This is a genomic window from Nocardia yamanashiensis (assembly GCF_021183565.1).
GTDB classification, from domain to species: Bacteria; Actinomycetota; Actinomycetes; order Mycobacteriales; family Mycobacteriaceae; genus Nocardia; species Nocardia yamanashiensis.
Map to the genome: position 1 here is coordinate 3,586,893 of NZ_CP089226.1, position 461,373 is coordinate 4,048,265.

The 461,373-nt window shown below is 68.5% G+C and carries 376 protein-coding genes, 4 tRNA genes, 3 rRNA genes, 1 other RNA gene and 8 pseudogenes (2 of these 392 running past the window's edge); 156 read left to right on the plus strand and 236 right to left on the minus strand.

The window, feature by feature from the left end; all coding sequences use genetic code 11:
- Nucleotides 1-293 carry the start of a putative cytokinetic ring protein SteA gene (gene steA, locus LTV02_RS17270; protein WP_067713710.1) on the minus strand. Its footprint begins 919 nt before the window's first position, so 293 of the gene's 1,212 nt are visible here — the first part of the coding sequence; the start codon lies at nucleotides 291-293; its stop codon lies off the left edge, out of view.
- A 168-nt stretch (nucleotides 294-461) separates the two neighbouring features.
- On the opposite strand from steA, the gene LTV02_RS17275 reads away from it, so the two are divergent.
- The gene (locus tag LTV02_RS17275; RefSeq protein ID WP_233040966.1) at nucleotides 462-881 is read left to right on the plus strand and encodes an SRPBCC family protein; all 420 of its coding nucleotides are present in this window, start codon (nucleotides 462-464) and stop codon (nucleotides 879-881) included.
- Between the two features lie 4 nt (nucleotides 882-885).
- Here LTV02_RS17275 and LTV02_RS17280 read toward each other — a convergent pair whose 3' ends face one another.
- Nucleotides 886-1,143: a hypothetical protein gene (locus LTV02_RS17280; RefSeq protein ID WP_233040967.1), complete on the minus strand. Its 258-nt coding sequence runs from the start codon at nucleotides 1,141-1,143 to the stop codon at nucleotides 886-888.
- A gap of 102 nt (nucleotides 1,144-1,245) precedes the next feature.
- On the minus strand, nucleotides 1,246-1,665 hold the full coding sequence (locus LTV02_RS17285) for an ester cyclase (RefSeq protein WP_233040968.1): 420 nt from the start codon (nucleotides 1,663-1,665) through the stop codon (nucleotides 1,246-1,248).
- A 97-nt stretch (nucleotides 1,666-1,762) separates the two neighbouring features.
- Between LTV02_RS17285 and LTV02_RS17290 the strand changes: the two genes are divergently transcribed.
- Nucleotides 1,763-2,365, plus strand: a complete 603-nt coding sequence (locus tag LTV02_RS17290) for a TetR/AcrR family transcriptional regulator (RefSeq protein ID WP_233040969.1) — start codon at nucleotides 1,763-1,765, stop codon at nucleotides 2,363-2,365.
- Here LTV02_RS17290 and LTV02_RS17295 read toward each other — a convergent pair.
- From LTV02_RS17295 to LTV02_RS17315, 5 genes are read right to left on the minus strand one after another with little or no spacing between them, the layout of a single operon-like run.
- Entirely contained in the window at nucleotides 2,295-2,672 is a 378-nt protein-coding gene (locus LTV02_RS17295; RefSeq protein ID WP_067713697.1) for a hypothetical protein, read from the minus strand. The two genes, LTV02_RS17290 and LTV02_RS17295, sit on opposite strands and share 71 nt — an antisense overlap.
- 11 nt (nucleotides 2,673-2,683) lie before the next feature.
- On the minus strand, nucleotides 2,684-4,456 hold the full coding sequence (gene recN, locus LTV02_RS17300) for a DNA repair protein RecN (RefSeq protein WP_067713695.1): 1,773 nt from the start codon (nucleotides 4,454-4,456) through the stop codon (nucleotides 2,684-2,686).
- Nucleotides 4,434-5,405 carry an NAD kinase gene (locus LTV02_RS17305; protein WP_067714410.1) on the minus strand — a complete coding sequence of 324 codons (972 nt, stop codon included), beginning with the start codon at nucleotides 5,403-5,405 and terminating at the stop codon, nucleotides 4,434-4,436. The genes recN and LTV02_RS17305 overlap by 23 nt, the downstream gene beginning before the upstream one ends.
- Nucleotides 5,402-6,319, minus strand: a complete 918-nt coding sequence (locus LTV02_RS17310) for a TlyA family RNA methyltransferase (RefSeq protein WP_233040970.1) — start codon at nucleotides 6,317-6,319, stop codon at nucleotides 5,402-5,404. Before LTV02_RS17310 ends, LTV02_RS17305 begins: the two co-directional genes overlap by 4 nt.
- Nucleotide 6,320: 1 nt before the next feature.
- A complete protein-coding gene (locus LTV02_RS17315) occupies nucleotides 6,321-6,587 on the minus strand; it encodes a hypothetical protein (protein ID WP_233040971.1) in 267 nt (88 codons plus the stop codon).
- 139 nt (nucleotides 6,588-6,726) lie between these two features.
- On the opposite strand from LTV02_RS17315, the gene LTV02_RS17320 reads away from it, so the two are divergent.
- On the plus strand, nucleotides 6,727-7,485 hold the full coding sequence (locus LTV02_RS17320; RefSeq protein WP_233040972.1) for a class I SAM-dependent methyltransferase: 759 nt from the start codon (nucleotides 6,727-6,729) through the stop codon (nucleotides 7,483-7,485).
- A gap of 10 nt (nucleotides 7,486-7,495) precedes the next feature.
- Here LTV02_RS17320 and LTV02_RS17325 read toward each other — a convergent pair whose 3' ends face one another.
- From LTV02_RS17325 to LTV02_RS17345, 5 genes and pseudogenes are all read right to left on the minus strand, one after another.
- On the minus strand, nucleotides 7,496-8,404 hold the full coding sequence (locus LTV02_RS17325) for an HAD-IIA family hydrolase (protein ID WP_233041607.1): 909 nt from the start codon (nucleotides 8,402-8,404) through the stop codon (nucleotides 7,496-7,498).
- 865 nt (nucleotides 8,405-9,269) lie between these two features.
- Nucleotides 9,270-10,220, minus strand: a pseudogene (locus tag LTV02_RS17330) (hypothetical protein); the annotation flags it as partial.
- A gap of 1,330 nt (nucleotides 10,221-11,550) precedes the next feature.
- Nucleotides 11,551-11,667 (minus strand): 5S ribosomal RNA (gene rrf, locus LTV02_RS17335).
- A 104-nt stretch (nucleotides 11,668-11,771) separates the two neighbouring features.
- Nucleotides 11,772-14,877: ribosomal RNA gene (locus LTV02_RS17340) — 23S ribosomal RNA — on the minus strand.
- A gap of 329 nt (nucleotides 14,878-15,206) precedes the next feature.
- A 16S ribosomal RNA gene (locus LTV02_RS17345) occupies nucleotides 15,207-16,723 on the minus strand.
- The 16S, 23S and 5S rRNA genes sit together here, the layout of an rRNA operon.
- A 549-nt stretch (nucleotides 16,724-17,272) precedes the next feature.
- Here LTV02_RS17345 and LTV02_RS17350 point away from each other — a divergent pair.
- A complete protein-coding gene (locus tag LTV02_RS17350) occupies nucleotides 17,273-18,706 on the plus strand; it encodes a sugar porter family MFS transporter (RefSeq protein ID WP_233040973.1) in 1,434 nt (477 codons plus the stop codon).
- 13 nt (nucleotides 18,707-18,719) lie between these two features.
- Here the strand turns inward: LTV02_RS17350 and tuf are convergent, their stop codons facing one another.
- On the minus strand, nucleotides 18,720-19,916 hold the full coding sequence (gene tuf / locus LTV02_RS17355) for an elongation factor Tu (protein ID WP_067723546.1): 1,197 nt from the start codon (nucleotides 19,914-19,916) through the stop codon (nucleotides 18,720-18,722).
- A gap of 181 nt (nucleotides 19,917-20,097) precedes the next feature.
- Between tuf and LTV02_RS39260 the strand changes: the two genes are divergently transcribed.
- A complete protein-coding gene (locus LTV02_RS39260) occupies nucleotides 20,098-22,671 on the plus strand; it encodes a LuxR family transcriptional regulator (RefSeq protein WP_269821633.1) in 2,574 nt (857 codons plus the stop codon).
- Between the two features lie 24 nt (nucleotides 22,672-22,695).
- Here the strand turns inward: LTV02_RS39260 and LTV02_RS17365 are convergent, their stop codons facing one another.
- Both LTV02_RS17365 and LTV02_RS17370 read right to left on the minus strand, forming a co-directional pair.
- Nucleotides 22,696-22,881, minus strand: a complete 186-nt coding sequence (locus LTV02_RS17365; RefSeq protein ID WP_233040974.1) for a hypothetical protein — start codon at nucleotides 22,879-22,881, stop codon at nucleotides 22,696-22,698.
- Nucleotides 22,882-23,075: 194 nt separating this feature from the next.
- Entirely contained in the window at nucleotides 23,076-23,690 is a 615-nt protein-coding gene (locus LTV02_RS17370; protein ID WP_233040975.1) for a GNAT family N-acetyltransferase, read from the minus strand.
- 316 nt (nucleotides 23,691-24,006) lie between these two features.
- On the opposite strand from LTV02_RS17370, the pseudogene LTV02_RS39640 reads away from it, so the two are divergent.
- A pseudogene (locus LTV02_RS39640) lies at nucleotides 24,007-24,483 on the plus strand (TetR/AcrR family transcriptional regulator); the annotation flags it as partial.
- Between the two features lie 141 nt (nucleotides 24,484-24,624).
- The gene (locus LTV02_RS39645) at nucleotides 24,625-26,127 is read left to right on the plus strand and encodes a leucyl aminopeptidase (protein WP_408639405.1); all 1,503 of its coding nucleotides are present in this window, start codon (nucleotides 24,625-24,627) and stop codon (nucleotides 26,125-26,127) included.
- Between the two features lie 59 nt (nucleotides 26,128-26,186).
- Here the strand turns inward: LTV02_RS39645 and LTV02_RS17380 are convergent, their stop codons facing one another.
- Nucleotides 26,187-26,921, minus strand: coding sequence for a helix-turn-helix transcriptional regulator (locus LTV02_RS17380; RefSeq protein ID WP_233040976.1), 735 nt, complete (start codon nucleotides 26,919-26,921; stop codon nucleotides 26,187-26,189).
- Nucleotides 26,922-27,095: 174 nt separating this feature from the next.
- Nucleotides 27,096-27,422 carry an oxidoreductase gene (locus LTV02_RS17385; protein ID WP_233040977.1) on the minus strand — a complete coding sequence of 109 codons (327 nt, stop codon included), beginning with the start codon at nucleotides 27,420-27,422 and terminating at the stop codon, nucleotides 27,096-27,098.
- Between the two features lie 405 nt (nucleotides 27,423-27,827).
- On the opposite strand from LTV02_RS17385, the gene sucB reads away from it, so the two are divergent.
- The 6 genes from sucB (at nucleotide 27,828) to LTV02_RS17415 (ending at nucleotide 35,323) form a co-directional block, all read left to right on the plus strand.
- Nucleotides 27,828-29,600 (plus strand): 2-oxoglutarate dehydrogenase, E2 component, dihydrolipoamide succinyltransferase, encoded by a 1,773-nt coding sequence (gene sucB / locus LTV02_RS17390; RefSeq protein WP_233040978.1) that lies wholly within the window; start codon nucleotides 27,828-27,830, stop codon nucleotides 29,598-29,600.
- A 9-nt stretch (nucleotides 29,601-29,609) separates the two neighbouring features.
- Nucleotides 29,610-30,506, plus strand: a complete 897-nt coding sequence (locus LTV02_RS17395; RefSeq protein WP_233040979.1) for a TIGR01777 family oxidoreductase — start codon at nucleotides 29,610-29,612, stop codon at nucleotides 30,504-30,506.
- Nucleotides 30,507-30,611: 105 nt separating this feature from the next.
- A complete protein-coding gene (locus LTV02_RS17400) occupies nucleotides 30,612-31,124 on the plus strand; it encodes a GNAT family N-acetyltransferase (protein ID WP_233041609.1) in 513 nt (170 codons plus the stop codon).
- Nucleotides 31,121-31,882, plus strand: a complete 762-nt coding sequence (gene lipB / locus LTV02_RS17405; RefSeq protein WP_233040980.1) for a lipoyl(octanoyl) transferase LipB — start codon at nucleotides 31,121-31,123, stop codon at nucleotides 31,880-31,882. The genes LTV02_RS17400 and lipB overlap by 4 nt, the downstream gene beginning before the upstream one ends.
- Before the next feature lie 22 nt (nucleotides 31,883-31,904).
- Entirely contained in the window at nucleotides 31,905-32,945 is a 1,041-nt protein-coding gene (gene lipA, locus LTV02_RS17410; protein WP_233040981.1) for a lipoyl synthase, read from the plus strand.
- Nucleotides 32,946-33,127: 182 nt separating this feature from the next.
- Nucleotides 33,128-35,323 (plus strand): elongation factor G-like protein EF-G2, encoded by a 2,196-nt coding sequence (locus LTV02_RS17415; RefSeq protein ID WP_233040982.1) that lies wholly within the window; start codon nucleotides 33,128-33,130, stop codon nucleotides 35,321-35,323.
- An 8-nt stretch (nucleotides 35,324-35,331) separates the two neighbouring features.
- Here LTV02_RS17415 and LTV02_RS17420 read toward each other — a convergent pair whose 3' ends face one another.
- Both LTV02_RS17420 and LTV02_RS17425 read right to left on the minus strand, forming a co-directional pair.
- A complete protein-coding gene (locus LTV02_RS17420) occupies nucleotides 35,332-35,532 on the minus strand; it encodes an excalibur calcium-binding domain-containing protein (RefSeq protein ID WP_233040983.1) in 201 nt (66 codons plus the stop codon).
- Between the two features lie 28 nt (nucleotides 35,533-35,560).
- The gene (locus tag LTV02_RS17425) at nucleotides 35,561-36,271 is read right to left on the minus strand and encodes an HNH endonuclease family protein (RefSeq protein ID WP_233040984.1); all 711 of its coding nucleotides are present in this window, start codon (nucleotides 36,269-36,271) and stop codon (nucleotides 35,561-35,563) included.
- 497 nt (nucleotides 36,272-36,768) lie between these two features.
- Here LTV02_RS17425 and LTV02_RS17430 point away from each other — a divergent pair, with 497 nt between their 5' ends.
- Both LTV02_RS17430 and LTV02_RS17435 read left to right on the plus strand, forming a co-directional pair.
- Complete coding sequence (locus LTV02_RS17430) at nucleotides 36,769-37,512, plus strand: DUF4191 domain-containing protein (RefSeq protein WP_174567224.1); 744 nt, start codon at nucleotides 36,769-36,771, stop codon at nucleotides 37,510-37,512.
- Nucleotides 37,513-37,906: 394 nt separating this feature from the next.
- A complete protein-coding gene (locus LTV02_RS17435; RefSeq protein ID WP_233040985.1) occupies nucleotides 37,907-38,773 on the plus strand; it encodes an alpha/beta fold hydrolase in 867 nt (288 codons plus the stop codon).
- A 67-nt stretch (nucleotides 38,774-38,840) separates the two neighbouring features.
- Here the strand turns inward: LTV02_RS17435 and LTV02_RS17440 are convergent, their stop codons facing one another.
- From LTV02_RS17440 to LTV02_RS17460, 5 genes are all read right to left on the minus strand, one after another.
- On the minus strand, nucleotides 38,841-39,143 hold the full coding sequence (locus LTV02_RS17440; RefSeq protein ID WP_233040986.1) for a DUF6510 family protein: 303 nt from the start codon (nucleotides 39,141-39,143) through the stop codon (nucleotides 38,841-38,843).
- 4 nt (nucleotides 39,144-39,147) lie between these two features.
- The gene (locus LTV02_RS17445; protein WP_067719128.1) at nucleotides 39,148-39,867 is read right to left on the minus strand and encodes a ferredoxin reductase; all 720 of its coding nucleotides are present in this window, start codon (nucleotides 39,865-39,867) and stop codon (nucleotides 39,148-39,150) included.
- Complete coding sequence (locus LTV02_RS17450; RefSeq protein WP_233040987.1) at nucleotides 39,867-40,466, minus strand: sulfite oxidase-like oxidoreductase; 600 nt, start codon at nucleotides 40,464-40,466, stop codon at nucleotides 39,867-39,869. The genes LTV02_RS17445 and LTV02_RS17450 overlap by 1 nt, the downstream gene beginning before the upstream one ends.
- A 75-nt stretch (nucleotides 40,467-40,541) precedes the next feature.
- A complete protein-coding gene (locus LTV02_RS17455; RefSeq protein WP_233040988.1) occupies nucleotides 40,542-41,417 on the minus strand; it encodes an alpha/beta hydrolase in 876 nt (291 codons plus the stop codon).
- A gap of 202 nt (nucleotides 41,418-41,619) precedes the next feature.
- Entirely contained in the window at nucleotides 41,620-42,150 is a 531-nt protein-coding gene (locus LTV02_RS17460) for an RDD family protein (protein WP_067719137.1), read from the minus strand.
- 394 nt (nucleotides 42,151-42,544) lie between these two features.
- Between LTV02_RS17460 and glnA the strand changes: the two genes are divergently transcribed.
- The 3 genes from glnA (at nucleotide 42,545) to LTV02_RS17475 (ending at nucleotide 45,619) form a co-directional block, all read left to right on the plus strand.
- Nucleotides 42,545-43,981 carry a type I glutamate--ammonia ligase gene (glnA, locus tag LTV02_RS17465; protein ID WP_233040989.1) on the plus strand — a complete coding sequence of 479 codons (1,437 nt, stop codon included), beginning with the start codon at nucleotides 42,545-42,547 and terminating at the stop codon, nucleotides 43,979-43,981.
- 147 nt (nucleotides 43,982-44,128) lie between these two features.
- Nucleotides 44,129-44,515 (plus strand): hypothetical protein, encoded by a 387-nt coding sequence (locus LTV02_RS17470; RefSeq protein WP_233040990.1) that lies wholly within the window; start codon nucleotides 44,129-44,131, stop codon nucleotides 44,513-44,515.
- A 240-nt stretch (nucleotides 44,516-44,755) separates the two neighbouring features.
- Nucleotides 44,756-45,619: a tyrosine-protein phosphatase gene (locus LTV02_RS17475; protein WP_233040991.1), complete on the plus strand. Its 864-nt coding sequence runs from the start codon at nucleotides 44,756-44,758 to the stop codon at nucleotides 45,617-45,619.
- A 2-nt stretch (nucleotides 45,620-45,621) separates the two neighbouring features.
- Here LTV02_RS17475 and LTV02_RS17480 read toward each other — a convergent pair whose 3' ends face one another.
- Nucleotides 45,622-46,053, minus strand: coding sequence for a TY-Chap domain-containing protein (locus LTV02_RS17480; protein WP_233040992.1), 432 nt, complete (start codon nucleotides 46,051-46,053; stop codon nucleotides 45,622-45,624).
- 175 nt (nucleotides 46,054-46,228) lie between these two features.
- On the opposite strand from LTV02_RS17480, the gene LTV02_RS17485 reads away from it, so the two are divergent.
- Nucleotides 46,229-46,546 (plus strand): hypothetical protein, encoded by a 318-nt coding sequence (locus LTV02_RS17485; protein ID WP_233040993.1) that lies wholly within the window; start codon nucleotides 46,229-46,231, stop codon nucleotides 46,544-46,546.
- Nucleotides 46,547-46,645: 99 nt separating this feature from the next.
- Nucleotides 46,646-47,560 carry an oxygenase MpaB family protein gene (locus LTV02_RS17490; RefSeq protein ID WP_233040994.1) on the plus strand — a complete coding sequence of 305 codons (915 nt, stop codon included), beginning with the start codon at nucleotides 46,646-46,648 and terminating at the stop codon, nucleotides 47,558-47,560.
- Here LTV02_RS17490 and LTV02_RS17495 read toward each other — a convergent pair whose 3' ends face one another.
- Nucleotides 47,561-49,747: a WD40 repeat domain-containing serine/threonine protein kinase gene (locus LTV02_RS17495; protein WP_233040995.1), complete on the minus strand. Its 2,187-nt coding sequence runs from the start codon at nucleotides 49,745-49,747 to the stop codon at nucleotides 47,561-47,563.
- Between the two features lie 177 nt (nucleotides 49,748-49,924).
- Between LTV02_RS17495 and LTV02_RS17500 the strand changes: the two genes are divergently transcribed.
- From LTV02_RS17500 to LTV02_RS17510, 3 genes are all read left to right on the plus strand, one after another.
- Nucleotides 49,925-51,577, plus strand: coding sequence for a CocE/NonD family hydrolase (locus tag LTV02_RS17500; RefSeq protein WP_233040996.1), 1,653 nt, complete (start codon nucleotides 49,925-49,927; stop codon nucleotides 51,575-51,577).
- Nucleotides 51,577-52,938: a M20 family peptidase gene (locus LTV02_RS17505; protein WP_233040997.1), complete on the plus strand. Its 1,362-nt coding sequence runs from the start codon at nucleotides 51,577-51,579 to the stop codon at nucleotides 52,936-52,938. The genes LTV02_RS17500 and LTV02_RS17505 overlap by 1 nt, the downstream gene beginning before the upstream one ends.
- Before the next feature lie 229 nt (nucleotides 52,939-53,167).
- The gene (locus LTV02_RS17510; protein ID WP_233040998.1) at nucleotides 53,168-54,004 is read left to right on the plus strand and encodes an alpha/beta hydrolase; all 837 of its coding nucleotides are present in this window, start codon (nucleotides 53,168-53,170) and stop codon (nucleotides 54,002-54,004) included.
- 37 nt (nucleotides 54,005-54,041) lie between these two features.
- Here LTV02_RS17510 and LTV02_RS17515 read toward each other — a convergent pair whose 3' ends face one another.
- Together LTV02_RS17515 and LTV02_RS17520 are read right to left on the minus strand one after the other, a co-directional pair.
- Nucleotides 54,042-55,484, minus strand: a complete 1,443-nt coding sequence (locus LTV02_RS17515) for a neutral zinc metallopeptidase (RefSeq protein WP_233040999.1) — start codon at nucleotides 55,482-55,484, stop codon at nucleotides 54,042-54,044.
- Between the two features lie 99 nt (nucleotides 55,485-55,583).
- Nucleotides 55,584-56,588 carry an endonuclease/exonuclease/phosphatase family protein gene (locus LTV02_RS17520; RefSeq protein WP_233041000.1) on the minus strand — a complete coding sequence of 335 codons (1,005 nt, stop codon included), beginning with the start codon at nucleotides 56,586-56,588 and terminating at the stop codon, nucleotides 55,584-55,586.
- Nucleotides 56,589-56,683: 95 nt separating this feature from the next.
- On the opposite strand from LTV02_RS17520, the gene LTV02_RS17525 reads away from it, so the two are divergent.
- From LTV02_RS17525 to LTV02_RS17535, 3 genes are all read left to right on the plus strand, one after another.
- Nucleotides 56,684-57,523: a class I SAM-dependent methyltransferase gene (locus LTV02_RS17525; protein ID WP_233041001.1), complete on the plus strand. Its 840-nt coding sequence runs from the start codon at nucleotides 56,684-56,686 to the stop codon at nucleotides 57,521-57,523.
- Between the two features lie 110 nt (nucleotides 57,524-57,633).
- Complete coding sequence (locus LTV02_RS17530; protein ID WP_233041002.1) at nucleotides 57,634-59,022, plus strand: hypothetical protein; 1,389 nt, start codon at nucleotides 57,634-57,636, stop codon at nucleotides 59,020-59,022.
- A complete protein-coding gene (locus tag LTV02_RS17535; protein ID WP_233041003.1) occupies nucleotides 59,019-59,747 on the plus strand; it encodes an ESX secretion-associated protein EspG in 729 nt (242 codons plus the stop codon). The genes LTV02_RS17530 and LTV02_RS17535 overlap by 4 nt, the downstream gene beginning before the upstream one ends.
- Before the next feature lie 310 nt (nucleotides 59,748-60,057).
- Here LTV02_RS17535 and LTV02_RS17540 read toward each other — a convergent pair whose 3' ends face one another.
- From LTV02_RS17540 to LTV02_RS17550, 3 genes are all read right to left on the minus strand, one after another.
- The gene (locus LTV02_RS17540) at nucleotides 60,058-63,069 is read right to left on the minus strand and encodes a bifunctional [glutamine synthetase] adenylyltransferase/[glutamine synthetase]-adenylyl-L-tyrosine phosphorylase (protein ID WP_233041004.1); all 3,012 of its coding nucleotides are present in this window, start codon (nucleotides 63,067-63,069) and stop codon (nucleotides 60,058-60,060) included.
- 109 nt (nucleotides 63,070-63,178) lie between these two features.
- Complete coding sequence (locus LTV02_RS17545; protein ID WP_067719168.1) at nucleotides 63,179-64,519, minus strand: glutamine synthetase family protein; 1,341 nt, start codon at nucleotides 64,517-64,519, stop codon at nucleotides 63,179-63,181.
- 55 nt (nucleotides 64,520-64,574) lie between these two features.
- Nucleotides 64,575-66,095, minus strand: a complete 1,521-nt coding sequence (locus LTV02_RS17550) for an alpha/beta hydrolase (RefSeq protein ID WP_233041005.1) — start codon at nucleotides 66,093-66,095, stop codon at nucleotides 64,575-64,577.
- Nucleotides 66,096-66,218: 123 nt separating this feature from the next.
- Here LTV02_RS17550 and panB point away from each other — a divergent pair, with 123 nt between their 5' ends.
- The 4 genes from panB (at nucleotide 66,219) to LTV02_RS17570 (ending at nucleotide 69,566) form a co-directional block, all read left to right on the plus strand.
- Nucleotides 66,219-67,073 carry a 3-methyl-2-oxobutanoate hydroxymethyltransferase gene (gene panB / locus LTV02_RS17555; RefSeq protein WP_233041006.1) on the plus strand — a complete coding sequence of 285 codons (855 nt, stop codon included), beginning with the start codon at nucleotides 66,219-66,221 and terminating at the stop codon, nucleotides 67,071-67,073.
- Nucleotides 67,074-67,221: 148 nt separating this feature from the next.
- On the plus strand, nucleotides 67,222-67,707 hold the full coding sequence (locus tag LTV02_RS17560; RefSeq protein ID WP_233041007.1) for a hypothetical protein: 486 nt from the start codon (nucleotides 67,222-67,224) through the stop codon (nucleotides 67,705-67,707).
- The gene (gene pip / locus LTV02_RS17565; protein WP_233041008.1) at nucleotides 67,707-68,663 is read left to right on the plus strand and encodes a prolyl aminopeptidase; all 957 of its coding nucleotides are present in this window, start codon (nucleotides 67,707-67,709) and stop codon (nucleotides 68,661-68,663) included. Before LTV02_RS17560 ends, pip begins: the two co-directional genes overlap by 1 nt.
- Nucleotides 68,664-69,566, plus strand: coding sequence for a CHAD domain-containing protein (locus LTV02_RS17570; RefSeq protein ID WP_233041009.1), 903 nt, complete (start codon nucleotides 68,664-68,666; stop codon nucleotides 69,564-69,566).
- On the opposite strand, the gene LTV02_RS17575 is transcribed toward LTV02_RS17570, so the two are convergent.
- Nucleotides 69,563-70,168 (minus strand): TIGR00645 family protein, encoded by a 606-nt coding sequence (locus tag LTV02_RS17575; RefSeq protein WP_233041010.1) that lies wholly within the window; start codon nucleotides 70,166-70,168, stop codon nucleotides 69,563-69,565. The two genes, LTV02_RS17570 and LTV02_RS17575, sit on opposite strands and share 4 nt — an antisense overlap.
- 133 nt (nucleotides 70,169-70,301) lie before the next feature.
- On the opposite strand from LTV02_RS17575, the gene LTV02_RS17580 reads away from it, so the two are divergent.
- Nucleotides 70,302-71,255, plus strand: a complete 954-nt coding sequence (locus LTV02_RS17580; RefSeq protein ID WP_233041011.1) for a DUF4436 family protein — start codon at nucleotides 70,302-70,304, stop codon at nucleotides 71,253-71,255.
- Nucleotides 71,256-71,260: 5 nt separating this feature from the next.
- On the opposite strand, the gene LTV02_RS17585 is transcribed toward LTV02_RS17580, so the two are convergent.
- From LTV02_RS17585 to rnpB, 4 genes are all read right to left on the minus strand, one after another.
- Entirely contained in the window at nucleotides 71,261-72,712 is a 1,452-nt protein-coding gene (locus tag LTV02_RS17585) for an RNB domain-containing ribonuclease (RefSeq protein WP_233041012.1), read from the minus strand.
- Between the two features lie 15 nt (nucleotides 72,713-72,727).
- Nucleotides 72,728-73,054: a hypothetical protein gene (locus tag LTV02_RS17590; protein WP_067719190.1), complete on the minus strand. Its 327-nt coding sequence runs from the start codon at nucleotides 73,052-73,054 to the stop codon at nucleotides 72,728-72,730.
- Between the two features lie 393 nt (nucleotides 73,055-73,447).
- On the minus strand, nucleotides 73,448-74,260 hold the full coding sequence (locus LTV02_RS17595; RefSeq protein ID WP_233041013.1) for a slipin family protein: 813 nt from the start codon (nucleotides 74,258-74,260) through the stop codon (nucleotides 73,448-73,450).
- A 90-nt stretch (nucleotides 74,261-74,350) separates the two neighbouring features.
- An RNA gene (rnpB, locus tag LTV02_RS17600) (RNase P RNA component class A) lies at nucleotides 74,351-74,762 on the minus strand.
- 30 nt (nucleotides 74,763-74,792) lie between these two features.
- On the opposite strand from rnpB, the gene LTV02_RS17605 reads away from it, so the two are divergent.
- Nucleotides 74,793-75,680, plus strand: a complete 888-nt coding sequence (locus tag LTV02_RS17605; RefSeq protein ID WP_233041014.1) for an alpha/beta hydrolase — start codon at nucleotides 74,793-74,795, stop codon at nucleotides 75,678-75,680.
- Between the two features lie 3 nt (nucleotides 75,681-75,683).
- Here LTV02_RS17605 and LTV02_RS17610 read toward each other — a convergent pair whose 3' ends face one another.
- Nucleotides 75,684-76,934 (minus strand): bifunctional RNase H/acid phosphatase, encoded by a 1,251-nt coding sequence (locus LTV02_RS17610; RefSeq protein ID WP_233041015.1) that lies wholly within the window; start codon nucleotides 76,932-76,934, stop codon nucleotides 75,684-75,686.
- Nucleotides 76,935-77,020: 86 nt separating this feature from the next.
- Entirely contained in the window at nucleotides 77,021-77,758 is a 738-nt protein-coding gene (locus LTV02_RS17615) for a zinc ribbon domain-containing protein (RefSeq protein WP_067719201.1), read from the minus strand.
- A 167-nt stretch (nucleotides 77,759-77,925) separates the two neighbouring features.
- Here LTV02_RS17615 and LTV02_RS17620 point away from each other — a divergent pair, with 167 nt between their 5' ends.
- On the plus strand, nucleotides 77,926-78,369 hold the full coding sequence (locus LTV02_RS17620; RefSeq protein WP_233041016.1) for an OsmC family protein: 444 nt from the start codon (nucleotides 77,926-77,928) through the stop codon (nucleotides 78,367-78,369).
- Between the two features lie 81 nt (nucleotides 78,370-78,450).
- Here LTV02_RS17620 and LTV02_RS17625 read toward each other — a convergent pair whose 3' ends face one another.
- Nucleotides 78,451-79,578 carry a Nif3-like dinuclear metal center hexameric protein gene (locus LTV02_RS17625; RefSeq protein ID WP_233041017.1) on the minus strand — a complete coding sequence of 376 codons (1,128 nt, stop codon included), beginning with the start codon at nucleotides 79,576-79,578 and terminating at the stop codon, nucleotides 78,451-78,453.
- A gap of 357 nt (nucleotides 79,579-79,935) precedes the next feature.
- On the minus strand, nucleotides 79,936-80,970 hold the full coding sequence (cobC, locus tag LTV02_RS17630) for an Rv2231c family pyridoxal phosphate-dependent protein CobC (protein WP_233041610.1): 1,035 nt from the start codon (nucleotides 80,968-80,970) through the stop codon (nucleotides 79,936-79,938).
- A gap of 608 nt (nucleotides 80,971-81,578) precedes the next feature.
- Here cobC and LTV02_RS17635 point away from each other — a divergent pair.
- The 4 genes from LTV02_RS17635 to sigJ all read left to right on the plus strand — a co-directional run bounded on the left by LTV02_RS17635 (nucleotide 81,579) and on the right by sigJ (nucleotide 85,124).
- Nucleotides 81,579-82,079, plus strand: coding sequence for a low molecular weight protein-tyrosine-phosphatase (locus LTV02_RS17635; RefSeq protein ID WP_233041018.1), 501 nt, complete (start codon nucleotides 81,579-81,581; stop codon nucleotides 82,077-82,079).
- Nucleotides 82,076-83,050 (plus strand): SURF1 family cytochrome oxidase biogenesis protein, encoded by a 975-nt coding sequence (locus LTV02_RS17640; protein WP_233041019.1) that lies wholly within the window; start codon nucleotides 82,076-82,078, stop codon nucleotides 83,048-83,050. The genes LTV02_RS17635 and LTV02_RS17640 overlap by 4 nt, the downstream gene beginning before the upstream one ends.
- A gap of 93 nt (nucleotides 83,051-83,143) precedes the next feature.
- The gene (locus tag LTV02_RS17645; protein WP_233041611.1) at nucleotides 83,144-84,067 is read left to right on the plus strand and encodes a cobalamin biosynthesis protein; all 924 of its coding nucleotides are present in this window, start codon (nucleotides 83,144-83,146) and stop codon (nucleotides 84,065-84,067) included.
- A 106-nt stretch (nucleotides 84,068-84,173) separates the two neighbouring features.
- Nucleotides 84,174-85,124 (plus strand): RNA polymerase sigma factor SigJ, encoded by a 951-nt coding sequence (gene sigJ, locus LTV02_RS17650; protein WP_233041020.1) that lies wholly within the window; start codon nucleotides 84,174-84,176, stop codon nucleotides 85,122-85,124.
- A 58-nt stretch (nucleotides 85,125-85,182) separates the two neighbouring features.
- Here sigJ and ald read toward each other — a convergent pair whose 3' ends face one another.
- Nucleotides 85,183-86,292, minus strand: coding sequence for an alanine dehydrogenase (gene ald, locus LTV02_RS17655; RefSeq protein ID WP_233041021.1), 1,110 nt, complete (start codon nucleotides 86,290-86,292; stop codon nucleotides 85,183-85,185).
- Nucleotides 86,293-86,419: 127 nt separating this feature from the next.
- A complete protein-coding gene (locus tag LTV02_RS17660) occupies nucleotides 86,420-87,208 on the minus strand; it encodes an MBL fold metallo-hydrolase (RefSeq protein WP_233041022.1) in 789 nt (262 codons plus the stop codon).
- Between the two features lie 71 nt (nucleotides 87,209-87,279).
- Here LTV02_RS17660 and LTV02_RS17665 point away from each other — a divergent pair, with 71 nt between their 5' ends.
- From LTV02_RS17665 to LTV02_RS17680, 4 genes are all read left to right on the plus strand, one after another.
- Nucleotides 87,280-88,233, plus strand: coding sequence for a GlxA family transcriptional regulator (locus tag LTV02_RS17665; protein WP_233041023.1), 954 nt, complete (start codon nucleotides 87,280-87,282; stop codon nucleotides 88,231-88,233).
- Between the two features lie 33 nt (nucleotides 88,234-88,266).
- Nucleotides 88,267-88,782 carry a gamma carbonic anhydrase family protein gene (locus tag LTV02_RS17670; RefSeq protein WP_233041024.1) on the plus strand — a complete coding sequence of 172 codons (516 nt, stop codon included), beginning with the start codon at nucleotides 88,267-88,269 and terminating at the stop codon, nucleotides 88,780-88,782.
- 141 nt (nucleotides 88,783-88,923) lie between these two features.
- Nucleotides 88,924-89,097 carry a hypothetical protein gene (locus LTV02_RS17675; RefSeq protein ID WP_169815399.1) on the plus strand — a complete coding sequence of 58 codons (174 nt, stop codon included), beginning with the start codon at nucleotides 88,924-88,926 and terminating at the stop codon, nucleotides 89,095-89,097.
- A gap of 128 nt (nucleotides 89,098-89,225) precedes the next feature.
- A complete protein-coding gene (locus LTV02_RS17680) occupies nucleotides 89,226-89,858 on the plus strand; it encodes a TetR/AcrR family transcriptional regulator (protein WP_233041025.1) in 633 nt (210 codons plus the stop codon).
- On the opposite strand, the gene LTV02_RS17685 is transcribed toward LTV02_RS17680, so the two are convergent.
- The 3 genes from LTV02_RS17685 to LTV02_RS17695 are packed head-to-tail and all read right to left on the minus strand — an operon-like array spanning nucleotide 89,833 to nucleotide 92,276.
- Nucleotides 89,833-91,113 (minus strand): acyltransferase family protein, encoded by a 1,281-nt coding sequence (locus LTV02_RS17685; RefSeq protein ID WP_233041026.1) that lies wholly within the window; start codon nucleotides 91,111-91,113, stop codon nucleotides 89,833-89,835. The genes LTV02_RS17680 and LTV02_RS17685 overlap by 26 nt on opposite strands.
- Nucleotides 91,110-92,015 (minus strand): SGNH/GDSL hydrolase family protein, encoded by a 906-nt coding sequence (locus LTV02_RS17690; protein WP_233041027.1) that lies wholly within the window; start codon nucleotides 92,013-92,015, stop codon nucleotides 91,110-91,112. The genes LTV02_RS17685 and LTV02_RS17690 overlap by 4 nt, the downstream gene beginning before the upstream one ends.
- Before the next feature lie 9 nt (nucleotides 92,016-92,024).
- Nucleotides 92,025-92,276: a hypothetical protein gene (locus LTV02_RS17695; protein WP_067719232.1), complete on the minus strand. Its 252-nt coding sequence runs from the start codon at nucleotides 92,274-92,276 to the stop codon at nucleotides 92,025-92,027.
- A 294-nt stretch (nucleotides 92,277-92,570) separates the two neighbouring features.
- Between LTV02_RS17695 and LTV02_RS17700 the strand changes: the two genes are divergently transcribed.
- The gene (locus tag LTV02_RS17700) at nucleotides 92,571-93,284 is read left to right on the plus strand and encodes a SanA/YdcF family protein (protein ID WP_233041028.1); all 714 of its coding nucleotides are present in this window, start codon (nucleotides 92,571-92,573) and stop codon (nucleotides 93,282-93,284) included.
- Nucleotides 93,285-93,288: 4 nt separating this feature from the next.
- Here the strand turns inward: LTV02_RS17700 and LTV02_RS17705 are convergent, their stop codons facing one another.
- Together LTV02_RS17705 and LTV02_RS17710 are read right to left on the minus strand one after the other, a co-directional pair.
- Nucleotides 93,289-93,771: a hemerythrin domain-containing protein gene (locus LTV02_RS17705; RefSeq protein WP_233041029.1), complete on the minus strand. Its 483-nt coding sequence runs from the start codon at nucleotides 93,769-93,771 to the stop codon at nucleotides 93,289-93,291.
- Between the two features lie 212 nt (nucleotides 93,772-93,983).
- On the minus strand, nucleotides 93,984-95,009 hold the full coding sequence (locus LTV02_RS17710) for an AraC family transcriptional regulator (RefSeq protein ID WP_233041030.1): 1,026 nt from the start codon (nucleotides 95,007-95,009) through the stop codon (nucleotides 93,984-93,986).
- Nucleotides 95,010-95,257: 248 nt separating this feature from the next.
- On the opposite strand from LTV02_RS17710, the gene LTV02_RS17715 reads away from it, so the two are divergent.
- The 4 genes from LTV02_RS17715 to LTV02_RS17730 are packed head-to-tail and all read left to right on the plus strand — an operon-like array spanning nucleotide 95,258 to nucleotide 98,114.
- Entirely contained in the window at nucleotides 95,258-95,821 is a 564-nt protein-coding gene (locus LTV02_RS17715; RefSeq protein ID WP_233041031.1) for an NADPH-dependent FMN reductase, read from the plus strand.
- A 34-nt stretch (nucleotides 95,822-95,855) separates the two neighbouring features.
- Nucleotides 95,856-96,290, plus strand: coding sequence for a nuclear transport factor 2 family protein (locus LTV02_RS17720; RefSeq protein WP_233041032.1), 435 nt, complete (start codon nucleotides 95,856-95,858; stop codon nucleotides 96,288-96,290).
- Nucleotide 96,291: 1 nt separating this feature from the next.
- Entirely contained in the window at nucleotides 96,292-96,915 is a 624-nt protein-coding gene (locus LTV02_RS17725; protein WP_233041033.1) for a pyridoxamine 5'-phosphate oxidase family protein, read from the plus strand.
- A gap of 38 nt (nucleotides 96,916-96,953) precedes the next feature.
- Nucleotides 96,954-98,114, plus strand: coding sequence for an MFS transporter (locus tag LTV02_RS17730; protein WP_233041034.1), 1,161 nt, complete (start codon nucleotides 96,954-96,956; stop codon nucleotides 98,112-98,114).
- 27 nt (nucleotides 98,115-98,141) lie between these two features.
- On the opposite strand, the gene LTV02_RS17735 is transcribed toward LTV02_RS17730, so the two are convergent.
- Nucleotides 98,142-98,999 carry a class I SAM-dependent methyltransferase gene (locus LTV02_RS17735; RefSeq protein WP_233041035.1) on the minus strand — a complete coding sequence of 286 codons (858 nt, stop codon included), beginning with the start codon at nucleotides 98,997-98,999 and terminating at the stop codon, nucleotides 98,142-98,144.
- 178 nt (nucleotides 99,000-99,177) lie between these two features.
- Here LTV02_RS17735 and LTV02_RS17740 point away from each other — a divergent pair, with 178 nt between their 5' ends.
- Complete coding sequence (locus LTV02_RS17740) at nucleotides 99,178-100,074, plus strand: cutinase family protein (RefSeq protein ID WP_233041036.1); 897 nt, start codon at nucleotides 99,178-99,180, stop codon at nucleotides 100,072-100,074.
- 45 nt (nucleotides 100,075-100,119) lie between these two features.
- Here the strand turns inward: LTV02_RS17740 and gndA are convergent, their stop codons facing one another.
- From gndA to LTV02_RS17755, 3 genes are all read right to left on the minus strand, one after another.
- Entirely contained in the window at nucleotides 100,120-101,562 is a 1,443-nt protein-coding gene (gndA, locus tag LTV02_RS17745) for an NADP-dependent phosphogluconate dehydrogenase (RefSeq protein WP_233041037.1), read from the minus strand.
- 144 nt (nucleotides 101,563-101,706) lie between these two features.
- On the minus strand, nucleotides 101,707-103,467 hold the full coding sequence (gene hutH, locus LTV02_RS17750; protein WP_233041038.1) for a histidine ammonia-lyase: 1,761 nt from the start codon (nucleotides 103,465-103,467) through the stop codon (nucleotides 101,707-101,709).
- 122 nt (nucleotides 103,468-103,589) lie between these two features.
- On the minus strand, nucleotides 103,590-104,360 hold the full coding sequence (locus tag LTV02_RS17755; RefSeq protein WP_233041039.1) for a hypothetical protein: 771 nt from the start codon (nucleotides 104,358-104,360) through the stop codon (nucleotides 103,590-103,592).
- Between the two features lie 69 nt (nucleotides 104,361-104,429).
- Between LTV02_RS17755 and LTV02_RS17760 the strand changes: the two genes are divergently transcribed.
- Nucleotides 104,430-105,161, plus strand: a complete 732-nt coding sequence (locus LTV02_RS17760) for a DUF7873 family protein (protein ID WP_233041040.1) — start codon at nucleotides 104,430-104,432, stop codon at nucleotides 105,159-105,161.
- A 548-nt stretch (nucleotides 105,162-105,709) separates the two neighbouring features.
- Nucleotides 105,710-106,648, plus strand: a complete 939-nt coding sequence (locus LTV02_RS17765; protein WP_233041041.1) for a cutinase family protein — start codon at nucleotides 105,710-105,712, stop codon at nucleotides 106,646-106,648.
- Nucleotides 106,649-106,661: 13 nt separating this feature from the next.
- Here LTV02_RS17765 and LTV02_RS17770 read toward each other — a convergent pair whose 3' ends face one another.
- Nucleotides 106,662-107,537: a 1-acyl-sn-glycerol-3-phosphate acyltransferase gene (locus LTV02_RS17770; RefSeq protein WP_233041042.1), complete on the minus strand. Its 876-nt coding sequence runs from the start codon at nucleotides 107,535-107,537 to the stop codon at nucleotides 106,662-106,664.
- A gap of 95 nt (nucleotides 107,538-107,632) precedes the next feature.
- On the minus strand, nucleotides 107,633-108,262 hold the full coding sequence (locus tag LTV02_RS17775) for a maleylpyruvate isomerase family mycothiol-dependent enzyme (protein ID WP_233041043.1): 630 nt from the start codon (nucleotides 108,260-108,262) through the stop codon (nucleotides 107,633-107,635).
- A 70-nt stretch (nucleotides 108,263-108,332) separates the two neighbouring features.
- Between LTV02_RS17775 and LTV02_RS17780 the strand changes: the two genes are divergently transcribed.
- Nucleotides 108,333-109,262, plus strand: coding sequence for a MerR family transcriptional regulator (locus LTV02_RS17780; protein WP_233041044.1), 930 nt, complete (start codon nucleotides 108,333-108,335; stop codon nucleotides 109,260-109,262).
- A gap of 39 nt (nucleotides 109,263-109,301) precedes the next feature.
- On the opposite strand, the gene LTV02_RS17785 is transcribed toward LTV02_RS17780, so the two are convergent.
- Nucleotides 109,302-109,772: an RDD family protein gene (locus LTV02_RS17785; protein WP_233041045.1), complete on the minus strand. Its 471-nt coding sequence runs from the start codon at nucleotides 109,770-109,772 to the stop codon at nucleotides 109,302-109,304.
- 204 nt (nucleotides 109,773-109,976) lie between these two features.
- Here LTV02_RS17785 and LTV02_RS17790 point away from each other — a divergent pair, with 204 nt between their 5' ends.
- On the plus strand, nucleotides 109,977-111,002 hold the full coding sequence (locus LTV02_RS17790; RefSeq protein WP_233041046.1) for a CAP domain-containing protein: 1,026 nt from the start codon (nucleotides 109,977-109,979) through the stop codon (nucleotides 111,000-111,002).
- Nucleotides 111,003-111,015: 13 nt separating this feature from the next.
- Here LTV02_RS17790 and LTV02_RS17795 read toward each other — a convergent pair whose 3' ends face one another.
- Together LTV02_RS17795 and LTV02_RS17800 are read right to left on the minus strand one after the other, a co-directional pair.
- Nucleotides 111,016-112,425, minus strand: a complete 1,410-nt coding sequence (locus LTV02_RS17795; RefSeq protein WP_408639406.1) for a glyceraldehyde-3-phosphate dehydrogenase — start codon at nucleotides 112,423-112,425, stop codon at nucleotides 111,016-111,018.
- A 159-nt stretch (nucleotides 112,426-112,584) separates the two neighbouring features.
- Nucleotides 112,585-114,633 (minus strand): M3 family metallopeptidase, encoded by a 2,049-nt coding sequence (locus LTV02_RS17800; RefSeq protein WP_233041048.1) that lies wholly within the window; start codon nucleotides 114,631-114,633, stop codon nucleotides 112,585-112,587.
- 147 nt (nucleotides 114,634-114,780) lie between these two features.
- Between LTV02_RS17800 and LTV02_RS17805 the strand changes: the two genes are divergently transcribed.
- From LTV02_RS17805 to LTV02_RS17820, 4 genes are all read left to right on the plus strand, one after another.
- Nucleotides 114,781-115,623, plus strand: coding sequence for an SGNH/GDSL hydrolase family protein (locus LTV02_RS17805; protein ID WP_233041049.1), 843 nt, complete (start codon nucleotides 114,781-114,783; stop codon nucleotides 115,621-115,623).
- Nucleotides 115,624-115,738: 115 nt separating this feature from the next.
- Nucleotides 115,739-117,229 (plus strand): serine/threonine-protein kinase, encoded by a 1,491-nt coding sequence (locus LTV02_RS17810; protein WP_233041050.1) that lies wholly within the window; start codon nucleotides 115,739-115,741, stop codon nucleotides 117,227-117,229.
- Nucleotides 117,216-118,460, plus strand: a complete 1,245-nt coding sequence (locus tag LTV02_RS17815) for a DUF7373 family lipoprotein (RefSeq protein ID WP_233041051.1) — start codon at nucleotides 117,216-117,218, stop codon at nucleotides 118,458-118,460. Before LTV02_RS17810 ends, LTV02_RS17815 begins: the two co-directional genes overlap by 14 nt.
- A gap of 4 nt (nucleotides 118,461-118,464) precedes the next feature.
- Nucleotides 118,465-119,874 carry a serine/threonine-protein kinase gene (locus LTV02_RS17820; RefSeq protein ID WP_233041052.1) on the plus strand — a complete coding sequence of 470 codons (1,410 nt, stop codon included), beginning with the start codon at nucleotides 118,465-118,467 and terminating at the stop codon, nucleotides 119,872-119,874.
- Nucleotides 119,875-119,958: 84 nt separating this feature from the next.
- Here the strand turns inward: LTV02_RS17820 and LTV02_RS17825 are convergent, their stop codons facing one another.
- Nucleotides 119,959-121,158, minus strand: a complete 1,200-nt coding sequence (locus LTV02_RS17825; RefSeq protein WP_233041053.1) for a lipid-transfer protein — start codon at nucleotides 121,156-121,158, stop codon at nucleotides 119,959-119,961.
- On the minus strand, nucleotides 121,151-121,597 hold the full coding sequence (locus LTV02_RS17830) for a Zn-ribbon domain-containing OB-fold protein (protein WP_233041054.1): 447 nt from the start codon (nucleotides 121,595-121,597) through the stop codon (nucleotides 121,151-121,153). Before LTV02_RS17830 ends, LTV02_RS17825 begins: the two co-directional genes overlap by 8 nt.
- Nucleotides 121,598-121,729: 132 nt before the next feature.
- On the opposite strand from LTV02_RS17830, the gene LTV02_RS17835 reads away from it, so the two are divergent.
- From LTV02_RS17835 to LTV02_RS17850, 4 genes are all read left to right on the plus strand, one after another.
- Nucleotides 121,730-122,488: a GTP-binding protein gene (locus LTV02_RS17835; protein ID WP_233041055.1), complete on the plus strand. Its 759-nt coding sequence runs from the start codon at nucleotides 121,730-121,732 to the stop codon at nucleotides 122,486-122,488.
- A 118-nt stretch (nucleotides 122,489-122,606) separates the two neighbouring features.
- On the plus strand, nucleotides 122,607-123,818 hold the full coding sequence (locus LTV02_RS17840; protein WP_233041056.1) for a PP2C family protein-serine/threonine phosphatase: 1,212 nt from the start codon (nucleotides 122,607-122,609) through the stop codon (nucleotides 123,816-123,818).
- A complete protein-coding gene (locus LTV02_RS17845) occupies nucleotides 123,815-125,428 on the plus strand; it encodes a sensor histidine kinase (protein WP_332909586.1) in 1,614 nt (537 codons plus the stop codon). The genes LTV02_RS17840 and LTV02_RS17845 overlap by 4 nt, the downstream gene beginning before the upstream one ends.
- The gene (locus tag LTV02_RS17850; RefSeq protein ID WP_233041057.1) at nucleotides 125,425-125,868 is read left to right on the plus strand and encodes a response regulator; all 444 of its coding nucleotides are present in this window, start codon (nucleotides 125,425-125,427) and stop codon (nucleotides 125,866-125,868) included. Before LTV02_RS17845 ends, LTV02_RS17850 begins: the two co-directional genes overlap by 4 nt.
- 3 nt (nucleotides 125,869-125,871) lie before the next feature.
- Here the strand turns inward: LTV02_RS17850 and LTV02_RS17855 are convergent, their stop codons facing one another.
- The 3 genes from LTV02_RS17855 to LTV02_RS17865 all read right to left on the minus strand — a co-directional run bounded on the left by LTV02_RS17855 (nucleotide 125,872) and on the right by LTV02_RS17865 (nucleotide 127,695).
- Nucleotides 125,872-126,225: an STAS domain-containing protein gene (locus LTV02_RS17855; protein ID WP_233041058.1), complete on the minus strand. Its 354-nt coding sequence runs from the start codon at nucleotides 126,223-126,225 to the stop codon at nucleotides 125,872-125,874.
- Nucleotides 126,226-126,316: 91 nt separating this feature from the next.
- The gene (locus LTV02_RS17860; RefSeq protein ID WP_233041059.1) at nucleotides 126,317-126,826 is read right to left on the minus strand and encodes an ATP-binding protein; all 510 of its coding nucleotides are present in this window, start codon (nucleotides 126,824-126,826) and stop codon (nucleotides 126,317-126,319) included.
- A 35-nt stretch (nucleotides 126,827-126,861) separates the two neighbouring features.
- The gene (locus LTV02_RS17865) at nucleotides 126,862-127,695 is read right to left on the minus strand and encodes a SigB/SigF/SigG family RNA polymerase sigma factor (protein WP_233041060.1); all 834 of its coding nucleotides are present in this window, start codon (nucleotides 127,693-127,695) and stop codon (nucleotides 126,862-126,864) included.
- A gap of 239 nt (nucleotides 127,696-127,934) precedes the next feature.
- Between LTV02_RS17865 and LTV02_RS17870 the strand changes: the two genes are divergently transcribed.
- The 3 genes from LTV02_RS17870 (at nucleotide 127,935) to LTV02_RS17880 (ending at nucleotide 131,310) form a co-directional block, all read left to right on the plus strand.
- Entirely contained in the window at nucleotides 127,935-128,867 is a 933-nt protein-coding gene (locus LTV02_RS17870) for a sensor histidine kinase (RefSeq protein WP_233041061.1), read from the plus strand.
- Between the two features lie 209 nt (nucleotides 128,868-129,076).
- Nucleotides 129,077-130,591 carry a mannitol dehydrogenase family protein gene (locus tag LTV02_RS17875; protein WP_233041062.1) on the plus strand — a complete coding sequence of 505 codons (1,515 nt, stop codon included), beginning with the start codon at nucleotides 129,077-129,079 and terminating at the stop codon, nucleotides 130,589-130,591.
- A gap of 8 nt (nucleotides 130,592-130,599) precedes the next feature.
- Nucleotides 130,600-131,310 (plus strand): HAD family hydrolase, encoded by a 711-nt coding sequence (locus tag LTV02_RS17880; RefSeq protein WP_233041063.1) that lies wholly within the window; start codon nucleotides 130,600-130,602, stop codon nucleotides 131,308-131,310.
- On the opposite strand, the gene LTV02_RS17885 is transcribed toward LTV02_RS17880, so the two are convergent.
- Nucleotides 131,289-132,383, minus strand: a complete 1,095-nt coding sequence (locus LTV02_RS17885; RefSeq protein ID WP_233041064.1) for a GGDEF domain-containing protein — start codon at nucleotides 132,381-132,383, stop codon at nucleotides 131,289-131,291. The genes LTV02_RS17880 and LTV02_RS17885 overlap by 22 nt on opposite strands.
- 309 nt (nucleotides 132,384-132,692) lie before the next feature.
- Between LTV02_RS17885 and LTV02_RS17890 the strand changes: the two genes are divergently transcribed.
- Nucleotides 132,693-134,135 carry a S8 family peptidase gene (locus LTV02_RS17890; RefSeq protein WP_233041065.1) on the plus strand — a complete coding sequence of 481 codons (1,443 nt, stop codon included), beginning with the start codon at nucleotides 132,693-132,695 and terminating at the stop codon, nucleotides 134,133-134,135.
- A 922-nt stretch (nucleotides 134,136-135,057) separates the two neighbouring features.
- Here the strand turns inward: LTV02_RS17890 and LTV02_RS17895 are convergent.
- On the minus strand, nucleotides 135,058-135,690 hold the full coding sequence (locus LTV02_RS17895; protein ID WP_233041066.1) for a hypothetical protein: 633 nt from the start codon (nucleotides 135,688-135,690) through the stop codon (nucleotides 135,058-135,060).
- A 1,219-nt stretch (nucleotides 135,691-136,909) separates the two neighbouring features.
- Here LTV02_RS17895 and LTV02_RS17900 point away from each other — a divergent pair.
- The 4 genes from LTV02_RS17900 to LTV02_RS17915 are packed head-to-tail and all read left to right on the plus strand — an operon-like array spanning nucleotide 136,910 to nucleotide 138,351.
- Nucleotides 136,910-137,254 carry a hypothetical protein gene (locus LTV02_RS17900; protein ID WP_233041067.1) on the plus strand — a complete coding sequence of 115 codons (345 nt, stop codon included), beginning with the start codon at nucleotides 136,910-136,912 and terminating at the stop codon, nucleotides 137,252-137,254.
- A complete protein-coding gene (locus tag LTV02_RS17905) occupies nucleotides 137,251-137,697 on the plus strand; it encodes a MerR family transcriptional regulator (protein ID WP_233041068.1) in 447 nt (148 codons plus the stop codon). Before LTV02_RS17900 ends, LTV02_RS17905 begins: the two co-directional genes overlap by 4 nt.
- The gene (locus tag LTV02_RS17910; protein ID WP_233041069.1) at nucleotides 137,687-138,004 is read left to right on the plus strand and encodes a hypothetical protein; all 318 of its coding nucleotides are present in this window, start codon (nucleotides 137,687-137,689) and stop codon (nucleotides 138,002-138,004) included. Before LTV02_RS17905 ends, LTV02_RS17910 begins: the two co-directional genes overlap by 11 nt.
- An 11-nt stretch (nucleotides 138,005-138,015) precedes the next feature.
- The gene (locus tag LTV02_RS17915) at nucleotides 138,016-138,351 is read left to right on the plus strand and encodes a YnfA family protein (protein ID WP_233041070.1); all 336 of its coding nucleotides are present in this window, start codon (nucleotides 138,016-138,018) and stop codon (nucleotides 138,349-138,351) included.
- Nucleotides 138,352-138,534: 183 nt separating this feature from the next.
- Here LTV02_RS17915 and LTV02_RS17920 read toward each other — a convergent pair whose 3' ends face one another.
- The 18 genes from LTV02_RS17920 to LTV02_RS18005 form a co-directional block, all read right to left on the minus strand.
- The gene (locus LTV02_RS17920) at nucleotides 138,535-138,741 is read right to left on the minus strand and encodes a hypothetical protein (protein WP_233041071.1); all 207 of its coding nucleotides are present in this window, start codon (nucleotides 138,739-138,741) and stop codon (nucleotides 138,535-138,537) included.
- 14 nt (nucleotides 138,742-138,755) lie between these two features.
- A complete protein-coding gene (locus tag LTV02_RS17925) occupies nucleotides 138,756-138,932 on the minus strand; it encodes a hypothetical protein (RefSeq protein ID WP_233041072.1) in 177 nt (58 codons plus the stop codon).
- Nucleotides 138,925-139,086, minus strand: coding sequence for a hypothetical protein (locus tag LTV02_RS17930; RefSeq protein ID WP_233041073.1), 162 nt, complete (start codon nucleotides 139,084-139,086; stop codon nucleotides 138,925-138,927). Before LTV02_RS17930 ends, LTV02_RS17925 begins: the two co-directional genes overlap by 8 nt.
- Entirely contained in the window at nucleotides 139,083-139,286 is a 204-nt protein-coding gene (locus LTV02_RS17935; protein WP_233041074.1) for a hypothetical protein, read from the minus strand. The genes LTV02_RS17930 and LTV02_RS17935 overlap by 4 nt, the downstream gene beginning before the upstream one ends.
- Nucleotides 139,286-139,684 (minus strand): hypothetical protein, encoded by a 399-nt coding sequence (locus LTV02_RS17940; RefSeq protein WP_233041075.1) that lies wholly within the window; start codon nucleotides 139,682-139,684, stop codon nucleotides 139,286-139,288. Before LTV02_RS17940 ends, LTV02_RS17935 begins: the two co-directional genes overlap by 1 nt.
- Nucleotides 139,681-140,277, minus strand: a complete 597-nt coding sequence (locus tag LTV02_RS17945) for a hypothetical protein (RefSeq protein ID WP_233041076.1) — start codon at nucleotides 140,275-140,277, stop codon at nucleotides 139,681-139,683. The genes LTV02_RS17940 and LTV02_RS17945 overlap by 4 nt, the downstream gene beginning before the upstream one ends.
- A 55-nt stretch (nucleotides 140,278-140,332) precedes the next feature.
- Nucleotides 140,333-140,665 carry a hypothetical protein gene (locus LTV02_RS17950; protein WP_233041077.1) on the minus strand — a complete coding sequence of 111 codons (333 nt, stop codon included), beginning with the start codon at nucleotides 140,663-140,665 and terminating at the stop codon, nucleotides 140,333-140,335.
- A gap of 2 nt (nucleotides 140,666-140,667) precedes the next feature.
- Nucleotides 140,668-141,135, minus strand: coding sequence for a single-stranded DNA-binding protein (ssb, locus tag LTV02_RS17955; protein ID WP_233041078.1), 468 nt, complete (start codon nucleotides 141,133-141,135; stop codon nucleotides 140,668-140,670).
- Nucleotides 141,136-141,307: 172 nt separating this feature from the next.
- Nucleotides 141,308-142,177, minus strand: a complete 870-nt coding sequence (locus tag LTV02_RS17960; RefSeq protein WP_233041079.1) for a hypothetical protein — start codon at nucleotides 142,175-142,177, stop codon at nucleotides 141,308-141,310.
- Nucleotides 142,178-142,199: 22 nt separating this feature from the next.
- The gene (locus LTV02_RS17965; RefSeq protein ID WP_233041080.1) at nucleotides 142,200-142,637 is read right to left on the minus strand and encodes a hypothetical protein; all 438 of its coding nucleotides are present in this window, start codon (nucleotides 142,635-142,637) and stop codon (nucleotides 142,200-142,202) included.
- Nucleotides 142,634-143,530 carry a DUF2637 domain-containing protein gene (locus LTV02_RS17970; protein WP_233041081.1) on the minus strand — a complete coding sequence of 299 codons (897 nt, stop codon included), beginning with the start codon at nucleotides 143,528-143,530 and terminating at the stop codon, nucleotides 142,634-142,636. Before LTV02_RS17970 ends, LTV02_RS17965 begins: the two co-directional genes overlap by 4 nt.
- Entirely contained in the window at nucleotides 143,527-143,712 is a 186-nt protein-coding gene (locus LTV02_RS17975) for a hypothetical protein (RefSeq protein ID WP_233041082.1), read from the minus strand. Before LTV02_RS17975 ends, LTV02_RS17970 begins: the two co-directional genes overlap by 4 nt.
- Nucleotides 143,709-145,775, minus strand: coding sequence for a hypothetical protein (locus LTV02_RS17980; RefSeq protein WP_233041083.1), 2,067 nt, complete (start codon nucleotides 145,773-145,775; stop codon nucleotides 143,709-143,711). Before LTV02_RS17980 ends, LTV02_RS17975 begins: the two co-directional genes overlap by 4 nt.
- Nucleotides 145,772-145,942, minus strand: coding sequence for a hypothetical protein (locus tag LTV02_RS17985; protein ID WP_233041084.1), 171 nt, complete (start codon nucleotides 145,940-145,942; stop codon nucleotides 145,772-145,774). The genes LTV02_RS17980 and LTV02_RS17985 overlap by 4 nt, the downstream gene beginning before the upstream one ends.
- A 1-nt stretch (nucleotide 145,943) precedes the next feature.
- Nucleotides 145,944-146,699, minus strand: coding sequence for a hypothetical protein (locus LTV02_RS17990; protein WP_233041085.1), 756 nt, complete (start codon nucleotides 146,697-146,699; stop codon nucleotides 145,944-145,946).
- Entirely contained in the window at nucleotides 146,696-146,932 is a 237-nt protein-coding gene (locus tag LTV02_RS17995) for a hypothetical protein (protein ID WP_233041086.1), read from the minus strand. Before LTV02_RS17995 ends, LTV02_RS17990 begins: the two co-directional genes overlap by 4 nt.
- Nucleotides 146,929-147,096, minus strand: a complete 168-nt coding sequence (locus LTV02_RS18000) for a hypothetical protein (protein WP_233041087.1) — start codon at nucleotides 147,094-147,096, stop codon at nucleotides 146,929-146,931. Before LTV02_RS18000 ends, LTV02_RS17995 begins: the two co-directional genes overlap by 4 nt.
- Complete coding sequence (locus tag LTV02_RS18005) at nucleotides 147,093-147,320, minus strand: helix-turn-helix domain-containing protein (RefSeq protein WP_233041088.1); 228 nt, start codon at nucleotides 147,318-147,320, stop codon at nucleotides 147,093-147,095. The genes LTV02_RS18000 and LTV02_RS18005 overlap by 4 nt, the downstream gene beginning before the upstream one ends.
- Before the next feature lie 265 nt (nucleotides 147,321-147,585).
- Between LTV02_RS18005 and LTV02_RS18010 the strand changes: the two genes are divergently transcribed.
- Nucleotides 147,586-148,188 carry a 2'-5' RNA ligase family protein gene (locus tag LTV02_RS18010; protein WP_233041089.1) on the plus strand — a complete coding sequence of 201 codons (603 nt, stop codon included), beginning with the start codon at nucleotides 147,586-147,588 and terminating at the stop codon, nucleotides 148,186-148,188.
- On the opposite strand, the gene LTV02_RS18015 is transcribed toward LTV02_RS18010, so the two are convergent.
- Nucleotides 148,181-149,479: a hypothetical protein gene (locus tag LTV02_RS18015; RefSeq protein ID WP_233041090.1), complete on the minus strand. Its 1,299-nt coding sequence runs from the start codon at nucleotides 149,477-149,479 to the stop codon at nucleotides 148,181-148,183. The genes LTV02_RS18010 and LTV02_RS18015 overlap by 8 nt on opposite strands.
- 171 nt (nucleotides 149,480-149,650) lie before the next feature.
- On the opposite strand from LTV02_RS18015, the gene LTV02_RS18020 reads away from it, so the two are divergent.
- Nucleotides 149,651-150,754 carry a tyrosine-type recombinase/integrase gene (locus LTV02_RS18020; protein ID WP_233041091.1) on the plus strand — a complete coding sequence of 368 codons (1,104 nt, stop codon included), beginning with the start codon at nucleotides 149,651-149,653 and terminating at the stop codon, nucleotides 150,752-150,754.
- Here LTV02_RS18020 and LTV02_RS18025 read toward each other — a convergent pair.
- From LTV02_RS18025 to LTV02_RS18045, 5 genes are all read right to left on the minus strand, one after another.
- Nucleotides 150,751-151,170: a hypothetical protein gene (locus LTV02_RS18025; RefSeq protein WP_233041092.1), complete on the minus strand. Its 420-nt coding sequence runs from the start codon at nucleotides 151,168-151,170 to the stop codon at nucleotides 150,751-150,753. The genes LTV02_RS18020 and LTV02_RS18025 overlap by 4 nt on opposite strands.
- 357 nt (nucleotides 151,171-151,527) lie before the next feature.
- A tRNA-Val gene (locus LTV02_RS18030) sits at nucleotides 151,528-151,602 on the minus strand.
- A gap of 60 nt (nucleotides 151,603-151,662) precedes the next feature.
- Nucleotides 151,663-152,127 (minus strand): peroxiredoxin, encoded by a 465-nt coding sequence (locus tag LTV02_RS18035; protein WP_067719301.1) that lies wholly within the window; start codon nucleotides 152,125-152,127, stop codon nucleotides 151,663-151,665.
- Between the two features lie 106 nt (nucleotides 152,128-152,233).
- Nucleotides 152,234-152,656, minus strand: coding sequence for a DUF3052 domain-containing protein (locus LTV02_RS18040; protein ID WP_067719616.1), 423 nt, complete (start codon nucleotides 152,654-152,656; stop codon nucleotides 152,234-152,236).
- 239 nt (nucleotides 152,657-152,895) lie between these two features.
- Nucleotides 152,896-153,447, minus strand: a complete 552-nt coding sequence (locus LTV02_RS18045; protein WP_067719304.1) for a hypothetical protein — start codon at nucleotides 153,445-153,447, stop codon at nucleotides 152,896-152,898.
- A 168-nt stretch (nucleotides 153,448-153,615) separates the two neighbouring features.
- On the opposite strand from LTV02_RS18045, the gene aceE reads away from it, so the two are divergent.
- The 7 genes from aceE (at nucleotide 153,616) to LTV02_RS18080 (ending at nucleotide 164,088) form a co-directional block, all read left to right on the plus strand.
- Nucleotides 153,616-156,537: a pyruvate dehydrogenase (acetyl-transferring), homodimeric type gene (aceE, locus tag LTV02_RS18050; RefSeq protein ID WP_408639374.1), complete on the plus strand. Its 2,922-nt coding sequence runs from the start codon at nucleotides 153,616-153,618 to the stop codon at nucleotides 156,535-156,537.
- Nucleotides 156,538-156,582: 45 nt separating this feature from the next.
- Complete coding sequence (locus LTV02_RS18055) at nucleotides 156,583-157,887, plus strand: PucR family transcriptional regulator (protein WP_408639407.1); 1,305 nt, start codon at nucleotides 156,583-156,585, stop codon at nucleotides 157,885-157,887.
- A 127-nt stretch (nucleotides 157,888-158,014) separates the two neighbouring features.
- Nucleotides 158,015-158,929 (plus strand): ACP S-malonyltransferase, encoded by a 915-nt coding sequence (locus tag LTV02_RS18060; protein ID WP_067719312.1) that lies wholly within the window; start codon nucleotides 158,015-158,017, stop codon nucleotides 158,927-158,929.
- A gap of 103 nt (nucleotides 158,930-159,032) precedes the next feature.
- A complete protein-coding gene (acpM, locus tag LTV02_RS18065; RefSeq protein ID WP_067719315.1) occupies nucleotides 159,033-159,335 on the plus strand; it encodes a meromycolate extension acyl carrier protein AcpM in 303 nt (100 codons plus the stop codon).
- 8 nt (nucleotides 159,336-159,343) lie between these two features.
- Nucleotides 159,344-160,594 (plus strand): KasA/KasB family beta-ketoacyl-ACP synthase, encoded by a 1,251-nt coding sequence (locus LTV02_RS18070; RefSeq protein WP_067719318.1) that lies wholly within the window; start codon nucleotides 159,344-159,346, stop codon nucleotides 160,592-160,594.
- Between the two features lie 162 nt (nucleotides 160,595-160,756).
- Nucleotides 160,757-162,187, plus strand: coding sequence for an acyl-CoA carboxylase subunit beta (locus LTV02_RS18075; RefSeq protein ID WP_067719320.1), 1,431 nt, complete (start codon nucleotides 160,757-160,759; stop codon nucleotides 162,185-162,187).
- A gap of 137 nt (nucleotides 162,188-162,324) precedes the next feature.
- Nucleotides 162,325-164,088 (plus strand): penicillin-binding transpeptidase domain-containing protein, encoded by a 1,764-nt coding sequence (locus LTV02_RS18080; protein ID WP_233041094.1) that lies wholly within the window; start codon nucleotides 162,325-162,327, stop codon nucleotides 164,086-164,088.
- A gap of 202 nt (nucleotides 164,089-164,290) precedes the next feature.
- Here LTV02_RS18080 and LTV02_RS18085 read toward each other — a convergent pair whose 3' ends face one another.
- The 7 genes from LTV02_RS18085 to LTV02_RS18120 all read right to left on the minus strand — a co-directional run bounded on the left by LTV02_RS18085 (nucleotide 164,291) and on the right by LTV02_RS18120 (nucleotide 171,623).
- Nucleotides 164,291-165,688, minus strand: a complete 1,398-nt coding sequence (locus tag LTV02_RS18085) for an FAD-binding oxidoreductase (RefSeq protein WP_233041095.1) — start codon at nucleotides 165,686-165,688, stop codon at nucleotides 164,291-164,293.
- A 219-nt stretch (nucleotides 165,689-165,907) separates the two neighbouring features.
- Nucleotides 165,908-167,455, minus strand: a complete 1,548-nt coding sequence (locus LTV02_RS18090; protein ID WP_269821634.1) for a TY-Chap domain-containing protein — start codon at nucleotides 167,453-167,455, stop codon at nucleotides 165,908-165,910.
- A gap of 94 nt (nucleotides 167,456-167,549) precedes the next feature.
- Nucleotides 167,550-167,972, minus strand: coding sequence for a hypothetical protein (locus LTV02_RS18100; RefSeq protein WP_233041097.1), 423 nt, complete (start codon nucleotides 167,970-167,972; stop codon nucleotides 167,550-167,552).
- A 138-nt stretch (nucleotides 167,973-168,110) separates the two neighbouring features.
- The gene (locus LTV02_RS18105; protein ID WP_233041098.1) at nucleotides 168,111-168,644 is read right to left on the minus strand and encodes a DUF3145 domain-containing protein; all 534 of its coding nucleotides are present in this window, start codon (nucleotides 168,642-168,644) and stop codon (nucleotides 168,111-168,113) included.
- A gap of 138 nt (nucleotides 168,645-168,782) precedes the next feature.
- On the minus strand, nucleotides 168,783-169,595 hold the full coding sequence (locus LTV02_RS18110; RefSeq protein WP_233041099.1) for a serine hydrolase domain-containing protein: 813 nt from the start codon (nucleotides 169,593-169,595) through the stop codon (nucleotides 168,783-168,785).
- 9 nt (nucleotides 169,596-169,604) lie between these two features.
- Nucleotides 169,605-171,077, minus strand: coding sequence for an amino acid permease (locus LTV02_RS18115; protein WP_233041100.1), 1,473 nt, complete (start codon nucleotides 171,075-171,077; stop codon nucleotides 169,605-169,607).
- 156 nt (nucleotides 171,078-171,233) lie between these two features.
- Nucleotides 171,234-171,623 (minus strand): MerR family transcriptional regulator, encoded by a 390-nt coding sequence (locus LTV02_RS18120; RefSeq protein ID WP_233041101.1) that lies wholly within the window; start codon nucleotides 171,621-171,623, stop codon nucleotides 171,234-171,236.
- 45 nt (nucleotides 171,624-171,668) lie between these two features.
- On the opposite strand from LTV02_RS18120, the gene LTV02_RS18125 reads away from it, so the two are divergent.
- The 3 genes from LTV02_RS18125 to LTV02_RS18135 all read left to right on the plus strand — a co-directional run bounded on the left by LTV02_RS18125 (nucleotide 171,669) and on the right by LTV02_RS18135 (nucleotide 174,253).
- Complete coding sequence (locus LTV02_RS18125) at nucleotides 171,669-172,442, plus strand: alpha/beta fold hydrolase (RefSeq protein WP_233041102.1); 774 nt, start codon at nucleotides 171,669-171,671, stop codon at nucleotides 172,440-172,442.
- Nucleotides 172,443-172,529: 87 nt separating this feature from the next.
- Complete coding sequence (locus LTV02_RS18130) at nucleotides 172,530-173,720, plus strand: serine hydrolase domain-containing protein (RefSeq protein ID WP_233041103.1); 1,191 nt, start codon at nucleotides 172,530-172,532, stop codon at nucleotides 173,718-173,720.
- A 335-nt stretch (nucleotides 173,721-174,055) separates the two neighbouring features.
- Entirely contained in the window at nucleotides 174,056-174,253 is a 198-nt protein-coding gene (locus tag LTV02_RS18135; protein ID WP_233041104.1) for a hypothetical protein, read from the plus strand.
- Between the two features lie 4 nt (nucleotides 174,254-174,257).
- On the opposite strand, the gene LTV02_RS18140 is transcribed toward LTV02_RS18135, so the two are convergent.
- Nucleotides 174,258-174,839: a DinB family protein gene (locus tag LTV02_RS18140; protein WP_233041105.1), complete on the minus strand. Its 582-nt coding sequence runs from the start codon at nucleotides 174,837-174,839 to the stop codon at nucleotides 174,258-174,260.
- 236 nt (nucleotides 174,840-175,075) lie between these two features.
- On the minus strand, nucleotides 175,076-176,140 hold the full coding sequence (locus LTV02_RS18145; RefSeq protein WP_233041106.1) for a phosphotransferase family protein: 1,065 nt from the start codon (nucleotides 176,138-176,140) through the stop codon (nucleotides 175,076-175,078).
- A gap of 116 nt (nucleotides 176,141-176,256) precedes the next feature.
- Here LTV02_RS18145 and pabB point away from each other — a divergent pair, with 116 nt between their 5' ends.
- Nucleotides 176,257-178,374, plus strand: a complete 2,118-nt coding sequence (gene pabB / locus LTV02_RS18150) for an aminodeoxychorismate synthase (protein WP_233041614.1) — start codon at nucleotides 176,257-176,259, stop codon at nucleotides 178,372-178,374.
- A 115-nt stretch (nucleotides 178,375-178,489) separates the two neighbouring features.
- Here the strand turns inward: pabB and LTV02_RS18155 are convergent, their stop codons facing one another.
- Nucleotides 178,490-178,987, minus strand: coding sequence for a hypothetical protein (locus LTV02_RS18155; protein ID WP_233041107.1), 498 nt, complete (start codon nucleotides 178,985-178,987; stop codon nucleotides 178,490-178,492).
- 152 nt (nucleotides 178,988-179,139) lie between these two features.
- On the opposite strand from LTV02_RS18155, the gene LTV02_RS18160 reads away from it, so the two are divergent.
- Together LTV02_RS18160 and LTV02_RS18165 are read left to right on the plus strand one after the other, a co-directional pair.
- Entirely contained in the window at nucleotides 179,140-180,924 is a 1,785-nt protein-coding gene (locus LTV02_RS18160) for a TerD family protein (RefSeq protein WP_233041108.1), read from the plus strand.
- A gap of 130 nt (nucleotides 180,925-181,054) precedes the next feature.
- Nucleotides 181,055-181,837: an SDR family oxidoreductase gene (locus tag LTV02_RS18165; RefSeq protein WP_233041109.1), complete on the plus strand. Its 783-nt coding sequence runs from the start codon at nucleotides 181,055-181,057 to the stop codon at nucleotides 181,835-181,837.
- Nucleotides 181,838-181,912: 75 nt separating this feature from the next.
- On the opposite strand, the gene LTV02_RS18170 is transcribed toward LTV02_RS18165, so the two are convergent.
- Nucleotides 181,913-182,692, minus strand: a complete 780-nt coding sequence (locus LTV02_RS18170) for a hypothetical protein (RefSeq protein WP_233041110.1) — start codon at nucleotides 182,690-182,692, stop codon at nucleotides 181,913-181,915.
- A gap of 104 nt (nucleotides 182,693-182,796) precedes the next feature.
- Between LTV02_RS18170 and LTV02_RS18175 the strand changes: the two genes are divergently transcribed.
- The 3 genes from LTV02_RS18175 to LTV02_RS18185 all read left to right on the plus strand — a co-directional run bounded on the left by LTV02_RS18175 (nucleotide 182,797) and on the right by LTV02_RS18185 (nucleotide 186,282).
- Nucleotides 182,797-184,194, plus strand: coding sequence for an MFS transporter (locus tag LTV02_RS18175; protein ID WP_233041111.1), 1,398 nt, complete (start codon nucleotides 182,797-182,799; stop codon nucleotides 184,192-184,194).
- Between the two features lie 30 nt (nucleotides 184,195-184,224).
- Complete coding sequence (locus LTV02_RS18180; protein ID WP_408639408.1) at nucleotides 184,225-184,566, plus strand: ArsR/SmtB family transcription factor; 342 nt, start codon at nucleotides 184,225-184,227, stop codon at nucleotides 184,564-184,566.
- A gap of 111 nt (nucleotides 184,567-184,677) precedes the next feature.
- Nucleotides 184,678-186,282: a flavin-containing monooxygenase gene (locus LTV02_RS18185; protein WP_233041113.1), complete on the plus strand. Its 1,605-nt coding sequence runs from the start codon at nucleotides 184,678-184,680 to the stop codon at nucleotides 186,280-186,282.
- Nucleotides 186,283-186,582: 300 nt separating this feature from the next.
- Here the strand turns inward: LTV02_RS18185 and LTV02_RS18190 are convergent, their stop codons facing one another.
- Nucleotides 186,583-187,614: an alpha/beta hydrolase gene (locus LTV02_RS18190; RefSeq protein WP_233041114.1), complete on the minus strand. Its 1,032-nt coding sequence runs from the start codon at nucleotides 187,612-187,614 to the stop codon at nucleotides 186,583-186,585.
- A gap of 204 nt (nucleotides 187,615-187,818) precedes the next feature.
- On the opposite strand from LTV02_RS18190, the gene LTV02_RS18195 reads away from it, so the two are divergent.
- The gene (locus tag LTV02_RS18195; protein WP_233041115.1) at nucleotides 187,819-188,229 is read left to right on the plus strand and encodes a PaaI family thioesterase; all 411 of its coding nucleotides are present in this window, start codon (nucleotides 187,819-187,821) and stop codon (nucleotides 188,227-188,229) included.
- A gap of 25 nt (nucleotides 188,230-188,254) precedes the next feature.
- Here LTV02_RS18195 and cynR read toward each other — a convergent pair whose 3' ends face one another.
- Nucleotides 188,255-189,160, minus strand: a complete 906-nt coding sequence (gene cynR, locus LTV02_RS18200; protein ID WP_233041615.1) for a transcriptional regulator CynR — start codon at nucleotides 189,158-189,160, stop codon at nucleotides 188,255-188,257.
- Nucleotides 189,161-189,278: 118 nt separating this feature from the next.
- Here cynR and LTV02_RS18205 point away from each other — a divergent pair, with 118 nt between their 5' ends.
- Entirely contained in the window at nucleotides 189,279-189,866 is a 588-nt protein-coding gene (locus tag LTV02_RS18205) for a carbonic anhydrase (RefSeq protein WP_233041116.1), read from the plus strand.
- Nucleotides 189,867-189,886: 20 nt separating this feature from the next.
- Nucleotides 189,887-190,357 (plus strand): cyanase, encoded by a 471-nt coding sequence (gene cynS, locus LTV02_RS18210; protein ID WP_233041117.1) that lies wholly within the window; start codon nucleotides 189,887-189,889, stop codon nucleotides 190,355-190,357.
- Nucleotides 190,358-190,426: 69 nt separating this feature from the next.
- On the opposite strand, the gene LTV02_RS18215 is transcribed toward cynS, so the two are convergent.
- The 4 genes from LTV02_RS18215 to LTV02_RS18230 form a co-directional block, all read right to left on the minus strand.
- A complete protein-coding gene (locus tag LTV02_RS18215; RefSeq protein ID WP_067719624.1) occupies nucleotides 190,427-190,975 on the minus strand; it encodes a hypothetical protein in 549 nt (182 codons plus the stop codon).
- Between the two features lie 198 nt (nucleotides 190,976-191,173).
- Nucleotides 191,174-192,577 (minus strand): family 1 glycosylhydrolase, encoded by a 1,404-nt coding sequence (locus tag LTV02_RS18220; protein WP_233041118.1) that lies wholly within the window; start codon nucleotides 192,575-192,577, stop codon nucleotides 191,174-191,176.
- Between the two features lie 147 nt (nucleotides 192,578-192,724).
- The gene (locus tag LTV02_RS18225; protein WP_233041119.1) at nucleotides 192,725-193,171 is read right to left on the minus strand and encodes a TolB family protein; all 447 of its coding nucleotides are present in this window, start codon (nucleotides 193,169-193,171) and stop codon (nucleotides 192,725-192,727) included.
- Between the two features lie 26 nt (nucleotides 193,172-193,197).
- Complete coding sequence (locus LTV02_RS18230; protein WP_233041120.1) at nucleotides 193,198-193,431, minus strand: sigma factor-like helix-turn-helix DNA-binding protein; 234 nt, start codon at nucleotides 193,429-193,431, stop codon at nucleotides 193,198-193,200.
- A 340-nt stretch (nucleotides 193,432-193,771) separates the two neighbouring features.
- Between LTV02_RS18230 and LTV02_RS18235 the strand changes: the two genes are divergently transcribed.
- Nucleotides 193,772-194,317 (plus strand): carboxymuconolactone decarboxylase family protein, encoded by a 546-nt coding sequence (locus LTV02_RS18235; protein ID WP_233041121.1) that lies wholly within the window; start codon nucleotides 193,772-193,774, stop codon nucleotides 194,315-194,317.
- A gap of 45 nt (nucleotides 194,318-194,362) precedes the next feature.
- On the opposite strand, the gene LTV02_RS18240 is transcribed toward LTV02_RS18235, so the two are convergent.
- Both LTV02_RS18240 and LTV02_RS18245 read right to left on the minus strand, forming a co-directional pair.
- On the minus strand, nucleotides 194,363-195,010 hold the full coding sequence (locus tag LTV02_RS18240; protein ID WP_233041122.1) for a hypothetical protein: 648 nt from the start codon (nucleotides 195,008-195,010) through the stop codon (nucleotides 194,363-194,365).
- A 113-nt stretch (nucleotides 195,011-195,123) separates the two neighbouring features.
- Nucleotides 195,124-195,200 (minus strand) — tRNA-Ile (locus tag LTV02_RS18245).
- A 112-nt stretch (nucleotides 195,201-195,312) separates the two neighbouring features.
- Between LTV02_RS18245 and LTV02_RS18250 the strand changes: the two genes are divergently transcribed.
- The 3 genes from LTV02_RS18250 (at nucleotide 195,313) to LTV02_RS18260 (ending at nucleotide 197,510) form a co-directional block, all read left to right on the plus strand.
- Nucleotides 195,313-195,741: a nitroreductase family deazaflavin-dependent oxidoreductase gene (locus LTV02_RS18250; RefSeq protein ID WP_233041123.1), complete on the plus strand. Its 429-nt coding sequence runs from the start codon at nucleotides 195,313-195,315 to the stop codon at nucleotides 195,739-195,741.
- 250 nt (nucleotides 195,742-195,991) lie between these two features.
- Nucleotides 195,992-196,966 carry a TerC/Alx family metal homeostasis membrane protein gene (locus LTV02_RS18255; protein ID WP_233041124.1) on the plus strand — a complete coding sequence of 325 codons (975 nt, stop codon included), beginning with the start codon at nucleotides 195,992-195,994 and terminating at the stop codon, nucleotides 196,964-196,966.
- Nucleotides 196,967-197,018: 52 nt separating this feature from the next.
- Entirely contained in the window at nucleotides 197,019-197,510 is a 492-nt protein-coding gene (locus tag LTV02_RS18260; RefSeq protein WP_233041125.1) for a glycine-rich domain-containing protein, read from the plus strand.
- A 5-nt stretch (nucleotides 197,511-197,515) separates the two neighbouring features.
- Here the strand turns inward: LTV02_RS18260 and LTV02_RS18265 are convergent, their stop codons facing one another.
- From LTV02_RS18265 to LTV02_RS18350, 18 genes are all read right to left on the minus strand, one after another.
- A complete protein-coding gene (locus tag LTV02_RS18265) occupies nucleotides 197,516-197,788 on the minus strand; it encodes a hypothetical protein (RefSeq protein ID WP_233041126.1) in 273 nt (90 codons plus the stop codon).
- Between the two features lie 168 nt (nucleotides 197,789-197,956).
- The gene (locus tag LTV02_RS18270) at nucleotides 197,957-199,726 is read right to left on the minus strand and encodes an SDR family oxidoreductase (RefSeq protein ID WP_233041616.1); all 1,770 of its coding nucleotides are present in this window, start codon (nucleotides 199,724-199,726) and stop codon (nucleotides 197,957-197,959) included.
- Between the two features lie 20 nt (nucleotides 199,727-199,746).
- Nucleotides 199,747-200,856, minus strand: coding sequence for a PDR/VanB family oxidoreductase (locus LTV02_RS18275; RefSeq protein ID WP_233041127.1), 1,110 nt, complete (start codon nucleotides 200,854-200,856; stop codon nucleotides 199,747-199,749).
- Nucleotides 200,853-201,761, minus strand: coding sequence for a metal-dependent hydrolase (locus LTV02_RS18280; RefSeq protein ID WP_233041128.1), 909 nt, complete (start codon nucleotides 201,759-201,761; stop codon nucleotides 200,853-200,855). Before LTV02_RS18280 ends, LTV02_RS18275 begins: the two co-directional genes overlap by 4 nt.
- 136 nt (nucleotides 201,762-201,897) lie before the next feature.
- Complete coding sequence (locus tag LTV02_RS18285) at nucleotides 201,898-203,760, minus strand: APC family permease (protein ID WP_233041617.1); 1,863 nt, start codon at nucleotides 203,758-203,760, stop codon at nucleotides 201,898-201,900.
- A 211-nt stretch (nucleotides 203,761-203,971) separates the two neighbouring features.
- Nucleotides 203,972-204,736 carry an N-acetylmuramoyl-L-alanine amidase gene (locus tag LTV02_RS18290; protein ID WP_233041129.1) on the minus strand — a complete coding sequence of 255 codons (765 nt, stop codon included), beginning with the start codon at nucleotides 204,734-204,736 and terminating at the stop codon, nucleotides 203,972-203,974.
- A gap of 56 nt (nucleotides 204,737-204,792) precedes the next feature.
- On the minus strand, nucleotides 204,793-205,212 hold the full coding sequence (locus LTV02_RS18295; RefSeq protein ID WP_233041130.1) for a MarR family winged helix-turn-helix transcriptional regulator: 420 nt from the start codon (nucleotides 205,210-205,212) through the stop codon (nucleotides 204,793-204,795).
- Complete coding sequence (locus LTV02_RS18300; protein ID WP_233041131.1) at nucleotides 205,202-206,578, minus strand: MFS transporter; 1,377 nt, start codon at nucleotides 206,576-206,578, stop codon at nucleotides 205,202-205,204. Before LTV02_RS18300 ends, LTV02_RS18295 begins: the two co-directional genes overlap by 11 nt.
- A gap of 56 nt (nucleotides 206,579-206,634) precedes the next feature.
- Entirely contained in the window at nucleotides 206,635-207,468 is an 834-nt protein-coding gene (locus tag LTV02_RS18305; protein WP_332909587.1) for a serine hydrolase, read from the minus strand.
- A 91-nt stretch (nucleotides 207,469-207,559) separates the two neighbouring features.
- Nucleotides 207,560-208,786 carry a cytochrome P450 family protein gene (locus LTV02_RS18310; RefSeq protein WP_233041132.1) on the minus strand — a complete coding sequence of 409 codons (1,227 nt, stop codon included), beginning with the start codon at nucleotides 208,784-208,786 and terminating at the stop codon, nucleotides 207,560-207,562.
- Nucleotides 208,783-210,048 (minus strand): cytochrome P450, encoded by a 1,266-nt coding sequence (locus LTV02_RS18315; RefSeq protein ID WP_233041133.1) that lies wholly within the window; start codon nucleotides 210,046-210,048, stop codon nucleotides 208,783-208,785. Before LTV02_RS18315 ends, LTV02_RS18310 begins: the two co-directional genes overlap by 4 nt.
- Complete coding sequence (locus LTV02_RS18320; protein WP_067719429.1) at nucleotides 210,045-210,647, minus strand: GTP-binding protein; 603 nt, start codon at nucleotides 210,645-210,647, stop codon at nucleotides 210,045-210,047. The genes LTV02_RS18315 and LTV02_RS18320 overlap by 4 nt, the downstream gene beginning before the upstream one ends.
- Nucleotides 210,628-210,984, minus strand: a complete 357-nt coding sequence (locus tag LTV02_RS18325) for a DUF742 domain-containing protein (protein ID WP_067719431.1) — start codon at nucleotides 210,982-210,984, stop codon at nucleotides 210,628-210,630. Before LTV02_RS18325 ends, LTV02_RS18320 begins: the two co-directional genes overlap by 20 nt.
- Nucleotides 210,981-211,394: a roadblock/LC7 domain-containing protein gene (locus LTV02_RS18330; RefSeq protein ID WP_067719434.1), complete on the minus strand. Its 414-nt coding sequence runs from the start codon at nucleotides 211,392-211,394 to the stop codon at nucleotides 210,981-210,983. The genes LTV02_RS18325 and LTV02_RS18330 overlap by 4 nt, the downstream gene beginning before the upstream one ends.
- On the minus strand, nucleotides 211,391-213,490 hold the full coding sequence (locus LTV02_RS39265; RefSeq protein ID WP_269821635.1) for a sensor histidine kinase: 2,100 nt from the start codon (nucleotides 213,488-213,490) through the stop codon (nucleotides 211,391-211,393). The genes LTV02_RS18330 and LTV02_RS39265 overlap by 4 nt, the downstream gene beginning before the upstream one ends.
- Before the next feature lie 237 nt (nucleotides 213,491-213,727).
- On the minus strand, nucleotides 213,728-214,417 hold the full coding sequence (locus LTV02_RS18340) for a hypothetical protein (protein WP_233041134.1): 690 nt from the start codon (nucleotides 214,415-214,417) through the stop codon (nucleotides 213,728-213,730).
- Nucleotides 214,414-214,770, minus strand: a complete 357-nt coding sequence (locus LTV02_RS18345) for a hypothetical protein (protein ID WP_233041135.1) — start codon at nucleotides 214,768-214,770, stop codon at nucleotides 214,414-214,416. Before LTV02_RS18345 ends, LTV02_RS18340 begins: the two co-directional genes overlap by 4 nt.
- A gap of 85 nt (nucleotides 214,771-214,855) precedes the next feature.
- Entirely contained in the window at nucleotides 214,856-215,074 is a 219-nt protein-coding gene (locus tag LTV02_RS18350; protein WP_067719444.1) for a hypothetical protein, read from the minus strand.
- Nucleotides 215,075-215,501: 427 nt separating this feature from the next.
- Between LTV02_RS18350 and LTV02_RS18355 the strand changes: the two genes are divergently transcribed.
- Nucleotides 215,502-216,503, plus strand: coding sequence for a zinc-binding dehydrogenase (locus LTV02_RS18355; RefSeq protein WP_233041136.1), 1,002 nt, complete (start codon nucleotides 215,502-215,504; stop codon nucleotides 216,501-216,503).
- Nucleotides 216,504-216,555: 52 nt separating this feature from the next.
- Here the strand turns inward: LTV02_RS18355 and LTV02_RS18360 are convergent, their stop codons facing one another.
- Genes LTV02_RS18360 through LTV02_RS18390 form a run of 7 tightly spaced genes read right to left on the minus strand, consistent with a single transcriptional unit; the run spans nucleotide 216,556 to nucleotide 226,701 of the window.
- A complete protein-coding gene (locus LTV02_RS18360; protein ID WP_233041137.1) occupies nucleotides 216,556-217,353 on the minus strand; it encodes an IclR family transcriptional regulator in 798 nt (265 codons plus the stop codon).
- A gap of 55 nt (nucleotides 217,354-217,408) precedes the next feature.
- Entirely contained in the window at nucleotides 217,409-218,932 is a 1,524-nt protein-coding gene (locus tag LTV02_RS18365) for a GMC family oxidoreductase (protein WP_233041138.1), read from the minus strand.
- On the minus strand, nucleotides 218,929-220,479 hold the full coding sequence (locus LTV02_RS18370) for an APC family permease (protein WP_233041139.1): 1,551 nt from the start codon (nucleotides 220,477-220,479) through the stop codon (nucleotides 218,929-218,931). The genes LTV02_RS18365 and LTV02_RS18370 overlap by 4 nt, the downstream gene beginning before the upstream one ends.
- 35 nt (nucleotides 220,480-220,514) lie before the next feature.
- Nucleotides 220,515-222,011: an aldehyde dehydrogenase family protein gene (locus LTV02_RS18375; protein WP_408639375.1), complete on the minus strand. Its 1,497-nt coding sequence runs from the start codon at nucleotides 222,009-222,011 to the stop codon at nucleotides 220,515-220,517.
- Nucleotides 222,008-223,144: an aromatic ring-hydroxylating oxygenase subunit alpha gene (locus tag LTV02_RS18380; protein WP_233041619.1), complete on the minus strand. Its 1,137-nt coding sequence runs from the start codon at nucleotides 223,142-223,144 to the stop codon at nucleotides 222,008-222,010. The genes LTV02_RS18375 and LTV02_RS18380 overlap by 4 nt, the downstream gene beginning before the upstream one ends.
- Nucleotides 223,135-224,232: an N-methyl-L-tryptophan oxidase gene (solA, locus tag LTV02_RS18385; RefSeq protein ID WP_233041620.1), complete on the minus strand. Its 1,098-nt coding sequence runs from the start codon at nucleotides 224,230-224,232 to the stop codon at nucleotides 223,135-223,137. Before solA ends, LTV02_RS18380 begins: the two co-directional genes overlap by 10 nt.
- 45 nt (nucleotides 224,233-224,277) lie before the next feature.
- Nucleotides 224,278-226,701, minus strand: coding sequence for a GcvT family protein (locus LTV02_RS18390; protein ID WP_233041141.1), 2,424 nt, complete (start codon nucleotides 226,699-226,701; stop codon nucleotides 224,278-224,280).
- Nucleotides 226,702-226,919: 218 nt separating this feature from the next.
- Here LTV02_RS18390 and LTV02_RS18395 point away from each other — a divergent pair, with 218 nt between their 5' ends.
- The 3 genes from LTV02_RS18395 (at nucleotide 226,920) to LTV02_RS18405 (ending at nucleotide 228,819) form a co-directional block, all read left to right on the plus strand.
- Complete coding sequence (locus tag LTV02_RS18395) at nucleotides 226,920-227,249, plus strand: bifunctional 3-phenylpropionate/cinnamic acid dioxygenase ferredoxin subunit (RefSeq protein ID WP_233041142.1); 330 nt, start codon at nucleotides 226,920-226,922, stop codon at nucleotides 227,247-227,249.
- Nucleotides 227,246-228,439 carry an NAD(P)/FAD-dependent oxidoreductase gene (locus LTV02_RS18400; RefSeq protein ID WP_233041143.1) on the plus strand — a complete coding sequence of 398 codons (1,194 nt, stop codon included), beginning with the start codon at nucleotides 227,246-227,248 and terminating at the stop codon, nucleotides 228,437-228,439. The genes LTV02_RS18395 and LTV02_RS18400 overlap by 4 nt, the downstream gene beginning before the upstream one ends.
- A gap of 116 nt (nucleotides 228,440-228,555) precedes the next feature.
- Nucleotides 228,556-228,819 (plus strand): GlsB/YeaQ/YmgE family stress response membrane protein, encoded by a 264-nt coding sequence (locus LTV02_RS18405; RefSeq protein WP_233041144.1) that lies wholly within the window; start codon nucleotides 228,556-228,558, stop codon nucleotides 228,817-228,819.
- Between the two features lie 4 nt (nucleotides 228,820-228,823).
- Here the strand turns inward: LTV02_RS18405 and LTV02_RS18410 are convergent, their stop codons facing one another.
- Nucleotides 228,824-231,613 (minus strand): cytochrome P450, encoded by a 2,790-nt coding sequence (locus tag LTV02_RS18410; RefSeq protein WP_233041145.1) that lies wholly within the window; start codon nucleotides 231,611-231,613, stop codon nucleotides 228,824-228,826.
- Between the two features lie 134 nt (nucleotides 231,614-231,747).
- On the opposite strand from LTV02_RS18410, the gene LTV02_RS18415 reads away from it, so the two are divergent.
- Together LTV02_RS18415 and LTV02_RS18420 are read left to right on the plus strand one after the other, a co-directional pair.
- Nucleotides 231,748-233,025 carry a glycosyltransferase gene (locus LTV02_RS18415; RefSeq protein ID WP_233041146.1) on the plus strand — a complete coding sequence of 426 codons (1,278 nt, stop codon included), beginning with the start codon at nucleotides 231,748-231,750 and terminating at the stop codon, nucleotides 233,023-233,025.
- On the plus strand, nucleotides 233,022-233,810 hold the full coding sequence (locus LTV02_RS18420; RefSeq protein ID WP_233041147.1) for an ABC transporter permease: 789 nt from the start codon (nucleotides 233,022-233,024) through the stop codon (nucleotides 233,808-233,810). The genes LTV02_RS18415 and LTV02_RS18420 overlap by 4 nt, the downstream gene beginning before the upstream one ends.
- On the opposite strand, the gene LTV02_RS18425 is transcribed toward LTV02_RS18420, so the two are convergent.
- Genes LTV02_RS18425 through LTV02_RS18460 form a run of 8 tightly spaced genes read right to left on the minus strand, consistent with a single transcriptional unit; the run spans nucleotide 233,799 to nucleotide 244,594 of the window.
- Nucleotides 233,799-234,728 (minus strand): UbiA prenyltransferase family protein, encoded by a 930-nt coding sequence (locus LTV02_RS18425; protein ID WP_233041148.1) that lies wholly within the window; start codon nucleotides 234,726-234,728, stop codon nucleotides 233,799-233,801. The genes LTV02_RS18420 and LTV02_RS18425 overlap by 12 nt on opposite strands.
- On the minus strand, nucleotides 234,725-235,360 hold the full coding sequence (locus LTV02_RS18430; protein ID WP_233041149.1) for a nitroreductase family protein: 636 nt from the start codon (nucleotides 235,358-235,360) through the stop codon (nucleotides 234,725-234,727). The genes LTV02_RS18425 and LTV02_RS18430 overlap by 4 nt, the downstream gene beginning before the upstream one ends.
- A complete protein-coding gene (locus tag LTV02_RS18435; protein ID WP_233041150.1) occupies nucleotides 235,357-236,337 on the minus strand; it encodes a ScbA/BarX family gamma-butyrolactone biosynthesis protein in 981 nt (326 codons plus the stop codon). Before LTV02_RS18435 ends, LTV02_RS18430 begins: the two co-directional genes overlap by 4 nt.
- Nucleotides 236,334-237,236 carry a nucleoside-diphosphate kinase gene (locus LTV02_RS18440; RefSeq protein WP_233041151.1) on the minus strand — a complete coding sequence of 301 codons (903 nt, stop codon included), beginning with the start codon at nucleotides 237,234-237,236 and terminating at the stop codon, nucleotides 236,334-236,336. The genes LTV02_RS18435 and LTV02_RS18440 overlap by 4 nt, the downstream gene beginning before the upstream one ends.
- The gene (locus tag LTV02_RS18445; RefSeq protein ID WP_233041152.1) at nucleotides 237,233-238,309 is read right to left on the minus strand and encodes an SDR family oxidoreductase; all 1,077 of its coding nucleotides are present in this window, start codon (nucleotides 238,307-238,309) and stop codon (nucleotides 237,233-237,235) included. The genes LTV02_RS18440 and LTV02_RS18445 overlap by 4 nt, the downstream gene beginning before the upstream one ends.
- Nucleotides 238,306-238,545, minus strand: a complete 240-nt coding sequence (locus tag LTV02_RS18450; RefSeq protein WP_233041153.1) for an acyl carrier protein — start codon at nucleotides 238,543-238,545, stop codon at nucleotides 238,306-238,308. Before LTV02_RS18450 ends, LTV02_RS18445 begins: the two co-directional genes overlap by 4 nt.
- Nucleotides 238,546-238,559: 14 nt before the next feature.
- Nucleotides 238,560-241,988, minus strand: a complete 3,429-nt coding sequence (locus LTV02_RS18455) for an AMP-binding protein (protein WP_233041154.1) — start codon at nucleotides 241,986-241,988, stop codon at nucleotides 238,560-238,562.
- Complete coding sequence (locus LTV02_RS18460) at nucleotides 241,985-244,594, minus strand: phosphoenolpyruvate synthase (protein ID WP_233041155.1); 2,610 nt, start codon at nucleotides 244,592-244,594, stop codon at nucleotides 241,985-241,987. Before LTV02_RS18460 ends, LTV02_RS18455 begins: the two co-directional genes overlap by 4 nt.
- 694 nt (nucleotides 244,595-245,288) lie before the next feature.
- On the opposite strand from LTV02_RS18460, the gene LTV02_RS18465 reads away from it, so the two are divergent.
- The gene (locus LTV02_RS18465; protein WP_233041156.1) at nucleotides 245,289-246,167 is read left to right on the plus strand and encodes a LysR family transcriptional regulator; all 879 of its coding nucleotides are present in this window, start codon (nucleotides 245,289-245,291) and stop codon (nucleotides 246,165-246,167) included.
- A 107-nt stretch (nucleotides 246,168-246,274) separates the two neighbouring features.
- Nucleotides 246,275-246,949: an antibiotic biosynthesis monooxygenase gene (locus LTV02_RS18470; protein WP_233041157.1), complete on the plus strand. Its 675-nt coding sequence runs from the start codon at nucleotides 246,275-246,277 to the stop codon at nucleotides 246,947-246,949.
- On the opposite strand, the gene LTV02_RS18475 is transcribed toward LTV02_RS18470, so the two are convergent.
- From LTV02_RS18475 to LTV02_RS18485, 3 genes are read right to left on the minus strand one after another with little or no spacing between them, the layout of a single operon-like run.
- On the minus strand, nucleotides 246,950-248,875 hold the full coding sequence (locus tag LTV02_RS18475) for a protein kinase domain-containing protein (protein ID WP_332909588.1): 1,926 nt from the start codon (nucleotides 248,873-248,875) through the stop codon (nucleotides 246,950-246,952).
- Nucleotides 248,876-248,891: 16 nt separating this feature from the next.
- Entirely contained in the window at nucleotides 248,892-249,245 is a 354-nt protein-coding gene (locus LTV02_RS18480) for a hypothetical protein (RefSeq protein ID WP_233041158.1), read from the minus strand.
- Complete coding sequence (locus LTV02_RS18485; protein ID WP_233041159.1) at nucleotides 249,242-251,533, minus strand: M48 family metalloprotease; 2,292 nt, start codon at nucleotides 251,531-251,533, stop codon at nucleotides 249,242-249,244. The genes LTV02_RS18480 and LTV02_RS18485 overlap by 4 nt, the downstream gene beginning before the upstream one ends.
- A 204-nt stretch (nucleotides 251,534-251,737) precedes the next feature.
- Between LTV02_RS18485 and LTV02_RS18490 the strand changes: the two genes are divergently transcribed.
- Nucleotides 251,738-252,106 (plus strand): VOC family protein, encoded by a 369-nt coding sequence (locus tag LTV02_RS18490; protein WP_067719521.1) that lies wholly within the window; start codon nucleotides 251,738-251,740, stop codon nucleotides 252,104-252,106.
- Nucleotides 252,107-252,140: 34 nt separating this feature from the next.
- Here LTV02_RS18490 and LTV02_RS18495 read toward each other — a convergent pair whose 3' ends face one another.
- Together LTV02_RS18495 and LTV02_RS18500 are read right to left on the minus strand one after the other, a co-directional pair.
- Nucleotides 252,141-253,148 (minus strand): AraC family transcriptional regulator, encoded by a 1,008-nt coding sequence (locus LTV02_RS18495; RefSeq protein ID WP_233041160.1) that lies wholly within the window; start codon nucleotides 253,146-253,148, stop codon nucleotides 252,141-252,143.
- A gap of 481 nt (nucleotides 253,149-253,629) precedes the next feature.
- Nucleotides 253,630-253,702 (minus strand) — tRNA-Asn (locus LTV02_RS18500).
- Nucleotides 253,703-253,880: 178 nt separating this feature from the next.
- Here LTV02_RS18500 and LTV02_RS18505 point away from each other — a divergent pair.
- On the plus strand, nucleotides 253,881-254,126 hold the full coding sequence (locus tag LTV02_RS18505; RefSeq protein WP_067719527.1) for a hypothetical protein: 246 nt from the start codon (nucleotides 253,881-253,883) through the stop codon (nucleotides 254,124-254,126).
- Nucleotides 254,127-254,151: 25 nt separating this feature from the next.
- Here LTV02_RS18505 and LTV02_RS18510 read toward each other — a convergent pair whose 3' ends face one another.
- The 3 genes from LTV02_RS18510 to dnaG form a co-directional block, all read right to left on the minus strand.
- Nucleotides 254,152-254,505, minus strand: coding sequence for a hypothetical protein (locus LTV02_RS18510; protein ID WP_067719529.1), 354 nt, complete (start codon nucleotides 254,503-254,505; stop codon nucleotides 254,152-254,154).
- Between the two features lie 3 nt (nucleotides 254,506-254,508).
- The gene (locus LTV02_RS18515) at nucleotides 254,509-254,967 is read right to left on the minus strand and encodes a hypothetical protein (RefSeq protein ID WP_233041161.1); all 459 of its coding nucleotides are present in this window, start codon (nucleotides 254,965-254,967) and stop codon (nucleotides 254,509-254,511) included.
- 110 nt (nucleotides 254,968-255,077) lie between these two features.
- A complete protein-coding gene (gene dnaG, locus LTV02_RS18520) occupies nucleotides 255,078-256,991 on the minus strand; it encodes a DNA primase (protein WP_233041162.1) in 1,914 nt (637 codons plus the stop codon).
- A 169-nt stretch (nucleotides 256,992-257,160) separates the two neighbouring features.
- On the opposite strand from dnaG, the gene LTV02_RS18525 reads away from it, so the two are divergent.
- The 3 genes from LTV02_RS18525 to LTV02_RS18535 are packed head-to-tail and all read left to right on the plus strand — an operon-like array spanning nucleotide 257,161 to nucleotide 259,010.
- On the plus strand, nucleotides 257,161-257,751 hold the full coding sequence (locus LTV02_RS18525; RefSeq protein ID WP_233041163.1) for an energy-coupling factor transporter transmembrane component T family protein: 591 nt from the start codon (nucleotides 257,161-257,163) through the stop codon (nucleotides 257,749-257,751).
- A gap of 18 nt (nucleotides 257,752-257,769) precedes the next feature.
- A complete protein-coding gene (locus LTV02_RS18530) occupies nucleotides 257,770-258,333 on the plus strand; it encodes a biotin transporter BioY (protein ID WP_233041164.1) in 564 nt (187 codons plus the stop codon).
- Nucleotides 258,330-259,010, plus strand: coding sequence for an energy-coupling factor ABC transporter ATP-binding protein (locus tag LTV02_RS18535; protein WP_233041165.1), 681 nt, complete (start codon nucleotides 258,330-258,332; stop codon nucleotides 259,008-259,010). Before LTV02_RS18530 ends, LTV02_RS18535 begins: the two co-directional genes overlap by 4 nt.
- Nucleotides 259,011-259,038: 28 nt before the next feature.
- Here the strand turns inward: LTV02_RS18535 and LTV02_RS18540 are convergent, their stop codons facing one another.
- From LTV02_RS18540 to LTV02_RS18555, 4 genes are all read right to left on the minus strand, one after another.
- Nucleotides 259,039-259,722 (minus strand): HalD/BesD family halogenase, encoded by a 684-nt coding sequence (locus LTV02_RS18540; protein WP_456299828.1) that lies wholly within the window; start codon nucleotides 259,720-259,722, stop codon nucleotides 259,039-259,041.
- A gap of 67 nt (nucleotides 259,723-259,789) precedes the next feature.
- Complete coding sequence (locus LTV02_RS18545) at nucleotides 259,790-261,058, minus strand: deoxyguanosinetriphosphate triphosphohydrolase (RefSeq protein ID WP_233041167.1); 1,269 nt, start codon at nucleotides 261,056-261,058, stop codon at nucleotides 259,790-259,792.
- A gap of 4 nt (nucleotides 261,059-261,062) precedes the next feature.
- Complete coding sequence (locus tag LTV02_RS18550) at nucleotides 261,063-261,731, minus strand: YdcF family protein (RefSeq protein ID WP_233041168.1); 669 nt, start codon at nucleotides 261,729-261,731, stop codon at nucleotides 261,063-261,065.
- Nucleotides 261,732-261,763: 32 nt separating this feature from the next.
- Nucleotides 261,764-262,459, minus strand: a complete 696-nt coding sequence (locus LTV02_RS18555; RefSeq protein WP_233041169.1) for an MBL fold metallo-hydrolase — start codon at nucleotides 262,457-262,459, stop codon at nucleotides 261,764-261,766.
- Between the two features lie 63 nt (nucleotides 262,460-262,522).
- Between LTV02_RS18555 and LTV02_RS18560 the strand changes: the two genes are divergently transcribed.
- Nucleotides 262,523-264,520, plus strand: coding sequence for a TPM domain-containing protein (locus tag LTV02_RS18560; RefSeq protein WP_233041170.1), 1,998 nt, complete (start codon nucleotides 262,523-262,525; stop codon nucleotides 264,518-264,520).
- A gap of 9 nt (nucleotides 264,521-264,529) precedes the next feature.
- Here the strand turns inward: LTV02_RS18560 and LTV02_RS18565 are convergent, their stop codons facing one another.
- The 7 genes from LTV02_RS18565 to LTV02_RS18595 all read right to left on the minus strand — a co-directional run bounded on the left by LTV02_RS18565 (nucleotide 264,530) and on the right by LTV02_RS18595 (nucleotide 284,371).
- Nucleotides 264,530-265,135 (minus strand): response regulator transcription factor, encoded by a 606-nt coding sequence (locus LTV02_RS18565; RefSeq protein WP_233041171.1) that lies wholly within the window; start codon nucleotides 265,133-265,135, stop codon nucleotides 264,530-264,532.
- Complete coding sequence (locus tag LTV02_RS18570) at nucleotides 265,132-266,259, minus strand: sensor histidine kinase (protein ID WP_233041172.1); 1,128 nt, start codon at nucleotides 266,257-266,259, stop codon at nucleotides 265,132-265,134. The genes LTV02_RS18565 and LTV02_RS18570 overlap by 4 nt, the downstream gene beginning before the upstream one ends.
- A gap of 88 nt (nucleotides 266,260-266,347) precedes the next feature.
- Entirely contained in the window at nucleotides 266,348-266,548 is a 201-nt protein-coding gene (locus LTV02_RS18575; RefSeq protein ID WP_233041173.1) for a hypothetical protein, read from the minus strand.
- Nucleotides 266,549-266,760: 212 nt separating this feature from the next.
- Nucleotides 266,761-268,206, minus strand: coding sequence for a molybdopterin-dependent oxidoreductase (locus LTV02_RS39270; protein WP_269821636.1), 1,446 nt, complete (start codon nucleotides 268,204-268,206; stop codon nucleotides 266,761-266,763).
- Between the two features lie 98 nt (nucleotides 268,207-268,304).
- Entirely contained in the window at nucleotides 268,305-282,068 is a 13,764-nt protein-coding gene (locus tag LTV02_RS18585) for a non-ribosomal peptide synthetase (RefSeq protein ID WP_233041174.1), read from the minus strand.
- A 6-nt stretch (nucleotides 282,069-282,074) separates the two neighbouring features.
- Nucleotides 282,075-282,785, minus strand: coding sequence for a DUF6875 domain-containing protein (locus LTV02_RS18590; protein ID WP_233041175.1), 711 nt, complete (start codon nucleotides 282,783-282,785; stop codon nucleotides 282,075-282,077).
- Nucleotides 282,786-282,979: 194 nt separating this feature from the next.
- A complete protein-coding gene (locus LTV02_RS18595) occupies nucleotides 282,980-284,371 on the minus strand; it encodes a glycine--tRNA ligase (protein ID WP_067721476.1) in 1,392 nt (463 codons plus the stop codon).
- Between the two features lie 334 nt (nucleotides 284,372-284,705).
- On the opposite strand from LTV02_RS18595, the gene LTV02_RS18600 reads away from it, so the two are divergent.
- Nucleotides 284,706-285,005, plus strand: coding sequence for an ArsR/SmtB family transcription factor (locus LTV02_RS18600; RefSeq protein ID WP_067721488.1), 300 nt, complete (start codon nucleotides 284,706-284,708; stop codon nucleotides 285,003-285,005).
- A gap of 3 nt (nucleotides 285,006-285,008) precedes the next feature.
- Nucleotides 285,009-285,422: a Fur family transcriptional regulator gene (locus LTV02_RS18605; RefSeq protein ID WP_067721475.1), complete on the plus strand. Its 414-nt coding sequence runs from the start codon at nucleotides 285,009-285,011 to the stop codon at nucleotides 285,420-285,422.
- A gap of 73 nt (nucleotides 285,423-285,495) precedes the next feature.
- On the opposite strand, the gene LTV02_RS18610 is transcribed toward LTV02_RS18605, so the two are convergent.
- Nucleotides 285,496-286,467, minus strand: coding sequence for a hypothetical protein (locus tag LTV02_RS18610; protein WP_233041176.1), 972 nt, complete (start codon nucleotides 286,465-286,467; stop codon nucleotides 285,496-285,498).
- A 102-nt stretch (nucleotides 286,468-286,569) separates the two neighbouring features.
- Here LTV02_RS18610 and LTV02_RS18615 point away from each other — a divergent pair, with 102 nt between their 5' ends.
- A complete protein-coding gene (locus LTV02_RS18615; protein WP_233041177.1) occupies nucleotides 286,570-287,187 on the plus strand; it encodes a TetR/AcrR family transcriptional regulator in 618 nt (205 codons plus the stop codon).
- 103 nt (nucleotides 287,188-287,290) lie between these two features.
- A complete protein-coding gene (locus tag LTV02_RS18620) occupies nucleotides 287,291-288,280 on the plus strand; it encodes a hypothetical protein (RefSeq protein WP_233041178.1) in 990 nt (329 codons plus the stop codon).
- A gap of 51 nt (nucleotides 288,281-288,331) precedes the next feature.
- Here the strand turns inward: LTV02_RS18620 and LTV02_RS18625 are convergent, their stop codons facing one another.
- From LTV02_RS18625 to recO, 4 genes are all read right to left on the minus strand, one after another.
- The gene (locus LTV02_RS18625; protein WP_067721471.1) at nucleotides 288,332-288,739 is read right to left on the minus strand and encodes a YbjN domain-containing protein; all 408 of its coding nucleotides are present in this window, start codon (nucleotides 288,737-288,739) and stop codon (nucleotides 288,332-288,334) included.
- Nucleotides 288,736-289,536, minus strand: coding sequence for an isoprenyl transferase (locus LTV02_RS18630; RefSeq protein ID WP_067721470.1), 801 nt, complete (start codon nucleotides 289,534-289,536; stop codon nucleotides 288,736-288,738). Before LTV02_RS18630 ends, LTV02_RS18625 begins: the two co-directional genes overlap by 4 nt.
- Nucleotides 289,533-289,967, minus strand: coding sequence for a hypothetical protein (locus LTV02_RS18635; protein ID WP_233041179.1), 435 nt, complete (start codon nucleotides 289,965-289,967; stop codon nucleotides 289,533-289,535). Before LTV02_RS18635 ends, LTV02_RS18630 begins: the two co-directional genes overlap by 4 nt.
- A 105-nt stretch (nucleotides 289,968-290,072) precedes the next feature.
- Entirely contained in the window at nucleotides 290,073-290,852 is a 780-nt protein-coding gene (gene recO / locus LTV02_RS18640; RefSeq protein WP_233041180.1) for a DNA repair protein RecO, read from the minus strand.
- A 219-nt stretch (nucleotides 290,853-291,071) separates the two neighbouring features.
- Between recO and LTV02_RS18645 the strand changes: the two genes are divergently transcribed.
- Nucleotides 291,072-292,481 carry an amidase gene (locus LTV02_RS18645; RefSeq protein ID WP_233041181.1) on the plus strand — a complete coding sequence of 470 codons (1,410 nt, stop codon included), beginning with the start codon at nucleotides 291,072-291,074 and terminating at the stop codon, nucleotides 292,479-292,481.
- 45 nt (nucleotides 292,482-292,526) lie between these two features.
- Here the strand turns inward: LTV02_RS18645 and era are convergent, their stop codons facing one another.
- From era to hemW, 11 genes and pseudogenes are all read right to left on the minus strand, one after another.
- Nucleotides 292,527-293,456: a GTPase Era gene (era, locus tag LTV02_RS18650; RefSeq protein ID WP_233041182.1), complete on the minus strand. Its 930-nt coding sequence runs from the start codon at nucleotides 293,454-293,456 to the stop codon at nucleotides 292,527-292,529.
- 110 nt (nucleotides 293,457-293,566) lie between these two features.
- Nucleotides 293,567-293,896: pseudogene (locus LTV02_RS18655) on the minus strand (cytidine deaminase); the annotation flags it as partial.
- Nucleotides 293,889-295,217 carry a hemolysin family protein gene (locus LTV02_RS18660; RefSeq protein ID WP_233041183.1) on the minus strand — a complete coding sequence of 443 codons (1,329 nt, stop codon included), beginning with the start codon at nucleotides 295,215-295,217 and terminating at the stop codon, nucleotides 293,889-293,891. The gene LTV02_RS18660 and the pseudogene LTV02_RS18655, both read right to left, overlap by 8 nt.
- Complete coding sequence (ybeY, locus tag LTV02_RS18665) at nucleotides 295,214-295,768, minus strand: rRNA maturation RNase YbeY (RefSeq protein WP_067721464.1); 555 nt, start codon at nucleotides 295,766-295,768, stop codon at nucleotides 295,214-295,216. The genes LTV02_RS18660 and ybeY overlap by 4 nt, the downstream gene beginning before the upstream one ends.
- Before the next feature lie 64 nt (nucleotides 295,769-295,832).
- Nucleotides 295,833-296,900 carry a PhoH family protein gene (locus LTV02_RS18670; protein ID WP_067721487.1) on the minus strand — a complete coding sequence of 356 codons (1,068 nt, stop codon included), beginning with the start codon at nucleotides 296,898-296,900 and terminating at the stop codon, nucleotides 295,833-295,835.
- A 307-nt stretch (nucleotides 296,901-297,207) separates the two neighbouring features.
- Entirely contained in the window at nucleotides 297,208-297,948 is a 741-nt protein-coding gene (locus LTV02_RS18675) for a 16S rRNA (uracil(1498)-N(3))-methyltransferase (RefSeq protein ID WP_233041184.1), read from the minus strand.
- Nucleotides 297,949-297,952: 4 nt separating this feature from the next.
- Nucleotides 297,953-299,107, minus strand: coding sequence for a molecular chaperone DnaJ (gene dnaJ / locus LTV02_RS18680; protein ID WP_233041185.1), 1,155 nt, complete (start codon nucleotides 299,105-299,107; stop codon nucleotides 297,953-297,955).
- 35 nt (nucleotides 299,108-299,142) lie between these two features.
- The gene (gene hrcA, locus LTV02_RS18685) at nucleotides 299,143-300,183 is read right to left on the minus strand and encodes a heat-inducible transcriptional repressor HrcA (protein ID WP_067721461.1); all 1,041 of its coding nucleotides are present in this window, start codon (nucleotides 300,181-300,183) and stop codon (nucleotides 299,143-299,145) included.
- 98 nt (nucleotides 300,184-300,281) lie between these two features.
- Nucleotides 300,282-300,839 (minus strand): thioredoxin family protein, encoded by a 558-nt coding sequence (locus LTV02_RS18690; protein ID WP_233041186.1) that lies wholly within the window; start codon nucleotides 300,837-300,839, stop codon nucleotides 300,282-300,284.
- Nucleotides 300,840-300,866: 27 nt separating this feature from the next.
- Nucleotides 300,867-302,012 (minus strand): epoxide hydrolase family protein, encoded by a 1,146-nt coding sequence (locus tag LTV02_RS18695; RefSeq protein WP_233041187.1) that lies wholly within the window; start codon nucleotides 302,010-302,012, stop codon nucleotides 300,867-300,869.
- Nucleotides 302,013-302,108: 96 nt separating this feature from the next.
- Nucleotides 302,109-303,317, minus strand: a complete 1,209-nt coding sequence (hemW, locus tag LTV02_RS18700) for a radical SAM family heme chaperone HemW (protein ID WP_233041188.1) — start codon at nucleotides 303,315-303,317, stop codon at nucleotides 302,109-302,111.
- 352 nt (nucleotides 303,318-303,669) lie between these two features.
- On the opposite strand from hemW, the pseudogene LTV02_RS39650 reads away from it, so the two are divergent.
- The 4 genes and pseudogenes from LTV02_RS39650 to LTV02_RS18715 form a co-directional block, all read left to right on the plus strand.
- A pseudogene (locus tag LTV02_RS39650) lies at nucleotides 303,670-304,242 on the plus strand (immunity 49 family protein); the annotation flags it as partial.
- Nucleotides 304,243-305,260: 1,018 nt separating this feature from the next.
- On the plus strand, nucleotides 305,261-305,557 hold the full coding sequence (locus LTV02_RS18705) for an immunity 49 family protein (protein WP_233041189.1): 297 nt from the start codon (nucleotides 305,261-305,263) through the stop codon (nucleotides 305,555-305,557).
- Nucleotides 305,558-305,601: 44 nt separating this feature from the next.
- Complete coding sequence (locus LTV02_RS18710; RefSeq protein WP_233041190.1) at nucleotides 305,602-306,144, plus strand: hypothetical protein; 543 nt, start codon at nucleotides 305,602-305,604, stop codon at nucleotides 306,142-306,144.
- Nucleotides 306,145-306,500: 356 nt separating this feature from the next.
- Entirely contained in the window at nucleotides 306,501-307,118 is a 618-nt protein-coding gene (locus LTV02_RS18715; protein WP_233041191.1) for an Imm49 family immunity protein, read from the plus strand.
- On the opposite strand, the gene LTV02_RS18720 is transcribed toward LTV02_RS18715, so the two are convergent.
- Nucleotides 307,115-307,522 (minus strand): SgcJ/EcaC family oxidoreductase, encoded by a 408-nt coding sequence (locus LTV02_RS18720; RefSeq protein ID WP_067721456.1) that lies wholly within the window; start codon nucleotides 307,520-307,522, stop codon nucleotides 307,115-307,117. The two genes, LTV02_RS18715 and LTV02_RS18720, sit on opposite strands and share 4 nt — an antisense overlap.
- A gap of 174 nt (nucleotides 307,523-307,696) precedes the next feature.
- On the opposite strand from LTV02_RS18720, the gene LTV02_RS39655 reads away from it, so the two are divergent.
- The 9 genes from LTV02_RS39655 (at nucleotide 307,697) to LTV02_RS18760 (ending at nucleotide 315,866) form a co-directional block, all read left to right on the plus strand.
- On the plus strand, nucleotides 307,697-307,789 hold the full coding sequence (locus LTV02_RS39655; RefSeq protein WP_369690467.1) for an Ms4527A family Cys-rich leader peptide: 93 nt from the start codon (nucleotides 307,697-307,699) through the stop codon (nucleotides 307,787-307,789).
- Between the two features lie 121 nt (nucleotides 307,790-307,910).
- Complete coding sequence (locus tag LTV02_RS18725; RefSeq protein ID WP_233041192.1) at nucleotides 307,911-309,701, plus strand: nitrite/sulfite reductase; 1,791 nt, start codon at nucleotides 307,911-307,913, stop codon at nucleotides 309,699-309,701.
- A gap of 15 nt (nucleotides 309,702-309,716) precedes the next feature.
- Nucleotides 309,717-310,427, plus strand: coding sequence for a phosphoadenylyl-sulfate reductase (locus LTV02_RS18730; protein WP_233041193.1), 711 nt, complete (start codon nucleotides 309,717-309,719; stop codon nucleotides 310,425-310,427).
- A complete protein-coding gene (gene cysD, locus LTV02_RS18735; RefSeq protein ID WP_067721454.1) occupies nucleotides 310,406-311,332 on the plus strand; it encodes a sulfate adenylyltransferase subunit CysD in 927 nt (308 codons plus the stop codon). The genes LTV02_RS18730 and cysD overlap by 22 nt, the downstream gene beginning before the upstream one ends.
- Complete coding sequence (locus LTV02_RS18740) at nucleotides 311,332-312,633, plus strand: sulfate adenylyltransferase subunit 1 (protein ID WP_233041195.1); 1,302 nt, start codon at nucleotides 311,332-311,334, stop codon at nucleotides 312,631-312,633. The genes cysD and LTV02_RS18740 overlap by 1 nt, the downstream gene beginning before the upstream one ends.
- 217 nt (nucleotides 312,634-312,850) lie before the next feature.
- Complete coding sequence (locus LTV02_RS18745) at nucleotides 312,851-313,531, plus strand: sirohydrochlorin chelatase (RefSeq protein WP_233041623.1); 681 nt, start codon at nucleotides 312,851-312,853, stop codon at nucleotides 313,529-313,531.
- A gap of 271 nt (nucleotides 313,532-313,802) precedes the next feature.
- Nucleotides 313,803-314,303, plus strand: a complete 501-nt coding sequence (locus LTV02_RS18750) for a hypothetical protein (protein WP_233041196.1) — start codon at nucleotides 313,803-313,805, stop codon at nucleotides 314,301-314,303.
- Between the two features lie 35 nt (nucleotides 314,304-314,338).
- Entirely contained in the window at nucleotides 314,339-314,986 is a 648-nt protein-coding gene (locus tag LTV02_RS18755) for an HAD family hydrolase (protein ID WP_233041197.1), read from the plus strand.
- 118 nt (nucleotides 314,987-315,104) lie between these two features.
- Complete coding sequence (locus LTV02_RS18760; RefSeq protein ID WP_233041198.1) at nucleotides 315,105-315,866, plus strand: SDR family NAD(P)-dependent oxidoreductase; 762 nt, start codon at nucleotides 315,105-315,107, stop codon at nucleotides 315,864-315,866.
- 518 nt (nucleotides 315,867-316,384) lie between these two features.
- On the opposite strand, the gene LTV02_RS18765 is transcribed toward LTV02_RS18760, so the two are convergent.
- From LTV02_RS18765 to LTV02_RS18805, 9 genes are all read right to left on the minus strand, one after another.
- A complete protein-coding gene (locus LTV02_RS18765; protein ID WP_233041199.1) occupies nucleotides 316,385-318,784 on the minus strand; it encodes an acetate and sugar kinases/Hsc70/actin family protein in 2,400 nt (799 codons plus the stop codon).
- Between the two features lie 785 nt (nucleotides 318,785-319,569).
- Nucleotides 319,570-321,159, minus strand: coding sequence for an FAD-dependent oxidoreductase (locus tag LTV02_RS18770; RefSeq protein ID WP_233041200.1), 1,590 nt, complete (start codon nucleotides 321,157-321,159; stop codon nucleotides 319,570-319,572).
- 16 nt (nucleotides 321,160-321,175) lie between these two features.
- A complete protein-coding gene (locus tag LTV02_RS18775) occupies nucleotides 321,176-322,183 on the minus strand; it encodes an AurF N-oxygenase family protein (RefSeq protein WP_233041201.1) in 1,008 nt (335 codons plus the stop codon).
- A gap of 580 nt (nucleotides 322,184-322,763) precedes the next feature.
- Complete coding sequence (locus LTV02_RS18780; RefSeq protein WP_233041202.1) at nucleotides 322,764-323,810, minus strand: Hsp70 family protein; 1,047 nt, start codon at nucleotides 323,808-323,810, stop codon at nucleotides 322,764-322,766.
- Between the two features lie 362 nt (nucleotides 323,811-324,172).
- Entirely contained in the window at nucleotides 324,173-325,798 is a 1,626-nt protein-coding gene (locus LTV02_RS39660; protein ID WP_408639376.1) for an N-acetylmuramoyl-L-alanine amidase, read from the minus strand.
- A 225-nt stretch (nucleotides 325,799-326,023) separates the two neighbouring features.
- Nucleotides 326,024-326,464 carry a Rieske (2Fe-2S) protein gene (locus tag LTV02_RS18790; RefSeq protein WP_067721445.1) on the minus strand — a complete coding sequence of 147 codons (441 nt, stop codon included), beginning with the start codon at nucleotides 326,462-326,464 and terminating at the stop codon, nucleotides 326,024-326,026.
- Between the two features lie 95 nt (nucleotides 326,465-326,559).
- Nucleotides 326,560-327,117: a DUF6529 family protein gene (locus tag LTV02_RS18795; protein ID WP_067721444.1), complete on the minus strand. Its 558-nt coding sequence runs from the start codon at nucleotides 327,115-327,117 to the stop codon at nucleotides 326,560-326,562.
- Nucleotides 327,101-327,694 (minus strand): hypothetical protein, encoded by a 594-nt coding sequence (locus tag LTV02_RS18800; RefSeq protein WP_233041203.1) that lies wholly within the window; start codon nucleotides 327,692-327,694, stop codon nucleotides 327,101-327,103. Before LTV02_RS18800 ends, LTV02_RS18795 begins: the two co-directional genes overlap by 17 nt.
- Before the next feature lie 78 nt (nucleotides 327,695-327,772).
- Nucleotides 327,773-328,351, minus strand: a complete 579-nt coding sequence (locus LTV02_RS18805) for a sigma-70 family RNA polymerase sigma factor (RefSeq protein ID WP_084535908.1) — start codon at nucleotides 328,349-328,351, stop codon at nucleotides 327,773-327,775.
- A 184-nt stretch (nucleotides 328,352-328,535) separates the two neighbouring features.
- On the opposite strand from LTV02_RS18805, the gene LTV02_RS18810 reads away from it, so the two are divergent.
- Together LTV02_RS18810 and LTV02_RS18815 are read left to right on the plus strand one after the other, a co-directional pair.
- On the plus strand, nucleotides 328,536-328,913 hold the full coding sequence (locus LTV02_RS18810) for a hypothetical protein (protein ID WP_233041204.1): 378 nt from the start codon (nucleotides 328,536-328,538) through the stop codon (nucleotides 328,911-328,913).
- A 21-nt stretch (nucleotides 328,914-328,934) separates the two neighbouring features.
- Complete coding sequence (locus LTV02_RS18815) at nucleotides 328,935-329,684, plus strand: SDR family oxidoreductase (protein ID WP_067721441.1); 750 nt, start codon at nucleotides 328,935-328,937, stop codon at nucleotides 329,682-329,684.
- A gap of 15 nt (nucleotides 329,685-329,699) precedes the next feature.
- Here the strand turns inward: LTV02_RS18815 and LTV02_RS18820 are convergent, their stop codons facing one another.
- The 4 genes from LTV02_RS18820 to LTV02_RS18835 form a co-directional block, all read right to left on the minus strand.
- Nucleotides 329,700-331,079 (minus strand): bifunctional lysylphosphatidylglycerol flippase/synthetase MprF, encoded by a 1,380-nt coding sequence (locus LTV02_RS18820; protein ID WP_233041205.1) that lies wholly within the window; start codon nucleotides 331,077-331,079, stop codon nucleotides 329,700-329,702.
- Nucleotides 331,080-331,188: 109 nt separating this feature from the next.
- Nucleotides 331,189-332,160: a DUF5996 family protein gene (locus LTV02_RS18825; RefSeq protein WP_233041206.1), complete on the minus strand. Its 972-nt coding sequence runs from the start codon at nucleotides 332,158-332,160 to the stop codon at nucleotides 331,189-331,191.
- 55 nt (nucleotides 332,161-332,215) lie between these two features.
- On the minus strand, nucleotides 332,216-332,860 hold the full coding sequence (locus tag LTV02_RS18830; RefSeq protein ID WP_067721437.1) for an FMN reductase: 645 nt from the start codon (nucleotides 332,858-332,860) through the stop codon (nucleotides 332,216-332,218).
- Complete coding sequence (locus LTV02_RS18835) at nucleotides 332,857-333,972, minus strand: LLM class flavin-dependent oxidoreductase (RefSeq protein WP_233041207.1); 1,116 nt, start codon at nucleotides 333,970-333,972, stop codon at nucleotides 332,857-332,859. Before LTV02_RS18835 ends, LTV02_RS18830 begins: the two co-directional genes overlap by 4 nt.
- 260 nt (nucleotides 333,973-334,232) lie before the next feature.
- Between LTV02_RS18835 and LTV02_RS18840 the strand changes: the two genes are divergently transcribed.
- Nucleotides 334,233-334,592, plus strand: a complete 360-nt coding sequence (locus tag LTV02_RS18840) for a hypothetical protein (RefSeq protein WP_067721436.1) — start codon at nucleotides 334,233-334,235, stop codon at nucleotides 334,590-334,592.
- Between the two features lie 213 nt (nucleotides 334,593-334,805).
- Here the strand turns inward: LTV02_RS18840 and LTV02_RS18845 are convergent, their stop codons facing one another.
- The 6 genes and pseudogenes from LTV02_RS18845 to LTV02_RS18865 form a co-directional block, all read right to left on the minus strand.
- Nucleotides 334,806-335,219 carry an ARPP-1 family domain-containing protein gene (locus LTV02_RS18845; protein WP_233041208.1) on the minus strand — a complete coding sequence of 138 codons (414 nt, stop codon included), beginning with the start codon at nucleotides 335,217-335,219 and terminating at the stop codon, nucleotides 334,806-334,808.
- 28 nt (nucleotides 335,220-335,247) lie between these two features.
- A pseudogene (locus LTV02_RS39665) lies at nucleotides 335,248-335,829 on the minus strand (ARPP-1 family domain-containing protein); the annotation flags it as partial.
- Complete coding sequence (locus LTV02_RS18850; protein WP_233041209.1) at nucleotides 335,769-337,121, minus strand: vWA domain-containing protein; 1,353 nt, start codon at nucleotides 337,119-337,121, stop codon at nucleotides 335,769-335,771. The pseudogene LTV02_RS39665 and the gene LTV02_RS18850, both read right to left, overlap by 61 nt.
- Nucleotides 337,122-337,384: 263 nt before the next feature.
- The gene (locus LTV02_RS18855; RefSeq protein WP_233041210.1) at nucleotides 337,385-338,503 is read right to left on the minus strand and encodes a zinc-binding dehydrogenase; all 1,119 of its coding nucleotides are present in this window, start codon (nucleotides 338,501-338,503) and stop codon (nucleotides 337,385-337,387) included.
- Nucleotides 338,503-339,630: an acyl-CoA dehydrogenase family protein gene (locus LTV02_RS18860; RefSeq protein ID WP_233041211.1), complete on the minus strand. Its 1,128-nt coding sequence runs from the start codon at nucleotides 339,628-339,630 to the stop codon at nucleotides 338,503-338,505. The genes LTV02_RS18855 and LTV02_RS18860 overlap by 1 nt, the downstream gene beginning before the upstream one ends.
- Before the next feature lie 9 nt (nucleotides 339,631-339,639).
- The gene (locus LTV02_RS18865) at nucleotides 339,640-340,806 is read right to left on the minus strand and encodes an acyl-CoA dehydrogenase family protein (protein WP_233041212.1); all 1,167 of its coding nucleotides are present in this window, start codon (nucleotides 340,804-340,806) and stop codon (nucleotides 339,640-339,642) included.
- A 71-nt stretch (nucleotides 340,807-340,877) separates the two neighbouring features.
- Between LTV02_RS18865 and LTV02_RS18870 the strand changes: the two genes are divergently transcribed.
- Both LTV02_RS18870 and LTV02_RS18875 read left to right on the plus strand, forming a co-directional pair.
- Nucleotides 340,878-341,831, plus strand: coding sequence for a patatin-like phospholipase family protein (locus LTV02_RS18870; protein ID WP_233041213.1), 954 nt, complete (start codon nucleotides 340,878-340,880; stop codon nucleotides 341,829-341,831).
- Nucleotides 341,828-342,412 (plus strand): QsdR family transcriptional regulator, encoded by a 585-nt coding sequence (locus tag LTV02_RS18875; protein ID WP_067721431.1) that lies wholly within the window; start codon nucleotides 341,828-341,830, stop codon nucleotides 342,410-342,412. The genes LTV02_RS18870 and LTV02_RS18875 overlap by 4 nt, the downstream gene beginning before the upstream one ends.
- Nucleotides 342,413-342,737: 325 nt before the next feature.
- Here the strand turns inward: LTV02_RS18875 and LTV02_RS18880 are convergent, their stop codons facing one another.
- From LTV02_RS18880 to LTV02_RS18895, 4 genes are all read right to left on the minus strand, one after another.
- Nucleotides 342,738-345,230 (minus strand): heavy metal translocating P-type ATPase, encoded by a 2,493-nt coding sequence (locus tag LTV02_RS18880; RefSeq protein ID WP_233041214.1) that lies wholly within the window; start codon nucleotides 345,228-345,230, stop codon nucleotides 342,738-342,740.
- A gap of 88 nt (nucleotides 345,231-345,318) precedes the next feature.
- The gene (locus LTV02_RS18885) at nucleotides 345,319-346,635 is read right to left on the minus strand and encodes a serine hydrolase domain-containing protein (RefSeq protein WP_233041215.1); all 1,317 of its coding nucleotides are present in this window, start codon (nucleotides 346,633-346,635) and stop codon (nucleotides 345,319-345,321) included.
- A 131-nt stretch (nucleotides 346,636-346,766) separates the two neighbouring features.
- The gene (locus LTV02_RS18890) at nucleotides 346,767-347,255 is read right to left on the minus strand and encodes a hypothetical protein (protein WP_233041216.1); all 489 of its coding nucleotides are present in this window, start codon (nucleotides 347,253-347,255) and stop codon (nucleotides 346,767-346,769) included.
- 103 nt (nucleotides 347,256-347,358) lie between these two features.
- Nucleotides 347,359-347,808 carry a hypothetical protein gene (locus tag LTV02_RS18895; RefSeq protein ID WP_233041217.1) on the minus strand — a complete coding sequence of 150 codons (450 nt, stop codon included), beginning with the start codon at nucleotides 347,806-347,808 and terminating at the stop codon, nucleotides 347,359-347,361.
- 156 nt (nucleotides 347,809-347,964) lie between these two features.
- Between LTV02_RS18895 and LTV02_RS18900 the strand changes: the two genes are divergently transcribed.
- Complete coding sequence (locus tag LTV02_RS18900; RefSeq protein WP_233041218.1) at nucleotides 347,965-348,357, plus strand: VOC family protein; 393 nt, start codon at nucleotides 347,965-347,967, stop codon at nucleotides 348,355-348,357.
- On the plus strand, nucleotides 348,354-349,217 hold the full coding sequence (locus LTV02_RS18905; RefSeq protein WP_233041219.1) for a sigma-70 family RNA polymerase sigma factor: 864 nt from the start codon (nucleotides 348,354-348,356) through the stop codon (nucleotides 349,215-349,217). The genes LTV02_RS18900 and LTV02_RS18905 overlap by 4 nt, the downstream gene beginning before the upstream one ends.
- Here LTV02_RS18905 and LTV02_RS18910 read toward each other — a convergent pair.
- Nucleotides 349,212-349,400 (minus strand): DUF397 domain-containing protein, encoded by a 189-nt coding sequence (locus tag LTV02_RS18910; RefSeq protein ID WP_233041220.1) that lies wholly within the window; start codon nucleotides 349,398-349,400, stop codon nucleotides 349,212-349,214. The two genes, LTV02_RS18905 and LTV02_RS18910, sit on opposite strands and share 6 nt — an antisense overlap.
- Nucleotides 349,390-350,286 carry a helix-turn-helix domain-containing protein gene (locus tag LTV02_RS18915; protein WP_233041221.1) on the minus strand — a complete coding sequence of 299 codons (897 nt, stop codon included), beginning with the start codon at nucleotides 350,284-350,286 and terminating at the stop codon, nucleotides 349,390-349,392. The genes LTV02_RS18910 and LTV02_RS18915 overlap by 11 nt, the downstream gene beginning before the upstream one ends.
- 152 nt (nucleotides 350,287-350,438) lie before the next feature.
- On the opposite strand from LTV02_RS18915, the gene LTV02_RS18920 reads away from it, so the two are divergent.
- Complete coding sequence (locus LTV02_RS18920) at nucleotides 350,439-350,729, plus strand: hypothetical protein (RefSeq protein ID WP_067721423.1); 291 nt, start codon at nucleotides 350,439-350,441, stop codon at nucleotides 350,727-350,729.
- Between the two features lie 7 nt (nucleotides 350,730-350,736).
- On the opposite strand, the gene LTV02_RS18925 is transcribed toward LTV02_RS18920, so the two are convergent.
- Nucleotides 350,737-351,300 carry a TetR/AcrR family transcriptional regulator gene (locus LTV02_RS18925; protein ID WP_067721422.1) on the minus strand — a complete coding sequence of 188 codons (564 nt, stop codon included), beginning with the start codon at nucleotides 351,298-351,300 and terminating at the stop codon, nucleotides 350,737-350,739.
- 98 nt (nucleotides 351,301-351,398) lie between these two features.
- On the opposite strand from LTV02_RS18925, the gene LTV02_RS18930 reads away from it, so the two are divergent.
- The gene (locus LTV02_RS18930) at nucleotides 351,399-351,830 is read left to right on the plus strand and encodes a DoxX family protein (RefSeq protein ID WP_233041222.1); all 432 of its coding nucleotides are present in this window, start codon (nucleotides 351,399-351,401) and stop codon (nucleotides 351,828-351,830) included.
- On the opposite strand, the gene LTV02_RS18935 is transcribed toward LTV02_RS18930, so the two are convergent.
- Complete coding sequence (locus LTV02_RS18935) at nucleotides 351,827-352,624, minus strand: LppP/LprE family lipoprotein (protein WP_233041223.1); 798 nt, start codon at nucleotides 352,622-352,624, stop codon at nucleotides 351,827-351,829. The genes LTV02_RS18930 and LTV02_RS18935 overlap by 4 nt on opposite strands.
- A gap of 205 nt (nucleotides 352,625-352,829) precedes the next feature.
- On the opposite strand from LTV02_RS18935, the gene LTV02_RS18940 reads away from it, so the two are divergent.
- The 5 genes from LTV02_RS18940 (at nucleotide 352,830) to LTV02_RS18960 (ending at nucleotide 358,675) form a co-directional block, all read left to right on the plus strand.
- The gene (locus tag LTV02_RS18940; RefSeq protein ID WP_233041224.1) at nucleotides 352,830-353,627 is read left to right on the plus strand and encodes a DUF1460 domain-containing protein; all 798 of its coding nucleotides are present in this window, start codon (nucleotides 352,830-352,832) and stop codon (nucleotides 353,625-353,627) included.
- A gap of 55 nt (nucleotides 353,628-353,682) precedes the next feature.
- The gene (locus LTV02_RS18945; RefSeq protein WP_233041225.1) at nucleotides 353,683-355,167 is read left to right on the plus strand and encodes a hypothetical protein; all 1,485 of its coding nucleotides are present in this window, start codon (nucleotides 353,683-353,685) and stop codon (nucleotides 355,165-355,167) included.
- 73 nt (nucleotides 355,168-355,240) lie between these two features.
- The gene (locus tag LTV02_RS18950) at nucleotides 355,241-356,050 is read left to right on the plus strand and encodes an SAM-dependent methyltransferase (protein WP_233041226.1); all 810 of its coding nucleotides are present in this window, start codon (nucleotides 355,241-355,243) and stop codon (nucleotides 356,048-356,050) included.
- Between the two features lie 41 nt (nucleotides 356,051-356,091).
- Nucleotides 356,092-357,114, plus strand: a complete 1,023-nt coding sequence (locus tag LTV02_RS18955) for an alpha/beta hydrolase (RefSeq protein ID WP_233041227.1) — start codon at nucleotides 356,092-356,094, stop codon at nucleotides 357,112-357,114.
- 184 nt (nucleotides 357,115-357,298) lie between these two features.
- Nucleotides 357,299-358,675 (plus strand): ABC1 kinase family protein, encoded by a 1,377-nt coding sequence (locus tag LTV02_RS18960; protein WP_233041228.1) that lies wholly within the window; start codon nucleotides 357,299-357,301, stop codon nucleotides 358,673-358,675.
- A gap of 2 nt (nucleotides 358,676-358,677) precedes the next feature.
- On the opposite strand, the gene LTV02_RS18965 is transcribed toward LTV02_RS18960, so the two are convergent.
- The 3 genes from LTV02_RS18965 to LTV02_RS18975 form a co-directional block, all read right to left on the minus strand.
- The gene (locus LTV02_RS18965; RefSeq protein ID WP_233041229.1) at nucleotides 358,678-362,079 is read right to left on the minus strand and encodes a tetratricopeptide repeat protein; all 3,402 of its coding nucleotides are present in this window, start codon (nucleotides 362,077-362,079) and stop codon (nucleotides 358,678-358,680) included.
- Between the two features lie 149 nt (nucleotides 362,080-362,228).
- Nucleotides 362,229-363,155, minus strand: a complete 927-nt coding sequence (locus tag LTV02_RS18970; RefSeq protein ID WP_067721416.1) for a cyclase family protein — start codon at nucleotides 363,153-363,155, stop codon at nucleotides 362,229-362,231.
- A gap of 48 nt (nucleotides 363,156-363,203) precedes the next feature.
- Nucleotides 363,204-364,628, minus strand: coding sequence for a DHA2 family efflux MFS transporter permease subunit (locus tag LTV02_RS18975; protein WP_233041230.1), 1,425 nt, complete (start codon nucleotides 364,626-364,628; stop codon nucleotides 363,204-363,206).
- A 277-nt stretch (nucleotides 364,629-364,905) separates the two neighbouring features.
- Between LTV02_RS18975 and LTV02_RS18980 the strand changes: the two genes are divergently transcribed.
- Nucleotides 364,906-365,109 (plus strand): cold-shock protein, encoded by a 204-nt coding sequence (locus LTV02_RS18980; RefSeq protein ID WP_067721414.1) that lies wholly within the window; start codon nucleotides 364,906-364,908, stop codon nucleotides 365,107-365,109.
- Between the two features lie 154 nt (nucleotides 365,110-365,263).
- Here LTV02_RS18980 and LTV02_RS18985 read toward each other — a convergent pair whose 3' ends face one another.
- Together LTV02_RS18985 and LTV02_RS18990 are read right to left on the minus strand one after the other, a co-directional pair.
- On the minus strand, nucleotides 365,264-365,677 hold the full coding sequence (locus LTV02_RS18985) for a hypothetical protein (protein ID WP_233041231.1): 414 nt from the start codon (nucleotides 365,675-365,677) through the stop codon (nucleotides 365,264-365,266).
- A gap of 116 nt (nucleotides 365,678-365,793) precedes the next feature.
- Nucleotides 365,794-366,498, minus strand: coding sequence for a GNAT family N-acetyltransferase (locus LTV02_RS18990; protein ID WP_233041232.1), 705 nt, complete (start codon nucleotides 366,496-366,498; stop codon nucleotides 365,794-365,796).
- A gap of 73 nt (nucleotides 366,499-366,571) precedes the next feature.
- Here LTV02_RS18990 and LTV02_RS18995 point away from each other — a divergent pair, with 73 nt between their 5' ends.
- Nucleotides 366,572-368,233: a tetratricopeptide repeat protein gene (locus LTV02_RS18995; protein ID WP_233041233.1), complete on the plus strand. Its 1,662-nt coding sequence runs from the start codon at nucleotides 366,572-366,574 to the stop codon at nucleotides 368,231-368,233.
- Here the strand turns inward: LTV02_RS18995 and LTV02_RS19000 are convergent.
- From LTV02_RS19000 to LTV02_RS19040, 9 genes are all read right to left on the minus strand, one after another.
- On the minus strand, nucleotides 368,136-369,404 hold the full coding sequence (locus LTV02_RS19000; protein ID WP_233041234.1) for a glycosyltransferase 87 family protein: 1,269 nt from the start codon (nucleotides 369,402-369,404) through the stop codon (nucleotides 368,136-368,138). The genes LTV02_RS18995 and LTV02_RS19000 overlap by 98 nt on opposite strands.
- 88 nt (nucleotides 369,405-369,492) lie before the next feature.
- Complete coding sequence (locus tag LTV02_RS19005; RefSeq protein ID WP_233041235.1) at nucleotides 369,493-371,091, minus strand: alpha/beta hydrolase; 1,599 nt, start codon at nucleotides 371,089-371,091, stop codon at nucleotides 369,493-369,495.
- A gap of 98 nt (nucleotides 371,092-371,189) precedes the next feature.
- Nucleotides 371,190-373,280 (minus strand): hypothetical protein, encoded by a 2,091-nt coding sequence (locus tag LTV02_RS19010; protein ID WP_233041236.1) that lies wholly within the window; start codon nucleotides 373,278-373,280, stop codon nucleotides 371,190-371,192.
- 39 nt (nucleotides 373,281-373,319) lie between these two features.
- The gene (locus LTV02_RS19015; protein ID WP_233041237.1) at nucleotides 373,320-374,201 is read right to left on the minus strand and encodes a fatty acid desaturase family protein; all 882 of its coding nucleotides are present in this window, start codon (nucleotides 374,199-374,201) and stop codon (nucleotides 373,320-373,322) included.
- 227 nt (nucleotides 374,202-374,428) lie between these two features.
- Nucleotides 374,429-375,454: a polyprenyl synthetase family protein gene (locus tag LTV02_RS19020; protein WP_233041238.1), complete on the minus strand. Its 1,026-nt coding sequence runs from the start codon at nucleotides 375,452-375,454 to the stop codon at nucleotides 374,429-374,431.
- Between the two features lie 23 nt (nucleotides 375,455-375,477).
- Nucleotides 375,478-376,836, minus strand: a complete 1,359-nt coding sequence (locus tag LTV02_RS19025) for a cytochrome P450 (protein ID WP_233041239.1) — start codon at nucleotides 376,834-376,836, stop codon at nucleotides 375,478-375,480.
- Between the two features lie 54 nt (nucleotides 376,837-376,890).
- Nucleotides 376,891-377,958, minus strand: a complete 1,068-nt coding sequence (locus LTV02_RS19030; RefSeq protein WP_233041240.1) for a terpene synthase family protein — start codon at nucleotides 377,956-377,958, stop codon at nucleotides 376,891-376,893.
- Between the two features lie 152 nt (nucleotides 377,959-378,110).
- Nucleotides 378,111-381,419: an AfsR/SARP family transcriptional regulator gene (locus LTV02_RS19035; RefSeq protein WP_233041241.1), complete on the minus strand. Its 3,309-nt coding sequence runs from the start codon at nucleotides 381,417-381,419 to the stop codon at nucleotides 378,111-378,113.
- Between the two features lie 396 nt (nucleotides 381,420-381,815).
- Nucleotides 381,816-382,850 carry an AraC family transcriptional regulator ligand-binding domain-containing protein gene (locus LTV02_RS19040; protein WP_233041242.1) on the minus strand — a complete coding sequence of 345 codons (1,035 nt, stop codon included), beginning with the start codon at nucleotides 382,848-382,850 and terminating at the stop codon, nucleotides 381,816-381,818.
- Nucleotides 382,851-383,208: 358 nt separating this feature from the next.
- Here LTV02_RS19040 and LTV02_RS19045 point away from each other — a divergent pair, with 358 nt between their 5' ends.
- The 6 genes and pseudogenes from LTV02_RS19045 to LTV02_RS19070 all read left to right on the plus strand — a co-directional run.
- Nucleotides 383,209-384,108, plus strand: coding sequence for an AraC family transcriptional regulator (locus LTV02_RS19045; RefSeq protein ID WP_233041243.1), 900 nt, complete (start codon nucleotides 383,209-383,211; stop codon nucleotides 384,106-384,108).
- Nucleotides 384,109-384,206: 98 nt separating this feature from the next.
- Nucleotides 384,207-384,512 carry a transposase gene (locus LTV02_RS19050; protein ID WP_233041244.1) on the plus strand — a complete coding sequence of 102 codons (306 nt, stop codon included), beginning with the start codon at nucleotides 384,207-384,209 and terminating at the stop codon, nucleotides 384,510-384,512.
- Nucleotides 384,513-385,186: 674 nt separating this feature from the next.
- Nucleotides 385,187-398,749, plus strand: a complete 13,563-nt coding sequence (locus LTV02_RS19055) for a type I polyketide synthase (protein ID WP_233041245.1) — start codon at nucleotides 385,187-385,189, stop codon at nucleotides 398,747-398,749.
- Nucleotides 398,750-398,773: 24 nt separating this feature from the next.
- Nucleotides 398,774-409,615, plus strand: coding sequence for a type I polyketide synthase (locus tag LTV02_RS19060; RefSeq protein ID WP_233041246.1), 10,842 nt, complete (start codon nucleotides 398,774-398,776; stop codon nucleotides 409,613-409,615).
- Complete coding sequence (locus LTV02_RS19065) at nucleotides 409,612-425,592, plus strand: type I polyketide synthase (protein WP_233041247.1); 15,981 nt, start codon at nucleotides 409,612-409,614, stop codon at nucleotides 425,590-425,592. The genes LTV02_RS19060 and LTV02_RS19065 overlap by 4 nt, the downstream gene beginning before the upstream one ends.
- Before the next feature lie 31 nt (nucleotides 425,593-425,623).
- A pseudogene (locus tag LTV02_RS19070) lies at nucleotides 425,624-431,737 on the plus strand (type I polyketide synthase); the annotation flags it as partial.
- A 43-nt stretch (nucleotides 431,738-431,780) separates the two neighbouring features.
- On the opposite strand, the gene LTV02_RS19075 reads toward LTV02_RS19070, so the two are convergent.
- The 6 genes from LTV02_RS19075 to LTV02_RS19100 form a co-directional block, all read right to left on the minus strand.
- Nucleotides 431,781-432,641, minus strand: a complete 861-nt coding sequence (locus LTV02_RS19075) for a class I SAM-dependent methyltransferase (protein ID WP_233041249.1) — start codon at nucleotides 432,639-432,641, stop codon at nucleotides 431,781-431,783.
- On the minus strand, nucleotides 432,634-433,371 hold the full coding sequence (locus LTV02_RS19080) for a thioesterase II family protein (protein ID WP_233041250.1): 738 nt from the start codon (nucleotides 433,369-433,371) through the stop codon (nucleotides 432,634-432,636). Before LTV02_RS19080 ends, LTV02_RS19075 begins: the two co-directional genes overlap by 8 nt.
- Before the next feature lie 43 nt (nucleotides 433,372-433,414).
- Complete coding sequence (locus LTV02_RS19085) at nucleotides 433,415-434,632, minus strand: cytochrome P450 family protein (protein WP_233041251.1); 1,218 nt, start codon at nucleotides 434,630-434,632, stop codon at nucleotides 433,415-433,417.
- Between the two features lie 142 nt (nucleotides 434,633-434,774).
- Nucleotides 434,775-436,052, minus strand: coding sequence for a cytochrome P450 (locus LTV02_RS19090; RefSeq protein WP_233041252.1), 1,278 nt, complete (start codon nucleotides 436,050-436,052; stop codon nucleotides 434,775-434,777).
- A 105-nt stretch (nucleotides 436,053-436,157) separates the two neighbouring features.
- The gene (locus LTV02_RS19095) at nucleotides 436,158-437,363 is read right to left on the minus strand and encodes an MFS transporter (protein ID WP_233041253.1); all 1,206 of its coding nucleotides are present in this window, start codon (nucleotides 437,361-437,363) and stop codon (nucleotides 436,158-436,160) included.
- Between the two features lie 36 nt (nucleotides 437,364-437,399).
- Entirely contained in the window at nucleotides 437,400-438,731 is a 1,332-nt protein-coding gene (locus tag LTV02_RS19100; protein WP_233041254.1) for an acyltransferase family protein, read from the minus strand.
- Nucleotides 438,732-438,963: 232 nt separating this feature from the next.
- Here LTV02_RS19100 and LTV02_RS19105 point away from each other — a divergent pair, with 232 nt between their 5' ends.
- Nucleotides 438,964-439,725, plus strand: coding sequence for a replication-relaxation family protein (locus tag LTV02_RS19105; protein ID WP_233041255.1), 762 nt, complete (start codon nucleotides 438,964-438,966; stop codon nucleotides 439,723-439,725).
- Between the two features lie 229 nt (nucleotides 439,726-439,954).
- Here the strand turns inward: LTV02_RS19105 and LTV02_RS19110 are convergent, their stop codons facing one another.
- The 3 genes and pseudogenes from LTV02_RS19110 to LTV02_RS19115 all read right to left on the minus strand — a co-directional run.
- Nucleotides 439,955-440,128 carry a hypothetical protein gene (locus tag LTV02_RS19110; RefSeq protein ID WP_233041256.1) on the minus strand — a complete coding sequence of 58 codons (174 nt, stop codon included), beginning with the start codon at nucleotides 440,126-440,128 and terminating at the stop codon, nucleotides 439,955-439,957.
- 169 nt (nucleotides 440,129-440,297) lie between these two features.
- The gene (locus LTV02_RS39670; RefSeq protein ID WP_408639410.1) at nucleotides 440,298-440,699 is read right to left on the minus strand and encodes a helix-turn-helix domain-containing protein; all 402 of its coding nucleotides are present in this window, start codon (nucleotides 440,697-440,699) and stop codon (nucleotides 440,298-440,300) included.
- Nucleotides 440,700-440,782: 83 nt separating this feature from the next.
- Nucleotides 440,783-440,936: pseudogene (locus LTV02_RS19115) on the minus strand (translation initiation factor IF-2 N-terminal domain-containing protein); the annotation flags it as partial.
- A 482-nt stretch (nucleotides 440,937-441,418) separates the two neighbouring features.
- Here LTV02_RS19115 and LTV02_RS19120 point away from each other — a divergent pair.
- The 3 genes and pseudogenes from LTV02_RS19120 to LTV02_RS39675 all read left to right on the plus strand — a co-directional run.
- On the plus strand, nucleotides 441,419-442,819 hold the full coding sequence (locus LTV02_RS19120; protein WP_233041257.1) for a hypothetical protein: 1,401 nt from the start codon (nucleotides 441,419-441,421) through the stop codon (nucleotides 442,817-442,819).
- 477 nt (nucleotides 442,820-443,296) lie between these two features.
- Nucleotides 443,297-443,515 (plus strand): hypothetical protein, encoded by a 219-nt coding sequence (locus LTV02_RS19125; protein WP_233041258.1) that lies wholly within the window; start codon nucleotides 443,297-443,299, stop codon nucleotides 443,513-443,515.
- A 170-nt stretch (nucleotides 443,516-443,685) separates the two neighbouring features.
- A pseudogene (locus LTV02_RS39675) lies at nucleotides 443,686-444,687 on the plus strand (recombinase family protein); the annotation flags it as partial.
- Between the two features lie 577 nt (nucleotides 444,688-445,264).
- Here the strand turns inward: LTV02_RS39675 and LTV02_RS19135 are convergent.
- Nucleotides 445,265-445,340: transfer RNA gene (locus LTV02_RS19135), tRNA-Ala, on the minus strand.
- Nucleotides 445,341-445,643: 303 nt separating this feature from the next.
- On the opposite strand from LTV02_RS19135, the gene LTV02_RS19140 reads away from it, so the two are divergent.
- Nucleotides 445,644-446,093 (plus strand): hypothetical protein, encoded by a 450-nt coding sequence (locus LTV02_RS19140; RefSeq protein ID WP_233041260.1) that lies wholly within the window; start codon nucleotides 445,644-445,646, stop codon nucleotides 446,091-446,093.
- A 3-nt stretch (nucleotides 446,094-446,096) separates the two neighbouring features.
- Here the strand turns inward: LTV02_RS19140 and LTV02_RS19145 are convergent, their stop codons facing one another.
- Both LTV02_RS19145 and LTV02_RS19150 read right to left on the minus strand, forming a co-directional pair.
- On the minus strand, nucleotides 446,097-447,584 hold the full coding sequence (locus tag LTV02_RS19145; protein ID WP_233041261.1) for a condensation domain-containing protein: 1,488 nt from the start codon (nucleotides 447,582-447,584) through the stop codon (nucleotides 446,097-446,099).
- Between the two features lie 179 nt (nucleotides 447,585-447,763).
- Nucleotides 447,764-448,936, minus strand: a complete 1,173-nt coding sequence (locus LTV02_RS19150) for a cytochrome P450 (protein ID WP_233041262.1) — start codon at nucleotides 448,934-448,936, stop codon at nucleotides 447,764-447,766.
- Nucleotides 448,937-448,971: 35 nt separating this feature from the next.
- Between LTV02_RS19150 and LTV02_RS19155 the strand changes: the two genes are divergently transcribed.
- Entirely contained in the window at nucleotides 448,972-449,814 is an 843-nt protein-coding gene (locus LTV02_RS19155; RefSeq protein ID WP_233041263.1) for an SAM-dependent methyltransferase, read from the plus strand.
- On the opposite strand, the gene LTV02_RS19160 is transcribed toward LTV02_RS19155, so the two are convergent.
- The 4 genes from LTV02_RS19160 to LTV02_RS19175 form a co-directional block, all read right to left on the minus strand.
- Complete coding sequence (locus LTV02_RS19160; RefSeq protein ID WP_067715726.1) at nucleotides 449,811-450,248, minus strand: hypothetical protein; 438 nt, start codon at nucleotides 450,246-450,248, stop codon at nucleotides 449,811-449,813. The genes LTV02_RS19155 and LTV02_RS19160 overlap by 4 nt on opposite strands.
- Complete coding sequence (locus tag LTV02_RS19165; protein WP_233041264.1) at nucleotides 450,245-451,081, minus strand: hypothetical protein; 837 nt, start codon at nucleotides 451,079-451,081, stop codon at nucleotides 450,245-450,247. The genes LTV02_RS19160 and LTV02_RS19165 overlap by 4 nt, the downstream gene beginning before the upstream one ends.
- A gap of 301 nt (nucleotides 451,082-451,382) precedes the next feature.
- Nucleotides 451,383-452,549 (minus strand): polyprenyl synthetase family protein, encoded by a 1,167-nt coding sequence (locus tag LTV02_RS19170; RefSeq protein WP_233041265.1) that lies wholly within the window; start codon nucleotides 452,547-452,549, stop codon nucleotides 451,383-451,385.
- A gap of 519 nt (nucleotides 452,550-453,068) precedes the next feature.
- Complete coding sequence (locus LTV02_RS19175) at nucleotides 453,069-455,156, minus strand: terpene synthase family protein (RefSeq protein ID WP_233041266.1); 2,088 nt, start codon at nucleotides 455,154-455,156, stop codon at nucleotides 453,069-453,071.
- 166 nt (nucleotides 455,157-455,322) lie between these two features.
- Here LTV02_RS19175 and LTV02_RS19180 point away from each other — a divergent pair, with 166 nt between their 5' ends.
- On the plus strand, nucleotides 455,323-456,531 hold the full coding sequence (locus LTV02_RS19180) for a UDP-N-acetylglucosamine--N-acetylmuramyl-(pentapeptide) pyrophosphoryl-undecaprenol N-acetylglucosamine transferase (protein ID WP_233041267.1): 1,209 nt from the start codon (nucleotides 455,323-455,325) through the stop codon (nucleotides 456,529-456,531).
- 129 nt (nucleotides 456,532-456,660) lie between these two features.
- Entirely contained in the window at nucleotides 456,661-457,011 is a 351-nt protein-coding gene (locus tag LTV02_RS19185) for a ribosomal subunit interface protein (protein ID WP_233041268.1), read from the plus strand.
- Between the two features lie 22 nt (nucleotides 457,012-457,033).
- Here LTV02_RS19185 and LTV02_RS19190 read toward each other — a convergent pair whose 3' ends face one another.
- Together LTV02_RS19190 and LTV02_RS19195 are read right to left on the minus strand one after the other, a co-directional pair.
- Entirely contained in the window at nucleotides 457,034-458,149 is a 1,116-nt protein-coding gene (locus LTV02_RS19190) for an esterase-like activity of phytase family protein (protein WP_233041269.1), read from the minus strand.
- A 152-nt stretch (nucleotides 458,150-458,301) separates the two neighbouring features.
- Entirely contained in the window at nucleotides 458,302-459,159 is an 858-nt protein-coding gene (locus tag LTV02_RS19195; RefSeq protein ID WP_233041270.1) for a LuxR C-terminal-related transcriptional regulator, read from the minus strand.
- A gap of 68 nt (nucleotides 459,160-459,227) precedes the next feature.
- Here LTV02_RS19195 and LTV02_RS19200 point away from each other — a divergent pair, with 68 nt between their 5' ends.
- On the plus strand, nucleotides 459,228-460,874 hold the full coding sequence (locus tag LTV02_RS19200; protein ID WP_233041624.1) for an AMP-binding protein: 1,647 nt from the start codon (nucleotides 459,228-459,230) through the stop codon (nucleotides 460,872-460,874).
- A protein-coding gene (locus LTV02_RS19205) for an AMP-binding protein (RefSeq protein WP_233041271.1) crosses the window boundary here: on the plus strand, nucleotides 460,871-461,373 show its beginning. The gene runs 1,201 nt beyond the window's last position; only the first 503 of its 1,704 coding nucleotides appear in the window; it begins with the start codon at nucleotides 460,871-460,873; its stop codon lies off the right edge, out of view. Before LTV02_RS19200 ends, LTV02_RS19205 begins: the two co-directional genes overlap by 4 nt.

The following is a 461,373-nucleotide window of genomic DNA, read 5'->3' on the forward strand; positions in this document are numbered from 1 at the left end:
AAGACGTCGGAGCTGACCGCGTCGAGCAGCACGATCCCATTGGCCACCAGTACTTCCGGGCCCAGATTGGGATAGCGCCCGGAGATCGACGGCGAGGCGTTCACCACCACCGCCACCCCGGCTTCGACGAGCCGGTCGGCGGTGAGCCGGTCCAGGTCCATCTCGTCGAGGACGACCACGTCGCCGGGTCCGACACGCTGCAGCAAACGCCTGGTATTGCGGTCTACCCGGGCCATCCCGGTCAGACCAGGCAGCGTTTCGGTATTGCGCGACAGCAAGGCCAGCATCTTCATAACGCTCGATGATTGCTCGAAAGTCTCAACCTTTGGTGGAGGCGCGCCGCGCGCGTCCCGCCATTCGTCACAGTGATGCCGGGCGTCCGCGCCCGAATGTCCCTGTTGCGCCGGATTGTCCGACTGCGCCCTGTCGCCTTACCGGCGAGTAAGGATATGCTGCCGACCATGACCAGCACCACTGTCGAGACCGTCCTCTCGGCCCCCCGCGACGTCGTCTTCAAGCTGTTCAGCGAGCGCGACAGCCTCACCCCGTATCTGCCCATCCAGATCTCGCTGAAGAAGCCCGGCGCGGGCGTGCCCTCCGGCGTCGGCGCGCAGTACCACCTGGGCCTGGCCGGTGTCGGCGTCACCGAGGAGACCACCGAACTCGTCCCCGGCGAGAAGATGGTCTACCGGGTCATCGCCGGCGCGCCGGTGAAGCGCCACGTCGGCACCATCACCTTCGCCGACGCCCCCGGCGGCACCAAGATCGTCTACACCATGGAGTCCGAGCCCAGCCTGCCCGTGCCGGGCAAGGTCCTCGAGGTCGGCCTGAAGGGCCTCACGAACGCCCTGATCGGCGGCGTCCGCAAGGCCATCAAGTAATTCTCTACTTCGGCACCACGGTCCAGTTGCCGTAGCCGCCGACGCATTCGTAATCGTTCCACTCGCCGTTCTCGATACCGCGGTTACCGCGGGACAGGCATTCGCTCTCCTGCGTGAACGGCCCCTTGTCGCCGGGCTGCTGGGCGGTCTGCGCACTGCCGGTCCCGGCGATGGGGCCGGCGGTCGCGGCCCCCGCCCCGGCGGTGAGCGCCGCGCCCACGAGTGCGACGGCAGCCAGACGGCGGATTCGATTGCTGGACATGGAAATCCTCCCCGTAAAAGGTGAAATGCGGTTCCGGCCGCCGTGATCCGGACGGCCGTTGCGGTGCGCCCGATCCTCCGTCGAGCCGCACCGCGAAGCAGCCTACTGGGCCGGCGCCAGTTGCTGCATGATGGCGGCGACATCGAGCCAGACGTTCTCGCGGCTCATCCGCCCATCGCGAATCTCGCAGACATGCAGGATCCGGAAGTCCACCGGCCGCCCGCCGCCCGGAACCCCCATGAAATCGCCGACGACCCGGCCGTACCAGTGCGATTCGTCGACGAAGAAGTCCGCGCCGTAGTACCGGTGCACGGTCTCCATCTTGTCCTCGTCGAGGGCGTCGAAGATATCGCGATAGCGTTCGGCGATCGCGGTCTTGTCGCGCAATACCCCTCGCGGATCGCCCACCGCGTCGTGTTCGACGTCGTCGGTCAGCGTGTCCAGAATCGCGCCGATGTCCTTGTCCGCCTCCGCCGCGCAGTGCCGGGCGAAGATTCGATCCATTTCATCCTTGGTCGTCATCACGCATCCTCCCGTGTTTGTGAGACTCTGCTATCTTCGTGAGATGAGTTTCTCACGTCAAGAGAAATTTCTCACGAGTGGCAGACAAAATCAGAAGATGCGCACCCGGGAGGCATTGCTCGACGCCGCCGTCACCCTCGCCAAGGAGGGCCGCTCCCCCACCATCACCGAGGTCGCGGCCGCCGCGCGGGTCTCCCCGGCCACCGCCTACCGGTACTTCCCGAATCCGCAATCGCTGTGGGCCGACCTGGCCACCCGCGAGCTGACGCTGCGGAACGAGTTCTTCAAGGTGCTCGACGAGCTGGAGGGAGACGTCGAGGAACGGGTCGTGGCGCTGGTGCGCAAGACCGCGCACATGCAGCTGGCCGACGAGGTGCTGTGGCGGACCGTGCTGCGCGCCACCCTGGACCGCTGGTTCGATCAGTACGAATTGCCGGAATCGGAACGGGTGCCGATCCGCGGCACCACCCGGCTCGAAATGGCCCGCGCCGCAGTACGACCGGCGGCGGACCGGCTCTCACCCGAGCAACTGGAACGCCTCGCGCAGGCGCTGGCGCTGGTGTTCGGGGTCGAGGCGGTGGTGAGCACGCGCGATACCTGCGGTCTCGATCAGGAGGCCGCGGCCGAGCTCATGGCCTGGTCTTCCCGCGCCATCGTCCGCGCCGCGCTCGCCGAAGCCGCAGCGCCACCGGCCGATTGACGCAGGACACGCCCGCTTCCGGAGTGCTGGGCGCCCATTCCCACGGCGCGCCCGCCTCCGAGCGGCGCGCGATCCAGCCGTAGGGCAGGTTCGCCAGTTCCGCGACGGTCGGATCGCGTTCCACCACTTCCGACAATTCCACCAGCAGGGCATGCGCCAGATCCGGTCCGGCGGTGTGGAACTGCCAGGCGGCGTCGCTGTCGTCGTGCGTCACATAGGCGATCCAGTCACCGTCGCGCAGAATGCGCTGGTCGACGAAGACGGCGACGGTCGGCGGATCGGCGAAGTTCCAGGCTTTTTCGGTCATCGCCGAAGAAGCTACCCTGCCGCCGCGACCTTTTCGGCATGGGCGGTGGTGAGAAGTTCCCAGGCGTGCGCGCGTCCGGTCTCGGTATCGCCCAAACCGGCCAGCATGCGCGCCAATTCGACGACCCGCTCGTCCTGGGTGAGCGCGCGGACACCGGACTTGACACCCTTGCCGTCGTCGACCTTGTCCACCACCAGGTGGGTGTCGGCGAAGGCCGCCACCTGCGGCAGGTGGGTGACCACGATGACCTGGTGGGTACGCGCCAAACGGGCCAGGCGACGGCCGATTTCGACCGCCGCGCGGCCACCGACGCCGGCGTCGACCTCGTCGAAGACCATGGTGGTGCCGTGTTCGGAACTGGCCAGCACCACTTCCAGGGCGAGCATGATGCGCGAGAGTTCACCGCCGGAGGCGCTGCGGCTCAAGGGCAGCGGCTGCGCGCCGGAGTGCGCGGCGAGCCGGAATTCGGCCTCGTCCACCCCGGTTGACCCGGCGTGCAGTTCCTGGCCGTCGATGGTCAGCGGCGCGGAATCCTGGGGGCCCGCGGGCATCGGCTGCACCAGCACCTCCAGACGGGCCCGGCCCATGGCCAGACCGCCCAATTCGGTGCTCACGGCGGACGCGAGCTTGCCCGCGGCCTTCGTGCGCGCGGCGGTCAGCTTCTTGGCGGTCTCGCGGACCTTCTCGGCCGCGGCTTCGACGTCTTTCGCCATGGCGGACAAGGCTTCCTCGGACACGTCCAGGGATTCCAGGCGGGTCCGCGCCTCATCGGCCCATTTGATGACGCCGTCGATATCCGGGGCGTATTTCCTGGTCAGCGTCTTGAGTTCGGCCTGCCGCACCAGCATGGTGTCCAGCGCGCCCGGATCGGACGGCAGATCCGACAGATAGGAGCTGAGTTCGGTGGCCAGATCCACCACCACCGAAATCGCCTCGCCGAGACGGGGACCCAGCACCGCCAGGGCGGGATCCTCGGCTGCTTCGATGCGGGCGCGGGCGGTGCCGAGCAGATCCAGCGCGCCGGAACTCTCGCCGGGCGCGTCGGCGGGTCCGGCCAGGGCGTCGTGAGCGGTGGCGGCGGCCTCGCGCAGCGAATCCAGATCCGACAAACGCCGCACTTCGTCGACCAGGTGCACATCCTCGCCGGGTTGCGGTGCGATGGCGTCGATTTCAGCCAGCGACTGGGTCAGCCGATCGGCTTCCAGGGCCAGTTCGCGGCTGCGCGCGGTGCGTTCCAGCAGTTCGTTGCGGGCGTCGAGCCATTTGCGCCGCGCCTTCTGGTACTTCGACAGCAGCGGGGCCACGGCATCGGCGGCGAACTGGTCCAGCGCGTGCAGCTGCTGGTCCGGGCGCTGCAGGCGCAGCTGATCGTTCTGGCCGTGCACGGTGAGCAGCGGCGTGGTGAAATCCGAGAGCACGGAAGCCGGAATACTGCGCCCGCCCAGGTGCGCCCGCGAGCGCCCGTCGCTGCCGACGGTGCGCACCGCGATGATGCTGCCGTCGTCGTCCTTCTCGGCGGCGGAGGCTTCGAGGACCTCCTCGACCTCGGCGCGGGCGCTGTCGTGCACCTCCTCGACGGTGAAGCGGCCCTCGACCACCGCCCGCGAGGCTCCCAGCCGGACCCGGCCCGCATCGGCGCGCGCCCCGCTGAGCAGGTGCAGGCTGGTGACCACCATGGTCTTGCCCGCACCGGTCTCACCGGTCAGAACGGTCAAACCTTCATGGAATTGCGCGGTGGCGGTGGAAATTACGCCGAGTCCGTCAATCCTGATCTCTGTCAGCACTCGTGCTCTCCGTTCGTGCAGACGGGCGGCCCCGCCAGCCTGTCACGGGCAACTGGAACTTGCGCACCATCCGGTCGGCGAAGGGCGCGGAATCCAAACGCACCCAGCGCACCGGCTCGGTCCCGCGGACCGCCTCGACCCGGCCGCCCCGCGGCAATGCGAGGGTGCGTCGGCCGTCGAGGAAAACTATCGCATCGTGGCCCGTGGCAACGGTTTCCACCGCGATCAGCGACTCCGGGCTGGTGACCAGGGGCCGCGCGAACAGGGCGTGGGCATTGCTCGGGATGACCAGCAGCGCTTCGAGTTCCGGCCACACGATGGGGCCGCCGGCGCTGAAAGCGTAAGCGGTGGAACCGGTCGGCGTGGCGATCAGCACGCCGTCGCAGCCGAAAGCGGACACCGGGCGCGCGTCGACCTCGAGCACCACCTCGAGCACGCCCATGCGGGCGGCGTTCTCGATGCTCGCCTCGTTCAGCGCCCAGCCGCGTTCCACCACCTGATCATCCACGCGCACACTGACATCGATGGTCATGCGCTGTTCGACGGTGTAATCGCGATGCACGACCTGCGCGAGCGCCTCGTCCAGATGTTCGGCCTCGGCCTCGGTCAGGAACCCGATCCGGCCCAGATTGATGCCCAGCACCGGCACCGACGCGCTGCGCGCCAATTCGGCCGCGCGCAGGAACGTGCCGTCCCCGCCGAGCGCCAGCACCATCTCGCAGCCGACGGCCGCGTCCGGTCCGTGCTCCATCACCCGGAACGGGTAGCCGTCCGCTTCGCCCCGATCGTTCAGATCGAAACGCGTGCTGTAGGCCTCGTCCTCGAGCACCCGCAACCCGATGCCCGCGGCGTCGAATATCTTCGCGACGCGATGCGCGGTCTCGATGAGTTCGGGCCGTCCCGGATGCGCGACCAGCAGAATCTCCCTGGTCGTGCTCGCCGCGTTCACTGTGGACCCTCCTGCACCGCCCGATCGATCAGCGCCGCAACCCGCGCCGCCTCGTCAGAATCGTATGTGTAGGAGCCGACGGACGCGCCGTCACGGCGGTCACCGGCGGCCTCGGCGTCGTTCCCGGCCACGCCGGCCGCCTCATCGGAATCCGCCGGGCCGCCCGCTTTGCGCAGCCAGAGGAAGTACTCGACATTGCCGGAGGGACCGGGCAGCGGGCTGGCAGTGGCGCCCATGGTGCGCAGGCCGAGTTTCGCTGCGGCGGCGGCGACTTCGCGCACGGTTTCGGCGCGCAGGGCCGGATCCCGCACCACGCCACCGGAACCCACGCGGTCCTTGCCGACCTCGAACTGCGGCTTGACCATCGGGAGCAGGTCGGCACCCGGGGCGGCGCAGGCGGCCAGGGCGGGCAGCACCAGGGCGAGGGAGATAAAGGAGAGGTCGGTGACGACGAGATCGACTGTGCCGCCGATGAGTTCGGGGGTGAGGGAACGCACATTGGTGCGGTCGTGCACCCGGACGCGATCATCGTTCTGCAGGCGCCAGATCAGCTGGCCGTAGCCGACATCGGCGGCCACCACTTCCTTCGCGCCCTTGGACAGCAGCACATCGGTGAAGCCGCCGGTCGAGGCGCCGGCATCGAGGCAGCGTTTACCGTCGACCGAGACGCCGAGCGGTTCGAACGCCGCCAGGGCGCCGAGGAGTTTGTGCGCGCCGCGCGAAGCCCACTGCACTTCGTCCGGTTCCTCCCGGACCAGCAGCGGCGTCCCCGTCTCGACGCCCGTCGCCGCCTTGGTGGCGACCGTTCCATTGATCAGGACGCGACCCGCCGTGATCAGTTCGACCGCGTGTTCCCGCGACCGCGCCAATCCGCGACGAACCAGTTCCGCGTCCACTCGCGCGCGCCTGGCCACCTCAGATCTTGTCCACCGTGGCCAGGGCCTGCACCAGCACGTCGTGCGCCTGCTCCAGAATCTTGGCGCGCCGCACCAGGTCCGTGCCCGCATCGGCCGAATCCCGTGCGCCCGCCGCCAATTCGGCCAGCAGCGCGTCCACCTCCGCCTGCACTCGCTGCGGGTCGGCGAATTCCTGATTCGCGCCCGGAAGGTGCTGCCCGGGCAGCGGCACCCCGGGGCGGGGTCCCGGCGCGGGCATCGGCGGGCGGGGCGTGGGCATGTTCATCGTGGCGACAACGCTACCCGAACTCCCATTCGAACACACGTACCCGTGCCGCATCCGATCCCGCCGCCGACCCGCCCGCGCCGGCATTCTCACCGCGCGCCGGAAAAGTCTGTTGCGCGGCTGTGCCAGCATGGAGCAAATGGACCGCAACTTCGATGATCTGGTGACCGAAGCCGCCGCGGTATCGGTGGACGGGTGGGACTTCTCCTGGCTCGCCGGGCGTGCGACCGAGGCGCGGCCGTCCTGGGGATATCAGCGGCAGCAGGCGTCGCGACTGGCCGTCGCCCGCGCCGCCCTCGATATCCAGACCGGCGGCGGCGAGGTGCTGGCGGAAGCGCCACTGCTGCCGCCCACCATGGTCGCCACCGAATCCTGGCCGCCCAATCTGGAGAAGGCGACGCGGCTGCTGCATCCGCGCGGCGCGGTGGTGGTGGCCGATCCGGACGAACCGCCACTGCCGTTCGCCGCCAATGCCTTCGATCTGGTCACCAGCCGGCATCCGGCCACCATCTGGTGGGCGGAGATCGTGCGGGTACTGGAACCCGGTGGCGCGTATTTCGCCCAGCATGTCGGACCGGCCAGTGTTTTCGAGCTCGTCGAATACTTCCTCGGGCCGCAGCCGGAAGCGCGATTGCAGCGCGATCCCGAGCGAGAGGCCGCCGATGCCCGGGCCGCCGGGCTCGACATCGTGCAATTGCGCACCGAGCGGCTGCGGATGGAGTTTCACGATATCGGCGCGGTGATCTATTTCCTGCGCAAGGTGATCTGGATGGTGCCCGGATTCACCGTGGAGGAGTACCTGTACCGGCTGCGCATGCTGCACGAGCGGATCAGCGCCGAAGGACCCTTCGTCGCGTACTCCGCTCGCACATTGGTCGAGGCGCGGAAGCCGTTGTAGGCGTACCGGATCAGCCCTGCGCGGCGGGCGGAGCAGCCACGGCGATGGCCCGGCCCGGGTTGGCGCGCAGCAGCTCCGCCAGCCCGTCGGCGATATCCGCGCCGTTCGTCAGGTCCGGCAGCGCCGCCGCGACAGGATGATTGAGGGCGTCGAGGGATTCCCCGACATAGGTGGGCAGCTGGTTGCGCGGCTGGTTGCGCAGATCCGCGAGCGTGCTGACGCCGGTGAGGACCATCAGCGACGGCAGGCCGACCGTGTGCGCGCCATCGATATCGGTGTCCAGGCGGTCGCCGACCACCAGGGCATCGCGTGTCCCGCCCTGGGTGATGGCCTCCTCCAGCAGCGGCGCGAACGGCTTGCCCGCCACGATCGGCTCGCGGCCGGACGCGGTCCGCAGCGCCGCCACCATGGAACCGTTGCCCGGTGCCAGGCCGCGTTCGTTGGGCAGCGTGGCATCGGTGTTCGCGGCCACCCACAGCGCTCCGCCACGCAAAGCGTAGGCGGCCTCGGCGAGATCGGCCCACGCGGTGAGCGGCGAATGCCCCTGCACCACCGCGTCCGGCACCACGCCGTCGAAACGCCGGATCGCCTGCAGCCCTACGTTCTCCACTTCCGCCACGAGATCATCGGTACCCACCACGAGCACCGTGGATCCCGGCCCCAATCGCTTCGCCAGCAGATGCGCGGCGGCCTGAGCGCTCGTCGCCACCTCGTCCTCGGTTGCGGGATAACCCATTTCGCGCAGATGGTGCGCCACCCCCGCGGCCGACCGACTCGCGTTATTGGTCACATACACCAGCCGCTGATCCGCACCGTCCCCCGAAAGCGCCTCGGGCGCACCGGGAATCGGATCATGCCCACGGAACAGCGTGCCGTCCAGATCCAGCAGCAGTGCCCCGAATCGATCCCGTAGCCGCATATGCCGCCCTCTCGCTCTCACCGAACAGATCCACGAGCCCGCCGTCCACCCCGGCGTGCCCGCACCGGCCGCATCCTGCCGCCGCCTGTAATCCTGACCTACCGCACCACCCCACCGGAACAGCGGGTCACGCGGATCCGTACCCGGCCGATGCCGTCGGCTGCGCGCACGGCGCGACGGTGGCATCCCACTCGAGCCGGTCCGGCTGAGGGCACCGCTGGACAGGCTGGGCTTCACTACGGCAGTCCCCCGGCCTGCCGTACCGGCCGCATCCTGCCGCCCGTAGACCCGACCTACACCACCCGCCCAACCGGATCAGCGGATCACGCGGAACCGGGCCGGGCCGATGCCGCCAGCGGCGCGAACAGTGCGACGGTGGCATCCCACTCGAGCCGGTCCCCGCAAAGGGCGCACCGGCGGACGTCCATGTGCGCTGGAACCGGAGCACGCCGGACGTGCGCCTGCTCAGCGAATACAAAACGACCGCGTGGCGGCCCGGTCGGGTTGCCACGCGGTCGTTTTCACCAGCGTTTTACGTCGTTCAGTTCTCCGAGGACTTCTCGGAACGCGCGTCGGTCTCCGGGTCGTCGGTGGCCGAGGCAGGTTGGGTCGCAGGCGCGTCCGCGTCGTCGTCATCGTCGTCGATCACGTCGGCGGCGTCGTCGATGTCTTCGGCGTCGGCCGCGGTCTTCGCGTCCTCGGCCACGGTGCTGCGGCGGGAGTCGGCGGCGGCCGCGTCCTCGTCGAGGGCGGGGGCGGCGTCTTCGTCGGCCAGGTCGCCGTCGTAGTCGTCGTCCTCGTCATCCGAGCCGTCTTCGTCCGAGTCATCGTCTTCGTCGGAGTCGTCGATGTCCCAGGCAGCGCGGTCGCCCGTGTTGCCCTCGGCCAGGTCGGCGGCGCGGTCCTCGGCGTCGGTCTCGCCGTCGAGGTCGGCGGAGGCGGCGTTCATGAACCAGGTGAGCGCTTCCTCGGCGCGGCCGGCGGCGAGGAGGGCCTCGGCGTAGGCGTAGAAGAGGCGGGCCGCAGCGGAACCGGTGCGGGCCGGATCCAGCTCGGCGGTCTGCAGGGTCACCACGGCCTGGTCGTACTGGCCGAGGTCCATTCGGGCGCCGGCGACGACGATGCGCAGTTCGGTCGCTTCGTCACCCTGCAGGGCACGGGCTTCGTCGCTGCGGCCGAGTTCGATGGCACGCTCCGGACGGCCCAGGCCGCGTTCGCAGTCGGCCATGACGGCCAGCAGGCCGGAACCGCCGGACATACGGCGGGCGGTGCGCAGTTCCGAGAGCGCCTCCGCCCATTCACCCGCGTGGTAGGCCGCGACACCGGCGGTCTCGCGCACCACGGCGATGCGGCCGGCGCGCTGGCGGGCCGCGCGGGCGTGTGCGAGCGCCAGTTCCGGATCCTCGTCCAGCAGCTGGGCGACCATCACCAGATGGCGGGCCACCGACTCGGCATTGCTCTTGTCCAGGCTCAGCAGGTCGCGGCGGACGGCCGGTTCCAGATCCGAGGCCTGCACGTCGTCGGGCAGCGTGGGCTCGTCGGGACGACCCGAACGCCGCTCACCCGGACGGCCACCGCCGGCCCGGGCGCCTTCGCCGCCACGCCGCCGATCCTTGCCGCCGTCGTACGACCGCTCCGAACGATCCCGGTCGCCACGCTCCTCGGAACGCTCCGACCGCTCGAAGTCCTTGCCCTCGGCGCGATCGTCGCCGTCCTTCGCGCGATCGTCGCCGAAACCATTGCGCCCGAAGCTCTTCCGCTCCTCGCGATCCCCGCGCTCGGCACGATCCGAACGCTCGGGACGGTCACCGCGATCGCGGCCGAATCCCTTTCCGCCGTCACGGTTTTCGCTGTCACGCCCGCCACGGTTGAAGCCGCCGTCACGGCCTTCACGCTTGTAGCCGCCCTCGCGACCTTCACGGTTGAAGCCGCCCTCGCGACCTTCACGGTTGTAGCCGCCTTCGCGACCCTCGCGATTGAATCCGCCTTCGCGGCGGTCGCGGTTGTAGCCGCCTTCACGGCCTTCGCGATTGAACCCGCCCTCGCGGCCCTCGCGGTTGTAGCCGCCTTCGCGACCCTCGCGGTTGAAGCCGCCGCGGCCTTCGCGGTTGTAACCGCCCTCGCGGTTGCCGCCTTCGCGGTTGAATCCACCGCTGCGGCCCTCACGGTTCGAGCCGCCGCCGCGGTTGAAGCCACCCTCACGGCCCTCACCGCTGCGGTTGAAGCCGCCACGGCCCTCACGGTTGTAACCGCCCTCGCGGCCTTCACGATTCGCGCCGCCGCGGTTGAATCCGCCGTCACGGCCTTCGCCGCCGCGGTTGAACCCGCCGCGACCTTCACGGTTGTAACCGCCTTCGCGGTTCGAGCCGCCGCCACGGTTGAAGCCACCTTCACGGCCTTCACCGCTCCGGTTGAAGCCACCACGGCCCTCACGGTTGTAACCACCCTCGCGGTTGCCGCCTTCACGGTTGAAGCCGCCGCGCCCGGAGTCGTCACGGTTGCCGCGGTAGCCGCCACGGTCGCTGTCGCCGCGGTTGAAGCCGCCGCGATTCTCACGGTTGAAGCCGCCTTCGCGATTGCCGCCGCCGCGGCCTTCGCGGTTGTAGCCGCCTTCGCGGCCCTCGCGGTTGTAGCCACCGCGGTCATCGCCGCCGCGACGGAAGCCGCCCCGGTCGCCGCCCTCGCGATTGAAGCCGCCGCCGCGGTTCTCGCCGCCACGGCCGCCGAAGCCGCGCCCGCCTTCGCGGTTGCCGCCTTCACGGTTGAAACCGCCGCGCCCGGAGTCGTCACGGTTGCCGCGGTAGCCGCCACGGTCACCGCGGTCGCGATCGAAACCACCGTCGCGGCCGGTCCGGCCTTCCCGGCGATCGTCCGCCGCATTGTCGCGCGGCTTGCCGAAACCGCCCTGTCCGGATCCGCCACTGCGGCGGAAGGGTTTGCGGCCGTCGTTCTGCTCCGCCACGGTGATCCCTCTCTAGTCTTGTAGCCTGCGGTACCCGGCCGCGGCGCTGGGGGGCGCGTGAGGAGGGCCGGCGGACTGGTCCGCCAACCTTCAATTCAATCACGTGCCTTCGAGCGTCTTCGCAGCACCGGGTGTTGAAACGCAGAAAGGGGACCCAATAGTGGGTCCCCTTTCGCGAAGGATGTTCCGGCGGTGTCCTACTCTCCCACACCCTGTCGAGTGCAGTACCATCGGCGCAGGTGGCCTTAGCTTCCGGGTTCGGAATGGGACCGGGCGTTTCCCCACCGCTATAGCCGCCGTAACTCTATGAAACTAGACACAGAGAGCCAATCCCGTTACCGGGCTTGTCTTCTCAGGTATCTGTGTGTTGTTTCAGATACCGCACAGTGGACGCGTAGCAGCTTTGTTGGTAAGTCCTCGGCCTATTAGTACCGGTCACCTACACCCGTTACCGGGCTTCCAGTTCCGGCCTATCAACCCAATGGTCTGTTGGGGGCCTTAACCCATCAAGTGGGTGAGAAACCTCATCTTGGAACAGGCTTCCCGCTTAGATGCTTTCAGCGGTTATCCCTTCCGAACGTAGCAAACCAGCCGTGCCCTTGGCAGGACAACTGGCACACCAGAGGTTCGTCCGTCCCGGTCCTCTCGTACTAGGGACAGCCTTCCTCAAGTTTCTGACGCGCGCGGCGGATAGAGACCGAACTGTCTCACGACGTTCTAAACCCAGCTCGCGTGCCGCTTTAATGGGCGAACAGCCCAACCCTTGGGACCTACTCCAGCCCCAGGATGCGACGAGCCGACATCGAGGTGCCAAACCATCCCGTCGATATGGACTCTTGGGGAAGATCAGCCTGTTATCCCCGGGGTACCTTTTATCCGTTGAGCGACACCGCTTCCACTTGCCGGTGCCGGATCACTAGTCCCGACTTTCGTCCCTGCTCGACCTGTCGGTCTCACAGTCAAGCTCCCTTGTGCACTTGCACTCGACACCTGATTGCCAACCAGGCTGAGGGAACCTTTGGGCGCCTCCGTTACATTTTGGGAGGCAACCGCCCCAGTTAAACTACCCACCAGGCACTGTCCCTGAACCCGATCAGGGTCCGAGGTTAGAGGTCCAATACGATCAGAGTGGTATTTCAACGACGACTCCACACACACTGGCGTGCATGTTTCACAGTCTCCCACCTATCCTACACAAACCGTACCGAACACCAATACCAAGCTATAGTGAAGGTCCCGGGGTCTTTTCGTCCTGCCGCGCGTAACGAGCATCTTTACTCGTACTGCAATTTCGCCGAGTCTGTGGTTGAGACAGCTGAGAAGTCGTTACGCCATTCGTGCAGGTCGGAACTTACCCGACAAGGAATTTCGCTACCTTAGGATGGTTATAGTTACCACCGCCGTTTACCGGGGCTTAAATTCTCAGCTTCGCACCGAAGTGCTAACCGGTCCTCTTAACCTTCCGGCACCGGGCAGGCGTCAGTCCGTATACATCGTCTTACGACTTCGCACGGACCTGTGTTTTTAGTAAACAGTCGCTTCTCACTGGTCTCTGCGACCCCTCCTAGCTCCCACCGTAAAGGTGTTCACCGGGCTGGGTCCCCCTTCTCCCGAAGTTACGGGGGCATTTTGCCGAGTTCCTTAACCACAGTTATCTCGATCGCCTTAGTATTCTCTACCTGACCACCTGTGTCGGTTTGGGGTACGGGCCGTGTACCAACTCACTAGAGGCTTTTCTCGGCAGCATAGGATCACTGAATTCGCCTCAATCGGCTACGCATCACGTCTCAGGCTATATGCGGTGCGGATTTGCCTACACCACGCCCTACACGCTTACACCAGGTATTCCATCACCTGGCCCAGCTACCTTCCTGCGTCACCCCATCGCTTACCTACTACACCCAGGGTCTCGTGCAGCCACTTCCGGCTCCCCGAAGGGAGTCCATCCGCTTTTGGACGATTAGCACAGATGATTCGATATTTGGCGCGGATACACGGGTACGGGAATATCAACCCGTTGTCCATCGACTACGCCTGTCGGCCTCGCCTTAGGTCCCGACTCACCCTGGGCGGATTAACCTGGCCCAGGAACCCTTGGTCATTCGGCGGACGAGTTTCTCACTCGTCTTTCGCTACTCATGCCTGCATTCTCACTCGCGCAGCCTCCACGGCTGGATCACTCCGCCGCTTCCCTGGCTACACGACGCTCCCCTACCCATCCACGCTCCTGGCCCGAAGGCGGGATAATGCGTGAATGCCGCGGCTTCGGCGGTGTACTTGAGCCCCGCTACATTGTCGGCGCAGGATCACTTGACCAGTGAGCTATTACGCACTCTTTCAAGGGTGGCTGCTTCTAAGCCAACCTCCTGGTTGTCTTCGCGACCCCACATCCTTTTCCACTTAGTACACGCTTAGGGGCCTTAGCCGGCGATCTGGGCTGTTTCCCTCTCGACTATGAAGCTTATCCCCCACAGTCTCACTGCCGCGCTCTCACTCACCGGCATTCGGAGTTTGGCTGACTTCGGTAAGCTTGTGGGCCCCCTAGGCCATCCAGTAGCTCTACCTCCGGTGAGAAACACGCGACGCTGCACCTAAATGCATTTCGGGGAGAACCAGCTATCACGGAGTTTGATTGGCCTTTCACCCCTACCCACAGCTCATCCCCTCAGTTTTCAACCTAAGTGGGTTCGGGCCTCCACGACGTCTTACCGTCGCTTCACCCTGGCCATGGGTAGATCACTCCGCTTCGGGTCCATAGTGTGCGACTCGTTCGCCCTATTCGGACTCGCTTTCGCTACGGCTCCCCCACACGGGTTAACCTCGCCACACACCGATGACTCGCAGGCTCATTCTTCAAAAGGCACGCCATCACCCCACAAGAGGGCTCTGACGGTTTGTAAGCGCACGGTTTCAGGTACTATTTCACTCCCCTCCCGGGGTACTTTTCACCTTTCCCTCACGGTACTAGTCCGCTATCGGTCACCAGGTAGTATTCAGGCTTATCGGGTGGTCCCGACAGATTCACAGCAGATTTCACGGGCCCGCTGCTACTCGGGTGCTCATTACAAGAGCCAAGATGTTTTCGCTTACGGGATTCTCACCCTCTACGATAGGCCGTCCCAGACCACTTCAGCTAACAACTGGGTTTCTTACTCTTGCTCCTCACGGCAGTGAGAAGAAAATGAGTCCCACAACCCCAGAAACGCAACGCCTGCCGGCTATCACACGCTCCTGGTTTAGCCTCTTCCGCTTTCGCTCGCCACTACTCACGGAATCACATGTTGTTTTCTCTTCCTGTGGGTACTGAGATGTTTCACTTCCCCACGTTCCCTCCACACACCCTATATATTCAGGTGCGGGTGACACGACATCACTCGTGCCGGGTTTCCCCATTCGGAAATCCTCGGATCTCAGCTCGTTTGACAGCTCCCCGAGGCTTATCGCAGCCTACTACGTCCTTCATCGGCTCCTGGTGCCAAGGCATCCACCGTACGCTCTTTATCACTTACTAACAAAGATGCTCGCGTCCACTGTGCAGTTCTCAAACAACACACAAGATTGATTCTGTATCTCAGCACCAGCCCGAGCACGCTCGGCGGTATGACTGAAGAACCAGTCTCGTCGTTTTTTGCCTGGAAAAAATCGCTTCCGCGTGTTCTTTCAGGACCCAATAGTGTGTCGGTATATCAATCGCGGCTCCGGACATGGCCGGCGCCTTGATGCGATGAGTTTGTCAGTGTTCCACCCATGAGCGTCCGCCGGAAAACGTATGTTTCCGAAACGGTCTCTGCCAGAGCGACATTCACCTGTGTGAAGTGCTTCTGGAGAAGTGCTCCTTAGAAAGGAGGTGATCCAGCCGCACCTTCCGGTACGGCTACCTTGTTACGACTTCGTCCCAATCGCCAATCCCACCTTCGACGGCTCCCTCCACAAGGGTTAGGCCACCGGCTTCGGGTGTTACCGACTTTCATGACGTGACGGGCGGTGTGTACAAGGCCCGGGAACGTATTCACCGCAGCGTTGCTGATCTGCGATTACTAGCGACTCCAACTTCACGGGGTCGAGTTGCAGACCCCGATCCGAACTGAGACCGGCTTTAAGGGATTCGCTCCACCTCACGGTATCGCAGCCCTCTGTACCGGCCATTGTAGCATGTGTGAAGCCCTGGACATAAGGGGCATGATGACTTGACGTCGTCCCCACCTTCCTCCGAGTTGACCCCGGCAGTCTCTCACGAGTCCCCGCCATTACGCGCTGGCAACATAAGATAAGGGTTGCGCTCGTTGCGGGACTTAACCCAACATCTCACGACACGAGCTGACGACAGCCATGCACCACCTGTACACCGACCACAAGGGGGGCCATATCTCTATGGCTTTCCGGTGTATGTCAAACCCAGGTAAGGTTCTTCGCGTTGCATCGAATTAATCCACATGCTCCGCCGCTTGTGCGGGCCCCCGTCAATTCCTTTGAGTTTTAGCCTTGCGGCCGTACTCCCCAGGCGGGGCGCTTAATGCGTTAGCTACGGCACGGATCCCGTGGAAGGAAACCCACACCTAGCGCCCACCGTTTACGGCGTGGACTACCAGGGTATCTAATCCTGTTCGCTACCCACGCTTTCGCTTCTCAGCGTCAGTTACTGCCCAGAGACCCGCCTTCGCCACCGGTGTTCCTCCTGATATCTGCGCATTTCACCGCTACACCAGGAATTCCAGTCTCCCCTGCAGTACTCTAGTCTGCCCGTATCGACTGCAAGCTTGCAGTTGAGCTGCAAGTTTTCACAATCGACGCGACAAACCGCCTACAAGCTCTTTACGCCCAGTAATTCCGGACAACGCTCGCACCCTACGTATTACCGCGGCTGCTGGCACGTAGTTGGCCGGTGCTTCTTCTACAGGTACCGTCACTTGCGCTTCGTCCCTGTCAAAAGAGGTTTACAACCCGAAGGCCGTCATCCCTCACGCGGCGTCGCTGCATCAGGCTTTCGCCCATTGTGCAATATTCCCCACTGCTGCCTCCCGTAGGAGTCTGGGCCGTGTCTCAGTCCCAGTGTGGCCGGTCGCCCTCTCAGGCCGGCTACCCGTCGTCGCCTTGGTGAGCCGTTACCTCACCAACAAGCTGATAGGCCGCGGGCCCATCTCGCACCAGTAAACCTTTCCAACAACCCCCATGCAGAGGCTGCTCATATCCGGTATTAGACCCAGTTTCCCAGGCTTATCCCAGAGTGCGAGGCAGATCACCCACGTGTTACTCACCCGTTCGCCGCTCGTGTACCCCGAAGGGCCTTACCGCTCGACTTGCATGTGTTAAGCACGCCGCTAGCGTTCGTCCTGAGCCAGGATCAAACTCTCCGTTGAAGACTCTCGAATCCATCCTTGCGGATGTAATCGGAAGAATTAACCAGAGTCCGAAAACCTTGGCAAAATCAAACGCCAACAAAAAGTATTTGCTGACTAAATGTCCAGCCCCATCACACGGGGGGTGTGAGGCCGGAACCAAATTAAATATTTGGCACTGACATTCATCGACACACTATTGAGTTCTCAAAGAACACACGCACACACCAACATCCCCGGCTTGAACCGGCTAGTCGGTGAGGCTGCTTGTTTCTTGCTGGTGAAGCTTAGCTCAACCCTCGCAGCAGAACCAAATCCGCTGGTCGTTCGAACTATCCTCGATCATCAGGCGCTCGCCGTCCAACCTCGTTTCCCAGTACCTCTCGGCTCCGGGTCGGTGTCCGTGTCGCTCTGACCTGGAATAAGTTACGTGTTGCTACGAAGCAAAGTCAAATCGCGCCTCTACCTGCGTGTTTCGCGGCGATTCCGCGCGCCTCGACGAGATCGAACCCGTCGCGCCCGACACTGACCGTGCTGCGGCGGCAACATTCGCTTGGATGGAGGGTCTGCGTGGATTCGACGGTTGGTGCACAGAGTTCCGGGAGTCAGCGGCATCCGGGGGGTGACAGTCTCGGGTACGTCATCTTCATTACCGCCGCGGCCGCGATGGGCGGGTTCCTGTTCGGATACGACAGCTCGGTCATCAACGGGGCGGTCGAGGCGATCCGGGAGCGGTACGACATCGGGTCGGCGGCCTTGGCCCAGGTGGTCGCGATCGCCTTGATCGGTTGTGCGATCGGCGCGGCCATCGCGGGGCGGATCGCGGACCGGATCGGGCGGATCCTGGTCATGCGGATCGCGGCGGGGTTGTTCACGGTCAGCGCGCTCGGCTCGGCGCTGCCGTTCGCGCTGTGGGATCTGGCCATGTGGCGCGTGCTGGGCGGCATCGCGATCGGTATGGCCTCGGTGATCGGGCCCGCCTATATCGCGGAGGTTTCGCCGCCGGCCTATCGCGGGCGGCTGGCGTCCTTCCAGCAGGCGGCGATCGTCACCGGCATCGCGGTCTCGCAGTTGATCAACTACGGGATTCTGCAGATCGCGGGTGGCGAGCAGCGCGGGAAGATCGCCGGGCTGGAGGCCTGGCAGTGGATGCTCGGTGTGATGGTGGTGCCGGCCATCCTCTACGGCTTGTTCTCGTTCACCATCCCGGAGTCGCCGCGCTATCTGATCTCGGTCGGGAAAATCGACCGCGCGAAGAAGGTGCTGGCGGAGGTCGAAGGCGAGAACGTCGACCTCGACGCTCGGGTCCGGGAGATCGAGCTGGCCATGAGGAGCGAGCACCGGTCCACCTTCCGCGATCTGCTGGGCGGGCGGTTCGGGTTCCTGCCGGTGGTGTGGATCGGCATCGGGTTGTCGGTGTTCCAGCAGTTGGTGGGCATCAACGTGGTCTTCTATTACTCGTCCACGCTGTGGCAGTCCGTCGGCATCGATCCGACCAGTTCGTTCTTCTACTCCTTCACCACCTCGATCATCAATATCTTCGGCACCGTGATCGCCATGACGCTGGTGGACCGGATCGGCCGGAAACCGTTGGCGCTCATCGGTTCCACCGGTATGGCCATCTCGCTGGCGGCGGAAGCCTGGGCGTTCTCGGCCAAGACGATCGATGCCGACGGCGCGGTGCATCTGCCCAATGCCCAGGGCCTCACCGCCCTGATCGCCGCGCACTGCTTCGTGCTGTTCTTCGCCCTGTCCTGGGGCGTCGTGGTGTGGGTGCTGCTCGGCGAGATGTTCCCGAACCGGATCCGCGCGGCGGCGCTGGGCGTGGCGGCGTCGGCGCAGTGGATCGCCAACTGGGTCATCACGGCCAGCTTCCCCAGCCTGTCGGATTGGAACCTGTCGGGGACCTACGTCATCTACACGGCGTTCGCCTTGCTCTCGATTCCGTTCGTGCTCAAGTTCGTGCCCGAGACCAAGGGCAAGGCGCTCGAAGAGATGGGTTGAGCCGGCGGGCGGGCTATTTCACGATCTTGGTGATCTGGCCCGCCCCCACGGTGCGGCCGCCCTCGCGGATGGCGAACTTCAAACCCAGTTCCATGGCGATGGGCTGGATCAGCTTGACGCTCATGGACACGTTGTCCCCGGGCAGCACCATCTCCACCGATTCCGGGAGCGTGACCACGCCGGTGACATCGGTGGTGCGGAAGTAGAACTGCGGCCGGTAGTTGTTGAAGAACGGGGTGTGCCGGCCGCCTTCCTCCTTGGACAGGATGTAGGCCTGGCCCTCGAACTCGGTGTGCGGCGTGACCGAACCGGGCTTGATCACGCACTGCCCGCGCTCCACGTCCTCACGCCGGATACCGCGCAGCAGCAGGCCCACGTTCTCCCCCGCCTGGCCCTCGTCGAGGAGCTTGCGGAACATTTCGATGCCGGTGACAGTGGTCTTGGTGGTCTTCGGGCGGATGCCGACGATCTCCACCTCCGCGTTCACCTTCAGGATCCCGCGCTCGATGCGGCCGGTGACCACGGTGCCGCGGCCGGTGATGGTGAAGACGTCCTCGATGGGCATGAGGAACGGCTTCTCGACCTCGCGCGCGGGGGTGTCGATCCAGTTGTCCACGGCGTCCAGGAGTTCGACGATGCCGGAACCCCAATCGCCGGAAGGGTTTTCGAGCGCCTGGTACGCGGAGATGCGGACCACCGGGGTGCTGTCGCCGTCGAAGTCGTACTCGTTGAGCAGGTCCGCCACCTCCATCTCGACCAGCTCGAGAATCTCCTCGTCGTCGACCATGTCGCACTTGTTCAGCGCCACCACCATTTTCGGGACGCCGACCTGACGCGCCAGGATGACGTGCTCCTTGGTCTGCGGCATCGGGCCGTCGGTGGCGGCGACCACCAGGATCGCGCCGTCCATCTGGGCCGCGCCGGTGATCATGTTCTTGATGTAGTCGGCGTGCCCGGGGCAGTCGACGTGCGCGTAATGACGGTTCTCGGTCTGGTACTCCACATGCGCGATGGAGATGGTGATGCCGCGCTGCCGCTCCTCCGGCGCCTTGTCGATGGCGTCGAACGGCGTGAACGGATTCAGGTCCGGATACTTCTCGTGCAGGACTTTGGTTATGGCCGCGGTGAGCGTGGTTTTGCCGTGGTCGATGTGGCCGATGGTGCCGACATTGACATGCGGCTTGGTGCGCTGGAACTTCGCCTTAGCCACTGGAAACCTCCTGTGCGCCCTGCGATCCGGGGCGGGCATCGGAGGATGGGGACACCGCGGTATATGCCCGACGGCGGTGTCGATTTCAGCGTAGGCACGCGGGGCGGGGAAAGGTCGGGAACGGGGTGAATCGGGCGTCGAGGACCGTTGACGGGTAAACGGGAGTCTCTACAATCCAGCCATGTCGGTTGCGTGGCCATTCACCGGCCGGGAGGCGGAGCTGTCGCAGGTCCGGGGGATCTTGGCGGGCGGCGGGAGCGTGGTGCTCTGCGGTGGGGCGGGGGTCGGGAAGAGCCGGCTCGCGGTCGAGGCGGCGCGGGGTGCGACGCGGATTCGCGCCAATGAGGCGGCGAAGGCCTTGCCGCTGGGGGCCTTCGGGCCGTTGCTGCCGGGTGAGGTGGTCGCGGAGAACCTGCTCGGGTGGGCGGGGCAGGCGGTGCGGGCGGCGGCCGGGCGGGTACTGGTCATCGATGACGCGCATTTGCTCGATGCCGCTTCGGCGGCGCTGACCCAGCAATTGGCCGAGAGCGGGCAGCAGTTGGTGGTGACGGTGCGGAACGGGGAGCCGTGCCCGGAGCCGGTGGTGGCGTTGTGGCGGGAGGGGATCGCTGCGCGGGTCGAGGTGGCGGAGCTGTCGGAGGAGGCGGTGGCGGCGCTGCTGACCGAGGTGCTGGGCGGGGCGGTGGAGTTGGAGAGCGTGCGGCGGTTGCTGCGGCTGAGCCATGGGAATGCCTTGTATTTGCGGGAATTGGTGGACGAGGCGATCGGGCGGGGGACGCTGGCCGAGAGCGGCAGGGTGTGGCGGTGGCAGGGGGCGGTGCCGATGTCGCGGCAGTTGAAGGAGTTGATTTCGGCGCGGATCGGGGAGCTGACCGAGGCCGAGAGTGCGGTGCTGGAACTAGTGGCGCTGGGGGAACCGCTCGGGCTCGGGGCGTTGCTGACCGTGGGCGATGCGGCGGCGGTCGAGACGGCCGAGGAACGGGGTTTGATCGCGGTCACTGCCGAGGACGAGCGGAATGGGTTGCACGGCAGCATTGTTCGGCTCGCTCATCCCCTGTACGGGGAGTCGGTGCGCGCGGGGATGCCACGGCTGCGGACGGTTCGGCGGTACCGGCAACTGGCGGAGCTCGGCATGGAGAGCTCGACCCGTCAGGACGTGCTGCGGCTCGCGCTGTGGCGACTCGAAGCCGGGCTCACCGACCAGCCCGAGCCGCTGCTCGCCGCCCTGCGAATGGCTTGGGCCGCACATGATTACCCGCTAGCCGAGCGCTTCGGCTGGGCGGCCGTCGCGGCCGGGGCGGGGCCGGAAGCGGCGATACTGCTCGCGCCGGTGCTCGGCTACGGCGGCAAGATCGCCGAAGCCGATGCGCTGCTGGAACGGCTGTGGGAGGAGCCGTGCGACGAACGCACCCGGACCTTGATGATCTCCACGCGGTTGAACATTCTCGCGACGCTGGGGCGGGTCGAGGAGGCGATCGCCATCGTCGAGGCGGCGGAGGTGACGCTGACCGCGCCGGAGAATCGGCAGGAACTCATGTTCTGGCAGTCGTCGATCCACTTCGGGCTGGGGCGGTACGACAAGGCGCTCACGCTGGCCGACAGCATCGTGGCGGACCCGGTGAGCGGGCCCATGCGGGCGCAGGGACACGGGCAGCGGGCCTGGATATTGATCTTCATGGGGCGGCCGGTGGATTCGCTCGCCGAAGTGCGGCGGGTACTGGACACCCGGGCGGAATGGGAATCGGCCGTGCCGGTGTATGTGCGTGCGCTGCAAGGGATTCAGCAGTTCGCCGCCTACTATGCCGGGGATCTCGGAGCCGAGGCAGAGGCGGTGGCGTTCGGGGACGTCATCACCGGCGCGGACAGCGACTGGGCGGTGGCGGATGCCGAAAGCGCCTACGCGTTGGGGATATTGGAGCGGCATCGGGGCCGGATACGGACCGCCGCGCGATTGCTCGGCACGCCGTCCGGAGGCGATGCGCTCAGCGATTACCAGACGCCGCGACTCGCCGAATTCGCCATGGCGGCAGCGCTTTCCGGTGATATCGAGACGGCGGAGCGGGCGCTCGAACAAGCCGAAGAGTCGGCCACCGTGGTGGCGATGACATTCAGCGTCGACCTGGCACGGCCGTGGGTGCTGGCGGCCCGCGGCGAACTGACCAAGGCGGCGGACCTCGCCGTCGCCAATGCCGAGCGGATGCGCGAGACCGGGTCGTTCATCCAGGAGGTCTTCGCCTGCCACGATGCGATGCGGCTGGGCAGCGGGGACCGCGTCGCCGCGCGCCTGATCGAGCTCGGCACGCTCTGCCAGGGCGAATTCGCCTCCGCCGCAGCCGAACACGCGGCGGCCGGGAACGACGGAGCAGCATTGCTGGCGGTATCGGAACGCTTCGAGCGGCTCGGGTTCCTACTGCACGCGGCCGATGCCGCCGCCCAGGCCGCGCACGGGTTCGAGAGCGCCGGGCGGAGCGCGTCCGCACGATCCGCCGCAGCCCGCGCCCATGCCCTCGCCACCGCATGCGAAGGGGTTTCGACGCCGGCGCTGGCCCGGCTCACCGCCCCCAACCTCACCCCGCGCGAATCGGAGATCGCCCGGCTGGCGGCGAAAGGGCTGGCCAACAAGGAGATCGCGGAGCGCCTCGTAGTGTCGGTGCGAACGGTGGAGAACCACCTGCACACCGCGTATCAAAAGCTCGGCGTCACCAGCCGCGCCGAACTCGCGCGCGTGCTCGGCAGTGGAAACACCTCGCGTTGAGTCGCGGCGGCCGGGCTTTCGCGGTCACGGATTGGTCGCCGGGTCACCCTCGGCAGTGAATCGGCGGGCGCCCTCGCAGCCGAGCGCCGGCGCGTACACCGGGGGCGCGGGCGTGGGTTGCCGGCCGGACATGGGACGAGGGGTGACGTGCCGGGCTTGGTCGGCGCGGCGCTGGTAGGTGCGGTTTCGGAACAGGAGCCACTGGAACATGGATCGATGGTCTGGCCGTGGCTGCCCGGGCGGCAGAGTGGCGGACCACTCAGATCGGTGGGAGTACCGCCTGCGTAGGCGGCAAGTCGGTATGTGGAGGTTCGGTTGCTTCGGCGGTCCCGGCGGAGGCGGCTTCGCCGGAACCGCCGGGACCTAGCTGGGTGGGGGCAGGGAGCGTCGAGCCCCGGGCGACGTCAGCCGCGGAACCACATGGGGCGCAGGGTGGGGCCGTTTTCGGGGAGTGGGATCAGGTTGCCGGAGATTTCGAAGCCGCAGCGTTGGTAGAGGCGGGCGGAGCGTTCGGTGCTGGCTTCCAGGTAGGCGGGGAGGTTGTCGGCGGTGGCGGCTTTCGCGCGTTCGCTGACGATGGCGTAGCCGGCGCCCTTGCCGCGGTATTCGGGGAGGGTGACGATCATCTGGAGGTAGCGGTAGGGGTAGTCGGTGGGGTGGGTTTCGGCGAGGATGGACGTGAGGGCGGCCATTCGGCGGATGGGTTGCAGGGGCAGGGCTTTCGATAGTTCGGCGGTCTGGGCGGCTTCGGCGGCGGCGCGGTCCGGCGAGGTGAGGGTCTGCCAGAGGGAGACCGCCCAGATGTCGGAGCCGGTGCCCGCCACCCACACTTCGTCCTCGGTGAGGGCGCGCTCGATCATCGCGGGGGCGTGCTCGGTGCGAAATTGCTCGGCGACCTCGGGGTGGCCGTCCATGATCCAGGCCGTCACCACTTCGTCGACGGCGGCGCGGGCGAAGACCCGGGTCACGGCCTCGGCTTCGGCGAGTTCGGCGCGGCGGACCTGCGGCTGGTTCTGCATCTCTCGACCTCCTGTTGCGAACGGTGTTTCATCAGCCAACGTAGGGGCGTGGCTGCGGGATTACGAAGATTTCGTCACACTCGGTGGTGTGATGAAAAGGGATGGGGCGTGTGCGGTGTGCGGGCGGGAGGTCGCGCAATCCGAACGCGGGCGGCGGAAGCGGTACTGCTCGCGGTCCTGTCAGGCACGGGCGTATCGGGCGCGGTTGCGGGCGGTGCCGGTGAAGCGGCGAGTGCGGCCGGAGCGGCTCACCACGGTCGGGATCGTGCGGGCGGCCATCGAGCTGGCGGATCGGGACGGGCTGGACGGGCTGTCGATGCGGCGGCTGGCGACCGAGCTGGGGGTGGCGACTGCGGGGTTGTATCGGCGGTTTCCGGATCGAGCGGCGCTGCTCGCGGAAATGGCGGAATACACGCTCGCGGAAGGGATTCCGGACGAGGCCGAGGGCTGGCGGGCGCGGATGACCGCCGAGGCGCACGCGGAATGGCAGCTGTATCAACGGCATCCGTGGATGCTGCCCGTGCTGGCGCAGACCCGGCCGCCGATCGGGCCCGCGCTGCTGGACGGACTGGAGCGGGTGTTCGCGGCCCTGGACCGCCCGGATCTGAGCCGGGAGACCGTCATGTCGATCTATCTGGCGGTATCGGGACTGGTCCAAGGGCTGGCCTTGCTGCCGGGATCGGAGCGGACGCCGGTGCGGACGGCATCGGGGAATCCGGTCGAATTGATCGGCCCGGACAGTCATCCGACGCTGGCGCGGCATCTCACCGCGGCCGACGCGGGCGGGCTGGTGCTCGACTACGAGCAACTGCTCGATGACGGATTGCAATTGCTGCTCGACGGGGTGGCAGTGCGGCACTTCCCCGACGACCACACCGCGACACCGACGCGCCCAGCCGACTCGCCGACGACGCGCGCAGTAACGTGGGTTCCCATGACAGCTGTTGCAGATCGTTCGCTCGGGCCGGAACTGGTACGCACCGAGAGCATCGGCCAGGCCGATGTGCTCGTCATCGGACTCACCTCGTCGGAGGACGGGCCGGTTATCGCGCCCGCGGACGTGTTCGACGATGTACTGGACGCCGATACGCGGGCGGCACTGCTGAGTTCGCTGCGCGCGGTGGGCGCGAAGGGCAAGGGCGAGGAGCTGACCCGGGTGCCGGCGCCGGCCGGGCTGGGCGTGGACAGTGTGCTGGCGGTGGGGCTGGGTGCGGCGGACAAGGTCGATGCCGAGCAGATCCGCAAGTCGGCGGGTGTCGCCGGGCGATCGCTGACCGGCGTCGGGACCGCGGTGACCACGCTGTCGGGGCTGGATATCGGGGCGGCCGCCGAAGGGTTCTACCTCGGGGCCTACCAGTTCACGCCGTACAAGACGAAGTCGGCGCCGAAGGCGGGCGAGCTACCGGTGCGGCGGATCGAATTCCTGGTTCCGGAAGCGGGATTCGGCGAAGAGGCGCTGTTCCGGGCGCAAGCGGTGGCCGAAGCCGTCGCTACCGCACGGGATTTCGTGAACACGCCGCCGAGCGATCTGTTCCCCGGCGAATTCGCCGACCGGGCAGCGGAATTGGCGAAAGCCGCCGGGTTGCAGGTCGAGGTGCTCGACGAGAAAGAGCTGGAGGCCAAGGGATTCGGCGGAATCATCGGGGTCGGCAAGGGGTCCTCGCGGCCGCCGCGGCTGGTGCGCATCACCTATGCGGGCGGTGACAAGCGGGTCGCGCTGATCGGCAAGGGCATCACCTTCGACACCGGCGGCATCTCCATCAAGCCGGCGGCGAACATGGAGAACATGACCTCCGATATGGGCGGCGCGGCGGCGGTCATCGCCACCACACTGCTGGCGGCGCGGCTCAGCCTGCCCCTCACGGTCACCGCGACCGTGCCGATGGCGGAGAACATGCCGTCCGCGACCGCGCAGCGCCCGGGCGATGTACTGACCCAGTACGGCGGCACCACCGTGGAGGTGCTCAACACCGATGCCGAGGGCCGGCTCATCTTGGCCGATGCCATCGTGCGCGCGGGCGAGGACGATCCGGACTACCTGATCGATGTCGCCACCCTCACCGGCGCCCAGATGGTGGCGCTCGGCACCCGCACCCCGGGCGTGATGGGCACCGACGCCTTCCGCGATCGGGTCGCCAAGATCTCCCAGGGCGTCGGCGAGAACGGCTGGCCGATGCCGTTCCCGGCGGAACTGCGCGCCGACATCAATTCCAAGATCGCGGATCTGGCGAACGTCGCCCCGCACCGCTGGGGCGGCATGCTCTCGGCCGGGATCTTCCTGAAGGAGTTCGTGCCCGAGGACGTGCAGTGGGCGCACCTGGATGTGGCCGGTCCGGCGTACAACACCGGCGGGCCGTTCGGCTATATCGGCAAGGGCGGGACGGGCGTGCCGGTGCGCACGCTCATCGCGACCCTGGAGGACATCGCCGCGGAGTAACCGCGCGAACGAAGGCCCCGGTCACCGAAAGTGACCGGGGCCGTGTGTTGTCCGGGCGATTACTCGGGATTCGCCACGGCGGGCAACCCGAGCACGAACAGCAGCCGGTCGTGATATTCGACCGAATCGACTTGGAACACTTGCAGATCCAGTCGCGATTCCCGGCCCGCCGGATCGCGCAGATGCATTCCGAGGGTGTCACGGCCGAACACCGTTTCGTTGTCGTCCCAGATACGGCGGAAATCGGGATATTCGCTCAATTCCTCGAGCAGCTCGCTCCACCAGTGCGGATTGCTGGAACGCCCGATGAAACCGCGCACCAGGCCGACCGTCAGCCGCGCTTCGTGCTCCCATTCCACCAGCGCCTGTTTGGACCGCTCGTCGGCGAACACCCAGCGCAGGATATTGCCGTTGTCGAGCAGGCCGGTGAAGGTGTTGCGATAGGAATCGTTGCAGGCCAGCACATTCGAGCGGGTGTCGAGATAAGCGGCCGGATTCGGGTCGTGCTGGATCAGGCGGCGGCGCAGATCGGGCGGCAGCATGGCGGACAGGTCGGCCGCCGACGGCGAATCCAGTTCGGCCACCCGGGCCAGGTCGAACAGGTGCCGGCGATCCGCGTCGCCCACCGATTCGACCTGGTCCAAGGCCGCCAGCAGGGCCTCCACCACATTGCGGGTGGGCCGCCGATCGCGATCGTCGGTCTCGATATGCGTCACATAGCTGACGCTCAGATGCGCGCTGCGCGCCAGCCGCTCGCGGGAAATCCCGCGCGCGTCCCGCAGGTGCCGCAGCACGCTACCGAAAGTCGGGAGCTTGAGCGGTCGCTCCCCAGGACCGTTCTTTTCTTCCAACACCGCCCGCTATCCTCACGCATCCCCGTATCACATGGACGCCGGTCCATGGGTTATGCATGTATAGCAGGGCGGCGCCGGTCCGGACCAATAGCAAGACCGCCAATTTGCCCGAGATTAACCTTGCTCTCTGCGACGCAGAATTCGAACCCGGGCGTCGTGGTCGCGCATGCGTTGCGGATAGCCGACCTTGCGCACGTCGTAGACCGGAATGCGCAGCGTCGCGGAAAGCCGTTGCGCGCCACGCTCCCCCACCACGCGCCGCGTCCATTCACCGTCGTGCGCGACCAGCACCACCGACACGTCGTTGACCGTGGTGCGCGGTTCGACGAACGCCTCGACGCCGTGACGGGTACGCGTCCACTCCGCCAGATGCCGCGCGTCGTCCGGATCGACGCCCTTGGTGGCGACGCCACCGCGATTGAGGAAATCCAGGAAACCCATCGGGCAACCTCCGTTCTGCCTCGATACTGCCAGCGCACCGGCACGCCGGACGGTCCCCGGGCCGACTTCGCAGCCAACCGTCAGCCGGTCCTCAGGCCGCGCTCAGGACCGGACCCGGTGCGGCGCATCCCATTCAGCAGCGCTTGGCTATCACCCCAGTTGAGACACGGGCGACCGCGCTCACCATAACGTTTGCGACACTGCGAGGTCGGTCGAACAGCCGCCCTGTGACACGCCGCACGCGCGCAAGTGCAAGGATGGGGAACCGGAACAAGAACCAACACGGATCCCCGGACGCCACAGACTTATCGGTGGCGAGTGGCCCGACACCGCGACCCGCGGTGGAAGACCCGCCGGGGGACGAAGCTGTTTAACCCGACGAGCAGTCAGAGGAGTCAGAGGACTATGGCCTTCTCCGTCCAGATGCCGGCTCTTGGTGAGAGCGTCACCGAGGGCACTGTGACCAGGTGGCTGAAGCAGGAAGGAGACACGGTCGAGGTCGACGAGCCGCTGCTCGAAGTCTCCACCGACAAGGTCGACACCGAGATCCCTTCCCCGGCCGCAGGTGTGCTGGTCAAGATCGTGGCCGGCGAAGACGACGTGGTCGAGGTCGGCGGTGAACTGGGTGTGATCGGTGATGCCGGTGAGGCTCCCGCCCCGGCCGCCGCGCCCGCTCCCGAAGCCGCCACGCCCGCCCCGGCCCCCGAGCCGGAACCGGCTCCCGCCCCGGCCGCGCAGCCCGCCGCCGAAGCCCCGGCCCCCGCGCCCGCCGCCGCCCCCGCCGGCAATGCCTCCGGCACCCCGGTGAAGATGCCCGAGCTCGGCGAATCCGTCACCGAGGGCACCGTCACCCGCTGGCTCAAGCAGGTCGGCGATCAGGTCGCGGTCGACGAGCCGTTGCTCGAGGTCTCCACCGACAAGGTCGACACCGAGATCCCCTCGCCCGTCGCGGGCACCCTGCTGGAGATCTCCGCGAACGAGGACGATGTGATCGCGGTCGGCGGTCAGCTGGGTGTGATCGGCTCCGGTGCGCCGGCTGCCGCTCCGGCCCCCGCGCCCGCCCCGGCCCCGGCTCCCGCGCCCGCCCCCGCTCCGGCTCCGGCCGCCGCGGCTCCGGCGCCCGCCCCGGCCCCGGCCCCGGCCCCCGCGCCCGCCCCGGCTCCCGCGCAGAAGCCCGCCCCGGTTCCGGCCGGCGCGACTCCGGCCGACGAGCCCTCCACCAACGGCGGCGGCCCCTACGTCACCCCGCTGGTGCGAAAGCTGGCTTCGGAGAACGGCGTCGATCTCGCCACCGTCACCGGTTCCGGTGTCGGCGGCCGCATCCGCAAGCAGGATGTGCTCGCCGCCGCGGAGGCCAAGAAGGCCCCGGCCCCGGCCGCCGCCGCTCCGGCCGCTGCTGCCGCTCCGGCCGCCGCGCCCGCCGCCGCTGCCCCGGCTCCGCGTCCGTCGCTGGCGCATCTGCCCGGCACGGTCCAGAAGGCCAGCCGCATCCGGCAGATCACCGCGACCAAGACCCGCGAATCGCTGCAGACCACCGCGCAGCTGACCCAGGTGCACGAGGTCGACATGACCAAGGTGGCCGCCCTGCGCAATCGCGCGAAGGCGGCTTTCAAGCAGCGTGAGGGCGTCAACATCACGTTCCTCCCGTTCTTCGCCAAGGCCGCCATCGAGGCCCTGGCGACGCACCCGAACGTGAACGCCTCGTACAACGAGGACACCAAGGAGATCACCTACCACTCGGTGGTCAACCTGGGCATCGCGGTCGACACCGATCAGGGTCTGCTCTCGCCGGTCATCCACAACGCCAACGACCTGTCGCTGGCCGGACTGGCGCGCGCCATCGCCGATATCGCCAACCGGGCGCGCAACGGCGGGCTGAAGCCGGACGAGCTCTCGGGCGGCACCTTCACGGTCACGAACATCGGCTCGCAGGGCGCGCTGTTCGACACCCCGATCCTGGTTCCGCCGCAGGCGGCCATGCTCGGCACGGGTGCGATCGTCAAGCGCCCCATGGTGATCACCGACGACGGCAACGAGTACATCGGCATCCGCTCGATGGCCTACCTGCCGCTGACCTACGATCACCGCCTCATCGACGGCGCCGACGCGGGCCGCTTCCTGACCACCATCCGTCACCGGCTGGAGGAAGCGGGCTTCGAGGGCGACCTCGGCCTGTAGGCACTCGCAATGAAGGTCGTGGTCGCCGGGTCGTCCGGGCTGATCGGGACGGCGCTCGTCGCGGCACTGCGCCGCGACGGGCACGAAGTCACCCGTCTGGTGCGCCGTCCCGTGCACGCCCGGGACGAATTCACCTGGGACCCGGCCCGCGAGAACCTCGATCTGCGCGCACTGCACGGGGCCGACGCCGTCGTGAACCTGTGCGGTGCGTCGATCGGGCGTAGGCGCTGGAACGGCAGCTACAAGCAGGAGCTGCGGGACAGCCGGATCATCCCGACCGATGTGATCGCCTCCGCCGTCGCCGCCGCGGGAGTGCCGACGCTGGTGAATGCCAGCGGCGTGCACTACTACGGCGGCAGCGGCGGGGATCGCGTGGTCGACGAGAGTTCGCCCGCCGGAACGGGTTTCCTGGCGGGATTGTGCGTGGATTGGGAAGCCGCCACGCAACCGGCCGCCGACGCGGGGGTGCGCACGGTGCTGCTGCGGTCCGCGGTGGTGCTGTCGCGGCACGGCGGCATGCTGGGGATGCTCTATCCCCTCTACTATCTCGGGCTCGGCGGGCGGCTCGGCAACGGGCGCCAGTACGTGCCGTGGATCTCCATCGACGACGAGGTCGGCGCAATCGTGTTCGCGCTCACCCGATCCGGGATTTCCGGGCCGGTCAATATGGTCGGGCCCGCGCCGGTCACCAATGCCGAATTCACGCGGGCGATCGGGCGGGCGCTGCATCGCCCCACGCCCCTGACCGTGCCCGCGTTCGCGCTGAAGCTGGCGGTCGGGGAATTCGCGGACGAGGGAATCCTGCACGGCCCCAGGGCGATTCCGACGGTGCTCGAGGAAGCCGGATATCAGTTCCAGCACCCGACCATCGGCGCGGCCCTCAATGCCACCGTCGGCAAGGATTGAACGCCACCGTCGGCCAGGATTAACGGGCGCGACACAGGTCACACCGGCTGCGCGGATAGCGTGGAACCCGTGACCAACCAATCGTCCGTTCCGGTTCGCGCCGAACTGCTGGTCCGTGACGCGCGGGTGAGCGATCTGCCGGAGATCCTGGCGATCCACAATCTCGCCATCGCCGAGACCACCGCCATCTGGGATATCGAGCCCGCCGATCTGAGCGAGCGACAGGCCTGGTTCGACGCCCGCACCGCCGCCGGCTGCCCCATCCTGGTCGCCGAGATCGACGGCGCGGTCGCCGGATACGCCAGCTACGGGCAGTTCCGGCCGAAGGTGGGATACCGCTTCGCCGTGGAGAATTCGGTGTATGTGGCCGATCGGTTCCACCGCCGCGGGGTGGCCACCACGCTGATGCGGGAACTCATCGACCGGGCGCGAAAAGGCGGCGTGCACACCATGATCGCCGCCATCGAATCGTCCAACACCACCTCCATCGCGCTGCACGAGAAGTTCGGGTTCGCCATCGTGGGGCAAATGCCGGAGGTCGGATTCAAGTTCGATCGCTGGATGGATCTGACGCTCATGCAGATCGTCTTCCGCGATGGCGTAGCGTCGACGTCGTGAGCGAGAGCACTACCGCCGTTCCGAGCACATCGGCCACCACCTCGGCCCGTTTCGACAGCACCCCCCTGCTGGTGGAGGAACTGGGCCTGATCGACTACAACGACGCCTGGGACCGGCAGCGCGCCATCGCCGCCGAACGGGCGGAGGGCATCGGGCAGGATCGCCTGCTGCTGCTGGAGCATCCGTTCGTCTTCACCGCCGGGCGGCGGACCGAAGCGCAGGATCTGCCCGTGGACGGCAGTCCGGTCGTCGAGGTCGATCGCGGCGGGAAGATCACCTGGCACGGGCCGGGGCAATTGGTGGGTTACCCCATCGTCCGGCTGGCCGAACCCGTGGACGTCGTGAAATTCGTTCGGCGACTGGAGGAAGCGCTCATTCACGTGTGCGCGCAGCTCGGTCTGGAAACCGGGCGGGTCGACGGGCGCTCCGGGGTGTGGGTGGCCGCGAGCGAATTCCTGCCCGAGCGCAAGGTCGCCGCCATCGGTGTGCGCGTGCAGCGCGGGGTCACCATGCACGGGGTCTCGATCAACTGCAATTCCTCGCTCGATGGCTTCGATGCCATCGTGCCGTGCGGGATTCGCGATGCCGGGGTCACCACGCTGACCCGCGAACTGGGCCGCGACGTCACCGTCGACGAGGTGCGCCCGCTGCTGGCCGAAGCCATCACGAATGCCCTGAACGGCGACCTCCCCGTCACCGAGCACGTACTTCCGCGCACCGCCCCGGTCGCCGCACCGGTGCCCGCCAAGGCCGAATAATCACGAGCGTAGGGTGGACAAAGTGACCTCCGTCGATACCCCGGCATCGAACAATCCGTCCGCACCCAACGGCCGGAAACTGCTCCGCATCGAGGCTCGTAACGCCGAGACCCCGATCGAGCGCAAACCCAAGTGGATTCGCACCCGCGCCACCATGGGCCCCGAGTACACCGAACTCAAGGGCCTGGTGAAACGCGAAGGGCTGCACACGGTCTGCGAAGAAGCGGGCTGTCCCAATATCTTCGAATGCTGGGAAGACCGCGAGGCCACCTTCCTCATCGGCGGTGAACAGTGCACCCGCCGCTGCGACTTCTGCCAGATCGACACCGGCAAACCCGCCGCGCTCGATCGTGACGAGCCGCGCCGCGTGGCCGAGAGCGTGCAGGCCATGGGGCTGCGCTACTCCACCATCACCGGCGTCGCGCGCGACGATCTCGAGGACGGCGGCGCGTGGCTGTACGCGGAGACCGTGCGGGCCATCAAGCGGATCAACCCGCACACCGGCGTGGAACTGCTGATCCCCGATTTCAACGCGGTGCCCGAGCAGTTGGCCGAGGTGTTCGGTTCGCGGCCGGAGGTGCTGGCGCACAATCTCGAGACGGTGCCGCGGGTGTTCAAGCGCATCCGGCCGGCGTTCCGGTACGAGCGGTCCCTCGCGGTCATCACCGCGGCGCGCGAGGCCGGGCTGGTCACCAAGTCCAATCTGATTCTCGGCATGGGCGAGACCTTCGACGAGGTCACCCAGGCCATGCGGGATCTGCACGACGCGGGCTGCGACATCCTCACCATCACCCAGTACCTGCGGCCCTCGCCGCTGCATCACCCGGTCGATCGCTGGGTGAAGCCGGAGGAGTTCGTCGAGCACTCCAAGGCCGCCGAGGAAATGGGCTTCGCCGGGGTGATGGCCGGGCCGCTGGTCCGCTCCTCCTACCGCGCGGGCCGGCTCTACGCGCAGGCCATGCGGCACCACGGGCGTGCGATCGCTCCGGAAATGGCGCACCTCGCCGATGAGGGCACCGCCTCGCAGGAGGCCACCAGCGTGCTCGCGCGCTACGGCTCCTGAATATCTGTATCGAATGCGGCCCGGACTTTCGAGTCCGGGCCGCATTCGTATTCCGGGACGCATCCGCTGGTGAGCGCGGTGCCGAAATGCCGGTAAACGCCAACTCGGCCGAATCGTGGACGTGATCGGGTGCGCGGTGGGAAGGTTGAGAGACCCGCAGAATCGACCCCGGAGCGAGCCAAATGGTCGAGCGAACAGCGACGTCGAGCGGCGTCAACGGCAAGGTAGTCACGGCCGAGCGGCCGGATGACATACGCAATGTGGTGCTGGTCGGGCACAGCGGATCCGGCAAGACCACGCTGGTGGAGGCCCTCGCGGTCGCGACCGGGGTGGTGCCCCGGGCGGGGCGGGTGGAAGACGGGACCTCGGTCTCGGATTACGACGATATCGAGCAGCGACAACATCGGTCGGTGCAATTGTCCGTGGTGCCGATGGGGTGGGACGGTAGGAAGATCAACCTCCTCGACACTCCCGGATACGCGGATTTCGTCGGGGAACTCAGGGCCGGTCTGCGCGCAGCGGATGCGGCCCTTTTCGTGCTCTCGGCCGCCGCCGGCGTGGAGGGCGTGAGCGGGGCGACCCTGGCGCTGTGGGAAGAATGCGCGTATGTGGGCATGCCGCGGGCCATCGTGCTCACCCATTTGGATACCGCGCGCGCCGATTTCGAGGAGATGACCGAGACCTGCCGGGAGATCCTGGGCGGCGGGCGGTCGGAAAGCATACTGCCCCTGCATCTTCCGGTGTACGGGACGAAAGGGGCCGACGGGCACCGGCCGGTGATCGGGCTGATCGACCTGCTCACCCAGCACGTCTACGACTACGCGACCGGGGAGCGGGTGGAGATGCCGGCCTCCGAGGAACAGCGGGAACAGCTGGAGGAGGCCAGGAATCGGCTCATCGAGGGGATCATCGCGGAAAGCGAGGACGAGACCCTCATGGAGCGGTACATCGGCGGCGAGGAGATCGACCTCGAGACGCTGGTGCCGGATCTGGAGAAAGCGGTGGCGCGCGGGAGTTTTCATCCGGTGCTGATCGCCGCGCCGCCGCCGGAAGGGGCGCGGCAGGGGCTGGGGACGGTGGAGATCCTGGATCTGATCACCGGCGGATTTCCCACGCCCGCAGAGCATCCGCTGTCGGCGACCGGGGCGGGCGGCAAGAGCGAGCCGCTGTGCTGTGATCCGAAAGCGCCGCTGGCCGCGGAGGTCATCCGGACCGCGTCCGATCCGTATGTGGGGCGATTGTCGCTGGTGCGCATGTTCTCCGGGACGTTGAACGCCGACGACACCGTGCACGTGTGCGGGCACGGGCCGGCCGAGACCGACAATCATGATTCCGACGAGCGCATCGGGGCGGTGTCGGCGCCGTTCGGGAAGCAGCAGCGGCCGCTGGGGCAGGCCATCGCCGGGGATATCGTGTGCGTCACCAAGCTCGCGCACGCCGAGACCGGGGATACGCTGTCCGCCAAGGACTCTCCGCTGCTGATCGAGCCCTGGTCGATGCCGGATCCGCTGCTGCCGGTGGCCATCAAGGCGCACAGCAAGGCCGATGAGGACAAGCTGTCGCAGGGGCTGTCGCGGCTGGTGGCCGAGGATCCGACGGTGCGGCTGGAGCAGAATCCCGACACCCATCAGCTGGTGCTGTGGTGCCTGGGCGAAGCGCACCGCGATGTGGCGCTGGAACGCCTGCGCAATCGCTTCGGGGTGCAGGTGGACGTGATCGAGCACCTGGTGGCGCTGCGCGAGACCTTCGCGACCGGGGCGACCGGGCGCGGGCGGCACGTCAAACAGTCCGGCGGGCACGGGCAGTACGCCATCTGCGAGATCGAGGTCGCTCCGCTGCCGGAAGGGTCCGGCATCGAATTCGTGGACAAGGTGGTGGGCGGAGTCGTTCCGCGCCAGTTCATTCCGTCGGTGGAGAAGGGCGTGCGCGCCCAGGCCGCACGCGGCGTGGCCGCCGGATATCCGCTGGTGGACGTGCGCGTGACGCTCTTCGAAGGCAAAGCCCACTCGGTGGATTCCTCCGACGCCGCCTTCCAGATGGCCGGCGCGCTGGCGCTGCGCGAAGCCGCCACCGCCGCCCGCATCAGCCTGCTGGAACCCATTTCCGAAGTGCTGGTGGTGGTTTCCGACAGCTACGTCGGCCCGATCCTCGGCGACCTGTCCAGCCGCCGCGGCCGCGTCCTCGGCACCGAACCGGTCGGCTTGGGCCGCACCGCGATTCGCGCCGAGGTCCCCGAACTGGAACTGAGCCGCTACGCGGTGGACCTACGCTCCCTGGCGCACGGCGCGGCCAGTTTCACCCGCGCCTACGCCCGTCACGAAGCCATGCCGCCCCAGCTCGCGGACAGTATCCAGGCCAAGAGCAAGGGCGGCGGCTGATCCGGCGTCTACTCGCAGGCGATGCCGTCGTTGTCGCGATCCAGACCGGCGCGATAGCCCGGCTCGCCCTTCATGATCGGGGCCGCGCCCGCCGCCCGCGCCTCCGCGCAATTCTTGTAGTAGACGTCGGCGGAGGCGGTCTGCGCACCGGCGACCAGGGCGGTCACGGCGATGGCGGGCACGGCGAACAGGATCGCGAACTTCTTCACTATCGAACTCTCTCTTGGTGTTCCGAACTCAGCAGGCGTCGAGAACGCGGATCATGGCGTCCTTCTCCGCTTGCGTCACCCACAGGTTGTAGGCGGCTTTCACTTCTACCTGCTTGCTGATGTACGTGCAGCGAAACGACTTGTTGGACGGCAGCCACGAGGCGGCGTCGCTGTCGCTCTTCTGCTGATTGGCCGGGCCGTCCACGGCGAGCAGGTTTCTGGGGTCGTTGGCGAGATTGGTGCGGTCGCGGGCGGTGAGTTGTTGCGCGCCCTTCTGCCAGGCGTCGGAGAGGGCGACCACGTGATCGATCTGGACTGCGGTGGAAGTGCCTTGGCCGCGGGTGAAATCGATGACCTTGCCGGTGTAGGGGTCGTTCAATGCGCCGGTGAGCACCACACAGTCGTGCGTGCCCGGTTTGAAGGTCAGGGCGGTCAGATCGCGGGCCAGGATGTCGTTGCGGGTGTCGCAGCCGTTGTGGCCGCCCGCCACATCCACGTCATCGGTCCAACTCTCACCGAATTCGCTGCGCGCATAGCCGGTTTTGGGCGCACGGCCCTTCACCGTCAAGGATTCGACGGCCGCGCGGGCATCGGCGATCGACAGGGTCGGACCGGAGACGGCGCTGCCCTCGGTGGTGCGAGCGGCGGCGTCCGTGCACCCCGCCAGCGCGAAGGTGGTGAGGAGCGCCGCCAGGGCTAGTCGGGTCGAGCGTGCTGTTCTCTTGTTCCGTGCCGGCATTCTCGCGCAGCCCCTTCGTCAGGTCACGTAAGTGGTTCCAGAACAGCAGATTAGAGCGCGCTTGACCAAGCGCGGCGGTGCCATGCCGGGGGGCGATGGAGCTGCTCGCGCGATGAAAAACGGTCGGCGGCAAAGAGGTACGCCGACGACGCCGGAGCCTGTGACTCCGATCGCGACGCATGCTCGACAAGCCGGTTGCGGCGGGGCGTGGATCGCCGCTGAGAGAATGCCGGGATAACCGGCGGCAGCGACAGCTGGGATGACGGGGCGGCGACAGCCGGCCGGGTGGGTGGGTGGGGCGGCGACAGCCGGATGAGAGGGGCGGGCGCGCCATGACCGAGCGGAGCGCCCGCCGGTTCCTATTCTTTCCAGGAGACCGAGTGGTCTGGCTTCAGGGCATCCCGGTGAGCGGGATCGGGAGGGGTCGGTGACCCGGACTACGCGAACCGGCCGGTCCAGTCGCGAACGCGCGGTACCCGGCCACTATTCTGGACGGCATGGCAGCAGGTAAGGGCGGGAACCCGTCGAAGGAAGCGAAGGCCGCGGCGAAGGCCCAGCGCAAGCAGGCGTCCAAGGAACGTCGCCAGCAGTTGTGGCAGGCGTTCCAGATGCAGCGCAAGGAAGACAAGGCGCTGCTGCCGTTGATGGCCGCCGCCCTCGTCGGCGTGACCGTGGTGTTCCTGGTGATCGGGTTCATTTTCGGATTGCAGTGGTTCCTGCTGCCGATCGGTCTGCTGCTGGGCGCGCTGGCCGCGTTCATCATCTTCGGGCGCCGGGTGCAGAAGAACGTGTACGCCAAGGCCGAGGGCCAGGCGGGCGCGGCGGCCTGGGTGCTGGACAACCTGCAGGGCAAGTGGCGGGTGACGCCGGGTGTGGCGGCCACCACCCAGCTCGACGCGGTGCACCGGGTGATCGGCCTGCCGGGCGTGATCCTGGTGGCCGAGGGTTCGCCGTCCCGGGTGAAGTCGCTGCTGGCGCAGGAGAAGAAGAAGGTGTCGCGGCTGGTCGGCGATACCCCGATCTACGACATCGTGATCGGCAACGAGGGCGATCAGGTCGCGATCAAGGATCTGCAGCGGTACCTGACCAAGCTGCCGCGCAATATCGACGCCAAGCGGATGGATCTGATCGAGGGCCGGCTCTCGGCGCTCGCCACCCGCGGCGGTCCCGCGCTGCCGAAGGGCCCGCTGCCCGCCGGGGCGAAGATGCGCGGCGTGCAGCGCAGCATGCGCCGCCGGTAAATCCAACTCTCGGGACTCTCAGGGGCTTCGCCCCCGAACCCCCTCGGGACTCTCAGGGGCTCTGCCCCCGAACCCCCGGGATTCTCGGGGGCTCCGCCCCCGAACCCCGTAACATCGCGAGGCCCGCGTCCTCTGGGACGCGGGCCTTGTGCTTTCCGCACAGCCCACCCCCGTGCCGCGCCGAAACAGCGGCGGGAACCGGCCCGCACCCCATACGGGTGCGGGCCGGTTTGCGTTGCAGCGGCATTCGGGCAGGTCGGAGCGTATTTGGGTGGGGGGCTGGAAAATTCGCGAAAAAAGTTTGGTGGGGCGGGAATGATCCGAGCGGGTCTAACCTTCTATGTATCGATAGCCGGTTAGAGAGTCTGACCGGACGGACGATAGGACCGAGACCATGAGCGCCGTTCACCACCACACCGTGCAGATCCAGGGCCAGGACGTCTTCTACCGCGAGGCCGGTGATCCCGCGAAGCCGACGGTCGTACTGCTGCACGGGTTTCCGACCAGCTCGGCCATGTTCCGCAATCTCATCCCGGCGCTCGCCGCGGACTATCACGTGATCGCGCCCGACCACATCGGGTTCGGGCAGTCCGCCATGCCGCGGGTCGACGAATTCGATTACAGCTTCGAGAAACTCACCGAGATCACCCTCGAACTGCTCGACGCCCTCGGGCTCGACAAGTTCGCGCTCTACATCCAGGACTACGGCGCGCCCATCGGCCTGCGCATCGCCTCGCGCAATCCCGATCGCGTCACCGCGCTGATCACCCAGTCCGGCAATGCGTATCTCGAAGGCTTCACCCCGTTCTGGGAGGTGCTGTTCGCGCATGCCAACGATCGCGCCACCCATGAGCCCGAGGTGCGCAAGCTGCTCGAGCTCGACGCCACGAAATGGCAGTACACCCATGGCGTTCCGGCGGACCGCCTCGACCGGGTCAGCCCGGACACGTGGACCCTGGATCAGCACTACCTGGATCGGCCGGGCAACAAGGAGATCCAGTTGCAGCTCTTCGCCGACTACAAGCTCAACCTCGATGGCTACCCGGCGTTCCAGAAGTACTTCGCCGAGTACCGGGTGCCGACCCTGATCACCTGGGGCGAGCACGACGAGATCTTCGGGGCCGACGGCGCTCGCGCCTACCTGCGCGATCTGCCCGACGCGGAACTGCATCTGCTGAACGCGGGCCACTTCGCGCTGGAAACGCACGGCGACGAAATCGCCGCGCTCATCCTCGAATTCCTCGGCCGCAAGCTCGGCTGAGACCGGGAGATCCGCAGCGCCGGTCGGCTCCCGCTGATACCGGAGGGCGGGAGGCCGGGAGGTTCTCCTACTCCGTAGAGGGCGGGAAGTGCAAGGTGAAGCCCGCGGCGAAGGTGACGCGGCGGCCGCCCGGGGTATCGGCGACCTGGATCAGCACCGCCGTGCAGTGGGCGCAGCGCACCACCACGCCCGGGCAGTTGGTGTAGACGAGCGCCCGGGCGACCGGTTCGACCATGCCGCAGCCGCCGCATCGGCAGGCGAATCCGGTGGGGTCGGCGGCGAAGATCTCGGAAAGCATTCCGCCCAGGGCGTTTCCGTCGAGGTGCGTGCCCTCGGCGGCGTCCGACGCGTAGGTGTACGGGATCGGCATGGCGCTACTTTCCGGTCGGTCCGAAGCGTTCGGTTCTGATCAGGGCCGGATCGTGACCGGCGGAAACCAGTGCGTTCGCGGTGAATTCGACGAAAGGCGTCGGGCCGCAGACGTAGCAGGTGACATCCGGTGACGGGGGCAGGACATGCGCGGCGATCTCGTCGGCGCGCAGGCGAGCGGGTGTGCGCGGATCGCTCGCCGGCGCGGTGCGGGTGTAGGCGACGAATACGTCCACACCCGCATCGCGCCATTCCGCCAGTTCATCGCGGTAGTAGAGCTCATCCGGGGTGCGCACCGAGTAGATGAGACGAAACGGGTTGGTATCACCGGATTTCCGGCGGGCGCGCAGCATGGCCGCCAGGGGCACGATGCCGGAGCCGCCCGCGATCAGCACGGCCGCGCCGCCGGTCTCCGGGGTCCAGACGAACCAGCCGCCGACCGGGCCGCGCACCTCGATCTGCGCGCCGATGGGCAGGGCATCGACCAGATAGCCGGAGACCTCGCCGTCGGCCACGCGCTGCACGGTCAATTCGATGCGATCGCCGTCGGCGGGCGCGGCCAGCGAATAGCTGCGGGAGGCGCGATAGCCGTCCGGGGCGGTGAGGCGGACATCCAGGTGCTGGCCGGGCTTATGGCCGGGCCAGCCGGGGACGCGCAGCACCAGGGTGCGTGCGGTGGGGGTCTCGAACCGGTCGGCGACCAGTTCGGCTGCCTGCCAGCGCATCAGTCGCCCTGGTAGCGCTGCTCGCGCCAGGGATCGCCGTAGCTGTGATAGCCGGCGGCCTCCCAGAATCCGAGCTCGTCGAAGTCCAGCAGGCGAATGCTCTTGACCCACTTGGCCGATTTCCAGAAGTACAGATGCGGCACCAGCAGCCGGGCGGGACCGCCGTGCTCGGGCGTCAGGTCCTGGCCGCCGAAGGTGTGCACGATCCACGCCTGGCCATCCAGGAGATCCTCCAGCGGGAGGTTGGTGGTGTAGCCGCCGTAACTGGAGACGAGCGCGTATTCGGCTTGGGTTTCGACATTTTCGAACAGCTCGTCCAGGGAGACGCCCTGCCAGTCGGTGTCGAGCTTGGACCAGCGGGTCACGCAGTGGATGTCCACGTGCGGGCGCGACTGCGGCAGCGACATGAGCTGCGGCCAGCTCCAGCTGTAGGAGCGACCGGTCTCGTTGGTGATGGTGAACTGCCAGCGATCGAGATCGACCTTGGGCGTCGGGCCCGCCGACAGCACCGGCCAATCGTCGACCAGGTATTGGCCGGGCGGTGTGCGATCACTGGTGGACCGGGGACGGCCTTGGAAACCGGGCGAGAAGGTACTCACGCGATCGCTCCTTCCGGACGGGCGGCGGCAGACCAGGAATCAGCGTACGCCGGACCACCCGGACGAAACGGACGATCAGCCGACGTGGCGGCCGAGGAATCCGACCACGTCGGGAGTGATGGTGCGCCAATATTCTTCGGTGTGACCGCCGGGCGTGACGCGGGCGATCTCCAGCGGGGCGGTGCTCATGAACTGGCGGCAGCCCTGAATGAACTTGTCGCCGTCACCCACCCAGACGCCGGTCGGGGCTGGGCCCAGCTTGTCGATATTGCGCAGCGGATCCAGCCCGGCCCACTCGTCGGCGCTGGTGAAGGCGTTGCGCTTGCTCATCTCCGGCCAGTTGGTGATCAGGCCGGGCGAGATGGCGGCGGTGGCATCGGTGGGGCGGCCGCGTTCGTGGCGGCGGCGCGAATACAGCAGTGCGCCGAAGCCGCCCATGGAGACGCCGGTGCAGGCGAAGGGCTGACCGCCCGGACCGCCGAGACCGCGCGCGGCCAGCCATTGCGGGGCCTCGTCGAGCAGCATGCCCATCGGGTCGTCGGATTGCCGTGGATGCCAATAGTTGTCGCCGCCGTCCACGGCGAGGAAGCCGAACGGGCGGACCAGGCGGGTCGCGACGCCCGCGGCGAGCACCTCGGCCAGGCCGCCGACCGCGGCATCGTGGGCATTGCCGTGCAGGCCGTGCAGCAGCAGCGACATGGGCAGGCCCTCGGTGGGAACGCCGGGCGGCAGGATGGTGACGATGTTCACCTCGCGCCCGCGCGCGGCCGAGTACACCCGCTCGGATCTGATCGCCGGATCGATGCCGAAGACGGCCTTCAGCTCACGGTGCACCTCGCCGGGCGCCGCGTTCACGCCCGCGCTCACCGTAGCTCCGGCGGCGGCCAACCCCAGTAGACCCGTGGTGGCGAACAACGAGCGCCGGCTGAACTTCCGGTAGCCCTCTCCCATCGATCCTCCATCAGCACAACAACAGCAATCTGCCGCGAGCCCAGTTCAGGGCAGTTTCGCGACAGACGGCCGCCACCATACCGATCGAAAGCAACAAGCGGTGAACGTTCGGCTACATCTCGCCTCATACTTTCCCACTGTTACCGGCAGGAACATCCGAACGCCACGGTTTCGGATCAGATGGAACGAAATCGCGCTCGAATCAGCGGCTGTAGGTGAGGGCGGTGCCGGTGGCGCGATCGTGCATGCCGCGGCCGTCGCCGTCGGTGAAGAGCGCGGGCACCACGAAGAGAATGATGAGCTGGCGCACCAGGGCGCGGATGAAACCGACGGGGGCGTCGGCGTCCACGCGGGAGACACGCAGGCGCAGGAAGTACTGGCCCGGGGTGAAGCCGAAGAGGGTGACGGCGACGATGCCCAGCACGAACCAGACCAGCAGGGTCGGGGTGGAGAGCGCGCTCACCACGGCCTCGAAATTGGAGGGCGGGTTCTGACCCGCGGGGATGTCCAGCTGCGCGATGCGCTCGGCGGGGTCGGGCCGGACGATGATGGCGGCCAAGCCCATCGAGATGAACCAGTCGGCCAGGAACGCCAGTATGCGCCGGGTCATGGGAGCCAGTGCGCCGACGCCGGACGGCGGCAGGCCGAGATCCTTGCCCTGATAGTCACCGGGTGTGCCGTCTCCGGATTCGGCGTTCGGTCCGGACAACCACGAGCCGGTGATGCGTGCCATGAGCTCCAGCTTAAAGGCCCCCGCCGAATGACTCGGACCGGCATTCCGTATATGTGTAGCAACGCTAGAGTTACCGGGTAACCGGGTAGCTGCCCGGTTCGTGAGGATTGTCACCACCGGTGGCCGACACACGGCAAGACCCCTATCTTTTCGGAGTCTTAGCGCTGTCCCGGCGCAGGTGGGTGGCAGGATGTCGGTGCTGGTCACGCATTGCTCGACGACTGCCGCGGCGGCTCCGCCAACCCGGGGGCACCGCCGAACCCCCGGCCAGCAGTACGTGTAACACTGGCGAAACACAGCCTTGATTGCAGGGAAACACCGCGTCCATACCGTCTGGTCGCAGTGAACCCATGCAGTCAACAGTGGCTGGGAACCGATCCGTAAGGAGTACTAAGTGGCGTTCAGCACGGCCGACGAGGTCATCAAGTACATCAAGGAGGAGGAGGTCGAATACGTCGACGTTCGGTTCACCGACCTCCCCGGTGTGCAGCAGCACTTCTCGATCCCGGCGAAGGCGTTCACCGCTGATCTCGCCGAAGAGGGCCTGGCGTTCGACGGTTCCTCCGTCCGCGGCTTCCAGTCGATCGACGAGTCGGACATGCTGCTGCTGCCCGACTTCAGCACCGCCCGGATCGACCCCTTCCGTGCCGCGAAGACCCTGAACCTGAACTTCTTCGTGCACGACCCGTTCACCCGCGAGGCGTACTCCCGCGACCCGCGCAACATCGCGCGCAAGGCCGAGGACTACCTGCGTTCCACCGGCATCGCCGACACCTGCTACTTCGGTGCCGAGGCCGAGTTCTACATCTTCGACTCGATCCGTTACGACTCGGCGATGAACGGTGCCTTCTACGAGATCGATTCGATCTCCGGCTCCTGGAACACCGGCGCGGAGTACAACGCCGACGGCACCCCGAACCGTGGCTACAAGGTTCGCAACAAGGGTGGCTACTTCCCGGTCGCCCCGTACGACCACTACGTCGACCTGCGCGACAAGATCTCGACCAACCTGCAGAACGCGGGCTTCGAGCTGGAGCGCGGCCACCACGAGGTCGGCACCGCCGGTCAGGCCGAGATCAACTACCGCTTCAACACCCTGCTGGGCGCCGCTGACGACCTGCAGCTGTTCAAGTACATCGTGAAGAACACCGCGTGGCAGGAGGGTAAGACCGTTACCTTCATGCCGAAGCCGCTGTTCGGCGACAACGGCTCGGGAATGCACGCCCACCAGTCGCTGTGGAAGGACGGCAAGCCGCTGTTCCACGACGAGGCCGGCTACGCGGGCCTGTCGGATCTGGCGCGTCACTACATCGGCGGCATCCTGCACCACGCCCCGTCGCTGCTGGCGTTCACCAACCCGACCGTGAACTCCTACCACCGTCTGGTGCCGGGCTACGAGGCCCCCATCAACCTGGTGTACTCGCAGCGCAACCGCTCGGCTGCCGTGCGTATCCCGGTGACCGGTTCCAACCCGAAGGCCAAGCGCATCGAGTTCCGCGCGCCGGACTCCTCGGGCAACCCGTACCTGGCCTTCGCCGCCATGCTGATGGCCGGCATCGACGGCATCAAGAAGAAGATCGAGCCGCTGGCTCCGGTCGACAAGGACCTCTACGAGCTGCCGCCCGAGGAGGCCAAGAACATCCCGCAGGCCCCCACCTCGCTGGCGTCGGTCATCGACAAGCTCGAGGAAGACCACGACTACCTCACCGAGGGTGGCGTGTTCACCGAGGACCTGATCGAGACCTGGATCGACATCAAGCGCACCCAGGAAATCGCCCCGGTCAACCTGCGCCCGCACCCCTACGAGTTCGAGCTGTACTTCGACGTCTAAATCGCCGAAGCGCCAAGCGTTCTCGTGAAGCCCCATCCGCCATCGGCGGGTGGGGCTTCGCCCTTTCCTCAGGCTTCCCCCGGTCCGAAAGCCCGTCCTTGCTATAGATTTGGCCGGTTGGAAACGCTTTGCTCAGAAGGGAAATCAATGACTCTGCGCCGATCGGTGGGCCGCGGTCTCGGTACGGCTGTGGTGGGAGCGCTTCCCGCCTTGCTGGTTTCGGCTGTGGTCGGCGGTGGGATCGCGCACGCCGAGGCGAAGTTGCCCGGCGTCTGGTGCGGGCTGAAGGTCGGGGACGCGAAGGAGACGGTGCTGGCCGCCATGGGGGCGCCGAACGGGCACAAGGCCGATCCGTGGATCGCCGAGCTGGGTGACGCCGAATTGACCACCGCGGAATGGGACGAGGAGAACTCGATTTTCCTGGCCACGTTCGACAAGAGTGGGCGGGTGGTGAACTTGCAGGCGTACGACGGGGAGGTCGGGCCGAACGGGGCGACGAACATCGGTTGCCAGCCGTTCCGGTCGTCGAACTGACAGCACGCTTCGGGTGCAGCCTCATCTGCCGAGGGCAGGTGGGGCTTCGTCTTTTCACGGGGAGAAGGGGCATCCAAACGGGTGGGGGCGGCGCGGGCCAGTGGGGATCCCGGTGGGCGGGGTGAGGGTTTCGGTGAGTGGGCGAGGTGCCCGGTTGCGGCTCGGGGAGGCGTAAGCACCCCTAGCGTCGCGGCCGTGAGAATCAATTCCATTGTACGTATTAATGTTTCGCTGGTTTCTTTGGCGCTGGTCGCTGCCGGATTGTTCGGGGGTGGGGCGGTGGCGCAGGCCGATCCGGAGGCCGCGGTCGCGGGGGCGAGCGGCGGTCAGATCGTTTTGCAGGGGGCGGTGAATGTCCGGGATATGGGTGGGTTTCGGACGTATGACGGGGCTACCACCAAGTCGGGAAAGGTGATTCGGGCGGATGCGCTCGGAAAACTGACCGATGCGGACGTGGCCAAGCTCGGGACGTTGAAGATTCAGTCGGTGGTGGATTACCGGACCCAGGCCGAGATCGCGGGATTGGGCGCGGATCGGCTGCCGGCCGGAGTTCCGTTGGTGTCCAGGGCCATCGAGGACGGCGGCATGTTCGCCAAGATGTATCAGGCGATTCAGTCCAAGGATCCGGTAAAGCAGCAGGAACTGCTGGGGGACGGCAAAGCCGAGCAGATCATGGGCGATATGTACCGCAATTTCTTCACCGCGGACGCGATGGCGAAGTTCGGGCAGACGGTCAAGGATTTGGCCGCTACCGGCACCGTGACGCTGTTCCATTGCACGGCCGGTAAGGACCGGACGGGGTGGACGGCGTATGTGGTGCTGCGGGCCGTGGGGGTGCCGGAATCGATTGCGCGCCAGGACTATCTGAAGTCGAACGAGTACCGGGCGGCGGCGGACGCGGCGCTGCGGGCGCAATTGAAGCAGGGTGGGATCATGCAGAATCCGGATCTGCTGATTCCGTTGCAGGAGGTGCGTGAGGCGTACCTGGATATCGCGGTGGACCAGGTGACGCAGAAGTACGGGGACTTCGGGAAGTTCCTGACCAACGGTCTCGGCCTGGACGGCGCGACCATCCTGAAGCTGCGGAAGAACCTGGTGAGCTGACCTCAGCCGCGGCGGACCATGGCGCCCAGGGCGCTCAGGTCGATATCGCTGGAGGGTTCCGACCAGCCGGTGGCGCGCAGTTCGTCCGGCGACCCGACGCCGAGCGCGTCGTGCAGGCCGATCGCCACCGAACGAGCGAAATCCTGTAGCCCGCTCAGCGGTATCGGCCACAGCATGGTCCGCCGCCAGTTCTCGATTTCGCGTTGCAGGACCGGCGCGGACCAGCCCGAATCACGCAGCAGCTGGGCGGCGGATTCGGTAATCGGTTCGGCCAGATAGTAATTGCCGGTGAGTTCGGCGGAGAGCCGGATATCGAACTGCTGGAATTGTACGTAGCGATTTCCGGTGGCGGCGATGATCAGGGTGGCTCGGGAGGGCAGATGCGCCAAGCAGCGCGCCAACGCTTGCACGAAGGCGTCCCATTCGGTTGTCACTGGTTGCTCGCTTTGCCCCCGGGTGCCCATCGAGGCCGATCATACGCCGTCAAATCGTCTGGGTCACCGAAAGATTGAGGGAACTCGGCCAGCTGCGGAAACATCCTGCCGACGACGAGAGCCGCGGCCGTGTCGACTGATACGGCCGCGGCTCTCGAATGTTCGGCTACCGCCGGTGAATCGCGGCGGGACCGAGGATTCCGATCGGCGTATAGCCGGCCAGGCGTTCGGCCCGCTGCTCCGCCGTGAGCGTATGGCGAGCCATGAATTTCCGGAATTGGCTTCGCGCACCGGCGAATACCGCGCCGGACCGAGGATGCACAACCACCGCCATCGCGTTCAAACCGCACTCCTCGTTCGTGTTTTCATCGCCTCCGGACGCTTATTCTTCCAACCGGATGCGCTGCGCTGGTTAACCTCTCGTGAATATCACCGCACGGACCAGCGCGGGCGCAAGATTCCAGCGCCCGCATTTACGGTATTCCTCCGGTGACGGTTGCCACCCGGGCGACAAGATGAGAGACTTTGGAAGTATTCCTCTCATCATGTCGGTGCTCGGCGCACCGGCAGCTAGTGGTCAAAGGAGATCACCATGACCGCCGCCGTCGCACCGCTCGAGCCCGCGGACCGGGGAGCCCGGCCCGAACGCCGGCCCTTCCGCCCGGGTACGCGCATGTGGGAGGACACCGGGCTGATCACCTTCTCGCTCACCGCCGGGTCGGCGTTCCTGTTGCAGACCATGGAACCGAGCATCGCGGCCGTGGTGGACGAGCATTCGACCTTCCGCACCGATGCCCTGGGCCGGGCCGCGCGCAGCATCGCCTCGGTCATGATGTGGATCTACGGCGGCGACGAGGCGCTGGCCGAAGCCGACCGGCTGCGGAAGATGCATGCCACGCTCAACAGCACCGATGCGCAGGGCGTGAAGCATCGGGCGCTGTCGTCGGGGCCGTGGGCGTGGGTGCTGCACACCGCGATCTTCGCGTTCACCGAGGGCAACAAGTACTTCTCCAGCGATCCGCTCACCGAGGCGGAGAAGGAGTCGTATTACCAGGAAGTCGTGCAGCTGATGCGCAATTTCATGGTGGCGCCCAAGGAGATTCCGGCCAGTTATGCCGAATGGGTGCCGTGGTTCGAGGATCAGATCGAGAACCATCTGGTGGCCACGAATGTGGCGGACGACTACCTGAAGGTGATCCGGAACATCGCCCCGCCCAAGCAGGTTCCGCACGCGCTGCATCCGGTGTGGCGGGCGGCGACCATGCCGGTCGGGCGGTTGCAGTACTTCTTCACCGTCGGCACCACGCCGGAGGTGATCCGGCGCAAGCTCGACCTGGAGTGGACCGCGAAGGACGAACGCACGCTGCGCGCCCTGGGCCGGCTGATCGGCCGCACCGTGCCGATGCTGCCGGAGCGGGTGCGCTACTTCCCCATCGCGTACGAGGCGCGGAAGCTGGAGCGCGACCGCGCCCGGCTGCGCAAGATCATCAACCTGCGCCCGGTGTAGTCAGCGCAGTTCGCGAATATCGCACAGCAGCACCCGATCCTGCTGTGCGATGGCGACGGTGGCGCCGTCCGGGCCGAACGCGACGGGCGGCGACCACTTGCGGGTGTGCAACTGGCGGCGGGCGTCGATGTCCCAGAGCCGCAGGTCCTTTCGCGTGGTGATGGCCAGCAGCGCGCCGTCCGCGCTGAACGCGACCGCCCGCACCCCGCTGCCGTCGGCGGGCAGCGGGAATTGCAGGGTTTCCCCGGCGCGCATATCCCGCACCAGCACCCGGTCGTGATTGGCGACCGCGAAGCGCGTACCGTCCGGCGCGAAGTCGGCGGCCGCGAAACCCACCATGTCCATGGGCAATTCGACGAGTGCCCGGGCGGTGCGCTTGCGCAGCGCGCTCCGGTAATCCCACAGATACGCCCCGTACCGGGTGATAGCGAGTAGCGCGCTGCCGTCCGGCGCGAACCGCACCAGATCCGTGTCGGGCCGCGCCACCTGCCGCGGCACCCACAACCGCTCCCCCGAGGCGGCGTACAACTCCAGCGCACCCGCGGTGCTCACCACCGCGAACACCTCGCCGTCCGGATCGGCGGCCACCGCGCGCACACTGCCGAACGCGATCTCCGGAAACGCCTGCCCCCGCCCAAGATTCCGCACCCCGGCCCCCTGCCGATCCGACACGATCAGCACCCCGCCGTCCGGCCCGAACTCCGGCCACGCCCGCCGGCTCCCCACCTCGAACGGCTCCCCCACCGCCTCCCCCGTACCCGTATCCCACAGCCGCACCAGGCGATCCCAGCCGGTCGCGGCGAGCACGGTCTCATCCGGCGCGAACGCCAGCCCGCACACCGCGTTCGCCGGCCCGGGCAACACACCCCCGATCGCCGCTCCGGTCCGCGCGTCCCAGATCCGCACCGCCCCGTCCTCCCCACCGGTCGCCACCCGAGCGCCACTCGGACTGAACGCGATCGCCCGCACCTTCCCCCAATGCCCGGACAACTCCACCGCTGCGCGCCGCGCCCGCCTCCCGGCCACACTCGAGGCCGGGTCCACCCCCGTCGCGATTTCGGTGTCCGGTTCGTGGGGCTCCCAGCCCTGCCGGCCGATAGGCCCGTCGAATACCACCGGCACGGAACCGACACCGCCGCCCGGCATTTCGATATCGCGGACGACGAGGCCCGGATCCGCCGTCCCCAAGTTCGGTTGCCGTCCAGCCAGTTCCGTCCACCGGCCGGGACCGTGCGGCGGTTCCGTCTCGGTGACCGGAAGCACCTCGGTGGGTCCGGTCGAGCCGAACAGGCGTGGGCCGGCCGAATTCGCTCCTGCCAGGGTGTCACCGGCGGACCCGGGCACCGAGGAGGCCGGGAAGTCTGTGCCGATCGCCGCTGCTGCCGCGGCGGCGAGGGCTCCACAACTCGGGTAGCGGTCGGCCGGATTCTTGGCGAGGGCGGTCGCGATCACCTCGTCCACGGCGGCGGGTAGGTCGGGGCGCCGGGTCGTCAGCAGTGGGGGCGGGGTGGTGAAGTGCGCGTGCATGAGGGCGTAGACGGTGGGGGCGGGAAACGGAATCTCCCCGGCGAGCAGGTGAAAGAGAGTGCAGCCGAGGGCATAGACATCGGCGCGCTGATCCACGGGCTTGCCGTCGATCTGTTCCGGGGGTGCGTAGGCGAGGGTGGCGCGGGTGGCTCCGGTGACGGTGACGGTGTCGTCGAAGCCGCGGGCGATGCCGAAGTCGCCGATGTGCACGTGCAGGCCGCCGGGGCGGTCGGTGATCAGCAGGTTCGCGGGTTTGACGTCGCGGTGCAGGATGCCGTTGGCGTGCGCGTGGTCGAGTCCGGCCGCGGCCTGGCGGATGATCTCGAGCGCGCGCGGGACCGGGAGCGGGCCTTCCTCCAGTAGCTGGCCGGCGTCCGGGCCGTCGATGAAATCCATGGCGATCCACGGGTTCTCGCCCTCGGTGCCGCAGTCCTGGATGCCGACGATATTCGGATGCCGCAGGGCGGCGGTCAGCCTGGCTTCGCGTTCGAAACGGGCGCGCGTCCTGGGATCGCTGCCCACATTGGCGGCCAGCACCTTCACCGCGACATCGACGCCCAGCCGCGGATGCCGCATCCGATACACCGCGCCCATGCCGCCGGAGCCCGCGTGCGCGATCACGGTGTAGCCGGCGAACAGCGATCCGGGCTCGAGCGCCACCGGTGTCCCCCGCCTCCCCGCCCCCACCGGCGGTATCCATCGAATCTCGTGAGCGGCAATGCTACCGCTCCGGCGCGGCATCGGGCGGCGGCCGGGTCACGGTCACCGGGCGACGCGGTCCCCCGGTTCATGGGGCTGGTGCGAGAACCGCCCACCGACCAAGGTCATGCTGTGCGTATGCGGATGGTGTTGTGGCGGGCGCTGGTCGGCCTGCTGCTGGTGGTGGGTGCGGTCGTGGTGCCGGCGGGCGGAGCGAACGCCGAGGCGGGATATCAGTGGAAGCAGGAGTACATCACCGCACCGGACGGGACGCGCCTGCACGCGGATGTGCTGCGCCCCAAGGGTCTCGCCGACGATCAGCGCACACCGGTGATCATGACGGTCAGCCCGTACCGCGCGCACCTGGCCTATTTGACCGATCCGCGTGTGAAGGGCGGCCCGTCCACCGACAATCTGGAAGCCCAGACCTTCCTCGATGCCGGATACACCTACGTGATCGTCGATCTGCGCGGCTTCGGCGGCTCCAACGGCTGCCCCGACTTCGGCGGCCCGGGCGAACGCTCGGATGTGAAGACCGCGGTGGAATGGGCGGCGGGCCAATCCTGGTCGACCGGCAAGGTCGGCCTGTTCGGGGTGTCGTACGAGGCCTGGACCGGGCTGATGGGCTTGACGGAGCAGCCGGCCGGGCTGGCCGCGGTGGGCGCGTTCGAACCGGTGGTGGACCCGTACTCCTACCTGTACATGCAGGGCGTGGCCTGGAAGTTCTCGGGCAAGCCGGTCACCGAGTCCGGGGTGCGGCCGGGTGATCTGGCGGGGCTGGAGCATCTGCTCATCGCGTCCACGCCCGCGCACTGGGAGGATTCGGCCGAGTACCAGCTGAACGCCACCACCATCGATTCCGCCTGCTACGCACAGTATTTCGCGAACACCACCAACCACGACGGCGGCACCGAGTTCTGGCAGGACCGGGATCTGGTGCGCCGCCTGCGGGGCAATACCATCCCGCTGTTCCTGGGCCAGGGTTTCACCGACTACAACACCAAGGCCGATCGGGTCTTCCAGCTGTGGAACGGGCTCGGCCCCGGCGAGCATCACGCCTGGTTCGGGCAGTGGGGCCATCGCACCTGCCACGACAAATGCGGCGTCACCAATTTCGACGGCGAGCTGCTGGCGTTCTTCGACCGGCATGTGGCGGGCAAGAACGTGACCGTGCCGGGCCCGCGCATCACGGTCAGCCAATCCGATGGCCGCTGGCGTTCGGAAACCCAATGGCCGCCCGCCGATTCGACCATGGTGACCGCCGAGCTGCGCACCGGCGAGTACACCGACCGCGGCCTGTTCGCCGGCGCGGATCGCGATCTGTGGTCGATCAGCCAGCCGCTGCCCACCGCGCAGCATCTGTCCGGCACAGCCACCGCCACCCTGACGTTGGACGGTTCGCCGCAGGCCACGGTCGCGGTCGAGGTGTCCGATATCGCGCCGGACGGCCGCTCCACGGTCATCACCCGCGGTATCGCCCCCGTCTCCGCGACCACCGAAATCCGCATGCTGGCCCAGGATTGGCCGATCGAGGCCGGGCATCGCATCGGCTTCCGCATCACCGACGTGATCGACGACGTCTGGTCGCATACGCCCACCTTCTCCAAGGTGACCGTCCGTTCCGCCCAGGTCCGGTTGCCGCTGCTCACCGCGGCCCGCACCCCGGACCTGCCGGGCGGCCCCACCGAGGGTGTCGGCAAGTGGCGCGCCGAGAAGTCGGCCACCCTGCCGCTGGATCTGCTGAACAATGCAAGGGTGACCGTCGACTTCCCGGCCCGGACCGGCTCCTGATGACCGCAACCACGCCCGCACCCCAGCTCGTGGACGATGCCACCGCCGAGCGGCTGGCCGCGGCCCTGCGCTGCGTGACCATCTCCCATGAGGATCCGGCCGCGGACGACCCGGCCGAATTCGATCGCTTCGTGGCGTTCCTGGAGGAGAGCTTCCCGCTGGTGCACGCCCAGCTGGAGCTGGAGATCTTCGGGCACAGCCGGCTCTATCGCTGGCCGGGCAGCGCCGCACCGGACCGGGTGTCGGCGCTGCTGCTGGCGCATATGGACGTGGTCCCGGTGGACGACGAGAGCGGCTGGACCCATCCCCCGTTCGCGGGCGTGGTGGACGACGAATTCATCTGGGGCCGTGGCGCGATCGACGACAAGAGCCGGGTCGTCGCGATTCTGGAGGCGGTGGAGTCGGCGCTGCGCGACGGTGTGCGGCCCCGGGAGACCGTGTATCTGGCGTTCGGGCACGACGAGGAGGTGAACGGGGTCCGCGGCGCCCAGTCGATGGCGCGCAAACTGCGGGAAGCCGGGATCCGGACCGGGCTGCTGCTCGACGAGGGCGGGGTGATCACCATCGGGGTCGCGGACGGGATCGATGACCCGGTGGCCACCATCATGGTGGGCGAGAAGGGTTTCGCCACCGTACGGCTGTCGGTCACCGACCCGGGCGGGCATTCGTCCATGCCGGGCAAGCAGACCGCGGTCGGGCGGCTGGCGCGCGCGGTGGCGCGGGTGCAGGATCATCCGTTCCCGTTGCGGCTGACCCCGGTGACCGTCGACATGCTCACGCGGCTGCGCGGATTCATGTCCGAACCGCGCCGCACCCTGCTCGGCCTGGCCCGGCTCGCGGGTCCGGCCGTGACGCGCATCCTGGCGGCCCGGCCGCAGACCGAGGCGCTGGTGCGCACCACCACCGCGCCGACCGTCTTCCACGGCGGCGTGAAATCGAACGTGCTGCCGCAGCGCGCCGAGGCGTTCGTGAATTTCCGTATCCTCCCGGGTGATTCGGTCGCCGATGTGCTGGCACACTGCCGCCGCGTCATTCGCGACGATCAGGTGGCGTGCGAGCTCACCGGCATCACCTCCGAGCCCTCCCGCACTCCGTCCGCCGGGCCGGACTTCGAGCTCATCGCCGAACTGGCGCGGGAGGTCGTCCCGGGCATCGCGGTCACGGTCGGCCTGGTGCCCGGCGCCACCGATGCCCGCTACTACGACGATCTCGCCGAAACTCGCTGCAATTTCGCCCCGATCATCCTCACCGCCGCCGACCTGGATCGCATCCACGGCACCGACGAACGCATCTCCCGCCTCAACTACGGCCGCCTGATCACCTTCAACCGCCTCCTGATGGACCGGCTCGCCGCGGACTGACCGGGCGCGATCCCGGATGCGGCGAGCTGTCGGGCGCGGCGTCGGTTGTGGCGGCCCACCACCGCACGGCCGCCGGGCTCGGACCGCGCCACGAAATCCCCGGCCCCCGGACAGGCGGGCGAGGGGTGCGCAACAATGACTGCGCCGGTACCCGACTTTTCGGGCGCACCACCGCGTATCCGTCGCGGTCGCCCTCCGGCAGCGTGTGACCGAACCGAGAGGAGCGATGATGACCCGGAACGAGACCGGTGAATTCCAGGGTGCGGGCGGCAAGATCTTCTGGCAGGGCTGGCTGCCGGACGGCGAGCCGCGAGCGCTGGCCGTGATCGTGCACGGGTACGCCGAGCACTCCGGGCGGTACGCGCATGTGGCGCAGCGGCTGACCGAGGCCGGGTTCGCGGTGTACGCCCTCGACCACACCGGGCACGGTAAGTCGGCGGGTGCGCGCGCGAATGTCGGATCGCTGGACGGTGCGGCCGACAATGTGACCACGCTGCTGAAGCTGGCGAGCGAGAAACACCCGGGGCTGCCCAAGTTCGTGATCGGGCACAGCATGGGCGGGTTGACCAGCGCCTACCTGGCGACGCGCGGACCTCTCGACATCGACGGCCTGGTGCTGTCCGGTCCGGCCGTGGTGATCGACGCCGGCAATGCGGTGGAGCGCGCGGTGGCCCCGCTGCTGTCGCGGGTGCTGCCGAATCTCGGTGTGGTGAAACTGGATTCGAAGCTGGTCAGCCGCGACCCCGAGGTGGTGCGCGCCTACGACGAGGATCCGCTGGTGCATCACGGCGGCGTCCCGGCCCGGACCGCGGTCGAGATGCTGAAGGCGGGCGAGTTCGTCAAGACGCATCTGGACAAGCTGACGGTGCCGCTGCTGGTGCAGCACGGCAAATCCGACGGGCTCGCCAATCCGGCGGGCGCCGACCTGTTCGAGCAGGGGGCGGCGTCGCAGGACAAGACCGTCATCCGCTACGACGGGCTCTACCACGAGATCTACAACGAACCCGAGCAGGACAAGGTGCTCACCGATCTGGTGAATTGGCTGGAAGCGCACCTACCCGCATGAAACCGGCCGGGCCCGTCCGCCATGGACGGGCCCGCTGTCATTTGTAGGTGCTCAGGCAGCTGGTCTCGCCGTCGAGGACACCGGTCCGGAAGGCTTGCAGGCGAACGAATCCGCTGGCCACCACCTTGCCGTCGACATCCGCGGCGGCGATGCCGTCCGACAGCAGGCCGGAGACGGCTTCGTCGAGATCGTCGGCGGAGAGCTGCAAGGAACTGCCCGGCTGGCTGAGCTTGGTGCTGAACGCCCCGGACAGGCAGGCGGTGCGCAGGCCGGCGGTATCGGCTCCGGTGAGGCCGAGCTTCCGATCCTGTTGCACGGCGAGCATGTAGCGGGAGACGAAGACCACGAAGGCGTTGTAGTCGCCTGCCACCATGGACGACAGCAGTTCGGTGTCGTCGTCGCCGCGCGCGCGTTTGGCCAGGGCGGTCACATCGGTGCCGATGGTGTTGGTCGCCGGGCAGTACGAGACCGGTTGCGTCGTAGTCACATTCGAGCACTTCTTGGTGACGCCGTTGTAGTCGAACCTCGGCGCGGACGTCACCGGATAGTTGACGGCCAGGGCCTGAGCCACCTGCTCGAGCGAGCTGCGATCCACGGTCAGCTGCGCACCCTTCTCACCGAACCCGAAACTGGTCGGCAGGGTGCCGCGCCGCTGCTCCAATTCGGCGCGCGTCATGTTCTTGCACTTGGCGGCGCCGTCGGTGTACCCGATCTCGAAGGCGGTGACCCGCTCGAACCCGGTGCCGTGCTCGTTCTCCGAAGCGCCCGGCTCCTGATCCCGCACCGCCACGGCCGCGCCCAGCACGCCATTGAGGCCATCGGTGGTGTTGATCGTGAAATGGCGGGAATTCCCTTCCGCCACATGACGAATGAACACGCCCGCGAAGCAGTCGGCCTGCTGTTCCTTCACCACGGTCGGCGTGAACAGGCCGTTGAGCCGGGCCTGTTCCTGCACCGCGTGCCCGTACTCGTGGGCGAGGACGAACACGACCGACATATCGCCGAACTTCTTGCTCAGTTCCGGCAGCAGGACGCCGCGATCCCATCCGATGCTCTGATCGAGCCCGCAGTACGCGGCATTGATTTCCTGGTAGGTGGATTCGCGGCAGAACTGGACGGACTGATTGCGCCCGGCCCGGGCATCCCAGGAGATGAACCGGCTCACCGGCGTGAACTTGCCCGGAAAGATCTTGGCGTACTCGGTATTCCAGTACTCCTGTACATCTGCGATGGCATTGAGGGCGAGCCGGTCGACCGCGCCGCCGTCGCCGTTCTCCGCGGTGAGCGTGGCGTCCGGCACGCCCGAGCGCGGACCGCTGGGTCCGGTCGAGGATTCGGAACCGTTGAGCTCGAACGGATTTCCGGGATTTCCGGTCACCTGCTGGGAGCCGGATTCCGGTAGTAGATCACAGCCGGTGAGCGCCACCCCGAGCGTCAAAAGCACGACGGCACAACCCGCCCGCAGCCGCGACATCCGCATCTCGCCTCCCGAGTACCGCGACGGGACCCCTCCGATCCCGGGGTACCCGGGACGGCGAAGCTCAGCTCCCGCGTCTTCGAGTATCCACCCTTTGATCGCTCAAAGTCGCAGTACCGCAACCACAGCGCGATGATCCGAGTCCGGGATGGTCAGCGATCGCACCTCGGTGGCGTGCCCGCCCGCCACCAGTACCTTGTCGATGCCGATGTGGGGGCCGCCGTACTCGCGTTCCGGCCAGGTCGGCAGCGCGCCCACGCCGACGAGTTCGCCGGCGTCGGCGTAGCGGCCGCGCAGGATGTCCCGGAAGGGCTTGTGGTCGTAGGTGGCATTGAAGTCGCCGCCGACGATGACCTGGCCGGACTGCTGGTCCAGGACTTCGCGGATGCGCGGCAGTTCCCGGCTCCAGGCGTCGAAGTCGAGATTCGGTGGCATGGGGTGGAATTGGAAGACCTGGACCGGTCCGCGATCCGGGTGCAGCATGGTGGCTTGCACATTGCTCATCAGGAAACCGTCGAGCTTGCGGCCGTCCTGTAGCGGGTAGCGGCTGAAGATGCCGCCGCCGGAACCGCCGCTCGCCGGGGCCGTGTAGGAATACGGGAGTTCGGTCTCGAGTCCGGCCGCGCGCAAACGCGCCAGCGCCTCGGGGGTGAGTTCCTCCAAGGTCAGCACTTCGATGCGGTTGTCCCGCACGGCTTTCACGACCGTGTCCACGTCGGCGTGACCGAACAGCAGATTCGATTGCATGACGGCCACGTCCACGCCGGGCGGGGCGCTGCCGTCGGGCCACAGCATCGGCAGCTGGGCCCACAGACCGGCCGCTATCGGCACCAGAGCGATTGCGGCGCTGCGCCATTGGCGGGCGAGGCCGAAGAGCACCAGCGCGATGACCGCGCCGGCCATGAAGTACGACGCGAACGACGCGGCCAGCGTCAACAGCATCGTCGGCCACGTGAAGTAATGCAGCACCACCCCCGCGCTGCCCGCTGCGAAGGCGATCCACCCCAGCGCCGCCGTCACGGTCCGCACTCGCCTGCGCCACGGCGGAGTCACCGAAATCCGTTCGGTCGGTTCCTCCGTGACCACCTGTCCTTGCACCGGCACCATGCCACCTCCCCTTCGGCGGCCACCCTACCGGAGCATCGAAAAGCCGCTGACCTGCGCGACCCGCCGGTAAATGGGCTGCATTCGGGGCGCCGTTCATGGCACAGTCGAAAGACGTGAGTGAATATCGCCGCCTGAACCAGGCAAATTGGGATCAGCGCGCGCCGCTGCACGCCGCCTCCGCCGACTACGCCATCGAGCATTTCCGGGACGACCCGTCCTATCTCAGCGCCGTGGTGCGCTTCGATCTGCCGCTGCTCGGCGATATCCGCGGGCGGCGGGCGGTCCACCTGCAATGCCACATCGGCACCGATACCCTGTCGCTGGCCCGGCTCGGGGCGACGGTGACCGGGCTGGACTTCTCGCCCGCCTCCATCGCCGAGGCCCGGAAACTGGCCGAGGCCACCGGAACCGCCATCGACTTCGTGGAATCGGATGTGTACGAGGCGGTGAACGCGCTCGGCGCGAACGACTTCGACCTGGTCTACACCGGGGTCGGGGCGCTGTGCTGGCTGCCCGATATCCGGCGCTGGGCCGACACGGTGGCCGGACTGCTGCGGCCCGGCGGACGGCTCTTCATCACCGAAGCGCATCCCGCGCTGTGGTCCATCGACGAATCCCGCCCGGAGGCCCTGATAGTCGGCTTTCCCTACTTCGAAACCGCCGAACCCCTGGTCTGGGACGACGCCACCACCTACGTCGACACCGACGGCGTCCTGACCGCCACCACCACCCACGAATGGAACCACGGCCTCGGCGAGATCATCGGCGCCCTCCTGGCCGCCGACCTCACCCTCACCGGCCTCGTCGAACACCGCAGCATCCCCTGGAACGCCCTGCCCAGCCACATGACCGAACACGACGGCCGCTGGCAACTCGCCGAACACCCCGAACGCCTGCCCCTGTCCTACACCCTGCAGGCCCGTAAACCGTTGTGAGAACGGCCGTCCGCGGTCCGGGGCGCTGACGAATCACCAGCGGCTCGAGGGAACCGCGGGGCGATGGCCCGCGTCCGAGTCGATAGGTGCTCGAGCGAGGGAGGACTCCGATGGATGCGGAGCGGGCGGTGCAGGCGGCGCGGGACAGTCAGGGCGGGGCGGAGCGAGAACAGCTTCGGGTGTCGCACGGGACGGTGGACGCGGATTATGTTCAGCGGCTGGAGCATTTCGAAGGGTGGTCGCACGAAGAGATCTATGCCGCTGTGCGGGAGATGAATCCGGGCGAGATGCATGCCGCCGCGGAGGCCTGGGTGAGTATCGGCAACAATCTCAGCGGCGCAGCGCCCGGCCTGCACATCCAGCTACAGAACATCCTCACCGACGGGTCGGCCGGTCATATCGCGGCTGCTGCCGACCGAGCCGCGCGCGAGTTCGTCCAGCAGGTCCTCGATGTCGCCGAGATCGCGCACAGCACCGGGCACCGCATGACCGCGGCCGCTTTCGGGGCCGAAGCAGTCCGCAAATCCGTTCCCCCACCGCCCGGTACGGGTGCCACCGACGCCGACCTCTCGGAAACCAGCACGACCTTCCTAGGCCTGCTGCTCGGCACCACCGCCCCTGGCGACGCCCAACAGGCCGAGACCTACCGCGAGGAGCAGTACCGGCTCGCTCTCGCGGCGCTGGAAACGAACTATGTGCCGACCTATCCACCGGCCGGTGCGGGCGTGCCGGCCTTTGCCGATATCGAAATGCCAGGCGCTGGTGCGGGTTCCGGCCAGTCGGGAGCAGGCTTCGGCACTCCGGCCGGAGTCTTCACCGGACCTGATGCAGCGGTGCGCTCGGACACGCCGAACGCACACGAAGGCAGCGCGGCATCGTTCCGTACCCCTCCGGAATCAGCTCGGCCGGGCTCCGGATCACCCGTCACCGCGAACCATGGCAACGCAACCGAGTCCGGCGGCGCCGAGGATTCCGCTGGCTCAGAGCAAGATTCCGGATCGGGTACCGCGGCGGCGAGCACCAGCAGCAGTACCGGTGATACCTCACCAGCCGCTGCGAACACGGAGAGAACGGGTACGCCAGGGATCTCGTCCCCCGGCGCACAAATCGTGCCCGCTCTCTCCGGCTCACCAGGTTCCCGAACAAGCGCATCGGCACCGGCAGGCAACCCCGGAAGTCTCGCCCGACCCCCCGGCGCTGCCGGAGCCCCCGGCCTCAGCTACCCAGGCGCACCCACCGGAAAGCCCTCCGCCCCGAACCAACCCGCTACCAGCGCCCGCACCCCATCCCCCGGAGCGGGCTACCTCCCCGGCATGTACGCCCCCGGCGCAGCGTCCGCCGCCAACGCTGAAGGCAGCCACAAGGCTCCGACCTGGCTGACCTGGCATCGCGACGACGAACTCCTCGGCACCCCACCCCCAGCCGTCCCCCCGGTCCTGGGATCCGAAATCCCCTCCGCCCGAACCGACCTCACCTCCGAGGAGCCGGAAACCCCATGAAATGGGAATTCACCCCCGACGAATTCATCCACCTCTGGCAAGAAACCGGCCAAGACCGCTATCCCCCACCCCTCCGCCTCCGCTCCTCCACCCGCTGGCGCGACGATCACGCCCAGCTCACCGCCACCCTGAACACCCGCTTCCCCAAGGGCGCGGACCCGGATTTGACCGCCGCCCTTCGGGTTTCATCCAATCCCGACACCACCCTCACCCTCACCGGCATCCGCAACCACCCCCTCCGCGCCTACGCCGCACTCACCAACGGCGTAGCCGTCACCCTCGTCCAGCGCCCTTCCCCGCGCCCCGAAATCGGCGGCAACATGATCATCGAAGCAGGCGCACCACCCCTGATCCCCTCCGTCTTCACCGCCGTCATGGGCGCGGCACAACCAGGCACCATCCAGCCCGCCGTGACACCCTCACCCTCCACCCCGAAGCCCACGCACGTGACACCCACGCGCCGGAGCATCACCGACACGAGAACCCCCGACCTGGCCCGCATCCTGCGCCTGGCCCACACCCGCCCCAGCGCCCGCGGCGACATAGCCGTCCACCGCAACCTCCGAACCGACCACCCCGCTCCCCCGCGCTACCTGCACTGGTTCGACATCGCCAACGACGGCCGCTATACCGTCGAGCATCGCAAGGGTGAATTGCGCATCTCCCCGTGCTCGCCAGATACCCTGCGTGAGCACATCATCCAGCTACTCGGCCTCCGCGGTTGAACGTGACGCATTGCGGAATTGGAGTTCTGCTCCACCGAACACCCCAGCCGGTCGGGAAACCGACGGTAAGCGCCCCGAACTGGAGCAAAACTCCAATCATTGCCAGCCACACCGCAACACCCCACCTGGCCATTCAGCGAGGCAACCCGGCAACCTCGCGAGACGACTGCCATGGCCGAACGCCACCTTCCCCAACGGCGTGCGACCACGGAAGGCCTGGCTCGCACCACCCCGCGTGACGCCCTGCCAGCGTCGGCATCACCCTCGCGCGACGGTCGACCCGCGTCGGCATCACCGACGCGGCGGGCTGTCAACCGCCGAAGACCCGCTCCACCACCGTCTTGGCGCGGCGGGTGACGCGCATGTAGTGGTCGAGGAATTCGGAGCCGTCGTCGTTGGGCCAGCCGGCGACCTTGGCTACGGCGGACAGGAGGGTGCCGGGGCCGGGGAGTTGGTCGGCGGGTTTGCCTCGGACCAGGACGAGGGCGTTGCGGGCTTTGGTGGCGGTCAGCCAGGCGTCGCGGAGCAGGGCGGCGTCTTCGGGGTCGATGAGGCCGGCGGTTTCGATGGCGGCCAGGGAGTCGAGGGTGGTGGTGTTGTGGAGGGTGGGGTGGGCGCCGGCGTGCTGGAGTTGCAGGAGCTGGACGGTCCATTCGATGTCGGCGAGGCCGCCGCGGCCGAGTTTGGTGTGGGTGGCCGGGTTGGCTCCGCGCGGGAGGCGTTCGGCGTCCACGCGGGCCTTGATGCGGCGGATTTCGCGGACGCCTTCGGGGGACATGCCGCCGGCGGGGTAGCGGATGGGGTCGACGGTGTGCAGGAAGCGGGTGCCCAGGTCGGGGTTGCCGGCGACGAAGCGGGCGCGCAGCAGGGCTTGGACTTCCCAGGATTGGGCCCACTGGGAGTAGTAGGCGGAGTAGGCCGCCAGGGTGCGGACCAGGGCGCCGTTGCGGCCTTCGGGGCGCAGGCCCGCGTCGACTTGGAGCGGCGGGTCGGTGCTGGGGGCCCCGAGCAGGCGCTGGACCTGTTCGGCTACACCGATGGCCCATTTCACGGCGACGGTCTCGTCCTCGCCGGGGCGCGGATCGCAGACGAACAGGACATCCGCGTCGGAGCCGTAGCCGAGTTCCATACCGCCCAGGCGGCCCATGCCGATCACGGCGAAATCGGCGGGGGCCGGTTTGCCGGATTCGACTTCGCCGGCGCGGATCACGGCTTGCAGGGCCGCTTCCAAGGTGGCGATCCAGACCGAGGACAGCGCTTCGCAGACCTGGGGGACGTCGAGCATGCCGAGCACGTCGGCGGACGCGACGCGGGCCAGTTCGTGGCGGCGCAGCGAACGGGCGGTGGCGACGGCGCGCTTGGGGTCGTCGTATCGGCCCGCACCGGAAAGGATTCCGCGTTTCACATCGCTGGGCTGGGTGGCCAGCAGCAACGGCCCGTCGGGACCGTCGGCGTACATGCGAATGGTCTCGGGAGCGTTGATGAGCAGATCGGGCAGGTACGCCGACGAGCCCAGCACGATCATCAGCCGTTGCGCGATCGCCCCCTCGTCGCGCAGTTCGCGCAGGAACCAGATCTCGTTGTCCAGCCCCTCGGAAACCCGCCGGTACGCGAGCAGACCCGCATCGGGATTCGGTGTGTCGCCGAGCCATTCGAGCAGCGTCGGCAGCAGCAGCGCCTGAATGCGCCCCTTGCGCCCCACCTCACCGGTGAGCGCCTTGAGATGCCCGAGCGCGTTCTCCGGCGCCGCGTAACCCAGCGCCGCCAGCTGCCGCACCGCGGCTTGCGGAGACAGCCGCAGCGCGTCCGCGTCCAGGCGCGCAATCGATTCCAGCAGCGGACGGTAGAAGAGCTTGGCGTGCAACCGCCGCACCCGCACCGCATTGCGCTTGATCTCGCTGGTCAGCACGCCCACCGCGTCCTGCCGCCCATCGGGCCGCATATGCGCCGCCCGCGCCAGCCAGCGCATGCCCTCTTCGTCCTCGGGTGCGGGCAGCGTGTGGGTACGCTTGAGTTTCTGCAACTGCAAACGATGTTCGAGCAACCGCAGGAATTCGTAGGAGGCGGTCAGGTTGGCGGCATCGTCACGCCCGACGTACCCGCCCGCCGCCAGCGCGGTCAGCGATTCCACCGTCCCCTGCACATGCAGCGATTCGTCGGCCTTGCCGTGCACCAATTGCAGCAGCTGAACGGCGAATTCGACATCGCGCAGACTGCCGTGCCCGAGCTTCAGTTCACGCTCGCGCAGATCCGCGGGCACCAGGTCCTCGACGCGCCGCCGCATGGCCTGCACATCGGCCACGAAGTCCGGGCGCTCGGAGGCCGCCCACACCATCGGCATCAAGGCGTCGCGGTATTGCGCGCCGAGTTCGAGATCGCCGGTGGCGGGCCGCATCTTGAGCAGCGCCTGGAACTCCCAGGTCCGCGCCCAGCGCTTGTAGTACGCGATATGCGATTCCAGGGTGCGCACCAGCGCCCCCGCCTTGCCCTCCGGCCGCAGTGCCGCGTCCACGTCGAAATACGCCGAACTGCCCACGCTCATCATCTCGGCGGCCAGCCGGGTGGCGGTGGTGTCGGCGGGTTCGGCGACGAAGATGACATCGACGTCGGACACGTAATTCAATTCCCGCGCACCGCATTTGCCCATGGCGATGACCGCCAGCCGCACCGGAACCGGCCGGTCGGCGCAGACCCGGGCCACCGCCACCGCCAGCGCCGCGGTCAACGCCGCGTCGGCGAGATCGGTGAGATGCTGCCCCACCTGCTGGTACGGCAGTACCGGTTCGTTCTCCACGGTGGCCGCCAGATCGATGGCCGCCAGCAACATGAGCTGATCGCGATACCGCTTGCGCAGCAACCCAACCGCTTCCGGCCCGGCGATCGCCGCCCGATACAGCATGGGCCCGGCATTCGGCCCGGTCTCCGGCGTCGCCTGCACGGCATCGAGCAGCGCGGCGAGCACCTCTTTCCGCGATGGCAGTTCCCGCTGACGCAGCAGCTGCCAGGCACCCGGATCGGCCACGAGGTGATCGGCGAAGGCACTGGAGGATCCGATGAGCGCCAGCAGCCGCCCCCGGAACGCCACATCGGTGCGCAGGGCGGAATCGACCGCGGCCCAATCGCTTCCGAGCTGCTCTCGCAACCGGATGAGCGTCAGCAGCGCCAGATCCGCATCGGGCGACCGCGAAAGCGCCCACAGCAACGGCACGCTGTCCACGTTGTCCCACGCCAACTCTCGGAGCGAATCAGCCGCGGAAGGCTCTAGAAGCCCGAGCCGCCCGACACCGGGAACCGCGGAACGAGTAGTCGGTGGCCGCACCATGCCATCAAATTACATGTCACGTAGATCGACGGTTGCGCCGAACCCTCCGATAACCGACAACGTGCCCAATTCGCCCCCGCACCGCGACCGGCGCGAGGGCGAACCGACCTCAGAGGCTCAGGTATTCCTTCAGCTCGTACGGCGTCACCTGGTTGCGGTAGCCCGCCCATTCGCGGCGCTTGTTGCGCAGGAAGAAGTCGAACACGTGCTCGCCCAGGGTCTCGGCGACCAGCTCGGACTTCTCCATGTTCTTCAGCGCCTCGTCGAGGGACGCGGGCAGCTCGCGGAAGCCCATGGCGCGGCGCTCGGCCGACGTCAGCGACCACACGTCGTCCTCGGCCTCCGGCGGCAGCGTGTAGCCCTTCTCGATACCGCGCAGGCCCGCGGCCAGGATCACCGCGAACGCGAGGTACGGGTTGCAGGCCGAATCGGGGCTGCGGACCTCGACGCGGCGCGAGGACGACTTGTTCGGCGTGTACATCGGAACCCGCACCAGCGCGGAACGATTCGAGCGGCCCCACGAGGCGGCGGTCGGCGCTTCACCGCCGTGGATGAGCCGCTTGTAGGAATTGACCCACTGGTTGGTGACGGCGCTGATCTCGTGCGCGTGCTCCAGGATGCCCGCGATGAACGCGCGCGCGGTGCCCGACAGGTTCAGCGGATCGTCCGGATCGGCGAAGGCGTTCTGCTCGCCCTCGAACAGCGACATGTGGGTGTGCATGGCCGAACCGGGGTGATCGGCGAACGGCTTGGGCATGAAGCTGGCCCGCACGCCCTCGTCGATGGCCACTTCCTTGATCAGGTAGCGGAAGGTCATGACGTTGTCGGCCATGGACAGCGCGTCCGCGTAACGCAGATCGATCTCCTGCTGCCCGGGCGCGCCCTCGTGATGCGAGAACTCCACGGAGATACCCATGGACTCCAGCGCGTCGATGGCGTGCCGGCGGAAGTTCGGCGCCTCGTCGTGCACGGCCTGATCGAAGAACCCGCCGTTGTCCACCGGAATCGGGTTGCCGGTGGCGTCCAGCCCGGCGCGGATCAGGAAGAACTCGATCTCCGGGTGCACGTAGCAGCTGAATCCGAGATCGGCCGCCTTGTTCAGCTGCCGCCGCAGCACGTGCCGCGGATCCGCCCAGGACGGCGACCCGTCCGGCATGGCGATATCGCAGAACATGCGCGCGGAATGCTGATGCCCCTTGGAGGTGGACCACGGCAGCACCTGGAAGGTGGAGGGGTCCGGCTTGGCCACCATGTCCGCCTCGGACACCCGGGCAAACCCTTCGATGGCGGACCCGTCGAAGCCGATGCCCTCCTCGAAAGCCCCCTCGAGCTCGGCGGGAGCGATCGCCACCGACTTGAGATAGCCCAGTACATCGGTGAACCAGAGCCGCACGAAGCGAATGTCGCGCTCTTCGAGCGTGCGGAGGACGAATTCCTTCTGACGGTCCATGACCTGGACTGTAGGTGCGCGGAGTTAAATCCGTGTTACATGATTGGCGCGAACTTCAGCATGTAAGACCCGGACTGGGTTCTTTCAGGTCCACGAGGTAGGCGATCACCGGATCGTCGACGCACGCGACGCCCGACAACGACACCGTGTGTTGCGTGCCGCGATAGGTGATGAGCGATCCGCCCAGTTCCCTGGCCAGGTCCACACCCGCCTGATACGGGGTGGCGGGGTCGTCGGTGGTGGAAATCACCACGGTCCTGGGCAGATCGTGAATCGAGAGGGCATGCGGGGTGGAGGTATTGGGCACGGGCCAGACCGCGCACACCTCGAGCGGCGCCGCGCCGGTGCCCTTGCCGTCATCGAGGAACGGGGCGACACGGCGATATTCGGCGTCCTGGCGGGCGGCGACCGCGCGATCGGTGATGGCCGGGTCGTCGACGCAGCGGATGGCGTTGAAGGCGTCGGACTGGTTGTCGTAACTGCCGTCGGTGGCGCGCCCGTTGTAGTTGTCGGCCAGTTGCAGCAGGGTGTCGCCGCGGCCCTCGCGCAGTTCCTTCAGGCCCTGGGTGAGGCGGCCCCACATATTGTTCGAGTACAGCGTCTGTGTCACACCGGTTTTGGCGTCGAGATAGCTCAGGCCGCGCGGGTCCTTGGTCGGGACGATCTTGCCCCAGAGCGGATCCATCAGTTCGCGGTAGCGGGTGACCGATTGCGCCGGATCGGTGCCGAGCGGGCAATCGGCCTGTTTGGCGCAGTCGGCGGCGTAGGCCTCGAACACCTTCTGGAAGCTCGCGGCCTGCAGCACCGATTCCTGGACCGGATCCTGCTGCGGGTTCAGGGCGCCGTCGAGCACCAGGGCGCGCACGTTCTGCGGGAACTTCTCGGCATAGCTGTAGCCCAGGCGTGTGCCGTAGGAGTAGCCGACATAGCTGAGCTTGGGGTCACCGAGCGCGGCCCGGATGACATCCATGTCCTGCACCACTTCCGCGGTGCCGACGTGCGCGAGCAGATCCTTACCGCTGCGCTCGAGGCATTTGCTCGCGTAATCCTTGTTCTCGGCTTCGGAGGCGGCGATTCCGGCGGGCGAATTGTCCTCGGGCGCTTCGGCGCGCTCGGCGTCGTTCTCGGTGGCGGTCAGGCAGGTGATCGCGGGCAGCGAGGCGCCGATGCCGCGCGGGTCGAAACCGATGCGGTCGAACCGTTCCGCGAGCGCGGTGCCCTGGCCCTGCCCGACCATGGACAGCCCGGACACTCCGGGCCCGCCCGGATTGAACAGCAGCGAACCGATCTTCTTACCGCTCGCCTTGACCCGGGACAGGGCGATCTGCGCGGTGGCGCCGTCCGGATTCGCGTAGTCGATGGGAACCGTCACCCGGGTGCACTGCACGACCGGCGGCGCTTCACCGCCGGTGAACTCGTCGCAACTGCCCCAGTCCAGCTGCTGGCCGTAGAACTTCTCCAGCCCCGCCGGGGCCGGTCCGGTCGGATTCCCGTCCACCACGGTGGAACACGCGGCGGCCGTCATCGCCAGCACCGTCGCAAGGAGCGCGGCCCGGCCGGTTCGCATCAACGCCATGCAGGAATGTTGGCATGTGAGGAATTGCATCCTCGAGCGGGGCGTCCGCGATGGCAGACTGAATCCGTCAGCAAAACCCGGGGACCCGATATGGGCCTCGAGGCCACGACGAAAGGGACGATGATGTCCGTATCCGATGCGGAAACCCCTGCTTACGGCGCTGCTCCCGCCGAGAAGAAGCCCAAGCGCAAGGTGCGCGTGCACCATCTGCAGCAGATGAAGGCCGAAGGCGAGCGCTGGTCGATGCTCACCGCGTACGACTATTCGACCGCCCGATTGTTCGAAGAGGCCGGTATCCCGGTCCTGCTGGTCGGCGATTCCGCCGCCAATGTGGTGTACGGCTACGACACCACCGTCCCGATCACCGTCGATGAGCTCATTCCGCTGGTGCGCGGCGTGGTGCGCGGCGCCCCGCACGCCCTGGTGGTGGCGGATCTGCCGTTCGGCACCTACGAGTCCTCGCCCGAGCAGGCCCTCGCGACGGCCGTGCGGTTCATGAAGGAGGGCGGCGCGCACGCGGTCAAGCTGGAGGGCGGCGAGCGGGTGGCCGACACCATCGCCAAGCTGACCGCCGCCGGCATCCCGGTGATGGCGCACATCGGCTTCACCCCGCAGAGCGTGAACACCCTGGGCGGTTTCCGGGTGCAGGGCCGCGGCGACGGCGCCGAGCAGCTCATCGCCGATGCCATCGCGGTGCAGGAGGCCGGGGCCTTCTCGGTCGTGATGGAGATGGTGCCCGCCGAACTGGCCGGCCAGGTGACCCGCAAGCTGACCATTCCGACCATCGGCATCGGCGCGGGCGTGGATTGCGACGCGCAGGTGCTGGTCTGGCAGGACATGGCCGGTTACACCTCCGGCAAGACCGCCAAGTTCGTCAAGCGTTTCGCCGAGGTGGGCGCGCAATTGCGTTCCGCCGCCGCCGATTACGCGGACGAGGTGCGGCGCGGGACCTTCCCCGCCCAGGAGCACAGCTTCTGATCCGCCACACCCCCGACGAGAGTCGATAGCCGATGGCTATCGACTCTCTTTTTCTTGGCCGCCTTCACAGACCCCGGCCAGGTTTTGGTGGCAGACTCGAAGTCCAATGAGCCCGATCGACCAAAGGGATTACATGCACAGCCGTTGGATGAGCAGCCGCCGGCCGGAGTTTTCGAAAGCCCGGCGCGTGCCACTGCTGGCCGCCGCGGTGGCGGCCGTCGCGCTGACCGCCGCCTGCGGGGGGAACTCCACCGACAACACCGGATCGTCACAGCCGCAGGGCTCTTCGACCACCGCACCGGGCAGCAGCTCGGGCAAGCCGACCACCTCCGGCGGCGCGACGAGCAAGCCGAACGGCGGGCAGGTGACGGTGTCCGACGAGGCCGCCAAGAGCCTGTGCGATCTGCTGCGCCCGCAGCTCTCGGACTGGCGGGTACAGGGCCCGACGCTGGGCAAGATCGCGCTCAACGCGACCGCGCACGAGTGGGCGCTGAAGAACGGCGGCATCAATATCCAGATGCTGGGCGACAAGGACGTGCTCGATCGCGTCACCCAGGCGAACTGCTCGGACGTGCGCGATCAGGCGCTGTCGGCATTGCAGATCCAGAGCCTGGCGCAGGGCGTGATCGGCTGATGCGAACCCTGTACCCGCCGATCGAACCTCATGAGCAGGGCGTGCTGGAGGTCGGGGACGGCCAGGGCATCTACTGGGAGGTCAGCGGTAATCCCGAGGGCAAGCCGGTGGTGTTCCTGCACGGTGGGCCGGGCGGCGGGACCGCGCCGTTCCACCGGCAGTTCTTCGATCCGCAGGCGTACCGGATCGTGCTGTTCGATCAGCGCGGGTGCGGGAAGTCGGTGCCGCACATCGCCGACGGAGCGAGCCTCGAGACCAACACCACCTGGCATCTGGTGGCCGATATCGAAAGGCTGCGAACGCATCTGGGCGTGGAGGCCTGGCAGGTGTTCGGCGGTTCCTGGGGTTCGACGCTGGCGCTGGCCTACGCGCAGACCCATCCGGAACGGGTGACCGAACTGGTGCTGCGCGGGATTTTCCTGTTGCGGCGCAAGGAAATCGATTGGTATTACAATGGTGCCGCGGGGTTCGTGTACCCCGATGAGTGGGAGAAGTTCCTGGCGCCGGTGCCGGTGGCCGAACGCGGCGGCGACATGATCCAGATCTATCACCGGCTGCTGCACTCCCCCGACGCAAAGCTCGCCACCGACGCGGCCGTCGCGTGGTCCACCTGGGAGGGCGCCACGAGTTCCCTCATGCCCCAACCGGATCGAGTCGCCGAAACCGCCGATCCGCGGTTCGCGCTGGCGTTCGCCACCATCGAGAACCACTACTTCCATAACTTCGGGTTCCTCGACGAGGGACAGCTGCTGCGCGATATCGACCGCATCGCGCATATTCCCGGGGTCATCGTGCAGGGCCGCCACGACATGGTGTGCCCGGCCGTCAGCGCCTGGGATCTGCATCGGGCCTGGCCGAATTCGGAACTGCACCTGGTGCCCGATGCCGGTCACGCCGCCGCCGAACCAGGCATCACCCACCATCTGGTGGAAGCCACGGACAAGTACAGGAATTAGATGAGCACCACAGCCGGTCCCGCCCTGGTCGAAGCCCTCGCCTCCGACGTGGACCGGCTGTGTGAAGCCGAACCCGCTGTGCGGCAGGATCTTCCGGATTCGGTGCACAGCATGCGGGTCGCCACCCGGCGGCTGCGCAGCGTGCTCAAGTCCTATCGCCGGATCCTGCGGCGCAAGGCGATCGGCGAGACCACCGACGAATTGCGGTGGCTGGCCGGGCTGCTCGGGGTGGCGCGCGATGCCGAGGTGCGGGCGCAGCGGTTCGCGGCGCTGCTGGGCGAACAGGCCACCGCCTTCGACGGCGAGACCGTGCCGCTGGGCGAGAAGTCCACGCCCGAAAAGGATTTCGGCGCGGAACTGGTGGCGGCCGAGCGCCGCTTCTACGCCGGGGCGCATCGCGCGGTGGTGGACGCCTTCGACAGCCGCCGCTACCACCTGATCACCGCACGACTGCACGCGCTCGTCTCGGATCCGCCGCTGCGGGCCGGTCACGCCGAGCAGCCCGCGGCGGACGTCTTCGCCGCGGTGCTGCGCTCGGACTTCCGGGACCTGCGGCGGCTGGTGCGCAACGAACCCCCGCCGGGCGCTCCGGACCGCATCGACCATCTGCACGAGATCCGCAAGGCCGCAAAGCGTTTGCGCTATTCGGCGGAGGCGGCGGTGGCGGTGCTTGGCGATCCGGCCGCCCAGCTGGCGCGCAATGCCAAGAAGCTCCAGGGCGTGCTGGGCGATCATCGCGATGCCGTGGAAGCCTTGGAAACCCTGCGCACCCATGCCGAGCACACCGACGAATCCGGTTTCCAGCGCATGTGCGATGCCGAAGAGGCCGCGGCGGCCAAAGCCCTGGAGCAGTACCCGGCCGCCATCGAATTCCTGCGGCACCACCCGCTCACGGCCGCCTAGTTCAGCTGTGCGCGTTCGCCGTTCGGCGCCGGCGTCAGGTGCACCACGGGTTCGTCCTTGTGCGCGGGCATGATCCGGTCGATCCAGGCCAGCATGACCGCCGACACCACGAAAGTCAGGTGGATGACGACCGGCCACAGGTAGCGGCCGCTGTGCATGCCCGGATCGGCGTCCTGGGTGATGGCGATGAAGGACTTGAGCAGGTGGATCGAGGAGATGCCGACAATCGACATGGCCAGCTTCACCTTGATCACGTTCACGTTCACGTGCTCGAGCCATTCCGGCTGATCCGGATGCCCGTCGATGCGCAGCCGCGATACGAACGTCTCGTAACCGCCCACGATCACCATAATCAGCAGGTTGGAGATCATGACCACGTCGATCAGGCCCAGCACCGCGAGCATGATGGTGGTCTCGGCATTGCCGTGCTCGAACAGCCCGGTCACCAGCACCCACAGCTCGCGCAGGAACTGCCAGACGTACACCGCCTGCGCGACAATGAGTCCCAGGTACAGCGGCAGCTGCAGCCAGCGGCTCAGGAAGATGAAATAGCCGATGCCGCGCGGCTGCGCGGGTACGGCGTGGGAATGCGGAAATGCCATGGGCTCAATGAAGCACGGCGGAAATCACGCGGGCATCAGTCGCGGATCACGGGCCGTCGCGCCGGGCCGTCACATATCCGGAAATGATGTCGACCTGATCCGAAGCTGACCGGGCCGCTGTTGAATTCGGCCCGTGCAACACGCAATGCAGAAGAAGCGCGGCGGACCGTTCTGGACGGTCGTGCTCGTCGTGGTGACCATTGCCGGTCTGGTCGTGGCCCTGTCCACCTACTCCGTCGGCCGCTCCCGGTCCGAGACCGGCCATCTCTTCGGGAACACCGCGACCGAGGACCGGGTGGATCTGGGCATCTGGATCGGCAAGATCGATCCGGCCACCCAGACCGCGACCGTCGAGGTGCTGGCGCAGCCGCGCGGCGCGCTGGCCGACAAGTCCGGGTTCTTCACCAAGGACGCGCTCGTCTACACCTCGGCGCTCAAGGCCGATCCGATCAAAATCAAAGCGGGCGAGCCGATCTCGGCGGCCGAGGTGAAAGTGGTCGTCGAAGGCACCATCACCGACTACCCGTTCGATTCCTACCAGGCGCTCCTGGCCTTCGACGTGTACAGCGACGACCAGCGGCTCCCCGTCGCCGCCACCGTCACCAGCGGCGACACCCTGTTCGAGCTGGCGGAAAGCCCCCAGCCCGGCGTGGAGGCGGGCATCGACATCACCGTGCACGCCACCCGGTCGCTGCCCACGCTGGTGTTCGCGCTCTTCATCATGATGCTCATGCTGGGGCTGGCGCTGGCCGCCGCGACCGCCTGCTTCTACGTGCTGAAGGGCCGGCGCGGGCTGATGTTCCCGGCCTGCTCGATGATGGGCGCGCTGCTGTTCGCGCTGGTGCCGTTGCGCAATGCGGTGCCGGGGAGTCCACCCATCGGTTCGGTCATCGACTTCGCGTCGTTCTTCCTGGCCGAGGGGATCATCTCGGCGGCGCTGGTGGGTTCGGTGGTGATCGGCTACCGGGTGGAGGTGGCCAAGGAGCGAGAAGAGGAACGCAAGCGGGCGCAGGCCGACCTGGAGCGGCAGCAGGCGATGCGGCAGCAGCAGTACGGCGATCCGTACCGGATGCCGACGCACCGGTAGGGACGCTACGCGGATTCCCCGTCCGGATAGGCGAAGGTGACGGTGCGGGTCGCCGGATCCGACACCGCCAGCACGACTTTCACGTGCTGACCCTCCGGCGGATTACCGGTGCATTTGGCCAGCACCGGCGGATCGGCGATGAAGATCTCGGCCGGGCGGCTGCCATTGGCTTCGCGCACCACGATGGCGTCGAACCCGGTGTGCAGGCGCGGGGCGAGCACGGTCGCCTCGGTTAGGTCGATACAGGCGCGTTCCACCTTGTTCGCGACGGCGTCGGTGCGCCGCATGGATTCGGTCACCGGGGCCAGGCCCTCGCGAACCCATTGCGGGACCGGGGTGTTCGCGCAGTGCGCCAGGCAGATCTCGGTGGCGTAGCGATCGGCCAGGCGGCGCAGCGGGGCGGTCACGTGCGCGTACGGCGCGCCGATCCCGCTGTGCTGCACGGTGTCCGGGGCCTGACCGTTGAGGATGGTGTAGCTCGCGCCGCGCAGCAGGCCGGTGGCTTCGGACATGAGCACCAGCGCGGGCGGGGTATTGGGATCCAGGCCCGCCAGCATGCGCCCGGCGGAGACGTCGGCGGGCCAGGCCACCCCGACCGCGGCGGCCGTGCGGCGCATGGATTCGATGGCGGCGGCGGGCGGCGGCGGCATGGTGCGCAGCAGGCCGACATGCTCCTCGCCCGTGCCGTCGAGCATGATTCGCGCCGCGCACATGCCGGTGAGCAGCGATACCTGCTCGTTCCAGTCGTCGGCGGCGGTGCGCGGTTCCAGCACCAGCTGCCAGTGATCGACCCCGCCGGAACCGTTCTCGTCGCGGATCACGCTCTGCGAGGGCAGGCGCAGATTGATCGCCCCGCGCGCCAATCCGGATTCGATACGCAGCCGCCCGAATTCGGGCAGAGCGGCAATGGAGGGATGCAGCCGCCCGGCCTCCGCGTCGGCCTGCACCCCCGCGTAATCGAGCCGCGCCCGGGAACGCACCAGGGCGCGCGTCACCGCATACGTACGCGGTTCGGCCCGCTCGTCCAATTCGATGGTCCACAATGCGGCGGGCCGATCCACTTCGGGCAGCAGGCTGGCGCGATCCTCGGACAGCACGTGCGGATGCAGCGGCACCGTGCCGTCGGGAAAGTAGAAAGTCTGTCCGCGGACCAGGGATTCGCGTGCGAGTGCGCCATCGGTTTTCACGAAGGCGGCGACATCGGCGATCGCGTAATGCAACCGGAAGCCGTCGGGGGTTTTCTCCAGATGCAGCGCCTGGTCCAGATCCATGGCGCCGGGGGGATCGATGGTGACCAGCGGAATATCACGCCGATCGAGCCGAGCGCCCGCGAACTCGTCCACCGCGTCGCGGGCCTCGGAGACCGCCCCGGAGGGATAGTCCGGGGCGAGTCCGAATTCGGTTCGGACGGCGCCGAAATCGACCGGCGCCGAAACGATCCGCTGATGTAGTTCCACGAGTGGAAGCTACTCCTACTGCAGCGCCAGCATGGTGCCGTTCAACGTGTCGAACGGACCATAGACGGTGAAGACGACCCGGCCCTCGGGGTACTGCGACGACAACGCCGCCGCGGAATCCAGCGCCTGTCCGAACGAGGCGGCCGAGGCGTGCGGCAGACCCGCGATCGCCTGCCCGATGTGGGAATTCGCCACCCACTGGGTGTCCGCCGGGGTGAGATCGACCTGCACCCCACCCGGCAGCGGGGTCACCGAGAACGCCGAAGCGGAACCGGCACCCAGCACAACGGAAGCAGCAGCGGCGAGGAGCGCACCCGCTGCCAACTTGCGAGCAATTCGCATTTAGACGAGACCTGCTTTCCGACGATTGTTGAAGCCCTTCGCCCGTTGCCCGTGCGCAACGGAACTTTCCAACGCGCAACACTTTATGACGCCGATCACGTTCGGGGCTAGTTCCGAGTAGATCGCCAGCTCGACACGCCGTGCCGCGCCGATACACGCCAAGTGACGCGCCGCTATTGTCATCCAACCCGGCGGTCTGCGCACACCGGGACGCGAGCGGTGTCGGTCACGCCGCCCGGAATGGCGATAGCTGCTGGTACTACGGTGATGCGTGACCGCTATCGATCGCGCAGGCCGCCCGGGAGCGCGGCGGACAGGAATTTGAGCAGATAGGCGATGGCGAAAAGCACCAGTACCGCCAGGGGCTGGATCAGCAGGGACATCGTCCCGTCCTCATCTTTCGTCGGACTGTTCTTCTTCGAGGGGCGCGGCGGCGGCGCCGGCGTCGCGCGGGTTGTCCAGGAAACGCAGTAGTTCCACCGGGAACGGCAGCACCAGCGTCGAATTCTTTTCCGCCGCAACCTGGACCACGGTTTCCAGGAAGCGCAATTGCAGCGCGGCCGGGGCTTCGGCCATACGCGCGCCCGCCTCGGCGAGCTTCTCCGAGGCCTGGAGTTCGCCTTCGGCTGAGATGACGCGGGCGCGGCGTTCGCGTTCGGCTTCGGCCTGCCGCGACATGGAGCGCTTCATCGAATCCGGTAGCGCCACATCCTTGATCTCGACCCGGTCGATGTGCACGCCCCAGCCGAGTGCGGGGCTGTCGATCATCAATTCCAGGCCCTTGTTGAGCTGTTCGCGATTGGAGAGCAGATCGTCGAGTTCGCTCTTGCCGATGACGGAGCGCAACGAGGTCTGCGCGACCTGACCGACGGCGAACAGATAGTTCTCCACCTCCACCACGGCGCGCACCGGATCGATCACCCGGAAATACACCACGGCGTCCACCCGGACGGTCACATTGTCGCGGGTGATGCCTTCCTGCGCGGGCACCGGCATGGTGACGACCTGCATGGAGACTTTCTCCATCCGGTCCACGCCGGGAATCAGCATGCGCAGTCCCGGATCACGCACGGCGCGCACCCGGCCGAGCCGGAATACCAGTCCGCGTTCGTATTGGGCGACCACCCGAATCGAAGCCAATGTCACCACGCCGGCCGTGACGACGAGAACCGCCAGGACGGCGAGAAGGGCAAACAGAACGTCCATTGTTCGCTCCGCGAATATGCTGCGGCGCCACGGACATCCGTCCATGACCGATATCCATTCTGGCACCGCGGCACCCCCGTGGACAGGGGGCGGACGAGTCGGTCTGTAAGCCGGATCCTGTCCCCGGCCTTCCGGCCGGGTGACGGTCATCCATCTGGACACACCGTTGCCGGGTGCCTCGAGCAGTCCACCCGCAGGCTCGGGCGAGCAGCCCTCGAACGCCTGCGCAGCCGCACTCTCGCGAGTGCGGCCTTCGACCTTGCTCCGGGCGGGGTTTACCTAGCCGCGCCGGTCACCCGGCGCGCTGGTGCGCTCTTACCGCACCGTTTCACCCTTACCCACACATGGCGTGTGGGCGGTTTGTTTTCTGTGGCACTGTCCCGCGGGTCGCCCCGGGTTGCCGTTAGCAACCGCCCTGCTCTGCGGAGTCCGGACTTTCCTCGGCGACGGGCAGCGGTACAGCCGTACCCGTTCCCATCGCCGCGACCGCCCGACCGACTCGTCCGCGGCCACCAAGGTACCGTAATGGGCCATGGAGCGTGTCGAGGTGGGGTTCTCTTCGGGTGGCGAGCAGTGCGCGGGCTGGCTGTATCTCCCGGATGGACCGGCTCGCCCGCGGCCGTTGGTGGTCATGGGGCACGGGCTGGGGGCGGACCGGGAAATGGGGTTGGATCGCTATGCGCGGCGCTTCGCGGCGGCGGGCATGGCGGCGCTGGTCTTCGACTACCGGCATTTCGGGGCCAGTACGGGCGAACCCCGGCAGTTGATCCATATCGGGCGGCAGCGCGAGGACTGGCATGCCGCGATCGCGTACGCGCGCACCGTGCGGGGCATCGACGCCACTCGAATCGCGCTGTGGGGCAGTTCGTTCGGCGGCGGGCACGTGCTGTCGGTGGCGCCGGACGATCACTACATCGCCGCGGTGGTGGCGCAGTGCCCGTTCACCAGCGGGTGGTCCTCGGCCATGGCGAAGGGGCCGATCAGCCTCACCAAGACCGGGGCTATCGCCTTGACCGACAAGGTGTTCGGGTCGCTGTTCGGGCGGCCGATCCAGGCGCGGCTGGCGGGCAAGAAGCACTCCTCGGCGTTGATGAGCGCCGCTGACGTGCCCGACGGATTCGGCCGTCTCGCAGAGGAATCCAGCCAGTATCGGCCGAAAGTGCCTGCCCGCATCGGATTGTCGGCGCTGTTCGACGCTCCCGCGCGCCGGGTCAAGGACATCAAGGCGCCGGTCTTCTACGCCGTGTGCGATCAGGACTCGGTCGCGCCCGCCGGCCCCACATTGAAGGCCGCCGAGCGCACCAAGCACGCGACGGTGCGCCGCTACCCGATCGGGCATTTCGACATCTATTTCGACGACTGGTTCGAGAAAGCCGTCTACGACCAGATCGAGTTCCTCACCGCAACTCTGCGTCCCTGAAATTCACAGGTACGAGGTGTCGTTGACCAGTCGCACCGAGGAACCGCCGTCCGGGTAGAACTCGGCGATGGACAGCGACGCCAGATCCAGGTGCAGGCGGTACAGCAGCGACGGGCCGACACCCAAAGCGAGCTGCAACAGGGTCTTGATCGGCGTCACATGGCTCACCACAAGCACATTCGCGCCCGGGTACAGCGCCACCAGATCGCGCCGTACACCCTCGATCCGCTCCCGCACCTGATCGAAGCTCTCCCCACCCGGCGCGGGCAGCGACGGATCGCCCAGCCATCGCGAATGCAGCTCCGGATCCTGCTGCTGCGCCTCGGCGAACGTAAGCCCTTCCCACGCACCGAAATCCGTCTCGATCAGCCCGTCGAGCACCCGCACCGGCACTCCCAGCGCCCGCCCGGCCGCCTCCGCCGTCTCCCGCGCCCGCCCCAGCGGCGAGCACACGATCGCCGCGATATCCCCCTTGGCCGCAAGGTTTTCCGCCGCCCGCGCCGCCTGCTGCCGCCCGAGCTCGGTCAACGGCGGATTCCCGCGCCCCGAATACCGCCGCTGCACCGACAATTCCGTCTGCCCGTGGCGTAGCAGCAGCAGCCGCGTCGGCCGCCCGATCGCCCCGGTCCAGCCGGGTGCGGAAGTGGTGGACACGGCCGCGGCACCCGGGCCTTCGGTGGCAACCGGATTCGAGGTGGCCGCGCCGACCACCGGATCCTCGCTCGGCAATGGCGACGCCGACGCACCAGCCGGAGTGGCCGACTCCACACGGAGACCGTCAACCCGGGACATCGCATCGGCCGACGTGGTCTCCTCCGCGTGCAGGGCGTCGCGGACCTCCCCGACCACTCCGGCATCGTCCATGGCTTCGTTCGCGAGCCGGTCGGCGTGTGAATTCTGTTTGCGGGGAATCCATTCGAAGGTGACGCGGTCGAAGCCGGCGACCAGCTGCCGGGCGCGTTCCGCTAGGGGGATCATGGCCGGGTGTTTGACCTGCCAGCGGCCGGACATCTGCTCGACGACCAGTTTGGAGTCCATGCGGGCCGCGACTTCGCGGGCGCCGAGTTCGGCGGCGGCTTCCAAACCCGCGATCAGGCCGCGGTATTCGGCGACATTGTTGGTGGCGACGCCGAGGAATTCCTTGCGTTCGGCCAGCACCGCGAGCCGTCCGGCATCCCACACCACCGCGCCGTACCCGGCGGGCCCCGGATTGCCGCGCGATCCGCCGTCGGCTTCGACGATCACCTTGTCCACCGCAGTTACCCTCCAGACATGGAAAACGGCCCGCGGTCGCGGGCCGTCACGTTTCCGGCAATGCCCGCTCAGCGCGCGGGCGGCACTCAGAGCCCCGACTGCTTGGTGCGCACCAGGATCGCACTGCATTCGGGGCAGCGCACCACCACGTCGGGCGCGGTCTGGGTGATGCGGGAGATCTCCCCGCGATCGAGTTCGATGCGGCAGGCGCCGCAGCGGCGGGCCTGCAAAAGCGCCGCGCCCACACCGTAATTGGTGCGCTGCTTGTCGTAGGTGGCGAGCAGGTCGGCCGGGAACAGGCGGGTCAGCGCCTCCCGGTCGGAGACGCAACGCTGCTGTGCCACATCGAGATCGGCGACCGCGGCGTCGCGACGCCGTTCGGCATCGACCAGATCGGTTTCGGCGCGGTCGAGGTTCGCGCCCGCGTGATCGTGGTCGGCGGCCGCGGCCTCGCGCCGCTCCATCACCTCGATCAGATCGTCTTCCAGCACCTTGCGGCGGCGCTCCAGGCTGGCCAGTTCGTGCTGGAGTTCCGAGAGCTGCTTGGCGTTGACCGTACCGGCGGTGAGCAGGCCGCGGTCGCGCTCCTCGCGCTTGCGCACCGCGTCGATCTCGCCTTCCAGCTTGCGGATATCGCGATCCAGATCGTCGATCAGGATCTCGACCTTGACCGCGGCGTCCTTGCGCGTGGTCCGCTCCGCTTCCAGGTCCGTCACCTGCTGCTGCTCCGGCAGCACCTTCCGGCGATGCTCGATCCGCGTCAACTCGGCGTCGACAGCGGCGAGGTCGAGCAGCTTGGCCTGGATCGATGGTTCGGCATTCAACGCGGAAGGTCTCCTGGACGCTATGGACGGTTCAAGACTCCCACCGTACCCGCCTCCGCGCCCCCGATTGCCCAACCCCGGCACAACCAGCGGTTTTACTCACAATCCCGCCCTCGGCCGCCGAATTTCCCGGGCTTTCCCCCGCCGCCGTATGGGATGGTCGGACCATGGCTGAACATGTCTACGAGGTCTCGGTCACCTGGTCCGGCGCGACCACCGGCTATCGCGACTACTCCCGCAACCACCTGCTGCTGACCGCGGGCCCACCCCCCATCGAGGCCAGCGCCGACCCGGTGGTCGGCCGCGGCGACGGCGCCCGCTGGAACCCCGAACAGCTCCTTGTCGCCTCCCTCGCCGACTGCCACATGCTCTGGTACCTGCACCTGTGCGTCGACGCGGGCGTAGTGGTCACCGACTACCGCGACGACGCGGTGGGCGTCATGGACAACATCCGCTTCCAGCACGTCACCCTCCGCCCACGGGTCACGGTCACCGAGGCGAGCATGGTCGCCCCCGCCGAGCAACTGCACGCCGAGGCACACAAGAAGTGCTTCATCGCCAACTCCGTCAACTTCCCGGTCGGGCACGAGCCGGTGATCGTGGTCGGCTAGGGGTGGTGGGCTTTTGCTCCACTTTCCTGCGAATTCGTCGGGTTTCTGCCGAATCCTGCCGATAGTGGAGCAAAAAGCTCATCAACAGTCCGCGGCGCCGATGGTCCACGGGTCGGTGCGCAGCGCGGACACGCGGGTGTCGATGCCGGGGAGGGCGGTGCGCACCACCCCTTCCGCCTGTGCGCACCAAGGGAATTCGGTGGCCCAGTGGGCGGCGTCGATCAAAGCGGGGCCGCCGGCGCGGAGGTGTTCGTCGGCGGGGTGGTGGCGCAGGTCGGAGGTGACGTAGGCGTCGACGCCCAGGCGGGCGACCTTGCCGAGGTAGGAGTCGCCGGCGCCGCCGCAGACCGCGACGGTCTGGATGATGCGGTCGGGGTCGCCTGCCGCGCGGACGCCCCAGGTGGTGGTGGGCAGGCCCTTGCGGACTCGGGCGGTGAACTCGCGCAAGGTTTCCGGGGCGGGGAGTTCGCCGACTCGGCCGATGCCGAGGGTGGAGGGCAGTGGGGCGGGTTCGGTGACGTGGTAGGCGGGGACCTCGTAGGGGTGGGACTCGCGCAGGGCGGTGAGGACCGCGGCGCGGCGGGACGGCGGGGCGACCAGTTCGATGCGGTCTTCGTCGAGTTGCCGCAGTTCGCCGACCGTGCCGAGGGCCGGGTTCGAGCCGTCCAGGGGGCGGTATTGCCCGGTGCCGGATACCTGCCACGAGCTGTCGGAGTAGTTGGCGGCCGATCCGGCGCCGGCGGCGAACAGTGCGGTGAGCACCGTCTCGGTGTGGGTGCGCGGTACCAGCACCACCCAATTGTCCAGCGCGGCCAGGGGTTTGGGGTCCAGGGGGCCGGTGACGGTCAGGCCGATGGCGTGCGCGAGCGCGTCGGAGACGCCGGGGTCGGCGGAATCGGCATTGGTGTGCGCGGTGAACAGCGCGCACCCGGACCGGATCAGCTTGTGCAGCAACGCACCCTTGGGCGTGGACGCGGCGACGGTATCGACTCCGCGCAGCAGCAGCGGGTGATGCACCACCAATGCCTGTGCGCCCCAGCTGATCGCCTCGTCCACCACGGCGGGCGTGGCATCGACCGCGAACAGCACCTTCGACACCGCGTCACCCGGATCGCCGGCCACCAGGCCGACCGAGTCCCACGACTCGGCCAGCCGCGGCGGATACGCCGCGTCCAGCGCCGAGATCAGTTCCGCCAACCGCACCGTCACCGAGCCTCCTCCACAGTGTCGACGGCACCGCTCCCGATGCCCTGCCAGCCCCGTCCCGCTGCCGCCGGACGGGCTCGAGTCCCGCTTCCGGAACCCCGTTCGCACCTATAGCGATGCCCTGCCGTAATCGTCGCCGTCCCGCTGCCGCCGGACGAGCTCGAGTCCCGCATGCGGAACCCCGTTCGCACCTATAGCGATGCCCTGCCGTAATCGTCGCCGTCCCGCTACCGCCGGACGAGCTCAAGTCCCGCATGCGGAACCCCGTTCGCACCTATAGCGATGCCCTGCCGTAATCGTCGCCGTCCCGTTCCCAGTGGACGGCCTCAGGTTCCGCCGCCGGAACCCGTGCGCACCTTCTCATAATCCGACTTCCCGGATCGCGGTGACGAGCAGGTCCACCCGCGCGGGTTCTCGTACCGCCAGCCGCAGGTGACCTGTGTCCGCGCCGGGGAAGGTGTCCCCGCGCCGCACCGCGATCCCTTTGTCCGCGAGCCGCTTCCGCAGCAGTTCGGCATCGGGCACCCGAATCCACAGGTACGGTCCCGCCGCCGGTTCGTGCACCTCGATACCGAGTTCCCGCAGCCGTGGAATCATCGCATCCCGGTGCGCGGCAATGACTTCCGCCTTGCGCTGCGCCTCGGCCACCGCCTGCGGCTCGGTCGTGGCGGCGATCGCCTCCAATTGCAGCGTGCTCAAAGGCCAGTGCGGCCGCCCGTGGTTCAACCGCGCCAGCACCTCCGGCGCGCCCAGCGCATATCCGCACCGCAGCCCGGCCAGCGCCCAGGTCTTGGTGAGGCTCCGGAACACCAGCAGATCCTCGAAGTCCTTGCCGGCCAAGGTCTCCGGCTCCCCCACCACAGCATCGGTGAACGCCTCGTCCACCACCACCAGGCGCCCCGGCCGCCGCAGCGCCAGCAGCGACTCCGCCGGATGCAGCACCGAAGTGGGATTGGTCGGATTCCCCACCACCACCAGATCCGCATCCTCCGGCACCAGCCCGGCATCCAGCAGATACGGTGGCTCCAGCAGCACCCGCGCCACCGGCACCCCGCCTTCCCGCAAGGCAAGCTCCGGTTCGGTGAACGACGGATGGATCACCGCCGCCAGCCGCGCCCCCAACCGCGGCAACATGGCGAACCCCTCGGCCACCCCCGCCAGCAACAGCACTTCCCCGGCCCGCCGCCCGTGCCGCGCAGCCACCAGCTCGCGAACCGCCAGCTCCTCCCCCGCATCCGGGTACCGGCCCAAATCCCCCAGCCGCCGCGCGAGCCGTTCCCGCAACCACTCCGGCGGCGCATCCCCCTGCACGTTCACCGCGAAATCGACCATCCCCGGCCGCGCCTCCGCGTCCCCGTGATGCCGCAACCGCTCCCGGTCGACGTCCGAACTCACACCCTCGATCTCACTATCGCCCGCACCAGATGCGGCGGCGGCCTCGTCGTCCCCGGAAGGCCGCAGCCGCGCACGGTCGACCACCGAACTCACACCCTCGATCTCGCTATCACCCGCACCAGATGCGGCGGCGGCCTCGTCGTCCCCGGAAGGCCGCAGCCGCGCACGGTCGACCACCGAACTCACACCCTCGATCTCACTATCGCCTGTACCGGAAGCCGCGGCGGCCTCGTCGAACCGCGTGGCCACCGTGCCGGACCGATGGCGATCGTTCGCGGCGGCGACGGACCGGAGGCCGGGATCCCCCGTCACTCCGGTAGTCCGGGCCGCCGGCGTCCCGGTGTGGCCGGGCATCTCGGCTCGGGCGAGTCCGTCGTCCGCCAGGTCGCCGGTGACGTCGACTCGGCCCGCGGCTTCGGGAGACCGGCCGTCGAAGGCGACCACCGATTGCGGGCGGCCGCCCGCAACGCCGACATAGTCGGCCGGCATGCCGAGGCCGCTTTCCGCCGCGGGCACGGGTGCGCCGGCGGCGGGTTCGGGGTGGTGGGTGGTGTCCTGCGGCACAGCAGAACACCCTACGTGGCCGGGTTCGGGGGGCACCGGACAGAATGGCTGTCGTGGGCGAGCTGCATGTGACATTCATCTGCACGGGCAATATCTGTCGATCCCCGATGGCCGAGAAGATCTTCGCCGCGGAGCTGGAGCGCGCGGGGCTGGCGGATCGGGTGTGGGTGAGCAGTGCCGGGACCGGTGGCTGGCATGTCGGCGACGAGGCCGATCCGCGGACGACGCGGGAATTGCGGGAGCACGGGTATCCGATCGGGCATACCGCGGCGGTGGTCGGGGACGATCATTTGAGCGCGGATCTGCTGGTCGCCTTGGACGCCGGGCACGAGCGGGAGCTGGCCGAGCTGGGGGTGCCTTCGGAGCGGCGGGTGCTGTTGCGGGATTTCGATCCGCACGCGGACAGCATCAGCGTGCCGGACCCGTACTACGGGGATCAGTCGGATTTCGTGCTGGTGCGCGAGCAGATCGAGGCGGCGGTGCCGGGGCTGTTGAATTGGGTGCGGGAGCAGCTCGGCGAACCGGCCGAGGGCGATCGGGCATGAGCGGCGCGAAAACGTCGCTGCCGCGCCGCCTGACCTTCATGCTGCGGCCGAGCTGGATCATTCTGGCGGTCGTCGTGGCCGGGTTCGCGTACCTGTGTTTCTCCGTGCTCGCGCCGTGGCAGCTCAACAAGAACACCAGCACCTCCGAACGCAATCAGCGCATCTCGGATTCGGTCGATGCCGCCCCCGTCGACGTGACCAGCATGTTCGGCCAGTCCGGTAAGGACACCGAATGGCGGCGGGTGACGGCGAACGGCGAGTATCTGCCCGATTCGACGGTGCTGGTCCGGCTGCGCCATCTGGATTCCGCGCCCGCCTACACCGTGCTCGCGGCCTTCCGGCTCGACGACGGACGCACCGTGCTGGTGGATCGCGGTCAGATCGCGGCGGTGAACGGCACTCGCCCGCCGGTCATTCCCGCGCCTCCGACCGGACCGCAGCACCTGGAAGCCCGGGTGCGCGCCTCGGAGGGCATCGTCGAATCCAAGCCGCCGGTGACCGAAGACGGCTACCGCCAGGTCTATTCGATCGACACCGTCCAGGAATCCACGGTCCTGGACGTCCCGCTCACGCCGATTCCCACGAATGCCCGCGGCGGTTATCTCCAACTCGCCGAGAAGCAGCCCGGCGTCTTCACCCCCGACCCGCTGCCCCAGCTCGACGCCGGTCCGTACCTGTCCTACGGCCTGCAATGGCTGGCCTTCGGCATCATGGCTCCCCTCGGCCTCGGCTACTTCGTGTACGCCGAGATCCGGGCCCGCCGCCGGGAACGGGCCGAAACCGCACCCGCCGAACCGAATCCGCCGGTGACCGAATCCCGGGCAACGGAATCCACCACCGAGCCCGCAACCACCGAGCCCACCGCCGATGCCCCGGCGACCGAACCACAGGCCGAACCGCAGCCTCCGCAACCCAAGCCGGTCTCCAACGAGGCCCGCCTCGCCGACCGCTACGGCGGCACCCGCCGCTGAGCACCGGGTGCCGGGCGGCCCGGGCCCGGTGGCTAACCTCGCGAGGTGGGTAAGAAGACTGCTGCCGCCGCCGGGGTGCTGCTCGGATTCGCGATGGACCGGGTGCTCGGCGATCCGCGCCGCGGGCATCCGGTGGCCGGGTTCGGTTCGGCGGCAATGGCGGTCGAGCAGGTCACCTATCGGGATGCCCGGACCGCCGGCATCGTGCACGAGGTGGTGCTGGTCGGAGCGATTGCCGGGCTGGGGGCCGGGCTCGCGGGCAGTGTGGGCGCGACCGGATCGAGCGGGACGCGGGGTGGGTTCGCACGCTGGGCGGCCGAAGCGGGGCTGACCGCGCTGGCCACCTGGACGGTGCTGGGCGGCACCACCCTCGCCGAGACCGGGCGCGCCATGGCGGATCGCCTCGAGTCCGGCGATATCGACGGCGCGCGAGAGTTGCTGCCGTCCCTGTGCGGTCGCGATCCCGCGGTCCTGGACGCCGACGGACTGGCCCGCGCCGCCCTGGAATCGATCGCCGAGAACACCTCGGATGCGACTGTGGCCCCGCTGTTCTGGGGCGCGGTCGCCGGTGTCCCCGGCCTGCTGGGCTATCGCGCGGTCAACACCCTGGACGCCATGGTCGGGTACCGCAACGAACGCTACGAGAATTTCGGCTGGGCCGCCGCCCGCACCGACGACGTGGCCAATCTGGCTCCGGCTCGCATCGCGGGCGCGTTCACGACCCTGCTCGCCCCACTGGCCGGCGGCCGTCCCGCCGCGGCCTGGCGCGCGTGGCGGCGCGACGCCGGGAAGCATCCCAGCCCGAATGCCGGTGTGGCGGAAGCCTCCATGGCCGGAGCGCTCGGCGTCACCCTCGGCGGTCGCACGCAATACCGCCACGGCACGGAATTCCGGCCCACGCTCGGTGACGGTCCCGCGCCGCAGGTGCCGGATCTGCGCCGCGCCGTACGTCTCTCCGAAGCGGTCCAATTGGCCTCGGCGCTGACCGCCGCGCTGGCCTTGGCGCTGCGCTCCTGATCCCTCCCGTCACCCCTGACCAGCCGAATGTCACAGTTGTCCGAACGGTTTCGTCGTTTCGGTGACCAGCCGGAATGGGCGAGTGGGAACGAACTGTGAGGCGAGAATGAGCGACGAACGGCATGGCGTGCCTGATCAGGCCGAGTTGGCGCGGCAGTTCGAGGAGCACCGCGTATACCTGCGGCGGGTCGCGTACAGCACGCTCGGCAGCCTCAGCGATGCCGACGACGTGGTGCAGGAAGCCTGGCTGCGCCTGCAGCGGTATTACGAAACCAGTCCGGAGGGCGCGGGCATCGAGAACCTGCGCGCCTGGCTGACCACGGTCACCGGCCGGCTGGCCCTGGATCATCTGGGCTCGGCGCGAGCGCGGCGCGAACAGTACGTGGGCGAATGGCTGCCCGAACCCGAGATCACCAATTGGGACGATCCGGCCGACCGCGTCACCCAGGACGAGCGCGTCACCACCGCCCTGCTGGTGGTGCTGGAGTCCCTGTCCCCCGCCGAGCGCACCGCCTTCGTGCTCCAGGACGTGTTCGGCATGACCGGCCCCGAGGTCGCCGAGGTGGTGGGGCGTACCCCGGCCGCAGTGCGGCAGTTGGCTTCCCGCGCCCGCAAGCACGTCGAGCAGGGCACCCCGCGCTTCCCGGCCAGCCCGGACGAGCACGAGAAGGTGGTCTCGGCGTTCGCGCTGGCCTGGCGTTCCGGCGATCTGAGCGCGCTGCTCGGCGTGCTCGACGCAGAGGTCACCTTCACCGCCGACGGCGGCGGCAAGGTCAATGCCTTCCGCATCCCGCTGCACGGCGCGGACACGGTGGCGGCCACGCTGCTCGGTTTCCTGCGGCACGCCGCGGAGATCGGCGGGGCCTGGGGCCGTTCGGTCATGGTCAACGGCCGCCCCGGTCTGGTGGTGTTCGACGGTCAGCACACGGGCGTGTTCTCCTTCACCATCGACGAGGGCCGGATCACCAATATCGATGTGGTGCGCAACCCCGACAAGCTGCGCAATCTACCGACCGACGGCGGGCCGGACTGGCCGCTGGGCGAATCGGAGAACTGAACGGAAGGAAAGGGCCCGCAATCGGATTCCGATCGCGGGCCCTTTCCGCGACCGTAGGTCAGGACGCGGTGCCGTGCAGCATGCGCAGACCGTGCGCGGCCGCGACCTCCGGCGAGTACAGCTCCCCGGCATCCGCGGTAAGTCCTTGCGCCAGGCCGTGATCCGCGTCGCAGGCGGCCCGCCGGCCCAGATCGGCGATGGCTCGCACATACGGCAGCGTGGCATTGGTGAGCGCGACGGTCGAGGTGTGCGGCACCGCGCCCGGCATGTTCGCCACGCAATAGAACACCGAATCCGCCACCCGGAAGGTGGGTTTCGCGTGCGTGGTGGGATGCGAACTCTCGAAGCACCCGCCCTGATCGATGGCGATGTCCACCAGCACCGATCCCGGCCGCATCCCCGCGACCAGGCTGTCGGGCACCAGTTTCGGCGCCCGCGCCCCGGGCACCAGCACCGACCCGATCACCAGATCGGCTGCCAGCACCGATTTCTCGACCTCGTGCGCATTGGAGCCGACGGTGTCGACGCGCCCGCCGAACCGGGCGTCGAGTTCCCGCAGCCGCGCGAGATTGGTGTCCAGCACGGTGACTCGCGCCCCCATCCCGAGCGCCACGGTGGCCGCACTGCTGCCCGCCACCCCGCCGCCGAGCACCACCACATCGGCGGGCCGCACCCCGGGCACCCCGCCCAGCAGTACGCCTTCCCCGCCCTGCGGCGACATCAGGTGATAGGCCCCCACCTGAGACCCGAGCTTCCCCGCCACTTCACTCATCGGCGCGAGCAATGGCAAGGACCCGTCCCGCCCCCGCACCGTCTCGTACGCGATGGCCGTGATCCCCGACCGCAGCACCGCCTCGGTGCACTCCCGCGACGCCGCCAGATGCAGGAACGTGAACAGCGTCTGCCCGGCCCGCATGCGCGGATACTCCACGGCGACAGGCTCTTTCACCTTCAATACCAGTTCCGCCGCCGCCCACACCTCGTCGGCGCTCCCCACCGGCCGCGCCCCGGCGGCCAGGTACTCCTGATCCCCGAACCCGGACCCGGCCCCCGCCCCGGCTTCGATCAGCACCTCGTGACCGTGCCGCACCAGCTCCCCGGCTCCCGCCGGCGTCAGCGCGACCCGAAACTCCTGCTCCTTGACCTCCCGTGGCACCCCAATTCTCATACCCGCCATAGTCACCCACCCCGCCCCGCGCGGCCGCCATCGCCACACCCCTCGAACGCCGGGAAACCGGTGGAGATATCGCCCGGGTGGGCGTCTCCACCGGTTTCCGGTGTGCTCGGAGCCGGGCTCAGGATGCCGCCAGCACCAGCGCTTCGCCCGGGGTCGGGATGCGGAGTACGGCTGCGCGACCGGCGTATTCGAAATTGCGGGTCAGGTAGTCGAGGGTCTCGGAGAAGTGCGCCCAGCCCTCGGCGTGGACGGGGACGATGAGTGCCTCGCCCAGGGCCTGCGAGGCCTTGACCGCGGTGCGGCCGTTCAGGGTCACGTCGGTGTCGCCGTAGCGGCCCGGGTTCGCGGCGCCGACATTCAGGATGGCGATATCGATGCGGCCGATGCGCTCGGCGATCTGCTCGACCAGTTCGACCGAGGCGTTGTCGCCGGAGACGTAGACGGTGGGCAGGCCGTCGGCGGTGAGAACGAACCCGGTGACCACGCCGGACACCGCTTCCGCGCCTTCCGGGCCGTGCAGGGCGGGCACGCCGGTGACGGTGACGTCGCCGATCACCACCGATTCCCAGTTCCGCAGTCCGGTAACGCCTTCCACGCGGGCGGCGGCGTCGGGGGTGGACAGCACCGTGTCCACGCCGGTCAGGAACGCCCGCCCGGAGGTATCCAGATTGTCGGGGTGCTGATCGTGCGACAGCAGCACCACGTCCACCGCGCCGATCCGGTCCGCGGGCACGGCGGGCCCGGTCAGCTTGTGCAGGGTGAGCACACCCAGGTCGTAATCGCCCGGCTCGTCGAACGTGGGATCGGTCAGCCAGGTCAGGTTGCCGTATTCGAAGCGCACCGTGGGTCCGCCGATGTGCAGGAGCTCGAGGGTGGCGGGGGCTGTGGTCTCGATCGTGTTCGTCATGAGAGGAAGCTTGCCCCCGCAAGATCATCGGCAACAGTGGCCCGAAGGCCGGGCTTCGATAAAATCGGGCCATGCATGAAGTGGCGGTGCTGGCGTTCGATCGGATCAGCCCATTCCACCTGTCGGTGCCGACCCTGGTGTTCGGGCGGATCGGCGCGGGGGCGGGCGACCGCACGTCGTATCGCGTGCGGGTGTGCGCCGAACAGGCCGGAATCCTATCCACCCCAGCCGGTTTCGACATCATCGTGCAGCACGGGCTGGAGGCGGTGGAGAACGCCGAGACGGTGGTCGTGCCCAGCTGGGAGCGGCACCGGCCGCTCCCCGACCCGGTCCGCGACGCTCTGCGGGTCGCGCACGAACGCGGCGCGCGCATCGTCGGCCTGTGCCTGGGCGCGTGGGCGATCGCCGCCAGCGGCCTGGCCGACGGGCGCGAGATCACCACGCACTGGTCGGCCGCACCGGAATTGGCCCGCGCCTTCCCCGATGTCATGGTCCGCGCCGACTCGCTGTGGACCGATCACGGCGATCTCATCACCTCCGCGGGCGTGGCCGCCGCCCTGGACTGCTGCCTGCATCTGATCCGCACCGATCACGGCAGCCGTACCGCCACCGAACTGGCCCGCGATCTGGTGCTGGCCCCGCACCGCAGCGGCTCCCAGGCCCAGTACATTCCGGTCGCGGTCCCGGAGGCCCTGGACGACGACCCCATCGAACACGCGATGGTCTGGGCGCGAACCCATCTCGACACCTCCGTCGATCTCGACACCTGGGCCCGCACCGCGCTCATGTCCCGCCGCACCTTCACCCGCCGCTTCCGCGAACGCACCGGTTCCAGCCCGCAGCAGTGGCTGCTGCACCAGCGCGTGGACCGCGCCCGCCTGCTGCTGGAATCCACCGACGACACCATGGAACGCGTGGCGTCAGAGGCCGGACTGGGCACCGCCGTGAACCTGCGCCACCACTTCCACCGCCTGCTCGGCACCACCCCCGCCGCCCATCGCGCCCTCTTCCGCAGGGCCGCCTAGGCGGCCGCCACCCCGCCCACTAGGTTCTCGATCATGAGGATTCAGCTGGGCGAGCACGCGCCGCAGATCGACGAGAGCGCGTGGATCGCGCCGAACGCCACCATCATCGGCCGGGTGCGCCTGGAAGCCGAAGTGAGCATTTGGTATTCGGCGGTGCTGCGCGGCGATATCGAGGACATCAGCGTCGGCGCGCGCTCCAATATCCAGGACGGCTGCGTGCTGCACGCCGATCCGGGCTTCCCGCTCACCGTCGGCTCCGGAGTCTCGGTGGGCCACAATGCGATCCTGCACGGCTGCACCGTGGGCGACGATGTGCTGGTCGGCATGGGCGCCACCGTGCTCAACGGCGCGGTGATCGGCGCGGGCAGCCTGATCGCCGCCAATGCCCTGATTCCCGAGGGCGCGCAGATCCCGCCCGGTTCGCTGGTGGCGGGAGTTCCCGGCAAGGTGCGCCGGGAACTGAGCGAGGCCGAATTGGACCGCATCAAGCTGAATGCCGCGGTGTACCTGCACAACACGAGCCTGCACCGCCAGGGTCAAGAGGGGTGACTGACGGGGGTGGGTGAGATATCCCACACTGAACAAGCGACCATATAAGCCGCTGCTAGCATCGCGTGCAGCGTTCCCGGCGGCCCGGGCATTGCCGCCGCCGCCCGGGTGCACGCATGGGGCTAGCAGGAGGTTTATCCGGTGTCGTACGAGCTCGACGGTATGCACCGACGGCGGATCAGCGTGGCCGATATCGCGGCCCAGCCGGGGGGCATCGAGGCGCTGCAACGCCGGGTCCACGAACTGCGTTCCAATGGAATCGATTTCGCGGCCAATGCCATCGAACGCGAGATGGCCGCACTCGATGTCCACTGACCACACCCAATGTCCAATGACTGGACAGTAGCTTCGCGCCGGGCCCGCGCCGGTAGCAAACTCGATGCGATAATGCGGCTTCATCACCGCAATGTCGCGGGTTGCCAACCGATCCGACTGGAGACTCGATGCCCTCGGTGCCCACCATCCTGCAGCGCATTCTGGAGAAGCCGCGGGCCGAAGGCGAACAGCTCCTGGAGAGCGCGCTGTCGGCCTTCCTCGACTTCGGGATCAAGCGGACCAGTATGGGGGAGATCGCCCGGCGCGCGGGCATCAGCCCGGCCACGCTCTACCGCCGTTTCGAATCCAAGAACGAACTCGTGGAGGCGGTCGGCGTGCGCGAGGCGCAGCTGTTCGTCGCCGAGATCGACCAGCGGGTGATGCTCGCGGCCGGCGACGGCATGTCGCGGGACGAGCAGCTGGTGGAGATCTTCGTCGCCTTCATCACGCTGCTGGCCAATAATCAACTGCTGCAGCGCCTGCTGCGCACCGAGCCCGAGACGGTGCTGCCCCGGCTCACCACCGAGGCCGGGCCGGTGATCGCGGTGGGCCGCACCTATCTGGCCGAGAAGCTGCGCGCGGTGCAGGCCGCCGGCGACGGCCGGGATTTCGACGCCGATCTGGTGGCGGAAGTGCTGGCCCGGCTGGGGCATTCGCTCGCGCTCACTCCGGAAGGGTTGATCCCCTTGGTGGACGAGCAGGCCGCGCGCGAATTCGCCCGCCGCACGGTGCTTCCTATGATCGGGATCCAGCCGGTCTAGTTCCGCGCCCGGCGCAGCGTTTCATGATCGGCGCGTCGACCAGGTGGTAGATGAGCGCGGCCGCCGCGACCGAGGCGAACAGGCTCAGGGCGGCGAAGCCCGCCCAGCCCGGGAAGCCGAAACGCTTGCCGCCGATCAGGGTTCGGGTGATGATCACCATCACCGGGTACTGGATCAGGTAGAAGGCGTAGGAGATATTGCCCAGCCAGACCATGCGCGGATGGGCGTTCAGGCCCCGGACGCCGCGCAGATCCCGCACCGCGAGCGTGGCCACCACCGCGGTCATGGGCGCGACCAGCAGCGCCGACATCTTGTAGTTCACCGGCACCACGAAGGTCGCGGCGTAGGCCAGGCCGAGGGCCAGCAGCGGCGGCGCGAGACGCGTACTGCGCCAGCGGTCTTCGAGCACCATGCGCGCGGCCAGCACGCCGAGCAGGAACTCCGGCAGGCGCGAGGCCGGGAAGGTGTAGCTCAGCCAATACGATGGGGAGACCGGGATATTCGGCTGCGCGAACCAGGCCGGGGAGGCGTGCGCCTCGTAGTACGGCGAGGTGTCGCCCGGGAACAGCCGGGGCGCGAAGGCGTTCGCGATGCCTTTGGGTCCGGGCGTCCACAGATAGTAGGCGGTGTGCAGGGCGAGGATGGCGAGCAGCAGCAGGCCGACGGCGAGCAGCAGGCGCCGCGCGGGGATGCGCCGCAGCAGCGGTAGCAGCAATGGGAAGCTCAGGTAGAACAGCATTTCCGAGGCCAGCGACCAGGACGGGACGTTCAAGCCGCCGACGGTCGTCCAGTTCGGCACCCAGGTGTGGACCAGCAGCAGGTTCGGGACCCAGACGACGGCCCGGGACAGCGGCACGCTCGCCGCGAGAACGAACACGGCCGCCGCGACCAGATGCGTCGGATAGATCTTGAGCACCCGCCGCCGGTAGAACCGCCGCGTCGTCATCCCCGGTTTGAACGACCAGTAGATGATGAAGCCCGACAGCACGAAGAAGAACGTCACCCCGGCCGCGCCGAACTGCATGGGCAGCACCTGGTGAATGTGCCGGAACAGCTCCGACTTCTGGAACGGATACACCGGCAGGAACACCAGGGCGTGCAGGACGAACACCACGAACGCCGCCCACCAGCGCGCACCCGTCAGCGAGGGCAGCGGGGGCCGGTCTCGCGCGGCGCCGCCGGTCGCCGCGCCGGAGTTCGGTTGCTCCGGTTCGGGTTCGCCGCCGGCGGACCGCGCGAGATCGGTGGCGGTCATCGCTGATATCGGGCGTTCAGCGCGTTCGCGACCACGGCGTCACCCACCGTGGAGGGATGGAACGGCAGGCCGTCCAGATCGGTGCGGTAGTCCAGGACGCCGTTCAACCACGGTTGCGCCGAACACAATCCGTGCCCGGTGGTCAGTGCCCGGACATCCAGGAACTCGATGCCCAGGGTTTGCGCGGCTTCCCGTTGCGCGGTGTCGAGGCGGTCCAGGAATTCGGTCAGGGCCGCGCCGCGCGCCTGGATATAGGGGGCGACGCCGAGGATGTTCAGGCAGATCGAGGTCTGCCCGGGCGGGAAGAATTCCGGATAGCCGACCAGGACCACGCGGGCGTTCGGCGCGTAGTACTTGATGTAGGTGACGGCATTGCTGACCCGGCTCGCGTACAGCGATCCGGTGACGGCGTTGTAGTCCGGGATCCGGCCCTGTTCGACCGCATCGGTATCGCAGCCCTGGACCAGGTTGAACACGCACTGCTGCAGGGCGAACAGCAGCGGCAGCTCGTTCACGCCCCAGCGGTCGTTGAGGCCGAATTGCAGTGCCACCAAACGGGTTTGCGGGCCGAAGGCGCCCTGCTGGTCGGCGATCTGGGCTTGTTTGCCGAGGGTGTAGCCGGGCGGGGTGTCGATGGAGGCGCCCGGGCAGGACACGTCCAGGGTGTCCGCGGGCTGGGCCAGGGTGTGCAGCTGCGCGGGCCAGGAGGTGGCCTTGTGGATGCAGCTCTGTTCCCGGCCGAACCAGTCCCAGGCATTGGCGGTGAACGAATCACCCAGGACGACAATGGTTTTGCCGGTCGCGGCGTCACCGGCGGCGGTGCCGGTCAGGCTGACGGCGGCGACGGCGGTGGCGAGTGCGCACAGCCAGCGGACAGCCGTCCGCTTCCAGGGGAGCGTCATGTGCTGTCCTCAGTATCCGGGGCGCGGATCGAACGAGGGCACGTCCAGGGTGGGCGGCGCCTGCGTCTGCGGGGCGACCGTCTGCTGGGGTGCGACCGTCTGTTGTTGTTGCGGCGCAGGAGCATTCGTGACCGGCGGGGCGGCCGGTTCGGTGTATTGCGGTTCCGGCGCGGGCGGTTCGGTGACGGCGGGCGGCGGCGGTTCCACGGTGGTCGTGGTGGGCGGCGGCGTGGTGGCGGGCGTGGTGGTGGTCGAACTCACCGCCGGTGTGATGGTTGGTGTTCCCCCCGATCCCTTGTCGCTTCCGCAGGCGGTGAGGGCGCCCGCGAGAAATAGCGGGCAGATCACCGATACCAGGAGGCGCTGGGCGAAAACTGTTGCGGCACGAGACTTCATCGGACCCTCGAATCAGAACTGCGGTGTTCGCCGACCCAAACGAATTTTACAAACGCAGCCCTGGGGTTCATTGTAATTTCACCCGAATCGGCCCGCACCCGACTTTGCCGCACCGCAAAACAATTCGGACGGTTTGTTCTCTTCGGGCACACTGTCGGCATGCAGATCCGCTCCGCCGCCCGCGCCGTCCGGACCCGGGCCGCCGCCTGGTTTCCGCCGCGCCGCGTCGCGAAGGCTCTGGGCGTGGCCGCCCTGATCGGTTTCGTCGTACTGCTCGGCTGCGACCTGTGGATCCGCTCCAGCACCTCCGACCGGCAGTTCAGTGTCGAATCCGCGCCCAGCTCCGACGTGGCCATCGTGCTGGGCGCCGAGGTCTACGCCTCCGGCGAGCCCTCCCCCTACCTGGCCGCCCGCCTCGACCTGGGCCGCCGCCTGCTGGCCGCCGGGAAGGTCAAAGCCATTCTGGTGACCGGCGACAACGGCCGCCACAGCTACGACGAGCCGACCAGCATGCGCGACTACCTGATCCGCCGCGGCGTCCCCGCCGAGAAGATCGCCCTCGACTACGCGGGTTTCAGCACCTACGAATCCTGCGCCCGCGCCCACGACATCTTCGGCGTCCGCTCCGCCACCGTCCTCACCCAGGACTTCAGCCTCCCCCGCACCATCGCCCTGTGCCGGGCGGTGGGCATCGAGACCGTCGGCGTCGGCGACGACACCCAGCCCCACGAGGGCGTCTACCGCAAGATCTGGCTCCGCGACCAACTCGCCTGCACCAAGGCGGTATACGCCATCGTGTTCAAACCCGCGCCCACCTTCCTGGGCCGTCAGGAGACGACGGTCCGCGACGCCATGGCCGCGGCCCCGCGCTGAGCGATCAGCTCGCCGTCCCGAACAGTTCCGCGCCGCGGCCCGCGTCCCCGGACAATTCGTCCAGTGCGGCGGTGATGCGGCGCTCCTCCCATTGGAAGTGGGATTCGAGAATTGCCGACAGCCCGGCGATCTCGCCGCGCACGGCGGCCAGATTGTCCGCCGTCACCTCGGCGAGCAATCCGGTCATGCGCGTCAGGATGTCGGCGACCAGCCGGTGGTCGGCGCTCAATTCGGCGAGTACCGGGGCCAGTTCCGGAAAGCGCTGGGCGAGCAGCGGAAACGCCGTCTCGTCCTCCTTGGTGTGATGGGCGGTCAAGGCCCGGCAGAAGGCCAGGCAGTGGCCGCGCACTTCACGTACCGGCCGCACATGACCGAGCCGATGGTCGTCGAGTTCGCGTGCGACCCGCTTCAATTCGCCACGCAACCAGTTGTGGACGTCGATCAGTTCGCGCCCGAGAGCTTGGGCGCGGTTGTTCGCAACAGACATGAATGATCTCGATTCGGAGGAAGGTCTGGTCCGTTCCGGCGGGCACGACCGCGGCTTCGACCGGAAACGGTGCGGAAAGTCGAATACGCACCACGACGGGTGCGCGACTCACATCAGCAGGGCGGGCGAAGTGGACCCATAGCTGCCTCCTCGATTCGTTGCCTCCATGCGTACGCCGTCCACCCGGCGCCGGCACGCGACACGAGCCGATCTTAACCCGGGGACTCGGCGGCGAGGCTCTCGCGGCGGAAGGTGTCGGGGGTGGTGCCGGTCCAGCGGTGGAAGGCGCGGCGCAGGGCCCGGGGGTCGGTGTAGCCGAGGCGGGCGGAAATGGAGCGGATGGGCAGGGTGGTGTCGCGGAGGAGGTCGCGGGCGTATTGTTCGCGGGCCGTTTCGACTTCGGCGCGCCAGCTGGTGCCGGATTCCTGCAGGCGACGTTGCAGGGTGCGGGAGCTGATGGCGAGGCGGCGGGCCACGCGGTCGAGGTCGAGTTCGTTGCGGGCCAGGGCGGCGGTGGTGGCGGCGCGGAATTTGTCCAGCCAGCCGAGTTCGGGGCGGGCGGAGGCCAGGGAGAGCTCGGCGTAGTGGCGGAGCATGCGGGCCAGATGGGGGTCGGCACCGGTGGGCTGGGCGCCGAGGTCCAGGAAGGTGATCTCGGAGGCGGGAGCGCCGAACTCCATACGGGCGGTGCCGAATTCGTCGATCAGGTAGGGGCGGCGTTCGGCGGCGTGATGGGTGAAGGCGACGCGGACGGGCACGACGTGGCGGCGGGCCACGGTGCGGACGCGGCGCAGCATCAGGGCGAGGACGAATTCCTCGATGGGCGGCAGAATCAGTTCGGGCTCGATGGTGCTCGCATCGCGGATGGTGAGCAGGCCGCCGTCTTCGACGACCGTCCAGCCGACCGCCGGGTCGGTCACCACGGCGCGTAGCTCGAGGGCGGTGCGGATGCTTTCGGCCACGGTCGCGCCGCTGGTGAACAGGTAGTCCCAAAGACGCGGGCCGCCATCGCGTTCGGCTTGATCGGTGGCGAGCAGACCGGAGCCGGGGCCGGCGACGGCGTCGATCAGTTCCCACATGCGCCACGCCGATTCGGTGGGCACTCGCAGCAGTTCGTCGCTCAGGTCGGCGGTGTCCAGGCCGGACGCGAGGGTGAGTTGCGCGGGTGTGATGCCGACGCGCAAGGCGGTCGCCCGGATCACCGCGGCCGTCCGGGCGGGAAGGGTGCCTTCGATCACCGCCGGAGCCTAACCCGCCGAAAATGCTTCCGAATGGGCGAATTGGCGCGTTCTGTCCTCTCAACGGCGTCCGACGTCCCCGGGCCGGCGTCGCCCGCGGCCATAGATTCAGGAGCGCGAGCGAACCGGCAGCGATCACGGACGGAAATCGGCCCGGCCGGGAATGAATTCGCTCACCCTAACCGTTGTCAGTCATTACAACGGTTATATGCTCGCATCCACACCCCGATCGACAGAGACAGGCAGTCATGACCAGCCACAAGATCCTCGCCATCTCCGGCAGCCTCCGCGCCGCCTCGCACAACACCGCCCTGCTGCGCGCCGCCCAGAAGCACAATGCCGGGCTGGACATCGAGATCTACGACAACCTGCGCGAGATCCCGCCCTACGACCTGGATCTCGACAATCCGGCCGATCGCCCGGCCGCCGTCACCGAGCTGCGCGAGCGCATCGCCGCCGCCGACGGCCTGCTCATCGCCACCCCGGAGTTCAACTACTCCATCCCGGGAGTGCTGAAGAACGCCATCGACTGGGTCTCCACCGACTGGACCAAGACCGAGGGCCTGCCGCTGCACCGCAAGCCGATCGCCATCGCGGGCGCGGCCCCGACCCAGTTCGGTTCCGTGCGTGCGCAACTCGCCCTGCGCCAGGTGTTCGTGTGGACCGAGAGCGATGTGGTGATCAAGCCCGAGGTGATCGCGTTCCGTTCGCACGAGCGCTTCGACGAGGACGGCAATCTCGTCGACGACACCACCATCGAGCTGCTCACCGGCCTGCTCACCGCGCTGAAGGCCAAGATCGACGCCCGCTAGCCGGGAAACACCCACTCCCCGAGAGGAATTCACCATGACCGAGAACCGCCCGCCGCTGCCGCCGTTCACCGCCGAAACCGCCGCCGCGAAGGTGCTGGCCGCCGAGAACGCCTGGAACACCCGCGATCCGCAGCGCGTCGCCCTGGCCTACACGCCGGATTCCTGGTGGCGCAATCGCGATCAGTTCCTGGTCGGGCGCGAGGCCATCGTCGAATTCCTCACCGCCAAATGGGCGAAGGAGCAGGAGTACGCACTGCGCAAGAACCTGTGGTCCTTCACCGACAACCGGATCGCGGTGCGCTTCACCTACGAATGGCACGACGCCGACGGCCAGTGGTGGCGCAGTCACGGCAACGAACTGTGGGAGTTCGACGCCCGCGGGCTGATGGCCCGGCGCGAGGCGAGCATCAACGATCTCAAGATCGATGCCGAGCAGCGCACCATCTTCGGACCGCGCGAAAGCCGTTGAGGTGACCGGGCATTACGCGCAGATCGCGTTCACCGACGCGGTCCGCGCGCACCAGGCGGCGCACGGCAGCCTGCGCGGCTACGAGCGGATGGCGGCGGTTCCGGCCGTCGCCGACCGGCTCGGCCAGCACGAGGCGTGGTTCATCGAGGAGCGGGACAGTTTCTACCTGTCCACGGTGAGCGAGACCGGGTGGCCCTACATCCAGCATCGGGGTGGGCCGCGCGGGTTCCTGAACGTGATCGATGCCGGCACCGTGGGTTTCGCCGACTTCCGGGGCAACAAGCAGTACATCAGCCGGGGCAATCTCGATCATGACGATCGGGTCGCGTTGTTCCTGATGGATTATGCGAGCAAGACCCGGTTGAAGATCTTCGGCCGGGCCCGCGCGGTGGAAGCCGACGCGGATCCGGAACTGGTCGCGTCGCTGGCGGTTCCGGGGTATTCGGGGAAGCCCGAACGCGCGGTGCTGATCACCGTCGAGGCCTTCGACTGGAATTGCAGCCAGCACATCCCCGAGCTGTATCCGCGCGAGGAAGTCCTCGAGGCCGTGCAATCCCTGCGCGACCGCATTGCCGAACTCGAACGACAGAATGCCGAACTACGCGAACTCCGCTCCGGCAGTTGATATCCCGCGCCCTCGGGCGCAGCACAAGTTGGGAGCTGATGACGATGCGACCCGAACGTATCGCCTGGGCGGGGCTCGCGGCCATGACCGTGTCCTTCGGCCTGAACTTCACCATGGGCGTGTTCTTCGCCCCCACCGCCGCCGCGTACGGGGTGAGCGCGACCGCGCTGGCGGTGGCCGCCGCGCTCGGCACCACCGTCACCGGCATCGCCCAATATCCGATCGGCCGGCTGCTCGACAGCATCGGCGCGAAGAACGTGCTGGTGGGCGGGCTCACGCTGATTTCCGCCAGCTACCTGGTGCTTTCGATCGTCACCGAGACCTGGGAGTTCGTCGCCGCCTACATGCTGCTCGGCGGCCTGGGTTTCGCGGCGTCCTCCACGCTCACCGTGACCACGCTGGTCAGCCGGGTGCGCGGGACGAACGCGGGCCCGGATCTGGCGCGCGCCGCGCTGGGCATCAATGTCGGTCAGCTCATCACCCCGTGGGCGGCCACCGCGCTGTTCGATCCGATCGGCGTGCGCGGCGCGTTCGCCCTGCTGGGCGCGATCGGCCTGGCGGTCACCGCCTACCTATGGCTGCGGCTGCCCACCTGCCCCGGCACCGGGCGGCCGGCGGGCGGCGCGGAATCGCTGCGCGGGCGCGGAAAGATCCTGACCGCCTTCGGATTACACGCCGCCACCCTCTACGTGGTGATTCTCATGCTGCCCAAGCACGCGACCGAGATCGGCTGGAATGTCACCAACGCCGGCCGGCTGGTGGCCCTGGCCGCCCTGTCCGCGGGTCTCACCTCGGCGGCGATGGTCCGGCTGCTGCGCACCTATTCCGCCGAAAACCTCTTGCGCACACTGTTCGTGGTGCGGATCGCCGCGCTGGTCCTGGCGGTCTTCGTGCCCGGTCCCGGCGTGCTCATCCCGGTCGCGATACTGTTCGGCGCGGCGTCGTTCCCCATCGTGCCGCTCACCATGGCCGTCATGTCCCGCGGCCTCGACCCCGCGCGGATGGGCCGCACCCTGGCGCCCGCCTGGATCGTGCATCAGCTGTCGGCCGCCGCCGGTCTGGCCGTCGCGAGCCTGATCCATCTGCTGACCGACAGCTACCGTGGCTATTTCGCGCTCGGCCTGCTGTTCAGCGTGGCGTGCGTGGCGCTCATGACCCCGGCGCGCGCACCGCGTCCGGTATTGGCCGCCGCGAATTGACGGGTTCCCGGCCGGGCGCGGCTGTGGTCAGTCGCGCCCGGCCCGGACGATGTGCGAGGTCGCCAGTTTCCGGGCCGCTTCCCCGCCCCCGCCGGTGTAGCGCGTGATCAGCTCGGGGGCGCTCAGATCCTCGATATCGGTGAACCCGAACCGCCCCAGCAGTTCCGCCATGTCTCCGGGACTCAGCGCGGTCAGCCAGGGCTCCCCCACCGCCGCGATCCGCGCGGCCCGGGCATCCAGGGCCCGCTGCTCTTCCGCACTCCCCGCCGGGCACAGATAGTCGATGACCACCTGCACCGCCGCACCGTGTCCGGCAAGGTAACCGAACGTGCCGTCCAGTGCCTCCCGGGTCAGATACATGACGACGCCCAGCCACACGACCACCACCGGCTCCGACCGCGCGAACCCCGCCCCGGCCAAACCATCGGCGAGCGTGCGGGTTTCGAAATCGACCGGCACGAATGTCACCGTCTCGGGCACCTCGATCCCCGTCTCGGCCAGCCGCTCCCGCTTCCATCCCTGGGTATCGGAATGGTCGACCTCGAAAACCCGAAGCCCCGCATGCGGATTCCGGTAGGCGAAGGTATCCAGCCCGGCTCCGAGAATCACCACCTGACGGGTCCCCGCCGCATATGCCGCCGCCACCGTCTCTTCGGCGAACCGCGACCGCGCCGCCAGAAACCAGCGCCGCCGCCGCTGGAACTCTCCGTCATCGACGGTTTCGAGGGTGGCCGTGTCCCGATCCGTCGACTCCGTCACATTCAGCCCGAGTATGCGCGGCGCCAGCGGGTCGGTGAATATTCTGGGCTCGTCGGGGGCGATCTGGTGGTAGGCACGGGCATGGGCGGTGGCCAGTGCGGTGCGGCTGGGCTCTCCGGTGCGCATACCAGCGAACGTAACACTGCACGCGGGGGGATCGACCATGGGTTTCGCCACACCGGCACGGCGGCGAGCGCTAGTCTTGTTGCGCGATCTTTTCGCCGGGGTTCAACGCCGAATCCGGTTGCCCGACACCCGATGTCGGCAATCCTTGCTCGATGACCGCACCGCACCTGGAGAATTCATGCGCACTCGGAAAATCATCGCGGCTCTGAGCGCCATCGCGGCCACCTTGACCGGGGCGGTGCTCGCCGGGAGCGGGCCCGCCGCGGCCGAAACCGGTTGCCCGGGGCTGTATGTCGTCGCCATTCCGGGAACCTGGGAGAACAACGGGTCGACGGTGGGGCCCAGCATGCTGTCGTATGTGACCGATGGGCTGCCGGGAACCGTGCGGACCGATTACGTGGCCTATCCGGCGACCGTTTTCCCCTGGGAGGGACAGGTTTACGGGCGCTCGAAGTCGGTGGCCATCAATTCGGCGCGGGGCATGATCGCCAGTATGGCGGTGCGGTGCGCGGGGACCCGGGTGGCGTTGCTGGGGTACAGCCAGGGCGCCGACGCGGCGGGTGATCTGGCGGCCGAACTGGGGACCGGTGCGGGCGTGATCGCGCCGAATCGGGTTGCGGCCGTGGGGTTGATCTCGGATCCGCGGCGGGCGCCCACCGATATCCTGGTCGGGCCGGCGGTCGCGGGGGCCGGTGCGGGCGGCGGACGGCCGGGTGGGTTCGGGTTCATCTCCGACCGGGTGCGGACCATCTGCGCCATCGGGGATCTCTACTGTTCCACGGTGCCCGAGGATTTCGTGACCCGGTTCGCGGGGCTGATGGCGCAGGTGTCGGAGGCTTCCATCGCCGACGTCACGCTGTATCAGCAGCAGGCCGACGCCATCATGAAGGATCTGATGGCCGGCGGCGGGATCTCGGTGCTGCAGCAGCAGTTCAGTCCCGAGGCGAACGCGCACCGGCAGGCCACCTTCGAGCAGTTCTACAACTCGCAGGTGCACACCGCGTACGCCGGTTACGACGTGGGCGGGGCGTCGGCGACCGCCTGGCTGCACGACTGGCTCTCCGGCATGGCATGAGAAAGCGGGTGCCCCGGAATCCGGAACACCCGCTCCGCCGAACTCTTACGCCTGCACTTCGCTGCGGTCACCGCTCCACAGCGTGTGGTATTTGCCCTCGGCGTCGATGCGCTCGTAGGTGTGCGCGCCGAAGAAGTCACGCTGGCCCTGGGTGAGCGCCGCCGGCAGCCGCTCCGCGCGCAGCGCGTCGTAGTACGACAGCGAGGAGGCGAAGGCGGGCACCGGGATGCCGAGCAGGGTCGCGGTGGCGACCACGCGCCGCCAGGAATCGATGGCGGTCTCGATGGCCTCGCGGAAGTACGGGGCCAGGATCAGCGACGGCAGCTGCGGGTTCTGCTCGTACGCCTCCTTGATCCGGTTCAGGAACCGGGCGCGGATGATGCAGCCGCCGCGCCAGATGGTCGCCATGTCACCGGGATTCAGGTCCCAGTTGTACTCCACCGAACCGGCCGCGATCTGATCGAAGCCCTGCGCGTACGCCACGATCTTGGACGCGTACAGCGCCTGCCGGATGTCCTCGGTGAATTGCGTGACGTCCGTGGGCTTTTCGGCCAGCTGACCGGAAGCCAGGCCGGCGGCCGCCTTGCGCTGGGCGCGCGAACCGGACAGGGCGCGCGCGAACACGGCCTCGGCGATGCCCGTCACCGGGATGCCGAGATCGAGCGCGGACTTGACCGTCCAGCGGCCGGTGCCCTTCTGCTCGGCGGCATCGACGATGACATCGACCAAGGGCTTGCCGGTCTTGGCGTCCACCTGGTTGAGCACCTCGGCGGTGATCTCCACCAGGTAGGACTCCAGATCGCCGGAGTTCCAGTCGGTGAACACGTCCGCGATCTGCTTGGCGTCGAAGCCCAGCGCGTCCCGGAACAGGTGGTAGGCCTCGCCGATGAGCTGCATATCGGCGTACTCGATGCCGTTGTGCACCATCTTCACGAAGTGGCCGGAACCGTCGGGTCCGATGTGGGTGCAGCAGGGGGTGCCGTCGACCTGCGCCGCAATGCTTTCCAGCAGCGGGCCCAGCGACTCGTAGGACTCCTTCGGCCCGCCCGGCATGATGGCCGGGCCGTTGAGCGCGCCCTCCTCGCCACCGGAGATGCCCGCGCCCACGAAGTTCAGGCCGCGCTCGGCCATCGCCTTCTCGCGGCGGATGGTGTCGGTGTAGAGCGCGTTGCCGCCGTCGATGATGATGTCGCCGGGCTCCATGGCGTCGGCGAGCTCCTCGATCACCGCGTCGGTGGCGTCACCCGCCTTCACCATGATCAGCACCCGGCGCGGCTTCTCCAGCGCGGCGACGAATTCCTCGATGGTCTCGGTCCGCACGAAATCGCCGTCGCCGCCGTGCTCGGCCAGCAGCGCGTCGGTCTTGCCGACGCTGCGATTGTGCAGGGCCACGGTGTACCCGTGCCGGGCGAAGTTCCGGGCGATATTGGAACCCATGACCGCCAGGCCGGTAACGCCGATCTGGGCGCGCGCTTCAGAGGTCGCCATGAAACAGCCTCACTCCGTTCGAAGGTGTAGTTGCGTAGCCGCTCGTGACGGCAGCATCCCGGATTCCCTCCACGACGCCTGCACCTTTTCTACCCGGTCACCCGGCACCCCCGAATACCGTCCCGGGGTATCGGCTCCGCCCGCCTACTCCGCGAGCAACATCCCGAACGCCCCGGAGCGGACGAGTTCGACCACCGCCGCGATATCGGGAGCCAGGTGCCGGTCCGGGCCGGGACCGGCCACCCGGGAGCGCACCAGGTCACGGGCGGCCGCGGTGACGGCGGCCGGTTCCAGCGGGGCGCGCAGATCCAGGGCGCGGGCGGCGGTGAGCAGTTCGATGGCCAGCACGGTGGTGAGGCCGTCGACCGCGCGGCGCAGTTTGCGGGCGGCGGACCAGCCCATCGACACGTGGTCTTCCTGCATGGCGCTGGAGGGGATGGAGTCCACGGAGGCCGGGACGGCGAGGCGCTTGAGCTCCGACACCGTGCCCGCCTGGGTGTACTGGGCGATCATGTAGCCCGAGTCCACGCCCGGGTCGTCGGCCAGGAACGGCGGAAGGCCGTGCGAGCGATGCACATCCAGCATGCGGTCGGTGCGGCGTTCGGCGATGCCGGCCACGTCGGCCACGGCGATGGCCAGGAAGTCCAGGACGTAACCGACGGGCGCGCCGTGGAAGTTGCCGTTCGATTCCACGCGCCCGTCGTCGAGCACCACCGGATTGTCGATGGCGGAAGCCAATTCGCGTTCCGCGACCAACTCGGCGTGCGCGAGGGTGTCGCGTGCGGCCCCGTGCACCTGCGGGGCACACCGCAACGAGTACGCGTCCTGGACGCGCGGGCAGTCGTCGCCGCGGTGGCTGGCCATGATCTCCGAACCCGCCAGGGCCGTGCGCATGTGCGAGGCGGAGCGGGCCTGGCCCGGATGCGGGCGCAACGCTTGCAGATCCGCGGCGAACACCCGGTCGGTGCCGAGCAGCGCCTCCACGCTCATGGCCGCGGTGAGGTCGGCGACGTCCAGCAGCGTGTGCAGATCGTCGATGGCCAGCAGCAGCATGGCCAGCATGCCGTCGGTGCCGTTCGTCAGCGCGAGGCCCTCCTTCTCCGCCAGCACCAGCGGCTCCAGGCCGGCGGCGGCGAGCGCCTCGGCGGCCGGGCGGGTGTAGGCGGGCTGCCATCCGATGGCGTCCGGGATCGCCGACACCTGGGCAACCGGGCGGGCGGCGGCGTCGGGACGCGGGCGGCCGGAGTCACCCTGCCGCGGACCGCCGGAGTCACCTGAGCGCAAGCCGCCGGTGGCATCGGGGCGCGGGTCGCGGAGATCCGGGTCCGCGAACAGGCGGGTTGTGGCCGGCGGCAATTGGCCGGGAGCGTCGTCCGAATATGCCGCGGCACTGTCTGTCAGGACCTCGCCCTCGCCCATCAGTGCCAGCGCGACCGCCGCCAACGGGGCGAGATCGCCTGAGCAGCCGAGGGATCCGTACTCGTGGACGACGGGCACGATGCCGTTGTCGAGTAGTCCGGCCAGCGCCTGCGCGGTCTCGACTCGGACCCCGGTGTGCCCGCTCATGAGCGTGCGCAGGCGGAGCAGCATCATGGCGCGCACGACCTCCGGTTCCACGGCGGTACCGGCTCCGGCGGCGTGCGACCGAATCAGCGAGCGCTGCAAGTCGATTCGGCGGTCGGCGGGGATGTGCCGCAGGGCCAGGGCCCCGAACCCGGTCGACACCCCGTACACCGGTTTCGGGCTTTCGGCGAGTTCGTCGATGCGGCCGCGTACCTCGCGCAGGCGGTCCAGGGCGGACTCCTCGAGCGTCACCCCCGCGCCACCGCGCGCGACGGCGACCACCTGCTCACGCCGCAGGGGTGTCGCACCGACCAGCAACCGTTCTTGCCCGATTCGCGTCATCCAGCCATTCCAGCCGTTTCCGGCGCGGAGAGCGAGCAGGCGCGAGGAATTCGTCCCACTTATTTCGAGCGGACGGCCTGGCCCGGGCGTGCGGGTCGAGTAGCGGCTGTCCGCGGGGGGGGCTAGCGGATGGCGGGGATCTCGGCGCAGAAGTGCTGCCGGGCCGCCTCGCGCGAGGCGTAGCCGGTGGCGGCCAGGCTCGGCAGTTGCTCGATCACGCAGTCCTTTTCGGTGACGCGATTGTTGGCGTCGGTGACAGGTGTCCGCTCCGCCACTTCGATGACGGGTACGAGCACGCCGTTCTCGTAGACCATGAAGGTGTAGTTCCACTGGGTCGGCGGGTTCCGTTTCGAAACCAGCGAGTAGCCGTCGGTGGTGGGGGTGAATCCGCTCCCGGTGATGTCGCCGGCCCGGGTGAACTGTCCGTCGTCGCCCGCGCGGTAGACGATGTTCCGAGTCCAGTACGGGCCGAAGGTCACCGGCACGATCAGCTCGTCCCGGCCGTCACCGTCGGTGTCCTGCAGAGTAGGCAGGGTCTGACGCAGTTCTGCGTTCGGCTCGGTGATCCGCTGCACCCGAGCGCCGCTGGGCCCGAGCACATCGATGGTGATCGTCCCGGTCGCGCCGGATCCGCTCTCGCGCCATTCGAAGGTCAGGCCCGAGGCGTCGGCCGGCTTCAGCCGCACCGGCCCGGCCGGCGCCGAACTCGTTGCCGCCGTGGGAGATCCGGCGGGCGGCGGGGCGGCGACCGGCGTCGTGGTGGTGGCGACCGCCGCCGAAGTTCCGGCATCGTGGCGGGAACCGGCATCCTCCACCCCGACGGCGCTGTCACACCCCGCGACCAAGACGGCGGTGGCGGCGAACAGCGAGCTGAGTGCGGATTTCCTCCCCATGCCGGAGATCATAACGACCGCCCGAAAATCCCTGGCCGACCGGTCTCGACCGGCACTACAGTCGCCGCCATGACACGTTTGAATCAGATTGTCGCCGTAGAGAAAGGGATCAAGTCCCGTACCTTCTCCGAACTCACCGAGGCCCATCACCGGCTGGCCAAAAACCCGCTGCTGAGCGGCATTTCGCGCACCTATCGCCCCAAGGACGAAGAGGGCGAGCAGCTTCCGCCGGAATCGACGCGCGTGCAGGTGAAGTCCGAGGAAGTGCTGAAGACCACGGCGGACATTCTGACCAAACTCTTCGATGTGGTGGCGACCAAGGATTGGGCCAACACCACCGCCAAGGCCGACGTGGTGGTCGACGGCCGCACCTTGATCGCCGACGCCCCGGTCACCTACCTGCTGTTCCTGGAGAAGCAGCTGGTGGATCTGCATACCTTCGTGCGCAAGCTGCCGGTGCTCGATGCCGCCGAGCATTGGGAGTACGACGCCTCGGCCGACTGCTACGCCACCGAACCGGTGCAGACGGTGCGCACCAAGAAGATTCCGCGCAATCACGTGAAAGCCGAAGCGACGGAGAAGCATCCGGCGCAGGTCGAGGTGTATCACGAGGACGTGGTGGTGGGTTACTGGCGCACCATCAAGTTCTCCGGCGCGCTGCCGGCCAAGCGCGTGAACGAATTGACCGAGCGCGTCGAAAAGCTCCAGCAGGCAGTGAAGTTCGCGCGTGAGGAGGCGAACAACGCCGAGATCGAGCAGCGCAAGTTCGGCGAGCAGGTCTTCGGATATTTGTTTGGCTGACCGCCCGGCACCGGCTAATGTCGGTGTCGCGCCAGGAGCGCAAGCTGAATCAGAAGTTCAATGTGACAGGCACACCGGTCCAGTGGAGGTTCGAGTCCTCCTCCCGCCATCACCCGGCGGGATAGCCCAACGGTAGAGGCGCCACCGCCGTCAAACTCACGTTATCGCTCCAGTTTCAGCATTCGCCGCCGAACGCCGAATCGAGAGAACCGACTTTTCAACCGGAGGTTGCGGGTTCAACTCCCGCCGGCCCAGCCACTCATTGGGCCGTAGCTTCAAACGTAGAGCGCCGGTCAACTTCATACTGAGTCCGTTCTTAAACGTGTCGGCGTGCCGCAATTGGGCGGCCACCGAAGCCCCGGGGCAGGCTAGTCCCCGGGGTTTCCCCAATCTCACCCCACAGCGGAAGTTTGTCCGGTAAGCGAACTTTGCGTTACCGGCCGCAGCCACACGGCGTTTTCCTGCCAGCAAACGATCAGACCATTCTGTTTCTTTGGTATCTTCGCTGGGACGCGCAACCGATCGTTCAGAAACAAGGGGTGTGGACCTTGTCCTTTCGAACAACGCGATCCTTCAAAACCGCCTGCGGCGCGGTCACCGCGGTCCTGGCGACCGCCGCCGGCATCCTCTCGGCAACCGGAGCGCCACCCGCGGCCGCGGCGCCCGCCGATTGCCCCGGACTCAATGTCATAGCCGTCCCGGGCACCTGGGAAACCTCCCGGGACGATCCCGGCCAGGGCATGCTCGCCCAGGTCACCCGCGGCCTGCCCGGCAAGGTCCGCACCGACTACGTCAGCTACGCGGCCACCGCCCTGCCCTGGGAGGGCGAGGTGTACGGGCGCTCCAAGCGCGAGGCCGTCAACAATGCCCGCGCCATGATCGCGGGCATGGCATCGCGCTGCGCCGCCACGCGTTTCGCGATCATCGGCTACAGCCAGGGCGCGGACGCGGCCGGTGATCTGGCCGCCGAGATCGGCACCGGGCTCGGCGTGGTCAACCCGGATCGGGTGGCCGCCGTCGGCCTGGTCTCTGATCCCCGCCGCTCCCCCACCGACGCCCTGGTCGGCCCGGCCGTCCCCGGCGCGGGCGCGGGCGGCGCGCGGGTCGGCGGCTTCGGCTGGCTGAGCCCGAAGGTCCGCACATTCTGCGCGGAGGGCGATCTCTACTGCTCGGTCCCGAACGACGATCTGGCCGGGCGCTTCGCCGGTTTCGCCACCCAGCTCTCGGCCCCGGATCCGTTGCAGATCCCCAATTACGCCTTCACCCTGCAATCGATCCTGGCCGAGGCGCTCATCCCCGGCAGCAATGCCATCCTGTCCGCCCCGGCCGAGAATCCGGCGGGCGAGCAGTGGGTCAAACAGGTGCAGGATTTCCTCAAATCCGGCATCCATCAGTCCTACCCGCGCTACATCGTCGATCCGAACGGCGCCACCGCCACCGGCTGGCTGCACAACTGGCTGGCCGACGCCGCGAACGAAGCGCCCTGACCCGCAGCGCGATTCAGCCGAGGACCGGCAGCGTCCGTTCCTCGGCCAGCTCGGAGAGATGGCACTGCATACGACCGGTGACGAGCTCGTAGGCCGCGTCGAGATCATCGGGTTCGTGCCCGGCGGCCTCGAGCTCACCCGGCAGATCGATGGGATCGCGGAACTCCACCACCACCTTCGCCGGTAGCGGGATGTGCCCGAACGCGTCCCCGAGATTGAGGCCCCACGGCAGCGCCAGCGAAATCGGGAACACCTTCACCCGCGCCAGCCGATCCAGGCGCAGGGCCCGGGCGATCCGGTCGCCGCGCGTCAGGATGAACAGCGTCTCCTGCCCGCCGATGGTCACCACCGGCACGATCGGCACCCCTTCCTCCAATGCCAAGCGCAGGAACCCCTTCCGCCCCGCGAAGTCGATCCGGTCGGATTCGCTGGTCGGCCGCATCACCTCCCAGTCCCCGCCCGGATACACCAGCACCGCCGCCCCCATCCGCAGGGCGGCCCGGGCGTTCTCGGGCGCGGCGGCGAGGGTCCCGTACTTGCGGGCGAGCGTGCCCACCCCCGGCGCGGACACCACCAGATCGTGCGCGAGCTGATAGAACGCCCGCTCGGGACCGAACTGCCGGAAGAAGGCCAGCGCCGTGATCGGCACCTCCGGCGCGGTGATCCCGCCGGAATGGTTGCCCACCAGCAACACCGGCCCCGACGCCGGCACCTTCTCGATTCCCCTGACCTCCGCCCGGAAGTACACCCGCACCAGCCGCCAGCCGAGATCGACCGTGCGCGCGATGAATTCCGGATCCCGCGCCGCCAGATCCCCGCGCGGTACCAGCCCCCGCATCCACCCCGCCACCGCATCCACCGGCGAAGCCCCCTGCCACGGTGTTCGCATTCGACCGACCTCACTTCCTGCCCGCATGCCGCTGGTTCCGGCACCATCGAGCACCTACCCGCCCTGCGCCGCGGCAAACGGCTTCCGGCCGCGAGTCAGGAGCCGGTGAGTTCCGACCGGGCAGCCTGCTCGCGCCCGGTGGACAGCAGGAGCAGGGCCGAGATCGGGCCGGTGATGACGGCGGGGCCGTCGCCGCCCGACCATTCGATATCGGTGGCCACCAGCCGTTTTCCGGCGAAATGCTTACGGACGTGGAAGGGCGCGCCCATCGTCCAGATGCGCTCGATGGCGGATCGGGCGGCGGGGAGCGGCATTTCGCGGGGGATGCCGAGCGGGATCGCGATGTCCTGACCGTGCACCAGCAGGTCCATCAGTCGGTCGGCGGGGGTGGTGCCGATGACGGTGACCTGTGCGCCGATGCCGTCGCGGAGTTCGGCGAGGAGTTCGCGGGCGGGGGTGCGGGCGGCGAGGCGGATGGCGGTGTCGCGGATGGTGCGGTCCAGATTGCCCCGGGCGCGAATCAGATTGAACAGAATCGAGCCGAAGCTGGGGTTGGTGGAGAGCACGATGTGCGCGACCACCTCCCGCACCCGCCAGCCGTCACACAGCGACGGGTGATTCCATTGCGCTTCGGACAGCGACTCCAGCAGTTCGACCAGGCTGGTGCGTTCCGCCGCGACCGCCTGCCAGGTCCGTTCGATACTGAGTGCGGGGTTCTCGGTCATGCGTAGCTCCTTGTCCCGGTGGGTGTTCCAGTAGGCTAAAAACTCCACCCGGGTGGAGGTTCCAGAGATTGTGACCGAGAACACACTTCGCGCGGCTCGGCTGAGCATCGGCGAACTGTCGCAGCGGACCGGCGTCCCGGTCCGCACGCTCCGTTTCTATTGCGACAACGGCATTCTGGAAGCGCGGCGCAGCGGCGGCGGCCATCGCATGTTCGACGCGGCCGTAGCCGTCGACCAGGTACTGCTGATCCGCCGCCTGCGCGCCCTCGGCCTGAGCCTGCCCGCCATCGTCGAAATCCTCGCGGGCGCACTGACCATCGACGAGGCCGTCACCGCCGAGCGCACCGCCCTCGACGCCGAACTCGGGATGCTCGCCTGGCGGCGGGCCTCGCTCCGCGCCGTCGAGGACGCCCCGCCCGCCGATCGTCCCGCCCGCGTGGAATTACTCGCCGCCGTGCAGGATCGCCACCGCGCCTACGACGAGCTGATCCGGAGCTGGAAGTCGCTGCTGCATCCGCTCCCACCGGCCGTGTTCGACGGCTTCGTCACCATGAACATCCCCCGCCCGCCCGCCGACCCGACGCCCCGCCAAGTGGTGGCCTACGCCGAACTGACCCGCAGCGCCGACCCCACCTGGACCACCGCGACCGCCCGCCAGCTCTGGCGCACCGAGCGCGCCGCCATCCCCGACAAACTCACCCTCGTCACGGGCGTGGCCGCCGCCTGCGAATCCGTCGACGCCCTGTGTGCCGCGGGCGCGCAACCGATTCCGGGCCCCGAACTCGACGGCTTCGTCGCGGCCCATGCCGCCGCCCGCCGCACCCGCGACACCCCCGGCCTGCGCCGCGAACTCCTCGCCGACCGCGCCGCCGACCACCCGGCCATCCACCGCTACTGGCGGCTCACCACCGAAATCACCGGGACCACCACGACCGGGGCCGCCCTGCACTGGCTGCTCCAGGCACTCGAGCGCTGGAGCACCGAGCAGGCCGGCCGGTGAACCGGCGAATCAGCGGGCGGGCGAGGCGGATTCGCCGTCTCAGTGCTTGACCACCTGGGTGCCGCCCGCGAAATTGTCGTGCCAGCCCTGCTTGGTGGAGCTCGCGCTCGCCGTCACCCCGATGGCGATGGCCGCGAAGAACCACAGCATGCCGCCGAACCAGGGAATCAGGTTGAGCAGCATGTACGCATTGCGTTTGGCCGATTCGGCCAGGCTCGGTTTCGCCGCGCCGCCCGCGCCGTGCACGTGCAGGCCGAGCAGCTTCTTGCCCGGTGTGGCGCCGCTGCTCACCTCGAAGAACACGAAGTACAGGAAGCCGAAGCCCGCACCCGGCAGCACCGAGATCCAGCGCGGCGTACCGATCACGACATCCAGCAGCCAGAACAGGATTCCGCCGACGATGAGGGCGATGATCCAATCGATGAACCTGGCGGCAGCGCGACTGCCGATCCCGGCCGGGTTCGCCCCGGCCGTCTGCCCGAAGTAGGGCTCGTAACCACCCGCGGTCATCGTTCCTCCCAAATGCGGAATCGTGCGGTCTTCGACCAGCTTTCACCTCATTCTGCGCTGGTCACAGGCTTGACAGCATCGGGGAACACCCCCAATCCGACCCTGAATCCGGTGCCGCGCACCGGCTCGCGCCGCCGGATCGTGGAATCCTCGAAGGCGGGGGTGCGTCCGATGCCTCCGACAGGCTCCGGCGGAGGGTGAGCGGTGCGAGATCTGGTGGCAGGCGGCGTGCTGGCATTGCCCGGCGGCGTGCTCACCCTGCGGGTGCCGGGGCCGTTCGATCTGTCGGTGGTGATCACCGGCGCGAACGGAAAGGTCTCGGGCGACGCGGATTTCGTGTTCTACAACCAGCCAGCCGCGCCCGGCGTGCGACTGTCCGGCAATACCGTCACCCTGGACCGGGCGCGGCTGCGCCCCGGAGCCGCACGCCTCACCCTGGTCGCCAGTCCCGAGACCGAACACGCTCCATTGGCCCGGCCGACGCTGACGATCACCGGCAACGGCCTGGACCTGCGTTTCACCACACCGGTCCCGGTCCGGGAACGCGCGATGCTGCTGGCCGAGGTCTACCGCCGCGATGCCGAATGGCGGATACGGGCGCTCGGCCAGGGGTACGACGACGGATTAGCGGGTGTGGCACGCGATTTCGGCGTCGTGGTCACCGACCCGGGTGCCTCCGGCCCCGGCACACCCACTCAACGCCCGCCCGATCAAGGCATGCCCGGTGGAAGCACGCCCGCTCGACACGCGCCGGGTCATGGCACGCCTGCCCGGCACACGTCGGTTCAGCGCATATCCGGTCAGGGCACGCCCGCCCCGCCCGCGTCCGGCCGCGGCATGCCCGATCATGTTGCGCCCGACCGGGATATCGCCGACGTCATCGCGCTGACCAACGCCGCGCGCGCCGCCGCGGGACTGCCGCCGCTCACCCACGATCCCCGGCTGAGCGAGGTGGCGCGGGCACACAGCGCCGACATGATCAGGCGTGGGTATTTCGCGCACACCTCCCCCGAGGGCGCGCAGCCGTGGGACCGAACCGCCGCCGCGCACATCGACTTTCGCGGCATCGCCGAGAACATCGCGTGGGGGCAGCGCAGTGCGCGGGAGGTGGTGGACGGCTGGATGAACAGTCCCGGCCATCGCGCCAATATCCTGCTGCCCGATTTCACCCACATAGGGGTAGGCCGCGCCGGCGAGCATTGGACTCAGCTCTTCGGCGCGGCCTGGTGAGACCTCAGCGCGCTCAGGCCGGCGCGGGCACCTCGGCGACCGCACCCAGCTGCGGGTAGGTCGGGTACTCGATGCCCGAGATGTACTGCACGGTCCGCACCACCTGGCAGGAGTAACCGAATTCGTTGTCGTACCAGAGGTAGAGGATCGCGGTGTCGCCGTCGATGATGGCGGCGTTCGCGTCCACGATGGACGCCGCGCGCGAGCCGATGAAGTCGCTCGACACCACATCGGTGGCCGCGGTGTAGTCCAGGTTGCGGCTCAGCGGACCCGACAGCGACACCTGGCGCAGGTACTCGAGCACCTCGGTCCGGGTGGTCTCGCGCTTCAGCTGCAGGTTCAGGATCGCCACCGAAACATCCGGCGTGGGAACGCGAATCGAGCTGCCGGTGATCTTGGCCTGGAAGTCCGGCATGGCCTTCTTCACCGCGGACTGCGCGCCGGTCTCGGTGAGCACCAGGTTGAACGGCGCGGACCGGCCGCGGCGATCGGCCTTGTGGAAGTTGTCGAGGAGGTTCTGGTCGTTGGTGAACGAGTGCACCGTCTCGACGTGCCCGCGCACGATGCCGAACTCGTCGTCCATCGCCTTCAGCGGCGGCACGATCGCATTGGTGGTGCAGGACGCACACGACACGATCTGCTCGGTCTGATCCAGCCCCAGGTGGTTGACGCCGTGCACGATATTCGGCACGTCGCCCTTGCCGGGCGCGGTCAGCAGCACCTTGGCGACGCCCGGGCGCAGGTGCTGGGCCAGGCCCTCGCGGTCGCGCCACTTACCGGTGTTGTCGATCAGGATCGCATTGTCGATCCCGTACTCGGTGTAGTCGATGGTGACAGGGTCGTTGCTGTAGATGAACTTGATGACATTGCCGTTGGCGATGATGGCGCTGTTCTCGGCATCGACCTTGATGGTGCCGTTGAACTGCCCGTGCACCGAATCCCGGCGCAGCAGCGACGCGCGCTTGACCAGGTCGCCCTCGCCGCCCTTGCGCACCACCACGGCGCGCAGGTTCAAGCCGTTGCCGGAACCCGTCTTCTCGATCAGCAGGCGCGCCACCAGGCGGCCGATGCGGCCGAAGCCGTACAGCACCACATCGCGCGGACCCTGCGGCTCGGCCTTGTTGCCGCCGGTGATGCCGGCCAGCACGTCCGCGGTGAACTCGGGGATGGACAGCCCGCGCTCGTCGGCGCGGTAGGCCATCACCAGGCGGCCGAGGTCGATCTTGGACGAGCCGAGGTCCAGCGTGCTGAGCACCTCGAGGAAGGGCAGCGTCTCGTCGATCGACAGCTCTTCGCCCTCGATCTGGCGCGCGAACCGGTGCGTGCGCAGAATGCTGATCACCGACTTGTTCACCAGCGACCGGCTGTGCAGCAGGATCGTCACCCCCTTCTCGCGGTACAGCCGCCCGATGATCGGAATCATCGCCTCCGCGGCAGCCTCGTGAGCGTTCCAGCGGTCAAGATGGTCGTTAGTCAACACAAGTCCTCGGGGTTCCCTTGATCTCTACCGTGATCGATGCTAGTCAGCCCCGCATTTTCACATCCGCCCGGTTCCCCCTTGTGAGCTGGAGCGCGACCCAGGTCACACCGTCAGACCGCGGCGGATCAACAGCGGTTCGATGCGCGGCGGGCGGCCCCGGAAGGCCTCGAACGCGGCGAGCGGATCGACCGATCCACCGCGAGAAAGCAATTCGCGCCGGAACGCGTCGCCCTTCTCGCGCAGCGTCGCGTCGCCCTCGTCGAACCAGCGCACGGTGTCGGCGTCGAGCACCTCGCTCCAGATGTAGGAGTAGTAACCGGCCGCGTAGCCGCCCGCGAAAATGTGCGAGAAGTAGGCGGTGCGATAGCGGGGCGGGATGGCGGCGAGCGCGACGCCGGCCTGGCGCAGCGCTTCGGCTTCGAACTCGGCGGCATCGAGTCCGGCCGCCGCGCCGGCGGGCAGGCGATGCCAGGCCCAGTCCAGCAGGGCGGCGGCGAGGTATTCGACGGTACGGAAGCCTTCGCCGAACCGGCCGGCGGCCAGCATGCGCTCGGCCAGGGCGGCGGGCATGGGCGCGCCGGTCTCGACGTGCCTGGCGTAGTTGGCCAGGATTTCGGGGCGGGCCATCCACATCTCGTTGACCTGCGACGGGAATTCCACGAAATCGCGCGGCACCGCGGTGCCGGAGAAGAACGGGTACCGGACCCGCGAGAACAGGCAGTGCAGGGCGTGCCCGAACTCGTGGAACAGGGTGCGGACGTTCTCCCAGGTCAGCAGTGCCGGTTCAGCTTTCGGCGGTTTCACGATATTGAGATTGTTGACCACCACCGGCTTGGTTCCGAGCAGTTCCGACTGGGTGACCAGCGAGCGATTCCAGGCGCCGCCGCGTTTGGACGGCCGGGCGAAGAAGTCGCCGAGGAACAGGCCCAGACCGGAACCGTCGCGGTCGAAGACCTCGAACACCCGCACTTCGGGGTGATAGCCGACCAGATCCGGGCGCTCTTCGAAGGTGATGCCGTAAACCTGTCCGGCCGCGAAGAATACGCCGTCGCGCAGGACGCGTTCGAGTTCGAAGTAGGGGCGCAGTTCCTCGGCATCGACCGAGAACTGTTCCGCGCGCACCTTTTCCGACCAGAACTGCCAATCCCAGGAGCGCAGTTCGGCATCCGGGTCGCCGGTGGCGGCGCGCAGGACCGCGGTGAGCTCAGCGGCCTCGCGCTCGGCATTGGCGACGGCGGGCGGAACCAGTTGCGCCAGCATCTCTTCCACCGCCGTGACGGTTTTGGCGGTCTGATCCTCGACGGTGTACGCCGCGTGGTCCGGATAGCCGAGCAGGGCGGCGCGTTCGGCGCGCAGTTCCGCCATCCGGACGGCCAGCCGGGCATTGCCGCCCGCCGCGCCGAAACCGCGCTCCAGCGACGCGGTCATCATGCGCTCCCGGACCGACCGGTCGGCAAGCTGCGCCAGCACCGGCTGATTCGACACGTTCTGCAAACTCAGCGCCCACGCACCCTCGTGCCCGAGCGTGCGGGCGTTCTCCGCCGCGGCCGTCACCGCCCCGCCCGCCAGCCCGGCCACCTCGGCTTCGCTATCCAAGACCAAGGTCGCGGCATTGGTATCGGCCAGATTGTTCTGCTTGAACTCCGTTGCCGCCACGGCGAGTTCGGCATTGAGCTCCCGCAACCGCGCCTGCTCCCCCGCGTCCAGCCGCGCCCCCGCCCGCACGAACTGCAACCGGTACTGCTCGACCAACCGCACCTGCTCGGCATCCAGCCCGAGCTCCCCGCGCCGCCCGTACAACGATTCGACCCGCTCGAACAGCGCGCCGTCGAGGTTGACGGCATCCTCGTGCGCCGCCCATCGCGGCGAGATCTCCGCCTCGATCTCCCGGATCCGCACACTCGAATCCGAGGAGGCCACATTGAAGAACGCCCGCGCCACCCGCCGCAGCACGGCCCCCGAACGCTCCAGCGCCTCAACCGTATTCGTGAACGAAGGCGCTTCCGCCGCCCCCGTGATCGCCGCGATCTCCGCCAGCTGCTCAGCCATCCCCCGCTCGAACGCGGGCAGATAATGCTCGTCCTCGATCTCCGCGAACGGCGGAAGCTCATACGGCAGCGCACTGCGCTCGAAGAAGGGATTGCTCGCCATGGAGCAACCCTACGCAACAACGCATTTCACCAGCTCCGGTCTCGCCAGCCCACCGTGGATAACGATCCGGTGAAGTTACCTACCGGTCACTCGGGTCTCTCGTAGGGTCAGCCGCGATTCGGTTCAGCTCCACCACGAGGACGATCTGTGAAACTCGCCCGCCGCCTGCCCTTGGTCGCGATCATCACCGCCGGCGCACTCGCCGGCCTCACCCCGGCCACCGCCGACACCCCCGTCAACTATGTGGCCCTGGGCGATTCGTACGCCGCCGGCGTCGGCATCACCAATATTCTCGACACCGCCTGCTCCCGCTCCGACCGCAACTACGCCCACCTGCTCGCGGCCCGCCGCGGCTACCAGCTCACCGACGTCACCTGCGGCGGCGCCACCACCGAATCCGTGACCAACACCCAGCTTTCGGCCCTCACCCCCGACACCACCCTGGTCACCCTCGGCGTCGGCGGCAACGACATCGGCTTCACCGAAATCGTCACCGACTGCGTGAAGGCGGGCACCATCGGCTCCGGCAGCGCGACCGGCAGCACCAGCGGCAGCGCCGAACTGCTCTTCGGCTGCAAAACCAAATACGGCGACGCCATCCCCACCCGCATCGCCGAAACCTCCGCCAAACTCACCGAACTCATCACCGACATCCGCACCCGCGCACCACGAGCCCGGGTAGTCCTGGTCGGCTACCCCAAAATTCTCCCCGACGACGCCTCCACCTGCGCCGGCGTCCAACCGGTTCTCCCCGCCGACGTCGACTGGGCCCGCGACGCGGTAATCGGCGGCCTCAACACCATGCTCCGCACCCAGGCCAACACCGAATACGTCAGCATCTACGAGCTCTACGACGGCCACGACGTCTGCCGCCCCGAAGCCGACCGCTGGATCAACGGCACCACCGCGGCCGCCGGCGACGGCGCGAAGTTCCATCCGCGCCCAGCCGGTCACGCCGCCGCCGCGCGGCATCTGGCCGCCACCCTCTGACCCGCCGCTACACTATCGGTCGTCCCGTCCGGTGGACGGGACACAGCACGAGTTCGAGAAACGTAGTGGGGGGAAGTGTCACTCCGGGGAGTGGGCCGCACCGTAGCGGCCATGGGTGAGCGCGTGGGTCCGAGTGCTGCTGCCGGGTGAGGAATTCGCCGGGTATCGCATTGTGCGGCAGCTCGGCGCGGGCGGAATGGGCGCGGTGTTCCTGGCCCGGCATCCGCAATTGTCCCGGCCTGTGGCCTTGAAGGTACTGACCGGCGACGGTGATGAAGAAGGCCGGGCGCGATTCCTGCGTGAAGCGGAATTGGCCGCACGGCTGCAACATCCGAATGTGGTCGGCGTCCTGGACCGCGGCGTCTGCGACGAACGACTGTGGATCGCAATGCAGTTCGTGCCCGGCGGCGACGCGGCCGCGGCGGCACGCCAGGGGCTGAGCCCGGAGCGCGCCGTGCACATCGTGACCGAAGCGGCCCGCGGGCTCGATGCCGCGCACGCCGCTGGACTGCTGCACCGCGATGTCAAACCCGCCAATATTCTCGTCTCCGCGCAGGAGGACGGGCCGGATCGCGTGCTGGTCACCGACTTCGGCATCGCGCGGGCGATCGAACAGCACACCGCGCTCACCGCGGAGGGCATGGTGCTGGCCACGCTCGCCTACGCGGCCCCCGAACAGCTCGAAGCCGGGCCGATCGATCACCACGCCGATGTGTACGCGCTCGGCGGCACGCTGTATCACCTGCTGACCCGGTCGATCCCGTTCCCGCACGACGATCCGATCGCGGTGCTGCACGCGCACCTGGAGACACCGCCGCCGCGACCCAGCACGGTGAATCCCGAAGTGCCCCCGGCCTTCGACTCGGTCATCGCCCGGGCCATGGCCAAGGATCCGCGCGACCGCTACCCCAGTTGCGGCGCGCTGGCCGAGGCGGCACGGGCCGCGCTGCGCGGAGAAGCCGAAGCGGTGTTGCCCAATACGCGCCGCCGGCGGCGAAACCTGCTGGTGGGAGCGACGGTGACGCTGGTCGCCGCGCTGGCCGCGACCCTGGTGCTGATCCGCCCGTGGTCGTCCCCGGCGAGCAGCACCGGCGCCACCGCTCCGGTCGCGCCACCGGCGATCGTCACCGACGGCTCCGGCCCGTGGGGCTACTACGGCGCCATCGTGGCCAAGTTCCCGAACCTGCTACCGTCGTTCCCGGCGGCGCTGGGTTACCGGGGAATATATTGCCGTGCGGTCGATTCCAGGGATGTGATGACCAACGTCGCACTGGCCCGCACCCCGGACAAGCTCGCGACGGTCCGCTGCGACGGTGACGGCGACCCGCTCGAGATGGTGGTCATCACCTGCACGGTGGATCGGTCGGCGCGACCGAAGCCGCGCTTTGTCTTCGGCACTCAGCGCGGCGAGGAACGCTGGACCAAGGCCGGCGACACCGGGACGGTCGCGTGGGGCGACGGCGACACCGGGCAGGGCTACTACTACGGCCTGATGGTCGCCTTCGACAGCACGGACCGGAACTCCTGCTACCTCTACTCTTTCGGGCAGCACGAACTCACCGGACAGGATCTGCACGACAGGTGGTGGGCCGATGCGCCGCTCTGAACGCCCGCTCCGGTGGCTGCCGGCGCTGCTGGCCGCCGCACTGCTGGCCGGCTGCGCCTCGACCGTGCCAGGTACGCCCGGTCCCGCGCGCGATCTCGCGAAACTCGATGTCGGCGGCTGGGATACGACTCCCTTGCCGGTCCCGGCCACGAGCAATGTCTCGTACGGCCGGATTCTCGAATCGGTGCGCATGGCGGAGGCGGTGATCGGTCCGGCCGAACTCGACCCCGTTCTGGAATACCCGGTGACCGCCCTCGTCCCGACTCCGCTCGCGACGGTCGGCATCATCGCCGATGTCGCGCGGCCCATCCTCGCCGAATACGGCATGGTGGCCGGATATTCGATGACCGGCGCCGACACCCTCGGAGAGCTGTCCACCATCAACCGCAAGTCCAGCCTGGTCCGGGTGACGGTGATCGGCTTCCCGGATGCGGCCGCCGCCGACTCGGCGGCGCAGCGCATCGAGGAGGCGGACTTCGCGGCGGGCGCCGGCAACGAAGCCGTGGAGATCCCGGGATTCGCGGCGGCACACAGCCATTGGCGTCCCGACGTACCGACCCTGGGCGTGTACGCCGCGCACGGTTCGTTCCTGATCGCGCTCTACATCCGGCTGCCGGAACCGGATCTCACGGCGCTCACCACGCTGGCCGCCGCAGCACTCACCGCGCAGCAGCCCAAGTTGGACGGGTTCACCCCGACCCCGCTCGGCCGGCTCGCGGAGCTGCCCTTGGACGCGGACGATATGTTGCGCCGCATGGTCCCGATGCGGACCGGTCAGTGGAGCTACCCCTCGCTGAGCCGGCGCGAGAACCTGATCGACGAGGTGTCGGTGGCCATCGGCATGCGGATGTCCGGCGGTATCACGCTCGGGCCGGGCGGGATCGCCCACGAACTGCGCGGCAACAAGAACCAGCGGGGCATCGAACGCCGGGCGGTGATCGGCAACGAAGTCCTCTATCGGTTCGCCGACGCGAGCGCCGCCCGCGGCTTCTTCACCATCCTGCGGAATTCGACCGGGGACGCCGCCGGGGACGCGCCGGCCACGGCGAACACCGGCCCCGCCGGGGTGCCCGACGCCTTCTGCTACACCGACGACGCCTCCGGCATCACCCCGTTCGAAACCTGCTTCGTGCTCGACGGCAGGTACGTGGCCACCATCGTCGGACCCGACCGGGCGTTCGCGCACCAGCGCACCGCGGCCGAATACGCCCTGCTGGTCAACACCAGGTAGCACGATGCGCGAATTGGCTTCCGGCACACTCGTCGCCGGGTATCGGATCGAGCGCCGGATCGGCAGCGGCGCGACGGGTGCGGTCTATCTGGCGCGGCACCCGCGGCTCCCCCGCAACGATGCGCTGAAGGTGCGCGCCGGCGGCGATCTCCGCTTCCGGGAGCGCTTCCGGCGTGAGGCCCGGCTGGCCTCGCGTCTCGACCATCCGCACGTGGTGTCCATATACGACAGCGGCGAGTGCGGCGAAACCCTGTGGATCGCCATGCAATTCATCGACGGTTCCGATGCCGGGCAGCTGGTGCGCGCCCACCGGCTGCCCGCCGACCGGGCGATCGACATCGTGCTGCAGGCGGCCCGCGGCCTCGACGCGGCGCACGCCGCCGGTCTACTGCACCGCGATGTGAAACCCGCCAATATCCTCGTCGCGAACGACGGCCGGGCGCTGGTCGCCGATTTCGGCATCGCCCGCGAATCCGGGGACACCGACACCCTGGCGGCCGGAATGCCCGCCGCCACCCTGGCTTACGCCGCGCCGGAACAACTCCGGGGCGGGGGCGCGGACCATCGAGCCGACGTCTACGGTCTCGGCGCGACCCTGTATCACCTGCTCACCGGCCGGGTCCCCTACCCGCGCGAGACCGCTGCCGCCATGGTGCACGCCCAGCTTTCGGCGCCGCCGCCGCGCCCGTGCCGCATCGCTCCCGAGCTGCCGGTGGCACTGGACGCCGTCATCGCCCGCGCCCTGGCCAAGGACCCCACCGAACGCTACGGCAGCTGCGGCGAACTGGCCGAGGCGGCCCGAGCCACCCTGGGCGGCAGAACTTTTCGCCGCACCCGCCGTCTCCGGCTGGCCGCCGGGCTCACCGTCGCGGCCTCGGTGGCCGCGACCGCCACCGCGTTCGCCCGCACCGGTGACTCCGACTCACCCGTCGTCGCCGTCGCGACCACACCCGTCTCCACGATCGTCCCTGCCACCTCCAGCACTCCGGTATCCCCTTGGGGCAGCGCGGCTTTCATCGCCGACACCTTCCCCAACGCGTTCACCGCCAAACCGTCGGCCCGCGGCTATCTCGGACTGACCTGCACCGCCACGGACGATCCGGCCACACCCGCGATCACCTGCAACGGAAGCAATCCCGCGCTCTCGCGCCTCACGGTGACGTGCCGGACCGATCGCGAAACATACGCCTCCGTCTCCTGGGCGGCCGAGGCCGAAGGCTCCGAGAAATCGAGCCACGGAGCCGGCTCCGGCACCGCGGTCTGGCGCACCGTGCCGGACGCCTCCGGCGCATCGATCGGCAATCTCGAAGTGCGCTTCGACAGCCCCGACCGCCATTTCTGTGCCCTGGACGCCTACGGTGCGACCGGCGGCCGCGCTCTCTTCGACGGCTGGTGGCAGTCCGCCCTGATCTGACCTGCCACGATGACCACCATCCCGGCACGATACAGCTCTCCGGAAGCCCCGCGAATGCGGGACCCCGGAGAGCGGATCAGCACATCAGCGCGCGACGATGGTCGCCGAACCGTGGCCGAACAGGCCCTGGTTCACGGCGATGCCGGCGCGGGCGTTCTCGACCTGGCGGCCGTCGGCCTGACCGCGCAGCTGCCAGGTGAGCTCGCAGATCTGGGCGATGGCCTGGGCCGGAATGGCTTCGCCGAAGCAGGCCAGGCCGCCGCTGGGATTGACGGGGATGCGGCCGCCCAATGTGGTTGCGCCACTGCGCAGCAGCTCTTCGGCGCGGCCCTCCTCGCACAGGCCGATGTCCTCGTACCAGTCCAGTTCCAGCGCGGTGGACAGGTCGTAGACCTCGGCGAGGGACAGTTCGTCGGGGCCGAGCCCGGCTTCCTCGTAGGCGGCGTGCGCGATGGCGGAACGGAAAGTGCGCGAGGGGGGTTCGACCGCGACGGCCGAATCGGTCGCGAAATCCGGGAGGTCCAGGACGGTCTTCGGGAAGGTCGGGGTGACCGTCGAGAGCGCCTTGATGCGCACCGGGTCGGCGATGCCGTGCTTGCGCGCGTAGTCCATCGAGGTCAGCACGAGCGCCGCGCCACCGTCGCTGGTCGCGCAGATGTCCAGCAGCCGCAGCGGATCCGAGACGATGGCCGACGCCGCGATCTCCTCCGCCGTCACTTCCTTGCGGTAGCGGGCGTACGGGTTGTTCAGGCCGTGGCGGGCGTTCTTCACCTTGACGGCCGCGAAATCGTCGAGGGTGGCGCCGTGCAGCGCCATCCGGCGACGGGCGTAGAGCGCGAAGTAGATGGGGTTGGTCGCCCCGAGCAGGTGGAAACGCAGCCAGTCCGGATCGTCGCGGCGCTCGCCGCCGACCGGCTGGAAGAACCCCTTGGGCGTGGTGTCCGCGCCGACCACCAGGGCCACATCGGTGAGCCCGGCCAGAATCTGCGCCCGCGCACTCGCGATGGCCTGCGCGCCCGACGCGCACGCGGCATAGCTGCTGGAGATGCGCGCGCCGGACCAGCCCAGCGCCTGCGCGAAGGTCGCGCCCGCCACGAACCCGGGGTAGCCGTTGCGAATGGTGTCCGCGCCGGCGATGTATCCGACCTCGCGATGGTCCACCCCGGCGTCCGCCAGCGCGGCCCGGGCGGCGACCAGACCGTATTCGACGAAGTTGCGCCCCCACTTGCCCCACGGGTGCATGCCCACGCCGAGGACGGCGATATCGCGATTCGTGTCAGTCATTGACCGGCCTCCACATCCACACCGTGTACTCCGCTTCGTCGTCCTCGTAGAGCGTGCCGAGCGTCAGCTCCACCGGCATGCCGACCGCCAGGTCATCGACGGTGAACTCGCGCACCACCTGGCCGAGGATCACCATCTTCTCGACCTCGAGCTCCACGGCCGCGACGACATACGGCTCGAACGGATCCCCGGACACGTACGGGGCGGGCGGCTTGTACCGCGCGTCCGCGTACGACCAGATCCGGCCACGCGTGGAAAACAGGTATTCGACCAGTTCGGAGCCGTCCTTGGACCCGTCGCACTGCGGGTTGCGACAGGCGAGGGTGTTGCGCGGGAAGTACGGCGTACCGCAGTTCTCGCATCGGCTCCCCTTGAGCCGCACCACTCCGTCGTCCGCAGTGAACCAGTCGGCCACGGCGGGGCGTTGTTCTTTCTGCACCACCCGACCGTATAGGAACACGTTCTATTTTGGGGGTGGAATCCCGTCCACCGGTGCCCGGCGCGGAGGTACGGTGAATACCGATCGAGGATGTGCCGACACCCTCGTCTCGATCTGGAGTAGCACTACGCGATGGGCATCGAAGCCATTGACCCGCAGTCGATCCGCAATGTCACGCTCGCCGGCGACCCGGCCGGGATCGCCCCGCTGGCGGACCGGCTGCGCGGGCGCGCCGACCGGACCGGGGCCATCCGCCGCACGACGGACCGGATCGAGCACACCATCCGCATCGCCGAACTGCCCGGCCACCTCCCGGCCGCCGCACTGGAACGCGCCATCCGGGTGGCCGAAGGACTGATCATGGTGGTGGACGCCGCCGGCCCCGGCAGCGCGCGCCTGGAAACCCTGCTGCACGTCGCCGACGACCATCAGGTGGCGCGCTTGTGCCTGGTCACCGGACTCGACCGGCCCACAGCCGATTTCGACCGCTGCGTGGCCACCGTCGCCGCCGCGCGCGGCGCGACCGCCCTGCCGCTGCACTCCCCGATCGATCCCGGGCCCGCCTTCGACGGCGTCATCGACCTGATCCCACTGGGCACCCTGGCCGCACCGGCCGCCGAATTCTACGGCCCGCATTGGCATCTCGCGCAGCGCCGCTACCGCGACCTGGTCGGCGCGGTACTGGATCAGCGCACCGCCGCCGGCCCGCCGGAACTCGAGCCCGAACGCCTGCGGCAGCGCATCCGCCGGCTCACCCGCATCGGCGATATCGTGCCCATCCTGTGCGCTCCGGCACCCGGCGACGATCTCGGATCGCTGCTCGACGCCATCGCCCGCTACCTGCCCTCGCCGCTGGACGTCTGCCAACCCGAACACGCGCTCGACTATTGATAACATCGGGTCGGTCGTCACGGTCCAACAACCGGCCGGGGCGGCCTTTGTGTTGCGCTTCGCGCAATGTAGCGAGGGAGAGCCCGAGCGTTGACGCGCAACGACAATCGTGGTGCCCGTGGCGCCTGATTCCCGAAATCCGGCGCACAGCCAGGTATTTCCGGCCGAGGCGACGGCCGCCGACGTACTGCTCATCGAAGACGATTCCGCCGACGCGCTGCTCGTCGAGGCTCTGGTCGAGGACGGACCCGCGGGCATCCGCCTGCACTGGGTGTCCTCGCTGGCGGAGGCCGCCCACCGGCTGCGCGAGCGCCGGCCGGACTGCGTCCTGCTGGACCTGAACCTCTCCGACGCGCACGGCATGGAGGCGCTGGCCCGGGTCCGCGCCGCCACCGACGCGGCGATCGTGGTGCTCACCGGCCTGGACGAGACGCTGGCCGGAGCGGACGCCATGGCCGCGGGCGCCCAGGACTATCTGGTCAAGGGCCAGGTCACCCCGGATCTGCTGGGCCGCGCCGTGCGCTACGCCATCCAGCGCAAACAAGCCGAGCGCACCAGTGCGGCGCTGCAGGCCAGTCAATTGCGGGCCGCGGAGAACGCGCGCCTGGAACGCGGGCTGCTGCCCACGCCGCTGCTGCGGCCGGACAGCCCGGTCGAGGTGGTCCCCCGCTATCTGCCCGGCCGCGCCCATGCCCTGCTCGGCGGCGATTTCTACGATGTGGTGGAGGCCGCGGACGGGCTGGTGCACGCCGTGGTCGGCGATGTGTCGGGGCACGGACCGGATGCCGCGGCCATCGGGGTGGCGCTGCGATTGGCCTGGCGCACACTGATTCTCGGCGGCGTCACCGGCGCCCGGCAGTTGCGGATCATGGAACAGGTGCTGCTCGCGGAGCGCTCCGACCGCAGCACCTTCGCGACCGCGACCGTGATCACGCTCGCGCCGGACGAGCGCAGCGCCCGGCTGTGGCGGGCCGGACATCCCGGCGTCCTGCTGCGCCGCGGCGCGCACTGGGATTGGGCGGAGGTCGCGGGCGGACCCGCTCTCGGTTTCCGGCCGGGACGCGCGCACTGGCCCGACACCACCGTCGCACTGCCCGGCGATGCCGCGCTGGCGGTGTTCACCGACGGGCTGTTCGAAGGCCGGGCCGGCGCGAACGGCGATCGGCTCGGCGAGGACGGCCTGCTGGCGCTGGCGCGCGCCCTCGGCGCCGATCACCCGCATCGCTTCGTCGATCAACTCATCCACCGGGTCGAGGAACTGGCCGCCGGCTCGGGCGGGCTGGACGACGACCTGGCCATTCTGTACCTGCATTGGAAGGCGGAATCGTGAGCGCGGCAACGCGAACGGCGGCACATGCGCTCACCGGGCTGACCACGCGCGCGTGGTTCCGGGTGATCCTGGGCTCCATTTCCCTGTTGATGGTCGTCGGCGCGTTCGTCGGCGCCCAGGTCATCGCCACCACCGCCGCCGCGACCGACCGGCTGATCGGGCAATCACTCCCGGCGCAGCGCGCGGCGCTGGAACTCCAGACCGCCCTACGGGATCAGGAGACCGGTATCCGCGGCTTCGCCCTCACCGGCGACCGGCGGTTCCTGCAGCCCTACGAGACCGGCCTGGCCGCCGAGCAGGAATCCCTACGGCAACTCCGAAAGGTGCTGGGAGACGGCAATACCCGGTCCTCCGGCGATGCCGACGCGATCGAACGGGCCGCCGCGCAATGGCGCGCCGCCGCCGCCGAACCGCTGCTCGCCATCCCGAATCCCACCCGGGCTCAGGGTGATTCGGTCACCGACGCCGGCAAGCTGCGCTTCGACGAGCTGCGCGCGCTGTTCACCACCCAGAACGAGCATCTGACCGACGCGGTCCGGTCCGACACCGACCATCTCCATCACGCCCGCGCCGTCCGCGACAGCGTGCTCATCGGCTTCCTGATCGCGTTCCTGGCCACCGCGGCCGTGCTCATGGTCGTGGTGCGCCGGCTCGTCGACCGGCCGCTGCGCGACCTCACCGATTCCTCGCGGCGGGTGGCGGCGGGCGATTTCGGCCATCCCATCCAGGTGCGCGGTCCGGCCGACGTCCGGGCGGTCGCGGCGGCGGTGGAGGACATGCGCCGCCATATCGTCGCCGAACTGGACGCCTCGCGCGAGCAGGGGACGCTGCTGCACGAGCAGAAGCTGATCCTCGACGCCCAGACCGTCGAATTGCGGCGCTCCAACGCCGAACTCGAACAGTTCGCCTATGTGGCCTCCCACGATCTGCAGGAGCCGCTGCGCAAGATCGCCTCGTTCTGCCAGCTGCTGGAGAAGCGCTATTCCGGGCAATTGGACGATCGGGCCACCCAGTACATCGCCTACGCGGTGGACGGCGCCAAACGCATGCAGGTGCTGATCAACGATCTGCTCACCTTCTCGCGGGTGGGCCGCATGGGGGACGGCAGCGAGCCGGTGGAGCTCGGGCACACGCTGGATCGGGCGCTGGCCAATCTGTCCGGCGCCATCGAGGACAGCGGGGCCGTCGTCACCCGGCCGCCCGAGCTGCCGCGGCTGGTCGGGCAGCCGGTGCTGCTGACCATGGTGTGGCAGAACCTGATCGGCAATGCCGTCAAATTCCGCGCGCCCGGCCGCACCCCGGAAATCGTGATCGAATGCGAGCCCGCCGCGAACGGCTGGCGATTGGCGGTGCGTGACAATGGAATCGGCATCGAACCCGAATTCGCCGAGAAAGTGTTCGTCATCTTCCAGCGCCTGCACAATCGCACCGAATACGACGGCACCGGAATCGGTTTGGCCCTGACGAAGAAGATCGTCGAACAGCACGGCGGGGAAATCCGGATCGACACCGAATTCAGCGGCGGCACCCGGGTCGAATTCACCCTGATCGGCATACCCGCGACCGACCATGCGGCCGCCGGCCGCGACGACGAAGGAGTTCAGCCATGACGGAATCGGGCCGGCCGGTCGACATCCTCCTGATCGAGGACGATCCCGCGGACGAATTGATGACCCGGGAAGCGTTCGAGGACAACAAGATAGGCAATACCCTGCATGTCTGCCACGACGGCCAGGAAGCGCTGGACTTCCTCTACCGGCAGGGCGTCTACGCCGACGCCTGCCGGCCCGATCTCATCCTGCTGGACCTGAACCTGCCCAAATACGACGGGCGCGAGGTGCTGGCCCGGATCAAGGCCGATCCGGACCTGGCGGCGATCCCGGTGGTGGTGCTCACCACGTCCGCCGCCGAGGAGGACATCCTGCGCAGCTATCAGCTGCACGCCAACGCCTACGTCACCAAACCCGTCGAACTGGATCAGTTCGTGCAGGCCATCAAACAGATCGACGAGTTCTTCGTGCAGATCGTGCGGCTACCCTCGAATCCCTGAGGCTCACGCCGGTTCCGCGGCCAGCGCCGCGTCGGTGGAATCGAACAGATCCAGCGCCTGGTCCAGGCCGGTCACCTCGATCGGCCGGCGCGCCTGCCGCGAAGCCACCACGCGCAACCGCCGCGGCTCCGCCTGCTCCACCGCGGCCAGCAGCATGCTCAGGCCCACCGAGCCCATGAAGTGCACCCCGGACAGGTCGACGATCGTCTCCGCCTGCTCCGCCGCCGCCGCGTCGAGCGCGGTCCGCAGCAGGTCCGCGGAATTGATATCGATCTCGCCCACCGCGGTCACCACCACCGCATCGCCGATCCGGCCCTGCGAAACGGTCAGTAGACGCGAGCTCTCGCTGTCGGTCACGCTCACTCCCTCCACGAAGTCACCGCGAAACGGTACCGAACGCGCCCGCGCACCGTGCGCGGACACGACAGCCGGGCGGCCGGCCCGGCGCTCACCGGCGGCCACCGCGACGCCCGCACCGGCTGAACCGGACCGTCAACGGATAGCCGTCGGATCCGGCGTCGTAGCCCGCGTGGTCGATCTCGATCGCATCGGTGAGGCTGCTCAGCAGATGCCTGCCGAAGTCGTTGAGCTCGAAGGCATCCCGCAACGTCACCACCGACATCGTGACATCCGCGCGGTCCGGGCCGTAGCCGAATTCACAGTCGATGCGCCGGTCCGGCGTCGTCGACAGGATCATGGCGGTGATCACCTCGTCCAGCGCGACCCGCACATCGGTCACCACGTCGATACCGAAATCGGCGGTCAGCAGCACGGTTTCGGCGATGGACCGCAACAGCGGCAACTGCCGGACGTCCGCGGGGATCCACACCCCGACCCGATCGGCGTCGCGCCGCGGCGCCGCCCCGCTGCCGGTCATCTCCCGCCCCCTCGCCCGCAGCGGCCGCACGCCCGGCGTCCGGCCGTCGGCGACCACGGTATCGTCGCGCGTTCCCCGCATCCTGCCACCTCGCTTCCCGCCCCGGTAAATGATCGTCACGCCGCGTACACCCGCTCGTCCTCCAGCGCTCGCTCGCGGATATCGGCCAGCAGCCGGGCGAGCAGACGGGACACGTGCATCTGGGAGACGCCGAGCGCCCGGGCGATCTCGGACTGGGTCTTGTTCTCCCCGTACCGCATCACCAGCAGGCTGCGTTCACGTTCGCTCAGCGACGCCAGCAGCGGACCGGCGGTGACGCTGTCCTCGATCAGCGCGTAACCCGGATCCTCGGCGGCGATGCGATCCAGCGGCGAGAGGGTGCCCTCGCCCTCCCCGCCCGAAGCCGCCGGCGCGTCGATGGAGTCGGTGGTGTAGCAGTTCCCGGCGATGATCGCCTGGGTGACCTCGAACAGATCCACCTCCAGGTGCGCGGCCAGTTCGCGCGCGGTCGGCTGATGTCCGAGCCGCTGGGCCAGCTCCGGAATCACCGAGGTCAGCCGCTGCTGGATCTCCTTGATGCGCCGCGGCACCCGCACCGCCCAGGTGCTGTCCCGGAAGTACCGTTTGACCTCGCCCGTGATCGTCGGGATCGCGTAGGACAGGAAGCTGGCGCCATTGTCCGGGTCGAAACGGTCGACGGACAGCACCACGCCGACCGCCGCGATCTGCGCCAGGTCGTCGACCTCGACGCCGCGGCCGGCATAGCGGCGCGCGATGTGCTCGCCGAGCGGCAGGCAGCGGCGGATGATCTCCTCCCGCAGCCGGGCGTGCTCCTCACCGTCGCGTGGCAGGGCGGCCAGCTGCCGCAGCCACGGCTCGATGTTGTCGTACGAGTCACCGGCGCCTGCGCCGTCGACCGTCTGTCCCGATCGATCCGCGTCACCTGACATTGCGCTACCTCACTGTGGGTTCCGGGGGTTCCGTTGCCGTAATGGCCTCGTACCCGCACCGGCACGTCCGAAACACCTTCGGCGCGATCGGTTTCGATCTTCGATGCCGGGGCATTGCCGGACCGACGTGAGGAGGAGGGCGGAAGCGATGAACACATGCGATGTCTCGACGTAGGGGAGAGCGCAGGTCATGATCGATTGATGGCCGTCCCCCCGTCTGCGCCCGAGGTGCCTCGCCCATGACCGCTGCGACCGCTCCTTTCCGGCATCCCGCGCTGTTCTATCGCGATGCGGACGAGTACCTGGCGGGCACCGTGGAGTTCATCACGACGGGCCTGCGCCGGGGCGAACCGGTGGCCGTGGCCGTGCCGACCTGGAACCTGGAACTGCTGCGCGATGCGCTCGGGACCCAGGCCGGCGCGGTGCGCTTGCTGGACATGACCGTCGAGGGCCGCAATCCCGGCCGGATCATTCCCGGGGTGCTGCGCGCCTTCGCCGACCGGCATCGCACGCGGCGGGTGCGCATCATCGGCGAGCCCATCTGGGCGGGGCGGTCGGCACTGGAGTATCCGGCGTGCGCGCAGCACGAGGCGCTGATCAACGCGGCCTTCGCCGGGCGCGAGGCGACGATCCTGTGCCCGTACGACCTCACCCATCTGCCCCCGCACATGATCGCGGACGCGTACGCGACCCATCCGGTGCTCATCGACCGGGGCGCCGAGACCCGCAGCGCCGCCTATGATCCCGAACACGTCGTCGCCGCCTACAACCGGCCGCTGCCCGAACCGCCCGCCGGGGCGCTGCGCCTGGAATTCGATGCGGCCGACCTGGCCCGGGTCCGGCACGCCGCGGTCGAATTCGCCGGGCGCAGCGGCATGGGCGAGCCCCGCGTGGACGATCTGGAACTGATCGTCGGCGAAGCCACCGCCAATTCGGTGGTGCACGGGGGCGGCGGCAGCGGGACGCTGGCGTTGTGGACCGAGGAGGGCCGCCTGTGCTGCCGGATCAGCGACGCCGGGCACATCACCGATCCGCTCGCGGGCCGGCTGCCCGCGCCCGCCCGGACCGCCGGCGGCCGCGGACTGCTGCTGATCAACCAGCTCGCCGATCTGGTGCGGATACACACCGGGCCGAGCGGCACCACACTGCTGGTGCAGCTGGCGCTCGATTGATTCCGCGCGGCGCCGGCGGCTTTTCCAAGTGCGTCTTTACGAATTCTCTACGGGTGCATGGCGATAACCTGTGACAGACGGTACATAAGGAAACCGGAAATCACAGTCGAAGTTTCCCGAATTGTGTTCTACGTTCGGGTTCTGCACCGAGTTCAATGTCGATCGGTCGCATTCATGCCAACAATTCCGAATGCTCCGGAGGACTCGGTATGTCCAGCAATTCGAATTCGGTTACCACCGTGGCTGTTTCACCACGGCTCGGCGTCGGCGCGCTGCGCGGCCTGCCGCGCGAGGTCACCCGGCCCCCGTTCACCCCCGGCATTCTGGAGACCGGCATCGTGCACCTGGGCTGCGGGGCCTTCCACCGCGCCCATCAGGCGCTGATCACCCAGCATGCCATGACCGCCACCGGCGACCGGCGGTGGGGCATCGCCTCGGTCGCCATGTCCCGGCCCGATGTGGTCGGGGCCCTGCGCGCGCAGGAGAACCTGTACACCACCGTGCTGCGCGATGAGGGCGCAGTGCGGGCGGAAGTGGTGGGCGCGATCACCGCGGCGGTGCACGCGCCCTCGGATCGGATCGGCGTGGTGCGCCGGGTCGCCGATCCGCGGGTGCGCATCGTCACGCTGACCGTCACCACCGGCGGGTATTGCCTCGCACCCGCCACCGGGCGACTGGATTCGGGCAGCGATCCGGTGCGGCACGATCTGCGCTGCGCGGCCAAGCCGTGCACGGCGATCGGCATGCTGGTGGGCGGGCTGGCGGCGGTGCGCCGGCGCGGCGGGCGGCCGCCGGTGGTGATCAGCTGCGACAACCTGACCGCCAACGGGCGTCAATTGCGCAGTGCCGTCCTGGATTTCGCCGCGCTGCGGGACGATCGGCTGGCGGACTGGATCGGGCGCAATGTGCAATTCCCGTGCAGTGTGGTCGATCGGATCGTGGCCTCGGGGGTGGACACGACGCCCGGCGCCCGGCTCGGCGTGGACGACCGGGCGCAGGTCTCCGCCGAACCGTTCATGACCTGGACCATCGAGAACTTCGACGGCGAACGCCCGCGCTGGGACCTCGCCGGGGCGGAATACGTCACCGACGTCACCGCCCACGAACTGGCGAAACTGCGCCTGCTCAACGGAACTCACATGCTGCTGGCCTACCTGGGCGCGCTCGCCGGCCACCCCACCATCGCCGAAGCGGCGGCCGATCCCGGCCTCAGCGCCCTCGCCCGCCAATTCATGCTCCACGAACAAGGCCCCACCCTCGCCCTGTCCGAACTCCAATTGCACCGCACCGTAACCGATCTGCTGCGCCGCTTCCGTAACCCCGCCATCCGCCACGAGATGACCCGGGTCGGCCGCAACGGCTCGGACAAGATGCATCCCCGCGTCACCGCCGCCATGCGCGAGAACCTCGCGAAGGGCCGCCCCACCCCCGCCGCCGCACTCCTGATCGCGGCCTGGATCCGCTGGTTCGACCTGCACGGAACCCCCGGCGGCGCAATCGAACTCATCGATTCCCGGGCCGCCGAACTGGCCCCGCTGGCCGCCATCCCCGACCCGCACCGCCGCGCCCGCGCCTTCCTGGCCCGCACCGACATCTTCGGGACCCTGCCGCACCTCAACCGCGCCCAGCGCGAAGTAGGCGACGCCCTCGCCGAACTCATCCACGACGATATCGCCGCCGTGATCGCCAGACGCCTGCGACCGGACCTCGGGAAAGTAGCGTGACCCTGGCTATGAGCACCGAATCCCCTTTCGAAAAGCCCATCCGCGCAGTCGTTTTCGACATGGACGGCCTACTCCTCGACTCCGAGCGCCTGGCCGTCGAGTCCCTGACACTGTCCGGCGCCCAACTCGGCTACCAACTCTCCGAACGTTTCTGCCACAGCCTCATCGGCATGCCCGCCGACACCTGCCGGGCCCTCACCGCCACCGCCTTCGGCCCCGACTTCCCCCTCGACGACTTCTTCCACACCCACGAAACCACCATCGCCCGCCTGGTCGACGAAGGCCGGCTCACCACCAAACCCGGCGTCCCCGAACTCCTGGACGAACTCGACCACCGCGCCATCCCCCGCGCCATCGCCACCTCCTCCGCCCGCGCCCGCACCCGCCACCACCTCCACGCCACCGGCCTCGCCCACCGCTTCGACGCCATCATCACCCGCCAAGACGTGATCCACGGCAAACCCCACCCCGAGCCCTACCTGACCGCCACCGCAGCCCTCGCCACCGCCCCGGAACACACACTGGCCTGCGAGGATTCCCCCAACGGCCTACGCGCCGCCCACGCCGCGGGCCTGCGCTGCCTACTCATCCCCGACCTGATCCCGGCCACCACCGAGACCACCGGCCTCGCCCACCGCGTCTATCCCGACCTGCTGCACGCCATCGACTACCTGGCCGCCGTCAACGACCGTGTGCATCACCCGCCTGTGCTGTGGTGAGTCATCACCGGCCCGGGTGACCGGGCAACCACTACCGCGTCACCGCCCCGCTGTTTCGCCCGGTACATCGCATCGTCTGCGACGCAGATGATTTCGCGCAGCGGACACCGCTCGCCGCCCGTCTCCGCCGCTGTCAGCCCTTCCGCGACCGCGAGCCCGATGCTCGCCGTCACGGTGACCGCACCGATCGGCTCGGCGATCGCCCGGCGCAGCCGCTGCGCGGTGTCGAAGGCCGCCTCGACCGGCATCCGGACCACCATCGCGAATTCCTCACCGCCGAAACGGGACACCACGCTTCCGGCCGGCGCACCCGCACGCAGCCGATCGGCCGTCCGCATCAATACCTCGTCACCGAACGAATGCCCGTACGTGTCATTGACGGCCTTGAACCGATCGAGATCCACCATCAACACACAGACCGGCACGGGCGTGGCCCGCGCGAACACGTCCGCCGCGTAATAGTCGAGCCCCCGGCGGCTCAGCAGGTTCGTCAACGGATCCGACAGCATCGCCCCCCGCAGCGCGCCGTACCCGAAATGCAACCCCGGCGGCACCACCACCGCCGCGCCCATCCCCAAAATCATGATCACCGCCGACCGCACGTCCCCGCCCCCGAACAGCGGCACCGCCAGCACCACCGCCGACCCGAGCGCCCACAATGTATGCACCGCAAGCACTTTCGGCGTATGAAACGCACTGACATAAACCCCCACCACCAACAGCAGCATCATCCCCACCGACCGCACCGCATACCCCGGGCTCAGTACGCAAACCGCCGTAATACACACATCCGCCACCCCCGCCAGCACCAACGACTCCCGCTCCCCCGGCCACGGCAGCACCCACCACCGCACCGCCCAAACCACCCCCACCGCCACCAGCCCCCACAACGCGATCCGCCCACCCACCCCATGCGGCAATTCCGGTGAAAACACCGTCAACACCGCAATAACCGGCGCCACGAGCCCACACAACCCGATCGCGTTCTTCACCACCCCCAACGCCGACCGCGCCGCGATCGCACCCACCACCCACCGATAGTCCACATCCTCGAACCACCAGTCCCGCAGCATCCGCAGATCAACCCGCATGCACCACCCCTGGGCACCGAAGGAACCTACCTACCGCCTGACCACGCCGTTCACCCCGCCCGGCGCGCTAACGAAGTCTATTCCGGCCGCAATACCGTCCCCACCCGATCTGTGCGACACATCACATACTTTGCGAGCTCCGGGACTCCACTGAAATCCGGAAACACCGGACATTCGCGGCATTCCACACCCCACCTCCTGGGACAGAAGTGGAGTAGTGCGCTACGCACGACGCCCAGCCGATTCGCGCGCACCGTGACGAGATAGTCAACTCTCCCGGAAGGATCGGCCATGACCGAACACACCGCCCGCATCGTGGTGAAGCTGCGTGCGGACGCCCCGCCACCCGCGCGGGGGTCACGACTCAACGACCTGCGGCTCGAGAACTACTTCGATCCGCGTGTGCTGGCGCCGCTCCCGCCCGGGCACGGTGGTCCCGAACGTCCACTGGATCGCTACCGCCGCATCGAAGTGCGCGACCGCGACACCGCCTTGGCACTGGCCGAGGAACTCGCCGCCGACCCGGCCGTCGAGACCGCCTATGTCGAGGGCGGCCCGACACCGCCGCCCGTGCATCCCGCCGACGATCCGCGCAACGCCGCGCAGCATTACCTGGATGCCGCACCGGCCGGAATCGACGCGCGTTGGGCATGGCAGCAATCCATCACCGGTGCGGGTGTGGCCTGTGTCGATCTGGAACAGGGGTGGACGCTGAACCATGAGGATCTCGTGGCCGCGAACATTTCCCTGCTGTCCGGCGTCAACACCGCCTACCACGGGCACGGAACGGCGGTGCTGGGCGAGCTCGGCGCGGTGGACAACACCGTCGGCGGCGTCGGAATCGCCCCGCACGCAACGTTTTCGGTGGTTTCGCAGTATCGAGCCGGGGGTGCCTACAGCACCGCCGAGGCCATTGTGAGCGTCTCCAATGTGCTGGTGCCCGGCAGCGTACTGCTCCTGGAAGCCCAGACCGTCTACTCCACCAGTGGCAGCAGTTACGTCCCGGTAGAGGTGGAAGAGGCTGTGTTCGACGCGATTCGGGCCGCGTGCGACAAGGGCCTGGTTGTCGTGGAGGCGGCCGGTAACGGCTCCTACGATCTGGACACCTTCACCGACACCAAGGGCAAGACCGTATTGAAGCGCGGCAGCGCCGATTTCAAGGATTCCGGCGCGATCATGGTCGGCGCCGCGAGTTCCGCTGTGCCGCACCGGCGTTTGGGGTTCTCCAACTTTGGCAGCCGCGTCGACTGCTTCGGCTGGGGTGAGCACATCGATACGACGGGCGACGGCTGGATGAGCCGGCGCACCGACGACTACACTACCGACTTCGGCGGCACCTCGGGCGCGTCACCCATCGTGGCGGGCGCGGCCGTACTCATCCAGTCCTCGACCAATATTCGAGCCGACTCCGAATACATGCGCGCCCTCCTGACCACCTGGGGCACCGCCAGCGCCGACCCCGCGACAGACCGCATCGGAGTCATGCCCGACGTACGCCGCACCATCCAGGGCCTGCACAACCACCTACTCCGCCCCGAAATCCATGCGGCCCTCGAGTTCATCCTCTTCGGCATCATCAATGACGCCCCCGGCGTAGTCCTCGGCCCCGACGGCCCCCGCCCGGTAGACCCCGGCTGGGGCGCCCGATGGATCACCGTGAACGCCCACCTCCGCAGACAGATCCTCACCGACCTCGCACAGCAATTGGAGGCATTACCGCAACTGCACAGATAGTTTGCCAAGCCATCGAGCCCCAGCCAATCCCTTCCACTGGCCGAAACCTGCTCCGGTCGAATAGATTTCGTATCCATAGACCACACAACCAAGGGCGGTTGGACAACGGATGTCGATCTCGGCGCGCCAACTTCACGCAATAGTGCAGAGCCTCCCTGCGCGACAGCCGATCACCGATGCCTTCGAACAGAATGGGGCCGCATCGAGATGGCCGAGTCAACGCGACCATCTCCTGGGATGGCTAGCCGAGTACAACAGCCCCGGCTACTACGGCCGTAAGACTCCCGGTCGGGATGCCCGTTTCTTCTACAACCACTTCAAGTGCGCACCCGGGTTGCTGTGGCTGGCGGAAGCACTGGGCGAAGAACCGATTCGCCTGCGGGAAGCCGTAGCCCGTGTCGAAGCAGCCGGAGGAAATCTCGCCAGCCAATGCGGCGCGCTCCGCACCGCCATACCTTGGGCACGAATCGAGGAGCTACTGGCCGCACAACCGATCGGTGCCCGTCGGGGGGGTCCACTCAACCGGACTACCCAGGCGTTGGCACGTCTTACGCCAGGGCGCCTTCGACGAACAATTTAGCTACCGTCGCTGCCCGAGTTCTGCCCCACGAATCGGCCCGTGGGGCAGAGAAAACCGGCAGGCACCTGTCGGTACCTGCCGGTTGAAGGGTGGGCGCAGAGGGGATCGAACCCCCGACCGCTGGTGTGTAAAACCAGTACAGCAGGATCACGCATTTCACAGCTCCGACCTGCACGTCTCGTTCACAACATACGAGCAGGACAAGGCCACTCACGGTAGTTCGCATAGGACACAGGTAGACTCTAGAACTCTTGTCTGGACACCTGTCTGCAACATGTTTTGCTACATTCCGGCGCGCTGCTGCTACACGCCTACAACTGCGCCCGCCAGCCAACAGAGCATCTAGACCTCCTGGAAGGGCATCTGGCACACGCCACAGACGATCGGACCGGCCGCCAATGTGCCGGCCGAAGCGCGGATCTTCCGACCGCAATCGCACTCAACGGTCATGCCGTTGTTGTTGGACTTACGTCCGCCACGCCGGTTCGGCTCACGCCGCCGGTAGGCCACCAACGCGAACGCAAGCTCATCCAGCTCATGGCGGTATGCCTGCCGCGTCTGCTCCGGCACGGTGGTGACCGACCAGCCGAGCTTAGGATCATGGGCGAGAGTGAGTCCCAGTTCAGCTCCGAGAGCGTGAAATCGTTCATTGTGCCAACGACCTTGGCGGCTCGTGTCCTTGATCCCGCGCACCGCCGCGGCACCGTGCGCAGCCTCATGCAACAGCGTGCCGAGTACGTCGGCGGCACCACGCTGGAGCCCTTCCCCGCCAACGAACAATTCGTGTAGCTCGTACTCTCCACGCACCCAACGGTTCGCAGCGAAGTGCCCGAGCGTGAGTTCATTACTCCCTATCGACCCCGCGCCCACAGTAAGCACCACGTCAGGCACGTCCGGGTGGCGGGATCGGATAGCGGTCCAGGTGTTTTCCAACGCGGTGACAAGTAGGCCGGTGATGGTGTCGGAGTCGGTCATGATTTCCAGTTCCTTCCGAAGAGCCTTGACACGTACGTGTCAACCTGCGGCCCAGCGGCTTTGACACGTACGTGTCAACGGAAAGTGGATGCCCGCGAGAGCGTGGATTCCCTGGGCGCGCGCCGCGCTCTCGCCGGGGCAGGCCCGCGGCCTGCCCTCAACGCCTGCCCGCCGTGTCGCAGAGGCTCCCGGCCTAGGACGAATTTCCGATCACCCGACCGCCGCAAATCACAGATCCGCCAGCCGGAAAATCGTCCTAGGGCGCGGAGGAGCGGCACGGCTAGCATGCGGCGCACGCCCAGGGAATTCACCAGCCACACAAGACTTCCGAGCAGACTCGGCACCGGGCTGGCAAACGCAACTATTCCCGCCGGACTCGACCACCTCGACGCAACTACACCCGCCGGGCGTCACCACCGCGCCAGCGCTCCGGACCTCACCGCCCTTGCGGCCGTCACGTACGTACCCCACGTCACCGAACGCCACCACCTACTCACAGCAACGCTCATTACCCAACTCAACCAACTACTTCTTACTCAACTCTCCCCCAACACAATCCACTCTGTTTCCCAACTGCTCCCCTCGACCAGATCACCATATGCACACACATTTCTTACTGAACCACCCATTGATGTGTGTATATGGTGATCTGGTCGAGGGGAGCACACATCACCGCAGGTCGCTCTGCGTGTCTGGGGGTGTGAAACTAGTGCCAAACAAGGCGACCCATCTGACCACGTTTGACACACCTTTTTCCGCGATGTGACTCGTACAGCACCGGTTTCGCAGTCGGTGTGACGAGTTTCGCCCGCCTTCGACACGGGTTCCGCTGCGCCGGATTTTCATGATCGACAGCAGATTCCGGGGTGTAGCCCCATCAGCAGGCTCCGGAACAGGGCCGGTCCCGGGTGCCCGCCACGTCCACGGTGGGGTGGGGGCGCGCGATTGTAACGGCGTCGCCCCTCCGCGCCCGAGGACGAATTTCCCGTCGCGGTCGGTGCTCATCGGGCGGTCCGGGGACCGGGAAATTCCTCCTCGGCCGGGAGCCTCTGCGACGCCGAGACGGTCAGGGTGCCGGGCAGGCGGGGCCTGCCCGTCTTGGTCACGCGCCCCCGCCCCACCGCTCCGCAAACATCCTGTATTGCCGAATGGCGGGCGTTTGTTCTGCCGCAATTTCGGGCTTGCACTCGGTACCTAGGTACAGGTTTACCGTGGTTTCATGACGATCAACACTGGCTCCACGGACTGGGTACCGGACTCGTGCACGCTACCGACCGCCGCTCAGCCGATCAGGGTCGCCGAATTCGACGAGTACTTCACCCACGCCGCGCGGACCACCCACCGCCTCGCCCCGGCACGATTGCAAGTGGTCCTCGACCCAGCAACCGAGGCGTCGGCGCGGGACTTGGCCGGGCGTGAGAGCAGCTGCTGCTCGTTCTTCACCTTCGACTTCTCCACCAGCACCGAGGGTTTGATGATGGACGTCGAGGTCCCACCGGCCTATGTGGATGTGCTCGACGCTTTCGCCGCCCGCATAGAGACCGCGATCGGAGCGCGGCAGTGACCTCGTTGCGCACCAGCGAGCTCGCCGCGGCGGCCGGGGTGAACACCCAAACCCTGCGGTACTACGAACGCCGGGGCCTGCTCGCCGAACCAGAACGCACCCTCGGCGGGCACCGGCTGTACCCGCAAGATTCAGTGACGGTGCTGCGAGTGATCAAGGCCGCCCAGCGGCTCGGGTTCACCCTCGACGAGGTCGCCGACCTACTCGAAGGGACCCGAGTCGGCGCGCGACGGCGAGCGGACGCGGGCTTACGCGCGCGGGTGACGGCCAAGCTGACCGAGGTCGACGCCAAACTCGCCGAACTGGCCGCTGTTCGTGGCACCCTGGTCGCCGCGCTCGCTGCAGGATGTGAAGACCTGCTCGCGTGCAGCGAATCCCCCACCTGCCCTGTCCCTTTCGACACCACCACATCACCGTGTGAGGCAGGTCGTTGTGGCTGCTGAACAGACAAGCGCACGCCGCTGGTGGGCGTCGGTCGGGGTCGGAGCGGGACTGTGCGTGGGCTGCTGCCTGGCCCCGCTGCTCATCGCGGCCGGAATCCTTGGCAGCGGCACCTTGCTGGTGAGCCTGTCGTGGCTCGAACCACTCGGGGTCGCCCTCCTCGGACTCGGCACGGCCGGGCTGCTGTGGTCCCGCTGGCGGGCACGCCGACACGGCTGCACCGGCGGTGAGACGGGCAGCCAGTCGTGCGCGGACACCGGTTGCGGGTGTGCGAGCGTGCCGGTCGGTGCACCCGGATCCGGCATTTAGGATCTGCGGCTATGACCGTTCTGCGCTCGATTCTGTTGTTCGTCCTGGCCGCTGTCGCAGAAATCGGTGGGGCTTGGCTGGTGTGGCAAGGCGTGCGCGAACACAAAGGCTGGGCATGGATCGGGGCCGGTGTCATCGCTTTGGGCCTCTACGGGTTCGTCGCCACCCTGCAACCTGACGCCAACTTCGGGCGCATCCTGGCCGCCTACGGCGGGGTGTTCGTTGCCGGGTCACTGTTGTGGGGCATGGCCCTGGACGGCTTCAAACCCGACCGCTGGGACATCACCGGTGCCGCGATCTGCCTGGTTGGTGTCGCGATCATTATGTACGCGCCACGTGGTGCCTGAGCTTCTCACCGATACCGCCCAGAACGCACTCAACTGCCGCTTATCGCTCGGGCCGAACTACCCAGCACGGCACGAGTGTCCTGCGAGCTGGACTTCGAGGTCTGATACAAAGAGGGCGGAGCCCGTGCCTGGTGAAGACAGGCACGGACTCCGCTTTCTCAGTATTCAGTTGTGCCCGGTAGATCAGTTGAACAAGGTCAGCTGATGCTGGTGGGCTCTCCGATCACAGTCGTCCCGGTAGATCTTGGCCAGTCGTTTCACCGTTGCCTGCGACATGTCGTAGTCGACGGCTATCCGAGACCAGTTGTCTCCGTGGTCGTACCGTTCCTGGAACTCCCGACCCAACCGCAACTCGGTGCGTGGGCTGAGCGGCTTCTTGGCCTTCGCCATGATCGACCCCCACGTCAGCAACAATCGTCGTTGTTGTCGTAGGCGTCGGCCCGCTGGCATTCGCCACCGTCGACGTCACAGCCTGCGTCCTCGCAGTCCAGACACAACGGCCAGCCGTTGACCGCCAACCCGATCGAGATGTCGAAGCAATCCCGACACACGCACGGGTAGTAACCCGATCCGCTACTCATGACCGGCCTCTTTCCCGCGGGCAGCGTCGTCGCCATCCCACGGTTCGTAGTGACCGCAGTAGCAGCAGTACATGAGTTGGGTGATCGGCCAGTCCTTCGACGGGGCCGGCACCAGACTCATGCGCTCGTCGCAGCATTCGAGATCGACCTTCATGCCGACACCTCCGGGCTGGTTTCCCAGTGCCAATCCTCGGGCGGGAACCCGCCGTCGGTCAGCCAGCGGTCCAGTCCCTCAACGACTTCGGTGAGGGCATAGAGGACCCGAGCGGCGTCGTTGCCGTCGAGCTGGGGGCGGAGCCGGTCGGCGTCGTAGACGAGATCGCGGATACGGTCCAGAGCCTTGTCCGGGTCCATCACCGTCTCCTTGCCGCGACCTGTGGCGGGCACAGATCGTGCTGCTTCTGGAGCGCACCCAAATCCCATTGCAGGCACTGCACCTGATCGAGCAGGTCCTTGCAGTGGTCCTTGAGTCCGTCGCGTTCCTTGATCAGCTCGGCCACCCACACGCCCTGGGCTTTGAGGTCGGCAACAGCCGGTTCGTCCTCTTCGACCGCGGTACCGGCCTGGATGGCGTCGGTGACCGCTTCGATGAGTTCCCCTGCCCGCGTGCGCGGGAGTTCAGCCGTTACCGACCGGTACTGCCCGCCGAGCGAGTAGAGGAACGTGAACCGGAACTTCGCGCCCGGTTCCATCGTGATCAGCAATCGTCCAAGCCGTTCGGCACGGCCGATCATCTGGCTGGTGTTCATCACGCGACCTCCTCGGCAGCGGCCCGCACGGCCCAGGCCGGGACAGCCCTGTGGTCATCCTCGGGGTACGTGCGGTGCCACCACCGATACGACCCGTTTTCAGCCGCCACGATCGTGTCGTCGCAGACCGCGCACACCATCGCGACCGCAGGTTCGTGGTCGTTGATCGAGTACGGTTCGTGGGTCCACCAGTACTCACTGCCGTTGTGCAGCAGACCGATTCGGCCGTTGCACGTCTGGCAGAAGGTGGGCTCGCCCGGCAGTGTCAGCACGGTGCCGTCCACGTTGACGGTGACCGCGTCGTCGACGTCGTTGTCAGTGACACTGCTACCAGTGGTGCTGAGGAACCTGGTAATCGCCGAGTTCAGGTTGTTCCGCAGGATGCGAGCCTCATCGACGTTGAGGTCGGCAAGCACTCCTTCCCACTCGGGACGCACATGCCAGCGGATCTCGATGTCACCGCGGCTGTCCTCGGCGGGCAGCAACTCGACCGTCGCATCGGGCATGTTGTGCCACACCAAACGCACCGAGCCGCTTCCGCCGCGTCCATACTCGCCGTTGGAAGCCGCTTTCGCTTCCGTGTGCAGGTACGCCATGATCAGATTCCTTCCTTTTTGTGGTGAATGGCGTTGTGGCGCAGGAGGTTGCGCATCAGCACTCCCCCGCCTGCGGCCACGGGCGCCCGAACTCCGGCAGCCGATCGGTGAGCGGATCGGGCAACCAATCCGGTCGCGGGTCCTCGCCGTCATCGAATTCGGCGAACCTGTCCAGCGCATCGTTGAGCGCATCCGCCAGGGCGGAGGCTTCACCGAGACTCAGGAAAGCCTGGATACCGGTCTCGGCATCGGGCTGCCAGGTCAAGGCGATGGACGGATCGGTGATGCTCAGTTGCACCACCATGTGGGTGATCAACTCGTGCCAATGCACGTTCACCTTGTCGCCGTCACCATTGGGGTGATCGAACCGGCTGATGACGCATGCCATGATCACGCCACCTCGTCCTCGGACGGCTGGAAACCGGCGTAGGGGTCATCATTGGCCCCCGCACCGCCGCCGGCCTTCGGAGTCGGCCGCCCACTGCCGCGCGCTTTGGACCGGACTGGTTTGGCCACCGCATATTTCAGGGATGTCCCCACCTCGTCGGCCACCAGTTCCACGACGGTGCGTTTGACGCCTTCACGGTCCTGGTAGTCGCGTTGCTGTAGCTTGCCGACCACGATCACCCGATCCCCCTTGGACAGGGAATTGGCGACGTGCTCGCCCGCTTCGCGCCACTGGGTGCAGCGCATGAACAACGCGGGCCCGTCCTTCCACTGCTTGGTCTTCGAATCGAACACTCGCGGGGTGGAAGCGACCGTGAAGTTGACCACCGCGTCACCGTCGTTGTTGAGGTAACGGATGACGGGGTCGGCGGTCAGGTTGCCGATGATGGTGAGAGAAGTCTCTCCGGACATGTCATACTCCTGAAAGTTGTTGAAATAGTTAGGATTTCCCGAAACATAGGTTCCGGTGAGGTTGTCCAAGCCTCAGAGTCGTAATGCGTGAGCATCACGGGTGTTCAGCGGTCGTATCGGTGACTCCTTTCTGTGTTGTTGTTGAAAAACTCTTGGGGCGCAGGCACATCGGTCACGCCTCGGCTTGCATCTGCGCCGCATTCCCGCCCTCGGGCGGCATGCCCGGACCCTGCTCGGCTTCCGCGGTCGCGGCGTCCTGTTCGGCCTGCTGCTGCGGGCGTGGCGCGTGCCCGTTGGTCGCGGCGGTCGCGGTGACTTGCGCTTGCAGCTGCTCGACCTGCTGCGTGAGCGCACCGTTCTCGGCGGTGAGGGTCTGGACTTGCTGCTGCAGAACAGCATTGGCTTTCAGGAACGCGGTCACGGCCGGTCCGAGCCCGGCCGGGGTGTCCGGTTGCGCGGTGGCGGCTTCGCGGGCGGCACGCTGGTCCTGGTGTTCGATGGTCTCGGCCTCGGACTGTGCGGCCCGGCCGCGGGCGACGGCTTTCTCCTTGCGCGTCATCGGCCCGAACACCCCGTGCTGCATCCGAACCCGCGGATCGGCATCGACAGCGTCCAGGCGCTGCACCACCTGCCCGCGCTGCTCGGGCGTCAACGAGGTGGCGTGGATGGTGGACTCGATCTCGGCCCGCTTGCCCTGCATATAGGCCGTCGCCTTGAGCCGCTCTTCATCCGAGAGAGTGCCGGCGGCCGCCCGGGCTGCGATATCGGCACTCTCACGCTGATAGTCGGCGACCCGCGCCTCATACCAGGCGATCGTGGTCGCCTGCTCGAACTGAGCGAGCCGGATGTGTTCTTCCAGCTGGCGCTGGAACTCCTTGTACTCGGTCCGCGAGAGCTTGAGCCCGCGCGGGAAGTTGTGCTGGTACTGCTGCGAGAGCCGCAGCAGCAACTGCAACAACTGGTAGAAACTGCGGCTGGTCTCATCGACGGTGTTCCCGCCGCCGGAACCACCGGCCTGCTGAGTGTCATTGCCGGAAAACATGTTCGGGCTTCCTCTCTGGGATTCAGGCGGTCTTGACTGCGGTGGCACGGGCGATGCGGTAGGCACGCCACCGTGCCCGCGCTGGGCGAGTTCGGGCGAAGTACGATCGGGACACGAGATGGCTTGCGGCGCTGACGATTCCGGCAATGGCGTGGGCGATGATCGACCAGTCTGGGTGGCCCGCGCTGACCCACACGCCGTAGCCGATCCAGCCCGTCAGCCAGATCAGCAGCGGCACCACCGCCGCGGCGGGTGCACCAGACGAGACGGTTATCCACATCAGCGGCAGCGTGATCACGACCGCCGCCCCGAAAGCCCGGGCACCGAGTGCTCTGCGGCGCCACCGCATCTTCCAGTTCGGGCGAGTGAGTTCGGCGAGTTTGATACCGGAGGACTCCATGAGCGCTTGCAACTCACCGTCCCAATCGATCCCACGCCCGCTGTTGCTGTTGGTGGTCATGACAGAACTCCCTCATGGTTGTCGTGATGATTGGTGTCGAGCGCGGTCAGCCAGTCCGGTCCGAACAGATCCGCGGTGTCCTCGGGGCTGTCCGCATGGCCATCGGTGTCCGCCCCGGAGGACAAGTAACGGCGGACAGTGCGTTTGCTGACTGCGAGTTCGGCCGCGATCCGCGCGTGCGTCCAGCCCAGGGCATGTAGTTCACGGGCACGCTGGCGACGACTGTCCGCCTCGATGCCCTCCCCGCTGTCCGCCCCTTCGGCGGTCGCGTCCGCCTGTGCGGGAGGCATGTCCACCTCGGTGGCCACCCCTTCGGGGTTCTGTCCGGACACCGTGGCCACCACTTCGGCGGGGTGAATGTCGTTCGGCGCGGCCGGTTCCACCTGAACTGTGAGGGGAACCTCGTGCGGGATAGCGGGTTCGGGTTCTCGGATTCGAAACCGCGGCGCCGTCCGGTGGTGTTCGGTGTCGCGACGCGGGGTCATCGACAGCAGCGCGAACCCAGATACGACCATCAGCCCATCGAGGGTGAGCGGCCCGAATTCGGCAGCGGGATGCCCGTAGCCCCAGGCCAACAGCACTTCCCGGACGTGGCCGTAGGAGATGACCGCCGAACCGAGCGCGACCGTGCCCGCCCCGCCGTAGCGGGCGATCGCCCACCAGCCGCCGCTGCGCCAGGCTGCCCGCGAGAGCACCTCGACACTGAGCAGGAGCCCGATCGGCCACACGGCGGCCCCGATCTGCGGGGCGATCCCGGGCGTCCACTCCGGTGGCATCCGGTCGACAGGAAGCCAGGTGTGCAGGACATTGGCCGCGATCGAGGTCAACGACCCGAACACGAATCCCGCCCACGCCACCAGCTGGCCACGCGTCTTCTCTTGGGTGGTAGTCATCGTGTCCACCCCCTGTCCAGCTCGGTGGCCGCGTCCGCGTCGGTGATGTCCGCGCTTCCGATCGGGTTGTCCGCGTGGATGTCCGGGGTGGCCACCTGTCCGGGAACAGGGCGGTCATCACGGTGGTGGTGCCGGTTCTGGGTGGCCACGTAGGCGGCCATCGACCGCAGGTAGTCGGTCATGCGGACTCACCGCCCTCACCGTCGAACCCGAAGTCCGCGCGCCGCGCAGGCCCGGAATCGAGATCCCGCACCGCGCGCAACGGCACCCGCGGCTGGGTGTTGCGTGCCCACCGCTGCGGATGGGGGTCGGCCGGTAGTGGGGTGATCTGGTCCAGATCGACCGGGATCACATGTCCCCATTGAGCTTTGAGCGCGTGTACCCACACCACGTCACCGCGCTGGAATTCGGCGAGCCGGTTGGGGTCGATGAAGAAGGTGTCCCGGTTGCCCAGGGTGCCTTCGTCACCGACTTTGCCGTTCTTGGAGTGCCGCGAGTTCTCGGTGACCGGCCGCGTGCCGGATACCTCCGAGACCTTGCCCGCGCCTTCCAGGCACATGAGCAGTCCGCCCGAGGGGCAGCCTTCCATCAGGCGGCGGCGCTCGTCCGGGGTGGCTCCGAGTCCATATTGGTTCTGGGCGGCGAAGATCGCCACCACTCCCATGCCCAAAAGTCGTTCGGCGATGGTGAATTGGTTGATGCCGCCGGTCTTGTCCGACACCGCCGACATCTCATCAATGATCAAAATGATCTGCCGGTCATGCTCCCCACACGCGAACTGCGAAATCAACGTGGTGATCGCCGCGACCTGGGCGCGGGCGTATTCGCCGCGGATGGTGCCGGGGGTGGTGGCGTAGATGACATCGAAGGAGTCGAGCGGTCGGCCACCTTCGAAGCCTTCGCCGATCGCGTTGAAGATGTTGCGGAACTTGCCCGCCACATCCCCCACCGCGGGCGGCTTGTTCTGCTGAAGATCATCGATCTCCGCCAGGATCGCGTCATGCCCTGCCCACGCATCCTTGAGCCAGTCCAGCGAAAGACGTTGCTGGAAATCATCTTTCGACGCCGGTTTACCGCCGGGTGCCATGACCGCCAGCTGCACCACCCGGATACGGTTCTGCTTGAAATGCTCCGAACCGGCGTCAGTGGCCTGCACCGGGTTGATCATCGACTCCAAGGTGGCGCACTGATCCTCGGCCGACATGTCCCACAGATCCAGGCGATTAGTGATGGGCCACAATGCGATCCGCTCCGGCCGCACTCCCAACCGATGCGCGATCTTCACCACCTGACGACCCGTCGCCAGCCCCGGCTTGCCGCCCTTGCAATCCAGGAAGATCAACAACGGGCGCTTCTCACCGGTCCGCACATACCGGTGCCAATAGGCTTCGAACAAACTCGAGCCCAACCGCACCAACAGTGTGGTCTTGCCTGCCTTCTGGGACTTGCCCAGCAGGTACATGTGCCCGAGCCCCTCGATCGGGATCTCCAACTTCGCCGACCGCTTCTCCACCAGCTGCGTGGTCACCGTCGGCTGGGTCGCGTCCGTGCGTTCGGACAGCGACCCGAGCACCGCCCGCGACTTCAACCAGCCTGTCACCAACGGCGCACCATAACGAGCCGCCCGGCGCGCCGCTGCGGCTTGCCCGTGCTGCTGGCGACGCAGCAGCCGTCGCGTTTTCCAGGGTGAATCGATGCCCTCAGTCCCGAGCCGGGACAGAAACCGCGCCCGATACAGCGCCGCCATAGCCCAGGCCACCGGCAGGCACCCGGCGGTCATCGCCACCAGGGCACCCGAGCCGGGGCCGGCAGTCACCAGGACGTGGGTGCCCTGCCACCACAGGCGCGGCGCGGCGAACCAGGAGTTCGTGATCACCATGGCACCTAGCGGCAACATCAGGGTCCCGAGGGCGTAGTTGCGGACCTGCAGGGCATCCCAGCGCCGCCGGTTCGCGAACCAGTTCATACCGACCGCCAGTGCGATCAGGAATCCCAGCCCGAGCAGCAGCGTGCCCAGGAACGCGAGAACTTCGGTGACGCTGGAGACGTGCAGGCTCCAGTTCGGGGCGTGCCAGCCGTTCGGCAACGTCGGATTGTCGAACAACTGATCTGAATCCGGTTGTGCCGGAACCTCGTTCACCTGAGTGGCGGGCGGCGGTGCGGTGAGCATCGTCGTGGTGGTGGGGACCGGCGGCGCGGTGGTGCCGCAGTCCTCGGGGGTGATCAACGGAACGCAACCGCTCATGACTGCACCTCCGTGTCCGACGAAGGCGAGCCGTTGAGCAGAGCTTCCAAAATCGCGATTCGTTCCTCAGGCGAGTACTCCCACAAGGTCAGCGCGGCGTCCGCACCTCCTGTGCTAAATCTCGCGGCGTTCTGCTCGGTGATCCCGAGTTCGATGAGAATGTCCATGTCAGTGCACTCCCTTGCGCACCAAAGTGGCATCGAGGTCGTGGATTTCGAGATTGGAAAGACGATCGAGATTGCGCTGATGCGCGATCCGCGCCGCCACGCCCTCGACCGCTCGCAAGAGTCCGGCCCCGCGCACGAAATACAGGACGCCGGCCAACTCCTGCCGCTCGGCTGTCTCCAGGGCCGTGGTCACCGCACGCAGCAAGCGGCCCTGACCGAACTTGCGGGACAACTCCACCTCGACCGCCCATACCTTGTCCGGATCGGCGAAATCCCGGAACCAGCCGTCATGAATGTGACCATCGGGACGCCCGGTGTCGGTCTTGAGCTGCCGCCTCAACAACCGCTCACTGGTCCACACCTGCGGATCGGTGTCCAGGCCGGTCAGCGCCAACCGCAACTCCGTGACCGCGGTCAGGTGAGCTGCGGTGGACGCTTTCGGATGCCACTCGCCCGGATCGAATTCAAGGTAACCCCAAGCAATTTCACGGGTCGGGTAGATCCACAACGGGCCGTGCGGGACCAGGTCGGGGGCATCGAAGTTCGGCGAGTTCCGCCACGGCCCCGGCGACCCGTAATCGATCCGCACCACCTGCACGCGACCGGCCTTCTTCAAGCGGCGCGCCAACTTCGAGGCGACCCGCGGCCCCTTCCCCACCACTTTGTTCAAGGTGTCGAAGGACAGGCCGTACTGCTGGGCTGTGAACTCCTCGATCAGGGTCTCCCAGCCCTGCAATCGAATCTCCGGCTCGCTCATGGTGCCACCGCCTCACGCGGGCATTCCTTCGGCCACGCCGCCACCTGCCCGGTTCCGGGCGCCGGGCACACCACCACCGTCGAAGGCAGGGCCTCCCGCGTGCCGAACAGCAGCACACCGAAGTACAGCCCCGCAGCGAATACGAACGCGGCCAGCACCAGCGCTGCAACGGCGGGTGAAGACATCGGCACGGCTACCCGGTCATTGCGTCCGGTGAGTAGGTACTCGTTCATCGCCGACCACCCCGCCCATGGCGATTGAAGGGGCTGAAGTAGCTCCAGGCCAGCCCAGCCACGCTGAGCAGGAACACCGCAATCAAAAGCAGAATCCCGAGCTGGGGTGCGAAGATCGCGACAGCCAGAACGATGGCCAACAGCAGAAAGGTTGTGCGGATCATGCTGCACCGCCAGGGAAGTTCGCCGTTACCGGCTTGGCGACCGCCAACAGCTCGCTACGTTCGACTCGCAACAGCCGCGGCCCCATCCTGTACGCGGCGAGATGGCCGCCGTCGATCCATCGGCGAATGGTCTTGATATCCACGTGGGCCAGCGCAGCGGCCTCTCGCAGGCTCATCAACTGGCCGGTTGGAGCCCGCATGTCCCCGGTTCGTCTCTGTGTCATGAATGTGCCTCCTTTGACGGGCATGGCATGAAATGCCTTGCCACATCAGAAAACTCGTGATGGAGGCGCTGAAACACGGAACATTGGACGGCACACGAAGCTCGGACTGCACACGTAGTCTGAGACTGTGCCGGACGGACAGGACTCGAAGCCGATGATCAGAGATACCCGCGCGGGGTCGTTCCCCGAATCGCTACCGACCTCCCTGTCAGACCGTAGGTCTATCTGCGAAAACGACTGGAATGCTTTTCGCAGTGTTGACCAGATGATCAACCACTGGGGACGGAACGAATGGCCCGCCGGACATGAAATCTACTACTGGTACTTGACATTCCGAGATCCAAAATTGGTTGAAATGACCAAGCAGTGCCGCACCTGCCTGAAACCTGACGGCATTGATTTCGTGCCCCTCGACGGACTACATATTACGGTCCTGGGAATCGGGGGCCGAGACGAGATTGCCGAGCATGATATCCAAGCCGTTGCAAATGATGCCAGGGCCCAGCTCAGGAAAGTTAATCAATTTGATCTGACGGTTGGGCCTCTTGCCGGTTCTCGCGGCGCGCTACGTTTCACAGTTGCTCCGTGGACCGAGCTTTTCCAGCTTCATCAGATCCTTGAAGAATCCACGCGTAAAGTTCTTCCAGACCTTCCGATTGTGAGCACGCAAAGATTTCGACCGCACCTCGGAATCGGTTACAGCAACCAATTACAAGAAGCTGAACCGTTCATAGAGCAAGTAGCAGCACTCCGAGATACGAAGCCCGTCACCGTACGAGTTGACGCCATAAAGCTGGTTCGGCTTCGCCGCGAACCACGCGCCTACCGATGGGACGACGTGGCAACGCTCGACCTGAATCCTAGCTAGCCTTCGCTGGCGAGGAGAACTCGCGAACACGTTCGGACCAATCACGAAGTACCTCTTGGTAGTCACGGGCTTCCGAAGCATCGAACGATTGAGTGGCGGTGCCGAACTCATGGGCGCGCTGCCACACCGATCGGATAGGCCGTTCTTCAGAGAACGTCAGGGCTTCGGCTCCCAAGTGAACAGCCTGCTCAACATCCGGACTTGACGACTTGACCAGCGCGGTGGCGATATCCAGTCGGACCAGCGAACGGCTCCATACCGAATCAGAGCCGTCGACAAGCGATTCCACCTGATGACCGTACTGGAGTGTCTTCTCGTAGTCGCCGGCCGACAAGTACGCCGTCGCGATGTTCGCAGCCAGCCTTGCCTGGCTGTAGGGCTCGAAGGTCAGCGCTGGTGATAACCCATCCGGAACCGGCAGGACCTCCGCGAGGGTGTTCGCGCGCTCCACCGCGGCATGAACCCCACTGAGATCGCCGATCTTGCCCAACGCGCGCGCTAACCCGTTGGACAACAACCGGATTGCCTGCGGACCGTTCGGCGCGAGCTGAAGTCCTTCCGTCGCCAATGCAGCCGCCATGCCATACTTGCCCATGTAGTAGGCGCAAAAACTCTCGGTCCCCTTGACCCAAGCCTGCAATTCCAGATCTTCAATCAACCCTGCGACATGTAGAGCTTCCTCGGCATACATTCTGGCTAGCGGGAATCTCCCCCTGTTCACAGCCATGTAGCTGAGTATGCCGGACAACTTGGCCGCCAACTCATACAGGCGCTCAAGCTGTTTCGGATGCTGCCGCTGCAACGTGAGGTCGTGGATTCTCCGCCTCAAGGCGATGACTTCCGGAGCCAACCTTCCCGGGCCCTCTACCTCATACCGATCGACCACGTCCTCCAAGGCGAAATAGACAATCTCCAAAACCGTGTCATCAACATCGATCTCACCTAGCATTTGAAGCCGCTCGGTTATCATCAACGGACTCTCGAATGATTCGACAAGTGCCAGTGAAGGTTTCCGATCGAGCTTCACTCCCGGAAATCCGATATCCGCTGGGCTGAGATCGCGTTTGACTAACTCACTCAACACATTCAACATCACCGCACACGTTCGCGGCTTAGGCTCGGCGGTCACCCCGGTCCGATACTTCTGAATGTTCGAGTGCGAGGTCTCCAGCACCTCACCACCGTCCAGGCGGCTAGCCTCCTGCATCCGGTTCGCAAGCCCGTGGTTCTTGACGCCGGCCTCCTCCATGACAGCCATCAGCTTCATGTTCGGTTGCACGACTCGCGCCATAGACAGAACACCTCGATCCCCACCGCGAACGGTTCTTCAAGTCAGTATACGTCCTCAAATGTCCACTGAGACACCATTTTTCGATGTCAACTGCGTTGTTGCCGGACGATAATGGGCAACAGGAATCAGCTCCTCCCCACCAACGATCGAACACCTCGAAGGGGGTCTGACATGGGATGGGCACAAAAACTCCCCAGTGGGCGATACAGCGGTCTCTATCGCGACTCCGCGGGCAAGGTTCGCCGAGTACCCGGCACGTTCACCACAAAGGCGATCGCGGAGCGCAAGGCCACCGTGAAGGAGGATGAGGTTCGCGAAAGCAAGTACCGCCCACCAGAAATGATGACGTGGAACGAATGGCGTCCGCGGTGGGCCCTACGACGTGTGGTTGATGAAGGCACCCAGAAGATTGATGACCACCGGATGGACAAGCACCTGGCTCCAAGATGGGGCACCATGATGCTGACCGACATCCTCCAACCCGACGTTCAAGTGTGGGTCGCAAACCTGCGAAAGACATTGGCACCAACCAGCGTTGAGAAGTGTTATCGCCTTCTCAGCGCATCACTGAGGTCAGCATTGAAGGCCAACCTCATCTCAGAGAACCCATGTCACGACATCGAGCTGCCGAAGGCCGGACCGACGCCGGAGCGGTATCTCGAGGATGACGAGTTCGCCGCTCTCCGTGAACCTCTCGATGACTTCGATAGGTTCATCGTTGATGTCCTGATCGGCACTGGCATGCGGATGGGCGAAGCGCAGGGCCTCCATCGCGAACACATCGACCTCAAGCGTAAGACGATCAGCATCGAGTGGGCCTGGGACAAGGCCGCCAAACGTATGAAGTCTCCAAAAGACCATGAGCGACGCGTAATACCCATCGGGGCGAACCTCGCCAAGATACTCACAGTTGCGATCAAGAAGGGCGGACTCGGCGAACCAGCCCCAGTGCGATACGTCAGCGACGGCCGACTGGTACGCAGCGGCCTGTTGCTAGCGCACACCGACAGTCGGCCCTTCGATCAGGACAACTTCAGGGATCGGTTCGCAGCGGCCGCACGTGTGGCTTGGGTCGGTGAAGGTGAAGCTAAGCGTCGGTTAGGTCCGATACGCCCTCACGACCTGCGGCACACGTACGCCGGCCGTCTCGTACGTGCACAGGTCCCACTGCAACAAGTGCAAGCGCTCCTCGGGCATGCGTCACTTCGAACAACTCAGCGTTACGCCAAGCTTGGTGATAGCCAATGGGACCAGGTGCGGCAAGCACTCGGTTAGGACCCATGATCCTTGTTCCACGGAAACCGTGGTGTGGCACCGGCTCCCGACAGGCCCGCCCAGTCATGATCACCATAGGTTTTGACTTCCCCGCAGAGGTCGAAGATCGTCTGAGCGTTGAGCCGAACGGTACGGTCTTCTGTCACGATGGCAGCACGGTTCTTACGCCGGAGCCAGATCAGCACGCCAACGGATACAGCCGCAATCGCGACGCCCGGAATGGCCTGGGGGTATCTACCATTCACAACATTGTTCGCACATGCAGCCACGCCGAACCCGATACCTACTACGGCAGCCACGATTTTTGGAGGATGCATGATCCGATCACGTGTCTTCCGGATAAGGCGTGCTGGCCACTCCTGATGTTGCACCCAAATCAGCAGGAGGCCCAGTGGCACCCACAGGATGAGCAACACGACCCAGATGAGTGTTTGATCTTTCTGGACTGGCTGCGGAACGGCGCGGGGTACGAGTCCGGCCGCCCGGGGCACGGGACGAGCCACTTGCGGCCGCCGTCTCCTACGTCGTCGACGAAACGACGTGCCCGCTGAGAAGGGACCAACACCTACACCGAAACCACGATTGGACACGCCAATCCTGACCCCGAATAGCCCCAGGCCGAAACCAACCCTCACATCATCGTCATCGTCATGGCTGGATCGGCTGCTACAGACATCACTCAGCAAACCACCGCTGCTACACGAGTGCCAACACGAATCGTTGCAAACGTCGAACCTGATACACGAAAACCCAGGCTTGGCCTGGGTTTTCGGTGGTGGGCGCAGAGGGGTTCGAACCCCCGACCGCTGGTGTGTAAAACCAGTGCTCTACCGCTGAGCTATACGCCCGGATAGTCCCGGGGTGCACCCGGGGCCGGTGTCACGCCCGGTCGAAACCGGGGCAACGGGTTATGAATCTAGTGTGGCGAGGGCTTTTTCCCAAGCTGCCTGGTCACGGGGCTCGCCGGGGCCGTTCATTTCGGCGAAGCGGATGATTCCGTCCTTGTCGATGACGAAGGTGCCGCGGTTGGGGTAGCCGGATTTCTCGTTGAAGACGCCGTATTGCTGGGCTACTGCGCCGTGGGGCCAGAAGTCGGAGAGGAGGGGGAAGGTGTAGCCCTGTTCGGCTGCCCAGATCTTGTGGGTGGGCGGGGGGCCTACGGAGATGGCGAGGATTTCGGCGTTGTCGTTCTGGAACTTGGGGAGTTCGTCGCGGACCTTGCAGAGTTCGCCTTGGCAGATGCCGGTGAAGGCCAGGGGGTAGAAAACCAGGAGGACGTTCTTCTTGTCACGGAAGGACGAGAGGGTTACTTCCTGGTTGTTCTGGTCCTTCAGCGTGAAGTCCGGGGCGGGCGTGCCGACCTCGAGTGGCATGCGGTGAACCTCCATCCTGTGCGGGCGAGCCGGTACACACCGGGACGCCGAGCGAGGCGACTCGCTCGGCGGGGTGCGTCGGCTAGAACCTTAGTTAAGGGAAGGGTCAGCGCTGCTTCGAGGGCGTCTTGGGTTGCACCAGGCGGCTGCCGGACCAATCGCCGAGCGAGATCGACGAGGTTTGGGTCAGGCCGGCCGGGGAAGCCGATTCGGCGATTTCAGCAGGATCCACGTGGCCGGAATGGCCGGTTTTCGGGGTCAGGACCCAGACGATGCCGTCATCGGCCAAGGGGGTGATGACGTTGAGGAGCTCGTCGACCAAGTCGCCGTCACCATCCCGCCACCAGAGAAGCACCACGTCGACGACCTCATCGGTGTCCTCGTCGAGCAGCTCGGAGCCAATGGCTTCCTCGATCGCTGCCCGCAGGTCGTCGTCGGTATCCTCGTCCCAGCCCAGTTCCTGAACCACCAACCCGTGTGAGATCCCGAGCTTCTGAGCGTAGTTCTGCGCGTCCGCCGCGGCGACCACGGTGGTGTCCTCCTCAACTCCCGACAGTAGGTACTCGCAAGCGAACATGGTAAACGGCCGTAGCGCAAGCCGATCGGCCGAATTCGCGGTGGAAATGTCGTAACGGTGTCGGGCGGCGCAGCCGGGAAAACCCGATTCGAGGCCCGTGACCTGCACGGAAAACCCGGACAAGTCGGGCGCGAGAGAAACCGCGAGCGGAACTCTCGAGAACACGCCGGTGACGACCGGGTGAAGCGAACCTAGGCCGGACAGGCGCTGCGGGCCGCGTTCAGCGCGTCGTTCACCTTGCGGCTGGCGTCGTTGAGCGGACCCACCAGCGAGGTGGCGGTGGTCTTGCGCACCTCGGCGGCCAGCGCCCGCGCCGCCGTCACATAGTCGGTCAGCTTCTGCGAGATGTCCGCCGGCAGATCCGAACCCGAGGCGTTCACTCCGGTCTCCACCGTGCGCGCGGCGTCCTCGAGCGCATTGGCGGCGGTATCGCGTTTGGTGGATTGGTCGGCCGCGTTCGCGTCGTGCGCGTCCACGAAGTCGTTGTAGCGATCTACAGCCGTGCCCGTCGTCTTGCGGAACGGCGTGCAATTGTCCGAAATCGCCTTGGCCTTCGCGGCCGCCGCCTTCGACGAGGTCGCGGCCGCCGAGGACGAAGCGGCCTCGGCTTTGTACGAGGTGGCCTGCACCTGGTTCGGGGTGGCGGTACCCTCGACCGTGTTGGCGCAACCGGCTAGAACGAGGCCGAATCCGACCGCCGCAGCCGCACATGCCAACCCGAACTTTCGCGGGTTCAGCTTCATCGTCCTCCCCGTTCCACCGCCGGCCGGTTCCCTGGAGAACCGTATCGGATTTCGAGCTGACATGATGACCTGGGACGCACTCTCGACAAGGATGTGAGATGCGCCCCAGAACCAATCGTTACGGGCAGGTGCCCACCACAGTGCCTGCCCGGGGTTTGACGCCATCAGATGTCCCACCCCTGTGTACGAGGAGCAAATGTCTTGACCGACCTGATGCACCCTGTTTCTTCGTCGAGTCCGAACAACGGACCGGCTGGCAAGCGCCCGGCGGGGGGCCGGGTTCGAGTGATTCGCGAGGGGGTGGCGTCATACCTTCCGGACATCGATCCGGAGGAAACCAGCGAATGGCTGGATTCGTTTGACGAGATGCTCGAACGCGAAGGCCCGGGCCGCGCCCGCTACTTGATGCTGCGCATGCTCGAGCGCGCCGGTGAACGCCGTGTCGCCATTCCGGCCCTGACCTCCACCGACTACGTCAACACCATCCCCACCGAGAACGAGCCCTGGTTCCCCGGCGACGAAGAGGTCGAACGGCGCTTCCGGGCCTACATCCGCTGGAATGCCGCGGTCATGGTGCACCGCGCGCAGCGGCCGGGAGTCGGTGTCGGCGGCCATATTTCGACCTACGCGTCCTCGTCGGCGCTCTACGAGGTCGGCTTCAACCACTTCTTCCGCGGCAAGGATCATCCCGGCGGCGGCGACCAGGTCTACATCCAGGGCCACGCCTCCCCCGGCATCTACGCCCGCGCCTTCCTGGAAGGGCGCTTGACGGAAGACCAGATGGACGGCTTCCGTCAGGAGTACTCGCACGGCGGCCCCGGCCACGGCCTGTCCTCCTACCCGCACCCGCGGCTGATGCCGGACTTCTGGGAATTCCCCACGGTCTCCATGGGTCTGGGCCCGATGAACGCCATCTACCAGGCCCGGTTCAACCACTACCTGCACGATCGCGGCATCAAGGACACCTCCGATCAGCATGTGTGGGCGTTCCTGGGCGACGGCGAGATGGACGAGCCGGAATCGCGCGGCTTGATCCAGGTCGCCGCCAACGAGGGCCTGGACAACCTGACCTTCGTCATCAATGCCAACCTGCAGCGCCTGGACGGCCCGGTGCGCGGCAACGGCAAGATCATTCAGGAGCTGGAGTCGTTCTTCCGCGGCGCCGGCTGGAATGTCATCAAGGTGGTCTGGGGCCGCGAGTGGGATTCGCTGCTGCAGGCCGACCGCGACGGCGCGCTGGTGAACCTGATGAACACCACGCCCGACGGCGACTACCAGACCTACAAGGCCAATGACGGCGCGTATGTGCGCGAGCACTTCTTCGGTCGCGATCCGCGCACCAAGGAACTCGTCAAGGGCCTGTCCGACGGCGATATCTGGAACCTCAAGCGCGGCGGCCACGACTACCGCAAGATCTACGCGGCGTACGCGGCGGCCATGGCGCACAAGGGCCAGCCGACGGTCATCATCGCCAAGACCATCAAGGGCTACGGCCTGGGCAAGCACTTCGAGGCCCGCAATGCCACGCACCAGATGAAGAAGATGACCCTCGATGATCTGAAGGCGTTCCGCGACGTGCAGCGCATTCCGATCACCGACGCGGAGCTGGAGAAGAACCCCTACCTGCCGCCGTACTACCACCCCGGCATGGATGCGCCGGAGATCCAGTACATGATGGGCCGCCGCCAGCAGCTGGGCGGTTTCGTCCCCGAAAGGCGTACGGCGGCAAAGCCTCTGCAACTCCCCGGCGATGAGGCCTACCGTTCCATCCGCAAGGGCTCGGGCAAGCAGTCCGTCGCCACCACGATGGCCTTCGTGCGCCTGATGAAGGAACTGTTGCGGGACAAGGAGATCGGCAACCGCATCGTGCCGATCATTCCCGACGAGGCCCGCACCTTCGGTATGGACTCGTGGTTCCCGTCGTTGAAGATCTACAACCGCAACGGCCAGTTGTACACATCGGTCGACGCCGAGTTGATGCTTGCCTACAAAGAGTCGCCGGTCGGCCAGATTCTGCACGAGGGCATCAACGAGGCCGGTTCGACGGCCAGCTTCACCGCGGTGGGCACGTCCTACGCCACCCACGGCGAGCCGATGATCCCGCTCTACATCTTCTACTCGATGTTCGGCTTCCAGCGCACCGGCGACGGAATCTGGGCCGCGGCGGATCAGATGGCGCGCGGTTTCGTGCTCGGAGCAACCGCTGGGCGAACCACGCTGACCGGTGAGGGCCTGCAGCACAACGACGGTCACTCGCTGCTGCTGGCGTCCACCAACCCGGCCTGCGTCCCCTACGATCCGGCGTTCGCGTTCGAGATCGCCCATATCGTGCGGGACGGTATGCGCCGGATGTACGGCGGCGGCGTCGGCATCACCGGTTACCAGGAGGCCCTGCCGGGCACCGATCCCGAGGCGCATTCGGTGCACCACGATTTCGGCGGCGAGGACATCTTCTACTACATCACCCTGTACAACGAGCCGCAGCAGCAGCCGGCCGAGCCGGAGGACCTCGATGTCGAGGGCCTGCTCAAGGGCATCTACCGGTACAAGCCGGGCGCCGCGGGCGACCTGCGCGCCAATATCCTAGTCTCGGGCGTCACCATGCCCGACGGTCTGCGCGCGCAGCAGCTGCTGGCCGAGGACTGGGGCGTGCAGGCCGATGTGTGGTCGGTGACCTCGTGGGGCGAGCTCCGCAAGGACGCGCTCGCCAAGGAGATCGCGAAACTGCGCCACCCGGACCAGGATCCGGGCGAGCCGTACGTGACCCAGGCGCTGTCGATCGCGAAGGGTCAGACCTTCGTGGCCGCCTCCGACTGGATGCGCGCGGTGCCGGATCAGATCCGCCAGTGGGTTCCGGGCGAGTACGTCACGCTCGGCACGGACGGTTTCGGTTTCTCCGACACCCGCCCGGCCGCGCGCCGCGTGTTCAATGTGGACGCCGCCTCGATCGTGGTCGGCGCACTGCAGGGACTCGCAGCTCAGGGCAAGATCGCCCCGTCGACGGTCGCCGAAGCGGCGGCCAAGTATCGCATCGACGACGTGAACGCCGCGCCGACGGCGGCACCGGGTTCCGAGGGCGGCGACGCATAACGGACCATTAATACTGTGGAACGCAAACCGCCGAGGCCGCGCCGGATAAACGAAGAAGGCACCTCCTCCTCGCACGAGGTCTACCTCCCCACCGGCGCGCTCTCCCCGAATCGGCAGACGCGCGATCCGCTTCCGGACACCCTCCTGAAGCGGGTCAAGCAGTTCTCCGGTCGCCTGTCGACCGAGGCTGTGTCGTCCATGCAGGATCGGTTGCCGTTCTTCGCCAATCTGGACGCCGCCCAGCGCGCCGGCGTCCAGATGCTGGTGCAGACGGCGGTGGTCAACTTCCTGGAATGGTTGCAGGACCCGGAGAGCGATATCAGGTTCAGCCTGGACGCTTTCCAGGTCATCCCCGACGATCTGGCGCGGCGGCTCACGCTGCGCCAGACCGTCGACATGGTCCGCGTGGCCATGGAGTTCTTCGAACAGTGGCTGCCCGCGCTGGCGCGCAACGACCGGCAGCTGGTGGCGCTGACCGAGGCGGTGCTGCGATACGGGCGTGAGCTCGGTTTCGCGGCCGCCTCGGTGTACGCCAGCGCCGCCGAATCCCGCGGCGCGTGGGACACCCGCCTGGAAGCCCTCGTCGTCGATGCCATCGTGCGCGGCGATACCGGACCCGAAATGCTCTCCCGCGCAGCGACTCTCAACTGGGATGCCACCGCCCCCGCCACGGTCCTGGTCGGTACCCCGCCCAAAGATCAGGTCGCGGTGGGCAGTTCGGTGCACAGCGTGGCGGCGCGGCACGGCCGCAATGCCCTGGCCGTGGTCCAGGGTTCCCGCCTGGTGATGGTCGTCAGCGGCCATCTCGGCGATCCCTTGTATCCCTCGCCGTTCCTGGCCGATCTGCTCGCCGAGGTCTTCTCCGAGGGCCCCGTAGTAATAGGCCCGACCATGCGCACCCTCTCGGCCGCGCATGTCAGCTCGGTGGAAGCCATGGCCGGTATGGAGGCGGTGGTGGGCTGGCGCGGCGCCCCCCGCCCGGTGCACGCCACCGAACTGCTGCCCGAACGCGCCCTGCTCGGCGACCGCGCGGCGGTGGACGCCCTCAACGAACATCTCGTGCTACCGTTGGCCGCCGCCAGCGCGGACCTCTCGGACACCCTCGATGCCTATCTGGACTGTGGCGGAGCTGTCGAGACCTGCGCCCGCCTGCTGTACGTTCATCCAAATACCGTCCGCTATCGGCTGAAGAAAATCGCCGACATCACGGGGCGGGATCCGATGAATCCGCGCGATGCCTACGTGTTACGTATCGCTGCCACAGTAGGTCGCCTGACTCGAACTCGTAACGAATCACCCTCACCAGCCACAGATGTGACTCCCGTCACAGATCCCGCGGATGGTGTGTAACGCGAATAGCGAATCGGGCGATCGGGACGACCCACTAGGTCTTTTGTGGACTCCTCACAAAACTGCCAACGAAGCTTCATTCGCGCCGACATCTTCGGAGAGCCACCTCACAGTGTTTTCTTAAGGCGTGATCGCATTGCTCGCCCCTGGACAGGGCTCCCAGACACCCGGCATGCTCACCCCTTGGCTCGAACTTCCCGGTGCGGTCGACCGCATCGAGCTGTGGTCGAAGGCCTCGGGGTTGGACCTGCTGCGGCTGGGCACGACTGCGACCGCTGAAGAGATCGTCGATACCGCGGTCACTCAGCCGCTCGTCGTCGCTGCCGCTTTGCTCGCCTTCGCGGAAATCCCGCAGGATTCGGTTCCCGCGGATACCATCGTCGCCGGACACTCGGTCGGCGAATTCGCCGCCGCTGCCGTCGCCGGAGTCCTCTCCGCCGATGACGCGGTGGCACTGGCCGCCATCCGCGGTGCGGAGATGGCCAAAGCTTGCGCACTCGAGCCCACCGGTATGTCGGCGGTGCTCGGCGGTGAGGAAGCCGTCGTGCTCGCCCGGCTCGAGGAACTCGGCCTGATCCCGGCCAACCGCAACGCGGTGGGCCAGATCGTGGCGGCGGGTAAGCTCGAGGCGCTCGAAGCCCTCGCGGCCAACCCGCCCGAAAAGGCGCGCGTGCGCGCCCTGCCGGTCGCCGGCGCCTTCCACACCGCGTTCATGGCCCCGGCCCAGGACGCCGTGGCGGAAGCCATTTCCAAGATCGCGCCCAGTGCGCCGGTGCGGACCCTGCTGTCGAACTTCGACGGCCGGCCGGTCAGCTCCGCGCAGGATGCGATCGATAAGCTCGCGGCTCAGGTCACCCGCCCCGTGCGTTGGGACCTGTGCACCGAAACCGTCCGTGCGGCAGGGGTTTCCGCGGTGGCAGAGCTGCCGCCGGCCGGAACCCTGGTCGGCATCGCCAAGCGGGAGCTCAAGGGCACCCCGAACCTGGCGCTGAAGACCCCCGCGGACCTCCCCGCGTTCGCCGATCTCGTTTCGGCGGGCTAGCTTGGCTCGCGGTCCTGCTTTCCTCAACGGCGTGGAAGCGTCTCGGACCGCAACTGCAATACAAAACAATCCGACCCACTACAGCTAGAAGGGAGCCACTCAAGTGGCCGCTTTGACCCAGGAACAGATCGTCGAAGAGCTTGGCAAGATCATCGAAGAGGTGACCGGTATCGAGCCCTCCGAGGTCACCATCGAGAAGTCCTTCGTCGACGACCTGGACATCGATTCGCTGTCGATGGTCGAGATCGCCGTTCAGACCGAGGACAAGTACGGCGTCAAGATCCCGGACGAGGATCTGGCCAGCCTGAAGACCGTCGGTGACGCCGTCTCCTACATCCAGAAGCTCGAGGCCGAGAACTCCGACGCGGCCGCCGAGCTGAAGAGCAAGTTCGGCGCGGGCGAGTAGGACTCACCGTGACCACTCCTTCCACTTTGAACGGGAACTTCCCCAACGTCGTCGTAACCAGCCTTGCGGCGACCACGTCGATCGCGGGTGACGTCGATGCGACGTGGAAGGGCCTCCTCAACGGTGAGAGCGGCATCGATACCCTCGAGGACGACTTCGTCGCCGAGTACGACCTTCCGGTCCGCATCGGCGGGCACCTGAAGGTCCGCCCCGACACGCTGCTGAGCCGGGTCGAGGCCCGTCGCATGGCGTACGTCGAACAGCTGGCCATGGTGCTCGGCCGCGAAGTGTGGAAGAACGCCGGTACCCCCGAGGTCGACCCGCTGCGGCTGGGTGTGGCCATCGGTACCGGGCTCGGTGGCGGCGACGCCCTCATCGATTCGGTCGACAAGCTGAAGAACGGCGGCTACCGCAAGATCTCGCCGCTGGCCGTTCAGATGGTCATGCCGAACGGTCCTTCCGCTGTCGTCGGCCTCGAACTGCAGGCGCGCGCCGGCGTCATCACTCCCGTGTCGGCGTGCTCGTCGGGTTCGGAGGCCATCGCCAACGCGTGGCGCATGATCGCCATGGGTGACGCGGACATCATGGTCACCGGCGGCGTCGAAGGTTTCATCGATGCGGTGCCGATCGCGGCGTTCTCCATGATGCGCGCCATGTCGACCCGCAACGACAACCCGAAGGGCGCTTCGCGTCCGTTCGACAAGGACCGCGACGGCTTCGTCTTCGGCGAAGCGGGCGCGCTCATGGTCATCGAGACCGAGGAGCACGCCAAGGCTCGTGGCGCCACCATCCACGCTCGTCTGATGGGCGCGGGTATCACCTCCGACGGCTTCCACCTGGTGGCGCCGGATCCGGAGGGCACGGGCGCCGGTCGTGCCATGTCCCGCGCGATGCAGACCGCCGGTCTGACCGCCAAGGACATCACGCACGTCAACGCCCACGCGACCGCCACCCCGATCGGTGACGTCGCGGAGAAGAACGCGATTCACAAGGCCGGCGTCGGCCATGCCTCTGTGTACGCGCCCAAGTCCGCCCTGGGCCACTCGATCGGCGCCGTCGGCGCGCTCGAGTCGGTGCTCACGGTCCTCAGCATCCGGGACGGCATCGTCCCTCCGACGCTGAACCTCGAGAACCAGGATCCGGAGATCGACCTGGATGTCGTGCACGGCGAGGCTCGCCGCCAGGACATCGAGTACGCGATCAACAACTCCTTCGGTTTCGGTGGGCACAATGTCGCGCTCGCCTTCGGCCGGTACTGACGCGCATCTCTAGAAAACCGCGCAGTTCTAGAACCGGTCAGTAAGACAAGTGGTCCCGGCGGGGATCTGGATGGTGATCCCGCACCAGTCCCCCGCCGGGACTTCGACATTTCGCAGCCGCTCTCAGCGACCGCACTTCCCTTTTTCTGAGGAGAGTTCGCGATGACCATAATGGCTCCCGCTCACGCTGACACCACCACCGATCCCCGCGACCCGATGGGTCGCCTGCAGCGTTTCTTCGACCCCGGCACCTTGCTGCCGCTGCACCCGCGCGACAAGTCCGGCGTGCTCGCCGCGATCGGCGAGGTCGATGGTGTCCGCACCGTGGCCTACTGCTCCGATGCCACCGTCATGGGCGGCGCCATGGGCGTCGAGGGTTGCAAGCACATCGTCGATGCGATCGATACCGCCATCGACTCCAAGATTCCCGTTGTCGGCCTCTGGCATTCGGGCGGCGCCCGGCTCGCCGAGGGCGTCGAGGCCCTGCACGCCGTCGGACTGGTCTTCGAGGCCATGGTCCGCGCGTCGGGTCAGGTTCCGCAGATCTCCGTGGTGCTCGGCTTCGCCGCCGGTGGCGCCGCCTACGGTCCCGCGTTGACCGATATCGTGATCATGGCTCCCGAGGGGCGCGTCTTCGTGACCGGCCCGGACATCGTCAAGACGGTGACCGGCGAGAGCGTGGACATGGCGACCCTGGGCGGTCCGATCACGCACGGCAAGAAGTCCGGCGTCTGCCATATCGTCGCCGATGACGAGTCCGATGCCATGCACCGCGCGCGCCGCCTGGTCTCGATGTTCGCCGAACAGGGCGAATTCGATCTGGCCGCCGCCGAGCACGGGGACGTCGATCTCAAGGCCATGATGCCGGAGTCGGCCAAGCGCGCCTACGACGTCAAGCCGATCATCAACGAACTGCTCGACAATGTCGACGGCGAAAGCTCTTTCGAGGAACTGCAGGGCGGGTACGCGCGCTCCATGGTGGTGGGTCTGGGCCGGCTCGGCGGGCGCACCGTCGGCGTGCTGGCCAACAACCCGATCCGCCTGGGCGGCTGCCTGAACTCCGAAAGCGCCGAGAAGGCTTCGCGTTTCGTGCGGCTGTGCAACGCGTTCGGCATTCCGCTGATCGTGGTCACCGACGTCCCGGGTTACCTGCCCGGCGTCTCGCAGGAGTTCGAGGGCGTGGTGCGCCGCGGCGCGAAGTTGTTGCACGCCTTCGCCGAGGCTCGGGTTCCGCGCGTCACCCTGGTGACCCGCAAGATCTACGGCGGCGCCTACATCGCCATGAACGCGCGCTCGCTCGGCGCCACCGCGGTCTACGCGTGGCCCGGGTCCGAGGTCGCGGTCATGGGCGCCAAGGCCGCGGTCGGCATTCTGCACAAGAAGGCCCTGGCCGCGGCGCCGGAATCCGAGCGCGAGGCCATGCTGGAGCGGCTGACCGCCGAGCACGAGGCGATCGCCGGTGGCGTGCAGCGCGCCATGGACATCGGGGTGGTGGACGCGGTCATCGATCCGGCCAAGACCCGGTCCACGATCGCCGCCGCGCTGGCCGCGGCGCCGTCGCGGGCGCAGCACAACAAGAACATTCCGCTGTAAGCGATTGCGGGACAACGCAAACGGGCTGCCTCGGATGAGGCGGCCCGTTTGCTTTCGCGCCCACTCCCCGCCATTCCGGCATGACACGCAGGGCGAGCGCCGGAGGATGTTCCGGCGCGGTCGGTATGGTCGGGTGAGTGCGTACCCCCCTCAGGATTCTCACCTTGTTCGCGGTACCCGTACTGGCGGTGGCCGGTTGCTCGTCGGGTCCGGAGCAGCCGAAATCGGTGGCCGAGCGATTCGCGGACGCCCTGACCGCAGACGATGTCTCGGCCGCGGCGGCGCTCACCGACGATCCGAAGGCGGCTGCCGATGCGCTCGGGCCGCTGTACGACGGGCTGGGCAAGCAGGTGAAGTTCGAATTGCGGGAATCCAAGAAGGACGGCGGGGACGGGACTTTCACCCTGGCCGCCACCTGGAAGCTGGGGCAGGACGGCAAGAACGAGTGGAGTTACACCACGTCGGGGACCGCCAAGGATGCCGACGGGTGGAAGGTGCACTGGAATCCGGCGACGGTCGCGCCCGGACTGGATCAGGGGCCGCTGAGTTACGGGGCGGCGTACGCGAAACCGGCGCGGATTCTCGATTCCGGTGGCGGGGAATTGATGACGCAGCAGGTCGTGACGCTGGTGAATCTGGCCCCGGGCGCCGATACCGGGGCGGCCGCCGCGCTGCTGGGCCCGGTGTCGCCGGGCATCACGGCCGGGTCGCTGGCCGCGGATCTGGCTGGGGCGCAGGGTAAGACGGTCACCGCGATCACGCTCCGCGAGGGCGATATCGCGCCGATCGAACAGCAGCTGGCGGCGGTGCCGGGCGTCACGCTGGTGAAACAGACCCGCCTGCTCACCAATGACCGTGCACTGGCCTCGCCGACCCTGTCGGGCCTGGCCGATCTGTGGCAGCAGCAGGCCGATGCCGCGACCGGCTGGGCGGTTCGGGCCACCACCGCCGACGGCAGCACGATGCGCATCGCGGGACAGGACGCGAAGCCGACCGAGGATATTCGCAGCACCCTCGATATCGGCTGGCAGCGCGCGGCGGAAGCCGCCCTCGCGCCGATCGGCCAGGCGGCGGCGATCGTCGCCCTGCAGCCCTCGACCGGCAATGTGCTTGCCATGGCCCAGAATTCGGCCGCCGACGCGCAGGGCCCGATCGCGCTGACCGGCCTCTATCCGCCCGGTTCGACCTTCAAGACGGTCACGGTGTCGGCAGCGCTGCAAGCCGGCCTGGTCACCCCCGACACCGTGGTGGCCTGCCCGGGCAGCGCGAATATCGAAGGCCGCGTCATCCCGAACGACAACAACTTCGACCTCGGAAACGTCCCCCTGCACACCGCCTTCGCCAAATCCTGCAACACCACCATGGGCAAGCTCGCCGTCCAGCTGCCCGCCGACGGCCTCACGAACGCCGGCCTGCAACTGGGTCTCGGAATCGATTACCTGACACCGGGACTGACCACGGTCACCGGCAAGGTCCCGGCCGCCGACACCCCCGCCGCCCGCGTCGAAGCCGGCATCGGCCAGGGCACCGTGGTGGCGACCCCGTTCGGCATGGCCATGGTCGCGGCCTCCATCGCCCGCGGTTCGGTCCCCGCCCCCACCGTGGTGACCGGCCAACCCGGCAAACCGGACCGGACTCCCCCGGCGCTGCCCGCCGACATCCCCGCCCAGATCAAACCCATGATGCGCGAGACCGTCACCGCCGGCACCGCCACCGCCCTCAACGACATCCCCGACCTGATGGGCAAGACCGGCACCGCCGAATACATCGACGACAAACACGCCCACGGCTGGTTCGTCGGCATCTCCGGCGACCTGGCCTTCGCCGTCTTCATCAACGACGCGGGCAGTTCCGGCCCGGCCGTGGAAGCGGCGGGCCGCATGCTGCGCGCACCGCGCTGAGGTTCGAACCCCTCTTCCGGCGTGCTCGCACGCAGTTGCGGGCCGGTTTCATCCAATTCCTCCGTCATTCCGGCACGCATCGGGCCGGAATCCCGCTGGCTGCCGGTGAGATCCCGGCTGAGAACACGCCGGGATGACACTGGGGACGCGCACACGAGTCAGGGCGGTCGGGCAGGGATGGCGCCTGCCCGCGGCCGCGTCGCTACTTCCCGCTCGGGCGGATGTTCGCGTTGTGGTGGAAGACGTTGTGGGGGTCCCACAATGCTTTGAGGTCGGCGAGACGTGAGTATTTGTCGCCGTAGGTGTCTCGGACGCGTTGCTGGTCGTCGTCGGCGAGGAAATTGATGTAGCCGGCGCCTGACCGGGCGTGGGGGCGGAGGGCGTCCCAGCAGTCGCGGACCCATTGGCGTTCGGCGGCGTATTGGGACGGATCGACGCACAAGGCGCTGATATTGATGCCCCAGCAGGGGCGGCGGGAGCCGCCGAAGGCGGTGGCGGCGTCGGGGGTTTCGGAGTATCTGCCGCGCATCGGGAAGATCGGCATGATCGAGAGCGGGGAGCCGCTGTGCTGGAACTGCTCGATCATGGTGGCGATCACCTCGGTGCTGAGATCGTCGACGTAGAGCGCCTTTTCGTAGGCGGGCAGGCCGCGTGGCGCGCCCTCGTCGAACATCTGCTGGAGCGCGGTGTAGGGCATGGGCGTGACGAGTTCCCAGGCGGGGGCGGGGGTCGCGGCACGCAGCGGTTGCACGACCGCGGCGAGTTCCTCGGGGGTATCGAAGCCGACTATCGCCACCACGAATCCCGGTGTGAAGTGGTATTTCTCGGGGACGAAGGGGGCGGGCGGGGCGTGCACGGCCATGATCGCGGCGCAGTAGCCGGGCGGCAGGGCTTCGACCAGGTCCCGGCCCGCGGCGAAGCCGGCGGCACCGTCCTCGGGGGTCCAGCACAGCAGGGTCGCCTGTGCCAGCGGCGGGAGATCGTGCAGGGCGAAGGTGAATTCGGTGACGATGCCGAAGTTGCCGCCGCCACCGCGCAGTGCCCAGAGCAGGTCCGGGTTCTCGTCCGCCGATGCCGTGACGATGCGGCCGTCGGCGGTGACGACCTCGGCGGAAACCACACTGTCGCAGGACAATCCGTTTCGCAGGGTGAGCCAGCCCATGCCGCCGCCCAGGGTCAGGCCGCCGACGCCGGTGGTGCTGATGAAACCGCCGGTCACCGCCAGGGCATGAGCCGTGGTCGCGCCGTCGACCTGCGCCCAGGTCGCGCCGCCACCGACGCGGGCGAGTCTCGCGGCCGGATCCACCGTGACGGCGTCGAGCCCGCCCAGGTCGATCAGCATGGCGTCGTCGGCGACCGCGTGCCCGGCATAGTTGTGCCCGCCGCCGCGCACGGTCAGGTCCATGCCGTACTGGCGCGCCTGCCGCACCGCCTCCGCTACCCCGGCCGCGCTGTCCGGGCGGACGATGAGCGCCGGCCGGCGATCGATGCCGCCGTTCCAGACCTGGCGCGCCAGGTCGTACTCCGCATCGCCCGGGCCGATCACCGGCCCGCCGATGGCCGCCCGCAGTTTCTCGATATCCACGCCGACAGTGGTCATGGGTCCAGCTCCTTCGATCCTGTTCGCCGCCGGTCGGGGCGAATGCCAGGGTGCGGTGCGGAGCCAGCTCCGTGCATCGGTCGTTCGGCCTATCCGGCGATGTCGGTGTCACTTTCCCGCTACGGCCATACGGAGCCGGCGGGCCGGGAGTTCAACCAGTTCATCGCACGGATCGGTGACCCGTACCGCGTGGCGGGCCCGATGGGAGCGTCGCGGGCGCTACCCCAGCAATCGGACGTCGGCCACGAAATCGACGATCCGGCCGTCCTCGACCAGATACGCGCCCGGGGTGAGGGCGGCAGCGCCGTAGGAGTCGTCTTCGTACATGAGCCCGACCAGATGCTGGAAAACCATGGTCTGTTCGGCGTCCAGTTCGTACGGCACCGCGAGCAGGCAGGTCCGGCGCGGCACGGCGATCCAGAGCCGATTGCGTTCCAGCGCGTCGTGGGCGTGCCGGAGGGCTTGGGCGTCGAGGATCTTCTCGGCCGAGAAGTCGTAACCGGAACAGTTCGCGACCGGCAGTCCGTAGTGGTCGCTCAGTTCCCAATCGTATTGGAGCAGTGCCAGACTCGCGACGGCCGACGGGTAGAGCATGGGATTCTCCAGGGCCTCGGGCGTGAGGTCGGCCATGGCGTAACCGTCGCCGGTGTCGGTGGCGAGCACGGTGATGGGCGCGGTGGGCGCATTCGCGGTGTGCCAGTACGGGATTCGTTCGCGATGCTCCCAATCCGGCGGCTGCAGCACCGGATAGCGGTGCGCGTCCATGCGATACGCCTCGTAAGCGATGTCCGGATCGTGGAACTGGTCGAGATCGTACCGGTGAACGTGCACGCGATCGTCGCGATCCAGCACCAGCAACAGGTATTCGATGTGCAGGTGCTCCGGTACCGCCAGGTCGGGGCGGCCGCGCACGGCGTCACCGAGGTCCGGGTCGGTGGCGATGAGGTACAGGACGTGGGATCGGCTGCCCCGCTCCACGATTCGGCCGTCGACCACATAGGTCGTGGCGGGCAGGACCCCCGTGCCCTCGTAGTCCAGGTACACGTCCAGGAGCAGCAGATGCCCGGGCCCGCCGGAGACGATGAAGTCGGCGGTGCGCTCCCGCACCGGCCAGTCCGCGCCGCCGCCGATGAGGATCTCGAGATCGGGCCGCTGCGCCAGATAGTCACCGCCGACGGTCACCCGGCCGTCATACAGGGCGCGTTGCAGTTCCACCCGGTCCTCGAACTCGACCCGCGCCGTCTGGAGGTGGTCGAGGAGCAGTTTCGGTGCGGCGGTGGCCATCTCGTCCTCGCTGAAACCGTGGGAGCCGAGCAGTCCGGTGTCGAGTTCCGCCCCGTGCAGCAGGCCCTCGGCCGCGAGTTCCAGCGGCGTCGGCAGTCCGGAAGCGTCCTCCAGCACGGCTCCGACCAGTCCCGCCAGGTATTCGAAGTCCTCGTAGCGGGCGGGCCAGGGCAGCCAGCGCTGCCAGCCGCCGTCCGGGTCCATGCTCCAGCCGCCGCGCTGCAATTCCGCTACCCAGTGTTGCGGAAACCTGTGCCGCCCAGGGTAATTCGCATTGGCCGGCAACACGCAGCGCAGGCTCTGGCCGTGCCGGTCGAAGACCACGAAGCGCGCCCCGCGCGCCGACAGTTCGATGCTGCCGCCGGGCGGTAGCGCGAACATCTCCCAGGCCAGCTCGACCGGGAATTCCCGCCAGGCGAGCTCGGCCACCGCTTCCGGCGTCGCGTCCGACCGGTCGCGTCCCAGCCATCCGCCGATCCCCACCCGAAACTCCATCCACTACGAACAACCGGCGCAACTTAGCACGACAATTCGGACATCTGAAGCACCCGAATTCCAGTGTCTGGCCGGAGCATCGTCAGGACAGCAGCCGCACCTTGTCCGCGGATTCGTTCTGGCTCGCGCACTCCTGGTACGGATTCGGATCGCCCTGCCGCTCCCCGCACACCCAGCGCACATTCTCCACGACCACCGCGATATCGCCGCTGGACTGCCCCGCGCGCTGATCCGCGTAGGCGGTCGCGACGGCGGATGCGTTGGGACAGAAGTCATTTCCCTTGGCCGTCGACGCCACCACCGCGAGACCCCAAGGGCCGGTTCCGCATCGCACCAGCTCGTGACCGACCGCGGGAAACGCGGCGGCGGAGGTGGCGGGCACGACGGAGCTCGGGGCGCTACTGGTCGCGGCGGAGGTACCGGAATCGTCGCCGCAGGCCGTCACCCCGCCAGCGAGCGCGATCGTGAAAATTCCGACAGCGATCCTTGCGGCCGTTCCGCGCACGAGCGCCTCCTAGTCGTCTCGACCGAACCCAGGCCCCCTCCCCCGAATTCTGCCCCGCCCCCGCGCGACACGCCGCACGCCACGCGGATCGAGCGATCCCCGCGCCAGCCGACAGCTGGTCGGCCGACCGAATGCGGGCTAGCCGACGTCGCGGCGGAGCCAGGTGACTTCGGCGCCTTCGCCGCCGAGGCGGAAGGGTTCGAGGGCGTCGTCCCAGGAGGTGCCGAGGGCGCGGTCGATTTCGGCGGCGATGTCGTTGGCCGAGCCGCGGCCCTGGGCGCGGGCTTCGGCGACGATGGCGCGCAGCCGCATCTCGCCGACCATGACGTCGCCATTGGCGCTCATGGGCGCGTTCCACAGGCCGAGGCCGGGGACGAAGCTGTAGCGTTCGCCGTCCACGCCTTCGGAGGCGTCCTCGGTGACTTCGAAATAGAGCACGGGCCAATCCCGCAATGCTTTGGCTAATCGGCCACCGGTACCGACCGGGCCGTACCAATCGGTGGTGGCACGCAACTGCCCAGGATCTGCGGGCTGGGCGGTCCATCTGAGTTTGGCGGGAGATTTCAGGGTCGAGGTGAGCGCCCATTCGATATGCGGGCACAGCGCGGCCGGCGACGCATGGATGTAGACGACTCCAGACGTCGCCTCCGCGAACTGGTTCGACGTGCGCACCACTGACACCTCCGGCTCGACGAGGGACGTCTTCCCCAACGACCCGACAGCCGGCGTTGCCCGAGTTTACTGGAGTGCCCGGTGTTACGTGTGTTGCTTTCGGGACGTGTCGCGTGGTGACGCGAACGCGCCGAAGCGCTACTCGAACTCGGCGATGACGGCGTCGCTGAGGGTCGGCCACGCCGCCCGGGCCCAGTCACCGAAATTTTCGTCCGCCAGCGCGAGACACGCCATGCCGACTTCCGGGTCGACCCACAGAAAAGTGCCGGATTGCCCGAAGTGCCCGAAAGTTCGCGGCGAGTTGGCGCCGCCGGTCCAATGCGGGATTTTGTGATCGCGGATTTCGAAACCCAATCCCCAGTCGTTGGGGCGCTGCGACCCGTAGCCGGGAAGTACGCCATTGCGGCCTGGGAATTGCACTGCGGTTGCCTCGGAAAGCAATTCGGCACTCACGATTCGCGGTTCCAGCAATTCTTCGGCGAACCGCAGCAAGTCTGCGACGGAGGAACGTGCGGCATGGCCCGCCGGGCCCGCCAGCACCGACGATGTCATGCCGAGCGGTTCGAAGACGGCCTCGTGCAGGTAGCGGTCGAAGGCGATACCGGTCTGCGCGGCAACGAAATCCGCGAGCACCTCGAACCCCGCGCTGGAGTAGATCCGCCGCGCACCCGGTTCGGCGAGCACCTCGGCGGTGTCGAACGCCAGCCCGGAGGTGTGCGCGAGTAGATGCCGCACCGTGGCGCCGGGCGGTCCGGCGGGCTGCTCCAGCTCCACCGCGCCCTCTTCGATGGCGACCAGAACCGCGTACGCCACAAGCGGTTTCGTCACCGACGCGAGCCTGAACACCCGCTCGGTATCGCCTTCGGCGTCCACCGCGCCCTTACCGCGCAGCACCACCCCGGCCGCCGCATGAGGGACCGGCCACTGTCGAATCTGATCCAGCGCTCGCACTCCCCGAGCCTACGAGCCCGGCCGCGCCGCGTCGCCCCCGGGCCGCGCGGTGGCGAGCTGCTCGGCGGGAGCCCGGTTCAACGCCGAGCGCTTGCGGCCGTAGGTGAAGTAGATGACCAGGCCGACGGCCGACCACAGCGTGAAGGCCAGCCAGGTGACGCCGGGCAGGTGCAGCAGCAGCCAGCCGCACATGGCCACGCCGAGCACCGGCACCAGCGGGACCAGGGTGCGGAAGGTGCGCGGCAGCTCTGGTTTGGTGCGGCGCAGCACCAGCACGCCGATATTCACCAGGCCGAAGGAGACCAGCGTGCCGATATTGGTGGCATTGACCAGCTCGCCCAGCGGGACCAGCGCGGACAGCACCGCGACCACGCCGCCGACGATGAGGGTGTTGACGGTGGGGACACGCTTCCGGCCGACCTTGGACAGCACCGCGGGCATCAGGCCGTCGCGGGACATCGAGACCAGGATGCGGGTCTGGCCGTAGAGCACGGTGAGCACCACCGAGGCGATGGCGATGACCGCGCCGGCCGCGAGAATCGTTGCGGGCCAGCCGCGCCCGGTCACCTGCTCGAGCACGGTGGCCAGGGACGCCCCGGAGCTGCTGACGTCGTCCACGCCGACCGCGCCGACGGCGGTGAGCGCCACCAGCACGTAGACCAGGGTGACGATGCCCAGCGAGATGATGATGGCGCGCGGCAGATCACGCTGCGGGTTCTTGGCTTCCTCGCCCGCGGTGGAGGCCGCGTCGAAGCCGATGAACGAGAAGAACACCATGGACGCCGCCGCGCCGATGCCGGCCACGCCCATCGGGGCGAAGGGGTGCAGGTTGTCGGAGTTGAACGCGGTGACCGCGACGATGACGAAGAACACCAGCACCGCGATCTTGATCATGGTGGTGATGGTGGTGACCCGCGCGCTCTCCCGGACCCCGTCCAGCAGCACGCCCATGGCGATCAGAACCACCACGGCCGCAGGCAGATTCACGACGCCGCCGTCCCCGGGCGGCGCGGACAGCGCTTCCGGAATCCGCCAGCCGATGGTCGACCCCAGAAATTCGTTCAGGTAGGACCCCCACCCCACCGCGACCGCCGCCACCGACACGCCGTACTCCAGCAGCAGGCACCACCCGCACACCCAGGCGATGATCTCGCCGAGCGTGGCATAGGTGTACGAGTACGCCGACCCCGAAACCGGTACCGCCCCCGCGAGTTCCGCGTACGACAGCGCCGAGAACAGCGCCGCCAGCGCCGCGATCACGAACGACACCACCACCGCCGGCCCGGCCAGCGGTGCGGCCTCCCCCAGCACCACGAAGATGCCGGTGCCGAGCGTCGCCCCGACCGACAGCGAGATCAGCGCGACCAGCCCCATGCTCCGCTTCAGCGCGGTGTGTTCGCCGTCCGAGGCGAGCTGCTCGACGGGCTTGGTCCGCAGCAAAGAAGTGGTAATCCGAGATAGTCCGGGCACGTCCGGCGACACTACCTGGTGAGACCCGGCAAACCGACTCGCAGGTCCCGTGTCAAGCGCGCTTTCAAACCCAGGGCTACCCACCGGCTTCCGAACCGATGACGACGGAGGGAGCCCACAGGATGAGGAGGTGGCCGGGCCGGATGACCGGAGACCTCGGCGGTGAGGTCAGAGATAGGTGGCGGTGGAGTCGTAGGGGTTGGCGTGGAGGGCGGACTGCTGCTGGGCGAGGAGGGTGCGGCGGCGGGTGAGGGCGGCTATTTCGTCGTCGAGGCGGGACAGGCCGTCGTGCACGATCTTTCGGGTGCGGTCACAGTGCTGGATGCCCTCGGGCACGACGCACGGGAGGATGGCGCGGATCGCGCGGGTATTGAGACCGGCGTCGAGGAGCTCGCGGATGCGGTGGACGCGGGCGGCGGCCTGGTCGTCGTAGGTGCGATAGCCGTTGGAATCGCGCTGCGGGACAAGAAGTCCCTGCTCCTCGTAGTAGCGGAGCAGGCGCGGGGCGACGCCGGTGGCCTGGGCCAGTTCTCCGATCAGCACTGTGACCTCCGGCACTCGGCGTTGACCTTCACATCCATGTCAATCCCTAACGTCGCCGCCATGACGAACATTTCGCTCTCCACCACCGTTGCCGGATCCGGGCCCGCGATCGTGCTCGCGCACGGGGCGGGCGGTGGCATCGCCGCCAATTTCGGTGGGCTGATTCCGCTGCTCACCGACCGGCACACCGTCATCGGTTCCGATTACCCGGCCGATGACACCCACCTGGATCTGGACGAACTGGCCGACGCCCTGGTGGCGGCGGCGGTCGCGGCGGGGGCGGAGGAGTTCACCATCGTCGGGTACTCGCTCGGCACCGCGGTGGCCGTGCGGGCGGCGGTGCGGCATCCGGACCGGGTGCGCGGGCTGGTGCTGACCGCCGGATTCGCCCGGGCCGACAATCGCACCCGGCTGACCGCGGAACTGTGGCGGCGGCTGCTGGCAGCGGACGATCGGGAAGGTTTCGCACGCATCGTGCTGCTGTCCGGGTTCGACAAGGACTTCGTCAATGCGATTCCGCCGGAGCAGCTTCCGGACCTGCTCGCCATGACCGCCGCGAACATTCCGGGCGGCACCGCCGCGCAGGCCGCACTGGTGATCGCCGCCGATGTCACCGCGGACCTGGCGCGGATCGCGGTGCCGACACTGGTCATCGGGCTCACCGGGGACCTGCTGGTGGATCCGGCCAATGCCCGCGCGCAAGCCGCCGGCATTCCCGGGGCCGAGTACCTCGAGCTGTCCGGCGGGCACGTGGTCATGCTCGAACAGCCCGATCCGTGGCATGCGGCCGTGCTGGAGTTTCTGGAGCGCCGGCCCGCGGTGACGGCCGGCTGACGAGCGGGCACTCCGCGACCGCCGGTTCGCCCCCGGTCGAAACCGACCTGACTCGTCGGTAAGAAATGCGGCTACCATCGGTGGATCATGAATGCGCATGTCACGATCCACGGCGACGTGGAATCCGGATTCGGGCCGGTGGCCGATGCTTTCCGGCGGAATTTCGAACGGCACGGCGAGATCGGCGCGGCGGTGGCCGTGTTCGACGGGAACCGGCCCGTGGTGGACCTGTGGGCGGGTCACCGCGACCGTAAGCGCAAGGTGGCGTGGGAGCGCGACACCATGGCGCCGGTCTGGTCGTCCACCAAGGGCATGACGGCGTTCGTGTTCGCCTCGGCGGTCTCGCGGGGGCTGCTGGACTACGAAGCACCGGTGGCGAAGTACTGGCCGGAGTTCGCGGTGCACGGCAAGGAGGCCATCACCGTCCGGCAGCTGCTGGATCATCAGGCCGGCCTGGCGGCGCTGGACCGGCCGGTGCGGCTGACCGATATGGCGGATCTGGATCGGCTGGCCGGAATCCTCGCCGAGCAGAAGCCGCTGTGGCGGCCGGGAACCCGGCACGGCTATCACCCGATCACGGCGGGCCTGTACCAGGGCGAGCTGATCCGCCGGGTCGATCCGGCGCATCGCACCCTGGGCCGGGTGTTCGCCGAGGACTTCGCCGCGCCGCTCGGCCTCGACTTCTATATCGGCCTGCCGGAAGCGATTCCGCTCGATCGCGTGGCCACCCTCTCGGCCACCGCGGGCCTGGACGTGCTGCGCTACGAGCGAGATCTCCCGCTGCGCATCGGCATTCAGCTCTACACCAAGCAGGGCCTGTCCTTCCGCGCGCTGAACAGCCCGCAGGTCGGCGCGCCCGCCCGCGCCACCCGCCGGGAGTTCCTTTCGGTGGAGAGCCCGGCGGCCGGCGGCGTCGGCACCGCGCGCTCGCTGGCCCGGGTGTACGGCGCGGCGGCCGGCGACACCGGCGAATTGCCGATCGATCGAGAACTGTTGCAGCGCTTGGCCGCCGCCGACACCGCCGACGACGTCCCCGCCGAGGACCTGGTCCTGCTCACCCCGAGCCGCTACCACCTGGGCTTCCGCAAATCGCGCGGCAGTTTCCGGTTCGGCGCCGACAAGCGCGCCTACGGCACCACCGGCTACGGCGGCTCGTTCGGATTCGCCGATCCGGCAACGGGTCTGGGCTTCGGCTACAACATGAATCGGCTCGGCATGGCCGTGCTCGACGATGTGCGTTCCCGCAATCTCCGGGAGGCGCTGCTGCGCTGCCGCTAGGGCCGCAAGTGGATGCCAAGCCCCTCGCAGGCGGGGCGCGTCAGGCTGGGCGCGCTCGGCCCGCGGGGGGCCGTTTCACGGAAAGGGCATGCCATGCGCGTACTCAGGGCAGTTCTGGCCATCGGCTTGACGGCGATCGGGATGATCGGGCCGGCCGGAACGGCGTCAGCCGACGGCGTCGCTCGCGACTACCAGAACTTCGTCTCACCGTCAGGCAATATCGCCTGCTACGTCGGCGGCACCGGAACAGAAGTGCGTTGCGATGCCCTCGAGACGACCTTCACGGCACCCGCCAAGCCGGCCGACTGCAAACGGCCTGGGGCAAGGCCATTCGCTTGAACGCGGACGGCGCGGAGTTCGTCTGCCACGGTGACACCGTGTTCAACACGGGTATTCCGACGCTCGGGTACGGCGAGATCGTCCTGGTGGGCGCCGTCGAATGCGGAATTCACGCCGATATGGGAATGATCTGCACCGCCGGAACCCACGGCTTCCGCCTGTCCCGCGACAGCTACGCGCTGAACTCCTGGTGACCGGCTAGCCGCGCTCGACATCGTGCACGTGGTGCACCAGGTCGTGCGCGAAATACCGCGCCATGGAATCGATGGTGAACGCCGAACCATTGCTGCGCAGCGCCGCCCGGTCGTATTCGGTTTCCGGCACGGATTCGAATGCGGCCGCGGCGATTTCGGCCGCCTCGGCCAGCTGCACGGCGACCTCATCGGCCCGCTGCGCCGCATAGTTCTCGGCCACCGCGGTGACGTCCTGATCCCAGTTGGCGAACATGGGCACCCCGGAGGCGGTCACCGTGACCGTGGTGTCGTACCCGCCGAGCTCCGGGCCGGGCCGCGGGGATGCGGTCCGGGCGATGTCGAGGCGATGGGTGAAGATCCGGCACACGTCCCGCACGTGGGCGGCGTACTCCAGATCCGACCAGGTCGAATCGTCGGGCCGGACAGCGGCTTCCGGGCCTTTCAGCGCCGCGCCCAGCCGGGCGGCGCTGTCGCGGATCAGCCCCGGCACCGTCGCGTACACGGTCGCCTCGGGGTCGAATCCGCATTCGGCGCAGGTGCGTTCCAGCACCCAGGTCCAGTCTTTGGTATCGGCGACGATCGGCATGCCACCCACCGTAGAGTGGCAGAAGATTAACTTCCACCCATATACTGCCAACGATCACCAAGATCGCGACACGTTTGCCGGATGCGATAAATCGGTTTCGCACCCGGCCCGCGTTGACTACCGTCGCAGCCGCAAGATTTCCCTACGAAAGGACACTCCGGTGAACACGCACACGGCTTTCCGCCGACGACTGCGTTCGCTGAGCGCCGCCGTCGCACGCGGCGTGCTGCGGACGATCACTGCATGAGTTGATGCGCCTTCTCGAACAATTCGAGCGTGATGGCGTGCAGGAAGTCACCGACCTGCTTGGGCGCCTTGCCCGCGAACGCGCGGGCGTGCGTCCCCTCCAGCACGATGCCGAGCTTGAAACAGGCCAGCACCGTGTACCAGGTGACATTGCTCAGATCGCGGTCGGAGAACCGGCCGTAGTGCTCGATCATCTCCGCGGGCGTGGGCAGGCCGCCGACCGCGCCGAGTGAACCGACCAGCGCCGCGCCGGTGGTGCCGGGTTCGGGCCGGGTGGCGATCTGCCAGCCGAGGTCCAGCAGCGGATCGCCGATGGTGGACATCTCCCAGTCGACCATGGCCACCACTTCGGGGCCGTCGAAGGAGAACATCATGTTCGCGAGATGGCAATCACCGTGCAGGATGCCGGGTTTCCAGTCGGCGGGGCGATGGCGATCCAGCCATTCCCCCACCCGCTCGACGCCCGGGATCTCCGGCCCGGGGTAGCCCTCGTTGACGCGGTAGGACTCGAGTTCCTTGAGCCAGCGCGGCACCTGGCGTTCCAGGAACCCGGCCGGCTTGCCGTAATCGGCCAGGCCCAGCGCCTCGTGATCGAGCGAGCCGAGCCGCGCGATGGCTTCCACCGCCGACAGGCCCATCCGCCGCCGCACCTCCGGATCGCCGGCGTGCAGTTCGGGCAGTTCGTTCTGCGGGTTGAAGCCGGTGATGGGCTCCATGAGATAGAACGACGCGCCCAGCACCGACTCGTCCGGGCAGGCCGCGATGACCTTGGGCGCGCGAATGCCGGTGCCGTCCAGGGCGCCGAGAATGCGCGATTCGCGGCTGATCACGGTGTTGCTGGCCGCGCGCAGATGCTTGGGCCCGCGCCGCAGCACATAGTCGCGGCCGCCGCGGGTGAAGCGCAGCATGATGTTCTGCGTGCCACCGCCGAGCGGTTTGACGTTCTCGAACTCGCCGCCGGGCAAGCCCTGCTCTTCCATCCATTTGCCGACGATGGCGAAATCGACGACGTCACGATCCACTTCGACCGGCTGCGCTACAGACATGCCACACATTGTGCCGTAGACCACCCAGCGAACTGAAGGCATATGCCAGCAGTAGTGGCGGTGGCCTCGTTCACGCAGGTCGGAGCGCGGTGTCCGGGACGGGTTGGCGTAATGTGCGGGAGGAAATGCGCACCCTGCTGATCGACAACTACGACTCGTTCACCTACAACCTGTATCAGCTGATCAGTGAGGTGAACGGGGTCGAACCCGTGGTCGTGCGCAATGACGAGGTACGCGACCCGGGCGCGCTGGGGCTGGCGGAATTCGACAATGTGGTGATCTCGCCGGGGCCGGGGCGGCCGGATGTGGTGCGGGACTTCGGGATCTCGGCGGCGGTGATCGCGGCGGCGGAGCTGCCGTTGCTGGGCGTGTGCCTGGGGCATCAGGGGATCGTGATCGCGGCCGGGGGCGCGGTGGTGCCGGCGCCGCGGGCGCGGCACGGGTATCCGGATCGGATCACGCACGACGGGCGGGAGCTTTTCGAGGGGGTCCCGCAGGATTTCCCGGCGGTGCGGTATCACTCGCTGTGCGCGGCAATGCCTTTGCCGGACGGCCTGGAAGCGACGGCCACCGCCCCGGACGGGGTGATCATGGGGGTGCGGCATCGGACGCGGCCGCAGTGGGGGGTGCAGTTCCATCCGGAATCCATTGCCAGCGAATACGGTTCGCTGCTGCTGCGCAATTTCGCGCGTCTGACAGCGGATCATCAGCGGCGCATCGGAGTGGATCGCGCGGCGAACAAGGCACTGTCCCAACCGGTTTCGCGGGAGCGGATCGTCCTCGGCGCGAACTCGGCGATCGAATACCGCGTCGAGCGGGCCGTGATCGAACGCGCCGTCGATGCCGAGGCCGTGTTCCTGCGGTTGTACCGGTCCTCGCCGACGGCGTTCTGGCTGGACAGCGAGCATGTGGAGCCGGGGCTGGATCGATTCTCGTTCCTGGGTGATGCGTCCGGGCCGCTGGCCGAGGTGGTGCGCTACCGGGTCGGCGACGGGCAGGTATCGGTCACCTCCGCCGCCGGGGAGCGGGCGGTGCCGGGCACCGTGCTGGACTACCTATCCGGCGAGCTGTCCCGGCGGCGCATCGAATTCCCGGATGTGCCTTTCGATTTCGCCGGCGGGTACGTCGGCTACCTCGGGTACGAGATGAAGGCGGACTGCGGGGCGGCGGCCGCGCATCGCGCCGCTACCCCGGACGCGCAGTGGGTGTTCGCCGATCGGCTCGTCGTGGTGGATCACGAGGCGGGCCGCACCCATCTGCTGGCGCTGGCCGGACCGGACGCGGATTCCCTTGCCGCCGCCCGGGATTGGCTCGACAGCACGCGGGCGGCCGTAGACGCGCTGCGGACCTGGGAGAACCCGCCGGACCTATATCTGCGGGCCGAGGAGAGCGCGGTCGCGCCGCTGCTGACCCGCGGCCGGGAACGCTATCTGGCGGATGTGGCGGCCTGCCGGGCCCAGTTGCACGCGGGCGAATCCTACGAAATCTGCATTACCGACAGCGCGTATCTGCCCGCCGACACCGACGGGCTCAGCGTCTACCGCACCCTGCGCCGCTGCAATCCCGCACCGTACGCGGCATTTCTGCGCTTCGGCGAGACGGAAGTGGCGTGCTCGTCGCCGGAGCGGTTTCTCAAACTGGATCGTTCGCGGACGGTGGAGAGCAAACCCATCAAGGGCACCGCGCCGCGCGGGCAGACCCCGGACGAGGACGAACGCCTGGCCGCGGAGCTCGCGCGCAACCCCAAGACCCGCGCCGAGAACCTGATGATCGTGGACCTGCTCCGCAACGATCTCGGCCGGGTCTGCGAGATCGGCTCCGTGCACGTCCCGAAGCTCATGGCGGTGGAGACGTATACGACACTGCACCAACTGGTTTCGACCGTCCGCGGCACCCTCCGCCCGGAACTGGACGTCATCGACTGCCTGCGCGCCTGCTTCCCCGGCGGTTCCATGACGGGCGCGCCCAAGCTGCGCACCATGGAGATCATCGACGAGCTGGAGACCGAAGCGCGCGGAATCTATTCCGGCGCCATCGGTTTCCTCGGCCTGGGCGGCACCGCGGACCTGAACATCGTCATCCGCACGGCGGTCCGCCACGACGGGCGCTGGCGGGTGGGCGCGGGCGGTGCGGTCGTGCTCGACTCCGACCCCTCGGAGGAATACCACGAGATGGTCTGGAAGGCCGCCGCCGCCTTGCGCGCCCTGCCCGGCGTCGGGGTCGCGCCCCTCCCCTCCCCCTGACCGGTATCCGCTCCCCTGGGCGCTCCGGGTTCACTTTCGCGGTGATCGCCCGCCCTGCCGGCGAGTGGGGTGGCCACGCTTGTCCGCCCCGGCGGCCGTGCCGGCGCCGGCGACGCTACTTGCGGCGGTCGCGGCGGGAGCTCGTGGCGGGGGTTTCCGGGGCGGGCTGGTCGCGGGAGGTGAAGCGGCCCAGGAGTGAAACGCCGGGGAGTTTGTCGAGGCGGGCGAAGACTTCCTCGCCGAGGGCGGTGACGGCCTCCAGGCGGGTGAGCACCTTGTCGTAGGCGACGAAGGCGGGCTCGGCCAGGGCGAGGGTGCGATCGAGGCGGTCGATGGTGGAGTTGAGCCGCTCCACGGCGGTGGTGAGGTTCTGGATGAGGTCGGGGAGCTGCGCCGCCAGCTGGATGGAGGCGGGCGGCAGCCGGACGGCGGTGTCGAAGGCGGTGCTCGCCGTGAACTGGGCGGAGTCCAGGGCCTGACCGGCGGCGTTCTGGGCGGCTTCGACGGCGGCCTGCGCGGCGGCGAGGATATCGCTCGGGCTGGGCACGCGGGGCGGCTGCGGTTTCCCGCGCGCCGGCTCGGGTTTGCGGCTCGGCCCCTTCGGGTTGGTCATGCTTCCACTGTGCCGCAGACCGGCCAGTATGCAACTTCCGCACCGACTCGGACCCATATCGATTCGTGACACCGCTTCGGCTCAGTCTTCCGACGGGCTCGGATGCTCGCGGAATGCTGGTTGTCGGAGGTGCGTGGTATAGGTCGAGCACAATGAAACTCACCAAGGGTGGCCATGCGCCGGTTCCGACATCGCTTCTGACGGTTGTCCTTTCGTGGCAGTCCGATCACGAGGTGGATGCGCACGCCTTGCTGCTGGGCGCGGACGGGAGAGTCCGGTCGGATCGGGACTTCGTGTTCTTCAATGCGCCCCGGCACGTTTCGCAGGCGGTGACCCTGGATCCGGAGCCCGCGCCCGGGACCGCGCGGCTGTCGGTGTCACTGCCGCGCACCGAGGCGGAGGTGGCGCGGATCGCGCTGACCGGGTCGGTGGACGCGGGCGCGTTCGGCAAGGTGGCGGGGCTGGTGCTGACGGTGTTCGATCATCACCGGCCGGTGGCGTGGTTCGAGATCGCCGCCGCGGAAGCGGTGCGGGCCATGCTGTTCGGGGAGTTCTACCGGCGGGACGGAGAGTGGCGGTTCCGGGCGGTCGGGCAGGGCTGGGCGAGTGGGCTGGCCGGAATAGTGACGGAATTCGGCGTCCGGGTGGACGATCCGGGTCCGGGCCCCGCCGGGCCGGGAACCGCCACACGGGGCGGCGACGCGCCGGGATCGGCTGATCGATCGGACACCGCCGCACCGCCGCCGCCCGCCGGGACCGGCTCCGGTGCGGAAGACCCTGCCCGGGGCGGGGATTCCGGCACGCCCCGCCGGCGCGGCGGATTCACACTGGAGCGACCGGGGCACGGCGCCCTCGCCCGCCCCGCGCCGCCCGCCCGGCCCGAATTCGCGGATTGGCACGCCGATCCGGATCAGCCGCAACGGTTGCGCTGGTGGAACGGTACGGAATGGACCCAAGCGACCCGGCCCGCGCCACCGGCCGATGCCCGGCATTGCCCGCGGTGCGGTGCGCCCCGGCGCTGGCGGCTGTTCGGCGGGCCCGCGCTGTGCCGGGACTGCGCGACGGAAATCGAGACGTATCTGGCGGGCTGGCGCGGCCGCGCCGAACGCGTACTGCGGACCGTCGGTGTGCGCGGGGACGATTGGGCCGGACTCTGGACCGCCCTGCGGTATCAGCGCATCGACCGCACCGCCGGGTTGGAGGCGCTGCGGGCGGCCGGGCACGACCATGTCGAGCGCCGCGTGGCCTTCGCGTTCGCGGACGGCGCGATCGAGCAGGCGGAACTGGACGGCTTCGAGGAGACGGTCGCGGAACTGGCGCTCACCGGCCCGCTGATCGAGGATCTGCGCCGGCGAATGTCGCGCGGGCGCATGCTGACTCGCCTGCGCGCGGGCGAACTCCCGGTGCTGCCCACCCCCGGCCTGCATCTGGATCCGGGCGAGCAGGTGCACCTGAACGTGCCCGCCATCCACATCCGCCAGCTGGCGCGCGGCCCCAAGCTCACCGAGGGCCGCCTGATCTGCAGCAATAAGAAACTGCGCTTCACCGGCGCCGACACCGGCACCGAAATGCCTTGGGCGCGTGTGGTTTCGGTGGTCTCCGAGGGCGGCAAGGTGGCGATCGCGGCCACTTCCGCGCGCGGCGGGGCCGTCTTCGAAGTGGCCGACCCCGACCACGTCGCCGCCACCTTGGAAGGCGCGCTGCGGGTCGCCAAACGGCTCGCCCTGAGCCCGGGCCGCCGCGACACCCGCTCCATCTCCCAGGAGATCAAGGCCCAGGTCTGGCAGCGCGACGGCGGCAAATGCGTGGAGTGCGGCGAGAGCCACTACCTGGAATTCGACCACATCATCCCGATCAGCCGGGGCGGGGCCACCAGCGCCGCGAACCTGCAGATCCTCTGCCGCGCCTGCAATCGCGTGAAGGGGGCGCGTATCTGAGGCGCGCTAGCAGGAATCGGGGACGCGCGGTCACCTGCGTAGCCGATGACACAGCATGCGATGAATCATGTTGAGCATCAATGAATGCGGTTCTACCGTCCAGAAAAGCGCATCGGGAAAGGGGCTCGGCATGCAGGTGGCGGTAGTGGGCGGAACGGGAACACTGGGCAGGCCGGTGGTGCGCGAACTGACGGCGCGCGGGCACACCGTGCGCGTGCTCTCCCGCAGCGCGCCCGTCGATCCGGTCGCCGGAACCACCCATCACGCGGTGGATCTGGTCACGGGTAACGGGCTCGACGAAGCCCTGGAAGGCGTCTACGCCGTGGTGAACGCCGCCGGCCATCGCGGCCTGCGCAGCGGAAAGGTACTGGTTTCGGGGGTCCGCACCCTGCTGGCGGCCGAGCAGCGCGCCCGCGTCGGCCATCATGTGGACATCTCCATCGTGGGCTGCGAGCGGGTGCCTTTCTCCTATTACCGCACCAAGACTGCGCAGGAGAACGTGGTCACGCAGGGCCCGATTCCGTGGACCCTGTTGCGCGCCACCCAATTCCACGAACTGCTGGACGAGATCCTGGCGGCCGCGGCCAAGGCGCGGCTGGAACCCCGTGGCGGACTGCGCTTCCAGCCGGTCGACGTGAACGCGGTCGCGGGCAAGCTGGCCGCCGCCGTCGAGGCGGGCCCGTCCGGCCGGGTGCCCGATGTGGGCGGCCCGGCCGTGCACACCCTCACCGAGCTGGCGCGGGCCCGCCGCGCGGTGGTCGGCGAATCGCTGCTGGCGCTGCCGATTCCACCGATCGGCCGGGTGGCCCGACAGTTGCGCGACGCTGCGCTGTGCCTCGGCGACGATGGCGAGGCAGTGTCGTTCGACTACCCGGAGTGGCTGCGGCGGCGGTATGTCCGGCCGGGCAGCTGACCTGTATCCAGCTTGGCCCGGCCGGGCGCGCACAGGTATCCGGAATCACCCCGAGAATCCCCCGGATTCCGGTGGTCAGCGCATCAGACTCAGGACCGAGGGTTCGGCGCAGAAGTGTTCGCGCGCCTGCTCCAGGGTGAGCCCGGAACCGCTCAGCCCGCCGGAATCGGTGACGTCGCACCGGGATCCGGTGACGTGACCGCCCGAGCTGGACAGCGTGACCATGGCTTGGACGACGGGGTGCAGGGTGTCGCCGGCGAAGGTCAGGAAGTCCACGTAGTAGGTGCTGGCGCTGCCGCGGCCCCAGACTGTCAGATACCCCGATTCCGAGCGGTCGATGCCGACCCCGGCGACCTCCCCGGCGCGCTGGAAGACCCGCGCGTCACCGGAGGCGTGATAGATGGCCGACCGGGTATTGGCGGTGGCCAGGTACACCGGCACGATCAGCTCGTCGCGATTGTCGCCGTCCAGATCGCGCAGGATGGGCTGCGACGGTGACCGCGCATCGCGCTCCACGATGGTCTGCAGGTGTGCGCCCTCGGAATCCAGCACCGTGATGGTCGCCGAATAGCCCTGTTCCTTGCTGCCCGTGTACCGCACCTCGAAGGCCAGGCCGAGGCTGTCGCGGGAGGTCAGCACGCACGAGGGCGGCGGTTCCGCGGCGCCGGGCGTACCGCATTCGGGCAGTTCCGAGGCGGGCGCGCCGCCGGGCGGCGCGGTGGTCGGGGTGGCGGTCCCGGGCGGCGCGACGGTCTCACCGATTTCGGTGGGCGCCGCGCTGCCGTGCCGGGCGCAGGCCGAAACGGCCAGTGCCGCTAGTACGGCCGCACCGCGGACCGCGAGGTTCCTCCCCATACCGGCGAAGATAGCAGCGCGACGGCGACCTGCCCGAAACATCCGATACGCGGGTACCGGCCATCATGTGCATACCTGCGCACATGTTGTCCTATAGTGGTGGCGTGATCGACGTCTTGCGCCGGCGCCGCTTCCGGCGGCTGTTCACCGCCCAGGTGGTCGCCCTGATCGGCACCGGCCTGCTCACCGTGGCCCTGGGACTGCTGGCCTACGACCTCGCCGGGGCCGATGCGGGCGTGGTGCTGGGCACCGCGCTCGCCATCAAGATGGTGGCGTATGTGGCTGTGGCGCCGGTGATTTCGGCATTGACCGAGCGGGTGCCGCGCCGGGTGCTGCTGGTGTCGGCGGACGCGGTGCGCGCCGGAATCGCGCTGCTGCTGCCGTTCGTCGGCGCGACCTGGCAGATCTATCTGCTGATCGCGGTATTGCAGTCGGCGTCGGCCACGTTCACCCCGGCCTTCCAGTCGATCATTCCGGCGATCCTGGTGGACGAGGAGCAGTACACGCGCGGGCTGTCGCTGTCCCGGCTGGCCTACGACCTCGAGTCACTGCTCAGCCCCGTCCTGGCGGCGGCCCTGCTCAGCGTCATCAGCTATCACGCGCTGTTCGCCGGTACCGCAATGGGTTTCATGGTCTCGGCCGCACTGGTCGTCACCACCCGGCTACCACGGGTCGAAGCCTCAGAGCGCACCGAACCGCTGTGGCACCGCATCACCCTCGGGGCGCGATCGATGGCCGCGCGACCCACATTGCGCGGCCTGCTCGCCATGAATCTCGTTGTGGCTGCGGCGACTTCGCTGGTGATCGTGAACACCGTGGTGTATGTGCGCGAGCGGCTCGGCGGCTCCAACACGGGTGTGGCGCTGGCGCTCGCCTGTTACGGACTGGGGTCGATGGCCGTCGCGCTCGCGGCGCCACACCTGCTCGCCGTATCGACCTCCCCACGAGCCCATATACCGCCTGCGCGCGCTCCGCTCGCCATGCCGAACACTGTCCGGTCCGTGGTGCTACGTGCGCCGGGTGCGCGGACTGCGGGTGACGACCGGGCTGGATCGATGCCATCGCCCCGGTTCGCGGCGCGGTCGTGGACGGACCGCCGCCTCATGCTGTCAGGTTGCCTCGCATTGCCTTTCGGCCTACTGGCGGCCGCAGTGATCCCGTCGCTGCCTTCGACGGCGGGCGCGGTGGCGCTGGCGGTGACCTGGATGCTGCTGGGCGCGGGCACCTCCACCGTCAACACCCCGGCCGCGCGATTACTGCGGGCGCACACCGGCACCCGTACGCGCACTGCCGTTTTCACCGCCCAGTTCTCGCTGTCGCACGCGTGTTTCCTGGTCACCTACCCGATCGCCGGGATGCTCGGCGCGGCGGCGGGGCTGCCGATCACCGCGATCACGCTGGCGGTCATCGCTACACTGGCGGGTACGACGGCCGCTCACTGGTGGCCGGCCACCGGAGCCTCCGTCCCGGCGGACCCCGAGGTGGTAGCGGCAGGAAGGTGACCCATGGTGAGCAAGGGCAATGCCGAGGCGTTGCACGCGCCCAGCCTCACCCATCCCGCGCAGCCGGATCAGGCCCGGCTGGACGCGGCCACCGAAACTTTCCGCATGCTGTCCGATCCCACCCGCCTGCACATTCTCTGGATGCTCACCGAGGGCGAAGCCGACGTGAGCGCGCTCACCGAAGCCTGCGGGGCCTCCCGCACCGCGGTCAGCCAGCACCTGGCCAAACTGCGCTTCACCGGCTTGGTCGATACCCGGCGGGACGGGCGGCGCATCATCTACAGCATTCGCGACGGGCATCTCGCGCGCCTCGTTCGCGAGGGCCTCAATCACGCGGACCACGTCGTCACCGGCGAACCGCGGCACGGCTAGAGCTGCCGATCACCCCTCCTGGTCAGTGGGACCAACTCTCGCGACCTCACGCATGCGCCTTGACGATATGCCTATTCGAAATATCGCTAGACGAATGTTGAGAGGTCACGCATGAGCACCGGGCAGGACAGTCCCCACGATGTGATCATCATTGGTGCCGGTTTCGCCGGGCTCTACGGCGTCCATCACGCGGCGCGCGCCGGCCTGGACGTGCTCGGCCTGGAGGCGGGCACGGAGGTGGGCGGCACCTGGTACTGGAACAAGTACCCGGGGGCGCGCTGCGATGTGGAGAGCGTCGACTACTCGTACTCGTTCGACGAGGACCTGCAGCAGAGCTGGACCTGGACCGAGCGGTTCGCCGCGCAGCCGGAGATCCTGGCCTACCTGAACCATGTGGCCGACCGGTTCGACCTGCGGGCGCGCTACCGCTTCGGGCAGACCGTCACCGCGGCGCATTTCGACGATGCCGCGTCGATCTGGACGCTGCGCACCGAGCAGGGCGGCGAATACCGTTCCCGCTTCGTGGTTTTCGCCACCGGCTGCCTGTCCGCGCCGATCAAGCCGAATCTGCCGGGCGTGGACAGCTTCGCGGGCGAGGAGATCTTCACCGCGCGGTGGCCCGAAGCGGGGGTGTCGGTGGCCGGTAAGCGGGTCGGCGTGATCGGCACCGGATCCTCCGGCATCCAGGTATCTCCGATTCTGGCCCGGGAAGCGTTGTCGCTCACCGTGTTCCAGCGCTCCCCCAACTTCAGCGTGCCGATCCCGAACCGGCCGTGGACCGATGCCGAGCAGGGCGAGATCCGCGCCACCTACCGGCAGCGGCGCGAGAAGTCCTACTACGCGCCGGCCGCTACCCCGCACGCCTCCCTGCAGACCAAGGCCCTGGAGTTGAGCGCCGCGGAGCGCGAGGCGGCCATGGAGGACCGCTGGAATCAGGGCGGGGTGCTGTTCAACAAGGTGTTCCCGGATCAGAACAGCGATATCACCGCCAATGAGCTGGTGCGGGACTTCGCGGTCGCCAAGATTCGCGCCAAGGTCGAGGACCAGGCGGTCGCGGACGATCTGATTCCGACCGATCACCCCATCGGCACCAAGCGCATCTGCACCGATTCCGGGTACTACGAGATGTTCAACCGGCCCAATGTGTCGCTGGTGAACCTGCGCCGGGAGCCCATCGTCGAGGTGACGCCGACCGGGGTGCGCACCGCGGACAAGTTCATCGAGCTCGACACCCTGGTCTACGCAACGGGATTCGACGCCATGACGGGGGCGCTGCTGCGCATCGACATCCGGGGCGCGCACGACACCCGGCTGGCCGACACCTGGGCCGACGGGCCGGTCACCTACCTGGGCTTCGGCATTCCCGGCTTCCCGAACATGTTCAGCATCAACAGCGTCGGGACCCCGTCGGTGATGGCGAACATGGCGTTGCATTCCGAGCAGCAGCTCGATTGGGTGCTCGCGCTCGTACAGCACTGCCGCGCCAATGGGATTCGCCAGGTGGCGGCGCGGGCGGACGCGGCGGAGAAGTGGACCGATCACCTCATGGAGGTCGCCGAGGGCACGCTGTTCGTCAAGGCGAACTCCTGGTACATGGGCGCGAACGTCGAGGGCAAGAAGCGCGTATTCATGCCCTACATCGGCGGATTCGGCAACTACCGGCGCTTCTGCGACGAGGAGCGCGAGAACGGTTACCCGAGTTTCGAACTCGCGTAGGTGTTCACAACTCTCGTGGGCTCTCAGGGGCGTTGCCCCTGAAACCCCTTGGGCCGGGGGGCTCCCGTTCCAGCCGTGGCTGGCGTTCCGGCCAGGGCTGGCGTTCCAGCCGGGGCTCCCGTTCCAGCCGGGGCTCCCGTTCCAGCCCGGGCTAGCGGGCCAGCCCGGGCTAGTGTTCCAGCCCGGGCTCGGCAGTAGCCGCCCCGGGCCGCCGCAGTTCCGGCGGGCGGTGCGGCCGCTCAGGAGTAACGGCCCGGGTCGGCAACCCCGCCGGCCCGGGCCGTTCCGTACCCGCCTGGATCAGGCGGGTAGGCCCAGGCCGGCCGCCAGTACCGGCCAGGACTTCTTCAGGTCGTCTTCCCAGTAGCCCCAGGAGTGGGTGCCGGTGGGTTCGAAGTCGAAGGTGGCGGGGATGCCGAGCTGGCCGAGCTTGGCGGCGAGGTTGTGGGTGCAGTAGTTGGTGGCGGCTTCCAGGCCGCCGCCGACCACCATCTGATTGGCCAGGCCGGGCGCGCCGGGCAAGGTGTGCGGGCCGTTGAGGGTGTCCCACTGGCCCGGCAGGCCGGAACCGCTGGAGATGAACAGGTTCAGGCCGCGCAGCTGGTCGGCGTGCACGTACGGGTCGTTCTCGGCCCACATGGGATCGCCCTCGGGGCCGTACATATTGTCGACGTCGCCGCCACCGGCCGCGACCACGGTGCGCACGAAGTTGTAGCCGACCGGATCGCTGATCTGCGCGCAGCCGCTGTAGGCCGCCACCGACTTGTACAGGCCGGGTGCGGCGATCGGCAGCTGCAGCACCGAGGTGCCCGCCATCGACAAACCGGCAATGGCATTGAGCCCGTTGCCGTTCAGCGCCTTGTCCATGAGCGGCGGCAGTTCCTCGGTGAGGAAGGTCTTCCATTTGTTCACGCCGAGCGTGGGATCCTCGGCGCGCCAATCGGTGTAGTAGCTCCACGCGCCGCCCACCGGCTGCACCACATTGACGTTCTTGTCCGACAGGAACTTCAGCGCGTCGGTCTGCTTCTGCCAGGTGGCCGAATCGGTGCCGCCGCCCGCGCCATTGAGCAGGTACAGGATCGGGGTGGGCCGCGAAGTGTCTGCGGCGCGCTGCACATCGATCTCGATGTTCTTGTTCATGGCGGCCGAGAAGACGTACAGCTTCATGGTGCGATCGTCGATCGTCTTGGTGGACTGCAGGTAGGAACCGTCCGCCGAGGTACCCGCCGAATTCAGTGCGGGCGCGGCCGACGCGGTGCCGGCCGCGATCGGTAGCAGGACGGTAGCGGTAAGCGCCAGTACCGCGCTGCCCCAGATCTTCTTCGAACGCACGCCGGATCTCCTTAGGCAGTTTGAATCATTCAGCAATAGTCAACGGTTCACCCTGCCGAACCGCTCTGAGCGTTTGCTGGCTCGACGCTGAGGCTGACCTGAGAGAGCATGCTTGACAGCGGTGCGGCTGCGGCGGTGGCGTGGGCCGGGGCATTACCCGGGAGGTAATCGACCGGCGGCCGGGGTTCGGGCAGAGTCGATTACATGACCGAGATCGCCGCGACGCCCACCGGGGCGCAACTGTTCGCCACCATGCCGTTCACCGAGGGGCTGGGGGTGGAGGTCCTCGAATGCGGTCCCGACCTGGTGCGCAGCCGGTTGGCCTGGGAGGAATCCCGGTGCACGCTGGGCGGTTCGATGCACGGCGGCGCGCTCATGTCGCTGGCCGATGCCACCGCCGCGGTGTGCGCCTATCTGAACCTGCCGGAGGGGAAGCTCGGCACCACCACCGTGGAGTCCAAGACCAATTTCGTGCGCGCGTTGCGTTCGGGCCATGCCACCGCGACGGCGCGGCCGCTGCACGCGGGCCGGAGTTTCATCGTGGTGGAGACCGAGATTCGCGATGACGCGGGCAAACTGGTGGCGAAGGTGACGCAGACGCAGGCGGTGCTCTAGGCGTAGAGGTCTCCGACAGAGCTTGTCAGTCGCGGTGCGGGTCCAGCCGCGCCGCTACTTCTCCGGCCAGTTCGATGAACGCCCGGGCCGCGGCACTGCGATAACCGTTCTCGCGCACCAGCAGCACGATCGAGCGTGGCGGCAGCGGCGGATCCAGGGCGATGGGTTCCAGATCGCAGCGGGTGCGGGTGATCGCATCCGGCAGCACGGTGGCCAGGGCGGTCCGCCGCACGATCTCGGTCAGGGCTTGAATCGAATTGGCCTGCACGGCGATTCGCGGCGTCACCGCTTCCCGCGCGAAATAGGCGTCGATATGGACGCGGGTGGCGAAGTCCCCGGTCAGCAGCGCCAAGGGCAATCGTTCCAGCGCCGCCACCGGCATCGGCCGCACCGGGTCCGGTCCGTCCCGTCCCGGCTCGCCGACCACCAGGCTCAGGGTTTCCGAGAACAGCGGCAGCGCGGTCAGACCGGGCGGATGCTGAGCCGCGAAGGCGATGCCGATATCCAATTCGTCTGCCAGCAAGGCGGATTCGATGTGATCCTGGCTCATCTCCCGCACCGTCGCCTCGATGCCCGGATGCCGGTCGTAGAGCTCGGCGGTCAGCGCGCCCACCAGATAGGTGGTGAGGGTCGGCGTGACGCCCCAGCGCAACTGCCCGCGCGACAGGTCGGTGACGTCGTGCACCGCGCGCTCCCCCGCTTCCAGTTCGCGCAGTACGCGACGGGCGGGTTCGAGGTAGGCGCGACCGGCGTCGGTGAGCCGGACCGTGCGGCCCGCGCGGTCCAGGAGCTGGACGCCGACCGTGCGTTCCAGCTGCCGGATCTGCTGCGAGAGGGTGGGCTGCGAAATGTGCAGGCGCTCCGAGGCGCGGGTGAAATTGCCGTGCTCGGCCACGGCGACGAAATAGCGCAGGTGACGGATTTCCGGCAGCACACCGGCAACTATAGATGAGAACAATCATGAGTATCAAAACTGCGTATTGGACTCTATAGCTCCAGCTCCGGCAGGGTGGAAGACGTCAGAGAGAACGACTTCCCGGAGGAACGCCATGCATGACCTTTTCGACGGCATCGCGCATTTCCAGCACTCGGTCTTCCCGGAGAAATCGGAGCTGTTCGCCCGGCTGACCACCGCCCACACCCCGGGCACGCTGTTCATCGGCTGCTCGGATGCCCGCGTGGTGCCGGAGCTGATCACCAGCAGCGAACCGGGCGAACTGTTCGTCATCCGCACCGCCGGCAATCTGGTTCCCGCCTACCGCCCCGATGCCGACGGCGTGGCGGCCAGCATCGAATACGCGGTGGCGGTGCTCGGCGTCGCCCGGATCGTGGTGTGCGGGCATTCGCAGTGCGGCGCCATGACCGCCTTGGCCGAGGGCCGCGATCTGACCGCCGCGCCGCTGGTCGCGAGCTGGCTGCGGCACGCCGATGCCGCCCGCGCTGCCGCCACGAACGGCGATGTGGCGCAACTGATCCGGCACAATGTACGGACCCAGCTGGCCAATCTGGCCACCCATCCCGCCGTGGCGCGCCGCCGCGCCGCGGGCGATCTTTCCCTGCACGGCTGGGTTTTCGATATCGGCTCCGGCCGCGTCGAGGAACTCGCCGCCCCCGCAATCGTTCAGCTCGCCGGCTGACCCTCCCGAAAGGAACACCCATGGTGCACGCCCAGTTCGACCCCACCGCCCGCCAGGCCCTCGCCGAGACCGCCGTGCTCGCCAAGATCCGCAAGGATCTGACCTGGCGGGAGATCGCCGAGGCCGCTGGGCTCTCGGTCGCCTTCGTGACCGCCGCGGTGCTCGGCCAGCACGCGCTCCCCGAACGCTCGGCCCGCGCGGTGGCCGAGCTGCTCGGCCTCGACGACGATGCGGCGCTGCTGCTGCAGACCATTCCGACGCGCGGCTCCATCCCGGGCGGCATCCCCACCGATCCCACCATCTACCGCTTCTACGAAATGCTCCAGGTCTACGGCACCACCCTCAAAGCGCTGGTGCACGAGGAGTTCGGCGACGGCATCATCAGCGCCATCAATTTCAAGCTCGATGTCCGCAAGGTCGCCGATCCGGAGGGCGGCGAACGCGCCGTGATCACCCTCGACGGCAAGTACCTGCCGACGAAGCCTTTCTGAAATCCGCTGCGCGCGAGCGGGTTCGGCCGGAGAACGACGTGGCGGCCGAACCCGTCCCGGGCGCGGCAGCTAGGCCACCGCCCCGATGAATCCGCCGATGGCCGCCCCGATGGCGCAGCCGACGATCGCGCCGACCAGGAAGAACCAGATCCCGATCACGATCCCGACCAGGCAGCCGACCACCGCGCCGGCGAGGATCGCCCCGCCATTGGCATCGACACTGTGAATGAACGGCAGATCCTGCGTGCTGGTAGCCGCGGCAGCGGGTGTCGGCCCGCCGACCGGCGTCAGCGTCAATTGCGTCTCACTGTTGAGAGTCGGTGCGACAGCGAGACTTTGACCCGTCTCGACCCGCAACGTGGTCGGTATGACCCCCACCACCGCCCCGTCGTCGGCGATCATCTGCACCCCGTCGGAGGTCAGCGCGAACCGCCCCGAGTCGAGATTCACGACCGCATACGTATGGTCGGCCGCCAGGGTCGTGGTGTATCCCACCGTCCCGGCCGTCGCCCCGATATCGACATCCGCGAGGCTGCCCTCGCCGTGCGCCGTCGCCATGGTTATTCCGGTGGCCGCGATGGCGAACACTGCCGTCGCCACCAATCTTTTGACAAACATGATCGTTCCATCCGTTCGGGTTTCCTTTGACGTTCCCCCGACGAACGGCACCGGATCTAAGATCATGATGCGCTTGCGCGGTAGTTGCTGTCCATGCCGAATTAGCTGCGCGGGCCGATTTTTCCGATCTCGGGCCCCCACCGCCCGGTGCACCCGGTACTCCGGTGTGAGACCGCGTATTTCCAATATCGCGTCGTACTACGGCACCGAGACCGGTCGGAGGCAGCTCGAGAGCGGGGTGATGATCGAGCAGAGGGCGGGGTCGCGGGTGGGGCGGTAGTCGGCGGGGACGCCGTTCGCGGCGGTGATGGCGCGGAAGGCCGGGACCGCGGTGGTGGGGCGGCGGGTCAGGGTGGGGTCGGTCTGCACGTCCACGGTGTAGAGACCGAAACGCGGTGCGTAGCTTCCCCATTCGTAGTTGTCGGTGAGGCTCCAGTAGTTGTAGCCGATCACGTTCATGCCGTCGGCCTTGGCGCGCTGGATCCAGTAGACGGTGTCGCGCAGGTGATCCCCGCGGTCGTAGCCGTCGCCGCGGGGCAGGCCGGAGTCGGTGGGCATGCCGTTCTCCACCACGTACAGCGGCAGGCCGGGGAACTTCTCGGCGTAGGTGCGCAGGTAGTAGTACATGCCCTCGGGTTCGATGGCGTTCTTCCACAGCTCGTCGCCCACCAGCGCGGTGGTCGGCAGGTTCGTCAGGGACGCACCGTAATAGAAGTCGAGGCCGACGTAGTCGAGCTTGCCGCGCACCCGGTCCGCGAACAGCATGTCGGTCAGGCCCTGGATGATCGGGTACTGCGCGACATTGCTGGTCACCTGCGCGCCGGGCTGCCGGGTGTGGATGTAGTCGTAGATGGCGGTGTGCGCCTCGACCAGGCGATCGAACATGGTCAGGGCGTCGAGCACGCCGATGTCACCGATCTTGATCGATTGCGCGACGTACCCCATCGGCTCGTTGATGGTCACCCACAGCGGGTCGTACGGCGCGTACCGGTCCACCACGCGGCGCATATTCGCCAGCCAATCCGACACCATGTTCTTGCTCTTCCACCCGCCGCGATCCAGCTCCCAGCCCGGGAACACCCAGTGGTCGAGGGTCAGCATCGGCCGCATGCCCGCCGCCCGGATCTTCTGGACCACCGCGTCGTAGAACCGGAAGTCGTTCTCGTCCCAGGTATCCGCGCGCGGCTGCACCCGGGCCCATTCGATACTGAGCCGGTACACCTTCACCCCGAGACCGGCTGCCAAATCGATGTCCTCGGCATACCGGCTGTAGAAGTCCACCGATTCCCCGTACCGGTCGCGCGCCTGGCCGGAGTCGGCGTACCGGCGCCAATTGCTGTCCGGCGCATGGCCTTCCGATTGAAAACCAGCCATGGAAACGCCCCACATGAACCCGGCCCCGAGCGACTGAACGGTGCCGGGCGCACCGGCGCTACCGGAGAACGACCCGGTCCCACTGCCGCTACTCGAACCGGCGCTACCCGATCCGCTACCGCTGGACCCCGCCCCGCTACCGCTCGGCGCGGCCTGCGCCACCACCGAGCCGGCCAACGCAATCGCGATGGCCGACAGGATCGAACAGAGCAGCCGTGTACGTCTCATTCCGGCGTTTCCTCCTACCGAGAGCGCATCCCCGACTCGACGCGCAACGCCCCCGACCATACTGGTCACTCGTCCAAAACGTGCACCATTCGGATTACCCGTTGCACACCCCCCGCCGCACGACGACTTCGGCCGCCGGCCAACGGTCTACGCGCGGGTGCCGCCGCCCCAGCTGGCCGATTGGGCGACCTGTTTCGGGTCGGTGAGGCGGTGCTGGTCGCTGCCGTCGGGGTTCATCAGGTAGATGACGCCGCCGCGGACGAAAGCGATGCGCTTGCCGTCCGGGGAGAACGTGGGCTGGTATCCGCCCTTGTCGTCGAGCGTCACGACGTCGCTGCCGTCGGGATCCATAGTTGCGATCGATCGGCCGGCGACCACGATTCGTGAACCGTCGGGTGCGAAGCTCGGATAGTTCCCTTCCGCGATGCGGGTCACCCCGCCGCCGTCGGGGTTCATGACGAAGATCGACTGCCAGTCGTCGGCGAACGCGATCTTCTCCGGCCACGACGCTCGCTCGGATGGTTTATCGCAACCGGTGATCAGCCCGGCGAGGAGAACCGCGACGGCAAAGCCCAGGACGCCCGATCTTCTCATCGCACAAGGGTATTCGAGTGCCCCGACTATCGATCGGCCGGATGCAGCCGCTCGCGAAGCCTGGTCAGGGCGCGGTGCTGCATGAGACGTACGGCTTCCGGGGCTATCCCCATGGCGTCGGCGGTCCGTTCCACGGTCCAGCCCAACCCGATTCGGACATACAGCACCGTGTGATGGACAGGGCTCAAAGCCTCGCGGATGTCCTTCGCGCACCATTCGGACAGCGCGGGCGATGGGCGGCCGATCGACTGGTTCGGCATGACACTCCTGAACTATCAGCTGAGAACTTCCTCGAAAGCGGTCCCTTTCCACCCTCGGAGGCGTCTGTTCATCAACGGATAGCCGTTGGTTAGGGAATCGATAGACCGCCGCCGGTCCCCCGCTTCCACCCGGACGGTTTGACGTTGGAGGTCCCCTGTACGGCGGATTCTGTCCGCCGGTTACCGCCCGCCGTGGCCGTAGGTTTCGAAGCGGCGGCACGAAGGCCGGGAAAAAATCTTTGCGATCCGGGAATGCCGGACGGTCGCCTAACCTTCTAAGTGTTGATGATCGGTTAGAACGATCGATCGCGGAACACGCTCCACGAGAAGAGGATCCGTCATGTCCCGTCTGCCCTTGATTCAGCCCGACACCGCCAGCGGCAAGGCCTCCGACCTGCTGGCCGGCGTACAGAAGGCGCTCGGCGTCACCCCGAACATGACCAAGGCCATGGTCAACAGCCCGGCCGTGCTCGAGGCCTATCTGGGCTTCTCCGGCGCCCTCGCGGGCGGTGCGCTCACGGCGGCGGTCCGGGAGCGGATCGCGCTGCTGGTCGCCGAGGAAAACGGTTGTGACTACTGCCTTTCCGCGCATTCCTACATCGGCGCGAATATCGCCAAGCTCGACGCCGGCGAGATCGAGGCCAGCCGCCACGGCGCATCCGCCGACCCGAAGGCAGCCGCGGTGCTGGCGTTCGCGACGGCGGTGGTGCGCACGCGCGGCGGCGTCGAGGAAGCCGATATCAAGTCCGCGCGGGAGGCGGGTCTGACCGACGGTGAGATCACCGAGGTCATCGCCAATGTCGCGCTGAACGTATTCACCAACTACCTGAACAAGGCCGTCGACACCGATATCGACTGGCCGGTGGTGCGCCACCACGAACACTGACACGGGTGCGGTGCCGCGCGCGGCGCACACGAGTTGTCCGCTCGGTCAGGACTCCGGGGCGTCGCCGGCCGCCTCGGTCTCCGGGCGGCTGCGCGCGGCCAGGAACTCGTCCACGATCCGGACGTGGTCGTCGTGGGTGGTCCGTGCGGCTCCCACCAACCGGCCGTAGGCGATCGGCCCGACCAATTGCGCGGCCACCGCGGCCACATTGTCCGCACCGAGCACCGCCCGGCCCTCCTCGGTCGCGAACAATTCCTCGAACGGCTGGCGGTAGTGGTAGTTCAACGCCAGCCGGAACATATCGGCCTTGCTCAACTGCGCGCTCAGATCGACCGGAGTGCCACCGGCGAGCCAGGTCAGCGCCACCTTGCGCACCGGTGCGGCATGGATGACCTCGGCTTGGCGGTCGAGCAGCTCGATCAGCCGCTCACGCAGCGGCCCCGCGCCGGGTGCGGGCACCGTGGGCACCAGCGCGCGATGCACCGCCGCCGTCCCCGCCATGACCCCCTTGCCCAGATACTTGTACATGGAATTCTTGGCGGCCTTCTTGCGCTCGCCGTACACATAGATCGCCAGCGGCTTCAAGCCACCCGATTTGATCAGCGTCCCCACCGCACGCAACTGATCGGCCCTCGTCATCGGCGCCTGCGGGGTCTCCGCCGCACGATTGTCTCCGGTGGTCTCGGTGGTCATCAGAATCCTTTTCTCCACAGCCCGCCGTCACTGCTCCGGCAGGAATCACCACCGATATTACGTACGATCGTTTCACTCGCTCCGGCTCGAATCGGCAACGGAGGCAACGGGTGTGGTGGGGCGGGCGGGGCTCGAACCCGCGACCAATGGATTATGAGTCCACGGCTCTAACCGACTGAGCTACCGCCCCGGACCGCGGAGATCTCCGCGGGCCTCGCGATGGTACCGAATTCGGCGGCCTGGTACCTACTCGGGCGCGGGGGAAGCCTACGGTGTCGTAGGGGGTGGCCGAAGGAGGAACTGTGGCGGGCGTGTTCGTGAATGTGCTTCGGGCGCATCAGTGGCTGTACGAGAACAGTGGCGGGGTGGTGGGACATCGGCTGTTGTTCGGGAATCCGACGTTGTTGTTGCGGACGGTCGGGCGGAAGACGGGACAGCAGCGGACGAATGCGCTGACTTACGCGCGGGATGGGAAGGACTTCCTGGTTACCGCGTCCAATGGCGGGTCGCCGCGGCCGCCGGGGTGGCTGGCGAATGTGAAGGCCGACGGGCAGGTGGAGATTCAGGTGGGGACCAAGCGGATTCCGGTGACGGCTACCGCGACGTATCCGGACGATCCCGAGTACGCGCGGCGGTGGGGGCTGGTCGACAAGGTGAATCAGGGCAGGTACACGGAGTATCAGAAGAAGACTTCGCGGCCGATCGCGGTGGTGGTGATGAGTCCCCGGTAGGGGTGCGGATCGGCGTGGGAAGTTGGACAGGTGAGATAAGGGTCGGCTATCCTCGCGGGCAGAGGGGAGTACTTCCCAAGAATCACTCCGGTCAGTACGGATCGCGCCGTCGCGGTCCCCGGATGGTCGCCCATAAGAACGGTGTCTGACTCGAAGACATGGGTGAAGGAGACCTCGGCTGGTTTTCCATGTCCGAGGAGGTCTCATGAGTTCTACCGTGTCGGTTCTTGCTTCTTCTTCCATTCAGTCGGTGGGTACGCCCTGGTTGTGGGCGGGCACGATCATCGTGGTGCTGGCGCTGCTGGTGCTGGATTTCGCGCTCACCCGCAAACCGCACGCGGTGTCCATGCGAGAAGCGTTGGGGTGGACGGCTTTCTACATCGCGCTGCCCATCGCGTTCGGCGTTTTCCTGTGGATCAACAATGGCGGCACCCCCGCCATGGAGTACTTCACCGGCTATCTGCTCGAGAAGTCGCTGTCGGTGGACAACCTGTTCGTGTTCATGCTGCTGCTGTCGGCGTTCGCGGTGCCGGCGGTGCTGGCCCAGCGGGTGCTGCTGTTCGGCATCGCGGGCGCGCTGGTGCTGCGCGGCATATTCATCGCGCTGGGCGCGGCCGCACTGGCCACCCTGGACTGGGCGTTCCTGCTGTTCGGTTTGATCCTGCTGGTCACCGCGGTGAAACTGCTGGCCGATGCGGCGGGCGGGCACGAGCAGGAAGTCGATATCTCGTCCATGCGCTCGGTGCGTGTGCTGCGCCGCTTCTTTCCGGTCACCGATGACTACCGCGGCACCAAGATGGTGGTGCGGGAAGCGGGCAAGCGTGCGCTGACGCCGCTGGCGCTGGTGGTGGCCGCGGTGATGGCGACCGATGTGGTGTTCGCGGTGGACTCGGTACCGGCGGTGTACGGCGTGACCGGTGACCCGTTCCTGGTGTTCGCCACCAACGCGTTCGCGCTGCTGGGTCTGCGAGCGCTGTACTTCGTGCTGCACGCGGCGCTGTCGCGGCTGGTGCACCTGGCCTACGGGCTGGCGGTCATTCTGGCCTTCATCGGCGTGAAGCTGGTGCTGCACTGGGCGCACGGCGTGTGGAGCGGGGTGCCGACCATTCCGACCGCGGCCTCGCTGGTGGTGATCGTGGTGGTGCTGGCGACGGTGACGCTGACCAGCCTGCGCGCCACCCGCGGGCAGCAGCAGCCGGACGAGACCGAGTCGGCCGCCACCTAGCCCCCGAAATCGAGGCCATGCACGCCGTGCCGCGGCCGATCTACCGTGAATCATGCTGCTGCAATACTTCCGGCGTCCGGGTATCGACGAGATGAACCGCGTGGTGGATGCGCTGGAGCTGCCGGAGGCGGTCTTCAAGACCTGCCCCTGGCAGCCCCGGGAACTGGTGGAAACCGGTCTGCGGCAATGGTTGCGCTGCTGCGGCGCCGCCATGCGCGAGGGCCGAGTGATCGGCATGCCCTCGCATGCGGTGGACGAGGCCTGGCATGGACTGATCCTGTGCACACTGCGCTATCAGCGCTTCTGCGAGGCCGCCTACGGCCGGTTCCTGCATCACTTCCCGGACGGCGAAAGCCTCGGCGGCGCAGGTGATCCCATGGCGGCGCAGCTGGGCCGCACGGTGGTGGCCTGGTCGATGGTGGCGCGCCCGGAGGAGCGCTGTGTGCTGTGGAGCCTGGATTCGGTGGTGGGCGTGACCGATCCGTGGGGTCTGCCCACGGATCGGATCCAGCTCATCGAATCGCAGCTGCGTTCGGACGGCTGATCGGATCAGCTGCCGCCCCCGCAGCCTCCGCCCCCGCCGCCGCAACCGCCACCGCCGCAACCACTTCCGCCACCGCAGCCGTGGCCGTGGCCGTGACCCCCGCCCCCGCCGCAACTGCTGCCGCCGCCGAACCACCCGCTATCGGAACCCCCGCTGCCGGTGCCCCCGCCGATCCCCCAGCGCCGGTTCCACCGTCGCCGGTCCCGCCGGTCCAGCCAGACGATCCAGCCGATGATGCCCGCGACGATCAGCACCCCGAAAATGATCGAAACAACCATCGATTTCTCCTCCCCGAGCGAGTTCCGATGGCGGCGTCCTCCACACCACCATCGGAACTTTCGATGCGATAGCCAAAAAGCTACGGCGCTCGATTCGCTCCCGACAGCCCCTTGAATTCGGGTATGCCGGCGAGGATTCAGGGATATGACCGATGGGTACGCATCAATTTATGTGAGCTTCACCCGCGCCGCGAAGAACCGCGCCACGGCCGGCGCGAAACGGTTGAATCGGTATTGCAGCCAGGCTTCCGGCGTCACCGGCACCACATCGCGTCCCTGTTCGACGGCCTTGACGATCTGCGCCGCCACCTTCTCCGGACCGTAGCGCCGCGCGGCGTACAGCTTGTCGAACTTCTGCTGCTTGGCGGCTTCCTCATCGGCGGAGACGCCCGAGAAGCGGGTGGTCGCAACGATATTGGTGTGCACGATGCCGGGGCAGATGGTGTGCACGCCGATGCCCTGGGCGGCCAGTTCGGCCCGCAGGCAGTCGGAGAACATGAATACCGCCGACTTGGAGGTGGAGTAGGCGGCGAATCCGCGCTGCGGCGTATAGGCCGCCATCGAGGACAGGTTGACGATATTGCCGCCCAGTCCGCGTTCGGCCATTGCCTTTCCGAAAGCACGGCAGCCATTGATCACGCCGTGCAGATTGATATTGAGCACGCGATCGAATTCCGCTGCGGACGTGTCGAAGAAATCGCCCGCCGCGCCCACGCCCGCATTGTTGATGAGAATGTCGGGCACCCCGTGCGCCGCGATGACCGTGGCGGCGTGCTCGTCGACGGCGGCCGCGGAGGACACGTCGAGCTGGTAGGCGTGCGCCGTACCGCCCTCGCGCGCAATGAGTTCCGCGGTCTCCTTGGCCGAGTCGAGGTTGATGTCGGAGAGCACGACCTCGGCCCCGAGCCGCGCGAAGGCGAGCGCGGTCTCGCGCCCGATGCCGCTGCCGCCGCCGGTGATGACCAGCAGCTGGTTCTCGAAGGTCCGCTGTTCCCGGCCGACTTCGGCGCGCAGCAGGGTGCGCGGGGCCTCCCCCGTGCGCAGCGAGTCGATGAGTTCGATGGTGGAGGTGGCGAGCAGTTCCGGATGCGAGAACGGCAGCCAGTGCCCGCCGCCGACCTCACGCCGGTACAGGTTCGGCGCGTATTCCTTGGTGTCGCTGTAGCCGGCGGGCCGTACGGCCACGTCCCGGCGCGCGATGATCAGCTGCACCGGCACTTCGGTGCGCCGTTCGCGCGGCCCGGTCATACGGGGCAGGATGTTGGCGCGGTAGATCCGCATGCCGTCGAAGAAGTCGCGCCGGAACTCGGGCCCGAATTTGATGTTCTCGGGCGAGGTCTCGTTCATCAGCCCGACGAATCGCGACCACATCTTCTCGGTGGCGAGGGGCTTGAGCACCACGCGCGGCACGCCCGGCGTCATGAACAGCCCGGTGTAGGCCGAGGACAGCAGCTGGGTGAACGGACCCCACAGCTTGCCCTTGGCGAGGTTGGCCCGCGTCCACGCGCCCAGGTGATCCAGGTTCGGCCCGGACACCGAGGTGAAGGAGGCGACGCGGTCGGCGGCCTGCGGTTCGCACACGGCCTCCCACATCTCCACCGAACCCCAGTCGTGCGCCAGGATGTGCACCGGCTTATCGGGGCTCACCGCGTCGGCGACGGCGAAGAAGTCGGCCGCGAAATGCTCGAGCCGGTAGTCCTCGGTGCGCGCGGTGCGGGTGGAGCGCCCGTGCCCGCGGGTGTCGTAGGTGACCACGTGGAAGCGGTCGGCCAGCAACGGCACCACCCGGTCCCACAGGTGGTTGTCGTCCGGCCAACCATGCACCAGCACAATGGTTTCCGCCGACGGCTCGCCGTATTCGTAGACGGCGAGGTCGAATTCGCCGCTGCGCACGCGGCGCTCGGACGCCGGGATGATGGTCGATTGATCGGTCACGATCTTCTCCTGGGAGACGGGTGCTAGAGGTCCAGCACCAGACGGTCCCCGTCGCAACGGGATACACAGATGAGCATGTCGCCGGCGGCCCGCTCGTCGGCGGTGAGCACGGTGTCACGATGGTCGACGGAGCCTTCCAGCACCCGCACCACGCAGGTGCGGCAGAAGCCCTGCCGGCACGAATACGCGCTGTCCGGACGGACTTTCAGCACTTCCTCCAGCACCGATTTGTCGGCCGGGACGTCGACGGTCTCGCCGCCGCGGGCCAGTTCCACGGCGAAGGCGGTGCCGTTCACCACCGGGGGCGGTGAGAAGCGCTCGGAATACAGTTCCACGCCCGGCATGTCGCGCACGGCGTCGGCGATGACCTGGGTCATGACCACCGGACCGCAGCAGTAGACGGAGGTTTCGGGGCCGACGCCGGGCAGCAACGCGGCCGCGTCGGGGATGCCGTGCTCGTCGTCGGTGCGCACGGTGACGCGATCCCCGAAGCTCTCGACCTCGCTCAGGAACGGGATGGTGTCGCGAGAGCGCCCGGCGTACACCATGGTCCATTCGACGCCGAGGCGCTCGGCCATCCGGATCATCGGCAGAATCGGCGTGATGCCGATGCCGCCCGCTACGAAATGCACACGGGCGGCGGAGGATCCGTATCCGGGCAGCACGAACGGGAAGGCGTTGCGCGGCCCCCGCACGGTCAGTGCGGTGCCTACCTTCAGCTCGTCGTGCACTTCGAGGGAGCCGCCGTTACCGTCCGGAATGCGCCGCACCGCAACGCGATACGCGTGCCGGTCGGCGGGATCCCCGCACAGCGAGTACTGCCGCACCTTGCCCGAGGGCAGTTCCAGATCCAGGTGCGCACCCGGCCTCCACTCCGGGAGAGCGCGCCCGTCCGGTGCGGTCATCAGCAGGCTGATCACATCGGTGTCGTGAGCTTCGACGCGGCGCTCCACCACGACCAGCGGTGTGCGCCGATCGTCCACCCGCGCGACCGGGGCCTTTCGGTTGACGAAAGTGGTCCAGCGCAAACGGGCTTCGGCGATCCGGTCGAGCACCCGGGTGGTGCGATCCTGACGGTTCTTGCCGTACAGGTCGTCCGGCAGCGTCGCCGGAATCGGTCGGACTGCGCTCACGAGGCCATCATCCGGGCGGCCGGCGACTGCGCCAGGTACGCGATGGCCTGAGCGCTGGAGCCGACGGGTTCGGGTGTGTAGGCGGGCTTGAACACCGTCAGCGCGCTGTAGAGCAGCGATGGGATGCCGGGCAGCGCACCGCGCCACATGGCCGCGAAGATGCGCAGGATCAGCATCGGATAGCGGTGGTTGGGCAGGTTCGGATCCTGGTGCGCCAGGTATTTGGTGCCGCGCACCAACAGCGCGATGAAGATGGGGAAGACGACCAGCATGAGCGCGCAGCGCCGCACGTAGCCGACGCTGAAGTATTCCGCGACGTCGTGCGCGACCATCCGGTGCTCGACTTCTTCGGCCCCGTGCCAGCGGAACAGGTCCAGCATCTGCGGGTCGGTGTCGAACCGCTCCAGGTCGGCGTTGAGGATCCAGTCGCCGAGGAAGGCGAAGAAGTGCTCCAGGGTGGCGATGAACCCGAGCCGCTCGACCAGATGCTGCTGGCGCGCCGCCTCGGTGGTGAGGTCGTCGCGCGGGCCGAGGGTCTTGCGGAAGATGTATTCGGTCTGGCGCACATACGGTTCCACGTCGATGCCGTGCGCGGTGAGCACCTCTTCCAGGGCCCCGTTGTGGCTTTCGGCGTGCATGGATTCCTGGCCGATGAAGCCGATCATGGCTTCGCGCAGCTTCTCGTCCTTGACCAGTTCGAGCGCCTCGCCGAACGTCACCAGGAACATGCGCTCGCCTTCGGGCAGCAGCATGCTCAGTGCGTTGAGCACATGCGAGGCAACGGGCTCGTCCTTCATCCAGACCGGTGCGGTCTTGGACCAATCGAACCGCACATTGCGGGCATGCAGGGCCACTTCACCGGGTTCGGTCACCACGCGGCGGCCCAGCTTCGGAAGTAGCTTCATCGATACTCCTGGTTTCGTCGTCCGAGGGCCGCGCTCGACGCACGGCCTCCGCATTGCTACGTGACTGTAGCAACATTCTACCCGTATATGAAACCAGGAGTTACACCTAGAATTATGCCCCTGACCATGCTATTGATCAGCTGTCCACATGCACGTGGGGCCGTTGCGAGCGGCGCGGGACGGCGCGCCGGATGATTTCCCGCGTCACCGGCGCCACCTCGCCCTCGCCGAAGAACATGAAGCGCAGCAGGTTGGTCAGCGGATTGCCCTCGGTCCATTCGAAGTACACGTGCGGCGGGACGCCGGTGCGGTCGCGAATGGCCAGCAGGATGGCGGCGATGCAGTTCGGCACGGCCGCCGCCTCGACCGACAGGATGTGGTACTGCTCCACCTCCACCGCGGTGACCAGCAGTTCGGTGCTGAACTCGGAGGGATCCTTGACGATCACCTCGAGGAAGAGGATGGGATCGCCGTCCGGAATGTGGCTCTCCCGGCGCTGATCGGCTTCCTTCTCCGCGTACTCCGACGGATGCCGGGCGTCGATGTCGTGGGTGACGATGCGGACCTCGCCGCGCGCGGCCAGATCGTCGATCAAAGCGGCTGCCCGGTCGTCGAAGGTGACCGTGATGGCCCGCAATTCGAAGGCGCGGCGGAAGCGCGAGGCGAACGACACCACCAGCGTCGCCAGGATGAACAGCAGCGCCAGTTGCGCGCCCTCGGGCTTCTCGATGACATTGTCGATGGTGGTGTACACGAAGATCGCCGACACCAGCCCGAACAGCAGCACCCGCGAGCGCTGCCGCTGCCGCGCCGCCGACAAGGTCACCGCGACGGCCGCCGAGGTGATGAGCACCAGCACGCCGGTCGCGTAGGCCGCGCCCTGGGCGTCGACGCCGGCATCGAAATACCAGGTGATGCCGAATGCCACCGCCGCGAAAACCAGTACCAGCGGCCGGATCTGGCGCGCCCATTCCGGAGCCATGCCGAAGCGGGGCAGGTAGCGCGGCACCAGATTCAGCAGCCCCGCCATGGCCGACGCGCCCGCGAACCACAGGATCGCGATGGTGCTGATGTCGTACACGGTGCCGAAGGCCGCGCCGAGATGCTCGTGCGCGAGATACGCCAGCGCCCGCCCGTTGGCCGCGCCGCCGGGTTCGAACGCCGCCTCGGGAATCAGGATGGTGGTGATGAAGCTGGAGACGATGAGGAAGCCGCTCATGATGAGCGCCGCGGTGGTGAGCAGCTTGCGCGCGCCGATGATCCGGGCGCGCGGGTACTCCTCGGTGTCCCCGGGCGCGCCCTGGATCTGCGGCATGACCGCGACGCCGGTCTCGAAACCGGACAGGCCCAGCGCGAGTTTCGGGAACACCAGCAGCGCCACCCCGATCATGGCGATGGGGCTGCCGTGCTGCGCGGTGAGCGCATGCCCCCAGTCGGTGACCAGGGAGCCGTGCCGCAGCACCTCGTACACACCGCGTACGGCGACAACGAGATTCAGCGACAGGTAGACCCCGACCAGCACCACCGCGATGCCGATGGCCTCGCTGAACCCCTTGAGGAACACCGCCGCCAGCAAGGCCAGCAGCACCAGCGTGATGAGCAGGTTGTGCCCGTGGAAAGCGTCCGGCACCAAGGGATTCTCGACGATGTGCGCCGCGCCGTCGGCCGCGGACAGCGTCATGGTGATGGTGAAATCGGTGGCCGCGAAGCCGAGCAGCACCAGGATCAGGATCTTGCCCCACCAGTTGGGCAGGAACTTGGCGAGCATGGCGATGGAGCCGCCGCCGTGCGGGCTCTCCTTGGCCACGCGCCGGTACACCGGCAGCGCGCCGAGCAGGGTGAGCGCCACCAGTACCAGGGTGGCCAGCGGGGACAGCACGCCGGCGGCCAGGGCCGCGATGCCGGGCTGGTAGCCGAGGGTGGAGAAATAGTCGACGCCGGTCAGGCACATGACCTTCCACCAGGGATGCTGGCGTTCCTTCGGCGCCCGCTTGGCCATCGGCCCCGGGAGTTGCGAGTGTTCTTCACCCGCGTCTTCCAGCAGCCAGTTCGCGAAGCGCGAACGTGACCGGACTTCGGTCGTGGTCACAAATTCCTCCCCGGAACCCGTTGGCACGGTCTCCCGAAATGTCGGCGATGTCGTGGTCAATCTACTCACGACACGCCGACGGGAGACACAGCCCTGACCGCGAGTCTCGGTGGCTGCCCGGCTAGCCGACGTACCCCGCGACCGCCCCCGCGATTGCCTCGGCCAAACGCGCACGGCCGTCGGCGGATTCGAGTACGGCGATATCGCCCGGATCGCGCATGTTGCCGCATTCCACCAGCGCGGTGGGCCGGTCGGAATGGTTCAGCCCGGCCAGGTCCGAGCGCGGGTTCAGGCCGTCGGAGCCGATATAGGTGGAGGTCTGGAATCCGGAGCGCACCAGGCTGTCCCGGAGTGCGGTGGCCAGCCGCTGCGACGGCTCGCCCTGCGCCTGGTTCAGCGGCGGGGAGGAGTGCGCGACGTGGAAGCCGTGCGCGCCGGCGGGTGCGCCGTCGGCGTGGATGGACACCACGGCCGCCGCCCCGGTCCGATTGCCGAGGGTGCCGCGTTCGTCCACGCACGGACCGGCTCCGGAGTCGCTGTCGCGAGACATGATCACCTGATAGCCGCGCGCGGTGAGCAGATCCCGTACCCGCTGCGCCACATCCCAATTGAACTCGTGCTCGGTGTAGCCGTCGTTCGCGGCGGTGCCGGTGGTGTTGCAGGCCTTGGTGCCGCCGCGGCCGTCGGACACCTGGGAGTTGATCACTTCCGGATGCGCCGCGCCGCCGCCGTTGTGCCCGGGATCGAGCACGATGGTCCGGCCCGCGATCGGAAGCAGCGGCGCCGCCGGGAATTTCGCCACCGGCGCGGCCGTGACCTGTGCGCTTCCCCCGATCAACAGAGCACCGCAGACCGCCGCCATCAGTTTCCACCGTCGCTGTCGCACGGGCCCTACCCTACGACCCGCCGCAACCCCCTGGCGAGCGCCGCGGCGGGATCCGGTCAGTGTTCGAGCTTGCGCAGCAGGTCACGCAGGGTGCGCAAGTCGGCGGCCGGGAGGTCGAGGAGCGGGCGCGGCGCGGGGTCGGGGGTGGCGCGGGCCTCGGCGTAGACCCGGCGGCCCGCATCGGTGAGCGAGACCAGTTTGCTGCGCCGGTTCGCCGGATCGATCTCGCGCAGCACCAGCCCGCGTTCCTCGAGATCGTTGACCACGACGGTGGTGGCGGGGGCGTCCATGGCGGCGGCGTGCGCGAGTTCCTTGACCGTGAGCGGTCCGGGCAGCAGCCGCTTGAGCACCCGAATCCGGCTGAACGGCATACCCGTTCGCTCCACCACGGCCCGTTTGTAGCCGTCGCGGGAATCCATCACCAGATGGGTGAGCAGGTCCCAGACCTCGTCGGGGGTGGGCGTGTCAGCCGGCATGGGTGGGGACTTTCTGTTCGAGCAGTGGTGCGACACGGTCCCGGGAACGGTACGCCCACGGGGTGCTGGCGGCGACTCCGAGCGCGAGCACGGCGACGGTCAGCGCGCTGATGGTCCACCACAAGCCGGCCCCGGAGAGCGCACCGCACAGGGCGACGCCGAGACTCACGCCGACCTGACGGCTGGTGGAGGCGACGGCGGCCGCCGCGCCCGCGCGATCCAGCGGCATTCCGCTCACGGCGGAGGTGGTGATGGGCGCGTTGACCATGCCGAATCCGATACCGAACACGGCGAATACGACGATCAGCTGCCAGACGGGGGTGTCCGGGCGCAGCTGGGTCAGGCCGATCGCGGCGATGGTCATGAGCAGCCCGGACGCCACCAGCGAGGGCCGGGTGCCGTAGCGGCCCACCAGCCGCCCGGAGAGGGGCGAGAAGATCAGCATGCCGATCGCCATGGGCAGGTACAGCAGACCGGTGTGCACGGCCGAGAAGTGCCGTATCCCTTGCAGATACAGCGACATGTCGAACAGGAACGCGCCCAGCGCCGCGAAGGCGGCGACCGCGATCAGGGTGGCGGAGGCGAAGGGGAAGCTGCGGAAGAAGCGCAGATCGATGAACGGCGAGCGGTGCCGCGCCTCGTGCCACACGAAGCCGAGCAGTGCGACGGCGGCGACCGCGAAGAACAGCGGCTTGCCCTCGATGAGACCGAACACCAGCGTGAACAGGGTGAGCATGGCCAGCACCTGGCCGATCGGGTCCATGCCGCGCGGGTTGGCCGACTTCGATTCCGGCACATACAAAGTGGTGAGGACGAAGGCGACGGCCACGATGGGCAGGTTGATCCAGAACACCGACTGCCAGCCCAGGGCGTCGATGAGCCCGCCGCCGACCAGCGGGCCGAGCGCGGTCGAGATGCCCACCACCGCGCCCCAGATGCCGACGGCGCGAGCGCGTTCCACCCTGCCGGTGAACACCGTGGTGATGATCGACATGGCCACCGGGTTCAGCATGGAACCGCCGATGGCCTGCACGAACCGGGCTCCGATCAGGACTTCGATGCTGGGCGCGAGGCTGCACAGCAGCGAGCCGGCGGCGAAGGTGAGCAGGCCGATGCGGAAGACGCGGCGGCGGCCGAAGCGGTCGGCGAGCGCGCCGGAGAGCATGAGCAGGCTCGCCAGGGTGAGGGTGTAGACGTCGACGATCCATTGCAGGCGCGACAGCGGCGCACCGAGATCGGACTGGATGGTGGGGATGGCGACATTGACGATGGTGGCGTCCATGGACGAGATCAGCAGGCTCATACAGCAGGTGATCAGGACGATCGTCTTGCGTCGCGCGCTCAACCCTTCGACAGTTGTGGGCACACAACTATTGTGAGCACACAACTATTGCCCCGCAACCCTTCGCGGTGTGCCGCCCGTCACCGCTGCCGCCGCGACTCCGGCGCGAACAGGCGTTCCAGTTCGGTCCACGGCCAGGCGGATTCGAGGAATTCACCCAGCACCTGGGGCACGACCGAGGTGACATCGTCGGTCTGTTCGGCGGCCGTGCCGTAGGTGTGGGCGCTGACGGTGAAGCCGGGACCGAAGGAGGCCGAGGCGACTTCGGGGATGCCCTGATCGGCCCAGCCCCATTTGGTGCCGGTGACGCGCGGCAGCCGCGCGGTGCCCCAGTCCTGCTTGGTGCCGTCGGCGGCGGTGTCGCTCGCGGCGGCCATCCAGCCGAGGATCGGCGAATCCGGATCGTCCCGGAGTTTGGCGGCCAGGAAATCGGCTACATCGGCGGTGCTGGTCGAGGCCGTGCCCCAGCCGCCGGATCCATGGGTTTCGGTGAGTCCGTACTCTTTTGCCACCGCGTCGATGGCGGCCGGGTACTTGGCGGCCAGGGTGTCGGCGGCGCCGTCGTCGGAGAACCGGATCATGCGCTCCCCCAGCTCGCGATCCTGTGCCGCGCCGTCACCGTGCCGCAGTGCGTAATCCACCACGTACAGCTTGACCACCGACAGCCCGGAGCGGACCTCGTGCTGGTTCGGCGTTCCCCACTTCAGATCCGGCAGGATCGAGCGCACCGAAATGGCGGTGCGGGAGGGCACTTCCACCGTCGGCATGTCCCGCTGCGGCGCCGGGAAGGGCAGCCCGGGGATCGGCAGGGACGGAATCGGCGGCGGCGCAACGGGTTCCGCCGGCGCCGGCGGTCCACCGCACAGTACGCCACCGGCCACGATCGTTCCGGCCACCCGCGTCCGCCAGCCCATCGCTACCTCCGCGCCAGGCCCCCGCGCGCTCCAGCTTGCCGCGCCGCGCCCCCGGGATCCGGGAGCCCGGCGGCGACACGCCGGAGTCCGGTCAGCTCACCAGGATCGGCACCGCCGCCACGTCGTTCTGGGTCAGCACGGGCAGATGCTGGATCTCGTGCTCCGGCACGGCCAGTCGCAGCGCCGGGAAGCGGGCGAAGAGCGCGGGCAGCCCGATCGCGGCTTCGAGGCGGGCCAGCGCCGCGCCCGGGCAGATGTGCGGGCCGTAGCCGAAGGAGATATTGCGGTTGGCGGTCGGCCGCGTGACGTCGAATTCGTCGGCATCGTCGCCGTGAATGGCGGTGTCACGGCCGACGGCGCGGTAGGAGATGACCAGGCCCTCGCCCTTGGCGATGACGGTGTCGCCGACGGTGATGTCCTCGGTGGCGAAGCGCATGAGCAGGTGGGTGACCGGGCCGTCCCAGCGCAGCGTTTCCTCGATGGCCTGCTTCCATTCGATATCCCCGGCCAGCACCTTGCTCAGCTGTTCGGGCCGGGTCAGCAAGGCGCGCACCGCGTTCAGGATCAGGCTGACGGTGGTCTCGTGCCCGGCGGCGACCAGCGCCTTCAGGTTGCCGACCACTTCCTCCTCGGTGAGCGGTTCGCCGCCCTCGTCGGCCAGGATGAGCGCGCTGGTGAGATCGTCGCCGGGGTTCGCGGTCTTCTCGCGCACCATGTTCGTGAAGTACACGTCCATCTCGCCGATGATGCGCAGCCGCTCGTCCTGCGGGGTGAGCATGGAGAAGAACTTCTTGTACCAGTCCAGCAGCATGGGGTGGTCGGCACGCGGCACGCCCATCAGTTCGCTGATCACGCGCATGGGCAGCGGGTAGGCGAACACCTGCTTGAGGTCCACCACCGCGCCGTCGCGGCCCGCGGCCTCGAGATCGTCGAGCAGTTCGGCCACCAGGCGTTCGATATCGGGGCGCAGGGCTTCCAGGCGGCGCGGGGTGAGCGCCTGGGTGGTCTTGATCCGCAGCCGGCGATGCTCGGCCCCGTCCACGGTGAACATGGAGCGCCCGGCATTGATCATGCCGATCAGCGGCCACTCCCAGGTGACCACGCCGGAGGTCCACAGCCCCCAGCTCTCGATGTCCTTGACCAGGCGGGTATCGGTCAGCAGCTGGCGCGCGAGGGTGTGATCGGTGACGGTCCAGGCGGGGACGCCGAGCAGTTCGATGCGGGTGAGGGCGCCGGCGGCGCGCAGGCGGGCGGTCTCGCCGGCCAGATCGGCCACCATCGGATCGATGGCGATGGCGTGCGGGCAAGGGGAACTCACTGGAAACCTCCGACGGCGCGAACTGGGGTGAAAACAACTGGGAGGGAGGACATCCCGCGCAGGAAGGGCGACGGCCGCCGCACCAGGCTGCCGGCCGGGACGGCCAGATCGATATCGGGCAGCCGGTCCAGCAGCACCTCGATACCGGTGCGGGCGATGGTTTCCGCGATCTGCTGCGCCGGGAACGGGCAGCGGTATTCGCCGTGGCTGAACGCGAAATGCGCGCTGTTGCCGGTGTGCACGGCGCTGCCGGGCACCTGCTGGCGCACGTGCGGATCGGTGTTCGCGGCGGCCAGGCCCAGCAGCAGCAGGTCGCCGGCGCGAATCACCTTGTCGCCCAGGCGAGTGTCGCGGGCGGCCCAGCGACCGGCCAGGATCGAGGTGGGCGAATCCTCCCACAGCACTTCGATCATGGCCTCGCCGACGCTGCGCCGGCCGCCGCCCAGGGCGGCGGCGAAACGGTCGTCGGTGAGCATCAGCCGTACCGAGTTGACCAGCCAGTCCGAGGTCGGCAGGTGACCGGCGGCGGTGATGGCCATCAGGTCGTTGACGTATTCCTCGTCGGTGAACGCCTCGGGATAGTCCAGCAGGCGCGAGACCAGGTCGTCGCCGCGTTCGGCCTGTTTGGCGGCGAGCAGGCGCTGCATGTGCTCCATGAAGCGCAGGTGCGCGGATTGCGCGTCGGCGCCGCCGTCGGCCATCACCTTCATGGTTCGGGCCAGGCGCGGGCCCTCGTCGTCGGGAAAGCCCAGCAGCCAGGCCAATACGAGGACCGGGAGCGGTTCGGCGAAGTCGGCGACCAGGTTGGCCTGCCCGCGGCCGCAGAAGCCGTCGATCAGTTTGTCGGCGGAATCCTCGCAGACCCGGCGCAATTCGAACGGGTCGACCGCTTCCAGCGCGGGTTCGACCATGGCCAGGTGGCGGCGGTGCTCGGCGCCGGCGGTGAAGTAGATGGACGGCATGGGCCGCCCGACCATGGGCAGCAGCGGCCAGTCCGGGGGAATGCTGTCCCACTGGTTCCACAGGCTCACATCGCGCGGGAACAGTTCGGGAGACGTTGTCACCTGGTGCATTTCGCGATAGCCGAGCACCAGCCAGGCGGGTACGCCGCCGGGCAGTTCGACCGCCACCACGGAGCCGTGGTCGCGGCGCATCTCCTGGTAGAGACTGTGCGGATCGGTGTGGAAGCGGGGGCCTGCCAGTGGGACGACGCCGGGCCCGGACTGGACCGGGCAGCCGCCGGCGGGTGCGGGCGTGGTCATGCGGTGCGCTCCGGACGGGTGAGGTATTCGACGAGGGTGATCAGCACTTGTTTACAGGACTCGCGGTCGCGGGCATCGCAATCGACCAGGGGCACAAGGGGATCCAGGTCGAGGGCGTCGCGTACCGCCCGCTGGTCCGCGCCCGGCCCGAAGTTGTTGGTGGCCACGATGAACGGGGTGCCCTGGTGTTCGAGCCGGTCGATGGCGTACCAGGAGTCCTCGATGCGGCGCTGATCCACCAGCACGATGGCGCCCAGCGCGCCCGCGAACAGGCGGTCCCACAGGAACCAGAACCGTTCCTGGCCGGGTGCGCCGAACAGGTACAGCACGTGTTCGTCGTCGATGGTGATGCGGCCGAAGTCGAAGGCCACCGTGGTGGTGGTCTTGCCGGGCACGGCGCTGGGATCGTCGACGCCGTAACCGCTTTGGGTCATGGTGGCCTCGGTGTCGAGGGGCCGGATCTCGCTGACCGAGCGCACCATGGTGGTCTTGCCGACCCCGAAGCCGCCGACGATGACGATCTTCAGTCCGTGCCGGGCGTCGGCGTGCAGCGGGGCGTCCGCGCGCGCCGGCCGGGGATCAGAGATTGCGGAGTCCAACGAGCACCTTCTCGAGCGTGGTGGTGTCAGGCAGCGAATTCCATTGCGCGCCAGGGTTGTGCCGTGGATGGCGGACGGTGATGCGGCCCGCGTGCAGCAGATCCGACAGCAGGATGGTGGCGATGCCGACCGGCAGCCGCAGTTCGGCGGCGATCTCCACCACGGCGGTCGGGGCCCGGCACATGGTCAGGATGGCGACGTGCTCGGACTGCATGCCCGGGGTCGGTTCGCATTCGCTGACCACGAGGGTGACGAGATCGAAGGCATCGGAATCCGGGCGGCTGCGGCCGCCGGTGAGGGTGTACAGCCGATCCGGATTCTCGTCGGGGCGGGTCACGACACGCCCGCTCCCCGGACTCGGGCCGGCACGGCCAGGTGTTCGCCCAGCTGTTCCACCAGCTCACGCATATTGTGGCCGACCAGTCCGGCATCGGCGTGCTCGGCGGCGACCACCGCGATGTGCGCGCCCACCCCCGCCTCCACGATGAACAGGATGCCCCCGTAGAACTCGGTCATGGACTGCCGCACCCCGCCGCGCCCGTCCCCGAATTCCACCGACGCCCCGTGCGAAAGGCTCTGCATCCCGGCCGCGATGGCGGCCAGCTGATCGGCGCTGTCCGCCCCCAGGCCGTCGGTATGGCAGATCTTCAGGCCATCCCCCGACAGCAGCAGCGCGTGCCGCGTGTGCGGGGTACGGGTCAGCAGTTGCTCGAGCAACCACCCCAACTGTGTAGCGGATGCCGTCATAGCTCGCTCTCCATGTCCGGGGACGGGGAAGTCGGGGCGCCCCCGGAGTTCTCACGCACCGCTCGCTGAAAGGCCCCCAAAGCCGAAGGCGATCCCGCCGGTCGCACCGGCGCGTCCACCCCCGCTCCCCCCGACAATCCCTGCGGATGCGCCGCGGCGAGGGCCTGCCCGCGCTTCCGTTTCGGCAACCGCATCCCACCCGAGCCCGCCTGCACCTGCACCGCGGGTCCGAACACACCGCCTCCGGCGGTCTCATCCAGCCGCCGAGAGACCGGATCATCAAGCACCACAGGCGTTTCCGGATCCGCCGCGATAACGGAGGCCAAGAGCGAGGAACTGGGTTCCCGGCCGATCGCGGCCACCATCGCCGCGGATTCGCTCGCACCGACGGCAGCGGACTTCGCGTCATCCACGGACATACCGGCATCCGCAGACATCCCGAGAGTCACGGCCTGCCCGGTATCCGCGGGCATACCGACATCCGCGCGGGCCCCGCGGTCGGCGGTCTCGACGTCGACGACGGTCGGCGCGGCCGCGGGGTCGGTGGGCGCGGCAGCGGCGACGAGCGCGGGAGTAGCGGCGGGATCCGGGAGCGCGGGCGCGGCGGCGAGCGCGGGGGTAGCGGGCGGGGCGTCCAGGGCCGCCGCACTCACCGGGCGCAGGCGGGTGGAGGAGGTGGCGGCCAGCGCCGTCGCCAGGGTTGCCGTGTGGGCGGCCGGTTGCGCGCCGGGGGTGCGGTCGAGGCGGGTGGTGAGTTCGCGGGGAACGACCACCACCACCGCGGTGCCGCCGATGGCGGAGGGGCGGTAGGAGACGGTGAGTTCGTGTTTGCGGGCCAGATGGCCGACGACGGCGAGGCCGAGGCGGGTGCCGGAGAGGGAGGCGAGGTCGGCGCCGCTGCCGGTCTGGCCGCAGACGGTGAGTTCGGCTCGGCGCAGGGCGGATTCGCTCATCACCAGGCCGCTGTCCTCGATGGTGATGACCACGCCGGCGGGCACTTCGGCGGCGTAGACGTGCACCTCGGTGGTGGGCGGGGAGAAGTTGCAGGCATTGTCGAGGAGTTCGGCGAGGGCGTGCATGATGCCTTCGGCCGCGTGCCCGGCGATCGCGATCTCGGCGATGGCGCGCAAGCGGATGCGCTGATAGCCCGCGACGCGCCCCATGGCTCCGCGCAGAATCGATTCCATCGCAATGGGTTTGGCCCAGCGCCGCCCGGAGCGCGCCCCGCTGAGCACCGCGATGCTGTCGGCGAGGCGTCCGGCCTGGGCGGTGCGGTGGTCGAGTTCGAGCAGATCGGCCAGCACCTGCGGATCCCCGTGCCGGTGCTCCATTTCGCGCAGTTCGGCCAGCATGCTGGTGCTCATGGCCTGCATGCGCCCGGCCGCGCCCGCGAAGGCCGCCATGGCCGCGGCCCGCCGATGCTCGACTTCCTTTGCGTCCCTGGCCTTCTCGGCCAGCAGGCTTTCCAGCTCGCCGATGCGCTGCCGCGCACCGGCTTCCAGCCGTTCCACCCGCTGCCGCGTGGCCTGTTCGGCTTCCTCGGCCCGCACCCGCGCGGCCTGCTCGGCCTCTTCGATGCGCCGCAGCGCCTCGTTCTCGACCGCCTCGACCCGCAGCCGGGCCTCGGTCTGCACGGCCTCGATATGCTGCCGCGCTTCGTTCTCGATGGCCTCGACGTGCTGGCGCGCTTCGCTTTCCATGGCCTCGACGTGCTGCCGGGCCTCACTGGCGCGGGCGTCGACGAGCAGCTGCGCTTCCATGTCCAGGTTGTCGAATCGCTGCTGCGCCTCGCTGATTCGCGCTTGCGCGTCGGCGAGTGCCCCGGTCATCAGCTCCTCGGCGGCCGCCGCGGCGGCCCGCGCCCGCACCGCCTGCTCGCGGTAGTGGACGGCCGCGGTCACCGCGGCGCACCACAGCATTCCGGCCAGCAACGCCCCGATGGCGAGCGGCACCCGGAACTCCGCGGGCGCGGCGAACACCGCCGCGGCTATCGCGAGTCCCGCGACCAGCGCCGAGATCAGCAAGACCGGATAGGGCAGGCGCGCACCCGAAACGGCTGGCCCCGCACCGCCCGGCGGATTCGATGTTTCCGACAAAGCCCCGCACTTCCGCATCCACGTCCGCCGGGGCAACCCCCGGGCATCCGATTCCGGGCCCACGCCAAATACGCGGACCGGCAACCGGTTTCGAATCTCGGGCAGAAGCATAGGCGTCTGAGAAGGTGCGCGCTACCCGAGCGCGAACGTGCTGCCAAGGCCCGGTTCCGGCCTTCGGGACGATGCGTCCCGGCCATCGGACGGACGGGTGCGCGCCACCGAATGGAAACCCGCGGCTCAACTTTCGGTGCGTGCCGCCGCGGCGGGGTCCAGGGTGCGCACCCGGTAGGTGCCGATGAGCGATCCGAAGGCGAACGCGAAGATCGGCACGCTGACCCACGGCGCCCAGACCTCCACCTGGGCGCCGTCCGGCCGCAGCAGGGTCACCACGCGAACGATGCTGAGCCCCAGGCTGAGTGCGCCGCCGAGCATGAAGAGCCCGAGCGGCAGACGCAATCGCGCGGGAATGGCGGAGATGCTCAGGAATGCCGCCACCAGGATGGCGATGCTGGTCACCACGCCCGCCCCGGCCAGGATCCACTTGTGCGCGTCGATCATCGCCGCGTACGGCTTGGACGGCTCGTAGGTGAGCAGCAGCGCCGCCTCGACGAGGATCAGGAACACGTAGAACGTCTTCTTCGCCGCCGCACTGCCGAACGCGTCGGTGATGGCCACGCCGATCAGCGCACCGGCCGCCACCAGCGACAGGTTGGAGATCAGATCGGGCAGGCTCTCGAGCGTGGTGGCCGAGGTGGCGACATCGGTGGCGGCGGCATTGAGCACGGGCGCGCGCAGCAGCGCGAACAACCCCAGCAGCCCCAATCCGATGGTGAGCGGCCGCGATTCGACGGCCCGCCAGCGCGGCAACCGGCAACCGGCCGCCGCCAGCGCCGCGCACGCGGCCAGCAGGGTGACGATGTCGTTCATCGGAACAGCCTGGCGCCGGCCTCACCGCGCGAGGGTTTGCGCCGCGGTTCGTCTTCTTCCTTGTCCCGGCGCAGCAGTTCGGTGAGCAGTTGCCGGGTGCTGGCTTGGCGGATGGCGCTGCCGGAGCCGGCGCGCTGCGCCTCGGCGTCGGTGATGATGCCCGCCACGACCTGCACTTCGACCGGATTGGCGTTGTAGGCGCGGGCGATTTCGATCAGCGTTTCCACCGGCGGCGTCGCGAGCGCGAGATGCCGGGCGAGCGTGGCCTGCGGAATGCCGGTGACGGCGGCGATGGCCCGGGTGCTCTCACCCCCGGTCAGCTCGTCGATCCACTGTTTCAGCTGATCATGCACGGTCTGATTGTCGCACGCGGTGCGTCTCATTCTCGGGGCGCGGGCAGCGCATGTCCGATACGCACCGCGTGGCATCGCGGCCGGTTCAGCGGGTGCTGCCGGTGCGGACCCCGTCTCGAATCTGATACACCCGCGAGGTGGTGATATCGCCGGCTGCCTTGGCGATGAGGAATACGCGCTCCCCCGCCTGGGTGGCCTGCTTGATCTTGCTGCGCCAGATGCCGTCGGCGGCGAGGGCCGCTTCCTTGGCGGCTTCGCGGGCGCGGGTGGCTTCGCGGATGTCGGCGAGGTACTGCGTGGGCATGGGCGGCTCTCCTTGTGATCGCGGGTGGCGCCGATGGTGCGGGGGCGGTTCGCGGGTCACGCGTCCGGATCCCGCCGCAGAGACTAACGACGGCATGAATCGGAGTCAAGATCGCTTGCCCCGAAAATGAATCATCAGGATCTGCCCACCTGATAGGAAATACCTGGTCAAGTGGATGCAGAACCGGTGTTGTCAAACCCGTCACACTGGTACGTACCAGCGCGCGAGCCCGGCTCGCGCCGTATCAGAAATGGTCTGCCATGCCACCGCGCCTGGGGTCCCGACGTGCCTCCGCACCCGCGGCCGCCTGCCACTGTTCCCGGTTTCGCTCCCCGCGTAACCCGCCCGTCCCGGCTTGACCTCAACAGAACTCGAGGTTCCACGCTGAAGACAGCCAGGTGAGCGAAAACGAAAGGCAGGCAGCGACATGCGTGTGGTGGAAGCGAAGGAATTCGGCGGTCCCGAGGTGCTGACGGTGACCGAGGCCCCCGCCCCGGTTCCCGGTCGGGGCGAAGTGGTGGTCAAGGTGGCGGCGGCCGACGTCATGTTCCTGGACACCCTGATGCGCAGCGGCTGGGCGCGGGACTTCTTCCCCGCCGTGCCGCCGTTCGTGCCCGGCGGCGCGGTCACCGGCGTGGTCGAAGCGGCCGGTCCGGACGTGGACCCGGTCTGGATCGGGCAGCGGGTGGCGACCGATACCGCCGCCAGCGGTATCGGCGGCGGCCTCCCGATCGGGGGGTACGCCGAATTGGCCCTGGCCAAGGCCGAGAGCCTGGTCGCCGTCCCCGACGAGGTGGACCTGCACTCGGCCGCCGGCCTGGTGCACGATGGCCGCACCGCCTTCGCCGTGGCCGACCTCGCCGCCGTGCAGCCCGGCGAATGGGTGCTGATCACCGGCGCGGCGGGCGGTCTCGGCACCCTCCTCGTCCAGCTCGCCCGCGCCGCGGGCGGCCGGGTCGTCGCCGCCGCCAGCTCCCCCGCCAAACGTGAACTCGCCCAACGCCTCGGCGCGCAGGCCGTCGTCGACTACACCGAGCCCGGCTGGGCCGAACGGGTCCGCGAACTCACCGGCGGCGTCCAAGTCGTCTTCGACGGCGCGGGTGGCGAACTCGGCAGCGCCGCCCTCGCCACCGCCACCCCGGGCGCCCGCTTCCTCGGATACGGCAACGCGGCCAGCGGATTCGCCCCGATCGACCCGGAAGCCGCTGCCGCCCAGGGTGTCACCGTGCTCTCCCTGATGGACATCACCCGGGCCGGAATCGACTGGCACGCCACCCTGCGACGCTCCCTCGCCGACGCCGCCGCCGGTCGCCTGGAGGTCGTCATCGGCCAGACCTTCCCCCTGGAGGAAGCCGCCGCCGCCCACGAAGCGATCGCCGCCCGCTCCGCGATCGGCCGCACCCTGCTGACCGTCGGCAGCGCCGACTGACCCGAGCGTCCCCTCGTCATCCCGGGGAGCTGCCGGTCACGACGGGAACGGGTCAGCCGGCGTGGCCGAGGCGACGCGAGATGACGCGCGCGGAAGCTATTGCCTGCTGGGCGATTTCGGGAAACCGTTCCGCCGGCATCCGGTAGGACGGCCCGGAGACGCTGAGGGCCGCGATGATGCGGCCCTCACTGTCGCGGATGGGCGCGGCCACCGCGTTCAGCCCGATCTCGAGTTCTTCCTCGCAGGCCGCCCAGCCCTGTGCGCGCACCCGCTCGAGTTGCGCGCGCAGCACCGGCAGTTCGGTGACGGTGTTGGGCGCGAACGAGTCCAGCCGTTTGGCCAGCCGCCCGCGCAGGTCGGCGGCGGGCAGTTCGGCCAGCAGCGCCTTGCCGCTGGAGGTGGCGTGCACGGGGCAGCTCTGGCCGACCCAGGTGCGCAGGGCGACTCCGGCCGACCCGACCGCCTCCACCACATTGATGATGCGGTCGCTGTCCAGGATGGCGATATTGGTGGTCTCCCCGACCCGCGCCGCCAGTTCGTCGCACACGTCCTGGCTCTGGCGCGGCAGGTCCATGTGCGCGCTGGTGGATCCGGCCAGCCGCACGATGGTGAATCCGAGCCGGTATTTGCCGCGTTCGGAGAGCTGTTCGACATAGCCGCGCGCTTCCAGCACCGCGATCAGCCGCGACACCGTGGACTTGTGCACCCCGAGTTCGGCCGCGATCTCGGTGACCCCGGCCGCGCCCAGTTTGGCCACGATCTCGAGGGCGGTCAGGGCGCGGTCGACCGATTGCACCGCCGCCGCCCCGTCCCGCCGGGTGCCGGACCCTTCGTCAGGTTGCTTCGCCATAACACGTCCAGTGTATGTGCCGCAGGGTTTTCCGCAGGTGGGCGGTCCCGGCGGCTCACCGCGCCGCCGCCTTGACCAGATCCGCGCACTTCTCCCCCATCGCCATGATGGTGATGTTGGGGTTCACGGCGGGCAGTTTCGGCATGGCGGCGGCATCCACGACGCGCAGGTTGCGGACGCCTTTGACGCGCAGGTGCGGATCGAGCACCGCGAGCGGATCGTCCGGCGCGCCCATGCGGGCGGTGGCGGCCGGGTGGTAGACGGTGTTGTGGGTGCGGTGCAGGTAGTCCACGAGTTCGTCGTCGCCGACCGCGTCGGGTCCGGGCGCGAGTTCCCGTGCGGCCCATTCCCGCAGCGCCGGCTGCGCCGCGATCCGCCGGGCGAGCCGGATGCCGTGCAGCATGACCCGCTCGTCGTGCCCGTCCGGATCGCTGAAGTAGCGGGGGTCCACCCGCGGTTTGTCCCGGAAGTCGCGCGAGCGCAGCCGTACGGTGCCGCGCGAACGGCCTTGCGTCACATTGGGGGTGAGGCAGAAGCCGTTGTCGGTGGTCGGATACCCCCAGCGCACGGTGTTCATATCGAACGGCACGCTGCCGTAGTGCATCATCAGATCCGGTTGCGCCAGACCGGGTTCCGTGGTCGCGAAGAGCCCGATCTCCCACCACTGGGTGGAGGTGGTGATCATGGGCCGCGCGGCTTCCCAGAACACCAGTCCTTCGACGTGATCGTCCAGGTTCGACCCGACGCCCGGCGCGTCCACGCGCACCGGAATTCCCATGTCGCGCAGGTGTTCCGCCGGGCCGATGCCGGAGAGCATGAGCAGCTTCGGGGTGTCGATGGCCCCGGTGCTGACGATCACCTCGCGGCGGGCGCGCACGGTGTCGAATCCGGTGAGATCCGGTCGCCGATAGCGGGCGCCGGTGGCGGAATCGGTGTCGTCGAACAGGATTTCGCTCACCCAGCACCCGGTGCGCACCTCGAGATTGGCCCGCTGCCCCATGATCGGATGCAGGTAGGCGTGCGAGGAGGACATGCGGGTGTTCCCGGCATCGGCGTTGATCTGGAACCAGCCCGCGCCGTTGCACACCGTGTCGCCCCGATTGAACTGCACCGTGGGCAATCCCACCGCGGCGGCGGCCTCCAGCACCGCGTACCCGCACGGATCCTTGGGCGGGATATCGCGCAACTCGACCGGCCCGAGCAGTTTGCGCACGTACGGCAGCAGCCCCGCCGCGTCCCATCCGGTCGCGCCCAGGGCCGCCCATTCGTCGAGTCCCTCGGCGGGCGGATGGAAGGCGATACAGGAATTGTGCGAGGAACATCCGCCCAGCACCTTGGCGCGCGCATGCCGCAGGAAGCTGTTCCCGCTGGCCTGCTCCTCCACCGGATAGTCCCAGTCGTAACCGGATTCGAGCAGCAGCATCCAATCCGCCAGCCGCAGGATGCGGTCGTCGCCGACATCGGAGGGCCCGGCCTCGAGCAGGCATACGGTCACGTCCGGGTCCTCGCTGAGCCGCGCGGCCACCACGCAGCCCGCCGAGCCGCCGCCGACGATCACGTAGTCGAAGCTGTCGTTCATGACGCCTCCGCCGGAACCGGTTGCGCGGCATGGGAATCGAGTATCCCGATCACCCGCTGCCCGCGCACCGCGTACCAGATCAGCCCGGCGGCCAGGATCCCGCCGATGTAGAGGAACGCGCCCCAGGTGTTGTACCAGGGCCCGCCGTACACGGCTGCGCGCGGCCAGGCCAGGTTGATCGCCATGCCCAGGCCCCAGACGACCGCGACGATATTCACGGCCATGCCCCAGCGGCCCATGCTGAAGTATCCGTCGGCGGCCAGGTCCGCGGGCGGCCACTCCCCCTTGAACCGCTTCACCAGCATCGGTCCGGTGACCAGCAGATACGCCAGGTAGATCATGATGACCGCGATCGAGGTCAGCACCGTGAACACCTGCGGCTGACCGATATTGATCACCAGGATGAGCGCCGAGAGCACGCCGATCATCACCGCCGGGATCACCGGGGCGCGATGCTTGACGCTCACCCGGGCCAGCTTCTCCCCGAACGGCAGAGCGTTGTCGCGCGCCATGGCGAAGGTGAGCCGGATGCCCGCGGTGTGCACGGCCAGGGAGCACACGATGACCGCGATCACGATGCACACCAGGAACACCTTGCCCAGCGGCCCCCACATGACCTGCTCCACGATGTACTGCAGACCGCCGGAAGCGCTGCCCAGCTGCTCGTCCCGCAGGTTCGGCGCGGCCATGACCGCGAAAACCAGGATGGCCCCGCCGATCACGAAGGACGCCAGCAAGGCCCGCAGGATCGCCTTCGGGGCGGTGCGGCGCGGTTCCACCGTCTCCTCACCCAGTGAGCTGGCGGTGTCGAAGCCGTACATGACGTATCCGGAGGCCAGCGAGGCGACCAGGAACGCGCTCAGGTAGCCGCCGCTTTCCCCCGCACCGTAACCGTTGCTGGAGAAGAACACGCTCGGCCCGCGGGTGATGTGGAAGCCGAGAATGATCGCGATCAGCACCGCCGCGATGAGTTCGATGAACACGCCCGCGCTGTTGATCCGCGACATGAGTTTCACGCCGAAACCATTGACCACCGTGGTGAATACGATGAGCACGGTCCCCAGGATCACCGCATTGGTGGCGTAATCGTGTTCGCCGGTGCCGTCGCCGACGAGCTGGAATCCGTCCCAGAGTTTCGGCAGATTCAATTGCATGGCCAGCGCCACCGCCGACAGGGTGACGATGGACGCGGTCAGCATGAGCCAGCCCGCCGACCAGCCGACCACGCGGCTGCCCAGCTTCTTCGACCAGTTGTACACCGATCCGGCGACCGGGTATTTGGCCGACAGTTCCATGAAGCACAGGCCCACGGCGAGCTGCCCGAGGAAGACCAGCGGCCAGGACCACAGGTAGCCGGGACCGGCGGTGCCGTAACCGAAGTAGAACATCTGGAAGGTGCCGGTGAGAATGGAGATATAGCTGACGCCGGCGGCGAAACTCGAGAATTTCCCGATACTTCGGCTCAGGGATTCCCGGTAGCCGAATTCTGCCATGCCACTGTCGTGGGCCGGACTCGAGGTGGATGCGGGCGGACGGGTCGTCGTCATGACGGACCAACTTTCGGGAAAGCGTCAGAACATATTCAGTTGTGGGTGAACCAGCCGCCCACCGCGGGCGCGGTGTTGTGCCAGATGTGCTTGGTCTCTTGGTATTCCGCCAGTCCGCTGGGACCGAGTTCGCGGCCGATGCCGGAGCGGCCGAAGCCGCCCCATTCGGCGGCGGGGGTGTAGTAGCCGAAGTCGTTGAGCCACACCGTGCCGTGCCGCAGCGCGCGCACCAGGCGTTCGCCGCGGGCGGGATCGGCGGTGCGGACCCCGGCGGCCAGACCGTAGGCGGTGTCGTTGCCGAGCGCCAGCGCCTCGGCTTCGGTGGCGAATCGCTCGACGGTGAGGATGGGCCCGAAGGTCTCCTCCTGCACGATGCGCATCCAGCGCCGGCAGTCGTCGAAAATGGTGGGCAGGTAGTAGCTTCCGGCCCGCAGGGCCGCATCGTCCGGCCGGCGGCCGCCGGTGACGAGCCGGGCGCCTTCGGCAATGCCCAGCGCCACATAGGCTTCCACCTTGGCGCGATGCTGTTCGGACACGAGCGGACCGGTTTCGCTGGCCGGGTCGAGCCCGGGTCCGACCGTGATCCGTTCGGCACGCCGGGCGAGTTCGGCGACGAACTCGTCGGCCATGGATTCGTGCACGATGAGCCGGGTGCCCGCCGAGCACACCTGCCCCGAATGCAGGAACGCGCCGGTGAGCACCGCGTCCACGGCGGCGTCGAAATCGGCATCGGGGAACACGATGTGCGGGTTCTTGCCGCCCAATTCCAGGGCCACCCGGGTGATGTGCGCGGCCGCGGTGCGGGCGATGGTCTCCCCGGTCGCGGCTCCGCCGGTGAAGGAGATGAGATCGACGTCGGGGGTGTCGGTGAGCGCGGAACCCACGGTGGCCCCGCTGCTCTGGATCAGGTTCACCACTCCCGGCGGCACGCCCACCCGGTCGATGAGCCGCACCAGCGCGATGGTGCTCAACGGCGTGACCTCGCTCGGCTTGACCACCATGGTGCAGCCGGCGACCAGCGCGGGCGCGATCTTCCACGACATCTGCAGCAGTGGATAGTTCCAGGGCGCGATGAGCGCGCACACGCCCACCGGTTCCCGCACCACCCGGCTGACGACGGCGGGATTGCCGGTGTCCACCACCCGGTCCGTACCGGCGGCCGCGAGCTGCGCGTAGTACCGGAACACCGAGATCACGTCGTCGACGTCGATATAGCTCTCGCGCAACGTCTTTCCGGTGTCGAGGGTTTCGATGCGGGCGATGGCATCGCGTTCACGCTCCAATTGCCCGGCGATGCGCAGCAAATAGGCGACGCGTTCAGCGAGGGGCGTATGCGGCCAGCCGCCGGTGTCGAAGGCCGCGCGCGCCGCCGCGACCGCGCTCACCGCATCCGCCCGATCGGCCTCGTCCACGGTGATCAGGACCCTGCCGTCGGCGGGGTTCAGAATGTCGCGGGTGCCGCCGCCCAGCGCGGCAGTCCATTTACCGTCGATATACAGCGTTGGGCCGCAACAGAGTTCGTCTTCGCTCAACACGCCGCGCCGCCGATCCGGGTGCGGGCCCAGTCGTGGAATTCGGCGATGTGGTGTTCGGCGGGCACCAGCACCCCGCCCTTGCGGTAGGCCCGCGAGGACATGGCGGGCTGGGTGCGCTCGCAGGCGGCGAAGTCTTGTTCGTTCACCCGATGGAACAGTTCCACGGAATGGTCGAGCACGCCCCCGGATTCGACGACATCGGGTGCGTACAGCCAATCGCATTCCACCACCGTCCGGTCGTGGGCGAGCGGGTACATGCGGTGGAAGATGACGTGATCGGGCACCAGGTTCACGAATACCGTGGGCCGGATGGTGATGGCGAAGTACTTGCGCTCCTGTTCGGGCGCGAGCCCCGGCAGCGGATCGAATCCGGCCCGCCCGTCCACGGTGAAGCCGTCGATGCTCTCGCCGAAGTCCGCGCCGTGCCCCACGAAGTACTGGGCGGCGTAGCCCCCGGCGAATTCCGGCAGCACTTCCACCAGTTCGGGGTGGATGGTGGCGCAGTGGTAGCACTCCATGAAGTTCTCGACGATGAGCTTCCAGTTCGCCGCCACGTCGTAGACCACGCGTTTGCCCACGGTCAGTGCGGCCATGTCGTAGTGGTCGATGGCGGCCGGCTCGCCCAGCCGGGCCGTCACCGCGCCCATCACCTCGGTCTCGAAGGACGGCGGCTCCTCGGCCAGGCAGACCCAGGCGTAGCCGAGCCATTCGCGCAGCGCGACCGGGATCAGGCCGTAGGCCACCCGGTCGATGGGCGAGCCCGAATCATCATGCAGGGAACCGAGATTCGGTGCGGCGACCAATTTCCCGTCCAGTCCGTACGTCCAGGCGTGATACGGACAGCGCAGGTTGCGCTTGACCTGCCCTTCGGATTCGGTGCAGATCATCGCGCCGCGGTGGCGGCAGATATTGAGGAAGGCGCGCAGTGCGCCGTCCTGGCCGCGCACCACCAGCACGCTCTCCCGGCCCACCTGTACGCGCCGGAACGCGCCCGGATCGGCGAGGTCGGCGGCGCGGGCCGCGCAGAACCACATGCGTTCGAAGATGTGTTCCTGTTCGGCGGTGAAAATAGCCGGGTCGCAGTAGTACTCGCCGCCGAGGGTGGGGATCAGGTCCGAGCTCACAGGGATACCAGCCTTTGCGGAGCGAACAGGTCGATGGGGTGCCGGGTGCTTCCGGTCATGGCCAGCTCGGCCAGGATCTCGCCGACCACCGGCACGAATTTGAAGCCGTGCCCGGAGAAGCCGCAGGCCACCGTGACGGCCGAATGCGCGGGGTGGGTGGCGATGACGAAGTGCTGATCGGCGGTGTTGGAGTACATGCAGGTGGCGGCGTGCAGGCAGCGGCCGGCCAGGGCGGGCAGCAATTCGGTGACGCGCGACCGCATTTCGGTGATCTCGCCGGGGTGCACTTCCCGGTCGATGGTGTCCGGGGTGCAGCGGATGCCCTTGCGGAAGAACGCCGTCTTGACGCCGCCGCCGGGTCCGTCGATGGCGGGGAAGCCGTATATCTGTGCGCCCGAGTCGTTCTCGGCGATGTAGATGGGATCGCGCTCGAACTTCGCGGTCCCCACGACGGGGTCGAGCCAGTACATGACCTGGCGTTCGATGGCGATCTCGACGCCCAGGTCGGCGAGCAGGCGCGGCGCCCACGCACCGGGGCAGATCACCAGCCGCCCGGCCGAATACGTGCCGTGCCCGGTCGTGACCGTGACGCCGTCACCGGTCTGCGCCCAGTCCTCGACCTGTTCGCCGTAGCGCAGCGTGGCGCCGGCTTTCGCGGCCAGTTCCAGATGCGCCGCGACCGTGCGTTCGGGGCGGGCGAATCCCGCCTGTTCCTCGAACAGGCCGACGAAATGCGGGCTGGGCGCGAAGTTGGGGAACCTGGCCTTGATCTCACCGGCGGTGAGGATCTCGTGCGGCAGCGACCATTCCCGGCTGGCCCGGATGCTGCCCGCCACCGTGAGACTGTCCTCCGGACCCACATAGAGCCCGCCGGTGAGCCGGTAGACCTCGTCGCCGGAGTCCCGCGCCAGCTGCTCCCATAATTCGTAGGCGCGCAGCAGCAGCGGCACATAGGCGGGGTCCTCGAAATACGACTGCCGGATGATGCGGGAGCCGCCGTGACTGGAGCCCCGGTCGTGGGCGGGCGTGAACTTCTCCAGGCCCAGCACCCGCTGCCCGCGCGCCGCGAGGTGATACGCGGCGGCGCTGCCCATACCGCCGAGGCCGATGACGATGACGTCGTAGGTGTCGGTCACGGGTTACCTCCGGATCAGCGTCATATCGGGGTCCACCACCGGTTCGGTGTGCACGCGGGCGGTGAATCTCTGTGTCAGATAGTCGATTTCGACCTCGTCGCCCGGTTGCACGTCGCTCGGCAGCCAGGCGTAGGCGAGGCAGCGGCCGATGGTGGCGGAGTAGCCGGCGCTGGTGACGTATCCGGCGACGGCCCCGCGCACCGAGACCGGTTCCTTGCCCAGCACCACGGCGTGCGGATCGTCGAGCACCACGGTGCGCAGCGTCTTGCCGGGCGGGGCAGCCGATTCCAGTGCTTGCTTGCCGGTGAAGGACTGCTTGCTCATGCGCACCGCGAATCCCAGTCCAGCCGCTTCAGGCGTGTGCTCGGCGGTCATGTCCGCACCCCAGGAGCGGTAGCCCTTCTCCAGCCGCAGACTGTTGAAGGCGATGCGCCCGGCCGCGATCACCCGGTGTGCCCGCCCGGCTTCCCACAGCAGATCCCACAGTGCCGCACCGTGTTCCGCGCCGGTGTAGATCTCCCAGCCGAGCTCCCCCACGTACGAGACGCGAAGCATGGTGACCGGAATGCTGCCCAGATAGGTGCGCAGCGCCTTGAAGTATCCGAATGCCCGGTGCGAGAGATCGTCCGGGCACAGCGGCTGCACCATGGCTCGCGCGTCCGGCCCCCAGACGCCGAGACAGCAGGTGCCGCCGGTGATATCGCGCAGGATCACACTGCCGTCGCCGGGCAGATGCCTTGCGAACCAGTCGAAATCGAGCGGGCCGTTCGCGCCGACCTGGAAGTGGTGCTCCGACAGGCGCGCGACGGTGAGATCGCTGCGAATGCCGCCGTTGTCGTCGAGCAGCAGCGTGTAGGTGACCGCGCCCGGCTTGCGTCCCACGTCATTGGTAGTCATGCGTTGCAGGAAGTCCGCCGCGCCCCGGCCGCTCACCTCGTAGCGGGTCAGGGGCGTCATGTCGTACAGCGCGACATGCGTTCGCGTCCAACGGGCTTCGGCGATCGAGAGCGGCGAGTAGAAGCGGCTCGACCAGTCGTCGCGGCGCGGGAACTCCAGGCCGTCCGCGGCGAGTTCGGGCAGCAGTGCGCGATTGGCCTCGAACCAGGCCGGGCGTTCCCAGCAGCCGCCCTCGAAGAAGAACGCGCCCAGCTCCCGGTGCCGGTCGAAGAACGGGCTGGTGCGGACATTGCGTGGCGCGCTGCGATATTGATGCGGGTGCAGGATGTCGTACACCTCGACGAACGCCTGCACGCTGGTGCGCCGGATGAACTCCGGGCTGCGGGCCGCGTCCTCGAAGCGGTACAGATCGCATTCGTGCAGGTCGATATCCGGGGTGCCCTCGACGATCCAGTGCGCCACCGCGCGGGCGACGCCCGCCGAATGCGTCACCCAGACCGCCTCGGCCACCCAGCAGCCGGCCAGGTCGCGGTGTTCGCCGAGGATGGGGAAACCGTCGGGGGTGAAGGAGAAGATGCCGTCGAAGGCCTCGTCCACTTTGGTGTCGGCGAGCGCGGGCAGCAGCCGGACGCTTTCGGCCCAGGCCGGTTCGAATTCGGCGGTGGTGAACGGGAGCATGGACGGCATGGGTTCACCGGCGCTGTCCTCGGTGAGGGTGCCGATGTCGACGGGGCGCGGGGTGTGCCCGTAGTAGCCGATGCCGATCCGGTCGCCGTAGGTGCGGTAGTAGAGGTCCGCGTCCTGATGCCGCAGGATCGGCAGGCGGGCGGCGGAATCCAGCGCGGGCACGGCGCCGGTCTTGGCGAATTGATGCGCCATCGGCACCAGGGGCACGGTGAGCCCGACCTTGCGGCCCAGCTCCGCACCCCAGAAACCGGCGGCGCAGACCACGATATCGGCGGGCAGTTCCTGACCGTCCGCCGTGCGCACGCCGGTGACCCGGCCGTCGCTTTCCAGGATCTCCACGACCTCGCAGTAGGCCAGGAAGCGGGCGCCGCGTTCGACCGCGCGCCGCGCCTGCGCTTCGGCGGCCCGCACTGCCAGGGCCAATCCGTCTGTGGGCGTGTGGAATCCGCCGATGATCAGGTCCGGGTCGACCAGCGGGTGCAGTTCGGCGCAGGCCTGCGCGTCCAGCAGCCGTGATTCGATCCCCCAGGCTTTCGCCCACCCGTGCCGCCGGTGCAATTCCACCCAGCGTTCCGGCGTGGTGGCCACCTCCAGCCCGCCGACCGCGTCGAAAGCGTCCAGGGCCCCGAACTTCTCGACCGTATACCGCGCCAGCTCGGCCATGGTCTTGGAGCCATTGGTCTGGAACACCAAACCCGGTGCGTGCGAAGTGGATCCGCCCGTCCGGAAGAGCGGGCCCCGGTCGGCGACCGTGACATCGGTCCAGCCGAGCGCGGTGATTTCGTCAGCCAGGGCGGTGCCCACGATTCCCGCACCGATGATGACAACTCGCGGCTGCGTCACCGCGCCTCCAAAGTGTTGCGTATTGCGCACCAAGTGCCGTAATACGCAACTATGGTCCGCCCGCCCGGAGACGCTGTCAACCGGAACGCCGAAATCCGTATTCCCTTTGTTTCCCCCGTATTTCACGACCGGTTGACGGCTCGGCGCACCGGGTTCACACTGTTGCACATAGCGCATCTAGTAGCGCTATTCGCAACTCGTCACCTCCGGGAGGTCCCATGCCCGCCCAGCTGACCCTGCTCGTCGGCCGGCTCTCCGATCTCCCCGTCGGTGGCGTGCTCACCGTGAATCCGCCGGGACAGCAGGCCATTTCGATCTTTCACACCGAGGACGGGCTGTACGCCGTCGACGACACCTGCACCCATCAGGACGCCTCGCTGGCCGACGGGTGGCTGGAGGGCTGCGTGGTGGAATGCCCGCTGCACGAGTCCTGTTTCGACCTGCGCACCGGCGCGGTCTCCGGGCCGCCCGCCAAGCGCGCGCTGCGCACCCATCGGGTCGACGTCCGTGGTGACGAGATACTGCTGACTCCGAGCGCGGACTCATGAGCGAGTCCATCGCGGTGGTGGGCGCGTCGCTGGCCGGGCTGACCATCGTGCGATCCTTGCGCGCCAGGGGTTTCCGCGGGCGGATCACGCTGATCGGGGCCGAACCGGAGCTGCCCTACGAGCGCCCCACGCTGTCCAAGGAGTTCTTACAAACCGGCGAACCGGTCGGCTTGCTAGAAGGCCACGCCGAGACCCGGAGCCTGGACGCCGAATGGATCCTCGGGCAACGCGCGGTCGGACTGTCCACCGGGCCAACGCATGTCGTGCGTCTCGACGACGGCCGCGACATCTCCGCCGATATCGTCGTGCTGGCCACCGGGGCCCGTCCCCGCCGCCTGCCCGGGCTCGAGAACGCCCACTACCTGCGCGACCTGCGCGACGCCCGGCGCCTGCGCACGGCCCTCGCGAACACCACACGCCTGGCCATTGTCGGCGCGTCCTTCCTCGGCTCGGAAATAGCCGCCACCGCACACGAATCGGGCATCGAGGTGACGCTGATCGAACAGGCTCCGCTGCCGTCGGTCGGGGTGCTGGGCGAAACCGTGGCCGCCGCCTGCACCGGTCTGCACGCTCGCCACGGCGTCCGCCTGCACACCGGCACCAGCGTGCTGGCACACCGCAACGGGGTCCTGGAACTGTCCGACGGCGCCGGCGTCCCTGCCGATACGGTGGTGGTGGCGATCGGCGCGGAACCCGAAACCGAGTGGGCCACCGCCGATCAGACCATCCGATCCGCGACGCACCTGCACGCCGACAACGGCTTCCTCACCGGACCCACCGGCCGCACCACGGTTCCCGGCGTCTACGCCATCGGCGACTGCGCCCGGCCGCTCGACCCGAGTACCGGCCGCCATCGGCGCACCGAGCACTGGCACAACGCCATCGCCCAGGCCCACTTGGCCGCCGCCACCATCACCGGCACCCCCGCGCCCCCGCCCGCCGTCCCCTACTTCTGGTCCCGTCAATACGGCCACCTGCTCCAATTCGCCGGTACGGCACACCCCGCCGCCGTCCCGCACCTCATCGACGGCGACCTGTCCTCCCCCACCTTCACCGTCCGCTACGACCTCGACCACACCCCGGTGGCGGTCTGCGCCCTCGACAACCCGCGCCTGTTCACCCGGCACCGGAAACTTCTGGACCGTTCGATTTGCTCCGCCGAGGGGTCTGAACAGCGCATCGCCGGGTAATCACACATCAGCGGGTGCGAATCCCTCGGGCGCGCTGACGTTTTGCGACACGCTCGGCCGGCGGCTCCCCCCTGCTACCGTCGAAAACGCGACACTCGCAAGGCTAGGAGCACGTCATGGGCATTATCACCATGATCATTATCGGTCTGATCTGCGGCGCCATCGCCCGCCTCCTCGTTCCCGGCAAAGAAGACTTCGGCTGGATCATGACCATCGTCCTGGGCATTGTCGGCGGCTACGTCGGCGGCACCCTCGGCAGCCTCGTCTTCGCCCCCCACGAATTCACCTTCCGCCCACCGGTGGAGCACACCTTCATCGGCGCCATCGTGGGCGCGGTGATCCTGCTGATCATCTACAAGTTCGTGCGCGCGCGGGTGTGACCCGCTACCGCCGGTGCAGGGTCACCGGGAGCGCCGAGGGTGACAGCACGAAATCCTTGTTGGAGGCGCGGACTCGGTAGCCGGGATCCGGGACGGGTCGCCAGCGGGTGAGCAGGGCAGCGGTGGCCAGGGCTATCTCGAGCATGGCGAAATGGTCGCCGAGGCAGCGGCGGCGGCCGACGCCGAAGGAGAGGCTGGCGTGCTTGGCCGCTTCGGTGGCGTTCTCCGGAGACCAGCGGTCGGGGTCGAAGGCGTCCGGGTCCGGGAAGTAGCGGGGGTCGTGCTGGACGCCGTAGGGGCTGAACATGATCGCGCTGCCGTCGGGGATGACGAGATCGCCGATGGGGAGGTCACCGCTGGTGTTGGCGGCGCTGATCCACGGACCCCAGAAGCGGATGGTCTCGGCCACGGTCTGCTTCAGGTACGGCAGGGAGGCGAGGTGGGACGGTCGGATATCGTCGCGGCCGACCACCTCGTCGAGTTCGGCGTAGAGGCGTTCGGCCACCACCGGATTGCGCATGACCTCGTGCCAGAGCCAGCCGGTGAGCGAGGCCATGGAGCCGACGCCGCCGGCCAGCATGAGAATCGCTTCGTCGGTGATGTGCTGATCGGAGAGGGTTTCGCCGGTCTCGGTATCGACGTGGCGGATGAGCGAGGAGACGACGTCGTTGAAATCCTCGTCGCGCCTGCGGTATTCGGCGATGACCGCGCCGACCGCCTGTTGCAGGCTGCGGGATCGGGTGCGCCACCGGTAGTTGGCGATCACGCGCAGGCGGCGGATCTGCGGCGGCAGGGCGGTGCGCAGGATGACCTGGCTGAGCAGCCACGGAATGCTGTCGCGGATCTCGCGGCGGGCGTCATCACCGAAATCGGCGGTGAACAGGGTCGAGGAGACGGTGTCCAGGACCAGGCCGTGGGCTTCGTCCATGAGGTTGACCCCGGCGGGCAGCCCGGCCGCCCATTTGTTGGCGATATCGGCCGCGGCCTCCGAATAATGCGCCAGCCGTGACTGTTTGAGCGCGGGCGCGATCATGCGGCGGCGCTGGCGGTGTTCCGCGCCGCGCAGCACGTTCACCGAGTTCCCGGCGAACTCCTGAATCGCCTCGCGCAGGTCCTCGCGCTCGAATTCGGCATCGCTCAACTGCACTTCGCGCAGCAACTCGGGGGTGGTGAGCACGTAGCCGGTCTTGAACCCGAATTTGATCCGCACGATGGGTCCGAGCGCGGACAGCGAGGTCACGAAGCCGGGTGCGTCGCGCAGCGCGCGCAGGCTGTGGCCGACCACGGGCAGCGCGCCGGGCGCGGTGGGGACTTCCGCCAGGGTGCGGGGCAGGCGTCCCGCGTCCGGGGAGAGGGTCTGTCCGGCCATCCGATATTCCTCCAGAACCATTTCGGTGTAATGAGATTGGCGCACCGAAGCGGAATGAGCGCGCACGACCTCGCGCATCTCGGCGAGCCGGCCGCGATCGGCCGCGAGTTTCGCGAGCGTTTCGGCCAGGGCGGCGGGCGTGGGGTCGGCGCTGCGGATGCCGCCGCCCGCCGGAATCGATTCGGCGAGCGCCGGATCGCAGTACACGATAGGCAGGCCGACGGCGACGGCTTCGAGCAGGGTCATGCCCTGGGTGTCGAAACCGTCGGAAGTGAACAGCAGCGCGTCGGCACTCGCCATGGCACGCAGACATTCGGACTGAGTGACCCTGCCGTGCAGACGGATTCGATCCGCCACCCCGCCCGCGGTGACGAGCGCCGCCACCGACTCCGACAGCTCCCCGTCACCGTAGACATCGAGCCGGCAGCCGGGGGCATGGCGCACCGCTTCGACCGCCTCGGCCAAGCGCTTCTCCGCCGACAACCGTCCACACCAGACCAGTCTCAGCAATGCCGATTCCCGCTGTACCGCCGCATGATGCGCGCCGACCTCCGCCGAGTCGGCCGCTGCCGCATCAGCATCGGGCTCCGCGCCTGGGTATTCCGGCCGCGCCACAGCGGCATTTACCTCCACCGCAGCGAGTTCCGCCCGCGCCTCACCGGGTTCCGGCTGCGCCTCACCGGATTCCGTATGCGCCTCACCGGATTCCGTATGCGCCTCACCGGATTCCGTATGCGCCTCACCTGGTTCCGGCCGCGCCTCAGCGTGTTCCGGCGCGGCGAGGCCCTCCAGCAGCACGTCGTCCACACCGTTGGACACCACCCGCACCGGCCGCGTCACGCCGTGCGCGGCCAGCAGATCGGCGAAATGGCGGGTGGGCGCGAGCACCCGGTCCGCCACCTCCGCCTGCCCGGCGATCGTCCACCAGGCGTGCCGGGCCGCCCGGCTTTCTTCCACCCGCGGCATGTGATGCGCGTGCGGCACATACCGTCCGTGCAGGGCTCGCATCACCAGGGCGACCAGGTATGGCGCGGGCGAGTTCGCGGCGATGAAGGCGTCGTCCCGGCTCTGCGCCGTGTGCACCAGCGGAATCCCGTGCCGCCGGGCCGCTTTCATCCCGCATATAGCGGCCCCGTAGGTGGTGTGCGTATGCACCACGTCGACCGGCCCGCGCGCCGCGAACACGCTGTCGATGAGTTCGGCATTGCGCCGATTCGGCGCCACCACTTCGAAGCCGTTCACCCCCGGCCCCGAAAGCCCGTGCAGCTCCACCACATCCAGATCGGCTTCCGCTCCGGCGGCGGGCGCGGTGAACAGGGTGACCCGATGCCCCGCCCGTTCCAGCCCGCGCCGCAGTGCTGCCACGGCCGTCTGTACCCCGCCCAGCGAACCGGGGTGGTAGTCCATGAACATGGCGATGTGCATCAGCGGCACTGTACGCACACGCCCCACCCTCTGAAACGCCCATATTTCTACGGTCTGGACGTCGCAACGCCCCAGCGCACAGGGTCGAGTGAGATCATCACCAGTGTTGTGCCGATTGTGTCGAAAGAGGCCCCGTGCGAATCGCCATTCCCCTGACCGGAACCCGCGGGGATGTGCATCCCATTGTGGCGCTCGGTCTGGAGCTGCAGCGGCGCGGGCACGATGTCCTCATCGGCGCGCCGCCGAATCTGGTCGATTTCGTCACCGCGGCAGGGCTTGCCGCGCAGCCGTGCGGCCCGGACGTGCAGCAGCTGTACAGCTCCGAGGAGGGCCAGCGGGCGCTGGCGACCGGAAACACGCTGCGCCTGTTGCAGATGGTCGGGCAGCAGATGGCCGGCTACGCGGATCAGATGAACCGCGAGGTGATCGAGGTGTGCGCGGACGCCGACCTGATCGTGGCCACCACCGTCACCGAGGATCGCGCCGGTTCGGTCGCCGAGGCGCTGGGCGTGCCGCTGGTGGCGCTGCACTACTTCCCGTGCCGTTCCAACAGCGCCTATCCGTTCATGGGTTCGCTTCCGGCGCATTGGAATCCGCCGAAAATGGTCAATCTCGCGACCTGGGTGGCGGCGGAGAATGTGCGCCGCCTGGTGTTCCGGCGCTACCTCAACGACCTGCGCGCCCTGCTCGGCCTGCCCAAGACCTGGACCAGCCCGGCGGAAGCCCTGGCCAAGGCTAATATCACCGAGGTCCAGATCTATGATCCCGCCCTGGTGCCCGGCCTGCCGGAGCTGTGGGACGAGCGCCGCCCCTTCACCGGCTTCCTCACCCTGGATCAGGTCACCCGCGCGGCGGTCGGCGAACTGTCCGGCGATCACGCCGACATTCTGGAGTGGATCGCCGCGGGCGAGCCGCCGGTGTTCTTCGGCTTCGGCAGCATGCCGATCAAGGACACGGCCGCGGTGCTCGCCATGGTGGACGCGGTCTCGGCGCGGCTGGGCGTGCGCGCGCTGGTGAGCGCGGGCTGGAGCGATCTGGATGTGGCGCAGGCCCGGGCGGGCAAGCACGTCAAGATCGTCGGCGATTTCGCGCACGATCTGGTCTTCCCGCACTGCCTGGCCGCGGTGCATCACGGCGGCATCGGCACCCTGTTCGAAAGCCTGCGCGCGGGCCTGCCCACGCTGGTGTGCTCGGTGTCGTTCGATCAGCCGCTGTGGGGCGGGCAGGTGGAGAAGCTCGGCCTCGGGGCGCACCTGCCGTTCACCAAGCTCGATGCGGTCCGGATGGAGCAGTCGCTGGCCCCGTTGCTGACCGCGGACGCCCGCGGCCGGGTAGCGGCGTTCGCGCGCACCCTGCGCACCGAGGGCGCGGCCGAGTACGCCGCCGACATCATCGAGGCCGCCGCCAAATGACCGACACCTTCACGGGCCCTCGCCCGCTGCTGCCGCCGGTGATCGCCGATTCGCTGGTCATGTTCCGGCGCTGCGCCCGCCGCACCCTGCGCAGCCCGGACACCCTGGTCATCTCGCTGAGCATGCCGATCGTGATGATGATGCTGTTCACCTACGTGTTCGGCGGCGCGATCGACGTCGGCGGCTCGTACCTGAACTACGTGGTGCCGGGAATCATGCTGCTGTGCACCGGATTCGCGGCCTCGATCACCGCCACCAGCGTGAGCACCGATATGACGCAGGGCAGCATCGACCGCTTCCGCACCCTGCCCATGTACCGGCAGGCGCTGCTCACCGGGCATCTCCTGGAGGGCGTGGCGCGCACCATGGCGGCCATCGCGATCGCCGTGGGAGTGGCCGTGGTGCTGGGTTATCGGCCCGCCGCCGGACCGCTGGGCTGGCTCGGCGCCACCCTGGTGATCCTGTTGTTCGTGGTGGCGGTGGTGTGGTTCGCGGTGGCCATGGGCATGGCGGCGCAGAATCCGGAAGCCGCGGGCGGACTCACCTACGCGATCACGCTGACCCCGTACTTGAGCAGTGCGTTCGTGCGCACCGAGACCATGCCGAGCTGGTTGCGCGGTTTCGCCGACGCACAGCCCGCCACCCCGGTCGCGGAGACGGTGCGCGGACTGCTGGGCGGCGCGCCCGTCGACCGGTGGGTGTCGGCGGTGCTGTGGTGCGTACTGCTGGCCGCTATCGGATTCGGCTGGGCCGGTTACTCTTTCCGGCGCATGTCATACCGCTGACGCCTGCGCGATGAGGGTGGCGTAGAGGGTGATGATGAACAGCATGGCGGGGACCGGCGGGTAATCCGGTTCCGTGGAGGTCCGGAAACGCTGGGCTCCGGCGAGCGGAATCAGCAGGAGCGCCACGGGAATCCAGCCGATCACCGCGACCGCGCCGGTGTAGGTCCAGGGCCGTACCAGCGCCAGATCCACGGTGACCGCGAGGGCCGCCAGCCCCAGCGATACCGCGATGCTCCCGGCGGTTCCCAGCGGGTTGGAGTAGTACATCTCCCCCGGCCGCTCGACTCGCGATGTCTTGCGCGCGAATTCGAATTGCAGGAACGCCCCGGCGAAGACGAGCGCCAGCAGCGCGATCCGGCCACGCCCCGCGACCTCGCCGGTGTCGATCGCCGACAGCAGCACATACGCGGTGATCAGCAATTGCACCGGATAGGTGACGACCAGGTTCAGCAGAATCCGCCCGCGCACCGCCGCCGACGCCTGCTCCAGACCCCACAGCACCAGCCCGTACGCCAGCACCGCGGCGATCATGAGCGCGGAGCGCCCCGACAGCAGCCCGCTGCCGGCGACCGCCCCGGCCGCGATGATCCCCATGGCGGTGCGCAATTCACCCTTGCTCACCGCCCCGGTCACCAAAGGCCGATCCGGATTGTGCACCCGGTCGTACTCCAGGTCCTTCTGTTCGTCGACCATGCGCAGATACAGCAGCACGGCCGCCACCACCACGATCCGCACGGCCGTCGCACCGGTCGGCCGCCAGGACGTATCCGGCTGTGCGACAACGGCGGCGGTGCCTTCCAGCGCCAGCACCCACAGCACCGCGTACAGCAGGTAGTACGGCTTGTACATGACCCTGGTGAACGCGGCTATCCGCGAGGCGGACTCGAAAAGCCCAGGACGCGTAGCGATTTGGGTCATCGCACGTCCTCGTCCGGCCGCTGCCAGCCGTCCCACCCGATCAGTTCGGTCACGGGCGTGCGGCGGCGCACCGGATTCTCGGCCCCGGGCAGCAGATGCGCCACCGGCAGCAGCGCCACCTGTGTCACCTCATCGCACGGGATGCCGAGCAGCTCGCCGATCTCGCGCTCGTAGAACAGGTGCGCCGTGGTCAGCGTGGACCCGAGCCCGCGTTCCCGCAGCGCCAGCATGAAATTCCACACCGCCGGGTACACCGAGCCGTAGAAGCTGGCCAGCCGCCGCGCCGACAGCTCTTCGGGCGGGCGGCCCACCGAGCACACCAGCACCAGCGCCGGCACCTCGTGCATGTGGTCGGCCAGATACTGCCCGGAGTTGATATCGGGCCGCAGCTCCGAGGGGATGGCACGCCCATCGAGGTTGGCGGCGAATCCTTTCCGGTAGTACGCGCCGATCTGCCGCTTCAGCTCCGGATCGGTGACCACCACGAAGCGCCACGGCTGCCGATTGGTGCCGCTCGGCGCGTACGCGGCGACCTCCAGGCAGTCGAGCAGATCCTGGCGCGCGACCGGACGGTTGAGGTCCAGCCGCCGCCGGTAGGAGCGTGTGGCGGTGAGCAGTTCGCGCCCGTTCAAGCGGTCGCTCCCGCCGCCCCGGAAGGCGTTGCCTCGTCGGAGAATTCGAGATCGATGCGGGCGGCCACCACGCCATCCTGGCGGATCTCGCAGCGCACCACGGTGGCGTCCACCCCGGAGTCGCTGAGTTCGGCGAGGCACTCGGTGGGCCGGTCCAGTTCTACGAACTGCTCGAAAGTGCTTGTCACGCCGATCAATCGACGGGAGTAGGGCTGGAGCGCCGCCAGCGCCACCTGCCGCCCGGCTTCGATGAGCAGATTGCCCGGCGCGTGGTCGAGCTCGTGGTCGAACAGGATCGGATGCGAGGTGTCGGCCACCAGGATCGCGTGGGTGCGCCCGTCCTCGGTGCGCGGCGGCCCGATCACCACATTGCGCGCGATCTCCCGGCTCACCAGCGCGGCCGCGGCCCGCTCGCCGACCGGTCCCGCGCCCTGGAATGCCCCGAGCCCCATGCGATTCCGTTGCCCGTTGCGCGCGGCGTCCCACTTCCACGGCGGCACCCACGAATAGTTGAGGTCCACGGTGCCCATGGGGATGCCGTCGCAGCTGATGTCGAACATCAAGTGCAGGCCGCTCAGCTGGTCGTCCCGCTGGAATTTGCGCAGCGCTCGCGCCCGCATCACCAGATCCGCCGGGGCGGAGCCGATCGACCAGAGCGGGGAGTCGGCGACGGTGCCGTTGAAATTGCGCACCAGGAACTGCTGGTCGCCGGGCACCGCGTAGAACTCGTGGGCGATGGCGATACACGCCTGCCGCACCGCCTCCATGACCGCCACCAGATCGTGGCGTTGCGCGGCCGGGCCGGTGTGGTCGCCGTAATGCCCGTGCATGCGCGGCAATTGCGCGCCCACCAGGAAGGTGTCGGGTTCGATCACGTCCAGGGAGGTCACGAAGACCTCGGCGACGGCGCAGCGGTGCGTGAGCATGCGCGGGACGGTGCGCACGTGCGTGGCCGTCACGATTCCGGTCTGTGTCACGGTCGCTCCTCCAACCAGTCTCGGGCGGTCACCTGCGGCAGCGATTGGATACCGGTGCCGGGGGTGCGCATGGGTAGTACGTAGGACCCGAGGACGACGGTCGCCCAGGGGTCGAGATCGCGGCCGGCGTCCCAGGCGGCGTGCAGCCAGGCGGCGCAGTCGGCGTCGGATTCCGGTGCGGGGCCGCCGGATTCGCCGATCAGGGTCGCGATGGCGGCCGCGCGATCGAAGGAGCGGGCGGGGGCTTCGGCGTAGATCTCCTTGGCCAGCACCGCGGCCTCGGCGGCCCGATCGCGGCCCGCGTCCGCCTGTGCGACGACCTCGGCGCGGGTGGGCTCGTCGAAGTAGATGCCGAGTTCGCGCACCACGTCGGCGGGGTCGTCGGGGGTGTGCACCAGGTTCAGCAGGTAGCTGTAGCGGCCGAGCAGGTAGCGCAGCTGGCCCGGCACCCGCTTGCCCGGATCGGTGGGGCCCTTGGCCTGGGTGAGGCGGATCGAAGCCGGCAGCGCCGCATCGGTTTCGCGCACCACCAGCACCATGGCGTCCGACAGGTCCATGAGCAGGGCAGCCAGTCGGCGGCGCTCCAGGGAGGCGATGTTCCAGGCGAAGTACCAGAGCGCGCGGATGACGTGGCGGCTCAGCGTGACCCGGTGGGCGCCGATCACCTCGAAGCCGTTGTCGCGCAGCCATTCCAGGGCGGGTTCCACCGCGCGGGCGGCGATGGCGTCCGGTTTGAACAGCAGCAGCGCGTGATCGTGCGCGAACCGCACCGTGTCGTAGTTCAGTCGTTCCAGCTGTTCGACGGCCTCGAGGACGTAGGTGTCGTCGAGGTAGGCGTCGACCTTCTCGGTCGACGGCGTCAGCCGGGTGAGCAGGGTGCGCAGGGTGTCGCCGGTCAATTGGTGCCGCCTTTCCCGGTGCGCGCCAGCATGTCCGCGATGGACGGCAGCGGTGCACCGAGGTACCCGGATTCCAGGCAGTAGTCGAGCAGGGTTCGCAGATAGTCCTTGCCGGTGGCCGGGGAGGGCCGGCCGAGCAGCTCGTCCGCGCCGGTGGCGTCGAAGGCCAGGCGGCGCTGGAAATAGCTGGTGTAGAGCACGCCGATGCGGCGGAAGTACTCGCGTTCGATCGGCTCGAGATCGTCGGCGTCGAAGGAGGTTTCGGGGACGAAGGTGGCGACCTCGAAGGACGGGTACTCCGCCAGCACGTCCGAGACCTCGCGCAGCGACAGCGTGTCGCGGCCCACGGCGTGCAGGGCGCGGCCCTGGGCGTGCGGGAAATCCAGTGCCGCGGCGGCGATCACCTCCGCCACATGATCGACCGGGGCGAGCGAGAGGGTGGCGTCGTAGCGGCCGGGCAGGGTGCGCAGCTTGCCCTCCACCATGAGTTTCACCACGGTGTAGAGGTTCTTGTAGTCGCGGATGGCGCCGGTGCCGGTCGCGCCGGTGACGATGCCGGGCCGCACGATGCTCCAGCGCAGCCCGCGCGCGCCCGCCGCCCGCACCAGCTGTTCGGCGCGTAATTTGCTGCGCTCGTAGCCGTTTCCGAAGGATTGACCGGCGTCGAGCTCGTCCTCGCCGATGACGCCGCCGCGCATCCCGCACACGTAGGCGGTGCTGACGTGCACCAACGGCACGTTCCAGGCCAGCGCCAGTTCGATCGCGTGCTGCGCGCCGCGCACATTGAGTTCGTCGTAGACGTCCTCGGCGGCGTCGAAGGCGGTGGTGGCCGCACAGTGCACGATCAGGCCGATTTCGTCCGGCAGCTGCGGCGCGTCCACGATCCCGAATCCGGGCAGGCGGATATCGCCGTGCACGCGTGCGTGCGGTTCGAACGGCGTGCCGTCATTGCGGGTGATGGCCGAATTGCTGTGCAGCACAGCGTGAACCGTCTTGCCCGCAGCCGCCAGCTTGGCCGCTACCTCCGCGCCGACCAGGCCGCTCGCGCCGGTCAGCAGGATCGTGTCGCTCACGCGCGCACCTCCAGGGTCCGGGTGACGAGGTCCACCACGGCATCGACCCGCAGCACCCCCATCAACTCCTCCGGCTTGAATCGCGGCAGCTCGAAGGAACGTTCCAGTACCACGGTCAGCTCCATCAGCCGCAGCGAGTCGTAGCCCAGTTCCTCGATGAGCCGATCCGTGCCCGCCATGTCGGCGACCGGCTGCGGCGCCATCGCCGCCACGATCTCCCGAACCCGCTGCGCCACTGCCGCATTCCCTGTCATGACTGCTCGCTTTCCCGCAGATGCGGCTGCTGTCCACCGCTGGCGAGCAGGTCACGCGCCTCGTCCAGCGGTACATCGGTATCCAGATAGCCCGCGAGCCGCAGCCAGTCGTAGCCGATGGCCAGCGTGCGCTGCCATTGCTCGCGAGAGTCGAACGAAGCCGGGAACTCCCCGGTGGAGCGCGGCTCCCCCGCGACCCGCCGCACCAGGGCCACGAAGTCGTCGAGTACCGCCAGTCCTTCGAGGGGGTCCCCCTCCGCGATCAACTCCGAGAACCGCACCCGCCGCACCGATTCCAGCCCGGCCAGCAGTTCCCCTCGCTCCGGCGTATGAGCGGGCAGCAATCGCACCACGGTCCGCCCCGGCGCCACATCCCCCGGCAACGGGCTGACCCCGAACGCGGACAGCAACACCCGCACGCTCATCATCAAAAGCCGGTGCGCCGCAATATCCGCGACCCCGCCCTGCCCGTCCTTGACCGCCCCCACCAGGTCCTCCCTGGCGTTCTCCAGCACAATGTTGGACCACACCAGGTTCAGCCCGCACTCGGTGAACCGCTTGGCCGGCAACGCCGCCAAGGTCGCGATCGCCCCGTCCCGCACCAGCCCGGTCAACCCGAGCCCCGGAGCAGCCGGACTCGCCACCGGCGTCTGCGGCCGCACCGGCTTCAGCATCGCCAGCGCGGGCTCGATGACTTCCGCGCCCCGCCACTGCAACCCGACGAACCCGAGCCTGACGAACTCCGCCAGCTCGGCCCTGATGTCCTGCGAACTTCGCGCGAGCACGTCCCGCACCGAATGCCGGAACACCACCTGCCGCCACGCCCGCGCCGCCTCGTCCGACAGTACGAAAACGTCCTGATCGTCCCGCAATACGTGCAGCCGCCCGCCGATCGCCCAGGTGGTGACTCCCGCCCGCCGCGCGAACACGACCTGATGCGCGTCATCCGCGATCCCGGGCACACCGAGTTCTGCGGCCAGCTCCAGCAGCTGCGTCCAGTAGCGTTGCGCGGCGGCGGTCTCGTCGGCCGATAGCGTGATCGCCGCGGCTGCGAGTTCCTGGAAGCGGTCGATCAGCTCGTGCGCGCCGATTCGGTCGAGCTGGCGGGGTAGCCATTTCGACTCGATGTAGGTCTCGCCCTGGCGGGCCGCCCAGCTCTTCATGCCCTGGCGCAGGCCGTCGGCGGCCCAGTCGAAGGCTTCTTCGTCCTCGCCGAGGGCGCGGAGGGCGATGGCGTAGCGCAGGGCCTGGGCGGCGCGGAGCGCCCACCAATCCGCGGTCTTCGTGCTGAAATCCGGGTAGGGGATCAGGTTGCGGAGACCGTCGATATCGACCTCGCCGGCCTGGACCACCGTGGCGCGGAGGAAGCGCTGGCAGCGGTTCAGGGAGTCCTCGTCGGGGGCTGATGCCACCTGCGCGAACTGCGTGCGGATCTGTGCTGCCGAGCGGCTGCGGACCTCGACGCGGCGGCCGTCGGCGAAAAGCACGGTCGGCATGGTCGGCGCGTCTTCGTCGCCGTCTGTCACCACGAGGAAGTCGATGTCGGATCCGGCATTGCCGAAGCCCTCGGCGAGGGAGCCTTCGAAGAGCACGGCCGCGCCGGACGGGATCGACACCGCTTGGGCGGCGGCTTCGAACAATCGGCGAACGCGCTCGATCGGCATACCGAGGTGGGGCGTGGCCTGCTCTGCCAACTGTGGCGCGCCCTGCTCGGTCGCTTCGGTTACCAGCTTGTCTGTCTCGTGGACGACCGCGCCGGTCAGCTCCCCGTCGCGCAGCAGCTGCCACATGTGGCGGCGGCGGGGTTTTCCGCTGGAGGTGCGGCGGATGAGGCCGCGGGGGCCGGTGACGATCTGGACGGTCTGGGCGGGGCCGAGGTGGCCGCGAATGATTTTGCGGGCCTCGGCGATCCAGTCCCCGGGGGTGGTTTCGGCGAAGAGGGCGACGCCTTGGACACCGGCTTCGGAGATGCCGACGGCGGCGAGTTTGCCCTTGGTGAGGCCGGTTTCCTGGGCTACGCGGGATTCGATGTCTTCCATGAAGACCGAGCGGCCACGCACCTTCAGGCTGGTGCCCATCCGGCCGAGGACGAAAACCTCACCGTTGTAGAGGAATCCGGAGTCTCCGGTGTACACCCGGTCGTCGGCGAAGCGGGTGGTGGAGCCCGGGCCGGGTTCGCCGGAGTAGCCGAGCGCCACGGAATCACCGAGCACGACCATCTCGCCCAGGACGCCGTCGGGCAGCTCGCGGCCTTCGTCGTCGACCACGACGACTTGGGACTCCGGCGTCGAATAGCCGAGGCCGGTAATCCATCCCGCACCTTCGACGCGGTGCTTGTCGTCGAGTATCGCCTGCTCCAGCACCGGAACCGGTTGTCCGAAGCGCAGATTCGGGTTGTCGAGTCGCAGCGCGGTGATCGGCTGCTCGCGACGCGAGGAGCTCACCATCAGCGTCGCTTCGGCCAGTCCGTAGGCGAGCGTATAGGCGTTCATCGAAAAGCCCTGCCGACCGGTGAGTTCCGCGAAGGCTTGCAGGTCCGCCAGCTCGACGGGTTCGGAGCCGATGACCAGCGACCGCCAGCCCGACAGGTCCAGGTCGGCGATCTCCTCCGGCCGCACCCGGTGCGCCGCGTATCCGAGCGCGAACGACGGCGACGGCCCGTGCTGGGCGTGCGCCATGGCCCGCAACCAGCGCGCGGGATCACGCACGAACTGATCGGGCCGCATGATGTACAGCCCGCACTGATTGGTGACGGCGTTCAGGAACGCGCCGATCAGCCCCATATCGTGGTAGAGCGGCAGCCACGACACGATGGTCTCGCCGGGCCGCAGATCGATATGCCGGGTGATCAGCCCGATGTTGTCGGCCAGGTTCCCCCAGCTCACCTTCACCCCGCGCGGCGCACCCGAGGATCCCGAAGTGAATTGCAGCAGTGCGACTTCGGACACCGCACCCAGCTCCCGGACCTCCGGGGCGGGCGGCAGGTTCGCCGCGTCGATCACCAGCGGCTCATCCGTGCGCCCGGCCTCAGCCACCGCCCGCCGCACGAACGATTCGAACTCCGGCGCGGTCACCACCAGTTTCGGCGCGGCCTGCCGCAGAATCCCCGCGATATGCGCCACGATCTGGTCCATGTCCCCGAACATGGGCGGCGCGACCGGCGTGAACACCCCGCCGCACGCCCACACGGCATAGAACGCCGCGAAGCACGGGAACCCGGTCGGCATGATCACGCACGCCCCGTCGCCGCTGCCCAGCCCACCGGCGCGCAGCAGCCCGGCGATCGACCACGCCTGCCCGGCCAGTTCCGGATACCCCCGGTACTCCCAGCCGTCGGCTTCGTCGGCCAGATGGATTCCCGCGTCGGCCGCGGGCGCGGTCAGCCAACCACGCACCGCCGCAACGGGATCGACGCTGTCGTTCACGCGGCATCTCCTTCCGGCAACACGGTCACCGTGCCGCCGGCTCCATCGACTCGTATGCGCATTCCGGTCCGGATGCGCCGGGTCACGTCGGGCACCTGCACCACCGTCGGCACACCCAGTTCGCGGGCCACGATGGCCACGTGGGTGAGCGGGCTGCCCCGCTCGATGACCAGCGCGGACGCCGAGGGCAGCGCTGCCACCCAGCCCGGATCGGTGCGGTAGGCGACGAGGATCCCGCCCGCCACATCGAGGGGTTCGTCCACGACCACCGCCACGCCTTCGACCACTCCGGCGGCCGACGGCGTCCCCGGCAGTACGTCACCGACCGCCGCGGCTTCGGTGCCGGTGATCGGCACCCAGCCCTGCGCGGCCAGTTCGGCGCGACCGAGGCCGGGTCCCACGGTGGTGAAGCGCGCGGGCGCCACCAATCCGGAGTCCCTGGCCCGCAGGCTCTTTCGAGCCGCGACCACTTCCCGCAGCGCCGCGGTGTCGCCGCCTTCGTAGCAGCTGCGCAATTCTTGCACGGTCAGCTGGAAAACGTCGGAGAAGTCATCCAGCACCCCGCGCGCCACCAGGTCCCGGCCCATCACCCGGATCATGCGTTTCACCATGCCGAAGGCGCGGGTGCGGCAGAATCGCAGGCTCTCGCGGTGCGCGGCGGCGCGAGAGGTCTTGGCGCGCACCCGATCGTAGATGCGGCGGCGAATGCCGCTCAGGTTGGCGTCGAGGTATTCGTCGGCCTCGCCGCCGCGTCCGGCGCTCACGGTGTCGCCCACCCGGCTCGACGCGCTGCGCAGCATGATGAACAGGCTGGCCGGATCCTCGTGCAGGTCCGGGGTTTCCAGCTTCAGCTCGTCGAGGCTGCGGTAGCCGTAGCGTTCGATATAGCGATCCACCGCCGCCAGGAACTCGGGGTGATCACCCGCGCGCAGGGCGGCGTAGATCTGTTCCGGCGCGGTCGAATTCACCAGTTCGGTCAGTGCGGCGTCGGCGCGCACCAGGTGCGCCAGTTCGGTCATGGCGCGCGCGGGTTCGGCCGATTCCACATCCGCGCCCGGGCCCATCACCGCGTACATGAACGATTCCGGGGCCTTGGGCAGGAACGCCTTGGTCAGCCCGAACAGCACGCCCATCAGGGTCAGCAGCATGGCGTCCAGCACCATCATCGGACCCCAGCGTTCCACCAGGTCACGATCCACTTCCCGGTAGGCGCGATACGCCTCTTCGCCGGTGAGCGTGGTGTAGTCGAGGGTGTCGTATTCGTCGTAGACGCGATAGAACTCGGCGGCGAACTTCTCCATCATGGCGTCGATGCCGGCGATCCGCCGCAGATAGGTGACGGTGGTGATCGCCCGCGAGCGCAGGCGCGCCGGGGTACTGCGGAAGGTGAAGGGCCGCAGCGTCTTCGCGATATCGTCTGCGAGGGGTTCACCCACGCCGAGCGCGGCTTCCAGGACCTTGCGATTGAGCGGATACCCGGGCGCGATGCCGACCATCCGATACCAGTGCAGCAGGTTGTAGTACACCCGCCCGTGGAAACTGCCCAGCAGCCACGGCGTCCACTCGTCGGTCTGCCGCACCTGTTCGTCCGGCACCCGCAGCGACTGCGCGTAACCGCGATACACCCGGCCGTAGATCTCGGCCGCGACGGTGTAGGTCAGCGGCGAGGTGATGCCGCTGAAGCTCTCGATGATGTTCGAGTTGTCCCAGATACGCACCGCCCCAGCGGGAATCTCCTCGCCCGCCCCGCGCAGTTCGACGCCGGGCAGCGGTTCGGCCAGGGTGGTGATGGGCCGCGCCTGCAACAGCCACACGCCATTGTCATCGATGGCCCATTCGATGTCCTGCGGTGCGCCCCGGTCGATTTCGAGTTTGCGCCCCAGCTCGGTCAGCTCCGCGATCTCGGCGTCGGTCAGCACGGCGGCCCCGCGCCGGCCGGCCTCGACCTCGCGCCGCACCAGTCCTTCGCCGCCGCTGGGATCGAATCGAATGTCCTTGTCCCCCAATATGATTTCGATCACAGCGCCGCCGTCCTTGTCGACGATCACCGTGTCGGCGTCCACCGCCCCCGAAACCAGACCCTCACCCAGCCCGTAGACGGCGCTGATCACCAACTCGTCGCGCGCACCACTGGTCGGATTGGCCGTGAACAGCACGCCGCTGGCCCGCGCCGCGACCAATCGCTGCAACACCACTCCCGGCGCGCCCGCCCTCGGCAGCTCCCGCGCGAACGCGTAACGCACGGCCCGCTCGGCGAAAGCCGAAGCCCAGCAGTCCCGCACGCGCGCGATCACCGAGTCCAGGCCGCGCACATCCAGATGGCTCTCGAACTGCCCGGCGAAGGAATGCTCGTCCCCGTCCTCCGCGCTCACCGACGAGCGCACCGCGATCGGATCGTCTCCGAACCGCTCACACGCGGCGCCGATCAGTTCGCGCACCGCGTCCGGCAGCGGCGCACCGGTCACTTCGGCCCGCAGTTCCGCCGCGTACGCCACGGCCGTGTCCGGATCGTCGATGCGCGCGAATTCCGCTATCGCGGTATCCAATCCGCTCCCGGCCGCGAAGGCATCGAACACGTCGCTACCCAGCGCCACCCACTCCGGCACCTGAAAACCGTTGTCCCGCATCGCATACAAGCCCCGCGCTTTACCACCCCCCAGCGCGCCGAGCTCCGCCTCGTCAGACCATGGACCCAATACCCGCAAAACAGCTCTCCCATCACCCCCGGCCCGCAACCACCGCAGGACACCTCACCCAACGGGAGCTGGACAAGATCGAGGGGTAGTCTCTGAATAACTCCTACTTCACAACGTGACCAGCCCACACTTTTTGGGTCAGCGAATTCCCCGCCCTCGATTTGTGATCCTGCAAATCGGTGCTATCGGAGTGCGCCGCCGGTACCTGGACGATGATGCATCACCCCAGCGAATCCCGCTTGCCGCCAGCGGTATTCACTCTCGGCGCGACGGGTGATCACGACCCATTGACACCCGGGCCGCCGCCTCGATAGCCGATCGGTAACGACATCGGTCCAGGGGCCGATGTCCAAGCAACCGGGCAGGGCTTCAGCACGAGAAAGGACCGGACCGTGAACTTCGTCAACGGCATCGCCAACGCCGCCTACCAGTACGCGATCGGTGCACCTCAGGACGTTTGGATGGGCTGGTTGCTGTACGCGATCGGCATGTGACCGACCGCGCTGGAATCAACCGGGTCCGCCGCCGCGTTGCACACACCCGTATTCGGTCTGGTCGATGCGGTGAGTGCGCTGGTCTCACCGCCGGTGTGTGGGAGGGCGTTGTGAACACCCGGCTCCTGGAGTCGTTTCTGGCGGTCGCCGCGGAGCGGAACATCACTCGTGCGGCCGGAAGGCTGCACATCACCCAGCAGACGCTGTCGGCGCAGATCCGCAATCTGGAACGGGAAATCGGTGCGGCGCTGCTGGTCCGCGACTCGCGCGGCGTACAGCTCACCGCCGCCGGGAAGGTGCTGGCGGCGGGCGCCGGCCGGGTCGTCACCGAATTGTCCGCGCTCACCGAGCAGGTGCGGGCCGCCGACGCGATCGGCGAACCGCTGCGCGTGGTGGCCTGCCCGCGGGCTTCCGCGCTGTTCATGAACCGGGTCGCCGACGCCTTGGAGACCGCGGTGCCTGGCACCCGGGTGGAGCTGGTCGGCGCGCGGACCGTCGCCGACGGGCTGCGCACCCTGGAAGCCGGGCGCGCGGACGCCGGATTCCTGTGGGCGCCGCTGCCGACCGACACCGCGCTACGGCAGGATCCGATCGGGACCGATTCGTGGGTGGCGGCGCTGTCTCCCGGGCACCGGCTCGCCGATCGCGAATCCTTGCTGCTGGCCGATCTGGCGGCGGAACCGCTGGTGCTGCCCGCCATCTTCGTTTCCGACCGGGCCGAACAGTATTGGCGCACCGCGCTGCGCCCGCCTGCCGCGGCCGCGTCGCCCGCGGTGCACGACGTGGAGGACGGACCGATACTGGCGGCTCGCCGGCGCGCCGTCTGGCTGGCGCCCGCGTCCATGGGCCGTCGCTATGTGGACGGCAATCTGCGGGTGATCCCGGTCGCGGACGCCCCGCCCATCGACGTCTCGGTGGTCTCGACGTCGAGCGCCCCGGAGCGGCTGAGCGCGGAGCTGGCGGGCGCGGTCCAGGCCACACTGTCCTGATCGGCACAACCGCGGCCTGTGGCGGGCATCGAAAAGAGTTGTTTTCCAACGCTTCCCGCCGCCCGCAGAATCGCAGGACACCCTTCCCCCACTCCCGAGGATGTCCCATGCCGACCCGCAGCACCGCCGAGGTCATCGACCTCTTCAATCGCGCCTTCCTGGAACAGGCACCCGAACTGCTGACCGATCTGGTCGACGACGGGTGCGTCATGGAATCGGTCCAGCCCGCCCCCACCGGCGAACGCGTCGAAGGGGGTGCGGCCTGCCTGAAGTTCTGGCAGACCCTGGTACTGGATCAGACCTCCCAGTTCACCCCGCAGGAAGTGATCATCGCCGGCGACCGGGCCACCATCCGCTGGCAGTACCGGTTCGGTCCGGGCGCGAACGACTGGGTCGAGGGCGTGAACCTGATGTGGATTCACGACGGGCGCATCATCGAAGCGCTCGGCTACAGCAAATCCACCGGCGACGTGCCCTTGGCCACCGACCAGCACACCCTCACCCTGATCGCCGGCTTCACCGCCGAACCCGGCCAGGAACAAACCCTGCGCGATGCGCTGAACGCGATGGTCGAACCGTCGCTCGCCGAATACGGGTGCCTCGCCTACCACCCGTACACCGATCCGAACCGGCCCGGGCGGATGATCATCGTCGAGGAGTGGACCAGCGAGGCGGCGCTCGAAAACCATTTCTCGCTACCGCATTTCAAGCAGGTCTCCGCGATTCTCGACGAAATCCTCGCCGAGCCCTTCACCCTGCGCCGCCTGACCGATCGCAGCTGATCACGAAGTCGGCACGGGCACGGTGCTGGACCTGACCAGCTTGCCCACTCCGACAGCCACATTCGCGTCCGTGGCGACATCGGAGCCCGCCGCCGGAGTCTGACTGACGATCTTGCCGACCTGGGTGGGATTGGTGACCATCACCTCGGTCTGCTGCGGTTGGCTCTGTATCCCCTTCTCTTTCAGCGCGGCGGCGGCCTGCGCGAGCGTGAGACCCAACAGATCCGGCATCTTGACGGTGATCGCGGCCGGGCCGGTGGAGACCGACACCGTGATCTTCGATCCGGCGGTGGCGGTGGTTCCGGCGGCCGGATCGATGGATACGACAGTCCCTTTCGCGCTCTTGTCCGCGATCTCGGCCTGCACGACGACGAAGCCCAGCTTCTCCAGTTTCGCCTTCGCCTGCGTGAACAGGGTGCCGACGACATCCGGTATCTCGACCTTCTCCGGCTGCGGTGCAACGGATGTCGTCGTGGTCGTCGGCTGCTTCGCGGTTGTTGTGGGCTGTGGTTCGGGGGTGGTGGTCACCGGCTCGGCGGTGGTGGTCAGCGACGGCTGGGTCGTGGAGGGCAGGGGCTGCGGTGTGGTCGTGGCGGCTGTCCCACCGCTGCGGGCCCCGACCTGCTGATAGGCGACGAGCACCAATGCCAGCGCGATGCCGAGCGCCACCACGATCCACCATCGGCGGGGACGGTCGTCGTTGGGCGCACCGGGACTGCCGTGTTCGTCGCGATTCCTGCCGGTCGTGGTCCGTGGCGGGATTGGTGGAACCGGCGCGGTCCACGGCTGTGGAGTCAGTAATCGCGTCTCGGTGACCGGGCGCTGCGGGATGGTTCCCGGTCCCATCGTCGTGGCATTGGGTCCGGTCGGAGGTCGCGCGGTCGTGGCGCGTGGACCGGTCCGCGATCCTGCGATCGCCGGGTTCGGCCCCGTCCGCGGGAGCCGTGTGAAGGCACCGGATCCAGGCAATCGCAGCGATTGTTCCGCTGCCCGCGCGAACTCGCTACACGTCGCGAATCGCCGCTCCGGTTCCTTCGCCATGGCGCGCGCGATCACCTCGTCGAATCCCGTGGGCAGAGCCGGATTCTGCCGAGAAGCCATCGGAACCGGCTGATAGGCATGCCCGTAAACGATCCGCCCAACATTGTCGCCCGGATAAGGCAACTGCCCCGTCACCATGTGAAAGAACGTGCACCCCAGCGAATACACATCCCCGCGATGATCCCCCTGCCCAGCCTTGGTCAACCGCTCCGGCGCCGCATACTGGAAACTCGCCAGCACCTCCCCCTGCCGAGTCAACTGCCGGCTCTCATCCATCGTCTTCGCGATCCCGAAGTCCGTCAGCAGCGCCCGCTCGCCCCGCCCATCGGTGAGCAGAATATTCCCCGGCTTCACATCCCGATGCAGAATCCCCTTCTCATGCGCATGATCCAGCGCCGCCGCCGTCTCCCCCAGAATCCGCACCGCCCGAACCGGATTCATCGCTCCATTCCGCAAAGCGACCGCGACATCACTCCCATCCACGAATGTCATAGCGATCCAAAGCCGCCCCCGCTCCTCCCCCCGCGCATAAACCGTGACGATATTCGGATGCTCCAGCCGCGCAACAGCATCCGCCTCCCGCCGAAACCGCACCCGATGCTCCGGATCCCCATCCTCCGGCACCGTCAACAACTTCAAAGCCACGAATCGCGGCAAATCCCGATCCCGAGCCTGATAAACGGCCCCCATCCCCCCGGCGCCCAGCTTCCTGAGTATCTGATACCCGGCGAACACCTCCCCCGCCCTGAGCACGCTGTTCACCCGCTCCTCCCCCCAAGCGGTCCCGACCATGGCCGTCCTTCGTCGCAGTACACGTACCTGCGTATCGCGCCGCGCCGCAGCCCCCGTTATCCCCGCTCCCGCTCGCTCCAGCCGACTGTTCATCGGCAGGTTTCCGGCGCTACCGCTTCAGGCTCGCCAGCAGCTTGTCCAGGTGATCGTCGTCGGCGAATTGATGGAACTGCGGACCCGCGGCGGTGATCACGAGTACCTGGTTGCGGTCCCAGCCGGGCATCTCGCGAACCTCGACCGGCGACTTCGTCATATCGATGAGGACACCGCGGTAGCGGGCGTCGGCGTACAGCGACCGCAATGCCGACGCCACCGCGCCCACCGAGGCGACCACGAGCAGCGTTGTTATCGGCTCGAAGCCGGCCCGCTTCTTGAGCTCGGCGCCGGCCTCGGTGAGGGCGCGGGCGGTGGAGTCGCGGTGCTCCGGCGAGGTGATCCACACCAATTCCATGGAATCCGTCATTTTCCTTCTCGTTCGGTGCGACGCATCAGGTGCAGGCGTGCTTGGCGTACTTGTTCGTGCATGACGGCGCGGTCCTCGGCCAGTCCGAGATAATGCCGGGCCTCGTCTGTTCGTCCCTGGAGCAGCATGAGATGGCAGGCCTGGGCGTATGCCGGTGTGAACCAGGGAAATTCGGCGATGATGGCATCGAAGAGCTCGTGCGCGAACTCCCCGGCCTGCCGATCGCCCAGCTCGAACAGATCGGCCGAGACCTCGGCTCGATACTGCTGAACGCACAAATACTGTGCGCCCGAGGCTATCTCGTTCAGGAGTGTGAGGCATTCCCGCAAAGCCCGACGCCGCCTATGCCGCGAGCCGGTCGCCGCACGACTGTACATTTCGACGAATCGCACGACGGCAGCCGCGTCATCGTCGGGCGGGGCGAACGCCGATATCGTCTGGCACACGCCGACCATCAGCTCGCCGACATGGTCATCGCCTTGGAACAGGCAGGATTCGGCGAAGGCGTGTTCGAATGCGTCGAGCCAGCGCTGATCGAAAAGCGCCTTGACGCTCAACGCCTGATGCAGGAATTCGACCGGAATGCCGGTGGCCTCCCAATAGGTGGCGGCCACCTCCGCCGCCAGCACGTGCGCCCACAGCCCGTCCTCGTCGCCTTGCCCGATGTCGGTGAGGGATTTGATCAATGCGGACGCGATCGTCGCCGGTACCGCGGTCGCGTCCCGGTCGATCGCGAGAATACGCAGGCTCAGGGCGTCGTCGACGCGTTCGTATTCATCGCACCACGTCGCGAAGTCCAGCAGCGCGGGCACATCCGCCGCCGGACTTTCGGGCGTGAGGCCGGGCAGTATTTCCTCGACGGGTGCGTCCCACAGGACGGGCCGCCGCAGCAATTGATCCGCAGTGAGCGGGATCGGCTGGTGTGCGCTGAAATGGGCGTCGGAGTTGCCGGATTCGACGACTTCTTCCCAGAAATTGCTCAGCTCACGCAGCTCTAATCGCCCCTGCGGCCATCGATCTCGCCAGCCGGGCGGTATTCGCACTCGTTGATCGACGTACTTGGTCAGGGTGACACCCGTATCGGTGTGCTCGATCTGCGTCATCGCGGTGCCCCGGAGCAGGATGAGAACGTTCGCGCCGACCAGTTCCGACGTCGATGCCGGGTCGAGCAGGACGGCTCGCGCATCGACCCACACTCGCGGAATGCGGTCGTATTCGCCCATTGTCGGTGTACCGGCGAACTCCTCGGCAACGCGGGCCTCGATGATCGCACCGTCGAGATCGCTCGCCAGGTAGAGCTCCGCCGGGTGCCGATCGGTGTCGTTCATCGAACCCCACCGAGTCTGCAATGCGCCGAGCAGCCCGTTGATCTCGTCACGGAGCGCCGGGTCCGCCACGGTCATCGCCCGCTGTGCCGCGGTGCCGAGGAGGAGCAGCCGATCCGTGGAATGTGGATGCGTCAGCGCGCTACCGGCCGGCGCCGGGTCGGCATCGTGCATCAACCGGAAGATCCGGAAGGTCGCCCGCAGGTCGACCGAACCTGATGCGGCACAGATGTTCAGCGCGTAGGCATCGGCATCGATCTCGTCGGATCGGGTTGCCGTGGCGGATTCCTCGATGCCGTCGAGGTGGCCCAGCCGGATATGGGCGTACTCGTGACAGAGGGCGAATATCAGGGCGTTGAGGATCAGATGGTGGTGCACCCGCGCGAGGTAGGCCCAGTCCAGCTCGGCTTCGAACATCCAGTCCGGCGCGGAGTCCGCCCACACCCGCTCGGCTCCCCACGTCGACAGCAGTTCGGGGGCAGGCGGCGTGAGTTCTCCGTATGCCGCGCCGGCCATCCCGCGAGCGATCGCCTGCACCAGCCGATCGGGATCCGTTCCACCGGCCGCCGCGCCCACCAGCGTGAGCAGCCTGGTCTCGAATCCCTCCAGCTCGGTCACTTCACGCAGCGGATACTGCGGTTCGAAACACATCTGCCGATACCGGGCCAGATACTGTTTCGCGCAGTCGAGGGACCGCACGCACAGCTCCCGCAGTCGCGGCATCCCCACCGTGATCCGTCCGTCGCTGTCGGCGGACAACACCGGCGCACCCTCGGTAGCGTGCGAGCCGCCGAGAACGACCCCGCCGCCCGAGCGCGGTTCGATCACCTCCGAGAGCCCGTCCCAGGCAAGCCGCACGAGGCCCATCAGATAGACATCGGGATCCGAATTGCCTTGCAGCGCTTCAAGGCATTGCGATCCGAGCCGCTCATACGGCACCGATGCGGCCCAGCTGCCCGACACCTCGCCCCCTACCGCGCGATCGGATTCCAGCTTAGGCCGGTACCACCGGATTTCGCGCCACATCCGGCGATGGCCTGTTCGCGCTGGTGCACTCCTTGCCGTCCGACCGGCCATAGCAGCCGGTGTCGCGTTCTTACAATCGCGGGCGGCGCCGGCAACACAGACTGGGCTGACATCAATGTTGCTACGAGAGAGGGAAGATCCATGGCAGTCGCCACGCTGAAGATGCTCACCCTGGACAGTGCCGACGCGCGGCGAGACGCGGAGTTCTGGGCGGCCGCGCTCGGTTGGAAGGTTGCTCACATGCAGGACGAGTACGCCATGCTGACCGGTCCGGACCACGCATTGGGATTCGGCACGGTCTCGGACTATCAGCCGCCTACCTGGCCGAACGAGAATGGAACCAAGCAATTCCATCTGGATTTGGCGGTCGAAGACCTCGATGTGGCGAGTAAGGACCTGGTCGAGCTGGGAGCTACGGTGCCGGAGTTTCAACCGGGCGAAACCTGGCGGGTGCTGCTCGATCCGAGCGGCCACCCGTTCTGCCTCACCCTCGCTGCCAATTGGGGCTAGCGCGGGTGAGTACGCGGCGACCTCCCGGGGAAATTCACTGGCGGGCGCTCTGACGATTCGCCCGGGCGAATTGCCCCGGCGGCATACCGATTTCGGCGCGGAATACCGCGCCGAACGCCGAGACGCTGGAATATCCGAGGCGGGTGGCCACCGTCTCGACGGTCAATCCGCTGGCCAGCAGTTCCGCGGCGAGTATCCCGGTGATCTCACTGGACAGCGCTCGGAAAGTGGTGTTCTCCTCGGCGAGTCGCCGGCGGAGCGTGCGCAGGCTCAGCCCCAGATCGGCGGCCACAGTGCGCTGATCGGCCACACCGCCTCGGTGCACGAGCAATTGCCGCACCTGACCGCTCAGTCCGTTGAGCTCCTGCCGTCGTCTCAAGGTGTCCGCGCACATGCGTTCGTACTGTTGCATGATGACCGGATTCGCCTGCGGCATCGGTCGATCGAACTCCGAGGCCTCGAGGAACAGGCAGGTCCGCTGCGCGCTGAACAGGATCTCGTCGACTCCGAGGAGCGTGCCGACCGCTTCGTACACCGGGCACTCTTCGTACTCGACTTCCAGACGGCGAACCGCCATATCCCAATCGAGCAGGCCACGCTGCACCATTCGCAGGGTCGCGAGGTCGCGCTCGATGGCGAAGCGGCGCACATCCTCCGGCAGATGTCCGGCATCGAGGCTGAGCCGTACCACCGGTCCTTGATAGTCGAGGCTGTACCGGACGTAGACGAAAGACAATTCGGCATAGTGGACCCACACCTCGACCATCTCGCGCACCGTCGCACAGGTGCTCAGGACAATGGCGAGACTGCCGAGCATGGCCAGATTCGTCTGCAGACCGGCCATGAGTCCGATGCCGCGTTCGTCCTTTTCGCCCGCGAGAATGTTCCGGACGATCTGCATCTCCTGATCGACGCTGATCTCGATGTCGGGGTTGGACAGGTCCGACTCGGAGATCGCCGAGCCCTCCAGCGCCTCGGACCGGGCCATACCGCGCGCCGCTGCGAAATCGACCAGGACCGCGGCACTTACGGTCGAACGCACACTCCTGAAATCACCGTAGATCCCAGGCATCACGAAATCCCCCTGTCAACACTCGTAGGAACGCGCCGCAGACTCGCCCGTCGTCCGTTGCACGAAAGCTGACCTCAACCCTCCATTTTCCGGCCAGGAGGTGAGATTGTCCTGACGATCCAGCAGATCGAGGCCCGGTAGGATGTCGGCCGGCGATTCCAATAGTTTCCGTCGCAAAGGAATTCGCGGCGCCCCATGAGCTCGCGGCCGTGCCGGTCAATGCAAAGTTCCGAGGACGTGGCCGAACACGAATAGTACTGGCCAGAACTCGACATATCCTCATCAGGCATTCGCCGGGGGCGTGTCGCTACAGTCGCCCCGATTCGATTGGTTCCGACGAGAGCGCGGAGCGCGCAGTGCCGATGACGGGCGGGCAACGATTGCCGGCCGAGGTATTGTGCCGAATGAATCAGGCCCCTGACCGGTTTACCGGTCAGGGGCCTGATTGATGCTCCCCCATCTGGACTCGAACCAGAAACCTGCCGATTAACAGTCGGCTGCTCTGCCAATTGAGCTATAGGGGATTGGCACTTGGTGGCTGACCCTTCCGGACCGGCCGGAGAAAACTTTAGCGCATGGGTTGTTCACTTCCCAAATCGCGCTTCTACCTGCGGACATGCCAGTGGGAGGGCGGAGTGACAGGGGGTGGTGGGGTCGGGCAGGATGTAGGGGCGGACGGGCCAACGGGAGGAGCTTCTCGGAATGTTGCGGTTGATCATCGGTGTCGCGGCCGGGTATGTGCTGGGCGCGAAGGCCGGGCGGGCTCGGTACGAGCAGATCAGTAAGACGACCCGTGCGATCAGTGAGAGTCCTGTCACGCGGAAGTTGGTGTCGGCGAGCCGGCAGAAGCTGGCGGACAAACTGAGTACGCAGCCGAAGCTGGAACCGATGGTGCCGATCGACGAGCGGACCACGATCATGGTGCCGCACGATCAGTTGCGGCGGTAGCCGCCGGAGTCGCTGCGGCGGAGGGTCATTCGGTCTGCTTCGGGTGACCGACATGTACGGCGACCACCCAGACGATTCGCTTGTCGGGGTCGGTGCAATACCAAATGCGACCGCCTGCGGTGACTTCGTACTGCCATTGATCCAGGCACGTGCCGCGGATGACGTGACTGGCGAAGTCGCCTCGCAGTCGATGCTGACGGGCCGGATTCTCCGGCGTCGTCGGTCGTTCGGTGAGTACGATCCACGCCTCCCAGGTGTTGGATCGTGCTGTGCGACACAATTCTTCCCATCCGCTGGCAGCGGCATTCGTCGCGAAGCGGGCCTCCCACATCCCCGGTTGCGCGGGCGGGGCTACGCGGTCGCCGCGTTTGGCTGACACCCGTCATTCCCCTATCGGTTCGGGGACTGGGCCGAGGTCATCGTCCGAGGGGCCGGAGAGTTGTTGGGCGAGAGACGGATCGGCGTGGATGGCCGCGGTGGCGCGCCATTCGCGGATCGTTTGGGCGAGGACGGACCATTCGCCGAGCTCTGCCGAGGCTTGGAAGGCGCGGGCGAAGTCGGTGACGAACTTAGCTCGGGAATGCTCGGGAAGTACGTCGACCCAGGGGAATTCGTCGAGGAGTGCGCGGGCGGCGATGTCGTGGGGCAGGTGCACGAGGACGTTGCGGAGGGCGCGGGCGGCGGTGATCGAGCCTTCGGACAGCGCTTCGGCGCGGTCCTCGCGGATCAGGAGGAGGGGGACGCCGTCGCGGCGGCGAACGCGGACGGCGCCTTCGTCGGCCAGGCGGGCGACCTGCTTCGGGTCGCGCTGTAGCTCACTCCACTGGACTTCGGTAACCATCGCGCCGCACCTCTCCTGAGGGGTCCGGGTATGGCCTTTGCCTACCCATCCACCTCATTGTAGGCCGGAGTTCTGAATTTTTTCAGAACTCGACCGGCGAGAGTGGCCGGCTAGGTCGATGCGAAATCGTCGCTGTTGCCCATGGCTTGGGTGAGCAGGCTCTTGCGGTATTGCTCGAGGGCTACCAGGTCGCCGAACAGGGCCATGTAGTCGTCGGTTTGTTCGGTGGAGGAGATGCGCTGGAGTTTGGACTTCAGGGCGGCTATCTGGCGGCCTACCCAGGCTTCCTGGGTGCGGGCCAGGACGCCGGTGACGAAGCGGGGGATGTCGCTGGCGGCTTTGACGGGGAGGGGTTCGGCGGCCAGCTCGGAGACGAGGGCTCGCATGGTGAGGTCGTCCGTGTTGTCGGCTACGAGGGTTACCCATTCGGCGCCGCCCAGGCCCGAGGAGGCGCCGCCGGCTTCGGCGATGGCGGCGCGCATGGTGATGTACGCGGGGTGGGTGAAGGCTTCGGGTTCCAGGGAATCGAAGATGGGGCCGGCGTAGGCGGGGTATTGCAGGGCCGCGGCGATGGCCTGGCGCTGGACCAGGAGGGTGGGGTCGGCGGGGCTGGGGCGGGCTGCCGGCTGGTCGGAAACCGATTGGCGCGCTTCGCGTTCGGGGATGCCGGGTTTGGTGCCGGTGCGGGCGGTTTTGCGGGCTTCCTCGCCGACGCGGCGGACCACCAGCTGGATGTCGTCCCAGCCGACCCAGCCGGCCAGCTTGGTGGCGTAGGCCTTGCGGAGGGCGAAGTCCTTGATTTGAGCCACCACCGGGACGGCGCGGCGCAGAGCTTCGACCTGACCTTCGGGGGCGTCGAGGTTGTGTTCGGCGAGCAGACCGCGGATCACGAACTCGTACAGGGGGACTCGGCGGGCGACCAGGTCGCGGACCGCGCCGTCGCCGTTGCGCTGGCGCAGTTCGCACGGATCCAGGCCGTCGGGCGCGACGGCGATATAGGTCTGGCCCGCGAGCTTCTGGTCGCCGGAGAAGGCTTTCAGGGCCGCCGCCTGGCCCGCTTCGTCACCGTCGAAGGTGTAGATGATCTCGCCGCGCCAGAAGTTGTCGTCCATGAGCAGGCGGCGCAGGATCGCGAGGTGTTCGTCGCCGAAAGCGGTGCCACAGGAGGCGACGGCGGTTTTGACGCCGGCCATGTGCATGGCCATGACGTCGGTGTAGCCCTCCACCACCACGGCCTGATGCCCCTTGGCGATCTCGCGCTTGGCATGGTCGAGCCCGAAGAGCACCTGGGACTTCTTGTACAGCAACGTTTCCGAGGTGTTGATGTACTTGGCGGTCATGGTGTCGTCGTCGTACAACCGGCGCGCGCCGAAGCCGATCACCTCACCGCCGAGATTGCGAATGGGCCACAGCAGGCGGCGGTTGAACCGGTCCATGGGGCCGCGCTGGCCCTGCTTGGACAGACCCGCGGCTTCCAGCTCCTTGAACTCGAAACCCTTGCGCAGCAGGTGTTTCGTCAGCGTGTCCCAGCCGCCGGGAGCGTAGCCGCAGCCGAACTGGTGGGCGGCATTGTGGTCGAAATTGCGGTCCGTCAGGTACTTTCGCGCCGCCTCGGCCTCGTGCTCGCCGAGCTGCGCCATGTAGAACTCGTGCGCCGCGGCATTGGCGGCGACCAGCCGGGCCCGGGTGCCCCGGTCCCGCTGGACCGAGGTGCCGCCACCCTCGTAGTTGATCTTGTAGTTGAGCCGGTCGGCCATCTGCTCGACGGCCTCGACGAACCCGATGTGCTCGATCTTCTGCAGGAAGGCGAAAACGTCCCCGCCCTCACCACATCCGAAGCAATGGAAATGCCCATGATTCGGCCGCACATGGAACGAGGGCGACTTCTCGTCGTGGAAGGGACAGAGCCCCTTCATGGAGTCGGCGCCCGCCCGCTTCAACGCGACGTACTCACCAACCACATCCTCGATCCGAACACGTTCACGAATCGCCGCGATATCGCGGTCAGGAAGTCGGCCGGCCACGCGAGCGAGTCTAGCTGTTCCGCCTCCCCGGGACTTCAGCGCACAACTCGGGATCCGTTCACCGCCGTGCACGCGTGCCGGCGGTCGAGTGCCGACCCGATTTCGGACGTACCCGACGAGTTACCCCCGCCTTGCGAGATCACCGGGTCACGTCTGCCAATATCTACCGGTGCTCAGCCTGTACCACGACGCCCGGACGCCGGTGCATACCGTGCCCGCCGGCGCGAAGCTGCTGGTGCTGGCCGTCACGGGGACCGCGCTGTTTCTCGTGAATTCGATCCCCTGGCTGGCGATCGCCTTCGCCGTGGTGCTCGGGCTGTACGCGCTCGCGCGAATCCCGTTCCGGATGACAGGCAGGCAACTGCTGACCCTCACCCCGGTCCTGCTGCTGATCATGCTGGCCCAGCTGCTGTTCGTCGGCCGCGACAGCGCGATCACCGTCGGCCTGCGCCTGCTCACGCTGATCCTGCTCGCCAACTTGGTGACTTTGACCACCCGCACCGCCGCCATGATCGACACCATCGAACGCGCCCTGCGACCGCTGACACCGCTCGGCGTCCGCCCGGAGCGAGTCGGCCTGCTGGTCGCCATGACCATTCGATTCGTCCCGGTCATCCGCGAACAAGCCGAACTGGTGCGGGCCGCGCAGCGGGCGCGCGGTATCGAGCGCAGCACCGTGTTCCTGGTCCCGCTACTGATCCGCACCCTGCGCATGGCCGATGGGGTCGGCGAGGCCCTGGACGCCCGCGGCCTGGACTGAAACCGATAGTGTTCCCGGGTGCGTAGTAGGGATTTGGCCCAGATCGCGCTGTTCGCGGCGATCATGGTGGTGCTCGGCTTCTTTCCGTTGATCCAATTGCCGGGGACGACGGTGCCGTTCACCTCGCAAACCCTCGGCGTCATTCTGGCGGGCTCGATCCTGGGTGCGAAACGCGGTGCGCTGGCCATCCTGCTCTTCGACGTCCTGGTGTTCGCGGGCCTGCCGGTGCTGCCGGGCGGGCGCGGCGGCATGTCGGTGATCATGGGGGCCACGGGCGGCTTCGTACTGGCCTATCCGCTCGGCGCGCTGGTGATCGGCCTGCTCACCGAACGGCTGTGGAAGCACTACAACCTGCCCGTCGCGGTGCTGATCAACTTCTTCGGCGGCGCGATCGTGCTGTACGCCATCGGAATTCCGTGGATGGCCACGGTGCTGGATCTGCCGCTGTCCAAGGCCATCACCACCTCGGTGGCGTTCCTGCCGGGCGATGTCTTCAAGGCCGTGATCGGTTCGCTGGCCGCGCTCGCGGTGAAACGCGCCTACCCGCTGATGCCGGTCCGGGACACGGCCGCCCGCGCATGATCGAACTCGAGGGCGTCTCCCACCGCTTCGGCGAACGCGAGGTGCTGCGCGAACTCGACCTGGAGCTGACCGAGCACCGCATCGCCGTGATCGGCTCGAACGGTTCCGGCAAATCGACCTTCGCGCGGCTGCTGAACGGCCTGCAGGTGCCGAGCGCGGGCCGGGTGCGGGTGGATGGTCTCGATACCCGCAAGCAGGGCAGGCAGGTGCGCCGCCGGGTCGGGTTCGTCTTCCAGGATCCGGATGTGCAGATCGTCATGCCGACGGTCGCCGAGGATCTGGCGTTCGGGCTCAAGCATCACGGGTTCGGGAAGGCCGAGATCGGCGAGCGGGTGACGGAGGTACTGGCCGAGTACGGTCTCGCCGAATTCCGGGATCATCCCGCGCATCTGCTCAGCGGCGGGCAGAAGCAGATGCTGGCGATCGCCGCCGTGCTGTCGGTGCGGCCGGAGTACGTCATCTTCGACGAACCGACCACTCTGCTGGATCTGCGGAACAAGCGACGAGTCACCAAGCTGCTGGCCGAGCTCCCGCAGCGGCTCGTGGTGATCTCACACGATCTGGATCTGCTCGCCGACTTCGACCGCGTGCTGGTATTCGACGAAGGCCGCATCGTCGCCGATGGCCCGCCCGCGACCAGCATCGCCCACTATCTGGCCCTGCACGACGCGCTCTGACCCGAACGCGCGCCCGCAGCTCGGACCTTCACTCCGTGCGCCCGAAATACCGCCGCCGCACCTGATCGTTGAGCCGCTGCCCCGGCCGCGAATGAAACGCCATACTCACCACCACCCGCGGAATGTTCCCGCGCACCAATGTGATTCGATGCCGCGCCCGCCGCCCCGGATACAACACCAACGCCCCCGGCGCGGTGGCCAGCAACTGCACCGTCCGCCGCCGCACCCCCGGCGGCCCGGCGGGCGGGAAATCCATCGGCAATGGCGAATACTCCAGCACCCCACCCTGTTCCGGCGCCACGATATGCAATTCGACCGTGTACTCCGACATGTCGAAATGCCATTCCTGTCCCGTCCCCGGCGGATCCACCTGCACGGTCATCGCCGCCAGCGTGTCCGCCGACCGATGCACCGGCTCCCCCACCACCCGGGATACGAAGCCCAGCAACGGTTCCCAGCGATACAGCTGTTTCACCGCCGCCGTCCCCGGTATCCGGTCGTAGGCGGTGAGCCGCGGTGCGGAGGCGTCCAGCAGCGCTTCGGCCGCGATGCCGACCACCGCTTCCGGCCGCAGGAACTCCGGCACCACCACCAATCCGGTGGTGGCCAGCTCGTCGCGGGCGTGTTCGATGACCGCGAGCAGGCCGGGCACATCCCGGCAGTCCAGGGGATACCGGTCGAGATCGACCGTCTGCTCCACGCCGTACAGCATTGCCACCCCCGTCTGGCTCGCGACCGCGGTGCGCGACGGTCCCCTGCCGACCGGTTCGCCACCATGCTCAGGGTATCGCCGCGGCGATCCGCTCGAGGCGGCTCTCGGTGAGCGAGGCGATCTGATCCACCACCACCCGCACCCGGGCGGTGTCGTCGGCGGCCTCCTCCCACCAGGGCAGCAGCAGCCGGTCCAGTCCGCGCGGCGCGGCGGCCAGCAGGCGTTCGGCGACCAGCAGGATGCGTTCGCGCTGGGTGACCTGCCGCACCCGGTGGATCGGATCGTCCAGCACGAACCGCAACGCCATGGTCTTGAGCACCGCGACCTCGGCCGCCACCACCGGCGGCACCTCCAGATCGGCTGCGTAACGGGACAATTGGCGTCCGCCCCAGGCCGCCCGGGTGGCCTCCACCGCAGCCGTGGCGAACCGGCCCACCAGATCGCTGGTGAGGCGTTTCAGCGCGACGGAGGCGGTCAGCGAACCGTCGTAGGCGGCGGCAGCGGCCACCACCGGCAGTTCCGAGAGCCGTTGCGCGGCGGCCACCAGCTCATCGGAGCTGAGCGAACGGTGTTGCGCCGCACCGAGTTCCGCGAGGGTGCGGCGTTCGCTCGGAGCGGCGAGGATACGCAGGTCGATGCGCCCGGCGATGACACCGTCCTCGACGTCGTGCACCGAGTACGCGACATCGTCGGCCCAGTCCATGATCTGCGATTCCAGGCATTGCCGGCGGTCCGGCGCGTCCTTGCGCACCCAGGCCAGCCGATCCAGGTCCACGTCGTAGGCGCCGAACTTGGAGCCGGGACCCGTTCTGCCCCACGGGTATTTGATGACCGCGTCCAGCGCCGCCCGGGTCAGGTTGAGCCCGAAGCTGTGCCCGCGCTCGTCGAGCACTTTCGGTTCGAGCCGGGTCAGGATGCGCAGGTTCTGGGCATTGCCCTCGAAACCGCCGTGCCGATCGGCGAATTGGTCCAGGGCCTTCTCGCCGTTGTGCCCGTAGGGCGGGTGCCCGATATCGTGCGCCAGCCCGGCCAGATCCACCAGATCCGGATCACAGCCCAGGCTGTCGGCGATGCTGCGCCCGATCTGCGCCACTTCCAGGGAGTGGGTGAGCCGGGTGCGCGGCGTGTCGCCGTCGCGCGGACCCATCACCTGGGTTTTGTCGGCCAGCCGCCGCAGCGCCGCCGAATGCAGCACCCGGGCGCGGTCCCGGGAGAAATCGCTGCGCCGCGCCGGGCACGGCGACCAGCTCAAGCCGGCGGTGCCGTCGGTTTCCGGTACCAGGCGCTCCCGATCCGCGTCGGAGTACACCCGGTCATAGTCGATGCGCGCGTTCATGACTTCACTGATCCGCCGTGTATTTGAAATCCGCCGAGTAGTGGCTCAACTGGTACCACAGCAGCGCGAAGGTCTCCCGGAAAATACCGTGCGCCTGTGATTCCCGCGTGTAGACGGCGGGCCCGGTGCGGGTGGGCGCGGTCCATGCCGCCAGCCCGGCATCGCGGGCCATGGTGCGGGTGCGCAGCGAATGCCACGGATCGCTGACCAGCACCACCGAGGTCTTGCCGCGCGCCAGTAGCGCTTTGGACACCGCCTCCACGCTCTGCAAAGTGTCCGAACCGGTTTCCACCGCCAGGATCGAATCGCCGGGCACGCCCTGTTCCCGCAGGTAGCTCTTGCCCGAGGCGGCCTCGGTGTAGTTGTCGCCCACCTGTTTGCCGCCGACCGTCACCACCAGCGGTGCGATGCCCTTCTTGAACAGCTTCCCGGCCTGATCCAAGCGGGCCTCGAACACCGAGGACGGGGTGCCGTCGTATTGCGCGGCGCCCAGCACCACTATCGCGTCGGCCTTGGCGTAATCGCTGATCCGGGCCACCTGCCAGACCCGCACGGCGGTGCCGCACACCACCAGCAGGGCCATCAGCAGCGCGCCGGCCAGCAGCCGGCGCGCCCAGCGCAGAGCGCCCGAGACGCAACCGCCGCGGGGCTCCGGCTCGAATTCGCCGGTCATCCAGTCGGGTTCGGGAGCACGGTTCCGGAGCTTCACCAACCGCGCCGCCGCCACTCGGGCAATTGCGGGCGCTCTGTGCCGAGCGTGGTGTCGTCGCCGTGACCCGGGTACACCGCGGTGTCGTCGGGGTAGCGGCCGAACAGCTTCGACTCCACGTCGTCGAGCAGCGAGGTGAACTGCTCCGGGCTGCCGGTTTTGCCGACGCCGCCCGGGAAGAGGGAATCGCCGGTGAACAGGTGGGTGCGGCCGGCGCCGTCGGTGAAGGCGAGCGCGACCGAACCGGGCGTGTGCCCGCGCAGGTGGACGGCCTCGAGCTCGAGGTCGCCGATGCGCAGCTTCTCGCCGTCGGCCAGCAGCCGGTCCGGCGGCACGGGTAGCGGTTCGGCGTCCAGCGGGTGCGCCGCGGTCGGGGCTTTGGTGCCGGTCGCCACGTCCGCCAGCGCCCACCAGTGATCAGGATGCTGATGGGTGGTGACGATGAGCTCGACGCCGGCGGGCGCCTGCTGCCCGATCAGCTCGAGAATCCGGTCCGCTTCGTTGGCGGCGTCGATGAGCAGGGTCGCGCCGGTGTTCGCGCACTGCACCAGATAGGTGTTGTTGTCCATCGCGCCGACCGACATCTTCACGATGCGCGCGCCGGGAACTTCGCGGAGCTGCGCGTTCGAACCGGGGGCGACATGACCCGTGTAGGGGGTTTCGATCGTGATCACGTCTTCGATCGTAGTCATGGCGTCCGACACGGGTGCGCGGAAGAATCTCCGGCGCCCGGTACGGGCGGATAGATTCGTGCCATGCGGCAATCGAAGCGTGCCCTGACGCTGATCGTCACCGGAGTTCTGCTGGCGCTGGCGCTGCTCGGCCTCGGCGCGGGTGCGGCGAGCGCGGACCAGCCACAGCGATTGCCCACCTACGTGACAGACAAGGCCGGGGCGTTGAAAGGCGGGCAGACCGCCGAGCTGCGAGCCGCCATCGACGCGCTGTACGCGAAAGACCATGAGCGGCTGTGGGTTGTGTACGTGCGCGACTTCTCCGGCATGGACGCGCAGGCCTGGGGCGAGCAGACGGCGCGGGCCTCGGGCTTCGGCGATCGCGATGTGCTGCTGTCGGTGGCCACCGAGGATCGGGCCTACGCGTTCACCGGGACCACGCCGGATTCGGTGAGCGACAAGGAAGTCGACGAGCTGCTCATCGACAAGGTGGAGCCGAAGCTGCGGGCCGGAGATTGGGCCGGTGCGGGATTGGCGGCGGCCGACGGGCTCTCCACTGCCATGAACGGGTCCGGCGGCGGGGTGAGTTTTCTGACGCTGCTGGTGATCGCGCTCGTCGTGATCCTGATCGTGGTCGGCATCTGGTTGTGGTCGCGGGGCCGTGCGGCCCGGCGCGCCAAGGCGGAGCTGGCGGCGGCGCGCAAGGTGGATCCGACCGATACCGCGGCGCTGGCGGCGCTCCCGCTGGGCAGCCTGGACAGCTGGTCCAAGGAGGTCCTGGTGGACGCCGACAATGCGATTCGCACCTCCACCGAGGAATTGCGCTTGGCCACCGACGAATTCGGCGCATCCGCCACTTCGCCGTTCACCGCAGCGTTGGAGGCCGCGAAAGCCGCACTCGCCAAGGCCTTCTCGATCCGCCAGGGGCTGGACGACGACATCCCCGAGACCCCGGACGAGCAGCGCCGCATGCTGGTCGAACTGATCAGCACCTGCGGCCGCGCCGATCTCGAACTCGATGCCAAGGTCGCCGAGTTCGACGCCATGCGCAATCTGCTGATCAATGCCGGGCAGCGGCTCGACGCGCTCACCCAGGCCGTGGTGGAGTTGACCACCCGCGCCCCGAATTCCGAGGCCACCCTGGCCGGACTGGTTGCCGCGCAACCGGCGTCGGTGCTGGCGCCCATTCGCGACAATGTGTCCATGGCCCGCGAGCGCATCGCGTTCGCCGAGCGCGGGATCGCCGAGGGCCGGGCCGCCGCGGCCAAACCGGTCGGTCAGCAGGGCGCGGCGGTGGCGGCCATCCGGGGCGCGGAATCGGCCGTGGACGCCGCCCGCAAACTCCTGGACGCGGTGGACACCGCCGCTACCGATATCGATCAGGCGCGGGCCGGATTGCCCGGCATCATCGCCGAATTGGATCGCGATCTCGCCACCGCCGCCACCCTCACCGCGCACGGCGGCCCCGAACTCGCCGCCGCCGCCGAGGCCGCGCGCAAGGCCCGGGAGCAGGCGAGCGCGTCCCGGGCGGCCAATCCGCTCGGCACCTTCCAGCAGGCGGTGGTCGCGGACACCGCCCTGGACAAGGCAATCGCGTCCGCCACCGATCGCAAGCTCGCCGACGACGAACTGCGCCGCCGCCTGGGCCAGGCCATCACCGCGGCGCAGAGCCAGATCAATGCCGCCTCCGATTTCATCGGCACCCGGCGCGGCGGCGTCGACGCCGAACCGCGCACCCGGCTCGCCGAGGCCCAGCGCAATCTCGATCAGGCCAACCAGCTCGCGAATTCCGATCCGGCCCAAGCCCTCCCGTACGCGCAGCGCGCCGCCGAACTCGGCACCCGCGCCCTGCACACCGCGCAGGCCGCCGTCCAGCAATGGCAGGCCGCCCAGTCCACCCCGAACTCCCAGACCGGAGCGATTCTCGGCGGCATCCTCATCGACGGCATGTTGCGCGGCATGGGCGGCGGTTACCGCGGTGGCGGTTACCGCGGTGGCGGCAACTCCGGCGGCGGCTACGCCCCCGGCTCATTCGGCGGCTCGAACGGCTCCCGCCGTATCAGCCGCGGCGGCCGCTTCTAGCCCGTTCGTTCACAGCCAACCGAGGCGTTCGGCCGCCCGCACCGCTTCGGCGCGGGTGCGGGTGCCGGTTTTGCCGATGGCCGCGGAGAGGTGATTACGGACCGTGCCTTCCGACAGGTGCAGGGCTTTGGCGATGGCGCCGGCCGTCGCACCGTCGGCGGCCGCGGCGAGCACTTCGCGTTCGCGGGCGGTCAGGGGTGAGGTTCCGGCGGTGAGGGTTTCGGTGGCCAGGGCGGGGTCGACCACGCGCAGCCCCATGTGGACGCGGCGGACGGCGTCGGCCAGTTCACGGGCCGGAGTGTCCTTGACGACGAAGCCGCTGGCCCCGGCGTCGATGGCGCGGCGCAGGTACCCGGGGCGGCCGAAGGTGGTGACCATGAGAATGCGGACCGCCGGGAACTTCGCATGCACTTCCGCCGCAGCCGAAATGCCGTCCATACCGGGCATTTCCACATCCAGCAACGCCACGTCAGGCGTGCTGCGCTCGACCGCCGCGAGCACTTCGTCGCCGCGCCCCACCTCGGCCACGATCTCCAGATCGGGTTCCAGGCTCAGCAGCGCCGCCAGCGCCCCGCGCACCAGCGCCTGATCGTCGGCGAGCAGCAGTTTGATCATTCGTTCTCCCGTTTCCGATCCGTGGGATAGCTTGCCAGCACCCGCAATCCGCCTTCGGGACGGTTGGCGACGGTGAGCGTGCCGCCGGTGGCGCGGACGCGTTCACGCAGGCCGGAGAGCCCGGAACCGAATTTCGCGCCGTCGCCCAATCCCGTACCGTCGTCGGCGATTTCGATGCTGGTGGGGGTGAGGCGCACGACGGCGCTCCGGGCATCGCTGTGGCGCACGATATTGGTGACCGATTCGCGCAGCACCCAGCCGAACACCACGCTGTTTCGCACCGGCAGATCGTCGGTGTCCGGCAGGTCCGCTTCGATTCCGGCGGCACGCAGGGCGGTTCGCGCATTCGCGAGTTCGCCGGCCAGGGAGACCTCGCGCAGGCCGCCGACGGTGGTGCGCACGCTCGCCAGCGATTCGCGGGCCAGCTTCTCGATATCGGCCAGCTCGGCCTTGGCCCGCTCCGCATCGATATCGATGAGCCGTTGTGCGAGTTCGGTTTTCACCGTGATGACGGTGAGCGAATGACCGAGGATGTCATGCACGTCGCGGCCGACCCGCAGGCGTTCCTCGGCCACCGCCAGCTCGGTCAGCTGTTTGCGCGCCACGTCCAGCTGCTGGCTGCGCAGGATCAGCTGCCGGATGCCGCCGACCGCGAACGAGCCCATGGCCACCTGCTGCATGGCCGAATAGTCCGGTGGCGCACCGGCGATCAGCTGCGGGATCACCGTCGCCGCGAGCAGCAGGACCACCAGCAACGGGACTGCGCGTTTGACCGGCAGGGTGAAAGCGATGAACGAGCCGATGTAGACGGCCAAGCCGGTGGCCTCCCCGCCCAGCGCCACCGCGGCCGCCACGGCCAGCGCGCTCAGGACGAGCACCGGAACGATCACCAGTTTCGGTTCCGGGCTCGGCCAGATCACCCGGTTCACCGGGCCGCGCAACAGCAACCAGAACGAACCGACGTAGCAGATCCCGAAGGCCCCGATGACGGCCAGCGCGTAGATCCGCGCCGACAGGTCCTCCAGCCGCCACGCGTCGTGCAGCAGGCCGTACAGGTACACCGACCAGATCGCGGCGAAAATCCAGCCGACCCGCCGCCGCCGCGCAATTGCCTCCTCGTCCACAACGCGGGACGCTACCTCAGGCGAGAGGCCGGGCAGTCCGCGCCGGAGCCCGGCGACCGGGTCCGCGGCCGATGGGGGCGGCGGCATGTCAGTGCGCGGCGCGGGCGTGCACGGCCCCGCCGTTCGCGGGGCTGGACCCGGTTTCGAACCCGCCGTGCGGCAGTAACCTGCCGCCGACGAGGCATGGTGGGGCGAACACGAAGCGCAGCGGCTGTTGCCCGCCGCCGGTGCGTGTGCCGATCGGGCCGGCTGCGATCTCGCCGATGCCCGCGTGCGCGGTAGGTTTCATGGTTCTACTGTCGGCCTGGTGCGGCGCGGGTGCCTCGGCAGGCCGTCACGACTCGGCCGTGACAGATGTCATGGCCTGTGCGACGTCCGCTTCGGTGAGATTCCGGCCAAGAGCACGCCGGAATGACGGGGGACGGGGGTGGTCGGGGCGCGGCGGTCGGGCGGCGACAGCTGATCGAGGGGGCGAGATGGGAGGCGGCTGGGCGAAGGCGGTCAGGCGTAGAGGGTTACGGAGTGGAAGCCGCCGGGGCCGAGGGGGTAGGGCGGGCGGACGTTGCCGTCCTGGGTTTCGCCGGAGCGGCTGGTGACGCGGGCTTCGATGGTGTGTTCGCCGGGTGAGAGGTCTATGACGGTGCGCCAGCGACGCCAGGCGGCGGGGGCGATCTCGGAGCCGAGTTCGACCGGGAGCCAGTCGGTTTCGTCGACGCGGATCTCGACGGCGGAAACGCCCTGCGGGGGCGCCCAGGCTACGCCCGCCACGGTGCATTTGCCGCCGAATCCCGGTGTCGCGCAGGCGGCTACGTCGATGCGGGCTTGCGGGCGGACCCAGATGGGTTCGCTGGGCCAGCCGCGCCGCCACCAGTAGTCGACGTGACTGTCGTCGGACAGTTCCAGTGCGGCCAGCCATTTCGCGCCGGTGTACTGGCCGTAGAGGCCGGGGACGAAAACCCGTGCGGGGAAGCCGTGTTCGGGCGGAAGCGGTTCGCCGTTCATGCCGATGACCAGGTAGCCGGGCCATTCGCCGGTGCGCAGCGGTTCCAGTGGGAGGGAGATGGTGTAACCGTCGACGGCGCGGGTGACCAGGCGGGTCGCGCCGGGTTCGGGGACGGCGTGGGCGAACAGGGCGGTGAGCGGGACGCCGAGCCAGCGGGCATTGCCGGCGCGGCCGGAGCCCGCAGTGTTGTGCACGCAGACCATGACGGCGTCGAATTCGACCGCCTGCTCGGCGAGGTCGTCGAGGGACAGGCGCAGCGGGTGGGCGACCTTGCCGCCGATGGACAGCCGCCACTGCATCGGGTCGATGCGCGGGGGTCGCGAATTCACGTCCGCCACATAGAATTTGCCCGCGCGGGTGATCAGCGGCGACAGGCCGGGTTCGGTGCCGAAACCGTCCTCGGGGATGGGACTGTGCGAACCCATCGGGCCGATCTTGCGGACCCGGTCGGCATGGCGCTGATCGGCCCGGCGAATCAGTGTCTCCGCGCCCGCGAGCAGTCCGGCGCCCGTTGCGGCCCACAGCAATCCGCCGCCGAACCCGCCGGGTGCGCGCCGCAGCCCGGCCCGCAGCACGCCCGCCGCCGCGATTCCGCCCGCCGCTCCGGCCGCCGAGCGATTGGCCCCGCGCAGCGCCGCCGCCACCGCGCCCGCGCCGAGTCCGGTCACCGCGAGGCCGCGCAATCGATCCGGCAGCGCGGCGATTCCGGCCGTCGCCGCCACCGCGCCCAGCACCACACCGGCCCGGGTGACCTCCTTGTCGTACCGCCCCGCCCGCGCCACGGCCGCTTCGACCATCGGCGTCGGCGCGGTATCCGCCAGCAGCCGCCCGAACCCGTCGATCACGGATCCGCCCTGTGTGGCGGCGATCAGCTCACCCGCGCCGAGCGCGCCCAGCCCCACCGCCGCCGCACCCAGTAACCGCCGCTTCCCGTTGACCGACACAGCCCGACCTTCCGTCACTCCCCGATTTGTCACTGCCATTCTTCCCCAGCGCGCGGGTGTCCCAGCGGGTTTCGTGCGGCGGAAATGCGCCGGTCCGGCTAGTCGCGGTGCAGATAGGCGTCGATCAGCGGGCCGATCTCGGCCCACGCCTCGGGCGTGATCAGGCGATTGTGCTCGTAGGCGAGGCGATGATCGTGGACCGGCCCGCCGATATAGGGCCGCCAGGTGTCCACGTTCGGAACGGATTCGGGATTGCCGGAGGCGGTGAAGAACAGCAGTTCGCCGTCGAAAACCTCGGGGCGATGCGTCGAGAGCTGGCGCAGCAGATGCCGCATATCGCTGTAGAAGTGCTCCAAATCGGTCGCGGTGAGGGAGATGCCGGCCGCGGTGAGCAGTTCGGCGGCGGTGTCGGGGGTGAGGTCGGCGTGCTCGGGCGGTACGTCGATGCCGCCGAATTCGGCGAGCAGCACGGCCAGCGGCGGCAGGTCGCCGTCATCGGTGACCGCGACGTCGGCGCGGGCATCCATCATGATCAGGGATGGGACTTCGGCGCCGCGGCGGCGCAATTCGATCGCCACGGCGTGCGCGATCGGGCCGCCGGCCGAATAGCCGAGCAGATGGTACGGGCCCTGCGGCTGCACGCTCCGGATCTCCTCGGCGTAGCGGACCGCCAGTTCGTGGATGGTGCGGTCGGCGGTGCCGCCGTCCACCACGCCCGGCGATTGCAGGCCGTAGACGGGGCGTTCGCGGTCGATGTGGCGCACCAAACCGCCGTAGCACCAGGCCAATCCGACGGCCGGATGGATGCAGAACAGGCCCGGGTCGCCGCCGCCGGAGCGCATCGGGAGCAGCACCCGGAACGAGGTCTCCGCGCCCGGTTGCGCGACGGCCTCGGTGAGACGGCGCGCCAGGGCGGCGGGGGTCGGGTCGAGGAACATCCATTGCAGGGGCAGCGGTACGCCGGTGCTTTCGCGCACCTGGGAGACCAGTTGCACGGCGGCCATGGAGTTGCCGCCGGCGTCGAAGAAGTTGTCGTCCACGCCGATTCGCGGGTGCTCCAGGACGGTCTCGAACGCGGTGGTGAGGAGGCGTTCGGTTTCGGTGCGCGGGGCGCGGTAGACGTGATGGCGGGGCTCGGGGGCGGGGGCGACCCGGGGTGCGGTGTCCGCGGTGAGGGGCGGCAGGGCGTCCGAGACCGCGATGTCGCCGACGGGAGCGTCGGGGGCGGTGGTGAATGCGGTCAGCAGGGACAGCAGGTTGTCAGCCATGGCTTGCGCTGTGGCGCGGTCGAACAAGTCGGTGGCGAAGGTCAGGGTGCCGGTGATGCCCGCCGGTGTGCCGTCCGGGCCGAACTGTTCGGCCAGCATCCACTCCAGGTCGAATTTCGAACCGGGTGCGGGAGCGGTCAGGGGGCGAATCATCAAGCCGGACAGTTCCGTTGCGGGCATTTCCAGGTTCTGGAATGCCAGCAGGACCTGGAACAGCGGGTGGTGGGCGGTCGAACGGGCGGGGGCGAGCGCTTCCACCAGGCGTTCGAACGGCAGGTCCAGATTGCCGTAGACGGCCAGGTCGTCGGCGCGCACGGCATCCAGGGTGGCGGCGAAATCGGCGGCGGGATCGATGTGGGTGCGCAGGACGACCGTATTGACGAACATGCCGACCAGGTCATCGAATTCGCCGTCGCCGCGACCGGCCACGACGGTGCCGAGAGCGATGTCCGGGGTGCCGGAGAGCCGGGCGAGCAGGACGGACAGGGCCGCGTGCACGACCATGAACGGACTCGCGCCGTGCGTTCTGGCGAGGACCTGCATTTCGTCGTGAACTGTTGCGGGGACGGTGAATTGGATCTGGTCGCCGACACCCGACGGGAGCGTGGGGCGGGGCCGGTCGAGCGGCAGGGCGTGCACCGGCGGCAGGCCGTCCAGGCGGGTGCGCCAGAAGTCCAGTTGCCGGTGGGCGAGGCTCGCGGGGTCGGTGTCATCGCCGAGCAGTTCGCGCTGCCACAGGGCGTAGTCGGCGTATTGCAGCGGCAGTTCGGTCCAGGCCGGTGGTTGTCCCCCGGTGCGGCCGGCGAAGGCGGACAGGATGTCTCGGGCCAGCGGGGCCATCGACCAGCCGTCGGCGGCGATGTGGTGCACGGCCATACCCAGGATGGTGCGTTCGGCGGAGACGTGCAGTACGCACACGCGCAGCGGGGTTTCGCGGGTGACGTCGAAGCCCACCGCGAGCTGTTCGGTGAGGGCTTCGGCGACTTCGCTCTCCGGCACTTCGATTTCGATGACCGGGGGCGGTCCGGCGGGCAGTATCCGCTGATCCGGCAGGCCGTCCGGGCCCGCCGGGTAGATGGTGCGCAGCGTCTCGTGCCGGGCGATGACATCCGAGACGGCCGCGTGGAGCGCCGAGATATCCAGTGCGCCTTCGATTTCGAACGCGCCGGGAATGTTGTAGACCGGTGAGGACGGGTCGTAGCGGTTGAGGAACCACATGCGCTGCTGGGCCGCCGACAGGGGAATGCGCTCGGGGCGGGGACGCGGGCCGGGGCGGGGGCGATCGCTCGCGCCGCCCGCGGCGAGGTAGGCGGCGAGTTCGGCGACGGTCGGGGCGTCGAAGAGGGCTCGGACCGGGATCGCCGTGTCCAGGGCGGCGCCGAGCCGGGCCACCACGCGGGTCGCGATCAGTGAGTTGCCGCCGAGGGCGAAGAAGTCGTCATCACGCCAGACCTGTTCGATGCCGAGCACTTCGGCGAAGACGGCGGCCACGGCCTGCTCGTCGGAGCCGTGCGGGGCCTGCCGGGCCGCGGTGGAGCGTTCCGGGGCGGGCAGGGCTGCGCGGTCCAGCTTGCCGTTGGCGGTGCGCGGCAGCGCGTCCAGCAGCATGATGACCGCGGGGACCAGATAGGACGGAACCCGTTGGGCCACCGCCTTCTTCAGCTCGGCCGGGTCGGGCTTCGCACCCGGTGCGGGCACCGCGTACCCGACGAGCATGCCGCCGCGATCGTCTGCCCGGACCAGCGCCACCGCCTGGGCGATGGCGGGATCGGCGGTCAGCGCGGCCTCCACATCACCGAGTTCGATACGCAGGCCGCGCAGTTTGACCTGGGTGTCGGTGCGGCCCAGATATTCCAGGCCGTTGCCGCGCCGCCGCACCAGGTCGCCGGTGCGGTACATGCGTTCGCCCGGCGCACCGTACGGGTCGGCCAGGAATCGCGCCGAGGTCAGGTCGCTGCGGCCGTGATAGCCGCGCGCCAGGGCGATGCCGGCCAGGTAGAGCTCCCCCACCACGCCGTCGGGGACCGCGCGCAGCCGGTCGTCGAGCACCATGGCCCGCATGCCGGGTGCGGCCGTGCCGATGGTGATCGGGTCGCCGGGCCCGAGGGGGTCGCTGCCGGTGGCCCACACCGTGGTCTCGGTCGGACCGTAGTCGTTGAAATGGTTGCGGCCCGGCACGTTCCACGCGGACACCAGTTCCGGCGGGCAGGGTTCGCCGCCGGTGATGATCATCCGCAGCCGCGTCAGACCGGCCGGGTTCACGGTGGCCAGGGCCGAGGGTGTGATCGCGATGTGCGAAACCCGTTCCCTTGCCAGCAGTTCCGCCAGGTCGGGTCCGGCGAAGACGGTCGGCGGCGCGATCACCAGGGTGGCGCCCGCGCTCACCGCCATCACGAGTTCCAGGACCGAGGCGTCGAAGCTCGGCGAGGCCACGTGCAGTACGCGCGAATCGGCGTCGATGCCGTCGCGATCACGCTGTGCCACCGCGAGATTCGCCAGTCCGGCGTGGGTGACGACCACGCCCTTGGGTGCGCCCGTCGAACCCGATGTGAAGATCACGTAGGCGGGGTTCTCGGGTCGCACCCGGGCCGCGGCCGATCCGGTGGACGCCGGATCACCTGTCGGCTCGTCCACGCAGCGCCAATCCACCGTCCCCGGCAGCCGATCGCGTTCCGCCGTCACCGTCAGGCCGAGCCGGACGCCGGAGACGTCGACGATGCGGGCGATGCGATCGGCCGGGTAGGCGGGGTCCACGGGCACGAAGGCCGCACCGGTCCGGGCAATGGCCCACACCGCCACGATCGATTCGATCGAGCGCGGGATACCCACTGCCACCAGGGTTTCCGGTCCGGCGCCCGCTGATCGCAACCCGTGCGCCAATTGCTCCGCACGCGCATCGAGTTCCCGGTAGGTCAGCCGGCGATCCGCGCACACCACTGCGACGCCGTCCGGATTCGCGACTACGGCATCGCGCATCAATTCCGCCAGCGTGCGCGGCGCGGCCGCGGGGGGATTTCCGGCGCGCAGTACCGCCCGTTCCGCATCGGTCAGAAGATCGATATCACCCACCGGCACAGCGGTTTCCGCGATTACCGCGGTCAGTAGCCGGACCAGCCGTGCACCGAAAGCGACCACCGTGGGCTCGTCGAACAGATCGGTCGCGTAGCACCAGCGCAATTGCAGGCCCTCCGGGTCACCGACCACGGTGAGGCTCAGATCGAAGCGACTGTTGGTCTGCGGCAACTCCAACGGCGTGACGGTGGCGCCCGGCATCTCCAGCCGGGGCATGGCGAGATTCTGGAAGACCAGCATCACCTGTGTGATCGGATGCCGCGCCTCCGAACGCGCGGGCGCGAGCACCTCCACCAGCCGTTCGAACGGTACATCGGCGTGCTCGAATGCCGCCAGGTCGGCATCCCGTACCCGTCCCAGCAGGTCCCCGAACGTTTCCCCGCCTCGAATCCCGGTGCGCAACACCAGCGTATTGACGAACATCCCGACCAGATCATCCAGCTCGCGCACCCCGCGCCCGGCCACCGGCGTGCCGATCACCACGTCGTCGCTGCCGCTCGCACGCGCCAGCAGCACCGCCAGCGCGGCGTGCATCACCATGAACGGCGTGGCCCGATGCTCCCGCGCACACCGTTCCAGCGCGGCGCTCACCTCGCGATCCACCCGCACCACGCACTCCCCGGCGCGATGCGAGGCCCGCGCGGGCCGGGGCCGATCCGACGGCAGATCGACGTGATCCGGCAGCCCCGCCAGCTCACGAGCCCAGAACTCGATCTGCGTGGCCTGCAACGACTCCGGATCATCAGCACTGCCGAGCCGAGCGAGCTGCCAGCGCGCGTAGTCGGCGTACTGCACCGGCAGCGGCTCCCACCGTGGCGTTTCACCCGCCGCACGCGTGGCATACGCGGCCACGACGTCACGGGTCAGCGGCGCCATGGAGAAACCGTCGGTCGCGATGTGATGGGCGACCAGCACGATCACATACTCGTCTCCGCCGGGTGCGGGGCTGTCGAGCTGGAATACGCGCAGCCGCAGGGGTACCGCCGCGGTGACGTCGAAGCCGGTGCCGATCGTTTCCGCGATCGCGGCGGGAAGTTCGGCGGGGGTGATCGGCGTGGGGTCCAGGTCCAGTTCGACGGCCGAGGCATCGAGAATGCGCTGCACGCCTACGCCGTCGATGTCGGGGTAGACCGTGCGGAGGGTTTCGTGGCGGCTGATTACGTCGTAGAGGGCCGAACGCAGGGCCGTGAGGTCCAGGTGGCCGGAAAGGCGCAGGGCGACCGGGACGTTGTAGGCCGGGGAGGATGGGTCGTAGCGGTTGACGAACCACATGCGCTGTTGGGCGGGGGACAGTGGTTCGGTCTGCCGGCGGGGTAGCGGGAGCAGCGCGGGTTCGGTGGTGGCGGTGCCGGAGTTGATGCGGCGGGCCAGCTCGGCGACGGTCGGCGCTTCGAACAGCAGGCGGACGGGTACGGGGGTGTGCAGGTCGGCGGTCAGGCGGGACGCCACGCGGGTGGCGATCAGGGAATCGCCGCCGAGGGCGAAGAAGTCGTCGCGGGCGCCGACCCGGTCGTGGCCGAGGACCTCGGCGAAGGTGGCGGCGATCAGGACCTCGTCGCCTGCCGGTTCGACGTAATCCGCCAGTGCGACAACGGGTTCCGGGAGCGCCCGGGTATCGATCTTGCCGCTGCGGGTGCGGGGCATCTCCGTCAGCACCTGGATGCTCGACGGCACCAGGTACCGGGGTAGGCGCTGCCCGAGCCATGCGGTCAGCTCGCCGATGAGTTCGCCGGCGGACAAATCGGTAACCGGGGTGGTCACGTAGGAGCACAGTGCTGTGGCGCCGGTGGCCGGCCGGTGGGCGATGGTGACGGCGGCGGTCACGTCCGGATGGGTCAGCAGAGCGGCGTCGACCTCGCCGGGTTCGACGCGGATACCGCGGATCTTCACCTGGAAGTCGGAGCGGCCGACGTATTCGAATCCGGCCGGGGTGCAGCGCATCAGGTCGCCGGTGCGGTACAGGCGGGAGCCCGGCGCGAACGGGTCGGCGATGAAACGGGCGGCGGTGAGACCGGGGCGGCTCGCATAGCCCTGGGCTACGCCGGGGCCCCGGACGTACAGTTCGCCGATCGCGCCGACCGGCACGGGGCGCAGCCAGTCGTCCAGCAGCAGGAGCGTCGCGCCGGGCACGGGCGTGCCGATGAGACCGCCGGTTTCGGGGGTCATCGGGTCGCCGAAGCCGGCGGCGATGGTGGTTTCGGCGGGGCCGTAGGAGTTCACCAGGATGCGATCGGCGGACAGGCGGCGGATCAGGGCGGGCGGGCAGGTTTCCGCGCCGGTGACGATGGTCCGGACGGTGTCGAGGGTGTTCGGGTCGAGGGTGGACAGCACGGTGGGCGTGCAGATCAGGTGTGTCGCAGCGCTTTCCAGGATGGCGGCGGACAGTTCCGCGCCCGCATTGGCGTCCGGGGCGGCGAGGACCAGGGTGCCGCCGGCGGCGAAGGTGGACAGCCAGACCAGGATCGCGGCGTCGAAGGCGGGGTTCAGGCAGTGCATGACCTGGGAGTCGCGGGTGAATCGGCAGTTGTGCGCGGTGGCGGCGGCCATATCGGCGAGGCCGTCGTGGGTGACCACCACGCCCTTCGGGGTGCCGGTGGAGCCGGAGGTGAAGACTAGGTAGGCGGCGTGGGCGGGGTGCAAGGGTGTCGGACGGTCGGCGTCGGTCAGCGCGGACGATCGCATCGCGCTGACGGAGGCTTCGAATTCCGGGTCGTCCATGCGCAACCAGCGGAGATTTTCCGGTAGATCTGTTTCGAAGCGATCGGCCGTGATGCCGAGTACCGCAGCGCATTCCGATGCCATGGCAGTGGTCCGGCTCGCCGGTTGCGCAGTGTCTACCGGGACGAATGCGGCACCGGTCTTGGCGACCGCCCACAGGGCGACCATCGATTCGATGGATCTGGGCAGGGCCACCATGACCGCTGTGCCAGGGCCTGCACCATCGCGGATCAATTTGCGCGCCAACCGATTCGATCGGCTGTCCAGCTCTTCGTAGGTCAGCGAGCCGGTGATGCCGCCCGTGGCGACAACCGCCACGGTATCGGGCGTGGCGGTGCCGGTGAGGAGGTCGGGCAGCAGGCGGACGGGTTGTGCGGGCTCGCCCTGCCGGACTGCGGCAGCATCCAGGTCGATGCCGCGCAGGGCGGAGGTCCGGCGGGCCGGGTTCTCGGTGAGCGCCGTCAGCAGCCTGGCGAACCGGGCGCAGATCGATTCGGCCTGTGCCGCAGTGAAATAGCGCGGTGAGCGGGTCAGTTCGAAGCGCAGACCGGTTCCCGCGTAGGTGGCCAGGGACAGCGGGTAGTGGGTGCCGTCGAAGGTCCGGATATCGGTGACGGTCAGATCCGCGCGCCGGGTGGCGGCGGTGAGCGAAGCCGTGTCGACCGGGTAGGACTCGAAGACCGTGGCCGTATCGAACAGTGGTCCGAGGCCGGTGCGGGAATGGATTTCGTCGAGGCCGAGGAACTGGTGCTCGGCGAGAGCGGCCTGTTCGCGCTGCACGCGGGTGAGCAGCTCCGCCACCGGTTCGGCCGGGTCGAGGGCGATGCGGACCGGGACGGTGTTGACCAGCATGCCGATCATGCCTTCCGCGCCGGGCAGTTCCGGCGGGCGGCCGGAGACCGTCGCGCCGAAGACGATATCGGCGGAGCCGGTCAGCTCGGACAGCTGGAGCGCCCAGGCGGCCTGGACGAGGGTGTTGAGGGTGACCTGGCAGGCGGCGGCGGTGGCGCGGAGCTGCTCGACCGTTTCGGTGCGCAACGGGATTTCATGGGCTACCGGGGCGGTCGCGGCATCGGCCCGGGGTGCGGCCGGTGCGACGAGCGTCGGTCCCGGCAGGCCGTTCAAGGCCGCCGACCATGCTTGTACGGCGCGTTCCCGGTCTCGGGTGGACTGCCATTCCAGGTATCGCGTGAAGGGTACCGGTTGGGCGAAACCGCTGTCGTCGCCGCGTGTTTCGTAGAGTCCGACCAGCTCGGCGAACAGGATCGGCATGGACCAGCCGTCGAGAATCAGGTGATGATTGGTGATGACGATCCGGAATCGCCTGTCCCCCAACGCTATGCATAGGAACCGCAGCAACGGGGCTTCTGCGACATCGAAGGGCGTTCGCAGTTCACGGGCCGCGATCTCGTCCAGTTCGGCAGCGGTGGCACCGAAGGATTCCAGGAACGTACAAGGGGCGTGCGCATGCGCCGAAATCACCTGCACCGCACGGTCGCCCGAGGTCACGAACGCGGACCGCAAGACCTGGTGGCGGCGCACCAGCGCGTCGGCGGCGGCCCGCAGGCGATCGGGTTCGAGGTCGGCCTCCACATCGATGACCGCCTGCACCGAATACCCGTCGGACGCGCCGTCCGCCAGCTGCGCCTGGAACCACAGTCCGCGCTGCAACGGCGTCAACGGCAGCACATCGTCGAGTCGCCCGTAATGTCTTTCCCAACTGTTGATCTCGCGCTGCGTGGTGGCCAGCAGCGGCAGATCGGCGGGCGTGAACCCGCCCGCCTTCGGGTCGCTCACCAGCGCGGCGAGCTCCTCGACCACCGTCACCCATTCGCTCGCGAGCGCCCGCGCCTCACCGGTGAACAAGGCGCCGTCGGAGAACTGCCAGATCGCCTTGATCCGCTGCCCCGCAGCAGATTCCAAGGTGACGGCGTCCACGGCCAGCACCGCCGCCAACGGCATCTCCGGATCCGCGTGCCCGCCCAGCCGATCCGCCATCGAGACCGGCAGCCAGTCCCCCTCGGCCTCGACATCCGGAATCTGCCCCAGATAGTTGAACCCGACCTGCGGCTCCGGCAGTTCCGCCAGCACGGCCCCCGTCTCACCGTTCAGATACCGCAACAACCCGAACCCGAGTCCGCCGCGCGGCACCCCGCGCACCTGCTCCTTGACCGTCTTCAAAGCCGTTGCCGCCGAATCGATCACCACCGGCCCCAACCGCATCGGCACCGGCGCGGTGAACCAACCCACTGTCCGCGACAGCTCCGCCCCCGGCACCAGGGACTCGTCCCGCCCGTGCCGCTCCACCATCACCACCACGGCCTCCGCCGCATCGGCCAGCCGCCCCCGCGCCGACCGCCGCCGCGCCAGCGCCACCGTCAACGCGGTGAGCAGCGCCTCCTCCACCCCACACCGGAAAGCCCCCGCGATACCCGCCACCAGCGCCTCCGAGGCAGCAACCGGCACCTCCACCTCGATCCGCCTCGCCGCCCCGTGCGTATCGACCCGCGCATCCAATCGCCGCCGACCCACCAGCGGATCAGCCGCCAACACCCCACGCCAATAGTCGAGTTCCCCTATCGGCCACTCGGCTTCGGCCGCTGAATCCCCGTCTCTGGGTTCGGAAGTGGCGACCCCGCCTTCGAGTGTCGGTGAATCCGTTGCGGGGGTACGTGCTTCCGCCACGGCCTGAAGCGCGTACGCCCACGTCCGCACCGAGGTACCGACGGGCGGCAACTCCGGAACCGCACCGGCCTGCGCCTGCGCCCACGCCGACATCAAGTCCGGCAACAGAATCCGCCACGAGACCGCATCGCAAGCCAGATGATGAACCGCGACCACCAAACGCCCCGGCACCCCCGCACCCGCATCCAGCCAAGCCAGCGCGATCATCCGCCCGGCCCGCGGATCCAGCCGGGCCACCGCATCCGCCAGCGACCGCTCGACGACGTCGTCGGCTGCTACCCCAGCAGCGCTCGGCGTAGTGGGTGCTGCGCTTCCGTTCCCGTTTGTTGTGGAATCACCGGCTACATCCGCAGCTGGTCGGCGCACGGCAGACCTGGCGTCGCCGCCGTCGGAATCGGATCTCGCAGTCGCGGCCGTAGCTTCGGTTGCGGTGCAGTCGATTCGGATGAGGAGCGGCTCGACGTCGGTCAGGCCGATCGGGGGGACTTCCAGTTCGGGGCCGGACTCGCCGTCGACCACTCGGGCGCGCAGCAGGTCGTGGCGGTCGAGGAGGGCCTCGAGGGTGCGGTGCAGGGCGGCGGGTTCGACGCCGATGGGGAGGCGGACGATCATCGATTGGGCGAAGTGCTGCCAGCCGGGGCGGGCCAGCAGCCAGGTGGCGACCGGGGTGAGGGGCAGGCGGCCGATGCCGCCGCCGGGGAGTTCGGGGAGCTGGGCGGGGCGGTCGTCGAGTTGGATGACCACGGCCGCCAGGGCGGCGGGGGTGCGGTGCTCGAAGACATCGCGGGCCGAGAAGGACAGACCGGTGGCGCGAGCACGGGACACCAGGGTGATGGCCATGATCGAATCGCCGCCCAGGGCGAAGAAGGATGCGTCAGGGTCGATGTCGGGCACGCCGAGCGCCTCGGCGAAGAGGGCGCACAGTGCGCGTTCGGTGGCGGTGGACGCCGCACGATGCGATATGTGCTGGGCGGCAGTGGGTTCCGGGAGCGCGCGGCGATCCACTTTGCCGTTGGCGGTGAGCGGGAGCGCGCCGAGCACGGTCACGGTCGCGGGCACCATGTAGGGCGGGAGACGGCGCGCGGCATGGTCGAGCAGGTTCGCTTCGGTGAGCGTCGCGCCCGCGTGCGGGACGACATACGCCGCGAGCAAGGTCGCGCCGCCCCCGGCCGCCGGACGCGCCACCGTCACCGCGATCTCCACATCGGGGTGGGCGTGCAGCGCGGCGTCGATCTCGCCCAGCTCGATCCGCATGCCGCGCAATTTCACCTGGAAGTCGCCGCGGCCCACGTACTCCAGCACACCGGATTCGGTCCAGCGCACCAGATCTCCGGTGCGATACATGCGGCTGCCGGGCGGGCCGGACAGCGCCGGAACGAACCGCTCGGCGGTCAAGGCCGGACGTCCCACATAACCGCGCGCCACGCCCGGCCCGGTCACGTACAGCTCCCCCGCGACCCCGGTCGCCACCGGCCGCAGCCAGCGGTCCAGCACCAGCATCCCCGCGCCGGGTATGGGATCGCCCAGTCCGGCGTTCTCACCGGGCACCAGCCCGGAAGTGTAGGTGACCGCCACCGTGGATTCGCTCGGACCGTACGAGTTCAGCAGAACCCGCCCGATCCCGAAGCGCGCCACGATATCCGGCGGCGTCGGCTCCCCACCGGAGGACACCGCCCGCACCCCGTCGAGTGCATCCGGCTCCAGCGTCGACAGCACCGCGGGCGTGGAACACACCTGCGTGATACCGAAATCCCGTACCAGCCGAGCCAATTCGTCTCCGACCACCGGATCCGCCTCGGCCACGACCAGAGTCGTCCCGGAAGCGAACGCCATCAGCCATTCCAGCACCGACGCATCGAAACTCGGGTTCAAGCACTGCAACACCCGCGCCCCCGGCGCGACCCGATACGCCGCGACGATCGCCGCGGCCAGACCGGACAACCCGGCGTGAGTCACCACAACGCCTTTGGGCACCCCGGTAGACCCGGAGGTGAACACGATGTACGCCGGATTGCCCACCCGCACCGGCCCACGCAATTCAGCCGGCTTCAGCGCCGAGTAATCGTCCAGCCCGGCGGCCTGTTCCGCATCGACCGCCCCGTGCACTCGGCCGGTCGGTCCGGGCGCCGTATTTGGCTCCAGCACATCGGGATCCGGCCCGTATCCGTCCGTCGAAGCCGCGGTTGCCGCGCGCTCGCCACCCGACTTCCGGGCTCCAGGGGTGAGCTCTACTTCGAGGGACTGCTCAGCATGACCTGACACGCCGCGCGTATCCGCGGCCCGCTCACCAGCTGTCCGATCGGGCCGCACTCGTTCGGACAGCACAGTGTCCACCGCGATCCAGTGTACGGAGCCGGGCAGGTCCGCGATCTTCGCTTCGAATGCGAGGCCGAGGCGGGCACCGCATTCGGCGGCGATTCGCTCGACGCGTTCACCGGGCAGGCCGGTGCCGAGCGGTACGAAGGCAGCGCCGGTTTTGGCGATAGCCCACAGCGCCACCATGGCTTCGGCAGAACGGGGCAGGGCCATCAGTACGGCGGATTCCGGGCCCACGCCGATGCTCCCGGAGGGCCCGCCGGAGCTATCGAGCTTGGTGCGCAATAACATTCGCGCCAGGCGGTTCGAGACCGCGTCCAGCTCAGCGTAAGTCAGCCGGCGGTCCCCCGCGACGACCGCGATACCGTCCGCTCCCGCGCGTTCCAGCCCCGCCGCGAGGATCTCGGGCAGCAGCATGGGTTCGGGTGCGGGCGCACCGTGCGCGCCCGCCAGCAGGGCGCGTTCGTCGGCGGTCCAGTAGTCGAGTTCGGCGACAGCCCCTTCCGCGTCCGCCGCCAGCAGGGAGTCCAGCACGGCCAGGAATCGGCGATGGTGGCGGGTGAGCGAATGCTCGTCGTACAGGCGGGGATTCGCGGCGAAGTCGACGTGGATCGGCGCGCCCGCGCCGTGCTGGTAGAAGTTGACGAACAGGTCCTCGATCGGGCCCGAGGTGAGCACGTTCAGGTTGGTCTCCAAGCCCGCGAACCCGATGGGCGCGGGGAACAGCATGATGTTGATGACCGGGCCGACGAAGCCGCGGGAGAGCTCCGCACCGGCGTCCGCGTCCTCGAAGCGCATGTCCTCGTGCCGGAAACGCTGATGCCGCAACGCCCCGGAGGCCGCCACCCGCACCGCGTCCACCACCGCACCCACGGTCCCGTCGCGCGGCACGCGCACCCGCAGCGGCACCACATTGGACACCATGCCGCCGGAGCGGCGCAGCACGGCCGTGGTGCGCCCGGACACCGGCAGGCTCAGCACCACGTCCTCGGTGCCGGTGAGCCGCGCGTAGTACAGCGCGACGGCCGCCATCACCAAGGTGGCGGGGCTGGTGCCGAAGCGCTCGGCGGCGCTCTCCAGGCCCGTGGCCGTCGCCGGGGACAGTTCGGCGCGCGCCTCCCGCCCGAGCGCGCACGCGGGTGCGGTGGCGGCCACCAGGCTGCACCGCCGCGGCATCCCGGCGGTGGTCTCCCGCCAATACCGCTCGTCGCCGGCGAACCGGGTGGAATCCCGGTAGGCCAGCTCCGCCTCGTGCACGTCGAGCAGGGACGCCGCGGTGCCGGGAGGCGCCATCTGCCCGTGCACCGCGGCGTTGTACAGCTCGGCGACCCGGTAGAGCATGGTCACCGAACCGAATCCATCGATGAGGATGTGGTGTGCTCGGGTGTACCACAGGTGATGGTCCTGTCCGACCCGAATGACGGTTGAGATACCGGCTTGTGCCCCTAGCAGGTCGATGGGCGCGGCCGCGTCGGCGCGCATCCAGTCCAGGGCCGCCGCGATCGGATCGGGCCGGTCCCGGAAGTCCAGGAAGCCCACGGCGGGCACCAGATTGGGGTCCACCACCTGGTACGGGCGGCCCTCGATCTCGGCCAATCGCAGCACGCCGGAACCGAATTCGCGCCCCGCGAGCTTGCCCGCGTCACGCAGCGCCGCCAGGTTCAGCGGCCCCCGCATCTCGATGTACTGCGCTTCGGCCAGCGGCACGCTCGGATCCAGTTGCTGCGCAAGCCACATGCCGTGCTGCGCCGGGGACAGCGGGAACACCGTCGCGGTCTGTTCTGCAGCGAGTTCGCGCGTCATGGCCGGTCACCGTCTGCCGGTCGCGCACGAATCGTCCGGCGCCTCGCGATAGGCCGGAACATAGCTGTCCGGGCGAGAAGTCAAGCGCGCCACCATTACCGAACGGACGTGCGCGGGCAGCATCGGTGCGAACTTGCGCACATATGCGTCCATCCATTCGCGGCGATCGACCAGGAAGGGGAAATCCGTTGTCATCATGCTACGCACCACCAACATCGGCATCGGCGCGTCCAACGGCCGAAAGTCCTTGTTCCACAAGCCGGGTTGATCGCATCCCGGGTAGAATTGCCCGAACATCGTTCCGCGCTCGACGAATTTGCTCTTGAATTCGTTGTGCATCTCATCGATCAAGGAATAGTCGGTCAAATTCGGGAAGACCGTCACCAGTCCGCGCAGCACCGACGTGGAACTGCCGTTCCCGGTGGGCAGTTCCGGATACAGCTCCAGTGCGTCCTCGATGATGGCGCGCACCCAGACCCGTCTCGGCGCGGCGGCCGGTACCTGCGCCAACCACAGCAGATCGCGGCGGATAGAAGGACGTACGTACGGACACACGGGCCCGTCGCGTCCCAAATCGTCATGCGGCTGGGTCAGAAACGAATCTGCCCAAGATCGAAATTCCGCTACCGTGGATCGGGCAGCGGGACAAGAGGATCCGGTGTCCCCCAGTGATACCCATTGCAGCCCCGAGCGGGGGCCGATAACACGCTCGCTCATGACTCACCTCGGCAGATCGACAAGCACCAGCGCCCCCGCGCCGTGCTCGTACATATATAAATAGTGCCCTGGTCATGGGTCGTTAACACGAGTAGCGGCCTACCCAATTTCGCTATACCGCCCCAAATTCGGGGGGCACGCGAATAAAGAAAAGACCGGTCAATCTATGACCGGTCTTTCTGAGACAGCTGGAATTACGCGCCGAGCAGGCGAGTAGCCAGGTAGCCCTCTACTTGATCAAGCGCGATCCGCTCCTGCGCCATCGAGTCGCGCTCGCGCACGGTGACCGCGTGATCCTCGAGGGTGTCGAAGTCCACCGTGATGCAGTACGGGGTGCCGATCTCGTCCTGACGGCGGTAGCGGCGGCCGATGGCGCCGGCGTCGTCGAACTCGATGTTCCAGTTCTTGCGCAGCTGCGCCGCCAGATCCTTCGCCTTCGGCGACAGCTCGGCATTGCGCGAGAGCGGCAGCACCGCCGCCTTGACCGGAGCCAGGCGGTGATCCAGGCGCAGCGTGATGCGATCCTCCACGCCGCCCTTGGCCGTCGGCACCTGCTCGACGTGGTACGCGTCGACCAGGAAGGCCATCAGCGATCGGGTCAGACCGGCCGCGGGCTCGATCACGTACGGCGTGAAGCGCTCGCCGGCGGTCTGATCGAAGAAGCTCAGATCCTGGCCCGAATGCTCGGAGTGGGTCTTCAGGTCGAAGTCGGTGCGGTTGGCCACGCCTTCGAGCTCGCCCCACTCGCTGCCCGCGAAGCGGAAGCGGTACTCGATGTCCACCGTGCGGGTGGAGTAGTGGGACAGCTTCTCCTTCGGGTGCTCGTACAGCCGCAGGTTCTCCGGATCGATGCCCAGGTCGGTGTACCAGGCCAGGCGGGTGTCGATCCAGTACTGATGCCACTGCTCGTCTTCACCCGGCTTGACGAAGAACTCCATCTCCATCTGCTCGAACTCGCGGGTGCGGAAGATGAAGTTGCCGGGGGTGATCTCGTTGCGGAACGACTTGCCGATCTGCGCGATGCCGAACGGCGGCTTCTTGCGCGCGGTGGTCTCGACGTTCTTGTAGTTCACGAAGATGCCCTGCGCGGTCTCCGGGCGCAGGTAGTGCATGCCCTCTTCGGATTCGACCGGGCCCAGGTAGGTCTTCAGCATCATGTTGAAGTCCTTGGGCTCGGTCCACTTGCCCACGGTGCCGCAGTCGGGGCACACGATGAGTTCCATGGACACCGAGTCCGGGTCGTCGATCTTGTGCTTCTCGGCGTACGCCTCCTGCAGGTGGTCCTGCCGGTGCCGCTTGTGGCAGTTGAGGCATTCCACCAGCGGATCGTTGAACACCGCGACGTGACCGGAGGCGACCCACACCTGGCGCGGCAGGATGATCGACGAGTCGAGGCCGACCACATCGTCGCGGCTGGTCACCATGGACCGCCACCACTGGCGCTTGATGTTCTCCTTGAGCTCGACACCCAGCGGCCCGTAATCCCACGCCGATCGCGTACCGCCATAGATCTCGCCACTCGGGTACACCAGGCCCCGACGCTTGGCGAGGTTGGCGACGGTGTCCACCTTCGACTTGGGTGCCACTCTGGATATCTCCATCCGGTCCGGAAGATTGCAGGGATGCATCCAGCCTATCTGGCGGGGTCACGTCATTTTTCCCTGGCCCGCCGCAGGAGCGGCGGGCCGGGCATGGCGGGGTGGGCGGCCGATCCCCACCCGCGGGGGTTCGGGGGCGAAGCCCTGAGGGTCAGGGAGTGTCGGATTGACATGCGCACCCTTGCATATAAGAATGGCATCGGTTTCCAATAAGGAGTTGGTACTGATGACCACGGATAGCGGTGCCCCACTGCGGCGCTCGCATGTCGCCACCGAAGCCCCGGCAGCGATCCCGCACGATCCCTATCCTTACCGGTCTCCGATGCCGCCGGCGGTCCCATCGCGGAACATTCTCGATTCCGCGGGCGAGCTGCTGCGCGCACTGGCCGCGCCGGTGCGCATCGCCATCGTCCTCCAGCTCCGTGAATCCCCGAGATGCGTCCACGAACTCGTCGACACCCTCGGGGTGACCCAGCCGTTGATCTCCCAGCACCTGCGGATCCTCAAGTCGGCGGGCGTGGTCCGCGGCGAGCGCACCGGCCGCGAAGTGATCTACGAACTTGTCGACGAGCATCTGGCGCACATCGTCATCGATGCCGTCGCCCACGCCGAGGAAGGGTGATCCGTGGGAACAACCGAGAAGACGGTCGGCGTGCGCAGCACCCGCCAGCGCAGCGCCATCGCCGCCCTGCTGTCGGATATCGACGAATTCCGCTCGGCGCAGGAGTTGCACGACGAGCTGCGCAAGCGCGGTGAGGGCATCGGGCTGACCACCGTCTACCGGACCCTGCAATCACTGGCCGAGGCCGGGCTGGTCGACGTATTGCGCACGGACACCGGGGAATCGGTGTACCGGCAGTGCTCGACCGGGCACCATCACCATCTGGTGTGCCGGCATTGCGGGCGCACCGTCGAGGTCGAGGGCCCGACCGTGGAAGCCTGGGCCGATTCCATCGCGGCCGAACACGGTTTCACCGATATCAGCCACACCATGGAGATCTTCGGCACCTGCCGGGAGTGCTCCGCCGCGCAGGGCTGATACCCGGAAACGAGCGGTGCCCCTTGCGTATCACGCAAGGGGCACTTCGCTTTTCGGGTATGGACCGGCCCGGTCAGGCGGCGGGCACCAACTCCGGTTCCACCACCGCGGGGGCCGGGCGTGTGGTGCGCAGGTATCCGATGCCGAGCAGCGCCGCCCCGGCGACCGCCCACACCAGCAGCACCGCGAGCGGGCCGGCGATCGAAGCCTGATCGAAGTAGGCGACCGAGCGGAACAGGGTGGCGGCGGCCCCCGGCGGCATCAGCTGGCCGATCGTCCCCCACGGCTGCGGCAGCAGTTCCGGCGCGGACGTGGCCGCGGAGAACGGGTTCGCGACCAGCAGCATGGTCAGCGCCGCGATGCCGATGCCCGCCCGGCCGATGGCGGCGGCCAGGCCCACGACCGTACCGGCGACCGCGAAGGAGACCAGTCCCGCGACGGCGGCCAGGGTCAGGTACGAGCCGGGCAGCAGCGACAACCAGCCCTGCACGATGGTCATGCTGAGCAGGCCGCCGGCGATCGCGAAGGTCAGCAGGCCGGCGCCGCGGGCAGCCACGTTCGGGATCAGCAGGGTCAGCAGGACGCCCGCGGCGATGCAGGACATGACCAGGGGCAGCACCATCGCACCGAAACCGGCGCCGCGCGGGTCATCGGAATCGGCCGCGACCACGTCCTGCACGGCGGCCGCCGGAGTGCCCGACAGCTGCTGGGCGATGGCCGAAAGCTGTTGCGCCACCATCGGGCTGGCGGCGGAGGCGACCATTACGCGGGGCTGGCCGTCGCCGGTGACGATGGCGCCGTACACGTCCCGGGACTCGATGGCGGCCTGCGCCGCGGCGGCGTCCGCGACGGTGCGGATGTCGAAGGCGTCCGCGTCCCGCTCGCCGAGCTTCTGGGCGACCACTCCGGCCTGCGGTCCGGCGACCGCGACGGGCAGATCACGCGGCCCCACATTGGCGGCGGGCCAGGCGAAGGCGATCAGCATGATCGCCTGGATGAGGGCGGCCACCAGGCCGAGGGCGGCTGCGCGCTGGGTGATGTTCATCAGGCACTCCCCAAGAAAAGCGAATGTTCGTTCTTTGTTGGGACAACCCTGACATCCAGCTGTCACCTTGTCAAGAACGGATATTCGTTTTACTTTGATGGCATGCCCAGAGTCAGTGAAGAGCACCTGGAACGACGCCGGCAGCAGATCCTCGACGCGGCGCAGTCGTGCTTCGCCCGCAAGGGCCTGCACACCACCACCATGCAGGACGTTTTCACCGAATCCGGGCTCTCGGCGGGCGCGGTGTACCGGTACTTCAAGTCCAAGGACGACATCATCGCGGCGCTCACCACCGAGGCCACCGTCGATCTGCGGGCCGCGCTCACCGAGGCCGTCTACAGCGATCCGCTGCCCACTCCCCCGGAACTCATCCGGACCATCGCCACGACCATCGTCCGATTGAGCGAACCGGACGGACCGGTCCGGCTGATCCCGCAGGCGTGGGCGCTGGCCCTCACCGACCCGAATATCGCCGACTACGTGCGCACCAATATCGGCGGCATCCGGCGGCTGTGGCGGGAGTACGCCGAGCGGATGCGCGAAAGTGGCTGGCTCCCACCGGATACCGATCTCGACGCGGTGGCGATGGCGTTGCTCGGGCTACTACCCGGGTTCATCCTGCAATACCTGATCCTCGGCGACACCGACCCGGAGACCTTCGCGCGCGGCGTCGAACAACTCTTGCCGGGTTACCGGCATGTCGCGGCCACGGCAGGTTGATACTGCTCAGGGGACTGAACTTGGGATGCGGGCGGCGCGGGAATGTGTTCGAATGTCGCCGGTCCCGATAAGGACCGCATCGTCACATTGAACGGGAGGCAATGTGTTCAGCACACGGAACTCGGCCCAGGTGTCCGAGCACCGCCGCATCACACGATTAGCGGCGATCTTGCTGCTCGGCATCGCACCGCTGGTCTTGGCGGCCTGCAACAAGAAGGAAGATCATTCAGCGCACGATCCGGGCGGAACCGCTGCGGCACAACGGAATGTGAGCGCTACCGCCGGTTCCGGGACCGCGAGCGCGGGGCAGTCGGTGGTGCGCGAAATCGGCAAAACGGGCTGGTGGGACGGGTTCACCATCACCGTCAACAAGGCCACCGTGGTGTCCGGCGGACCCAACGAGAACTCCAAGCTGCGCATCGATCTGACCTACAAGAACAACACGGGGAAGGCCACCGCCGTGGACTCCTCGATCGTGTTTCTACAGATCGGCGGCAAGGTCGACAATGTCGCCAACTACGACATCCCCACCGTTCCCGGTAAGGGTTCGGCCGCCGGGACCATCTCCACGACGGTCCCGCAGACCAGCGACTTCGAGCATCTCCTCGATATGGTGAGCGTGGTGTTCGGCCAGGGCCAGGACAATCAGACCAAGTTCCCGCTCGCGGCGTCCGCCAAGGCCGAGAGCATTCAGCCCAAGGCCCTGACCGTGTCCGGAAAGCTGGTGCAGGCGCCGATCACCGTCGAGATCACCGGCGGGGAACTCGCGCCCAGCTACAAGAAGGGCGAGAACGGCAAGATGACCGTCGCGCTGAACTTCAAGCTGACCTGCGGAACCGGTTGCGCGGCAGGCGGATACAACGTGTGGGACGACGACTTCAAACTGGAGACCTCGGCGGGGACCATCGCGGCGGACGACCGCAGCAATGTGAACGAGCTGCTGTCCTCGGAAAGCCGGACCATCGAGGTGCTGACGCCGGTGGTGTTCGTGCTACCCGCGCCGGGGACGGGGACCTACACGCTGAGCTACAACAACAAGGCGCTCGGCAACGGTGGTGCGGCACCGGCCACCCTGGTGATCAACGTCGCCTGAGTGCGCGGCGGGTGTGGGGCACACGCCCCACACCCCGGGGGCGCGAACCCTTTACGGCACCAGCCCCTTGCGCGCGCGGGCGACGCCGGACAGCACGAGCAGCAGCATGGTGGCCAGCGCTTCGTCGTCCAGGCCGGCGGCCGGGAAGGTGTAGCGCAGCATCACATCCGCCTGCTGACCGCGGGTGATGACGGTGATCGAGCCGAACTGCAATTCCGCATTGCGGTCGGCGACCTTCTTGTGCAATTGCGCCTTCAGCGGCCGATCCCAGGCCAGCACGCTGGTCAGGGTCAGCACATCCAGGCCGGGAGCCAGATTCACCCCGCGCAGCGAGCACAGCGCGCCATCGAAGGTGAAGTCCAGCCCGCCGCCTTCGACGCGCACGTTCACGTCGTAATTGGCCAGGACGGCTCCGGCGCGCGCCTGGAGTTCCTCGGCGGAAGTAGGGGCGTCGCTCACTTCACGCCTCCGAACCGGCGATCCCGCTTGGCGTATTCCAGGCAGGCGTCCCACAGGTTGCGGCGATCGAAGTCCGGGAAAAGCGTGTGCTGGTAGACGAATTCGGCGTAGGCGGCCTGCCAGATCAGGAAGTTCGAGCTGCGCAGCTCACCCGAGGGCCGCAGGAACAGATCCACATCCGGCATATCCGGTTCGTCCAGATACTGCGCGAAGGTCGTCTCGTTGATCTTCTCCGGATCCAGCTCCCCCGCCGCCACCCGCCGCGCGATCTCCCGTGCGGCATCGGCGATCTCGGCCCGCCCGCCGTAATTCACGCACATGGTCAAGGTCATCACCGAATTGTCCTTGGTCAGCTCCTCCGCGACCTCCAATTCCTTGATGACGCTGCGCCACAGGCGCGGTCGCCGCCCCGCCCAGCGCACCCGCACCCCCATCTCGTTCATCTCGTCCCGCCGCCGCCGGATGACATCCCGGTTGAACCCCATGAGGAACCGCACCTCATCGGGCGAGCGCCGCCAGTTCTCCGTGGAGAACGCATAGGCGGACAGCCACTTCACCCCGATCTCGATGCACCCCTCCACCGCATCCATGAGCACGGCCTCGCCCCGCTCGTGCCCCGCGGTCCGCGGCAGCCCGCGCTCCTGCGCCCAGCGCCCGTTGCCGTCCATCACCAGCGCCACATGCCTGGGCACGAACTCCGCCGGAATATTGGGCGGCGTGGCCCCCGACGGATGCGGCGACGGCGGGCGCACGGTACGTGTCGCCCCGGCTTCGGACTTGCTGCGGTTACCGATCACGCCCCTATCCTGCCCGACGATGCCGCGCCGTCGATTCGAGGTCCCGCCACCCAGAGCGCCGCGCCGGCCACGATGCCGCAGACGGCCCACGTCCAGCGGAAGTGGAAGAACACCTGCACCAGCGCCCCCGCACCGACCAAGATCAGAAGCGCGAATGTCAGCGCCAGATACAGCTGGGTTTCGCGCACCGAGTACCGGTGTACGTACGGATCCATGCCGGTCTGGCGCTGCACCGCTCGCGAGAGCACCAGCGGAGCCACGGTCAGCAGCAGGACCATGAGCGTTGTCGCGAAGTGGGGAACCAGACTGTGCACCGCGAACGCCGCGCCGACCGTGACGGCCAGACCGGAGTGGTACCACCGGGGGTACGGGCCACCGCCGGGCCGGGGCGAATTCGGGTTCGGGGACGCTGATTCGAAGGTCTCGTTCATGAACTCCACGCTGCGCCTTGGCGCTCCGGAATCCGAACGCTTACCTCACCGGAGCATCGGAAATCCCAGGTGAAGAGCCTTTACCCAATTGTCCGGACCGGACGATCAACCCAGGGCGGCGGCGGATTCGGCGCGTTCGGCCAGTTCGTGCGGGCGGGTGCGCTCGATGAGCGGGAGGGTGCGGAGCTGGCGTTCGAGGTGCCATTGCAGGTGGGCGGCGATGAGGCCGCTGGCCTGGCGGCGGTGGGAGTCGGGGACGGTGTCGACGCCGGACCAGTCGCCGCGGTTCAAGGCGCTCATGTGGTCGAGGACGCCGAGCATCGGGGTGGCCGCGCCGGGCGGACGGCAGTGCACGCAGACCGCGCCGCCCGCCGAGACGTGGAAGGCGCGGTGCGGGCCGGGGGTGGCGCAGCGGGCGCAGTCGTCGAGGGCCGGGGCCCAGCCCGCGAAACCCATGGCGCGCAACAGGAATGCGTCGAGGATGAGTTCGGGCGGCCGGTGCGCCAGCGCGAGCGCACGCAACGCACCGGCGGTGAGCGTGTGCAGCCGGGGCGCGGGCGCGCGTTCCTCGCCCGCCAGCCGTTCGGCGGTCTCGAGCACCGCGCAGGCGGTCGTATAGCGCCCGTAGTCGGCGACGATATCGGCGGCGAAGGCTTCCAGCGTCGATACCTGGGTGATGGTGTCGAGATTGCGTCCGGGGTGCAGCTGCACATCCACATAGGCGAACGGCTCCAGCCGTGCCCCGAACTTGGACCGCGTCCGCCGCACCCCCTTCGCCACGGCTCGCACCAGTCCGTGCTGCCGCGTCAGCAACGTGACGATGCGATCGGCCTCGCCCAGCTTGTGCTGGCGAACCACCACCGCATGATCCCGATACAACCGCACCGCAACAGTCTTGCATGCCGCACCGACCGGGTGACGCCCTGCCGACCGCGAGTTCTCCGATCGGCGGTGGCGGTATCGCGGCGAATGACGGGTCGGCCGCCAGACCTGCCGGCGCAGTGACAACGGCCTGGATCGGGGCCAAGTTGAGGCCGACTCATGTTGGACGTGTGACCAGAATCGCGCTACGTTTTGCTGCGACGGCAGGGAGACGGGACTCACATGACGATGGCGTCGATCAGCGAACTCGGGTTGGCCGGGCTGGCGGAGGCTTTGGCGGCGGGCAAGGTCAGTTCGGTGGCGGCGACCACCGCGGCGTTGGATCGGATCGAGGCCAGTCAGGCGGGACTCAATGCCTTCCGGATCGTGCGGCGGGCCGAGGCGCTGGCCGAGGCGGCGGAGGCGGATCGGAAGCTCGCCGCGGGTGAGCGGGCTCCGCTGCTGGGTGTGCCGCTGGCGATCAAGGACGACACCGATTTGACCGGTACGCCAACGGCTTTCGGGTGTGGCGGGGATTTTCCGGTGAAGACCGAGGACGCCGAGTCGGTGCGGCGGTTGCGGGTCGCCGGTGCGGTGATCGTGGGCAAGACCAATACCTGTGAGCTCGGGCAGTTGCCTTTCACCAGCGGGGATGCTTTCGGGCACACCCGGAATCCGTGGGGTGCGCAGCACACGCCGGGTGGATCGTCGGGTGGATCGGCCGCCGCGGTGGCGGCCGGATTGGTGCCCGCCGCACTGGGTTCCGACGGTGCGGGGTCGGTGCGTATCCCGTCGGCGTGGAACAACCTGGTCGGGATCAAACCGCAGCGCGGGCGGATCTCGACCTGGCCGCTGCCGGAAGCCTTCTACGGCCTGACCGTCAATGGGCCGCTCGCCCGCACCGTCGCCGATGCGGCCCTACTGCTCGATGTCGCCGCCGGACCGCATCCCGGCGACCTGCACACACCGCCGACGGTGAACGCCTCCGCCGCGGTCGGGCGCGATCCGGGCCGCCTGCGCATCGCCCTCTCCCTGCGAATTCCGTTCACCGCCACCAGAACCAAGCTCGATCACGAGGTGGAGGCCCGCGTCCGCGCCACCGCGAACACGCTGCGCGGACTCGGGCACGAGGTCACCGTCGCGGACGTGCACTACGGCGTGCTCGCGGGCGCGACCTTTCTGCCGCGTTCGATGGTCGGCATCAATGAAGCGCTGCAACGGCTTCCGGGCGCGAAGGTCGATCCGCGCACCGACCACAACGCGCTGGTCGGCCGTATCCTCGCCCCGGCGCTGTTCGCCGCACGCCGGGCGGAACCGTTGCTGCACAAGCAGATCGGCGGGATCTTCAAGGATTTCGACGTGGTGCTGGCGCCCACCACCGCCACCCCGCCGCCGCGCGTGCACGAGATCGACGGGATCGGCTCCTGGGCGACGGACGAACTCATCACCGCCGCTTGCCCTTACACCTGGCCGTGGAATGTGCTGGGCTGGCCCGCCGTGAACGTTCCGGCCGGGTTCACTGAAACGGGACTTCCGGTAGGCGCCCAGCTCATGGGCCCCGCCAATTCCGAAGAACTGCTGGTTTCCCTTGCCGCGCAATTGGAATCGGATCAGCAGTGGTACCGCCACCGGCCCGCCGCCTGGTGGAACTGATCGGCGGGTGAGTGGGCGCCGCACCCCGGCGCCCACTCCCCGGCCTCAGAAACCGAGCTTGCCCAGCTGCTTGGGGTCGCGCTGCCAGTCCTTGGCCACCTTCACGTGCAGGTGCAGGTAGATGCGCACACCGAGGATGTGCTCGATCTGCTTGCGCGCGTTGGTGCCGACTTCCTTGAGCCGATTGCCGCCCTTGCCGATGATGATGGCCTTCTGGCTGGGGCGTTCGACGTAGAGCAGCGCGTGGACGTCGAGCATGTCCTCGTTCTCCTCGCGCGGCAGCACCTCCTCGATCACCACGGCGAGCGAGTGCGGCAGCTCGTCGCGCACGCCTTCCAGGGCCGCCTCACGAATGAGCTCGGCCATCAGCGTTTCCTCGGGCTCGTCGGTCAGCTCGCCGTCCGGGTAGAACGCGGGACCTTCGGGCATCTGCGAGGCGATGACGTCGATGAGCGTCTCGACCTGCTCGCCCTTGACCGCCGACACCGGCACCAATTCGGCTTCGGGGCCGAGCAATTGGGACACGGCCATCAACTGGTGCGCCACCTGGTCCCGGCTCACCTTGTCGATCTTGGTGACCACGCCGATGAGCTTGGTCTTGGGCGCCATGGTCTTGATCTGCTCGACGATCCAGCGGTCACCGGGACCGATCTTCTCGTCCGCCGGAATGCAGATGGCGATCACGTCGACCTCGGAATAGGTGTCGCGCACCAGGTCGTTGAGCCGCTGCCCGAGCAGCGTGCGCGGGCGATGCAGACCGGGCGTGTCCACCAGGATCAGCTGCGTGTGCGGACGGTGCACGATGCCGCGGATGGTGTGCCGGGTGGTCTGCGGGCGCGAGGACGTGATCGCGATCTTCTGCCCCACCAGGGCATTGGTCAGCGTCGACTTGCCGGTATTGGGCCGGCCGACGAAACAGACGAAGCCGGAACGGAATTCACCGTCGCCCTTGTTGCCCAGGCCGTCGTTGCTCATTCGAACACCTCCGATTCGGTATCGAGATCGAGTCCGGCCGGAACGTGACGCTCCCCGGCGAGATTGCCGTTTTCGGGTCGCTGCGCGCTGATCGGGTTCTCGACCCCGTATTCCTCCACGGTCTCGAAGACCTTGCCGGTGCGATCGGTGAAGATGACCTTGGCGCCGGCCGTCACCTCGCGCACGGCGAACACGCCCGGATCGGAGAACTTGCCCGCGACCACCACGGCGGCCTCGAAACCCGCGGCGCCACTGGAGATCGCGGCCGCGACCGCCGCCTGCAATGCGGTCAGCCGCAGCGAATCCAGCGTCACCTCACCGGCCGCGTAGGTGCGCCCGTCGGTATCGCGCACCGCCGCACCGCCATTGCCGCCGGTGCGCCCCATGGCGCCGCGCGCCAGCACCAGCAGCTTGTTGTCCTCGGCATCCAGTTCAGTCATCGCCTTCTCCGTCCTCGTGTGCACCGTTGCCCGGCATGTCTTCCGCCGGTTCGGTTTTCGTCTTCTCGGGCAGCGCCTTGCGCACCACGACCGTGTGCACGCGCACCCGGCCGCGGGCGTCCGCGCCGCCCTCCCCCTTCAATTGCAGGCCGTGGATGACCGCCTTCGAGCCGGGCAGCGGCACACGGCCCAGCGCGTGCGCGAGCAGCCCGCCGACGGTGTCGACGTCCTCGTCGTCGATCTCCATGCCGAACAACTCGCCCAGGTCCTCGACCGGAAGTCGCGCCGAGACACGGTATTTCCCGTGCCCGATGTCCTGCACCGGGGCGACCTCGTGGGTGTCGTATTCGTCGGCGATCTCGCCCACGATCTCCTCGAGAATGTCCTCGATGCTGACCAGTCCGGCGATGCCGCCGTATTCGTCCACCAGCAGCGCCAGGTGATTGCGGCGGCGCTGCATCTCGTCGAGCAGATCATCGAGGGGTTTGGAGTCGGGCACGAAGACGGCTGGGCGCATGACATCGCGCACCTTCACCTTCTTGCCCCGATCCGCGTACGGGACAAGGTCTTTCAGGTAGACGACGCCGAGAATGTCGTCCACGTTCTCCCCGACCACGGGAATGCGCGAATGGCCGGAGCGCACGGCCAGGGACATGGCCTGGGCGGCGGTCTTGTCGGCTTCGATCCACACCATCTCGGTGCGCGGCACCATGACCGCGCGGGCGGCGGTGTCGCCGAGTTCGAAAACGCTCTGGATCATGCGGCGTTCCTCATCGGCCACCACGCCGCGTTCGCCGGCCAGGTCGACCACTTCGCGCAGTTCGATCTCGGAGGCGAAGGGGCCGTTGCGGAAGCCTTTACCGGGGGTGATGGCATTACCGATGAGGATGAGCAGCTTGCTGATCGGGCCGAGCAGCCGTCCGATGGCCAGCAGCGGCAGCGACGCGCCCAGGGCCAGGGAGTAGGCGTGCTGGCGGCCGAGGGTGCGCGGTCCGACGCCGATGACCAGGTAGTCGACCAGCACCATGACCGCGGCCGTGATGATCAGCGCGGGGGCTTCGCCGAGCCAGTCCAGCAGCACCGCGGCCAGCAGCACGGTGGCGCTGATCTCGCAGGCCAGGCGCAGCAGCACCATGAGGTTCACATAGCGCGGCCGGTCGGCGATGATGCGCGCCAATCGATTCGCGCCGGTGCGCTCGGCGCGCACCAGATCGTCCACCCGGGCCGGGGAGATGGTGTTGAGCGCGGAATCCAGCGCCGCGAACACCCCGCCCGCGGGCACCAGGAAAACGGCGAGCAGGAGCAGGACGAACGAATTCACGCGGGATCCAACGGATCACCGGAGTCGGTGAATCCGGTCTTGCCCAGCAGCCGCCGATCGCGTTCGGCGAGTTCGGCGCGGCGCTGTGCTTCGCGCAGGCTCTCGTACCAGCCTTCCAGGAGCGAGGCCTGGAGGGCGAACATCTCCTTCTCCTCCTCCGGCTCGGCATGGTCGTAGCCGAGCAGGTGCAGGACGCCGTGCACGGTCAGCAGGGCCAGTTCGTGATCCATGGAATGCCCGGCCTTTTCGGCCTGCTGCGCGGCGAACTCGGGGCAGAGCACGATATCGCCGAGCATGGAGGGGCCGGGTTCGGCGGCGTCGGGCCGCCCGCCGGGCTCCAGCTCGTCCATGGGGAACGACATGACGTCGGTCGGACCGGGCAGGTCCATCCAGCGCTCGTGCAGTTCGGCCATGGTGTCGAGATCGACCAGCACCATGGACAGCTCGGCCGCCGGATGCACATCCATCTGACCGATCGCGAAACGCGCGACGCTGACCAGTTCTTCTTCGGATACCTCGATACCCGACTCGTTGGCGATCTCGATACTCACCCGGTAAGCCTAAACGGCGTTGTCGGGACGGCCGTCCGCAACCCGCGCACGGCCGTCCCGGCGCTCAGTGCCGCGCGGCCCGGCCCGCGGCCCGCCGCTGTGCGCGGTTGCCCGGGTAGTGGACCGCCTGGGGCGCGGATTCGGCCTCGAAGCGGTCGTAGGCGTCGACGATCTCGCCGACCAGGCGGTGCCGCACCACATCGCTGCTGGTGAGGTAGGCGATGTGGATGTCGTCGATATCGGTGAGGATCTCGGTCGCCGCCCGCAGCCCGCTGCGCGAGTTGTTGGGTAGGTCGACCTGGGTGACGTCACCGGTCACCACGATCTTGGAACCGAAGCCGAGGCGGGTGAGGAACATCTTCATCTGCTCGGCCGTGGTGTTCTGCGCCTCGTCGAGAATGATGAACGAATCGTTCAACGTGCGACCGCGCATGTACGCCAGCGGCGCGACCTCGATGACACCCGCGGCCATCAGTTTCGGGATGGCTTCGGGGTCCATCATGTCGTGCAGGGCGTCGTAGAGCGGCCGCAGATACGGGTCGATCTTCTCGTTCAAGGTGCCCGGCAGGAAGCCCAGCCGTTCGCCCGCTTCCACGGCGGGACGGGTCAGGATGATGCGATTGACCTGCTTGGTCTGCAACGCCTGCACGGCCTTGGCCATGGCGAGATAGGTCTTGCCGGTACCGGCCGGACCCACGCCGAAGACGATGGTGTGGGCGTCGATGGCGTCCACGTATCGCTTCTGGTTCAGCGTCTTGGGCCGGATGGTCTTGCCGCGCCGGGACAGGATGTCCAGGCTCAGCACTTCCGCCGGCGAGTCCGAGGACCCCTCGGTGAGCATGGAGTAGGTGTGCCGCACGGCTTCGGGGGTGACCACGCGATTGCGCGCGGTGAGCGCGACCAGCTGCGCCACCACCCGCTCCGCGAGCGCCACTTCGGCGGGCTTGCCGGTCAGCGTGACGGAGTTGCCCCGCACATGGATGTCGGCATCGAGGAGACGCTCGAGTTCACGCAGGTTCTCGTCAGCAGAACCCAGGAATCCGAACACCGACTCCGGTGCCAATTCGATGCTGGAACGAACGGTCCGCCCCGCCGGTCCGGACCCGTCGGCGCCGGCCCCGATGCCGGCGATGGGAGTGTTCTGGTCGCCGATTTCGCCTGGTGTTCTCAAAAGTGGCTATAGCCTGCTTTCCGGTCTCGAGCGGTGCGTTATTGATGAAAGTTTAGCGCCGCACACCGACAGCGCCCAGTGAATATGCCGCTACCAGCTGCGCAAACGCGCCGATGGAACACAACCGCCGCGGGCCCGCCGCCATTCCGTCACACACTTCGCCGACGTCGGAACAGGGGATGTCGCCGGGCGGACCTGACGGCGAGCGGCGAGCCGGAGGGGTGCGCGCAGTGCCGGGCGGCCCGCTCGAGCGCGGGCCTATATCGGACTACCAGCGCGGGGTGAGGGCGCCCAGGGCGCCGAGGGCTACGGCGGCGGCAGTGGAGGTGCGCAGGACGGTGGGGCCGAGGAGGACGATGTCGGCGCCCGCGTCGGCAAGGGCCTTCAGCTCGGAGTCGTCCAGGCCGCCTTCGGGGCCGACGATCAGGACTACTTCGGGGACGGCGGTGAAGTCGAGTTCGGTGAGGCGGGTCGCGCCGGATTCGTGGAGGGCGGCGACGATGGCGCCGTTGGCCTTGGCGGTGCGGACCAGGTCCAGCAGGTCGCGGGTGGAGTGGAGGTCGCCGACGTCGGGGATGTAGGGGCGGCGGGATTGGCGGGCGGCCTGTTTGGCCGCGGCGCGCCATTTCTCGACGCCCTTGCGGGCCTTGGCTTCCCAGTTGGAGACGCAGCGCAGGGCCTGCCAGGGGACAATGGCGTCCGCGCCTGCCTCGGTCATGAGTTCGACCGCCAGTTCGGAGCGGTCGGACTTGGGGAGGGCCTGGACCACGGTCACCTGGGGGGTGACCGGGTCGGCGGTGCGGTGGTTGAGGACCTTCAGGTCCAGGCGGTCCTTCTGGGCCGCGACCACTTCGGAGTCGGCGAGCAGGCCGTGCCCATCGGAGAGGGTGATGGGCTCCCCGACCCGGATGCGGCGGACGGTCGCGGCATGGCGGCCCTCCGGGCCGTCGAGGACGGCCGTGGCTCCCGGTTCGGGGATCTCGTCGAGGTAGAAGACGGTGGCGGCCAAGGGATCAGCGCCCGCTGAAGGAAGCGCGCAGGCGGGCGAACAGGCCGGAGTTGTGCTCGGACTGAGCCGAGAGCACCTCGGTGCGTTCGTTGCCGCGCATCGCCTTGTACTTCTCCAGCAGATCCGATTGCTTGGAGTCGAGCTTGGTCGGCACCACGATGTCGAGGTGCGCGATCAGGTCGCCGCGGGAGGTGGCGCGCAGCTTGGGCATGCCGTGGCCGCGCAGCACCGATGCCTCGCCGGGCTGGGTGCCGGGCGGGATGGTCAGCTCGACGGGGCCGTCGAGGATGGTGTCGACCACGACGGTGGTGCCGAGGGCGGCGTCGACCATCGGCACCCGGATGGTGCAGTGCAGGTCGTCGCCGTCGCGCACGTAGGTGTCGTGCGGCTGTTCGACGATCTCGATGTACAGGTCACCGGCGGGACCGCCGCCGGGGCCGACCTCGCCCTGCGCCGCGAGGCGCACCCGCATGCCGTTGGCCACACCTGCCGGAATCGGCGCGGCGATCTCACGACGGGCGCGCACCCGGCCGTCACCACCGCACTTGCGGCAGGGATCGGGGATGGTCTCGCCCGCGCCGCGGCAGGTGGGGCACGGCCGCGAGGTCATCACCTGGCCGAGGAAGGAACGCTGCACCGTCTGCACTTCGCCTGCGCCGCCACAGGTTTCGCAGCGCACCGGCTTGGAATTGCCGTTGGTGCCCGCGCCCTGGCACAGATCGCAGAGGATGGCGGTGTCGACGGTCAGATGCTTGGTGACGCCGACGGCGCACTCCTGCAACGACAACCGGGTGCGCAGCAGCGAATCCGCGCCGGCCTGCACGCGGCCACGCGGCTTGCGCGAACCGCCGCCCTGGTTCATGCCGCCGAAGAACGCCTCGAACACGTCACCGAGGCCGCCGAAACCGGCGCCGGAGAATCCGCCGCCCATGCCGCCGCCCGATTCGAGCGGGTCGCCGCCGAGGTCCACGATGCGGCGCTTCTCCGGGTCGGACAGCACCTCGTAGGCGCTCGACACCTCCCGGAACTTCTCCTGCGCCGACGGATCGGGGTTGACGTCGGGATGCAGTTCACGTGCCAGCTTGCGATAGGCGCGCTTGATCTCCTGGTCGGTCGCGTTACGTGCGACGCCGAGCAGTGCGTAATAGTCCCGTGCCACTTGCGCTCTCTAGTCCTGTTTCGTCTCTCCGCGGCTCACCGTTCGGCGAGCACTTCACCGATGTATCGGGCCACTGCCGCCACCGAGGCGATGGTTCCCGGGTAGTCCATCCGGGTCGGCCCCAATACCCCCATGCCTCCGAGCACCGTACCGGTCACCCCGTAGCCCGTAGTCACCACGGCCGTTCCGCGCATCTGCTCGAGCTTGGTTTCCTCACCGATCTGCACCGTCACGGTACCGGGTTGCTGGGCGGCGGCCAGCAGCTTCAGCACGATCACCTGTTCTTCGAGTGCCTCGAGTACCGAACGCAGTGAACCCGGGAAACCATTCCCGGCGAAATCACCGGCATTGCGGGTCAGGTTCGCGGTGCCGCCCAGCACCAGGCGCTCTTCCGGATGCTCGACCAGGGTCTCCACCAACACCGTGGACACCCGGATCAATACCTCGCGCAGCCGCGGCGGCGCGTGCTCGGGTAGCTCGGCCACCGACGCCGACGCCAATGCCAGCCGTTTGCCGTCCATCGCCTTGCCCAGCATCCCGCGCAGCGCGGCCAGATCCTCTTCGCTGATCAGATTGCCCAGATCGACCAGGCGCTGATCGACCCGCCCGGTATCGGTGATGACGACCAGCAGCAGCCGCGCCGGATTCAACGCCACCACTTCGATATGCCGCACGGTGGACGCCGACACGGTCGGGTACTGCACCATGGCGACCTGCCGGGTCAGCTGCGCCAGCAATCGCACCCCGCGCCGCAGCACATCGTCGAGGTCGACGCCGCTCTCCAGGAACTCCATGATCGCCCGGCGTTCCGCGTTCGACAGCGGCTTCACCTCGGAGATGTGATCCACGAACTGCCGGTAACCCTTGTCGGTCGGGATCCGCCCGGACGAGGTGTGCGGCTGGGTGATGTACCCCTCGGCTTCCAGCACCGCCATGTCATTGCGGACGGTGGCGCTGGAAACTCCCAGATTGTGCCGTTCCACCAGGGTTTTCGACCCGATCGGCTCTTTCGTCGAGATATAGTCCGCGACGATCGCCCGCAGGACCTCGAGCCGTCGCTGTTCCGTGCTCGACATGGGCCCACCTCCTCGTTCGCCTTCGGGATCCGCCGCGGCCGCCACCGGCTACCGGCACAGGCGTGACCACGCGGATTCCCGGACATCCGAGATCCAGTCTAGTGGCCCGCTTTCCACTTGATACCGCAGCCGATGCTCGGGGTGTGCGGTTCGGGCACCGGCTCGCCGGCCAGCACCAGTTCCACGGCCGCGCGCAGTACCGAACCGTCGGCCGGAAGGCTGTTGCCGGGGCGGGCCTTGTCGAATTCGCCGCGATAGGCCAGCCGGCGCTCGGCGTCGAAGAGGAACAGGTCCGGGGTGCAGGCGGCCCGGTACGCGCGAGCCACCTCCTGGTCCTCGTCGATCAGGTACGGGAAGGTGAATCCGGCCCGCAGCACCTGTTCGCGCAGATGCTCGGCGTCGTCGTCCGGATAGTTGACGGTGTCGTTGCTCGCGATGCCCACCGTGACCAGGCCGCGTTCGCGCAGTTCGGCCGTCACCTCCCCGAGCCCGTGCTCGATGCGCCGGACGTAGGGGCAATGGTTGGACAGGAACACCACCAGCAGGGCCGGAGCCGCGGCGAAATTAGCGAGGCTGACCTTGGTGCCGTCCACCGCTTCTAGTTCGAAGTCGGGGGCGGGGGAACCGATCGGGGCCATGAACGATGCGAGCGCCATGGCTCCGATTGTCCGCGAGAGCGCCTGTCAGGCCATCAGTTCGGCGCAGAATGCGCGAATGTCGGCCACCAGCAGGTCCGGGGTCTGCATGGCGGCGAAATGACCGCCGGAGTCGTAGTCGGTCCAGCGGACGATGGTGTTGAGCTGTTCGGCGAAACGGCGGATGGCCGGGTCGCCCTCGAAATTGGCCACGGCGGTGGGGGTTTTCGAGTGGGTCGGGGTGTGGCGGGAATGCAGGGTCTCGTAATACATCTGCGCGGCGGAGGAGCCGGTGTTGGTGAACCAGTACACCGAGACGTCGGCGAGCATGTGATCGCGGTCGATGCGGTCCGCGAGCGTGCCCGTCGTACCGGTCCAGGCGTGGAACTTCTCGACGACCCAAGCCAGTTGCGCCGCAGGGGAATCCGCGAGACCGAAGCCGAGGGTGTGCGGGCGGGTGCCCTGGATGCGGAAGTATCCGCTGCCGTCGGAGAGGAATTCGCCGAGGCTGGCCAGGCGGCGCTGTTCCAGCGGGGTGAGCGTCGCGGCCACCTCGTCGGGTACCGGGCCGTAGGGGATGAACCCGCCGGTGGCGGCGTTGACGTGCACGCCCAGCACATGTTCCGGGTCGATGCGCCCCAGATCCGGGCCGATGAACGCGCCGTAGTCGCCGCCCTGCACCAGGTAGGCCGGATACCCCAGCCGCCGCATGAGTTCGGCGTAGGCGCGGGCGGTGCGCATGCTGTCCCAGCCGGTATCCGGTGCGGGACCGGAGAATCCGAAGTTCGGATGCGAGGGGATGATCAGATCGAAGGCCTGGCTGCCGTCTTCCGGATCGCTCAGCGGTTCGATCACCTCCAGGAATTCCAGCACCGATCCCGGCCAGCCGTGCAGCATGAGCATCGGGGTCGCGCCTGTGCGGCGAGATCTGATGTGCAGGAAGTGAATTCGCGCTCGATCGATGACGGTCGTGTATTGCGGGTAGGCGTTGAGCCGTTTCTCCCAGCCCCGCCAATCGAACCGGTTGGCCCAGTACAACGCCAGCTCCCGGATATCGTCGACGGGCGCGCCGCGCGTCCATCCGACATCGGGAAGCTGTGTGGGCCAGCGGGTTTCACGCAACCGGCGTTGCAGCTGCTCGAGCTGGGCGGCCGGGATCTCGACCCGGAACGGGACGATGTCATCGTCGAACATGACGACTTCCTCTGGGAGGTGGAGTTTGTCTCCACTATCGTCCGCATCCGGTCGGAAAACTGGCGAACGGCCCCGGTTAGGGGAGCAAAACTCCATTCACCCCAGTAAGTCCCTGACCACGGCGTCGGCCAGCAGCCGCCCGCGATCGGTGAGCACCAGGTTTCCGTGCCGGTTCTCGGCCAGTCCGTCGGCGATCACGGCGTCGACGGCCGGTTTCGCATCCGGCGCGAGGTCGGTGAGCGGCAGCCCCGTACGCAGGCGGGCGGTGAGCATCACGCGCTCCATGTACCGCTCCGACTCGGTCAGCGTCTCCCATCCCGCGACCGGCAAACCCCCGAGCGCCACCCGATCCGCATAGCGCGCAGGATGTTTCATGTTCCACCACCGCACCCCGCCCACATGACTGTGCGCTCCCGGCCCGGCCCCGAGCCAGTCGCCGCCATCCCAGTAACCGAGATTGTGCCGGCACCGAGCGGCATCGTTCGCGGCCCAGTTGGACACCTCGTACCACCCCAGCCCCGCCGCTTCGAGCCGCTGATCGATCCGCTCGTACCGCGCGGCCAGCACATCGTCGTCCGGCGCCGGCAGTTCCCCCCGCCGCACCCGCCGCGCCAGCGCGGTCCCGTCCTCCACGATCAGCGAATACGCCGACACATGATCGACCCCCGCCGACAGCACCGCATCGAGCGAGGCATCCAGATCCGCATCCGTCTCCCCCGGCGTCCCATAGATCAAATCCAGATTGACGTGCTCGAACCCCGCCGCCCGAGCCTCCTTCGCCGCCGCCACCGCCCGCCCCGGCGTATGCGTCCGATCCAGAATTTTCAGCACATGCGCCGCCGCCGACTGCATCCCCAGCGAAATCCGCGTGAACCCACCCGCCAGCAAGGTCTCGAAGAACTCCGGCGAAGTCGACTCGGGATTGGATTCCGTGGTCACTTCAGCCCCGGCCGCCAGCGTGAAGTTCTCCCGCACCGCCCCCAGCACATTCGCCAGCCCGTCCCCACCCAGCAACGACGGCGTCCCCCCACCCACGAAGATCGTCTCGACCTCCGGCGTAGCACTCGGCAGCCCCGCGAATCGCTCAGCGGCCGTGGCCAATTCCCCGCGCAGCGCCTCGAACCACGACTGCGGCGAAGCGGAGGTCCCCAATTCCCCCGCCGTGTAGGTGTTGAAATCGCAGTACCCGCACCGCGTCGCGCAGAACGGCACATGGATGTAGATCCCGAACGGACCACCGCCGAAATCGCGCAGCACCAGCGCCTCGGCGTCGGCCACGGTGGCGGGCGGTGGGGTCGCAGTCATCCCACCAGTTTGAACGGTCGCGCACATCACACCGCAACCGGCACATCCCGGCTGGTCTCGCCGGGTCGCGGGTGTCGGTGCCCGCCGCTAGGGTGCAGCGGGGGCCGGGGTGGGCCGTGAGCGCCGGAACCGAGGACGCGGGGGACGATCACGTATCCGCCGCGGATCCGAATCAATAGGCGCGGCGGTTCGTTTCACGGAGGGCGGGGCTTTGCGCGAGCGCGAGGCGGTACGGGTCGAGCGGCATCGGATCGATTCCGTGCGGGTGGTGGACGCGGGGTCGGTGGCGCCGATCCTGTATCCGATTCCCATGCCGCCGGTGCGGCCGGAGGGGCCGAATTTCGTGCGGTCGATGACGGGATCGGTGCTGGCACAGTGGCTGGCGGGGGCGGATCCACGGGGCGGGAGCGCGTCCACCTGGCGGTCGGCCGCCGATACGGCGAAAGACGTGTGCGGGCGGTATCGGGCCGGGTTGATCAGTACGGGGTTCGACAAGAACGATCGGGTGGTGGGGTGGCGGGCGGCGTTCTGGTGGGCGTTGGTCTCGCGGGATGCGGCTGGTGCGCGGATGCTGGCGGAATATCCGGTGGAGCGGTTGCGGGGGTTCGATGACGGGGGTTTGTTCGACGGGTTTCAGTACGAGTGGGTGGAGGTGTTGCAGGCGGCTTGGTTGCACGGGCCGGAGGCGGCTGGTGCGCGGGCGGCGGGGATACGGACCGAGAGCCGGGTGGGGGCGCAGCGGGCGGTGGATCTGCTGATTCGGCCGAGCATCGAGGTGTTCGTGCGGTTCGCGGAGGGGGATCGGGCCGGGTTCGGCGTGGAGCTGGCGGTCGCGTTGGCGCGGCATCGGGAGTTCTTCGATGACGACACCTGGCGTGGGGATCCGGAGGGGGTGTTCTCGCTGCCGTTGCTGGGGCTGGCGTGCTGGGCGCACGATCTCGGGTTCGAGATCGAGGTCGAATCCGATTATCTGCCTTCCGGTTTGCTGCGGCGGCCGGATTGGGCGCGGTCGGCGGAGGTGGCGGCGGAGCGGAGCAGAACGGACTCCGAGGCGGTCGCGCCCGGGTTGTATCAGCGTATCGGCGCGGTGCTGGCGGCGGCCGCGCCGGCGGATCGGACCATGGCGTGGTTGAGTGCGACGCGGAGCGGGGAGCAGTTGTCGCTCGCACCCCAATATCTGGCCGAGGATGGCGAGCGCTGGCCGTTCGCGCCCGAACCGGATGCGATGCGGGAGCTGGTCACCAGCCTTTCCCGGCTCCGCTCGGACGCGGAGGCCGGCGGCGAGATGTGGCCGCAAACTTGGACTTTGGTGCTCGACGCCGACAGCAATATGGAACTGCTGCGCGGGCTGCCATCCGGGACGCCGATAGGGACGCTCGGCACCCGGTTCGTGCCGCGACATTCCGCCCGCAAGCCCGACCACGCGCCAACCGGCGCGCCACGAGCAGACACAGGGGCAAAGCCGACGGCAAGCGCAAGGCCAGTGGCAGTGACCGCGGCTGGCGCGGCGGCAGTGACAGCGGCTGGGCCAGTAGCAGGGGTTGAGGCGGCAGTTGGGTTTGGGGCTGGGGCTGGGGCTGGGGCTGGGGCTGGGGCTGGGGCTGGGGCTGGGGCTGGGGCTGGGGCTGGGGCTGGGGCTGGGGCTGGGGCTGGGGCTGGGGCTGGGGGCGATGGTACGAGTCACTTGCCTGTCGCGCCTGCGGAACTGCGTGAGCTGATCGAATCTGCTTTCGCTCGAGCCGGATTCGCGACCTTCGAGGACGCGCACGGCCGCACCGATGAGCTGCGCGACGAGATCGACTCCATCGCCAATGCCGCCACGGCTCGTCTCCAGGCCTGCCTCGTTCCGGTCGGCGATCACCCGATCAGCGCTCTGGTCGACGGGGAGCTTCGGCTGGTCGAACCGACGTTATCAGGACGAGCCCCACCTCGACAATGCGGTGGTGGCGGCATTGCGGAAGCATCGGGCGTACTGGTCCGCGCATGCCCCCGAGGATCCGCGGGGGTTCATCGCCTGGCCGATTCTCGCGGCGGTCTGCTACGCCACCGACCGGTACCGGGTTCCCGCCGCCGCCTCCGGATATCTTCCCGCCGCGCTGATTCCCGCCGATTGGACCGAGCTGTCCCGCAAGGACATCGTGCAACGCCCGCGCGTCTCGCACGACGCGGACGGCGATCGGCTCTTCCCGATCCGCCTCGGCCCCGACGGTCGCTGGCAGGTAGTGCGTTTCGCGATCTGACCGGCGGCGAGTGATCGAGGATCGAAGTGAGACAGGGGAACCGAATGGAACGGGTCGAGCGCCATCCGACCGGTATCGTGCGGCCGGAGAACCACGGCCTGCTGGTCGCGCGAACGGCGAGTGCCGTACCCGAGATGCGCTCGGATGTACCGCATTTCGTGGATACGCCGGAGCGCGAGAGGCTGGCGGAGCGCTTGGTGCTGGACGATCCGCACGGGATGGAAACCGGGACCTGGGTGGTGGCGGGCCATCACGCGGGACGGTTGGCGGCGGGATATCTGACCGGGACGCCGGTGTCGGGAGGCGATGCGGCTGACCAGGTTCCGGGGTGGGCGAGCGCCTTCTGGTGGGGGTTGATCGCCCGAGACACCGGAGTATTCGACGAGTTCCAGTTCGAGTGGTTGGAGCTGCTGCAGAACGCCTGGGTAGACGCTGGCATCGCTGCTTCCGGCCGAAAGACGGTGAGTCACAACCGTTCACGCCGTCACCGGACGCGGTGCGCGAGCTGGCCGCCGGATTGTCCCGGCTCTACGCGGATACCAGGGCCGCCGGTGAGCAGTGGCCGCGGAAGTGGCGCTGCGAACTGACCGACGATACCTGGACGATATGGCACGACCGGCTGTCCCAGCGATCGAGTCGCCGGAACACTCGCTTCGTCACACGGCACGTGGGCAAGGTGGAAGCTCCCGGCCGAACAGCGCTCACGAACGATTTCGCAACGACCGACCGCCGAGATCCGGCAGGTACAGCGCGCTCGGGCCAGGCAGCGAATCTCGAGACATCCAGTCGCACAACAGTCCCAGACCATTCCACGGCTGCCGACCCGCAGCGGCCGGGCACTACCCCGTTCCCGAGCCACCCCGCCCGGACGGATACCGTCGAAAAGGCTTACGCGCAAGCAGGGTTCGCCACTCTCAGCGATGCTCACGGACGAACGACGGCGGTGCGGGACGCGATCCGGACGGCGGCGGCAGCCGCGGCGGCGAGACTGGAGGCGAATCAGGCTCCGGCGCACAGGCATTCGCTCACGCCGCCGGTCGGTGAATTCTTCGATGCCCTGTGGCCCGCCGTGATCACTCGCGATCGCCGGCTCACCGACTTGCTGCTGGGCACCCGCGCCCACACCGGATTCCCGCTGGGCGCGGCCGGTGACGATCCCGGAATCCGGTGGGCCGAGGCGTGGAAATCCGTGTGGGCCGAGGGTTTCCGGGCCCAACCGGAGGTCGAGGTCGCGCTCGCGGTCGCGGAGGCGGGCGACGACCATGCCCGGCTGATCGTCGCCCCGGCGCTGCGCGTACTGCACGCCGTGCTGTTCACCTACGGCTCGTTCTACGGTGAACAGCATGTCCTCGACAGCGCTATGGCCGAGGCCCTGGAACAGCACCGCGCCTACTGGTCCACACCCGAACGCCGCGAGGATCCGCGCGGTTTCATCGCCTGGCCGCTGCTGGCCGTCGCCTGCCAGGCCAGTGACCGCTACCGCGCGCTCGCCGTGGCGTCAGGATATCTGCCCGCCACGCTGATCCCCGCCGAATGGACTCGCTGGTACCAGCGGGCCTAGTGGTCGACGACCGGGGTGTTCTGGCAGAAGGTGAGCAGCCAGCGGCCGTCTTCCTTGGTCAGGCCGTAGAGCGGAGAACCCTCGGACTGGAGTTCGCCGTCGTGGTTGAAGTACTGCTGCCGCACCTTCGCCACGGCCACGTCGTCACGAATGAACCGCACGAAGTACGGCGTGTAGGTGGCGTAGCCGTCCTTGGTCGCGCCGGGCATGACCTGCCGCGTGAACGCGGAGATTTCGGGGAGTCCGTTGAGGAATTTGCCGCCGCCGGTGGTCCAGATGGCTTCGGGATGGAACAGCGCCAGGAAGGCATCGGCGTCCTCGGCGCGCTGTGCGGCGTCGACCGCCGCCACGATGGCGTGGATGGCTTCGATTTCCGCGCTCTGAGCGGCTGTTGTGGTTGTCATGATCAAATCTTGGAACCTGAACCGGGGTATAGGTCAAGCGTCCAGGGGCCATCACGTTCCGATCTATGACTCCTGTCACAAACCGGGCTTGCTATCCAGGGGATTTCCCGGAAAAGTCCGGAAAATCTTGTCGGGCGGTCGGAACGACCCTTCTGACGTGGCACAATAAGCTCCATGACTGGACTTGGAGTACGACTCGTGGCGCGGCGCCACGTCGACTTCAAGCGTGTCTGCAGCGCGAGCTGTCTGCCGGGACGCCTCCGGTAGATCGGCTCCCATTCTCTCCGGATACGGCGGACGCACCGCGTCGCCGCACGAGCCGGTTCTGATCTCGGAGGCGTGAGCCAGCCCCTCCCGCCTGCCCGCAAGACCTTCAGGAGCGACCCCCATGACGTCGAGTACCGACGCCACCAGTTCCGATTCCGCTCAGCCCGCCCGGCCCGTCCGACCCGCCTCGGAACGCCGGGTGCGCGCGGACCGTCCGCGTTCGGACGCGCCCGTCGCGCCGCGTGAGCGCACCGGGAAGCCGGTGCGCCGCAAGTCCGAGGGCCAGTGGGCGCTCGGCTACCGCGAGCCGTTGAACGCCAACGAGCAGAGCAAGAAGGACGACAACCCGCTCAATGTGCGGGCGCGCATCGAGAACATCTACTCGAAGGCCGGATTCGACTCCATCGACAAGAGCGATCTGCGCGGGCGCATGCGCTGGTGGGGCCTGTACACCCAGCGCGAACAGGGCTACGACGGCACCTGGACCGGCGACGAGAACATCGACATTCTCGAGGCCAAGTACTTCATGATGCGGGTGCGCTGCGACGCCGGCGCGCTGAACGTGAACCAGCTGCGCACCCTCGGCCAGCTCTCCACCGAGTTCGCCCGCGACACCGCGGATCTGTCCGATCGCGAGAACGTCCAGTACCACTGGATCGAGATCGAGAACGTGCCGGAGATCTGGCGGCGGCTCGAAGCGGTCGGCCTGCAGACCACCGAAGCCTGCGGCGACTGCCCGCGCGTGGTGCTCGGCTCGCCGCTGGCCGGTGAATCGTTCGGCGAGGTGCTGGACCCGACGCCCGCGATCGAGGAGATCGTCAAGCGCTACATCGGCAAGAAGGAATACTCCAACCTGCCGCGCAAGTTCAAGACCGCCATCTCCGGGCAGCAGGACGTGGTGCACGAGATCAACGACGTCGCGTTCATCGGCGTCGAGCATCCGGAACACGGTCCGGGCCTCGACGTCTGGGTCGGCGGCGGCCTGTCCACCAACCCGATGCTGGCGCAGCGCCTCGGCGCGTGGGTGCCCCTCGACGAGGTGCCGGACGTGTGGGAAGCGATCGTCTCGCTCTACCGCGATTACGGTTACCGCCGTCTGCGCACCAAGGCGCGCATCAAGTTCCTGGTCAAGGACTGGGGCATCGAGAAGTTCCGCGAGGTGCTCGAGACCGAGTACCTGAAGCGGAAGCTGATCGACGGCCCCGCGCCCGAGAAGCCGGAGCGCCCCATCGACCACATCGGCGTGCAGAAGCTGCGGAACGGCTTGAACGCCATCGGCTTCTCCCCCATCGCCGGTCGCGTATCGGGCACCATCCTGACCAAGGTCGCCGACATCGTGGAGTCCATCGGCTCGGATCGGGTGCGGTTCACCCCGTACCAGAAGCTGATCGTGCTCGACGTGCCGGACGACAAGGTGGAGTGGCTGATCGAAGAGCTGAAGCCGCTCGGCCTGCACGGCCGCCCGTCGCACTGGCGGCGGAACCTCCTCGCCTGCAGCGGTATCGAGTTCTGCAAGCTGTCGTTCACCGAGACCCGCAAGCGGTCCCAGGTGCTCGCGCCCGAACTCGAGACCCGCCTCGCCGACATCAACGCCGACCTGGATGTGCCGATCACGGTGAACATCAACGGCTGCCCCAACTCCTGCGGCCGGTCCCAGATCGCCGACATCGGCTTCAAGGGCCAGCTCGTCGACGACGGCGACGGGAATCAAGTGGAGGGCTTCCAGGTTCACCTCGGCGGCAGTCTCGGGCTCGACAGCGGTTTCGGCCGCAAGCTGCGCCAGCACAAGGTGACCAGCGAAGAGCTCGGCGACTACATCGAGCGCGTGGTGCGCAACTTCGTCAAGAACCGGGACGGCGGAGAGCGTTTCGCACAGTGGGCGGTTCGCGCCGATGAGGCCGACCTGCGGTAGTTGGAGGAAACAGCAATGACCACAACCAAACTCGCCGAAGCGGAACTGCGGGCCATCGCGGAAAAGGGCGCGGCCGAACTCGGGCCCGACGCCTCCGCGCAGGATCTGCTGAAGTGGACCGAGGAGACCTTCGGGTCCAACTACATCGTCGCGTCGAACATGCAAGACGCCGTGCTGGTGCAGTTGGCCTCCCAGGTGCGCCCGGGCGTCGACGTGCTGTTCCTGGACACCGGCTACCACTTCGCCGAGACCATCGGCACCCGTGACGCGGTGGAGCTGGTGTACGGCGTGAACATCGTGAACGTGACGCCGGAACACACTGTGGCCGAACAGGATCAGCTGCTCGGCAAGGACCTCTTCGCCCGCGATGCCGCCCAGTGCTGCAACCTGCGCAAAGTGGTGCCATTGAAGAAGTCGCTCACCCCGTACAACGCCTGGGTCACCGGCATCCGCCGGGTGGAGGCCCCCACCCGCGCCAACGCTCCCCTCATCTCCTACGACGAAGGCTTCGGCCTGGTGAAGATCAATCCGATCGCCGCCTGGTCGGACGAGGAGATGGCCTCCTACATCGAGGCCAACGGCATCCTCGTCAATCCTCTTGTGGAAGAGGGATATCCGTCCATCGGTTGCGCTCCGTGCACGCGGAAGCCGGAACCGGGATCCGATCCGCGATCCGGCCGCTGGGCCGGGCTCGCCAAGACCGAATGCGGGTTGCACGCCTCATGACTTCAACAGAGACCGAATTCGACACCCTGGCCGCGCTGGAGTCCGAGTCCATCCACATCTTCCGGGAGGTGGCGGGCGAGTTCGAGCGGCCCGTGATCCTCTTCTCCGGCGGCAAGGACTCCACGGTGCTGCTGCACCTGGCGATCAAGGCGTTCTGGCCCGCGCCGCTGCCGTTCGCGCTGCTGCACGTCGACACCGGGCACAACCTGCCCGAGGTGCTGGCGTTCCGCGACAAGGTGGTCGAGAAGTACGGCCTGCGTCTGCATGTCGCGAACGTCGAGGACTACATCGCGGACGGGCGCTTGCAGGAGCGCCCGGACGGGATCCGCAATCCGCTGCAGACCGTGCCGCTGCTGGACGCCATCAACGAGAACCGTTTCGACGCGGTCTTCGGCGGCGGACGGCGCGACGAGGAGCGGTCGCGGGCCAAGGAGCGCATCTTCTCGCTGCGTGACGCGTTCGGTCGCTGGGATCCCAAGCGGCAGCGGCCCGAGCTGTGGAACCTGTACAACGGCAAGCACGCGCCGGGCGAGCACGTGCGCGTGTTCCCCATCTCCAACTGGACCGAGCTGGACATCTGGCGCTACATCGCCCGCGAGGACGTGGAGCTGGCCTCCATCTACTACGCGCACGAGCGCCCTGTGTACCAGCGCGACGGCATGTGGATGACCCCCGGCGTGTGGGGCGGGCCTTCGGATGACGAAGAGCTGCTGATCAAGTCGGTGCGCTACCGCACCGTCGGCGACGGATCCACCACCGGCGCAATCATTTCCGACGCCGCCGACAACGAGGCCATCCTGGCCGAGGTCGCCGCGTCCCGGCTCACCGAACGTGGCGCGACCCGCGGCGACGACCGCGTCTCCGAAGCCGCCATGGAAGACCGCAAGCGAGAGGGTTACTTCTGATGTCCGACCTACTCCGACTAGCCACCGCCGGATCGGTCGACGACGGGAAGTCCACCCTGGTGGGCCGGCTGCTGTACGACACGAAATCCGTGCTGGCCGACCAGATCGACGCCGTCACCCGCGCCTCGGTCGACAAGGGCCTGTCCACCCCGGACCTGTCGCTGCTGGTGGACGGGCTGCGGGCCGAGCGTGAGCAGGGCATCACCATCGATGTGGCGTACCGCTACTTCGCCACGCCCAAGCGCTCTTTCGTGCTCGCCGACACCCCGGGACATGTGCAGTACACCCGGAACACGGTGTCCGGCGCGTCCACCGCGCAGCTGGTGATCCTGCTGGTCGATGCCCGTAAGGGCGTCATCGAGCAGACCCGCCGCCACGCCGCCGTCATGGCGCTGCTGGGCGTGCCGAAGCTGGTGCTGGCCGTCAACAAGATCGACCTGGTCGATGACGCGGCCGGTGTGTTCGACCGGATCCGCACCGAATTCGCCGAGCTCACCGCCAAACTCGGCTGGGCGCCCGAAGACGTGCAGGAGATCCCGGTCTCCGCGCTCAACGGCGACAATGTGGCCTCGCGCTCGGAGAACACCCCGTACTACGACGGGCCGTCGCTCATCGAGCACCTGGAATCCGTTCCGGCGGACGCGGATTCGCACGGCCGCCACGAAATCGGCCTCCGCTTCCCCGTGCAGTACGTGATCCGCCCGCGCACCGCCGAATACCCCGACTACCGCGGCTACGCGGGTCAGGTCGCGGCCGGTGTGGTGAACAAGGGCGACGAGGTCGTGGTGCTGCCGTCCGGCACCCGCACCACCATCGAGCGCATCGACACCCCGGGCGGCGAGCTGGCTTCGGCGCAGCCCGGCCGCTCGGTCACCCTCATCCTGGCCGACAATGTCGACGTCTCCCGCGGCGACGTGATCGCTTCCGCGGCGGGGGCTCCCGAGCCCATCGACACCTTCGACGCCACCGTCTGCTGGCTGGGTGACAAGCCGCTGCGCGCCGGCGCCCGCCTGCTGCTCAAGCACGGCACCCGCACCACCCAGGCCATCGTGGGTGCGCTGGTGGAGCGCTTCGACGAGCAGAACCTGGCCGCCGATCCGAGCCCGGAGTCGCTGTCCCTCAACGACATCGGCCGCATCTCGATCCGGGTCGCCGACCCGATCGTGGCCGACGACTACAGCGTCAACCGCCACACCGGTTCCTTCCTGCTGATCGACCCGGCCGGTGGCAACACCCTGGCCGCCGGGCTGGTCGGCGATGCGCTGACCGCGGTCGAGGTCGGCGCGGAAGTCGGAGTCTGAGGTGAATCCGCCCGGCAACGGCGCAGTTCCGGCCGTCCTGCCGGGCGGAATACGCACCGCCGCAACCACTTCGGCTAGCGCTGACCTCCGCACGGCCGGATTCCGCGCGGACGCCGGGTCGCTGTTCGCGGCGGGACCGCTCGCCGAGACCGGTCCCCGCTCCCCCGCCCTGATCGCGGTAGCTCACGGCAGCCGCGATCCGCGCTCGGCCGCAACCATGTACGCCGTCGTCGAGCAGATCGCCGCTGCTCGCCCGGATCTCGACGTCCGCCTGGCGTTCCTGGACCTGAACGCGCCATCGGTCGATCAGGTCGTGGATTCGGTTGCCGCCGACGGCCATTCCCATGCGGTGGTGGTTCCGCTCCTGCTGGGCAGCGCATTCCACGCCCGCGTGGACCTGCCCGGCATGCTGGACGAGATCCGCGCCCGCCATCCGCGCCTGCGCCTGACCCAGGCCGACGTACTCGGGGCCGATCCGCGTCTGATCACAGCGCTGCGCGATCGCGTCCTGGAAATGCTCGGCGATCCCGTTCGCAAAGCTGCGCGGCGCATAGGCATCGCGGTGGCGGCGGTGGGTTCTTCGTCGGCCGCGGCGAACATCCGTACGGCGGAGGTGGCGCGCGCCCTCACGGACCTCACCGGCTGGGATGCCGAGACCTGCTTCGCCACCACGAATCCGAACCTCCCCGAAGCGATTTCGGCACTCCGAGCCCGTGGCGCGGAACAGGTCATCGTCGCCCCCTGGTTCCTCGCCCCCGGCCTGCTGACCGATCGCCTGATCGCCGCCGCACCCGACGTCATCCACGCACCCACGCTGGGCGCGCATCCCCATCTGTCCGAGGTAGTGCTCGATCGCTACCTCGCGGCCGCGATCGCCCCGCTGCGCCTCTCGGCCTGACCACCCGGCGATCTGAAGCAGCATCCCGGGAAACCCGCTCTTCATTATCAGTGGCACATCAGTGTGGCGACGCGCCGACGGGCCGCACGCTCAGGTGCCACTCATGACCCCGGCACCGGTAGACGGTGACCGGTTCGTGGCCGACTTGCCATCCGCCGGCTTCCATCGATAGTTTAGGCTTCCCTTACCTGATGGAAGGCCAGACATGCTCCACCCCGGCACCGTTCGCCCGAATACGTGGCTGACGCGCGTTCCGCACGATTCGTGGCGGATGCTGATCGCGTACGGGGTGCTCGCCACCGGCACACTGGCGGGAGCGATTTGGGTCGCGGCGCATGCCGCCATCACCCCGGCCGTGCACACCACGGGACTGTTCGTCCACCTCGCCTCACTCGTGCTCGGCTTCGGCGGCGTACTCGTCGCGGACTCGTTCGCATTGCGCTGGCTGACCGGCCGGGCGAGCCTGGGCGATACCCTGCGGATCATCAGCGCTCTGCATGTGCCGATCTGGCTGGGGCTGGCCGGACTCGTCGCCAGCGGATGCGTGCTGGAGCCGAACCTCGCCTCCCCGATGACGCAGACCAAGATGGGGCTGGTGCTGGTGTTGACGCTCAACGGCATTCAGGCCTGGGCGTTGGGGCGGCGACTCGATCGGCGCGGTGATGTCCCGCTCACGCCGAAGCTGCTGACCTGGGGCGTCGCGACCGGGGTCGTCTCGCAGGTGTGCTGGTGGGGCGCGACCGCGATCGGGTTCGTCAACGCCCAGCACTGAGCGGTGATCGCACGGCGGGTCTATACGCTGGGCCGATGATCAAGGCTGTGGTGTTCGATGTGGGCGAGACGCTGATCGACGAGACGCGGATCTGGAATCGGTGGGCGGAGCGGATCGGGGTGCCCGGGTTCGCCCTGCTCGGCGCGATCGGCGGGATGGCGGCGACCGGGCGGCCGTTGACCGAGGCGTTCGAATTGCTGCGGCCCGGAATCGATCTGGCAGCGGAGGACGCGGCCTGGGCGGCCGCCGAACCGGACAGCCTGCGCAATAACTTCGATGCCGACGATCTGTATCCGGATGTGCGGTCCGCGCTGGGTGAGCTGCGGCGGCGGGGGCTGCGGGTGATCATCGCGGGCAATCAACCGCCGCAGGCGAAGTCGGCGCTGGAGCGGATGGAGCTGCCGGTGGATGCCATCTACACCTCGGCGGAATGGGACCTCGAGAAACCGGATCCGAAGTTCTTCGTGCGGGTGGCGGAGGTGGCCGGGGTGGCGGCGGCAGAGATCTGCTACGTCGGGGACCGGGTCGACAATGACGTGCTGCCGGTGCTGGCGGCGGGGATGCGGCCGGTGCTGATCCGGCGTGGGCCCTGGGGTTATCTGAGCTCCGAGCTCCCGGATGCCGCCCGGGCCACCGTGATCGACAGCCTCGACGAGCTGCCGGAGCTGCTCGCACCCGCCTGACTCCGAGGTACTTGATACGTCAAATGTGAAGGCTGATTACCGCCAGCGACACCCCTTGTGTCCGCGTTGAATATGACATGTCAACGAAATCGGATCTACCGCAAGGGGAAACGCAGTCATGGGAAATCGCTTCGAGTCCAAGGTTGTCCTGATCACCGGCGCCACCTCGGGAGTCGGCGTCGCCGTGGCGCGGCGCATTGCCGCCGAGGGCGGTGCGGTGGTGCTCGGCGCACGCAGCAAGGAAGCGGGTGACCGGGTCGCGGAGGAGATCCGCGAGGCGGGCGGCAAGGCGCTGTTCGTGCCCGCCGATGTCACCGTCGAAGCCGATGTGGCACGGCTGACCGCGGCCGCCGTCGAGGAATTCGGCCGCCTGGACGCCGCTTTCAACAATGCCGGTGCGGTGAACGCGTTCGGCAATGTGGAGACCATCGACGAATCCGGGTGGCGCGCCGACCTCGAACTCAACCTCACCGCCGTGTACTACGGTCTGCGGCATCAGGTTCCGGCGCTGGCGGCGTCCGGCGGCGGGGCCATTCTCAACAATGCCTCCAACCTGGGCGTGGTCGGCATGGGGCAGGTCGCGCCGTACGTGGCCGCCAAGCACGGCGTGGTCGGGCTGACCCGGGCCGTGGCGCTGGAGGCCGCGGACCGCGGCATTCGGGTCAACGCGATCGTCTCCGGCGCGGTCGACACCCCGGCGTTCCGTAATTCCATGGGCGCCACCCCCGAAGGCGAGGCCGCCATCGCCGCCCTGCATCCCCTGGGCCGCATCTCCCAGCCCGAGGAGATCGCCTCCTTCTGCGCCTACCTGCTCAGCCCGGAAGCGAGTTTCATCACCGGCGCGGCCCTGGCGATCGACGGCGGCTTCACCGCCCGCTGAATCCCCCACGGCCGGAGGGGTATTGAAGCGACCGGGCCCACCACCGCGCTGGGCACATTAGGCGCGGGGTGGGCCGGTCACTTTCGACGCCGGGCTCGATGGAGGGATCGGCTCCACCACCCGTTCGCCGTCTCAGGGGCCGCGACCGAAGTCACGGCCGATCCGGGAAGTCAACGGCCACCACCGTTCACCGCCCGATCGGGAAGCCGACGGCTACTGTCGTGGTCTGCGATTCGGGTCGCGTACCGCACTGAGCCGTCACCTCCCATTCCGGAAGCCAGCGGCCGCGGGCCGCGACTTCGAGTTCGGAAAGCCAACGGCTGCGGCCGTCACATCCCGCGCGCGGGGCTGACGGGCGCGGCCGCCTCATCCCACGCGCGGGGATAACGACCGAAACCGTCGCTCCCGCAATCGAGTTGCCATCCTGAGCCGAAGCCCCCGCGTTCGGGTGGCCGGCCTGGACCGGCATTCTCGTCTTCGGATTGCCGACCGGGGTCGGCATCCTGCTGTGCGGAGTATTAACGGTGACCACCACCGCCGCCTCCGCCCCCTCCGCCGCCTCCACCGTGCGAACCGCCGGAAGAGGAACCGCCGGAGGAAGATCCACCGGATTTCGAGCCGCCGGCACCGGCGCCGCCCGAGGATGCGCCGCCACCGGAGGAGGCACCGGCGCGGGAACCGCCGCCGGACGCGCCACCGCCTGCGCCGCCTGAAGCACCGCCGCCGCTGGAGGCTCCGCCGCCGGCTGATGCGCCGGCGCCTGCCGAACCTCCGGACGCGCCGCCGGAGCCGCCCGCACCGGAGCCGCCGGAAGCGCCTCCGCCAGTGGCGGATCCGCCGGACGTGCCGCCTGCGCCGCCGCCCGTCGAGCCTCCCGAGGTGCCGCCGCCCGTCGAGCCGCCTGAGGCACCACCTGTGGAACCGCCCGAAGCGCCGCCACCTGTCGCGCCGCCGGACGTGCCACCCCCGGTGCCGCCCGAGGCGCCGCCGGTGCTACCGCCCGTGCCGCCACCCGTCGAACCGCCGGAGCCGCCGCCTGATCCATCCGATGCGCCGCCTCCGGTCGAGCCGCCCGAGGTCCCGCCCGTCGAACCGCCTGACGTGCCACCGCCCGTCGAACCGCCCGAGGTGCCGCCTGTGGAGCCGCCAGACGTACCGCCACCGGTGCTGCCGCCCGTGCCGCCGGTGGAACCGCCGTCGGAAGTTCCTCCGCCGGTGGTTGTTCCACCGGAGCCGCCGCTGGTCGAGCCGCCCGAGGTGCCGCCCGCCGGATCGCCGGTGGTGCCGCCCGGAGTGGTGCCGCCGCCCGTTCCACCGCTCGGTGCCGGTTCGCTGCCGCCCGTGCCACCCGTGCTGCCGCCTGCGGGATCGCCGGTCGTTCCACCGGTCGTCCCGCCCGTGGCGCCACCCGTGGTGCCGCCGGTCCCGCCGGAAGTCGTTCCGCCGCCGGTGGTTCCCCCGGCGGGGTCACCCGTCGTGCCGCCCGTACTCGGCGTGCCGCCCGCCGGATCGGTTCCGGGAGTGGTCGATCCGGGCTGCGTACCGCCCGGGGTGGTGCCGCCGGCGGGTGTGGTCCCGGTTCCCGGCTGGCTGATCGATCCCACGCCGGTGCCGGGCAGGCTCACCGAGGGAATCTGGCCGGGCTGGACGGTGAAGGAGAAGGAGCTGAGGGTGGAGGTGGTGGGGAAGGGCAGGGGGTTGGTGAACTGCGCGGGGTTCGCGTAGGTGAGATTCTCGGTGGGGCTGCGGGTTTCGCAGGTGTTGCCGGTGCGGGCGCGTTCGGTGGCGCTGCCGGGCACGGTGCGCGCGATCATCGGGCCCATACCGTAGGGGCGGACCGCGGCGGCGGTGTTGACGGCGTGCACGCGGCCGCCGGAGGTGCCGGCCACGCCGGGCGCGCCGACTTCGTCGAGGAGCAGGACGTCGCCCGCGCCGCTCGTACCGGGGGCGCCGATATCGGCGGGGCCGGGAGCGGCTTGCAGGCCGGGCGGGATGCCCACGGGGCCGCCCAGCACGGTGGCGGCGGACATGGCGAGTGCGGATGCCACCGCGGCGCCGGAGAACACGGCCGCGCGCGGGGCATAGCGGCCGATGGCCGAACCGGTGTCGGCGCTGCGGTAGGCGGCGATGGCCGCGCCGACCGCCACGGTGTGCGCCGGATCCGGCGACATGATGACGGGGCGGCCGAGATCGGCGAGCACGCGCGCGACTTCGACGGGCCGCGCCGCGCCGCCGATCAGCAGTATTCGGTCGATCTCCCCCATGCCGATGCCGGATCTGTGCACGCAGGCGCGCACCACCCGTAGCGAGTTGCGGATATGCCAGGTGCGCAGCCGGCTGGTGTCGGACGCGGGCACCACGGCCGAAACAGGTTGCGCCGCACCGGGAGCAATACTCCGGGCATAACGGGCAAGAAGGGTACCGAGCGGTCGGCCGCCGTAGTCGTAGGACCGCTCCGCACGGCCCAGAATGCCGCGTTCGTCCCGATCCGCCTCGGTCCGCACCACCGCGATATCGAGACTGTTGCCGCCCAGGTCATAGACCAGCGTCAGCCCGCGATCGGAGATGCCGTACTCGTTGTCGAGCCATTCGACGGCCGCCACCGGTTCCGGCATGAGCAGCACGTCCGCGGCCCCGGACCAGTCCAGCGCGCGCCGCAGGCGGTGAATGTGCTTGTCGGAGTAGCAGGCCGGATAGGTGTTGACGGCCGGCGCTTCGGGGGCGTTGGCATGGATGAGCCCGTTGACCACCGCGGCCACCAGGTCGGCGGGCGACCAGATGCGGCCGCCGATGACGACCGGGTCCGGGTCACCGGTGAGATCGGCGAAGTCGGTGACCACGGGGGCGAAACGGGGAATTCCCCCGATACTCGGTCCCCCCGCCCGATCGAAGGTGATCGCCGTACGGCGGACACGCACGGCCGGACGTGAACGTTCGCCGGTCGTAGTCGCCCATACGGAGTTCACTGTGCCGATGCTCATGCCAAAGCCAGCAGTCATTCGCTATCCCGTCAACGCACCGAGACCACGGCCCCGAGGGCGTCCCAGCCAGGCGGTCGCGGTCGTTTACCAAACAGCGCGTTCAGGTTAACTGGCACATGCCGGACTCGAATATCGATTTGGGAGAAAAGATTTCGCGTCCAGTAGCGAAGTTGGCGAATCTACAGGTCAGGGAACTGCTCGACCAAGATCGAATCGAACTGGACACCAAGACCATTCGCTGAACCAGGGTTTGTAGCTACAGCACAGCGAACGTAGAAGTAATACCAACCGGTATGTGAATGGGCCGCGAAAAAGAAAACCGCAATGTCAGTATGTGCGCGTGGATTACCGATCACTGGTCGGTTGCTGACCCCGAGATCCCAATCCTCGGTGGGTCGCGCCGTCCGTGAGTCGCGGTGTTTTCGGCTCTACTACGCGGGTTGTCGTCGCGAGCAAACGGAGCATTACAACTCGCACAACACATTCCATCGATCGCATACGAGGGGACGCGTACGGGATCTAACCCATTCGCAGCCGACCGGCTTCCGGATAGGTAGTGACACAAACGAAACCGGCGTCGGCAACCGAGTTGCCGACGGCGGAGGGGATGAGCACCCCCGAAAACGAAACCGCCGCCGGCGATCCGCAGGATCGCCGACGGCGGGGATCGGTGCGCGCTGCCGGCACCCCCGGCAGCCCGACCGATCGGTCTGGGGCGCGGATCAGCGGCCGCGCACGAGCAATGGCAGGCGACGGCGAGGCGTCTTGTTCACCGCGCCACCGCGGATGGCGTGGGGCTGACGCTCACCGACCAGTCGGTCGAATTCACCGGCGGAACGGGCGGGACGGTTCAGGCGGCCCGCGTTGAAGTCGTCGACCAGCTGACGCACGGTCTGCTGGGCACAGGACTTGTTGGTGCCGATGAATCCGGTCGGACCACGCTTGATCCAGCCGGTCACGTAGGAGCCCGGGACGACGGCGCCGCCGGATTCCTCCAGCACGCGGCCGTCCAGATTCGGCACCACACCGGCCTTCTCGTCGAACGGCACACCCGGCAGCGCGACGCCGCGGTAGCCGACCGACGTCAGCACCAGGCCCGCGTCCAGGGTCTCGACATCCTCGGTGGCGACCGCGTGCACGACCCCGTTGTCACCGGTGACGAGCTCGTTGCGCACCACCTCGACCCCGGTCACCCGATCCACCCCGGTGAAGGCCACCGGCGAGGACAGGTACCGGAACACGATCCGCTTGCGCCCGCCCACCGGCCGATCGGCCGAGCCGCGCAACAGCTTCAGCTTGTGCTCGACCTTCTGCGACATGCCCGCGACCGGTTCCGGAACCTCGCCTTCGACCACGATGTCCACGTCCGAGCCCAGCAGGCTGACGAACTCCGGCACGGTGAAAGCGGATTCGGCCGGCCCGCGACGGCCCAGGATCACCACTTCCTCGATCTTGCTGCGCCGCAGCGCGGACAGCGCGCGAGCCGAGATATCGGTAGCGGCAAGCTCTTCCGGGTCGGTGGTGAGAATGCGCGCCACGTCCAGCGCCACATTGCCGTTGCCGACGATCACCGCGCGCGGCTGCGACAGATCGAAGAACCGCCCCGCGTGATCGGGATGCCCGTTGTACCAGGCCACGAAATCGGTGGCGGACACGCTGCCCGGCAGGCCCTCGCCCGGCACCCCGAGTTTGCGATCACTGGACGCGCCCACGGCATAGATCACCGCGTGATGCGCAGCCAGCAGCTCGTCGTGCGAAACATGCTCGCCGACAGTCACATTCAGGTACGAACCGAACCCGGTCTGCGCCGAGATGACGTCGAACAGCTCGCCCACCTGCCGCGTCCGGGTATGATCCGGCGCGACGCCGAACCGGGCCAGACCGTAGGGGGTGCTGAGCCGATCGAACACCGTCACCGAAACGTCCGGCTGCGTGAGCAATTCGTCCGCTGCGTACATGGCCGACGGCCCCGAGCCCACGATGGCGACCCGCAGCGGCTCGCGCCCCGGCTTCACCTCGGCGGCCGGAATCGGCTGCGCGAGTAGCGGTCTGGGCCGCGCCTGCCGGTAGAAGTCGGCATTGATCTCGATGAACGGCTGCTGCGCCTCGGTCAGCTTGGTCGAGGACATGATGGCGTCCACCGGGCACGCCGTGGCGCAGGCGCCGCAGTCCACGCACGCCTGCGGGTCCACGTACAGCATCTCGGCCGTCAGGAAGTCGGGCTCATCCGGCGTGGGATGGATGCAGTTGACCGGGCAGGCGTAGACGCAGGAGGCGTCGCTGCAACAGGATTGGGTGACGACGTACGGCACTGTACGTTCCCCTTCTCTACGCGACCTTGCCGGAGCGGATGGGCTCCGAGCGGTACCGGGACTTCGGGCCATCGATGCCGAGCAGCTTCCAGACCCGCTTGGCGATCGGGTTCATCAGGCCGAGTTCCTCGGCGAGCGCGCGCACGTCGATGAAGTAGTCGGCGAAGACCTGCTTGGCTTCCTTCGACCCGTAGAACAGCTCCTTGCGGACCTTCTCCGGGATGTCGAACTCGGCGAAGAACTTCTTCGGCGGCGTCGCGATGGAGCGGCCCAGGATGAACATGACGATCGGCATGGCGATCGAGAGCACGAAGCGGTTGGCCACATTGCCCTCGGGCACATGGTGCTTGAGGAACTCGTGCGCGAAGGAGATGTGGCGGGCTTCCTCGGCGACGTGAATGCTCATGACGCCGCGCATGATCGGGTGCACGTCCTCGCCGGAGCGCAGGATCTGCTTCTGGATGTGGTCGATCGGCTCCTCGCCGGCGAGCACGGCCATGAAGAAGAAGTTGGGGAACAGCACCGCGACGGGCACGCCGAGCAGGCGCAGCTGGCGCACCAGCGGGCCCATGCCGGGGACGTCGATGCCGATGCGGTTGACCATCTCCTGGAACATCAGGGTGTGGTTGAGCTCTTCGCTCATCTCGTGGGTGCAGTACCGGAATTCCGGGTCACCGTTGGGGAGCGTGAACGAGGTGTGGTTGACCATGCCGCTGATCAGGATGGACTCGAACTGCAGGCCGACCTTGGCGACATTCGCCTGGCGGTACTTGCCGACGGCGATCTTCTGCTCGTCGGTGAGGGCCTGGTACCAGGGGTGGCGGCCGAGCGGATCCGCGGATTCGGGCAGGATCCAGCGTTCGGGCTTGGCGTCGGCGTCGAAGTCCGGGTTTTCCCAGTCGATGTCTTCGTAGGGATCGAAGCTCTTGTTGACGGAGCCCTCCGACAGCAGGAGCAGCTTGTTGGCGTACTCCATGGCTTCGGCAACAACCGGATCGTCAACAGGTGTCGTAACCGGGGACATCGTCGTCACCTCTCAGTCAGTGGCGTGTATCTGTGTCCAATGGTTACACCAAACACGAGTTACGTCAATAACTGCTAGCAGCATGCTTGCACGAGTGAGCGGGGACTGTCGTCCCGATCTCGACGAACCCGCCGGTAATAGGAAGAAATCCCGGGGGACAAGTCCCCCGGACCCCCATAAAGGAGAAAGGACTCGAGCCCGGCGATTCTCCGGACATGCGGATCCGCGAACCACGCAGCCGTCCGCGGCGGGGCGACCTCGAACCCGCCGATTCGCGGAGGTGTGCGGATCCACCGACCGACTGGGCGGTCGCGGCGGACGCGCTCGAGCCCGGCGACGTTCGGGGAGTGTGCGGATGTGCGCGGATCCGCGGGCCACGTACGCGGTCGGGGCGGGCGCGCTCGAGCCCGGTAGTTATGCGGGGAGGCATTGGCGGATCGCGTTCGGGGCGCCGGCGGGGGCTGAGGCTCGAGGGGGAGGCTCAGCCCTCGGGGCGGGGGCGGCGCGCGGGGCCTCGAAAGGGGTGCGGGGGATCGGTCCCCGGGTCCCTTTCCTCTCCGAGGGGCGGGCCGCCTTGCTCTTAGATGGCCGCTACTCGGGTTACTCGGCGGAGGAAGCCGGTCAGGGAGTGGTGGCGGTGGGAGGCTGATTCTTGGTCTACCAGGGCTTGGCGGGCGGCTATGGCGGCGCCGTCGGCGATGGTGCGTTCGGGGTCGGCGGCGATGACTATCGGGCGGGCCAGTTGTTTGGCGAGGACCTGGGCTACTTCGGGTGGGCGGGCGGCGCCGCCTACGACGAGGACGCGGTCTACGTCGGCCATGGTGACGTCGGCGATGCGGAGGCATTTCCAGACCAGGGCCAGGGAGCGGCCGATGTGTTCGGCGCGCAGTTCGGACGCGTCGGCGTCGGAGACGGTGCGCGCGACCACGGGGGCGCTGGGTGAGCGCCGGCCGCGGGCGGCGACCAGGCCGCCGAAGGCGCGGCCGCCGTATTCGGCCGAGTGCAGCGGCAATCCGACGATGGGATTGCTCGGCGCGCCCGCGCCGACGCGCACCAGGGTGACGTCCAGGCCGGAGCCGCCGAGGTCGTAGATCAGGGCCAGGCCGGGGGTGAGCGGTCCGCGTTCGGCCTGCAACCAGGTCGTCGCCGCGATGGGTTCGGCCATCAAGGTGGCCTGGCTCAGCCCGCTGGCGTCCAATGCGGAGCGCAGGTCGGCCACCAGTTTCTCGGAGTACCCGGCCGGATGGGTGAGGGCGATGCCGGTGTCGGCGCGCCCCTGCTGTCCCGCCGGAGCCTTCCCCAGCACCTCCTCGAGCACGCTGACGGCAACGGTCGCAACGAGATCCGCGGCCGACAGCGCCCGGTGACCGACCCGCGCGACCGGTGCACCCCGTTGGGTGAGATCGGCGAACTCGGTGATGACACGCCCGTGCCGGGGTATGCGGCCGACGCGGGCGGTGCCGGAACTGTCGAAGGTGAGGGTGGTGCGCCACGTGGTGGGCGGTGAGCTGCCCCGGCGAGCCGCGAACGGGACCCCGCGGCCCGGCGGATACTTTCCGGATCGATCGGCGGCTGTCGCGCACACCGTATTGACCGTGCCGATACTCAAGCCCACGCCGAAAGCCATCACATCCACCTCGATCGACGAGTCGTTGACGTCAGACTTCCTGACCCGACCCGGGATTCATGGAACTCCTGCGCCGGATGCTTGCCAACCACCGGACACGAGGTTGTCCGCACGTGCGCCTGTCCGCCAGGAGAACCTCGCTGTCCAGCGCGGGCGCGGTGCGGAGCCCGGACACCGGCTCGATCGCGGCATGTTTGCCCGACTTCCGTTCTTCGCCGGATCCGGGACAGGTGATGCCGCACGGTACGGAAGACGGCTCTCGTAACTCTCAGCGCGCGGGGCGGCGAAAACGCGAGAAAGCGAGCCCGGATGCGCGAAACTCCGGGTCCCGCAGGGGATCCCGGAGTTTCGCGGCGATGCGGCTACTTGGTGGGCGAGGTCAGGACCGAGGACGACAGCACGGAGACGACGCTGTAGGCCAGGTTGACCAGGTCGGCGGCGACGCCGTTCTGGCCCATGAGCAGCTTGGCGAGCGGGCCCATGAACTGGAGGGCCGTTTGGACCAGGCCGGTCATGGAGTCCAGGTCCAGGTCACCGGTGCCGGTCTTGCTGTTGCCACCGGGTGACTGGGTGCCTTGATTGTTGCGTCCGCCAGGCGATTGCGTGCCCGCGCCCTGGGACGGTGCGCCCGAGTTGGCGCCCGGGGTGCCGGTACCCGGGGATTGCGCGCCCGGCTGAGCGCCGGCGCCCGGGCTTTGGTTGTGCGGGGCCGCAACGGGTTTCACGGCTCCGGGAACGGTCACGGGATGGATCTGTTCCGAGGCGGCCGGTTGCGGGACTTCCGGGACGGCGGGTTGCGCACCCGGCGCGGGTTGCGCCGCGGGCTGACCGGCGGACGGTTGCGGAACCTGCGGCGCCGCAGCCTGTTCCGGTGCAGTCTGTTCCGGCACCGCCTGCTTCGCATCGGCCGGCTGGGTGGCCGGTTGCGGAGCCACCTGCGGCTCATTGCCGGACTTCGGTTGCGTTTGCGGCAGTGGCGATTCCGGCGCCGCCTGCGCCGCTACACCCGGAGCCTGCGCACCGGGCTGCGCGGCGACCTGCGGTTCCACCGGCGCTACCGCACCCGGAACAGCCTGCTGCTCAACCGCATTCGCATCCGGCTGCGTCGGCAGCGCCTGCGGTGCGGCCTGGTACTGCGCGGGCTGCACCGGCGCGGCGGGCGCACCGGCGGCGGCCTGTTCGGAATCACCCGGGATCGGCACGCCCAGCAGGTAGGACACCACCCCGGTGGTGATGGTGACCGCGTGCTGCAACTGCCCCTCGGGCGATTCGAGAATCTTGGCGTCCTCGGCATTGGCCCCATTGCCCATTTCGAGGAAGACGTCCGGCACATGCGTCAGCGCCGGTCCCGCGACATCGTTGCGGGTCTGCAGCCCATCGGCCGCGCCGTTGTAGGTGGCGGCCGGGAAACCGGCCTGCAGGTACGCGTCGCGCATGGCCCGGCTGGCGTTCAGCCCGGCCACCGACTGCACCTCGTTCGCCTTGGCGTCCGGGATCGGCAGCTGCGGCACGATGAGGTGGAATCCGCGCGCCGCCCCGGGCGCACTGTCGGCGTGAATGCTGATGGCGATGTCCGCGCCGGACTGATTGGCGGCGGCCGCCCGTTCGTCGATGCACCCGCCCCAGCCGGTGTCGTCCGGCCGGCTGAACACGACGCGTGCCCCGAGCCCCTCGAGCGAGGTCCGGACCAGTTGCGCCACATTCCAGTTCACGGTGTGCTCGGGCACCCCGTTGAGCGTGGACATGCCGGTGGTCTGGCACGGTTTGGTGCCGCCGCGGCCATCGCTGACCTGCTTGGCGACATCCTGATTGTGATTGGGCCCTTGATGTCCGGGGTCCAGGAAAACGGTCTTGCCCAGCAGGCGCTGGGGCAGTTCGGGCAGTACGGGTGATGCCAGTGCGGCGCCCGGAATCAGTCCGGCCACCGTCGAGAATGCCGCGGCCGTGACGGCGGTGCAGATACCGGCCTTGACCATGCTCGGCTTCATATGCGGACGGCGCCTCCGGGAAGAAGCGCCCCTCCCTTCCCACTAGTAACACCAACCCCAAGTGACCACTCTGGCAACACCAGTTACATTCTGGCAAGCGACGTGATCGAACTGTTATCAGTGGTCAGCGGGAAATCGCACTGGTTCAAGGGTGCCCGACAACCGGCGAGCAACCCGTCATTCGACGGATGACGCGCCGGTCGGCAACCGAAAGCGGAGCGGGGCTCAGGCCGAGAGAATCCGATCCCCGTCCACGGTGATGGCCCTACCGTCCAGCGCCCGCGGCGCGGGCCCGCCCGCGACCGACCCATCGAGCCGGAAGGTGCTGTTGTGGCACGGGCACTTGATCAGCCCGGCGCTCACCTCGCTGACCTTGCAGCCGAGATGGGTGCAGGTGCTGGAGAACGCCTTGTACTCCCCCGCGCTCTCCTGGGTGATCACGGTGTCCCCGCTGATCAGCCCGCCCCCGACCGGCACATCGGCGGTCTTGGCCAGTTCGGCCCCCTGCTTCTGCTCCTTCACCCCGCCCTGCGGTGCGGCGGAAGCCTTCTCCTCGGCCCCGTAGCTGCTGCACGCGGCGACGGTGAGGGCGGTGGCCGCGACACCCGTGGCGGCCAGGGCGGTCCGGCGGTCGAGCCGGAGTCCGGTGGGCTGTTGCTCGGTCATGGATTCACTCCTCTATCGCGACGGACCGCCACGGCCCGCCCTTGCTTTGTTCGACGTGTTCGCCGGGCGCCCGGTTCAGCGTTCCGGCGGATTGCTCAGGCACCGAAGCCCTTGACCCGGAAGAACCACACCGCCGAGCTGAACCAGAGCCCGACGAATCCGGTGAAGAGCAGCCCGCCCGCGACCGGAATCACCCAGCCGGGCAGTCCTTTCCGGGTGAGCAGCAGCATCTTGGTGACGAAGATGCCGTAGACGAGACAGCCGAGCAGCGAATGCACCAGCACCCGGTTGTCGTAGTCGGCGAAGCCGAAGGCGTAGAGGCAGTGCACGGCCACCGGAATGCTGATCAGCACGGCGGCGCGCCCGGACCAGACGTGCCAGCGCCCGGCCCATTGCCCGGGGCGGATCTTCGGCAGCAGCCCGTACATGGCGAGCGCGCTCACGTCCTGGCTCGCGGCCAGCAGCACCACGATGGTGGCCAGCCAGGATTTCACCGCGCCCGGGCTGGAGAATCCGGCCACGCTGATGGCCACGCCGGCCGGGGTGTGCACGCGGCCGTAGATCCCCAGTGCGATGGCCGTGGCCGCACCCGCGCAGACAATCGCCGCCAGGCTCCACGCGGTCGCGCGCCGCGGTTCAGAAATCGTTGTCATCGCCGTGCACCTTCCGTGCGTTGGGGGCCAATTCCGGTGCGGCGGCGGTGCTTCCGTCCGGTTTGCGGCGCACCCCGGTCACCGATCCGTCGGGCGCCACGATCCAGCTGTCCCGCCCCGCGCTGGTATTCGCGATGTACAGCCCCGCCGGGGCTTGCGCGGGCGGCGCGGTGAATTCGTACTTCTGCCCGCCCAGCACCAGTGAGCCGCTGAGGGATTCGCCGGCGAGCTGCGCCTCGACGCGCGAATTGCCGCCGCTCAGCACGGCGTGCCCGACGTCGGCCGCGCCCTTGAGCCAGCTCTCCACCGCCGCGCCGTCGCAGGCGTACCCGACGGCCTTGGCCCCGGTGATGGTGACCGACAGCGTGATCGGCCGCGCGGCGGTCCTGATGACGGTGACGTAATCCGCCTGGTCGGGAAATCCGGGCTGGGTGGTGACCGGCGTGGTCGTGGTGGTGACCGCGGTGCGGGCGGTGGCCGTTTCGCTGCCGCCGTGGGTGGCGGTGTTGGCGATCAGCAGGCCGCCGCCGAGGGCGGCCGCGGCGGCCAGGGTGAGGAGGGGTCCGGCGCGTTTCATGGCGGCTCCTGAGTGGGGCATATCGGGGCAAAAGCAATGGTGGGAGCCGTGAAGATCAGCCGGAGCCGATTCGGCGGATCAGGCGCTGATGGGCAACCGGCGCAGTGAGCGCAGCGCATAGTGCACGCGGGTTTTGACGGTGCCGACCGGTACCCCGAGGTCGGCGGCCACCTCGGTGTAGGCCCGGTCGCGCAGGATGACCTGGACGACCGCGTCGCGCTGCGGCGCGGGTAGCTGTTCGAGCAGTTCGGACACCAGCAGGCAGTCGCTGAGCGCATCGGTGAAATCGGGCCCGCTGCTGCGGCCCTCGGTCTGTTCGCCGAGTTCGTCCCAGTTGGTGTCGCCGGGGCGGGCGGCGCGCACCCGGGCGATATCGGTGAGCACGTTGCGTTCGATGGTCAGCAGCCAGGTGCGGACGCTGCCCCGGGCGGGGTCGTAGGTGGCGCAGGCCCGCCAGGCCCGGATGAGGGTTTCCTGGACGGCGTGTTCGGCGAGTCCGGAATCGCCCAGCCGGCGCACGGCCCGCCAGTGCAGCAGGGCCTTGTCGGCGGCGAGCACGGCGGCGATACCGGTGTCGGTACAGAGCCGGGCGCAGTGGCTGGTGCAGCCGGGCGGGCCGGTGGGGGTGCCGTCCGCGAGGGGTCGAAGTCTTCTCATGCCCTGAATATCGTCGGCGGGCCGGCGAACAGCATCGGTGGTTTCTGCCTATTTCCAACATTCCGGCCAAACCGCTCGGTGTTTTCTGATAGACCCGCTCTCGGGAGATTCGGGGATCTCCGGAACCGTGGTAAGCGTTAACGCCACCACGGCAGGCAGGGAACATAAATAAGGGAGGAAGATCGTGCGGTCACGCGCGTTCGCGATCGCGGGGGCCTGCGCCTCCGCGCTGACATTGACACTCGGCGCCACCGCCGCCGCCGAACCGGCCACCGAGATCACGGTGGACGGTTTGTACCTGGTGAACACCGATATCAGACCGGGTACCTATGTCGCCGACGGGACTCCCGATCCGGCCGTGGGATGTTTCTGGCGGCGCCTGTGGAAGGTGCAGACCGATACCGATTACAACGATCCGAACTACTACATCATCGCCAGCGATTTCACCCGCACCAAACCGGTGCGCGCGGTCATCAAATCCAGCGATGTGGCATTCGAAACCCAGAATTGCGGCGCGTGGCGGCTGGTTCCGGATACCTCCACGGGTTCCTTCGGCGGCTGATTTCGCATTAGGGTGGCGGGCATGACAAGGCGCAGAATTCTTATTACCGGAGCGAGTTCCGGGCTCGGTGCGGGCATGGCGCGTGAATTCGCGCGCCGGGGGCGCGATCTCGCGCTGTGCGCGCGGCGGGTGGGCAACCTCGAGGAGCTGCGCGCCGAACTGCTCGCCGCCCACCCGGGCATCACGGTCGCGGTGCGCGGGCTGGATGTGGACGATCACGCCGCCGTTCCCAAGGTGTTCGCCGAATTGTCCGGCGAGCTGGGCGGTTTGGACCGGGTCATCGTGAATGCCGGTCTGGGCAAGGGCGCGAAGCTCGGCACCGGCCGCGCGGACGCCAATATCGCCACCGCCACCACCAATTTCGTGAGCGCGCTGGCGCAGGCCGAGGCGGCGCTGAGCATCTTCCGGGAGCAGAACGCCGGGCATCTGGTGCTCGTCTCGTCCATGAGCGCCGTGCGCGGACTGCCCGGGAAGAAGGCGGCGTACGCGGCCAGCAAGGCCGGATTGACCGCGCTCGGTGAGGGTCTCGCGATCGAACTGCGGCGCTCGCCGATCCGCGTCACCACCGTGCAGCCCGGATACATCGCCACCGAGATGTCCGATCGCGCCGGGGACGTGAAACTCATGACCCCGCTCGACAAGGGCGTGCACGCCATGGTGGCGGCCATCGAGAAGGAAGCCGTGCGGGCCGACGTACCGCAATGGCCGTGGCGCGTCCTGGGCGCGGTGATGCCGCTACTGCCGCGCGGGATCATGGCCCGGATGAGCTGAACCGGATTTCCCGCGCTAGTACTGGCGGCGGTGCGGCACGAATTCCAGGGTGAGCAGGGCCGCCGCCGCGATGAGCACTTCGCGCCAGCGGATCAGCACGAACCGCTGGTCGCTGAAGGCATTGAACTTGCGCAGGAATCGGTACAGCGATTCCAGCCGGATGAGCGGATCACCCAGTCGCACCGCCACATACACCAGTTGCCCGAGCCGCGACCGGTGCTTGTCGGCGAACAGCTCCGGAAACGCCGCGAACGCCAGCGAGATTCGGGTGACCCCGTGTGCCCGCGCGTACTCGACCAGGTCCACGATCATTCGCTCGTCCAGGCCGTTGGGGGCGTCCTTGCGCCGCCACGGCACGTCGAGGCTCAGTTCCCTTCCGCTGCCGGAGATTCCGTACCGCTGGAACCCCGCCACCTGCCCGTCGGCGTCCCGCGCCAGCACCACCAGCATCCCGGGATTCCGCCCGTCCAGCAGGTGATCGAGGATCATGGAGAACCCGCGCGTCTGCCGCCCGCTCCCCCATTCGTCGACGATGGCCAGCAGCGTCTCGCGCTCCGGTTCGGTCAGCGCGGCTTCCGGCACGATCTCGGTGGTGACCCCGAAATTCTGGGTGCGGCTGACGGCTTGGCGCAGATTGCGGAACCGCCGTCCCACCATGTCGAAGCTGTCGACCTCGAGCACCACGTCCCGCCCCACCGCGACCGGATGCAGCCCGCGATGCTCGAACGCCCGCCGCTGCCAGGTCTGCACCATTTCCGGGCTCGCCCCCAGCACCGCGATCCGCCAGCCGTGATCACTGGCGAAAACCGAGAATTCCGAAATCAATTCGTTGAACGCCCGCCGATCCCCGATGGGATCCCCGGCCACCACCGCGATCCCGAACCGCGCCCGATACGCGATGGCCGCCGAGGCGTCGGCATTGAAGTAATAGCTCTTGGCCGAATGCAATGCGAACGGCGCGAGCGGATCGATATCGGTGCGCCGCACCAGTTCCGCCACCCGCGGCAATTGCTCGGGCTGCGGCTTGCTGCTCTGCGGCAGCATCAGCACCAGCCCGCTCACCGCGAGGAACCCGAACCCGACCCCGGGATGTTCGGCCCGGTAACTGAAGTTGGCCACCACCAGCAGCATGGTCGCCCCGGTGAGATGCGGGAGCGTGACCGGCCGCCGCAGATGCAGTCCCCGCGCCACGAACAACCCGGCGATGGACACCGCCACGAACCACCCGTGATCGGTCCCTTCCCGCGGCGCGCGTTCGGCGGCCCACACCAGCACCAGGCTGCCCAGCACCAATACGCCCATGAGCGGCACCCGGGTGCTCGGTCCGGCGGTGAACGCGGTGTCCCGGTAGGCGGTCAGGCCCGCCCCCCGCACCGCCATGCGCTCGTCAGCCACGTGTCCCCCGTTTCACCGCATTCGGCCCGCTCACCGGTCGTTTCCCCATGGTGACCTCCCTCAGGTCCTCTCGACACACTATGCCGGAGAGACGATTCGGGGCATACGGTTATTCCGGCCACCCCAATCGTGACGTCTCCAGTACCGGATCGGTGATGCCGCCGTGACAGGCCAGATCGTCGGCCTTCCACCCGGCCAGCTGGGCCCCGTCGGAGTAGGCGGATTGGAAGAACCCGATCACGGTCTCGATGGGGTCGGCGGCGGTGCGCGCGGCGTCGTAGGCCAGGTAGGCGTTGTGCCCGGACCCGGATTCGGCCCAGTGCGCGGCGGCCGGGGACAGCGGCAGCGAGGCCAGTCCGGCGGGTTCGGGTGCGGTGTAGGAGTAGAAGGTGGGTTCGGGGACCTTGTCGTCGCCGAACCAGAATCCGGCGCTGATCACCTCGCGCGAGTACGCCTCCCGGGTGACCGGATCCACCGCGTCGGTCATGTCGATCTTGCGGTCGGAGAAGCGCTGCACCGCGAGATCGAAGGTGTGCCAGAACAATTGAACCGGGCTGATCTTGCCCGAGTAGGTGGAGCTGAACCGTTCGAGAATCCGCCCGACCTGGCTGTGCACGTGGAAGGCGCGCAGCGCGGCGGCCGGGTCGTAGTGGTGGTGTTCCTCGTCCTCGTCGAAGGGCCGGCCGTGATCGGGCAGGTCGAACGGCGTGGGATGGGCGATGGTCACGTTCACGCCCAGTTCCTCGAACGCGTTCATGGTCTCGATGTAGAAACTGGCGACGGACTGCCCCGCGAGCGGGACCTCGGCCTGGACGCCGGTGGTGGCCGAGATCCGCAGCACGTGGTCGAAGAAGTCGAATTCGCAGGTGAACACGGGTCCGTCGGTGGCGCTGCCGAGCGGGACGGTGGTCCAGCCGCGGGCGGTGAGCCGGTAGGTCATATGCCACCAGTGATTGCGCCGGATGCCCTTGGCCAGCGCCACCTTGCCGATGATCTGGGCGTAGCGGTGCAGCGTCTCCTTGGTGGGCCGCCAGGCGTCGAGCGGGATGGCGGGCAGTAGGTCCGCGGTGTGCTCGGTCATCTCTCTACCCGCCTTCTTTCGAGGGACTTGCGGCCCTTGTCATGCTACTCAGCTATTACGTGGCTATGACGTCTGTGCGGCGGTTCGCGCCGCCGCGGTCACCGGCGAGGAGCTGTTCGAACGGCACCGGCTGCTCATAGGGATCGAGCTTGGCCGCGCTCGGCCGCATGGCCACCTGATCGGCGAATTCCCCGGCCGCGCGCAGGATCCGGCCGCTCAGCCCGCTGTCCACGCCGCCGCCCGTGCCCCAATCCTCCGAGGCCGCGTACACCGTGGTCGGCACCACGACGGCGCGCAGATAGGCGAACAACGGCCGGACCGCGTGCTCCAGGGCCAGCGAGTGCCGGGCGGTGCCGCCGGTGGCGGCGGCCAGCACCGGTTTGCCGATCAGCGAATCCGGTTCCAGCACATCGAAGAAGGTCTTGAACAGGCCACTGAACGAGGCGTTGAAGATGGGCGTGACGGCGATGATCCCGTCCGCGCCCACCACCTTGTCGATGGCCGCGCGCAGGTCACCGGAGGCGAAGCCGGTGACCAGGTTGTCGGCCAGGCCGTGGGCGTGATCGCGGAGTTCGATCACGTCGAATTCCAGCTCGGTGTCGGGTAGTGCGGCCCGGGTGGCGGCGATCAGGCGATCGGCCAGCAAACGGGTCGAGGAGGGCTGGGAGAGCCCGGCCGACACCACGGCGATGCGGGTCATGCGGTTACCTCGTCCTTCTTCTCGCCGTTCTCGTCGGCGGCGGCACGCGCGGCCACCAGGCTCGCGTGCGTGGGCCCGTCCGGCACGTGCGCCGGGCGCAGCGCGTCGAATTCCTTGCGCAGCACCGGAACCACTTCCTCGCCCAGCAGATCCAGCTGTTCGAGCACGGTCTTCAACGGCAGGCCGGCGTGATCCATCAGGAACAGCTGGCGCTGGTAGTCGCCGAAGTACTCGCGGAAGCTCAGCGTCTTGTCGATGACCTCCTGCGGGCTGCCCACGGTCAGCGGCGTCTGCTCCATGAAGTCCTCGAGCGACGGCCCGTGCCCGTAGACGGGCGCGTTGTCGAAGTAGGGCCGGAATTCCTTGATGGCGTCCTGCGAGTTCTTGCGCATGAACACCTGCCCGCCCAGTCCCACGATGGCCTGGTCGGCGCTGCCGTGCCCGTAGTGCTCGTAGCGCTGCCGGTACAGCCGGATCAGCCGCTGGAAGTGATGCTTGGGCCAGAAGATGTTGTTGGCGAAGAAGCCGTCACCGTAGTAGGCGGCCTGTTCGGCGATCTCGGGGCTGCGGATCGAACCGTGCCACACGAACGGCGCGACGCCGTCGAGCGGGCGCGGGGTGGAGGTGAAGCCCTGCAACGGGGTCCGGTACTTGCCCTCCCAGTCCACCACGTCCTCGCGCCACAGCCGGTGCAGCAGATGGTAGTTCTCGATGGCCAGCGGAATGCCGTCGCGAATGTCCTTGCCGAACCACGGATATACCGGTCCGGTGTTGCCGCGTCCCATCATCAGATCCACGCGCCCGCCCGCCAGATGCTGGAGCATGGCGAAGTCCTCGGCGATCTTCACCGGGTCGTTGGTGGTGATCAGCGTGGTGGCGGTGGACAGGATGATGCGGTCGGTCTTGGCCGCTACGTAGCCGAGCATGGTGGTCGGCGAGGACGGCACGAACGGCGGATTGTGGTGTTCACCGGTCGCGAAGACGTCCAGGCCGACTTCCTCGGCCTTCTGGGCGATGGTCACCATGGCCTGAATGCGCTCGGCCTCGCTCGGGGTCCGGCCGGTGGTCGGGTCCATGGTGACGTCGCCGACGCTGAAAATTCCGAACTGCACGGGGTCCTCCTCGAGAGCCATCCGCCTTTGGTGGATATGTCAACCTCCTGAACATCGTAGGCCGCGCGGGTATTCCGACTTGCCCCAAGGTGACCCGCAACACTGTTGCGGGTGTCACAATTAGTCGCAACCGACCTGGTACAACAGTGAAACGCCCAGTAAGGCAAGATCTTTCGAAGTATCCTGAACATTCCCCGTGCAACGCCGGAGATCTCCGGGCCGGGGAGGCGGCCTCGAGCATGGACAGGGGGTAGGTCCGTATGGCGGACAACACCGTCGGGACGGCATACGCCGTGGTCGTCACCGCGGTCTCCGACCCGATGCAGGTGGAGGGTCTGGAGTGGGAGGACGCCGTCGAGTACCTGCCGAGTATCGACTCGCGCGCCATGCAGAGCTGGGTCCGGTCGCAGGAGGCCAAGGGGCAGGCGCCGCGCACCGGGGTGGTCATTCCGGGTCCGCAGCGGCGGGTCGGGCAGCGCCATCCGTATCGGGAGGTGTGCGTGCCGTCGGCGGAGTATCAGCTCTTCAGCGCGGCGGTGCGGACGCGGCCGCGACCGGCTCCGGAAATCACTCGGACCGAGGACGATTCGCGTCAGCGAGCCGGATTGCTGACGGCATGAGACATTACGAAGCCCCGGTGGAGTCAGGTCTCCACCGGGGCTTTCGGAGTAAGGTACGGGACAGGCGGCCGGCGCGATGGCGGGGCATTGATCTTTCGCTTAGCAGGCGAATTCATTTGCTTCATGTGGAATGAAGTTGGATCCCGTCGTGCCCGGCTCAGTTCCCGTACTGCTATTCAATCTTCGTTTGCGTTGCGGCGCAAGCTATTTAATTCACCACCGCCCGGGCGCCCAGTCGACCGGGAAGATCGAGGCGTAGACCAGGCGCTCGTGCTCGCGCACCAGCTGACCGGTGATGCCCTCGCCGTACACGGTGGACAGCTGCAGATCGAGGTAGCTCTCCTCGTCCTTGCTGTTCAATCCGCTCGCGGGCGGCATCCAGGACAGCACCTCGTCGCGCTGCCGCGCTCGCGAGTTCGCCAGTTCCGCACGCAGCCCGGCGATATCGCCGGCTTCGAGGGCCTGCGTCGCGGGCAGCGGCCGGTGCTCGTGCCAGGCGGAGACGCCGTAGGCGAAGCACACCAGCGGCATCCACATCTCCGCGAAGTACCGCGGATCCGGCGCGATCTCCAGCCCCGCGAAGCGCTCGCCGAGGAAGAACAGCGCACCCAGCTGACCGGGCAGCAATTCCAGGCGATTGCGGAATTGGGTCCAGCACCGCGCGCTCCCGGGTCAGGATCTGCTCCAGATGCCCGCGGGCGGGCAGCCGGTACCGGGCGTTCAGCACCGTGATGTCCTGCCACAGCTTGGAATACCCGGGCTGCCCGCGCAGCGCCAGGGCCTGCGCCCGCAGCTCCAGCGGCAGCACGAAGAACCACTGATCGCGCCCCTCCAGGTAACCGCCCTGCGCCGCCTGCACGCAGCAGGCGTCGTCGAAGCGCCGGGTCTCGCCCGCGCCGAGCAGGGCGGCCGAGCACAGCGCGTGATTCTGCGCGCCCTCCTGGATGTAGCCGATGTGCAGCGGCACGATGGCCACCCCGGCGGGGGCGGGATTGCGCAGCTCGACGCTGCCGTAACCCACCACCTGCTTCAGCTTCAGCCCGGAACGCGGCGGCACGATGCCGGGCCGTTCCGGTCCGTGGATCGGGACCATGGTGAGCACGCCCGCGCGCTGCGGCTCACCCAGCCGGTACCCGGTCAGGTCGACCGGGGCGCGCACGAGGGTATCGAGTCTGGTCATGCGTTCGCTCCTTCCAAGCGAGCGTCGAGGAAGCGCAGCGCCGCGGTCCGGATCCATTCCGCTCCCGACGGCCCGTGCGCGAAAACCCACGGCAGCAGCCCGCCGAAATCGTCCTGGTGCCAGAACCCCTGCCGCGGCAGCTCCGGTGCGGGATTTCGCAGGGTGAGATCGTCGCCGCCGGTGAACATGGCCTGCGCCAGCAGGATCGGCGTCGTGAACTCGAGCCGCCGCAGCGCCGACGCCACCCGCGCCAGATCGCCCGGCATCCGGTTCTCGTAGCCGTCGGTGACGATCACCACGACGTCCGGCGCGTCGCCCGCGTCGTGCCCGGAAACCTTTGCGGTGGAATCGGTTCCGGTCCGCGAGGTCAGCTCCATGGCGTCGAGCAGACCGGTCGCGAGATCGGTGGGCGCGGTCTGGCCGTGGCCGACCTCGATGACGGTGAGCCGCTCGCACAGTTCGGCGAGCACCAGCCGCAGCGCTTCGGCCTGCGACAGCAGCGCCCACTCGCGCTCGCCGTAGCCCCGCATGGACTCCGAGGTGTCCAGCACCAGGGCCACGTGATCGCGATTGCGCGGCAGGTCGCGGGTGGCCGCGGCGACGTAACCGGCCAGCGCGGTGCCCAATTCCGTCCCCGATCCGCCCCGGTAGACGTGCACCAGGGTGGCGGCGATCTGTCCGCGATTGCTCACGGTGACGATCGAGTCGCGCACCGGCGCCGGCTCCAGCGGGACGGCCGGCTCGGTCACCGTGGGCACACCGTGCACGCCGGGCGCGTACAGCTGCGCCACCCGTGCGATGGCCACGGCCGGATCAGCCGTGAACCGCAGCAGCTTTCGTCGCAACCCGGCCGAACCCACATCACCCTCGGCGATCATGCGGGCACATCCGCGCGCCGTCGCCTTGCCGAGCGCGTGCTCGAAGCAGTCGATAAGCGCAGGACGCCGCGCCGGAATCAACAGCTCGGCGTCGGGATGGTCGAGCACGAACGCCAGGACGGCCCGGGTGACGTGCTTGTGGTTGGCCCGCATCCGCCGCAGCGCCAGCAGCACGGTGATCACCAGGTCCGGGCGAACGCCGAAAAGCAGCGCCCGCGTAGCCTTGTCGACGTTCTTCCGCGTCGCCTCGTCCAGTCCCGCGCGGGAGCTCTTCAGCACCTGCAACAGCACGCGGGCCCGTTGCGTCTCCCGCACTCCCGGCACCAGCGCCAGCAGTGCGTAACTCTCCGGGTCGGCGCTGTAGGCCGCTCCGTGGAATTCCGCGTCGTCCCACTTCACGACGCCGGCCCTGGACAGCGTCAGCGCCGTGTCGTGGGTGCGGAGGTGATCGAGGATTCGTGCGGTGTTCATCGACCGAGTGTAGGAATGGTCACACTCGATCGGCCATCGATTTTCCTTGGGGGCCAGCAGGTCTCGCCGCGGCGAGAAACGAGATAGCGGGGTCGCTTCGCCTGCCGTCCCCGGCTGTGGTCCCCCGGCCGGGAGCCGCTATCTCGCTTCCCGGCGTCGTTCCGGCCGTTGTCGCGTTCTCGACCGAAGACGAGTGGCACATGAGTGCGGGGGTTGTCGGCGTGTCACATCATTCATGTGCCGTTGATCATGAAGTGGGCACGTCAGGGGGTGTCCTGGCCGAGGACGATGATCTGACGGACGGCTTTGCCGTCGGCGAGCAGGTCCATTGCCTCGTTGATCTGTTCCAGTTCGATGCGCGCGGAGATCAGGCGCTCGACCGGCAGTCGTCCGTCCCGCCACAGCTGCTCGTAGCGCGGGATGTCGCGGGCCGGGACCGCCGAGCCCAGGTAGCTGCCGACGATGGTGCGGGCTTCGGCGGTCAGGGTCAGTGGTGGCAGGGTCACGGTGGCGTTCGGGGCGGGTAGGCCGACGGTGATCGTCATGCCGCCGGGAGCCGTTGCCGCGTAGGCGGTTTCGAAGGCGGCGGGGTGGCCCGCGCATTCCACCACGTAGCGTGCGCGAATGCCTTCGGCGCGGACCTGTTCGGGCGTGTAGGTCTCGGCGGCTCCGAGTTCCTTGGCCATGGCCAGCTTCTCCGGCATCCGGTCGACGGCGATGACCCGTTGCACGCCGACGGCTTTGGCGGTGAGCAGCGCGGCCATGCCGACGCCGCCGAGGCCCACCACCATCAGGCTGTCCGTGGCGCTCGGGTCGGCCACATTGAGCACCGCGCCGCCGCCGGTGAGGACCGCGCAGCCGAAGAGGGCGGCCACCTCCGCCGGGACGTCGTCGCCGACGGCCACCACCGAGGCCCGGTCCACCACCGCGTGGGTGGCGAAACCGGAGACGCCGAGGTGATGGCGGACGCGGTCGCCGCCGCGGGAGAGATGCCCGGCGTGGTGCAGCAGTTCGCCCGCGGTATTGCTGCGGGTGCCCGCGGAACAGGGCAGTTGCCCGCCCCGATCGCAGGCGTCGCAGTTTTCGCAGCGCGGCAGGAAGGACATGACGACCCGTTGTCCCGCAACGAGATCCGCCACCCGCTCCCCTACCTTCAGCACGGTGCCCGCCGCCTCGTGACCGAGCAGCATGGGCAGTGGCCGGGGGCGATTGCCGTCCACCACGCTGAGGTCGGAGTGGCAGACGCCGGCGGCCTCGATGGCGACCAGGACCTCGGTGGGTCCGGGATCGCCGAGTTCGAGGTCGCAGACCGTGATCGGCACGGTGCCGGCGTAGGGCCGCCCGCGTCCGATCTCCTCCAGCACCGCGCCGCGAATGCGCATCAGATTTCGACCATCTGGTGGTCGGCGACCTGACCGGCGAGGTAGCGCAGGTGATCGCTGGAGTCACCGAGCGTGTGCTCGATGGCGGTCAGCCGCGCGGTGTAATGCCCGACGGGGTATTCGGCGGTCATGCCGATGCCGCCGTGCAGCTGGATGGCCTCCTGGCCGATATGCCTGCCGGAGCGCCCGATTCGCAGCTTGGCGCGCGAGGCGACCAGCGGATCGATCATGCCGTCGGCCAGCGACATCGACGCGTACAGGCTCATGCTGCGGGCCAGTTCGAGCGAGACGTACATATCGGCGGCGCGCTGGGTCAGCGTCTGGAAGGTGCGCAGCGGGACGCCGAACTGCTTGCGGGTCTTCAGGTATTCGGTGGTGAGCCGCAGCGCCTCGGACATGGCGCCGACGGCTTCCGCGCCCAGCGCCGCCTGGGCGTGGATGGCGGTGGCGGCGATGAGGGCCGAGCGGTCCTCGGCGGTGCCGAGCAATTCCGCTGCCGCGCCGTCGAATTCGATATCCGCGCCGCGCTGACCGTCATGGGTGACGAAGGGAGTGCGGCGGACGCCGCTGCCTTCGGGATCGACCAGGAACAGCCCGACGCCGCCCTCCGGCAGTGCCGCGCTGACGATCAGCAGTTCCGCGCAATCACCGTGCGAGACCGGGTTCTTGCGCCCGGCCAGCTGCCAGCCCTCGGCCCGCGCGATGGCCTGGGCGCCGATCTCGGCGGCGGGCCAGCGCAAGCCGGGTTCGTTGTGCGCGAACGCGACTCGCAGTTCGCCCTCGGCGATCCTGGGCAGCAGGTCCTTGCGCTGCGCGTCGGTGCCCGCCTGCCCGATCAGCCCGCCGGGCAGCAGGGCGCAGTCCAGCAGCGGTTCGGGGGCCAGCCCGCGGCCGAGCTCCTCGAGCACCAGCATGGCCTCGATGGGCCCGGCGCCCATGCCGCCGTCCTCCTCGGCGAAAGTCAGCCCGAGCAGGCCGATTTCGGCGAAGGTGGCCCACACCTTCGGATCCCAGCCGAGTTCGGTGGCGATCACCTCGTTGCGGCGTTCGGGGGTGTAGCTGCGGCCGAGCACATCGCGCACGGTGTCACGCAGCATTTCCTGTTCGGTGGAGAGTTCGAAATCCATGGTGTCGCCTCACAATCCGAGGATCGTCGAAGCGATGATGCCGCGCTGCACCTCGTTGGATCCTCCGTAGATCGATGTCTTGCGGTAGTTCAGGTAGGTGGCGGTGCTGCGGTGCGCCCAGTCCGGCCGTGATTCGTCCTCGCGCACCAGCGAATCCGGTCCGGCGATATCGACCAGCAGTTCGGTGACGGCCTGCTGGAGTTCGGTGCCGCGCAGTTTCAGGATCGAGGACACCGGGTTGGGCTTGCCGTCGGCGGAACCGGCGGCGACCCGCAACTGCACGAGTTCCAGTGCCAGCAGCTCGTTTTCGAGTTCGGCCAGGCGGGCGGCGAACATGGGATCGTCGAGCATGGTGCCCGCGCCCAGCCGGGTCTGCCTCGCGTACTCCTTGGCCAGCCACAGCCGCACCTTGGTCTGGCCGACCGCGGCGATGCCGGTGCGTTCGTTGCCGAGCAGGAACTTGGCGTAGGTCCAGCCTTGATTCTCCTCGCCCACCAGCTGATTCACGGGCACCCGGACGTTCTCCAGGAACACCTCGTTGACCTCGTGGCCGCCGTCGATCAGCTTGATCGGCCGCACGGTGACGCCGGGGGTGTCCAGCGGGAACAGCAGCATGGAGATGCCGGCCTGCTTCTTGGGCGCGTTCGGATCGGTGCGCGCCAGGCAGAACATCCAGTCGGCGGACTGGGCGGCGGTGGTCCAGGTCTTCTGGCCGTTGATCACGTACTCGTCGCCGTCGCGCACCGCGACGGTGCGCAGCGAGGCCAGGTCGGAGCCGGCGTCGGGCTCGGAAAAGCCCTGGCACCACCAGATGTCGAGGTTCGCGGTGGCCGGCAGGAAGCGTTCCTTGAGCTCCTGCGAACCGAAGTGCGCGATGACCGGGCCGATCATATTGGTGTTGAAGGTGAGCGGTTCCGGCACCGAGGCCAGCTGCAGCTCGTCGTGCCAGATGTGGCGCTGAATGGGAGTCCAGTCACGACCGCCCCATTCGACCGGCCAGTTCGGCGTCGCCAGCCCGTGCGCATTCAGGATGCGCTGCGCGGTGACGATGTCGTCCTTGCTCAGTTCCTGCCCGTGCCGGGCGCGATTGCGGATCTCGGCCGGGATCTCGCTGCGGAAGAAGGCGCGCAGCTCGTCCCGGAAGGCCAGCTCGTCCTCGGTGAGTGCCAATTGCATGCCGGGTATGATACACAGAGATTCCAATGTCTCAAATGGCATCATGGACGCAGACATCGAAGGGAGGACGGGTGCCCGAGCAGAGCAAGGCCGTCGGGGTGGGCGAGCTGCTGGCCTGGCGGCGGCGCACCGACAGCATGCCCGGCCGCCGTCGCGACGAACACCGATTGGCGCTGGTCATCGAGGGCGGATCGTCACGCGGGGCGTTCTCGCACGGGATGGCGATGGCCATCGAGGAACTGGGACTGCTGCCGAGTTTCGACGCCGTGTACGGGGCGTCGGCGGGTGCGCTCAATGGCGCGTGGCTGCTGTGCGGGCGGGCGCGGGAGTCGCGGCGGGCCTGGAATCCCGAGGTCATCAATCGGGTGATCTCGCCGACCCGGGCGCTGCGCGGCGGGCGCGTGGTGGACACCGACTATCTGGTGCACACCGTGTACGAGCGCATCGTGCCGATGGACTTCCCGGCGATCCTGGCCAATCCGGTCACCTTCCACCCCATCGCCACCGACGCCGATACCGGCGCGGCGGTGGATCTGCATCCCACGCTCACGAATCCCCGTGCGGTACAAGCGTCTCTGCGCGCCTCCACCTGCCTGCCGCTGCTGGCGGGCCGGCCGGTACGCATCGGCGAGCGGCGGTACGTGGATGCCGGGCTCTCCGAATCCGTGCCCATCCGAACGGCTTTGGCGCAGGGCGCGACCCGGGTGCTGGTGTTGCGCACCCGCCGCGACGACGAGATCGCCCGCCCCCCTTCGTCCTTGGAGAACCGCGTGGTGACCCGCTTCCTGGCCAAGCACGCCCCCGGCACGGTCGAACCGTGGCGGGCGCGGGGTTCGCGGCACACCGAGGACGAGCGCGAGTTCGCCGATGATCCGGCGGTCATGCAGATCCGCCCGCCGCGCGGCGCGCCCGATATCGGACGCATCGCCCGCGATCCGGACGTGCTGCAACAGGCCCTGGACCTGGGTCGCGCCGCGACCACGCGGGCCTTGTCGCCGTTCCTGACCCCTATGCTTTCCGCGTGACGCGCGGCGAGGGAACCAGGGCGCCCGGCCGGCCGGCCACGGCCAGCCGGGAGGAAGTGCTGAAAGCGGCCATCGCGGTGTTCCTGGAGGGCAAGCGGCTCGATGTGAACGCCATCGCCGCCCAGCTCGGGGTGGGGCGGGCCAGCATCTACCGCTGGTTCGGGTCGCGGGACGGGCTGCTCGGCGCGGCCATCGCGCGGCAGCTGGATCGCATGATCGCGCATACCGATCGGCGCTCGCGGGCCACCGGCGGCGCCCGTCTGCTGGAGATTCTGGACCACACCATTCACTGGCTGGTCGAAGACGATTCGCTGCGCACCTATTTCGACAACGAGTCGACGGCGGCGCTGCGCTTGATCACCCGCAGTGACGGACCGGTGCACCAGGCGGCGGTGGCCGCGGTGGAGGGGCTGATCGAACGGGCCGAGGAGCAGGGGTATCAGCCGCCGATCGAGCGGGCCACGCTGGCGTACGCACTGGTGCGGTTGTGGGAGGCGTTCCTCTACAACGACGCGGTGGCCGGATTCCGGGGTGATGTGGAACGGCTGCGGCAGGTGCAGACGGCGCTGCTGCGGGTATGACCCCGGCGGTGTGATCCGAAAAACGGCGAACGCCCGCCGGTCCGAACGGACCCGCGGGCGTTTCGTGCGTTCAGGCGCTGAATCAGGCCAGGCCCCACGACTTCAGGATGTAGGTGATGTTCGCGGTGATCGAAGTGACGGTGCTCGCGAGATCCAGAGCGGCGGAACCAAGATTGATGATGGGCATGACGCAACTTTCCGTTCGGTTTCGGGGTTCGAAACCACGGTAGTTATCAGACAGACACCCGGCATCATGAAGATTTTCACGGCTCCGAGCTGCTGTTACCCTCGCCACAACCACACCGGGCAAGCAGCGATGTGAACATCAGTTCTGTTCTGGCAACTTCAGCCGCTTCAGCGATATCGCATTGAGCGCGACGATGATGCTGGACCCGGACATGGAGATGGCGGCCATCTCCGGGCGCAGGGTGAAGCCGAACGCGGGCTCGAACACACCGGCGGCGATGGGCAGGGCGAGGGTGTTGTAGCCGACCGCCCAGGCCAGGTTCTGATGCATCTTGCGCAGCGTGCCGCGGCCGATGCGCAGCGCGGTCGGGATATCGAGGGGGTCCGAGCGCATGAGCACCACATCGGCGGTCTCGATGGCCACGTCGGTGCCCGCGCCGATGGCGATGCCCAGATCGGCCTGGGCGAGCGCGGGGGCGTCGTTGACGCCGTCGCCGACCATGGCGACCCGCTTGCCGCCGGCCTGTAGTTCGGTGATCTTGTCGGCCTTGTCGCCGGGCAGCACCTCGGCGATGACGGTGTCGATGCCGAGTTCGGCGGCGATGCGCTCGGCGGTGGCCTGGTTGTCGCCGGTCAGCATGACCACTTCGATGCCCATATCGTGCAGGTCCGCAACGGCTTTCGCGGAGGTCTCGCGGGGCGCGTCGGCGATGCCGATGACGGCGGCGGGCTTGCCGTCGACGGCGGCCAGCACGGCGGTCCGGCCGGCGCCGGCGATGCGGTCGCGGTCGGCGGCCGAGTCGCCGAGGGGAATGCCCTCGCGCTCGAGCAGTCGCCGGTTGCCGATCACCACGCGGCGGCCGGCGACGGTGGCGATGGCGCCGTGGCCGGGCACGTTCTGGAAATCCTGGGCGCGATTGTCCGGCGCGCCATGCTGTTCCGCGTATCGCACCACGGCTTCGGCGAGCGGATGCTCGGATTCGCGTTCCACGCCCGCCAGCAGCGGCAGCAGTTCGGCTTCGGTGAAGCCGTCGGCGACGGCGATCTCGGTGACTTCCGGTTCGCCCTTGGTCAGGGTGCCGGTCTTGTCCATGACGACGGTCTGGATGCGGGCCGAACTCTCCAGGGCCATGGCGTTCTTGAACAGCACGCCGCGTTTCGCGCCGAGTCCGGTGCCGACCATGATGGCGGTCGGCGTGGCCAGGCCGAGGGCGTCCGGGCAGGTGATGACGACGACGGTGATGGCGAACAGCATGGCTTTGGCGAAGGTGGCACCGGCCAGCAGCCAGACCACCAAAGTCAGTGCGCCGCCGACCAAAGCCACCAGCACCAGCCAGAAGGCCGCGCGGTCGGCCAGTTTCTGGCCCGGGGCCTTCGAATTCTGGGCCTGCTGCACCAGATTCACGATCTGGGCCAGGGCGGTGTCGGAGCCGACCTTGGTGGCGCGGACGCGCAGGGTGCCGTTCTTGTTGAGCGTCGCGCCGATGGCGGTCGCGCCGGGTTCCTTGTGCACCGGCAGGCTTTCGCCGGTCACCATGGATTCGTCGACTTCGCTCTCGCCCTCGACGACCTCGCCGTCGGTGGCGATCTTCGCGCCGGGGCGGACGAGCAGGATATCGCCGACGACCACTTCGGCCGTGGGGATTTCGACTTCCTTGCCGTCGCGGATCACCACGGCCTGCGGCGGGGCGAGATCGAGGAGGGTGCGGATGGCGTCGTTCGCGCCGCCGCGCGCCCGCATCTCGAACCAGTGGCCGAGCAGCACGAAGGTGGCGAGCATGGTGGAGGCTTCGTAGAAGACTTCGCCGCCGCCGGTGAGGGTGATGGCGAGCGAGTACAGCCAGCCCGCGCCGATGCCGACGGCTACCAGCACCATCATGTCGAGGGTGCGGGCTTTGAGCGCCTGTACGGCTCCGGTGAAGAAGATGCTCGACGAATAGAAGATCACCGGCAGGCTGAGGATCAACGCCCAGATGTCCTGGCGTAGCCCGAACGGCGTCGGTAGCTCCAGCCCGAACATGTCCGAGGCCATGGGCGACCACAGCATGACCAGCACCGAGAACACGGCCGCCACCAGGAAGCGATTCCGCATGTCCCGCGCCATGTCGTCCATGGACATGCCCGCGTGGCCCGCATGCCCACCGTGCCCGGCATGCCCCGCCGCGCCGTGGTCCATACCCGCATGCCCCGCGTGATCCGTCCCCGCACGGGCGGCATGGTCCACGCCCTCGTGCGCAGCGTGATCCATGCCTTCGTGCGCGGCATGATCCATGCCTTCGTGCGCAGCGTGATCCATGCCTTCGTGCGCGGCGTGATCCATGCCTTCGTGCGCGGCGTGGTCCATGCCCGCGTGCTGCCGCGCACCGGGCTCCGCCATCGGATCGCAGATGTGGTTGGGCACCGATTGCCCTGCGCAGTGCAGGCCGCATTCGCGCACCCACTCGCGCAGGTCCGCCACCGAGGTGCGCGCCGGATCGAAGGTCACCGTCGCGGTTTCCGATACCGGGTTGGGGTCTACGGAGAGCACCCCGGGCCGCCGTCCCAGCACCGCGCGAATGGTGCTCTGCTGGCTGGCCCAGCGCAATCCGCGCATGTCCAGCACCGCGACGCCGTGCCCGTTGTGCTCGTCCATACCGCGCTCCTCACGTCCACGAGATCCCCATCGAAGATATACCCTTCAGGGGTACCGTGTCTTTCGAGCCGGTCGGCGAGCCGGATGCCTAGCGAATCCCCGGGGTGGCGGGGTCGGAACTCAGGCAGCCGAGAATGAAGCAGCCGGCGGGCCAGTTGGAGAACGGCGACGACATCGGTTTGCCGAGGCATTCCAGCACCCCGCAGCCCGGATACGCCATCGGTCCCAGGCCGAGCGCGGCCAGCGCGCCGTCCGGGTTCGAGATCGACGGATCGCTCACCTGGATGTCCTCGCGCGGGATGAACGGTCCCGGATCGTTCAACTTCGGTGACACGAAAGCCAATTGGATGGCGCGCAGCACGTCGTACGGGAAGCTGACCGAGCTGCCCGGCACCGCCACCCCGGTCCAGCTGACCACCAGGCCGAGGCTGGGCACGATCACATTGTCCTGCCGCCACATTCCCGACATCTGCACCGCGTCCTCCGGCAGCCCGGGGAACACGTCGACGCAGTCGGGGTCGCGGTTGACCACCATCAGGAACCCGTAGCAGGGGTTGGCGGCACGCTGGGAGGCCGTGTTCAGGTAGCTCTGCGAGATGATCCGCTTGCCGCCCCAATCACCCCGGTTGGCCACCAGCAGACCGAGTTTCACGTAGTCGTCGGGCGGCAGCACCAGATGCGCGTGCCCGTAGGTGTTTCCGCTGCGATCGCGGGCCCAGTGGTAGTCGGTGCGCGCAATTCCCAAGGGATCGAACAGTCTTCGTTGCGCGAACGCCTGGATGTCCTCCCCCACCGCCTGCTGGATCACGTACGCCAGCAGGTCCACGCCGCGCTGGCTGTAACCCCATTTCTCGCCCTGCGGGTTCACGATCGGCATGCCCAGCGCCTGCGCCACCACGTTCGGATCGAGGCCGATCAGCCCGGTGATGCCCTCGGAGGCGACCGCGACCTGCATGCCCGAGGTCTCGGTCAGCAGGCTGCGCACGGTGATCGCCCGATGGTCGGCATCGCCCAGGCCCTCGGGCAGGTAGTCGCCGATCGGCGCGTCCAGCCCCAATTTCCCGTCGTCGACGGCGATTCCGGCGAGCAGCGCCACCACGCTCTTGGTGCCGCTCCACAGATTCCACGGCACCCCACCGGCTTTGGCGTTGTTGGGGCCGCCCGCGATGAGGCAGTTGTTCCGGAAGATCTGCAAGGTGAACCGGGTCGGATCGGCGGCGAAGGCCACCGCCTTGTTCAGCAGTTCCGAATCCACGCCCACCTCTTCGGGTTTCGCGGTTTCGGGCTGGCGCCCCGAGCTGACCTGGCATTGTTTGAGCCCGGTGGTCTCGGCGCGCGCCTGCGGGCCGGGTACGCCGACCAGCAGCATGGCCGCCGTAATCATCACCACCACAAGGCTTGTCATCGCCCGAACCGACACCAGGTCTCCTCCTCTGTGCACCTACCCCTGCACATCGGCCCGCTGACCTGCCCGTTATCGGCTCGTGACCCCCGACTTCCCCTGCCCCCATCGTTCGGGGCAGGGGAAATACCGGCCTACGGAACGTCGATCGTGCCCGAGCAGCTGACCGCCGGCACCGGCGCCAGACCGCTGTTCACCACCGTCAGATCGAAGCGCACCGGCCCGCCGCCGATGCCCCAGGCGTCGAAGTTGTTCTGCGCGCCGGTGCCGAACATGGACGACACCGGCGCCGAACCGCTGGCGGTCCCGGTCACGCCGGTGTTCAGATTGGTCCAGGTGATGGTCGGATTGGTGGTGTAACCGCCCCAGATGCTGGCCCCGGTGTGCACCGTCACCGAGGTCCACCCCGGCCGCCCGGCGTTGTACTGCCCCAGGTAGACCTTGCCGGAATAGGGCACGTCCACGATATTCGGGCTCAGCCCGACGCAATTCATCGGCACTTCGGCGGAGAAGTCCGCGGACGCCGTGCCCTGCCCGGCAAGCAAACCCGCCGCGACCACGGCCGAAGCGACCGCTGCCCGGCCGATTACCGAATTCTTCGATGCCTTCTCACGCTGCGGCATAAGTCGACGTCTCCCCTCGTAATCATTGATCTCGATGGATATTCGACGCTAACAGCATTCCCGGCAGCGCAGCGTATTCCCCGCTAGCAATCCCGCTGTGCCGCTATGGCACCGCGCGCCGCTCGCGCGGAACCAGCAGCAGAAGCAGCGAAATCACCAGTCCCCCGCCGACCAGATACAAACCCCAGGCACCCGAGACGAGATCCCGCCACCCGTCCCGCAACTGCTGATCGAACCGTTCATCCAGCCGCCACACCAGCACACCCAAAGCCGCCAGCCCGACCAGCACCCCCACCCATCCCAAAGCCCGCGACCCGATCAACGCCGCCAACAGGATCACCACCGCCACCCCCAGTAAAACCATGATCAACGTGGTAGGAAACGACAGCTCCTCACCCCCGACCTGCCCCAGCGAAAGCCCCGACCCGAACCCGTCCCGCAAATCCACGAACCCCACATTCCGGGCATCCACCGTTCCCACCAACGGCCCGAACGCCCCCACCCCCACGGCGATTGCGCAAGCGAACAACAGCAGGTGCACGAAAGTACGCATACTCCACGGTATTGCGCCCGGCCCGATCTCGCACTCGTCCGGAGCACATGGCGTACGGCCACCGGGCCACGGCTTTGTTACCTTCTGCCGCCGGCCCTCGTCATAGGTGAGACGACCGAATACGCGGTCGCACCGATGCGCGAAGTGGAGAGCAGGATGCTTACCGACATCATGTACACGACGATCTACGTGACCGATCAGGACCGGGCGTTGCGGTTCTACACCGAGGGGCTCGGGCTGGAGAAGCGGATCGATGCGCCTGGGCCGGAAGCGCGGTTTCTGACGGTCGGGGTGCCGGGGAGTGCTGTGGAGATCATTCTGTGGGCGCACGCGGCCGCCGCCGGGCAGCCCGCGCAGGTGGGCGAGATCGCTCCGCCCGGGCCGGTCATTCTCGAATCGGAGGATCTGCGAAAGGATTTCGAGCTCATGCGGGAGCGTGGGGTGCAATTCCTGACGGACGAGCCCGAGGTGTACCCGTTCGGGGTGCGTATCGAAGCGATCGATCCGGATGGGAACCGGATTTCGCTGCGTGAGCAGCGGAAGTCGTGAGCGGGGATCCCACCGGCCTCGTCACCGAGGTGTTCGAAGCCCAGCGCGACCGGTTGCGTGCCGTCGCGTACCGCGTGCTGGGCTCGCACGCCGATGCCGAGGATGTGGTGCAGGAAGCCTGGTTGCGGCTGGTCCGGCAGGACGCCGGAACCATCGCCAATCTGCCGGGCTGGCTGACCACCGTGGTCGGGCGGCTCAGTCTGGATGTGCTGCGCTCCCGGAGCGCGCGTCCCGAAACCGTTTATGGACAGGAGTTTTCACCGCTGGTGGTGATGCCGGACGACGAGCCCACCCCGGATGAGCAAGCGGCCCTGGCCGATTCGATCGGGCTGGCCATGCTGGTCGTGCTCGATTCGCTCGCTCCGGCCGAGCGCCTGGCTTTCGTACTACACGACATGTTCGCGGTACCCTTCGATGAAATCGCCCGGATACTGGGAAAATCCACGGCCGCCACCAAGATGCTCGCCAGCCGCGCCCGCCGGAAAGTTCAGTCGCCGGAGCGCCCGGCCGAACCCGCTCGCGATCACCGCGAGGTCGTGCAAGCCTTCCGCGCCGCCGCCCTGGGCGGCAACTTCGAAGCCCTGCTCCGTGTGCTGGACCCGAATGTCCGGCTGACCGTGGACACCCCGGACGGCATGGTCGTCACGCTCGGAGCCACCGCCGTCGCCTCCGGCGCGCGCATGTTCTCCGGCGAGGTCGCCCGCTACCGCCCCGTCCTGGTGAACGGAATCCCGGGCCAGATGTCCTGGCGTCCCGACGGAACCCCGTTGTCCGTCATCGCATTCCAGGTCACCGGCGAGCGGATCACCGCGATTCACATCGTGGTGGATCCGGCCAAGCTCGCCGCGATCCGGCTATGAGTCGACAGCGGAGAGGAAGGTAGCCCATTCCCCGGCGCTGAAAACGAGCGCCGGGCCGTGCGGGTCCTTCGAATCACGAACTCCGACAGCGTCGTTCGCCAGGAACGCGACCTCGACGCATTGCCCGCCGGATTCGCTGTAGCTGCTCTTGATCCATTGAGCGCTGGACAGATCAATGCTCACCGTCGAACTCCTTCGCCGTCCGCCGCAACAGGTCTCGCGATGCACTCTCGTCGAGTGCGGTGCTCCGGATGTCGGATGCCAGGTCATGGTAGCGCTGAACCTCGGCGGGCTTCTCGATGTACACGTCGCTGCTCGGGCCGCCTTCGAGATAGACGAGCGGTGGCTCGACCGGGCTTTGCGAACCGAAACCGAGGAGGACGAACTGCCCGTGCAGGATGCCCCAGGCCATACCGGCGGTATAAGGGCTGATCCGAATGGTGACGTTGGCGAGCTTGCCCGCTTCGGCGAGATGCCGGAGCTGTACCGACATCACGCGATTGCCGCCGATGACGCGATGCAGGGCCGATTCGTGCAGCAGCACTTCCAATTCGAGCGGAGCCGTCTTGCGGGTGATGATCCGCTGCCGCCGCATCCGCAACTCGACTCGGCGATCGATGTCCTCCGGCGTGCCTTCGCGATAGAAGGCGCTGATCAACTGCCGTGCGTAGTCCCGGGTTTGCAGCAGGCCCGGGACTTGTTCGTGGTAGACGATGAGTTGCCGGGCCGAGGCTTCCAGACCCACATACATATTGAATTCGTCGCTGAACAGGCCGCCGAAGGCGTGGTACCAGCCGTGTGTTCGCGCCTGTACGGCGAGTTCGACCGCCTGCTCGGTGTCCTCCGCGCCGACGTCGTACACCTGGCACAACGCGCGCACATCCTGCTTGCGTACCCGTTGATTGCGGCCCGCCTCGATCCGCTGCAAGGCGGACTTGGACAAATCGGCCAGCTTGGCGGTGGCTTCGATTGTCAGGCCGTTCTTTTCACGCTCCTCGCGCAGGAATCGTCCCAGCTGCCGCCTCGGCAGCGTCGACGCCGAGCCTTCATGATCGTCCGTACCGTCCATCGGAGTCCCCGCCTACTGATTCGAATCAGCTATGGATAGAACGTGGGTCCGTTGTACCGCGATCTCGGGTCGTCTCGTGGGCAAATGGGAGAGTTGATTCCGGGATCCCGTTTCCGCGCTTCCCCACGGTGCGCCGGTGGTCTGCTGACTGCATGGACAGCATGCGCGACACCGAGATTCGCGTTCTGCGCGAAGTCATAGAAGCCGTCGAAAGCCGACTGGTCACCCTCGAATCCGCCGGGGTCACCGTCATCGCCCCGCGGGCTCACATCTACGCGGCGACCATCCAGGCCCTGCTGGCGAGCGCCCGCACCACGGGGCATTACGGGGCGGGCAGTCTCGTGCGAGCCCCGCTGCTCGACGCGATTCTGCCCGGAACCGACGCGGCACCCTGGGACGCCGCGATTTACACACTGCTGCTCGGCAGCGTCCTGGTCGACTGAGCGCCGGTTACCCGGTGAACTCGACGGCGGCGACCATCGCCCGGGCGAGGGTCTCCGGGTCTTCGCCGGCGAAGGACGAATCCACCAGCGCCCCTTCGCGCCAGAGCGAGGCGAAGCCGTGGACCAGGGACCAGGCGGCCAGGGACGCGGCGGGGCGGGAATCGGCGGAGATCTCGAGTCTGCCCACGCCGGAACGGAGTTCGGCGCCGGAGTCGCGGCGGGCGGCGGCCAGGCGTTCGTCGTCGGCGCGCAGCAGATCATGGCGGTACATGACGTCGAAATGGCCGGGGTGGGTGCGGGCGAAGCGAATGTAGGCGAGCGCCACCTCACGGAAATCGCCGGTGGCGGAACGGAGTTCGGCCGCGAGCAGCTCGAAGCCCTGAATGGCCAGCTCGGTGAGCAGCCCCTGGCGATTACCGAAGTGATGGGCGGGAGCGGCGTGCGAGACGCCCACGCGCTGAGCGAGCGCGCGCAGCGAGACGGAGTCGATGCCCTCGGTGGCGATCTGCTCGGCCGCGGCATTCAGCAGGGAGGCTCGCAGGTCGCCGTGGTGGTAGGCGTTCTTGGTCACGGGTCGATCGTCCCGCAGAATCTAGACATTGACAAGTTCCCCGGTCGGACCTAATCTTTCCACTGTCAAGATGCTTGCTCGATCCTCAGGAGCCCCCCATGGCACCGCTCATCGCTCTCTTCGTCGTCACCGCAGTCGCCCGTATCGCGGGCTGGGCGGGCGTGGACTGGCTGGACTCGTGGCCGCATGCCGTGCGCATCGGCCTGGCGGTCATGTTCGCGCTCACCATGCTCGCGCACTTCCAGCAGCCGCGGCGGAACGGGCTCATCGCCATGGTGCCGCCGCAGTTCCCGAATCCGGCGGCCATGGTGACGCTCACCGGCATCCTGGAAGCGGCCGGCGCGATCGGCCTGCTGATCCCGTGGGCCGCCCCGCTCGCCGCCGCCTGCCTCGCCCTGCTGCTGCTGATCATGTTCCCCGCGAACGTCCGCGCCGCCCGCCGGGGCATCGGCATCAAGACGATGCCGCTCCCCGTGCGCACGGTCGTGCAGGTCGTCTTCATCGGCGCATGCGTACTCGCCGCGTTCTAGCCGGTGGTCGGCGGGAACTCCCCGTTCGCCTGGATCTTGGTCCCGTTCAGCGTGAACACCACATCGCTCGGGCCGCCCGAGGGGCAGCACAGCGCATCGTTGGACTTGATCCAGCGATAGCGCAGCGTGACGCTGGTGCGGGTCTTGCCGAGCACCTCGGTGTAGGTGAACGGGTTCAAGCTCGCGGTGCCGAGATACTTGCCGCCGGTGAAGTACAGGACGTGGTAGTACGGGTGGATATTGCCGGAACTGACGTACATGTACGACAGGACGCCATCGCAACCGTCGGCGATGGCGTCGCCGCTACCGCCCTCGACATTCCAGCCGCCGGAAGTCGTTGCCTTCAAAGACTTCACGGCCTCATTGGCCAAACCGGAATTCACGTCGAAGCACAGCCCGTGACCGCTGCCGTTGGGCGCGGCGACCGGGGACGCCGTCTGCTTGGTGGTAGCGGGCGCGCCGCCGGACTGCTCACCCTGGGTCACCGGCGCGGAACCCGAACCATCGGAGCCCGATCCGCCCTGACCGGAACCGGAACCACCTGCGCCGGAACCGCTTCCATCGGATCCGGATCCTCCCTGCGAGCCCCCGCCGACTCCACCCTGCGAACCACCACCGGTCCCGCCCTGGGTCCCGCCGCCGTTCCCGCCGGCCGCGCTGGTCGCCACCACCGAGGTCCCCTTGCCGCCGGCGGAACTCGTCCCGCCCGCCTGCGACGCGGAGTTGTCGCCACAGCCGCTGACCGCCATCACACCGGCCGCGAGCACGGCGAATACCGCTGACTTGCGCTTCATCGAAGACCCCTCGGGTTCTGCCAACCAATCGGATACCGCTGTCCTCCACCGCGAATCCGATCGACAGCGGGACCCCCGTCCCGTGCCTCCGGGAGGACTACCCGGGTATCGCCGACCCGCCGAATAGTTGTTACGGCTAACGACTGCCCCCAAAACCTCGGCTACCGTGGAGCACGTTCATCCGATCCAACCGCGGGGAGGACCCTTGCGCTCCATCACACGCGTACTGCTGGCCGGGCTGGTCATCGTCTGCGCCGCCGTGCTGCTGCCGGTCCGCGCGCACGCCGAAGCGAACATGGACGACGCCACCGCCCGCAAGGTGGACGAGCTCATCGCCCTGCGCGCGGCCGCGGCCGGAGCGAGCAAAGGCGAACTCACCGATCTGCTCTCGGGGCAGTTCCTCGGCACCCCCTACGGCGCGAACATGCTCGTCGGCTCGGCTTCCCAGGCCGAACAGCTGGTCATCGATCTGCGCCGGGTGGACTGCTTCACCTTCCTCGACTACGTGGAGGCGCTGACCCGTTCGAGCGACCGGAACCAGTTCGTGGCGAACCTGATCGACACCCGGTACGCGGGCGGCCAGGTCGACTTCACCCATCGCAAGCATTTCTTCACCGACTGGGCGCAGGTCCCCAAGACCGTGGCCAGCGATATCACCGGCACGCTGACCGGTGCCGCGGTGACCGTCGGCAAGCATCTCAACGCCAAGGCCGACGGCGGCAACTATTTGCCGGGCCTGCCGGTGGTCGACCGCAACATCACCTACATCCCCAGCGCCGCCGTCACCGACCAGGTGATCGGCGGGCTGCGCACCGGCGACTACGTGGGCGCGTACACCGACCAGCCGGGGCTCGACGTCACCCACACCGGGATCATCGTGAAGACCAACAGCGGGACGGTGTTCCGCAACGCCTCGTCGCTGGCGGCCAACAATCAGGTCGTCGACACACCGCTGCGGGAGTACCTGAACACGGTGCCGGGCATCGTGGTGCTGCGGCCCTGAGAATCGGCGTTTCCGCTGGCTGCGGGGACTCACACGGCATGCCATCCTGAACAGCATGGGCAGCGAGCGCGACCGGAGCCGGACCTTCGACCTGCTGGCCGTGGCCGGTGCGATCGCGACTCCGGAGGATGAGCGAGCGGCGGCATTCGACACGCTCGCCCGCACCGAGGACTACCGGAGCATCGAACCGCTGACGGCCATGGTGCTCGATACCCGATTGCCGATCGACGTCCGCACCCGCGCCTCCGAGGTGGTGTCCGGATTCGACGACATCACCACCGGCGAATCGCGCCGAAACTGGTGGGCGAGTGGCGATCCGGTGGTGCGGCGGCACGCGCTGGGCCTCATGCTCCGCGGCGAGGCGGACATCGTGATCCCGGTGGCCGGGGACGACACCCATCCGCTCCAGGCCGCCGCCTTGGCGTCGATGGCTTTCGGGTTCGGCGAGGCCGGATTCATGCCCACCCTGATCCGGGCGCTGCGACACCGGAATCCGGAGATCCGCTGGACCGCGGCGCGCACCCTGCTGTGGGAAGAACCCGTGGCAGCCGAGGACGGGCTCCTCGACACCGCGCACGACGCCGACCACGAGGTGGCGGCCGCGGCGCTCGACACCCTGCGCTACTACCCCACCCGCCGGGCGCTGCGGACGATCGCCGAACTGCGCGGGCACGGTGACGAACGAGTGCGCGCCGCCGCCACCGACTCGTTCGAGGAATTGAGCTGGCATTTCGAAGACGCCGCCGCCAATTCGCAAAAGCTTGCGCCACTGCGCGACTGGCTGCGGCCGACCGACGACCTGATTCACCCGGAACCGGAGGAATCGGACGAGAATCCCGGCACACCCACTCCCCTCACCCGTTCCACGCCGTACACCCTGTCGGAAACCGCGCTACTGGAACTGCTCGACGATCCGGACGGCGATTGGCTCGACCGCGATCGCACCCTGCGCGGCCTCGACTGGAACGCCTTCACTCCAGATGCCCGGCCGCGCTTGACCGTTCGGCTCACCACCCACCCAGATCCGCTGGTCCGCGAGATCGCAGCCACCGCTTTGTCCGATTGGTCCGCTACCGAAGCACTCCTGGAACTGACCCGCGACCGCAGCTTCTCGGTCCGCAAATCGGCCGTCTACCACCTGGCTTCGGTACCGCCGGACCCCGCCGTGGCCGAATGCGCCTGGCGATACCTGTCCACCGCGACCGGCATCTCCGCCCAGGAGGCCCTGCGCACCTACGTCGCGCACACGCCTGGCAACGGTTTGCGGGAGCAACTCGTCGACCTGGCCCGCACCGACAGCCGCGAGGACGTCCGCTACGAAGCCATCCACGACCTGGTAGATCTCCAGGCGGCCAACGAGATTCGCGCCCTCACGCCGATCCTGGACGAGCCGCCCGCCGTCTCCTGGGCCCTGCACCTCGCCCTACTGGACGGTCTCCGAAATCTCGAACTGCCCATCACCCCACCCGCCCACCTCGCCACCGTCGACAACCTGGATCTCGCATACAGTCTCGCCAAACTGACGGTTGCGAGAAATTGACCCGGGCCCGGCGTTTCCCGTAGCGAACAGCACGAAATTGTTACGATCAGCAGGGATATCGAGGGGAGGTGCGGTGTCGGAAGCGAAGCGGGTACCGGTCGGCGTCGACCCCACGAAGCCGAACGCGGCGCGGCTGTACAACTACTTGCTCGGCGGCAAGGACAACTACGAGGTGGACCAGGCGGCCGCGCAGCGCATGCTGCTGGTCGCGCCCGATACCCGCACGCAAGCCTGGTTCAGCCGCAAATTCCTGCTCGGCGCCGTGAAATTCGCTGCGGAGGAAGGGATTCTGCAGTTCATCGATGTCGGTGCGGGCATTCCCATCTCGCCCAATGTGCACGAGGTGGCGCAGGAGATCCAACCGGCGGCGCGGGTGGTGTCCATCGATTACGACCCGGTCGTGCACGTGCACAGCAATGCGCTGCTGTCCGGCACGAAGGGCGTCACCACCATGCTCGCCGACGTGCGCCGCATAGACGAGCTCATCGCGCGGCTGCGCGACGAGGAGCAGATCGACTTCGCACAGCCGGTGGCGATCCTCATTGTCGGCGTACTGCATTTCGTCATGGACGACGAGCATCCCGAGCAGATCTTCGACCGGTTCCTGGAGGTGATGGCGCCGGGCAGTGTGCTGGCCTTCACGCACGCCTCCACCACGACGCAGGACGAGTTCATCGCGCAGTCCAAGACGGATCTGGTGCGCAGTTCCGCGCAGGCGGTGTTCCGGACGCCGGATGTGGTGGCGAGCTTCATCGAAGGGTACGAGCAGGTCGAGCCCGGGCTGGTGAAGGTGCAGGAATGGCTGGGCGACGACCTGCCCGACACCAATCTGGTACTGCTGGCGGCCATTCTGCGCCCCGGCCGGCGGGACCGGCAACCGTAGATCGTTCCGAACGCCTGACCATTCCAAAGGGAGTTCATCGCGTGCAGATATCGGTCCGCGCACTGGCCGCCGCGGCGGCGGCGATCCTGTTTTCCGGCACCCCGCTGACCGTGCAGGCCGCTCCGGCGGCAGCGTCCGGGGGCTGTCAGGACATCGCCATCCAGATCCCGCAGGGCACCATCGCCTCCACCCTGTGCCTGCCCGCGAGCGGGACCGCCGACACCGTGATGGTGCTGGTGTCCGGCTCGAATTACAACGCCACGTATTGGGATTGGTCCTATCAGCCCGAAACCTACAACTTCCGCCAGGCCATGAACCGCGCCGGTTACGCGACCCTCACCGCGGACCGTCTCGGCAACGGCGCGAGCACCCACCCGTTCAGCCTGTCACTGACCGCCGGAGCCACGGCGGAAGCCCAGCACACCATGGTGCAGGGCCTGCGGGCCGGACTCGCGGGCAACAAACCCTTCGCGAAGGTGGTGATCGCCGGCCATTCGCTGAGTTCCAGCACCTCCGTCCAGGAGGCCACCACCTACCACGATGTGGACGGCGTCCTGCTCACCGGCTACTCGCACGCCCTCAGCATCGCCGACGTCCTCGGCGTCATCAGCACCTACCATCAGGCCGTCGAGGACCCGGTCTTCGCGGGCCGCGGTCTCGACGCCGGCTACCTCACCACCCGGCCCGGCACCCGCGAACAGGACTTCTTCGGCGAAGGCAATTTCGATCCCGAAGTGGTGGCTCTCGACGAAGCCACCAAGGAGACCTTCTCCCTCAGCGAATATCCCGACGGCCTCGTCTACACCCTGCCCGGCCCGTCCGCGAACATCACCGCGCCCGTCATGCTGGTCAACGGCAGCAAGGACCGCCTCGCCTGCGGCACCGCCTTCGCCATCTGCACCGACGCCGCCGCCCTCTACACCGCTGAATCCCAGTACTTCTCGCAATCCGCCCGCCTGCGCACCTTCGTCCTGGCTGGTAGCGGTCACGCGATCAACCTGGCCCGCAACACCACCGACTACCAGCAGGCCGTCATCGACTGGATGCGGTCGATCTCGGGCTGATGCCGGAGTTCCGCTCCGGAATTCCGGAGCGGAGGCCGGTTTTCCGGTCCGGAAATCCCTGTCTGCCTGCATGATCCGCGCGAGCGCCGGCGGCCTCGCGCCGAGCGGGCGCGACGCCGCCGGAAAGGTGCGATCATGCTGGTGGGAGACCGTGACCGCACGCTTCGGATTGGGAGGGGCGCTGATGGCGAAACCGGTTCCGACTTCGCGGTTCGCCCGCGGCTCCAAGCTCGGTGCGGCGGTGGCCGCGCAGGCGATGCGCAAGCGGCGCACCAGAATCGCCATGCTGGGGCGGTCTGCGGAGGTACGCGAGCGGCTGGCCGATGAATCGGTGCTGCGGATGGCGCAGGAACTGGTGGGGGTGTTCGGGGAGCTCAAGGGCTTGACCATGAAGCTGGGGCAATTGCTGTCGCTGCTGGATGTGGATCTGGTGCCGCCGGAGCAGCGCGAGGCGTTCCAGCGCACGCTCGCGGTGCTTTTCGATCACGCCCCGGCGGCGGGCTTCGAGGAGATGCGCGGCGTGATCGAGGAGGACCTGGACAAGCCGCTGGCCGAGCTGTTCGCCGAGTTCGAGCCGGAGCCGATCGCCGCCGCATCCATCGGACAGGTTTATCGCGCAAGGCTTTTCGACGGCACCCGGGTGGCGGTCAAGGTGCAGTATCCCGGCATCGATCAGGCGGTCCGGGCAGATCTGCGCAACCTGGGCCTCCTGCGAGTCATGTTGCGGCCCTTGCTGCCCGGGTTCACCACCGCCCTGCTGGAGGAACTGCGCTCGAGCCTGTCGAAGGAACTCGACTACGTGGAGGAAGCGCGCACCCAGCAGGAGGTGGCCCGGCGCTACGCCGACCACCCGTTCATCGCTGTGCCGCAGGCGTTTCCGGAGTTGAGCACGGCCCGGGTGCTGGTGACGGAGTACGCGCCGGGGCTGGACTTCGACGCCATCCGCGAACTGCCCGACGCCGAACGCGATCGGGTCGGCGAGATCATCTACCGCTACTACATGGGTTCGCTGCACGAGTTCGCGGAGTTCTGCGGCGACCCGCACCCCGGCAATGTGCTGCTGCGCGCGGACGGCAAGGTGGTGTTCCTGGATTTCGGCCTGTACAAACGCATGTCGGCCGAGCACATCGCCTTCGAGGCCGAATGCCAGCGCGCCACCGCCGAGGACCGCTCCGACGATCTGTACCGGCTCATGGTCGAGCGCGGCGTGATCAGCGACGCGGACAGCGTCACCCCGCGCGCCTGCTACGAGTACTTCCTCGCCGCCGGCGAATGGTGCCTGATCGACGAGGAATTGGCGCTCGACCCGGAACTGGCGTGCGGGGCGTTCCTGCACGCCATCGATCCCAGGCTCTCGGAGTTCGAGGGCATGCACCGCCAGCTGCTGCCGCCGGAGCACCTGTTCACCCGCCGCACCGACTTCTGGACCTGCGGCACGCTCGGGCAGCTGCGCGCCACCGCGAACTGGCATCGCATCGCCCGCGAGTGGATCTACGGCGACCCGCCGGTCACGGAACTCGGTCGCCTGCACCGGGATTGGCGGCTGGCGCGGCAACCGTGACACTAACGGGTGTCGGGCACCGGCAGATCCCGCCAGACGCGCCGCTTCTTCCACCGCACCTGGATCTCGCGCACCAGCCGGGTGGCATCGATATAGGAGACCACCGCGTCCTGCGGCGAACTGAGATCCCACAGCGCGCTGATCCGCTCGACCATGTCCTCCTGGTCCGGGTCCTCCCCGAGTTCCCGGAAGGCCGCCAGGTACCGGCGCACCAGATCGGCGACGCCCGCGTAATCGCCTGCCTGATAACGCAACAGGCCCAAACCGAGGAACGCGTACGCCTCGCCGAGGCGGTCCCCGATCTCCCGGAAGAGCACCGGCGCCTGCTCGGCGAGCGCCGCCGCACCGACATAGTCCCCGGCCTGATAGCGCAGCAGCCCCAGCCCGATATAGGCGTACCCCTGGCTGACCCGGTCGCCGATGCGCTGGAAGATATCGAGCGCGGTCTCCAATTCCGCGGTGGCGGCGGGATGATCGCCGATGGTGTGCAGCAGGATGGCCAGCCCGGCTCGCGCGAACGCCTGCCCGAACCGGTCCCCGATCTCCTCGTAGATGCCCAGCGCCCGGCGCACCAGCTCCTCGCTGCGCGCGGAATCCCCGGCGGCGAAGCGCAATCGGCTCAGGCTGCTCAGCGCGTACGCCTCCCCGACCCGGTCCCCGATCTCCTGGAAGATGCCCAGCGCCCGCCCCAGGCGTTCCACCGCGACGGTCTGATCGCCCGCCACGAAGCTCAGCCGGCCCAGGCTGCACAGCGCGTACGCCTCCCCGACCCGATCGCCGATGGCCTGGAAGATGTCGAGCGCCCGCGTCATCGGGCCTTCGGCACCCGCGTAATCGCCGCCCGCGTACCGCACCAGCCCCAGCGCGATGAGCGTGTAGGCCTCCCCCGCCCGATCGCCGATTTCCTGAAAGATGGCCAGCCCCTCCTGCATGCGCTCGGCGGCCACCCCGTACGCCCCGGTCGAATGCCGGACCAGGCTCAGATCGTTGAGCACGTACGCCTGCCCCACCCGGTCCCCGATCTCCCGGAAGATGGCCAGCGCCTGCTCCATCCGGTTCGCGGCCCCCGGCAGATCACCGACCGCATGCCCCAGCCGCCCCAGGCTGCCCAGGGCGTACGCCTCGCCCAGCCGGTCCCCGATCTCCCGGTGGATGTCCAGGGCCTGCCCGAGCAGCTCCGCCACCCCGGGATAGTCGCCGGTCGCGAAACGCACCGCCACCAGGTCATTGAGCGCATACGCCTCGGCGAAGCGGTCACCCAGCTCGCGATAGCTCTCCAGCGCCTGCCCCACCAGCACGCCGGCCGTCTCGTAGTCGCCGGTCGCATAGGTGACGACGCCGCGCTCGTGCAGCGCGTACGCCGCCCCGAACCGGTCCCCGATCTCGTCGAAAAGCGCGGCGGCCCGGCGCATCTGGTCACCGGTGCCCGGATAGTCGCCGATGGTGTACCGCACCACGCCCATCCCGATGAGCGCGTACGCCTGCCCGCCGCGGTCGCCGACCTGCTCGTAGATGGCGAGCGCCTGCCGCAGCAGTTCGGCGGTGCCCGGGTAATCGCCTGTCGCGTAACCCAATCGGCCCAGGCTGCTGAGCGCGTGCGCCTGCCCGACCCGGTCGCCGATCTCCTGATAGATGGTCAGGGCCTGCCGCACCAGATCCGCCGTCCCGGGATAGTCACCGGACGCGTACCGCACCAGCCCGAGATCGTTGAGCGCGTCGGCCGTCCCCACCAGATCCCCGCTGTGCTCGGCGATGGTGGCCGCCCGCCGATGCAGCTTGATGGCCAGCGACCACGGTCCGTCCAGCCGCAACAGCCCGGACAGAATGCTGGTCAGCCCGACCACCCGCGCCGATTGATGCCGCGCGGCGGCGTATTCCAGGCAACCGAGCAGGTTGCCGCGCTCGGCCCGCAGCCAGGCCAGGGCCTGGGTGCGGTTCGAGAAATGCGACGCGGCAGCCGGTTCCGCGTCGGCGACGGGTTTGGGATGGGTGTCCCCCGCGAGGTACCGATCCGCCTGTTCCCCGATGTGCTGATAGTGATCCAGCAGCCGATCCACCACGGCGCGGCGCTCGTCGAGCGGATCCGCCCCGGCCAGCGCGAGCGCGAACTCACGCAGCAGATCGTGCATGCGATAGCGGCCGCCCGCGGGTTCGTCCAGCAGGTGATCGGTGAACAGCGCATCCAGTTCACGCCGGGCCGCGCTCACCGGAATATCGTCCAGCACGGCCGTGGCATAGCTGTCGATATCCGGTCCGGGATGCAGGCTCAGCCGCCGGAACAAGCGCTGCCGTTCCGGCGGCAGATCCTGGTACGACATGGTGAACGCGGCATAGACGGCGCGCTCCCCCGCTTCCAGCTCGCCCAGCCGGTCCTGTGCCATGGCCAGATCGTCGGCCATCTGCGCGATGGTCCAGGAGGCGTGATGGGCCAGCCGCCCCGCCAGCAGCACGATGGCCAGCGGCAGATAACCGCACAGCCGGGCGATCTCGGCCACCGCGGCATCGTCACCGGCGCCGAGTGGTCGCCGGGCCAGCGTCCGGAACAGCTCCGCCGCCTTGTCCGGATCGAGGGTGTCCAGGGCGAAGGGCTGCGACCCGTCCAGCGCGACCAGGCGGCGGCGCGAGGTGATCAAGGTCAGGCAGCCGGGCCCGTTCGGCAGCAGCGGCTCGACCTGCGCGTGATCCTGCGCGTCGTCGAGCACCAGCAGAATCCGCTTGCCCGCCACCCGATCTCGCCACAGGCTGCGCCGATTGTCCAGGCTGTCCGGGATATTGCGCGGATCGATGCCCAGATCGGTGAGCAGCCCGCCCAATACGTCGATGGGTTTGGCGGCCGGCTGCCCGGCGGTGTGCGCGTGCAGGTTCACGAAGAAGCGCCCGTCCGGGAACTGGTCCGCGAGCCGGTGCGCGACGCGGGTCGCCAGCGCCGTCTTGCCGATCCCGGGCATGCCGTCGATGGTGTGGATGGACACCACCCGGCCCGCGCCCGCGACCGCGAGAATCCGCTCCAGTTCCGCTTCCCGCCCGATCAGCGTCTCCACATCGCGCGGCAGGGTGTCGGTCAGGGTGGGCCGCGGCGGCATCGGCTCGCGCTCGGCCGGGGCCGGTGCGGCGGGCGCCGTGCTCGGTCCCGCCTCGACCACGGCGGCCTCCCACAGCCGCTGCCACGCAACGACATTCGACAGGCCCGCAGCGATCGGCTCCTTGCGGGCCTGCGCCAGGTAGAACAGCGTCGCCAGCACCGGTTCCAGCGAGCCGAACCGCGCCGGCACGTTCTTACCCGAGCGCCAGTCGCTGATCCGCTGGATGGTCGGCAGTCCCCGGGTGCCGCGCAATCGCGCCTTGGTGGTCCGCACCACCTGATCCAGGGTCGGGTTCCCGGCGGCCTCGAACAATTCGGTCATCCTCTGCGCGAATGCTTCTCGCGCAGAACCACTATTCACTTCATCGCCCCCGAAAGCCGATACCGCCACTAAGACAGGCTAGCCGCGCCGATCCCGTGGAGTGACCTGATAAGCCTTGCCCCAGTGGGGGTTCGGTCGCTCCCTGCCGGTCAGAAGACGGCGACCGGGGCGACCGGCGTCCCCGTCGCCCCGACGAACGGTTCCGGGGTCGCGGTGAGCAGGAACTCGTAGCGGCCCTCCGCCGCGCACACCTGCGACAGCTCCTCCAGATTCCAGTTCTGCCCTTGCAGCATGCCCATTTCCACCAGGTGCAGGGCGTGCACGGCCAGCCAGCCGTTCTCGAGTTCCGCCGGGAAGATCTCGAAGGTGAGGGTGTCGTTGGCGACCGCGGCGACGTCGCGGGCGTGGAACCATTCGGGGCAGCGGACGGACAGGCCGGGGGCGGGCATGGCGTAGGCGGTGCGATCGCCGGCCAGGTAGAGCTGGATCTGGCCGGTGCGGATCAGGACGATGTCACCGGCCCGCACCGGCGTGCCCGCCAATTCCATTGCGGCGTCCAGATCTTCGGGAGTGACGGCGTGATCGGGGGCCAGGCGGTCCACGCCGTGCGCCCGCGCCACGTCCAGCAGCACGCCGCGCGAGACGATATGGCGGGCCTTGTCGATGCCGGAGAACGCCGAACCGCCGTGCGCGGTAATGGAATCGGCGGGGCGGCCGTTGTAGATGACGCCGGAGTGCGAGATATGGGTGAGCGCGTCCCAGTGGGTGCCGGCCTGCAGGCCCATGGTGACGGTGTCATCGCTGGTGGCGATCAGGCCGGGGCCGAACAGTTCCCAGTTGACCGCGACCATGGTGTGCAGCGGGTTGACCCGGCCGCGGATCAGCCCGGTCTGAATGCCGTTCTGATGCAAGGGGACCGCGAGCGGGACCCGCTGCCCGGTGCGGACGGTGGCGGCGGCGGCCCGCACCACCTCGCCGGTGATCAGATTCAGGGTGCCGATCTCGTCCGCGCTGCCCCATCGCCCCCAGTTGTTCACGCGCTTCGCGATTTCCCGGAACTCGGCTGGCAATTCCATTGGTGCGGCCCGTCTGTCGATCGAATACTCCCCGAACCTACCGAGCCCTCAGGCGGCGTGCGCGACGGCGTCCGCTGGGTGGGCGGGCTGCTCGCGGCGCAGCACCACCGCGCTGACCGCCAGGGCCACGGCGAGCAGTCCGGCCGCGACGGCGAAGGCGAGTCGGTAACCGCCGGTCAGGGCGGCGGCCTCGGACGCGCCGGCGGCGAGGCGGGTCCCGGTGCGCGAGGCGGCCAGGGTGGACAGCACCGCGATGCCGATGGCCATCCCGATCTGCTGGGTGGTGTTGAACAGGCCCGACGCCAGCCCGGCGTCATCGGCTTTCGCGCCGGACATGGCGAGCGTGGTCAGCGCGGGCAGCACCAGGCCGCCGCCGGACACCAGCACCATCATCGGCAGCAGATCGACGGCGTAGGAGGCGTGCACGGGCAGGCGGGTCAGCCACAGCATGCCGATCAGCAGCAGGACCAGGCCGGCGATCAGCACATTGCGGGTGCCGATGCGGGCGGCGAGCGGCGCCGAGACGAACAGCGACACCCCGCCGATGGCCACCGCGGCCGGCAGCATCGCCAGACCGGTCTGCAGCGCGGTGTAGCCCAGCACCTGCTGCATGTAGAGCGCGACGATGATCTGGAAGGCGAACATGGCCGAGAGCGTCAGCATCTGCACCGCATTGGCCCCGGACACATTGCGGGAGCGGAAGATTCGCAGCGGCAGCAGCGGCGTGGCGGCCCGGGCCTGCCGGATCAGGAAGGCCGCGAGCAGCGCCGCCGACACCGCGCCCAGCGCCAGCGTGCGCCCGGCCAGCCAGCCGTATTCGGCGACCTGCACGACGGTGTAGATCCCTAGCATCAGGCCCGCGGTCACCAGCACCGCGCCCAGTACGTCGGCTCCGGCGGCCAGCCCGATCCCCCGGTCGTCCGGCAGCGCCCGCACGGCCAGCGCGATGGTGGCCAAGCCGATCGGCACATTGATGAAGAACACCCAGTGCCAGCTGAGCGCGTCGGTGAGCACCCCGCCCAGCACCTGCCCGATGGAAGCGCCCGCCGCCCCGGTGAAGCTGAACACCCCGATGGCCTTGGCGCGCGGCCCGCTCTCGGTGAACAGGGTGACCAGGATGCCCAGCACCACCGCCGCGGCGAGGGCGCTTCCGACCCCCTGGGCGAACCGTGCGGCGATCAACTGCCCCGGGGTCGACGCGAGTCCCGCGCCCAGCGACGCGGCCGTGAAGATCGCGTTCCCGGCCAGGAACAGCCGCTTCTTGCCGATCAGGTCGCCCAGCCGCCCGGCCAGCAGCAGCAGGCCGCCGAAGGCGATCAGGTAGGCGTTCACCGTCCAGCTCAGCCCCGCCGCGCTGAAGCCGAGATCGCGCTGGATCGCGGGCATGGCGACGGTGACGATGCTGCCGTCGAGGATGGTCATCAACATTGCCGCCGAGAGCACCAGGAGCGCGAGGCGTTGCGAAGTAGTCACCTGAGCAACGCTAGGCAGCGCAGGTGAGCGTTCCAATGGCCGAACCACTCACCTCGATGCCCGATACGCTCACCATCCGAGCAATGAACACCGCGACACGCCCGGGACGCGACATGCGACCCCAATGTGCGGTCACGTCTGTCCGTTAGAGTAGATTGGCTCACAATTAGCCATGCGGATAGCGACGAAATCGTCGTAACAAGGCAGTCTGGTCTGCAGAGACCGAGCTATCGAAGTGATCCGCTTGGCTCACCTACAGAAAAGAATGAAGTAAGCAATGGCTCAAGGCAGTGTGAAGTGGTTCAACAGCGAAAAGGGCTTCGGCTTCATCGCGCAGGATGGGGGCGGCCCTGACGTCTTCGTCCATTACTCCGCCGTGTCCGGCTCGGGCTTCAAGTCCCTCGAAGAGGGACAGCGCGTCGAGTTCGAGATCGGCCAGGGGCAGAAGGGCCCGCAGGCCCAGGACGTCCGCGTCATCTAATCGACTCTGAGTCGATCGAGCCTCGCACCCCCGGGTGCGAGGCTTTTGACGTCTTCATAACGGCTGAAACCCGCTGTCCCACAGCGCGATCCGGCCGATGACATGACGAAGGCCCGGTCCGATGGACCGGGCCTTCGTCATACGTACCGTCGAACTACCAAGCCATATTGGCGTAGCTCACCAGGGTGCTCTCGCTCTCCTGCGACAGCTTCCAGGTGCCGCCCACGTTCTTCCAGGTCACCGGAATCGGGAAGGCGTAATCGCCCAGGCGGCTGTTCAGCGTCGCCGACAGGGTGTCGCCGTCCACGGTCACCGGGCCCGAGACATCCCAGCTGTACCCCGGAATCCGGCTGATGACCTGCCCGACGCCGGCCAGGCTGCCGCCGTTCCCCGACTCCAGTTCGGCGCTCGACCCGTTCAGCGCGGCCTGCAACTTGCCCTGCAGTTCCCCGGCGGACGGCGTCGCCGGAGCGGCGACAGCAGCCGGAGCGGTGGCGACGACGACGGCGCCGGCCGGCATCAACAGGGCAGCGGCCGCGGCCGACGCGGCAACGAGCGAGCGAAGCATGAAAGGCTCTCCTTAGATAGGTTAGCCTAAGCATAAACAGAGGCACCGGGTGCTTGGCAAGCCGATCACGGAGCGGGGAACTGTGATTCGAGCCCGGGCGATGCCTTCGGCGCGGGTCAGCCGGGAGCTTGAACCAGGGTCAGCAGCGAGCGCTTGCGGATGGTGAAGCCGAGGGTTTCGTAGAGGCTGATGGCGGTGGTGTTGCGGGCGAGGGCGTGCAGGAACGGGGTCTCGCCGCGCGCCCGGATACCGGCGCCGACCGCGCGGATCAGGCGGGTGGCGAGGCCGCGGCCGCGGAATTCGGCATCGGTGCAGACGGCGCTGATCTCCGTCCAGCCCGGCGGGTGCAGGCGCTCGCCCGCCATGGCGACCAGGCGGCCGTCCACGCGGTAGCCGAGGTAGGTGCCCAGCTCGATGGTGCGGGGCGCGTAGGGGCCGGGGTCGGTGCGGGCGATGAGGTCCAGGATCTCGGGGACGTCGGCGGCGGTCAGCACCTCGAGTTCGGGATCGGGCGCGACTTCCAGTGCGCTGCCGTCCATTTGGACCGAATCGAAGGCGTCGAGCACGGTCCACCCGGGAGGGGGCACGTGGCCCGCGCCGCGCAGGCCGGTGGCGCCGCCGGGGCCGAGCAGGGTGGCCAGGTCGATCCAATCCTGATCGTCGAGGACGGGCGGATGACCGACGAAGCGGGCGACTTCCGGGTGGTAGCGGCCGATCTCCCCGGACCAGTCCGCGAATCGCCGGTGCGCGCCGCGCAACGAAGTCCGGACCGGATCGTCGAGCGGGTGCAGCGCGACATCGATGGTCGATTCAGTGGTCACCATCGCACGTTAGCGAGGGACAGGACCGGCGGACACCGGTTGTGATCACCGCGATTCATGGCACTATCAGTCGATGACCGCGGATTACTACGATCTCGGCAGTTACACGCGACCCGTCACCACCGTTTCCGATACCGCGCGGCTGTGGTTCGACCGGGGGCTGATCTGGACCTACGCCTTCAATCACGAAGAGGCCGTTCGGTGTTTCCGGCAGGCCGCGGCGGCCGATCCGGAATTCGCGATGGCGTACTGGGGCGTGGCATTCGCACTGGGACCGAACTACAACAAGCCGTGGGAATTCTTCGACGCGACCGAGCTGGCGGAGACGGTCGCGAGCACGCACGGCGCGGTGGCGCGGGCGGTGGAACTGGCGGAGGCCGCGTCGCCGGTGGAGCGGGCGCTGGTGCAGGCGCTGACCGCCCGGTATCCGAGCGGGACGCCCGACGACGGTGCGGGCTGGAATCTCGCCTACGCCGAGGCAATGCGCCTGGTGTACAAGCAGTTTCCGGATGATCTCGACGTCGCGGCGCTGTGCGCGGACGCGTTGATGAACCTGACGCCGTGGGCCCTGTGGGATCAGCGCACCGGGGCGGCCGCGGCGGGCGCGCACACCCTGGAGGCGAAGGCGATCCTGGATCGGGCGCTGGAAACCGAAGCGGGGCAGGAGCATCCGGGCCTGCTGCACCTGTACATCCATCTGATGGAGATGTCGGCGACCCCGGAATCCGCACTGACCGTGGCGGATCGGCTGCGCGGGCTGGTGCCCGACGCCGGGCATCTGGAACATATGCCGTCGCATCTGGCGGTGCTGTGCGGCGACTATCGCGGTGTGGTGGCGATGAATTCGGCCGCCATCGCCGCGGACGAGCGGTATGCGCGGCAGGCCGGCGGGATCAACTTCTACACGCTGTACCGGGCGCACAACTACCACTTCAAGATCTACGGGGCGATGTTCCTCGGGCAGTCGGCGACGGCGCTGGAAACCGTTGCGCGACTGGAGCGGTCGATTCCCGAGGAGCTGCTGCGGGTGCCGTCCCCGCCCATGGCCGATTGGCTGGAGAGCTTCCTGTCCATGCGGGTGCACGCCTTCATCCGGTTCGGCAAGTGGGCGGAGATCCTCGACCTGCCGCTGCCGCAGGATCCGGAGCTGTACTGCGTCACCACCGCGATGCTGCACTACGCCAAGGGCGTCGCGTATTCGGCGACCGGCCGTATCGACGAGGCCGAGGAGCAGCAGCGCCTGTTCGAGATCGCCGCCGCTGCCGTCCCCGAATCCAGGACCCTGTTCAACAACACCTGCCGCGATATCCTCGCCATCGCCGCCGCCATGCTGGAGGGCGAACTGCGGTATCGAAAGGGCGAGTACGACAAGGCTTTCGAAGCGCTGCGCCGCTCCATCGAACTCGACGACAACCTGCCCTACGACGAACCCTGGGGCTGGATGCAGCCGACCCGCCACGCCTACGGCGCGCTACTGCTGGAGCAGGGGCACGTCGCCGAGGCCGAGGCCGTCTATCGCGCCGATCTGGGCCTGGACCACACGCTGCCGCGCGCCGCGCAGCATCCCGGCAATGTCTGGAGCCTGCACGGCTATCACGAATGCCTGGTCCGGCTCGGCAAATCCGAGGCCGCCGAGATCATCGCGCAGCAGCTGAAACTCGCCGCCGCCGTGGCGGACGTGCCGATCGAGGCGTCGTGCTACTGCCGGCTGCGCCCGGAGCACTGCTGCCATTGAGCGCGATCGCCAGCCCGTAGGCCAGCGTCGCCGCGTACACGAGCATGTAGGCGTTCTCCAGGACGGGCTCGGAATGCCAGGGCTTCGGCAGCAGGAAAATGCCCACCGAGGCATAGGTTTCGGTCCACTGGTACGCCCACGCGCCGGTGGACACGAACAGCGCGCCCGCCGCCGCCCACCACACCGGCCGGGTCTGCGCGCGATGCACGAGATGAACGAACAAGGGCACGAACCACACCCAATGGTGCCCCCACGAGAACGGCGACACCGCGCACGCGGTCATCCCGGCGATGGTCGCGGACAGCAGGATCTCACCGCACCGGTACAGGCGGATCGTGAGCCGGAAGCTCACCAGCGCAACCAGTCCCGACAGCGCCGCCCACAGCCACAGCGGTGCGGCCCCGGCGGTGAGGTGGGCGAGCACGCCCCGGATCGATTGATTGGCCGGAGCCGTATCGTCGGCGATGCGATCGGATTGGAAGAACGTGGACAGCCAATACCGCCGCGAATCATCGGGCAGCACGATCCACGCCAGCGCGACCGTACCGACGAACACCGCGAGCGCCGTGGCCGCCGAACGCCATTGCCGCAGTGCGAGAAACTGCACGATGAAGAACCCGGGCACCAGTTTGATCCCCGCCGACAGGCCCGTCCCGATCCCCCGCATCGCACTCCCCTCGGCCCGCGCGAAATCCCACAGCACCAGTAGCAGCAACACCAGATTGATCTGGCCGTAGAACAGCGTCGTGCGCACCGGCTCCATGAAAGTGCAGGTCAAGGCGAGCAAGCCGCTGATCACCGCGAGCCGTGGGGTCAGCCGGTATCCGAGCATGCGCCAGCACAGCAGCACGATTCCGTACAGCACACCCAGATTCGCCGGCAGCGCGGTATGCGCCACCCACGCCGCAGGCACCCCGACCGACGGAATGAACGCGATGGCCGAGAACGGCGTGTACGTGTACAGCAGCCCGCCGACGGTGAGGTCGGTGTACAGCGACTGCCCGTGCAGGATCCGCCACGCGCCTTCGCGGTAGATCAGCGCGTCGAGTCCGCCGGCGAGGATGCCGGCCTTCTCGAGCCAGGGGTCGACCGTGGTGAACAGCAGCGTCACCGCGAGCACGGCGCCGGCGGCGAGCACCGGCAGCGTCGATCTCGAGCGTGCAACCTCCATCGACCGCGCCTCGACCACGAACGATCACCCTACGGAATGCGCGGCCGAGATCATGACCCCAACTCCGGGGTGGTCGCCGTGGGGTTGCTCACTGCCCGAACGGCGAACCGTCGATGGGGCAGGTGGTGTCCGCGGCGGGCAGCTGCGCGGAGAACAGGTAATCGCGCTTGACCCGTTCGGCGCAGGCGCTCGGCACGTACATGCTGCTGTGGCCCGCGCCCTCGATCACCACCACCCGGGCCTCGGCGAGCTGGGCCGCGCCCGCGCGCGCACCGGCCAGCGGGGTCGCGGGATCGAATCGGCTGTTCAGCACCAGAATCGGTGCGGCCGTGCGGCGATTCCACGGTCCGGTATAGCGGTCGGCGTCGTGCCCCTGCCAGAAGGCGCAGGCCATGGTGTCGAAGACGCCGATCCGGCCGAAGTACGGCACCCGCTGATCCTCGGTAACCGCGGCGCGGCTGTAGGCGGCGAGGTCGGTGGGGACGGCGCTGTCACTGCATTGGATGGTGTAGAACGCCTCGGTGCGATTGCCCGTGTAGTTCTCACCGCCGGCGATGGGCAGGACGCCGGGCAGCCGGGTGCCCGCGTCGAACAGCGCCTGCAACAGCACCGCCAGGTCCGGATAGGCGGCGGGGCGGGAAAGTTCCGCCGCCGCATTGACGATGGCGGAGTAGGTGTAGGGCTGTCCGTCCAGGCGGATGGGCGCCAAGCGGGCGCGTTCGGTGATCACCTTCCACTTCAGGGCGGGGTCACCGGCGGCGAAGGCGCATTTGTCACCGGCGGCGGCGCACTGTTTCAGGAAGGCGTCGAAGGTCTGGGCGATGCCGGTGGCGACATCCTGGCGGGCATCCAGGGGCAGGGTATCGCCCTGTCCCGCATGGCCGTTCGCGCTGCCTTCGAAATCCATGGAGCCGTCGAAGGCCATGGCGCGGACGCGGCCGGGGAACATATTGGCGTAGGTCGCGCCGACCTGGGTGCCGTAGGAGATGCCGTGATAGGTGAGCCGCGCGTCGCCGACCGCGCGTCGCAGCAGATCCAGATCGCGGGCGGTATTGGCGGTCGAGGCGTGGTGCAGGATCGGTCCGGCGAGCTGGGCGCAGCGGTCGGCGAGTTCGCGATTGCGGGCGAAGAACTCGGCTTCCCCGGCGGGGTCGACGGGCATGTCCGGGATGGAGCCGAGGAACGCCAGCTGTTCCTCGGTGTTGGGGAAGCAGCGGGTGGGCGCGCTGCCGGCGACCGAACGCGGGTCCCAGGAGACGATGTCGAAGCGGGCGCGCAGTTCGTCGGAGAAGAGGAAGGGCCAGCGGGCGCGTTCGCGCAACCGGTCCACGCCGGAAGCGCCGGGGCCGCCGAAGTTCACGAACAGGGTGCCGATGCGGGCGGCCGGATCGCTCGCCGGGAGTTTGATGACCGCCAGGTCGATCTGGTCGGCGTGCGGTTCGTGGTAGTTCAGCGGGACGCGGGCTCGCGCGCACTGGAAGCCGTCGGCGCAATCGTCCCATTGCAGGACGGGGGTGTCGGCTTGCTCCGCGAGTTGATCGAGATAGGGGTCCGGGCCGTCGGCGGCGCGGGCGGGCGCGGGGGCGCCGGCCAGGCCTGCGCCGAGCAGCAGGGCGAAGGCGGCGATCCGGATGCGGCGAAACCTGGTGTGGCCCAAACGCAGATCCAAATCGAGAACCTTCCGCACGCTAACGAACTATCCGCGCCCACCCTGCCATACGGCACCCCGCATCGCGCAAGAGGCAAGGCGAATCGAACCGATCGCCGATTGCGAAAGGGAAGGTTTCAGTCGACGGCCTCCGCACGGGCCTGGATATCTTCCAGGACATTGGTATTGACGCCACGCTCTCCCAGATCCTCGGCGAGGGTGGTGAGTTCCTGGCGGGCCAGTTCCGGATCGCCGTTTCGGATGTGCAGATCGGCGCGCAGGGCGACCAGATTGTTGTAGGGCAGATTGGCGGCAGGCGTGCCGGCCGCGCGCAGCTGTCGCAGGCCCGGTTCGGTAATCGCCAGTGCGGCAGCGGGATCGGCGCGGTGGCGGCGCACCATGCGGTCCACCTCCGGGGTCAGCTCGCGGCCGAAGAAATCGCGGCCCACACTGCGGGCGACCGTGGTGGCGAGCTTGGCGCCGAGCGGTTCGGCGGCGAAACGATCGGCGGCCTCGGTCAGGACGGCCATGCCGGTTGCCAGGTGGGTGGACATGGAACCGCCGAAGCTGAGGGCCAGACCTACTTCCCGGCTGAAGAATTCGGTGGCGAAGCGATCCAGCTCCGGGGTCGCGGGCTGGCCGATACGCACCACCAGGGTGTTCGACACCGCCTGCTGGGTGGCGCTCGCGTACACGGCCCGGACCTGATATTGGCCGGGCTGATCGAAGACGAAGCCGCGGCGGCCGAAGGTCAGCGGGACCAGTTCGCTGTACCGGTCCGGGCCGGGTTCGCCGCCGGCGGGCGCGAGTTGCACGGGTTCGGGGTCGCCGTAGAGGCACATGACGGAGTCGAATTGCACTGTGCTGCCGTCGGGTCGGAGCACGAACACGGTGGTGGCGCCGTACTGGGGGTCCAGGCGGGCGTCCACGGTCTGCGGTTCGGGCAGCTGATTGCGCAGCCGGAATTCGATCTCGACCGGTTCCATGTACGCGAAGTAGGGCTGGGCGCGCAGCAGCAGTTCCAGGGGCTGCTCCGGTCCGGCTTCGGCGGTGCGCCAGGACGGGGATTCCAGATGGCCGCCCGAGGCCCACGGATCGCCGCCCATGATCACCGCGGCGCGATCGCCGTGCCGCAGATGCACCAATTCCTGGTCGTCGAAACGGAATCGGAAGTTGGCCCAGAACTTGTCGGCGCCGTTGAGCTGGTCGTATTTCCAGTCGTAGTTCATCCAGGACAGGGCGTTCGGGCGGGATTTGTCCCAGGAGTGCAGGAAGTTGAAGGCGTGGCCGGCCTCGTGCACCCAGGTGTAGAGGAACTGCCGCATGGCTTGGGCCTGCGCCTGGTTCTGCGGGGCGGTGACCAGATCGGCGAACCAGCTGTGCTTGCGGAAGACCGCGAAACCCTGCCGGTCCGGGGAGCGGCCCGCACCGCCGAAACCGGCCGCCGCGTCGAACATGACGCCGCCGACGGACGCGGAGTCGAAGGTGCCGGCCTGCAGGCCCCACAGGTTCCAGGACGGCCAGGCGCTGGGGAAGCGGCTGAAGGCGGTTTCCATGGCGTCGTGCAGTTCGGCGGGGCTCCAGCGGGCGAAACCCGATGCGCTGTCGTCGATTACGGTGCGGTCCGGGTTGATGGTCACCGCGGCGCCGGCCTCGCGGTAGGCGGATTCGATGGTGAGGGTGCGGCGGCTGATGTCGGCCGGGCGATTGGGGTGGCTGTGCGTATCGTAGGACGGCACATGGGGTTCCACGTTCACCGAGGCGGCGTAGTCGAGTTCGAGCAGGACTTCCCGGAAGGAATCGGAGCGGAAGTCGCACACGTAGGTCGCCGAAACCGTTCCGCCGGTGCCGAATTCGACCGTCGCCGGCCCGACCACCCCTCCTGTGCGCGGCACGGTGATCCGCACCTGCGTCGCCGGATTGGAAGACCGATGCCAGTACCGCACCGCACCCGTAATGGTCACCCGCTCGTCCGCCCAGCTCACCACCGGCGCGTCGACGATCCACGACTCCAGATAGTTCGACGTCCCCGCGGCATCGGCCGGCTGCTGGAAGAAGTCCCCACTCACCCGGTTCAGCACCGGCGAATCGAGCGAATAACGCACATCCACATCGATCCGCAGTTCCAGCACGCTCTGCTGCGCCCCACCGGTCCCCGCCCCCTGGTACCGCCCGCTGACCGCCGCTCCGACCGCCGCCACGTCCCCGGAATCGCTGCCATCAGCCATGATTCGCCTCCCTCGACCGGTTTCAGACCCCCATTATGATCAAGGTAGCTCGACGGGGCCGCGCAATTGGCGAGCGACAGCGGGGAACCAGCCCAGGTCGTAGCGTCCGCCTTCGGCATGGAACGCGTCGCGCAGTTCGTACCAGTGCAGGCCGGGATGGCGGTGGTGCACCCCGTGCAGGTTGAAGCTCAAGGCCAGCCGTTCCATGACGCGCGGCATGCGCAGGTTCATGGCGTCGAGCGGAGCGGCCAGGTCGGTGCCGTAGTGATAGGCGTTGTCGGACAGGGAGATTATGAGCGCGCGGGCCCCCAGCGCGGCCACCAGCATCCAGGCGTGTTCGCCATAGGCGAGGAAAGCCGCCGTATAGAGGACGACGATGGCGAGCGCATCGGTGCGGAACTGCCCCAGCACCTTCGCCTGCGCGAGGCGCTCGAACAACAACCCCGCCACCGAATCCGGAGCTTCCAGGCGCTGCCCGAGCCGGCGGACAGCATCGGCGGGCAACAGGGCCAGCGGCAACGCGACGACTTCGAGCAAATACAACCCGCCGAACAGTCGCAGGTAATACCCCGGCGCGGCCCCCATCCAACCGGTCGTGGCCGGATCGTAGATCTCGGTTCGCTCACGAGTCCGGCTGTACCGATGGTGAAGCAGATGCCCCGCCTTGAGCATCGCGAACGGCGACCCATACAGAATCGCGAGCGCCCGCCCGCAATTGTCGTTCTGCCTGCGCACCGCCAGCAGCGTCCCATGAATGGCCTCATGAATAAGCGACCAGAACGACGTGGTCAGCAACGCGATCCCCGCGAGCGTCCACCCCCACGCCGCAGCCCGCGGCAACAACACCACCGGCAGCACGAACAGCTGAAACGCCCCAACCCCGAACGCCCCCACGATCAACCAACCATTGATCGCCCGCACCGCCCGCCCCCGGGATCGAACCGACCTGTCACGGGTGCGTATTTCGGTCATCTTCCCGCCCTCGTTCACATCGAGCTTCCCCGTTCCCCTCGCCATGGTGCCATTCCCTCCGCCGCCAACCGCACCCCAATTCCCTCATAACCCCAGCTCAGCCAAGGAATGTCACCAAATGTCCGAGCGCCGTTCACCTGCCGTCGGCCCCGCCGGCCGTACGGGGCCGGTCGGGGTCAGTGGTCGCGGTGGGTCATGGCTTGGGCGAGGGTGCGGAGGTCGGTGGTGGCGGGGTGGGTGGGGAGGGCTTGCAGGGCGGTGCGGGTGCGGCGGTGGGTGGCGCGTTCGGCGCCGGTTTTGCCGCCGCAGGCTTCGATGAGGAGTTTGAGGTAGGTGAGGTCGGCGGGGGTGGGGGTGGCGTCGGAGTTGTAGTAGGTGGCCAGTTCTACCGCGGCGGGGGTGCGGGCGGTGAGGGCGATGGCCACGGGGAGGGTGAATTTGCGGCGGGCGAGGTCGTTGCCGACGGGTTTTCCGGTGCGGGCGGGGTTGCCCCAGATGCCGAGGAGGTCGTCGGTGTATTGGAAGGCGAGGCCGAGGTCGCGGCCGAAACGGTCGAGGGCTTCCAGTTCGGAGAGGGGGGCGCCGGCGGCCAGGGCGCCCAGGGCGCAGGCGGTTCCGATGAGGGCGCCGGTTTTGCCCATGGCCATGTGCTCGTAGTCGGTGAGGCCGGCGCGCGGAGTGGATTCCAGGGCGCAGTCTTCGAATTGGCCTTGGCAGACCTCGATCACCGCGGAAGCCAGTCGGGTGATGGCGGGGGCGGAGACCGCGGTGGGGAGGTCGGCGCCCAGGATCTGGATGGCCAGGGCGTGGAGGGTGTCGCCGAGCAGCAGGGCATTCGGGATTCCCCAGATGCGCCAGACGGTTTCGCGGCCGTGGCGGGTGGGGTCGGCGTCGACTATGTCGTCGTGGATGAGGGTGAAGTTGTGGATGAGTTCGAGGGCGGTGGCGATGGGGGTGGCGGATTCGGCCGCTGCGCCGCAGGATCGGGCGGCGGCGTAGGCGAGGGCGGGGCGAAGATATTTGCCCGCGCTCGCTCGCACCGGTGCGCCCGAGGGATCGCACCAGCCGAAGTGGTAGGAGCTCATCAGGCGCAGCGGGGCGGGCAGGGTGGCGACGGCGCGGCGGAGTTCGGGTTCGCAGCGGTCCCGGGCGGCGGTGAGCAGGGTGGCGGCGGGGGCGGGTGGCACGTGCATCGTCGTCATGGCGAATCCTTTCTTCGTGGGCGTCAGGCGCGAGCGGTCAGGCGCAGGCGCAGACCGCCGGGTTGCAGTGCGCCCGCGGCGACCAGCCGGACCGGGCTGGACGGGACCGGATGCACGGAGAACCGGGTGAGAATCCGGGCCAGCACCAGGGTGGCCTCGATGACTGCGAAGGTATCGCCCGCGCATTTGCGGGTGCCTCCGCCGAAGGGGATCAAGGCTTTTCGCGGCACGCTGTGGCCGGGCAGCCAGCGGTCGGGTTCGAAACGCTCGGGGTCCGGGAACAGGTCGGGACGATGGTGGATGAGATAGGGGCTGTAGGCGACCGAGGAACCGGCGGGAACGAGTTCACCGCCCAGCATCGTGTCGGCGGTCGCGACCCGGCTCAGAATCCAGGCGGCCGGGTATTTGCGAAGGGTTTCGGTGAGAACCCGCCCCAGCAGCGGCAATCGGTCCACATGGTGATGAGCGGGCAGCTCCGAGCCGAGGACGGCGTCGAGTTCGTCCTGCACCCGGCGCTGCAGGCGCTGATCGGCCGAAAGTTCGTGCAGCGCCCAGGAAACCGTGGTGGCGCTGGATTCGGTGCCCGCCATCAGCATGAGCGTCAGCTGATCCACCACGCCCGCGCGATGCTCGGAGCGGGCTTCACGCGCCTCCGGATCGGCTTCCAGCAGGGCGGCCATCAGATCGCCACCGGCGCAGCGGCCGTCGCGGACATAGCCGTCGATCAGCTCACCGACCATGTCGCGCAGGCGATTCCGGACCTGGTCGTAGTGCCGGTTGACGGGCATGGGCAGCCGGGTGAGGGCGGGCGGCAGGAACATGCGGACGAAAATGCCCTCGACGTAATGCGTGATATCGGTGATGGTGCGGTCCAGCACCGCCGGGGCGAGCGTGACGCCGAAGACCAGCGCGGCAGCGCACCGCGCGCCGATGCGCAGCATGTCGCGGAAGGCGTCGATCTCCATACCGTCCGACCACCCGTCGGTGACCGCGGCGGTCTGCTCCACCATGGTGCGGGCGTAGCCGGGCATGCGGTGCTTGTGGAAGATCGGCTGCACCTGCCGGCGCTGCGCGGCGTGCACGGCATGCGGGCAGGTGCCGACATTGTCGCCGGTCAGCTCCCGCAGGCGGCTGTAGAAGAAGCCGCCCTTGTCGAAAGCCCGCGGTTCGTGCAGCAATTCGTGCGTGCTCTCCGGCGTGCACGCCACATAACAGGAATTGCCGCCCAGCCGCAGCCGCACCACCTCACCGTGCTCGGGCAGGGAGCGCAAGAGCGCCAAGGGATCCCGGAGCAGGGCGAGGCTGTGGCCGAGCAGCGGCAGTGCGCCCGGGGCGGTGGGAATCGTGGCGCGGGGGCCGGGCGCGAGCAGGGGAAGTGCCATGGTGAACCTCCTGGCGACGAGGAAGAATGGGGGGGTTGGCGAACGCTTCGGGGACTACTCGACGACCATCAGCGTCGGTGTGGTGCACAGCCGGAGGGCATCGGCGCGGCGGTACCGGTCCGAACGCAGCGACCAGTCGAGATTGCCGCGCATCCAGCACTTCATGCCCGCGACATAGACGCGCACGGCCAGTTCGTCACGTTCGCCGAGCCCGCGCCACCCGGCGCACATCCGCGCCAGATCGGCTTCGGCGCAATGGAATTCCTCGATATCGAGCGCGACCCGCCGATACACTTCGGCGATGGCGTCCGGCAGCTCCAGCCGCTGCTCGACGGCCAGCGCGAGCACGCCGTTGGTGACCTCGCCGATCGCCAGCTCCTTGCGCAGCGACAGCACATCGTTGACCCACACCACCACGTCGGCCGCCCGGTCGAACATGCGGCGGAGCGGGTCGCTGCGCTGCACCAGGCCGGGAAGTTCCAGTCCCGCAGCGTATTCCAGCAGGTGCAGGCACGGCGTGATGCCGCCGGAATGCCGGCGCAGCTGCGTGTACGGCAGCACCGCCGGCGTGTGCCGGTCCCGCCGGTTGATCGCCTCGTAGGCGAAGGATTCCAGGAAGGCGGCCATGGAATCGACGAATCGCAGTCGCCAGGGCAGGCTTTGGGCCGCCCGGATCGGCTCCCACACGGCGGCCAGCTGCCGCACCAGCGCGGTCGGGTACGCGGCCGCGCCGGGACCGTCCAGGGGCAGGGCGGTCAGCACCCGCGCCACGGCCGCCTCGTCGGCGCCCGCGGCGGCGCCCGGCCCGTCGTACCAGTCGTCGATGACGAAGGCCCAGGTGAACCAGCCGGCCAGCGCTTCGAGCCGGTCCGGTCGCACGTACGGGTAGGTGCGCATGATCAGGTCGCCCAGCCGGGTGGCCGCCAGCCGCTGCCGCTGGGCCGGGGTCTCCAGCAGCCCGAAATCGTCGGCCCAGGCCAGGATCACCCGTTCCAGATGATCGCGATAGCGCGAGACCCGCACGGGCAGCGCGTAGATGGGGTGATCCACCGGCGGCATGCAGTCGAGACCGGTCAGATTGCTGAAGTATTGCGGTGCACCTGTCGGACACGGCGGTTTCATGGCGATCATTAGCGCCTACGGCTCATAACCGGCACTGAATCCACACTTCATTGCAACGAAAGAGCCGCTAAAGTGCCTGGTCGAACCCGGGATCGAGTACCGGTCGCCAGAAATTAGCCAATGCCGCCGCCGCTCCCGTGCGGTCGGGACGATCAGGGAAATTCGGGCGCGAACAGCACGGAGGTCAGACTCGACAGGCCACTCTCGGCGATATCGGCGCGCACCCGCTCCAGCACCGCCTCCGCCGCCTCGTGATGCGCGACCGCCGCTTCGAAATTCCCCAGCGCCGCGGCGAGCAGCCCGAGAATCCGGTCGGCCGGGCCGAATACGCCCGCCAGCGTCTCGACGCCGATGATCGTCCCCGCGTGCGGCGAGAGCGCGTCGTAGAGCGCCGCCCACTCGTCCTCGAGGTCGAGGGCCAGCGCCACATACGCCCGGCACAGGTACTCCACCGCCGGGTACAGCTCCGGTTCGATGGACGCGTACCGCTCGTAGAGCGCGCGTGCCCGTTCGTGTTCGTCGGTGTACAGCAGCACGTGCGCGAAGATCGGCCCCATCACCTCGGGGGCCTGATGGAAGGCCCGGGCCGCCCGGTAGGCCGCCACCGACATATCCCGTCGCGCCCAGCCCAGCGTGGCGACGGCCCCGACCCGGAGCAGCCCCGCCTCGGTGACGCCGAGCAATTCCATCCGGTCGTCCAGCGCGCGATAGGCGCGTTCGGTCTCGGGCAGATCGTCTTCGATGATGGCGCAGGCCAATTCGAGCCCGCTGGCCGCCAGCACCACCAGCGGCAGTTCGGCTTCCGTCGCGGAGGCGATGAGCTGTTCGATCTGCTTGCGCGCCTCGTACAGGTCGAGATCGGCCAGCGCCCGGCGCAGCAGCACCGCGTGCCCGCAGGTGCGGTAGGCGGTCAAACCGGTGCGGTCGACGATATCGAGCATTTCCCGGGCCAGGTCCGCGTCCTCCGCGTGGCCGAAGCGAATTCCCGTCACCGCGGCGATGCCCGCGCACAGCAGTTCCGGATCGCCGATGCTGCGCGCCAATTCGAGGGCTTCGTCCGCGCAGCGCCGGCTGCGTCCGGGCGCGCGGTAGTCGCTGGCTCCCTCGTAGGCGATCACGGTCAGCAAGCGCACCCGATCGGGCGGCGGAATGTCCTCGGCGAGACAGTCCAGGGCGGCGGTCACCACGATCTGCGCCGGATCGGGCGGCTCCACCGCCGGGTACAGCACCGGCGCGCGCCAGCAGGTGACCGCCTGCACCAGCAGGTCGCGATCGCCCAGTTCGCGGGCCAGGGCGACGGTCCGGGCGCGCGCCGCCCGCGCCTGACTCCAATGCCCCTGGAAGCCAAGCGCATTGACCAGCGCGCAATGCGCTTCGATCACCGCGCCCCGTTCCGCGGGCGAGGCCTGGCCCACCGTATGCCCGGCGAGCTGATGCAGGTCGATCATCGACCGCCACAACCGCTCGGTATCGGCCGCCATGCCCCGATCGGTGCTGCGCCGCGCCGCCTGCCGCACGTATTCGATGGCGCGCAAGGCGGTTTCGGGTCGCGCGCCGAGCGCCGCGTGATGGGCGAGCATATCCGGATCGCCGCCCAGGCCAGGAAACTCGTCGGCGTGCTGCTCCAGCAGTTCCAATGCGGCCCAATGCATCCGGACCCGCCGCAGCCGCGGAATCCCGAAGTAGACGGTGTCGCGGATGAGCGCGTGATCGAAGGTGATCCGCCCGGTGCGATCGGTGCGCACCAGGGCAACGGATTCGGCCTCGGCGATCAGGTCGATGAGTTCGTCCTCGGGGATGGCGGTGGTCAGGCTCAGCATGCGCATATCCACGCCCTCGCCCCAGATGGACAGCCGGGTCAGGGTGGTGCGGGCTTCGGCGGAGAGCCGGTGCAGGCGGGTGGCGATGAGTTCGCGGATGGATTCCGGGATCTCGGCCGGATGCGGCTCGTCCTCCTGTGCCGCGGCCAGTTTCGCGATCTCCCGGATGAAGAGTGGATTGCCGCCGGTGCGCCGGTGCAGCGCCATCAGCGCCGTCGGGGACATCTCGGGCAGTCCGGCCGCGCGGGCGGCCTCGCGGGTGGCGCCGGGGGCCAGGCCGGTGAGCTCCAGCCAGTCCGCGGTGCAGTGGGTGAGCGCCGCGGCGGTGGCGTGCAGGCTCGACCCGGCTTCCGAACCGCGCAGGGTGATCACCAGGAACACCGGTTCGTCGCGCAGCCAGCGCACCAGCTGACGCAGCACCTGCAAGGTGGCGGTGTCGGCGCGATGGGCGTCCTCGACGAGGATGGCGACCGGCCGGTGCGCGGCCCGTTGCGCGCACAGCGCCGCCACCGCCCGCGCGATGGCGAAAGCCTCACCGGAGACCAGGGTTTCGGCCGCGCCCGCGTCCAGCGCGGTGAGCACTTCGGCCCACGCCCAGGCCGGTGGCGCGCCGTCCACCTCCGGGCAGCCGCCGTGCAGCAGCAGCCAGCCCGCCTCGGCCAGTTCGGCGAGCGCGGTCTCGGCCAGCGTGGACTTGCCCGCGCCGGCCTCGCCCGCGATCCACACCACCTGGAGGTGACCGGCGGCGGCGGTCTCGGCGCTGTCGCGCAGGGCAGCCAGTTCGTCGGCGTAACCGCTGTGCGAGAGGGATTTCCGCACCCGGATGGCGGGCAGTGGTTCGGGCGCGGGCGCGGGAACGCCGATGGTGAGCGCTTCGGCGTGGCCCAGAATGGCGGTCTCCAGATCGCGCAGCGCCGGGCTGGGATCGATGCCGTATTCGTCGCCGAGGTAGGCGCGGGAGCGGCGCAGCGTGGCCAGCGCCTGGGCCTGCTGGCCGATGCGGTACTGCGCGGTGGCGAGCAGCCGCGCGATCTCCTCGCGTTCGGGATGCCGGTCGAACAGGGCGCGCAGTTCGATGGCGACCTCGGCCGGGCGATTGAGCTCGAGTTCGATGGCGGCGCGCAATTCCGCGGCGGTCAGGCGCAATTCGGTGAGGCGGGCGGCCTCCTGCTCGGCCCAGCCGAAGGTGGTCAGGCCCTCGAAGGCGGACCCGTTCCAGCAGGCGAGCGCGGCATCCAGCAGGCGGCGGCCGGTGAGCGGATCGTCCGATTCGGTGCGGCGGCGCTGTTCGAATTCGCGGATGCGGGCCTCGAATTGCCAGGCGTCGACCGAATCGACGTCGAAACGCAGTGCGTAACCGGACAATTCGGAAACAAGGTAGCGAGAGGGAGCGCGGCGCGGGCGATCCGGTTCCAGCAACCTGCGCAAGGTGTGAACGTGCACCTGCAGCACCGAGGCGGCGGTGGCGGGCGGAGAGCCCTCCCACAGATCCGCCACCAGACGCTCGGCGGGCACGGCTTTGCCGCCGGCCACCACCAGCCGCGCCAGCACGGCGCGCACCATTGGCGCGTTGAGTGCGACGGGTTTGCCGTCGATGCTGAGTTGCAACGGCCCGAGTACGCTCACCCGCGGTTCGGCCATTTCAGCTATCAACTCCCCGGCGTGCCGAGAGGTCACGGAATGCGCTGCCGGAGTGCATTGATCAATGGTGACACGGTTCCCGGTCGAACGGCGCAAATCCGCTGACATAGCAACTTTCAGGCAAACGTCCACTTTGCCAAACGTCCGACCGGTTTGCGAGACCGTATCCAACCGATGGCGCAATTGTTGCCGTCGTGGCGCATTCGGCACTATTGCGTTCCGCTCCGATAACGGAAGCTGATTACGGACCCGGGACGCGGCTGACCGCCCAACGGCGCGTCCCGGGCCTGCCAAACCAGCGGCCGACGCCGGCGATGGCGGCAAGAACGACACCGCCCAAAGCGACTGTTCGGTCGAATTTCACTGTTTCACAGGCGAGTCCGGCTCGCGGTCCGGTCAGGCGATGCCTCCCGATACCCGCCGGTCGGCGATCATCTCCCAGCGGCGAGCGGCCCGGCGAATCGATTCGGGGCCGGCGTAGCCGAGCAGTTCGGCCTGCCGGGCGCGGCCCAGGTGCTCGCCGGCGCGGTCGGCATTGCGCAGGCGGGCCAGGCGGGCGCGGTCCAGTTCCTGCCGCCAGGTGGTGCCCGCTTCGGTCAGCCTGCGCTGCAAGGTTCTTCGGCTCACCAGCATGCGACGGGCGACGGCGTCCAGTGAGGCGTCACCGGCGGCCAGGGCGGCCGCCAGCGCCGCCGCCACCTGGGCGGCCCACGCGTCACCGAGCGCGGGCGGGGGCGGGACCGTGGCGGCGACCTTCTCCAGAATGCCGAACAGCACCGGGTCGGCGGTGGCCAGCGGCACGTCCATATCGGTGGCGCGCAACGTGATCGAATCCTCCGAGGCGTCGAATTCGATTGCCCGCGTGCCCATCAGGTCGTACATCTCGGTGTAGTTGCGCGGCGCCGGCTGCCGCAGCCGGACGCTCACCGCGTCGAACGCGCCCGCCGCCACCACGCGCGGGCGGCCCAGCAGTGAGCCGACCGCCCACAGGTGGGTGAGGTCGCGGGCCTTGTCGTCGCCTTCGATGATCTCCATCCCGACGGTCAGGTTCCCGTTGTCCTCCTCGGTGAAGGACAGCTGATGATTGGTGCTGACATCGCTGATGTACGGCCCGACGATGCCCAGGCCCGCGCCGATGGTCGCCGACGCCGAGAACAGGTAGTCGCACAGGCCGCCCGCGCCGAGCGCGTACCGGCAGCCGATGCGAGCGGGCACGATGGGGTCGTCGAGGGCTCGCGCCGCCACCTCCCAGAGCCGGATGTAGGAGTCGCTCGGCAATTGGATATCGCCGTCGTCCATGGTCCAGGCGGGAATACGCGCCTCGCGCAGCAGCCATTGCGGATCCAGGCCGTTGGCGGCCAGCTGCGAGATGGCGAACCTGTGCAGCGACAGGCGATATGTGGTCTCCAAGGCTCCTCCGGCCGTGCGCACAGGATCACCGTTGACATCGGAAACCTAGTCCCCTGTCGCGTGTTCGGGGGCAACACCGGACGAATAGCCGGAAAAAGCGGCCGAAATGCCGTCGAGCCCCGATGACGCGCCGGAAGTAGTGCGCGCGGCCGGGGCGCCGTTGCCGAACCGGCCGCACTTGATGCACGCCCTGCGGTGCTGTCGCGACAGCATGGGCGCCCTCCGAGTATCCGCCCGGCCGCACCCGCACCCCGGCGGCCGAATGCGCCACCCTCCGAACAGTCGCGCCAATCTCGCTGAGCGGCGGCGGCTTTCCGAACCCGCCGCCCGGTCCGACCTAGCATCGAGACGCGGAGTCCACACCGGGTGCAGGAAGGGGGTGACGACGTCGGACCACCAGATCGTGCCACGATTCCTGCTCCAGCAGGCCGAACAGGACGGAGTCGATCCGGTCCGGCTGGCCCGTGCGGCCGGCCTGCGGAGCTGGATGCTCGACGCGCCGAACGCGCGCGTCTCCTGCCTGCAGTGCCAGCGCCTGTGGGAGCACGCCGAATACGCCCTCGGCGACCCGGATTTCGCGCTGCGCGCCGCCCTGCGCTACCGGGTGGGCAGTTTCGACCTGCACGACTATCTGTTCGCCACCGCGCCCACCCTCGATATCGCCTACGCCACGGTGAGCCCCTACATCGGCCTGCTCACCACGAATTTCGGCTTCACCCGCACCCTCGAAACCGACCATGAGACCCGCTTCGAGCTGACCATGATCGACGGCGAGGGCCGCGGCCGGGACCTGGCCCTGCAATTCTGCGCAGCCGCCCTGATCACCCGTGCGCGCGTCACCACCGATCTCCCCGTCGCCCCGATTCGCGTCAGCTTCCAGCACTCCGCCCCGAGATCCTCGCGGATGTTTCACACCGCCTTCGGCAGCGCGGCACTGGAATTCGACGCCCCGGCCACGTCGATCACGCTGCGCCGGCGCGACCTGGAGCTGCCCCTGCACACCGCGGACCCGGCCCTGGCCACCATTCTGCTCAATTACGCCGACCGTCTCCCCCTGCCGCTCGGCCCCACCGAATGGCGCGACCGCCTCGCCGAGGTTCTCGAGAGCGCCCTCCGCTCGGGTGCGCCCACCCTGCTGGAAGTCGCCTGCCTGATGGGCATCAGCACCCGCACCTTGCAGCGCAAACTCTCCGAATGCGACACCACCTGGCGCCGCGAACTGGATCGCGCCCGCCGGGGATCCGCGGCGAGCGCGCGGACCGCGCAGCGCATCCCCTGACGCCACCGCTTTCGGAAAACCCAACATTTCAGACTGCGCTCCGACTTAGACTGCGCGCCGTGGAAGTCCACACCCCGTGAGCCAGAAAGGAGCCAGCCGTGGCGCCCCCGAAGAAATACTCGGATTCGCTGCGGGCGCATGCCGTCCGAATGTATAGGGAGGCCGACCCCAAGCCGACCTTCCGCGAAATGGCGGCGGAGCTCGGCGTCCATCACGAAGCGCTGCGCCTGTGGATCCGCAATGCCGAACCCGAGCACAGCACCGCCGGATCGACCGGCTGCGACCCGCTCACCCTGGAGAACAGAAGGCTGCGCAAGCGCGTAGCCGAACTCGAACGCGTCATCGCGATCCTGCGCACGACCAGACCCGTCGCACCCGAACTCGGCCGCGTCTCGATGCGCTGAACCGCCGGACTCCTCGGTCCCGGACCGGGGGCGCCCGTGGTGAGCCCGGCGACGAGCAGCGTTACCGCGATCTCCTGCGTCACGGTGACCTCGGCCGGGCATCCGGCACCCTAGGTGGTGGGCTGCCGCAAATCAATGGCAAGCCGAAATGCGATACGGCACAAAACTAGCCAAGCGTCCATCTCTACCCTCAGGTAAGCTACCGGCCGGTAGTCGATTCAAGTTACGGTCCAGCGTGGGATCGGTGGACGGTCCGGCGGGGAGGTCGGGCGCAGCAAGGCAGGGTAGGGTGCAGGTGTTCATCAGCAGGTTAAGGTTGCCATTCGCCGTGCGGCGCAACGTGTTATCGACGAGCCGCACTGGATACGACTTGAATGTCGTTGCGCGCGTGCCGATGTAATCCGTCGCACAGCGGCAAATCAGCGGGGTACGTTCCCGCACACCACTTCTCGGGGGGATTCGAGTTACCGAGGAGACTCCGTGTCTGACATTTCCACCGCCGTGGACATCCCGGCCGCCCGCCGTGAGCGCCGGCGCCGCCGATCCCGGCTGCTTCGCCGGCCACCGGTCAGGCCCCCTCGCTAGATTCCCAAATCCATTGGTGTAGTAGACATTTCACACCTGCGCGACGCTGAGGCGCGCAGGTGCGTGTTCGTCGTGAGGAAGGTTCTCGAGTGGTGACCCGATCGGATTTCCCCGTAGCTGTCGTTGGTATGGCGTGCCGGCTGCCGGGGGTTGCTGATCTCGACGAATTCTGGCGGCTGCTCGGCGCGGGCCGCGCCACCGTCGGCGCCGCCCCGGTCGCCCGCGCGCACCTCAGCGAACGCGCGAGCTTCCTCGATTCGGTGAGCGATTTCGACGCGGAGTTCTTCGGCATCGCCCCCAACGAGGCCCGCTCGATCGATCCCCAGCAATTGCTGGCCCTGGAGCTGAGCTGGGAGGCCCTCGAGGATGCGGGACTGGCCGACGCCGCGCGCGAATCACGGCGCGGGGGCGTCTTTCTCGGCTGTACCGGCGGTGATTTCGCGGAGCTGGTCACGGCCGCCGAGGGGCCCGGCATCACGCGCCACTCGCTGTGGGGCGCCACGCGCGGCATCATCGCCAACCGGGTTTCCAACTATTTCGGGCTCACCGGTCCCAGCCTCCTGGTCGACAGCGCCCAGGCTTCGTCGCTGGTCGCGGTGCATCTGGCGTGCGAGAGCCTGCGGGCGGGCGAGACCGATATCGCGCTGGCCGGTGGCGTCAATCTGATCCTGTCGCCGACCAGCGGTGAGCGGATCGAGCACTTCGGCGCCCAGTCCGCGCTCGGCCGGTGCTACACCTTCGACTCGCGCGCGGACGGATTCGTGCGCGGCGAAGGCGGCGGCGTGGTCGTGCTGAAACCGCTGGACCGGGCCATCGAGGACGGGGACCGGATCCACGCGGTGATCCGCGGCAGCGCGGTCAATACCGGGAACGAGCGGCGGGTGCTGAGCGCGCCGAGCCGCGACGCGCAGGTCGCCGCGATTCGCGGCGCGCTCGAAGCGGCCGCCGTACCAGCCGATTCCGTGCAGTACGTGGAATTGCACGGCACCGGAACGCCGGCGGGCGATCCGGTCGAGGCCGCCGCCCTCGGCGCGACCTACGGCGCCGATCGCGATCCGGACGCGCCGCTGGCGGTGGGGTCGGTCAAGACGAATGTCGGCCATCTGGAGGGCGCGGCCGGGATCATCGGGCTGATCAAGACCGCGCTGTGCCTGCGGCATCGCGAACTGGTGGCCAGCCTCAACTTCGAGCGGCCCAATCCGGCGATTCCCCTGGACGAGCTGCGATTGCGGGTGGTCGGCGCATCGGAGCGATGGTCCGCGACCACCGTCCGGCGGGCGGGCGTTTCCGCGTTCGGCATGGGCGGTTCGAATGTGCACCTGATCCTGGACGAGGCGCCGCTCCCGGCGATCGCGGCCGTCCGCGAGCCCGAGGACGCGCGCGAGGTGCCGATCGTGCTCTCCGCGCGAGACGAGGACGGCCTGCGCGCACAGGCGGGCCGGCTGCGGGACTGGCTGGTGCGCCACCCGGAACTCGCCCCGGCCGATGTGGCACATTCCCTGCTGACCACCCGCGCCCGGATGGCTTGGCAGGCAAGCTTTCTCGCGTCCGATCGGGCGCAGCTCCTGGCCGGGCTGGAAGCACTTGCCGAACACGGCGGCGGTTCGGAATCGACTGCACCGCTGCCGGATTCGAGTGATTGGGCAACAACCGGCGTCCGGGTAGATCTACCGCCGTATGCGTTTCGCCGGAGGGAAACCGCCGCGGATCGTGCGTCCCTCGAGACGCCGCCGGTAGCGGCCACCCCTTCGGAGCGGACTCCCGATGCCGACATCGAGCATCGCGCCCCATCGGACAGCATCCTGGCCCGGCACCTGGCAACGCTGCCCGAATTCCAGCACCGCGCAACGGTTCTCGCGATGGTCCGCGAGCAGGCCGCCGCGGTCCTGGGGTACGAATCGGCGAGCTCGATTCGTGACGACCTGCCGTTCACCGACCTGGGGTTCGACTCGCTCAGTGGCGTGGAACTCCAGAAACGGCTGACCCGGACAACGGGCGTGGAACTGCCGCCCTCGCTGATCTTCGATCACCCGACCGCCACCGCGGTGGCCGACCTGCTGAGTTCCCGCGCCACCGCGGCCGGTACCCGGCGCGCCCGGGTCACGCGGCGCACCTCGTCCGAAGAACCGATCGCGATCGTCGGCATGGGTGCGCGGTTCCCGGGCGGCATCTCCTCCCCCGCGCAGCTGTGGGAGCTGGTCGCGGCGGGCCGCGACGCCATCGGCGATTTCCCCGCCGATCGCGGCTGGGATCTCGATCGTCTCTACGATCCCGACGCCGACAAGGCGGGCACCGTCTACACCCGCCGGGGTGGATTCCTGGACGGCGCAGGCGATTTCGACCCGGCCTTCTTCGGTATCAGCCCGCGTGAGGCGCTGGCGATGGACCCGCAGCAGCGGGTTTTCCTCGAAACCGCTTGGGAGGCACTCGAAGACGCCGGAATCGACCCGACCACCCTGCGCGGCAGCGATACCGGTGTCTTCGTCGGCGCCTGCGCTTCGGGGTATTCCGGTCTCGTCACCGGTGAGCTGGAGGGCTTCCGGCTGACCGGCACCTCGCACAGCGTCATCTCGGGGCGGCTCGCCTACGTCCTGGGCCTGGAGGGCCCGGCGGTGACGGTGGACACCGCGTGCTCCTCCTCGCTGGTGGCGCTGCATTCGGCGGTTCAGGCGCTGCGCCGGGGTGAGAGTTCCCTCGCGCTCGCGGGCGGCGTGACCATCGCCGCGACTCCGGACCTGTACGTCGATTTCGCCCGGCAGCGCGGCCTTTCGCGCGACGGCCGCTGCAAGGCCTTCTCCGCCGCCGCAGACGGTGTCGGCTGGTCCGAGGGGTCGGGGGTGCTCGTGCTGGAGCGCCTGTCCGATGCGCGCCGGCTCGGGCACCAGGTCTTGGCGGTGGTGCGCGGCAGCGCGGTCAACCAGGACGGCGCGAGCAATGGGCTCACCGCGCCGAATGGGCCGTCGCAGCAGCGCGTGATCGAACAGGCCCTCGCCGACGCCGGAATCACCGCCGCCGAGGTGGATGCCGTCGAGGCGCACGGCACCGGTACGCGGCTGGGCGATCCGATCGAGGCGCAGGCGCTGATCGCCGTCTACGGACAGGATCGCGGCGACCGCGAACCGCTGCGGATCGGTTCGCTCAAATCGAATATCGGTCACACGGTCGCCGCCGCCGGTGTCGCCGGTGTGATCAAGACCGTGCAGGCCATGCGGCACCGGCAGTTGCCGCGCACGCTGCATGCGGAAACGCCTTCCCCGCACGTGGATTGGACCGCCGGTTCGGTTCGGCTGCTGGCCGCGGCCGAACCGTGGGAGCGCGGGGACCGTCCGCGCCGGGCGGGGGTGTCCTCGTTCGGGATCAGCGGCACGAACGCCCACGTGATTCTCGAGGAAGCGCCCGCCGACGCCACGGTATCGGCTGCGCCGCAAGCTGATTCCGGCCTGCCGGGCAATCCGGTACCGCTGGTCGTCTCGGGTAAGGGCGAGGCGGCGCTGCGCGCCCAAGCCGCCCGTTTGCACACGTGGTTGTCGCAGCGCCCGCAGCTGGATGTCGCCGAGGTGGCGACCGCGCTGACTTCGACTCGGGCACAGCTCGATTCGCGTGCGGTAGTGATCGGCCGTGACCGGGATGAGCTGCTCGAACGGTTGCGCGCGCTCGCCGAGGCGGACGGCGCGGCCGATGCGGGCGGCCCCGATATCGTCACCGGCGCCCCCGTCGCGGGCCGGACCGCGTTCCTGTTCACCGGACAGGGCGCCCAGCGCGCCGGTATGGGCGCCGGCCTCTACGACGCCTTCCCCGCTTTCGCGTCCGCGCTGGACGAGGTGTGCGCACACCTCGATCCGCTGCTCGGACAGTCGCTGCGCGCGGTGATGTTCACCGATGCCGCCGGCGTGCTCGATCGCACCGAATGGACGCAGCCCGCGCTCTTCGCCTTCGAAGTCGCGCTGTACCGGCTGCTGGAAGCGTTCGGAACGACGCCGGATGTGCTCGCGGGGCACTCCATCGGCGAACTGGCGGCCGCGCATGTGGCCGGGGTGCTGTCGCTGCCCGACGCCTGTGCGCTGGTGGCGGCCCGGGGCCGGTTGATGGGCGAGCTGCCCGAGGGCGGGGCGATGCTGGCCGTCGCCGTCGACGAGGAACGAGCGCACGAGATCATCGCCGGACACGGCGGCCGCCTGTCGCTGGCCGCGATCAACGCCCCCGCAGCGACCGTGCTCTCCGGTGCCGCCGACGCGATCGACGCTGTCGAGAAAGCGCTGGCAGCCACGGGAATTCAGACCACCCGGCTGCGGGTCAGCCACGCCTTCCATTCGGCGCGAATGGATCCGATGCTGGCGGAATTCCGCACCGTCGCCGAGCGTCTCGCCTACCACCCGCCCCGGGTGGCCATCGTTTCCACCGTCACCGGCGACCTCGCGGACGAGACCATCGCCACCCCGGACTACTGGGTGCGGCAGGTGCGGGACGCGGTCCGCTTCGCCCCCGCGATCGCCACCCTGCTCGCAAGCGGCGTGCGGCGCTTCGTCGAGGTGGGGCCGGATGCCATTCTCAGCGCGGCGACCAACCGGGTACTGGCGGCCGATCCCGCCGTCGAGTCGCCGACCGCCGTGGTGGCCACCTCGCGACGGTCGAATGATCAAGTGCCGCAGCTGCTCTCCGCGCTGGCGCAGCTCCACGTCACCGGCGGACCGGTCGACTGGCGGCCGCTGCTGCCCGCCGCCGAGCGCCGAATCCCATTGCCGACTTACGCGTTCCAGCATCAGCGGTTCTGGCTGCGCCCGGGTCCCGCCGCGAGCACGTCCGGCGATCACCCGATTCTGAGCGGCGTCGTCGGTGTCGCGGGCACTGACGAGTGGCTGATCACCGGCCGGCTGTCCATGCGCGAACATCCGTGGATCAACGACCACGCGGCGCACGGCGTCGTGGTGGTCCCGAGTGCGGTCCTGGTGGAATTCCTGCTCGTCGCGGGTACCCGGATCGACTGCGGGGTACTCGAGGAACTGACGCTGCAGGCGCCGATCGTCCCGGCCGAGAACGACGAGATCGAACTCCAGGTCGCCGTCCGGGCGCTCGAGTCGGGGCGTCGGCATTTCGACTTCTACTTCCGCAAGTCCGCGGCCGATCCGTGGGTGCTCAACGCGACCGGCGCACTCGCGCAGGAGCATTCGGGTGATTCCGCGGCTTTGCGGATGCTCGGCCAGGCTTGGCCGCCCGCAGCGGAGCCGCTCGACGCGGCGAGCATTCCGAGCCAGATGACAGCGGGCTCCGGACTCGAATACGGCCCGGCGTTCAGTGGCGTCCAGGGCGTGTGGCGGCAAGCGGACGCGGTCTTCTCCGAGATCGCATTGCGGATCGAATCGGACAGCGCCGCAGGGACTTTCGGCCTGCATCCGACGCTGGTGGACATGACGGTGCACGCCGGGCTGGCCGAACTGCTGTGGCGCGGGCTCGACCAGGATCCGGACTCCGGGAAACTGCTGTTCCGTTGGGGCGGTGCACGATTGCATCGATCGCCCGCCGACGGTGCGGCACGACCGGCGTCGCTGCGAGTCGCCGCTGTCGCGACGGGGCCGGAGACCATTTCGGTGGCCGCCGTCGACACCGCCGGCCGGCCGGTCCTCTCGGTGGATGCCGTCGTCATGCGCCCGTACGACGCGCGCCGATTCTTCGAAGGGCAGTCCCGGGGCACGGCGGATCTGTATCGGGTGCGCTGGGAGCGCGCGGGCGGCGCAGTCGGCGGCGACCCGGAGCGCATTCCGGCCGCGGTGACCTACCGGCCCGAGGTTCCTGGCGACGCACCGGCCGATATCTATTCCGCAACCCGGCAGGCGGTGAACGAGACTCTCGCTCAACTGAATTCGTGGCTGCGCGACGAGCGATCAACGGATCGGCTGGTCGTCGTCACCACCGGCGGCGTGGGCGTCGCCGACGAAACCCCCGATCTCGTCGCCTCGGCGGTGTGGGGTGTGGTGCGCAGCGCGCAGTCGGAGCATCCGGATCGCTTCGTCCTCGTCGACGAGGACCCGGCGGCACCCCTGGACGCCGACGCGCTCGCCGCCGTATTGCGTACAGAGGAACCGCAGATTGCGGTCCGCGGATCCGACCTGCTGGTACCGCGATTGGTTCGCGCCGAGACGTCCGGCGCCGACGTCGAGTCCGCCCCGTTCGGCGCCGGAACGGTGCTGATCACCGGCGGCACCGGCGGATTGGGCGCACTGTTCGCCCGGCATCTGGTGACCGAATACGGTGTCCGCGATCTGGCGTTGACCTCCCGCCGCGGCCCCGATGCGCCCGGCACGGCGGCCCTGGTCGAGGAATTGGCGGCCCTGGGCGCGCAGGCCCGGATCATCGCCTGCGACATGGCCGATCGCGAATCGGTACGGCAGCTCGTGAGCGGTCTGGCACCGAGCGCGGTGATGCACGCCGCGGGCGTCCTGGACGACGGCACCATCGGCTCCTTGACGGCCGAGCAGGTCGACCGGGTGCTCGCGCCGAAGATCGCGGGCGCATGGCATCTGCACGAAGCGACCGCGGACCTCGACCTCGCCGCCTTCGTGCTGTTCTCCTCGGTCGCGGGTGTGATCGGTTCGGCCGGGCAGGGCAACTACGCCGCCGCGAACAACTTCCTGGACGCCCTCGCCGAGCAGCGCCGCGCCGCCGGACTGGCCGCGACCTCCCTGGCCTGGGGACCGTGGGGCGAAGCGGGCGGTATGACGGGCGAGCTGGACCGCGTCGCCGTCGCACGCTGGGATCGCCTCGGGCTCGGGCAGATCGAGCGCGCGGAGGGACTGCGACTGTTCGATGCCGCACTCGCGAATCGGGCCGCGCGCCTGGTTCCGCTGCGTTTCGATGCCGCCGCTCTGCGGCGCGGATCCGACGGCCGCGCGCTCCCGGCGGTACTGCGCGGCTACGGACGCCCGCGCACCGAGGTCGTGCCGTCCGCCGGTGCGGTTCCGACCCTGGCCGCGCGGCTGGCCGAAGCGGGTTCGGACCGCGGCGCCGACCTGACCTTGGAAACGGTGCGCGCCCAGGTCGCCACCGTCCTCGGACATGATTCCGGCGACTCGATCGACGCCGAGACGCCGTTCCGGGAACTGGGCCTGGATTCCCTGGGCGGTGTGGAGCTGCGCAATCGGCTCGGCAAGGCCACCGGCCTGACGCTGCCCTCGACCCTGGTCTTCGACTATCCGACGCCCGCGGCGGTAGCGAAGCTGGTCCAGTCCAGGATCGCGCCGGCCGCGCCATCGACGGCGCAACCGGCGGCGGCGAGAACCGGCCGCACCGACGAGCCCATCGCGATCGTCGGCATGGCCTGCCGCTACCCGGGCGGCGTCGAATCTCCGGACGCACTCTGGGATCTGGTGTTCACGGGATCGGACGCCACCAGCGACTTCCCCGGCGACCGCGGCTGGGAACTGGACCGGCTCATCGACCCGGACCCCGACCATCCCGGCACCACCTATTCCGGTCGCGGCGGGTTCATCAACGGCGCAGCCGATTTCGACGCGAACTTCTTCGGCATCGGTCCGCGTGAGGCCGTCGCGATGGATCCGCAGCAGCGCCTGCTGCTCGAAGTGAGCTGGGAGGCGCTCGAACACGCGGGCATCGACCCGAACTCGTTGCGCGGCAGCGACACCGGCGTCTACGCGGGCGTGATGTATCAGGATTACGAGGCGCTGACCCGCAATGCCGGTCCGGAGGTCGAGGGCTTCGCGCTCACCGGCTCGCTGGGCAGCGTGGTCTCCGGACGGATCGGCTACGCCTTGGGACTGGCGGGCCCCGCGCTGACGGTGGACACCGCGTGCTCGTCCTCGCTGGTGGCGCTGCATCTGGCCTGCCGCGCGCTGCGGCAGGGCGAAAGCTCCCTGGCCCTGGTCGGCGGGGCCACGGTGATGGCCACGCCAGCGGTCTTCCTCGACTTCTCCAGGCAGCGCGGTCTCGCCTCTGACGGACGCTGCAAATCGTTCTCCGCGGCCGCCGACGGCGTGGCGTGGTCGGAGGGCGCGGCCGTGCTGGTCGTCGAAAGGCTCTCGGACGCACAGCGACTCGGCCACCGCGTGCTGGCGGTGGTGCGCGGCAGCGCGGTTAATCAGGACGGCGCCAGCAATGGCCTGACCGCGCCCAATGGACCGGCCCAGGAGCGGGTGATCGCCGACGCGCTGGCCGACGCCGGGGTGACGCCCGCCGACGTGGACGCCGTCGAGGCGCACGGCACCGGCACCACCCTGGGCGATCCGATCGAGGCCCAGGCGCTGATCGCGGCCTACGGGCAGGCGCGCGGCGACCGCGAACCACTGCGGATCGGCTCGCTCAAATCCAATATCGGGCATGCGCAGGCGGCGGCCGGCGTCGGCGGCATCATCAAGATGGTGCAGGCCATGCGCCACGACGTACTGCCCCGCACCCTGCACGCGGAAGAGCTGTCACCGCACGTCGATTGGTCCGCCGGGGCGGTGCGGGTGCTCACCGGCGCCGAGCCGTGGCCCCGCGGCGAGCGGCCGCGCCGCGCCGGTGTCTCATCCTTCGGCATCAGCGGGACCAACGCGCACGTCATCCTCGAGGAGCCGCCCGTCGCGGCCGAACCCGTTGCCGCCCCGGCGAATCCGAATGTCACCGCTCTGATGCTCTCGGGACGGTCCGAGGTGGCGCTGCGGGCACAGGCGGATCGCCTGCGGCAGTGGATGATCGAACGCCCGGCCCTGGCGGCACCCGACATCGCGGCGGCCCTGACCGGCGCCCGGGCGCGCATGGACTGGCGCGGCGGGGTCATCGGTCACGACCGTGACGAATTGCTCGCCGGGCTGGCGGCCCTCGCGGACGGCCGGGCCACCGCCACCGCGGTCGCGGGGACGGCGACGCCGGGTCGCCTGGCGTTCCTGTTCACCGGGCAGGGTGCGCAGCGCCGCGGCATGGGCGCCGGGCTCTACCGCGACTACCCGGTCTTCGCGGGCGCTCTCGACGAGGTGTGCGCAGAATTCGACGCCATCCTCGGCGGATCGCTCAGGGCGGTCATGTTCGACGCGCCCGAAGGCGGGCTGAACCGGACGGAATTCACCCAGCCCGCGCTGTTCGCTTTCGAAGTCGCGCTGTTCCGGCTGCTGGAGTCCTTCGGCGTGATACCGGATGTGGTCGCCGGACATTCCATCGGTGAGCTCGCCGCGGCCTATGTGGCGGGCGTGTGGTCGCTGCCGGACGCCTGCGCCCTGGTGGCGGCCCGCGGACGCCTGATGGGCGCCCTGCCCGAAGGCGGTGCCATGCTCGCGGTGGCCGTCGCCGCGGCGGACGCGGAAGCCGTGGTGGCCGGCTACGCCGATCGGCTCGCGGTGGCAGCCGTCAACGGTCCGGCCGCCGTGGTGCTTTCCGGCGACGAGGACGCCGTCGACGAGGTCGAGCGGCTGTTCGAGCAGCGCGGTGCCCGCACCGGCCGGCTCCGGGTCAGCCATGCGTTCCATTCCGCGCGGATGGAGCCCATGCTGGACGAATTCCGTGCTGTCGCCGCGGGTTTGAGCTATCGGCAGCCGCTGCTGCCGATCGTTTCGAACGTCACCGGCGCCGAGGCGGGCGACGCCGTCCTGGACCCGGAATACTGGGTGGCGCAGGTGCGGGGCTGCGTGCGGTTCGCGCCGGGCGTGGACACCCTGATCGCGCGCGGGGTGCGCAAGTTCGTGGAGGTCGGCCCGGACGCGGTGCTCACCGCCATGACGTCGGCCTGTTTGGCGCAGCACCCGGAGGTGGAGCCGAAATCCCTTGCGGTGGCGACCGCGCGGCGATCGATGGACGAGGCGGCCGCGTTCGTGACCGCATTGGCGCGGGTGGATGCCGCCGGGATCGCCGTCGACTGGTCGCGGGCGCACTCCCGGCCGTCGGCCCGGATCGAACTGCCCACCTACGCATTCCAGCGGCAGCGCTATTGGGCCCGGCCGGTACGGGTGAACGATGTCCGGCGTTCGGGACTGGAGGACGCCGGGCATCCGATGCTCGGCGCGATCGTCCGGCTGCCCGATGCCGAGCAGGTGGTGTTCACCGGCCGGCTGTCGCTCGGCACGCATCCGTGGCTCGAAGACCATGCGGTCGCGGGCACGGTGCTGTTGCCCGGGGCGGCCTGGGTCGAGCTCGCGCTCCACATCGGAGCGGTGACCGAGCGGCCGCGATTGGCCGAACTGGTGATCGAGGCGCCGCTGCCGATACCGGCGGGCGCGGAGGTCGAACTCCGCCTGGTGACAGCCGCATCCGACGATTCGAACAGTGTTACGGCACAGTTCTATTCGCGGACCGAGCCCGCCGGATCCTCCGGCGACGACGAGCCGCGGTGGGTGCGCCATGCCGTCGCGACCCTCACCGGCGACGCGTTCGCCACCTCGGATCCGGACGGCTCGCCCGAGTGGCCGCCCGTGGACGCCGCCGCGGTCGCCGTCGAGGACGGTTACGCGGCACTGGAGGAACGCGGCTACGGATACGGGCCGGCCTTCCGGGGCGTGCGGGCATTGTGGGCGCGGCCCGGCGAGGCGTTCGCCGATATCGCGCTACCGGATTCGATCCGCGACCAGGCCGGGGAGTTCACGCTGCATCCCGCGCTCCTGGATGCCGCACTGCACACGATCCTGCTCGGCGGATTGATCTCCGTACCGCCGAGTGGTTCGGTGGCCGTGCCGTTCTCCTGGGAACTGGTCGACCTGCACGGCATCGGAGCGAACGCGCTCCGGGTGCACGCCAGGGTTTCCGGCGCCGGTCACGGGACCGAGCGCATCGCCCTGTCCCTCACCGATCAGGCCGGCTCCCCCGTCGGCGAGGTCGGGGCATTGACCTTGCGCACCATCGCGGCGGGCGCGGTCGGCGTCACCGAACATCTTGGCTACCAGGTCGATTGGGTGGCCCAGCCGCCATCGGACGGTGCGGTGCGGGTCGCCTGGGACGACAACGCCTCCGATGCCACCGGGGACTACGAGATCGCCACGATCGACGGCCGCCGGCACCGGGTCGCCCGCATCGAACCGGCGGCCACGAGCGGATCCGTCCCGGATACCGTGCGCGAGACGGTCATCGGCGTCGCCGCGCGAGTACGACATCTGCTCGACGGCGACGATCCCGTCGTGATCGTCACCAGCCGGGCGGTCGCGGCCGAGCCCGGCGAGCACATCGATCCGGCGAGCGCCGCGGTGTGGGGCCTGCTGCGTACCGCGCAAGCCGAGAATCCGGACCGGATCGACCTCGTGGACGTCCGGGGCGACGACTATCGAGCGGGTGTGGAAGCGGCGGCGGCCGTATCCGGCGAATCCCAGCTGGCCGTGCGGGATTCGGCGGTGTACGCCCCGCGGGTCGCCCGCGACTCCGCCGCCCTGACCGCCCCCGGCGCGGCGGCCTGGGCGCTGACACTCCGCGACAAGGGCACTCTGGCCGCGGAGAACTTCAGCCTGGACGAAACCTCCGGTGCGACAGTCGCTCTGGATCCGGGCCAGGTCCGGGTGAGCATGCGGGCGGTGGGCCTGAACTTCCGCGACGTGCTCATGGCACTGGGCACCTATCCGGATCCGCTCGGCCGCATCGGCGGCGAGGGCGCGGGCATCGTGCTCGAGGTCGCGGCCGATGTCACCGAATTCGCCGTCGGGGACCGCGTTTTCGGCTTCACCCCCGGTATGGGCTCGGTGGTCGTGGTGGACCGGCGACTGCTCGCCCCGATGCCGCGGGGCTGGTCGTTCGCGCAGGCCGCCGCGGTGCCGATCGTGTACGCGACCGCCTACTACGGTCTGGTCGACCTCGCCGAGGCCCGCTCCGGTGAGACGCTGCTGCTGCACGCCGCGACCGGCGGCGTCGGCATGGCGGCGGTGCAACTCGCCCGGCACCTGGGGCTGCGCGTCCTGGCCACGGCGAGCAAGCCGAAGTGGAACGTCCTGCGCGACATGGGTTTCGACGATGCGGATATCGCCGATTCCCGGACCCTGGACTTCGAGCGGGAGTTCCTGGCGCGTACCGGCGGCGCGGGCGTGGACATCGTGCTCGATTCGCTGGCGGGCGAATTCGTGGACGCCTCGCTGCGCCTGCTCCCCCGCGGCGGCCGATTCGTCGAAATGGGCATGATCGACCGGCGCGACCCGGCCGCGGTCGGCGCGACGCATCCCGGCGTGCGCTACGCCAGCTTCATGCTGATGGAAGCCGGGCCCGAGCGGCTCCGGGAGATCCTGGCGGCCCTGGTGGAATTGTTCGACCGCGGCGAGCTGCGGCCCTACCCGATCACCGCGTGGGATCTGCGGCGCGCCCCCGAGGCCTTCCGCTACCTCAGCCAGGCCCGGGGCGTCGGCAAGAACGTGCTGACCGTCCCGGCGCCGCCGCACCCCGACGGCACGGTGCTGATCACCGGCGGCACCGGCGGTTTGGGCGTGATCGCCGCACGCCACCTGGTCACCGCGCACGGCGCCCGCCGGCTCGTGCTCGCGAGCCGGCGTGGCACGGACTCGCCCGGCGCGGCGGAGGCGGTCGCCGAACTCACCGCGCTCGGCGCGCACGTGGACGTCGTGGCGTGTGACGCGGCGGATCGGGCGGCGCTCGATCGGCTGCTCGCCGGCATCCCCGCCGAGCACCCGCTGACGATGGTCGTGCACGCGGCGGGCGTGCTGGCCGACGGACTGCTCGCCACCATGACCGACGAGCAGATCGCAAAGGTGCTGCGGCCCAAGGTCGACGCGGCCTGGAACCTGCATGAGGCCACGGCGGGCCTGGACCTGTCGGCGTTCGTGCTCTACTCCTCGATCGCGGGTGTGCTCGGCACCGCGGGCCAGGCCAATTACGCCGCGGCCAATGTCTTCCTCGACGCGCTGGCGCACCAGCGGCGCGCCGCGGGGCTGCCCGCGACCGCCATCGCGTGGGGGCCGTGGCAGCAGAGCAGCGGGATGACCGGCGAGCTCACCGAAGCCGATCTGGCGCGGCTGCGACGAGAAGGCCTGCTGCCGCTGGATTCCCGCGCGGGCATGGAACTCTTCGACGCGGCGACCGCCGCCGGTCGTCCGGTCGCCGTGGCGGTCCGCATCGACCGCGACGCGCTCGGCGCGGGCGATCCGGGGAGTGTACGACCGATCATGCGCGGACTGGCCCGGCCCGCGCCGCGGCGGGGCGCGGCCACCGAAGCGGCGACGGCGGCGGCCGATTCGGGACAGCTGGTCGCCCGCCTGCTCGGGCGTTCGGCCGAGGAACAGCAGCGGGTGCTGCTCGGCGTGATCGGCGTGCACGCCGCGGCCGTGCTCGGGCACACCGGCTCCGACGCCCTGGAGCCGGATAAACCGTTCAGCGCGATCGGGTTCGACTCGCTCGGGGTGATGGAATTCCGCAACCGGTTGAAATCGGCAGCGGGCGTGCAATTGCCGGCCACCGCGATGTTCGACCACCCCACCCCGGCGGCCCTGGCCGATTTCCTCCGCCGGGAGCTGGTGCCCGCCGACGCGGCCGCACGCGCGCTCGCCGCCGAAGTCGACGCGCTCACCAGGAGTTTCGCCGCGGCGGAACTGACCACGTCGGAACGTTCCGACCTGGCCGGGAAATTGTCCGCGCTACTACGCAAGCTCGAGGACGCGGCGGTCGTCCGAACCGATCGCGGCGACAGCGCCGGCGATCTCGAATCCGCCGACGACGACGAGCTTTTCGATTTCATCGACAGCCTCTGAGCTGACAGACCAGGAGTTTCACTGATGGCTGACGACGACGAACTGCGCCGGTACCTCAAGAAGACCGCCAAGGAGCTGTACGACACCAAGCAGCGGCTGCGCACGCTCACCGACCGCATGCGCGAACCCATCGCGATCGTCGGCATGTCGTGCCGGTACCCGGGCGGCGTGCGCTCCCCCGAGCAGCTGTGGCAGCTGACCGCGGACGGCGTCGACGCCATCGGCGGCTATCCGGCCGATCGCGGCTGGGACCTGGCGCGGCTGTTCGACCCGGACCCCGACGCGGCGGGCACCATCTATACCCGCGACGGTGGATTCCTCGACGAGATCGGCGATTTCGACGCCGCCTTCTTCGGCATCGGCCCGCGCGAGGCGGCGGCGATGGACCCGCAGCAGCGGCTCATGCTGGAGGCGGCCTGGGAGGCCCTCGAGGACGCCGGCATCGACCCGAACTCGCTGCGCGGCAGCGAAACCGGGGTGTTCGCCGGGGTCATCCATCAGCACTACGGCCCGCGCATCGGTTCCGCCACCATCGGCGCGGAGACCGAAGGCCATGCCTACCTTGGTGTTTCCAATAGCGTCCTGGCCGGGCGGATCGCCTACACCTTCGGCTTCACCGGTCCGGCGATCGCGGTCGACACCGCCTGTTCGTCCTCGCTGGTGGCCATCCATCTGGCCTGTCAGGCCCTGCGTTCCGGCGATACCGACGTGGCGCTGGCCGGTGGCGTCACCGTCATGTCGGATCCGTCGCTGCTGATCGCCTTCGCCCGGCAGCGGGCCCTGTCCGGCGACGCCCGGTGCAAGGCGTTCGCGGCCGCCGCCGACGGCACCGGCTTCTCCGAGGGCCTCGGAATGCTGGTGCTGGAACGACTTTCGGACGCCCAGCGCGCGGGCCACCACGTGCTGGCGGTGATTCGCGGCAGCGCGGTCAACCAGGACGGCGCGAGCAACGGCCTCACCGCCCCGAACGGCCCGTCCCAGGAGCGGGTCATCGCCCAGGCCCTGGCGGGCGCCGGGCTGGAGCCCGCCGATATCGACGCGGTCGAGGCGCACGGAACCGGCACCATGCTCGGCGACCCGATCGAGGCGCGGGCGCTCATCGGCGTCTACGGCGCGGGGCGGGCGGGCGAGCCGCTGTATCTGGGCTCGCTGAAATCCAATATCGGTCACACCTCCGCCGCGGCGGGCGTCGGCGGCGTGATCAAGATGGTGCAGGCCATGCGCCACGGCGTGCTGCCGAAGACGCTGCACGTGGACGAGCCGACGCCGCACGTGGATTGGTCCGCCGGTACGGTCCGGCTGCTCGAGGACAGCCGGCCCTGGCCGCACGGGGAACGCGTGCGCCGGGCGGGCGTGTCCTCCTTCGGCGCCAGCGGCACGAACGCGCATCTCATTCTCGAGGAAGCGCCGGCCGTGGTGCCCGCGGCACCTTCGGCCGAGGCGGAGACCCCCGCCGCGGCGGATGTCGCGCCGCGCGTCACCGCCGACAGCGTCGCGCTCGTGGTCTCGGCCAAATCCGAGGCCGCGCTGCGTACCCAGGCCGATCGGTTGCGGCAGTGGCTGCTCGAGCGCCCCGAGGTGGACGCGCACGAGCTGGCGCACGCCCTGGCCAGTTCGCGGGCGCTGCTCGATTGGCGCGGCGCGGTCACCGGCCGCGATCGGGACGAACTGCTCGCCGGTTTGGCGGACCTGGCCACGGACGGCCCGAATACCGTTGTGGCGAAGGCGACTTCCGGCGCCACCGCGTTCCTGTTCACCGGTCAGGGTGCGCAGCGCGCCGGGATGGGCGCGGACCTCTACGCCGCGTATCCGGTCTTCGCCGCCGCACTGGACGAGGTGTGCGCCGTACTGGATCGCGCGCTGGGACGGTCGCTGCGCGAGGTGATGTTCACCGACTCCGACGGCCTGCTGGACCGCACCGAATGGACGCAGCCCGCGTTGTTCGCGTTCGAGGTGGCACTGTTCCGGCTGCTGGAATCCTTCGGTGTCACACCGGATGTGCTGGCCGGTCACTCGATCGGCGAGCTGGCGGCGGCACATGTCGCCGGCGTGCTGTCGCTGCCGCACGCCTGCGCCCTGGTGGCGGCCCGGGGCCGGCTGATGGGCGCGCTGCCCGCGGGCGGCGCCATGCTCGCGGTGGCCATCGACGCGGCGCGCGCCGCCGAACTCATTGCGGCAGTGGATGATCGAGTGTCGATCGCCGCGCAGAACGGTCCGGCCTCGACGGTGCTGTCCGGCGATACCGAGGCGATCGTGAGCCTGGAACGCGAACTCGCCGCGACGGGCGTCCGAACCAAGCGGCTGCGGGTGAGCCACGCCTTCCATTCGGCCCTGATGACGCCGATGCTCGACAAATTCCGTTCGCTCGCACAGAAACTCGACTATCGCGCGCCCACCCTGCCGATCGTCTCGACCGTCACCGGGGAGCCGGCCGGTCCGGCGATGACCGACCCCGAGTACTGGGTGCAGCAGGTCCGCGCCACCGTCCGCTTCGCGCCCGCCATCGACGCCCTGCGCGCCGATGGGGTCGGCCGCTTCGTCGAGGTCGGACCCGACGCGGTCCTGACCGCCATGACCCGCGAATGCCTCGGCGAGAACGGCGATCTCGCGGCCGGCCCGGCCACCGTGGCCCTGGCGCGGCGGTCGTCCGGCGAGGTCGCGCAGTTCGTCGCGGGCCTGGCACAGCTCCAGGTCACCGGTGCGCGCGTCGACTGGCGTCCGGCCTTCGCCGGGCGCGGCGCGACCACCCTGGCCCTGCCCAAGTACGCCTTCCAACGTCGCCGCTACTGGCTCGACCCCGATCACGGTGCGGCGGCGGACCTGTCGGATCATCCGATCCTCACCGGCGTGCTCGGCTTGGCCGCCTCGGACGAATGGCTCTTCACCGGCCGGCTGTCCCTGGCGACGCACCCGTGGGTCGCCGACCACCGGTCCTACGGCGTGATGGTGCTGCCGAGCGCCACCCTGATCGAGTTCCTGCTCGTCGCCGGCGGCCGGATCGGTTGCGCGGCGGTCGAGGAGCTCACCCTGCAGGCGCCGATCGTGCCGTCCGAGGGCGACGAGATCGAACTCCAGGTGCTGGTGCAGGCCGCCGACGCGACCGGCCATCGCCCGTTCGAATTCTATTTCCGCACAGCGGCTTCCGAGGAGTGGATCCACAACGCGACGGGTTCGCTCGCCACTTCCGCCGGGCGCGAACCGGAAGTGCTCGCCCGGCTGCGGGCCGAGTCGTGGCCGCCCGCCGACGCGGAACCCTTCGACAGTGCCGGTCTCCCCGCGCAGATCGCCCGGGACGCGGGACTGGAATACGGTCCGGCGTTCCTCGGGGTGCGGCAGGTGTGGGAGCGCGACGACGCCGTCTTCTCCGAGATCGCGCTGAACCCGGATCTCACCGCCGCGGCCTCGAATCCGGTCCGCCACACCCTGCATCCCGCGCTGCTCGACATGGTGATGCACGCGGCGTTCTCGCGCCTGATCTGGCGGGACGGCAACCCCGATCCGAATACCGGCAAACTGCTGTTCCGCTGGGCCGGGGCGAGATTCCACCAGGCCGCGGCCGCGGGCGGCAGACCCGCCGAGGTGTCGGCGTTGCGGGTCATCGCGGTCACGCAGGGGCCGGAGGCGGTGGCGGTCGCGGCCGTCGACAGCGAAGGCAATCCCGTCGTCTCGGTGGACGCCGTGGTGATGCGGCCGTACGACGTCAAGGAATTCCGGGGTGCGCTGGCGGGCGACGACGCCGCGCTGTACGAGGTGCGCTGGGAGGAGGATCCGAACGCGACGGCCGCCGGATCCGCACCCACTCTCGCACTGCTCGCCGAGCTGGAAACAGCCGGCACGGCAGCGGATTTCGAGACCCGATACGCATCGGTCCACGACCTGGTCGCGGCCGACCTCCCCGGGGCGGTGGTCTGGCGCGCCGTATCGGGCACGGCCGCAGGCGATTCCGGCGCGGCACCCGTGGTTCGCGCACGCGTGCACTCGACCTTGGAGCTGGTGCGCTCCTGGCTCGAAGCGCAACAATCGGCCGCCACCCGGCTGGTGGTGGTGACTTCGGGCGGAGCCGGTCTCCACGGGGAGACTCTCGATCCGTCGGCGGCGGCGGTCTGGGGACTGCTGCGCAGCGCGCAATCGGAGCATCCCGATCGATTCGTACTGATCGACGAGGATCCGGCCGCACCCGCGACCGCCGAGCGGATCGCCGCCGTACTGGCCACGGGCGCGACCCAGGTCGCGCTGCGTGACGAGCGCGTGCTGGTCCCTCGACTCCGGCCTGCGGTCGAAACCAGCAGCGCCACCGGGAAACCCGTCGCCGATGCGGCGTCGCTCGACGGGGCGACGGTGCTGATCACCGGCGGCACCGGCGGCCTCGGCGCGCTGTTCGCCCGGCACCTGGCCACCGAATACGGCGTGCGCGAACTCGTTCTGACCTCACGCCGTGGCCCGGACGCACCGGGAGCCGCCGACCTGCTGGCGGAGCTGGCGCGGCTGGGCGCCCGCGCCCGGGTCGTCGCCTGCGATGTCGCCGACCGTGACGCGGTGCGCGAGCTGCTGGCCGGCCTCGGTGACGCTCCGATCGCCGTGGTGCACACCGCCGGCGTGCTCGAGGACGGCACCGTCGCGGCACTGACCGGCGCACAGCTCGACCGCGTCTTCGCGCCGAAGGTCGACGGCGCATGGCATTTGGACGAACTCACCCGCGACCGGGACGTCCGGTCCTTCGTGATGTTCTCCTCGATCGCGGCCGTCCTGGGCACCTCGGGCCAGGCGAACTACGCCGCGGCCAATGCCGCGCTGGACGCCCTGGCCCAGCTCCGTCGCGACGCCGGTCTGGCGGCGACCGCGCTGGCGTGGGGTCCGTGGAATCAGTCCGGCGGGATGACCGGCGGACTGGATCGCGGCGCGCTGGCGCGCTGGGAACGACTGGGGCTCAGCCCAATCGCCGATACCGACGGCCTGCGCCTGTTCGACGCGGCCCTCGCACACGGCTCGGCCCGACTGTCGCCGATCCGCTTCGATGCCGCTGCCCTGCGCACCGGCGCCGAATCCGACGTGCCCGAGGTGCTGCGCGGATTCCTCCCCCGCCGGGCGCGTACCGCCGCCCCGGCCGCCGCAGCGGCGGGAACCCTTGCTGCCCGCCTGGCCGAAGTGCCGGCGGCCCGGCGCGGCGACCTGGTGCTCGAGACCGTGCTGACCGCCGCCGCGGCGGTCCTGGGGCACGACTCCGCGGCCGATATCCGGTCGGATCAGCGCTTCGACGAGATCGGTTTCGATTCGCTCGGCGGCGTGGAGTTCCGCAACCGGCTGGGGAAGGCCACCGGTCTGCAATTGCCGTCGACGCTGGTATTCGATCACCCGACCCCGGCGGCGGTGGCGAAGCTGGTGCTGTCCCGCATCGAACCGGCGACCGCCGAACCCGTGAAGAAGGCGGCGACCCGGGTCCGGGCCGACGAGCCGATCGCCATCGTCGGCATGGCGTGCCGCTTCCCCGGCGGCGTCGAAACACCCGATCAGCTCTGGGATCTCGTCGCCGCCGGGATCGACGCGACCGGCGACTTCCCGGCCGATCGCGGCTGGGATCTGGAACGGCTGTTCGACGCGAATCCGGACAAGCCCGGCACCGTCTACGCGCGGCGCGCCGGATTCCTCGACCGTGCCGGTGATTTCGATCCGGCCTTCTTCGGGATCGGCCCCCGGGAAGCATCCGCCATGGACCCCCAGCAGCGCCTGCTCCTCGAAACGTCCTGGGAGGCCCTGGAAGACGCGGGCATCGACCCGAACTCGCTGCGGGGCACCGACACCGGGGTGTTCGTCGGCGCGGGTGCGTCCGGTTACGTCGACCTGGTGGGCGGTGATCTGGAGGGCTACCGGCTCACCGGGACCACCAGCAGCGTGATGTCCGGGCGGGTGGCCTACGCGCTGGGGCTGGAGGGCCCGACGCTCACCGTGGACACCGCCTGCTCCTCCTCGCTGGTCTCGCTGCACCTGGCCGCCCAGGCCCTGCGCAACGGGGAGAGCTCCCTCGTTATGGCGAGCGGCGTGACGGTCGCGGCCAGCCCGTATCTGTCCGTCGATTTCGCGCGGCAGCGCGGACTCTCGCCCGACGGCCGCTGCAAGGCGTTCGCCGCGGCGGCCGACGGCGTCGCCTTCTCCGAAGGCGTCGGAGTGCTGGTGCTCGAACGGCTCTCGGACGCGAAACGACTGGGGCACCACATCCTGGCGCTGGTGCGCGGCACGGCGATCAACTCCGACGGGGCCAGCAATGGTCTGACCGCGCCGAACGGCCCGTCGCAGGAGCGCGTGATCACGGCGGCGCTGGCGAATGCCGGGCTGTCGCCGTCGGATATCGACGCGGTCGAAGCGCACGGCACCGGTACCCCGCTGGGCGATCCGATCGAGGCGCAGGCGCTGATGGCGGTCTACGGTCGCGACCGCGCGGAGCGTCCGCTGCGGATCGGCTCGCTCAAATCCAATATCGGCCACACCGTGGCCGCCGCGGGCGTCGGCGGCGTCATCAAGATGGTGCAGGCGCTGCGGCACGAAACCCTGCCCCGCACACTGCATGTCGACGCACCGAGCCCGCACGTGGACTGGAGCGCCGACGTCGCGCTGCTGACCGAGCCGCACCCGTGGCCCGCCGGTGACCGGCCGCGCCGCGCCGGGGTGTCGTCGTTCGGTGTCAGCGGCACCAACGCGCACGCCATCATCGAAGAGGCGCCGCGCCAGGTCGTTTCGGCGGCAGCCGATGACCGGTCACTCCGAACGGTGCCCTGGCTGCTGTCGGCCAAGAACGACACGGCGCTGCGGGCGCAGGCGGCGAAACTCCAGCGGTGGCTGACCGAACACCCCGGCGCCGATCCGGCGCAGGTCGCGCACGCGCTCGCCACCACCCGCGCCCACCACGAGACGCGGGCGGCGATCCTGGGCGGCGACCGTGACGAGTTGCTGTCCCGGCTGGCAGCCTTAACCGCCGGAACCACCACCGCCGGAGTGGTTTCCGGCACCGTCTCCGCCGGAAAGACCGCCTTCCTGTGCACCGGCCAGGGCGCGCAGCGGGCCGGAATGGGCGCGGAACTCGCCGCGGCCTTCCCCGTCTTCGCCGCCGCGCTGGACGAGGTGTGCGCGCAGTTCGATCCGCTGCTCGGAATTTCGCTGCGGGAGGTGATGCTCACCGGCGAGCAGATCGATCGCACCCGCTGCACCCAGCCCGCGCTGTTCGCGTTCGAGGTGGCGCTGCATCGGCTGCTGGAGTCCTTCGGCGTGACACCCGATGTCCTGGTGGGCCATTCGATCGGCGAGCTGACCGCGGCGTACCTGGCGGGCGTCTGGTCCCTGGCGGACGCCTGCGCACTGGTCGCGGCCCGCGGCCGGTTGATGGACGCGCTGCCCGAGGGCGGTGCGATGCTCGCGGTCGCCGCGCCCGAGGACGATGTCGCCGCCGCGATCGCCGAGTTCGGTGATCGGATCTCGATCGCGGCGGTGAACGCCCCTGCCGCCGTGGTGATCTCCGGTGACGCCGCTGCCGTCGACCTGCTCGACCGGCGGTTCACCGAACAGGGCCGCCGGACGAATCGGCTGCGGGTGTCGCACGCCTTCCATTCGCACCTCATGGACCCCATGCTGGGCGAGTTCGAGGCCGTCGCCGCCGGCGTCACCTACCATGCCCCGCGAATTCCTCTGGTATCCAATGTCTCCGGCGAGATCGCCGGTGACGAGATCCTGAAGCCCGGCTACTGGGTGGCGCAGGTGCGCGGCGCGGTGCGTTACGCACCCGGCGTGCGGGCGCTGCTGGCCGCGGGGGTGCGCCGCTTCCTGGAAATCGGCCCGGACGCCGTCCTGGCGGCGATGACCCGCCAGACCCTGCCCGCCGAGCTCGAGTCGCGCACGGTGGTCGCGGCGGCGGCGCGCCGGGACCACGACGAGGCCGGGCAATTCGTGACGCTGCTCGCGCAGGCCCACACCGCGGGCGTGGCCGTCGACTGGACGCCCCTGTTCGGCGACCGCCCCGCGCCGCGAATCGCCCTGCCCACCTATGCCTTCCAGCATCAGCGGTATTGGCTCGAACCCGGTCTCGCACAGCGGCGGCCCGACGCCTCGGAACACCCGCTGCTCACCGATGTGGTGCGGGTGGCCGATCGCGACGAGTGGCTGTTCACCGGCCGGTTCTCGCTGCCCACCCACCCGTGGATCACCGACCACACCACCTACGGCGTGGTCGTCGTACCCAGCGCCGCGCTCATGGAAATGCTGCTGGTGGCGGGCCGGCGCATCGGCTGCGAGGTCGTGGACGAACTCATCCTCGAACGGCCGATCCTGCCGCCCGCGGACGGCGCGGTCGAACTCCAGGTGCTGGTGCGGGAACCCGATGCGGCGGGACGCCGGTCCTTCACCTTCCACTACCGCCTCCCCGGCGGCGAGTGGGCGCGCAACGCCAGCGGCGTACTGAGCGGACGGCAGCTGATCGACCTCGGCCTGATGGAGATGCTGCGCAGCACGGCGTGGCCGCCCGTCGGCGCCGAAACGGTTGATACCGAATGGATTCCGGAGCATGCGACCACGGTCGCGGGGCTGGCCTACGGCCCGTCTTTCCGTGGCATCGACGCCGCCTGGCACGACGGCGACACGTCGTTCTCCGAGATCACCCTGAACCCGGACACGCCCGGCGACGGGTTCCACATGCATCCCGGCCTGTTCGACATGGTGATGCACGCCGGGCTGGTCAGCTTGATCTGGTCGGACCTCGACAGCAACCCCACCGAGGGCAAACTCCTGTTCCGCTGGGGCGCCACGCAATTCCACACCGCCGCCCCGATCACCTCCATGCGGGTGATGGCGGTGCGGCGCAGCAGCGAGGCGATCGCCGTGGTGGCCGTGGACCAGGACGGCAACCCGGTGGTGTCCATCGACGAGGTCGTCATGCGTTCCTACGACGTGGACCAGTTCCGCGCCACGCTGTCGGGCGGCGGCGCGGGCCGGTACGGATTGCGGTGGGCGCCGGTCGAAACCCCGGACGCCGCCGCGCTCGGGAGCGCGGCGGTACTCGGTGCGGCGGTCGTCGCCGGGATCGAGGAGCGCTACCCGGATCTGGCGGCGCTGGCCGCGGCCCCGACCGTGCCGGATGTCGTGGTATGGGCCGAAGCCACCGGACCACAGAGTGATTCGGCGCAATCCGCGCGTGCTCGCGTACATGCCGCCTGGGATCTGGTCCGAAACTGGCTGACCGACCAGCGGTTCGGCCGGGCACAGTTAGTCGTGGTGACCGAAGGCGCGGCAACCCTGCCGGATTCGGCACCGGACCCGGCGGCGGCCGCCGTCTCGGGGCTGATTCGCAGCGCGCAGGCCGAATACCCGGATCGAGTCCTCCTCCTCGACCTGGACCGATCCGCTGGTACGCAACACCTTTCGGCCGATCTGATTCAGGCCGCGCTCTCGGCGCGCGAGCCGCAGGTGACGGTGCGAGGCGACCACGTCCTGGCGCCACGCCTCGAACCGCTGACATCCACTGCGGGTGAACCGATCTCCTTCGGCGGGACCGTACTGATCACCGGCGGCACCGGCGGACTGGGCGCGCTGCTGGCCCGGCACCTGGTCACCGCACACGGCGTCGATCAGCTGCTGCTGGTCTCCCGGCGCGGCGAACAGGCCGACGGCGCAACGGAACTCGCGGCGGAGCTGTCCGGGTACGGCGCGCAGGTACGCATCGCCGCCTGCGATGTCACCGACCGCGACGCCCTGCGGGCGCTGCTCGCCTCCCTGCCGGACGAGCACCCGCTCACCGGCGTCGTGCACGCCGCCGGCGTGCTCGCGGACAGCACCTTCGACGGCCTCACCACCGACCGGATCGACCGAGTGTTCGCGCCGAAGGCCGAGGCCGCCTGGCACCTGCACGAGCTGACCCGGGAGCTGAACCTGTCGGCGTTCGTCATGTTCTCCTCGATCGCGGGCCTGATCGGTTCGGCCGGACAGGCGAATTACGTTGCCGCCAACGGCTTCCTGGACGCCCTGGCGCTGCGCCGCCGGGCCGAGGGACTGCCGGGCCTGGCCCTCGCGTGGGGTCCGTGGCGGCAGGACCTCGGCATGACCGGCGCACTGGATCATGCCGCCATGAGCCGGCTGGACCGGCTGGGCCTGACGCCACTGGATCACGAGGACGGCCTGCGCCTGTTCGACGCCGCCCTCACCACGGCGGAGCCGGTGCCGGCATTGCTGCACCTCGACACCGACAAGCTGCGCGTCGAAGCGCACACCGGATCGCTGCCTGCGGTATTGCGCGGCTTCGTGCGCGCGGGCGGCCGGACCCCCGCCAAGGTGAGCGACGGACCGACGCTCGGGGAACGATTGCACGGGGTGGCCGAGGCCAAGCGCCGCGGCGTGGTGCTGGACCTGGTGCGCGAACACGCGGCCACGGTGCTGGGTTACGAGTCGCTCGACGACATCGGTCCCGATCGCGGCTTCGACGAACTGGGCTTCGATTCGCTCGGCGGCGTGGAATTCCGCAACCGGCTCTCCAAGCTGACGGGGCTGTCACTGCCCTCGACGCTGGTCTTCGACTACCCGACTGCCTGGGATCTGGCGGGCTACCTGCTGGAGCAGGCGCTGGCGGAGACGCCCGCACCGGCCGCGGCGCCCACCCCGGCCGCGCCGGTCGCGGCGGCGGCGCCCGAGGTCGCACAGCTCGAGGCCATGGTCGAGCGGATCATCGCCGTCGGGGGCAATACCGACGAGACCATCGCGGCGCTGCGGGGTCTCGCCGACCGGCTGCACGCCCACCTGGGTGACGCGTGGTCCGACGGCGTCTACGACGACCTCGAATCCCATTCCGACGATGAACTTTTTAATCTGATCGACGAGGAGTTCGGCCCAGCATGAGCAATGCCAGCATGAGCAATCCGAGCGGCAGCAACGAGGAACGCCTCAGCCGGTATCTGCGGAAGGTCACCGGGGACCTGCGCACCGCCAACAAGCGCATTCAGCAGCTGGAGGAACAGGCCGGGGAGCCGATCGCGATCGTCGGGATGAGCTGCCGGTATCCGGGCGGCGTCGACACCCCGGACGGGTTGTGGGATCTGGTCGCCGCCGGGACGGACGCCATCGGCCCGTTCCCCACCGACCGCGGCTGGGATCTGGAGCGGCTGTTCGACGCCGACCCGGACGTGCCGGGCACCGTCTACGCCCGGGAGGGCGGATTCCTCGACGCGGCAGGCGATTTCGACGCCGGCTTCTTCGGTCTCGGACCCCGCACCGCAGAGGCGATGGATCCGCAGCAGCGGCTGTTCCTCGAAGCGTCCTGGGAGGCACTGGAAAACGCGGGCATCGATCCGGTGTCGCTGCGGGACAGCGACACCGGCGTCTACGCGGGCGTGATCCACTTCGACTACGGCCGCCGCGTCGGCGCGCCCGGGCACAGCGCCGAATCCGAAGGCAATGCGCACCCGGGGGTTTCGGCCAGCATCCTGTCCGGGCGGGTGTCGTTCAGCCTCGGTTTCAAGGGCCCGGCGCTGTCGGTGGACACCGCGTGCTCGTCGTCGCTGGTCGCCCTGCATCTGGCCTGCCAGGCGCTGCGCCAGGGCGAGACATCGCTGGCCCTGGTCGGCGGCGTCACGGTGATGTCGGATCCGGCCCAGCTCATCAGCTTCGCCCGGCAGCGCGCGCTGTCGCCGGACGGCCGGTGCCGGGCGTTCGGGGCCGGAGCCGACGGGACCGGATTCTCCGATGGTCTCGGCATGCTCGTGGTCGAACGGCTCTCCGACGCGCGCCGCAACGGCCACCCCATCCTCGCGGTGGTGCGCGGCACCGCCGTGAACCAGGATGGCACCAGCAGCCGGTTGACCGCACCGAACGGCCCCGCGCAGGAGAAGGTGATCGCGCAGGCGCTGGCCAATGCCGGTCTGACGCCCGCCGATATCGACGCGGTCGAGGCGCACGGCACCGGCACCCAGCTCGGCGACCCGATCGAGGCGCGGGCCTTGATCGCCACCTACGGCCGCGATCGCGTCGGCGAGCCGCTGCGCATCGGATCGCTCAAATCGAATATCGGGCACACCTCCGCGGCGGCCGGTGTCGGCGGCGTGATCAAGATGGTGCAGGCCATGCGGCACGAAACGCTGCCCGCCACACTGCATGCCGATACCCCGACGCCGCATGTGGACTGGTCCGCGGGCACGGTGCGGCTGCTGACGGCGGCCGAGCCGTGGCCGGCGGGCGAACGGGTGCGGCGGGCCGGTGTGTCGTCCTTCGGCGCGAGCGGCACCAATACGCACGTGATTCTGGAAGAGGCGCCCGCCCCGGTGGAGACCGCGGCCGCTCCGGCGAACGGGACCGGTGCGGATGCCGCCGCCGCGACCGCGACGGTGGCCGCCGATGACACCGCTGTCGTCACCGAGCTGGCCGCGCTGCCGCTCTCTTCGAAGACCGAGGAGGGCGTGCGCGCGCAGGCGGCCAAACTGCTGGCGTGGGTGCGCGAACGCCCGCACCTGGCGGTCGGCGATATCGCCTACTCACTGGTCACCGGCCGCACGCAGATGGAATGGCGGGGCACGGTGGTGGCGGGCGACCGCGACGCCATGCTGGCCGGACTGACGGCGCTCGCCGAGCACGGCACCGAGCCCTCGGAGCACGGTCCGGTGAGCGAAGTCGTCACGGGCCGGGCGGTGACCCGCAAGACCGCCTTCCTGTGCACCGGACAGGGCGCGCAGCGCGCCGGCATGGGTCGCGAACTGTACGAGGCGTTTCCGGTGTTCGCGGCCGCGCTGGACGAGCTCTGCGCGCAGTTCGACCCGCTGCTGGGCACCTCGCTGCGGCAGCTCATGTTCACCGGCCGGGCGGCCGGCGACGGTCCCGAAGACAGCGAGGCGCTGCACCGGACCGAGTTCACCCAGCCCGCGTTGTTCGCCTACGAAGTCGCGCTGTACCGGCTGCTCGAATCCTTCGGCGTGACGCCGGACGCGCTGATCGGGCACTCGATCGGCGAGCTGGCCGCCGCGCACCTCGCCGGGGTGTGGTCGCTGCCGGACGCGTGCCGCCTGGTCGCGGCGCGCGGCCGGCTCATGGGGCAGCTGCCCGCCGGGGGCGCGATGCTCGCCATCGCGGCGAGTGAGGACGCGGTCGCCGCGCTGCTCGCCGACGCGGCACTGAGTATCGCCGCCGTGAATTCGCCGACGGCCGTGGTGGTCTCGGGCGACGCGGACGCGGTGACCGCGCTCGCGCAGCGGTGCGCCGAACGCGGCTGGCAGACCTCGCGGCTGCGGGTGTCGCATGCGTTCCATTCCCACCTGATGGATCCGATGCTGGCCGAATTCGCCACCGTCGCAGGGTCTTTGACCTACCACCGCCCGAACGTTCCGCTGGTGTCAACCCTTTCCGGGCAGCTGGCCGGTGATGAAGTGCTCGACCCCGGCTACTGGGTCCGGCAGGTACGCGAGGCGGTTCGATTCGCCCGCGGCGTGGACACTTTGGTGGCCGCGGGCATGCGCCGATTCCTGGAGATCGGCCCCGACGCGGTGCTGACCGCGATGACCCGGCAGTGCCTGCCGGAGCCGATCGAAGCACAGGCGGCGGTACTGGCCGGAGCCCGCCGCGGGCGGGCCGAGGTCGAACAGTTCGTGACCTGCCTGGCGCAGGCGCATGCCGTCGGCGTCGAGGTCGAATGGACGGCGCTGTACACCGGACGCCCGGTGGCGCGAGTCCCGTTGCCCACCTATGCGTTCCAGCGCCGCCGCTACTGGGTCGACCCGGTCGGCGGCAATGCCGGGGTCGAAGCCGCGGGTCTGGGCGCGGTCCAGCATCCGCTGCTGGGCGCGGTGCTGTCGGCGCCGGAGTCGGGCGAGGTCCTGCTGACCGGCCGGCTCTCGGTCGCGGCCCAGCCGTGGCTCGCCGATCACGTGATCGGGGGCGCGGCACTGTTTCCGGGCACCGGTTTCGCGGAGCTGGTGCTGCGGGCCGGTGTCGAGGTCGGCTGCCCGGTGCTCGAGGAGCTGACCCTGCAGGCGCCGCTGCTGCTGCCCGCGACGGGCGGGGTGCAGATCCAGGTCGTCGTCGGCGCGCCCGAGCCGGAGCAGCGGCCGGTCGCCGTCTACTCCCGGAGCGAGAACGACGATGACGACGCCTGGGTGCTGCACGCGCGGGGCACGCTGACCGTCGCCGATGGTGCGGTCGAAGCCGCGACCGAGGCGTGGCCGCCGAGCGGGGCAACCGAAATCGAGGTCACCGCAGCGTATTCGAATCTGTTCGCCCGTGGTTACGAGTACGGTCCGGCCTTCCAGGGAGTACGGGCGCTGTGGCGGCGCGGCGACGAGGTGTTCGCCGAGATCGCGGCCGATGCGGACACCGGGGTGCGCGCCGAAGGTTTCGGCATCCATCCGGCGCTGCTGGACGCCGCCCTGCACGCGGGCTACCTCGCCGGTGCGTCCGAAGACTCTGCGGGACAACCGGAGTCGCTGTTCACGGTTCCGCCCGGTCAGGTTGCCTTGCCGTTCGCGTGGGACGCTGTCGAACTGCACGCCGCAGAAGCCGCCGTGCTGCGGGTGCGACTGACCCCGGCCGGATCCTCGGTATCGGTCCTCGTGACCGACGAATACGGGCAGCCGGTCCTGTCGGGATCGGTTGCGGCCCGGCCGATGCCACTCGAACAGCTCGTCGCGACCGCATCGGGCGGCGTGAACGATCCGATCCTCGAACTCGTGTGGTCCCCGGACCGCTCGAGCGGGACAGACGATACGACGCAGCTCCCCCCGCCCGAGGTGGGCGGCTGGGACGAGCTGCACGAAATGGCGGAACTGCCGCCGGTGGTGCTCGTCGAAGCCGGCACCGGATGGAACGACACCGGCGACACCGGAGTGGTGACCGCCACCCACGACGAAATCGCCCGCATCCTCACGGTATTGCAGGAAGCACTGACCCAGGAACGGTTCGCGGCGAGCACGCTGCTGATCGCCACCCGCGGCGCGGTCGCCCTGCCCGGCGAGGAGCCCACCGACCTTCCCGGTGCGGCGGTGTGGGGCTTGGTGCGCGCCGCCCAGGCCGAGGAGCCGGGCCGGATCATCCTGGTGGACACCGACTCCCGCGTCGATGCGCAGCTCGCGGCCGCCGTCGTGGCGGTGGGCGAACCGCAGGTGGTCGTGCGCGGCGGCATCACCCACACCGCTCGCCTCGTCCGGCCCGCGCCCGAGCACACGGACGGCGGTGAGGCGGGGTTCGGCACGGGAACCGTGCTGATCACCGGCGGCACCGGCGGTTTGGGCGCGGTGCTGGCCCGGCACGTGGTGGCCGAACACGGCGTGCGGTCGTTGCTGCTGGTCAGCCGCAGCGGCCCCGAGGCCGCGGGAGCGGCAGCCCTGCGCGCCGAACTCGAGCAACTGGGCGCCCACGTGACGGTCGCGGCCTGTGACGTCGCGGACGCCGCGGCGGTCACCGACCTGATCGCCGCCGTACCGGCCGAGCGGCCCCTGACCGGTGTCATCCACGCCGCCGGTGTGCTCGACGACGGGACCATCGCGTCCCTGACCCCGCAGCGGATGAACACGGTGCTGGCGCCGAAGGCCGACGCCGCCTGGTATCTGCACGAGGCGACCGCGGACCTGAATCTGGCCGCGTTCGTGATGTTCTCGTCGGTATCGGGCACCCTCGGCGGCCCCGGGCAGGGCAATTACGCGGCCGCGAACACCTTCCTGGACGCGCTGGCGGCCCAGCGCCGGGCCCGCGGGCTGGCCGGTCAATCGCTGGCGTGGGGTCCGTGGGCCCGTTCGCGCGGCATGACCGCACACCTGCAGGCGTCCGATGTGGCGCGGCTGAGCCGCGGCGGATTCGCCGCGCTCACCGACGAGCGGGCACTCACCGGCTGGGCCGCGGCACTGCGGCGGAATGCCCCGCACACGGTGATCGCGACCCTCGACACCACCGCCCTGCGCGACAGCGCCGAAACCGGGCTGCTCCCCGCCGTACTGCGCGAACTGGCGCCCGCCGCCCGCCGCCGTGCCGTGACGGCCGCGCCGGTTTCCGGTCTGCGGCAGCGGCTTTCGAGCCTGGACCTGGAACGGCAGCGCCAGCTGGTCTTCGAGACCTTGCGCACCCAGATCGCGGCCGTGCGCGGCACCGACGGCGGTTCCGCGCTCGAGCCCGGCCGCACCTTCCAGGACCTGGGTTTCGACTCCCTGAGCGCCGTCGAACTGCGCAACCGTCTCAAGACCGCCACCGGGCTGTCGCTGCCCGCCGCGGTCATCTTCGACTACCCCACCCCGCAGGCGCTCGCCGAGCATCTGGCCGACAAGCTGACCGGCGTCGCGGACGATACCGCGGTCACCGCGAAAGTCGTTGCCGACGAACCGATCGCGATCGTCGGCATGGCGTGCCGGTACCCGGGCGGCGTCACCTCGCCCGAGGAGCTGTGGACCCTGGTCTTCGACGGCGTCGACGCGACCTCACGGTTCCCGGGCAATCGCGGATGGGACACCGAGCGGATCTACGATCCCACCGGCGAGCGGCCGGGCACCACCTACACCCGCGAGGGCGGATTCCTGCATACCGCAGGCGAATTCGATCCGGCGTTCTTCGGCATCAGCCCGAACGAAGCGGCGACGATGGACCCGCAGCAGTTCCTGCTGCTGGAGACCGCGTGGGAGGCCCTGGAACGAGCGGGCATCGATCCGGCCGTGCTGCGGGGCAGTGCCACCGGCGTGTTCGCGGGCATGATGTATCACGACTACCCGGCCAACGCGAACTCGGGATCTATTGCCTCCGGGCGAGTTTCGTATGTGCTCGGGCTGGAAGGCCCGTCGGTCACCGTGGACACAGCGTGCTCGTCGTCGCTGGTGGCCATGCACCTGGCCGGGCAGTCCCTCCGCTCGGGCGAGTCCGATCTGGCTCTCGCGGGCGGTGTGGCCGTGATGGCGACACCGGAGGTCTTCGTCGAATTCAGCCGGCAGAAGGGGCTGGCTCCGGACGGGCGGAGCAAGTCGTTCGCCGATGCCGCCGACGGGGTGGCGTGGTCCGAGGGCGCCGGCGTGCTGGTGCTGGAGCGCTTGTCCGACGCCCGGCGCAACGGGCACGAAGTGCTCGCGGTGATCACCGGTTCGGCGGTGAATCAGGATGGCGCGTCGAATGGTCTGACCGCACCCAACGGTCCCTCGCAGCGGCGGGTGATCCGGCAGGCGCTCGCCAACGCGCGGGTCGCGCCGGGCGAGGTCGACGTGGTGGAGGCGCACGGCACGGGCACCACGCTGGGTGACCCGATCGAGGCCCAAGCGCTGCTCGACACCTACGGGCAGGAACGCGCCGCGGACCGGCCGCTGTGGCTCGGTTCGCTCAAGTCGAACATCGGGCACGCGCAGGCCGCGGCGGGCGTGGGCGGCGTCATCAAGATGGTGATGGCCATGCGGCACGGGCTGCTACCGCGGACGCTGCACGTGGACCGGCCGTCCACCAAGGTCGATTGGTCCGCAGGGCAGGTCGAACTGCTGACCGAACCGGTGGCGTGGCCGCGCACGGACCGGCCGCGCCGCGCCGGGGTGTCGTCCTTCGGCATCAGCGGCACCAATGCGCACGTGGTCATCGAAGAGGCGGCGGCGGAACCCGTTCGGACGCCGGGCGGCGACGCGGACCTGCCGGCTCTCGCGGACGCTCCGGCCGGCCGAGTGCTGCCGTGGGTGGTGTCGGCGCGCAGCGATGCGGCGCTCGCCGAGCAGGCCGCACGGCTGGTCGCGGCCGTGACCGAACAGGAGCTGGATCCGGCGGACGCCGGCTTCTCGCTGGCTTCCACGCGCGGCGTCTTCGAGCATCGCGCGGTAGTCCTCGGGGACAACCGCAGTGCGCTGCTGTCGGGGACCCGGGCGCTCGCCGCGGGCGCGCCGTCCCCGGATGTGGTGTCCGGGCGCGTGGTTCCGGGATCGACCGGGCTGGTGTTCTCCGGTCAGGGCGCGCAGTGGGCCGGGATGGCGAGCGAATTGCGCTCGGCGTATCCGGTGTTCGCCACGCACTTCGACGCGATCGTCGCCGAGTTGGATCCGCTGCTGGGGCAGCCGGATGCGCTGAGCGTCGCATTGGCCTCCGAGGAACTCGTGGATCGGACGGTGTACGCCCAGGCCGGGTTGTTCGCCTTCGAGGTCGCGCTGTACCGCTTGCTCGAATCGTGGGGCGTGCGTGCCGATGTGGTCGCGGGCCACTCGATCGGTGAGGTGGCCGCCGCGCACGTGTCAGGGGTGTTGTCCCTGGCCGACGCGTGTGTACTGGTGGCCGCGCGCGGCCGGTTGATGCAAGCCCTGCCCGGCGGCGGCGCGATGGTCGCCGTCGGTGCGGCGCAGGCCGACGTGACACCGCTGCTGACCGCCGGGGTCGCGATCGCGGCGGTGAACGGGCCGTCGGCGGTAGTGCTGTCCGGTGTCGAGGACGAAGTCCTCGGGGTCATCGAGACGTGCGCCGAACGTGGCTGGCGCACCCATCGCCTGCGGGTCTCGCACGCCTTCCACTCGGCGCTGATGGAACCCATGCTGGCCGAATTCGCCGCTGCGATATCGGGTTTGACCTTCGCCGAGCCGCTGATTCCGCTGGTGTCGACGGTGACCGGTGCGCTGGTCACCGACGAGATGACCGATCCGCGGTACTGGGTGGATCAGGTCCGCGACACGGTGCGCTTCGCCGATGCCGTTGCCACGATGGCGGATTCGGGCGTATCGCGGTTCGCCGAGGTCGGTCCCGACGCGGTACTCACCCCGATGGTCGGCCAGATCACGACGGGCGCGGTGGCGCTGGTACGGCGCAATCGCGCCGATGCCGCCACCCTGCTGACCGGTGTGGCCGGACTGTTCGTGTCCGGTGCCGCGGTGGACTGGGCCGGGTGCTACGCCGGTACCGCCGCGCGGCGAATCGACCTGCCCACCTACGCTTTCCAGCGCGAGCGGTACTGGCTCGACGCCCGGAAGCTGCTCGCGCAATCGTGGATGGGCGCCGAACTGGGCGGCGTGACCGACGCCGGACTCGACACGGTGCAGCACCCGCTACTGGGCGCCGTTGTGCCGCATCCGGATTCGGGTCAGGTGAGCTTCACCGGCCGCTGGTCCCTGGACTCGGTGGAATGGCTCGCCGATCACAGCGTGCACGGCACGGTGCTGCTGCCGGGTACCGGATTCGTGGAACTGGCCGCCCACGTCGGCGGCCTGCTGGGCTGCGACGTGGTCGAGGAACTCGTGCTGCACACCCCGCTGACCCTGCCCGCCACGGGCAGCGTCGCGGTGCAGGTGGTGGTCGCCGACGCGGACGACACCGGTCGCCGGCGGCTGCGCGTGCATTCCCGTGCGGATGCCGATGGGCCGTGGCTGCTGCACGCCGAGGGCAGCCTCGCCGTGGACCCGGAATCTCCTGACGCAGCAGCCGATTTCGACCTGGCCACCTGGCCTCCGGCCGGCGCGCAGCCGCTGGACGTCGACGGCGCTTACGACGATCTGCTGGCACTCGGATACGGGTACGGCCCGTTCTTCCAGGGGCTGCGGGCGGCATGGCAACGCGGCGACGAACTGTTCGCCGAGGTCGCGCTGCCCGATCCCCGGGACGCCGACGGCTTCGGTATCCATCCCGCGCTGTTCGACGCGGCCCTGCACGCCGGGATCCTGCACGGCCGCAAGGCCGGTGAAGCGGTATTGCCGTTCGCCTGGAACCGGGTGGTGGTGCACTCGGCCGGAGCCGCCACCGTGCGGGTGCGCAGCGTGCCCGTGGGCGACGACTTCGCCGTGCGAATCGCCGACGAGCAGGGCCGGCCCGTCGTGTCGGTGGGCGCGTTGGTGTCTCGGCCGGTGCCGGTCGAACGCTTGACGGCCGACCGCGTGCCGGACGCCTTGTTCACCGTGGAATGGGTTGCGGCACCGGTCTCTTCGGAGCAAGTCGAACCGGACCGCATCGCGATGCTCGACAGTGGCCGCGATCTCACGGCCTTGCTCACCGAGCTGGACGCGGCCGAAGATTCGGTAGTCCCCGATCTCGTGCTGCTCGAATGCCCGCGTCACGACGGCTCGCCGGCAGATGCGGCGCGGCAGGTGCTGGGAGGTGTACTCGACACCGTTCAGCGGTGGCTTGCCGAACCTCGCTTCGCCGCCTCGCGTTTGGTCATCGTCACCGAACAAGCTGTGGCAGTGAGCGATTCCGACACCATCGCCCTGGATCAAGCGCCGGTATGGGGTCTCCTGCGTGCCGCACAGGCCGAAAACCCCGGCCGCTTCCAGCTATTGGATGTGGAGCGCGACGGCGGCTCGATCGCCGCGGACGTCCTGGCGGCCATCGCCGGGGAACCCGAAGCCGCGTTGCGCGGCGCGACCGTACTGGTGCCGCGGTTGACCCGCCCGACACCGGGCACGACCGCCGAGCCGAACCGGCCGATCGAGCCCGGCACGGTACTGGTGACCGGCGGCACCGGCGGTCTGGGCGCGGTCATCGCCCGGCATCTGGTGACCGAACACGGTGTGCGCCAACTCCTGCTGACCTCCCGGCGCGGCCTGGACGCTCCCGGTGCCGCCGCCTTGCGTGCCGAACTCGCCGAGCTCGGCGCGGAGGTCACCGTTGCGGCCTGCGACGTGTCGGATCGGTCGGCGCTGACGGCCGTGCTGGCAGGCATCCCCGATGAGCATCCGCTGGTGGGCGTGGTGCACGCGGCGGGCGTCGCCGACAACGGCCTGATCGCGTCGATGTCGGCGGATCGCATCGACGCCGTATTCCGCCCGAAGGCGGAGGCCGCGTGGCATCTGCACGAGCTCACCCGGGACAGGTCGCTGTCGTTGTTCGTGCTGCTGTCCTCCGCGGGCGGTTTGGTACTGGCCGCGGGGCAGGCGAATTACGCTGCGGCGAACGTCTTCCTGGACGCCCTCGCCGCGCATCGGCACACCCTGGGATTGCCCGCGACCGCGCTCGACTACGGCATGTGGGAGCGATCGAGCGGGCTCGGTGCGGAGCTGTCCGAGGACGACTTCGACCGGATGCGCCGGCTGGGCTTCCCGCCGCTGTCCGAGTCCGACGGTCTGGCGCTGTTCGACGCCGCGGTGGCCGCCGGGCATCCGCAAACGGTCGCGCTGCGCATCGATCCGGCGGTGCTGCGCACCCGGGGCGAGCAGATTCCGGCCCTGGTGCGGGGACTCGTCCCGGCGCCGGCGCGCCGCGTCAACCGGACCCCGGCGGGTCAGGCCCTGCTGCAAAAGCTGGCGGGACTCCCGGACGCCGACCGTGCCACCGCGCTGGTCGATTTCGTCCGCACCGTGGCGGCCGGGATCCTCGGCCACGCCACCGCCGACGCCGTCGCACCGCAGCAGGCCTTCCAGCAGCTCGGGTTCGACTCGTTGAGCGCCATCGAATTCCGCAACAAGCTCAATACGGCGACCGGGCTGCAACTACCGGCCACGCTGATCTTCGATTACCCGACGCCGCAGGCCGTCGCCGAATTCCTCGGCACGCAACTCACCGGCACCGCCGCCGTGGCGGAGCGAGCGGTGCGCCGGGTCCGCGCCGATGACGAGCCGATCGCCGTGGTGGCCATGGCCTGTCGCTATCCGGGCGGGGTCGCCTCGCCGGAAGACCTGTGGCGGCTCGTCGTCGAAGGCGGCGACACCGTCGGGGCCATGCCGGTCGATCGCGGCTGGGACCTCGAGGGCATCTACGATCCCGAACCCGGCAAGGCGGGCAAGACCTATACGCGCAGCGGCGGATTCCTCTACTCCGCGGCCGAATTCGATGCCGACTTCTTCGGGATCAGCCCGAACGAGGCCACCATGATGGACCCGCAGCAGCGGTTGCTGCTGGAGGTCTCCTGGGAGGCCGTCGAACGCGCCGGCCTGGATCCGGCGGCGCTGCGCGGCAGTTCGACCGGCGTGTTCACCGGTCTGATGTATCACGACTACGCGCAGGCCACCGGGACCGGCAGCGGCGCCGCGGGCAGTCTGGTCTCGGGCCGGGTGTCGTATGTGTTCGGCCTGGAGGGGCCGTCGGTCACCGTGGACACGGCGTGCTCGTCGTCGCTGGTGGCCCTGCATCTGGCCGGGCAGTCGCTGCGCTCGGGCGAATGCGATCTGGCGCTGGCCGGTGGCGCCGCGGTCATGGGGACGCCGGATATGTTCCTCGAATTCGGCCGCCAGCGCGGATTGTCGCCGGACGGACGGTGTAAGTCGTTCTCCGACACCGCCGACGGAGTGGGCTGGGCCGAAGGCGTCGGCGTGCTGGTGCTGGAGCGGTTGTCCGACGCGCGCCGCAACGGGCACGACATCCTGGCGGTCATCGCCGGGTCGGCGGTGAACCAGGACGGTGCGTCGAACGGCCTGGCCGCACCGAACGGTCCCTCACAGCGGCGGGTGATCCGCCAGGCGCTGGCCAATGCCGGTCTGGCGCCCGTCGACGTCGACGCGGTCGAAGCGCACGGCACCGGAACGACGCTGGGCGATCCGATCGAAGCGCAAGCGCTGCTCGCCACCTACGGACAGGAACGCGCCGCGGACCGGCCGCTGTGGCTGGGCTCGCTGAAGTCGAATATCGGGCACGCGCAGGCGGCGGCGGGCGTGGGCGGCGTCATCAAGATGGTGATGGCCATGCGGCACGGACTGCTGCCGCGGACACTGCACGCGGATCAGCCCAGCACCAAGGTCGATTGGACCGAGGGCAATGTGCGATTGCTGACCGAGGCGGTGCCGTGGCCCGAGGCCGGCCGGGCACGGCGCGCGGGCGTGTCGTCGTTCGGCATCAGCGGCACCAATGCGCACGTCATCATCGAACAGGCTCCCGCGGCCGCGGCGGAACCGGTTGCGACGCCGGTGCTTCCGGCAGGCGGGCTGCTGCCGTGGGTGCTCTCGGCGCGCAGCGGCGCGGCCCTGGCCGGGCAGGCCGCCCGGCTGTCCGCGCAGCTGGATGATCCGGAATCGCCGGTGGCGGCGCACGATCCGATTGATATCGGCTTCTCGCTGGCGTCCACGCGCAGCGTGTTCACCCATCGGGCCGTCATACTGGCCGAGGGACGCGCCGAACTGACGGCCGCCGTACACGCCTTGGCCGCGAGCGCCGACGCGACCGCTGCGGGCACGACCGCGCCCGGTGTGGTGGCGGGTCACGCGATGACGGGCTCGACGGCGCTGGTGTTCTCGGGGCAGGGCGCGCAATGGGCCGGGATGGCGACCGAGTTGCGCAAGGCGTACCCGGTGTTCGCGGACCATTTCGACGCCATCGTGGCGGAACTGGATCCGCTGCTGGCACAGCCGGCTTCGCTGGATGCGGCATTGACCTCCGAGGACCTCGTAGACCGGACGGTATTCGCGCAGGCCGGGTTGTTCGCGTTCGAGGTCGCCTTGTTCCGGCTGCTCGAATCCTGGGGCCTGCGTGCCGATGTGGTGGCCGGTCACTCCATCGGCGAGGTCGCCGCGGCGCATGTGGCCGGGGTGTTGTCGCTGACCGACACGTGCGTGCTGGTGGCCGCACGCGGCCGGTTGATGCAGGCCCTGCCCGCCGCCGGGGCGATGGTCGCGATCGGCGCGGCCGAAACCGCTGTGCTGCCGCTGCTTTCGGGCGAGGTATCGGTGGCGGCGGTGAACGGTCCGTCATCGGTGGTGATCGCCGGCGCCGACGACGCCGTCCAGGCCGTGGCCGACAGCTGCGTCGAGAAGGGCTGGCGCACCACGCGTCTGCGGGTGTCGCACGCCTTCCATTCGGCATTGATGGAACCGATGCTGGCCGAATTCGCCATGGCGATCGAGGGTTTGACGTTCGAACGACCGAGCATCGCCCTGGTGTCGACCGTGACGGGCGCACGGATCGGCGACGAGATGTGCGATCCGTCGTACTGGACCGGTCAGGTCCGGGACACGGTGCGCTTCGCGGATGCCGTTGCCACGATGGCGGATTCAGGTGTTTCCAGGTTCGCCGAGATCGGCCCAGACGCGGTATTGACCCCGATGATCACGCAAACCCTCGACAGCGCGCACCCGGCCGCCACGGTGGTGCCCCTGGCACGCCGCGGCAAAGCCGACGCCGCATCGGTGTCGAGCGGTGCGGCCCGATTGTTCGTCTCCGGCGCGGACCTCGATTGGGTCGCGCTGTACAGCGGCACCGGAGCCCGGCGCATCCCCCTGCCCACCTACGCCTTCCAGCGGCAACGGTATTGGGTCCCCGAGGGCTCCACCGGCAAGGGCGATGCCCGCTCGCTGGGCCTCACCACCACCGGGCACCCGCTGGTACCCACGGTGATCGCCCAGCCGGACACCGGCGGCGTGATCCTGACCGGCCGCCTGTCGCTCCGGACACAACCCTGGCTGGCCGATCACGCCGTGCTCGGCACGGTGCTGTTCCCCGGCGCCGGCCTGGTCGAACTCGCGCTGCGAGCCGGCAACCGAGTGAACCTCTCGACGCTCGCGGACTTCGTCCTGCACGCGCCGCTGGTGCTGCCGGAGACCGGCGGAGTCGCGGTGCGGAGCGTCGTCGGCGCGCAGGACGAGACGGGCCGGCGCCCGGTACGGATCTACTCCGCCCCGGAAGCCGAGAGCGATTCGGCGACCTCGTGGACACTGCATGCCGAAGGCGCGCTCACCGCCGATCCGGAAGCACGCCACCAGTTCGCCGACCTCACCGCCTGGCCGCCGATCGGAGCGCAACCGCTGCCGATCAGCGATGTCTATTCCGGCCTGCGCTCCGGCGGCTACGAATACGGGCCGGCCTTCCAGGGCCTGCGGGCAGCCTGGCGGCGCGGCGACGAGGTATTCGCCGAGGTAGCCCTTCCCGATCCCCGGGAAGCCGCGGCATACGGACTCCACCCCGCACTACTGGACTCCGCCCTCCACGCCCTGCTCATCGGCGACTCCGGTCCTGACGGCTCCGGCCCGGCCTTGCCGTTCGAATGGTCCGGAGTCACCGTGCACGCCCCCGGAGCCGCGGCGCTGCGCGTACGCGCGACCCGCACCGGCGACCGCGCGGTCCGGGTCGAACTCGCGGATCCGACCGGCGCCCCGGTGGCGACGGTGCAGCGCCTGGCCGCCCGGCCGATCGACGCCACACAACTCGCGGCGCTCACCTCCACCGTCGACAACGCGCTGTACCACGTCGAATGGTCACCGATGTCGCTGTCCGACAAGGAGATACGCGCCGTATCGTGGACGGATCTCGGTATAGAGGTTCCAGCCGCTCTCGGTGATGAGGTTCCTGCCGCCGTGGTGCTGGATGTTCCGGCGGGGAATGATCCCGATGCTGTTCGTGCCGCGACTCATGCTGTGCTGCATGTGCTTCGAAGCTGGATCGCGGATCCGCGGTCCGGTCGAGCGGCGCTGGTGATTCGGACCAGCGGCGCGGTTTCCATTGCCGGGGAGGACATCAGCAATCTTGCCGGTGCCGCGGTGGGCGGCTTGGTTCGCTCCGCTCAGGCGGAGAGTGCGGGTCGAATCATTCTGGTGGACAGCGATTCCGACGTCGCCGGGCGGTTGGGCGGGATTCTGGCCTCCGGGGAACCGCAGGTGGCCGTGCGTAGCGGGCGCGTCCACAGCGCACGACTGGTTCGATCGGCGACCACTGTCTCCGCGACTACCGCATCGGGTCTGGGCAGCGTTTTCGGCCCGGACGAGACCGTGCTCATCACCGGCGCGAGTGGTTTCCTGGGCGGATTGTTCGCCCGGCACCTGGTGCGGACCCGTGGTGTGCGGCATCTGCTGTTGCTGAGCCGGCGTGGCGAGTCCGCGCCCGGCGCCGCCGAGCTGGCGGCCGAGCTGCGGGACGCCGGTGCCGAAATCGACTTCGTCGCTTGCGATGTCGCTGATCGGGCCGCACTCGCCGAGGTGCTGTCCGGTATCCCCGCGAGTCGTCCGCTCACCGGGGTGTTCCACACGGCCGGTGTGCTCGACGACGGCGCTATTACCGCGTTGACTCCGGAGCGGATGGATACGGTGTTGCGTCCCAAGGTGGATGCGGCCCTGCACCTGCACGAGCTGACCGCCGAACTGCCGCTGAAGGCGTTCGTGTTGTTCAGCTCGGTGGCCGGAACGCTGGGCAGTCCGGGGCAGGGCAACTATGCCGCGGCCAATGCCTGCCTGGATGCGGTGGCGGCGCACCGCCGGGCCTCCGGACGCAGCGGGCAGTCGCTGATCTGGGGGTTGTGGAGCGGCGACGGCGGCATGGGCGAGGGGCTCGGTGACGTCGAGCGGCAGCGTATGACACGTTCGGGGCTGCTGCCGTTGTCGGCGGAGCAGGGCTTGGCGCTGTTCGACGCCGCCGGCGGAATCGGCACGGCGGCACCGGTTCTCGCCCGGCTCGACCGGGAGGGACTGCGTGGAGCTGGGTTCGCGACGGCGCTGCTGTCCGGGCTCGTCCCCGCGCGCCCGGTGTCGGCCGCCCCGGCCGCATTGCATGCCCGACTGGCGGAGACTCCCGAGAGCGAACGTCTCGGCGTGCTCGTCGATCTGGTTCGCGATCAGGTGGCCACGGTGCTGGGGCATCAGAACGCGAAGGCCATCGCGGCCGACCGGGCGTTCAACGAGCTGGGCTTCGATTCGATCACCGCCATCGAATTCCGCAACGCCCTCAAGGCCGCCACCGGCCTGCCTTTGCCCGCGACGCTGGTCTTCGACTACCCGTCACCGGGCGTGCTGGCCGAATATCTGGCCGGGGAATTCACCTTCGAGAACCACCCCGAAGCGCCGGCGGAGGCGTCCGAGGACGAGATTCGCGATGCGCTCCAGACGATTTCGCTGTCCCGGCTCCGTGAGGCCGGACTGCTGGACGCGCTCATGCAACTGGTGCAGGAGCGCCCAGGCGAGACGACAGCGCACATCGAGACGACAGCGCCCAGCGCCGACGAGTCCATCGACGAACTCGATCTCGACGACTTGATCAATCTGGCTTACAACTCCGAGGACTGATAGCGATATGACGAATACCGAGAGCACCGCAAAACTCGCCGACGCGCTCCGGGCCTCGCTGAAGGAAACCGATCGGCTGCGGGCGCGCAACCGGCAGCTCGACGCCGCGCTGCGGGAGCCGATCGCGATCGTGGGCATGGCCTGCCGCTACCCCGGCGGCGTCGAATCGCCGGAAGACCTGTGGCGCGTGGTGACCGACGGCGTCGACGCCACCACCGACCTGCCCGCCAATCGCGGCTGGGACATCGAACGCATCTACGACCCGACCGGCGAACTGCCCGGCCGCTCCCACACCCGTTCCGGCGGCTTCCTGCACGGCGCGGGCGATTTCGATCCCGCCTTCTTCGGCATCAGCCCGAACGAGGCGGCCTCCATGGATCCGCAGCAGTTCCTGCTGCTGGAAACCTCCTGGGAGGCTTTCGAACGCGCCGGAATCGACCCGGCCACCCTGCGCGGCAGCGCGACCGGCGTCGGGGTCGGCATGATGTACCACGACTATCCGGCCAACGCGAACGCCGGATCCCTCGCCTCGGGCCGGCTCTCCTACACCTTCGGACTACAGGGACCGTCGGTCACCGTCGACACCGCGTGCTCGTCGTCGCTGGTGGCCATGCATTCGGCCGCCGCCGCCCTGCGCGCGGGCGAATGCGAACTGGCGCTGGCGGGCGGGGTGACCGTGATGGCGGGCCCGGACACGCTGGTGGAGTTCAGTCGGCAGCGCGGACTGGCCATCGACGGCCGCTGTAAGTCGTTCTCCGACAGTGCCGACGGCGTCGGCTGGGCGGAAGGCGCCGGCGTGCTGGTGCTGGAACGACTGTCCGACGCACAACGCAAGGGCCACCGGATTCTCGCGGTGCTGACCGGTTCGGCGGTGAATTCCGACGGCGCTTCCAACGGCCTGACCGCCCCCAACGGTCCCGCGCAGCGGCGCGTCATCGAACAGGCGCTGGCCAATGCCGGCATCGCCGCGGACGGCGTCGACGCGGTCGAAGGGCACGGCACCGGAACGACGCTGGGCGACCCGATCGAAGCGCAGGCCCTGCTGGGCACCTACGGGCGCGATCGCGCGCCGGAACGGCCGCTGTGGCTCGGTTCGCTCAAGTCGAACATCGGGCACGCGCAGGCCGCCGCGGGCGTGGGCGGCGTCATCAAGATGGTGATGGCCATGCGGCACGGGCTGCTGCCGCGCACGCTGCACGTGGACCGGCCGTCCACCAAGGTCGACTGGTCCGCGGGCGAGGTGCGGCTGCTGACCGAATCGGTGCCGTGGCCGCCGCTGGATCGCCCACGGCGCGCGGGTGTTTCGTCGTTCGGCATCAGCGGTACCAACGCGCACGTCATCCTCGAAGAGGCACCCGCCGCCGAACCGGCTCCCGACGCAGCGACGCCCCCGGCCGAGCCCGTCGGGGCGGTCCTGCCCTGGGTGCTGTCCGCCGCCAGTGCCCGCGCGCTCGGCGAGCAGGCCGCGCGCTTGGGGCGGCACGTCCGCGAAAACGCCGACGCAGCACACGATATCGGGTATTCCCTGGCCGCCACCCGCGCCACGCTCGGCCATCGAGCGGTGATCCTCGGCACCGATCGGGACGAATTGCTCTCGGGCGTAGAGGCATTGGGTCGCGGCGACTCCGTACCCGGTGTGGTGTCGGGGCGCGCGGTCTCCGGTTCGACGGGGTTCGTCTTCTCCGGTCAGGGCGCACAGTGGGCCGGTATGGCCGACCAGCTGCGCACCAACCCGGTCTTCGCAGAGACCTTCGACAAGATCGTCGCAGAGCTCAATCCGCAACTCGATCAGCCGATTTCACTCGACCAAGCGCTCACCGAGACGGACCAGATCAATCGAACCGTCTTCGCGCAGGCCGGGCTGTTCGCCTTCGAGGTCGCCCTGTATCGCCTGCTCGAGGCGTGGGGCCTGCGCCCGAACCTGGTGGCGGGCCATTCGATCGGCGAGATCGCCGCCGCGCATATCGCCGGTGTGCTGTCGCTGCCGGACGCCTGCACCCTGGTGGCCGCGCGCGGCCGGTTGATGCAGGCGCTCCCCACCGGCGGCGCGATGCTCGCGGTGGGAGCACCGGAATCCGCCGTGGCCCCGCTGCTGACCGACGGCGTATCGATCGCGGCGGTGAACAGCCCCACCTCGGTGGTGATCTCCGGCGTCGAGACCGAAGTCGACGCACTGGCCGGGGTTTTCGCCGAGAAGTCCTGGCGGACCAGCCGTTTGCGGGTATCGCACGCCTTCCATTCCGGATTGATGGACCCGATGTCGGCGGAGTTCGCCGCGGTGGTCGCGGGCTTGTCCTTCGCCCGGCCGGCGATTCCACTGATCTCGACCGTGACCGGCGCCCGGGTGACCGATGAGATGTGCGACCCGGCGTACTGGGTGCGTCAGGTCCGCGCCACGGTGCGCTTCGCCGACGCGGTCACCGCGATGGCGGACGCGGGCGTGGTGCGCTTCGCCGAGATCGGGCCGGACGCGGCCCTCACGCCCATGGTCGCCGGCACCGTGGACGCCGCGGGCATCGTCGCGGTCGCGGCGGCGCGCCGCGAAGCCGCCTCTACCACCACGGTCGCGACCGCGGTCGCGAAGTTGTTCGTGTCCGGTGCGGAGGTGGACTGGACCGCCTTCCACCCCGGTGCGCGGCCGATCGACCTGCCCACCTACGCATTTCAGCGCGAGCGGTTCTGGCTCGACGCGAAACGGCATCTGTCGACCACCTGGCTGGCCGCCGAGGCCGACGCCGCGGGCTTGGACCCCGTCGCCCATCCCCTACTGGCAGTGCTTGTCCCGCAGCCCGATTCGGATGGGGTGAGCTTCGTCGGCCGCTGGTCGCTGGACTCGATCGAATGGCTGGCCGATCACAGCGTCCTCGGCACGGCACTGCTGCCGGGAACCGGTTACGTCGAGCTGGCGACCCATGTGGGCGGCCTGCTCGGTCACCCGCGACTGGACGAGCTGATCCTGCACGCACCGCTGCCATTGCCCGCCCGCGAGGGGGTTTCGATTCAGGTGGTGGTCGGCGGGGCGAACGATGCCGGTCGCCGCCGCATCACGATCCACTCACGCCAGCCCGAGGCCGTCGCCTGGACATTGCACGCGGAGGGCGACCTCACCGCCGAGGCCGTCCGGCCCGATTTCGATCTCGCCGCCTGGCCTCCGGCCGACGCCGAAGCGATCGACGTCACCGGCGTGTACACCGAGATGCTGGATGCCGGATACGGATACGGCCCCTATTTCCAGGGCCTGCGGGCAATGTGGCGGCGCGGCGAGCGCGGCTCCGCGGGTTACGAGCTGTTCGCCGAGGTCGCCCTGCCGGATCCGGAAGCCGCCGACGGCTACGGCCTGCATCCCGCGCTGTTCGATGCGGCCATGCATCCGCTCATCGTGGACGGCATCCGCAACGGCGGCCTCGACGCGCCCGCACTGCCGTTCAGCTGGCGCGGCGTCACCCTGCACACGGCCGGATGCAGTGCCGTCCGAGTACGAATCGCCGTGCAGGACAACCGTTTCCAGCTGTGGCTGGCCGACGGCAACGGCAATCCCGCATTGTCGGTCGACGCGCTGGACACCCGCCAGGTGTCCGCGGACCGGCTGCGCACGGACCGGGTGGCCGACGCCCTGTTCACGGTGGATTGGATCACCGCGCCGGTCGCCGCCGGTGCGGTGGCCCCGGCCCGCACCGCCGTCCTCGGCGCGCCGGGATCGGCGGAGATACCCGGCTATCCGGACCTCACGGCACTCGTCGCCGAACTCGACGCGGCCGCCGAAACCGTTGTCCCCGAACTCGTTCTGCTGCACTGCGCCGATACCGGCGACGCGTCGTCGCACGCCGCCCGTACCGCGGTGCACAGTGTGCTGGCCACCGTCCAACAGTGGCTGGGCGACCCTCGCTTCGCCGACTCCCGCCTGGTGATCCTGACCAGCGACGCCGTCCGCGCCGGCGAGTGGGAGCAGGTACGCCCGGCCCAGGCCCCGGTCTGGGGTCTGGTGCGCGCGGCCCAGGCCGAACACCCGAACCGCTTGCGGCTGTTGGATATCGAAGGCGCGGCCGAACTCGATCCGGCCGCCGTCGCCACCGCTGTCGCGGCCCTGGCGAACGAGCCCGAGGGTGCGCTGCGCGGCCCGAATCTCCTGGTGCCGCGCCTGGTTCCGCATCAGCTCACCGAGGAGAACCGCGAACCGCTCGAACCGCTGGACCCCGGCACCGTGCTGATCACCGGCGGCACCGGCGGGCTGGGCGCGCTGTTCGCCCGGCACCTGGTCACCGAATACGGTGTGCGGCGGCTGATTCTGACGTCCCGGCGCGGGCCGGAAGCACCCGGCGCCGACGCGTTGCGTGACGAGTTGACCGAACTCGGCGCGCAGGTGACCGTGGCCGCCTGCGACGTCTCCGATCGGGACGCGCTGAAGGCACTGCTCGACGGCATCGATTCCGAGCACCCGCTGACCGGTGTCGTGCACGCGGCGGGCATCGCCGACCACGGCCTGATCGAAACGATGACGAGCGATCGCATCGACACCGTGTTCGCGCCCAAGGCCGACGCCGCCTGGCATCTGCACGAGCTCACCAGCGACCTGCCGCTGTCGCTGTTCGTGCTGGTGTCCTCGGCCGGCGGCCTGGTGCTGCCCGCCGGGCAGGGCGGCTACGCGGCGGCCAACGTCTACCTCGACGCCCTCGCCACCTACCGCCGGGCGGCCGGATGGACCGCCACCTCGATCGATTACGGACTGTGGGAACGCGCGACCGGTCTGGGCGCCGAACTGTCGGACGAGGATTTCGAACGGATGCGGCGACAGGGTTTTCCGGCACTGTCCGAAGCCGACGGACTGGCCCTGTTCGATACCGCGGTGGTCTCCGGCGTCGCCCAGCTGGCCGCGGTGCCCCTCGACCGCGCCGTGCTGCGCACCCGGGCCGAGCAGGCGCCCGCCCTGGTGCGCGGGCTGGTACCGCTGACCGCACCGGCCGCGACACCGTCACCGCTGCTGGAACTGGTCGGCCTGCCGTCCGCGCAGCGGCTGCCGCTGCTGGTGGAGTTCGTGCGCAAGCAGGCCGCCGCGACACTCGGCTACGCCGATTTCGAGCTCATCGAGGTCGACAATGTGTTCGGCGAAATGGGATTCGACTCGCTCACCGCGGTCGAATTCCGCAATGCGCTGCGCGACGCCACCGGCGTGCAGCTGCCCGGCACCCTGGTCTTCGACTTCCCGACGCCGCAGATTCTCGCCAAGCAACTGGACGAGCGATTGTCCGAAGGCGCGGGCGCGCTGGCCAGCGCCATCGACGCGGCCGCCCGGCGAGATCGCGAGGAGGGCGTCGCCGACGACTCGCTGTACGGCATGTTCCGCACCGCGGTGGGCCGGGAACAGTTCTCGGTCGCCTTCCTGCTGCTGCACCTGGCCGCGCAGATGCGGGACCTGTTCACCGTCAACGACGAACTGGACGTCGAGCCGGAACTCATCCGGATGACCGAGGGCGTGGCCGCGCCGCGCATCATCTGCATCGCCCCGCCCATGGCGGCGGGCGGGGTGCGCCAATACGCCCGGATGGCAAGCAAACTGCGGACGCCCCGCGACGTGGTCGGCCTCGCGCCGATGGGATCGCACGCGGGCCAGCCGCTGCCCACCGACTACGCCGCGGCGACCAAGGCCCTGATCCGGCCCATCCTCGCCGCCGCCGGGGACCAGCCGTTCATCCTGTTCGGATACTCCTCCGGCGGCGTGCTGGCCTACAGCGTCGCCGAACAGCTGGAAGCACTCGGCGGACCCAAGCCGGCGGGGGTGGTGCTGGTGGACAGCTACCGGGTGGCAGAGGGCGATGCGAGCGAATGGATTCTCAAGCCGGTCGCCGAGAACATGGTGACCAACGAGGCCGCCTTCGACCGCTTCGACCCGGCTCGATTGACCGCCATGGGCCAGTACATCCAGGTGCTGCGCGGCATCGTGCCCGGCAAGATCGCCGCGCCCACCCTGTTCCTGCAGTGCGGTCAGCGGATTCCCGGTGTCCCCGAGGACTTCCCGGATTGGCAGGCCAAGCCGTGGGACGAGAGCCACCGGGTGGTCCAGATCGACGCCAACCACTTCGCCATGCTGCACGAGGGGTCCGATCAGGTCGCCGCGGCGGTCGACGATTGGCTGGACGAGCTGGTGTGATCGATGCGGCAGGGAGGGTGATCGCCCTCCCTGCCGCAGTCTGTCAGGCGCGGGCGTGCGTGAGCCGGACCGCCGCGTACCACGGTATGCGCTTGGCGCCCAATGGCTTCCGGGGGCCGACGGGCGCGAAGGCGAGCGACCACAGCAGCGGGGGCAAGCGGCGGAAGCGGGCCGCCATCCGGAACAGCCCGATTACTTCGTCAGCGGTCCACCCCGCGTCGGCGAAGAAGCGCAGCGGCTCGAGCGGCCCGAACTTCCAGGGTGAGTTCTCGAGCAGGTTCTTGTTCACCCGGTTGAACCGATCGACCACGGGCTTGTTGTTCACATCCATGATCCACCAGGCGATTTCGGACCGCGCCAGATCCGCGGCCAATCCCGAGACCTCGTCTTCGGACAGGTAGTACACCAGCCCTTCGGTCAGGACCAGCGCCCGCTCGGCACCGGCGAGCGCCTGGTTCAGGAATTCTCCGCGCGCCTCCGGATCGGCGAGATCCACTGCGGCGCGGGTGAGTACGCAGCGCGGGGTCTCGCCTTCCAGCAGACGGTTCTTCTCGGCGATCAAATCCGGGAAGTCGGCCTCGATCCAGCGGAGCTCGGCGGGCAGCTCGAGGCGATACGGCCGCGCATCCAGCCCCGCGGCCAGATTGATCACCAGATCGCAGCCCTCGGCGAGGGTTTCGGCGATCAGGTCATCGATGACCTTGGTTCTGGTGACCAAGGGCCAGCCGGCCATCGCGGTCTGCTTTTCATCCGCGACAATGGCCTTGCCGATTTCACCCGCGAGCCGCTCCGCGAGCGGATCGTGAAAAAGCGCATCGGTACGAGCGGATTCGATCGCGCGATACGCGGCCACCCAGTGGGCGGTATCCGAAACATTCGAAACGGGTCCGGCGGTTTCAGCCATGTTTGCAGTCTCTCTGGTCGCGAATCAGTTCGGCCACACCGTGGGAGTTGGCATCGATGTAGAAGTGGCCGCCCGGGAACGAGGTCTGTGTGAAAGGACCGGTGGTATGCGCCTGCCACTCTTTCAGGTCGGCTTCGCCGGTGGCGGGATCGTTGTCGCCGACCAGCGCCACCAGCGGGGTGTCGACGGTGGAATCCGGTGCGCACGAATAGGTTTCGATGGCGCGGTAGTCGCTTCTAGTGACCGACAGGATGAGCGGCCGGAAATCGGGATCCTCCAGCAGCGCAGCGGGGGTGCCGCCGAAGTCCAGCAGGTGCCGGATCAATTCCGGGTCGCTGTAGCGGTGCACGGCGTGAGAAGTCTTCCGCGACGGTGCGATTCGGCCCGAGACGAACAGGGTTCCGGGCGGTGTCACCCCTTCCTGTTCGAGCCGGCGGCAGGTCTCGAACGCCACCGCCGCACCCATACTGTGGCCGAACAGCGAGTAACCCGCGGTCCCCGGGATCGATTCGCGGATTTCCGGTAGCGCACCCTCAACCAGGTCGGCGACGCTGTCCAGCAGCGGTTCGTGCCTGCGATCCTGGCGCCCGGGGTATTGCACGCCGAGCACCCGGAAGCGCGGTCCGAGCGTTCTGGCCAGCGGGCCGAAGGAGATGGCGGATCCGCCCGCATGGGGAAAGCAGATCAGCGTATGCGCGTCCGCTTCCGATCCGGCGGACAAGCTACGCAACCAGCTGACGTTTCCCATGGGACCTCTCGGCGAATCGTGAATCTCATTGCAGCAGAACGGGAACCGACTGGTGACCGTTGGAGACGAAGCTGCCCAGCGGCCGGAGTTCGGCGGGATCCACCGCCAGGCGCATATTCGGGAACCGTTCGAACAGGGCCGGGAGCGCGATCGCGGCCTCGAGCCGGGCCAGCGGCGCGCCGAGACAGTGGTGCGCGCCGTAACCGAAGGCGATGTGCTCCTTGTTCTCCCGGTGCACGTCGAAATCCCCGGCGGTTGCCCCGTGAATCTGCGGGTCCCGGCTCGCGGCCCCGTAGGAGGCGAGAATGGCCTCGCCCGCGGCGATCCGGACGCCCGCGATCTCGATGTCCTCCACCGCGTAGCGCAGCGGCAGATGCGTAATCGGCGGCTGATAGCGCAGCGCTTCCTCGATCACCTCCGACCACGGCACCCGGCCGGCGAGCACATCGGCCCGCTGCCCCGGGTTGGTCAGCAGGGCGACCACGGCCTGGTCGAGCAGGTTGACCGTGGTCTCGTGACCGGCATTGATCACCAGGATCAAGGTGTCGATCACTTCCTTCTGCGTCAACCGGTCCGAGTCCTCGTCGACGGCCGAGATCAGCGCGCTGGTGATGTCGTCGCCGGGATTGCCGCGCCGGTAGAAGATCAGCTGTCCCATCAGCGACACCATCTTCAGGACATTGGCCTTCGCCTGCGCCGGCGTGAAAGAGGTGTCGAAGAACCCGTCGACGCACGCGTTGATCTTGGCGTCCAAATGCTTGGGCACGCCGAGCAATTCACCGATCACCTGGATCGGCACCGGGTACGCGTAGGTGGGCCGCAGGTCGACGACCTCACCCGGGGGAACGCCGTCCAGGCGCTTCAGCAGGCCGTCGACGATGGCTTCGATACCCGGGCGCATCAGGGCGGTGCGGCGCGCGGTGAACGCCGGGGCCACCAGTTTGCGCAGGCGGCGATGCTGGGGGCCGTAGGCGGTGAACATGTTCTCCGCGATGACCCACGGGTGCAAGGGCCAGCGCTGATCGATCTCGCCCTTCTTGAAGGCCGTCCAGTGCTGGCGCGGATCCTTCGACACGCGGGGATCGGCGAGCAGTTCTTTCAGCACCGCCGCATCGGTGACCGACCATGCCGAGACCCCGCCGGGCAACCCCACCGGTGCGATCGGTCCACGCTCGCGGATCCGCTCGTTCTCGGCCTGAACGTCGGCGCCCGTCGGATCCAGCACAATCGCTTCAGTATTCAAGGACCAACTCCCGAGCCACGGGGCGAACCCCGCCCTGCCTCAATCTTGTTCCAGCAGAAGTGATGCGGGCCCCACCCGCCTCGCCGACACCACTTCGATGGGGAGTCGTTCTCGCATTACCTGCGAAACTTACCACCCAGTATCAAAGAGCCTTCAGCCGAACGGGCATGTGTGAGTAACCGCGCAGCGTGGACAGCCGGCGGCGGGTCGGCTCGCCGTCGAGGCGGATATCCGGGAAGCGGTCGAACAGTGCGGGCAATGCCTGCAGGACTTCCAGCCGGGTCAGGCTCGCGCCGATGCAGCCGTGCATGCCGGTGCCGAAGGACAGGTTGTCGCGGGCGTTGGCGCGGGTGACGTCGAAACGGTTCGGGTCCGGGAATTTGACCGGATCCCGGTTGGCGCCGGCCAGGGAGACGACGAGCGACTTTCCCGGCACCAGGGAAACGCCGCCGAATTCCAGGGGTTCCAGCACGCAACGGGCCGTCATCTGGACCGAGGTGTCGTAGCGCAGCAGTTCCTCGATCGCCAGCGGCCAGCGTTCGGGTTCGGCGCGCAGCAGGTCGAGTTGATCGGGATGGGACAGCAGCAGCGGGATGGAATTGCCGAGCAGGTTCATGGTGGTCTCGAAACCCGCGCCCATCAGCACATTCGCGCTGGCCATCAATTCTGTGGTGGTCAGGTCGCTGCCGGTGACCAGTTCGCTGAAGATGCCCTCCCCCGGTGCGCGGCGCAGCTTCTCGATATGGGCGGCAAGGTAATCCCGCATCGCCCCCGTGGCGGCCATGGCGCGGCGGTGGGTCTCCCAGGAGATCCCGACATCCAGCAGCGGGGCGACGTGACTCCCCCAGCGCAGGAACAACGGCCGATCGGCCTTGGGGAAACCCATGATCTCCGCGATGACGGCGATCGGCACCTGCGCCGCGAAATCCGCCATCAGATCCGCGGATTCGTGCTCCGCCATCGCATCGAGCAGCTCGGTGGTGACCTCACGCACCCGATCCCCCAGCCGCGCGACCGCACGCGGCGTGAACGCCGAGGCGACCGGTTTACGCATTCGCGAATGCTCCGGCGGGTTCAGCGCGAACATCGACGGCGGCTCGATCGGATTGGGCGGCACCACAACCCGCTCGGCATACCGCCGCAACGGACCCGGCACCGCCGGATCGATCGGCACCCGCACCCCGAATCGCCTGTCCCGCAATATCTCCCGGCACAAATCGTAATCGAACGCAGCGTACCCGGCCTTCGTGACCAGCACCCCGTTCCCCCGCATCCGATCGATCAGCGAATACGGATCGTCATACCCTTCGTCCCCGCTCATCAGCTGCGCGAACGGATCCCCCGTCGCACGCAGCGCGCGAAACCCCAACCGCGGGAACCCGTGCTCCGCCGCCCACCGCAGCGCGTATCTCGCGTCCATCAAAACCTCTGTGCCATAACGAAACCGAAGCGCCAACACCTGGCCGGTCTCAATATAGGCGGCCGGGCCGGGAACCGCCGTCGAAGCCGGGAGCCAAGATCCGGGTCAGCGGCCCACTCGCAGACCGGATCTGCCCGGGAACCAGCGGTAGATCGAGGCCGCGCCCGCGAGGGACAGCGCACCGAGTGCGAGACCGGCGCCGCCCAGCGCGGTCGCGCCGCCGATCACGCCGACCGCGATCGGCCCGGTGAACATCCCGAAGTCGTGGGTCAGCCGCCAGGCGCCGAGGAATTCGACGCGCTGGGCCGCGGGCGCGATATCGGTCCCGACGGTCATGATGAGGCCGTTGCTCAGCCCGTTGGCGAAGCCGAGCAGCACCGCGACCACGCACAGACCGGCCGCCGTGGAGGTGAGCGGCAGTACCGCATAGCCGATCGCGAACAACACCAGCGCGGGGGTGCCGGTGGCGCGCCGGCCGTAGCGGTCCAGCCAGATGCCGGACGGATAGGACATGAGCACATCGACCGCGCCGGCAATGCCGAAGATCAAACCGATGGTCGCCGCGCTCATCCCGATATGCGCCGCCCACAGCGGCACCAGGGCGGTGCGGGCGGCGCGGGCCGCGCCGGTGGTGAGAGCGCCGAGGCCGAGAGTGCCCAGCGCACGGCGATTTTCGGTCAGCACGGTCCACAGGCCGTACCGAACCGCATCCGGTTCCTCGATATCGCGCACCGACATCATCAGCGCGCCCGCGACCAGCATCGCCACCAATTGCAGCCACAACGTGCCGGTCACATCCATCAGCTGGGCCGCCCCCGCCCCCGCGAACGGCCCCGCGAAGGTACCGAATCGCTGCGACCCGGCGAGCGCCGACAACGCCCGCCCCCGATCCCCCGGCGATACCACCGCCACCAGATAGGTCTGCCTGGCCAATCCCCACAGCGCCGCAGCAGCACCCGTACACAATATTCCGACGGCCAGCACACCGAGATTCGGTGCGAATATCGCCAGCAGAACACCAATCGCCCCACACACCGAACTCCCCGCAATGGCACGTCTTTCGCCGATCCGGGCAATGAGCTGCCCCGCCGGCAAATCCGCCAGAATCATGCCGAACCCCGACAACGCCACCACCAGCCCCGCCGGCCCCGCCGTAGCCCCGAGCTCGAGCGCCCGCAACGGATACATCGGCGCCGCAGCTCCAGCCCCCATCCCGAACACCACGGTCGGCACGAACACCTGCCAGGCCAAGCCCCGCAGCCGCACCGGCCGCGCACTGGTACAGGCGGATTCGGCAATACCGCCGCTCACCGTGCCGGACCGGACAGCAGAAAACACAACGAGCGACTATCGGCCATCCCCGGATTGAAGCAATCGCCACGGCACACCGACACCGTTTACCTTGGCCTGATTCCAATAACGCTTTCGCGCGTCGATTCCGGCCATCGCGCGCTGCCCGAGTTCATGGCACGGCTTCTCGATCACGCGGTAGGTGACGGTCGCGATCACCAGTGCACAGATCACCCAGGTGCCCAAGGTGAGCCAGGCTGCGGGAATACCGGCGACCGACGTACTCCACCGGGGCATCGCTTCGAGTATCAGCCAGTGGACGAGGTAGAGAGAGAAGCTGATCCGGCCCAAGAACAACAGGGGACGCGGGAAGGAATGGCTGCGCAACAGAAGAAAGGCGGCGACGAAGAGGTAGGCGGGAATGATGGTGGTGGGCTGTTTGACCCACGTCACCCAGACACCGCTGCCCGAGTCGAAGAACGGGGGGAGGAAGACACTGGTCGCGAAGATGGCGCAGAGGGCGAGTCCGAACACCGCCCATCCCTGCCTCGGGGTGATCTCGCCCGATGTCATTCGATAAAGGACGGTGCCGACGAACATCGTGGCGAAATACACGAAGGTCAGTACCGATGGTCCCGGCTGGTTGAGAACCAATGGGGCAGTGACGAATACGAGCAGGATCGCGGCGATACCCAGCCGCCGGTCCCCCGCCAGCCGCGCGAACACCACCGCGACCAGGACAGTCACGACCAGGACGGCGCAACGCGTGAGAAAGTTCGCCCCCGCCCCGGTGACCATCGAGGGCGGCAGGAACATCCCCGGGCCGATCAGTGCGATCGCGAGAACCGCCAGTGGCACCGATCGACGATTGAGCCGGCCGATCAGCAGCAGCGACAGGAATAGGTAGAACCCCAGCTCGTAGGACAGCGACCAGGCGGGCAGGACTATCTGAATGTCCGGGTGCCCGATGAAGAGCTGCACCATGGTGAGGTTGGTCAGGAAATTGGTCACCGGGTCGGCAAGGAAAATCGGTTTCAGGTCGTACCGGCCAACCCAGTGCAGAATCATCGCCGCGATTAGGCAGGCCCAGTACAGCGGGTACAGCCGGAAGAACCGGCCCACCCAGAACGCACCGAGGGACCGCCCACGCTCCAGCGACGCCGGAATGATGAACCCACTGACGAGGAAGAAGACGACGACACCGAACTGCCCCACCCCGAAATGCGCTTGCGAGAACCGGAAGTATCCCGGCCAGAGCCGCTCCGACGCGTGCTGAAACACGACCGCCAACGCGGCCAGTCCACGCAGCGCATCCAAGAACTCGTACCGGCCGCCACCACCGCGCGGCACTCGTTCAACCGGTGCGGCAACGGGTCTGTCGACAGTCACCGACCGACACCGTCGAAGCGCTCGGAAAGAAATATCGGCCAGCGGCTCGGGCGAAACACCCGAGATTAGTAGCACGCTGTGTACCACCCCGCAAACGGCCGGCGCCCACCTCCTGGGTCTGCCGCGAAATCAATGCGAGTCGGGACCGGACCTCGCGTCCGTTGCAGCCCAGGCGTTTTCAGGTACAGAGCAACAGTAGAGGCCCGGTCCGCACGGACCGGGCCTCTACCAAGTGGAGCTGACGGACCAGCAAACGAACCGGGCGGTGCTGGTGGACGGCCCGGACGTGATCATCCGGGGCCGTGGGTACCCGATCGGTCACCGGCGGTGGTGCGCGATGACCGGCCACGACGAACACCGGGCTGCGTTTGGATCGGCGGATGGCAGCGCGGATGGATCGGCGTCTGCTCGGCATCCTATAACCGCCGCCCCAAACGCCGACCACGGTATCGGCATCCGCGCCGCTCAACACCACAATCCGAAGGTGTGGTCGAAATCCCGACTCAGTATCAATACCGAGGGTTCATCACGTGGGGGACGGCGACACGGCCGCGGCGCGCGCTGCGGCGGGTATCCCGACGCCGGTCCCTGGTTCCGACTGCTCGAACGTGACCGTCGTCTTCTCTACCTGCTAGCCGAGCACAAGGTGTTGACCACCGACCAGATCGCGGCGCTGGAATTCACCTCGGCCCGCCGCGCCCAAGACCGACTCCGCAAGCTCCGCGAGATGGGCATGCTGTTCGCCTTCCGCGAATCGCTCTACGGCGGCGGCACCAGCCAAACCCGCCACGCCCTCGGCTACTCCGGCGCACGCCTGTTCGCCGCGGCGCGCGCCGAGAAGCCGCCGACCCCGGCCGGGCACGCACTGTCGCTTGAACGGTTGGCCTGCTCGCCGATCCTCGATCACCGTCTGGGTGTCAACGGATTCTTCGCCGCGCTGGCCGCGTACCGCAACCCCGCCCGTCACCCCGGCACTGCGGGGTGCCCCAGCTGACGGACCGCCTCGTGAAGTCGCCTGATAATCAGACGGCGGATTCTTCGCCAGCCCACTGCTTAGCAGTACGCGCCTTTCACCGCGGATCGATTTGCCCGATAACCGTTATCTGGTAATGGCCTCCGTCTGAGGTAGGTCGTCTCCAGTGAGCTAAAGATTATTACATGCGCATATATGAATGTATAATCCGAGAGCTTCGCTTCCCGAAAGACCGAGGCGTTTTTCGGCGCTACTTGCTCTGCTTGTTCGCCTTTGCCAGACGGATCGCGCGCTCGTTCATGCGATCCGACAGCAGAGGCAGAACCGCCACCAAGAGCTCCGTGAGCGGCGGGAGTGCCCGCTTCGCGAAGTAGCCCATGGCGGTCAGCAGAGGCGCAGCACCGAGGAGCACGGAAAGCTCCAAGGCGCCACCTCCCTCTTTCGGGTGGTGAACCCGGACCAGCGAATGGCCGGGTCATGGACCGCAGCGGTTGCTGCGGAGCTTGTGGACGGACATTACGAAGGCCCGCTCGGCGGGCGAGCGAGCCTGGATATGTCAGTCGCGATGGGTCGAACAGTAGGTGTCGGGCTCGTTAACGCACGGTCCGGCGCCCGGCAGTCAGCACGCTTCCTATCGTGAAAACGTGGCCGCCTCGACTTCGCCTTATTGGGACAAGATGACCGCGGGTGACCCAGCTGCGAACCGTCGATGGTGCGACCCCGAGTAGCTTGGCGGCTTCGGCAGTGGTGATAGATCGGTCAAAGTAGTTCGCCGGCACGTTGAGTTGCGGCCGGATGGGCGCCCTGTTCGTTCGGTTTCGTGCTCGCCGGCGGACTGTTTCGAGATCGTCCCGGTTGTAAAGCGCTGCCCTACCGCGATGCCCGGCGATTTGCAGGTAGCCCCGAGAGACCCACTTGCGGATAGTTGCCGGTCTGACATCGAGGTCGGCGCAGGCCTCCCATGCCGTGATCAATTGCGGCTCGTCGTCCAGCATCTGAGAGTCGATAGATGGAGGGGACCAGGCAACGGCGACCGGCCTCGGTGGCAAGGTCGGTGAGCTGGGGCATCCGCCACCGGCTACCGAATCGCGAACACGACGGGCGACGGGTGCTTCGATCGTCGATGATGCTGACTTCACAAACTCGCCTTGCTCCTTGAGCCTTGCAAGCAGGTCTCGACTGGGGATGCCGAGCTCTCTGGCCAACTCGTGCACACGGATCTTGCCGGCCACAGGCATCCCTCACTTCGCTCAAGCTCAAGTGTGACAGTTTGCGTCAAACAAGTGTGACAGTGCGTCACGTGACCACTGATGGTCGATCTCGAAATCGAGGAGCTTCAGAGTAAAAGACCTGCTCAGGGCATAAAAATACCCCCGTGGATTTCGGGGGTGAACTACTTTTGAGCGCAAAAAATCGCCGCATCGCATTATGCGGCAGAGACGGCAGGTTGTCAACTGGCATCCGGCCGTCGTGGGCCGCGTTCCTGGTCGAGGCCATCCGCGACTTGAAGAGCTGAATAGCTTTTCTGGCGGTGCGGGTTCACCTTGTCGGGGCTCAGCCACTGCGGGACGTACTTATTGAGACCATGGTCCAGACCTACTATCTCGCCCGGGCCAACGTTCGTAAGGCCAACGCACTGGTGATCTACCCCGATGCAGCCAAGCTCGTCGGCGACTAGCCTGATTACGCACAGATCCAGGCGGTACCGTTCGGCATGACTTCGGATTCCCCAATCGCCATACCGGTTCTGGCTGTTCGTGTCGGCGACACGATCTTCAACGATCGCGAGACAAAACCGCTGACAGTAGACGAGATCGACTGGGTTCTTGAGCACGAGTACGGCCCGGTCGCGCGGTTCATCGGTGTAGCAGAGGGCAGTGTGCGGCGGACATGGGTGTATCGGCTGTCAGGCGTCATCGGGTGCTTCAACGCGCCAGATGACGAAGCCTTGGAGCTAAGAGAACCCACGCTCCGCAGCGTCGATTTGATAGGTGGCGACTCGTCTCGCGGAGTTGTGTCGCAGTACGAAATCGCTGCAAAGGACCTGACCTGCGACCACCTGGGACTCTTCATCAGCGCCCATTCGGATGACGGCAAGTTCAATGTTCCGGCGCAGATCATCGAAATTCACCAGATTCCCAACCGTGCAACGCACCCCGGCGCAGTCGTCAAGGTGAGAATCGGGGAGACTCCCAGCCAACCGGCCCGTGTTGATGGCGGGTTGTATCCGCCGGATCAGGTATTCGAGATCATTGATCTGTATCAAGAGGGTGATCCGAAATACCGTCACCCGCGTTGTTACGCGAATACCCGTGGGGGTTGCTCAGCCACAATCTCGGGTGAGCACTACGTATCTCACGGGTTGATCAAACTATTCACCTTCGATGACCCGAACGTCACGATCCAGCACAATCACGGAGCGGGGATCGTGCGCCCCGTCAAGCCCAAGAAGTTCGTTGCCAATGTGCTCTGCACCAGCCACAACCACGGACTTCACCCTGCGGATGATGCGGCTATCAGTTTTGCTCGGTTCATTCGGGACATTGCGCTTGAGTGGCGCGGTGGGGCGGGTGATTGGGGAGATGAGACCGAGGTGCATATCTCGGGCAACGATTTCCAGAGGTGGGTCTTGAAGCTCCTCTTGAACCATGCGGCCGCGAACGCATTCACAGGAAACGGCGGCCGCGTGTCTACGCCGATACCCCCGGAGGCAGTAGATATCTTGCTTGGCCATGCCGAGTGGCCGGAGACATGGGGAGTGTGCGTGGCAAGCCAGGTGGACAGCCCCCTCATCTTCGACCCCTTCAGCAACCCTGAGCCGGTACTTTCCGACTGGTGGTCTGCGCAGCCGTTCTTAGCCAACGGGACCAATGCGATTCGCGGAGGTACGGTTCGCCTGGCTGGCGCTGAATTCGGGATCACTCTGTTCAATCAAGGCCGGGAACTAGAGGAGTTCAACGCACCTGAGAATCCAATTCGGGGGTCGATTCAACGTCCCGGTTTCATGCGCTGGGAGTTTGAGGGGGTCGGCAAGACGGTCCACTTCTCGTGGAAGGACGGCTGGGAGCACAAGACCATCACCTACGCGATGCGGCGCTGGCCTATCGGCATGTGAACGCCAGAGTTGGCGCTACGACGGGCCTGTGTGACCGTTTCACCGCATAGCGTGAGTGGGCCAGTGGGCCGACGCGCTCACCGCTCCAAACCGCGACAGCGAGCCACCAATGGGGCCAAGACAGGCACGAACGCGATTCTATGCGGCCATACACTCTGGACATCGCCCTTCGACCGTCAGCGGGTTGGGTTGTGACATGTTAGGACCAGGTAAGGCAATCGCCCCTTGGGGCGCTCGGGTGCGGCGACACCGATCGTTATCGAACCTTTCCGCACGTAAATGTCGAAATCGGGCCCCTCCTTGGCAGTTAACAGGCGCGACACCCCAATATGCCGGAACCCAGAGGATCCCGTGATTGATGCCGAACTTTGATCACGGAACACGCATCAATTCCAGTCCCGAACGCGGATGAACGCGGGTTCTCCTGCCAGTACAGGGTGACGCCACTCCAACCGCCGAACACCCACAGGAGCCCCGATGGAACGTCCCGAACCCGAAACACACGCCCAGGCCGGTACAGAACCCGCCAAGCCGCCTGCTCGTGACCGCGCCCACCAACGCTGGCACATCGACCGAGACGACACCGAAGCGCTCACCGCCACCCAACACGACCACGCCGTCACCCTCCTCGCCGACCTCCTCACCGCATGGACCCACCGCCGCCACACCGACAACGGCGAACGGAACGCCGCATGAAACATCCCAACCGAAATACCCGCCACATCAATACATTCGAAAACCGATCGAGGGACGATAGGAACGGCGACATACCGGAACGAATCCCGAACCCGAATTCCAGTCCGCCAGAGATTGTTTCGGACATCCGCGTTGCGAGAAGCGCGTATCGATGGGGAAGGACCGGCAGCATGGCAGGCACCAAGAAATCCTCAACATCGCGTATCCCCACCAACACTGCCGCATGGGAACAGGACGTGCGGGTAGGGACCTACACCCGCCGCTCCACGACCGAAGACAACCAGCCCTACTCCATCGAGGCCCAAGACGCCCGGCTGGCCTCCTACATCGATTCCCAACCCGGCTGGCGACACACGACGTCGTTCACCGACGACGCTTCCGGCGCGAGCGCCGAACGGCCCGGCCTGCAACGCGCCTTGCAAGCCGCGCGTGCCGGACTCATCGATGTGCTCGTGGTCTACCGGGTCGACCGGTTCTCCCGCAGCCTGCGTGACCTGGTCACCCTGCTCGACGAGCTGGACCGGGCCAAGGTCGTGTTCCGTTCCGCCACAGAACCATTCGACACCTCCACGCCCATGGGGCGCATGCTGGTGCAGATGCTGGGCATGTTCGCCCAATTCGAACGCGACACCATCATCGACCGCGTCATCGCAGGCATGGAACGCAAAGCCGCCAAAGGCAAATGGAAGGGCGGCAAACGGCCCTACGGATACCGGGTCGACAAAACCACACAAACCCTCATCGTGGACGAAGCCGAAGCCGTGGTCGTACGCATGATCTTCGACCTCTACGCCCGCAACCGTCTCGGTGCCCGTGCTGTCGCCGCGGAGCTGAATGCGCGCGGACATCGCGCCAGCACCGGCCGCGAATGGTCCGGGCATCACGTGCTGCGCAGCCGGATCTACCTCGGCGAGTTGACCTTCCGCGGCACCACCGTCACCGACGCGCATCCCGCCATCATCGATACCGCCAACTTCGACCGCGCCCAGTCGGTCCTCGAAGCCCGCGGGGAATCCCATGCGCACCGAGCCGCCAATTCCTCGGACTATCTGCTGACCGGACGTCTGCGCTGCCCACGTTGCGGGCGGGCCATGATCGGCACCCGCGCCACCGGACGCTCCCGCACCTACCGCTATTACACCTGCTTCAACCGTGCCCGCTATGACGCCGACAAGTGCGACTTCACCCGACTCGACGCCGACTCCGTCGACGCGGCCGTTCTGGAAGCCTTGGGCAATTTCTACCGCACCCGGCACGATCTGATCAGCCAAGCCATCACCGCCCAGCAGCGATGCCACCGCGATTCCAGTAGCGAAACCCGCATCGAACTGGACGCCGTCACCGCCGAGCTCGCCAAAGCTCAGCAGGCGATCGACCGGTACCTGAACGCCTTCGAAAACGGCACCCTCGACCCCGAGCTCCTCGCCGGAAGACTCAGCGAATTGCGGGCCAAGACAGGCCAACTCATCACCCGGCGCGACGAACTCGCCGCAGCCCTGGCGAACGAACCCACCGCGCCGAAACCCGCAACGCTCGACGGCATCGCTGACCACATCGCGGAAATCATCGCCACTGGCAGCCGCACCCAAGCCAAGGCGCTGATCGAGACCCTCGTCGCCCAGGTCGCCATCACCGGCCCCGACCGCCTCGTCCCCACCTTCCGCATCCCCCAACCCGGAAACGACATTGGGGCTGGTACCGCTTCCGCGGTACCAGCCTCAATGGAGTCGGTTCGTGCAATGACACGATTGGTGGAGCTAAGGGGACTCGAACCCCTGACCCCCACACTGCCAGTGTGGTGCGCTACCAGCTGCGCCATAGCCCCGGATGGGTGCGGTCGGTTTCCCGAGCGCCTGGAGAAAGGTACACCATTGGTACCCCCGGAGTGCAAATCGTGTGGTGGGGGACGCGTCGGGCGGGGGTGGGTGCGGGATGGGGTGGGGGGCGTTCCAGGATGGCTGAACGGTTGCTGCCTTCGAGTTGGAGCGGCAGCCGGCGGTGTGGCTGGGTTCGGGGGCGTGGTGGGGTTGATTGTCGTTGTGGCGCAGGGGATTCGGCGGGGGCGGGCCGAGCGGGGAGGGGATCGGATAGAGTCCGGCCTGGGTCGGGAGGAGCCCGGCGTGCGTTAGTGGAAGAGGTTGCGGTGGCGGATTTTCAGCCGGGGTCGTTGAAGGTGCTCGAGGTGCGGAATCGGTACCGGTCGTTGGTGATTCGGCAGATTCTGTGGGGGGATCATTTTTCCGAGGTGGAGTTCGGGTATGGGGAGACGTTGCGGTATGAGGTGTTGTATCAGGAGGGGAAGAATCCGGCGTTCGTGGCGGCGGGCGGGTATTTGCGGCAGCTGGATTTGAACAATGGGAAGTCGGCGGATGACATCAACTTTCCGCAGCCGGGGAACAGTGGGGATGACAGCATCGATTACGTGGCGGGGTCCGGTAAGAAGGGGAAGCTGGTGCTGCTGAACGAGGGGGCGGTGGGGGCGGTTGTCGACAATGACGGGATCGCGGGCGGGGCGCCGGGGCAACTGGTGGCCAGCGTCGAGGACGAGACGCTGGTTATCACCCTCAGCATGAAGTAGGGGTCAGGGGCGGGGGCGGCCCGCTCGACGGCTGCGGCGGCGGGGTGGGCTCAGCAGCAGTGGGGTGAGTGGGCCGTCGTAGCCGGAGGCGATGAGTTCCACGGTGGCGGTGAACTTTTCGGTGAAACGTTCGGCGGTGTCGCGGTCGAAGCGGGCCCGGGGGTAGAGGAACGGGCCGTCGATGCCGGCGGGGGCGCCGGTGGGGTCGTAGTGCTCGGTGAGACCGAATTCGAGATCGTGTTTGGCGCGGGTTACGCCGGTGGGGATTTCGGTGACGGCCAGCGGACCGGCGGGGGATGGCGGGGCGGCGTCGGCGCGTTGCAGGATGAGGGTGGCCTGGAACAGCGGGTGCGCGGGGTCCTGGGGCAGGCAGCGCAGCAGGCGAGGGTTCGAGGTGTCGGGGTTGGCGAAGGCGGCCAGGGCGGCGCGGCGCACCTGATCGACGAATTCGGGCACGTCGGCGGCGCGGTCCAGGCGGACGCGCATGAGGACATCGTCGGCGAAATTGCCCACCAGATCGGCCAATTGGGGATCGTCGCGCCCGGAGACCGCCGTCGCCACCGTCACATCGGGGCAGCCGGCGAAGGCGGACAGGCTGATCGCGAAGGCGGTCTGCAACAGCATGAAGACGCTGGAACCGGCACGGCGGGCGCGAGACAGCAGATCGCGGTGGATATCCGGGTCGAATCGAATCCGGATGCTGTCGCCGGCGGCATCACGATGCGCCCCTGGCGCCCGGTCGTAGGGCAGCGCCAGCGGCGTGGGACGCCCGACGAGATTATTGGCCCAGTACCGCAATTGGGCACTGGCCCGGCTGGACGGATCATCGAAATCACCGAGAAACTCGTGCTTCCACAGCGTGTAATCGACGTAATCCACCGGCAGCACCGGCCACACGGGCGCACGCCGCGCGCACCGAGCCGAATAGGCGGTGACGAAATCCCGCATGAGCGGCCCCAGCGACGCCCCATCGAGCGAAATATGGTGCACCACCAACGCCAGCACCACATCCCGCGGCCCGAGCCGCAGCAGGCAGGCGCGCAACGGAATCTCGGTCGCCAAATCGAAGGCATACGAGCAGAACTCGGCCAGCCGCTCCGGCAACTCCCCCGGAAAGCTCTCCACCACCGGCACTTCGACACAGGCGTTGTCGGCGTCCACCACCAGCTGCACGGGCCCGAGCCGCGTCTCCGGATAGCAGGTGCGCAGCGGCGCGTGCCGGCGCACCACATCGGCGACGGCGGCCGCGAGCGCGCCGATATTCACCGTCTCGCCACGAATCCGAAACGCGCGAGCAACATTCCAGTCAGCCGAATAGCCGGCGGCCGCGGCATGCCACATCCGTTCCTGAGCGGGCGCGAGCGGTATGCGCGCGGCACGCGGCATCCGCCGCAAGGGCTGCGCGGGCGCGACGATTCGCAGGAAATCGGTGTCGTAAGCAGGCTTTCGACCCACCGCGGGACCGGTGATGGCGGCAGCCGGTACGAACATTCGACGCCAACCTCTCAGCTGCCTCGAACGCTCAGACACCGCCGACCAAGGTTCCGGCAGCAGTGCGGGACGGCGATTCCGCTCACCGTAGCAATGAGTCGGCTATTCCGCTGACCGCGGAAAGAGAGCCGGATCACCGGGTGACGCCCGCCGTCACCCGGCCCGGATGCGCTTGCGGCTCAGCGCGCCTGCACCGTGGTGGGCAGGCTCGCGAAACCGCGATTGTTGGAGGAGTGAATGCGCTTGGCGCCCGCGGAGTCGACCGCGTAATCGCCGACCCGCGCGGCCAGCTCCTGCAATCCGACGCGCAGTTCCAGCAGCGCCAGATTCGACCCCAGGCAGTGATGGCGTCCGCTGCCGAACACCAGCGACGCCGAGGTATCGCGATCGAGATCGAACCGGTCCGGATCGGCGAACACCTCCGGGTCCCGATTGGCCGACCCGCTGAGCAGCAGCACCTTCGCGCCCGCCGGAATCGTCACTCCGTGCAACTCCACATCGGTGGTGGTGCTGCGCAGCTGCGACTGCGTCGCCGGATCCCAGCGCATGGCCTCGCCGATCCAGTCGTCGATCCGCCCGTCCAGGCTCGCCTTACGCGCGTCGGCGTGCAGCGCGCCCGCGTTCCAGGCATTGCCGAAGGTCAGCATATTGGTTTCGATACCCGCCCCGACCAGCAGAATCAGCACGCCCACGATCTCCTCGGGGGTGAGCCGGTCATCGCCGTCGGCCGCGTCGAGCAGCCCGGACAGCAGATCCTCGCGCCGGTCCTTGGCCCGCTCGATGGTCAGCTCGGTGTAGTACCCGACCAGGACCCCGATGGCCGCCATCGCCTCGGGCCGCAGATCGGTGGACTCCTCCTCGGTGTACATGATCTCCATGCCGAGCTTGCGGATCATCTCCCGATCCGCCTCCGGCACACCGACCAGTTCGGAGATGACATCGGTCGGGAACGGGCCCGCGAAATCCGCCACCAGATCGAATTCGCCGCGTTCGACCAGCGGCTCGATCAGCCCGCGCGCGATCTCCCGCAGCCGCGGTTCCAGCCCCTGCACCCGGTGCGCGGTGAACGCCCGGGTCACCAGCCCGCGCAGCCGGGTGTGCTTGGGCGGATCCATGGCGACGAAGGAGAAGAAGTGCTCGGCCTGCGGTCCCCAGAAGGCCGGCTCCATGCGAATGCCGTTGACGCTGGAGAAGCGCTCGGAGTCGCGCAACGCGTCGCGTACGTCGGAGTACCGGGTCAGCGCCCAGAAGTCCTCGGCCTCGTTACGGTAGACCGGGGCCTCGTTTCGCAACCTGGCATAGTACGGATACGGATCGGCGTGGACGGCGAAGTCGTACGGGCTATAACGCATGATCAGGACACTAGTCGAAAAGGATTGGGGGCGTTGTGGACTCGGATTCCGCTCGGCGGCCGGAACCGGCCGGGGAGCCGGTGACGGCGCGGATCGACACCACCAAGCCGCATCCGGCACGCCGCTACGACTATTGGCTGGGCGGCAAGGACAATTTCGCCGCCGACCGGGAATCGGCCGACGCGGTGTCCGAGGTGTTCCCGACCGTGCAGCTGGCGGCGGTGGAGAATCGCAATTACCTGCGCCGGGTGGTGGCGTATCTGGCCGGTGAGGCGGGCATCCGGCAGTTCCTGGATATCGGCGCGGGGCTGCCGACCACGGGCAATGTGCACGAGATCGCGCAGGACGTCGCGCCGGAATCGCACATCGTGTACGTGGACAACGATCCGATCGTGCTGCTGCACGCGCGCGAACTGCTCAACAGTTCCGCCGCCGGCGCGACCGCCTACCTGGACGCCGATCTGCGCTCGCCGCAGGACATCCTTCGGCATCCCGACCTGTTGAAAACCCTGGATCTGAGCCGCCCCGTGGCGCTGATGCTCGTCGCTGTCCTGCATTTCATCACCGACGACGAGCATCCGTACCGGTTGGTGCGCGAGCTGTGCGATGCCCTGCCCGCCGGCAGCTACCTGGCCATGAGCCACGCCACCAACGACTATCTGGAGGCCGAGGACCTGGCGCGCAACGCGGCCGCCAATCAGCGCAGCGGGGTGCCGTTCCAGCTGCGATCGAGCCAGGAGTTCGCGCGGTTCTTCGAGGGCTACGAGCTGATCAGCCCCGGTATCACCGCGATCACCAACTGGCGGCCGGAGGTGTATCGGCCGCATCCGCGCGCCGAGGCGGTGTCGATGCTCGGCGCGGTGGCACGCATTCCCTAGAGCCGGCCGGTGTCCTTGAGCACCCGGCGGGCCTGCGCGAACAGCATGCCGACATTGACGGTGCGGCGGCAGACCACCACCACGACCACATCGTCGCGGCTCTCGGTGCGGATGAACAGGTGCGTGAGATTCTCGCTGTTCACCAGGATCTCCTGGAAATAGTGGCGGTCCAGGCGTATTCCGCGGCGTTCCTTCCAAATATCCTCGATCATCACCACATTGCGGCCCTGGAAAAGATCCAGCGTCGCCGCGGCGAGCAGATCCAATACCTCCTGCGGATGATTGTCGACGGTTTCCACGGCCAGCAGCATTCCGGTGGACATATCGATCGCGCCGGCGGCCACGCATTCGGGGACTTCGGATCGCAATACCTTGACCAGCACGGCGATCCGATCGGTCAGGCTGCCGGGTCCGTTATTGCTCGACGTGTTCATTGCGTCCTTTCTGATTTCCACCCGAAGGCGGATCTTTGGAAGCCACGGACCGGCTGCGGTGCGCGTGGCGGAATGGTGTCGTTGATGCCGCTGGCGCCGCGGCGGCGGCGCGGCAGCATGGAGCGGGAGCGCACGGGTTCGGGTTCCGGCGGCGGCTCCGGTTCCGCTTCGGCGGGGGCGATGAGCAGCAGTTCGCCGTCGAGCATGCGGGCCACTTCGACGGTCACCGCGTAGAGGCTGCGGCACAGCAGCATGGCGATATCGCGGCAGCTGCGGCGGCCGTTGACCCAGAGCAGGATCTCCTGGCGTTCGCGCGGGCCGGGACCGGCGAGCAGGGTGCGGCCGGAGTCGGTGAGCAGCAGATGATTCCGGTGCGGGGAGACGCGGCCGTGGGCGAGGGCGCGCAGGCGCCGCTCGGTTTCCAGCAGCAGCCAGGCGGGGTCGACGCCGGGGACGGGCGGCAGGGCTTCGGCGGCGGGGCGGTGGCGGCCGCCGGGCGCGTCCTGCCAGAAGCAGCTGCCGATCCAGCCGGAGGTGATGGCGAAAGCGCCCTCCAGGGCGGCCATCAGGGCGACCACGCGCAGATCGGCCAGGCCGCTGGAAGTGCGGCCGGGGCGGGCCAGCAATTGCCGCAGGCCGGGGGCGCCCGGGGATTCCACGGTGATCACCTGGCCGTGCACGATATGCAGATCACCGCCGGGTTCGCCGGCGACGCGGAGAATTCCGGTGCGGGTGGTGGCGGCGGCTTGCGCCAATTCGCCGACCAATTCCCGGGCGGATTCCCGGCCGAGCGCGAGCAACTGTCCCGGCTCGCCGAGCGGCCACGTCGTCATGCTCGAACTCCTGGATCGTTCAGCCTCGAATAGCTGAATATCCTGACAGTCCAGCAGTTTTGGAGCAACAGATTCCGGTGAATTAGCGTCATTGGCCCTTGACAGCATTGAGCAAACCGAAAGTTATTGCGGCGCAATAAGTACCGGCCGGTCGAAATTGTCCATTTCTTGGCAACAACTGATTTCGCAACAGATCGGGTAACTCACCGGGTACCGCCAGAATCGGTTCGGCACTCACCGCCGGCACGCGTGCCCGGCAGACAACGGCACTCGGCCGGGCGCTGAAGACGCGGGGAGGCGGTTAGCGATCGCGGTGAATCGCGCATTCCGCCAATGCGCGCAGATCTCCTGAATTCCGGATATCCGATAGGCAAGCCTCGGCGGCGCGCAGTCGCCGTACCGATTCCGCCTGTGCCCACCGCCGGCCGCCCGCCCGCGCGATCAGCTCGGCGGCATGCGCGGCGGCGGGACGATCCACCGGCCCGCCCGTAGCGTACAGCTCGGCGAACTCCCGCCCCGCCGCGGTATCCGAGGCCAGTGCGACCACCACCGGCAGACTCCGCTTGCGCCGCAACAGATCACTGCCCACCGGTTTGCCGGTCCGCGCCGGATCGCCCCAGATCCCCAGCACGTCATCCACCAGCTGGAAGGCGATCCCCAGCTCCCGCCCGAACCGATCCATCGCCTCCACCGTCTCCTCGTCGGCCTCCGCGCACAGCGCCCCCATCGCGCACGCGCACCCGAACAACGCACTTCCCTTGTGCCCCAGCATCGTCAGGCACTCCTCGAGGCTCACTTCGGCCATGTTCTCGAACGCGCAGTCGTAGTGCTGCCCGAGGCACAGTTCGATCACCGCCCCCTCCACCCGGGCGATCCCGGACAGCGCGGCGGCCGGAGCATCGGCCAGCGTCCAGATGGCCAAGCTGTGCAGGGCATCCCCGACCAGGACGGCGTCATCGGTACCCCACACCCGGTGCACGGCCGGCCGGCCCCGCCGCAGCGCGTCGCCGTCCATCACATCGTCGTGCACCAGCGTGAAGTTGTGCACCAGCTCCACGGCCGCTGCCGCATGCAACGCTTCCGCCGGACGGCAGCCCGCCGAAGCGGCGGCGGCCAGCACCAATGCGGGCCGCAGCCCCTTCCCCGGATCCCCCAGCGCCGCATTGCCTTCCACATCCCACCAGCCCAGGTGATACCCGGCCATATGGCGCAGATCCGCCGGCAACGTATCGACGGCGGCCCGCACCAGCGGCGTGGTCAGCCGCTGCGCCCGCCGCAACGCCCGCGCCCCGCGTTCCTGGAGATCGTTCGCCCGGAACCACGAATCACTCTCCGTCCCAACGCCCCACGGCTCTCCGGCGGCGAGACGGGGACCAGCGTCGAGCCCCTGGCGCGCCTCGAACCTCCGGTCTGCTCCGAACGCCGTATCGGCCCCGAACGCCGGGTCCGCTGCTGACGAGGTACTCATGACAACCTCCGGTGACTTACTGGCGGTGACTTCACCGCTCGTCATTCCGGCGCGCTCTTGGCCGGAATCTCACGTCAAGAGGTGAGATCCCGGCCAAAAGCAAGCCGGGATGACGAGGGCAGAGGGGCTTCCCGATGACGCGAGAGCGAAGCGGCCTCCCAATGACGCGAGAGCGAAGCGGCCTCCCAATGACGCGAGAGCGAAGCGGCCTCCCAATGACGCGAGAGCGAAGCGGCCTCCCAATGACGCGAGAGCGAAGCGGCCTCCCAATGACGCGAGAGCGAAGCGGCTTCCCGATGACGCTAGGGCGGGATGCCTCCCCGATGCCCCTACGGCGAGACGCCTGCTCGGTGGCTCGACTGCGAGACACCTGCCGGGTGGCTCGGGGGCCCGGGCAGCAGCCATCGGCACCGAGGCGAGGTGGCCGTTCATAAGCTCAGGTGGATGGGGTGCGGCTGCGGGTGCGCGGGTTCGCGGCACCGGCGAGCACGCTGGTGAACGGGGTGCTCGGGAGCCGGGTCAGGGGTGGGCGGGGGCGTTGACGGAGGGCGGATTCGGGTAGCGGGGGGTGGCGGTGTGCCACGCGAGATTGCCGGCGAGGTATTCGCGGAGGCGGCGGACGTGATCGAGGATGGCGGCGCGCGTTTCTTCGGGGAGGTGGTAGTCGGTGAAGAAGGCGGGGAGTTCGTCACGGGTGAGGTGCTCGAACTGGTGCAGGCGTTCCTCGGCTAGGTCGGCGACTATGTCGCGGGCGGCTTCTCGGGAGCAGTGCAGGAAGGATTCGGTGAGGTAGACGAGGTTGTGATGCTCGGCGTCGTACTCGATTTCCTTTTGATAGGAGTGCAGGTCGTTGACCAGGGCGGCGTGATCGTAGGCCGAGTGTTCGAGCTGTCGGATCACGCTGGCGTCGGCGATATCGGGGTGGGCGATGCCGGCGGCGGGCCCGAGCGCTGCCAGCACCGCGCCGCCGAAAGCGTGACGGCGGGAGTCGAGGTAGTCGACGGGGTCCGGGATGCGGTGGCGGGTTTCGTTCTCCAGCACCGATTCCCAGGCGGTGATGGTGTTCAGCAGCGCGGAGCGGAGCCGGCGGCGGCCGTGCGCGTCGGTGGCCGATGCGGTCGACCGCCACAGGTCGCGGAGGGCGTGCTCCAAAGGGCTGACGGGCGGGACGGAGCCGTCGGTGAGCTGAGTTCGCAAGCGGCGCAGCTCTTCCCGGCCGCCAACCGGATCCGCACGGAAGACGTGCGTGAGCAGATCACCGGCCAGGAAACCCCAGGCGCACCAGCGGGCGCGGCGGACGAGTTCGCCGACGGTGGCGTCGCTGTCGGTCATGGCGGCCAGCGCGGCGTAATCGTCGCGCTCGACCGATTCCGGGGTCCAGCCCGTGCGCGGGTCGTCTAGCAGACCCATGGCGGACAACCATTCCGGGAGATCGGCGCGCGCCGTGGCCACATGCGGATTGACCGTCACGGGATACGGCATGGAGAGCTTGCCGAGCGGCAGCGGGCCGGGCGTACGCGGCGGCGGCGTCTGCTGGTTGACCAGCATGCGCGCGCCGGGCCGCAGCCGGGCGACGCCGCTGCCGAGCCCGGTCGGACCGCTGGCCAGGCCGCTGTTCATGTAGCGGCTGGAGCGCAGATGCCATTCGTGCCCGCCGGACTGCCAGTCCTGCAGCCCGCGCACGTAGCGCGCCACCGCGAGCTGCTCGGCGGGCGTGGCGCCGTGTTCCAGGAACAGTTGCGGCACAGCGATTCCGGCGGTGTCCTCGTACTGCCGCAGCCGCGAGGTGATCAGGTCGTTGACCAGATCCGCCGCCCGCTGGGTGGGCAGGCCCAGGAACCGTTCCAGCACCAGTACCAGATTGGCGTTCTCCCCCTCCACGCGCACCTCGCGCTCGTAGGAGAACAGATCGTTGCGCAGATGCACCGCGTCGGAGAAGGTTTCGCACAGCACGTGCAGCGGCCGGGTGCCGGCGAACCGGTCCGGCACCTCGGCGTCTGCCGCGAACTCGACCAGATTGGCCGACCACGGCGCACCGCCCACCCGCCTGCGCATTTCGAGGTACTCGATCGGGTTGGCGACCCGCTCGCGGACGATATTGTCCAGCTCCCACAGGGATTCGACCATGAGGTTGTGGGTGCTCAGCCGCATCCGCCGCCGCCAGTCCGCGGTCATGGCGGGCAGCGTGCGCAGCCAGCAGTCGAGCAGTCCGGCCTCGGACGCATTGGCGGGTTCCGGTGCGGTGCAACCGGGTTCGGGCATGAACTCCTCGAGCCGCTCCAGATAGCGGACCGCCTCCACGCGATGCTGCGGATGCTTGAACTCGGCGAGGAAATAGTCGTCGAAGTAGAAGACCCAGATGTACCACTCGGTGACCAGCGCCAGGGTCTCGGCATCGCATTCAGGATGGGTGTAGGCGCACAGCAGGGCGAAGTCCATGCGCGCCAAGGTCTCGACATCCCATACCGGCGCACCGTTCGGCCCGGGCTCGTCGTGCATGCCCAGGCGCTGCGCCCACGCGGCTGCGTGTTCGCGGGCATGGTCGAGATGGGGGTTGAGGCGGGGTGGGTGCGGCAGGTAGAACTCGGGCAATCTGAACGGCTGCATTCCGGGCCCTCTCACCAGCTGCGGCAACGTGATCGGCGTCACACCATGGTAAAGGCCGGTTGCCGGATCGCCAATACTTCGCTGGGGTTCCAACCGACCGGTATTCGGGCCACGACTAACCTGGTCCGAGCGCCATCCCGGACCCGCGACCCGCAGGAGAAAAGCCATGCCACAGCCCGCCCAGGACCGCGCCGCCATTCTGAAGCGGCTCGCCGCACACGGACCGGTCCGCGTCATCGTCGCCGGCGGCGGCACCGGCGGGCACACCTATCCGGCCGTGGCGGCGGTCCGCGCGCTGCGCGATCTGGCCGCCGAGGCCGACGTCACCGCCGAAGTGCTGTGGGTCGGTACGCCCGACAGCCTGGAACAGCGCGTCGCGGCCGAGAACGAGGTGGCCTTCACCGGCATCAAGGCGGGCAAGCTGCGCCGCGACCGCAATCCGCTCAAGATGCTCAATGCCGCCAATGCCAAAGACGCCCTGCGGGTTCCGGCCAGCGTGCTGCGCGCCCAGCGCGTGGTGCGCGATTTCCGGCCGGATGTGGTGCTGTGCACCGGCGGATACGTCTGCGCGCCCATCGGATTGGCGGCGGCGCTGCGGCGCAAGCCCTTGGTGATCCACGAGCAGACCACCGGTATCGGCAAGGCGAATCTGCTGCTGGCCCGGCTGGCCGACCGGATCGCGCTCAGCTCGGAGGCGTCGCGGCAGCTGCTGCCCGGGCGCACCCGCGAGCGGGCCGTGGTGACCGGCAATCCGATCCGTCCGGCGCTCACCACCGGTGACGCGGAAGCCGCTGTGCCGGCGTTGAATTGGACCGGCTACACGCCCGGACTGCCGACCGTGTACATCACCGGCGGCGCGCAGGGCGCGGTGCAGATCAACGATCTGATCGACAGCCTGCTGCCGAACCTGCTCGATCACGCCAATGTGATCCACCAGTGCGGGCGGTTGTCCTACGAGCAGGTCAAGGAGCGCGCCACCACGCTGCCCGGGGAATTGCGCGGCCGGTATCTGGTGCGCGAATTCCTCGGCCCGGAACTCCCGCACGTGCTGGCGCTGGCCGATGTGCTCGTATCCCGTTCCGGCGCGGGCACTCTCGCCGAGATCACCACGCTCGGCAAACCGTCGATCCTCATCCCCTACCCGCATTCGGTGGGCGGCGAGCAGATCCGCAATGCGCGCATCCTGGCCGATCAGGGCGGGGCGCGGGCGCTCATCGGGCCCGAGGCGACCGCGGAGAACCTCAGCAATGCGCTGACCGAACTGCTCGGCCAGCCGGAGACGCGGCGCGCGGTGTCGGCCGCCGCCAAGGCCGTCGGGCATCCCGATGCCGCCGAGCAGTTGGCGCTCACCGTGCTCGGGTTCGCCGCGCCCTGACCCCGGAATGCCGCTGAGAGCCTTCTCACCTGCTGAGAGGGCACTGAGAGGTTGCCCCAACCGGCGCGGAAACGGGTAGGGTCGAGGGTGTCAGCAAGTTCTCGGCAATCCCGAGAGATTGGAGATGCCATGCAAATCCACGTTTTCGCCGACAAGCACATCGGCGGCGGTCCGGCACTCATTCGCGAGGCGGAAGACACCATCACCAGCGCGCTCGATCGCTTCGCCGAGCAACTCACTCGGGTAGAGGCCCACATCACCGACGTCAACGGTCACAAGGGTGGGTCCGAGGACAAGCAGTGCACCCTGGAGGCGCGGCCCAAGGGCCAGCCTCCGGTCGCCACCACCCATCGCGCGGGAACCGCCGAGGACGCCTTCGCGGGCGCCGCCGACAGCATGGCGCATCTGCTGGACAGCCGGTTCGGCCGGCTGCATCACGCCAAGGGCGGCGAATCCATTCGCTATCTCGCGGCCGACTGAGCCGCCCCGCCGGGCCGCCCGCCTAGCCGCCGCTGACCGACAGCAGGTGGAAGGTGGTGCGGCCCGCGCGTCCGAAGTTGTTGTCCGCCACAATGATCAGCGATCGGGAGCCGTCGGGCAGACGCGGTCCCCAGGTCATGCCCTCCACGCATTGCGGGTCGATGCCCGCCGCCCGGAAGTCGAACAGCAGCCGCTTGCTCATGGGCTTGGCGTCCGCCGGGGCGGCTTCCTTGCCGGTCACCGGATCGGCTCCGGCGGTGGAGGTTTCGTAGATTCGGCCGGTGAAGCCCAGCACGGGGATGACGCCGCGCTCCAGCGTGAGATAGCGGTCGCCGCCGAGCGAGAGAATCTCGGAAATGCCTGCGGACGACGCGATTTCGCCGAGACCGACACGCCCGACCGGGTAGATGTATTCGGCGATGTCCTGACCACTGCCGCGGTTCGATTGCACCAAACGGGACCGGCTCTCGGCGTCGGCGGACGCGGCGGGTCCGTCCTGAACCAGGGCGTTCTCGCTCACCGCGACCACGGTCGAACCGCCCTCGGTCAAATCCATGCCCTCGAAGCCGAGATTGTCGCGAATTCCCGAAATCTGTTGCCCCGCAGCGTCGGTACGCGGTGTGAAGGCGTCCGGCACCGGCACTTCCCGGCTGTAGGCCCCGTCCAGGGTCGCCTGCCGCACGAACCCGGCCTGCCCGGTCTTGGCTTCGCCCTCGCTGGTGTACACGAACCCCTGATGGTCCGGCGTCCACCGAATCGCCTCCGGGTCGATGGTGCGCGCCGCGTACGGTGACCCGTCCTTGTCGAGAAGCTCGATGAGACTGCGGAATTCGGGCGCGCCCAGTTTGCCCTCCGGGGTGATCGGCACGCTCAGCGTGTACGCGCGCGCGGGACCTTCCTCACCGCGGTTGTCGCTGATCGCCAGGTAGCTGTCTCCCTCCGGCCAATAGTCCAGACCGGACAGGCCGCCGACGCGATAGCCCCCGAACTGATAGTCGTCGCCCAGCGTGAACTGATCGAGATGCCGGACGGTGAGCGCATCCGGCCCCGCCTCGTTCTCCCCCGTCGCCACACCCGCGGCACCAGCCGTCCCGACAACCACCGCGAAAGCCAAAGCCAAGGCGCGCACACCACTCATGGCTGCGTTCATATCAAGACCGGCCCGCGTCCGTCATCCCGGCGTGCTTCCAGCCGGGATCCATGTGGCGCACCGTGCGGATTCCGGCTAAAGCATGCCGGAGTGACGAGGGGCGAGAGACGGCCGGTGAGGACGCGGGAACGCGGCCTGGGCTACGGGAGGAGGCCGAGGCGGCGGGCGCGGACTACGGCTTCGTGGCGGTTGTGGGCGCCGAGTTTGGTCATGGCGCTGCGGAGGTAGCTTTTGACGGTTTCGGCGCGGAGGGAGAGGCGCTGGGCGGCTTCGGCATTGGTGCAGCCGAGGGCGATCTGGGCCAGGACGTCGAGTTCGCGGGGAGCGAGGGAGACGGCGTGGTCGGGGGCGGCCACGCCGGAGACCAGGCGGGCCAGGCGGGCGGAGACGCCGCGGAGTTGAGTGCGGGCCTGGGCGTCGGAGACCAGCTGGGTGATGCCGCGCAGTTCGGCGTGCAGGTCGCGGAGTTCCTCGGTGACAACGGCGTTCGCGCCGGCGGCCTCGCGGGACAGGTGCAGGCGCACGCGGCGGTCCACTTCGTCGCGGATGGCCAGTTCGAGACTGAGGCGGCGGCCGGCCTGGAGCATCTCGTCGGCGATGCGGTCGCCGATGGGGGCGGGTTCGCGGTTCGCGACATACAGCACCGCGCGCGCCTCGCCCGCGACCACCACCGGCACCGCGACCACCGCCCGCAGGCCCTCGCCGAGCACCGGGCCGTCGTAGTGGTGGGTGATGGTGGAGGCGGAGCGGTAGTCGGCCACCGACCGCGGCTTGCCCGTCGCGACCACGCTGCCGCCCAGGCCGGAGCTCGGCGCCACCGACAGCCCCCGCATGCCGTTGGTGCGGGTGCCGACGAACTCGCTGAGCACCAGCGTGCCGTCCTGCACCGCACCCCCGAAGACCACCGGCATCTTGGAGACGCCGGCCAGCTTGCGCAGCTCGGCCCGCAGGGCATCGCCGTCGCTGGGACGCAGCAGGCCATCGGACGCGGGGGTCATCGGGTACACCCTTCCGGGGGTAGTCGAGGTTCGAGTGTGATGTGGATCCTATCCAAGTGAGCGAGAGCATGGACCGGCTCCGGCCGGTGAGCTATACCCATGGCGCATGGGAGGTGCCGCTGCTCGGCGATACCATCGGCGCCGACCTGGACCGCACGGCCGCCGCGCACCCGGAGCGCGACGCCCTGATCGACCACGCCTCCGGGCTGCGCTGGACCTACCGCGAGTTCGTGGCCGAGGTGGACGCGCTGGCGCTGGGCCTGCTGGCCTCAGGGTTGGGCAAGGGCGACCGGGTGGGCATCTGGGCGCCGAACTGCCCGCAGTGGACCTTGACGCAGTACGCGACGGCCAAGATCGGCGCGGTGCTGGTCAATATCAATCCGGCGTATCGGTCGCACGAGTTGCGGTACGTGCTGCGGCAGGCCGGGATCCGGGCGCTGGTGGCCGCGCCGTCGTTCAAGACCTCCGACTACGCGGCCATGATCGCCGAGGTGCGGCCGGAGTGCCCGGAGCTGGACCGGGTGGTGCTGCTGGATTCCCCCGAGTGGGTCGGGCTGTTCGTCACCGGCCGCGCCGCCGACCCGCGCACCCTGGCGATGGCGCAGTCGGAGCTGTCCGCCGACGACCCCATCAATATCCAATACACCTCGGGCACAACGGGTTTCCCCAAGGGCGCGACGCTCAGCCATCACAATATCCTCAACAACGGATACTTCGTGGGCGAGCTGTGCGGCTACACCGAACAGGACCGCATCTGCATCCCGGTCCCCTTCTACCACTGCTTCGGGATGGTGATGGGCAATCTGGCCGCCACCAGTCACGGCGCCGCCATGGTCATCCCCGCCCCGGCCTTCGATCCGCGCGCCACCCTGGAAGCCGTTGCGGCCGAACGCTGTACCTCGCTGTACGGGGTGCCGACCATGTTCATCGCCGAACTGGCCGAACCCGATTTCGAGAGCTACGACCTGTCCAGCCTGCGCACCGGCATCATGGCCGGCTCGCCGTGCCCGGTGGAGGTGATGAAGCAGGTCATCGAGCGCATGGGCATGCGCGAGGTGAGCATCTGCTACGGCATGACCGAGACCTCGCCGGTGTCCACCCAGACCCGCCGCGACGACAGCCTGACCCAGCGCACCGCCACCGTGGGCCGAGCCGGGCCGCATATCGAGATCAAGATCGTGGATCCGGGCACCGGGCTGACGGTGCCGCGCGGGGAACCCGGCGAACTGTGCACGCGCGGCTATTCGGTCATGCTCGGCTACTGGAACGACGCCGAGAAGACCGCCGAGGCAATCGATTCCGCGCGCTGGATGCACACCGGCGACCTGGCCACCATGGACGAGGACGGCTATGTCGCGATCACCGGCCGCATCAAGGACATGGTGATCCGGGGCGGGGAGAACATCTACCCACGGGAGATAGAGGAGTTCCTCTACACTCACCCCGACATCCTCGACGCCCAGGTGATCGGCGTGCCCGACGCCAAATACGGCGAGGAACTCATGGCTTGGGTCCGGTTGCGAGAGGGCGCGCCGGTATTGACCGCCGAGAGCCTGCGCGCGTATTGCGCCGGGCGGCTCGCCCATTTCAAGATTCCCCGCTACGTGCACATCGTCGATGAATTCCCGATGACCGTGACCGGCAAGATCCGCAAGATCGAGATGCGCGAGCTCGCCGCACGACTGCTCGGCCAGTCCAGCCAGGAGGACGCATGACCGCCAATACCGACGCCTACCGCACCGCGCGCGATCAACTGCTGGCCGTCGCAACCGATTACGACGCCGCGCTGCGCACCTTCGAATGGCCGCGGCTGAGCGGGAAGTTCAACTGGGCGCTGGACTGGTTCGACGCCATCGCGCGCGGCAACGACCGGACCGCGCTGTGGATCGTCGAGGAGGACGGGCGCGAGCAGCGAATCAGCTTCGACGAGATGGCGATTCGCTCGGATCGGGTGGCGGCGTGGCTGGCCGGGCTGGGCGTGGCCAAGGGCGATCGGGTGATGCTCATGCTCGGCAATCAGGCCGAGCTGTGGGAGGCCATGCTGGCGGTGGCCAAGCTGGGCGCGGTCATCATGCCGACCACCGGCGCGCTCGGCCCGGCCGATCTGACCGATCGAATCGAGCGTGGCGGAGCGCGTTTCGTCATCGCCAACACCGCCGACACCGGCAAGTTCGACGAGGTGCCGGGCGATTACACGCGAATCGTGGTGGGCGA

Coding starts and splice junctions, on each gene's coding strand:
- LTV02_RS17275 (WP_233040966.1), top strand. CDS start 462: ATGACCAGCACCACTGTCGAGACCGTCCTCTCGGCCCCCCGCGACGTC.
- LTV02_RS17280 (WP_233040967.1), bottom strand. CDS start 1,143: ATGTCCAGCAATCGAATCCGCCGTCTGGCTGCCGTCGCACTCGTGGGC.
- LTV02_RS17285 (WP_233040968.1), bottom strand. CDS start 1,665: ATGACGACCAAGGATGAAATGGATCGAATCTTCGCCCGGCACTGCGCG.
- LTV02_RS17290 (WP_233040969.1), top strand. CDS start 1,763: ATGCGCACCCGGGAGGCATTGCTCGACGCCGCCGTCACCCTCGCCAAG.
- LTV02_RS17295 (WP_067713697.1), bottom strand. CDS start 2,672: ATGACCGAAAAAGCCTGGAACTTCGCCGATCCGCCGACCGTCGCCGTC.
- LTV02_RS17315 (WP_233040971.1), bottom strand. CDS start 6,587: ATGAACATGCCCACGCCCCGCCCGCCGATGCCCGCGCCGGGACCCCGC.
- LTV02_RS17320 (WP_233040972.1), top strand. CDS start 6,727: ATGGACCGCAACTTCGATGATCTGGTGACCGAAGCCGCCGCGGTATCG.
- LTV02_RS17325 (WP_233041607.1), bottom strand. CDS start 8,404: ATGCGGCTACGGGATCGATTCGGGGCACTGCTGCTGGATCTGGACGGC.
- LTV02_RS39260 (WP_269821633.1), top strand. CDS start 20,098: ATGTCGGTTGCGTGGCCATTCACCGGCCGGGAGGCGGAGCTGTCGCAG.
- LTV02_RS17365 (WP_233040974.1), bottom strand. CDS start 22,881: ATGTTCCAGTGGCTCCTGTTCCGAAACCGCACCTACCAGCGCCGCGCC.
- LTV02_RS17370 (WP_233040975.1), bottom strand. CDS start 23,690: ATGCAGAACCAGCCGCAGGTCCGCCGCGCCGAACTCGCCGAAGCCGAG.
- LTV02_RS39645 (WP_408639405.1), top strand. CDS start 24,625: ATGACAGCTGTTGCAGATCGTTCGCTCGGGCCGGAACTGGTACGCACC.
- LTV02_RS17385 (WP_233040977.1), bottom strand. CDS start 27,422: ATGGGTTTCCTGGATTTCCTCAATCGCGGTGGCGTCGCCACCAAGGGC.
- sucB (WP_233040978.1), top strand. CDS start 27,828: ATGGCCTTCTCCGTCCAGATGCCGGCTCTTGGTGAGAGCGTCACCGAG.
- LTV02_RS17395 (WP_233040979.1), top strand. CDS start 29,610: ATGAAGGTCGTGGTCGCCGGGTCGTCCGGGCTGATCGGGACGGCGCTC.
- LTV02_RS17415 (WP_233040982.1), top strand. CDS start 33,128: ATGGTCGAGCGAACAGCGACGTCGAGCGGCGTCAACGGCAAGGTAGTC.
- LTV02_RS17425 (WP_233040984.1), bottom strand. CDS start 36,271: ATGCCGGCACGGAACAAGAGAACAGCACGCTCGACCCGACTAGCCCTG.
- LTV02_RS17430 (WP_174567224.1), top strand. CDS start 36,769: ATGGCAGCAGGTAAGGGCGGGAACCCGTCGAAGGAAGCGAAGGCCGCG.
- LTV02_RS17435 (WP_233040985.1), top strand. CDS start 37,907: ATGAGCGCCGTTCACCACCACACCGTGCAGATCCAGGGCCAGGACGTC.
- LTV02_RS17440 (WP_233040986.1), bottom strand. CDS start 39,143: ATGCCGATCCCGTACACCTACGCGTCGGACGCCGCCGAGGGCACGCAC.
- LTV02_RS17445 (WP_067719128.1), bottom strand. CDS start 39,867: ATGCGCTGGCAGGCAGCCGAACTGGTCGCCGACCGGTTCGAGACCCCC.
- LTV02_RS17455 (WP_233040988.1), bottom strand. CDS start 41,417: ATGGGAGAGGGCTACCGGAAGTTCAGCCGGCGCTCGTTGTTCGCCACC.
- LTV02_RS17460 (WP_067719137.1), bottom strand. CDS start 42,150: ATGGCACGCATCACCGGCTCGTGGTTGTCCGGACCGAACGCCGAATCC.
- LTV02_RS17470 (WP_233040990.1), top strand. CDS start 44,129: ATGACTCTGCGCCGATCGGTGGGCCGCGGTCTCGGTACGGCTGTGGTG.
- LTV02_RS17490 (WP_233040994.1), top strand. CDS start 46,646: ATGACCGCCGCCGTCGCACCGCTCGAGCCCGCGGACCGGGGAGCCCGG.
- LTV02_RS17500 (WP_233040996.1), top strand. CDS start 49,925: ATGCGGATGGTGTTGTGGCGGGCGCTGGTCGGCCTGCTGCTGGTGGTG.
- LTV02_RS17505 (WP_233040997.1), top strand. CDS start 51,577: ATGACCGCAACCACGCCCGCACCCCAGCTCGTGGACGATGCCACCGCC.
- LTV02_RS17510 (WP_233040998.1), top strand. CDS start 53,168: ATGACCCGGAACGAGACCGGTGAATTCCAGGGTGCGGGCGGCAAGATC.
- LTV02_RS17515 (WP_233040999.1), bottom strand. CDS start 55,484: ATGCGGATGTCGCGGCTGCGGGCGGGTTGTGCCGTCGTGCTTTTGACG.
- LTV02_RS17520 (WP_233041000.1), bottom strand. CDS start 56,588: ATGGTGCCGGTGCAAGGACAGGTGGTCACGGAGGAACCGACCGAACGG.
- LTV02_RS17525 (WP_233041001.1), top strand. CDS start 56,684: ATGGCACAGTCGAAAGACGTGAGTGAATATCGCCGCCTGAACCAGGCA.
- LTV02_RS17530 (WP_233041002.1), top strand. CDS start 57,634: ATGGATGCGGAGCGGGCGGTGCAGGCGGCGCGGGACAGTCAGGGCGGG.
- LTV02_RS17535 (WP_233041003.1), top strand. CDS start 59,019: ATGAAATGGGAATTCACCCCCGACGAATTCATCCACCTCTGGCAAGAA.
- LTV02_RS17540 (WP_233041004.1), bottom strand. CDS start 63,069: ATGGTGCGGCCACCGACTACTCGTTCCGCGGTTCCCGGTGTCGGGCGG.
- LTV02_RS17545 (WP_067719168.1), bottom strand. CDS start 64,519: ATGGACCGTCAGAAGGAATTCGTCCTCCGCACGCTCGAAGAGCGCGAC.
- LTV02_RS17550 (WP_233041005.1), bottom strand. CDS start 66,095: ATGGCGTTGATGCGAACCGGCCGGGCCGCGCTCCTTGCGACGGTGCTG.
- panB (WP_233041006.1), top strand. CDS start 66,219: ATGTCCGTATCCGATGCGGAAACCCCTGCTTACGGCGCTGCTCCCGCC.
- LTV02_RS17560 (WP_233041007.1), top strand. CDS start 67,222: ATGAGCAGCCGCCGGCCGGAGTTTTCGAAAGCCCGGCGCGTGCCACTG.
- pip (WP_233041008.1), top strand. CDS start 67,707: ATGCGAACCCTGTACCCGCCGATCGAACCTCATGAGCAGGGCGTGCTG.
- LTV02_RS17570 (WP_233041009.1), top strand. CDS start 68,664: ATGAGCACCACAGCCGGTCCCGCCCTGGTCGAAGCCCTCGCCTCCGAC.
- LTV02_RS17575 (WP_233041010.1), bottom strand. CDS start 70,168: ATGGCATTTCCGCATTCCCACGCCGTACCCGCGCAGCCGCGCGGCATC.
- LTV02_RS17590 (WP_067719190.1), bottom strand. CDS start 73,054: ATGCGAATTGCTCGCAAGTTGGCAGCGGGTGCGCTCCTCGCCGCTGCT.
- LTV02_RS17595 (WP_233041013.1), bottom strand. CDS start 74,260: ATGGACGTTCTGTTTGCCCTTCTCGCCGTCCTGGCGGTTCTCGTCGTC.
- LTV02_RS17605 (WP_233041014.1), top strand. CDS start 74,793: ATGGAGCGTGTCGAGGTGGGGTTCTCTTCGGGTGGCGAGCAGTGCGCG.
- LTV02_RS17620 (WP_233041016.1), top strand. CDS start 77,926: ATGGCTGAACATGTCTACGAGGTCTCGGTCACCTGGTCCGGCGCGACC.
- LTV02_RS17635 (WP_233041018.1), top strand. CDS start 81,579: ATGGCTGTCGTGGGCGAGCTGCATGTGACATTCATCTGCACGGGCAAT.
- LTV02_RS17640 (WP_233041019.1), top strand. CDS start 82,076: ATGAGCGGCGCGAAAACGTCGCTGCCGCGCCGCCTGACCTTCATGCTG.
- LTV02_RS17645 (WP_233041611.1), top strand. CDS start 83,144: ATGGACCGGGTGCTCGGCGATCCGCGCCGCGGGCATCCGGTGGCCGGG.
- sigJ (WP_233041020.1), top strand. CDS start 84,174: ATGAGCGACGAACGGCATGGCGTGCCTGATCAGGCCGAGTTGGCGCGG.
- ald (WP_233041021.1), bottom strand. CDS start 86,292: ATGAGAATTGGGGTGCCACGGGAGGTCAAGGAGCAGGAGTTTCGGGTC.
- LTV02_RS17660 (WP_233041022.1), bottom strand. CDS start 87,208: ATGACGAACACGATCGAGACCACAGCCCCCGCCACCCTCGAGCTCCTG.
- LTV02_RS17665 (WP_233041023.1), top strand. CDS start 87,280: ATGCATGAAGTGGCGGTGCTGGCGTTCGATCGGATCAGCCCATTCCAC.
- LTV02_RS17670 (WP_233041024.1), top strand. CDS start 88,267: ATGAGGATTCAGCTGGGCGAGCACGCGCCGCAGATCGACGAGAGCGCG.
- LTV02_RS17680 (WP_233041025.1), top strand. CDS start 89,226: ATGCCCTCGGTGCCCACCATCCTGCAGCGCATTCTGGAGAAGCCGCGG.
- LTV02_RS17685 (WP_233041026.1), bottom strand. CDS start 91,113: ATGACCGCCACCGATCTCGCGCGGTCCGCCGGCGGCGAACCCGAACCG.
- LTV02_RS17690 (WP_233041027.1), bottom strand. CDS start 92,015: ATGACGCTCCCCTGGAAGCGGACGGCTGTCCGCTGGCTGTGCGCACTC.
- LTV02_RS17700 (WP_233041028.1), top strand. CDS start 92,571: ATGCAGATCCGCTCCGCCGCCCGCGCCGTCCGGACCCGGGCCGCCGCC.
- LTV02_RS17705 (WP_233041029.1), bottom strand. CDS start 93,771: ATGTCTGTTGCGAACAACCGCGCCCAAGCTCTCGGGCGCGAACTGATC.
- LTV02_RS17715 (WP_233041031.1), top strand. CDS start 95,258: ATGACCAGCCACAAGATCCTCGCCATCTCCGGCAGCCTCCGCGCCGCC.
- LTV02_RS17720 (WP_233041032.1), top strand. CDS start 95,856: ATGACCGAGAACCGCCCGCCGCTGCCGCCGTTCACCGCCGAAACCGCC.
- LTV02_RS17730 (WP_233041034.1), top strand. CDS start 96,954: ATGACGATGCGACCCGAACGTATCGCCTGGGCGGGGCTCGCGGCCATG.
- LTV02_RS17735 (WP_233041035.1), bottom strand. CDS start 98,999: ATGCGCACCGGAGAGCCCAGCCGCACCGCACTGGCCACCGCCCATGCC.
- LTV02_RS17740 (WP_233041036.1), top strand. CDS start 99,178: ATGCGCACTCGGAAAATCATCGCGGCTCTGAGCGCCATCGCGGCCACC.
- gndA (WP_233041037.1), bottom strand. CDS start 101,562: ATGGCGACCTCTGAAGCGCGCGCCCAGATCGGCGTTACCGGCCTGGCG.
- hutH (WP_233041038.1), bottom strand. CDS start 103,467: ATGACGCGAATCGGGCAAGAACGGTTGCTGGTCGGTGCGACACCCCTG.
- LTV02_RS17755 (WP_233041039.1), bottom strand. CDS start 104,360: ATGGGGAGGAAATCCGCACTCAGCTCGCTGTTCGCCGCCACCGCCGTC.
- LTV02_RS17760 (WP_233041040.1), top strand. CDS start 104,430: ATGACACGTTTGAATCAGATTGTCGCCGTAGAGAAAGGGATCAAGTCC.
- LTV02_RS17770 (WP_233041042.1), bottom strand. CDS start 107,537: ATGCGAACACCGTGGCAGGGGGCTTCGCCGGTGGATGCGGTGGCGGGG.
- LTV02_RS17775 (WP_233041043.1), bottom strand. CDS start 108,262: ATGACCGAGAACCCCGCACTCAGTATCGAACGGACCTGGCAGGCGGTC.
- LTV02_RS17785 (WP_233041045.1), bottom strand. CDS start 109,772: ATGACCGCGGGTGGTTACGAGCCCTACTTCGGGCAGACGGCCGGGGCG.
- LTV02_RS17795 (WP_408639406.1), bottom strand. CDS start 112,425: ATGATTCCGATCATCGGGCGGCTGTACCGCGAGAAGGGGGTGACGATC.
- LTV02_RS17800 (WP_233041048.1), bottom strand. CDS start 114,633: ATGGCGAGCAATCCCTTCTTCGAGCGCAGTGCGCTGCCGTATGAGCTT.
- LTV02_RS17815 (WP_233041051.1), top strand. CDS start 117,216: ATGCGCCGCTCTGAACGCCCGCTCCGGTGGCTGCCGGCGCTGCTGGCC.
- LTV02_RS17820 (WP_233041052.1), top strand. CDS start 118,465: ATGCGCGAATTGGCTTCCGGCACACTCGTCGCCGGGTATCGGATCGAG.
- LTV02_RS17825 (WP_233041053.1), bottom strand. CDS start 121,158: ATGACTGACACGAATCGCGATATCGCCGTCCTCGGCGTGGGCATGCAC.
- LTV02_RS17835 (WP_233041055.1), top strand. CDS start 121,730: ATGGGCATCGAAGCCATTGACCCGCAGTCGATCCGCAATGTCACGCTC.
- LTV02_RS17850 (WP_233041057.1), top strand. CDS start 125,425: ATGACGGAATCGGGCCGGCCGGTCGACATCCTCCTGATCGAGGACGAT.
- LTV02_RS17860 (WP_233041059.1), bottom strand. CDS start 126,826: ATGCGGGGAACGCGCGACGATACCGTGGTCGCCGACGGCCGGACGCCG.
- LTV02_RS17865 (WP_233041060.1), bottom strand. CDS start 127,695: ATGTCAGGTGACGCGGATCGATCGGGACAGACGGTCGACGGCGCAGGC.
- LTV02_RS17870 (WP_233041061.1), top strand. CDS start 127,935: ATGACCGCTGCGACCGCTCCTTTCCGGCATCCCGCGCTGTTCTATCGC.
- LTV02_RS17875 (WP_233041062.1), top strand. CDS start 129,077: ATGTCCAGCAATTCGAATTCGGTTACCACCGTGGCTGTTTCACCACGG.
- LTV02_RS17880 (WP_233041063.1), top strand. CDS start 130,600: ATGAGCACCGAATCCCCTTTCGAAAAGCCCATCCGCGCAGTCGTTTTC.
- LTV02_RS17885 (WP_233041064.1), bottom strand. CDS start 132,383: ATGCTGCGGGACTGGTGGTTCGAGGATGTGGACTATCGGTGGGTGGTG.
- LTV02_RS17890 (WP_233041065.1), top strand. CDS start 132,693: ATGACCGAACACACCGCCCGCATCGTGGTGAAGCTGCGTGCGGACGCC.
- LTV02_RS17895 (WP_233041066.1), bottom strand. CDS start 135,690: ATGACCGACTCCGACACCATCACCGGCCTACTTGTCACCGCGTTGGAA.
- LTV02_RS17900 (WP_233041067.1), top strand. CDS start 136,910: ATGACGATCAACACTGGCTCCACGGACTGGGTACCGGACTCGTGCACG.
- LTV02_RS17915 (WP_233041070.1), top strand. CDS start 138,016: ATGACCGTTCTGCGCTCGATTCTGTTGTTCGTCCTGGCCGCTGTCGCA.
- LTV02_RS17920 (WP_233041071.1), bottom strand. CDS start 138,741: ATGGCGAAGGCCAAGAAGCCGCTCAGCCCACGCACCGAGTTGCGGTTG.
- LTV02_RS17925 (WP_233041072.1), bottom strand. CDS start 138,932: ATGAGTAGCGGATCGGGTTACTACCCGTGCGTGTGTCGGGATTGCTTC.
- LTV02_RS17930 (WP_233041073.1), bottom strand. CDS start 139,086: ATGAAGGTCGATCTCGAATGCTGCGACGAGCGCATGAGTCTGGTGCCG.
- LTV02_RS17935 (WP_233041074.1), bottom strand. CDS start 139,286: ATGGACCCGGACAAGGCTCTGGACCGTATCCGCGATCTCGTCTACGAC.
- LTV02_RS17945 (WP_233041076.1), bottom strand. CDS start 140,277: ATGGCGTACCTGCACACGGAAGCGAAAGCGGCTTCCAACGGCGAGTAT.
- LTV02_RS17950 (WP_233041077.1), bottom strand. CDS start 140,665: ATGGCATGCGTCATCAGCCGGTTCGATCACCCCAATGGTGACGGCGAC.
- ssb (WP_233041078.1), bottom strand. CDS start 141,135: ATGTCCGGAGAGACTTCTCTCACCATCATCGGCAACCTGACCGCCGAC.
- LTV02_RS17960 (WP_233041079.1), bottom strand. CDS start 142,177: ATGTTTTCCGGCAATGACACTCAGCAGGCCGGTGGTTCCGGCGGCGGG.
- LTV02_RS17965 (WP_233041080.1), bottom strand. CDS start 142,637: ATGACCACCAACAGCAACAGCGGGCGTGGGATCGATTGGGACGGTGAG.
- LTV02_RS17970 (WP_233041081.1), bottom strand. CDS start 143,530: ATGACTACCACCCAAGAGAAGACGCGTGGCCAGCTGGTGGCGTGGGCG.
- LTV02_RS17975 (WP_233041082.1), bottom strand. CDS start 143,712: ATGACCGACTACCTGCGGTCGATGGCCGCCTACGTGGCCACCCAGAAC.
- LTV02_RS17980 (WP_233041083.1), bottom strand. CDS start 145,775: ATGAGCGGTTGCGTTCCGTTGATCACCCCCGAGGACTGCGGCACCACC.
- LTV02_RS17985 (WP_233041084.1), bottom strand. CDS start 145,942: ATGGACATTCTCATCGAACTCGGGATCACCGAGCAGAACGCCGCGAGA.
- LTV02_RS17990 (WP_233041085.1), bottom strand. CDS start 146,699: ATGAGCGAGCCGGAGATTCGATTGCAGGGCTGGGAGACCCTGATCGAG.
- LTV02_RS17995 (WP_233041086.1), bottom strand. CDS start 146,932: ATGAACGAGTACCTACTCACCGGACGCAATGACCGGGTAGCCGTGCCG.
- LTV02_RS18000 (WP_233041087.1), bottom strand. CDS start 147,096: ATGATCCGCACAACCTTTCTGCTGTTGGCCATCGTTCTGGCTGTCGCG.
- LTV02_RS18005 (WP_233041088.1), bottom strand. CDS start 147,320: ATGACACAGAGACGAACCGGGGACATGCGGGCTCCAACCGGCCAGTTG.
- LTV02_RS18010 (WP_233041089.1), top strand. CDS start 147,586: ATGATCAACCACTGGGGACGGAACGAATGGCCCGCCGGACATGAAATC.
- LTV02_RS18015 (WP_233041090.1), bottom strand. CDS start 149,479: ATGGCGCGAGTCGTGCAACCGAACATGAAGCTGATGGCTGTCATGGAG.
- LTV02_RS18020 (WP_233041091.1), top strand. CDS start 149,651: ATGGGATGGGCACAAAAACTCCCCAGTGGGCGATACAGCGGTCTCTAT.
- LTV02_RS18035 (WP_067719301.1), bottom strand. CDS start 152,127: ATGCCACTCGAGGTCGGCACGCCCGCCCCGGACTTCACGCTGAAGGAC.
- LTV02_RS18045 (WP_067719304.1), bottom strand. CDS start 153,447: ATGAAGCTGAACCCGCGAAAGTTCGGGTTGGCATGTGCGGCTGCGGCG.
- aceE (WP_408639374.1), top strand. CDS start 153,616: ATGTCCCACCCCTGTGTACGAGGAGCAAATGTCTTGACCGACCTGATG.
- LTV02_RS18075 (WP_067719320.1), top strand. CDS start 160,757: ATGACCATAATGGCTCCCGCTCACGCTGACACCACCACCGATCCCCGC.
- LTV02_RS18085 (WP_233041095.1), bottom strand. CDS start 165,688: ATGACCACTGTCGGCGTGGATATCGAGAAACTGCGGGCGGCCATCGGC.
- LTV02_RS18125 (WP_233041102.1), top strand. CDS start 171,669: ATGACGAACATTTCGCTCTCCACCACCGTTGCCGGATCCGGGCCCGCG.
- LTV02_RS18130 (WP_233041103.1), top strand. CDS start 172,530: ATGAATGCGCATGTCACGATCCACGGCGACGTGGAATCCGGATTCGGG.
- LTV02_RS18140 (WP_233041105.1), bottom strand. CDS start 174,839: ATGCCGATCGTCGCCGATACCAAAGACTGGACCTGGGTGCTGGAACGC.
- LTV02_RS18145 (WP_233041106.1), bottom strand. CDS start 176,140: ATGTGTGGCATGTCTGTAGCGCAGCCGGTCGAAGTGGATCGTGACGTC.
- pabB (WP_233041614.1), top strand. CDS start 176,257: ATGCGCACCCTGCTGATCGACAACTACGACTCGTTCACCTACAACCTG.
- LTV02_RS18155 (WP_233041107.1), bottom strand. CDS start 178,987: ATGACCAACCCGAAGGGGCCGAGCCGCAAACCCGAGCCGGCGCGCGGG.
- LTV02_RS18160 (WP_233041108.1), top strand. CDS start 179,140: ATGAAACTCACCAAGGGTGGCCATGCGCCGGTTCCGACATCGCTTCTG.
- LTV02_RS18165 (WP_233041109.1), top strand. CDS start 181,055: ATGCAGGTGGCGGTAGTGGGCGGAACGGGAACACTGGGCAGGCCGGTG.
- LTV02_RS18170 (WP_233041110.1), bottom strand. CDS start 182,692: ATGGGGAGGAACCTCGCGGTCCGCGGTGCGGCCGTACTAGCGGCACTG.
- LTV02_RS18185 (WP_233041113.1), top strand. CDS start 184,678: ATGAGCACCGGGCAGGACAGTCCCCACGATGTGATCATCATTGGTGCC.
- LTV02_RS18195 (WP_233041115.1), top strand. CDS start 187,819: ATGACCGAGATCGCCGCGACGCCCACCGGGGCGCAACTGTTCGCCACC.
- LTV02_RS18205 (WP_233041116.1), top strand. CDS start 189,279: ATGCATGACCTTTTCGACGGCATCGCGCATTTCCAGCACTCGGTCTTC.
- cynS (WP_233041117.1), top strand. CDS start 189,887: ATGGTGCACGCCCAGTTCGACCCCACCGCCCGCCAGGCCCTCGCCGAG.
- LTV02_RS18215 (WP_067719624.1), bottom strand. CDS start 190,975: ATGTTTGTCAAAAGATTGGTGGCGACGGCAGTGTTCGCCATCGCGGCC.
- LTV02_RS18220 (WP_233041118.1), bottom strand. CDS start 192,577: ATGAGACGTACACGGCTGCTCTGTTCGATCCTGTCGGCCATCGCGATT.
- LTV02_RS18225 (WP_233041119.1), bottom strand. CDS start 193,171: ATGAGAAGATCGGGCGTCCTGGGCTTTGCCGTCGCGGTTCTCCTCGCC.
- LTV02_RS18230 (WP_233041120.1), bottom strand. CDS start 193,431: ATGCCGAACCAGTCGATCGGCCGCCCATCGCCCGCGCTGTCCGAATGG.
- LTV02_RS18235 (WP_233041121.1), top strand. CDS start 193,772: ATGTCCCGTCTGCCCTTGATTCAGCCCGACACCGCCAGCGGCAAGGCC.
- LTV02_RS18240 (WP_233041122.1), bottom strand. CDS start 195,010: ATGACCACCGAGACCACCGGAGACAATCGTGCGGCGGAGACCCCGCAG.
- LTV02_RS18260 (WP_233041125.1), top strand. CDS start 197,019: ATGCTGCTGCAATACTTCCGGCGTCCGGGTATCGACGAGATGAACCGC.
- LTV02_RS18265 (WP_233041126.1), bottom strand. CDS start 197,788: ATGGTTGTTTCGATCATTTTCGGGGTGCTGATCGTCGCGGGCATCATC.
- LTV02_RS18280 (WP_233041128.1), bottom strand. CDS start 201,761: ATGAAGCTACTTCCGAAGCTGGGCCGCCGCGTGGTGACCGAACCCGGT.
- LTV02_RS18285 (WP_233041617.1), bottom strand. CDS start 203,760: ATGGCCAAGCGGGCGCCGAAGGAACGCCAGCATCCCTGGTGGAAGGTC.
- LTV02_RS18295 (WP_233041130.1), bottom strand. CDS start 205,212: ATGCCGGCTGACACGCCCACCCCCGACGAGGTCTGGGACCTGCTCACC.
- LTV02_RS18305 (WP_332909587.1), bottom strand. CDS start 207,468: ATGGGCTGGCGGACGCGGGTGGCCGGAACGATCGTGGCCGGTGGCGTA.
- LTV02_RS18315 (WP_233041133.1), bottom strand. CDS start 210,048: ATGACCACGCCCGCACCCGCCGGCGGCTGCCCGGTCCAGTCCGGGCCC.
- LTV02_RS18330 (WP_067719434.1), bottom strand. CDS start 211,394: ATGACGGCATCCGCTACACAGTTGGGGTGGTTGCTCGAGCAACTGCTG.
- LTV02_RS18340 (WP_233041134.1), bottom strand. CDS start 214,417: ATGAACGACATCGTCACCCTGCTGGCCGCGTGCGCGGCGCTGGCGGCG.
- LTV02_RS18350 (WP_067719444.1), bottom strand. CDS start 215,074: ATGCCCACGCAGTACCTCGCCGACATCCGCGAAGCCACCCGCGCCCGC.
- LTV02_RS18355 (WP_233041136.1), top strand. CDS start 215,502: ATGCGTGTGGTGGAAGCGAAGGAATTCGGCGGTCCCGAGGTGCTGACG.
- LTV02_RS18360 (WP_233041137.1), bottom strand. CDS start 217,353: ATGGCGAAGCAACCTGACGAAGGGTCCGGCACCCGGCGGGACGGGGCG.
- LTV02_RS18365 (WP_233041138.1), bottom strand. CDS start 218,932: ATGAACGACAGCTTCGACTACGTGATCGTCGGCGGCGGCTCGGCGGGC.
- LTV02_RS18370 (WP_233041139.1), bottom strand. CDS start 220,479: ATGACGACGACCCGTCCGCCCGCATCCACCTCGAGTCCGGCCCACGAC.
- solA (WP_233041620.1), bottom strand. CDS start 224,232: ATGGGCAGCGCCGCCGCGTATCACCTCGCGGCGCGCGGGCAGCGGGTG.
- LTV02_RS18395 (WP_233041142.1), top strand. CDS start 226,920: ATGCCCGCCCAGCTGACCCTGCTCGTCGGCCGGCTCTCCGATCTCCCC.
- LTV02_RS18400 (WP_233041143.1), top strand. CDS start 227,246: ATGAGCGAGTCCATCGCGGTGGTGGGCGCGTCGCTGGCCGGGCTGACC.
- LTV02_RS18405 (WP_233041144.1), top strand. CDS start 228,556: ATGGGCATTATCACCATGATCATTATCGGTCTGATCTGCGGCGCCATC.
- LTV02_RS18410 (WP_233041145.1), bottom strand. CDS start 231,613: ATGCACATCGCCATGTTCATGGACTACCACCCCGGTTCGCTGGGCGGG.
- LTV02_RS18420 (WP_233041147.1), top strand. CDS start 233,022: ATGACCGACACCTTCACGGGCCCTCGCCCGCTGCTGCCGCCGGTGATC.
- LTV02_RS18425 (WP_233041148.1), bottom strand. CDS start 234,728: ATGACCCAAATCGCTACGCGTCCTGGGCTTTTCGAGTCCGCCTCGCGG.
- LTV02_RS18470 (WP_233041157.1), top strand. CDS start 246,275: ATGCCGACCCGCAGCACCGCCGAGGTCATCGACCTCTTCAATCGCGCC.
- LTV02_RS18475 (WP_332909588.1), bottom strand. CDS start 248,875: ATGAACAGTCGGCTGGAGCGAGCGGGAGCGGGGATAACGGGGGCTGCG.
- LTV02_RS18480 (WP_233041158.1), bottom strand. CDS start 249,245: ATGACGGATTCCATGGAATTGGTGTGGATCACCTCGCCGGAGCACCGC.
- LTV02_RS18490 (WP_067719521.1), top strand. CDS start 251,738: ATGGCAGTCGCCACGCTGAAGATGCTCACCCTGGACAGTGCCGACGCG.
- LTV02_RS18505 (WP_067719527.1), top strand. CDS start 253,881: ATGTTGCGGTTGATCATCGGTGTCGCGGCCGGGTATGTGCTGGGCGCG.
- LTV02_RS18515 (WP_233041161.1), bottom strand. CDS start 254,967: ATGGTTACCGAAGTCCAGTGGAGTGAGCTACAGCGCGACCCGAAGCAG.
- LTV02_RS18535 (WP_233041165.1), top strand. CDS start 258,330: ATGATCGAACTCGAGGGCGTCTCCCACCGCTTCGGCGAACGCGAGGTG.
- LTV02_RS18540 (WP_456299828.1), bottom strand. CDS start 259,722: ATGCTGTACGGCGTGGAGCAGACGGTCGATCTCGACCGGTATCCCCTG.
- LTV02_RS18545 (WP_233041167.1), bottom strand. CDS start 261,058: ATGAACGCGCGCATCGACTATGACCGGGTGTACTCCGACGCGGATCGG.
- LTV02_RS18550 (WP_233041168.1), bottom strand. CDS start 261,731: ATGACCGGCGAATTCGAGCCGGAGCCCCGCGGCGGTTGCGTCTCGGGC.
- LTV02_RS18555 (WP_233041169.1), bottom strand. CDS start 262,459: ATGACTACGATCGAAGACGTGATCACGATCGAAACCCCCTACACGGGT.
- LTV02_RS18560 (WP_233041170.1), top strand. CDS start 262,523: ATGCGGCAATCGAAGCGTGCCCTGACGCTGATCGTCACCGGAGTTCTG.
- LTV02_RS18565 (WP_233041171.1), bottom strand. CDS start 265,135: ATGATCAAACTGCTGCTCGCCGACGATCAGGCGCTGGTGCGCGGGGCG.
- LTV02_RS18575 (WP_233041173.1), bottom strand. CDS start 266,548: ATGAAACCTACCGCGCACGCGGGCATCGGCGAGATCGCAGCCGGCCCG.
- LTV02_RS18585 (WP_233041174.1), bottom strand. CDS start 282,068: ATGACGCGCGAACTCGCTGCAGAACAGACCGCGACGGTGTTCCCGCTG.
- LTV02_RS18590 (WP_233041175.1), bottom strand. CDS start 282,785: ATGAGCGAGCGTGTTATCGGCCCCCGCTCGGGGCTGCAATGGGTATCA.
- LTV02_RS18600 (WP_067721488.1), top strand. CDS start 284,706: ATGCCGCCGGCGGTCCCATCGCGGAACATTCTCGATTCCGCGGGCGAG.
- LTV02_RS18610 (WP_233041176.1), bottom strand. CDS start 286,467: ATGAACATCACCCAGCGCGCAGCCGCCCTCGGCCTGGTGGCCGCCCTC.
- LTV02_RS18615 (WP_233041177.1), top strand. CDS start 286,570: ATGCCCAGAGTCAGTGAAGAGCACCTGGAACGACGCCGGCAGCAGATC.
- LTV02_RS18635 (WP_233041179.1), bottom strand. CDS start 289,967: ATGAACGAGACCTTCGAATCAGCGTCCCCGAACCCGAATTCGCCCCGG.
- LTV02_RS18645 (WP_233041181.1), top strand. CDS start 291,072: ATGACGATGGCGTCGATCAGCGAACTCGGGTTGGCCGGGCTGGCGGAG.
- era (WP_233041182.1), bottom strand. CDS start 293,456: ATGAGCAACGACGGCCTGGGCAACAAGGGCGACGGTGAATTCCGTTCC.
- hrcA (WP_067721461.1), bottom strand. CDS start 300,183: ATGTCGAGCACGGAACAGCGACGGCTCGAGGTCCTGCGGGCGATCGTC.
- LTV02_RS18690 (WP_233041186.1), bottom strand. CDS start 300,839: ATGGCGCTCGCATCGTTCATGGCCCCGATCGGTTCCCCCGCCCCCGAC.
- LTV02_RS18695 (WP_233041187.1), bottom strand. CDS start 302,012: ATGTTCGACGATGACATCGTCCCGTTCCGGGTCGAGATCCCGGCCGCC.
- hemW (WP_233041188.1), bottom strand. CDS start 303,317: ATGACTGCGACCCCACCGCCCGCCACCGTGGCCGACGCCGAGGCGCTG.
- LTV02_RS18710 (WP_233041190.1), top strand. CDS start 305,602: ATGGAACGGGTCGAGCGCCATCCGACCGGTATCGTGCGGCCGGAGAAC.
- LTV02_RS18720 (WP_067721456.1), bottom strand. CDS start 307,522: ATGACAACCACAACAGCCGCTCAGAGCGCGGAAATCGAAGCCATCCAC.
- LTV02_RS39655 (WP_369690467.1), top strand. CDS start 307,697: ATGACTGGACTTGGAGTACGACTCGTGGCGCGGCGCCACGTCGACTTC.
- LTV02_RS18725 (WP_233041192.1), top strand. CDS start 307,911: ATGACGTCGAGTACCGACGCCACCAGTTCCGATTCCGCTCAGCCCGCC.
- LTV02_RS18730 (WP_233041193.1), top strand. CDS start 309,717: ATGACCACAACCAAACTCGCCGAAGCGGAACTGCGGGCCATCGCGGAA.
- cysD (WP_067721454.1), top strand. CDS start 310,406: ATGCGGGTTGCACGCCTCATGACTTCAACAGAGACCGAATTCGACACC.
- LTV02_RS18740 (WP_233041195.1), top strand. CDS start 311,332: ATGTCCGACCTACTCCGACTAGCCACCGCCGGATCGGTCGACGACGGG.
- LTV02_RS18745 (WP_233041623.1), top strand. CDS start 312,851: ATGTACGCCGTCGTCGAGCAGATCGCCGCTGCTCGCCCGGATCTCGAC.
- LTV02_RS18750 (WP_233041196.1), top strand. CDS start 313,803: ATGCTGATCGCGTACGGGGTGCTCGCCACCGGCACACTGGCGGGAGCG.
- LTV02_RS18755 (WP_233041197.1), top strand. CDS start 314,339: ATGATCAAGGCTGTGGTGTTCGATGTGGGCGAGACGCTGATCGACGAG.
- LTV02_RS18760 (WP_233041198.1), top strand. CDS start 315,105: ATGGGAAATCGCTTCGAGTCCAAGGTTGTCCTGATCACCGGCGCCACC.
- LTV02_RS18775 (WP_233041201.1), bottom strand. CDS start 322,183: ATGTCCCCGGTTACGACACCTGTTGACGATCCGGTTGTTGCCGAAGCC.
- LTV02_RS18780 (WP_233041202.1), bottom strand. CDS start 323,810: ATGGCTTTCGGCGTGGGCTTGAGTATCGGCACGGTCAATACGGTGTGC.
- LTV02_RS39660 (WP_408639376.1), bottom strand. CDS start 325,798: ATGAAGCCGAGCATGGTCAAGGCCGGTATCTGCACCGCCGTCACGGCC.
- LTV02_RS18790 (WP_067721445.1), bottom strand. CDS start 326,464: ATGACCGAGCAACAGCCCACCGGACTCCGGCTCGACCGCCGGACCGCC.
- LTV02_RS18795 (WP_067721444.1), bottom strand. CDS start 327,117: ATGACAACGATTTCTGAACCGCGGCGCGCGACCGCGTGGAGCCTGGCG.
- LTV02_RS18800 (WP_233041203.1), bottom strand. CDS start 327,694: ATGAAACGCGCCGGACCCCTCCTCACCCTGGCCGCCGCGGCCGCCCTC.
- LTV02_RS18805 (WP_084535908.1), bottom strand. CDS start 328,351: ATGAGAAGACTTCGACCCCTCGCGGACGGCACCCCCACCGGCCCGCCC.
- LTV02_RS18815 (WP_067721441.1), top strand. CDS start 328,935: ATGACAAGGCGCAGAATTCTTATTACCGGAGCGAGTTCCGGGCTCGGT.
- LTV02_RS18825 (WP_233041206.1), bottom strand. CDS start 332,160: ATGACCGAGCACACCGCGGACCTACTGCCCGCCATCCCGCTCGACGCC.
- LTV02_RS18830 (WP_067721437.1), bottom strand. CDS start 332,860: ATGACCCGCATCGCCGTGGTGTCGGCCGGGCTCTCCCAGCCCTCCTCG.
- LTV02_RS18840 (WP_067721436.1), top strand. CDS start 334,233: ATGGCGGACAACACCGTCGGGACGGCATACGCCGTGGTCGTCACCGCG.
- LTV02_RS18850 (WP_233041209.1), bottom strand. CDS start 337,121: ATGAACACCGCACGAATCCTCGATCACCTCCGCACCCACGACACGGCG.
- LTV02_RS18855 (WP_233041210.1), bottom strand. CDS start 338,503: ATGCGCATTCGCGGCGCGGTGCTGGAGGAGATCGGACGCGGGCGGCCC.
- LTV02_RS18860 (WP_233041211.1), bottom strand. CDS start 339,630: ATGGATTTCGAACTCTCCACCGAACAGGAAATGCTGCGTGACACCGTG.
- LTV02_RS18865 (WP_233041212.1), bottom strand. CDS start 340,806: ATGCAATTGGCACTCACCGAGGACGAGCTGGCCTTCCGGGACGAGCTG.
- LTV02_RS18880 (WP_233041214.1), bottom strand. CDS start 345,230: ATGGACGAGCACAACGGGCACGGCGTCGCGGTGCTGGACATGCGCGGA.
- LTV02_RS18885 (WP_233041215.1), bottom strand. CDS start 346,635: ATGACAAGCCTTGTGGTGGTGATGATTACGGCGGCCATGCTGCTGGTC.
- LTV02_RS18890 (WP_233041216.1), bottom strand. CDS start 347,255: ATGCCGCAGCGTGAGAAGGCATCGAAGAATTCGGTAATCGGCCGGGCA.
- LTV02_RS18895 (WP_233041217.1), bottom strand. CDS start 347,808: ATGCGTACTTTCGTGCACCTGCTGTTGTTCGCTTGCGCAATCGCCGTG.
- LTV02_RS18900 (WP_233041218.1), top strand. CDS start 347,965: ATGCTTACCGACATCATGTACACGACGATCTACGTGACCGATCAGGAC.
- LTV02_RS18915 (WP_233041221.1), bottom strand. CDS start 350,286: ATGGACGGTACGGACGATCATGAAGGCTCGGCGTCGACGCTGCCGAGG.
- LTV02_RS18920 (WP_067721423.1), top strand. CDS start 350,439: ATGGACAGCATGCGCGACACCGAGATTCGCGTTCTGCGCGAAGTCATA.
- LTV02_RS18930 (WP_233041222.1), top strand. CDS start 351,399: ATGGCACCGCTCATCGCTCTCTTCGTCGTCACCGCAGTCGCCCGTATC.
- LTV02_RS18935 (WP_233041223.1), bottom strand. CDS start 352,624: ATGAAGCGCAAGTCAGCGGTATTCGCCGTGCTCGCGGCCGGTGTGATG.
- LTV02_RS18945 (WP_233041225.1), top strand. CDS start 353,683: ATGGGCAGCGAGCGCGACCGGAGCCGGACCTTCGACCTGCTGGCCGTG.
- LTV02_RS18960 (WP_233041228.1), top strand. CDS start 357,299: ATGGCGAAACCGGTTCCGACTTCGCGGTTCGCCCGCGGCTCCAAGCTC.
- LTV02_RS18965 (WP_233041229.1), bottom strand. CDS start 362,079: ATGACCGAATTGTTCGAGGCCGCCGGGAACCCGACCCTGGATCAGGTG.
- LTV02_RS18970 (WP_067721416.1), bottom strand. CDS start 363,155: ATGGAATTGCCAGCCGAGTTCCGGGAAATCGCGAAGCGCGTGAACAAC.
- LTV02_RS18980 (WP_067721414.1), top strand. CDS start 364,906: ATGGCTCAAGGCAGTGTGAAGTGGTTCAACAGCGAAAAGGGCTTCGGC.
- LTV02_RS18985 (WP_233041231.1), bottom strand. CDS start 365,677: ATGCTTCGCTCGCTCGTTGCCGCGTCGGCCGCGGCCGCTGCCCTGTTG.
- LTV02_RS18995 (WP_233041233.1), top strand. CDS start 366,572: ATGACCGCGGATTACTACGATCTCGGCAGTTACACGCGACCCGTCACC.
- LTV02_RS19000 (WP_233041234.1), bottom strand. CDS start 369,404: ATGGAGGTTGCACGCTCGAGATCGACGCTGCCGGTGCTCGCCGCCGGC.
- LTV02_RS19010 (WP_233041236.1), bottom strand. CDS start 373,280: ATGGCTGATGGCAGCGATTCCGGGGACGTGGCGGCGGTCGGAGCGGCG.
- LTV02_RS19020 (WP_233041238.1), bottom strand. CDS start 375,454: ATGACGACGATGCACGTGCCACCCGCCCCCGCCGCCACCCTGCTCACC.
- LTV02_RS19025 (WP_233041239.1), bottom strand. CDS start 376,836: ATGGCACTTCCCCTGCTCGCGCCCGGCCCCCGCGCCACGATTCCCACC.
- LTV02_RS19030 (WP_233041240.1), bottom strand. CDS start 377,958: ATGAAACCGCCGTGTCCGACAGGTGCACCGCAATACTTCAGCAATCTG.
- LTV02_RS19035 (WP_233041241.1), bottom strand. CDS start 381,419: ATGGCCGAACCGCGGGTGAGCGTACTCGGGCCGTTGCAACTCAGCATC.
- LTV02_RS19060 (WP_233041246.1), top strand. CDS start 398,774: ATGGCTGACGACGACGAACTGCGCCGGTACCTCAAGAAGACCGCCAAG.
- LTV02_RS19065 (WP_233041247.1), top strand. CDS start 409,612: ATGAGCAATGCCAGCATGAGCAATCCGAGCGGCAGCAACGAGGAACGC.
- LTV02_RS19075 (WP_233041249.1), bottom strand. CDS start 432,641: ATGGCTGAAACCGCCGGACCCGTTTCGAATGTTTCGGATACCGCCCAC.
- LTV02_RS19090 (WP_233041252.1), bottom strand. CDS start 436,052: ATGGACGCGAGATACGCGCTGCGGTGGGCGGCGGAGCACGGGTTCCCG.
- LTV02_RS39670 (WP_408639410.1), bottom strand. CDS start 440,699: ATGCTGGACGACGAGCCGCAATTGATCACGGCATGGGAGGCCTGCGCC.
- LTV02_RS19120 (WP_233041257.1), top strand. CDS start 441,419: ATGACTTCGGATTCCCCAATCGCCATACCGGTTCTGGCTGTTCGTGTC.
- LTV02_RS19125 (WP_233041258.1), top strand. CDS start 443,297: ATGGAACGTCCCGAACCCGAAACACACGCCCAGGCCGGTACAGAACCC.
- LTV02_RS19145 (WP_233041261.1), bottom strand. CDS start 447,584: ATGTTCGTACCGGCTGCCGCCATCACCGGTCCCGCGGTGGGTCGAAAG.
- LTV02_RS19150 (WP_233041262.1), bottom strand. CDS start 448,936: ATGCGTTATAGCCCGTACGACTTCGCCGTCCACGCCGATCCGTATCCG.
- LTV02_RS19160 (WP_067715726.1), bottom strand. CDS start 450,248: ATGAACACGTCGAGCAATAACGGACCCGGCAGCCTGACCGATCGGATC.
- LTV02_RS19165 (WP_233041264.1), bottom strand. CDS start 451,081: ATGACGACGTGGCCGCTCGGCGAGCCGGGACAGTTGCTCGCGCTCGGC.
- LTV02_RS19170 (WP_233041265.1), bottom strand. CDS start 452,549: ATGAGTACCTCGTCAGCAGCGGACCCGGCGTTCGGGGCCGATACGGCG.
- LTV02_RS19175 (WP_233041266.1), bottom strand. CDS start 455,156: ATGCAGCCGTTCAGATTGCCCGAGTTCTACCTGCCGCACCCACCCCGC.
- LTV02_RS19180 (WP_233041267.1), top strand. CDS start 455,323: ATGCCACAGCCCGCCCAGGACCGCGCCGCCATTCTGAAGCGGCTCGCC.
- LTV02_RS19185 (WP_233041268.1), top strand. CDS start 456,661: ATGCAAATCCACGTTTTCGCCGACAAGCACATCGGCGGCGGTCCGGCA.
- LTV02_RS19190 (WP_233041269.1), bottom strand. CDS start 458,149: ATGAGTGGTGTGCGCGCCTTGGCTTTGGCTTTCGCGGTGGTTGTCGGG.
- LTV02_RS19195 (WP_233041270.1), bottom strand. CDS start 459,159: ATGACCCCCGCGTCCGATGGCCTGCTGCGTCCCAGCGACGGCGATGCC.
- LTV02_RS19200 (WP_233041624.1), top strand. CDS start 459,228: ATGGACCGGCTCCGGCCGGTGAGCTATACCCATGGCGCATGGGAGGTG.